The 461373-nt window shown below is 70.6% G+C and carries 442 protein-coding genes and 5 tRNA genes (2 of these 447 running past the window's edge); 135 read left to right on the forward strand and 312 right to left on the reverse strand.

Translation table 11 applies throughout. The annotated features are described in order from the left end of the window. A protein-coding gene (locus EIL87_RS23730) for a sensor domain-containing protein (RefSeq protein ID WP_233576532.1) crosses the window boundary here: on the reverse strand, positions 1–738 show its 5' portion. It extends 2004 nt beyond the left edge of the window; the window shows 738 of its 2742 coding nt (coding positions 1–738); its start codon is at positions 736–738; the stop codon falls past the left edge of the window. 410 nt (positions 739–1148) lie between these two features. Continuing rightward, complete coding sequence (locus tag EIL87_RS23735; RefSeq protein ID WP_125092809.1) at positions 1149–2348, reverse strand: NAD(P)-dependent malic enzyme; 1200 nt, start codon at positions 2346–2348, stop codon at positions 1149–1151. A gap of 488 nt (positions 2349–2836) precedes the next feature. On the opposite strand from EIL87_RS23735, the gene EIL87_RS23740 reads away from it, so the two are divergent. After that, positions 2837–3448, forward strand: a complete 612-nt coding sequence (locus EIL87_RS23740; RefSeq protein ID WP_125092810.1) for a dTDP-4-dehydrorhamnose 3,5-epimerase family protein — start codon at positions 2837–2839, stop codon at positions 3446–3448. Positions 3449–3500: 52 nt separating this feature from the next. Here EIL87_RS23740 and EIL87_RS23745 read toward each other — a convergent pair whose 3' ends face one another. Beyond that, positions 3501–3821, reverse strand: a complete 321-nt coding sequence (locus EIL87_RS23745) for a S24/S26 family peptidase (RefSeq protein ID WP_325049518.1) — start codon at positions 3819–3821, stop codon at positions 3501–3503. Positions 3822–3893: 72 nt separating this feature from the next. Between EIL87_RS23745 and sodN the strand changes: the two genes are divergently transcribed. The 4 genes from sodN (at position 3894) to EIL87_RS23765 (ending at position 6104) form a co-directional block, all read left to right on the forward strand. Further along, on the forward strand, positions 3894–4301 hold the full coding sequence (sodN, locus tag EIL87_RS23750; protein WP_125092812.1) for a superoxide dismutase, Ni: 408 nt from the start codon (positions 3894–3896) through the stop codon (positions 4299–4301). A gap of 303 nt (positions 4302–4604) precedes the next feature. Then, positions 4605–4901: a hypothetical protein gene (locus EIL87_RS23755; RefSeq protein WP_125092813.1), complete on the forward strand. Its 297-nt coding sequence runs from the start codon at positions 4605–4607 to the stop codon at positions 4899–4901. Between the two features lie 70 nt (positions 4902–4971). Next, complete coding sequence (locus EIL87_RS23760; protein WP_125092814.1) at positions 4972–5559, forward strand: histidine phosphatase family protein; 588 nt, start codon at positions 4972–4974, stop codon at positions 5557–5559. Between the two features lie 77 nt (positions 5560–5636). Next, positions 5637–6104 carry a GNAT family N-acetyltransferase gene (locus tag EIL87_RS23765; RefSeq protein WP_125092815.1) on the forward strand — a complete coding sequence of 156 codons (468 nt, stop codon included), beginning with the start codon at positions 5637–5639 and terminating at the stop codon, positions 6102–6104. 4 nt (positions 6105–6108) lie between these two features. Here EIL87_RS23765 and EIL87_RS23770 read toward each other — a convergent pair whose 3' ends face one another. Further along, the gene (locus EIL87_RS23770; RefSeq protein WP_125092816.1) at positions 6109–6537 is read right to left on the reverse strand and encodes a hypothetical protein; all 429 of its coding nucleotides are present in this window, start codon (positions 6535–6537) and stop codon (positions 6109–6111) included. Between the two features lie 434 nt (positions 6538–6971). Here EIL87_RS23770 and EIL87_RS23775 point away from each other — a divergent pair, with 434 nt between their 5' ends. Together EIL87_RS23775 and EIL87_RS23780 are read left to right on the forward strand one after the other, a co-directional pair. After that, a complete protein-coding gene (locus EIL87_RS23775) occupies positions 6972–7898 on the forward strand; it encodes a diacylglycerol/lipid kinase family protein (protein WP_125092817.1) in 927 nt (308 codons plus the stop codon). A gap of 247 nt (positions 7899–8145) precedes the next feature. Further along, positions 8146–8400, forward strand: coding sequence for a WhiB family transcriptional regulator (locus EIL87_RS23780; protein ID WP_093413759.1), 255 nt, complete (start codon positions 8146–8148; stop codon positions 8398–8400). A 281-nt stretch (positions 8401–8681) separates the two neighbouring features. Here EIL87_RS23780 and EIL87_RS23785 read toward each other — a convergent pair whose 3' ends face one another. Both EIL87_RS23785 and EIL87_RS23790 read right to left on the reverse strand, forming a co-directional pair. Then, the gene (locus tag EIL87_RS23785) at positions 8682–10175 is read right to left on the reverse strand and encodes a PAS domain-containing sensor histidine kinase (RefSeq protein WP_125092818.1); all 1494 of its coding nucleotides are present in this window, start codon (positions 10173–10175) and stop codon (positions 8682–8684) included. A 39-nt stretch (positions 10176–10214) separates the two neighbouring features. Beyond that, complete coding sequence (locus EIL87_RS23790) at positions 10215–10424, reverse strand: hypothetical protein (protein WP_125092819.1); 210 nt, start codon at positions 10422–10424, stop codon at positions 10215–10217. A 183-nt stretch (positions 10425–10607) separates the two neighbouring features. Between EIL87_RS23790 and EIL87_RS27990 the strand changes: the two genes are divergently transcribed. Next, the gene (locus EIL87_RS27990) at positions 10608–10682 is read left to right on the forward strand and encodes a 50S ribosomal protein bL37 (RefSeq protein ID WP_407690577.1); all 75 of its coding nucleotides are present in this window, start codon (positions 10608–10610) and stop codon (positions 10680–10682) included. 78 nt (positions 10683–10760) lie between these two features. Here EIL87_RS27990 and secA read toward each other — a convergent pair whose 3' ends face one another. The 7 genes from secA to EIL87_RS23825 all read right to left on the reverse strand — a co-directional run bounded on the left by secA (position 10761) and on the right by EIL87_RS23825 (position 20938). Beyond that, on the reverse strand, positions 10761–13643 hold the full coding sequence (gene secA, locus EIL87_RS23795) for a preprotein translocase subunit SecA (protein ID WP_125092820.1): 2883 nt from the start codon (positions 13641–13643) through the stop codon (positions 10761–10763). Positions 13644–13843: 200 nt separating this feature from the next. Then, positions 13844–14530 (reverse strand): ribosome hibernation-promoting factor, HPF/YfiA family, encoded by a 687-nt coding sequence (gene hpf, locus EIL87_RS23800; protein ID WP_125092821.1) that lies wholly within the window; start codon positions 14528–14530, stop codon positions 13844–13846. Positions 14531–14942: 412 nt separating this feature from the next. After that, the gene (locus EIL87_RS23805; RefSeq protein ID WP_125092822.1) at positions 14943–15626 is read right to left on the reverse strand and encodes a ComF family protein; all 684 of its coding nucleotides are present in this window, start codon (positions 15624–15626) and stop codon (positions 14943–14945) included. Between the two features lie 51 nt (positions 15627–15677). After that, the gene (locus EIL87_RS23810) at positions 15678–17402 is read right to left on the reverse strand and encodes an LpqB family beta-propeller domain-containing protein (protein ID WP_233576534.1); all 1725 of its coding nucleotides are present in this window, start codon (positions 17400–17402) and stop codon (positions 15678–15680) included. Beyond that, complete coding sequence (gene mtrB / locus EIL87_RS23815) at positions 17402–19141, reverse strand: MtrAB system histidine kinase MtrB (RefSeq protein ID WP_407690578.1); 1740 nt, start codon at positions 19139–19141, stop codon at positions 17402–17404. The genes EIL87_RS23810 and mtrB overlap by 1 nt, the downstream gene beginning before the upstream one ends. 312 nt (positions 19142–19453) lie before the next feature. After that, positions 19454–20131 (reverse strand): MtrAB system response regulator MtrA, encoded by a 678-nt coding sequence (mtrA, locus tag EIL87_RS23820; protein ID WP_125092824.1) that lies wholly within the window; start codon positions 20129–20131, stop codon positions 19454–19456. Between the two features lie 162 nt (positions 20132–20293). After that, positions 20294–20938 (reverse strand): dTMP kinase, encoded by a 645-nt coding sequence (locus EIL87_RS23825; RefSeq protein WP_125092825.1) that lies wholly within the window; start codon positions 20936–20938, stop codon positions 20294–20296. A gap of 188 nt (positions 20939–21126) precedes the next feature. On the opposite strand from EIL87_RS23825, the gene EIL87_RS23830 reads away from it, so the two are divergent. Beyond that, positions 21127–23853 (forward strand): hypothetical protein, encoded by a 2727-nt coding sequence (locus EIL87_RS23830; protein WP_125092826.1) that lies wholly within the window; start codon positions 21127–21129, stop codon positions 23851–23853. Positions 23854–24190: 337 nt separating this feature from the next. Here EIL87_RS23830 and EIL87_RS23835 read toward each other — a convergent pair whose 3' ends face one another. From EIL87_RS23835 to EIL87_RS23865, 7 genes are all read right to left on the reverse strand, one after another. Continuing rightward, positions 24191–25705, reverse strand: coding sequence for an amino acid permease (locus EIL87_RS23835; protein ID WP_125092827.1), 1515 nt, complete (start codon positions 25703–25705; stop codon positions 24191–24193). Positions 25706–25841: 136 nt separating this feature from the next. Then, on the reverse strand, positions 25842–26765 hold the full coding sequence (locus tag EIL87_RS23840) for a cation diffusion facilitator family transporter (RefSeq protein WP_125092828.1): 924 nt from the start codon (positions 26763–26765) through the stop codon (positions 25842–25844). Positions 26766–26923: 158 nt separating this feature from the next. After that, entirely contained in the window at positions 26924–28177 is a 1254-nt protein-coding gene (gene manA / locus EIL87_RS23845) for a mannose-6-phosphate isomerase, class I (protein ID WP_199740588.1), read from the reverse strand. A 110-nt stretch (positions 28178–28287) separates the two neighbouring features. After that, positions 28288–29367 carry an SIS domain-containing protein gene (locus EIL87_RS23850; RefSeq protein WP_125092830.1) on the reverse strand — a complete coding sequence of 360 codons (1080 nt, stop codon included), beginning with the start codon at positions 29365–29367 and terminating at the stop codon, positions 28288–28290. Between the two features lie 7 nt (positions 29368–29374). Next, the gene (locus EIL87_RS23855) at positions 29375–29590 is read right to left on the reverse strand and encodes a Trm112 family protein (protein WP_199740589.1); all 216 of its coding nucleotides are present in this window, start codon (positions 29588–29590) and stop codon (positions 29375–29377) included. Positions 29591–29648: 58 nt separating this feature from the next. Further along, positions 29649–30998, reverse strand: coding sequence for a phosphomannomutase/phosphoglucomutase (locus EIL87_RS23860; RefSeq protein WP_125092831.1), 1350 nt, complete (start codon positions 30996–30998; stop codon positions 29649–29651). 103 nt (positions 30999–31101) lie between these two features. Continuing rightward, a complete protein-coding gene (locus EIL87_RS23865) occupies positions 31102–31461 on the reverse strand; it encodes a DUF3499 domain-containing protein (protein ID WP_199740590.1) in 360 nt (119 codons plus the stop codon). A 205-nt stretch (positions 31462–31666) separates the two neighbouring features. Between EIL87_RS23865 and EIL87_RS23870 the strand changes: the two genes are divergently transcribed. After that, positions 31667–32140 carry a metallopeptidase family protein gene (locus tag EIL87_RS23870; RefSeq protein ID WP_199740591.1) on the forward strand — a complete coding sequence of 158 codons (474 nt, stop codon included), beginning with the start codon at positions 31667–31669 and terminating at the stop codon, positions 32138–32140. Here EIL87_RS23870 and EIL87_RS23875 read toward each other — a convergent pair. Both EIL87_RS23875 and EIL87_RS23880 read right to left on the reverse strand, forming a co-directional pair. Continuing rightward, positions 32124–34151 carry a hypothetical protein gene (locus tag EIL87_RS23875; protein ID WP_125092832.1) on the reverse strand — a complete coding sequence of 676 codons (2028 nt, stop codon included), beginning with the start codon at positions 34149–34151 and terminating at the stop codon, positions 32124–32126. The genes EIL87_RS23870 and EIL87_RS23875 overlap by 17 nt on opposite strands. Before the next feature lie 123 nt (positions 34152–34274). Next, a complete protein-coding gene (locus EIL87_RS23880; protein WP_093414649.1) occupies positions 34275–34502 on the reverse strand; it encodes a WhiB family transcriptional regulator in 228 nt (75 codons plus the stop codon). A gap of 593 nt (positions 34503–35095) precedes the next feature. Between EIL87_RS23880 and EIL87_RS23885 the strand changes: the two genes are divergently transcribed. The 4 genes from EIL87_RS23885 to EIL87_RS23900 all read left to right on the forward strand — a co-directional run bounded on the left by EIL87_RS23885 (position 35096) and on the right by EIL87_RS23900 (position 38786). Continuing rightward, positions 35096–35854 (forward strand): site-2 protease family protein, encoded by a 759-nt coding sequence (locus EIL87_RS23885; RefSeq protein WP_125092833.1) that lies wholly within the window; start codon positions 35096–35098, stop codon positions 35852–35854. Between the two features lie 66 nt (positions 35855–35920). After that, a complete protein-coding gene (gene cofD / locus EIL87_RS23890) occupies positions 35921–36910 on the forward strand; it encodes a 2-phospho-L-lactate transferase (RefSeq protein ID WP_125092834.1) in 990 nt (329 codons plus the stop codon). Next, entirely contained in the window at positions 36907–38256 is a 1350-nt protein-coding gene (locus EIL87_RS23895) for a coenzyme F420-0:L-glutamate ligase (protein WP_125092835.1), read from the forward strand. The genes cofD and EIL87_RS23895 overlap by 4 nt, the downstream gene beginning before the upstream one ends. Continuing rightward, complete coding sequence (locus EIL87_RS23900; RefSeq protein WP_125092836.1) at positions 38253–38786, forward strand: NUDIX hydrolase; 534 nt, start codon at positions 38253–38255, stop codon at positions 38784–38786. Before EIL87_RS23895 ends, EIL87_RS23900 begins: the two co-directional genes overlap by 4 nt. Before the next feature lie 15 nt (positions 38787–38801). On the opposite strand, the gene EIL87_RS23905 is transcribed toward EIL87_RS23900, so the two are convergent. Next, positions 38802–39710, reverse strand: coding sequence for a DNA-3-methyladenine glycosylase family protein (locus EIL87_RS23905; protein ID WP_125092837.1), 909 nt, complete (start codon positions 39708–39710; stop codon positions 38802–38804). Positions 39711–39715: 5 nt separating this feature from the next. Then, a complete protein-coding gene (manB, locus tag EIL87_RS23910; protein ID WP_125092838.1) occupies positions 39716–40816 on the reverse strand; it encodes a mannose-1-phosphate guanylyltransferase in 1101 nt (366 codons plus the stop codon). A gap of 184 nt (positions 40817–41000) precedes the next feature. Between manB and EIL87_RS23915 the strand changes: the two genes are divergently transcribed. Continuing rightward, positions 41001–41363 carry a hypothetical protein gene (locus EIL87_RS23915; protein WP_125092839.1) on the forward strand — a complete coding sequence of 121 codons (363 nt, stop codon included), beginning with the start codon at positions 41001–41003 and terminating at the stop codon, positions 41361–41363. Between the two features lie 3 nt (positions 41364–41366). Here the strand turns inward: EIL87_RS23915 and EIL87_RS23920 are convergent, their stop codons facing one another. The 3 genes from EIL87_RS23920 to EIL87_RS23930 all read right to left on the reverse strand — a co-directional run bounded on the left by EIL87_RS23920 (position 41367) and on the right by EIL87_RS23930 (position 44613). Next, positions 41367–42227, reverse strand: coding sequence for a glycosyltransferase family 2 protein (locus EIL87_RS23920; protein ID WP_125092840.1), 861 nt, complete (start codon positions 42225–42227; stop codon positions 41367–41369). A 36-nt stretch (positions 42228–42263) separates the two neighbouring features. Next, on the reverse strand, positions 42264–43412 hold the full coding sequence (locus EIL87_RS23925) for a glycosyltransferase family 4 protein (protein ID WP_125092841.1): 1149 nt from the start codon (positions 43410–43412) through the stop codon (positions 42264–42266). Between the two features lie 115 nt (positions 43413–43527). Continuing rightward, positions 43528–44613 (reverse strand): glycosyltransferase family 4 protein, encoded by a 1086-nt coding sequence (locus tag EIL87_RS23930; RefSeq protein WP_199740592.1) that lies wholly within the window; start codon positions 44611–44613, stop codon positions 43528–43530. Positions 44614–44671: 58 nt separating this feature from the next. Between EIL87_RS23930 and EIL87_RS23935 the strand changes: the two genes are divergently transcribed. From EIL87_RS23935 to EIL87_RS23945, 3 genes are all read left to right on the forward strand, one after another. Beyond that, positions 44672–45592 (forward strand): glycosyltransferase family 2 protein, encoded by a 921-nt coding sequence (locus EIL87_RS23935; RefSeq protein ID WP_233576535.1) that lies wholly within the window; start codon positions 44672–44674, stop codon positions 45590–45592. A gap of 187 nt (positions 45593–45779) precedes the next feature. Beyond that, complete coding sequence (locus EIL87_RS23940) at positions 45780–48296, forward strand: glycosyltransferase (RefSeq protein ID WP_125092844.1); 2517 nt, start codon at positions 45780–45782, stop codon at positions 48294–48296. Further along, positions 48286–49320 (forward strand): glycosyltransferase family 4 protein, encoded by a 1035-nt coding sequence (locus EIL87_RS23945; RefSeq protein WP_125092845.1) that lies wholly within the window; start codon positions 48286–48288, stop codon positions 49318–49320. Before EIL87_RS23940 ends, EIL87_RS23945 begins: the two co-directional genes overlap by 11 nt. An 83-nt stretch (positions 49321–49403) precedes the next feature. Here the strand turns inward: EIL87_RS23945 and rfbD are convergent, their stop codons facing one another. Beyond that, positions 49404–50324 (reverse strand): dTDP-4-dehydrorhamnose reductase, encoded by a 921-nt coding sequence (gene rfbD, locus EIL87_RS23950; RefSeq protein WP_125092846.1) that lies wholly within the window; start codon positions 50322–50324, stop codon positions 49404–49406. Further along, a complete protein-coding gene (rfbB, locus tag EIL87_RS23955) occupies positions 50321–51310 on the reverse strand; it encodes a dTDP-glucose 4,6-dehydratase (RefSeq protein WP_125092847.1) in 990 nt (329 codons plus the stop codon). The genes rfbD and rfbB overlap by 4 nt, the downstream gene beginning before the upstream one ends. 605 nt (positions 51311–51915) lie before the next feature. Here rfbB and EIL87_RS23960 point away from each other — a divergent pair. The 5 genes from EIL87_RS23960 to EIL87_RS23980 all read left to right on the forward strand — a co-directional run bounded on the left by EIL87_RS23960 (position 51916) and on the right by EIL87_RS23980 (position 57015). Further along, the gene (locus tag EIL87_RS23960) at positions 51916–53313 is read left to right on the forward strand and encodes an LCP family protein (protein WP_233576539.1); all 1398 of its coding nucleotides are present in this window, start codon (positions 51916–51918) and stop codon (positions 53311–53313) included. A gap of 246 nt (positions 53314–53559) precedes the next feature. Next, the gene (locus tag EIL87_RS23965) at positions 53560–54117 is read left to right on the forward strand and encodes a DUF4232 domain-containing protein (protein ID WP_125092848.1); all 558 of its coding nucleotides are present in this window, start codon (positions 53560–53562) and stop codon (positions 54115–54117) included. 149 nt (positions 54118–54266) lie between these two features. Then, the gene (locus EIL87_RS23970; protein ID WP_233576541.1) at positions 54267–55454 is read left to right on the forward strand and encodes an LCP family protein; all 1188 of its coding nucleotides are present in this window, start codon (positions 54267–54269) and stop codon (positions 55452–55454) included. 9 nt (positions 55455–55463) lie between these two features. Continuing rightward, the gene (locus EIL87_RS23975) at positions 55464–56177 is read left to right on the forward strand and encodes a TIGR03089 family protein (RefSeq protein ID WP_125092850.1); all 714 of its coding nucleotides are present in this window, start codon (positions 55464–55466) and stop codon (positions 56175–56177) included. Between the two features lie 55 nt (positions 56178–56232). Beyond that, positions 56233–57015, forward strand: coding sequence for a thioesterase family protein (locus tag EIL87_RS23980; RefSeq protein WP_125092851.1), 783 nt, complete (start codon positions 56233–56235; stop codon positions 57013–57015). Positions 57016–57746: 731 nt separating this feature from the next. Here EIL87_RS23980 and purE read toward each other — a convergent pair. The 3 genes from purE to EIL87_RS26920 all read right to left on the reverse strand — a co-directional run bounded on the left by purE (position 57747) and on the right by EIL87_RS26920 (position 60237). Next, positions 57747–58235: a 5-(carboxyamino)imidazole ribonucleotide mutase gene (purE, locus tag EIL87_RS23985; RefSeq protein ID WP_125093324.1), complete on the reverse strand. Its 489-nt coding sequence runs from the start codon at positions 58233–58235 to the stop codon at positions 57747–57749. Positions 58236–58302: 67 nt separating this feature from the next. Then, positions 58303–59487 carry a 5-(carboxyamino)imidazole ribonucleotide synthase gene (locus EIL87_RS23990; protein WP_125092852.1) on the reverse strand — a complete coding sequence of 395 codons (1185 nt, stop codon included), beginning with the start codon at positions 59485–59487 and terminating at the stop codon, positions 58303–58305. Positions 59488–59562: 75 nt separating this feature from the next. After that, positions 59563–60237 (reverse strand): hypothetical protein, encoded by a 675-nt coding sequence (locus EIL87_RS26920; RefSeq protein ID WP_158628689.1) that lies wholly within the window; start codon positions 60235–60237, stop codon positions 59563–59565. A gap of 309 nt (positions 60238–60546) precedes the next feature. Here EIL87_RS26920 and EIL87_RS24000 point away from each other — a divergent pair, with 309 nt between their 5' ends. Further along, on the forward strand, positions 60547–63090 hold the full coding sequence (locus tag EIL87_RS24000; RefSeq protein ID WP_125092853.1) for a sigma-70 family RNA polymerase sigma factor: 2544 nt from the start codon (positions 60547–60549) through the stop codon (positions 63088–63090). A 135-nt stretch (positions 63091–63225) separates the two neighbouring features. Further along, entirely contained in the window at positions 63226–63750 is a 525-nt protein-coding gene (locus EIL87_RS24005; protein WP_125092854.1) for a GtrA family protein, read from the forward strand. 3 nt (positions 63751–63753) lie between these two features. Here the strand turns inward: EIL87_RS24005 and EIL87_RS24010 are convergent, their stop codons facing one another. Both EIL87_RS24010 and EIL87_RS24015 read right to left on the reverse strand, forming a co-directional pair. Then, positions 63754–65028, reverse strand: a complete 1275-nt coding sequence (locus EIL87_RS24010) for an ATP-binding protein (RefSeq protein ID WP_125092855.1) — start codon at positions 65026–65028, stop codon at positions 63754–63756. A 6-nt stretch (positions 65029–65034) separates the two neighbouring features. Then, positions 65035–65709 (reverse strand): response regulator transcription factor, encoded by a 675-nt coding sequence (locus EIL87_RS24015; RefSeq protein ID WP_125092856.1) that lies wholly within the window; start codon positions 65707–65709, stop codon positions 65035–65037. Between the two features lie 120 nt (positions 65710–65829). On the opposite strand from EIL87_RS24015, the gene hisN reads away from it, so the two are divergent. After that, positions 65830–66606: a histidinol-phosphatase gene (gene hisN, locus EIL87_RS24020; RefSeq protein WP_125092857.1), complete on the forward strand. Its 777-nt coding sequence runs from the start codon at positions 65830–65832 to the stop codon at positions 66604–66606. 212 nt (positions 66607–66818) lie between these two features. Here hisN and EIL87_RS24025 read toward each other — a convergent pair whose 3' ends face one another. The 5 genes from EIL87_RS24025 to EIL87_RS24045 form a co-directional block, all read right to left on the reverse strand. Next, entirely contained in the window at positions 66819–68576 is a 1758-nt protein-coding gene (locus EIL87_RS24025) for a DUF2339 domain-containing protein (RefSeq protein ID WP_125092858.1), read from the reverse strand. A 355-nt stretch (positions 68577–68931) separates the two neighbouring features. Continuing rightward, positions 68932–69234, reverse strand: coding sequence for a hypothetical protein (locus EIL87_RS24030; RefSeq protein WP_125092859.1), 303 nt, complete (start codon positions 69232–69234; stop codon positions 68932–68934). Further along, positions 69231–71222, reverse strand: coding sequence for a TNT domain-containing protein (locus tag EIL87_RS24035; protein ID WP_125092860.1), 1992 nt, complete (start codon positions 71220–71222; stop codon positions 69231–69233). The genes EIL87_RS24030 and EIL87_RS24035 overlap by 4 nt, the downstream gene beginning before the upstream one ends. Beyond that, complete coding sequence (locus tag EIL87_RS24040) at positions 71219–71545, reverse strand: hypothetical protein (RefSeq protein ID WP_407690571.1); 327 nt, start codon at positions 71543–71545, stop codon at positions 71219–71221. The genes EIL87_RS24035 and EIL87_RS24040 overlap by 4 nt, the downstream gene beginning before the upstream one ends. Then, the gene (locus EIL87_RS24045; protein WP_125092862.1) at positions 71542–71982 is read right to left on the reverse strand and encodes a YbaB/EbfC family nucleoid-associated protein; all 441 of its coding nucleotides are present in this window, start codon (positions 71980–71982) and stop codon (positions 71542–71544) included. The genes EIL87_RS24040 and EIL87_RS24045 overlap by 4 nt, the downstream gene beginning before the upstream one ends. A 165-nt stretch (positions 71983–72147) precedes the next feature. Here EIL87_RS24045 and EIL87_RS24050 point away from each other — a divergent pair, with 165 nt between their 5' ends. Next, positions 72148–72597 (forward strand): MaoC family dehydratase, encoded by a 450-nt coding sequence (locus EIL87_RS24050; protein WP_125092863.1) that lies wholly within the window; start codon positions 72148–72150, stop codon positions 72595–72597. Positions 72598–72608: 11 nt separating this feature from the next. On the opposite strand, the gene EIL87_RS24055 is transcribed toward EIL87_RS24050, so the two are convergent. The 4 genes from EIL87_RS24055 to EIL87_RS24070 all read right to left on the reverse strand — a co-directional run bounded on the left by EIL87_RS24055 (position 72609) and on the right by EIL87_RS24070 (position 75610). Next, positions 72609–73250 carry an adenosylcobinamide amidohydrolase gene (locus EIL87_RS24055; RefSeq protein ID WP_125092864.1) on the reverse strand — a complete coding sequence of 214 codons (642 nt, stop codon included), beginning with the start codon at positions 73248–73250 and terminating at the stop codon, positions 72609–72611. Next, positions 73247–74197, reverse strand: a complete 951-nt coding sequence (locus EIL87_RS24060) for a hydroxymethylglutaryl-CoA lyase (protein ID WP_125092865.1) — start codon at positions 74195–74197, stop codon at positions 73247–73249. Before EIL87_RS24060 ends, EIL87_RS24055 begins: the two co-directional genes overlap by 4 nt. Continuing rightward, a complete protein-coding gene (locus EIL87_RS24065) occupies positions 74198–74704 on the reverse strand; it encodes a PH domain-containing protein (RefSeq protein WP_125092866.1) in 507 nt (168 codons plus the stop codon). Between the two features lie 72 nt (positions 74705–74776). After that, entirely contained in the window at positions 74777–75610 is an 834-nt protein-coding gene (locus EIL87_RS24070; protein WP_125092867.1) for a biotin--[acetyl-CoA-carboxylase] ligase, read from the reverse strand. Between the two features lie 50 nt (positions 75611–75660). Here EIL87_RS24070 and EIL87_RS24075 point away from each other — a divergent pair, with 50 nt between their 5' ends. The 8 genes from EIL87_RS24075 (at position 75661) to EIL87_RS24105 (ending at position 81139) form a co-directional block, all read left to right on the forward strand. Further along, positions 75661–76293, forward strand: a complete 633-nt coding sequence (locus tag EIL87_RS24075; RefSeq protein WP_125092868.1) for a Maf family protein — start codon at positions 75661–75663, stop codon at positions 76291–76293. 100 nt (positions 76294–76393) lie between these two features. Next, positions 76394–76474: a putative leader peptide gene (locus EIL87_RS27995; protein ID WP_407690579.1), complete on the forward strand. Its 81-nt coding sequence runs from the start codon at positions 76394–76396 to the stop codon at positions 76472–76474. A gap of 89 nt (positions 76475–76563) precedes the next feature. Continuing rightward, positions 76564–77901: a dicarboxylate/amino acid:cation symporter gene (locus tag EIL87_RS24080; RefSeq protein ID WP_125092869.1), complete on the forward strand. Its 1338-nt coding sequence runs from the start codon at positions 76564–76566 to the stop codon at positions 77899–77901. A 46-nt stretch (positions 77902–77947) separates the two neighbouring features. Further along, the gene (locus tag EIL87_RS24085) at positions 77948–78319 is read left to right on the forward strand and encodes a DUF1707 SHOCT-like domain-containing protein (RefSeq protein WP_233576543.1); all 372 of its coding nucleotides are present in this window, start codon (positions 77948–77950) and stop codon (positions 78317–78319) included. A gap of 44 nt (positions 78320–78363) precedes the next feature. Then, complete coding sequence (locus tag EIL87_RS24090; protein ID WP_125092870.1) at positions 78364–79035, forward strand: DUF3558 domain-containing protein; 672 nt, start codon at positions 78364–78366, stop codon at positions 79033–79035. Between the two features lie 122 nt (positions 79036–79157). Further along, complete coding sequence (locus EIL87_RS24095; RefSeq protein WP_233576545.1) at positions 79158–79508, forward strand: hypothetical protein; 351 nt, start codon at positions 79158–79160, stop codon at positions 79506–79508. Between the two features lie 3 nt (positions 79509–79511). Beyond that, complete coding sequence (locus EIL87_RS24100) at positions 79512–80345, forward strand: PPE domain-containing protein (protein ID WP_125092871.1); 834 nt, start codon at positions 79512–79514, stop codon at positions 80343–80345. Further along, entirely contained in the window at positions 80342–81139 is a 798-nt protein-coding gene (locus EIL87_RS24105; RefSeq protein ID WP_125092872.1) for an ESX secretion-associated protein EspG, read from the forward strand. The genes EIL87_RS24100 and EIL87_RS24105 overlap by 4 nt, the downstream gene beginning before the upstream one ends. Position 81140: 1 nt before the next feature. Here the strand turns inward: EIL87_RS24105 and glpD are convergent, their stop codons facing one another. Further along, the gene (glpD, locus tag EIL87_RS24110) at positions 81141–82883 is read right to left on the reverse strand and encodes a glycerol-3-phosphate dehydrogenase (RefSeq protein ID WP_125092873.1); all 1743 of its coding nucleotides are present in this window, start codon (positions 82881–82883) and stop codon (positions 81141–81143) included. Positions 82884–82976: 93 nt separating this feature from the next. Continuing rightward, complete coding sequence (locus tag EIL87_RS24115; protein WP_125092874.1) at positions 82977–83804, reverse strand: DeoR/GlpR family DNA-binding transcription regulator; 828 nt, start codon at positions 83802–83804, stop codon at positions 82977–82979. 401 nt (positions 83805–84205) lie between these two features. On the opposite strand from EIL87_RS24115, the gene EIL87_RS24120 reads away from it, so the two are divergent. Both EIL87_RS24120 and glpK read left to right on the forward strand, forming a co-directional pair. Further along, the gene (locus tag EIL87_RS24120) at positions 84206–84958 is read left to right on the forward strand and encodes an MIP/aquaporin family protein (RefSeq protein WP_125092875.1); all 753 of its coding nucleotides are present in this window, start codon (positions 84206–84208) and stop codon (positions 84956–84958) included. A 19-nt stretch (positions 84959–84977) separates the two neighbouring features. Then, positions 84978–86480 (forward strand): glycerol kinase GlpK, encoded by a 1503-nt coding sequence (gene glpK, locus EIL87_RS24125; RefSeq protein ID WP_125092876.1) that lies wholly within the window; start codon positions 84978–84980, stop codon positions 86478–86480. 459 nt (positions 86481–86939) lie between these two features. On the opposite strand, the gene EIL87_RS24130 is transcribed toward glpK, so the two are convergent. Together EIL87_RS24130 and EIL87_RS24135 are read right to left on the reverse strand one after the other, a co-directional pair. Then, the gene (locus tag EIL87_RS24130; RefSeq protein ID WP_125092877.1) at positions 86940–87332 is read right to left on the reverse strand and encodes a thiol-disulfide oxidoreductase DCC family protein; all 393 of its coding nucleotides are present in this window, start codon (positions 87330–87332) and stop codon (positions 86940–86942) included. 32 nt (positions 87333–87364) lie between these two features. Continuing rightward, the gene (locus EIL87_RS24135) at positions 87365–88768 is read right to left on the reverse strand and encodes an NAD(P)H-quinone dehydrogenase (RefSeq protein WP_125092878.1); all 1404 of its coding nucleotides are present in this window, start codon (positions 88766–88768) and stop codon (positions 87365–87367) included. Positions 88769–89049: 281 nt separating this feature from the next. Between EIL87_RS24135 and EIL87_RS24140 the strand changes: the two genes are divergently transcribed. Continuing rightward, entirely contained in the window at positions 89050–89520 is a 471-nt protein-coding gene (locus tag EIL87_RS24140; protein WP_125092879.1) for a gamma-glutamylcyclotransferase, read from the forward strand. A gap of 157 nt (positions 89521–89677) precedes the next feature. Here the strand turns inward: EIL87_RS24140 and EIL87_RS24145 are convergent, their stop codons facing one another. The 13 genes from EIL87_RS24145 to mbhE all read right to left on the reverse strand — a co-directional run bounded on the left by EIL87_RS24145 (position 89678) and on the right by mbhE (position 102006). Next, complete coding sequence (locus tag EIL87_RS24145) at positions 89678–91009, reverse strand: FGGY-family carbohydrate kinase (protein WP_125092880.1); 1332 nt, start codon at positions 91007–91009, stop codon at positions 89678–89680. Further along, positions 91006–91686 carry an HAD family hydrolase gene (locus tag EIL87_RS24150; RefSeq protein ID WP_125092881.1) on the reverse strand — a complete coding sequence of 227 codons (681 nt, stop codon included), beginning with the start codon at positions 91684–91686 and terminating at the stop codon, positions 91006–91008. The genes EIL87_RS24145 and EIL87_RS24150 overlap by 4 nt, the downstream gene beginning before the upstream one ends. A 112-nt stretch (positions 91687–91798) precedes the next feature. Beyond that, positions 91799–92455 (reverse strand): hypothetical protein, encoded by a 657-nt coding sequence (locus EIL87_RS24155; protein WP_233576547.1) that lies wholly within the window; start codon positions 92453–92455, stop codon positions 91799–91801. Positions 92456–92526: 71 nt separating this feature from the next. Next, positions 92527–93903, reverse strand: a complete 1377-nt coding sequence (locus EIL87_RS24160; RefSeq protein WP_407690572.1) for a M20 family metallopeptidase — start codon at positions 93901–93903, stop codon at positions 92527–92529. Continuing rightward, a complete protein-coding gene (locus tag EIL87_RS24165) occupies positions 93900–95141 on the reverse strand; it encodes an amidohydrolase (RefSeq protein WP_125092882.1) in 1242 nt (413 codons plus the stop codon). Before EIL87_RS24165 ends, EIL87_RS24160 begins: the two co-directional genes overlap by 4 nt. Before the next feature lie 397 nt (positions 95142–95538). Beyond that, positions 95539–95811 (reverse strand): hypothetical protein, encoded by a 273-nt coding sequence (locus EIL87_RS24170; RefSeq protein ID WP_125092883.1) that lies wholly within the window; start codon positions 95809–95811, stop codon positions 95539–95541. Positions 95812–95998: 187 nt separating this feature from the next. Next, on the reverse strand, positions 95999–96346 hold the full coding sequence (gene mnhG, locus EIL87_RS24175; RefSeq protein ID WP_125092884.1) for a monovalent cation/H(+) antiporter subunit G: 348 nt from the start codon (positions 96344–96346) through the stop codon (positions 95999–96001). Continuing rightward, complete coding sequence (locus EIL87_RS24180; protein WP_125092885.1) at positions 96343–96609, reverse strand: monovalent cation/H+ antiporter complex subunit F; 267 nt, start codon at positions 96607–96609, stop codon at positions 96343–96345. Before EIL87_RS24180 ends, mnhG begins: the two co-directional genes overlap by 4 nt. Beyond that, on the reverse strand, positions 96606–97154 hold the full coding sequence (locus EIL87_RS24185; protein ID WP_233576549.1) for a Na+/H+ antiporter subunit E: 549 nt from the start codon (positions 97152–97154) through the stop codon (positions 96606–96608). Before EIL87_RS24185 ends, EIL87_RS24180 begins: the two co-directional genes overlap by 4 nt. Further along, positions 97147–98682, reverse strand: a complete 1536-nt coding sequence (locus EIL87_RS24190) for a Na+/H+ antiporter subunit D (RefSeq protein ID WP_125092886.1) — start codon at positions 98680–98682, stop codon at positions 97147–97149. The genes EIL87_RS24185 and EIL87_RS24190 overlap by 8 nt, the downstream gene beginning before the upstream one ends. Next, the gene (locus EIL87_RS24195; protein WP_125092887.1) at positions 98679–99110 is read right to left on the reverse strand and encodes a Na(+)/H(+) antiporter subunit C; all 432 of its coding nucleotides are present in this window, start codon (positions 99108–99110) and stop codon (positions 98679–98681) included. The genes EIL87_RS24190 and EIL87_RS24195 overlap by 4 nt, the downstream gene beginning before the upstream one ends. Continuing rightward, positions 99107–99649 (reverse strand): MnhB domain-containing protein, encoded by a 543-nt coding sequence (locus EIL87_RS24200; protein WP_125092888.1) that lies wholly within the window; start codon positions 99647–99649, stop codon positions 99107–99109. The genes EIL87_RS24195 and EIL87_RS24200 overlap by 4 nt, the downstream gene beginning before the upstream one ends. Beyond that, positions 99646–102006 (reverse strand): hydrogen gas-evolving membrane-bound hydrogenase subunit E, encoded by a 2361-nt coding sequence (gene mbhE, locus EIL87_RS24205; RefSeq protein ID WP_125092889.1) that lies wholly within the window; start codon positions 102004–102006, stop codon positions 99646–99648. Before mbhE ends, EIL87_RS24200 begins: the two co-directional genes overlap by 4 nt. A 387-nt stretch (positions 102007–102393) precedes the next feature. Between mbhE and EIL87_RS24210 the strand changes: the two genes are divergently transcribed. From EIL87_RS24210 to EIL87_RS24230, 5 genes are all read left to right on the forward strand, one after another. After that, positions 102394–104079 (forward strand): serine/threonine-protein kinase, encoded by a 1686-nt coding sequence (locus tag EIL87_RS24210; protein WP_199740594.1) that lies wholly within the window; start codon positions 102394–102396, stop codon positions 104077–104079. A 157-nt stretch (positions 104080–104236) separates the two neighbouring features. Beyond that, positions 104237–105043: a purine-nucleoside phosphorylase gene (locus EIL87_RS24215; RefSeq protein WP_199740595.1), complete on the forward strand. Its 807-nt coding sequence runs from the start codon at positions 104237–104239 to the stop codon at positions 105041–105043. Next, complete coding sequence (locus EIL87_RS24220) at positions 105040–106662, forward strand: phospho-sugar mutase (RefSeq protein WP_125092891.1); 1623 nt, start codon at positions 105040–105042, stop codon at positions 106660–106662. The genes EIL87_RS24215 and EIL87_RS24220 overlap by 4 nt, the downstream gene beginning before the upstream one ends. After that, a complete protein-coding gene (locus EIL87_RS24225) occupies positions 106663–107115 on the forward strand; it encodes a flavodoxin family protein (RefSeq protein ID WP_125092892.1) in 453 nt (150 codons plus the stop codon). Positions 107116–107363: 248 nt separating this feature from the next. Next, positions 107364–107699 (forward strand): hypothetical protein, encoded by a 336-nt coding sequence (locus EIL87_RS24230; protein WP_125092893.1) that lies wholly within the window; start codon positions 107364–107366, stop codon positions 107697–107699. A 103-nt stretch (positions 107700–107802) separates the two neighbouring features. Here EIL87_RS24230 and EIL87_RS24235 read toward each other — a convergent pair whose 3' ends face one another. The 4 genes from EIL87_RS24235 to EIL87_RS24250 form a co-directional block, all read right to left on the reverse strand. Beyond that, a complete protein-coding gene (locus EIL87_RS24235) occupies positions 107803–108972 on the reverse strand; it encodes a glycosyltransferase (RefSeq protein WP_233576551.1) in 1170 nt (389 codons plus the stop codon). Positions 108973–109084: 112 nt separating this feature from the next. Then, positions 109085–109708, reverse strand: coding sequence for a uracil phosphoribosyltransferase (upp, locus tag EIL87_RS24240; protein ID WP_125092894.1), 624 nt, complete (start codon positions 109706–109708; stop codon positions 109085–109087). Positions 109709–109780: 72 nt separating this feature from the next. Next, the gene (locus EIL87_RS24245; protein WP_125092895.1) at positions 109781–110914 is read right to left on the reverse strand and encodes a glutathione-independent formaldehyde dehydrogenase; all 1134 of its coding nucleotides are present in this window, start codon (positions 110912–110914) and stop codon (positions 109781–109783) included. Positions 110915–111003: 89 nt separating this feature from the next. Further along, positions 111004–111225, reverse strand: a complete 222-nt coding sequence (locus EIL87_RS24250) for a hypothetical protein (protein WP_125092896.1) — start codon at positions 111223–111225, stop codon at positions 111004–111006. A 349-nt stretch (positions 111226–111574) separates the two neighbouring features. Between EIL87_RS24250 and deoC the strand changes: the two genes are divergently transcribed. Genes deoC through EIL87_RS24265 form a run of 3 tightly spaced genes read left to right on the forward strand, consistent with a single transcriptional unit; the run spans position 111575 to position 114823 of the window. Beyond that, the gene (gene deoC, locus EIL87_RS24255; RefSeq protein ID WP_125092897.1) at positions 111575–112522 is read left to right on the forward strand and encodes a deoxyribose-phosphate aldolase; all 948 of its coding nucleotides are present in this window, start codon (positions 111575–111577) and stop codon (positions 112520–112522) included. Continuing rightward, entirely contained in the window at positions 112522–113958 is a 1437-nt protein-coding gene (locus EIL87_RS24260) for an aldehyde dehydrogenase family protein (RefSeq protein WP_125092898.1), read from the forward strand. Before deoC ends, EIL87_RS24260 begins: the two co-directional genes overlap by 1 nt. Further along, on the forward strand, positions 113951–114823 hold the full coding sequence (locus EIL87_RS24265; RefSeq protein ID WP_125092899.1) for an aldehyde dehydrogenase family protein: 873 nt from the start codon (positions 113951–113953) through the stop codon (positions 114821–114823). Before EIL87_RS24260 ends, EIL87_RS24265 begins: the two co-directional genes overlap by 8 nt. A 15-nt stretch (positions 114824–114838) precedes the next feature. Here the strand turns inward: EIL87_RS24265 and EIL87_RS24270 are convergent, their stop codons facing one another. From EIL87_RS24270 to EIL87_RS24280, 3 genes are all read right to left on the reverse strand, one after another. Further along, on the reverse strand, positions 114839–115459 hold the full coding sequence (locus EIL87_RS24270) for an HAAS signaling domain-containing protein (RefSeq protein WP_125092900.1): 621 nt from the start codon (positions 115457–115459) through the stop codon (positions 114839–114841). Continuing rightward, a complete protein-coding gene (locus EIL87_RS24275) occupies positions 115456–115806 on the reverse strand; it encodes a PadR family transcriptional regulator (RefSeq protein WP_125092901.1) in 351 nt (116 codons plus the stop codon). The genes EIL87_RS24270 and EIL87_RS24275 overlap by 4 nt, the downstream gene beginning before the upstream one ends. A gap of 80 nt (positions 115807–115886) precedes the next feature. Continuing rightward, complete coding sequence (locus EIL87_RS24280; protein WP_125092902.1) at positions 115887–116468, reverse strand: SMI1/KNR4 family protein; 582 nt, start codon at positions 116466–116468, stop codon at positions 115887–115889. A 258-nt stretch (positions 116469–116726) separates the two neighbouring features. On the opposite strand from EIL87_RS24280, the gene EIL87_RS24285 reads away from it, so the two are divergent. Continuing rightward, positions 116727–117953 carry a primosomal protein gene (locus EIL87_RS24285; RefSeq protein WP_125092903.1) on the forward strand — a complete coding sequence of 409 codons (1227 nt, stop codon included), beginning with the start codon at positions 116727–116729 and terminating at the stop codon, positions 117951–117953. Between the two features lie 14 nt (positions 117954–117967). Here EIL87_RS24285 and EIL87_RS24290 read toward each other — a convergent pair whose 3' ends face one another. The 3 genes from EIL87_RS24290 to EIL87_RS24300 all read right to left on the reverse strand — a co-directional run bounded on the left by EIL87_RS24290 (position 117968) and on the right by EIL87_RS24300 (position 120591). Beyond that, complete coding sequence (locus tag EIL87_RS24290; RefSeq protein ID WP_125092904.1) at positions 117968–118543, reverse strand: RNA polymerase sigma factor; 576 nt, start codon at positions 118541–118543, stop codon at positions 117968–117970. Positions 118544–118636: 93 nt separating this feature from the next. Beyond that, entirely contained in the window at positions 118637–119401 is a 765-nt protein-coding gene (locus EIL87_RS24295) for an IclR family transcriptional regulator (RefSeq protein WP_125092905.1), read from the reverse strand. Positions 119402–119502: 101 nt separating this feature from the next. Beyond that, complete coding sequence (locus tag EIL87_RS24300; RefSeq protein WP_125092906.1) at positions 119503–120591, reverse strand: adenosine deaminase; 1089 nt, start codon at positions 120589–120591, stop codon at positions 119503–119505. Between the two features lie 345 nt (positions 120592–120936). On the opposite strand from EIL87_RS24300, the gene EIL87_RS24305 reads away from it, so the two are divergent. Beyond that, complete coding sequence (locus EIL87_RS24305; RefSeq protein WP_125092907.1) at positions 120937–122175, forward strand: coiled-coil domain-containing protein; 1239 nt, start codon at positions 120937–120939, stop codon at positions 122173–122175. Between the two features lie 341 nt (positions 122176–122516). Here the strand turns inward: EIL87_RS24305 and EIL87_RS24310 are convergent, their stop codons facing one another. The 6 genes from EIL87_RS24310 to EIL87_RS24335 all read right to left on the reverse strand — a co-directional run bounded on the left by EIL87_RS24310 (position 122517) and on the right by EIL87_RS24335 (position 129574). Then, entirely contained in the window at positions 122517–123803 is a 1287-nt protein-coding gene (locus EIL87_RS24310) for a thymidine phosphorylase (RefSeq protein WP_125092908.1), read from the reverse strand. A 97-nt stretch (positions 123804–123900) separates the two neighbouring features. Then, positions 123901–124275, reverse strand: a complete 375-nt coding sequence (locus EIL87_RS24315; RefSeq protein WP_125092909.1) for a cytidine deaminase — start codon at positions 124273–124275, stop codon at positions 123901–123903. Continuing rightward, complete coding sequence (locus EIL87_RS24320) at positions 124276–125532, reverse strand: ABC transporter permease (protein ID WP_125092910.1); 1257 nt, start codon at positions 125530–125532, stop codon at positions 124276–124278. After that, a complete protein-coding gene (locus EIL87_RS24325; protein ID WP_125092911.1) occupies positions 125529–126617 on the reverse strand; it encodes an ABC transporter permease in 1089 nt (362 codons plus the stop codon). Before EIL87_RS24325 ends, EIL87_RS24320 begins: the two co-directional genes overlap by 4 nt. Positions 126618–126687: 70 nt before the next feature. Further along, entirely contained in the window at positions 126688–128220 is a 1533-nt protein-coding gene (locus tag EIL87_RS24330; RefSeq protein ID WP_125092912.1) for an ABC transporter ATP-binding protein, read from the reverse strand. A 181-nt stretch (positions 128221–128401) separates the two neighbouring features. Beyond that, complete coding sequence (locus EIL87_RS24335; protein ID WP_158628690.1) at positions 128402–129574, reverse strand: BMP family lipoprotein; 1173 nt, start codon at positions 129572–129574, stop codon at positions 128402–128404. Positions 129575–130006: 432 nt separating this feature from the next. Here EIL87_RS24335 and sdhC point away from each other — a divergent pair, with 432 nt between their 5' ends. The 4 genes from sdhC (at position 130007) to EIL87_RS24355 (ending at position 133513) form a co-directional block, all read left to right on the forward strand. Continuing rightward, a complete protein-coding gene (sdhC, locus tag EIL87_RS24340; RefSeq protein ID WP_125092913.1) occupies positions 130007–130441 on the forward strand; it encodes a succinate dehydrogenase, cytochrome b556 subunit in 435 nt (144 codons plus the stop codon). A gap of 6 nt (positions 130442–130447) precedes the next feature. Next, entirely contained in the window at positions 130448–130867 is a 420-nt protein-coding gene (locus EIL87_RS24345) for a succinate dehydrogenase hydrophobic membrane anchor subunit (RefSeq protein ID WP_125092914.1), read from the forward strand. 70 nt (positions 130868–130937) lie between these two features. Next, positions 130938–132728, forward strand: a complete 1791-nt coding sequence (gene sdhA, locus EIL87_RS24350) for a succinate dehydrogenase flavoprotein subunit (protein ID WP_125092915.1) — start codon at positions 130938–130940, stop codon at positions 132726–132728. After that, a complete protein-coding gene (locus EIL87_RS24355) occupies positions 132728–133513 on the forward strand; it encodes a succinate dehydrogenase iron-sulfur subunit (protein WP_125092916.1) in 786 nt (261 codons plus the stop codon). The genes sdhA and EIL87_RS24355 overlap by 1 nt, the downstream gene beginning before the upstream one ends. Positions 133514–133893: 380 nt before the next feature. Here the strand turns inward: EIL87_RS24355 and EIL87_RS24360 are convergent, their stop codons facing one another. Beyond that, positions 133894–134121 (reverse strand): SCO4848 family membrane protein, encoded by a 228-nt coding sequence (locus EIL87_RS24360; protein ID WP_125092917.1) that lies wholly within the window; start codon positions 134119–134121, stop codon positions 133894–133896. A 303-nt stretch (positions 134122–134424) separates the two neighbouring features. Between EIL87_RS24360 and EIL87_RS24365 the strand changes: the two genes are divergently transcribed. Further along, positions 134425–135498, forward strand: coding sequence for a D-alanyl-D-alanine carboxypeptidase family protein (locus EIL87_RS24365; RefSeq protein WP_233576552.1), 1074 nt, complete (start codon positions 134425–134427; stop codon positions 135496–135498). A 230-nt stretch (positions 135499–135728) separates the two neighbouring features. On the opposite strand, the gene yhjD is transcribed toward EIL87_RS24365, so the two are convergent. The 4 genes from yhjD to EIL87_RS24385 all read right to left on the reverse strand — a co-directional run bounded on the left by yhjD (position 135729) and on the right by EIL87_RS24385 (position 141012). Beyond that, a complete protein-coding gene (gene yhjD / locus EIL87_RS24370; RefSeq protein WP_125092919.1) occupies positions 135729–136772 on the reverse strand; it encodes an inner membrane protein YhjD in 1044 nt (347 codons plus the stop codon). A 63-nt stretch (positions 136773–136835) separates the two neighbouring features. Then, positions 136836–137879 carry a tryptophan--tRNA ligase gene (gene trpS / locus EIL87_RS24375; RefSeq protein WP_125092920.1) on the reverse strand — a complete coding sequence of 348 codons (1044 nt, stop codon included), beginning with the start codon at positions 137877–137879 and terminating at the stop codon, positions 136836–136838. 43 nt (positions 137880–137922) lie between these two features. After that, on the reverse strand, positions 137923–138144 hold the full coding sequence (locus EIL87_RS24380; RefSeq protein ID WP_233576553.1) for a hypothetical protein: 222 nt from the start codon (positions 138142–138144) through the stop codon (positions 137923–137925). 282 nt (positions 138145–138426) lie between these two features. After that, positions 138427–141012 (reverse strand): bifunctional FO biosynthesis protein CofGH, encoded by a 2586-nt coding sequence (locus tag EIL87_RS24385; RefSeq protein ID WP_125092921.1) that lies wholly within the window; start codon positions 141010–141012, stop codon positions 138427–138429. A gap of 175 nt (positions 141013–141187) precedes the next feature. Between EIL87_RS24385 and EIL87_RS24390 the strand changes: the two genes are divergently transcribed. From EIL87_RS24390 to EIL87_RS24405, 4 genes are all read left to right on the forward strand, one after another. Next, the gene (locus tag EIL87_RS24390) at positions 141188–142681 is read left to right on the forward strand and encodes a S8 family peptidase (RefSeq protein ID WP_233576554.1); all 1494 of its coding nucleotides are present in this window, start codon (positions 141188–141190) and stop codon (positions 142679–142681) included. A gap of 182 nt (positions 142682–142863) precedes the next feature. Further along, positions 142864–144078, forward strand: coding sequence for an NAD(P)/FAD-dependent oxidoreductase (locus EIL87_RS24395; protein WP_267898877.1), 1215 nt, complete (start codon positions 142864–142866; stop codon positions 144076–144078). 68 nt (positions 144079–144146) lie between these two features. Continuing rightward, positions 144147–144722, forward strand: a complete 576-nt coding sequence (locus EIL87_RS24400; protein WP_125092923.1) for a dihydrofolate reductase family protein — start codon at positions 144147–144149, stop codon at positions 144720–144722. Between the two features lie 130 nt (positions 144723–144852). Further along, on the forward strand, positions 144853–145044 hold the full coding sequence (locus EIL87_RS24405; protein WP_125092924.1) for a hypothetical protein: 192 nt from the start codon (positions 144853–144855) through the stop codon (positions 145042–145044). 324 nt (positions 145045–145368) lie between these two features. On the opposite strand, the gene EIL87_RS24410 is transcribed toward EIL87_RS24405, so the two are convergent. Both EIL87_RS24410 and EIL87_RS24415 read right to left on the reverse strand, forming a co-directional pair. Beyond that, a complete protein-coding gene (locus EIL87_RS24410) occupies positions 145369–145755 on the reverse strand; it encodes a hypothetical protein (RefSeq protein WP_233576555.1) in 387 nt (128 codons plus the stop codon). Between the two features lie 141 nt (positions 145756–145896). Further along, entirely contained in the window at positions 145897–146691 is a 795-nt protein-coding gene (locus EIL87_RS24415; protein WP_125092925.1) for an exodeoxyribonuclease III, read from the reverse strand. A gap of 272 nt (positions 146692–146963) precedes the next feature. Between EIL87_RS24415 and EIL87_RS24420 the strand changes: the two genes are divergently transcribed. The 3 genes from EIL87_RS24420 to EIL87_RS24430 all read left to right on the forward strand — a co-directional run bounded on the left by EIL87_RS24420 (position 146964) and on the right by EIL87_RS24430 (position 148708). Further along, entirely contained in the window at positions 146964–147830 is an 867-nt protein-coding gene (locus EIL87_RS24420) for a helix-turn-helix domain-containing protein (protein WP_125092926.1), read from the forward strand. Positions 147831–148066: 236 nt separating this feature from the next. Then, positions 148067–148303, forward strand: a complete 237-nt coding sequence (locus EIL87_RS24425) for a DUF397 domain-containing protein (protein WP_093413953.1) — start codon at positions 148067–148069, stop codon at positions 148301–148303. Positions 148304–148351: 48 nt separating this feature from the next. Further along, positions 148352–148708, forward strand: coding sequence for a hypothetical protein (locus EIL87_RS24430; protein ID WP_125092927.1), 357 nt, complete (start codon positions 148352–148354; stop codon positions 148706–148708). 248 nt (positions 148709–148956) lie between these two features. Here the strand turns inward: EIL87_RS24430 and EIL87_RS24435 are convergent, their stop codons facing one another. Beyond that, positions 148957–149496, reverse strand: a complete 540-nt coding sequence (locus EIL87_RS24435; protein WP_125092928.1) for an RICIN domain-containing protein — start codon at positions 149494–149496, stop codon at positions 148957–148959. 209 nt (positions 149497–149705) lie between these two features. On the opposite strand from EIL87_RS24435, the gene EIL87_RS24440 reads away from it, so the two are divergent. Continuing rightward, positions 149706–150539: a hypothetical protein gene (locus EIL87_RS24440; protein ID WP_125092929.1), complete on the forward strand. Its 834-nt coding sequence runs from the start codon at positions 149706–149708 to the stop codon at positions 150537–150539. Between the two features lie 25 nt (positions 150540–150564). Here EIL87_RS24440 and EIL87_RS24445 read toward each other — a convergent pair whose 3' ends face one another. From EIL87_RS24445 to EIL87_RS24475, 7 genes are all read right to left on the reverse strand, one after another. Continuing rightward, positions 150565–151371, reverse strand: a complete 807-nt coding sequence (locus EIL87_RS24445) for a polysaccharide lyase (RefSeq protein ID WP_233576556.1) — start codon at positions 151369–151371, stop codon at positions 150565–150567. 109 nt (positions 151372–151480) lie between these two features. Next, positions 151481–153334, reverse strand: coding sequence for an N-acetylmuramoyl-L-alanine amidase (locus EIL87_RS24450; RefSeq protein WP_158628691.1), 1854 nt, complete (start codon positions 153332–153334; stop codon positions 151481–151483). 305 nt (positions 153335–153639) lie between these two features. Continuing rightward, positions 153640–154566, reverse strand: a complete 927-nt coding sequence (locus EIL87_RS24455) for a YihY/virulence factor BrkB family protein (RefSeq protein WP_158628692.1) — start codon at positions 154564–154566, stop codon at positions 153640–153642. A 163-nt stretch (positions 154567–154729) separates the two neighbouring features. Beyond that, positions 154730–156085 carry an NADP-specific glutamate dehydrogenase gene (gdhA, locus tag EIL87_RS24460; protein WP_125092932.1) on the reverse strand — a complete coding sequence of 452 codons (1356 nt, stop codon included), beginning with the start codon at positions 156083–156085 and terminating at the stop codon, positions 154730–154732. Between the two features lie 295 nt (positions 156086–156380). Further along, a tRNA-Val gene (locus EIL87_RS24465) sits at positions 156381–156455 on the reverse strand. Between the two features lie 72 nt (positions 156456–156527). After that, a complete protein-coding gene (locus EIL87_RS24470) occupies positions 156528–156833 on the reverse strand; it encodes an SH3 domain-containing protein (protein ID WP_125092933.1) in 306 nt (101 codons plus the stop codon). Between the two features lie 201 nt (positions 156834–157034). After that, the gene (locus EIL87_RS24475) at positions 157035–158255 is read right to left on the reverse strand and encodes an NADP-dependent isocitrate dehydrogenase (RefSeq protein WP_125092934.1); all 1221 of its coding nucleotides are present in this window, start codon (positions 158253–158255) and stop codon (positions 157035–157037) included. Positions 158256–158488: 233 nt separating this feature from the next. Between EIL87_RS24475 and EIL87_RS24480 the strand changes: the two genes are divergently transcribed. The 3 genes from EIL87_RS24480 (at position 158489) to EIL87_RS24490 (ending at position 160136) form a co-directional block, all read left to right on the forward strand. Next, positions 158489–159322, forward strand: coding sequence for a metal-dependent hydrolase (locus EIL87_RS24480; RefSeq protein ID WP_125092935.1), 834 nt, complete (start codon positions 158489–158491; stop codon positions 159320–159322). A 127-nt stretch (positions 159323–159449) separates the two neighbouring features. Beyond that, positions 159450–159878: a hypothetical protein gene (locus EIL87_RS24485; RefSeq protein ID WP_125092936.1), complete on the forward strand. Its 429-nt coding sequence runs from the start codon at positions 159450–159452 to the stop codon at positions 159876–159878. Positions 159879–159935: 57 nt separating this feature from the next. Then, positions 159936–160136: a DUF1918 domain-containing protein gene (locus EIL87_RS24490; RefSeq protein ID WP_125092937.1), complete on the forward strand. Its 201-nt coding sequence runs from the start codon at positions 159936–159938 to the stop codon at positions 160134–160136. 27 nt (positions 160137–160163) lie between these two features. Here the strand turns inward: EIL87_RS24490 and EIL87_RS24495 are convergent, their stop codons facing one another. Then, positions 160164–160838: a TetR/AcrR family transcriptional regulator gene (locus EIL87_RS24495; RefSeq protein WP_125092938.1), complete on the reverse strand. Its 675-nt coding sequence runs from the start codon at positions 160836–160838 to the stop codon at positions 160164–160166. 123 nt (positions 160839–160961) lie between these two features. Here EIL87_RS24495 and EIL87_RS24500 point away from each other — a divergent pair, with 123 nt between their 5' ends. After that, positions 160962–161987, forward strand: a complete 1026-nt coding sequence (locus EIL87_RS24500; RefSeq protein ID WP_125092939.1) for a zinc-binding dehydrogenase — start codon at positions 160962–160964, stop codon at positions 161985–161987. Positions 161988–162070: 83 nt separating this feature from the next. Continuing rightward, positions 162071–162907, forward strand: coding sequence for a DUF4253 domain-containing protein (locus EIL87_RS24505; RefSeq protein WP_199740598.1), 837 nt, complete (start codon positions 162071–162073; stop codon positions 162905–162907). Positions 162908–163303: 396 nt separating this feature from the next. Here the strand turns inward: EIL87_RS24505 and EIL87_RS24510 are convergent, their stop codons facing one another. The 3 genes from EIL87_RS24510 to EIL87_RS24520 are packed head-to-tail and all read right to left on the reverse strand — an operon-like array spanning position 163304 to position 165742. Then, positions 163304–163594 carry a DUF3017 domain-containing protein gene (locus EIL87_RS24510; RefSeq protein WP_125092940.1) on the reverse strand — a complete coding sequence of 97 codons (291 nt, stop codon included), beginning with the start codon at positions 163592–163594 and terminating at the stop codon, positions 163304–163306. A gap of 24 nt (positions 163595–163618) precedes the next feature. Beyond that, positions 163619–164470 carry a bifunctional methylenetetrahydrofolate dehydrogenase/methenyltetrahydrofolate cyclohydrolase gene (locus EIL87_RS24515; protein WP_125092941.1) on the reverse strand — a complete coding sequence of 284 codons (852 nt, stop codon included), beginning with the start codon at positions 164468–164470 and terminating at the stop codon, positions 163619–163621. Positions 164471–164476: 6 nt separating this feature from the next. Continuing rightward, on the reverse strand, positions 164477–165742 hold the full coding sequence (locus EIL87_RS24520) for an MFS transporter (RefSeq protein ID WP_125092942.1): 1266 nt from the start codon (positions 165740–165742) through the stop codon (positions 164477–164479). 277 nt (positions 165743–166019) lie between these two features. Between EIL87_RS24520 and EIL87_RS24525 the strand changes: the two genes are divergently transcribed. Further along, positions 166020–168527 (forward strand): TNT domain-containing protein, encoded by a 2508-nt coding sequence (locus tag EIL87_RS24525; protein WP_125092943.1) that lies wholly within the window; start codon positions 166020–166022, stop codon positions 168525–168527. 140 nt (positions 168528–168667) lie between these two features. On the opposite strand, the gene EIL87_RS24530 is transcribed toward EIL87_RS24525, so the two are convergent. Beyond that, a complete protein-coding gene (locus tag EIL87_RS24530; protein ID WP_125092944.1) occupies positions 168668–169291 on the reverse strand; it encodes a pentapeptide repeat-containing protein in 624 nt (207 codons plus the stop codon). Positions 169292–169331: 40 nt separating this feature from the next. On the opposite strand from EIL87_RS24530, the gene EIL87_RS24535 reads away from it, so the two are divergent. Continuing rightward, entirely contained in the window at positions 169332–169682 is a 351-nt protein-coding gene (locus tag EIL87_RS24535) for a VOC family protein (RefSeq protein WP_125092945.1), read from the forward strand. A gap of 393 nt (positions 169683–170075) precedes the next feature. Here EIL87_RS24535 and EIL87_RS24545 read toward each other — a convergent pair whose 3' ends face one another. Next, on the reverse strand, positions 170076–170537 hold the full coding sequence (locus tag EIL87_RS24545; protein ID WP_125092946.1) for a universal stress protein: 462 nt from the start codon (positions 170535–170537) through the stop codon (positions 170076–170078). 106 nt (positions 170538–170643) lie between these two features. Here EIL87_RS24545 and EIL87_RS24550 point away from each other — a divergent pair, with 106 nt between their 5' ends. Next, positions 170644–171918 (forward strand): ArgE/DapE family deacylase, encoded by a 1275-nt coding sequence (locus EIL87_RS24550; protein WP_233576557.1) that lies wholly within the window; start codon positions 170644–170646, stop codon positions 171916–171918. 201 nt (positions 171919–172119) lie between these two features. Here EIL87_RS24550 and EIL87_RS24555 read toward each other — a convergent pair whose 3' ends face one another. The 10 genes from EIL87_RS24555 to EIL87_RS24600 form a co-directional block, all read right to left on the reverse strand. Then, positions 172120–175401, reverse strand: a complete 3282-nt coding sequence (locus EIL87_RS24555; protein ID WP_125092948.1) for an error-prone DNA polymerase — start codon at positions 175399–175401, stop codon at positions 172120–172122. A 74-nt stretch (positions 175402–175475) separates the two neighbouring features. Further along, positions 175476–177137 (reverse strand): DNA polymerase Y family protein, encoded by a 1662-nt coding sequence (locus EIL87_RS24560; protein ID WP_125092949.1) that lies wholly within the window; start codon positions 177135–177137, stop codon positions 175476–175478. Beyond that, positions 177134–177841 carry a hypothetical protein gene (locus EIL87_RS24565; RefSeq protein ID WP_125092950.1) on the reverse strand — a complete coding sequence of 236 codons (708 nt, stop codon included), beginning with the start codon at positions 177839–177841 and terminating at the stop codon, positions 177134–177136. Before EIL87_RS24565 ends, EIL87_RS24560 begins: the two co-directional genes overlap by 4 nt. A 493-nt stretch (positions 177842–178334) precedes the next feature. Then, positions 178335–179900: a bifunctional phosphoribosylaminoimidazolecarboxamide formyltransferase/IMP cyclohydrolase gene (gene purH / locus EIL87_RS24570; protein WP_125092951.1), complete on the reverse strand. Its 1566-nt coding sequence runs from the start codon at positions 179898–179900 to the stop codon at positions 178335–178337. Next, positions 179897–180484, reverse strand: a complete 588-nt coding sequence (gene purN / locus EIL87_RS24575; RefSeq protein WP_233576624.1) for a phosphoribosylglycinamide formyltransferase — start codon at positions 180482–180484, stop codon at positions 179897–179899. Before purN ends, purH begins: the two co-directional genes overlap by 4 nt. A 177-nt stretch (positions 180485–180661) precedes the next feature. Continuing rightward, positions 180662–182059, reverse strand: a complete 1398-nt coding sequence (locus EIL87_RS24580) for a cell division protein PerM (RefSeq protein WP_125092953.1) — start codon at positions 182057–182059, stop codon at positions 180662–180664. A 167-nt stretch (positions 182060–182226) separates the two neighbouring features. Continuing rightward, positions 182227–183075, reverse strand: a complete 849-nt coding sequence (locus tag EIL87_RS24585) for a DUF5336 domain-containing protein (protein ID WP_125092954.1) — start codon at positions 183073–183075, stop codon at positions 182227–182229. Positions 183076–183258: 183 nt separating this feature from the next. Next, positions 183259–184143: a succinate--CoA ligase subunit alpha gene (sucD, locus tag EIL87_RS24590; protein ID WP_125092955.1), complete on the reverse strand. Its 885-nt coding sequence runs from the start codon at positions 184141–184143 to the stop codon at positions 183259–183261. Between the two features lie 7 nt (positions 184144–184150). Continuing rightward, positions 184151–185317, reverse strand: a complete 1167-nt coding sequence (sucC, locus tag EIL87_RS24595; RefSeq protein WP_125092956.1) for an ADP-forming succinate--CoA ligase subunit beta — start codon at positions 185315–185317, stop codon at positions 184151–184153. 255 nt (positions 185318–185572) lie between these two features. Continuing rightward, the gene (locus EIL87_RS24600) at positions 185573–187291 is read right to left on the reverse strand and encodes a hypothetical protein (RefSeq protein ID WP_199740600.1); all 1719 of its coding nucleotides are present in this window, start codon (positions 187289–187291) and stop codon (positions 185573–185575) included. Positions 187292–187793: 502 nt separating this feature from the next. On the opposite strand from EIL87_RS24600, the gene EIL87_RS24605 reads away from it, so the two are divergent. Continuing rightward, positions 187794–188618: a M23 family metallopeptidase gene (locus EIL87_RS24605; RefSeq protein WP_125092957.1), complete on the forward strand. Its 825-nt coding sequence runs from the start codon at positions 187794–187796 to the stop codon at positions 188616–188618. Between the two features lie 92 nt (positions 188619–188710). Next, positions 188711–190336: a class I SAM-dependent methyltransferase gene (locus EIL87_RS27610; protein WP_233576561.1), complete on the forward strand. Its 1626-nt coding sequence runs from the start codon at positions 188711–188713 to the stop codon at positions 190334–190336. 29 nt (positions 190337–190365) lie between these two features. Here EIL87_RS27610 and EIL87_RS24615 read toward each other — a convergent pair whose 3' ends face one another. Continuing rightward, positions 190366–192831 carry a UvrD-helicase domain-containing protein gene (locus EIL87_RS24615; RefSeq protein WP_125092958.1) on the reverse strand — a complete coding sequence of 822 codons (2466 nt, stop codon included), beginning with the start codon at positions 192829–192831 and terminating at the stop codon, positions 190366–190368. A 432-nt stretch (positions 192832–193263) separates the two neighbouring features. Here EIL87_RS24615 and EIL87_RS24620 point away from each other — a divergent pair, with 432 nt between their 5' ends. Continuing rightward, complete coding sequence (locus tag EIL87_RS24620) at positions 193264–193575, forward strand: chorismate mutase (protein ID WP_125092959.1); 312 nt, start codon at positions 193264–193266, stop codon at positions 193573–193575. 104 nt (positions 193576–193679) lie between these two features. Here the strand turns inward: EIL87_RS24620 and EIL87_RS24625 are convergent, their stop codons facing one another. Continuing rightward, a complete protein-coding gene (locus EIL87_RS24625) occupies positions 193680–194996 on the reverse strand; it encodes an MFS transporter (protein WP_125092960.1) in 1317 nt (438 codons plus the stop codon). A gap of 47 nt (positions 194997–195043) precedes the next feature. Then, positions 195044–195805: a 3-hydroxybutyrate dehydrogenase gene (locus EIL87_RS24630; RefSeq protein WP_125092961.1), complete on the reverse strand. Its 762-nt coding sequence runs from the start codon at positions 195803–195805 to the stop codon at positions 195044–195046. 125 nt (positions 195806–195930) lie between these two features. Here EIL87_RS24630 and EIL87_RS24635 point away from each other — a divergent pair, with 125 nt between their 5' ends. From EIL87_RS24635 to EIL87_RS24655, 5 genes are all read left to right on the forward strand, one after another. Beyond that, on the forward strand, positions 195931–196251 hold the full coding sequence (locus tag EIL87_RS24635) for a hypothetical protein (RefSeq protein ID WP_325049510.1): 321 nt from the start codon (positions 195931–195933) through the stop codon (positions 196249–196251). Positions 196252–196515: 264 nt separating this feature from the next. Further along, complete coding sequence (locus tag EIL87_RS24640; protein ID WP_125092962.1) at positions 196516–197481, forward strand: hypothetical protein; 966 nt, start codon at positions 196516–196518, stop codon at positions 197479–197481. 110 nt (positions 197482–197591) lie between these two features. Beyond that, positions 197592–198317: a hypothetical protein gene (locus EIL87_RS24645; RefSeq protein WP_125092963.1), complete on the forward strand. Its 726-nt coding sequence runs from the start codon at positions 197592–197594 to the stop codon at positions 198315–198317. A 424-nt stretch (positions 198318–198741) separates the two neighbouring features. Further along, the gene (locus EIL87_RS24650) at positions 198742–200142 is read left to right on the forward strand and encodes a serine/threonine-protein kinase (protein ID WP_125092964.1); all 1401 of its coding nucleotides are present in this window, start codon (positions 198742–198744) and stop codon (positions 200140–200142) included. 247 nt (positions 200143–200389) lie between these two features. Then, entirely contained in the window at positions 200390–201937 is a 1548-nt protein-coding gene (locus EIL87_RS24655; protein WP_125092965.1) for a serine/threonine-protein kinase, read from the forward strand. Here the strand turns inward: EIL87_RS24655 and EIL87_RS24660 are convergent, their stop codons facing one another. Next, positions 201938–202837: a LysR family transcriptional regulator gene (locus EIL87_RS24660; protein ID WP_199740601.1), complete on the reverse strand. Its 900-nt coding sequence runs from the start codon at positions 202835–202837 to the stop codon at positions 201938–201940. A gap of 110 nt (positions 202838–202947) precedes the next feature. Here EIL87_RS24660 and EIL87_RS24665 point away from each other — a divergent pair, with 110 nt between their 5' ends. Beyond that, on the forward strand, positions 202948–203904 hold the full coding sequence (locus EIL87_RS24665; RefSeq protein ID WP_125092966.1) for a DMT family transporter: 957 nt from the start codon (positions 202948–202950) through the stop codon (positions 203902–203904). A 21-nt stretch (positions 203905–203925) separates the two neighbouring features. Here the strand turns inward: EIL87_RS24665 and EIL87_RS24670 are convergent, their stop codons facing one another. Both EIL87_RS24670 and EIL87_RS24675 read right to left on the reverse strand, forming a co-directional pair. Beyond that, the gene (locus tag EIL87_RS24670) at positions 203926–204615 is read right to left on the reverse strand and encodes a response regulator (RefSeq protein WP_125092967.1); all 690 of its coding nucleotides are present in this window, start codon (positions 204613–204615) and stop codon (positions 203926–203928) included. A gap of 38 nt (positions 204616–204653) precedes the next feature. Continuing rightward, on the reverse strand, positions 204654–205967 hold the full coding sequence (locus EIL87_RS24675; protein WP_407690573.1) for an ATP-binding protein: 1314 nt from the start codon (positions 205965–205967) through the stop codon (positions 204654–204656). Positions 205968–206125: 158 nt separating this feature from the next. On the opposite strand from EIL87_RS24675, the gene EIL87_RS24680 reads away from it, so the two are divergent. The 3 genes from EIL87_RS24680 to EIL87_RS24690 all read left to right on the forward strand — a co-directional run bounded on the left by EIL87_RS24680 (position 206126) and on the right by EIL87_RS24690 (position 208604). Continuing rightward, entirely contained in the window at positions 206126–207316 is a 1191-nt protein-coding gene (locus EIL87_RS24680) for a PspC domain-containing protein (RefSeq protein WP_125092968.1), read from the forward strand. Then, complete coding sequence (locus EIL87_RS24685) at positions 207309–207497, forward strand: hypothetical protein (protein WP_125092969.1); 189 nt, start codon at positions 207309–207311, stop codon at positions 207495–207497. The genes EIL87_RS24680 and EIL87_RS24685 overlap by 8 nt, the downstream gene beginning before the upstream one ends. 192 nt (positions 207498–207689) lie before the next feature. After that, a complete protein-coding gene (locus tag EIL87_RS24690) occupies positions 207690–208604 on the forward strand; it encodes a glycoside hydrolase family 16 protein (protein WP_125092970.1) in 915 nt (304 codons plus the stop codon). Positions 208605–208853: 249 nt separating this feature from the next. On the opposite strand, the gene guaA is transcribed toward EIL87_RS24690, so the two are convergent. From guaA to guaB, 4 genes are all read right to left on the reverse strand, one after another. Then, positions 208854–210440 (reverse strand): glutamine-hydrolyzing GMP synthase, encoded by a 1587-nt coding sequence (guaA, locus tag EIL87_RS24695; RefSeq protein WP_233576563.1) that lies wholly within the window; start codon positions 210438–210440, stop codon positions 208854–208856. Between the two features lie 311 nt (positions 210441–210751). Beyond that, positions 210752–212452, reverse strand: coding sequence for a GMC family oxidoreductase N-terminal domain-containing protein (locus EIL87_RS24700; RefSeq protein ID WP_125092972.1), 1701 nt, complete (start codon positions 212450–212452; stop codon positions 210752–210754). 157 nt (positions 212453–212609) lie between these two features. Further along, positions 212610–213740, reverse strand: a complete 1131-nt coding sequence (locus EIL87_RS24705; RefSeq protein WP_125092973.1) for a GuaB3 family IMP dehydrogenase-related protein — start codon at positions 213738–213740, stop codon at positions 212610–212612. 208 nt (positions 213741–213948) lie between these two features. Continuing rightward, the gene (guaB, locus tag EIL87_RS24710) at positions 213949–215460 is read right to left on the reverse strand and encodes an IMP dehydrogenase (protein WP_125092974.1); all 1512 of its coding nucleotides are present in this window, start codon (positions 215458–215460) and stop codon (positions 213949–213951) included. Positions 215461–215743: 283 nt separating this feature from the next. Between guaB and EIL87_RS24715 the strand changes: the two genes are divergently transcribed. Then, on the forward strand, positions 215744–216121 hold the full coding sequence (locus tag EIL87_RS24715; protein ID WP_125093341.1) for a DUF5319 domain-containing protein: 378 nt from the start codon (positions 215744–215746) through the stop codon (positions 216119–216121). Positions 216122–216443: 322 nt separating this feature from the next. Here the strand turns inward: EIL87_RS24715 and EIL87_RS24720 are convergent, their stop codons facing one another. The 4 genes from EIL87_RS24720 to EIL87_RS24735 all read right to left on the reverse strand — a co-directional run bounded on the left by EIL87_RS24720 (position 216444) and on the right by EIL87_RS24735 (position 220595). Then, positions 216444–217514 carry an anti-sigma-D factor RsdA gene (locus EIL87_RS24720; protein WP_125092975.1) on the reverse strand — a complete coding sequence of 357 codons (1071 nt, stop codon included), beginning with the start codon at positions 217512–217514 and terminating at the stop codon, positions 216444–216446. Further along, a complete protein-coding gene (locus EIL87_RS24725) occupies positions 217515–218087 on the reverse strand; it encodes a sigma-70 family RNA polymerase sigma factor (RefSeq protein ID WP_125092976.1) in 573 nt (190 codons plus the stop codon). A 484-nt stretch (positions 218088–218571) separates the two neighbouring features. Then, on the reverse strand, positions 218572–219168 hold the full coding sequence (locus EIL87_RS24730) for a response regulator transcription factor (RefSeq protein ID WP_029536209.1): 597 nt from the start codon (positions 219166–219168) through the stop codon (positions 218572–218574). A gap of 296 nt (positions 219169–219464) precedes the next feature. Continuing rightward, positions 219465–220595, reverse strand: a complete 1131-nt coding sequence (locus EIL87_RS24735) for a MerR family transcriptional regulator (RefSeq protein WP_125092977.1) — start codon at positions 220593–220595, stop codon at positions 219465–219467. A gap of 199 nt (positions 220596–220794) precedes the next feature. Between EIL87_RS24735 and EIL87_RS24740 the strand changes: the two genes are divergently transcribed. Then, complete coding sequence (locus tag EIL87_RS24740) at positions 220795–221100, forward strand: WhiB family transcriptional regulator (RefSeq protein WP_125092978.1); 306 nt, start codon at positions 220795–220797, stop codon at positions 221098–221100. Positions 221101–221305: 205 nt separating this feature from the next. Here EIL87_RS24740 and groL read toward each other — a convergent pair whose 3' ends face one another. Together groL and groES are read right to left on the reverse strand one after the other, a co-directional pair. Beyond that, positions 221306–222928: a chaperonin GroEL gene (groL, locus tag EIL87_RS24745; RefSeq protein WP_125092979.1), complete on the reverse strand. Its 1623-nt coding sequence runs from the start codon at positions 222926–222928 to the stop codon at positions 221306–221308. Positions 222929–223047: 119 nt separating this feature from the next. After that, complete coding sequence (gene groES / locus EIL87_RS24750) at positions 223048–223338, reverse strand: co-chaperone GroES (RefSeq protein ID WP_125092980.1); 291 nt, start codon at positions 223336–223338, stop codon at positions 223048–223050. Between the two features lie 1289 nt (positions 223339–224627). Here groES and EIL87_RS24755 point away from each other — a divergent pair. After that, the gene (locus EIL87_RS24755; RefSeq protein ID WP_233576567.1) at positions 224628–225200 is read left to right on the forward strand and encodes a SanA/YdcF family protein; all 573 of its coding nucleotides are present in this window, start codon (positions 224628–224630) and stop codon (positions 225198–225200) included. Positions 225201–225203: 3 nt separating this feature from the next. Here EIL87_RS24755 and tsaD read toward each other — a convergent pair whose 3' ends face one another. The 7 genes from tsaD to EIL87_RS24790 all read right to left on the reverse strand — a co-directional run bounded on the left by tsaD (position 225204) and on the right by EIL87_RS24790 (position 232032). Further along, positions 225204–226256: a tRNA (adenosine(37)-N6)-threonylcarbamoyltransferase complex transferase subunit TsaD gene (gene tsaD / locus EIL87_RS24760; RefSeq protein ID WP_125092982.1), complete on the reverse strand. Its 1053-nt coding sequence runs from the start codon at positions 226254–226256 to the stop codon at positions 225204–225206. Next, the gene (gene rimI, locus EIL87_RS24765; RefSeq protein ID WP_125092983.1) at positions 226253–226732 is read right to left on the reverse strand and encodes a ribosomal protein S18-alanine N-acetyltransferase; all 480 of its coding nucleotides are present in this window, start codon (positions 226730–226732) and stop codon (positions 226253–226255) included. The genes tsaD and rimI overlap by 4 nt, the downstream gene beginning before the upstream one ends. Next, on the reverse strand, positions 226729–227367 hold the full coding sequence (gene tsaB / locus EIL87_RS24770; protein ID WP_125092984.1) for a tRNA (adenosine(37)-N6)-threonylcarbamoyltransferase complex dimerization subunit type 1 TsaB: 639 nt from the start codon (positions 227365–227367) through the stop codon (positions 226729–226731). The genes rimI and tsaB overlap by 4 nt, the downstream gene beginning before the upstream one ends. Before the next feature lie 568 nt (positions 227368–227935). Continuing rightward, positions 227936–228535, reverse strand: a complete 600-nt coding sequence (locus tag EIL87_RS24775; RefSeq protein ID WP_125092985.1) for a GTP-binding protein — start codon at positions 228533–228535, stop codon at positions 227936–227938. Continuing rightward, on the reverse strand, positions 228516–228887 hold the full coding sequence (locus EIL87_RS24780; protein WP_125093342.1) for a DUF742 domain-containing protein: 372 nt from the start codon (positions 228885–228887) through the stop codon (positions 228516–228518). The genes EIL87_RS24775 and EIL87_RS24780 overlap by 20 nt, the downstream gene beginning before the upstream one ends. 5 nt (positions 228888–228892) lie before the next feature. Beyond that, on the reverse strand, positions 228893–229309 hold the full coding sequence (locus tag EIL87_RS24785) for a roadblock/LC7 domain-containing protein (RefSeq protein ID WP_125092986.1): 417 nt from the start codon (positions 229307–229309) through the stop codon (positions 228893–228895). After that, positions 229306–232032, reverse strand: a complete 2727-nt coding sequence (locus EIL87_RS24790; RefSeq protein ID WP_125092987.1) for a sensor histidine kinase — start codon at positions 232030–232032, stop codon at positions 229306–229308. Before EIL87_RS24790 ends, EIL87_RS24785 begins: the two co-directional genes overlap by 4 nt. A 782-nt stretch (positions 232033–232814) precedes the next feature. On the opposite strand from EIL87_RS24790, the gene EIL87_RS24795 reads away from it, so the two are divergent. From EIL87_RS24795 to EIL87_RS24810, 4 genes are all read left to right on the forward strand, one after another. Beyond that, the gene (locus EIL87_RS24795) at positions 232815–235040 is read left to right on the forward strand and encodes a xanthine dehydrogenase family protein molybdopterin-binding subunit (RefSeq protein ID WP_125092988.1); all 2226 of its coding nucleotides are present in this window, start codon (positions 232815–232817) and stop codon (positions 235038–235040) included. 35 nt (positions 235041–235075) lie between these two features. Beyond that, a complete protein-coding gene (locus tag EIL87_RS24800) occupies positions 235076–235534 on the forward strand; it encodes a (2Fe-2S)-binding protein (protein WP_125092989.1) in 459 nt (152 codons plus the stop codon). 148 nt (positions 235535–235682) lie between these two features. After that, positions 235683–236252 carry a superoxide dismutase family protein gene (locus EIL87_RS24805; RefSeq protein ID WP_125092990.1) on the forward strand — a complete coding sequence of 190 codons (570 nt, stop codon included), beginning with the start codon at positions 235683–235685 and terminating at the stop codon, positions 236250–236252. Continuing rightward, positions 236237–236731 carry a copper resistance CopC family protein gene (locus tag EIL87_RS24810; protein WP_125092991.1) on the forward strand — a complete coding sequence of 165 codons (495 nt, stop codon included), beginning with the start codon at positions 236237–236239 and terminating at the stop codon, positions 236729–236731. The genes EIL87_RS24805 and EIL87_RS24810 overlap by 16 nt, the downstream gene beginning before the upstream one ends. Before the next feature lie 54 nt (positions 236732–236785). On the opposite strand, the gene EIL87_RS24815 is transcribed toward EIL87_RS24810, so the two are convergent. Both EIL87_RS24815 and EIL87_RS24820 read right to left on the reverse strand, forming a co-directional pair. Beyond that, the gene (locus EIL87_RS24815) at positions 236786–237913 is read right to left on the reverse strand and encodes a glycerate kinase (protein ID WP_407690580.1); all 1128 of its coding nucleotides are present in this window, start codon (positions 237911–237913) and stop codon (positions 236786–236788) included. Between the two features lie 10 nt (positions 237914–237923). Further along, a complete protein-coding gene (locus EIL87_RS24820; RefSeq protein WP_199740602.1) occupies positions 237924–238724 on the reverse strand; it encodes a hydroxypyruvate isomerase family protein in 801 nt (266 codons plus the stop codon). A 63-nt stretch (positions 238725–238787) separates the two neighbouring features. Here EIL87_RS24820 and EIL87_RS24825 point away from each other — a divergent pair, with 63 nt between their 5' ends. The 9 genes from EIL87_RS24825 to EIL87_RS24865 all read left to right on the forward strand — a co-directional run bounded on the left by EIL87_RS24825 (position 238788) and on the right by EIL87_RS24865 (position 245652). Next, complete coding sequence (locus EIL87_RS24825; RefSeq protein ID WP_125092993.1) at positions 238788–239036, forward strand: thiamine-binding protein; 249 nt, start codon at positions 238788–238790, stop codon at positions 239034–239036. 10 nt (positions 239037–239046) lie between these two features. Beyond that, positions 239047–239409, forward strand: a complete 363-nt coding sequence (locus EIL87_RS24830) for a helix-turn-helix domain-containing protein (protein WP_125092994.1) — start codon at positions 239047–239049, stop codon at positions 239407–239409. A 156-nt stretch (positions 239410–239565) separates the two neighbouring features. Beyond that, entirely contained in the window at positions 239566–240066 is a 501-nt protein-coding gene (gene uraD, locus EIL87_RS24835) for a 2-oxo-4-hydroxy-4-carboxy-5-ureidoimidazoline decarboxylase (RefSeq protein ID WP_125092995.1), read from the forward strand. After that, on the forward strand, positions 240063–240407 hold the full coding sequence (uraH, locus tag EIL87_RS24840) for a hydroxyisourate hydrolase (protein ID WP_125092996.1): 345 nt from the start codon (positions 240063–240065) through the stop codon (positions 240405–240407). The genes uraD and uraH overlap by 4 nt, the downstream gene beginning before the upstream one ends. 3 nt (positions 240408–240410) lie before the next feature. Then, positions 240411–241301: a factor-independent urate hydroxylase gene (gene pucL / locus EIL87_RS24845; RefSeq protein WP_125092997.1), complete on the forward strand. Its 891-nt coding sequence runs from the start codon at positions 240411–240413 to the stop codon at positions 241299–241301. A gap of 494 nt (positions 241302–241795) precedes the next feature. Further along, positions 241796–243133, forward strand: coding sequence for a nucleobase:cation symporter-2 family protein (locus EIL87_RS24850; protein ID WP_158628693.1), 1338 nt, complete (start codon positions 241796–241798; stop codon positions 243131–243133). A 166-nt stretch (positions 243134–243299) separates the two neighbouring features. Beyond that, positions 243300–244355 (forward strand): S8 family serine peptidase, encoded by a 1056-nt coding sequence (locus EIL87_RS24855; RefSeq protein ID WP_125092998.1) that lies wholly within the window; start codon positions 243300–243302, stop codon positions 244353–244355. Between the two features lie 180 nt (positions 244356–244535). Beyond that, positions 244536–244730, forward strand: a complete 195-nt coding sequence (locus EIL87_RS24860; protein ID WP_125092999.1) for a hypothetical protein — start codon at positions 244536–244538, stop codon at positions 244728–244730. Positions 244731–244737: 7 nt separating this feature from the next. Beyond that, positions 244738–245652, forward strand: coding sequence for a serine/threonine-protein kinase (locus tag EIL87_RS24865; RefSeq protein WP_125093000.1), 915 nt, complete (start codon positions 244738–244740; stop codon positions 245650–245652). A gap of 147 nt (positions 245653–245799) precedes the next feature. On the opposite strand, the gene EIL87_RS24870 is transcribed toward EIL87_RS24865, so the two are convergent. From EIL87_RS24870 to aceB, 6 genes are all read right to left on the reverse strand, one after another. Continuing rightward, positions 245800–246162: a hypothetical protein gene (locus EIL87_RS24870; RefSeq protein ID WP_125093001.1), complete on the reverse strand. Its 363-nt coding sequence runs from the start codon at positions 246160–246162 to the stop codon at positions 245800–245802. Positions 246163–246355: 193 nt separating this feature from the next. Further along, the gene (locus tag EIL87_RS24875; protein WP_125093002.1) at positions 246356–247459 is read right to left on the reverse strand and encodes an alcohol dehydrogenase catalytic domain-containing protein; all 1104 of its coding nucleotides are present in this window, start codon (positions 247457–247459) and stop codon (positions 246356–246358) included. A 60-nt stretch (positions 247460–247519) separates the two neighbouring features. Further along, positions 247520–248446, reverse strand: coding sequence for an erythromycin esterase family protein (locus EIL87_RS24880; protein ID WP_125093003.1), 927 nt, complete (start codon positions 248444–248446; stop codon positions 247520–247522). Between the two features lie 190 nt (positions 248447–248636). After that, positions 248637–249719 carry a protein phosphatase 2C domain-containing protein gene (locus tag EIL87_RS24885; protein WP_125093004.1) on the reverse strand — a complete coding sequence of 361 codons (1083 nt, stop codon included), beginning with the start codon at positions 249717–249719 and terminating at the stop codon, positions 248637–248639. A gap of 108 nt (positions 249720–249827) precedes the next feature. Next, entirely contained in the window at positions 249828–251012 is a 1185-nt protein-coding gene (locus EIL87_RS24890) for a DUF6986 family protein (RefSeq protein ID WP_233576569.1), read from the reverse strand. A 253-nt stretch (positions 251013–251265) separates the two neighbouring features. Continuing rightward, positions 251266–252852, reverse strand: coding sequence for a malate synthase A (gene aceB / locus EIL87_RS24895; protein WP_125093006.1), 1587 nt, complete (start codon positions 252850–252852; stop codon positions 251266–251268). A 227-nt stretch (positions 252853–253079) separates the two neighbouring features. Here aceB and EIL87_RS24900 point away from each other — a divergent pair, with 227 nt between their 5' ends. Then, positions 253080–253853, forward strand: coding sequence for an IclR family transcriptional regulator (locus EIL87_RS24900; protein WP_125093007.1), 774 nt, complete (start codon positions 253080–253082; stop codon positions 253851–253853). Here EIL87_RS24900 and EIL87_RS24905 read toward each other — a convergent pair. The 6 genes from EIL87_RS24905 to glmS form a co-directional block, all read right to left on the reverse strand. Continuing rightward, positions 253837–254466, reverse strand: a complete 630-nt coding sequence (locus tag EIL87_RS24905; RefSeq protein ID WP_125093008.1) for a DedA family protein — start codon at positions 254464–254466, stop codon at positions 253837–253839. The two genes, EIL87_RS24900 and EIL87_RS24905, sit on opposite strands and share 17 nt — an antisense overlap. Next, positions 254463–254936, reverse strand: coding sequence for a tRNA (adenosine(37)-N6)-threonylcarbamoyltransferase complex ATPase subunit type 1 TsaE (tsaE, locus tag EIL87_RS24910; RefSeq protein WP_233576576.1), 474 nt, complete (start codon positions 254934–254936; stop codon positions 254463–254465). Before tsaE ends, EIL87_RS24905 begins: the two co-directional genes overlap by 4 nt. Continuing rightward, positions 254933–256027 (reverse strand): alpha/beta fold hydrolase, encoded by a 1095-nt coding sequence (locus EIL87_RS24915; RefSeq protein ID WP_125093009.1) that lies wholly within the window; start codon positions 256025–256027, stop codon positions 254933–254935. Before EIL87_RS24915 ends, tsaE begins: the two co-directional genes overlap by 4 nt. Before the next feature lie 127 nt (positions 256028–256154). After that, entirely contained in the window at positions 256155–257306 is a 1152-nt protein-coding gene (gene alr / locus EIL87_RS24920) for an alanine racemase (RefSeq protein ID WP_125093010.1), read from the reverse strand. A gap of 196 nt (positions 257307–257502) precedes the next feature. Beyond that, on the reverse strand, positions 257503–259050 hold the full coding sequence (locus EIL87_RS24925; protein ID WP_125093346.1) for an NAD(P)H-hydrate dehydratase: 1548 nt from the start codon (positions 259048–259050) through the stop codon (positions 257503–257505). Between the two features lie 73 nt (positions 259051–259123). Then, a complete protein-coding gene (gene glmS, locus EIL87_RS24930; RefSeq protein ID WP_125093011.1) occupies positions 259124–260986 on the reverse strand; it encodes a glutamine--fructose-6-phosphate transaminase (isomerizing) in 1863 nt (620 codons plus the stop codon). A gap of 223 nt (positions 260987–261209) precedes the next feature. Here glmS and EIL87_RS24935 point away from each other — a divergent pair, with 223 nt between their 5' ends. The 3 genes from EIL87_RS24935 (at position 261210) to EIL87_RS27180 (ending at position 263636) form a co-directional block, all read left to right on the forward strand. Continuing rightward, on the forward strand, positions 261210–262043 hold the full coding sequence (locus EIL87_RS24935; RefSeq protein WP_125093012.1) for a dienelactone hydrolase family protein: 834 nt from the start codon (positions 261210–261212) through the stop codon (positions 262041–262043). Positions 262044–262345: 302 nt separating this feature from the next. Then, the gene (locus EIL87_RS27615; protein ID WP_158628694.1) at positions 262346–262861 is read left to right on the forward strand and encodes a hypothetical protein; all 516 of its coding nucleotides are present in this window, start codon (positions 262346–262348) and stop codon (positions 262859–262861) included. A gap of 376 nt (positions 262862–263237) precedes the next feature. After that, positions 263238–263636 carry a hypothetical protein gene (locus EIL87_RS27180; RefSeq protein WP_199740603.1) on the forward strand — a complete coding sequence of 133 codons (399 nt, stop codon included), beginning with the start codon at positions 263238–263240 and terminating at the stop codon, positions 263634–263636. A 42-nt stretch (positions 263637–263678) separates the two neighbouring features. Here EIL87_RS27180 and EIL87_RS24950 read toward each other — a convergent pair whose 3' ends face one another. From EIL87_RS24950 to EIL87_RS24960, 3 genes are read right to left on the reverse strand one after another with little or no spacing between them, the layout of a single operon-like run. After that, complete coding sequence (locus tag EIL87_RS24950; RefSeq protein WP_125093014.1) at positions 263679–264263, reverse strand: hypothetical protein; 585 nt, start codon at positions 264261–264263, stop codon at positions 263679–263681. Beyond that, positions 264260–266788, reverse strand: a complete 2529-nt coding sequence (locus tag EIL87_RS24955; protein ID WP_125093015.1) for a hypothetical protein — start codon at positions 266786–266788, stop codon at positions 264260–264262. Before EIL87_RS24955 ends, EIL87_RS24950 begins: the two co-directional genes overlap by 4 nt. Continuing rightward, positions 266788–267060, reverse strand: a complete 273-nt coding sequence (locus tag EIL87_RS24960; RefSeq protein ID WP_125093016.1) for a hypothetical protein — start codon at positions 267058–267060, stop codon at positions 266788–266790. The genes EIL87_RS24955 and EIL87_RS24960 overlap by 1 nt, the downstream gene beginning before the upstream one ends. Positions 267061–267490: 430 nt before the next feature. Here EIL87_RS24960 and EIL87_RS26925 point away from each other — a divergent pair, with 430 nt between their 5' ends. Further along, positions 267491–267865: a hypothetical protein gene (locus tag EIL87_RS26925; protein WP_158628695.1), complete on the forward strand. Its 375-nt coding sequence runs from the start codon at positions 267491–267493 to the stop codon at positions 267863–267865. An 11-nt stretch (positions 267866–267876) separates the two neighbouring features. On the opposite strand, the gene EIL87_RS24970 is transcribed toward EIL87_RS26925, so the two are convergent. The 12 genes from EIL87_RS24970 to EIL87_RS25015 all read right to left on the reverse strand — a co-directional run bounded on the left by EIL87_RS24970 (position 267877) and on the right by EIL87_RS25015 (position 275978). Continuing rightward, positions 267877–268125: a hypothetical protein gene (locus tag EIL87_RS24970; RefSeq protein WP_125093017.1), complete on the reverse strand. Its 249-nt coding sequence runs from the start codon at positions 268123–268125 to the stop codon at positions 267877–267879. Positions 268126–268198: 73 nt separating this feature from the next. Further along, positions 268199–268324: a hypothetical protein gene (locus tag EIL87_RS27770; RefSeq protein ID WP_267898878.1), complete on the reverse strand. Its 126-nt coding sequence runs from the start codon at positions 268322–268324 to the stop codon at positions 268199–268201. A 7-nt stretch (positions 268325–268331) separates the two neighbouring features. Next, positions 268332–268493 carry a hypothetical protein gene (locus EIL87_RS27185; protein WP_199740604.1) on the reverse strand — a complete coding sequence of 54 codons (162 nt, stop codon included), beginning with the start codon at positions 268491–268493 and terminating at the stop codon, positions 268332–268334. A gap of 51 nt (positions 268494–268544) precedes the next feature. Next, complete coding sequence (gene glmM / locus EIL87_RS24975) at positions 268545–269879, reverse strand: phosphoglucosamine mutase (protein ID WP_125093018.1); 1335 nt, start codon at positions 269877–269879, stop codon at positions 268545–268547. Between the two features lie 222 nt (positions 269880–270101). Further along, a complete protein-coding gene (rpsI, locus tag EIL87_RS24980; protein WP_125093347.1) occupies positions 270102–270587 on the reverse strand; it encodes a 30S ribosomal protein S9 in 486 nt (161 codons plus the stop codon). Between the two features lie 8 nt (positions 270588–270595). Next, entirely contained in the window at positions 270596–271042 is a 447-nt protein-coding gene (gene rplM / locus EIL87_RS24985; RefSeq protein WP_125093019.1) for a 50S ribosomal protein L13, read from the reverse strand. 413 nt (positions 271043–271455) lie between these two features. After that, positions 271456–271746, reverse strand: a complete 291-nt coding sequence (locus EIL87_RS24990) for a WXG100 family type VII secretion target (RefSeq protein WP_125093020.1) — start codon at positions 271744–271746, stop codon at positions 271456–271458. A gap of 64 nt (positions 271747–271810) precedes the next feature. Next, the gene (locus tag EIL87_RS24995; RefSeq protein WP_125093021.1) at positions 271811–272122 is read right to left on the reverse strand and encodes a WXG100 family type VII secretion target; all 312 of its coding nucleotides are present in this window, start codon (positions 272120–272122) and stop codon (positions 271811–271813) included. 207 nt (positions 272123–272329) lie between these two features. Next, a complete protein-coding gene (locus EIL87_RS25000; RefSeq protein ID WP_125093022.1) occupies positions 272330–274129 on the reverse strand; it encodes a type VII secretion-associated protein in 1800 nt (599 codons plus the stop codon). Positions 274130–274620: 491 nt separating this feature from the next. Continuing rightward, positions 274621–274806 (reverse strand): DUF397 domain-containing protein, encoded by a 186-nt coding sequence (locus EIL87_RS25005; protein ID WP_125093023.1) that lies wholly within the window; start codon positions 274804–274806, stop codon positions 274621–274623. Between the two features lie 150 nt (positions 274807–274956). After that, a complete protein-coding gene (locus EIL87_RS25010) occupies positions 274957–275139 on the reverse strand; it encodes a DUF397 domain-containing protein (RefSeq protein WP_125093024.1) in 183 nt (60 codons plus the stop codon). Then, the gene (locus EIL87_RS25015; RefSeq protein WP_125093025.1) at positions 275136–275978 is read right to left on the reverse strand and encodes a helix-turn-helix domain-containing protein; all 843 of its coding nucleotides are present in this window, start codon (positions 275976–275978) and stop codon (positions 275136–275138) included. Before EIL87_RS25015 ends, EIL87_RS25010 begins: the two co-directional genes overlap by 4 nt. Positions 275979–276089: 111 nt before the next feature. Between EIL87_RS25015 and EIL87_RS25020 the strand changes: the two genes are divergently transcribed. Next, positions 276090–276311 (forward strand): zinc finger protein, encoded by a 222-nt coding sequence (locus EIL87_RS25020; RefSeq protein ID WP_125093026.1) that lies wholly within the window; start codon positions 276090–276092, stop codon positions 276309–276311. Between the two features lie 94 nt (positions 276312–276405). Here EIL87_RS25020 and eccCa read toward each other — a convergent pair whose 3' ends face one another. Further along, positions 276406–280491: a type VII secretion protein EccCa gene (gene eccCa / locus EIL87_RS25025; protein ID WP_125093027.1), complete on the reverse strand. Its 4086-nt coding sequence runs from the start codon at positions 280489–280491 to the stop codon at positions 276406–276408. Between the two features lie 311 nt (positions 280492–280802). Here eccCa and eccD point away from each other — a divergent pair, with 311 nt between their 5' ends. Together eccD and mycP are read left to right on the forward strand one after the other, a co-directional pair. Next, positions 280803–282245 (forward strand): type VII secretion integral membrane protein EccD, encoded by a 1443-nt coding sequence (eccD, locus tag EIL87_RS25030; protein ID WP_125093028.1) that lies wholly within the window; start codon positions 280803–280805, stop codon positions 282243–282245. A gap of 14 nt (positions 282246–282259) precedes the next feature. After that, positions 282260–283654, forward strand: a complete 1395-nt coding sequence (gene mycP / locus EIL87_RS25035) for a type VII secretion-associated serine protease mycosin (protein ID WP_125093029.1) — start codon at positions 282260–282262, stop codon at positions 283652–283654. Between the two features lie 164 nt (positions 283655–283818). Here the strand turns inward: mycP and EIL87_RS25040 are convergent, their stop codons facing one another. The 3 genes from EIL87_RS25040 to eccB all read right to left on the reverse strand — a co-directional run bounded on the left by EIL87_RS25040 (position 283819) and on the right by eccB (position 286879). Then, complete coding sequence (locus EIL87_RS25040; RefSeq protein WP_125093030.1) at positions 283819–284859, reverse strand: WXG100 family type VII secretion target; 1041 nt, start codon at positions 284857–284859, stop codon at positions 283819–283821. 1 nt (position 284860) lies between these two features. After that, positions 284861–285172 (reverse strand): hypothetical protein, encoded by a 312-nt coding sequence (locus tag EIL87_RS25045; protein WP_125093031.1) that lies wholly within the window; start codon positions 285170–285172, stop codon positions 284861–284863. Positions 285173–285322: 150 nt separating this feature from the next. Next, entirely contained in the window at positions 285323–286879 is a 1557-nt protein-coding gene (gene eccB, locus EIL87_RS25050; protein WP_125093032.1) for a type VII secretion protein EccB, read from the reverse strand. Positions 286880–287043: 164 nt separating this feature from the next. On the opposite strand from eccB, the gene eccE reads away from it, so the two are divergent. The 3 genes from eccE (at position 287044) to EIL87_RS25065 (ending at position 290519) form a co-directional block, all read left to right on the forward strand. Next, a complete protein-coding gene (gene eccE, locus EIL87_RS25055; protein ID WP_125093033.1) occupies positions 287044–288357 on the forward strand; it encodes a type VII secretion protein EccE in 1314 nt (437 codons plus the stop codon). Beyond that, on the forward strand, positions 288354–289085 hold the full coding sequence (locus EIL87_RS25060) for a hypothetical protein (RefSeq protein ID WP_125093034.1): 732 nt from the start codon (positions 288354–288356) through the stop codon (positions 289083–289085). Before eccE ends, EIL87_RS25060 begins: the two co-directional genes overlap by 4 nt. Before the next feature lie 453 nt (positions 289086–289538). Further along, a complete protein-coding gene (locus EIL87_RS25065; protein WP_125093035.1) occupies positions 289539–290519 on the forward strand; it encodes an endonuclease domain-containing protein in 981 nt (326 codons plus the stop codon). Here the strand turns inward: EIL87_RS25065 and truA are convergent. The 8 genes from truA to infA all read right to left on the reverse strand — a co-directional run bounded on the left by truA (position 290453) and on the right by infA (position 295148). Continuing rightward, the gene (truA, locus tag EIL87_RS25070) at positions 290453–291334 is read right to left on the reverse strand and encodes a tRNA pseudouridine(38-40) synthase TruA (protein WP_125093036.1); all 882 of its coding nucleotides are present in this window, start codon (positions 291332–291334) and stop codon (positions 290453–290455) included. The two genes, EIL87_RS25065 and truA, sit on opposite strands and share 67 nt — an antisense overlap. A 17-nt stretch (positions 291335–291351) precedes the next feature. Then, positions 291352–291873, reverse strand: a complete 522-nt coding sequence (gene rplQ / locus EIL87_RS25075) for a 50S ribosomal protein L17 (protein ID WP_125093037.1) — start codon at positions 291871–291873, stop codon at positions 291352–291354. Between the two features lie 50 nt (positions 291874–291923). Then, the gene (locus EIL87_RS25080; RefSeq protein ID WP_125093038.1) at positions 291924–293006 is read right to left on the reverse strand and encodes a DNA-directed RNA polymerase subunit alpha; all 1083 of its coding nucleotides are present in this window, start codon (positions 293004–293006) and stop codon (positions 291924–291926) included. 151 nt (positions 293007–293157) lie between these two features. Next, positions 293158–293763 carry a 30S ribosomal protein S4 gene (gene rpsD, locus EIL87_RS25085; RefSeq protein WP_125093039.1) on the reverse strand — a complete coding sequence of 202 codons (606 nt, stop codon included), beginning with the start codon at positions 293761–293763 and terminating at the stop codon, positions 293158–293160. A gap of 27 nt (positions 293764–293790) precedes the next feature. Continuing rightward, positions 293791–294195 carry a 30S ribosomal protein S11 gene (gene rpsK / locus EIL87_RS25090; protein WP_093414154.1) on the reverse strand — a complete coding sequence of 135 codons (405 nt, stop codon included), beginning with the start codon at positions 294193–294195 and terminating at the stop codon, positions 293791–293793. Between the two features lie 25 nt (positions 294196–294220). After that, positions 294221–294601 (reverse strand): 30S ribosomal protein S13, encoded by a 381-nt coding sequence (rpsM, locus tag EIL87_RS25095; RefSeq protein ID WP_125093040.1) that lies wholly within the window; start codon positions 294599–294601, stop codon positions 294221–294223. A 158-nt stretch (positions 294602–294759) separates the two neighbouring features. Continuing rightward, positions 294760–294873, reverse strand: a complete 114-nt coding sequence (rpmJ, locus tag EIL87_RS25100; RefSeq protein ID WP_093414693.1) for a 50S ribosomal protein L36 — start codon at positions 294871–294873, stop codon at positions 294760–294762. A gap of 53 nt (positions 294874–294926) precedes the next feature. Further along, the gene (gene infA, locus EIL87_RS25105; protein ID WP_009948665.1) at positions 294927–295148 is read right to left on the reverse strand and encodes a translation initiation factor IF-1; all 222 of its coding nucleotides are present in this window, start codon (positions 295146–295148) and stop codon (positions 294927–294929) included. A 367-nt stretch (positions 295149–295515) separates the two neighbouring features. Between infA and EIL87_RS25110 the strand changes: the two genes are divergently transcribed. Then, positions 295516–296151, forward strand: a complete 636-nt coding sequence (locus EIL87_RS25110) for a class I SAM-dependent methyltransferase (RefSeq protein WP_407690574.1) — start codon at positions 295516–295518, stop codon at positions 296149–296151. A gap of 112 nt (positions 296152–296263) precedes the next feature. Then, a complete protein-coding gene (locus EIL87_RS25115; RefSeq protein ID WP_125093041.1) occupies positions 296264–296860 on the forward strand; it encodes a class I SAM-dependent methyltransferase in 597 nt (198 codons plus the stop codon). A gap of 40 nt (positions 296861–296900) precedes the next feature. Here the strand turns inward: EIL87_RS25115 and map are convergent, their stop codons facing one another. The 37 genes from map to EIL87_RS25300 all read right to left on the reverse strand — a co-directional run bounded on the left by map (position 296901) and on the right by EIL87_RS25300 (position 332168). Continuing rightward, entirely contained in the window at positions 296901–297695 is a 795-nt protein-coding gene (gene map, locus EIL87_RS25120) for a type I methionyl aminopeptidase (RefSeq protein ID WP_125093349.1), read from the reverse strand. A gap of 97 nt (positions 297696–297792) precedes the next feature. After that, positions 297793–298347, reverse strand: a complete 555-nt coding sequence (locus EIL87_RS25125; RefSeq protein WP_125093042.1) for an adenylate kinase — start codon at positions 298345–298347, stop codon at positions 297793–297795. A gap of 194 nt (positions 298348–298541) precedes the next feature. Then, a complete protein-coding gene (gene secY / locus EIL87_RS25130) occupies positions 298542–299855 on the reverse strand; it encodes a preprotein translocase subunit SecY (protein ID WP_125093043.1) in 1314 nt (437 codons plus the stop codon). Positions 299856–300183: 328 nt separating this feature from the next. Continuing rightward, positions 300184–300780 carry a hypothetical protein gene (locus tag EIL87_RS25135; RefSeq protein WP_125093044.1) on the reverse strand — a complete coding sequence of 199 codons (597 nt, stop codon included), beginning with the start codon at positions 300778–300780 and terminating at the stop codon, positions 300184–300186. 811 nt (positions 300781–301591) lie between these two features. Beyond that, positions 301592–302239, reverse strand: a complete 648-nt coding sequence (locus tag EIL87_RS25140; RefSeq protein ID WP_125093045.1) for a hypothetical protein — start codon at positions 302237–302239, stop codon at positions 301592–301594. A gap of 12 nt (positions 302240–302251) precedes the next feature. Then, positions 302252–302740: a hypothetical protein gene (locus EIL87_RS25145; protein ID WP_125093046.1), complete on the reverse strand. Its 489-nt coding sequence runs from the start codon at positions 302738–302740 to the stop codon at positions 302252–302254. A 351-nt stretch (positions 302741–303091) separates the two neighbouring features. Then, positions 303092–303541 (reverse strand): 50S ribosomal protein L15, encoded by a 450-nt coding sequence (gene rplO / locus EIL87_RS25150; protein ID WP_125093047.1) that lies wholly within the window; start codon positions 303539–303541, stop codon positions 303092–303094. A 1-nt stretch (position 303542) separates the two neighbouring features. Then, a complete protein-coding gene (gene rpmD / locus EIL87_RS25155) occupies positions 303543–303725 on the reverse strand; it encodes a 50S ribosomal protein L30 (RefSeq protein WP_093414171.1) in 183 nt (60 codons plus the stop codon). A gap of 5 nt (positions 303726–303730) precedes the next feature. After that, positions 303731–304342 (reverse strand): 30S ribosomal protein S5, encoded by a 612-nt coding sequence (gene rpsE, locus EIL87_RS25160; RefSeq protein ID WP_125093048.1) that lies wholly within the window; start codon positions 304340–304342, stop codon positions 303731–303733. Between the two features lie 35 nt (positions 304343–304377). Further along, positions 304378–304776 (reverse strand): 50S ribosomal protein L18, encoded by a 399-nt coding sequence (rplR, locus tag EIL87_RS25165; RefSeq protein ID WP_125093049.1) that lies wholly within the window; start codon positions 304774–304776, stop codon positions 304378–304380. A 2-nt stretch (positions 304777–304778) separates the two neighbouring features. Beyond that, a complete protein-coding gene (rplF, locus tag EIL87_RS25170; RefSeq protein ID WP_125093050.1) occupies positions 304779–305318 on the reverse strand; it encodes a 50S ribosomal protein L6 in 540 nt (179 codons plus the stop codon). A gap of 16 nt (positions 305319–305334) precedes the next feature. After that, positions 305335–305733, reverse strand: a complete 399-nt coding sequence (gene rpsH, locus EIL87_RS25175; RefSeq protein ID WP_125093051.1) for a 30S ribosomal protein S8 — start codon at positions 305731–305733, stop codon at positions 305335–305337. 242 nt (positions 305734–305975) lie between these two features. Continuing rightward, positions 305976–306161, reverse strand: coding sequence for a type Z 30S ribosomal protein S14 (locus tag EIL87_RS25180; protein ID WP_125093052.1), 186 nt, complete (start codon positions 306159–306161; stop codon positions 305976–305978). 3 nt (positions 306162–306164) lie between these two features. Beyond that, a complete protein-coding gene (gene rplE / locus EIL87_RS25185; protein ID WP_125093053.1) occupies positions 306165–306728 on the reverse strand; it encodes a 50S ribosomal protein L5 in 564 nt (187 codons plus the stop codon). A gap of 2 nt (positions 306729–306730) precedes the next feature. Beyond that, positions 306731–307045 (reverse strand): 50S ribosomal protein L24, encoded by a 315-nt coding sequence (gene rplX / locus EIL87_RS25190; protein WP_125093054.1) that lies wholly within the window; start codon positions 307043–307045, stop codon positions 306731–306733. Between the two features lie 2 nt (positions 307046–307047). Next, entirely contained in the window at positions 307048–307416 is a 369-nt protein-coding gene (rplN, locus tag EIL87_RS25195; RefSeq protein ID WP_125093055.1) for a 50S ribosomal protein L14, read from the reverse strand. A 193-nt stretch (positions 307417–307609) separates the two neighbouring features. Further along, positions 307610–307885, reverse strand: coding sequence for a 30S ribosomal protein S17 (gene rpsQ / locus EIL87_RS25200; protein ID WP_125093056.1), 276 nt, complete (start codon positions 307883–307885; stop codon positions 307610–307612). Continuing rightward, entirely contained in the window at positions 307882–308124 is a 243-nt protein-coding gene (rpmC, locus tag EIL87_RS25205) for a 50S ribosomal protein L29 (protein ID WP_093414185.1), read from the reverse strand. Before rpmC ends, rpsQ begins: the two co-directional genes overlap by 4 nt. Next, positions 308124–308543, reverse strand: a complete 420-nt coding sequence (gene rplP, locus EIL87_RS25210; RefSeq protein ID WP_093414186.1) for a 50S ribosomal protein L16 — start codon at positions 308541–308543, stop codon at positions 308124–308126. The genes rpmC and rplP overlap by 1 nt, the downstream gene beginning before the upstream one ends. Before the next feature lie 3 nt (positions 308544–308546). Then, positions 308547–309389: a 30S ribosomal protein S3 gene (gene rpsC / locus EIL87_RS25215; RefSeq protein ID WP_125093057.1), complete on the reverse strand. Its 843-nt coding sequence runs from the start codon at positions 309387–309389 to the stop codon at positions 308547–308549. Then, entirely contained in the window at positions 309389–309805 is a 417-nt protein-coding gene (gene rplV / locus EIL87_RS25220; RefSeq protein WP_125093058.1) for a 50S ribosomal protein L22, read from the reverse strand. Before rplV ends, rpsC begins: the two co-directional genes overlap by 1 nt. A gap of 42 nt (positions 309806–309847) precedes the next feature. Beyond that, positions 309848–310129: a 30S ribosomal protein S19 gene (gene rpsS, locus EIL87_RS25225; protein WP_125093059.1), complete on the reverse strand. Its 282-nt coding sequence runs from the start codon at positions 310127–310129 to the stop codon at positions 309848–309850. An 18-nt stretch (positions 310130–310147) separates the two neighbouring features. Further along, a complete protein-coding gene (gene rplB / locus EIL87_RS25230; protein ID WP_125093060.1) occupies positions 310148–310981 on the reverse strand; it encodes a 50S ribosomal protein L2 in 834 nt (277 codons plus the stop codon). A 31-nt stretch (positions 310982–311012) separates the two neighbouring features. Beyond that, positions 311013–311312, reverse strand: coding sequence for a 50S ribosomal protein L23 (gene rplW / locus EIL87_RS25235; protein WP_125093061.1), 300 nt, complete (start codon positions 311310–311312; stop codon positions 311013–311015). Further along, on the reverse strand, positions 311309–311992 hold the full coding sequence (rplD, locus tag EIL87_RS25240; protein ID WP_125093062.1) for a 50S ribosomal protein L4: 684 nt from the start codon (positions 311990–311992) through the stop codon (positions 311309–311311). Before rplD ends, rplW begins: the two co-directional genes overlap by 4 nt. After that, entirely contained in the window at positions 311992–312642 is a 651-nt protein-coding gene (gene rplC, locus EIL87_RS25245; protein ID WP_125093063.1) for a 50S ribosomal protein L3, read from the reverse strand. Before rplC ends, rplD begins: the two co-directional genes overlap by 1 nt. A 35-nt stretch (positions 312643–312677) precedes the next feature. Then, positions 312678–312983 (reverse strand): 30S ribosomal protein S10, encoded by a 306-nt coding sequence (rpsJ, locus tag EIL87_RS25250; RefSeq protein ID WP_009948626.1) that lies wholly within the window; start codon positions 312981–312983, stop codon positions 312678–312680. A 541-nt stretch (positions 312984–313524) separates the two neighbouring features. Beyond that, complete coding sequence (gene tuf, locus EIL87_RS25255) at positions 313525–314718, reverse strand: elongation factor Tu (RefSeq protein WP_125093064.1); 1194 nt, start codon at positions 314716–314718, stop codon at positions 313525–313527. Between the two features lie 199 nt (positions 314719–314917). Next, positions 314918–317020 carry an elongation factor G gene (fusA, locus tag EIL87_RS25260; RefSeq protein ID WP_125093065.1) on the reverse strand — a complete coding sequence of 701 codons (2103 nt, stop codon included), beginning with the start codon at positions 317018–317020 and terminating at the stop codon, positions 314918–314920. Positions 317021–317116: 96 nt separating this feature from the next. Next, complete coding sequence (rpsG, locus tag EIL87_RS25265) at positions 317117–317587, reverse strand: 30S ribosomal protein S7 (RefSeq protein ID WP_125093066.1); 471 nt, start codon at positions 317585–317587, stop codon at positions 317117–317119. Next, complete coding sequence (rpsL, locus tag EIL87_RS25270) at positions 317587–317961, reverse strand: 30S ribosomal protein S12 (protein WP_009948619.1); 375 nt, start codon at positions 317959–317961, stop codon at positions 317587–317589. Before rpsL ends, rpsG begins: the two co-directional genes overlap by 1 nt. 500 nt (positions 317962–318461) lie before the next feature. Beyond that, positions 318462–319898, reverse strand: coding sequence for a TNT domain-containing protein (locus EIL87_RS25275; RefSeq protein ID WP_125093067.1), 1437 nt, complete (start codon positions 319896–319898; stop codon positions 318462–318464). After that, complete coding sequence (locus EIL87_RS25280; protein ID WP_233576577.1) at positions 319895–323902, reverse strand: ADP-ribosylglycohydrolase family protein; 4008 nt, start codon at positions 323900–323902, stop codon at positions 319895–319897. The genes EIL87_RS25275 and EIL87_RS25280 overlap by 4 nt, the downstream gene beginning before the upstream one ends. 17 nt (positions 323903–323919) lie before the next feature. After that, on the reverse strand, positions 323920–326115 hold the full coding sequence (locus EIL87_RS25285; protein ID WP_158628696.1) for an ADP-ribosylglycohydrolase family protein: 2196 nt from the start codon (positions 326113–326115) through the stop codon (positions 323920–323922). Between the two features lie 46 nt (positions 326116–326161). Beyond that, a complete protein-coding gene (locus tag EIL87_RS25290) occupies positions 326162–331318 on the reverse strand; it encodes a WXG100-like domain-containing protein (protein ID WP_125093069.1) in 5157 nt (1718 codons plus the stop codon). After that, positions 331315–331623, reverse strand: coding sequence for an ESX-1 secretion-associated protein (locus tag EIL87_RS25295; RefSeq protein WP_125093070.1), 309 nt, complete (start codon positions 331621–331623; stop codon positions 331315–331317). Before EIL87_RS25295 ends, EIL87_RS25290 begins: the two co-directional genes overlap by 4 nt. A 14-nt stretch (positions 331624–331637) precedes the next feature. Then, positions 331638–332168: a YbaB/EbfC family nucleoid-associated protein gene (locus tag EIL87_RS25300; RefSeq protein ID WP_199740605.1), complete on the reverse strand. Its 531-nt coding sequence runs from the start codon at positions 332166–332168 to the stop codon at positions 331638–331640. Positions 332169–332302: 134 nt separating this feature from the next. Between EIL87_RS25300 and pdxR the strand changes: the two genes are divergently transcribed. Continuing rightward, positions 332303–333673: a MocR-like pyridoxine biosynthesis transcription factor PdxR gene (gene pdxR, locus EIL87_RS25305; protein WP_125093071.1), complete on the forward strand. Its 1371-nt coding sequence runs from the start codon at positions 332303–332305 to the stop codon at positions 333671–333673. 100 nt (positions 333674–333773) lie between these two features. Next, positions 333774–334211: a DUF6319 family protein gene (locus EIL87_RS25310; protein ID WP_125093072.1), complete on the forward strand. Its 438-nt coding sequence runs from the start codon at positions 333774–333776 to the stop codon at positions 334209–334211. 406 nt (positions 334212–334617) lie between these two features. On the opposite strand, the gene EIL87_RS25315 is transcribed toward EIL87_RS25310, so the two are convergent. Together EIL87_RS25315 and rpoB are read right to left on the reverse strand one after the other, a co-directional pair. Further along, positions 334618–338529 (reverse strand): DNA-directed RNA polymerase subunit beta', encoded by a 3912-nt coding sequence (locus EIL87_RS25315; RefSeq protein WP_125093073.1) that lies wholly within the window; start codon positions 338527–338529, stop codon positions 334618–334620. Positions 338530–338645: 116 nt separating this feature from the next. Next, positions 338646–342140, reverse strand: a complete 3495-nt coding sequence (gene rpoB, locus EIL87_RS25320; protein ID WP_125093074.1) for a DNA-directed RNA polymerase subunit beta — start codon at positions 342138–342140, stop codon at positions 338646–338648. Between the two features lie 1119 nt (positions 342141–343259). On the opposite strand from rpoB, the gene EIL87_RS25325 reads away from it, so the two are divergent. Continuing rightward, entirely contained in the window at positions 343260–346481 is a 3222-nt protein-coding gene (locus EIL87_RS25325) for a CHAT domain-containing protein (RefSeq protein ID WP_125093075.1), read from the forward strand. Positions 346482–346769: 288 nt separating this feature from the next. Here the strand turns inward: EIL87_RS25325 and EIL87_RS25330 are convergent, their stop codons facing one another. The 13 genes from EIL87_RS25330 to rplJ all read right to left on the reverse strand — a co-directional run bounded on the left by EIL87_RS25330 (position 346770) and on the right by rplJ (position 359447). Continuing rightward, positions 346770–347741 carry a hypothetical protein gene (locus tag EIL87_RS25330; protein ID WP_125093076.1) on the reverse strand — a complete coding sequence of 324 codons (972 nt, stop codon included), beginning with the start codon at positions 347739–347741 and terminating at the stop codon, positions 346770–346772. Between the two features lie 37 nt (positions 347742–347778). Beyond that, positions 347779–348297, reverse strand: a complete 519-nt coding sequence (locus tag EIL87_RS25335) for a nuclear transport factor 2 family protein (protein ID WP_233576578.1) — start codon at positions 348295–348297, stop codon at positions 347779–347781. 12 nt (positions 348298–348309) lie between these two features. Continuing rightward, positions 348310–349413, reverse strand: a complete 1104-nt coding sequence (locus EIL87_RS25340; protein WP_125093077.1) for an MlaD family protein — start codon at positions 349411–349413, stop codon at positions 348310–348312. Further along, the gene (locus EIL87_RS25345; protein WP_233576579.1) at positions 349413–350591 is read right to left on the reverse strand and encodes an MCE family protein; all 1179 of its coding nucleotides are present in this window, start codon (positions 350589–350591) and stop codon (positions 349413–349415) included. Before EIL87_RS25345 ends, EIL87_RS25340 begins: the two co-directional genes overlap by 1 nt. After that, complete coding sequence (locus EIL87_RS25350; protein WP_125093078.1) at positions 350588–351781, reverse strand: MCE family protein; 1194 nt, start codon at positions 351779–351781, stop codon at positions 350588–350590. Before EIL87_RS25350 ends, EIL87_RS25345 begins: the two co-directional genes overlap by 4 nt. After that, complete coding sequence (locus tag EIL87_RS25355) at positions 351778–352758, reverse strand: MCE family protein (protein ID WP_125093079.1); 981 nt, start codon at positions 352756–352758, stop codon at positions 351778–351780. Before EIL87_RS25355 ends, EIL87_RS25350 begins: the two co-directional genes overlap by 4 nt. Next, complete coding sequence (locus EIL87_RS25360) at positions 352755–353813, reverse strand: MCE family protein (RefSeq protein ID WP_125093080.1); 1059 nt, start codon at positions 353811–353813, stop codon at positions 352755–352757. The genes EIL87_RS25355 and EIL87_RS25360 overlap by 4 nt, the downstream gene beginning before the upstream one ends. Then, complete coding sequence (locus EIL87_RS25365; protein ID WP_125093081.1) at positions 353810–355153, reverse strand: MCE family protein; 1344 nt, start codon at positions 355151–355153, stop codon at positions 353810–353812. Before EIL87_RS25365 ends, EIL87_RS25360 begins: the two co-directional genes overlap by 4 nt. Then, positions 355150–355989, reverse strand: coding sequence for an MlaE family ABC transporter permease (locus EIL87_RS25370; protein ID WP_125093082.1), 840 nt, complete (start codon positions 355987–355989; stop codon positions 355150–355152). The genes EIL87_RS25365 and EIL87_RS25370 overlap by 4 nt, the downstream gene beginning before the upstream one ends. A gap of 22 nt (positions 355990–356011) precedes the next feature. Further along, the gene (locus tag EIL87_RS25375) at positions 356012–356800 is read right to left on the reverse strand and encodes an MlaE family ABC transporter permease (RefSeq protein ID WP_125093083.1); all 789 of its coding nucleotides are present in this window, start codon (positions 356798–356800) and stop codon (positions 356012–356014) included. Further along, positions 356797–358050 (reverse strand): ABC transporter ATP-binding protein, encoded by a 1254-nt coding sequence (locus tag EIL87_RS25380; protein WP_125093084.1) that lies wholly within the window; start codon positions 358048–358050, stop codon positions 356797–356799. Before EIL87_RS25380 ends, EIL87_RS25375 begins: the two co-directional genes overlap by 4 nt. 359 nt (positions 358051–358409) lie before the next feature. Next, complete coding sequence (rplL, locus tag EIL87_RS25385; RefSeq protein WP_125093085.1) at positions 358410–358799, reverse strand: 50S ribosomal protein L7/L12; 390 nt, start codon at positions 358797–358799, stop codon at positions 358410–358412. 132 nt (positions 358800–358931) lie between these two features. Beyond that, positions 358932–359447, reverse strand: a complete 516-nt coding sequence (rplJ, locus tag EIL87_RS25390; protein WP_125093086.1) for a 50S ribosomal protein L10 — start codon at positions 359445–359447, stop codon at positions 358932–358934. A gap of 289 nt (positions 359448–359736) precedes the next feature. Here rplJ and EIL87_RS25395 point away from each other — a divergent pair, with 289 nt between their 5' ends. Further along, positions 359737–360486 (forward strand): hypothetical protein, encoded by a 750-nt coding sequence (locus tag EIL87_RS25395; protein WP_125093087.1) that lies wholly within the window; start codon positions 359737–359739, stop codon positions 360484–360486. Positions 360487–360682: 196 nt separating this feature from the next. Here the strand turns inward: EIL87_RS25395 and rplA are convergent, their stop codons facing one another. The 12 genes from rplA to EIL87_RS25455 form a co-directional block, all read right to left on the reverse strand. After that, positions 360683–361390, reverse strand: coding sequence for a 50S ribosomal protein L1 (gene rplA / locus EIL87_RS25400; protein WP_125093088.1), 708 nt, complete (start codon positions 361388–361390; stop codon positions 360683–360685). A gap of 92 nt (positions 361391–361482) precedes the next feature. Continuing rightward, positions 361483–361917: a 50S ribosomal protein L11 gene (gene rplK, locus EIL87_RS25405; RefSeq protein ID WP_125093089.1), complete on the reverse strand. Its 435-nt coding sequence runs from the start codon at positions 361915–361917 to the stop codon at positions 361483–361485. 155 nt (positions 361918–362072) lie between these two features. Beyond that, on the reverse strand, positions 362073–362948 hold the full coding sequence (gene nusG / locus EIL87_RS25410; protein WP_125093090.1) for a transcription termination/antitermination protein NusG: 876 nt from the start codon (positions 362946–362948) through the stop codon (positions 362073–362075). Positions 362949–363027: 79 nt separating this feature from the next. Next, positions 363028–363402, reverse strand: a complete 375-nt coding sequence (secE, locus tag EIL87_RS25415; RefSeq protein ID WP_125093091.1) for a preprotein translocase subunit SecE — start codon at positions 363400–363402, stop codon at positions 363028–363030. Positions 363403–363432: 30 nt separating this feature from the next. Further along, positions 363433–363505 (reverse strand) — tRNA-Trp (locus EIL87_RS25420). A gap of 177 nt (positions 363506–363682) precedes the next feature. Further along, positions 363683–364108, reverse strand: a complete 426-nt coding sequence (locus EIL87_RS25425) for a MaoC family dehydratase (RefSeq protein ID WP_125093092.1) — start codon at positions 364106–364108, stop codon at positions 363683–363685. Further along, positions 364105–364554 carry a MaoC family dehydratase N-terminal domain-containing protein gene (locus tag EIL87_RS25430; protein ID WP_125093093.1) on the reverse strand — a complete coding sequence of 150 codons (450 nt, stop codon included), beginning with the start codon at positions 364552–364554 and terminating at the stop codon, positions 364105–364107. Before EIL87_RS25430 ends, EIL87_RS25425 begins: the two co-directional genes overlap by 4 nt. A gap of 153 nt (positions 364555–364707) precedes the next feature. Then, positions 364708–364872, reverse strand: coding sequence for a 50S ribosomal protein L33 (gene rpmG, locus EIL87_RS25435; protein ID WP_132621563.1), 165 nt, complete (start codon positions 364870–364872; stop codon positions 364708–364710). A gap of 68 nt (positions 364873–364940) precedes the next feature. Then, a tRNA-Met gene (locus EIL87_RS25440) sits at positions 364941–365016 on the reverse strand. Between the two features lie 102 nt (positions 365017–365118). Then, a tRNA-Thr gene (locus tag EIL87_RS25445) sits at positions 365119–365191 on the reverse strand. Between the two features lie 132 nt (positions 365192–365323). Continuing rightward, the gene (locus EIL87_RS25450) at positions 365324–367948 is read right to left on the reverse strand and encodes a putative bifunctional diguanylate cyclase/phosphodiesterase (protein ID WP_125093095.1); all 2625 of its coding nucleotides are present in this window, start codon (positions 367946–367948) and stop codon (positions 365324–365326) included. A gap of 316 nt (positions 367949–368264) precedes the next feature. Further along, entirely contained in the window at positions 368265–369239 is a 975-nt protein-coding gene (locus tag EIL87_RS25455; RefSeq protein WP_233576580.1) for an alpha/beta hydrolase, read from the reverse strand. A gap of 28 nt (positions 369240–369267) precedes the next feature. Between EIL87_RS25455 and EIL87_RS25460 the strand changes: the two genes are divergently transcribed. Then, entirely contained in the window at positions 369268–369681 is a 414-nt protein-coding gene (locus EIL87_RS25460) for a TIGR03668 family PPOX class F420-dependent oxidoreductase (RefSeq protein WP_199740606.1), read from the forward strand. Here EIL87_RS25460 and EIL87_RS25465 read toward each other — a convergent pair. After that, positions 369662–369913: a hypothetical protein gene (locus tag EIL87_RS25465; RefSeq protein ID WP_125093097.1), complete on the reverse strand. Its 252-nt coding sequence runs from the start codon at positions 369911–369913 to the stop codon at positions 369662–369664. The genes EIL87_RS25460 and EIL87_RS25465 overlap by 20 nt on opposite strands. A gap of 71 nt (positions 369914–369984) precedes the next feature. On the opposite strand from EIL87_RS25465, the gene EIL87_RS25470 reads away from it, so the two are divergent. After that, positions 369985–370293: a hypothetical protein gene (locus EIL87_RS25470; RefSeq protein ID WP_125093098.1), complete on the forward strand. Its 309-nt coding sequence runs from the start codon at positions 369985–369987 to the stop codon at positions 370291–370293. A 77-nt stretch (positions 370294–370370) separates the two neighbouring features. Continuing rightward, positions 370371–370455, forward strand: a tRNA-Tyr gene (locus EIL87_RS25475). Positions 370456–370584: 129 nt separating this feature from the next. Here EIL87_RS25475 and EIL87_RS25480 read toward each other — a convergent pair. Together EIL87_RS25480 and EIL87_RS25485 are read right to left on the reverse strand one after the other, a co-directional pair. Beyond that, a complete protein-coding gene (locus EIL87_RS25480) occupies positions 370585–370728 on the reverse strand; it encodes a hypothetical protein (protein WP_233576581.1) in 144 nt (47 codons plus the stop codon). Positions 370729–370881: 153 nt separating this feature from the next. Next, positions 370882–371805 (reverse strand): LysR family transcriptional regulator, encoded by a 924-nt coding sequence (locus tag EIL87_RS25485; RefSeq protein WP_125093099.1) that lies wholly within the window; start codon positions 371803–371805, stop codon positions 370882–370884. 71 nt (positions 371806–371876) lie between these two features. On the opposite strand from EIL87_RS25485, the gene EIL87_RS25490 reads away from it, so the two are divergent. Then, positions 371877–372476: a short chain dehydrogenase gene (locus EIL87_RS25490; RefSeq protein ID WP_125093100.1), complete on the forward strand. Its 600-nt coding sequence runs from the start codon at positions 371877–371879 to the stop codon at positions 372474–372476. Positions 372477–372717: 241 nt separating this feature from the next. Here EIL87_RS25490 and EIL87_RS27775 read toward each other — a convergent pair whose 3' ends face one another. Beyond that, positions 372718–372846: a hypothetical protein gene (locus EIL87_RS27775; protein WP_267898879.1), complete on the reverse strand. Its 129-nt coding sequence runs from the start codon at positions 372844–372846 to the stop codon at positions 372718–372720. 126 nt (positions 372847–372972) lie between these two features. Beyond that, on the reverse strand, positions 372973–373578 hold the full coding sequence (locus tag EIL87_RS25495; RefSeq protein WP_125093101.1) for a hypothetical protein: 606 nt from the start codon (positions 373576–373578) through the stop codon (positions 372973–372975). 156 nt (positions 373579–373734) lie between these two features. Between EIL87_RS25495 and EIL87_RS25500 the strand changes: the two genes are divergently transcribed. Beyond that, the gene (locus EIL87_RS25500) at positions 373735–374037 is read left to right on the forward strand and encodes a YrhK family protein (RefSeq protein ID WP_125093102.1); all 303 of its coding nucleotides are present in this window, start codon (positions 373735–373737) and stop codon (positions 374035–374037) included. Positions 374038–374065: 28 nt separating this feature from the next. On the opposite strand, the gene EIL87_RS25505 is transcribed toward EIL87_RS25500, so the two are convergent. From EIL87_RS25505 to EIL87_RS27195, 3 genes are all read right to left on the reverse strand, one after another. Further along, the gene (locus EIL87_RS25505; protein WP_125093103.1) at positions 374066–374812 is read right to left on the reverse strand and encodes an ATP-binding cassette domain-containing protein; all 747 of its coding nucleotides are present in this window, start codon (positions 374810–374812) and stop codon (positions 374066–374068) included. Positions 374813–374961: 149 nt separating this feature from the next. After that, positions 374962–375171: a hypothetical protein gene (locus EIL87_RS27190; RefSeq protein WP_199740607.1), complete on the reverse strand. Its 210-nt coding sequence runs from the start codon at positions 375169–375171 to the stop codon at positions 374962–374964. Further along, positions 375171–375389, reverse strand: a complete 219-nt coding sequence (locus EIL87_RS27195) for a hypothetical protein (protein WP_199740608.1) — start codon at positions 375387–375389, stop codon at positions 375171–375173. Before EIL87_RS27195 ends, EIL87_RS27190 begins: the two co-directional genes overlap by 1 nt. Before the next feature lie 105 nt (positions 375390–375494). Here EIL87_RS27195 and EIL87_RS25515 point away from each other — a divergent pair, with 105 nt between their 5' ends. From EIL87_RS25515 to rfbA, 3 genes are all read left to right on the forward strand, one after another. After that, positions 375495–375887, forward strand: a complete 393-nt coding sequence (locus tag EIL87_RS25515; protein WP_125093104.1) for a VOC family protein — start codon at positions 375495–375497, stop codon at positions 375885–375887. A gap of 47 nt (positions 375888–375934) precedes the next feature. Further along, the gene (locus EIL87_RS25520; protein ID WP_125093105.1) at positions 375935–376426 is read left to right on the forward strand and encodes a YajQ family cyclic di-GMP-binding protein; all 492 of its coding nucleotides are present in this window, start codon (positions 375935–375937) and stop codon (positions 376424–376426) included. A gap of 70 nt (positions 376427–376496) precedes the next feature. After that, positions 376497–377372 (forward strand): glucose-1-phosphate thymidylyltransferase RfbA, encoded by an 876-nt coding sequence (rfbA, locus tag EIL87_RS25525; RefSeq protein WP_125093106.1) that lies wholly within the window; start codon positions 376497–376499, stop codon positions 377370–377372. Positions 377373–377670: 298 nt separating this feature from the next. Here rfbA and htpX read toward each other — a convergent pair whose 3' ends face one another. Further along, a complete protein-coding gene (htpX, locus tag EIL87_RS25530; RefSeq protein WP_125093107.1) occupies positions 377671–378546 on the reverse strand; it encodes a zinc metalloprotease HtpX in 876 nt (291 codons plus the stop codon). 197 nt (positions 378547–378743) lie between these two features. On the opposite strand from htpX, the gene EIL87_RS25535 reads away from it, so the two are divergent. After that, positions 378744–379652, forward strand: a complete 909-nt coding sequence (locus EIL87_RS25535) for a YceI family protein (protein WP_125093108.1) — start codon at positions 378744–378746, stop codon at positions 379650–379652. 51 nt (positions 379653–379703) lie between these two features. Here the strand turns inward: EIL87_RS25535 and ddaH are convergent, their stop codons facing one another. Continuing rightward, positions 379704–380555, reverse strand: coding sequence for a dimethylargininase (gene ddaH, locus EIL87_RS25540; RefSeq protein WP_407690575.1), 852 nt, complete (start codon positions 380553–380555; stop codon positions 379704–379706). Between the two features lie 74 nt (positions 380556–380629). On the opposite strand from ddaH, the gene EIL87_RS25545 reads away from it, so the two are divergent. Continuing rightward, the gene (locus EIL87_RS25545; protein WP_125093109.1) at positions 380630–381076 is read left to right on the forward strand and encodes an Lrp/AsnC family transcriptional regulator; all 447 of its coding nucleotides are present in this window, start codon (positions 380630–380632) and stop codon (positions 381074–381076) included. 7 nt (positions 381077–381083) lie between these two features. On the opposite strand, the gene EIL87_RS25550 is transcribed toward EIL87_RS25545, so the two are convergent. From EIL87_RS25550 to EIL87_RS25645, 20 genes are all read right to left on the reverse strand, one after another. After that, positions 381084–382247 (reverse strand): sunset domain-containing protein, encoded by a 1164-nt coding sequence (locus EIL87_RS25550; RefSeq protein ID WP_125093110.1) that lies wholly within the window; start codon positions 382245–382247, stop codon positions 381084–381086. Between the two features lie 152 nt (positions 382248–382399). Further along, positions 382400–383455 carry a polyprenyl synthetase family protein gene (locus EIL87_RS25555; RefSeq protein ID WP_125093111.1) on the reverse strand — a complete coding sequence of 352 codons (1056 nt, stop codon included), beginning with the start codon at positions 383453–383455 and terminating at the stop codon, positions 382400–382402. A 19-nt stretch (positions 383456–383474) separates the two neighbouring features. Then, positions 383475–385016: an NADH-quinone oxidoreductase subunit NuoN gene (nuoN, locus tag EIL87_RS25560; protein WP_125093356.1), complete on the reverse strand. Its 1542-nt coding sequence runs from the start codon at positions 385014–385016 to the stop codon at positions 383475–383477. A 20-nt stretch (positions 385017–385036) separates the two neighbouring features. After that, positions 385037–386614 (reverse strand): NADH-quinone oxidoreductase subunit M, encoded by a 1578-nt coding sequence (locus EIL87_RS25565; protein ID WP_125093112.1) that lies wholly within the window; start codon positions 386612–386614, stop codon positions 385037–385039. A gap of 139 nt (positions 386615–386753) precedes the next feature. Next, complete coding sequence (gene nuoL, locus EIL87_RS25570; protein ID WP_125093113.1) at positions 386754–388736, reverse strand: NADH-quinone oxidoreductase subunit L; 1983 nt, start codon at positions 388734–388736, stop codon at positions 386754–386756. 23 nt (positions 388737–388759) lie between these two features. Continuing rightward, complete coding sequence (gene nuoK / locus EIL87_RS25575; RefSeq protein WP_093414272.1) at positions 388760–389059, reverse strand: NADH-quinone oxidoreductase subunit NuoK; 300 nt, start codon at positions 389057–389059, stop codon at positions 388760–388762. Continuing rightward, positions 389056–390015, reverse strand: a complete 960-nt coding sequence (locus tag EIL87_RS25580; RefSeq protein WP_233576583.1) for an NADH-quinone oxidoreductase subunit J — start codon at positions 390013–390015, stop codon at positions 389056–389058. The genes nuoK and EIL87_RS25580 overlap by 4 nt, the downstream gene beginning before the upstream one ends. Next, positions 390012–390578: an NADH-quinone oxidoreductase subunit NuoI gene (nuoI, locus tag EIL87_RS25585; RefSeq protein WP_125093114.1), complete on the reverse strand. Its 567-nt coding sequence runs from the start codon at positions 390576–390578 to the stop codon at positions 390012–390014. The genes EIL87_RS25580 and nuoI overlap by 4 nt, the downstream gene beginning before the upstream one ends. Further along, complete coding sequence (gene nuoH / locus EIL87_RS25590; protein WP_125093115.1) at positions 390565–391872, reverse strand: NADH-quinone oxidoreductase subunit NuoH; 1308 nt, start codon at positions 391870–391872, stop codon at positions 390565–390567. The genes nuoI and nuoH overlap by 14 nt, the downstream gene beginning before the upstream one ends. Further along, positions 391869–394379 (reverse strand): NADH-quinone oxidoreductase subunit G, encoded by a 2511-nt coding sequence (locus EIL87_RS25595; RefSeq protein WP_125093116.1) that lies wholly within the window; start codon positions 394377–394379, stop codon positions 391869–391871. The genes nuoH and EIL87_RS25595 overlap by 4 nt, the downstream gene beginning before the upstream one ends. Next, positions 394376–395674, reverse strand: a complete 1299-nt coding sequence (nuoF, locus tag EIL87_RS25600) for an NADH-quinone oxidoreductase subunit NuoF (protein WP_125093117.1) — start codon at positions 395672–395674, stop codon at positions 394376–394378. Before nuoF ends, EIL87_RS25595 begins: the two co-directional genes overlap by 4 nt. Before the next feature lie 8 nt (positions 395675–395682). Then, positions 395683–396438, reverse strand: coding sequence for an NADH-quinone oxidoreductase subunit NuoE (gene nuoE, locus EIL87_RS25605; protein ID WP_125093118.1), 756 nt, complete (start codon positions 396436–396438; stop codon positions 395683–395685). After that, complete coding sequence (locus EIL87_RS25610; RefSeq protein ID WP_125093119.1) at positions 396435–397763, reverse strand: NADH-quinone oxidoreductase subunit D; 1329 nt, start codon at positions 397761–397763, stop codon at positions 396435–396437. The genes nuoE and EIL87_RS25610 overlap by 4 nt, the downstream gene beginning before the upstream one ends. A gap of 19 nt (positions 397764–397782) precedes the next feature. Next, positions 397783–398544, reverse strand: a complete 762-nt coding sequence (locus EIL87_RS25615) for an NADH-quinone oxidoreductase subunit C (RefSeq protein ID WP_125093120.1) — start codon at positions 398542–398544, stop codon at positions 397783–397785. A gap of 5 nt (positions 398545–398549) precedes the next feature. Continuing rightward, on the reverse strand, positions 398550–399221 hold the full coding sequence (locus tag EIL87_RS25620) for a NuoB/complex I 20 kDa subunit family protein (RefSeq protein WP_125093121.1): 672 nt from the start codon (positions 399219–399221) through the stop codon (positions 398550–398552). Between the two features lie 82 nt (positions 399222–399303). After that, entirely contained in the window at positions 399304–399669 is a 366-nt protein-coding gene (locus EIL87_RS25625; RefSeq protein ID WP_125093122.1) for an NADH-quinone oxidoreductase subunit A, read from the reverse strand. A gap of 193 nt (positions 399670–399862) precedes the next feature. Continuing rightward, positions 399863–401161, reverse strand: coding sequence for a geranylgeranyl reductase family protein (locus tag EIL87_RS25630; protein ID WP_125093123.1), 1299 nt, complete (start codon positions 401159–401161; stop codon positions 399863–399865). A gap of 262 nt (positions 401162–401423) precedes the next feature. Continuing rightward, complete coding sequence (locus tag EIL87_RS25635; protein WP_125093124.1) at positions 401424–401747, reverse strand: AtuA-related protein; 324 nt, start codon at positions 401745–401747, stop codon at positions 401424–401426. Continuing rightward, on the reverse strand, positions 401710–403023 hold the full coding sequence (locus tag EIL87_RS25640) for an acyclic terpene utilization AtuA family protein (RefSeq protein ID WP_125093125.1): 1314 nt from the start codon (positions 403021–403023) through the stop codon (positions 401710–401712). Before EIL87_RS25640 ends, EIL87_RS25635 begins: the two co-directional genes overlap by 38 nt. Then, the gene (locus EIL87_RS25645) at positions 403024–404295 is read right to left on the reverse strand and encodes a CitMHS family transporter (RefSeq protein WP_125093126.1); all 1272 of its coding nucleotides are present in this window, start codon (positions 404293–404295) and stop codon (positions 403024–403026) included. 98 nt (positions 404296–404393) lie between these two features. On the opposite strand from EIL87_RS25645, the gene EIL87_RS25650 reads away from it, so the two are divergent. Beyond that, positions 404394–405326, forward strand: coding sequence for a LysR family transcriptional regulator (locus EIL87_RS25650; RefSeq protein ID WP_125093127.1), 933 nt, complete (start codon positions 404394–404396; stop codon positions 405324–405326). 39 nt (positions 405327–405365) lie between these two features. Here the strand turns inward: EIL87_RS25650 and EIL87_RS25655 are convergent, their stop codons facing one another. Continuing rightward, positions 405366–406055, reverse strand: a complete 690-nt coding sequence (locus EIL87_RS25655; protein WP_125093128.1) for a demethylmenaquinone methyltransferase — start codon at positions 406053–406055, stop codon at positions 405366–405368. Between the two features lie 34 nt (positions 406056–406089). Beyond that, the gene (locus tag EIL87_RS25660) at positions 406090–407214 is read right to left on the reverse strand and encodes a glycosyltransferase family 4 protein (protein ID WP_199740609.1); all 1125 of its coding nucleotides are present in this window, start codon (positions 407212–407214) and stop codon (positions 406090–406092) included. Between the two features lie 177 nt (positions 407215–407391). Between EIL87_RS25660 and EIL87_RS25665 the strand changes: the two genes are divergently transcribed. Then, positions 407392–408243 carry an inositol monophosphatase family protein gene (locus EIL87_RS25665; protein WP_125093129.1) on the forward strand — a complete coding sequence of 284 codons (852 nt, stop codon included), beginning with the start codon at positions 407392–407394 and terminating at the stop codon, positions 408241–408243. On the opposite strand, the gene EIL87_RS25670 is transcribed toward EIL87_RS25665, so the two are convergent. The 3 genes from EIL87_RS25670 to EIL87_RS25680 form a co-directional block, all read right to left on the reverse strand. After that, positions 408236–408748, reverse strand: coding sequence for a hypothetical protein (locus EIL87_RS25670; RefSeq protein WP_125093130.1), 513 nt, complete (start codon positions 408746–408748; stop codon positions 408236–408238). The two genes, EIL87_RS25665 and EIL87_RS25670, sit on opposite strands and share 8 nt — an antisense overlap. A gap of 123 nt (positions 408749–408871) precedes the next feature. Next, a complete protein-coding gene (paaC, locus tag EIL87_RS25675; RefSeq protein WP_125093131.1) occupies positions 408872–409816 on the reverse strand; it encodes a 1,2-phenylacetyl-CoA epoxidase subunit PaaC in 945 nt (314 codons plus the stop codon). A gap of 107 nt (positions 409817–409923) precedes the next feature. Beyond that, positions 409924–410421 (reverse strand): DUF3592 domain-containing protein, encoded by a 498-nt coding sequence (locus EIL87_RS25680; RefSeq protein WP_199740610.1) that lies wholly within the window; start codon positions 410419–410421, stop codon positions 409924–409926. A gap of 94 nt (positions 410422–410515) precedes the next feature. On the opposite strand from EIL87_RS25680, the gene EIL87_RS25685 reads away from it, so the two are divergent. Beyond that, positions 410516–411799: an isochorismate synthase gene (locus tag EIL87_RS25685; protein ID WP_125093359.1), complete on the forward strand. Its 1284-nt coding sequence runs from the start codon at positions 410516–410518 to the stop codon at positions 411797–411799. A 90-nt stretch (positions 411800–411889) separates the two neighbouring features. On the opposite strand, the gene EIL87_RS25690 is transcribed toward EIL87_RS25685, so the two are convergent. Both EIL87_RS25690 and menD read right to left on the reverse strand, forming a co-directional pair. Further along, positions 411890–413392 (reverse strand): M1 family metallopeptidase, encoded by a 1503-nt coding sequence (locus tag EIL87_RS25690; RefSeq protein WP_125093132.1) that lies wholly within the window; start codon positions 413390–413392, stop codon positions 411890–411892. A 324-nt stretch (positions 413393–413716) separates the two neighbouring features. Further along, positions 413717–415474, reverse strand: coding sequence for a 2-succinyl-5-enolpyruvyl-6-hydroxy-3-cyclohexene-1-carboxylic-acid synthase (gene menD, locus EIL87_RS25695; protein WP_125093133.1), 1758 nt, complete (start codon positions 415472–415474; stop codon positions 413717–413719). A 134-nt stretch (positions 415475–415608) separates the two neighbouring features. On the opposite strand from menD, the gene EIL87_RS25700 reads away from it, so the two are divergent. The 3 genes from EIL87_RS25700 to EIL87_RS25710 all read left to right on the forward strand — a co-directional run bounded on the left by EIL87_RS25700 (position 415609) and on the right by EIL87_RS25710 (position 418935). After that, the gene (locus tag EIL87_RS25700; protein WP_125093134.1) at positions 415609–416532 is read left to right on the forward strand and encodes a 1,4-dihydroxy-2-naphthoyl-CoA synthase; all 924 of its coding nucleotides are present in this window, start codon (positions 415609–415611) and stop codon (positions 416530–416532) included. Between the two features lie 313 nt (positions 416533–416845). After that, complete coding sequence (gene menE, locus EIL87_RS25705; protein WP_125093135.1) at positions 416846–418027, forward strand: o-succinylbenzoate--CoA ligase; 1182 nt, start codon at positions 416846–416848, stop codon at positions 418025–418027. A 35-nt stretch (positions 418028–418062) separates the two neighbouring features. Further along, complete coding sequence (locus tag EIL87_RS25710) at positions 418063–418935, forward strand: 1,4-dihydroxy-2-naphthoate polyprenyltransferase (protein ID WP_125093136.1); 873 nt, start codon at positions 418063–418065, stop codon at positions 418933–418935. A gap of 1101 nt (positions 418936–420036) precedes the next feature. Here the strand turns inward: EIL87_RS25710 and EIL87_RS25725 are convergent. The 5 genes from EIL87_RS25725 to EIL87_RS25745 all read right to left on the reverse strand — a co-directional run bounded on the left by EIL87_RS25725 (position 420037) and on the right by EIL87_RS25745 (position 423393). Then, positions 420037–420690, reverse strand: a complete 654-nt coding sequence (locus EIL87_RS25725; RefSeq protein ID WP_125093137.1) for a WXG100 family type VII secretion target — start codon at positions 420688–420690, stop codon at positions 420037–420039. A 118-nt stretch (positions 420691–420808) separates the two neighbouring features. Then, positions 420809–421138 (reverse strand): hypothetical protein, encoded by a 330-nt coding sequence (locus tag EIL87_RS25730; protein WP_125093138.1) that lies wholly within the window; start codon positions 421136–421138, stop codon positions 420809–420811. Positions 421139–421329: 191 nt separating this feature from the next. Beyond that, positions 421330–421896: a DUF3558 family protein gene (locus tag EIL87_RS25735; RefSeq protein ID WP_125093139.1), complete on the reverse strand. Its 567-nt coding sequence runs from the start codon at positions 421894–421896 to the stop codon at positions 421330–421332. A gap of 31 nt (positions 421897–421927) precedes the next feature. Beyond that, complete coding sequence (gene cds1, locus EIL87_RS25740; RefSeq protein WP_125093140.1) at positions 421928–423025, reverse strand: L-cysteine desulfhydrase Cds1; 1098 nt, start codon at positions 423023–423025, stop codon at positions 421928–421930. Beyond that, positions 423022–423393 (reverse strand): DUF4229 domain-containing protein, encoded by a 372-nt coding sequence (locus EIL87_RS25745; protein ID WP_125093141.1) that lies wholly within the window; start codon positions 423391–423393, stop codon positions 423022–423024. The genes cds1 and EIL87_RS25745 overlap by 4 nt, the downstream gene beginning before the upstream one ends. 194 nt (positions 423394–423587) lie before the next feature. Between EIL87_RS25745 and EIL87_RS25750 the strand changes: the two genes are divergently transcribed. Both EIL87_RS25750 and EIL87_RS25755 read left to right on the forward strand, forming a co-directional pair. Continuing rightward, positions 423588–423812, forward strand: a complete 225-nt coding sequence (locus EIL87_RS25750) for a BldC family transcriptional regulator (protein WP_125093142.1) — start codon at positions 423588–423590, stop codon at positions 423810–423812. Between the two features lie 320 nt (positions 423813–424132). Further along, positions 424133–424321: a hypothetical protein gene (locus EIL87_RS25755; RefSeq protein ID WP_125093143.1), complete on the forward strand. Its 189-nt coding sequence runs from the start codon at positions 424133–424135 to the stop codon at positions 424319–424321. Between the two features lie 269 nt (positions 424322–424590). Here EIL87_RS25755 and EIL87_RS25760 read toward each other — a convergent pair whose 3' ends face one another. The 19 genes from EIL87_RS25760 to EIL87_RS25850 form a co-directional block, all read right to left on the reverse strand. Continuing rightward, positions 424591–426024, reverse strand: a complete 1434-nt coding sequence (locus tag EIL87_RS25760) for an AAA family ATPase (protein ID WP_199740611.1) — start codon at positions 426022–426024, stop codon at positions 424591–424593. Between the two features lie 182 nt (positions 426025–426206). After that, positions 426207–427223 (reverse strand): c-type cytochrome biogenesis protein CcsB, encoded by a 1017-nt coding sequence (gene ccsB / locus EIL87_RS25765; RefSeq protein ID WP_125093144.1) that lies wholly within the window; start codon positions 427221–427223, stop codon positions 426207–426209. After that, entirely contained in the window at positions 427223–428848 is a 1626-nt protein-coding gene (gene resB / locus EIL87_RS25770; RefSeq protein WP_125093145.1) for a cytochrome c biogenesis protein ResB, read from the reverse strand. Before resB ends, ccsB begins: the two co-directional genes overlap by 1 nt. Continuing rightward, positions 428848–429630 (reverse strand): cytochrome c biogenesis CcdA family protein, encoded by a 783-nt coding sequence (locus EIL87_RS25775; RefSeq protein ID WP_125093146.1) that lies wholly within the window; start codon positions 429628–429630, stop codon positions 428848–428850. Before EIL87_RS25775 ends, resB begins: the two co-directional genes overlap by 1 nt. A 225-nt stretch (positions 429631–429855) precedes the next feature. Continuing rightward, the gene (locus EIL87_RS25780; protein WP_125093147.1) at positions 429856–430449 is read right to left on the reverse strand and encodes a TlpA family protein disulfide reductase; all 594 of its coding nucleotides are present in this window, start codon (positions 430447–430449) and stop codon (positions 429856–429858) included. Then, positions 430446–431090 carry a histidine phosphatase family protein gene (locus EIL87_RS25785; RefSeq protein ID WP_125093148.1) on the reverse strand — a complete coding sequence of 215 codons (645 nt, stop codon included), beginning with the start codon at positions 431088–431090 and terminating at the stop codon, positions 430446–430448. Before EIL87_RS25785 ends, EIL87_RS25780 begins: the two co-directional genes overlap by 4 nt. Then, positions 431087–432436 (reverse strand): glutamate-1-semialdehyde 2,1-aminomutase, encoded by a 1350-nt coding sequence (gene hemL, locus EIL87_RS25790; RefSeq protein ID WP_125093149.1) that lies wholly within the window; start codon positions 432434–432436, stop codon positions 431087–431089. The genes EIL87_RS25785 and hemL overlap by 4 nt, the downstream gene beginning before the upstream one ends. 192 nt (positions 432437–432628) lie before the next feature. After that, positions 432629–432964 (reverse strand): hypothetical protein, encoded by a 336-nt coding sequence (locus EIL87_RS25795; RefSeq protein WP_125093150.1) that lies wholly within the window; start codon positions 432962–432964, stop codon positions 432629–432631. A 130-nt stretch (positions 432965–433094) separates the two neighbouring features. Beyond that, positions 433095–433541, reverse strand: a complete 447-nt coding sequence (locus EIL87_RS25800; RefSeq protein WP_125093151.1) for a DUF3093 family protein — start codon at positions 433539–433541, stop codon at positions 433095–433097. Further along, the gene (locus tag EIL87_RS25805) at positions 433538–433897 is read right to left on the reverse strand and encodes a hypothetical protein (protein WP_125093152.1); all 360 of its coding nucleotides are present in this window, start codon (positions 433895–433897) and stop codon (positions 433538–433540) included. Before EIL87_RS25805 ends, EIL87_RS25800 begins: the two co-directional genes overlap by 4 nt. After that, on the reverse strand, positions 433897–434556 hold the full coding sequence (locus EIL87_RS25810) for a proline-rich domain-containing protein (RefSeq protein WP_233576585.1): 660 nt from the start codon (positions 434554–434556) through the stop codon (positions 433897–433899). The genes EIL87_RS25805 and EIL87_RS25810 overlap by 1 nt, the downstream gene beginning before the upstream one ends. Before the next feature lie 166 nt (positions 434557–434722). Next, the gene (locus EIL87_RS25815) at positions 434723–435244 is read right to left on the reverse strand and encodes a hypothetical protein (protein ID WP_125093153.1); all 522 of its coding nucleotides are present in this window, start codon (positions 435242–435244) and stop codon (positions 434723–434725) included. Positions 435245–435287: 43 nt separating this feature from the next. Then, the gene (locus EIL87_RS25820) at positions 435288–435863 is read right to left on the reverse strand and encodes a hypothetical protein (RefSeq protein WP_125093154.1); all 576 of its coding nucleotides are present in this window, start codon (positions 435861–435863) and stop codon (positions 435288–435290) included. Then, positions 435860–436843, reverse strand: coding sequence for a porphobilinogen synthase (gene hemB, locus EIL87_RS25825; protein ID WP_125093155.1), 984 nt, complete (start codon positions 436841–436843; stop codon positions 435860–435862). The genes EIL87_RS25820 and hemB overlap by 4 nt, the downstream gene beginning before the upstream one ends. Positions 436844–437030: 187 nt before the next feature. Next, the gene (locus EIL87_RS25830; RefSeq protein ID WP_125093156.1) at positions 437031–438563 is read right to left on the reverse strand and encodes a bifunctional uroporphyrinogen-III C-methyltransferase/uroporphyrinogen-III synthase; all 1533 of its coding nucleotides are present in this window, start codon (positions 438561–438563) and stop codon (positions 437031–437033) included. Positions 438564–438577: 14 nt separating this feature from the next. Beyond that, positions 438578–439516, reverse strand: coding sequence for a hydroxymethylbilane synthase (gene hemC / locus EIL87_RS25835; RefSeq protein WP_125093157.1), 939 nt, complete (start codon positions 439514–439516; stop codon positions 438578–438580). After that, positions 439513–440898 carry a glutamyl-tRNA reductase gene (locus EIL87_RS25840; RefSeq protein ID WP_125093158.1) on the reverse strand — a complete coding sequence of 462 codons (1386 nt, stop codon included), beginning with the start codon at positions 440896–440898 and terminating at the stop codon, positions 439513–439515. Before EIL87_RS25840 ends, hemC begins: the two co-directional genes overlap by 4 nt. Further along, positions 440895–441770, reverse strand: coding sequence for a redox-sensing transcriptional repressor Rex (locus EIL87_RS25845; RefSeq protein ID WP_125093159.1), 876 nt, complete (start codon positions 441768–441770; stop codon positions 440895–440897). Before EIL87_RS25845 ends, EIL87_RS25840 begins: the two co-directional genes overlap by 4 nt. Before the next feature lie 298 nt (positions 441771–442068). Continuing rightward, on the reverse strand, positions 442069–442287 hold the full coding sequence (locus tag EIL87_RS25850) for a glutaredoxin family protein (RefSeq protein WP_125093362.1): 219 nt from the start codon (positions 442285–442287) through the stop codon (positions 442069–442071). Positions 442288–442712: 425 nt separating this feature from the next. Here EIL87_RS25850 and EIL87_RS25855 point away from each other — a divergent pair, with 425 nt between their 5' ends. Continuing rightward, complete coding sequence (locus tag EIL87_RS25855) at positions 442713–443393, forward strand: sigma-70 family RNA polymerase sigma factor (RefSeq protein ID WP_125093160.1); 681 nt, start codon at positions 442713–442715, stop codon at positions 443391–443393. A gap of 189 nt (positions 443394–443582) precedes the next feature. Further along, positions 443583–444470 (forward strand): HAD family hydrolase, encoded by an 888-nt coding sequence (locus EIL87_RS25860; protein ID WP_125093363.1) that lies wholly within the window; start codon positions 443583–443585, stop codon positions 444468–444470. Positions 444471–444502: 32 nt separating this feature from the next. Here the strand turns inward: EIL87_RS25860 and EIL87_RS25865 are convergent, their stop codons facing one another. The 6 genes from EIL87_RS25865 to proC all read right to left on the reverse strand — a co-directional run bounded on the left by EIL87_RS25865 (position 444503) and on the right by proC (position 449046). Next, complete coding sequence (locus EIL87_RS25865; RefSeq protein WP_125093161.1) at positions 444503–444910, reverse strand: VOC family protein; 408 nt, start codon at positions 444908–444910, stop codon at positions 444503–444505. A gap of 142 nt (positions 444911–445052) precedes the next feature. Then, positions 445053–445961 (reverse strand): lysophospholipid acyltransferase family protein, encoded by a 909-nt coding sequence (locus tag EIL87_RS25870; protein ID WP_125093162.1) that lies wholly within the window; start codon positions 445959–445961, stop codon positions 445053–445055. Between the two features lie 14 nt (positions 445962–445975). Then, on the reverse strand, positions 445976–447010 hold the full coding sequence (locus EIL87_RS25875) for an NAD-dependent epimerase/dehydratase family protein (protein ID WP_125093163.1): 1035 nt from the start codon (positions 447008–447010) through the stop codon (positions 445976–445978). 146 nt (positions 447011–447156) lie between these two features. Further along, the gene (locus EIL87_RS25880; RefSeq protein WP_010241351.1) at positions 447157–447258 is read right to left on the reverse strand and encodes a 30S ribosomal protein bS22; all 102 of its coding nucleotides are present in this window, start codon (positions 447256–447258) and stop codon (positions 447157–447159) included. Between the two features lie 182 nt (positions 447259–447440). After that, positions 447441–447665 (reverse strand): helix-turn-helix domain-containing protein, encoded by a 225-nt coding sequence (locus tag EIL87_RS25885; protein WP_125093164.1) that lies wholly within the window; start codon positions 447663–447665, stop codon positions 447441–447443. Positions 447666–448224: 559 nt separating this feature from the next. Further along, positions 448225–449046, reverse strand: a complete 822-nt coding sequence (gene proC / locus EIL87_RS25890; RefSeq protein ID WP_125093165.1) for a pyrroline-5-carboxylate reductase — start codon at positions 449044–449046, stop codon at positions 448225–448227. A 144-nt stretch (positions 449047–449190) separates the two neighbouring features. Between proC and EIL87_RS25895 the strand changes: the two genes are divergently transcribed. Then, on the forward strand, positions 449191–450819 hold the full coding sequence (locus EIL87_RS25895) for a long-chain fatty acid--CoA ligase (RefSeq protein ID WP_125093166.1): 1629 nt from the start codon (positions 449191–449193) through the stop codon (positions 450817–450819). A gap of 248 nt (positions 450820–451067) precedes the next feature. On the opposite strand, the gene EIL87_RS25900 is transcribed toward EIL87_RS25895, so the two are convergent. From EIL87_RS25900 to EIL87_RS25945, 10 genes are all read right to left on the reverse strand, one after another. Next, complete coding sequence (locus tag EIL87_RS25900) at positions 451068–451853, reverse strand: thioesterase family protein (RefSeq protein ID WP_125093167.1); 786 nt, start codon at positions 451851–451853, stop codon at positions 451068–451070. Positions 451854–452037: 184 nt separating this feature from the next. Further along, positions 452038–452916 (reverse strand): sugar phosphate isomerase/epimerase family protein, encoded by an 879-nt coding sequence (locus tag EIL87_RS25905; protein ID WP_125093168.1) that lies wholly within the window; start codon positions 452914–452916, stop codon positions 452038–452040. A 95-nt stretch (positions 452917–453011) separates the two neighbouring features. Then, entirely contained in the window at positions 453012–454133 is a 1122-nt protein-coding gene (locus EIL87_RS25910) for a chromosomal replication initiator protein DnaA (RefSeq protein ID WP_125093169.1), read from the reverse strand. Next, a complete protein-coding gene (locus EIL87_RS25915; protein ID WP_125093170.1) occupies positions 454130–455221 on the reverse strand; it encodes a Ppx/GppA phosphatase family protein in 1092 nt (363 codons plus the stop codon). The genes EIL87_RS25910 and EIL87_RS25915 overlap by 4 nt, the downstream gene beginning before the upstream one ends. Positions 455222–455353: 132 nt before the next feature. Then, the gene (locus EIL87_RS25920) at positions 455354–456037 is read right to left on the reverse strand and encodes a response regulator transcription factor (RefSeq protein WP_125093171.1); all 684 of its coding nucleotides are present in this window, start codon (positions 456035–456037) and stop codon (positions 455354–455356) included. Further along, the gene (locus EIL87_RS25925; protein ID WP_125093172.1) at positions 456034–457272 is read right to left on the reverse strand and encodes a sensor histidine kinase; all 1239 of its coding nucleotides are present in this window, start codon (positions 457270–457272) and stop codon (positions 456034–456036) included. Before EIL87_RS25925 ends, EIL87_RS25920 begins: the two co-directional genes overlap by 4 nt. A 247-nt stretch (positions 457273–457519) precedes the next feature. Then, a complete protein-coding gene (locus tag EIL87_RS25930; protein WP_125093173.1) occupies positions 457520–458263 on the reverse strand; it encodes a phosphoglyceromutase in 744 nt (247 codons plus the stop codon). A 638-nt stretch (positions 458264–458901) separates the two neighbouring features. Continuing rightward, on the reverse strand, positions 458902–459384 hold the full coding sequence (locus EIL87_RS25935) for a type III secretion system chaperone family protein (RefSeq protein WP_125093174.1): 483 nt from the start codon (positions 459382–459384) through the stop codon (positions 458902–458904). After that, on the reverse strand, positions 459381–460676 hold the full coding sequence (mshA, locus tag EIL87_RS25940; protein WP_125093175.1) for a D-inositol-3-phosphate glycosyltransferase: 1296 nt from the start codon (positions 460674–460676) through the stop codon (positions 459381–459383). Before mshA ends, EIL87_RS25935 begins: the two co-directional genes overlap by 4 nt. A gap of 300 nt (positions 460677–460976) precedes the next feature. Then, on the reverse strand, positions 460977–461373 hold the 3' portion of the coding sequence (locus tag EIL87_RS25945; protein ID WP_125093176.1) for a chymotrypsin family serine protease. The gene runs 608 nt beyond the window's last position; the window shows 397 of its 1005 coding nt (coding positions 609–1005); the start codon falls outside the window, past its right edge — the gene reads right to left on this strand; the stop codon is at positions 460977–460979.

Raw genomic sequence — 461373 nt, forward strand, 5'->3', positions numbered from 1 at the left:
GGCGATGCGCTGCGCGTCCTGCAGCCGGCGGCGTTCGTCGCGCAACTGGCGCTCGAGGGCGCGGTGCTCGGTGACGTCCTGGACGGTGCCCTGCACCCGCACGATCTGTCCGGCCCGGTCGTACTCGGCGCGTCCGGTGCACAGGAACACGCGGGTGCCGTGCAGGTTGCGCAGCTCCGTCTCGAGCAGTTCACCTTCGGCGGCGGAGAGCACCTTGGTGTAGAACTCGGCCGCGCGTTCGCGGTCGTCGGGGTGGGTCGTGGAGATCATCGCCGTGATGTCGTCGGCGTGCTCGGCGCCGCCCGCGCCGAGGAACTCCGCGAGCAGCGGGCTGCGGTAGATCACCCCGGTGTCGGGGTAGTACACCCAGCTGGCGACCTTGGCGAGGCGCTGGGCGTCGATGAGCCAGTAGCGCTCTTCGGAGTCGCGCGGACCGCCCGCGGCGTCCGGTGGGTCTTCGGTGAGGTCGGAGACGTCGATGAGCAGCGTGACCTGCAGCGTCTCGTCATCGGGGTGCGGCCAGACCTGGAGCCGGACGGGGGTGCGCTCGGGAGACCCGAGCAACCAGGTCTGGCGGCCTTCGCGTTCGACGAGGTCGGCGAGCTTGCGGCCGATGAGCTCCCCGGGGTCGAGGCGCCCGGCCAACGTGGCGGCCTGCCGGGTGGCGGCGATGATGAAGCCGTCTTCCGCGCTGAGCAGCGCGGGGGCGTCGGGCAGCACGGCGTGCAGCCCTTGCACGCGCGCTCGGGTGCCAGCCAACCCGAGTCCCCCGGACGTCGCCGACGTCCGGGTCCGCTCGCTCCGCTCGGTCAACTGCACCCCTCCTGCGTCGCAGCCGCGCAACGGCCGTCGTCGGCCCCGATGACCCCATCACCGAGTGATGCGCGCCACAGCGAATCGCATCGCAGACCCTACCGGTCCGCGCACGGCCGGTATCGCCATGGTGCCGGGCCCTGAGGCCAGTTCCCTGAAGAGGTGACAGCCTTCGCCCGACATGATGACGCCGACTACCGAATTCTTCGTGAAGTCGTTTTTCCCGACGCCACCGACGAGTGGGGCCGGGAGAGCCATGAAGGACTCTCCCGGCCCCACTCGATGCCGGTGCAGAACCTACCGCCGACCGACCGGCCGACGACAGGGTTCGACGATCACGCCGTGGCCACACCTTCAGCACGGGCCGCCTTCGCCACCGCGGCGCTGACAGCGGGGGCGACCCGCGGGTCCAGCGGCGAGGGGACGATGTAGTCGGCGCTGAGGTCGTCGGCGGCCACGGCCGCGATGGCCTCGGCCGCGGCGACCTTCATGCCGTCGGTGATGGCCCGCGCCCCCGCGTCGAGGGCACCCTTGAAGATGCCGGGGAACGCGAGCACGTTGTTGATCTGGTTCGGGAAGTCGCTGCGACCGGTGGCGACGACCGACGCGTACTTGCCCGCGATGTCCGGGTGGACCTCCGGGTCCGGGTTCGACAGCGCGAAGACGATCGAGTCCTCGGCCATCATGGCCACCTGCTCCTCCGGGACCTGGCCGACCGAGACGCCGATGAACACGTCGGCACCACGCATCGCCTCGGCGGGCCCGCCGGTGATGCCACGCGGGTTGGTGAAGGTGGTCAGCTCTTCCTTGATCGGGGTGAGCCCGTCGCGACCGGCGCTGATCACGCCGCGCGAGTCCAGCACGACGATCTCGCCGACACCGGCGGTGTGCAGGATCTTCGCGCAGGCGACACCCGCAGCACCGGCACCGGAGATGACGACCCTGAGCGATCCGAGGTCGCGTCCGGCGACGCGTGCGGCGTTGCGCAGCGCGGCCAGCACCACGACGGCGGTGCCGTGCTGGTCGTCGTGCATGACCGGGCAGTCCAGCGCCTCGGTCACCCTGCGCTCCAGCTCGAAGCAGCGCGGGGCGGAGATGTCCTCCAGGTTCACCGCACCGAACGAGGGGCGCAGCCGGACCAGCGTCTCCACGATCTCGTCGACGTCGTTGGTGTCCAGGACCAGCGGGATCGAGTCGAGCCCGGCGAAGGTCTTGAACAGCGCGGACTTGCCCTCCATGACCGGCAGCGAGGCCTTCGGCCCGATGTCGCCCAGCCCGAGGACCGCCGACCCGTCGCTGACCACGGCGACCAGCCGCTGTGTCCAGGTGTAGCGGTCAGCCAGGGACGGATCGCTCGCGATCGCCCGGCTCACCTGCGCCACCCCGGGTGTGTACGCGATGGACAGGTCGCGCGCGCTGTCGAGCGGAGCGGTCACCGATGCGGTGAGCTTGCCCCCTTCGTGCGCGGCGAAGATCTCTTCGTGGGTCAGCTCGGCACCGATTCCATTGGCGGTGCCCTCGTTCATGGTGGTCACGGCGTCCCTCCTGTAGCCATGCCTGCGGCCCGAGCACAATCGAGCCGGGCGGACGCGGTCTTCTTCAGACCGCTTTCGACGCCGGCTTCCCGGGCGTACCGGTGAAGGGGGCGTCTTTCGAATTACCGAGACCGGCCATCCTGTTCGGACACCGGCTCCGGTGGACGCTGCGGTTCGTTCAGTGTGCCAGCACTGTGATCCCGTGTCAGCGACAGGGATCACACGTCTCACCAGCAAAAAGCCGAAAATTTCACGCTTTCGGACAGTACGGGCGTCATATTTTCCGACGCAGTTATGCAGTACGGGCGTTCGGTTTGCAATTCGCAGTTGTGCGGTACGTCTGTCCGGTTTTCTCATCTGAATCGAAACTGTTTAGGAAAACGCGAGCGATCACCTCGCCTTTTCCGCGATGCGGTGGAGCAGGGGAACCTTCCTGCCACCCGCCGCCCCACCGGACGCACCGCGATCACGACTCCTAGGCTCGGCTCGTGCAGGTACGTCGACTTGAGATCACCGGGGCGTTCGAATTCACCCCGAAGGCTTTCCCGGACCACCGCGGCCTGTTCGTCGCCCCGTTCCAGGAAGCGACGTTCACCGGAGCCACGGGGCACCGGATGCGCTTGGCGCAGACCAACCACAGCGTCTCGGCCCGCGACGTCATCCGCGGCGTCCACTTCGCCGACACCCCGCCCGGGCAGGCCAAGTACGTCTACTGCCCGCAGGGCGCACTGCTGGACGTCGTCGTCGACGTGCGCGTCGGCTCGCCCACCTTCGGGCGTTGGGAAGCGATCCGCCTCGACTCCAGCGAGTACCGCGCCGTCTACCTCGCCGAAGGGCTCGGACACGCGTTCCTGGCCCTCACCGACAACACGGTCATGACCTACCTGTGCTCCACCGCCTACAACCCGGCAGGCGAGCACGGCGTCAACCCGCTGGACCCGGAGCTCGGGCTGCCCTGGGCCGAGGAGCTGACCGGCGAGGCGATCCTGTCCGAAAAGGACCGCAACGCCCCCACGCTCGCCCAGGCCGCCGACAGCGGCCTGCTGCCGGACTTCGAAACCTGCCTCGCGCACTACGACTCGCTGCGCGCCGAGCAGTGAGCACGGGAACCTTCCAGCCACCCCGCAGCCGGTGGCAGGAAGGTTCCCGTGCTCAGCGCACGCGGCCGGGCGAAGGCCACAAGCGCCAGCGCACCACTCCCAGCACCTGCGCCGGACCGAGGTCACGGGAATCGGTCGAACCGAAACCGTTGTCGCCCTCGACGTGCCACCCCTCGCCCTCGCGGCGCACGGCGCGCTTCACCGAGAGCTGATCAGGGCGCCCGTCCCACCGCACCAGCACGACATCACCCGCACGGGCCCGACCTCCGGTCCGGAACACGACGACGTCGCGGTCCCGAAGAGTGGGAACCATCGAGGGTCCGCGCACTCGCAACCGGCGCAACGGCCACGAACCGAGTGATCTCACCGGCACCTCCAATAGGACGACGAGGATCTTCAAGAGTAAGGTCGGCCCAGTCGGAGCACTCACTGTCAGGGAGGAATCATGCGACTCCTGTCGCGCATCCTCGGGCCCCGCCTGGAGGCGACCGCGCACTGCGACCTTCCGTGCGGCGTTTACGACCCCGCGCAGGCGCGGATCGAGGCCGAGTCGGTCAAGGCGATCCAGGAGAAGTACCAGGGCAACGAGGACCCGGAGTTCCGCACTCGCGCGATCATGATCGCCGAGCAGCGCTCCGAGTTGGTCAAGCACCACCTGTGGGTGCTGTGGACCGACTACTTCAAGCCCCCGCACTTCGAGAAGTACCCGCAGCTCCACGAGCTGGTCAACAAGGCCACCAAGGCCGCTGGTGCCACCGGCACCAAGGGTTCGATGGACCCGGCCAAGGGCCAGGAGCTGCTGGACTACATCGCCGAGATCGACAAGATCTTCTGGGAGACCAAGAAGGGCTGACCTCCAGCAGCCGTTGAGGACGCCGACCAGCGAGGACGCTGGTCGGCGTTTTTCACGCCCGCACCGCCCCGCCAACGGCAGGAGGGGCTCCCTCAAGTGGAAGACGCCCGGGCCGCTGCACGGCGGGCAGTGGGCGGAAGGTTCCCACGCACCTCGCCAGCGCGCGGAAGGTTCCCGTACTCACCTGAGCGGTGAGCGGAAGGTTCCCATGCGCTCCTCAGCGGCGGGTGACGAGCATGCGCGGGCCGGGGTGCGGTCATAGGCTGGCCTGGGCCGACACCGTCGTCTTGGGAGCTGCGCGTCATGACCACCGCCTGTCGAGAGCACGCCGGCCACGAGCACCAGCACGGCCCCGGTTGCGGCCACGTCGCCGTCCCGCACGGCGACCACGTCGACTACGCCCACGATGGTCACCTGCACGTCGACCACGGTGGGCACTACGACGAGTGCGAGGCCAGCGAGCACCACGAGCACGGGACGCACGAGCACCAGCACGGCCCCGGTTGCGGCCACGTCGCCGTCCCGCACGGCGACCACGTCGACTACATCCACGACGGACACCGGCACGCGGCGCACGGCGAGCACTACGACGAGCACTGACCGAAGTCCACCGTGGAGCGCGGGGTGACGTCACCGTGCGGAACCCGCTCGGGTCCGTACGCTGCGAGCCGTGGAGCACCGCGTCTACATCCTCCGGCACGGCACCACCGAGTGGTCCCTGAAGCGCCGGCACACCAGCCGCACCGACGTCCCGCTGACCGTCGAGGGTGAGCTGCGGGCGCGACAGGCGGGCCAGGCCCTGACCGCTCTACGACCCGCCGGGCCCGTGCAGGTGCTGTGCAGCCCGCGCACGCGGGCGAAGCGCACCGCCGACCTCGCCGGGCTCTCCGACGTGACCACCGAGCCGCTGCTGGTGGAGTGGGACTACGGCGACTACGAGGGGCTGACCACCGAGGAGATCCGCGAGACCGTCCCGGACTGGACGGTGTGGACCCATCCCTGCCCGGGCGGCGAGACCGCCTCGAACGTGGCCACCCGCGCCGACGACCTGCTGGAGCGGGTGCGGGCCGCCGACCGCGAGGTGGTGCTCGTCGGGCACGGCCACTTCAGCCGCTGCGTCATCGCCCGCTGGCTGGACCTGCCGATCTCCGCCGGGGTGCACTTCGCCCTCGACCCGGCCGGCATCACCGTGCTCGGCCACGACCGGGGTGTGCCGCAGATCCAGCGCTCCAACATCCCCGCTTGGCAGCACGGCTGAGCCCTGCCGGGACCGCCGTGCGGCCCGCTGCGCAGAATGGCCGAGGAGGACCAGGCTCGGTTGGCTGTGGAGGACGGATGATCCGGCGGGCGCGCGAAGGTGACGTGGCGGCGATGGTGGAGCTGGTGCACGAGCTCGCCCGCTACGAACGAGAACCCGATTCCTGCCACCTGACCGAGGAGCAGCTGCGGACCGCGCTGTTCGGCCCGGACCCGGCGCTGTTCGGGCACGTGGCCGAAGTGGACGGATCCGTGGTCGGGCTGTCGTTGTGGTTCTTGAACTTCTCCACCTGGGAGGGCGTGCACGGGATGTACCTGGAAGACCTCTACGTGCGGCCGGAGCACCGGGGTGCGGGCCTGGGCAAGGAACTGCTGCGGACGCTGGCGCACGAGTGCGTCGCCCGCGGCTACGCCCGCCTGGAGTGGTCCGTGCTGGACTGGAACGAGCCCTCGATCGCCTTCTACGAGGCCCAGGGCGCGTTCCCGATGGACGGCTGGACCACCTACCGCCTCACCGGTGAGGCGCTGACGACCTTCGGGAGCTGAGCGTTCAGTCGTCGCGGGCGTCGGGGGCCATCGACGCGTGGAAGGCCCACTCGCGTCCCTCGCGGTTGAACAGGAACCACAGCACGGCGACGGCCGGTGCGGCGATGGCCAGGCCGATCAGCGGTCGTCCGGAGGGGCCGGTGGCGTACCAGGCGGTGCCGAGCAGCAGCAGCTGCATCAGCAGCGCGGGGGTGCGCGCCCAGTGCTTGCCCTTGATCAGCCCGATGCCGGCGGCGAGCACGCCCGCGGCCAGCAGCGTGTAGTAGCCCGCCTCGCCCCAGGTCTCGCCGCGTTCGAGCTGGCCAACCCCGCCGAGGTCGGAGGAGGCGCTGCGGACGAGCAGGGCCACGACGAACACCAGGCCCGCCACGGCCTGCAGCGTGGTCAGCAGTCCGGCGATGCGCACCGTGCGGGGAACGGTCTCGGTGGACAAGGGGGCCTCGCTTCAACCGGGGCCGAACGACCCCGCTCGTGACTCTGCGTGTGCGCTTCTGATGGTAATACCGCCCGATCGCCGCATAGCTGGCGCAGCCCTCGAACGGACAGGATCGACCCATGGCTCGAGCGGCGTTCGCGGATGTCGGGGTGTCCGTCGATCTCGTCGCGTGCACGTCGGCAGCCGGTGGTCGTCCAGCGGGTGCGCTCCGGGGTTGCGCATCCGACCTCCACCGAGAAGTGCTGGTCAGCGGCGTGGCGCACTCGCTCCTGGTGCGCTCCTCCCGCTCTTCCCAGCAGTGCCGCGCACTTCGGCCGGTCCTGTCCGCGCAGCAACCGGAGGTGACCGGACAGCCCAGTTGAGACTTCACACGGCGCCAGACCGGGGCCCGGGCCCGACGGACACGAAACCGTCTCGCTTAGGCTTCAGTTGTGCGCGCCGTACTCGTCGTCAACCCGCAGGCGACCTCCACCACAGCCAGTGGCCGCGATGTCCTCGCTGCGGCACTGGCCAGCGTGCTGAAGCTGGACGTGGTCGAGACGCAGCACTGCGGGCACGCCTCGGAGGCCGCGAGGGACGCGGTGCGCGACGGTGCGGACCTGGTCATCGCGCACGGGGGCGACGGCACGGTCAACGAAGTGGTCAACGGCATGTTCGAGGTCGCCGAGCCCGGTGACCCGTCGATGCCGACGCTGGGAGTGGTGCCCGGCGGGTCGGCGAACGTCTTCGGCCGCGCGCTCGGGCTGCCGAAGGACCCGGTCGACGCCACGCACCACCTGATGCGCGCGCTGGCCGACCGCAGCACGCGCCAGGTCGGCCTGGGCAAGGCCGACGAGAGGTGGTTCACCTTCAACGCCGGTGTGGGGTGGGACGCCGAGGTGGTCGCCGAGGTCGAGCGGCAGCGGGCGCGCGGGCGCGAGGCGACGCCCGCCCTGTACGCCCGGATCGCCCTGGCCTGCTACTTCCGCATGAGCCGTGGAGAGCCGAAGCTCACCTTGCAGATCGGTGACGATCAACCGAGTGACCGACTGCACAGCGTGTTCGTGTCGAACACCGACCCCTGGACGTACTTGGGGTCCACTCCAGTGCGCATGAGCCCCGAGACCAGCTTCGACACCGGTCTCGGCGTGTTCGCGCTCAAGAAGATGAGCGTTCACTCTGTGTTGCGACACGTAGCGGAGATGTTGCGCGGTAGAGGGAAACCACACGGAAGAAACTCAATTCAGGCTGCGGACGTGCCCCATCTACGCGTAGCCTGTACGGAGCCGTTGCGCCTGCAGGTGGACGGCGATTGCCTGGGTGAGCGTTCGGCGATCGAGTTCTGCTCAGTCCCGAACGCTCTCCGCGTCGCTGTATAACCTTCTCGTAACGGATGGACGTCGCTGCCGACTCATGACCCCCGTCTGAGTTCGGGAGCACACCGAAACCCCTGGTCAAGTCCTGTCGATCTTTCAGGTGAGTTGCCTCACCGCTGGAGATCGACCTCTTGACATTGCGGCAGTTCGTGAAAGCATTCACAAGCACACGGACTCCGTGAAAGCATTCACAAACACCCCGAACGAACTATCGGCGCGCATGGGCGCGCCTAGCGAGGAGCAAGGAACAATGGACTGGCGCCACGATGCGGTTTGCCGTGACGAGGACCCGGAACTGTTCTTCCCGGTGGGGAACAGCGGTCCTGCTGTGCTGCAGATCGCCGAGGCGAAGGCCGTATGCCGCCGTTGTCCGGTTGCCTCCCAGTGCCTGGCGTGGGCGCTGGAGAGCGGCCAGGACGCCGGTGTCTGGGGCGGCATGAGCGAAGACGAGCGGCGTGCCCTCAAGCGGCGCAACGCTCGCACTCGGGCGCGCACCAACGCCTGAGCAGCAGCTCGCTGAGCACGTGGCCGGTCGGTCGCACCCCCGGTGACCGACCGCCCGTCTCGCCCCGGCCGCAACGGCCTCGCAGCGTGAACTGACCCACCCCGACTAGTAGCTCACGGCCGATCAGCGTCGATGTCGGTCCCGCAGGTTCCACCGGATCCTCCCCATCGCACCGGGGAGCCGGAACCCGGAAACCGACCCGATCGGCCCGGACGTCCCAGGCGCGTTGGGATGTCACTCGACTGATCGACGCAACCGCGTGGCACTCAGCATAGGGGGCGTCATCGGCGGTACTTCAGGGGCACCCGCAGAACCGCCTCGGTACCGCGTTGATGACCGCGGCCACGCAAGCTCAACGACCCGCGGAGCTCTGACTCCACGAGGGTCCGCACGATCTGCAGGCCGAGACGTTCGGCGCGCTCGAGGGAGAAGCCCTTCGGCAGGCCACGACCGTCATCCGAGATGACGACGTCGAGCCAGCGCGCCGAACGCTCCGCCTGCACGACCACTTCCCCGCCTTGCCCTTCCGGGAAGGCGTGCTCGAAGGCGTTCTGCACCAGCTCGGTCAGGACCATCACCAACGGCGTGGCCAACTCGGCCGACACGACGCCGAACTTCCCGCCGCGGCTGACCTTCACCCCGGTCTCGGCCACGGCGACATCGCTCATCATCGGGATCACCCGGTCCACCACGTCGTCGAGGTCGACCCGCTCGTCGACCGACATCGACAGCGTCTCGTGCACGAGCGCGATCGAGGTGACCCGCCGCACCGACTCGTCCAGCGCCTGCCGGGCCTCGTTGTTGCCGGTGCGCCGCGACTGCAGCCGCAGCAGCGCTGCGACGGTCTGCAGGTTGTTCTTCACGCGGTGGTGGATCTCGCGGATCGTGGCGTCCTTGGACATCAGCGCCCGGTCCCGGCGCTTGACCTCGGTGACGTCGCGCACCAGCACCAGCGCGCCGGCCGACTGGCCGCGCGGGCGCAGCGGCAGCGCGCGGAACAGCACCGTCGCGCCGCGCGCCTCGGCTTCGATGCGCATGCTCGGTTCGCCGCCCATCGCCCGCCGCACCCGCTGCGCGACCTCGTCGGCGTCGAACGGGTCGTTGAGCAGCGACCGGGTCAGCGGCGCCAGCTGCGCGCCCACCAGGTCCGCGGCGTGGCCCATGCGGTGGTAGGCCGACAGGGCGTTGGGGCTGGCGAACACGACCGTGCCGGAGTTGTCCAGCCGGATCAGCCCGTCCCCCACGCGCGGGCTCGTGTGCACGTCAGGAGCGGGCTCAGGGGTCGGGAAGGTGCCGTCGGCGACCATCTGGCACAGGTCGGCGGCGCTGCCCAGGTAGGAGATCTCCAGCGGGCTCGGCACCCGCGGCACGGCGAGGTTCGTGTCGCGGCTGAGCACCGCCACGATCTCCTCCCCCAGCTTGACCGGGATGGTCTCGCGGCGGACCGGCACGCCCAGGTGCCAGCGCGGGTCCTCCTCGCGGCAGATGCGGCCCTCCAGAGCCGCGCGCCGCAGCTGCGGGTGGTCGTCCTCGGTGACCTCGGAGCCGACCACGTCTTCCGGGTGCGCGGTGGGCGCCGTCGTGGGGCGGGCCTGCGCGACGCACAGGAAGCGGTCCTCGGGTGCCTCCTCGGGGCCGACCGGCACCCACATGATGAAGTCCGCGAAGGACAGGTCGCTCAGCAGCTGCCACTCCGCCACCACGGTCTGCAGGTGGTCGGCGGCGGCGCCGGACAGGCGCGTGTGTTCGGCGAGAAGATCACTCAGCGTGGACAAGTGGGTCCTCCGGTCGGCTGCGGGGATCGAAGCGGGTCGTCACCTGGCGAGGGCGATGAGATCGCCTGCTCGGACGGTGCCGCCTGGCTCGGCCACGCCTGCCCGGCGGGGCACCTCGCCGGGCACGTCCACCGCCGACACCGCGGGTCCCAGGAGCGACGGGAAGTCGCCGCCGCGGTCCGCGTCGCCCGCGGACACCGGCGCCGCCTGGGCGGTGACCGGCGCCTCGGCGCGGTTCTCCTCGGCCATCTCTTCCTCCTCGTCACGGCCGCCACCGGCCCTCGTTCAGGAAACCACGAGCACCACCACCCGCCGACGGCAGGTATCGGACATGGCAGACTGGAACCTCGAAATCCCAGCGGAGACCGGGTGGCAGCCGATCACTCGCGGTCACCGTCCTGGAGTGGACCCGAACTTCGAGGGAGTCGCCTTATGGGCAAGCGCGCGCGCAAGAAGAAGGACCGGCGCAGGAACAAGGCCAACCACGGCAAGCGCCCCAGCTCGTGATCCCGGCGGCAGCGGCCGCACCAGAGGGACGAAGGGCCCCGGACCGATCGGTCCGGGGCCCTTTCGCGTTGCGGTGTCTCAGCGCTTCTTCTTCTTGCCGTCGGCTCGCGCGGCGGCGCGGCGCTCACGGCGGGTGCCGCCGCGGGCCGCGGGCCCGTCCGGGTCCTGGTTGGTCTGCACCTCGCCGGTCTCGCTCGGGCCGGAGTAGCTCAGCCGTTGGGTGCTGGGGGCTTGCAGGCCGCCACCGCGCAGCGCTGCCGGGGGCTGCTCGCCCTCGGCGGGACCGCCGGCCAGCTGGCTCAGCGCCGGACCAGCCGCGGAAGCGGGCTTGGCGTGCCGGCCGCGTGCGCCCTGCGGCTGCGCCGCTCCCTGCGGGGCCTGCGGCGTCTGCGGGACCTCCGGGACACCGTTGCCGCCCTGGCTCACCGAGACCGGCACTGCGGGCTGCTCCGGGGCGGGCTCGGGCTCGGCGGCCTCGACCTGGACGTTGAACAGGAAGCCGACCGACTCCTCCTTCAACGCCTCCAGCATCGCGCCGAACATGTCGAAGCCCTCGCGGCGGTACTCGATCAGCGGATCGCGCTGCGCCATGGCGCGCAGGCCGATGCCCTCCTTGAGGTAGTCCATCTCGTAGAGGTGCTCGCGCCACTTGCGGTCCAGCACGCTGAGCAGCACCCGCCGCTCCAGCTCCCGCATCGCGCCCTGGCCGACCTTGCCGTCCACCTCGGCCTCGCGCTTGGCGTAGGCCTCCTTGGCGTCGGCGACGATCAGCTCCAGCAGGTGCTCCTTGCTGAGGTCGTCGTCCTCCTCGACGAGCTTCTCCCAGCTGAGGCTGATCGGGTACAGCGAACCCAGGGCCTTCCACAGCTTCTCGAAGTCCCAGTCCTCGGCGTAGCCGGCCGAGGTCTCGGCGTCGACGTAGGCGGTGATGACGTCGGTGAGCATGTGCATGACCTGCTCGTGCAGGTCCTCACCGGCCAGGACCCGGCGGCGCTCGTCGTAGATGACGGTGCGCTGCTGGTTCATCACCTCGTCGTACTTGAGGACGTTCTTGCGGATCTCCATGTTCTGCTGCTCGACCTGGGTCTGAGCGCTGCGGATCGCACGGGAGACCATCTTGTGCTCGATCGGGACGTCGTCGGGCACCTTCAGGCGCGTCATGACGGTCTCGACCATGGCGGAGTTGAACCGGCGCATGAGCTCATCGCCCAGCGACAGGTAGAAGCGGGACTCGCCCGGGTCGCCCTGACGACCGGACCGGCCGCGCAGCTGGTTGTCGATGCGGCGGGACTCGTGCCGCTCGGTGCCCAGCACGTAGAGGCCGCCGGCTTCGCGGACGCGCTCGGCTTCGGAGTCGACCTGCGCCTTGATCTTCTCGACCACGCCGGGCCACTCGGCCTCGTACTGCTCGGCGTGCTGCACCGGGTCCAGCCCGCGCTGCCGCAGTTCGGCGTCGGCGAGGTGGTCGACGTTGCCGCCCAGCACGATGTCGGTACCGCGACCGGCCATGTTGGTGGCGACGGTGACCGCGCCCAGGCGGCCGGCCTCGGCGATGATCGCGGCCTCGCGCTGGTGGTTCTTCGCGTTGAGCACGTTGTGCGGGATGCCGCGCTTGGTCAGCAGCTTCGACAGGTACTCGGAGCGCTCGACGCTGGTGGTGCCGACCAGGACCGGCTGGCCCTTCTCGTGGCGCTCGGCGATGTCGTCGGCGACGGCCTCGAACTTCGCGGGCTCGCCCTTGTAGACCAGGTCGGGCTGGTCGATGCGGATCATGGGCTCGTTCGTGGGGATCGGCACCACGCCGAGCTTGTAGGTGCTGTGGAACTCGGCCGCCTCGGTCTCGGCGGTACCGGTCATGCCGCCCAGCTTGTCGTAGAGGCGGAAGTAGTTCTGCAGGGTGATCGTGGCCAGCGTCTGGTTCTCGGCCTTGATCTCGACGCCTTCCTTGGCCTCGATCGCCTGGTGCATGCCCTCGTTGTAGCGGCGCCCGGACAGGACTCGACCGGTGAACTCGTCGACGATGGACACCTCGCCGTCGCGGACGATGTAGTCCTTGTCGCGCTGGTAGAGCTCCTTGGCCTTGAGCGCGTTGTTGAGGTAGCCGACCAGCGGCGTGTTGGCGGCCTCGTAGAGGTTCTCGATGCCGAGCTGGTCCTCGATGATCGACACGCCCTCTTCGGTGACGCCGACGGTGCGCTTGCGCTCGTCGACCTCGTAGTGGACGTCGCGCTTGAGCATGGGGGCCAGCCGCGCGAACTCCTGGTACCAGCGGGAGGACTGGTCGGCGGGGCCCGAGATGATCAGCGGGGTCCGGGCCTCGTCGATGAGGATGGAGTCGACCTCGTCGACCACGGCGTAGTAGTGGCCGCGGTGCACGCAGTCGGCCAGGCTCCAGGCCATGTTGTCGCGCAGGTAGTCGAAGCCGAACTCGTTGTTGGTGCCGTAGGTGATGTCCGCGTTGTAGGCCTGGCGGCGCTGCTCGGGGGTCATCTCGGCGAGGATCGCGCCGACCTCCAGCCCGAGGAAGCGGTGGACGCGGCCCATCCACTCGGCGTCACGCTTGGCGAGGTAGTCGTTGACGGTGACCACGTGCACGCCCTTGCCGGTGATGGCGTTGAGGTACGCCGGCAGCACGCAGGTCAGGGTCTTGCCCTCACCGGTCTTCATCTCGGCGATGTTGCCCAGGTGCAGGGCGGCGCCACCCATCAGCTGCACGTCGAAGTGGCGCTGTCCGAGGGTGCGCTTGGCGCCCTCCCGGGCGACGGCGAAGGCTTCGGGAAGCAGCTCGTCCAGCGACTCGCCGTCGCTGTGGCGGCGCTTGAACTCTTCTGTCTTGCCCCGCAGCTCGGCATCGGACAAACCGACGACGGTGTCTTCGAGCTCGTTGATGTGCGCTGCGATAGCGCGCAGGCGCTTGAGCATCTTGCCCTCGCCGGCGCGGAGCAGTCGGGACAGGACCATCCGGTCGACCTCGCTAGCTGATCGTGACGCGTCCGTCACGGACGCTTTGTGGCCATCGTATTAGAGCTGGCTGTGAAGTTGTGCCCTGTGTCGATACGCAATCGGCGGACACAACACAGTGCTGTCCCCCGCGAACCACCGTACGCGGGGGACAGCCTGGTAGGTCGGGCGTGGCGCAGACTCGCCCGTTTCGCGTGCGCCTACACGGCGTCGGCGAGTCGGATCACGCCGTAGTCGAATCCCTTCCTACGGTAGACGACGCTGGGACGGCCGCTGTCGGCGTCCGCGAAGAGGTAGAAGTCGTGGCCGACGAGTTCCATCTGGTAGAGGGCTTCGTCGACGGTCATCGGTTTGGCCGAGTGCTCTTTCTCGCGCACGATCCGCCCGGGGGCGTACTCGTCCTCCTCGGTCATGCGCTGTCCCGGCACCTCGGCGGTGTGCTCGGGAGCTTCCTGGGGCGCTTCGAGCAGCGCGGTGCGGCCATCGGTCGAGCCGGAGCCGGATCCCACCGGGCCGGTCACGACGGGACGGTCCGCCATCGCTGCGGTCGCCTCTGCCACGGAAGTGGGGCTGTGCTGTCCGTAGTGCACCTTTCTACGGTCGTGCATGCGCCGGAGCCTGCTCTCCAGCTTGGTCGTCGCGGCGTCGAGCGCGGCGTAGAAGTCGCCTGCACAGGCTTCGGCGCGGATGGGAGCGCCCTTGCCCTTCAGGGTGATCTCGACTCGTTGGCAGTTCTTGGCCTGGCGGGGGTTCTTCTCGTGGAACAGCTCCACGTCCGCCCGGATCATCTTCCTGTTGTACCGCTCAAGCCGGGTCAGCTTGGTGTTGACGTGCTCCCGGTAGTGATCAGGGATGTCAACGTTGCGACCCTTGACGACGATATCCATTCACGACCTCCGTTCCTTGCAACTCCGTAGGCGAGGTGTGCACGGGGCGCCTGGAATGGAGATCCGCTCACTCAGGCGCCAGGGACATGGGTTTCGCTCCTTCCCTCCGCCTTGGTTGGCCGGATTGGTTCGCCACGTTAGCTCGGTTTATCGAATTGTGACACCCCCTCAGACGGGCGAAGTCAAGCATCCACCGAGAGTGATGTTTGACGCCGAAAGCACTAGATCACCCTGCGTGCCAAGCGTGGGCGGCTCGGGCCGCCGAAAGGGTGTCTCACCCCTTCGGGTAGGTAGCCCGGTCGCTCTGCGCAGGGAGGCGACCTGAGGGTTGTCCCAGCTCACACCCGGAGAACGAACACCGTCGGGCTGGAGTTCCTGGGCCGATCAGGTATCCCGGTTTCACCCGTCGAGATCATCCCGCCGTCGCGGTCAGCACGAGCACCAGCGCGACCGGCCGCTCGGCGGCATCGAGGGTGGACACAGCGCCGGCGACCGTCGCTCCGGTCGTCACCACGTCGTCGATGAGCGCGATCTGCGACCCGGGTGGCGGAAGCCCGCGCGGCAGCGGCAGCACGCGGCCGGTGAGGTTGTCGAGCCGCTGCTGCGGGTTCAGCCCGGCCGAGTCGGCCGCGTCGCGCGCCGTCACCAAGCACTCGGCGACCCGCGTCGGCACCCCCGAGGCCGAGAGCTCGGCGGCCGCGTGGTGCGCGATCCGGGCCATGTGGGCACCGCCGCGCCTGCGGGAGACCACTGCTCGCGAGGGAGCCGGGACCAGCCACCACCCGCCTTCCCACGCTCGTTCCGCGGCGGTCGACCGCAGTGCCACCGCCAGCTGCGCGCCCAGCGGTGCGGCGAGGTCGCGACGCCCCGCCTCCTTGTAGGCCAGCACCGCTCGGCGAGCCGCGCCCCGGTACCGGCCGAGCGCGAACACCGGCGGTGAGGCGTCCAGCAGCGGCCGGTGCACCCGGCGGAGCGCGCCGAGCGCGCCCGCGCAGTCGCGGCACCACGCGGTGCCCGCGACGTCGCAGCCGACGCAGTGCTGCGGCAGCAGCAGGTCGACCAGTCCGGAGATCGCTTCGCGCAGTCGGGTGGGCACCCAGCGATCATGGCGCGATCGCCGATCCGACTCACCGGTGCGTGTCGGAGATCAGCCTGGGTAGAACGGGATCGAGGCGCCCCCGATGGGCGCGTCCACCAGCGACCACACGTCGTCGGTGTCCTGGGCCTGCCAGAGCCCGTGGCGGTCGGCGACCACGACCTGCCCACCCGGGCCGACGGTGACCTCGGTCAGCGGCTGGCCCAGGTTCGCCGCGGTGTAGGGCTCCCAGCGGAAGCCGTCCACGGACAGGTCGAAGACCGGGGAGTTGTTGCTCTCGGTGGTGGCCACGAGGGATTCGTCCTGCCGCCACTCGACGGCGGTGACCTGCACGTCCGGCGACGGGCGCAGCACCACGGGGCGCTGCAGCACGGCGTGGCCGTCCTGCTCGGCGACCCCGGCGACCACCACGCTGCCGTCGATCACCGCCGCCACGCGGGTCCCGTCGCGGGAGAGCCGCAGGTCCTTGATGGGCCTGCCGGGCGGCAGCGAGCGGGCGTCGACGGTCTCCGGCTTCCACGTGGAGCCGCTGTGGACCACGCGCACCACGTCGCGACCGTCGACGACGGTCCAGGCCTCGTCCTCGCCGCGCCAGGTCGGCTTGCTCATGTAGTTGCCGATGGTGGGCAGCTCGGCCAGCTGCTCGCCGAAGTCGCCGACGCGCAACGCCACCCCACCGGGCCGCCGGGTCACCGCGGCGAGCTTGTCGCCGTGCGGCGACCGACCGGCGCGCACCACGTCGTACTCGCCGGAACCGGCCGGTCCGGGGATCGGCCGGGCGTGCCGGTCGAGCACCAGGACCCGCTCGTCGACCACGGCCAGACCGGGCAGGTCGGGGCGCTGGAGGTTGTCGCGCTCGTACTGCTCCATGTCGGTAGGCCGCAGCTCCTTGCCGTCGGAGAGCAGCGGCATGCCCTCCTCCTTGATGCGCACGCGCGCCGGGCTGACGCCCTCGAGCGTGTAGACCACCTGCGCGGCGATCAGCCTGCGGGTTTCGGGCGTGACCTCGCCGAGCTGGCTGAGGTTGACCTCCAGCGCGCCGTCCGCGGCCTCGCTGGTGTTGGTCTTGGGGTGCACGCCCTGCGGGATGGCGGTGCGCATCGCCTGCCGCATGCTCTCCGACGGCCCGGAGGTGAGCAGGTCGATGACCCGCCGCGGCAACGTGCTCGCCGGCTGCGCGACGACGTAGCGCAGGTCGGGGGCGACGCCGGTGAGGTCGTGATCGAGGAAGTAGACCGGGACCGGCCGGAAGATGCCGCTGAAGGACGTCTTGCTGACGACCATCTCCTGCGGCGGCGTGGTGATCCGCCACTGGCCGTTGCCCTGGCGCTCCACCCGCACGTCGACGGTGAGCTCGCCGGACTCCGGCACGAAGGAGGAATCGGCCAGCAGCCTGCCGACCCGGTCCGCCCGCAGCGTCACCAGCTGCACGCCCTCGGGCAGCGGCTGCGGCGAGGTGCCCGGGATGGTGTCGACGTTCTCGACGATGAGCATGCCCGGCGGCGGGGTCCAGTTCCGCTCGATCGCGGGCGCGAGGTGCTTGCGGGCGCTCTCGTGGTTGCTGGCCGGCCAGGCCGCCTTGTCGACGAAGCTGCGCACCAGGGCGAGCGGGTCGATGTCGTCCGGGGGCGGGTTGATCGGCGTCGTGGCGTTGCTGCCGTCGACCTCCTTGACCGCCTTCGGTTCCGAGCTCTCCGGGATCGACGCGCAGGCCTGCACCGACAGCAGCAGCAGCGCCATCAGTGCCGCCACCCGGCGTGACCGGTGCGCGCCCATCACTTCTCCTCCCAGGACTCTTCGGTGAGACGAGCGGGCCCCTGGTCCCGCACTTCCTGCTCACCCTCCCCTTCGGACGGTCGCTCCACGCCCGCGGCCAGCAGGGCTTCCGGGGCGGCGATGCGGCGGGTGCTCGGCAGCGACAGCGGGCTGCTCTCCGGTTCCTCGCCGGGTTTGCGCGGCAGCGTCAGGCGGAAGCAGGAACCCTCACCGGGTTCGCCCCAGGCGTCGAGGTTGCCGCCGTGCAGCCGGGCGTCCTCCAAGCTGATCGACAGGCCGAGTCCGGTGCCGCCGCTGCGCCGGTTGCGGGAGGGGTCGGCCCGCCAGAAGCGGGTGAACACCAGCTCGGCCTCGCCGCTGCGCAGACCCACCCCGTAGTCCCGGACGGTGACCGCGACGGCCTGCTCGTCCCCGCCGAAGCGCAGCTCGACGGGGCCGCCTTCGGCGTGGTCGATGGCGTTGGCGACGAGGTTGCGCATGATGCGCTCGACCCGTCGGGCGTCGGCGACGATGTTGAGGTCGGTGCCGTCGGCAGGTGCGAACACGCGCAGCTCCACGCCGCTGGTGTCGGCGATGGCCCGCACCGATTCGGCCGCGCGCTCGGAGATCTCGTGCAGGTCGAGCTTCTCGGCGGCGAGGTCGGCGACGCCGGCGTCGAGGCGGGAGATCTCCAGCAGGTCGGCCAGCAGCAGCTCGAACCGGTCGAGCTCGTCGACCAGCAGCTCGGTGGAGCGGGACAGCCCGGGCGGGAACTCCTCGCGGGAGGCGTGCAAGACGTCAGCGGCCATCCGGACCGTGGTCAACGGTGTGCGCAGCTCGTGCGAGACGTCGGAGGTGAAGCGGCGCTGCAGCTGGCCGAACTCCTCGAGCTGGGTGATCTGCTGCTTGAGGCTGTCGGCCATCTCGTTGAACGACTCGGCGAGCCGCGCGACGTCGTCCTCACCGATCACCCGCATCCGCTTGTCCAGGTCGCCTTCGGCGAGCTCCTCGGCGATCTGGGCGGCCTGCCGCACCGGGCGCACCACCTGGCGGGTCACCAGGTTGGTGATCGCGCCCAGCAGCGCCAGCAGCACGACGGCGCTGACCAGCAGGGTGCGCTGCATGACCGCGAGCGTGGCCTGCTCGGCGCTCAGCGGGAACAGCAGGTAGATCTGCAGCGGGCGGGTCGCGCTGGACACCGGGGTGCCGACGATGACCATCGTGACCGGGCCGGCCTCGCGCTGCACCGTGTGGATCTTGGTGGCCAGCTGGCCCCGCTCGACGAACCCGCGCAGGTCTTCCGGCACGTCCTCGACCGGCCCGGCGGCGGGCTGCTCGCGGCGCGCGCCGGGCGCTCGGCCGTCGACCAGCACCGGGGTGAAGGCTCCCGCGACGGTCTCGGTGGTGGAGTGGCCGGACGAGGAGGTGGTCAACCGGTTCAGCGCGGCCTGCAGCTGCTCGGCGACGCTGTCGGAGTTGGGGTCGACGGCGGTGAGCTCGCGCTCCAGGATCGGCAGGCTGTACTCGGCCTGCGAGATCGCGGCCTGCTCCTTGGAGTCCAGCAGCTGCGAGGTGATCTGCCACTGCAGCACCATGCCCAGCACGATCACCACGGCCAGCGACAGCGCGAGGGTGCTGACCACCACGCGCAGCTGCATCGAACGCCGCCACAGCGCTTCGAAGCGGTGCCAGCGAGCGCGCGTCTCCTCGCGGACACGACCGCTCACCAGCCGCACCCAGCGGCTCTGGCGCGTCCACACGCTCACGGCGACCTCAGGCTGTTCGGAACTCGTCTTGCGTTGCGGTGCAGGTCTCGGAACCTGACCCGCCGTCCGGCTCCGGGTGCCACTCCTCGTGCGTGCCACGGCACGTCGTCGCGGCGTCCTCGCCAGACGTGCCGGAACCCGCGGCGGTGCAGGTCGCGAGGGTGGTCTTCACGCCTCGCGGCTCCGCCGCTGGCGCTCGAACACCACTCAGACTCTCGCAGACGTCTTCGGGGCGCCGCGCACCGGTGTCGAGCAGTCGGACGCTCGCTCGCCACCGAGCAGAACGACCACGAACTCAGGTGGTGATCACGGAGGGCCGGCTTTGTAGCCGACACCGCGAACGGTCAGCACGACCTCGGGGCGCTCCGGGTCGCGCTCGACCTTGGAGCGCAGGCGCTGCACGTGCACGTTGACCAGGCGGGTGTCGGCCGCGTGCCGGTAGCCCCAGACCTGCTCGAGCAGCACTTCGCGGGTGAAGACCTGGCGCGGCTTGCGGGCCAGCGCGACCAGCAGGTCGAACTCCAGCGGGGTCAGGGCGATCGGCTGCCCCTCGCGGGTCACCTCGTGGCCGGGGACGTCGATGATCACTTCACCGATGGTGAGGACCTCGGCGGGCTCGGCGTCGGTGCGGCGCAACCGCGCCCGCAGCCGGGCGACGAGCTCCTTGGGCTTGAACGGCTTGACGATGTAGTCGTCGGCGCCGGACTCCAAGCCGAGGACCACGTCGACCGTGTCGCTCTTGGCGGTGAGCATGACGATGGGCACCACGGACTCGGTCCGGATCGCCTTGCACACGTCGATGCCGTTCATGCCGGGCAGCATCAGGTCCAGCAGGACCAGATCGGGTTTGAGCTCGCGCAAGGCGGGCATCGCCTTGGTGCCGTCGCTGACGACGGCCGTCTCGAACCCCTCTCCCCGGAGCACGATGGTCAGCATTTCGGCCAGGGCCGGATCATCGTCCACCACGAGCACGCGTGCCTTCATGCACCACATCGTTGCACTTGTCACTTGGCCGCCGTGCATCCACCCGCCGGGTGTCGTCGCAGGTCGGGAACTCGACACCGGAACAGCGGTACTCATACCGCCGAATGGAGCAGTCCCGATGTGGCGAAAGCTATTCCGGCCGATCCCAGCGCGGCGGGGCCGTCAGCCGAGGACGTGCTTGTCGACCAGGACGCCGAAGTCGACGTCGGTCGCGCCGTCGACGACGACCCACGGGCTCCAGAAGCCGGCTTCGGCGAGTTCGGCGTAGACCTCGGCGCAGCGCTGCTGGAGCGAGGCGTCGGACTCGAAGCGGTCGCGGTCGCGGTCGGCTTCGGTGCGCTCGCGGTGCTCGGCTCGATCCGCGGCGACCTCGGCGGGCACCCGCAGCAGCACCTGCAGGTCCGGGCGCGGCAGGTCGAACCGGGTGATCTCCAGGTCGCGGACCCAGGACACGAACTCCCCGTCGGCGTGCTGGTGCAGCCGCGCGGCCCCGTAGGCGGCGTTGGAGGCGACGTAGCGGTCCAGCAGCACGACGTCGTGGGCGGCGAGGTGGGCGCGCAGCGCGTCGGCCGCGGCCCGGCGGTCCAGCGCGTAGAGGACGGCCATGCCGTGCACCGAAGAACCGAGGTCGCCGTGCTCCCCGCGCAGCGCTTCGGCGACGAGCTCGGCGTGCACGTCCTCGGAGTAGCGCGGGAAGGCCGCGCTCGACACCGTGCACCCCCTGGCGGTCAGCTCCGCGGTGATCCCCCTGGCCAAGGTGCGCTTGCCCGCGCCGTCCAGTCCCTCGATGACGATGAGTCGTCCCACGTCGGAAACGGTAGCCGAGCGTCCTGGACCCGTTCCGACCAGACCGGTTCCGCAGGTCGAAAAGGCCGAATCCATGACATCACCGGCTGTGACGATCACAATCGTTCCCGTAGAGGTCGCCTTGCGTGGATCCGCGATGGAGAATCACCTCGGCGTTCGATGATCACGACCTGCTCGGGAGGACCCCTGTGCAAGTACCCGGGCCCGACACCCGCGTCGTCGAGCTGCGCGTGCACGGCATCCTCGGCACGACCGGCGACGAACTGACCGATTCAGTGGCGTCGGTGGACGTGGCCGGGGACGGCGTGGGGCGCATCATGCGGCCGGCTGATCGGCTCCTCCGCCCGGTGCCGGGCCCGATGCTCAACGCCGGTGACCGCTCGGTGCCCCGGATCGTCGAGGGCTACGTGTGGGGCGCGATGACCTCGGGTGGCCTGGCGAAGGCCACCTGGGCGCTGCTGTTCCCGTTCGCGCTGGCCAACATGGCGCACTGGATGCTGCCGCCTACGCGCACCGACAACGTGATCAGCCGCGCGCTGTGCTCGCTGCTGCGCGCGTTGCTGCGGATCTCCGCGCTGCTGCTGACGACGCTGATGGTCGCGCAGCTGACGGTGGTCGGGCTGGACCTGGTGGCCGCCCAGTGCCTGGCGCCTGGCGCGCAGTGCATGGCCTACGTGCCGCAGGGGTTGCGCGAGGTCGACGTGCTGCGCTCGGTCGTGATGCTGCTGCCGGTGGCGCTGGTGGTGCTGCTCATGCACCGGCTGTCCACTGTGTCCTGGAACGTCTCGGCGCCGAAGAAGGACAGCCCGCAGCACTCGGCGATGGCACCGACGATGCCGGGTGGCAACGTGGTGTCCGATCCGGACACCCCGGCGCTGCGCGCGCTGCACGTGACGGCGGCCCTGTCCACTGTGGTCCTGGTGGCGCTGGGTGGTCCGCTGTCGTTCAGCTTCGACCCGCGCTGGCTGGTGGCGGTAGCGCTGCTGGTCGTCTCCGTGGTGGGCACGGCCGGCCTCGACGACCCGGCCGGGATGCGCGAGACCAGCAAGGTCTTCCGCGCGGTTCTGGGGCGGCGGACCCGGCAGGTGCTGATGTCCGCCGGTGGCGTGCTGGTCGCCTCGGTGGCGGTGCTGCCCGGTGAGTTGCGGGGTCCCCTGCCCGGTTCGGGCGCGACGGTCGACGCCATCAGCGCGCTGCTGGTGCTGACCTGCGTGGCGGTCGCGCTGCTGCTGCTCCCGGCCTCGCTGCTGGCGCGCAGTTCGTGGAAGTCCTCGCCGAAGCAGCTGCGTCCGTGGGCCGGAGGCTGGATGAGCGCGCCGGTGCTGATGCTGGCGGTCATGCTGGGCCACGGTTTCGGCGCGGGCCTGGCGCTCAGCGTGCGGCAGGCGCTCGAGGCGCCGCGCCCGACCGGCGCTGAGGCGCTGCAGCTGCCCGCCGCTTACGACGACGTGACGATCTTCTGGGGCACCGCCGTGCTGCTGCTGGCCGCCGCGCTGCTGGTGGCGGCCGCGTGGGTGCTGGTGCAGCGGTTCCGGCGCGGTGAGGACGGCGATCCGGTCCCGGACGAGGTCGCGCTGCTGCACGCCGGGCGGGCCGAGGACCAGCAGAAGGCCGCCAAGGCCTGGAAGCTGGCCGACCTGCAGCGCCGCTACGCGCACTGGCTGTTCCTGGTGATCGCGGGTGTGCTGACGGTCAGCACGGTCGCGACGCTGCTCGCCCGCTTCGCGGGGGTGCCGGAACTCCCGTGGTTGAGCGCGATCGGCGTGCTCGCGCTGGCCGGCCTCGCGGTCGGGTTGCTGCGGATGGTGTTCCTCGCCGCGACGAAGCGCGAAACCGCCCGCTACTTGGGCGTGCTGGCCGACCTGGCGCTGTTCTGGCCGCGGGAGGCGCACCCGGTGGTGCCGCCGTGCTACGCGCTGAAGGTGATCCCGGAGCTGGCCGACCGCGCGGCCGAGCACCTGTCCGACCCGAACACGCGCGTGGTGCTGGTCGGCCACAGCCAGGGCAGCCTGCTGGCGGCGGTGGCCGCGGCGCGGCTGCTGGAGACGCTGCCCGAGCAGGACCGCGAACGCCTCGGCCTGGTGACGGCGGGTTCGCAGCTGCAGTGGGCCTACCCGCGTGCGTTCCCCGGCGTGGTGCCGCACTCGGCGCTGCGCGACCTGGCGGGTCGCATGGGCGAGCGGTGGCGGTCGCTGTGCCGCGGGACGGATCCGCTGGGCGGGGCGGTGACGACCTGGAACCGGCAGGTCTACAACGGGATGCTCATCGGCGTCGGGCTGCGCGGCGACGGCACGGACGGTCCCTTGCCCGCGGCGACGCGCGGTCCGACGGGCGCGCTGGTGCTGGGCAGCGACCACTGGTTGCCGGACCCGCAGCGCGGGCCGTTCTCGTGCCGCCGCTGGGTTCCGGGCGTGCTGGGGCACTCCGACTACAGCGGTGATCCGGAGTGGGACCGCGCGGTGGCCATGGCGGCGGGCCTGGAACGTCCGGTGCGCGGTGCCGCACTGCCGTTGTCGGCGCCGGAAGCCCCGCAGATCCCGTCGGCTCCGGAGCCGCGCTCTGCGAAGCCCGGAGCGGAACTGGCGCCGCGGGGCGACGACGGCGGGTCGATCGGCGGTCCGGTCGAGGAACTGCCCCAGCGCACCCCAGGTGCCACGGCGGAAGCCGTCAGGACCGGGCGCACCAGGACGATCCGGTCGTTCCGCAAGGGCCCGCAGCGCCCGTCCGAGGCCGAAGTCCCGCAGCAGGCGCACGAGGAGACGGCCGAGGACACCGCCGAGGACCACACCGAGCTCCCCGCCCAGCAGGACTCCGAGCCCCGCTCGGAGCCGTCGGTGCTCCCCGAGATCACCGAGCCGCGGGGCCGCATCGCTCCCTGGGAGCGGGGCTCGGCACTGCGCCCCACCGACGGCTGACCGGCGCCCCTGGCGCTTCCCGGGCCACCGCACGGTGGTTCAGCGCCGGGCGCCGCCGGTGCCCGGCGCGTGCGGGTCGGCCACGACGACATCCGGCGATGGCCGGAAGTTGTCGCCGCACGGCGTGGTCGGCCGCTCGAAGGCGTTCGTGCGCGGCCGAGTCGTGAGAGCACCTGCCGGTTCCTTCAAGCTGGACGAAGGAAGGAACCGGCGGCCCTGTCAGGGCGCGGCAACCCCGGCCTTCACGAGAAGAAACCCCACCGCGCCTCTCAAGGCCGGGAAAGGCGAAGAGCGGTGCCACCCCGAAGGATGGCACCGCTCTCGCGCGTCGCTCAGGTCAGCTGCCGACCGCGCCGCCGCTGGCGACGTCGCCCTCACGGCCCAGGCGCGAGTGCCTGCGGCCGTAGGCGAAGTAGATCACCACACCGGCGATCATCCAGACGGCGAACCGGACCCAGGTCAGGGCGGTCAGGTTCAGCATCAGCCACAGGCAGGCGAGGATCGCCAGGATCGGCACCAGCGGGACCAGCGGGGCCTTGAAGCCGCGCGGCAGGTCCGGACGGGTCCGGCGCAGCACGATCACACCCAGCGAGACCAGCACGAACGCGAACAGCGTGCCGACGTTGACCATCTCCTCCAGCTTGTCCGCTGGGAAGAAGGCCGCCGCCACGACGACCACCACACCGACCAGGACGGTCGCGCGGACCGGAGTTCCCCTGGTGCTGGAGGTCTTGGCCAGGCCCTGCGGCATCAGACCGTCGCGCGACATGGCGAACAGCACGCGGGTCTGGCCCAGCAGCAGCACCATGACCACGGTGGTCAGACCGGCCAGAGCGCCGACCGAGATGATCGCCGCGGCCCAGGTGACGCCGTGCTGCGTGAACGCGGTCGCCAGCGTCGAGCGGGTGCCGTCCTCGGCGGTCGCCAGGTCGGTGTAGGGCACCATGCCGGTGACGACCAGCGCGACCGCGACGTAGAGCACCGTGACGATGGCCAGGCTGCCCAGGATGCCGCGCGGGGCGCTCTTCTGCGGGTTCTTGGTCTCCTCCGCGGTGGTCGCGACGATGTCGAAACCGATGAACGCGAAGAACACCAGCGAAGCACCGGCCAGCAGGCCGAAGACGCCGTAGGTGCTGGTCTCGCCCCCGAGGATCAGCGACAGCAGCGACTGCTCGATCGCCGGGCTGTCCTCAGTGGCCTTCTGCCCCGGCGGCACGAACGGCGTGTAGTTCGCCGCGTTGACGTAGGCCAGGCCGACCACGATCACCAGCAGCACGACAGCCACCTTGATGATCGTGATGACCAGCGAGACGCGGGCGGAGAGCTTCGTGCCCAGCGCCAGCAGCGTGGACAGCACCACGACCAGGAACAGCGCGCCCCAGTCGAACTGGAGCGGTCCCATCTCCAGCACCGTGGGCACGGTCAGCCCGACCAGTTCGAGCACCTGCTCCAGGTACACCGACCAGCCCTTGGCCACGGCCGCGGCGGCGACCGCGAACTCCAAGATCAGGTCCCAGCCGATGATCCAGGCGATGAACTCGCCGAACGTGGCGTAGGAGTAGGTGTAAGCGCTCCCGGCCACCGGCACCGTCGAGGCGAACTCGGCGTAGCACAGCGCGGCCAGACCGCAGGCGATCGCGGCGAGCACGAATGCCAGCGACACCGACGGCCCGGAGACGTCACCCGCCGTCCGTGCGGCCAGCGTGAAGATACCGGCACCGATCACGACCGATACGCCGAAGACGATCAGGTCCCAGGTGCCCAGATTCTTGCGTAGTTTGGTGTCCGGCTCGTCGGTGTCGAGGATGGATTGCTCGACCGACTTGGTTCGCCACAGCCCAGTGCCTGGCACTGTCGCCTCCTCATCAAGTCCCATGTGTCGCGGGGCGGAAGGAACCTTAACCCGCAGGTGTTGCTCCGGGTAACGGTCGACCAGTGTTCGCCACCGGTTTCGTTAACCCGTTGTGATGCCAGAACGGTGTCTCGTGTCAGGTCGTGGTCGCGCGACCACGGTCGAGATCCGGTTCCAGGTAGATCAACCTCGCCGCCGGAACCTTCCCCCGGATCCGCTGCTCTGCACCATCGATCTCGGCGGCGACTTCCGCAACCGAGAGGGACGGGGCCAACCCGATCTTGGCCGCGATCAGCAGCTCGTCGGGCCCGAGGTACTGCGTGCGGATGTGGATGACGCGTTCCACCCTCTCCGACTCCAGCTCGCCGATGATGTGGTCGAGCACCTCGCGGTTCGCGCCCTCGCCGATGAGCAGGCTCTTGGTCTCCACGATCAGCACGACCGCGATCACGCCCATGAGCACACCGATGCACACCGTGCCGATCCCGTCGAAAACCGCGTTGCCGGTGAGCAGCGTCAGCCCGACACCGCCGAGCGCGAGCACCAGGCCGACCAGCGCCCCGAGGTCCTCCAGCAGGACCACCGGCAGCTCGGGGGTCTTGGACTGGCGGATGAACTGCCACCAGCTCAGGTCGCCCTTGATCGCGCGGGACTCCTGGATGGCGGTGCGGAAGCTGTAGCTCTCCAGCCCGATCGCGATCAGCAGGATGATCACGGCCACCCACGCCGAGTCCAGCGGTTCCGGGTGCCCGATCTTGTGCACGCCCTCGTAGAGCGCGAACACCGAACCGAGCGTGAACAGCATCAGCGCGACGACGAACGAGTAGAAGTACCGGTCCCGCCCGTAGCCGAACGGGTGCTCCTCGTCAGCCTTGCGCTTCGAGGTCTTCTGACCGAGGAGCAGCAGCCCCTGGTTGGAGGTGTCGGCGAGCGAGTGCACCGACTCCGCCAGCATCGACGACGAACCGGTGAACAGGAATCCACCGAACTTGGCCAGCGCGATGCCCGCGTTCGCGGCCAGCGCGGCCACGATGGCCCTCGTTCCGCCACCTGCTGACACGATGTCCTCCCGTCGATCTGGCTCCGATGACGGGAGGAATCTACCGGGTGCCCCGCCCTCGCAGGGGCGAACCGGTCGTTCTCCCCGCTCGGGAGCCGTGGTGCACGGCGGGGCGGGGAGCAGGACCACCCTGGAACGAGCGGCTACGCCGCGCGGAGCTAGAAGGAACCCGCGGCGGCGCGGAAGACCTGGGCTTGGCCGACCGGGTCCAGTTCGGCCGGGCGGACTTCGACCGCCGGGTCGCTGGCGGCCAGCCACACCGATTGGCCGCGCTGCAGGACCAGCTCGTGCGGCAGCGAGCCGTTGCCGTGGTGCCCGCGGGTCAGCCGGACGCTGCCCTTGGTGCACAGCAGTATCTGCGGGCCGGGCGAGTCGAGGTGGACGGTGCCGGCTTCGGCCGGCGTCCAGTCCAGCCTGGACAGCTCGAACTCGTCGGCCGGCGTGCGGTAGGCGGTGAGGTTGGCGTCGAGCGACTCGCCCTTGAGCACCCGCATGTCACCGCACGAGAAGTCCAGCACCTTCAGCAGTTCCGGCACGTCCACGTGCTTCGGGGTCAGCCCGCAGCGCAGGATGTTGTCGGAGTTGGCCAGGATCTCGATGCCGGTGCCGTGCAGGTAGGCGTGCAGGTTGCCGGCGGGCAGGAAGATCGCTTCGCCCGGCTGCAACACGAGCCGGTTCAGCAGCAGGCTCGCCAGCACGCCCGCGTCGTGCGGGTAGGACTCGCCGAGCTCGAGCACCGTGCGGCACTCCAGGGCGAACTCACCGCGCTCCTTGACGTGCGCGACGCAGGCTTCCAGCAGTTCCGGCAGCACGTCCCGCAGGTAGTGCTCGGGCAGCGTGATCCAGGTGGTGAACAGGGCGCGCAGCCCGCTGGCGTCCGGCTGCGCGGCTAACAGCTCGCGGTGCGCGCGCAGGCTCGGCACGTCCAGCGCGTCGAGCAGCCGGACCGTGCGCTGCGCGTCGCGGAACCCGGCCAGGGCGTGGAACTCGGTGAGCGCGCAGACCAGCTCGGGTTTGGCCGTCGGGTCCGGGTAGTTGCGGTTCGGCGCGTTGCGGGCGATGCCGGCACGCTCCTCCCGCTCGAAGCCCTCGGCGGCCTGCTCGGCGGAGGGGTGCGCCTGCAGGCTCAACGGCTCGTCGGCGGCGAGGACCTTCATCAGGAACGGCAACCGACCACCCCAGCGGCGCACGCACTCCTCCCCGAGGTGGTGCGCGGGTTCGGAGTCGAGCAGCGACAGCAGCGACACCTCGTCCCCGTCGGAGCGCAGCACCCGGGACGGATCACCGGGGTGGGCGCCCATCCACAGCTCAGCCTCCGGATGCGGTGTGGGGACGGGCCGACCGAGCAGATCCGCAATAGCGGTGCGCGAGCCCCACGCGTAGGGGCGCACCGCGTTGCGCAGTAGCTCCACAGTCGTTCTCGCTTCCTCGTTCTCGCGCTTGCTCGCCCGGCCAGCACATCGCGCCCGCAAGGCGTGCGGCATCGGGGGCTTCCCGGATCTTCGGTGCCGTGCGGCCTGCCTCAGCTCATGGCCAGGGCCGGCCAGCCAGGGCCGTTGAGCGTGCCCGCGGCCAGGCCCAGGTACACGGCCGCCAGGTCGAAGCGGGCTGCCAGGACCGCGGCGCGCAGCAGCGGGTCGGCGCGCACCGTGTCCCCCGGGGCGACCACGTCGGCACCGGGTAGGTCCCGCATCGCGGACCGCTCGAACACCTCCCCCTGGTCGTTGTGGCGCGTGCTGATCAGGAAGACCCGCAGCAGCGCCCCGACCTCGTCCTCGGGGTCGGCGAAGATGTCGGCCTCGGATCCGACCGACGCGGCGGCCCGGTGCAGTCCGCGCTGCACGACCGCCTGCGGGTACTCGGCGACGTGCCCCGGGACTCCCGCGTGCGCTCCGAGCGCGAACGAGGCGTGTCCGGCCACGGCGGCGGAGATCGCGTCCACCCCCCACAGCAGCGGGGTGCGCTCGGCCAGCCGCAGCGCCAGCGACTTGGCCGGGTTGCTCAACGACTCGTGGGACGGGTGGGCGCGCTCGGCTTCCTTGTCGAGCTCCTCGGCGAGTTCCTCGGTGTCGAAGTCCAGCAGGTCGAGGGCTCGCAGGGTGCACAGGCCAGCTGCGAAGACGTGGGCGAACGCCAGTGCGGGCGGCACCGCCACGCGCGGGGCCAGGACCTTCGCCCGACCGGCACCGGCGGCGGCCACCGGTCCTTCGGAGGGCACCGCGAGCACGACGCTGGCGCCCCGCCGGCAGGCGGTCGCGACGCCCTCGGCGAGGGTGACGTCACCGACGTCGTCGGTGTGGGCGAAGACCGCGTCCAGCGCACCGACCCAGGTCGGCAGCTCGTCGGAGATCACCACCGGCACCGGGCAGCGGGGCCCGGTCAGCGCACCCAGCAGCCGCGCCACGGTCACCGCCACGCCGGGCCTGGTGAGCAGCACGACAGCGCGCGGGCGGTCTTCGGCGAGGTCGTCGAGGCCCACTTCCGCCGCCGTCTCGGCGGTGGAGCGCACCTGTGCGCCGGAGAGCGCGGCCAGCCTCAGCAGGCCGCCGGCGTCGGCGTCGGCGAGCCTGGCGGGATCGTCGAGGAGCGTGTCGTCCAGCACCTGCGCTTCACCCCTCCCCGGCGCCGCCGGGAGATCCGCCCCCGACGGCCTCGTCCAGCAGCAGCACCGGGATGCCGTCTCGGACGGGGAAACCGCGCCCGCAGGAGGTGCAGGTCAGGTAGTCGGCCTGCGCGTCGTCCCCCAGGCCGGGCCGCAGCGCGCCGTGCTGCTCGCACGGGCAGGCAAGGATCTCCAGCAACTGCGCTTCCAGGTCAACGGCCACGTTTCCTCCCAAACTCGCGCGCTTCGGCGAGTGTTGCTCGTCAGGGTCGACGCGCGGGTCATCCGCGGATGACCGCGAGCACCTCGTCGCGCAGCGCGGCCATGGCCTCAGTGTCCCGCGCCTCGACGTTGAGCCGGAGCAGCGGTTCGGTGTTGGACGGGCGCAGGTTGAACCACGATCCGTCCGACAGCTCCACGGTAAGCCCGTCGAGCTCGTCGACAGAAGCTCCATTCCGGTCACCGAAGGTGTCGGCGACGGCCCTCAGCCGGGCTTGCTGGTCGTCGACGGTGGAGTTGATCTCGCCGCTGGCCGCGTAACGGGAGTACTGGGCCATGAGCTCGGACAACGGCTCGTCCTGACCGCCGAGCGCGGCCAGCACGTGCAGCGCCGCCAGCATCCCGGAGTCGGCGCGCCAGAAGTCGCGGAAGTAGTAGTGGGCGGAGTGCTCGCCGCCGAAGATCGCGCCGGTCTCGGCCATCGTCTGCTTGATGAAGGAGTGGCCCACGCGGGTGCGCACCGGTTTGCCGCCGAGCTCGGACACGATCTCGGGCACGGCCCTGGAGGTGATCAGGTTGTGGATGATCGTCGCGCCGGGCTCCTTGGCCAGCTCGCGGGCGGCGACGAGCGCGGTGATCGAGCTCGGGGTGACCGGCTCGGCGCGCTCGTCGACCACGAAGCAGCGGTCTGCGTCGCCGTCGAAGGCCAGGCCGAGGTCGGCTCCGACCTCGCGGACCTTGGCCTGCAGGTCGACGAGGTTGGCCGGGTCGAGCGGGTTGGCCTCGTGGTTCGGGAAGGTGCCGTCGAGCTCGAAGTACATCGGCACGAGTTCGACGGGCAGGTCGGCGAACACGGTGGGCACGGTGTGCCCGCCCATGCCGTTGCCGGCGTCGACGACGATCTTGAGCGGCCGGATGTCGCGCAGCTGCACCAGGTCGAGCAGGTAGGCCGAGTAGTCGGCGACCATGTTGCGCTCGCTGGTGGTGCCCTTGGCGCCGAGGAACTCGGGCACGCCGTGGCCGACGAGCTCCTGGATCTCCGACAGGCCGCTGTCCTGACCGACCGGCGCCGCGCCCGCGCGGCAGAGCTTGATGCCGTTGTACTCGGCGGGGTTGTGGCTGGCGGTGAACATCGCACCGGGCAGCTCCAGCGTGCCGGAGGCGAAGTAGAGCATGTCGGTGCTGGCCAGCCCGATGTTGATGACGTCAACGCCCTGGCCGGTGACACCCTCGGCGAACGCCTCCGCCAGCGTCGGCGAGGACTCGCGCATGTCGTGGCCGATCACCACGGCCGGTCCACCGACCAGTCTGGTGAACGCCGCTCCGATCTCCCGCACGACGTCGGCGTCCAAGCCTTCGCCGACCACCCCGCGGATGTCGTAAGCCTTGACGATCCCCGACAGGTCCCGCACGCTGCACCCTCCCCGGTTCCAACCAACGTGGTGGGCAGCCTACCGGCGATCGGCGGGTCGTTGGCAGCATCCGGTTTGACCAGAGCTGTTCGTCACGATCTGTTCACTCGTCCACCGGGTCGGGCAGCGCCCGCAGGTGGCCGCGACGCCCGGCTCCCGGGGCGCTGACCTGCGGTTCCACTGGCCTGTCCGGTCTGCCCGCCTCGCGCACGGCTTCGGCGAGCGCGGTCAGGTCGTCATCCGACGGGGTCGGTGGGGCGAACTCGCCTTCGTGCCGGACGACCTCCCAGCCGTTGGGGACGGTCAGCCGCAGCGCGTGCGCCTCGCACAGGTCGTAGCTGTGCGGTTCGGCATAGGTGGCGAGCGGGCCGACGACCGCGGTCGAGTCCGCATAGGCATAAGTGAGCGTGGCGACGGCCGGGTTGACACACCCGGTCCGCGAGCACCGCCTCACGCTCCGCACGACACGCACGATAGCGCCTCCTGTCCACCTCGCGGCGCAGGCACGCGGAATCTCTTTCACGAGCCACGCCGAACACCAGTTTCCACCCTGCCGCCGCCCGAGCTGATCGGGTGTCCGCTTCCGGCGAACAGCCTGCCGTGATCTCCACCTGAAATCCCCGTGGCGGCTGTCCCGGACGGGGTGGCCGAGGGCGTACCCTCAGCCCGTGGTTACCGCACGTGGATCTCGGCGTCGAACCCGCTACCGGCGGGATCGACGCGGCCGTGGCCTGCGCGGACCCCTGTACCCGTCCTCGGTCCCGGTCTCGCGCAGCCGTTCGCAACGCTTCGACGCGCTGGTGCTGGAGGCCCTGGAGCCGATCGAGCAGCGCTGGCACGCCGAACTCACCCAGCTCGACGTGGCCGTCGACGAGGTCCCGGAGATCAGCACCACGGCTCCGGAGAAGGTGACCTGGGACGACGACGTGGTGGTCGACGCCAACGTCCCGCTGGCCCGGCTCGTGCCGGCAGGCGTGGACAAGCGCGGCTTGCCCACCCGCGCCCGCATCGTGCTCTACCGCAGGCCCCTGGAGGCCCGCGCCCGCGACGGCACGGACATGGCCGACCTGCTGCACGACGTCCTCGTCGAGCAGGTCGCCACCTACCTGGGCCTGGACCCGGACGTCATCGAAGGGCAGTGAGCACCTTCCGGGGGCGTCCCGGGATGGCGGCGATGACGGTGAACAGGACCAGGGCCGCCTGCACCACCAGCAGCGTGGTGCGCGGCATCTCCGTGTAGCCGACCTGGACCTCGGCGGCCTGCGCGGGCAGCGGCACCGCGACGAGGTGACCCCAGGCGGTGGCCAGCGGCACGCGCCGGCCGTCGACCGTGGCGTACCAGCCCGCTTCGTTCTCCGCGCCGAGCACGAGCGCGCGCCCGGTGCCGCCCTCGGAGATCCGCACGGAGAACGAGGGCAGCTCGGCGTCCACGGGCAACGGGCGCGCCTCGGGCGCGGGCCCGGGTTCGGTCTGGGCCTGTCGTGCGAGATCCGGTCCGACGAGCTTGACCGGGGCCGCCGGCACCAGCAGCCGCAGCTCGCGGGTCGGGCCGGGGCGCGGGCCCTCGTCGACGACCATGTCGTAGGCGAGCTCGGGCAGCCGGGTGTCGGACGGGGCGATCACGTGGTCGGCGCCCCTGGCGGCGACCGCGGCCAGCGCTCGGCGCACCCGCTCACCGTCCTGGCTGGCCAGGTCCTCGTCGACCTGCCGCAGCCAGTCCGCGGCTGCCCCCGCCGGGGCGAGGTCGTCCTCGCCGAAGCGCGGGCCGGCACCGGAGACCAGCCGCGCAGGCTGCGGCCCCGGTTCCAGCACCAACCGGGTGCCGGTGCCCGAGGCCGCCTGGTGGACCTGCAGCGGCCCGGAAGCGGCTCCGACGGCCGAGGCCGCGCCCAGCACGAGGAACCCGGCCGCGAGCACCGGTGTGGCGATCTTCCAGTTCAGCGCCGGAAGCTTCGCGACCAGCACGGTCCAGGCGCACCCGGCCGCGACCAGCACCAGCGGCCCGCCGGTCCAGCCGGGGCTCTCGACGCCGCCGGTGAGCGGCGCGGCGGACGCGGTGCCGATGACGACGGCGACCAGCCAGCCGAGCAGGGCGACGCCGGCACCGGCCAGCATCCGGGCGTCGAAGCAGACCGCCAGCGCCAGGACCGCGCCCAGCACCAGCAGCACACCGGCCAGGCTCGGCAGCGAACCGTCCGGGCTGAGCACCGCCAGCAGCACCGAGGCGGGCTGCTCGACGACGCGGGCGCCGAGCCCGTGGAGCAGGATCTCGGGGTGGCTCAGCAGCACCACCGGCCACGGCAGCAGGCACGCCACCGACAGCAGCAGCAGCGCGACCAGCCCGGCGGCGCGCCTGCGTCCGCGCAGCCCGCTGCCGGGCACGAGGACGTGGGCGAGCAGCGCCAAGAGGATCAAGCTGAGCTGCACCAGCGGCGCGAACGCGCCGAGGACGGCCAGGCCGAACGCGGTGAGGCAGGCGGTGCCGAGCCACCGGCCGTCCGAGCGGCGGATCACCGCGGCGATCCCGGCCAGCAGCGGCGGCACGAGGACGTGCGCGACGACGACGTCGAGCCGGCCCTGCCCGGCCGAGATCGCGGACGCGGGCAGCAGCGCGTAGCCACCGGCGACCAGAGCCCGCCGCAGCGGCGGGACGTCGAGCCCGCGGGTCGCGAGGTAACCGCTCAACCCGGCGAGGGGAGCTCCGAACAGCAGCAGCGCGGAGACGACCACCGACGGTCCACCTAGGACGGAACCGAGCAGCGCCAGCACCGCGAGCGACGGCGGAGCGGGCGCACCCGTGCCGCCGCTGACGGCGTGCCACGCGTCGAGGTAGTCGCTCCAAGTGGTGGCCAGATCCGCGGTCGGCAGCAGCCGACCACCGGTCAACGTGCCGCCGAGGCGACCGGTGACCACGGCGTTGACGAGCGCGAAGACGACGAGCACGGCGACCATCGCGGTCCCGGGCGACCGCAGCACCCGCAGAGCTCGGTCGCGCAGCGGAGGCCTCACCGGCGCCGTGTCCTCCTCGGTGTCCGGCGCGTCGGGCACCTCACGCGGTGACGGTGTCGGCTGCTCGGCCTGCCCGTTGCCCTGGGAAGCGTTGCGGCGCAACGACTTCAGCAACTGCATCGGCGACTTCGACGGCTCGTCCACCCGCGCTGGTCCTCCCGCTCGCCCGAACCTCTACGGCCCGAACGGTAATGCACGCGTGAGCGGCGGAGGAGGAGAGGCGACGAGGTGCTCGCGCCCGGCGAGCGAGGAGGCCGGACCCGCCGGTCAGACCGCGCGACGCTTGAGCTTGCGGCGCTCACGTTCAGACAGTCCGCCCCAGATGCCGAAGCGCTCGTCGTGCTGCAGCGCGTATTCCAGGCACTCGGACCGGACCTCGCAGCCGGAGCAGATGCGCTTGGCCTCGCGGGTGGATCCGCCCTTCTCCGGGAAGAAGGCCTCTGGATCGGTTTGCGCGCACAGCGCGCGCTCCTGCCACTCCTGCTCTTCTTCCATCTCGAAGAGCTCTGCCAGCACGTCGAATTCCGCGATCGTGGCAGTGGCGTCCCCACGCTCCGCGAGACGGCTCTCTCCTGATTCCCACATGACTCCCCCGATTTCTCCCCGTCAGTCCCACCGGCCCTCCCCAGGGCCGGAACAGGACGCACTCCTGCTCGCAGGCTGCTGGTCCCGCAGCCGGGACCAGGATTCGTGTCGACGGCGGCGCCGTCGCCGACCGCTCACCTCGCCGCCCTCTCACTGCCGACGAGACGCTGATCGACCTCGTGTCCAGCCGGGTTCTCCCGTGCCCGACCCAACGCCGCCGCGACCGCCCGCCGCAGCGAGCTCTTCGTTTCCGACAGCGAATGACACTGCTGTGATTACACCCGTGTAGCTCCTTGCGGTCAAGCCGAGACCATCCGTAGGGGGGACCCCGGTTCTTCGGCGCCCCAGGTCCGGCTGCGGCAACCGGCTCTGCGCGTTCGGCACAGGGCCCGTGCTCCGTCCGGCGCATCGTGCTGCGCCATGATCATGAATATCACCCCGCAGCGATCAGCGCCTGTCGAAGCCGATCAACACACCACGGGCGAGTCGTGGAAACTTGGGGCGTGACTACCTCGGCGCTGCGGGTCAGCCCGCTCTTCCTCGGCATCCTCGCGGTCACCGCGTTGGGTGGCGTGCTGACGACGTTCACCAACACGACCTCGTTGACCGCGGGCGTGATCCTGCTGGTGCTCGGCGGCTGGGCGGCGTCGTTGTGCCTGCACGAGTTCGGGCACGCCGCGACGGCGTACCGGGGTGGCGACTGGTCGGTGCGCGCGAAGGGCTACCTGACGCTGGACCCGCGCCGCTACACCGATCCGGTGCTGAGCATCATCCTGCCGCTGATCTTCGTGGCCATCGGCGGCATCCCGCTCCCCGGTGGCGCGGTGTGGATCAACCACGCGGCGTTGCGGGGTCGCCGCGTCGAGTCGATGGTCTCGCTGGCGGGGCCGCTGACGAACCTCGTGCTGGGACTCGTCCTCACGACCATCGTGGCGCTGGTGCCGATGCCGCTCGGTCTCACGGCGGGCCTGTCCTACCTGGCGTTCCTGCAGGTGATCGCGTTCGTGCTCAACATCCTCCCGGTCCCCGGGCTGGACGGTTACGGCGCGGTCGAACCGTGGTTGTCGGCACCGGCCCGCCGGTTCGGCGAGAAGGCGCGGCTGTGGGCTCCGCTGGTGCTGTTCCTGCTGCTGATCGGGGTGCCGCTGGTGGGCAGCTGGTTCTTCGAGCTGGCCTACTTCGTGTTCGACCTGGTCGGCGGCGATTCGGCGATGACCTCGCTCGGCCAGAGCCTGTTCCGGAGCATCTTCGGCGGGCTGTGATTCCACGTGCCGGGAGCGGCCGGGTTCACAGCTTCCGGTTCCCCCGGGCGTGCGAGGATCGGTGGCGTGAAGGTCGTAGTTCTGGTCGGCGGCGTCGGCGGCGCCCGTTTCCTGCTCGGGGTGAAAGCAGCGCTCGGGCTGCCCGCGATCGGCGAGGCGGAGAGTTCCGAGCACGAGGTCACCGCGGTGGTCAACGTGGGCGACGACGTGTGGATGCACGGGTTGCGGGTCTGCCCCGACCTGGACACCTGCATGTACACCCTGGGTGACGGCATCGACAACGCCAAGGGGTGGGGCCGGGTCGACGAGACCTGGTCGGTCAAGGAGGAGCTCGCGGCCTACGGTGCCGAACCGTCCTGGTTCGGTCTGGGCGACCGCGACATCGCGACCCACCTGGTGCGCTCCCGGATGCTGCGCGCCGGCTACCCACTGACGGCGGTGACCGAGGCGCTGTGCGACCGCTGGCGGCCCGGGGTGGCGCTGCTGCCGGTGACCGACGACCGGGTCGAGACGCACGTGGCGATCGACGACCCGGAGTCCCGGGAGAGCCGCGCGGTCCACTTCCAGGAGTGGTGGGTGCGCTACCGGGCGGAGCCGAAGGCGCACGCGATCGTGCCGGTCGGCGCCGACGAGGCCAAGCCGACCCCCGACGTGCTGGCCGCGATCGCGCAGGCCGACGTGGTGCTGCTGGCACCGTCGAACCCGGTGGTGAGCATCGGGACGCTGCTGGCCGTGCCCGGTTTCCGGGACGCGCTGCGCGAGACGCGGGCCGGTGTCGTGGGCCTGTCGCCGATCATCGGCGGCAAGCCGCTGCGCGGGATGGCCGACGCCTGCCTGAGCGCGATCGGCGTGGAGACCTCCGCGGAGGCGGTCGGCCGCCACTACGGAGCGCGCGGCGACGGGGGTGTCCTGGACGGCTGGCTGGTGCACAGCGAGGACACCGCCGACGTCCCGGGCGTGCAGGTGCGGTCGGTGCCGCTGCTGATGTCCGATGTGGACGCCACCGCGGCCATGGCGCAGGCGGCGTTCGACCTGGCTTCGGAGGCGGCGGGATGAACCTCGAGGACCACGCTGCCGCCGGTGGGCTCCAGCTGTTCGCGGTGTCCGGCCTGCCCGAGTTCGTCGAGGGCGACGACCTGGCGGCGTCGATCACGGCGGCGACTCCCTGGTTGAGCGACGGGGACGTCCTGGTCGTCACCAGCAAGATCGTGTCCAAGGTCGAGGGCCGGATGGTCACCGCGCCCGAGGACCCCGAGCAGCGGGACGCGCTGCGCCGCGAGCTCGTGCTCTCGGAAGCCACCTCGATCTTGGCCCGCAAGGGCCGCACGCTCATCACGCAGAACAAGCTCGGCATCGTGCAGGCCGCCTCCGGGGTGGACGCCTCGAACGTCGCCCAGGACCAGATCGCGCTGCTGCCGGAGGATCCGGACGCCTCGGCCCGGCGGCTGCGGGACGGCATCGCCGAGCGGCTGGGCGTGCGGGTCGCCGTCGTCGTGACCGACACGATGGGCCGCGCCTGGCGGATCGGGCAGACCGACACGGCCATCGGTTGCGCCGGGTTACCGGTGCTGCACCGCTACGCGGGCAGCACGGACGGGCAGGGCAACGAGCTCGCGGTGACCGAGGTCGCCGTCGCCGACGAGATCGCCGGTGCGGCGGACCTGGTCAAGGGCAAGCTCGGTGGCATCCCGGTCGCCGTGGTGCGCGGGTTGACCACCGTCGACGACGGGTCGACGGCGCGCGACCTCGCCCGCCCGGTCGAGGAGGACCTGTTCCACCTGGGCACCGCGGAAGCGATCGCGCAGGGCCGCCGGGAGGCGGTGCTGCTGCGCCGCTCGGTGCGGGAGTTCGCCGACACCCCGGTCGACGAGGAAGCGGTGCGGCGCGCGGTCGGCGCGGCCCTGACGGCCCCGGCCCCGCACCACACCCGGCCGGTGCGGTTCGTGTGGCTGCGCGACCGCGCGCTGCGGACCAAGCTGCTCGACGCGATGCGCACCGCGTGGCTCGAGGACCTGCGCGGCGACGGGCTGTCCGAGCAGGCCGCGCAGCGCCGCGTCACCCGGGGCGACCTGCTCTACGCCGCGCCCGAGCTGGTGCTGCCGTTCCTGGTGCGCGACGGCGCCCACGACTACCCGGACGCGGCCCGGTCGGACGCGGAGCGGCAGATGTTCACCGTCGCCGGCGGGGCCGCGGTGCAGGGGCTGCTCGTGTCGCTGGCGTCGGAGGAGCTCGGCTCGTGCTGGGTGTCCTCGACGCTGTTCTGCCCGGAAGTGGTCCGCTCGGCCCTGGACCTGCCGCACGACTGGGAACCCCTCGGCGCCGTGGCGGTCGGCCACCCGGCCACCCCAGCCGACGAGCCGCGGCCGCCGCGCGACCTCGACGACGGATTGGTGGAGCTGTGAGCGGACCGCACTCCGACGCGACCCGCGTGCTGACCGAGTGGCGTCCCGCCGACCCGCAGCAGGAGGCGCTGCGCCAGGCGTTCCTCGCGCTGCTCGACGCTCGCGAGGACGCATGTCTGCGCGCCTGCGAACCGGGCCACATCACCGCCTCGGCGGTGCTGCTGGACGCCGCGGGTGACAACGTGCTGCTCACCCTGCACCCCCGCGTGGGCCGGTGGCTGCAGCTGGGCGGGCACTGCGAGCCCGAGGACGACACGCTCGCGGGGGCCGCGTTGCGCGAGGCCACCGAGGAGTCGGGGATGACGGGGCTGGTGGTGGACCCGGAGCCGGTGCACCTCGACGTGCACCCGATCACCTGCTCGCTGGGCAAGCCCACCCGCCACTTCGACGTCCGCTACGTGGTGCGCGCCCCGGCCGGCGCCGAACCCGCGCGCAGCGACGAGTCCCTCGACCTCCGCTGGTGGCCGCTGGTCACTCCTCCGGAAGGCACCGACCTGGTACCGCTGCTCACCGCGGCGACGTCGAGCTGAGCCGGCGCCCGCCGCTCAGATGGCCCGGAAGTCGCGCACCGGCAGGCGCGGGGCGTAGCGGGGCCGGCGCACGCCCGCCGCTACGAGGTAGCGGACGGCCCGGTGGCGGTGGCCCTCGTACGGGCTGAGGACGTCGAGCATGCCCTCGTCGTCGAGCGGGTGCCCGACCAGAGCGGTCCCGACGATCGTGGGCAGGTGGAAGTCGCCGACGCTGACCGCGTCGGGGTCGCCCCACGCACGTTGCGCGACCTCGGCCGCCGTCCAGGGGCCGATGCCGGGGATCTTCTGCAGCAGGTCGCGACCCGCCTCACCGCGGAGGGCGACCGCCTTCTCCAGGCTGCGCGCCGACGAGGCGGCGGCGAGCAGGGTGCGGCGGCGGGCGCCGTCGATGCCCGCGCGGTGCCACTCCCAGTCCCGGATCCGGCGGACCTGGTGCGGGTCGGGCACGGTCCACAGCTTCTCGACCGGACCCGGTGCCGGGTGCCCGAAGCGGCGGCACAGTTCCCGCCACGAGCGCCAGGCCTCGCGGTTGGTGACCTTCTGCTCCAGGACCGCGGCGACGAGGACGTCCCAGACCCTGCCCGAGGCGCACAGGCGCATGCCCGACGCGTTGCGCATCCCGCGCGTCACGACGTCGTGGGCCGACCGGAAGTCGCTGTCGTCGTCGGAGGCGCCCAGCAGGTCGGGAACACCCGCCAGCACCGCGTCGGCGCCCGGCCCCCAAGCCGAGGCGCGCACGGTTCCCGGGCGCACCCGGCGCAGGCGCAAGGTCGCCGGGCCGTGGGCCGTGGTGCTCGCCCACCACAGCTCACCCTGCTCGACGCGGGTGGTGGGGTCACCGTTACCGCGCCGCAGCGGGGACAGGACCTGCAGCAGGTCGAGGGGGTGGTCGTGGTGCCAGTCACGAGTGAGGGGTTCGTCCATAGCGCTCAATCCGCCGTGAACCGTACTCCTCCCGGTGGCAGCTCGACGCCGGGCCAGACCCGGAGGCCCTCGAGCAGTTCGCACCCGGCACCGACCGTCGCTCCGTCGCCGACCACCGCGTCGCGCAGCACGGCACCGGCTCCCACCCGAGCACCGGTTCCCACCACGCTGCGCTCGACGACCGCGCCGTCCTCGACCACCGCGCCGTCGAAGAGCACCGAGCCGCTGACCTGCGCGCCGGAACCGACCTGGCAGCGCGCTCCGACGGTGCTGCCGGAGTCGACCACCGCGTCCTCGGCGACGCGCGCACCGGTGAGCACCAGGGCACGCCCGGTGCTGCCGGGCAGCGCGTCGGAGGGGGCGTTGCCCAGCACGAGGTCCGCGCTGCCGCGCACGAACGCGGCGGGGGTTCCCATGTCCAGCCAGTACGACGAGTCGACGTGCCCTTGCACGCGGGCGCCGGCCGCGAGCAGCCCGGGGAACGTCTCCCGCTCGACCGACACCGGCCGACCAGCGGGGATGTCCTCGATCACCGCCCGGCGGAAGACGTAGCAGCCGGCGTTGATCTGGTCGACCGGCGGGGTGTCGGTCTTCTCCAGGAAGTCGGTGACCCGCCCTTCGGCGTCGGTGGGCACGCAGCCGAACCGGCGCGGGTCGTCGACCTTGACCAGGTGCAGCGTGACGTCGGCCGCCGTGCTGCGGTGGGTGTCGAGCAGGTCGGTGAGGTTGACGCCGGAGAGGATGTCGCCGTTGAACACCAGCACGTCCTCGGCGCTGAGCTTGTCCGAGACGTTGCGGATCGCACCGGCGGTGTCCAGCGGTTCGGACTCCACGACGTACTCGATGTGCAGGCCGAGGTCGGAGCCGTCACCGAAGTGCTGCTCGAAGACCTCGGCCTTGTAGGAGGTGCCGAGCACCACGTGCTCGATGCCGATCGCGCGGATGCGGGACAGCAGGTGGGCCAGGAAAGGCACCCCGGCGGTGGGCAACATCGGTTTCGGCGCGGACAGGGTCAGAGGCCGGAGCCGGACCCCCTGACCGCCCACCAGCACGACCGCCTCCGCCTGCGGGCGCGGCTCGGCCGGGGTCTGCGCATCCGCGGACATCGGCGTCGTCCTCCTCTACCTGACCTAGATCGATGACGAAAACCCATTGGGGGGAATACTCTGGCAGTGGCACCGGCATAATGACATCGGGCCCGTGCCCGACGGCCGTGCCCGGTCCCACACCACACCCGGTGCGCAGCCGGGTTTGGCACCACCGACTGCGAACGACTGAGAGGGCATCCACATGGACCCGCGCCTCCGAGCCGACGAAGCACTTGCTCGCGCGCGGGCACGCGGCGCGTTCGTCGTCACACCGGACAACGCCACGTCGCCGATGGATGCGGCGAACACCGTGCGGATCCCGCGCGAGATCGTCGACAGCGTGGTCGCCGACACGGACACGAACATGCTTCCCACGGCCGGTCAGACGATGCAGCAGCAGCCCCAGTTCCCGACCACCGACTCGAACCTGGGGTGGCCGACCGAGGACTACGGGCAGTCGCAGCAGGGAATGCCTCCCAACCCGTACCAGTCGCAGCGCGCTCCGCACGAGTTCGGGCCGCTCGGCTCGCACCCGGGGCAGCCGCAGTACCCGCAGCAGTACTGAGCGTCAGCGCGCCTGGACCTTGGCGCGCGCCGCGAGCCCGACCTTCAGCGCGAGGCGCAGCGGCGCCCACTTGGGGCCCTGGTAGCGGTCGGCCAGGTAGCGGTAGGCGGAGCGGTGGTGCTCGGCGAGCATCCGCTTGCTCACCTTGGAGGTCGAGGCGCCGCCGATGTGCATGACCTCGGCGCTGGGCACGTAGACGTTGAGCCAGCCCTTCTTGCCCAGCCGGTCACCGAGGTCGACGTCCTCGAAGTACATGAAGTAGCGCGGGTCGAACCCGTCGACGGAGTCGAAGGCCTCGCGCCGCAGCAGCAGGCAGGACCCCGACAACCAGCCCGCGGTGCGCTCGCTGCGGCCCGCCTCGGACTGCCGGTAGGCGCGCGACCAGGGGTTGCCGGGCCAGACCTTGACGAACAGGGCGTGGCCGACGCCACGCCCGATCGAGGGCAGCAGCCGTGCCGAGGGGTAGACCTCGCCGCCGGGTTCGGTGATCAGCGGTCCGAAGGCCCCACCGCGCGGCCAGCGCCCGGCCGCCGCGATCAGCTCGTCGAGACTGCCCGCGCCCCACTCCAGGTCCGGGTTGGCGATGACCACCCACCCGTGCTCGGGACCGAGCGCGGCGACTCCGCGGTTGGCCCCTCCCCCGTAACCGAGGTTGCCGCCGGTGGGCACGAGTTCGACGTGGTCGTGCTGCTGCGCCGCCCGCTGCGGCGCGCCGTCCTGCGACCCGTTGTCGGCGAGGATCACGCGGACCGGGCGCTCGGTGGCCTTGTCGAGCGTGTCGAGGAAGCGCTGCAGCGTCTCGCCGGGCGAGTAGGTCACGGTGACGACGGCGAGCTCGTCGCCGTAGGTGCGCGGGTTGGTCACGCCACGACATTCTGCTGCAGCGCGGTCACCGTCGGGTCAGCGGGTGCGGGCGTGGTGGGCGCGCGCGTAGGCCTCGCGGTGCTGGGTCGCGCAGGCGCCCCAGGTGAACCCCTTGGCCCGCAGTTGCGCGGCGGCGGCCAGGGCTGAGCGGCGGGCCGGGTCGTCGAGGAGTTCCCGCACCCCGGCGGCGATGTCGGTGGGCCGCACGCCGCAGTAGGCGACGGCGTCGCCGCCGACCTCGGGCAGGCTCAACCGGCGTGTGGTGAGCACCGGCGCTCCGCAGGCCATGGCTTCCAGCACGGGCAGCCCGAAGCCCTCGCCGAGGCTGGGGTAGGCGACCAGCCGCGCGCCGCCGAGGAACCCGGCGAGCTGGTCGAACGGCAGGTAGCCGGCCCGGATCACGCGGATCCGGTGCGGCACCGATTCCAGCGCGCGCTCAACCCGGGTGTCCCAACCGGGTTGCCCCGCGAGCACGAGGGCCGGTAACTCCGCGCGCTTGCCCTGGCAGGCGTGGGTGAAACCGCGGATGAGCGCGGGAACGTTCTTGCGCGGTTCAAGAGCGCCGAGGAAGGCGACGTAGGGCTCGTCGAAGAGGTTCAGGCGGTCCCGGACGCCCTGGACCTCCTCGGGCGTCGGCGGGTGGAAGCGGTCCGGGTCGACGCCGTGGTAGCTGACAGCCAGCCGGTTGCGGTCGGCTCCGGCGGTGCGCGCGAGCTCGGCAGCGGTGGCTTGGCTGGGCACCACGCAGATCTCGGCGCGCCGCAACGCCGCTCGCGTCCAGGCGCGGAAGAAGCGGGCCTTGACCCGGGAGTGCACGCGGCGGTTGGTGAAGAAGGTGGCGTCGTGCAGGGTCACCACGGACGCGGCCGGGTTGCCCAGTGGCGTCGTGTAGTGCGGCGAGTGCAGGACGTCAGCACCGAGCCTCTTGACCAGCACCGGCAACGTCGTCTGCTCCCACGTCAACCGCGCGGTCCGGGTCGCGACCGCTTCCGCGGCGGGGAGGACCTGCGAGTTCGGCGCGAGGGTGGAGTACAGCGCGGCGTCCCGCGGTTGGCACGCCACGGTGATCCGCGCACCGTCCGAGTCCAGCGCCGCGAGCAGGGAATCGACGTACCGTCCGACGCCGCCTCGATCCGCGGGCACCGCGGTGGCGTCGACGAGTACGTGCGGTTCGCCTCTGTGCACCAGGAAAGAGTACGGCGAACGTTCCCACTTCCGTGTCGAGTACGCGAAATTCGTGCAGCGTCACCTCACCGCTGTGAGCGGGGGGAACTTCACGATCCTCCGGGCGCCGGCTCGGTCAGGCGAGGTCGAGGTGGATCCGCCAGATGTCGCGGGCGGACCGTTCCCACGAGAAGTGCGCGGCACGGCGGGTTCCGGCCGAGGCGAGCTGGGAGCGGTGCTGCGGGTCGTCGACGACGCGGCGGAGCGCGGCGGCCAGGGCTGGCGGGTCGGCTCGGGGGACCTGTTCGCCCGCGCCAGCCGCGACTTCGACCAAGGCCGGTGCGTCGGAGTGGACGACCGGGACGCCGAGGGCCATGGCTTCCAGCAGCGGGAGGCCGAACCCCTCGGCGAGGCTCGGGGCGACCAGGGCGGTGGCTCCGCGCATCAGCGCCGCCAGGCCGGAGTCGGCGACGTCGGTGAGCACGCGGAGGTGGCGGTAGCCGTGGTCGGCGGCGAGCGCGGGCAGGTCGAGGTCGCCCCACCCGGGCCGGCCCACGACCAGCAGCGGGATGTCGGGAGCGTGCGGTTCGGCGAGGGCGCGGACCAGGTGCTCGTAGCCCTTGCGGGGTTCGACGGTGCCCACGGCGAGCAGGTACCGGTCCGGGACGTCGAGGTGCACAGCGGATCCGGGCTCGTCCAGCAGGTCCGGGCTCACGCCTTCGGGAACCACGTGGGGCCGGGTGTCGAGCGGGATCCGGCCGGCGAGGTCGTCGGCGACGGCCCGGGTCGGCACGACCAGCGCGTCCGCGTGGCGGGCCGCTCGGGTGATCATGCGCCGGTGCCAGGACACCCCGCGCGGGGTGAGGGTTTCCGGATGGCTCCAGGGGACCGTGTCGTGCACGGTGACGACGAGGCCGCGTCCGCGCCGGCGCGGGGGTGCGAGCGGTGTCATCGCGTGCACCGCGTCACCGCCCGGCCACAGCGGGAGACCGAGCTCCCAGGCGGCGATCAGCGCGCGACGCGGCAGCGGCAGGACGCGAGGCCCCTCCACGCCTGGCACGCGCGCTCGCTCCGGGTCTCCGCTGCGGCTGATCGCGCTGGTCACCCTCCACCCGTCGGGTGCCGTGCCGGCCAGCGCGCGCAGCAGTTCCCGGGTGCAGCGGCCGGTGCCGCCGGGGACCGGGGCCAGCAACTGCTCGGCGATGGCAACCAGCTCGGGCACCCGACCAGCTTCGCACGCGCTGGACCGCTGCGGAGCGCGTGCCACTAGGTTCCTCCTCGTGACATCAGACGGGGTGCGCACCACGGTCATCGTGATCACCTGGCGCGGCCGCGCCCACATCGACGCCTGCCTGGACGCGCTCGCCGCCCAGACGCGTCCACATCGGACACTCGTGGTGGACAACGCCTCCGACGACGGCACCGCCGAGCTGCTCGTCGCGCACCCCGGGGTCGGGGTGCTGCGCCTGCCGCGCAACCGCGGCTACGCGGGCGGCTTGGCCGCGGCGCTGCCGCACGTGACGACGCCCTTCGTGGCCTGGCTCAACGACGACGCCGCCCCTGCTCCGGACTGGCTCGAGGTGGCGGAAGGGAACCTCGCGCGCAACCCGAACGCCGCTGCGGCCACGTCCGTGCTGCGCACCCCGGACGGTGACGTGCAGTCGACCGGCGTGCGGTTGACCGTCGACGGGCACGGCGCCGACGCGACCGGCAACGGCGCGGTCTTCGGGTTCTGCGGCGGGGCTGCGCTGCTGCGCACCGATGTCCTGCGCGAGGTGGGAGGCGTTCCTGCGGAGTTCTTCTGCTACTACGAGGACACCGACACCGCGTGGCGGCTGCGGCTGGCCGGGTTCGACGTGGTGCGCACCGAGGCGACCGCCACGCACCTGCACGGAGCCAGCACGCGACCGGGGTCGGCACTCTTCCACCGCTGGAACGAGAGGAACCGCGTGATCACGCTGCTGCGCTGCGCCCCGGCGGGCGTGGCGGTGCGCGAGCTCGCGAGGTTCGCGGCCCTCACCGCACTGCTGCCGTGGCGGGACCTGCCCGACCGGCCGCCGAACCTGCGAGCCGTCCTGCGGCTGCGGGTGCTGGTGGAGGTCGCCTTCCGCCTCCCCGCTGCGCTACGGGCCCGCCGACTGGTCAGGCGAGCGGCGACCGTTCCCCGCCGCGCGGTGTGGGAAGCCTGGGCGGGCCGCTGATCCGGACGGCAGGGCCGCTCGGCCGGCCGAGCGCCGCTGCGCTGTTCCACTGAGAGCGACCACGCCCTCACGCCGAGTTCTGGTGCGGCCCCCAGGAGCTACGCCGAGAAGGCTTGCGAGCCAGGACAGCGTCCGAAGGGCGCTGGACGACCGAATTGACCGAACACCCGGGCGGCGCGAGTTCGACATGGTGCAGGCTTGGGGCGTGGTCGAAGCGAACCTGCCCGTCGTCTCCGTGATCGTCGTCAACTACCGCGGCGCGGACGACACCATCACCTGCCTGCGCGCGGTGCACGACGAACTGGACTACCCGGCGGACAAGCTGGAGGTGCTCTGCGTCGACAACGCCTCCGGTGACGGTTCGGCCCACCGCATCCGGGAGGCCGTGCCCGAGGCGCGGCTCATCGCATCCCCGAGCAACACCGGGTTCGCCGGGGGCTGCAACCTGGCTGCGCGCGAGGCCTCCGGGCAGGTCCTGGCGTTCCTCAACAACGACGCCCGCCCGGACCGCAGCTGGGTGCGCGCGGCGGTCGAGGCGCTGCGGACCGAACCGACCGTCGGCGCGGTCGCCAGCAAGGTGCTGGACTGGGACGGTCGGCGCATCGACTTCGTCGACGGCGGCCTCACCTGGTTCGGCATGGGCTACAAGCGGCACGCCGGTGAGCTCGACGACGGCTCGCACGACGCCGCCCGCGACGTGCTGTTCGGGACCGGGTCGGCGTTGTTCGTGCGCGCGGAGTTGTTCGCCGCCCTCGACGGGTTCGACGAGCGCTTCTTCATGTTCTACGAGGACGTGGACCTGGGCTGGCGGCTCAACCTGCGCGGCTGGCGGGTCCGCTACGAGCCGAGGTCGCTGACCTTCCACCGCCACCACGCCTCGATGGCCGAGGTCTCCTCGTCCCGCGAGCACTACCTGCTGGAGCGCAACGCGCTGGCCGCGCTGTACAAGAACGTCTCCGACGAGACCCTCGCCCAGGCGCTCCCGGCGGCGATGGCGCTGGCGGTGCGGCGGGCCACCGCACGCGGGGAGATCGACCCGACGCAGCTGGAGATCACCCGGCGCGGCGAGACCGAGGACGACTCGCCGGTGCCGATCGACCGCTCCGCGCTGGCGGGGATGCTGGCCCTCGACCAGTTCGTGGAACTGCTGCCGTCGCTGAAGGTCTCCCGCGAGCTAGAGCAGCAGGCGCGGGTGCGCAGCGACGCCGACCTGCTGCCGCTGATGCGCAAGGCGATGGAGCCCGCCTACCCGCTGCCGCGCTACCTGGCCGCGCACGACGCGCTGGTGGAGGCCTTCGAGCTGGACGAGGTGTTCGGGCGTCCGCGCACGATCGTCGTCATCACCGGGGACGCGATCACCGAGCGGATGGCGGGCCCGGCGATCCGCGCCTGGCACATGGCCGAGGTGCTGGCCGCCGAGCACACCGTCCGGCTGGTCAGCGTCAACGCCCGGGTGAACCCGCCGGAATCGGACTTCGAGGTGATCGCGGCCAAGCCGCGCGAGCTGGCCGAGCACGTCGAGTGGGCCGACATCGTGGTGCTGCAAGGGCACGTGCTGGAGATGGTGCCCGCGCTCAAGCGCGTCGACTCCACCAAGATCGTGGTCTGCGACGTCTACGACCCGATGCACCTGGAACTGCTGGAGCAGGGCCGGGAGACCGACGACGAACGCCGAGCCGCCGACCTCACCGGGGTCACGAAGGTGCTCAACACCCAATTGGAGCGCGGCGACTTCTTCCTGTGCGCGTCGGAGCGCCAGCGGCACTTCTGGCTCGGCCACCTCGCCTCGCTGGGCCGGCTGACGCCCGGCCTCTACGACAACGACCCGACGGTGCGCTCCCTGCTGTCGGTGGTGCCGTTCGGGCTGCCGTCGGTGGCGCCGCGCCGCACGGCCCCCGCGATCAAGGGCACGCGGCCGGGCATTTCGGCCGACGACAAGGTCGTCCTGTGGGCGGGTGGCGTCTACAGCTGGTTCGACCCGCTGACGCTGCTGCACGCGGTGGACCGGCTCTCGCAGCGGCGCAGCGACGTGCGGTTGTTCTTCCTCGGCATGAAGCACCCCAACCCGGACGTGCCCGAGATGGGCATGGCCGGGCGGACGCGGTCGCTGGCGCAGCGGCTGGGGCTCACCGACAAGTTCGTGTTCTTCAACGAGACGTGGGTGCCCTACCAGGAGCGGCAGAACTTCCTGCTGGACGCCGACTGCGGGGTCACCACGCACTTCGAGCACGTGGAGACCACCTTCGCGTTCCGCACCCGGGTGCTGGACTACCTGTGGTCGGGGCTGCCGGTGATCACCACTGACGGCGACTCCTTCGCGGACCTCGTGCGCAGTGAGGGCATCGGCGTGGTGGTGCCCGCCGAGGACCCGGAGGCACTGGCGGACGCGTTGGAGAAGGTCCTCTACGACGGGGAGTTCGCCGCCGAGTGCCGCCGCCGGATCGGGCCGGTGCGGGAGCGGTTCACCTGGGAGTCGGTGCTGGCACCGCTGACCGCGTTCTGCCGCGACCCGCGCCCGGCCGCCGACCGGCTCACCGCCGCCGCGCCACTGGTGCGCAGCGCCCGCCCGAGCAGGATCGAGGCGGCGCGCCGGGACCTGGGACTGCTGCGGGAGTACCTCGACGCCGGTGGTCCCGCCGAGGTCGCCAAGCGGGCGGCCGGCCGCGTTCGGCGCCTCGCCGGGGAACGGCTCCGTGGCCGCTGACCTGCGCGTCCTCCTGGACGCCACCCCACTGCTGGGGCCGCGCACCGGGATCGGCCGCTACACCGCGTCCCTGGTCGCGGCCCTGGCGTCCGAAGTGGACACCCGGTTGATCGGCTTCAGCACCCGCGGGTGGCGGCGGTTGCGCACCCGCGCACCGGCCGGGACGCACGTGGTGGGGCCGCCGATCCCGGCTCGCGCTCTGCGCGCGTTGTGGCGCGGCGGGAGCTTCCCGCCGGTGGAGATGCTGTCCGGACCTGTCGAGGTGGTGCACGGAACCAACTTCGTGCTGCCACCGTCGCGACGCGCGGTGGGCGTGGTGACCATCCACGACCTGGCTTTCCTGGACGACCCGTCGCTGGCCGACGCAGACCTGCCCGAGCTGGTGCGGCTCTCAGCGCAGCGGGCCCGGGTGGTGTGCACCCCGACGGCGGCGGTGGCCGACCAGGTCGCCGAGCGCCTCGACGTCGCGCCGGAGCGGCTCGCCGTGACGCCGCTGGGCCTGGACCCGGAGTGGTTCACCGCGGAGCCGGTCAAGGACCGGCGGTTGCCGCCGGAGTACCTGCTGTTCGTGGGCGCGGAGGGGCCGCGCAAGGGCCTCGACGTGCTGCGCTCGGCGCTCGCACCGGAGCTGCCGCCGCTGGTCATCGCGGGCCCGGGCACCGCGGGCGAGGACGACGGCGTGGTCCGCACCGGCTACCTCTCCGACGCGCGGCTGCGCGCTGTGGTGGCGGGCGCCAGCGCGCTGGTGCTGCCCTCGCGCGACGAGGGGTTCGGCCTGCCGGTGCTGGAGGGCCTGGCCTGCGGCGTTCCCGTGGTGTGCTCGGACCTCCCCGCGCTGCGGGAGGTTTCGGCCGGGCACGCGCTCCTCGCGCCCGTCCAGGACCCGGCCGCGCTGCGCGACGCGCTGCGCCAAGCCCTGACGGCACCACCGGAACCCCAGGCCGGACGCGCGCACGCCGAGTCCTTCACGTGGCACCGCTGCGCGAGCCGCACCCACGCCGCCTACCTCCGCGCCACCGCGTAGGACGAGCTCGTGCCCGCCCCCGACGACGCGAAGCTCCCGGCGTGACCTCCCGCATCCTCGGAAGCGCGCGGGTGCTGTGGTGGTCAGGCGTGGTGGCGGAAGGCTTCGGGGTGGGTGGCGAAGGCTTCGCGCAGCGCGTCGCGCCAAGGGCGCAACGGAGTCAACCCCGCCTCGCGCCACGCGTTCTCGGACAGAACCGAGTAGGCCGGGCGCGGGGTCTTGGTGGGGTACTCGGCGCTGCTGCAGGGCTTGACCCGCTTCGGGTCGAGGCCCAGCTCGTCGAAGATCGCGCGGGCGAACTCGAACCAGCTGGTGCTGCCGGTGTTGGTGCAGTGCAGGACCCGCTGCTCCGGGCCGTCACCGGCGGCGGCGTGGCCGGCCAGCTCGAGCAGGCCGGCGGCCAGGTCGGCGGCCCAGGTGGGCGAGCCGATCTGGTCGTCCACGACGGACAGCTCGTCGCGCTGGGCGGCGAGCCGGGCCATCGTCTTGACGAAGTTGCCGCCGTGCGCGCCGTAGACCCAGGCGGTGCGCACGACCCACGCGTGCGCACCGGACTCCAGCACCGCCTGCTCGCCTTCGAGCTTGGTGCGGCCGTAGACGGTGCGCGGGCCGGTGGTGTCGGTGGGCTCGTACGGCCGGTCGGCGTCGCCGGGGAAGACGTAGTCGGTGGAGACGTGCAGCAGCGGCAAGCCGCCTTCGCGGCACGCCTCGGCGAGCACAGCGGCACCCGTGACGTTGACCCGCTCGGCGCTCTCCGGGTCGGATTCGGCCGCGTCGACGGCGGTGCACGCCGCGGTGTTGATCACGACGGGACGCATCTCGGCGTCGCTCGCCGCTTCAGCGAGGGCCTCGACCGCGTCGCGCACGGCCTCGGTCTCGGTGATGTCGAGCTCCGCCGACCCCGGCGCGTGGACGAGGCTTCCGCGCCGGGCGCCGAGGATCGCCGCCAGCTCGGAGCCGACCTGGCCCTTGCCGCCGGGCACGAGCGCAGCCAGCCGGGTCACCGGGCCACCGCCGCGCGCTGCTTCAGCGGCTCCCACCAGGACCGGTTCTCCCGGTACCAGGCGATGGTGTCGCGCAGGCCGGTCTCGAAGTCCACCTGCGGCGCGTAGCCGAGCTGCTCGGTGATCTTGGTGTGGTCGACGGAGTAGCGGCGGTCGTGGCCCATGCGGTCGGGGACCTGCTCGACCATCGAGTCGTCGAGGCCGAACTCGGCCAGCAGCCGCTCGGTGAGCTCCTTGTTGGTCAGCTCGGTGCCGCCGCCGATGTTGTAGATCTCGCCGGGCTTGCCGGACTCGGCGACGAGCTGGATGCCGCGGCAGTGGTCGTCGACGTGCAGCCAGTCGCGCACGTTCATGCCGTCGCCGTAGAGCGGGACCGTCCGACCGTCCATCAGGTTCGTGATGAACAGCGGCAGCACCTTCTCCGGGAACTGGTACGGGCCGTAGTTGTTCGAGCACCGCGTGATGCACACCGGAAGGCCGTGCGTGCGGTGGTAGGCCCGCGCGATCAGGTCGGATCCGGCCTTCGCCGCCGAGTACGGCGAGTTGGGTTCGAGAAGATGATCTTCCGGCCACGAACCGGTATCGATCGTCCCGTAGACCTCGTCGGTCGAGACGTGGACGAACTTGCCGACTCCGGCCTCCAGCGCGGCCTGCAGCAGGGCGTTGGTGCCCACGACGTTGGTCACCACGAAGGCGTCCGAGCCGGTGATGGAGCGGTCCACGTGCGTCTCAGCGGCGAAGTGCACCACGACGTCAACGCTGGTCATCACGTCGGCGAGCAGGTCCCGATCGCAGATGTCACCGCGCACGAACCGCAGCCGCGGGTCGTCGGCGACCTCAGCCAGGTTCGCCTCGTTGCCCGCGTAGGTGAGCTTGTCGAGCACGACCACCTCGGCGCCGCTGAACTCGGGATGTGCCCCGCCCAGCAGCTGCCTGACGTAGTGCGAGCCGATGAAACCGGCCCCACCGGTGACCAGAATCCGCATTCCGCCTCTTCCTCGTCCATCGCGGGCCGTAGGGGCACTGCCCGCGATGGGCAGTCTGACATGCGCCGATGCCCGCACGAACCCGCTCCCGCATTACGTACAGTGATACCGATGCTTCACCCTTATGAGTGAGGTCACCAGATTCCGAGGGACCCGTCATCGGTGGAGTCGATCACCGTTAGCCTGCACCAGGAAGTCGGGCAACATCACTCCTACAGGTGTAACGCTCGCCCCCGCAGCCCCCGAGGAGGAATCGCGTGGACGACCGGCCGAGGCGGCCCGGGAGCCCTGATGGGCGGCCCGGCCGAGGTGTTCCGCCCCGCGGATCGGGAGGCGGAGCAGCCCGCTCCGGCGCTGCGGCCGGACGGCCGCAGGGTGCCCGTCGCACCAGCGCTCCGAGGCCCGCGGGAGGTGGCGCCGCAGGCGCTCCGAAGAGTGCTCCGGTCGCTGCTCAGCGTAAGTCTTCGGCGAGGAACTCCGCTCAATCCGGTGATGCCGGCCTTCCCCCGGAAGACGTCTGGAGCCGGGGTGGGTTCTGGCAGCGCAAGGCCACCCGGAACGGTCTCCGCACGCTGACCGCCCTGCTGTCGGTGATCGTCCTGTGCGTGACCGGTTTCGCCTGGGCGATGTTCCGCCCCGGTGCCGGCGGCACCGGCACCGCCGACGTCATCGGCAGCGGCTTCAGCGCCCCCGACGGCGCGACCGACATCCTGCTGATCGGCAACGACAGCCGCACCGACGCCCAGGGCAACCCGCTGCCCAAGCAGGTCCTGGAAGAGCTGCGCACCACCCAGGAGGGCGGCGACCTCACCGACGCGATGATCCTGGTGCGCATCCCCAACGGCGGGCACAGCGCCAGCGCGATGTCCTTCCCGCGCGACACGATGGTCAAGAGCGACTACGGCAAGAGCAAGCACAAGCTCACCGAGACCATGAACCGCGGCAAGGACGCCGAACGCGCCAGGCTCCAGGAAGAAGGGGTCACCGATCCCAAGGAGCTCGACCAGAAGTCCCGGCTGGCGGGCAAGCAGGCGCTGCTGAAGACCATCGAGAAGTTGACCGGCGTCAGCATCGACCACTACGCCGAGGTCAACCTGCTCGGCTTCTACGAGATCACCAAGGCCGTCGGCGGCGTCGAGGTCTGCCTCAACGAAGCCACCAAGGACAGCTACTCCGGCGCCGACTTCAAGAAGGGCGTGCAGACGATCGAGGGCGCCGACGCGCTCGCCTTCGTCCGGCAGCGGCACGGGCTTCTCAACGAGCTCTCCCGCGGCAAGCGGCAGCAGGTGTTCATGTCCGCGCTGGCCCACCGGATCCTGTCCTCCGGCACGCTGGCCAACCCGCGCAAGCTCAGCGCGCTGATCGACGCGATCAACAAGTCCGTCACCCTGGACCCCGCCCTGGCCAACGACATCCTCGGCTTCGCCGAGCAGATGCAAGGCATCGCGGGCGGCAACGTGCAGTTCTACAGCGCGCCGGTGCACCTGGTCGGCGACTCCGGCGAAGAGGACGTGACCCTGAACATCGCCGAGAGCAAGCAGTTCGCGGCCGACCTGCTTCTGCCCCCGCAGCAGCGCGCGCAGAAGCTGGCGAGCATGAAGTCGCCGACGAAGATCACCACGAGCGTCTACAACGCCTCCGGCATCAGCGGTCTGGCCGCCAACGTGCTGGAAGAGCTGGCGAGCCAGGGCTTCCAGGAAGGCAGCAGCGCCAACGCGGAGACCCGCAGCTCCTCGGTGGTCTACTACGCCAACGGCGAGCAGGACGTCGGCAAGATGGTCGCCGAATCGCTCGGTGGCCTGCCCACGGAGGTCAGCCCCAACATCACCTCCGGCAGCGTCGAGGTCTACATCGGCAAGGACTACAAGGGCCCGGGCAAGCAGAACTTCACCGGTGCCCCCACGGTCCGCCTCGACGGCCTGAACAAGGCCGGGCCGCTGCGCACCCAGGCGGACTCGAGCAACACCCCGATCACCGCCGACGGAGTGCCCTGCATCGACTGATGCGCGTGGGAACCTTCCTGCCACTCGTGGCAGGAAGGTTCCCACGTCCCGTCGCGGTGAGGGCCCCGCTCCTCCCACTCCTCGCCGGCGCGCGGAGGACCGCGGCGTCCGCCGCAGCACCACGTTCCGCCGCTCCCGGCAGAGCGATCTTCCCCCTCTCGAGCAACCGGACTCACCGCCGCACGTCTCACGGAACGGAAAGCGGGTAGGAGCACCCGTTGCTGAAAACCCTTGGGGGACTCGACCATGCTCAAGCGAATCGGTACCGCGACCGCTCTGCTCGGTGGGACGTTGCTCATCACCGGGTGCAGCGGCCAGGCCGCGGCGCTGACCCACGCCGTCGGCACCGCACCGGCCGACGAGATCTCCGCGTCGCAGTGCGCGGCCACCGACTTCCGGATCGAGCTGCAGGCCCAGCCCGATCCGAGCCGGTACCTGCTGACCACGACCAACACGTCGGACCAGGCCTGCCGGCTCGGCGGCTGGGTGGCCCTGACGCCGAAGGACATGACCGACGAGCCGATCGAGCAGGTCCCCAGCACGAACGTCGAGGTGCCCGGCGCCCCCCAGGACCTCACGCTCGCACCGGGCCGGACCGCGTTCGCCGGGGTGCACGTCGAGCTGGGCGACAAGCAGGACTCTGACACCTACGTCACCAGCGGTGTCGACGCCAGCCCCACCGACATGAGCGGCTCGGTCAACGCGCCGGTCCGCGGATTGACCCCCGAACCGGTCACCGAGATCCCGCTCCGGGGCCTCCAGGTCGGCACCCTGCAGCCCTCGGCGCAGGGCGTGCTCTTCTGACCCTCCCGAGGACGCCGCGCGAAGCCCGCACCGACCCCTTCGCGGCGTTCCGCGGATCACAGTGGGAGGAAGGTTCCCCTCCTCCCGCCTCGCGCGTGATCCTCGGCAGCTAATGTGAAAGTCGGCGCACAACACGGGGGGAGGGCGTGGTGGACGAACCGGAACAGGGGCAGGAGCCACCCGGACCGGACGGCACCAGCGACCCACCACAGCGGTCCGCAGCGCGGATCGTCGGCAGGAGCGTCGTCGCGCTCGCCTCGGTGGCGGTGCTGGGTCTCAGCGCGGTCGGCTGGTTCGTCACCGACCGGCTCAGCGAGGTCAGCTCCGCGAAGGTCCTGGCCGAGGTGCCCGACGCGCCCCCTCCGGACGACGGCGCGACCGACGTGCTGCTGGTCGGCAGCGACAGCCGCACCGACGCGCAGGGCAACCCGCTCCCGCTGCGGGTGCTCAAGCAGCTGCGCACCGAAGCCACCGGCGGGCTCAACACGGACAGCCTGGTGCTCATCCGGGTCCCGCACAGCGGCGCTCCGCCCACCGCCGTCTCGATCCCGCGTGACACCTCCACGCCGGCCCCGTCGGGCCGCAACGAGAAGATCAACTCGGTGTACGGGCTCACCAAGCAGGCCACCTCCGACGAGCTGGAGGGCGAGGGGCTGCCCGCCGCCGAGGTCGAGCGCCGCGCGAAGGTCGCCGGTCAGCGGGCGCTGGTGCAGACGGTGCAGACGCTCACCGGCCTGCGCATCGACCACTACGCCGAGATCAACCTGCTCGGGTTCTTCGAGCTCACCGACGCCGTCGGCGGTGTCGAGGTGTGCTTGAACAGCGCGACCAGCGACAAGGACTCCGGCGCGGACTTCAGCGCCGGTCGGCAGACCGTCACCGGCGGCGACGCGCTGTCGTTCGTCCGCCAGCGGCACGGCCTGCCGCGCGGTGACCTGGACCGGATCGTGCGGCAACAGGTGTTCATGGCCGGTCTGGCCAACAAGGTCCTCTCCACCGGCACGCTCACCGACCCGGCGCGGGTCAACGAGCTCGTCGCCGCCACCCAGCGCACCGTGGAGCTCGACGAGGCCTGGGACCCGCTGGGTTTCGTGCAGCAGATGCAGCAGGTCGCCGCGGGCCGGGTCAGCTTCGTGACGATGCCGGTGCTCAGCGCGGGCGCGCGCGACGACCGGGGGCAGAGCATCGTGTCCATCGACCGGCAGGCGGTGCAGCGGTTCTTCGCCGGGCTGGCGGTCAACCCACCGGGGATGGCGCCGAAGCCGGGCCTGCGGTTGGACGGCACTGCCAAGCGGCAACCCATCACCTCCGACGGCGACGTCCCCTGCGTGAACTAGCCTGCCCGCATGAGCATCACCCAGGCCCTCCTCGGTCCGCTGCTGGCCACCGGCGCGCCCAAACCGCTGATCACCCACTACGACGACGCCACCGGCGCGCGCATCGAGCTCTCCCGAGCGACCACGGCGAACTGGGCGGCCAAGACGGCCAACTGGCTGGTGGACGAGATGGACCTGGAGCCGGCGACGCCGGTGCTGGTGTCGCTGCCGGCCCACTGGCAGACCGTCGGCGTGCTGCTGGGCGCCTGGTGGGCCGGTGCGCACGTGACCGACCGGGCTGACGGCGCGGAGGTCGCCTTCGTGCCGGCCACCGACCTCGCCCGCGGTGAGGGCGCGCACGCCGTGGCGGCCGTGGGGCTGGACCCGCTGGGCGCGCCGGTGCGCGACCTGCCGAGCGGTGCCGTCGACTACGTCTCGGACATCCGGGTGCACGGCGACGACTTCAGCCCGCTCACGCCGGTCGCCGGTGATGCCCCCGCACTGCTCGGGATGTCGGTCGACGAGGTCGTCGAGCGGGCCCGACGCCGGGCAGGCGAACTCGGCATCGGCCGCGACGACCGGGTCCTGTCCACCGTGGACTGGACACTGCCGGACGGTGTCGTGAACGGGTTGCTGGCGGTGCTCGCGGCGGAAGCGGCACTGGTGCACTGCAGCAACCTGGACCTCGACCGCCTGGACAAGCGGCGTGCCGACGAGCGCACGACGGTCGAGCTGGGGCTCTGAGAGGCCCCTCACACAGCGCCCGCGCCGGTGAGCTACCCGTGGGTAACATCGCTGCATGAGCGATGCCGAGTCCCTCTTCCGCGTCGAGGGTGACTTCTTCGTGCCGAACGAAGCGGCCGGGAACCCCTGGGGCGAGCTGACCGCCGGTGGGCCGGTCGCGGGACTGATCGCCCACGCCGTCGAGCAGGCCAACGACGACCCGGACCTGTTCGTCGCCCGGCTCACCGTGGACTTGATGCGCCCGGTGCCGCGCGTCCCGCTGACTGTCGACGTGCGCCCGCTGCGCACCGGCAAGCGGCTCCAGGTGGTGCAGGCGGGCCTGCACATCGACGGGAAGCTGCACACCAACGCCACCGCGCACCTGCTGCGGCGATCTGACCTCGACGGCTCGGGTCCTGACGCGGTGGTTCCCTTCGCGGGTCCCGAGGGGCTCGAGGACCGCACGCTGCTGCCGCCGGAACTGGAACTGCGCTGGGGCGTGCACGACCTGATGCAGGTCCGGTGGATCGCCGACCAGTCGGCCACCGGCACCAGCCGCGCGTGGATGCGGATGCCGCTGCCCCTGCTGGCGGGCGAACCCCTCAGCCCGCTGTCGCACGTCGCGATCCTCGCCGACGCGATCAGCGCGGCCAGCCCGGTCGGCGAGCTGTTCGGGCCGTGGATCAACACCGACGTCTCGCTCCACCTGCACCGCGAGATGCGCGGCGAATGGCTCGGCGTGGAGGTGCAGCGCGAGGTCCAACCCACCGGCATCGGCACCGCCCACGCCCTCCTCTACGACGCGGAAGGCCCCCTCGGCACGGCCCAGGAAGCGGTCATGGTGAACCAACTGGGCTGACCCGCGGGCACCCGGGTCGGCGCCTCGGTGGCGCCTCCGGGAGCGGGATCACCCCGGTGACCAGGCGACGGATCGCCGCGTTGTCCGCCCGTTCTCGCACGAGGCTCGAGGCCTGGAGCCCCTCTTCGAACTTCGCCCGAGGTTCGACGGCGCCCTGCACGGCCTGGTGACCTGAGGACCGGAGACCCCCCGTGATGACACGCCCGGAAACCGCGGTACTCCAGCCACTCACGGCCGCCCCACCGCCCACGGGCGGGGAGCGACCAGAGGTGCTGACCCGAGAGACGCGACCAGGCACCGAGGACCGCAGCGGTCCGACCTCTTCCGGCCCACACCGCTGCGAGGCGAGGGGACAACCCCACCACAGCACTCACCCGGGAAGACCCGGTGATCAGGTCCCGAAAGCTGGAGCGACCCGGCCCCCACGCAAGAACGACCCCGAACTTGTGGCGACGAGGCGCTGCACGCCGCCACGTACCTGGAAGATCCGGTGATCAGACCTCCGGAAACCGAGGTGCACCGGGCTTCCACGCGAGAACCGCGAAGCTAGGACGAGAAGCCGCGCCACCCGAGCACTCACCCTGAGGACACCGTGATCGAGCCACGAAAGAACTGCGCGACCTTCGAGCGGCGAGCGCCTGCACCTCCGCGATGCGGGCGATCAGGTCGCGCAAAGCTGCGGTGTTCCGACTGCCTGCTGAGCTGGCGGTGCTGTGCGGGGCCCGGTGAGGTCAGTCCCGGTGGGCTTGGGCCTGGAGGGCTGCGTGCTTGTCGTGGACCGTGGACTCGAGGTCCGCTTGGAACTGGGCCATGCGGGTGCGGAGGCGGTCACCGAGGTCGCCGGAGTCGGCTGCGAGGGTGCGGACCGCGAGCAGGCCCGCGTTGCGGGCACCGCCGACCGAGACCGTGGCGACCGGGACTCCGGCGGGCATCTGGACGATGGACAGCAGCGAGTCCATCCCGTCCAGGTGCTTCAGCGGGACCGGGACACCGATGACGGGCAGGACCGTGGCCGCGGCGACCATGCCCGGCAGGTGGGCGGCGCCGCCCGCGCCGGCGATGATCACGCGGATCCCGCGGTCGGCGGCTTCCCGCGCGTAGTCCAGCATCCGCTGCGGGGTGCGGTGAGCCGAGTAGACGCCGACCTCGTACGGCACCTCGAACTCGGTGAGGGCGTCACCGGCGGCCTGCATGACAGGCCAGTCGGAATCGCTGCCCATGATCACTCCGACGAGCGGCTGCTCACCCACGCCGAGCACCTCCTACGATCTCGAAACCTGCTGGACGTCAGTGGACCTCGTGGCCGTCGAGCCACGCGCCGGTGGACAGCCAGTGCGCGGCGAGCCGCGCCTGCTCGCGGACCTCGGCCATGTCGTCGCCGAGGACCGTGATGTGCCCGAGCTTGCGGCCCGGGCGTTCGCTCTTGCCGTAGAGGTGCACCTTGGCGTGCGGGTAGCGGGCGAACAGGTGGTGCAGCCGCTCGTCGACGCCCATCGCGGGCTCGACCTCGGCGCCCAGCAGGTTCGCCATCACCACGGCGGGCGCGGTGAGGTCGGTGCTGCCCAGCGGGTAGTCCAGCACCGAGCGCAGGTGCTGCTCGAACTGCGAGGTGCGGGAACCTTCGATGGTCCAGTGCCCGGAGTTGTGCGGGCGCATCGCCAGTTCGTTGATCACCAGACCCTCGTCGGTCTCGAACAGCTCGACGGCGAGCACGCCGGTCACCCCGAGCGATTCGGCGACGGTCAGGGCGATGTCCTGGGCCCGCTGGACCAGCTCGGGCGAGGCGTCCGGCGCCGGGGCCAGCACCTGCACGCAGATGCCGTCCTCCTGCACCGTCTCCACCAGCGGCCACACCGCTCCCTGGCCGAACGGCGAACGCGCCACCAGCGCGGCCAGCTCGCGGCGCAGCGGAACCCGCTGCTCAGCCAGCAGCGAGGCGCCGCCGTCCAGCAGCTCGGCGACGGTGCGCTCGGCGTCCTCGGCGGAGTCCAGCATCCACACGCCGCGGCCGTCGTAGCCGCCGCGCGCGGTCTTGAGCACGCACGGGAAGCCGTGCTCGGCACCGAACTTGAGCACGTCGTCGACCGAGGTGATCTCGGCGAAGGGCGGCACCGGCAGGTCCAGCTCGGCCAGCTTGCGGCGCATCACCAGCTTGTCCTGGGCGTGCAGCAGGGCGTCCGGACCCGGCTGGACCGACACCCCGGCGGCCTGGAGGGCACGCAGGTGGTCGCCGGGCACGTGCTCGTGGTCGAACGTGACCACGTCGCAGCCCTGGGCGAACGACTTCAGCGCCGCCAGGTCTTCGTGGTGGCCGAGCTCGACGTTGGTGGCCACGAGCGCGGCGGACTCGTCGCGGGAGTTCGCCAGCACCTTCAGCGACTGCCCGAGCGGGATGGCCGCCTGGTGGGTCATCCGGGCGAGCTGGCCACCGCCGATCATGCCGACGACTGGGGTTCCGGTGCGCTGGTCCACCCGCTCAGCCTAAGGCGGCGCGCGCCCCGGACCGGCACCGGGAGGGGCTGGCGCGACCTGGTTCACAGCAGCCGATCACAAGGTGGCCAACAGCTCGCAGACCTGCTCGTGGTCGGCGGGCAGCCGCTCCCGCTGGAACCGGACCTGCCCGCAGTCGCGCAGCGCCGGGTCGCCCGCGAGGCGGTGCTCGATCATCCGGCGGGCCTGCAGGCAACGCCTCCGCAGGTCCGGCGTGCGGGGCGCGAGGACGGCGGCCGTCGCGGCGCGCAGCAGCGCCGTGGTCTCGCCCGCGTCGAAGACGGTGCGCAGCACGTCGGCGATGAGGACCATCGCGACCATCGGCGGGTAGCCAGGGCCGGAGGCGCCCAGCACCACGGTGATCAGCGCGTAGTCCTCGTCGGCCGTCGATCCCCGGGCGCGGGCCTGCCGGTAGACCTCGTGCAGCCGGGTGCGCAGGTAGTCGACGGTGTTCAGGCCGGTCAGCGGGTCCTCGACCTCACGCCGCACGACCATGCCGCTGACCGCGTCGGCCCAGCCCAGCGCCGTGGTCCGGATCAGCGGCGCGGGCACCGCGTCCGGGTCGGCCGAGACGAGGCCGTCGGAGGCCGCGCCGGACACGGCGTGCAGCGCAGCCAGGTCGTGCAGGGTGCCGGCCAGCCCCACTCCCGATTCGGCGCGCGAGGCCCCCAGTTCGGCCAGCGCCTCCGACGGGTCCTCCCCCGCCACCACCGCCGCGCACACCCCGTCCACCGCCGCCACCTCCCAGTCACCGGGAAACGGCCAACCGGCTGCCAGGCTCGCCGTCCGCCAGCGCGACCGCAGCGATCGCTGCAGGGTCCGCGCATCGCACCTCAGTGGCCAGTCCCGCATGCTCAACGTCCCTCCCCAATGGGCCTGTCGTGAGGGAGACGGAGCACGCGGTCGCCCATGACGGTGGACTGGCTGGCCTTGCCAATACGATTCGGATCACAATGATCGTCGGCGTCCGGTGATCTCCGCCGACCACAGCCGACAGCAGGACCGACGAGGACATGCCCCCTGCGGGGAGGAAGGTGCGGCGTGGCGACTGTCCCGGCAGAAGTCCAGGACCCCAGCGACGGTGAACTGCTGGAGGAGGTCCGCGGCGGCTCGTCCGAGGCGTACGCGTTGCTCTACGAGCGGCACGTGGCCGCGGCGTACACCATGGCGCGCCAGGTCGCGAAGTCCGCGGCCGAGGCCGACGACCTCGTCTCCGAGGCGTTCGCCAAGGTCCTCGACGCGCTGCGCGAAGGGCGCGGACCGACCTCCGCGTTCCGCGCCTACCTGCTGACCGCGCTGCGGCACTGCGCTTACGACCGGACGCGGCGCGAGCGCAAGGTCCAGCTGGCCGACGACGTCGCCGAGGTCTCGGGTGCCGACGTCAGCGTGCCGTTCACCGACACCGCCGTCGACGGCTTGGAGCGCACGCTCGCCGCGCAGGCGTTCTCACGGTTGCCGGAGCGCTGGCAGACCGTCCTGTGGCACATCGAGATCGAGGGGCAGACGCCCGCGGCGGTCGCGCCGCTGCTGGGCCTGACGCCCAACGGCGTGTCGGCCCTGGCCTACCGCGCGCGGGAAGGGCTCCGGCAGGCGTACCTGCAGGTGCACCTCGGACAGCTGGAGGCGGCCGGGTCCGGTGTGGAGCAGTGCCGGGCGGCCGTGGACCGGCTGGGGGCGTGGACCCGCGGTGGGCTGTCCAAGCGGGAGACCGCGCAGGTCGCGACGCACCTGGACACCTGCGACCGGTGCCGGGCGCTGGCCGCCGAGCTCGCCGACGTCAACGGTGCGCTGCGCGTCATCATCGCCCCGCTGGTCCTGGGGGCCACCGCCACCGGTTACCTCGCGACCGCGTCCACCGGCGCCACCGCGGGGGCGGCCGTGGCCGGAGGCGCGTCGGGTGGCGCGGGAGCCGCCGGGGACGCGGCGACCTCCGGGCCTCGCCAGGCGGTGACCGCCGGTGTGGCCTCCGCCGTGCTCGCCGCCGCGATCGCGGTGGCCATGACCTCGGGGGCGGACCGGTCGATCCCGGTCGCGCAGGAACCGACCCCGCCACCCGCAGCGCCCGCGCCCGTGCCCGCACCCGCCCCTGCGCCGGCACCCGCGCCTCCGCCCGCTCCTCCGGCAGCACCGGGTGCGGCCGTGCCACCCTCGGCGCCTGCACCCGCCCCGGCACCGCCCGCGGCACCCGCTCCGGCCCCAGCTCCCGCACCCGCGCCACCACCGCCCGCGCTGACGCCGTCGCTGAACGCCAGCGGCCCGGCGGAGCCGTTGCAGCTGGTCGCCGGGGGTGCGCCGGTGCCGGTGCCGATCCGGGTCACCAACAGCGGGACCGGCCCTTCGGTGCCGGTCACCTCGACGGTGGCGCTGCCGCCGGGGGTCACCGCGCAGCTGCCGGGCGCGGCGTCCGGCCCGGCGAGCTCGGCACCGCAGCCCGCGTCGACCGCGCCCGCCTCGGCCTCGTCGCGGTCGCTGCGCACGCAGGCCACCGACGCTCCGGTGGTCCGCTGCAGCGGTCAGACCGGGACCCTCACCTGCACCACCGACCGGGGTCTGAACCCCGGCGAGTCGATGGTGTTCGACTACCTCGTGCGAGCCGACGGGTCGGCGACCAGCGGGGAGATCGCGGTGAACATCAGCGCCGGCACCGAGGTCGAGCTGCGGCTGCCGGCCGTGCCGGTGATCGTCCAGCCCGCACCGGAACCCGAACCACCGGCACCGCCGAAGCCGGTCGACCGCGTCGACCTCCACGCGTGGGCCTGGGACCACCCGTGGTTCGACACCAGCCGGATCGCGATCGGCGTGCGCAACACCGGCACCAGCACCGGTCGCGCTGAGGCCGTCGCCGCTCTTCCCGAAGGCACCGAGGTCGAGTTCGTGCCCGCCGGGTGCACCGCGAACGGTGCCACCGTGACGTGCGCCGACGAGCTGGCTCCGCGGGAGGGCTTCTACCGCGAGCTGTGGGTCTCCACCGAGCGCCACCACCCGGGCCCGTGGAGGCCGACGCCCGAGCCCGGCGTGGTGTCCGTGGACGGCCGCCGCCAGCACGACGTGCTGGTGCCGATCACCGCGCGGCTCGGTGAGGCGATCGACCGGCAGGAAGTGCCGCTGCGCCTGTGGTTCCCGTGGTGGCCGCCGCAGCCGCCGCGGCCGACCCCACCACCGACGACCCCACCGACCACGAGCACGACGACGTCGACGACGAGCCAGCGGCCGGACTGCCCGCCGTGGTCGCCGCCAGGACACACCAGCGAGCCGCCACATCCGCCCGGCCACGAGCACGGCCGGCCGTGGGAGCACTGCGGCCCGCCCTCGCACGAGCATCCGCTGCCGCCGCCGGAGCCGTCGCCGACGACCGTCCCGCCGGCGCCCACGACCACGCCGCCACCGTCCACGACGTCGAGCCCGACACCGAGCTCGCCGCCCGCGACGTCGTCGGCGCCGCCGCCGTCCACGACGACGCCGAGACCGAGCACGACCGCACCTCCGACCACGAGCACCCCACCGACCACGAGCCGGACCTCCACGCCGCCCACCACGACGGCCCCGCCCACGACGACGACGTCGGGCACCACGAGCTCAGGCTGAGCGGAACGGGACCGCGTGATCGCCCTGGTGATCGCCGCGGTCCCGGACCGTCGGGCCCGGGAGGAGCCGGAGAAGTGAGACGGTCGACTCCGGTCCCGGCCCGAACGGCCTTCACCACTCCGTAGACTCGGGGCCGTGTCCGTCGTCGATTCGGTGCTCGAGCGGGTCCCGCAGGCCTACCGAGCTCTCGCCTTGCGGCACCGCGAGCTGATCAAGTTCGGTGTCGTCGGCGCGATCACCTTCTTCATCGACACGGGCATCTTCTACGCGCTGAAGCTGACCATCCTCTCGCCCAAGCCCGTGACCTCGAAGGTCATCGCGGTCCTGGTGGCGACCCTGGTGTCCTACGTGCTGAACCGGGAGTGGTCGTTCCGCACCCGCGGCGGCCACCGCACCCACCACGAGGCGACGCTGTACTTCATCATCAGCGGCATCGGTGTGGGCCTGTACTCAGCGCCGCTGTGGGTCTCGCGCTACGTCCTGCACCTGCAGACCCCGTTCACCAGCAGGCTCGTCGAGGAGGTCGCGGACTTCACCGCGGGCCAGATCGTCGGTCTGCTGCTGGGCATGGCCTTCCGCTGGTGGGCCTTCCGCAAGTGGGTCTTCCCCACCGACCACGAGGACGACGAGAGCACCCGCGAAGGCGCGCTGGCCCGCTGAACCTCAGCGCGGCGTGGGCTCCGGCTTCCACGGCAGGCCCAGCACGTCGTCGGCGCGGGCGACGCGGAGGAACACCTCGAACATCGCCGGCCGGGCCTGGCTGAGCTCCAGGCGTCCGCCGTCGGCCTCCACCAGGGCCCTGGCCAGCGCCAGGCCGACGCCCGTGGAGCCGTGACCGGAGAAGCCGCGCTCGAAGACGTGCGGGACCAGCGCGTCCGGCACGCCCGCGCCGGAGTCGGCGACCTCGATGAGCACGGTCCCGGCGCCGTGCCGGGCGGTGAGCGTGACCGGGCCTTCGCCGTGCCGCAGCGCGTTGTCCAGCAGCACCCCGATGGCCTCCCGCAGCCGGGCCGGAGTCGCCCGGGCCAGGAGCTCGTCGGCGATCTTGAGCCGCAGGGTGCGGCCTTCGGCGCGCAGCAGTTCGCGCCACTCGTCCGCGACCTGGTTGAGCAGGTTGGTCACGTCCAGCGGTTCGGCGTCGCGGGCGCGCGCGGCGGTCGCCGCGGCCAGCAGGTCGTCGAGCACGGCCGAGAGCCGTTCCGCCTGCTCCAGGGCCGCCCGGGCCTCCTCCGCGACGTCCTGGTCCTCGGCGTCGGCGAGCGCTTCCAACCGCAGGTGCAGGGCGGTCAGGCGGCTGCGGAGCTGGTGCGAGACGTCCCCCACGAGCTCGCGTTCCCGCTGCACCAGCTGGGACAGCGCCGCGCCGGAGGCGTCCAGCGCGTCGGCGACCCGGTCCAGCTCGGGCACCTCGTGACGTTGCGGGTCCGGGCGGAAGTCGCCGGCCCCCAGCCGGGCGGCGCGGGCGGCGACGTGGCGGAGCGGGTCGGCGAGCCGTCGCGCGGTCACCGAGGCGACGATCATGCCGGTCCCCGCGGACACCACCACCAGCATCAGCACCAGACCGGCGACCTGGAACTGCTGGGTGCGCACCGGGGTGCTCGGTGAAGCGATGGTGACCGTGCCGCTCTGCACCATCGGCACGCTCTGCACGAGCGGGTCTTCGCCCGGGTCGGGCCCGTAGACGTAGTCGTGGGACTGGGTGCGCACGACCAGCCGCGCCCCCTCGGGGACCGCCAGCCGGACCGCGTTGAGGTCGATCGGGCGCTGGTTGGCGACCTGCTCGTCGAGGAGCGTGGCGATCTGCTGCGCGCGCGTCGACAGGTCCGCCGCCGTCAGGTCCTGGACGAGCTTGAGCGCGCTGAAGCCCAGCGGGAGGCCCAGCACGACCGCGGTCACGGCCACCGCGAGCAGGGTGGACTGCAGGATCCGGCGACGCATCGACGACTAGTCCGAGTTGAAGCGGAACCCGACACCGCGGACGGTGGCGATGCGGGTCTCGTCGAGGCGGCCGTTGCTGTCGCTGAGCTTCCGGCGCAGCCACGAGATGTGCATGTCGAGGGTCTTGCTGCCCTTGCGGTCGGACTCCGGCCAGACCTCCTCGAGGATCTCCTCGCGGGTCACCACCTGCCCGGCGTGCTGCATGAGCACCCGCAGCAGCTCGTACTCCTTGTTGGCCAGCTGGACCTCGTTCTCGTTGACCAGGACCCGCCGGGCGGTGAGGTCCAGGCGCACGCCGGAGGCCTCCAGCGTCTCCGGCGCGCCGCGGCGCAGCAGGGCGCGGATGCGGGCCATCAGCTCGGCGAGGCGGAACGGCTTGGCGACGTAGTCGTCGGCGCCGGCGTCGAGGCCGACCACGAAGTCGACCTCGTCGGTGCGCGCGGTGAGCATCAGCACGGGCAGCCCGCGGCCCTGCGCCCGCAGCCTGCGGCACACCTCCAGCCCGTCCATCTCCGGCAGCCCGAGGTCGAGGACGAGCAGGTCAACCCCTCCCTCGGAGGCGGTGCGCAGCGTCGTTGACCCGTCCTCGATCACCTTCACCGCATAGCCCTCGCGTTGCAGCGCCCGGGACAGCGGCACAGCGATGGCCGGATCATCTTCTGCCAGCAACACCACGCTCACGCCTCCCAGACTAGATGGCCGGTGTGATCCACTCCGGCGCGTGGGCCGCGGCCGGACAGCACCGCCGAGCTGCTACCGCCCTCGGCCGCCCGTCGCGCGGCACGGTTTAGGGTTTCCGCCGTGACCACCAGCGATCTCGACCTCGCCCAGCAGCTGGCCGACGTGGCCGACTCGATCACCACGGCGCGCTTCCGCGCCCGCGACCTCGGCGTCGACCGCAAGCCCGACCGCACCCCGGTGACCGACGCCGACCTGGCGGTCGAGGACGCGGTGCGCGAGGTGATCGCCGAGCACCGGCCCGATGACGTCGTCGCCGGTGAGGAGCGCGGCGGCACCGCAGGCGAGGGCCGGACGTGGGTGCTGGACCCGATCGACGGCACGAAGAACTTCCTGCGCGGGGTGCCCGCGTGGGCGTCGCTGATCGCGCTCGTCGACGGGCAGCGCCCGGTGGTCGGCGTGATCAGCGCTCCGGCGCTCAGCAAGCGCTGGTGGGCGGCGTCCGGTGAGGGCGCCTGGTGCCGGACCCGTCAGGGGGAGCCGGAGCGGATCGCGGTGTCCGGCGTCCGCGACACCGCCGACGCCTACGTCTCGACCACGCACCTGGGCACCTGGGTGGAGCACCACTCGCGGGAGTCCTACCTGCGCCTGGTCGACGCCTGCTGGGAGAACCGGGCGTTCGGCGACTTCTGGCAGCACTGCCTGGTCGCCGAGGGCGCCATCGACATCGCGGCCGAGCCGATCGTCAACCCGTGGGACGTGGCGGCGGCGCAGGTCCTGGTGGAGGAGGCCGGCGGCAAGTTCACCGACCTCTCCGGCCACCCTCGCTACGACGGCGGCAACGCCCTCTCCACCAACGGACACCTGCACGAGAAGGCCCTCCACCTCCTCGATCGCTGAACCTGTGCGGTGGTTGCCCTGCTGAGCAGTGCCAGGAGCGGAACCTGGGCGCTTCCGTGGACTCCGTGCGCCGCTCCTTGAGTGTTCGCTCGAACACTCAAGGAGCGTCACGGCGTACTCGCCAGGAAGGCGCTCAGAACCCGCGGCGGCGCCAGCGCCGAAGGTGCGGGAAGAGGACGGCACCGCCACGCAGGGCGATTCTTCACCCGCCCCTAAGCCGACTGCTCTGGCTGGCGGCTGAGCAGCCGGGCGTAGCCGACTCCTGCGGTGAGCAGGATGAGGCCGGCGCAGAGGAAGGCGATCACGCGGGCGAAGCCGTCCAGCGTGGACAGGTCGAACAGCAGCAGCTTCGCCAGGGACACGGCCGTGAGCACCAGGCCGCCGATGCGCAGGTGCCGGACGCGGACGCCGCGCAGCAGCAGGGCGATCGCGAAGACCACCCAGCACAGGGTGATCAGGATGTGCCCGGCCAGGAACGCGCTGCGGGTGTCGCTGACCAGCAGGCACGCGGCCATCGTGGCGCTGGCCGTCCCGTAGAGCAGCGCCACCGCGGCCGCGGCCCACAGCACCAGCGACTTCGGCAGGCTGCCGAGCTTCCCGACGCGCACGCCGGCGGTCGGCAGGGCGACCGCGACGACGGCGATCAGCAGGCCCGCGACCAGCCCGGCGACCCCGGTCCCGTCGTCGAACCACAGCAACGCGTCGATCGGGACCTCGTTGCCCAGGGCCAGGAGGAAGCCGAACACCGCGTAGCAGGTGGCCCCGAGCAGCACCCCGCCGCGCCGCAGCAGGTATCCGGCGATGGTCAGCAGCAGCGCCTCGCAGAGCAGGCCGGTCGCCCAGCTGGAGACGTCCAGCGCGGTGACGGTCGCTTGCCCGGAGGCGACCACGGCCATGGCGCCGACGGCGGCCAGGAAACGGCTGGGCAGCCAGTCGCTGAAGGCCGGCAGGTAGCGGCCGACGGCCCAGATCGCGGCCAGCAGCAACGCCATCCCGGCACCGGTGGCGGTCGCCTCGGCGCGTTCCAGCAGCATCGGCCCGGCCAGGAACGCCGGGGTCGGCGAGGCGACGAGCAGGCCGATGGCGGTGCGTTCGGCGGCGGGCCGGAACCCGGCCGTGGTGGCGGCGATGACGATGCCCAGCACCGCTGCCGCCAGGATCGCGGGCACCAGCACGGGGTTCGGGTAGACCAGGTCCCAGAAGGCACCGACGAACGCGGCGAGCACGGTGGGGATGCCCGCTGCGAGGGCGAGTCCGCCCCAGCCCCGGCGCACCTGCACGGGTGCGGCGGCGACCTGCAGCAGCACGACGAAGCCGATCAGCTGCGCGCCGGCCCCCCAAGCGATCACGGGAGCGCAGATCGCGGAGGCGAGGACCACGCCGACCGCCAGCGGCTGCGCCTCCCAGCGGTCCGCGAGCAGAAGTCCGCCGATCGCGACGACCAGCCCGACACCGAGACCGGCCGGGACGGGGAGGTAGTCGTAGAGCGCGGTCGCGGCGACGACGTCGAGGAACAGCGCGGCGAAACCGGTGGTGGCCAAGGAGATCGAGGCCACGCGTTGTTCGGCCGCCTTGCGGTGCACCCACCAGCCGGCGGCGATGAGCAACGCGGCCAGGGCCGCTCCGCCCGCGACGCGCCCGGCGGGGCCGAGCCAGTCCTGCTGGACGGCCAGGACCAGCAGGAACACCACGCCGAGCAAGGTCACCCCGCCACCGACCCAGGCCAGCACGCGGCTCGGTTCGAGGTCCGCGCGGAACCGCCGCTTCGGCTTCGCCGAGGGCGGTGACGGCGGCGCGGGCACCGGCTCGGCGGAGGGCTGGACGGGCTCGCTCGGAGCTTCCGGCTCCTGCTGCGAGCGGTTCGCGGCCTCGGTCTGCAGCACGCTGCCCAGGTACGACAGGCGCTGCCCGATCGCGGTCAACTCACCTGCGACTAGCTGGAGGGTGTCTCCCTGGTGCGGTTGCGACATGCCGGTCATGGTCCCTGTCGCACGCGTGCGCGACATCAGTAGCACTACTCAGATGCCCACGTGAGTACTCAGCCCCGCAGTCTGAGCAGTGTCGAGGATGCGACGAGACCGCTTCTTGAGGTGGGGACCTCAACCAGCCCCACCGCCGCAGGTTCGAGGCGGCTCGCGGCGGCAGCCGCCTCTTCAAGTGTGGGACTCAGCCGTCACCGCCGCAGGTTCTGAGCGGCTTCGTGGAGAGTACGCCGCGACGCCGTGTGCTGGCGCACATCAGGAGCGGAGCGGAGCCACGGAGCCGCTGGGCTCTCCCGTTCCGGAGGTTCTGCCACCCGCACCGCCACGCACAGCACGAACAGGATCACCTGGGAAGTTGAGTGCCGTGGGGTGGCGTGCTGGTGACATCTACTGGGCCTACCACGCCGCGGAGCGCTTGGGTCCAGGTGAGCCTGCCGAACAGGTAGAAGCAGGCGACCTGCTCATCGCTGAAGCAGGCCCAGTCGTAGCGGTTGCCCTGCTCGCGCCAGAAGACCTCCCACGCCGGGCCGTTCTCGGACTCCACGCGCAGCAGGCACCAGGCGTCGTCGGCTTCGGCACCGACGGAGATCAGCTCTTCCGGGACGCCCATCGCGACCAGCCAGCCGAGCACCGATTCGCTGTTCACCCCGTGCTCCCCTGCCGCTCTTCTCGTTCGTCCGGTGGTCGTTCGCCGTCGGTGGTGCCGGTGAGGACCAGGCGCACCGTGGAGGCCTCGGACTGCCGTCTGGTCCTGGTCAGCTCCACCAGGTAGCCGAGCCCGACGAGGTCGTGGGCGGAGCAGGTGGCCCGGTACCGGGTACCGCCACCGGGCTGCTCGAACCAGGGCGCGGCCACCGACCGCCACACCGGCAGCGGACGCAGCAACCGGTACCGCCGGTAGTCGCGCTCGGCGTGATCGGGCGGCAGCGAGCGGTGCGCGAACGGTGTCGCCGCCGCGCAGAACCACCGTCCGTGGCCGGTGCCGAGGTGGTCGACGACGGTGTCCGGCTCCAGCACGACGGGCTCGCCGGGTTCGAACCCGCCTTCCGGGCACTCCTGCGGCCAGCGGTGGTCCGGCCCGGCGTCCCGGTTCTCGTAGCGCCGCTCCCACTCGTGCTCGCTGAGCTCGCCGAGGGGGTCGTACCGGGCGATCAGGTCGTCCGGGATGCGTTCGCGCTCGGCGCGTTCGTCGCGGGAGCGCAACGCGTCCTCGTACACCGCGGCGGACCGGGCGCGGCGCACCGCGTCGGTGTCGTCGACCAGGTCGGAGCGCGGGTGGTCCTGCGGCGGGAAGTTCAGCCCCTCGCGGGTTTCCGCGGGTTCCTGCTGGGGCAGCTGGCGGCTGGCCTGGTCGGCGGCCACCGGGATGTAGCCGATCGGGAACTGGTGCAGCACGAAGGCCACCACGTCGGCGTTGCGCGGGCCGTGGCGGAGCGGTCGCTGCTGCGGTTCCGGTGCCGCCGGGTTCGGCTGGGCCTGTGGCGGCAGCGGACGCAGCGCACCGCGCTGCACGTTCCCCGCGGGCGGCGGGTTCGGCGGTCGGTTCTGGGTGGGCTGCCCCTGCTGGGCCTGCCCCTGCTGGGGCGGTGGTCCGGGGACGACCGGTCCCCGACCGGGTGCGGCCGGTCGTGCCGGTGCGCCGGGCTGCTGCGGCGGTGGCGCAGCGGGCCCTCCCACGGCGTAACCGCCCGGCTGTGGCGGCGGGGGCGGAGCGGCGGCGAAACCCGCTGCTGGAGGCGGCGGCGGTGCACCGGGTTGGTGCCCGGCCCACGCGGTGTGCGCGGCGTGCGGCGCGGTGCTGGGCGCGTCGTCCGGCCGGCCGCCGGGACCGATCACCGGGATCGGGCCCGTGCCCGCGTCCCCGGGATCCGCTACCCATCCCGGGCTCGCCTGTTCGGCGGACGCACCGAACCCGCCTTCCGGCACGGCTTCGCGGAGGGTGTCCTGCGCACCCTCGGCACCTCCGACTGCTCCCACGGCACGTTCCGCATCGTCGACCACGCTGACATCACCGGCACCCGCCGCGTCCACTGAGGACTCGACGGTGCCCGTTCCGGTCCCCAGCGTATGGCCTGCGGTGGCGCCGACGTCCGGGAGAGCGCCGGAGGTGGCCTGGGCCACCTCCCGGGCACCGCCGTCGAGCGCGGTGGACAAGGTTTCGTGCACCCGCGCCACGGCGGCCGCAGCGCCGCTGAGCACCGGCTCGAGAATGGCCAGCGCCTGCGGGTGTCCGGCGGCGGCCGCCTGCTCGGCGGCGTCGGTCTGCTGCGCCAGCGAGACGAGTTCGCGCACGAGTTCCACCTTGGCGGCGCCGATCTGCTCGGCCGCGTGGTCCAGCCGGTCGGCGGCGTCCCGGCACTGCCGGGCGGCGGTGGGCAGGAGCCCGCCGTCGGCGGCGAGGTCGTCCCACCGGCTGCTCGCGGCCTGGGCGGCCTCGCCGTCGAAGGAGGTGAGCGCACCCTGCGCTGTCGCGTCGGCGCTGCGGGTGAGGGAATCGAGACCTTGCGCGGCTTCGCGCCAGGCCGCGGCGGCTTCGCGCATCCGGTCTTCGTCCGCGGCGGGCCAGCGGGCTCCGGCGCGGGCGGCGACGTCGCGGAGTTCAGCGGGGAGTTCGAGGCCCACGAGATCGCTCACCCCTCTCCGGCGAGTCGGCGGAGCGCGTCGGCGCCGGCGGTGTCGGCCCGCCGGGTCGTGTCGGCCGCAGCGGCGAGGTCCTCGCCGAACCCCCGCAGCTCGCCGGGCAGCCGTCCGAGCGCGGCCAGCGCCTCGTCGGCCTGCGGCCGGTGGGTCGCGGCGAAGCGGGTGCCGAACTCGTCGTCACCCCAGCAGGCGCCGGTGTCCTCGACGGCTCGCCGGAGGGCGTCGGCGATGCGCTGCGCGTGCACGGCCACGTCGTCGAACTCGCCGGCGCGCTGCGCCAGCCGCTCGACGTCACTGCGGAATCCGCCCATGGTCACGTCCGTCCCGCCGGGCCCTGCTGCAGCCAGTCGACGTCCGAGAGGTCCTCGTCGACCGCGTCGTCGACGAGCCGTGGTTCGTCACGCGGCAGCGGTTCCGGCAGCGGCCCCACGAGGTTCGCGGGGTCGGTGCCCGCGGGCAGCACGTCGGCGAGCACGGCCGCGGTGCGTTCCGCCGCGGTGCGGGCGGCCTCGCTGCTGAGCCGGACGATGGTGGCGGCGAGCTCGGCGGGACGCATCCGCCGTTCCACGTCGTCGGCGAGGACGAGCTCGCGCAGCGCGCCCTGCGGGCCGACGACGACCCGCACGCGCCCGTCGTCGCTGCTCGCGGTTCCGGTGATGGCGGAGAGCTCACGTCGGGTGCCGGACAGGCGTTCCCGGCTCCGCCGGTGGTCGGCCACCAGTTCCTCCACCTGGGACCTGTGGTCGGTTGCCACTGCCGCTCCCTCCCCGTCGCGGGCGGTCAACGCCCCGATGGTTCCACGCGGCGGCGCGCTTTTCACCGGTCTGGCGCGGGCTCTCGGCCGGGAACCCCCGGTCGGCGCAGCGACCACGTGCACCTCGCACCCCTCGTCGAGCCCGGAACCTGCGAGGATGGCGGCATGGCCACCATCGCGTACGAGGACCTGACGCCGGGGCGGACCTTCGACCTGGGGAAGACCGAGGTCGATCGCGAGGAGATGCTGGCGTTCAACGCCCGCTTCGACCCGCAGCCGTTCCACCTCGACGAGGAGGCGGGTCGCAACTCGGTGTTGGGCGGGTTGTGCGCGTCCGGTTGGTTCACGGCGTCGCTGTGGATGCGGGCCTACGTCGACCACGTGCTGGCCGACTCGACCTCGCAGGGTTCGCCCGGCGGCAACGAGCTGGCGTGGTTGGCGCCGGTGTTCCCGGGTGACGTGCTGCGGTTCGGCATGGAGGTCACCGGTCAACGCCCCTCCCGCAGCAAACCGGGCCTGGGCCTGGTGGAGATCACCGGCACCGCCGACCGCGAGGGCGACCGGGTCCTGCGCTTCAGCTTCGTCGGGTTGTTCGCGACGCGCGAGCAGCGGTGACCGCGGAGCGGTCACGCCGTGTCGCGCCGCGGGTTCTCGACCCGCAGCCCCGCGGTCACCGCAGCGTGGACCGCGCGTGCCAGCGACCCTCCGATCGTCGACCGGGGTCCGCCGTAGGGCTCGGCGGGACCGTCGGGCGGGCAGAGCAGCGCTGTCGCGTCGGTGACCGTTCCGGTGCCCCGGACGCCGGATTCCGCCAGGGCTTGAGCTTTGGCCTCGGCGATGGTGGCGACCGCGTTGACCAGCGCGGCGTCGCTCAGCCGCACCGGTGACCAGCAGACGGCGTTGATCGTGCCCGGCGCCCACGCCTCGGCCTCGGCGGGGGCCGCGGCCCAGACGGGCGCGTTGGCGCCGGTGGTGACGCTGGCCAGCACACCACCGTCGGTCGCGGTGACCTCGTGCCGCACGTCCACCGCGGTGAGCAGGCCGATCCCCGCGCCGCTCAGCCCGAGCCCGGTGGCCATCTCCCCGGTGTGGGCATCGGGGTCGGGGTGGTCGTAGTCGGTCTCCACGGTCGCGTTGAACACCCAGTCGCGCAGGCCGATGCCGCCGCCTCGGGGCGCCGAGGCGATCGCCAGCCACGGCTGCTCACACCGCCAGACCAGCACCGGCCGGTCCTGCACGGTGTGCAGGACCGGGGTCGGTGCGGTCACGAGCCCAGTGCCTTGACGACCGCCGACGGGCTGGGCCGGCCGAGCTGTTCGGCCATCCACGTGCTGGTCGCGACCAGGGCCTCGAGGTCGACGCCGTGCTCGATGCCGAGGCCTTCGAGCATCCACACGAGGTCTTCGGTGGCGAGGTTGCCGGTCGCGGACCCGGCGTAGGGGCAGCCACCCAGCCCACCCGCGGAGGAGTCCACCGTGGACACCCCGTGGCGGAGCGCGGTCCAGGTGTTGGCCAGCGCCTGGCCGTAGGTGTCGTGGAAGTGCACCGCCAGCCGGCCGACGTCCACCCCGGCCACGCGGAAGGCGCGCAGCAGGGCCTCGACGTGCCCCGGCGTGGCGACCCCGATGGTGTCGCCGAGCGAGAGCTGGAAGCAGCCCATCTCCAGCAGGCGCTTGCCCGCGGTCACGACCTGCTCGACCGGGACCGGCCCCTCCCAGGGGTCGCCGAAGCACATCGACAGGTACCCGCGCACGGCGATGCCCTCGCCGACCGCCCGCGAGACGACCGGGTCGAACATCGCGAACTGCGAGTCGAGTCCGCTGTTGAGGTTGCGCTGGGCGAAGGTCTCGGTCGCCGAGGCGAAGATCGCGATGTCGCGGACCTGCGCGTCCAGCGCCCGCTCCAGGCCGCGCTCGTTGGGCACCAGCACCGGGTACCGCGCACCGGGGGCCGGATCGAGCCCAGCCAGCAGTTCGGTGGCGTCGGCCAGCTGCGGGACCCACTTCGGGTGCACGAAGCTGGTCGCCTCCAGGACCACCAGACCGGCGTCGGCCAGCCGGCGCAGGAACTCCAGCTTCACCTCGAGCGGAACGACCTCGGACTCGTTCTGCAGGCCGTCGCGGGCGCCGACCTCCCAGATCGTCACCTGGTCGGGCAGTCCCGCCGGTTCCGGTGAGGCGACCCGCATCGGCAGGCCCACTTCGCGTGCTCCCATTCAGCCCTCCTGCGCCCGGTGTTCTGAACCATCGCCCACCTCACGGTGGAGCAGCGTCTGCACCTGCTCGACCTGGGGGATGTCGTCGAATTCCAACGGCTCGTCCGACGCCGACTCCACCACCAAGGTGCCGCAGCCGAACACGCGGTCCACCAGACCGCGCCGGAAGCGCACCGAGTTGATCCGCCACATCGGGATGTCGATGCCCGACCTGGTGAACACGCCCTCGCGGACCATCAGCCGGTTCGTGGTGATCACGAAGTGCGTGGTGCGCCAGCGGGCCAGCGGGGCGAGCGTGAACCAGGCGATCAGGCCCAGCCCCACCACGCCCAGCGCGATCCACACCGTCACCCGCCAGGGCGTGGCGGCCACCAGGGCCGCCAGGTAGGAGAAGCCGCCGACCACGACGAACAGCACCAGGACCGGCCCGAGCAGCATCTTCCAGTGCGGGTGCTTGTGCACGACGACGTTCTCGCCCTCGTGCAGCAGGCCGTCCGGGTAGGCCACGGTTCCCCTTCCCTCAGGCTCGGTGCCGGTCCGGGAATCACGTTACCGGCCGCGCCCGAGCGCGGAGCGCGTTCAGCTCGGCCGCACGTGCACGACGTCGCCCGCCGAGACGGCGGTTGTCCGCCCGGTGTCGTCGCGGACCACGAGCCGGCCGCCGGGGTCGACGTCCTCGGCCACCCCGTGCAGGTCGGGCTCCCCCTCGCCGAGCTCGACCCGCACCCGCTTCCCGAGGGTCCGGCACAGCCGGCGGTAGCGGTCGAGCAACCCGGTGCTCACCACGTCCCCACCGGCGTCCCGCCAGCGGCCTTCGACCTCGGCGAGCGCTTCGAGCAGGGCCGCGGCGAACTCGTCGCGGTCCACGTCGGCACCTTCGGCCGCCAGCGAGGTGGCGGGCAGGCCGCCCGCGCCCGCGGGCAGTTCGTCGCGGTGCTGCCGGACGTTGACGCCCATGCCCAGCACCAGCGCCATCCCGTCGGGTCCGGCGACCGCCTCACAGAGGATCCCCGCGCCCTTGAGCCAGTCGTCGCCGGAGCCGAGCAGCAGGTCGTTGGGCCACTTCAGGCCTGCGGGCACGCCCGTGGTGCCTTCGACGGTCTCGGCGAGGGCGATCCCGGAGATCAGCGGCATCCACGCCATCGCCGACGGCGGGACGTCGGGCCGCAGCAGGACGCTGACGAACAGCCCGGAGCCGCGCGGCGAGAGCCACTGCCGCTGCAACCGGCCGCGTCCGGCGTTCTGCTCCTCGGCGATGAGCACCGTCCGGTCGGCGCCGCCTGCGCTCGCGGCCGCGGCCAGGTCGGAGTTGGTGGAACCGGTCACCGCGACCACGTCCAGGGCCGCGTAGGGACCTCGGTCGACCAGCTGTCGGCGCAACCGGCCCTCGTCGAGCAGAACCTCGGTACTCACCCGTCCAGCCTATGCGTGGTGGCCGCGCGCGCTGCCATAGCATCGGGCGCGTGCGCTTCGTGCTTGCTTCCGCCTCGCCCGCCCGGCTGTCCGTGCTGCGTTCGGCCGGGGTCGACCCGCTGGTGAAGGTGTCCGGTGTCGACGAGGACGCGGTGACCGCGTCGCTGACCGACCCCGCTCCCGCCGAGCTGGTCACCGCGCTGGCGCAGGCCAAAGCCGAGGCGGTCGCCCGGGAGCTCGAGGAGCCCGACGCGGTGGTCGTCGGCTGCGACTCGATGCTGCTCAAGGCCGACGGCGAGATCGTCGGCAAGCCAGGGACCCCGGAGGTGGCCGCCAAGCGCTGGACGCAGAACGCGGGGACCAGCGCCGAACTGCTGACCGGTCACGCGATCATCGTGGTGCGCGGGGGTGAGATCGCCGATCGCGCCGCGGACCACCTGAGCACCACGGTCCGCTTCGGCTCGCCGAGCGAGGCGGAGGTCGACGCCTACGTCGCCACCGGCGAACCGCTGCACGTCGCAGGCGGTTTCACGTTGGAGGGCTTCGGCGGGTGGTTCGTCGAGGGCGTCGACGGGGACCCGTCCAGCGTCCTGGGCATCAGCCTCCCCCTCACCCGCAAGCTCCTCTCGAACCTGGGCCTGAGCATCACCGACCTCTGGAACCGGCCCTCCACGACCTCCTGAGGGAGCGGCGCACCCCGATGCCGACGTCCGGGTGAACGTCGGCACATTGTCGCCACCTCCGGGATGTGATCGCTCGATCGGGTGGTTTATTGACATCGCTATGGGTGCCCTGCAGCGGTGGTTGCTGACCTCGCGCCTGCACGTCGATCTCCGACGGCAGGCCAGCTGCGCATGTCGTTGATCCCCTCCGGCCGGAGCTGACGCTCCACTCCGCCGAGACGCCGCGCGCTCACCCGCGCCTCCCGTCGCACCTCCCCTCGACCTCAGGAGATCCCCGTGCCCACCACCGCTGCGCGATCGCGCTTGCGCTTCAACCCGAAGCTGTTCGCGATCGCCGTGCTCGCCTCGCTCGTGCTCGGTGCCCTGCTCGGCTGGGTGGCGAAGCAGACCGGCGCCGACTGGCTGGTCACCGCCCTGGACACCGTCGGCTCGACGTTCACCAAGCTGCTCAGCTTCACCGTGCTGCCGCTGATCTTCACCGCGATCGTGGTGGGCATCACCAGCCTCCGCGCGCTCGGTGGCGGCCGCACCGCCGCCCGCCTGGGCGGCAAGACAGCGCTGTGGTTCGCCCTGACCTCGCTGATCGCCGTGGTGATCGGGCTCGTGGTCGGCAACCTGTTCCAGCCCGGGCGCGGCCTGGTCATCGAGCCCGACCCGGAGAAGCTGCAGGCCATCGGCCAGAAGACGGAGGGGTCCTGGCTGGACCTGCTCAACGGCCTGGTCCCGGAGAACTTGATCAGCGCCTTCGCCGAGGGCGAGACGCTGCAGGTGGTGTTCGTCTCGCTGATCGTCGGCGCGGCCACCTACAGCCTCGGCGACCGGGCCGCACCGTTCGTCGCGTTCAACAAGGCCGCCTTCGAGGTGATCCAGCGCGTGCTGGGCTGGATCGTCCGGCTCGCCCCGCTGGGCACCCTCGGCCTGGTCGGCAACGCCGTGGCCACCTACGGCAACGAGTTCTTCCTCCCGCTGGCGAAGCTCATCGGCTCGACCTACGTCGCCTGCCTGCTGGTGCTCTTCGCCGTCTACCCGCTGCTGCTGGCGCTGGTGGCCAAGGTGAGCCCCGCGCGCTTCTTCAGCAAGGCCTGGACGGTCCTGCAGTTCGCGTTCGTCTCCCGGTCCTCGGGCGCGACGCTGCCGATGACCCGCCAGGCGGCGGAGAACCTGGGCGTCCCGCCCTCCTACGCCAGCTTCGCGGTCCCGCTGGCCAGCACCACGAAGATGGACGGGTGCGCGGCGATCTACCCGGCGGTGGGCTCGCTGTTCATCGCGAACCTCTTCGGCATCCAGCTCGGCCCGGTGCAGTACCTGACGATCATCGCGGTCGCGGTCTTCGGTGCCATCGCCACCGCGGGGGTGACCGGCTGGTTCACGATGCTCACGCTGACCGCTGGCGCGCTGGGCTTCCCGCCCGAGGTGGTGGCCACCGGCATCGCGATCGCCTACGCGGTCGACCCGATCATGGACATGGTCCGCACCGCCACGAACGTCGCCGGCCAGATCGTGGTCCCGGTCGTGGTGGCGCGCAGCGAAGACGTCCTCGACGACGAGGTGCTGGCCGCGCCCAGCGCCCCGCCGCTGCTGGAAGGCCGCGCCACGGCGACGGCCTGAGCCCGCAGCACTCGGACAGGTGACGTCACCTCCGTAGGATGGAGGCGTGGACAGCGGTCGGCGGGGACGGGACCTGCGCATCGGTGACCCCGAGCGCGAGCAGGCCATGCGGTTGCTCGGCGAGCACTTCTCGGCCGGGCGGCTGGAGCTGGCCGAGTACGACGAGCGGTGCCGGTCGGCCGCGGCCGCGCGCTTCGGTTCCGAGCTCGACGAGCTCTTCGAGGACCTGCCCGAACCCCGGCCGAGCCGCGAGCTGAGCCCGGCCGCTCGGCGCGGTGCGCCACCCGCCGGACGGATCGCGATCGCGGTCGGCGCAGCGGCCGTGCTGGTCGCGCTCGTGCTGGTCGCGCGCCAGTTCGGCCTCATCCTGCTCATCCCCACGCTGGTGATCTTCTGGTTCGCTTGGCGACGCGGGTGACGACTTACCGTCACCGGCGACCACGTGCCGTTACGGTGAGGTCCATGCACAGCTCGTGTTCCCCCGGGGTGCGACGCCTCGGCGCGGTGCTCGGTCTCGGCGCGCTCGCCCTCACCGGGTGCGGCCTCTGGCAGTCGGCGCCCACCGCAGACACCGCGCCGCCCCCGCCACCACCTCCGGCACCCACCACCAGCGCGCCGACCTCCCCACCGCCGCGGCCGTTCGACATCGGGCTGGATGGCGTCGACCCCTGCACGTTGCTCACCCCCGACCAGCGCTACCAGCTCGGTTTCGACCGCGAACCGCTGCCCGACTCCGACGCCGGTTTCGGCAACGCCGCCACCTGCAGCTACCGCAACACCACGGCGAAGGTCGGCGCTCGGCTGGCGCTGATCACCACCGAGGGCATGCGGGTGTGGACGGACGACACCGCGCAGGTCGAAGCGACGCCGATCGTGGTGCACGGCTTCCCGGCCCTGGTGATCAAGACGCCGGGGCTGGACCTCTCGTGCAACGTCGCGGTCGACGTGTCCGAGGGCCAGCACCTCGACGTGCTCTACCGCGACGACGGCGGGCAACCGCCGCCTCCGGTCGAACAGCTCTGCCAAGGGGCGCAACGGGTGGCCGAGGAGTCCGTCCGCACGCTGGCCGCCCCGCCTGCCTCGACCTCCAGCACCAAGCCGCCCACGCAGCTGCCGTCGGACTCCACACCCTGAGCCTCGAGCACCGTCCGCGTGCGGAGGGCTCCCCAGCGTGATCGATCGCCGCTAGGGTGTCCGGCGGACGTTTCATCTGGGGTCGCCTCGATCGACGGCCCCTGCCTGTGGGAGGGGACGACGTGCCGCTGACCGATCCGCACGGCGCGGGCTCCGGTGGTTCGATGCAGGTCGAACCGACCGCGATCCCGCGCCTGGTCAACTCGCTGCAGGAATCCCTGGACGCGGTCGGCCTGCAGATCGAGCACGCCATCACCGAACTCCGGATCCGCCCGTGGGCCGGTGACCCGGTCAGCGCGGACGCCGCCGAGCAGTTCAACGAGCGCTCCGTCGGCGGCGGCGAGGACGCCCTGACCGCCCTGTGCGGCTACCGCGACCAGCTGCAGGCCGCGGCCGAAGCGCTGCAGAAGGCCGGTCGCGAGTACGAGCAGATCGACCAGGACAACGCGGCCGGCCTGGGCGGGGGTTGCTGATCGATGGGCGACCACCGATGGCAGGGCTACCGGCACGCCGAGCTCCACGCGCAGATCAACGAAGGTCCCGGTGCCCACGCCTCGACCGACAGCGTGCGCCGCTGGAGCGAGCTGACCCGCGCGCTCGGTGAGATCGACGGCGGTTTGGCCGCTGCGACCGCCGCCGCCCGCAGCGGCTGGCGGGGCGAAGCCGCCGACAGCGCGCACGCGGGAGTGCGGCCGCTGGGTGAGTGGGCGGTGCTGGCGCAGCAGGCGAGCGAGGTGATGCGGGAGCGCGCCGAGCAGCAGGCCGAGCACATCAGCAAGGCCCGCCGGGACATGCCGCCGCCGGTGCAGGTGACCAGCGAGGACCCGGGCACCGCGGTGGCGGCGCTGGCGCACCTGTTCGGCGGGCAGACCGACTACGAGGTGCAGGAGGCGCGGCAGCACGCCGCCGAGCAGCGCGCTTTCGACGTGATGCGCAACTACGAGGCAGCCACGCAGGCCACCACCACGTCGCTGGCCTCGTTCGCGCCACCCCCGCAGGTCGTGGTGGACGCCCCGGCCTCGGGTGCGTCCGGGACCGCGGGCGGATCGCCGAAGGTGACGATCAGCTGGGGCCCGGCGGTGGCGCCCGGCCCGGTCGTCGGCGGTTCTTCCAGCAACCGCGGGAGGACCGCGCGCGGTGCCGGTCCCGCCACCCGCAGCGCCGCCGCGCGGTCGTCCGGCAAGCGCGCCACGGGCCGTCGTGACGAGGCGGTCGACCACCAGGTGACCGAGAAGGTCGGCGACGGCGGGTTCTTCGGCGCACCGCAGACCGGGTCGCGGCCGGTGATCGGCGGCGAACCGGGGTCATGAACACCTCGACGTCCACCGACCGGCGGATCAGCCTGTCGGCGCTGGAGTTCGACGTGCTCGTCGAACACCTCCGGATCGACCACGTCCCGCTGGTGCTCAAGGTCCCCTCACCCGGCCGGACCCACTCCGAACGCGCCGAGCTGGTCGCGTCCGCGTGGCGCCGGCTCTCCCGGCGGGGCCTGGTCAGCGGCGGCGAGCTCGACGAGGGCCTGGACCGCGCGTTGCACCTGATCACCGACCCCGCCCGCGAGGTCGACGGCCGGTGCTGGGCGCAGCGCAGCGTCCGTGTGCTGGCCGCGGCCGAGAAGGGCGGCGAGCACGCCGTTCTCGCCGTCAAGGACGAGGACGTGCTGACGTTCTCACCCGCTTCGGCGTCCGGGCTGCCGCGTGCGGCCGTGTCGCCGCTGCCGGACGTGCCCGCCGGTCCGGGCCGGTCGGTGTCGGTGCCCAGCGACGCCCTCGACGCGGCGGCGGAGGAGGTCGGCGAGGCCGTCGAGCGGCTGCCCGCCGCGCTGCAGCGGCGCGGCGTGCGCTCCGACGACGCCGAGGCGCTGGCCGAGATGGTCGCCGGAGCGGCGACCCGAGGCCAGTTCGGCGTCGCGGCGCGCGATCGCCACGGCAGGCGAACGAGGGCCGAGCGCGTGATCGGGTTCTTCGACACCGCGCTCGGCCGCTACGTCCAGTCGCGCACCACGTCGGCGTCCGGGCAGGCGTGGAGCACCATCGCCCCGGTGAACGACCGCAGGCTGATCGGCCGCCTCGACGAACTGCTCGCCGAGGTGGCCGACCGCTGACTCAGACCACCGGTTCGAGCAGGCTCGACCGGGCCTCCGGGGCCGCCGACCGCTCCGCGTCCGCGGCCTGGTCGCTGGGCTGCGTCTGCGAGTTGCGCTCGGCCTCGACCCGCTGGGTGTAGACCTCGACCTCGCGGTTGATGGTCTTCTCGTCCCAGCCGAGCTCGCGAGCCATCAGCCGTGCCACGGCGTCGGCGCAGTCCACGCCCCGGTGCGGGTACTCGATGGAGATCCGGGTGCGGCGGGTCAGCACGTCCTCGAGGTGCAGCGCCCCTTCGTGGCTGCAGGCGTAGGCGATCTCGGCCTGCAGGTAGTTCGGCGCGGCCGGGACCGGCTTGAGCAGCTCCGGACGCTCGTCCGCCGCGTCGAGCACCGCGTGGATCTCCGAGCCGTAGCGGTCCAGCAGGTGCCGGATCCGGTAGGGGTGCACGCCGTGCGCGCTCGCCAGCTGATCAGCCTGGTTGACCAGCGCGTGGTAGCCGTCCGCACCGAGGAGCGGTACCTGGTCGGTGATCGAGGAGGCCATCCTGCCGGGGATGTCGGGCGCCACGGCGTCGACCGCGTCGGCCGCCATGACCCGGTAGGTCGTGTACTTGCCACCGGCGATGGCCACCAGCCCCGGCGCCACCCGCGCGACCGCGTGCTCGCGGGAGAGCTTGGAGGTCTCCTCGCTCTCCCCCGCCAGCAGCGGCCGGAGCCCTGCGTAGACGCCCTCGATGTCGTCGTGCGTGAGCGGGGTCGCCAGCACCGAGTTGACGTGTTCGAGCAGGTAGTCGATGTCGGCCTTGGTCGCTGACGGGTGCGCGAGGTCCAGGTGCCAGTCGGTGTCGGTGGTGCCGATGATCCAGTGGTTGCCCCACGGGATGACGAACAGCACCGACTTCTCGGTGCGCAGGATCATGCCGATCTCGGCAACGATCCGGTCGCGCGGGACGACGATGTGCACGCCCTTGCTGGACCGGACCCGGAACCGCCCGCGACCACCGGAGAGCTTCTGCAGCTCGTCGGTCCACACACCGGTCGCGTTGATCACCGCGTGCGCCCGGACCTCGACCTCCTCGCCGGTCTCGACGTCGCGCACCTTCACCCCGGCGACCCGGTCGGCCTCCCGCAGGAAACCGGTGACCTGCGCCGAGGTCATCACCCTCGCCCCGTAGCGGGCAGCGGTGCGGGCGACGGTCATGGTGTGCCGGGCGTCGTCCGCCTGCGCGTCGTAGTAGCGGATGCCGCCGATCATCGCGCTGCGCTTGAGCGCGGGAACCATGCGCAGCGCGCCGGCGCGGCTGAGGTGCTTCTGCCCGGGAACCGAGCGAGCACCGCCCATCGTGTCGTACATCGCCAGGCCGGCCGCCGTGTAGGGACGCTCCCAGAACCGCTTGGTCAGCGGGTACAGGAACGGCACCGGCTTGACCAGATGCGGAGCGATGCGGGTGAGCATGAGCTCGCGTTCCCGCAGGGCTTCGCGCACCAGGGAGAACTCCAGCTGCTCCAGGTAGCGCAGTCCACCGTGGAAGAGCTTGCTGGAACGGCTGGACGTCCCGGCAGCCAGGTCGCGGGCCTCCACCAGCGCCACCCGCAGTCCCCGGGTGGCCGCGTCCAGCGCCGCGCCGGCACCGGTGACCCCGCCGCCGATCACGACGACGTCGAACTCCTCGTCCGCCAGGCGTTTCCAGTTCTCGGCCCGTTCACCGGGTCCCAACGTGCCCTGCAGCCGGTTCCCGGTCTCGGTCTTGTCCTTGGACACCGCGTCCTCCTACTTCGAATCGCGTCCCACCGTTGTGAACCCACCGCCGACGCGGAACCGGACCTGCGCTCAGGTGGCGCACCTCGGTGGTCATCATGCCTGACCTGCACTGCTCCCGCCCGCCGCAGCGCGTGCCGTTGCGGGGGCCTGTTCGACGAGCGCGCCTCGTTCGCGCAGCACTCGGACCTGGTCCTCGGGTGTCTTCGAATCCACGATGACGATGTCGAAGTCCTCGACCGGGGCGACCGCGTGCAGCGCGCGCCGCTGGAACTTCGTGTGGTCAACGTAGAGCACGGTGCGCTGGGCGGCGGCCAACATCGCCTTCTTGATCTGCACCATCTCCTGCTGCGGGTAGCACCCGACGCCGTCGGTCACCGCCGAGACCGACATGATCGCGAGGTCGACGCGCAGGTTGCGCAGCGAATCCAGCGCCATGCCACCGACGAACGCGTCGGCCCACGGCAAGTAGTCGCCTCCGATGCAGATGAGGCTGATCCCGGGGGCGGCGGCCAGTTCGTCGAAAACGCCGCGGTGGTTGGTGACCACGGTCAGGGGCGCGCGTTCGGGCAGCAGCCTCGCCAGGTGCACACCGGTCGTGGAGTCGTCGAGCACCACCGCCTGGCCGGGCTCGATGAGTTCGGCGGCGGCGCGGGCGAGCTCTTCCTTCTCCTCCTGGTTCTGCTGCAACCGGTATTCGGACGCGGCCTCGTAGAGCAGCGACGAGGCCGCCGAGACGTTGCCCCGGTTGCGGTGCACCAGCCCTTGGGACTCCAGGTCGGCGAGGTCCCGGTACACGGTCATGGCGCTGGCGCCGATGGTCGCGACCAGGTCGTCGATGCGCAGCGTGCCCTCCGCCATCACCAGCTCGGTGATCTTGCGGCGCCGGTCCTGCTGCTTGCTGGACGGTCTCCGGCCGGACATGCGCGTGCTCCTGCCTCCCGGGGGTGGGGCTCCGTGCCGCCCTCACCGCACGTTCACCGTACATCTCGATAAAAACACCATCTCGACGGGTCCGCAACGCTTCTTTTCACACATGAGTTGTGATTAAGGTGTTGATCGGTAGCTCGGGATCGGACGTCGATCCCGGCGTGCCGGACACCGGTGTCCTCACGTCCCGGAGTGCGGCATCCGGGACCACCACCGCTCCCCCTACCTCCGGCCGAGCGTCGGGATTAGGCGGTACAGACGAATGCGCTGCGCACGACTGGCGGCACGCATGGACACGTGTTGCCATGCGGCAGTACCGTCCCGACTCGCTCCACGTCGGACAGACAGCGAACGCCCGCCTGTGCCAACGGCGGCATCACGAGGGGAACGGGAGAATGACCAGTCTTGGCGAGGTATTCCTCTGGGAGCTGCTCGGGACGGCAATACTCACGTTGATGGGTTGCGGCGTCGTCGCCAACGTGAGTCTGAGCAAGAGCCTCGGAGTTGGCGGCGGCTGGCTGCTGGTGAACTTCGGCTGGGGCTTCGCGGTCTTCGCCGGCGCCAGCATCGCCGAACCCTCAGGGGCGCACATCAACCCGGCGATCACGTTCGGACTGGCGATCACCGGTGACGTCAGCTGGGGCCAGGTCCCGGTCTACATCCTCGCGCAGATCATCGGTGCCGTCCTGGGCGCGGTCCTGTGCTGGGCGGCCTACAAGTTGCAGTTCGACACGACCGAAGCCCCGGCCGACACGCGCGGCATCTTCTGCACCGGCCCGACCGTGCCGAACGCTCCGTGGAACCTGGTCACCGAGATCATCGGCACCTTCGTGCTGGTCCTGTGGATCATCACCAACCCGCCGGCCAGCCCCGGCGACACCCCGGGAGTGCCGGACTTCGGCAACGCCGCCCTCGGGTACGCCGCCGTCGCCTTCATCGTGATCGGCATCGGCAACTCGCTCGGCGGGCCGACCGGGTACGCCATCAACCCGGCTCGTGACCTGGGACCGCGCATCGCCTACGCGATCCTGCCCATCCGCGGCAAGGGTTCTCCGGAGTGGGGATATTCGTGGGTGCCGATCGCCGGCCCGATCATCGGGGGTGTGCTGGCGGGCCTGCTCGCCCTCGCCCTGCCCATCAGCAGCTGAACCAAGGAAGGTTTGAACAATGGCTTCGTACGTCGCCGCCATTGACCAGGGGACCACCTCGACGCGGTGCATGATCTTCGACCGCGGCGGCAGGGTGGTCGCGGTCAACCAGAAGGAGCACCGCCAGATCTTCCCGAAGGCCGGCTGGGTCGAGCACGACCCGACCGAGATCTGGAACAACGTCCGGCAGGTGTGCGCGGGCGCGCTGGCCTCGGCCGACCTCGTCACCGGGGACATCGCCGCCTGCGGCATCACCAACCAGCGCGAGACCACGGTCGTCTGGGAGAAGGCCACCGGCAAGCCGGTGTACAACGCGATCGTCTGGCAGGACACCCGCACCGACGCCATCGTCAACCAGCTCGGCGCGGAGGAAGGCCAGAACCGCTTCCAGGAGAAGACCGGCCTGCCGCTGGCCACCTACTTCTCCGGCCCGAAGGTGAAGTGGGTGCTGGACAACGTCGACGGCATCCGGGAGCGCGCCGAGAAGGGCGAGCTGCTGTTCGGCAACATGGACACCTGGGTGCTGTGGAACTCCACCGGTGGGCCGGACGGTGGTCTGCACGTCACCGATCCGACCAACGCCTCCCGCACGTTGCTGATGGACCTGGAGACCCTGCAGTGGGACCCGGACATCTGCGCCGAGATCGGCATCCCGATGTCGATGCTGCCGGAGATCCGCTCGTCCTCGGAGGTCTACGGGCACTTCCGGGAGCGCGGCGTGTTCGCGGGCGTCCCGATCGCCGGCATCCTCGGCGACCAGCAGGCCGCCACCTTCGGCCAGGCCTGCTTGTCGCCCGGTGAAGCCAAGAACACCTACGGCACCGGCAACTTCGTGCTGCTCAACACCGGGACCGAGCGGGTCATCAGCCGGAACGGCCTGCTCACCACCGTGGGCTACAAGATCGGCAACAACGACACGGTCTACTGCCTCGAGGGCTCGATCGCGGTCACCGGCTCGCTGGTGCAGTGGATGCGGGACAACCTCGGCCTGATCGGCAGCGCTCCGGAGATCGAGCAGGTCGCCCGCACCGTGGAGGACAACGGTGGCGCGTACTTCGTGCCCGCGTTCTCCGGTCTGTTCGCGCCGCACTGGCGCTCGGACGCGCGCGGCGCGATCGTCGGCCTCACCCGCTACGTCAACCGCGGCAACCTCGCTCGCGCGGTGCTGGAGGCCACGGCGTTCCAGACCCGCGAGGTCATCGAGGCCATGAACGCCGACTCCGGCGTCCCGCTGAAGTCGCTGAAGGTCGACGGCGGCATGGTCGTCAACGAGCTGCTGATGCAGTTCCAGGCCGACATCCTCGGCGTCCCGGTGATCCGGCCCGTGGTCAACGAGACCACCGCGCTCGGTGCCGCCTACGCGGCCGGGCTCGCAGTGGGGTTCTGGGAGAGCGAGGTGGACATCCGCAGCAACTGGGCCAAGGACAAGCAGTGGGACCCCATGATGACCGAGGAGGTCCGCGAGAAGGAGTACGCGAACTGGAAGAAGGCGGTCACCAAGACCTTCGACTGGGTCGACTGAACGCACTTCCGCGGCGGGGGTGGAGGTTCCAGCGGGACCTCCACCCCTTCGCATGAGCGGGGTTCCCGCCAAGACGGCTGAACCCTCGCAACCCAGGTGGTCCCCTCACCGCCACCACGAGCCGGGAAGCGCTTCCGTCGACGCTCCCCCTCGGGGACGCGCAGTTCGAACTGAGCCTCCTGCGCAGTCCAGTCCTGGGCACGATGCTCGCTCGGGCTCGAGTCACCGCCAACCGCCGGAAAACGGCCTCCCGAGCACGCGACGTCGAGCCGAGAGCGAATGCTCGAGCCGGGCCTCCCGCAGCACCACGTGAAACCGCGCACCACTCCCAGGGATGCGGACAGTTCCCGGTGAAACCTCGCCCGTACTCGGGGAGTTGACACCTCGCCCTCCGCAACTGGCGGCTCCCAGAGGCGGATCGCGCAGTTCCGCCGACTTCGCGTCGCCGGTCGTCGGGGGTCAGCCCGTGCTGCGGGGGCGCTGGTCGGGTGGGAGCTGGCAGGCCGGGGTGGTGCCGGGCAGGCGGTGGCGGTTGTCGGCCACCCAGCGGTAGGTGAAGTCGGCGAGGTTGCGCACCAGCGGAGCCGAGGCGATCCGACCGAGCACCGACCAGGGCGCGCGGGCGGCCTTGAGGAGTTCGGCGACCGCCGCCGCTCCCCCGGAGACGTGGCCCGACCGGTCGATCCAGAGGACTTCATGGCGTGCTCGCTCCTCCGTGGTGCCCAGCTGGGCGAGGTCGGCTTCCTGCCACGGCTGGACCCGCATCCGCACCGGCAGGCGCACGGCGAGGCGGACGCTGCGCGTGCAGAAACCGCAGTCACCGTCGTAGACGAGCACCGGACGTTCGGTCATGACGCCCATCGTCCCTCGTCGAGGGCTCCGCGTCAGTCCAAGTCGTCGTGGCGCATCAGCAGGCGGCCGGCCTCGGTCAGCGAACCCGACAGCGACGGGTACACCGAGAAGGTGTTGGCCAGGTTGTCGACCGTCACTTGGTTCTGGACCGCGAGGGCAATCGGCAGGATCAACTCGCTGGCGTTCGGCGAGACCACCACGCCGCCGACGACCACACCGGTCTGCGGACGGCAGAAGACCTTGAGGAAACCGCGGCGCAGACCTTCCATCTTGGCGCGCGGGTTGGTGGCCAGCGGCATTATCACGGTCCGCGCCGGGACCTCGCCGCTGTCGATGGCCTGCTGGCTGATGCCGACGGTGGCGATCTCGGGGTGGGTGAAGACGTTCGCGGCGACGGTCTTGAGCTTGATCGGCGTGACGCCCTCGCCCAGCGCGTGCCACATCGCGATGCGCCCCTGCATCCCGGCCACCGAGGCCAGCAGCAGCAGGCCGGTGCAGTCACCCGCCGCGTAGATGCCGGGTGCGCCGGTCCGCGAGACCCGGTCGACCTCGATGTAGCCGCCGCGGCCGGGCTCGATGCCGACGTTCTCCAGACCGATGTCATCGGTGTTGGGCACCGAACCCACGGTCATCAGCGCGTGGCTGGCCTCGACCTGGCGTCCGTCGGCGAGGTGGATGACCACGCCCTTCTCGGTGCGCTCGACCGACTCCGCGCGGGCGTGCTTGACCACCTCGGTGCCACGCTCGGCGAACACCTCTTCGAGCACCGCGGCCGCGTCGGCGTCCTCGTGCGGCAGCACGCGGTCGCGGCTGGAGATCATGGTGACCTTCACGCCCATCTCGGTGTAGGCGGAGGCGAACTCCACACCGGTGACACCGGAGCCGATGACGGCCAGGTGCTCGGGCATCTCCGGCAGGTCGAAGAGCTGCCGCCAGGTCAGGACGCGCTCACCGTCGGGCTCAGCGCCCGGCAGGATCCGGGGCGTGGCGCCGGTGGCGATCAGCACGACGTCGGCGGTGAGCTCCTCGTAGGTGCCGTCCGCGCGGTCGACGCCGACCTGGTGCACCGCCATGCCGGGGGTCGGGTCGGTGAAGCGGGCGCGGCCCGGGATGATCTTGACGCCTTCGCGGCGGACCCGGGAGCGGATGTCGGCGGACTGCGCCAGCGCCAGACCCTTGACCCGCCCGTGCACCACGGCGACGTCCACGTCGGCCTCCTCGGAGGGCGTCCGGATGCCGAGCTCCTGGGCGTCGCGGAAGGACGAGCGCGCACCGGCGGAGGCGATGAAGGTCTTCGACGGGACGCAGTCGTAGAGCACGCAGGCGCCGCCGAGGCCTTCCGGTTCGACGAGCGTGACGTCCGCTCCGTTGGAAGCGGCGACCAACGCCGCCTCGTAGCCCGCCGGGCCGCCTCCCATGATCACGATGCGGGTCACTACGCGCTCCTCCTGAGTCCATCTGGCCGATGGGCACCCGTGCCGACGGTCACCGACCACACCGGTGGGCGCCGGACTCACGGTACGCCGCGACGGGTCCGGTCAAACCGGGTGGTACCGCCCGAGATGGGTGATCGTGGCGAATCCCACTCCGAGCGTCGGACACCGCCTGTGATCGTCGCCGCTCGCCGCACCGGGGCAGGTCACGGATCGCCCAGAAACCCACCTCCGTGCCGTGGCCCGGGCCGCTTTCCGGCCGTCGGATCGCTACCCTGTGGGGCGTGCCTCTGTACGCCGCGTACGGATCCAACATGGATCCGGCCCAGATGTTGAAGCGCGCCCCGCATTCCCCGATGGCGGGGACCGGCTGGCTGATGGACTGGCGGCTGACCTTCGGCGGCGAGGACTACGGCTGGGAAGGCGCCCTCGCGACCATCGTCGAGCAGCCCGGTTCGCAGGTCTTCACGGTGCTCTACGACGTGAGCCCGGAAGACGAGAAGAACCTGGACAACTGGGAGGGCGCCGAGCTCGGCATGCACAAGAAGCTGCGGCTGAGGGTGCAAACCCTGGACGGCCCGGTGCTGGCGTGGCTGTACGTGCTCGACGCCTACGAGGGCGGACTGCCCTCAGCCCGCTACCTCGGCGTCGTGGCCGACGCGGCCGAAGCCGCCGGCGCACCCGAGGACTACGTCGAGAACCTCCGGAAGCGTCCCTGCCTCAACGTGGGCCCAGGCTCGCCCCGGGAGTCCTAGGCCTGCTCCGAGCGGCGGTGCGGGTGGCAGGGCTGAGCGGCTCCGCGGACTCCGGGCACCGCTCCTCGCGCATCCGACCACACGGCGTCACGGCGTGCGCGTCACGAAGCCGCTGAGAACCTGCTTCGGCGCCCATCGGATCCTTCCTGCCCCTCGCCTAGAGCCAGCCGCGGTGACGCAGCTGCTCGGTGAAGCGCTCGTAGGCGGAACCGAGCTCCTCCAGTTCGGCGGGGTTCGGTTCCACCCGTTCCCCTGCGGGCACCATGGCCGCTGCCGCCGTGCTCAGGTCGGGGTGGACGGACCCGGTGGCGGCCAGCAGGGCCGCACCCAGGGCCGTGCCCGCGCCCATCACCCTCAGCACGGGACGACCCAGGACGGTGGCCCTGATCTGGCACCAGGGTGTGCTCCGGGCTCCGCCGCCGGCCGTGCGGACGGGCCCCTCGGCGACCGCGCCCAGCGTGGCGAGGCGCTCCAGCGCGAGCCGTTCGCAGAAGGCGATGCCCTCCAAGCGCGAGCGGTGCTCGTCGACCCGGTCCCGCGGCGCGCCGACCAGGAACTCCTCGGCGTCCGGCGCCCGGAACGGGAACCGCTCACCCTTCCCGCGCAGCGGGTAGTTCAACGCGCTCGCCGGGCCCTGCGCGAGAGCTGCGGAGTCCAGTTCGGGCAGTTCCGCGGGGTCCACATCGGACAGCGCGGAGCCGCCGATGTTGGCGGCTCCGCCGGGCAGCCACCGGCCTTCGGGGTGCAGGTGGCTGTAGACCACGCCGTCCGGGTCGTGCACGAGCTTCTCCGAGACGCCCTTGAGCACCAACGTCGTGCCCATCACCGTCACGAACCGTCCCGGGTCGACCGCGCCCGTGGCCAGCTGCCCAGCGCACCCGTCGGTCATGCCCGCGCGGACCTCGCAGCCCACCGGCAGCCCGGTGAGCACCGACGCCTCCCGCCCCACCTGGCCGAGAGCCGTGGTGGGGCGCACGACCTGTGGTAGCAGCCCGCTCGGCGCCTGGGCGGCCCACGCGCCGGCCACCGGGTCGTAGCCGCTCTTGAGCGCGTGACTGGTGTCGGTGGCGACCGGGTGCCCGACGAGGCGGTGCCCGAGCACCTCGGGCGTGTGGCAGATCTGCTCGGCACCTGCGGGCAGGTTCTCGGCCAGCCAGGAAACCCGAGCGCGGCGATCGTCGTACATCAGCGCCGGCCCGACCGGTTCGCCGCGCGCGTCCACGGCCACGACCGTGCCCGAGGTCGCCGAGATCGCCAGCGCGGTGATCCCACCGCTGCGCCACCCCAGGTCCGCGGTGCAGTCCGCGAGGCAGTCCCGGACCGCGGGCCACCACGAGCGGGCGTCCTGCTCCGAGCGGCCTCCGTCCGAGCGCACCGGGGCAGGCAGCGGCCGGGAGGACTGGGCCAGCAGAGCGCCCGCCGGGTCGTGGACCTGCACCCGGACGTTGGCGGTGGCCACGTCCACGCCGGCGACGAGCTCGCCGGTCATGACGACAGCTTCGCCAGCGCGGCGGGGAGTTCGGCCAGCGAGCGCACCGCGACGTCGGGTTCGGCGAGCTGGTCCGGTGTCGGCTCCGGTGGCGCTTCGCCGCGCAGCACCCACACCGTGCGCAGTCCGAGCCGGTGGGCACCGCGAACGTCGGTGTCGAGGCGGTTGCCGACGTGCACGGCCCGCGACGCCGGGGCCCCGGCTTCGTCGAGGGCGTGCTGGAAGATCCGCGGGTCGGGCTTCTCCACGCCGACGGTCTCCGAGATCGCCCAGACGTCGACGTGCTCGGCGACGCCGTCGCGGCGCAGCGCCTCGACGACGACGGAGCGCTGGTTGGCCACCACCGCGATCCGGTAGTGCTCGCGGAGCGCGCGCAGGGCCGGCAGCACGTCGTCGTGCAGGGCTTCCGGTGGGTACTCCCAGTACTGCTCGGCCAGGTCGGAGAGCTCCCGCCGGTCGTGCTCGGTGAGGAACCGCTGGGCCACGGCGGTCCGCAGGGAACCGCCCTGGGCCTGCCTGCGTTCGTCGTAGAGGCGCAGGAAGTCCTCCTCGGCGAACTCGCTGCCCTCCTCGGCGGCGAGCTCGCGGGTCGCGCGCAGCAACGCGTCGCGGTAAGCGGCGTCGTCGTAGACGGGCCCGCCCACGTCGAGCAGGACGAGGTCGATCGGTTCCGGCACGTCCGGTCCTTCCGCTCGCGGTCCACCGGGACCGAGATGTCACGCTTCGACCTCAAAATAACATCGAGGTCGAGGTATTTAACAGTCTCGTATGTGATATCTACCAGTGCGCTCACGGCACGGCCCCCGCGATCTCGCCCGGCCGGGCCCACGCGATCTCCAGCAGCGCGAAGGCCGTGCGCGTGCCGCGCCGGTCCCGACGCCGGGTCAGCCGCTCACCGACCAGCGCCCTGAAGTGCTCGGCGCTCGACCCGAGCCGCCCCAGGGCACGCTCCAGGCAGTCCAGCGCGCGGCGCTGCGGGCCCGTGCACAGCACGTCGGCCAGCGCCACGTCGAGCGCCAGGACCCGCAGCCCGTCGAGCTCGATGACGTCGCTCTCCCGCAGCCAGGCGTGGTGCACCACGAGGTCGTCCTGCGACCGCAGGTCGCGGTCGTAGGGCACGGTGACGTGCACGGCGTCCTCGGCGGGGCCGCAGCCGTGCATGGCCACGGCGGTCGGCCCGGAGATCACCCCGCGGTCCCCCGCCCGCAGCAGCGCGGCCGCGGCGCGCGCCTTCGGGTCGCGGACCAGGTCCGCGGGCAGCACCACACCGGACCACGGCTGCACCCACTCACCGGCCTCCAGGGAGTCGGCGAGCTCGGTCCTGCCGAGCAGGCGTTCGGCGTCGTCCCGTGGCAGCGCGCCGTGCCAGGGCACCGGCGCCGGCGAGTCTGGGGCGGGCGAGTCAGGAGCGGGCAGGAACTGCGGGCGGTCGATGTTCGTCCTCATGCCTAGAAGGAGGCGCGAACCCCGCCCACAGATACATCTCCGCCCCGGATGCGCCTCGATCGGGCGAAGTTTCAGCTCCCCAGGGCCAGCAGCGCGGTGTGGACCATCGTGCGGATGCCGACCAGCAACGCCCGCTCGTCGAGGGTGAAGGTCGGCTGGTGCAGGTCCTTGATCCGGCCGCTGCCCGGGTGCACGCCCAGCCGGGCGAACGAGCCCGGCACGTGCTCCAGGTACCAGCCGAAGTCCTCGCCGCCGGAGGACTGCGGGGTGTCGGCGTGCGCCTGCTCGCCCAGCGCTGCGGTGATCGCGGACCGCATCACCCGGGTGCTCTCGGGCTCGTTGACCACCGGCGGAACCCCCCGGCGGTGCAGCAGGTCGACACCGACGCCCAGCGGGCTGACCAGGCTCTGCACCAGCTCGTGGACCAGCGGTTCCAGCTTCGCCCAGGTGTCGCGGTCGGCCGTGCGCAGCGTCCCGGTGAGCACGCCGTCCTGCGGGATCGCGTTGGGGGCGTCGCCGGCGTGCACGGCGCCCCAGGTCAGCACGGTGCCGGTGCGCGGGTCGACGCGCCGGGACAGCAACGTGGGCATGCCGGTGATCACCGAGCCCAGGGCGTGCACCAGGTCCGCGGTCAGGTGCGGCCGGGACGTGTGCCCGCCCGGCGAGCTGAGCCGCAGTTCGAGCAGGTCGCTCGCGGAGGTGATGGGACCGACGCGGGTGCCGATGCTGCCCACGGGCAGCCGCGGGTCGCAGTGCAGGCCGAAGATCTGGTCGACGTCGTCGATGACACCGGCCGCGAGCACGTCCAGCGCCCCGCCGGGCATGACCTCCTCGGCCGGCTGGAAGATCATCCGCACGCGTCCGGGCAGGTCGGGGGCGGTGGCCAGGGCCATCGCGGCGCCGAGCGCGATGGTGGTGTGCGCGTCGTGGCCGCAGGCGTGCGAGACCCCGTCCACAGTGGAGGAGTAGGGCAGGCCGGTCGCCTCGGTGAGCGGCAGCGCGTCGATGTCGGCGCGCAGCGCGATCGTGGGACCAGGTGAGGTTCCCTCGATTTCGCAGGTCAGGCCGGTTCCGATGGGCAGCAGCCGCGGAGTCAGGCCGACCCGGCCGAGCTGGTCGGCGAGGAACGCGGTGGTGCGGTGCTCGCCGCGGGAGAGCTCCGGGTGGGCGTGGATGTGGCGGCGCCAGGCGATGACCCGGTGCGCGTTCGCACCGAGCCACGTGTCCAGCCAGGACGGCCCGCGGCCCGCACCGAGGTCGGGCACGGCGGAATCCACACTGGATTCGAAGCGGGCATCCATGTCCGCCATCGTGCTTTCGGTCGCGCCGATCGGCTCGTCAGCCACCAACGTCGCCTGGGCGGAGGCCCACTCCTGGGCCGCCACCGTCGAACCGTCACGGTCCGAGGACTGACCCGGGTCCGGGCCACGAGAATCCACCACGGTCACGCCACGCCTCCCGACGTGCAGAACTGTTCGGTCGAACCCTTCCGAGCGCGGTCCCCGAGGCCGGCGAGCAGCCGTTCGCGCTGCGTGCCGTCCAGCCCGGCCGCCAGCGCGGTCCAGGCCATCGCCACCGCCCCGTCGAGGACCGCTCGGTCCGCCGACGCGGTGGCGCAGGCGGCGGCGAACTCCGCCTGGTGGTTGACCGCGTCTCCACATTCCACCGCGATCATCGGGTGGATCGCGGGCAAGGCCTTGGTCACGTTGCCCATGTCGGTGCTGCCGATGACCCGGCCCCGCTCAGTGCTCCGATCGAGCGGTTCACGCCCGAGATCGGTGATCGAGCGACGGTACTCCTCCGACAACCAGTGGTCGCAGGCGAGTTCTGCGTAGACCGGCGAGATCTGCACGATCTCGTGCGAACAGCCGGTCGCCGTCGCGCCCGCTTCGAAGCAGGCCCGGATGCGGTTCTCCAGGCGCTTCAGGGAGCGCTCTTCGGCAGCACGCAGGTTGTAGACCGCCGCGGTGCGCGCGGGCACGATGTTCGGCGCCGCGCCACCCTCCGTAACGATACCGTGCACCATCTGCTGCGGCTCGAGGTGCTGCCGCAGCAGCCCGATCGCGACCTGCGCGACGGTGAGCGCGTCGGCGGCGTTGCGGCCGAGCTCGGGCGCTGCGGCGGCGTGCGCGGCGCGGCCGGTGTAGCGGACCTCGAGGTCGGTGATGGCCAGCGAGCTGGGGAGGCAGATGTCCTCCGGGCCGGGGTGCACCATCAGCGCCAGGGCGACGTCGTCGAACACCCCCTCCTCCATCATCAGGACCTTGCCGCCCCCGGTCTCCTCGGCAGGGGTGCCGAGCAACCGGACCGTCAGCCCGACCTCGTCGGCGACGTCGGCCAGCGCGAGGGCTGCGCCGACCGCGGCCGCGGCGATGATGTTGTGCCCGCAGGCGTGGCCGACCTCCGGCAGCGCGTCGTACTCGGCGCAGATGCCGACGACGAGGTCGCCGCTGCCGAACTCGGCCACCAGCGCCGTGTCGAGGCCGGCGACCGGGGCCTGAACGGTGAACCCGTGGTCGGTGAGCAGGGCGGCGACCTCGGCGGCGCTGCGGTGCTCGGCGAAGGCCGTTTCGGGCTCGGCGTGGAGGCTGCGGGACAGCCCGGTCAGCGCCGCCTCGTTCCAGCGCACGACCTCGCGGCAGCGCTCGCGCAGCGCGGATCGGTCGTGGGTGGGGGTGGTACGCATGTTGCGTACATCCTGCACCAGCCCGATCACCGGCGCGGCGCGAGCAGAGGTCGCGGAGCCCACCGGTCGGCCTGCTGCGCCGAACGGGTGGTGGTGTTTCAGCTGGGCAGAAGAATGTGAATTCCCATTCATTCCTGCGCCTGCACAATTCTGCTGCTCAGCTAGGAGGAACTGCGCCGCGAAGCGGAGAGCGGGGTGTGGGCCGGTGCCGGTCGGGGGGCTTCCCGGCACCGACCCACGACTGAGTGGGTTGCTCACCCAGGAAGCGCGTGGAATGGATCCGCACGCGCGATCAGGTGTGAAAATCCCACAGCTTCGGCGTCAGGTCTAGTCCATGTCGGAAATTGGTAGCGAACGAATTCGCAAAACCGGCCGAATGGTCTGATCGTCGGGCGCTCTACTTCTTCTTCGCGTAGAAGAGCACGGGCTTCTTGCGCATCTTCCGGGAAAGCAGCACGAGCCCGATCAGCACCACTCCGGCGACACCCATCGCGGTCCGCTGGTTGCGCTCGGCCTGGGTCTCCCGCTCCGGCGCGGGGGCGTCCGGTGTCGGCTGCTGGGCCACCGCGACGACCGGGGTCGCCTCCGCCGGGACCGCTGCGGACACAGGCGCGAGCAGCAGCGACAAACCGATCGCGCACCCCGCGAACAGGCGGCCGATCCGCCACATGACAGCTCCACATCCTTCGCGTCGCGCTGGAGGACCGACATGTCCGAGCCCTCGTGCCGCAACCCCCGTTCGAGGGTCACTCGTTCCGGTCGGAGTCGATCATATCGAACACACGTCGCGATCGGACACGGTCGACTGCCACCTCAGAGGACAGTCCTGGATCGACCTCCCGGCGACAACCGCCGGTTCAGCGAACATCCCGTTCACGATCGATGCGCTCACCCAGTTCGTCGACGACCAGCGTGCTCCGGTCGACGCTCTCGGTGCGGTACGCGGCGCGACCGACGAGCTGGGAGAGCACCGGGGAGGTGAGCATCTGGAACAGTCCGACGAGGAGCAGGCCCGTCGCGTAGCGGAGGTCGAGCTGCACCCCGGTCCCGATCAAGATCAGCACCAGCCCGAGCGTCTGCGGCTTGGTGGCGGCCTGCAGCCGTGCGGTCACGTCCGGGAAGGTCAGCAACCCGATGGCGCCGAACAGGCAGGAGAGCGCGCCACCGATCAGGCAGATCGCGGAGAAGACGTCCGTCCAGCTCATCGGTACGGCTCCTTCTTCTCGACCAACTTCGACGCGCTGATCGACCCGATGAAGGCCAGCAGCGCGAACGCGGCCAGCAGCGCGATGTTCGACCCGTCCTGCTGCAGGCCCATGCCCACGCAGGTGCCCGCCACGAGCAGCGTCACCAGGACGTCGACGGCCACGATCCGGTCCAACGTGGTCTTGCCGCGCAGCATCCGGACCAGCACCAGCAGTGCGGCCACGGCCAGCAGTGCGAAGGACACCGCGAAGACCCACATCATCCGGCATCCCTCCCCACGAGCTCGCGCTGCGCTTCAGAACCGACCGCGTCGACCACCAAGCGCTCCAGCAACCGCATCTCCTGGCGGACCGACTCCTCGTCGCCCTCCCGGAACCCCAGCGCGTAGACGTAGCAGGTGGAGGTGGCACGGTCGATCTGCAGCACGAACTTGCCCGGCGCCAGCGTCACCCCGCTGGCGATGATCGCGATCAGGTGGTCGGAGTCCACGCTCAAGTGCGCCGCCACGATGCCCGCCGTCGCGGCGTGGCGGTAGCGGACCGCCTGCCAGGCCACCCGGAGCGTGGAGACCACCAGGTCCCAGGCCAGGTAGGCGACCAGCCGCAACCCGGGCAGCGGGCGCAGCACCATGCCGGTGCGGATCATCGGCGACGGGAACAGCACCGACACGAGCAGGGCCACGACCAGGCCGAAGAACAGCGTCCCGACGTCGAAGGTGCCCCACAGCAGCACCCACACCGCGGTCAGCCAGAGCACCAGCGGCGTGCGGCGCAGCAACCGCCGACGCCGTGGCCTGCGGTCAACCACCGGAACCACCCCCCAAGACCGCCGTCCGGTAGGTCTCGCCGTGCATCAGATCGCCCGCCGCGCGGCCCGCGATCTCCCCCAGCGGACCGGCGACCAACGCGATCACCAGGCTCGCGGCCACCAGCACGCCCGTCGCGGCGAGCATCGGGCGGTTGGAGCTCGCGGTACCGACGACCAGCTCGTCGGTCGGGTCCGGGTCCGGGGCGGGCGCTTTGACCTGCCCCCAGAACGCCCGGGTCCACACCCTCGCCATCGCGTACAGGCTCAGCAGGCTGGTCAGCACCGCGCCCGCGGTCACGGCGTAGCCGGTGACGCTGCCGCTGCCGACACCGGCCTGCAGCAGCGCGAGCTTGGCGACGAAGCCGGAGAACGGCGGGATCCCGGCCAGGCTGAGGGCGGGCAGCGCGAACAGCACGGCGATCAGCGGCGTCGCCTTGGCCATGCCGCCCATCCGGGTCAGCGCCACCGTACCGCTGTGCCGCGTGATCAAACCGCTGACCAGGAACAACGTGGCCTGCACGGTGATGTGGTGGACCACGTAGAGGATCACACCGGTCAGGCCGATGACGTCGTAGACGCCGAGGCCGAACAGCATGTACCCGATGTGGCTGACCAGCAGGAACGACAACAGCCGGTTGAGGTCGTTCTGCGCGAGCGCTCCCAGCGCCCCGACGATCATGGTGATCAGCGCGATGCCGAGCATGAGGTCCCAGCTCTCGGCGTGCGAGAACACCAGCGTCTGGGTGCGGATCAGCGCGTAGATGCCGACCTTGGTCAGCAGCCCGGCGAACACGGCGGTGACCGGGGCGGGCGCGGTGGGGTAGCTGTCCGGCAGCCAGAAGTGCAGCGGCACCATCGCGGCTTTGACGCCGAACACGATCACCACCAGCAGTGCGAGCGCGACCTGCAGGCCGTGCGGCAGCTCGGCGACCTTGGTGCCCAGGTCGGCCAGGTTGACCGTGCCGGTGGACGCGTAGACCAGCGCGATCATGGTGATGAACAGCAGCGACGAGGCGAGGCTGACGATGGTGTAGGTCATGCCCGCCCGCACCCGGCTGGCGGTGGTGCGGCGCGTGATCAGCACGTAGGAGGAGCTGAGCATGATCTCGAAGGCGACGAACAGGTTGAACAGGTCACCGGTGAGGTAAGCCAGCGACACGCCCGCGCACAGCATCAGGTACATCGGGTGGAACGTCGTGCTGGAGCGCTCGCGGCCGTAGTCGGTGATGCGCTGACCGATCGAGTAGATCAGCACCGCGAAGGTCACCACCGAGGAGACCACGAGCAGCAGCGCCGAGAGCCGGTCGGCGATCAGGGTGATGCCGAACGGCGCGGGCCAGTCGCCCATCTGCAGCACGATCGGGCCGCTCTGGTCGGAGACGTGCAGCAGCACCGCCGCGTCGACGATGATCGCGCCGAGCACCAGCAACCCGAGGAACCGCTGCAGGTCGGCGAAGCGGCCGAGGGCGAGCGAGAGCCCAGCGGCGGCCAGCGGGAGCAGGACCGGCAGGGCGACCAGGACCGTCATCGCGCCGCCTCCTCCGCGGGTTCGTCCCTGTCGGCCTCGTCGGCCTCGGAGTCCTCGTGGGTCTCCATGCGCTTCTCCAGGCGCTGGATGCGCCGGTCCTCGACGTCGTCGCGGACCTCGTCGTGGCCGAGCAGCGACCACGAGCGGTAGGCCAGCGCGAGCAGGAACGTCGTGAGCGCGAAGGTGATCACGATGGCGGTCAGGGCCATGGCCTGCGGCAGCGGATCGGTCATCTCCTCCGGGCGTGCGGTGGTGAGCATCGGAGCGCGTCCGGGCGGGCCGCCCGCGATCTGCAGCAGCAGGTTCGAACCGTGGCCGAGGACCACGATGCCCAGCAGGATCCGCATCAGCGACCGCTGCATGAGCAGGTAGAAGCCCACCGAGTAGAGGACCGCGATGACGACGGCGATGGTCAGGTTGATCGTCATTGCAGTCCCCTGGCCGCTGCCTCGACGTCCGCCTCGATCCCCGAGCCGAGGGTGCGCAGCAGGTCCAGCACCACGCCCACGATCAGCAGGTACACGCCGGTGTCGAGGACGATGCTGCTGACGAACTTGATCTCACCGAGCAGCGGCACGCCGAACTTGTAGATCGTGGTCTCGAGCAGTTGGCCGCCGAACAGCAGCGGCAGGAACGCCGAGGCGCAGGCGATCGTCAGGCCCGACCCGATCAGCACCGGCGGGCGCATCGACACGATGGAGCTGTCGTCCATGCGGCCACCGGCGAGGTGACGCAGCAGGAACGCCTGCCCGGCCACCAGGCCACCGGAGAAACCACCGCCCGCGCGGTCGTGCCCGGCGAACAGCAGGTACAGCGAGAGCACCAGCACGGTCGGGAACACGATGCGCGACGCCAGCTCGAGCAGCACCGAACGCGCTTGGCCTTCGCGGCGGAAACCGGACAGCAGCCAGCGCTCGGCCGGCGCGTCCCAGCTCGTCCAGGACGGTCTCGTCGTCGTCGGACTCACTTGCGCACCTCCTGCTGCTGGGGCTGCCGGGTCTGCTCGGGTTGTGGGGTCTGCTGCGTCTGCTGGGTGCGGCGCCGACGTTCGTGCCGGGACGCCAGGATCAGGCTGGCGACGCCGGTCGCGGCCACCGCCAGCACGGCGATCTCGCCGACGGTGTCGAAGGCGCGGAAGTCCACGATGATCGCGTTGACCACGTTGGTCGCCCCGGCGCCCTTCTCGGCGTGGGTGATGAAGTACCCGCTGGCCTCGGGCGGTGCCTGGCGGGCCGAGCTGAAGCCGATCGCCGCTAGTGAGACGAACAGCCCGGCCGCGGTGGCGATGATCGCCTTGGGGGCCCGGATCGCCTTGGAGGAGTCGGCCTCCGTGAAGCGCTCGGGGAGCCTGCGCAGCACGAACACGAAGGCCACCACGGTCAGCGTCTCGACCAGGAACTGGGCCAGCGCGAGGTCCGGGGCACCGTCCACGATGAACAGCCCACCGATGCCGTAGCCGATGACGCCCACCAGCAGCACGGCGGTGAGCCTGCGGTGGGCCCCCAGCACGGCCAGCGCCGCGACGACCACGCCCAGGGCCAGCGGCAGCTGCATCAGGTTGTCGTAGCCGCGCAGGTCGTCCGGCACGGTGAGCTGGACGACCAGCGCCGACCCGGGGATGACCACGACGGTCACCAGGATGATGCCGAGGTAGGTGGGCAGCGAACCCACCTGCAGCCGTGCCGTGACCGCGACCGCGACGCGTTCCAGCAACGCGGTGATCCGCTCGTAGGCGCGCTGGGCGTTGAGCGGTGTGGGGAGCCGGTTGCGCCAGGCGGTCAGCGGAGTGCGCTGCCGGTGCAGCACCACTCCGCCGGCCACCGCGAGCACCGACAGCGCGAGCGGGACGTTCAGGCCGTGCCACAGCGCGAGTTCGGCGGGCTTGCCGATCGACGCGTAGTTCTGCGCGTAGCTGTCGGCGAGCTCGTTGGCGACGGGATACGCGATGCCCAGCACGAGTCCGCCCAATGCCGGCAGCGCTGTCGGGATCAGCGACTGGACCTCCGGGGGGTTGACCGGAGTGGGCGCGATGCCCTGCTTGGTGCCGAACGCGCCGAACCACATGCGCAGGCTGTAGGCGACGGTAAGCATCGAGCCGATGACCAGGAAGACGTCGACCGCGATCCCCGCCGAGCCGTAGAGGAACGCGCCGAACGCGGCCTCCTTGCCGAGGAAGCCGAGCATCGGCGGCAACCCGGCCATCGAGGCGGCGGCCAGCGCGGCGACCGCGGCGAGCCACGGTTGCCGGGCACCGACCGCGGAGAGCTTGCGCAGGTCGCGCGTGCCCGCCTGGTGGTCGATCATGCCGACGACCAGGAACAGGGTGGCCTTGAACAGGCCGTGCGCGAGCAGCATGGCGGCCCCGGCCAGCGCGGCGTCGTGGGTGCCCGCACCGAAGAGGACCATGAGGAAACCGAGCTGGCTGACCGTGCCGTAGGCCAGCAGCTTCTTCAGGTCGTACTCGTGCAGCGCCCGCCAGCCGCCGAGGAGCATGGTGGCCAACCCGAACGCGACCGTCGAGTAGCGCCACTCCGGCAGCGCGCCGAGGACCGGGCCGAGCCGGGCGACCAGGAAGACACCTGCTTTGACCATCGAGGCCGCGTGCAAGTAGGCGCTGATCGGGGTGGGAGCGACCATCGCGGCGGGCAGCCAGTTGTGGAACGGCAGCTGCGCCGACTTGGTGAACGCGCCGACCAGGATGAGCGCCGCGGCCACCGTGACGGCGGTGCCCGACGGCGGGTGGGCGGCCAGTTCGGAGATCCGGTAGGTGCCGGCGGACTCGCCGAGCACCACGAAGCCGAGCAGCATCACCAGGCCACCGAGGCTGGTGATCATCAACGCCTGGAGCGCGGAGCGCCGCGACTCGCGGCTGATGCCCGCCTGACCGACCAGCAGGAAGGAGCAGATGGTGGTCAGTTCCCAGAAGACGTAGACGGTGGTGAGGTCGTCGGCAACGACGAGCCCGAGCATGGCGCCGGCGAAGGCCAGCAGCAGCGGCGCGGAACGCCGAGCGTCACCGCGGCCGCGGGCGAAGTAGGAGTCGGCGTAGATCAGCACCAGCACGCCCAGGCCGCAGACGAGGATCGTCATCACCAGCGCGAGGGCGTCGAGGCGGAACCCGAAGTCCAGCCCGATCAACGGCACCCAGGACACGGTCTCGGTCACCGTCTCGCCGGCCAGCACCTGCGGGGTGCGGGCGAGCAGCCAGGCCGCGGCGGCCGCCGGAGGGATCGCAGCGATCATGAAGGCGGCGCGAGTGCTGCGGCGCGCCACCAGCGGCAGGAGGACGGCTACCACGAGGTGCGCGACGACGAAGCCGAACAAGGCACCTCCTCACGCCGCTGTTGTCCTGCCGGTCGAACCTGATCATTCGCCACCCGCGCGCTCGGCGCACCGCGGCGCGCTCGGGGTCCGCATGTCCGGAAGGTCCGACCGCTCGCCAAGTTATCCGGACGAGCGGGTTTCGCGCCAACACCGCCCCTCGGGGCGTTCGGGCCGTTGGGAGCCGTTCTTTCGTTGCGCCGAAATGACGTTCGCGGCTGAAAGGGTGCCGTTGCACGATCTTCCCGAGTGGGATTGTTCACGTGCAGTAACATCAACGCGCTTCCCTGACGACCTCGGGATCGTCCGGTGCGTTCTCGCGAGGTCCACGACGGCTTTCGCGTCCGTTCTGGCCCGGCCGTCGGACCGGAGGTGCCAAAATGTGTGGCCGTGCCCACCGAGAACCAAGATACCCTCGCCGGCATCGGCCGGCTGATCGCTGAACGGTACCGCCTGGAGCGCAAGCTCGGCGGTGGCGCGATGGGCACCGTCTGGTACGCGACCGACGAGCTGCTGCACCGGCCGGTGGCGGTCAAGGAGGTCAAGCTCGCTCCCGGCATGCCCGAGGAGGAGGCCGCCGAGCTGCGCGAGCGCGCCTTGCGCGAAGCGCGCGCCATCGCGGTGCTCTCCCACCCGAACGTGGTGACGCTCTACGACGTCGCGCGCGAGCAGGACGAGCCGTTCGTGGTGATGGAGCTGGTCCCGTCGCAGAGCCTGGCAGCGATCCTCGACGACCACGGTGCTCTCGACGACGTCCAGCTCGCGGTGATCGCCGACGGTGTCGCGGCCGGCCTCGACGCCGCGCACCGGGCCGGGATCGTGCACCGCGACGTCAAGCCGGGCAACGTGCTCATCGGTGACGACGGCCGGCTGAAGGTCAGCGACTTCGGCATCTCCCGCAACGTCGCGGAGCACACCCTGACCAACACCGGGATCCTGCTGGGAACTCCCGCCTACATCGCGCCGGAGGTCGCCGGCGGTGAGGCGGTGACCTCGGCCGCGGACCTGTGGGGCTTGGGCGCGACGCTGTTCGCCGCCGCCGAGGGCCGTCCGCCCTACGACGTCGGCGACGACCCGCTCGCGACGGTCACCGAGGTCGTGCGCGGCCCGGTCCCGGAGCTGGACCGGCCGGGCGTGGTGGGCGACGTGATCCGGGCGCTGATGGTCAAGGACCCGGCGCAGCGGATGTCGCTGACGGAGGTGCGCCGGCGGGTGCAGCACCTGCTGCCGGAGCCGGGCGCGCGGCCGTTCGGGATGCTGCTCGACCCCGACGCCCCGACCGTCCGGGTGCGGCAGCGGGTCCTGCAGCAGACCTCGCAGTCGCAGGCCCCCGCACCGCCGGCTCCGCAGCCGAGCGGGTCGGCGCCGCTGGCCGCCGATCCCGGCCCGCCACCGTTCACCCTGGCCGACCCACCGCGCCGGCAGCGGCAGCTGGTGCGCACCCTCGCGCTGGTGCTGGCCGCGCTCGTGCTCTTCACGGTGGCGCTGCTCGGGTCGTTCGCGGTGACCCGGTGGCTGGCGAACCAGCCGGTCCTGCCGGTGGACCCTCCACCGTCGTCAGAGCCGGAGCACGTGGTGCCGCCGATGGGGTCGTACTCCGCGAACGCCAAGCACAGCGCGGCTCCCCGCGGTGGCGAGTTCACCATCACGGCTCCGGCCGGGTGGCGGACTTTCCAGAGCGAGCGCAACGACGTCGCGAACAACTCGGTGGTGGCGTTCGTGTCCGGTGACGGAGCCACCGAGGTGGCGGTCCAGCGCTACGGCGACTACTTCACGGGGCGCCGGACACTGGACAGCTACGAGGCCCAGTTCGCGCAGGCGATCGGCGGCCCGGCCGCTGGTGTTCGCGTCACCGGCTTCCGCTCGGTCGGCGACACCCGCCGGGTCGACTACGTCACGACGGTCCAGCAGTTGCTCAACGCACCGGCCAAGCAGATCGAGCGCTACTCGGCCGCCGCGCTCAAGCGCTCGGGCGACGACCTCTGGATCGTCCGCGTGACCACGGCACCGGACCAGAGCTCCACCGCTGAGCGGCTGCTCGACGTCGTCGTCCCGACCTTCCGCCCCACCGCCTGAGGGCGCCGAGGACCGCCGGCTGCGAGCGGTTCTCGGCAGGACGGCCGCGGGTCGACCTCCCCCCGGCCCGGCCGGTTCCGCCGAACAGCCCACGGCGCGAGGGCGTCCTCGCTGGAGACCACGCGTGGGCACAGTGGAGAGACTAAGCTGCCCGGCCGTGACCGCTACGAACACTGACCCGTCCGCCATCGCTCACGAGGCCTCGGCCAAGCTCGCCGAGATCACCGGGGCCGACCGCCACGACCTGGCCGTCGTCCTCGGATCCGGCTGGCAACCCGCCGCCGACGAGATCGGCGCCCCGAAGGCCGAGATCGGCATGGACGAGCTCCCGGGCTTCGCCAAGCCGGGCGCTGTCGGCCACACCGGCAAGATGCGCTCGGTGCAGGTGGGCGACAAGCGCGTGCTGGTCATCCTCGGTCGCACCCACATGTACGAGGGGCACGGGATCGTGAAGGTCGCGCACGGGGTGCGGACCGCGGTGGCGGCCGGGTGCCGGACGGTCATGCTCACCAACGCCGCAGGCGGCATCCGCGAGGGCATGCAGGTGGGACAGCCGGTGCTGATCAGCGACCACATCAACATGACCGCGCTGTCGCCGTTGGTGGGGGCGAACTTCGTCGACCTGACCGACCTGTACTCGCCGCGGCTGCGGGAGCTGGCACGGCGCATCGACCCCTCGCTGGAGGAAGGCGTCTACGCGGGATTGCCCGGGCCGCACTTCGAGACTCCGGCCGAGATCCGGATGTTGCGCACGCTGGGCGTGGACCTGGTGGGGATGTCGACCGTGCTGGAAGCCATCACCGCCCGCTCGCTGGGCGCCGAGGTGTTCGGCCTGTCGTTGGTGACGAACCTCGCCGCCGGTTTGAGCGGGCAGCCCCTCGACCACGAGGAAGTCCTCGAGGCGGGCCGCGTTTCGGCTTCGCGGATGGGGCGGTTGCTGCGGTCGTTGCTGGAGGAGGCGTGACCCAGCCGGATGTCCGGGCGGCCGCGGAGCAGTGGATCGCCGACGACGTCGATCCCCGCACCCAGGAGGAGCTGCGGGGTCTTCTCGACTCGCCCGAGCTGGCCGACCGGATGTCGGGCATGCCGCGCTTCGGCACCTCCGGGCTGCGGGCACCGGTGCGCGCGGGGTCCAACGGGATGAACCGCGCGGTGGTCGTGCGCACCACGGCGGGGGTCGCGAGCTGGCTGGTCCAGCGGGGTTCCGGCGGTGGGACCGTGGTGGTCGGCCGGGATGCGCGGCACGGTTCGGAGGACTTCGCCCACGACGCGGCGGGCGTGCTGTCGGCCGCGGGTTTTGACGTGCGGGTGCTGCCGGAACCGCTGCCGACGCCGGTGGTCGCGCACGCGACCCGCGCGCTGAACGCGGTCGCGGGCATCCAGATCACCGCCTCGCACAACCCACCGCAGGACAACGGCTACAAGCTGTACCTCGGCGGCGGCATCCAGCTCGTCGGCCCGGCCGACACCGAGATCGAAGGGGCGATCACGCGCACGCCCGCGGCGAACTCGGTGTCGCGCAAGCAGAACTGGACGGTGCTGGAGTCCGCGCCGGACGACTACCTGGCGCGGGTCGCGGCGCTGCCACGCGGTGGTGACCGCGAGATCCGCGTCGCGGCGACGGCGTTGCACGGCGTCGGGGCGAAGACGTTGCGGAAGGCGTTGCAGCACGCGGGTTTCGACGACGTCCACTTCGTGGACTCGCAGGTCGACCCGGACCCGGACTTCCCGACCGTGGGGTTCCCGAACCCGGAAGAGCCGGGCGCGACGGACGAGCTGCTGCAGCTGGCCGAGGACATCAACGCCGACCTGGCGATCGCGCTGGACCCGGACGCCGACCGCTGCGCGCTGGGGGTGCGCGAGGGCGCGCGGTGGCGGATGTTGAAGGGCGACGAGACCGGCGTGCTGCTGGCCTGGCACGTCCTGTCCACCTTGGACGAGTCGGTGGAGGACCCGCTGGTGGCCACGACGATCGTCTCCTCCAGCATGCTGCGCTCGATCGCTGCGGAGTTCGGCGTCCGCTACGCCGAGACGCTGACCGGGTTCAAGTGGTTGGTGCGCGCGGGCGACGGCGAGGGAACCGGGCTGGTCTACGCCTACGAGGAGGCGCTCGGGCACTGCGTCGACCCGGACCGGGTCCGCGACAAGGACGGCATCTCGGCGGCCGTGCTGGCCTGCGACCTGACCGCGAGCCTGCTGGCCTCGGGCGATCACCTGCTGGACCTGCTCGACGAGCTGTCCACCGAGCACGGCGTGCACGAGACCGGCCAGGTGTCGGTGCGGGTGACGGACCTGGCGGTGATCCCGCGAATCATGCGCCGGCTGCGGCAGGACCCGCCGCAGGAGCTGGCGGGGACGGCCACCGAGGTGCAGGACCTCCTGCCGGACACCGATGCCCTCGTGGTCACCGGTGAGGGAGGCTTGCGGGTGGTCATCCGCCCGTCGGGGACCGAACCGAAGCTCAAGTGCTACCTGCAGGTGGTCGAGCCCGTCGGCGAGCTGCCGCTGGCGCAGGCCAAGCTGCGCGCGGCCGAGCGCCTGGAGGAGCTGACCCGGGCCGTGACGGCCCTGGTGGAGGAGTAGATGCCGAAGCTGCTGATCGTGCACCACACACCCTCGCCCGGGATGCAGGCGATGTTCGAGCAGGCCGTGGCGGGTGCGACGACCGACGAGATCGAGGGCGTCGAGGTCGTGCGGCGTCCGGCGCTGAGCGCGACGGCCGCCGACGTGCTCGACGCCGACGGCTACCTGCTGGGCACGCCGGCCAACCTCGGCTACATCTCGGGTGCGTTGAAGCACTTCTTCGACACGATCTACTACCCGTGCCTGGACGCCACGACCGGCCGACCCTTCGGTTACTACGTGCACGGCAACGAGGGTGTCGAGGGAGCCCAGCGCGCGATCACCTCGATCACCACGGGCCTGGGCTGGCAGCAGGCGGCCGAGCCCGCGGTCGTGCTGGGCGCCCCGGAGAAGCCCGACCTGGACACGTGCTGGGAGCTGGGCGCGACGATGGCCGCGAACCTCATGCCGTAGGTGGTCCCGGGACCACCCAGTTGATCTTGGTCGGCGCGTTTCGAGTAGCCTGATCGTGTCGTCAGGGCGCGCCCCTTGACGACGGCGGGGCACCCCGGACAGAGCCCGCCTTCCCTCATCACGTGCGATGTTCGGGGCGCCCCGCACCTTCGCCCATCGTAATCGGCAGCCACGCCGCCACCGCGGTCGTGGGAAATCCGCAGGCCCTCCAGCAGCATTTCCCCGGCCGGACGCGTTACCCTGCGACAGTGAGTGAGGAAACGATCCGACTCGAACTCGATGACTCCGGCGTCTCCGTGGACCTCCCCAAGCCCGCTGGTCCGCACGACCAGGTCCAGGGCGTTCCCTACCGGCCGGTCGAGTTCCGTGACGACGACCTACCGGCGGCTTTGGAACGGTCCGCCAAGTGGCTTCGCGAAGCCCAGAACTGGCTCGGGGAACCCATCGACGTGATCGCAGTGCACCTCGATTACGACGACCGGGACGGCGCCCCGTACTACGACCTGAAGCTGATGTGCAACGAAGAGGACCTGGCAGGCGCGCCGATCGCCATGCGCAGGTTGCAGAGCGGCTCGGTCGGCTGACCCTCCGCGACTCCTCGAACCGACGGCCCGGCCGGACTTCCGGCCGGGCCACTCCTTCGCTGGGCCCGTCCGGTGACCGCTCCCGGGGTCCGAGCCCACCGGGTCAGAACGTCGAGCGGCGGCCTTTCCACTGGTCCCGGCCTCGCAGCGCGCGCACGGCCCCGTCCAGCAGCAGCACGCCGAACAGCGTCCCGCTGATCGGGGCGAGCGGCGCCAGCTCGGGGCGGGCCCGCATGAACTCCGCCGTCTTCGCGTGCGCCGCGCTCTGCGCGGCGCACCCCAGCAGCCCCAGCGCGGTCAGCTTCGGCCTGCGCCGGCGCCCCACCAGCACCGACAGCGGCGCGGCGACCGACATCGCGATCTGACCGAGGCCGATCGCGGCCAGCAGCGGCGCCGAACCCCGGGTGCCGGCCACGAAGCTCTTGCGGAACGACGCCCAGCCCTGCCCGAACGGGTCCATCCCGGTGGTGCGCAAGTGGCCGAGGCCGTCCACGGTGCGGGTGGTGCCGCCGTGGTCGCGCACGGCGGTGGCGATCGCGACGTCCTCGTTGCGGATCGCGGCGAACGCGGCCCAACCACCGACCTTCTCGTAGTGCGATCGGCGCACCAGGATGCAGTGGCCGATGGCGAACGCCTTGCGCCCACGCCCGTCCGGCGAGGCGTTCTCACCGATGAGCTGCAGGCCGGGCGGCATCAGCAGCGGCCAGGTCGCCGAGCTCCGCGGCGGCGGACCGCCCGGGGTGGACACGAGGTCGGCCTCGATGGCGTCGGCGGTGGCCAGCAGGCGGCTGAGCAGGTCAGGCGCGGCGACCGTGTCGGCGTCGAGGAACCACAGCCACTCCCCCGCTTCGGGCGGTGCGGCGGCCTCCACGCCCACGTGCATCGCGTGCACCTTGCCGCCCCAGCCGGGAGGTGGCGAGTCGACGCGGATCGGCACCACGCGCGGGTCCCGCCGGGCGAACTCGCGTGCGATCTCGCCGGTCCCGTCGGTGGAGCCGTCGTCGACGACGACCACCCGCAGCGACGCCCCGTCCTCGGTGCCGTGGGTCTGCAGGAGGATCGAGTTCAGGCAATCGGTGAGCACGTCGGCTTCGTCGCGGGCGGGGACGACCACCGTGACCTTCGGCGGCGCGACCGCGCCGGAACGGGGGTCGCGCAGCGCGGCGACCGCGCGCGTCTGGCGGATCGTCCGCGCGCTGCGGACCAGCACCCCCAAGGTGACCGCGCCGAGCACCGACGACCAGCGGTTCGCATGTCTTCGCGGTGAAACCACCGCCTCAGCGTGCCACGGAAGTGGGGTTCGGGTGCTGCTGGAACGACCGAAGTGGTCGTGAACTCCGCGTGGCGCCCAGGTCCCGCGCCGGTTTCCACGCGGGACCGCGAGATCAGACCGCGCCGTACTCCCGGTCTCCCGCGTCGCCCAGGCCGGGCACGATGTAGCCCGACTCGTTGAGGCGCTCGTCGACGCTCGCGGTCACCACGCGCACCGGCAGCCCGGACTCCTCGAGGCGCCGAACGCCCTCCGGAGCGGTGAGCGTGCAGATGGCGGTGACGTCGGTGGCCCCGCGCTCGACCAGCAGCTCGATGGTGTGCACCATCGAGCCGCCGGTGGCGAGCATCGGGTCCAGCACGAGCACCGGGCGATCGGTGAGGTCGGCCGGCAGCGACTCCAGGTACGGGGTGGGCTGCAGCGTCTCCTCGTCGCGGGCGAGCCCGACGAAGCCCATCTGCGCCTCCGGGATCAACCGGTGCGCCTGGTCGGCCATGCCGAGCCCGGCCCGCAGCACGGGCACCAGCAGGGGCGGGTTCGCGATCCGGTAACCGGTCGTCTTGGCGACCGGGGTGTGGATCGACTCCTCCGCCAGCTCGGCGTCCCGCGTCGCCTCGTAGATGAGCATGAGCGTGAGCTCCTGCAACGCGGCCCGGAACGCGGCGCTGTTGGTGCGCGCATCGCGCATCGTCGACAACCGCGACTTCGCCAGGGGGTGATCCACGACCCGAACGTCCATGACGGACAACCGTAACGGCCGCTCCGCACCCCTGAGGTATCGACGTGTGCGAACGTGGCCCCGATCGCACGCCTACGGGTGCAGGACGACCTTGGTGTAGCCGTCGATGCGCTGGTCGAACTTGGTGTAGGCGTCCGGTGCCTCGTCCAGCGACAGCTCGTGCGAGACCACGAAGCTCGGCTTCGCCCGGCCCTCGATGATCATGTCGCGGAGCTGCCGGTTGTAGCGCTTGACGTTGCACTGGCCGGTGCCGATGACCTGCCCCTTCTCGAACATCCTCCCCACGGAGACGAGCAGCATGCCCTTCTTCGCCTCCTCCGACGGACCGCCGGGGTCGGCCGGGACGTAGAGGCCGGGGACGCCGAGGCGTCCGGTCGGGCGCACGGTCTCGATGAGCGAGTTCAGCACGATGGCGGGCTCCTCCTCGGAGGAGGTGCCGCTCTGCGCCTGGTAGCCCACCGCGTCGACGCCCTTGTCGGCGCCCTCGCCGTCGGTCTGGTCCTTGATCATCTCGACGGGGTCGCCCTTCGAGAAGTCGATCGGGATCGCGCCGATCTCCTCGGCCTTGGCCAGCCGCTCCGGCACGCGGTCCACGCAGAACACCCGCGAGGCCCCGCGCAGCAGGGCCGAGTAGGCGGCCATCAGGCCGACCGGGCCCGCCCCGTACACCGCGACGCTCTCGCCCGGCGAGACCTGGGCGAGCTCGCAACCGTGGTAGCCGGTCGGGAAGATGTCGGCCAGCAGGACGAAGTCGGTCTCGTGGCTGCCGTCGGCGGGCAGCTTCAGGCAGTTGAAGTCGGCGTACGGGACACGCAGGTACTCGGCCTGGCCACCGGTGTAGGGACCCATCGCGACGTAGCCGTAGGCACCACCCGCGAACCCGGGGTTCACCGTCAAGCAGAACCCGGTGTTCTGGGCCATGCAGTTCTTGCAGAACCCACACGCCACGTTGAACGGCATCACCACGCGGTCACCGCGGTTCAGGCTGGTCACACCTTCGCCGACCTCTTCGATGATGCCCATGTTCTCGTGTCCGAACACGATCCCCGGCTCCGCCGCCGTGCGGCCTTCGTACATGTGCAGGTCCGACCCGCAGATCGCTGTCGAGGTGACCCGCACGATGACGTCGTTGGGGTGCTTGATGGCCGGGCGTTCGACCTCATCAACAGCGACGCGGTACGGTTCTTGGTACACGATCGCCTTCATGGCGAACCTCCTGAACACGCGCTTGAATACCCATGTCCCCTCGGGTTACCCCGCCCCGGGCGCGCGTGCACTCACACAGCCGGAGGACTTCAGCGGGCCTGCGCGGCCAGTCCCCGGAGCAGGTCTATGCCGAACTCGAAGCGTTCCCGGTAGTCGCCCTGCGACAGCACCGGCACCATCGACAGCAGCGTCGGGAAGCGGTCCGGGGGCAGGGAAGCGAGGTACTGCTCCAGCTGGCGCATCCGTTCGTCCCGCTGCGCGTCGTCGAGGCCGAAGTCGGCGCTGACAGGAGTGGCAGCCAGGAACGGCACCGGCCAGGAGGCGTTCAGGGCATCCGGTGCTGCTGTTCGTTGGTGTGGACAGCTGGAACGCGCGGAGGTTCCAGGAACCGCCCGGGGGAACGGCGGCAGCTGCCGTTCCAGGTGCGGACCAACCGGACGCCGCAGCGGTTGAGGCGGCCCGCGGCGGCAGCCGCCGTTCCTGCTGTGGCAGTCAACCGGCACCGCCGCAGGTTCTGAGCGGCTTCGTGGCGAGTACGCCGCGACGCCGCGTACTCGAACACTCGAGGAGCGGCGCACGGAGCAATTGCCGAGAAGCGAGGCCTGGCGTGATCACTCCAGTGAGGGCCGCTGGGCGTGGGCAGCGACTTAGACTGCGCGTATGGCATGGACGCCGTTCGACCTCGACGACGCCGTGCGGGACGACCGGTCGCTCCGCCGGTTCCTGCACGGCCTCCCCGGCGTTGACCAGGTCGGTTTGGAGCAGCGGGCTGCTGGCCTGGCCGCGCGCAGCATCAAGGAGGACTCGAAGCTGCAGGCCATCGACACCGCGATCTCGATGGTCGACCTGACGACCCTGGAAGGTGCCGACACCCCAGGCAAGGTACGGGCGTTGTGCGCGAAGGCCCGCAGACCAGACTCCGGGCAGGACGGCGTTCCGCAGGTCGCCGCGGTGTGCGTGTACTCCGACCTGGCGTCGGTCGCCGCCGAGGAGCTCGCGGGGTCCGGGATCCACGTGGCCTCGGTGGCCACCGCGTTCCCATCCGGGCGGGCGGCGCGGGCCGTGAAGCTCGCCGACGTCGAGCACGCCGTGGCCGAGGGGGCTGACGAGGTCGACATGGTCATCGACCGGGGCGCGTTCCTGGCCGGGCGCTACGGGCAGGTCTTCGACGAGGTCAAGGCGGTCAAGGCGGCCTGCGGTGACGCGCACCTGAAGGTCATCCTGGAAACCGGCGAACTCGCCACCCCCGACAGCGTGCGCCGCGCGTCGTGGCTGGCGCTGCTGGCCGGGGGCGACTTCATCAAGACCTCCACCGGCAAGGTCTCCCCCGCCGCGACCCTGCCCGTCACGCACCTGATGCTGCAGGCCGTGCGCGACTGGCGGGACACCACCGGCGAGCTGCGCGGCGTGAAACCGGCCGGCGGGATCCGCAACACCAAGGACGCGGTCCGCTACCTGGTGGCGGTGCACGAGGTCGCCGGGCCCGAGTGGCTCACGCCCGACTTGTTCCGCTTCGGCGCCTCCAGCCTGCTCAACGACCTGCTGATGCAGCGTCGGACCCAGCTCGAAGGCCACTACAGCGGCCCGAACTACGTGGCGGTGGACTGATGACCAGCCCTTGGGAGTACGCGCCCGCGCCGGAGTCGCGCGAGATCGCCGACCTCAAGCCGAACTACCGGATGTTCGTCGACGGCGAGTTCGTCGACGGCGGCGGGCAGCCCATCAAGACCCTGAACCCGGCGACCGAGGAGACCCTCGCCGAGGTCTCCTCCGCCGACACGGGTGACGTGGACCGAGCGGTCGCCGCGGCCCGCCGCGCCTACCACCAGGTGTGGTCGACGCTGCCCGGCGAGGAGAGGGCCAAGCACCTGTTCCGGGTCGCGCGGCTCATCCAGGAGCGCGCCCGGGAGCTGGCGGTGCTGGAGACGCTGGACAACGGCAAGCCGATCAAGGAGTCCCGGGACGTCGACGTCCCCACCGCCGCCGCGCACTTCTTCCACCACGCCGGGTGGGCCGACAAGCTCGGCCACGCCGGCCTCGGGCCCGACCCGAAGCCGCTGGGCGTGGCCGGGCAGGTGATCCCGTGGAACTTCCCGCTGCTCATGCTGGCTTGGAAGATCGCGCCCGCCCTGGCCTGCGGGAACACGGTCGTGCTCAAGCCCGCCGAGACGACTCCGCTGAGCGCGCTGGTGTTCGCCGACATCTGCCGCCAGGCCGGTCTGCCCGCGGGCGTGGTCAACATCGTGCCGGGAGCCGGCGACGTCGGCGCGGCGCTGGTGGCGCACTCCGACGTGGACAAGGTGGCCTTCACCGGTTCGACCGAGGTCGGCAAGCAGATCCAGCGGACCGTGGCCGGGACCGGGAAGAAGCTCACGCTGGAGCTGGGTGGCAAGGCGGCGAACATCGTCTTCGACGACGCGCCGCTGGACCAGACCGTCGAGGGCATCGTCAGCGGCATCTTCTTCAACCAGGGACACGTGTGCTGCGCGGGTTCGCGCCTGCTGGTGCAGGAGTCCGTGGCCGAGGAGCTGCTGGAGAAGCTGCGCGCGCGGGTCAGCACGTTGCGCGTGGGGGATCCGCTCGACAAGAACACCGACGTCGGCGCCATCAACTCCGCCGAGCAGCTGGACAAGATCACCGCTCTGGCGGCGAGCGGCGAAGCGGAGGGCGCGCTGCGCTGGAGCAGCCCGTGCGAGCTGCCCGAACGCGGTTTCTTCTTCGCGCCCACGGTGTTCTCCGAGGTGCAGCAGTCGATGCGCATCGCGCGCGAGGAGATCTTCGGCCCGGTGCTGTCGGTGCTGACCTTCCGCACGCCCGAGGAGGCCATCGCCAAGGCCAACAACACGCCCTACGGGTTGTCGGCGGGGATCTGGACGGAGAAGGGGGCGCGGATCCTGTGGGCGGCGCAGCAGCTGCGCGCCGGCGTGGTGTGGGCGAACACGTTCAACCGGTTCGACCCGACGGCACCGTTCGGCGGTTATCGGGAGTCCGGGTTCGGCCGCGAGGGCGGCCGGGCCGGTTTGGAGGCGTACCTCGATGTCTGACGTGCCCGGCCGGCTGGCCGTCGCCAAGACCTACAAGCTCTACATCGGTGGCGCGTTCCCGCGCTCCGAGTCGGGACGGGTGTTCGCCGTGACCTCTGCCGACGGGGAGTTCCTGGCCAACGTCGCGCACGCCTCCCGCAAGGACGTGCGCGACGCGGTGGCCGCGGCCCGCAAGGCCTTCGGCGGCTGGTCCGGAGCGACCGCCTACAACCGCGGCCAGGTGCTGTTCCGCATCGCCGAGGTGATGGAGGGGCGGCGCGAGCAGTTCACCGCCGAGGTCTCCGCCGCCGAGGGAGTCCCCCGGTCCACCGCTCTGTCCACTGTGGACAGAGCGGTGGACCGGGTGGTCTGGTACGCGGGCTGGACCGACAAGATCGCGATGGTGCTGGGCGCCTCGAACCCGGTGGCGGGTCCGTACCTCTCGTTCAGCACCCCGGAACCGACCGGGGTCGTGGGCGTGCTGGCTCCGCAGGAGTCGTCGCTGCTCGGCCTGGTCAGCGTGGTGGCCCCGGTGATCGCCGCCGGCAACACCTGCGTGGTCGTGACCTCCGGCAGGCGGCCGCTGCCGGCCATCACCTTCGCCGAGGTGCTGGCCACCTCCGACGTCCCCAGCGGCGTGGTCAACGTGCTGACCGGCCGGGCCGCCGAGCTGGGGCCGTGGCTGGCCTCGCACGCCGACGTCAACGCGCTGGACCCGACCGGCGCCCCGGCGGACCTGCGCGGCGAGCTTGCCCGCACGGCCGCCGACACCGTCAAGCGGGTGCTGCCGGTCCGGGGCGAACCCGACTGGACCCGCGAACCGGACCTGCAACGGCTCCGCGCCTTCACCGAGATCAAGACGGTCTGGCACCCCGTGGGCACCTGACGCCCGACCCGGACCTCAGGCCTTCGCGGGGTAGCGCACCCGCCCTCGGCGAACGGCCCCGCCGAGCACGGCGGCGAGGACGACGAGCAGGACGACACCGAGGACCAGGACGACGCCGCTCGGGACGGTGATCACCGGGGTCACGTCGTCGAGGTACAGGGCGCAGGCGGTCTGGGACGCGATGAGCGCGACGAACGCGACGACGGCACCACCGGCGAAGGACTTGGCGTGCGCAAGCGCGGTGAACGCGCGGAAGACGAGCGCGGTGCCCGCCACGACCAGGAGCAGCACGAGCGGCTGCGCCACCACGTCGCGCACCGTGAAGATCACGCCTTCCTCGCCGGCCGCGAGGCCGCGTACCAGGAAGGTCGAACCGAAGAAGGCCAGCACCGCCGCCACCAGCGAGCCGAGGACCACTTCCCAGGCCGGCCGCTTGCCGGTGCTCCGGTCGAGCTGCGCGGCCACCCGCCGGGCGTAGTCGCGCGGTTCGCCGAAGGCCTCGACCGGGTCTTCACCGGTCTCCGCCACGTGCGACTCGACCTCCGCCAGCACCTCACCCACGCGTTCGCCGGACACCTCGTGCATGCGCAGCGCGATGAGCAGGTCGTCGTGGTACTTCCGGTCCAGAACCATCATGCGTGCACCCCTCGCTCGACGACGGTGATCGAGTTCCGGGCGAACTCGACCCACTTCGGCCCCACCTCGGCCAGCACAGCGCGCCCCTCCTCAGTCAACGAGAAGAACTTGCGCCCCGGCCCGCCTTCGCCGGCTCGCCATTCCGCCGCCAGCAAGCCGTCGGCGGCCAACCGGTTCAGCAGCGGGTACAGAGTTCCGGCCTTCATGTCCGGCAGCCCCGCCTCGGCCAGCCGTTGCAGCAGGGTGTAGCCGTAGCCCTCCCCGCTCTCGGCCAGCAGCGCGAGCACGGCGAGGTCGAGGACCCCGCGCAACCACTGCGCCTGCCTGGCCGTCGTGCGTTCCGCCATGGCTAGAACGTACCACCTACTAGTGTGCGTCGCCAACTAGTAGGTCGTGAGGGAGCGACCGGGAGCTCCGGTGGAGGTGGTCAGCGGATCTGCCAGTCCAGGCGGCCGTCCTCGGTCACCGTGGGGTAGCTGTGCCCGGCCGGGACGCCGTTGGACAGCGAGCGGTGGACGTCGGCGAGCATCGCCGCGATGCCCTGCCACTCCGGTCTCAGCACCTGCGCGTGCTCCTGCTCCCACTCCAGCACGCACCCGTGCAACCGGCCCGGCCGCAGGTCCACCACGAGTTCGTCGGCGAAACCGTCACCCGCGATCGGGATCCACGACGGGTGGAAGCTCGACCCCGGGGAGCCCGCGTAGTAGTCGCACGCCGGCCGCTCCCACTGCGCGGTCCAGTGCTTGCGGTGGTCACGCCACGACGCCAGCGCCTGGTCAGCGCCGTACGGCGTGTAGAACGGTGGCAGGACGTCGGCCAGGACATCGCCTTCGGTACCGCCGCAGCAGAGCCAGAGCGCGCGCAGCTCACCCGGCAGTTCGACGGAGAACTCGGTCTCCAGCTCGACGAAGTCCGGCTGCTCGAGCGGTGGGCGCAGGGCTGCTGCGGTGACCGGGGCATGGCGTGCGAGCCAGTGCGCGATCTGGCTCCACAGCTCCGTGACATCCATTCTGATCATGGTCACCGCCCCGTGAGCGGGGCGGTACCGCCAAAGGGGACCTCGACGACGAGCGGTGAGGACGCTGGGCCGATCAGTGGATCCCGGTTCCTCCGAGCCCGCGGGACCGACGAGTGATCGTTACCAACTGTTCCGTCCTCCGTTGCAATGATCGAACCAGCTACGGTGACACCGGACCAGGGCACGAGGTGTCCACGGCCAACCCGTAGGCTTCCGCGGGGTCTGGTTCTGGTGACCGGAGGTAGAGAGATGGCGCAGGACATCGTCCCCATCGAGCTCGGGCTGCCGCAGGGAGACGTCGTCACCCTGTGGGCACCGCACTGGCGCGAAGATGGCGAGGAATGGGAAGCGTTCCTCGGGTACGGGGATGACCTCTACGGGTTCCCCGACCCGGCGCGGCTCGCCGCGTTCGTGCGCACCGCACGGGAGCACGACCTCGACGACCACCCGGCGTGGCACGTGGTGCCCGGGCTGTCGGCCGTCGACCTCAGCCCTGACGAGGACCACCAGTTCGACCTGGTCGGCGTCCCGGAGCTGGTGGCCGAGCCGCTGGACACCTGGACCGTCGCCGAGCTCGCCGACATCGTCGAGATCGCTCGGTCGCTGGCCGAGGTGTGCGAGCTCGACACCGTCACCGAGGTCCTCGACGCCGCCGACGGCTTCTCCCTGCTCAACCAGGGCATGCTGGCATTCGGTGGCCGCGACGGGCAGAAGCGCTGGAACGAGCTGTGCCAAGTCGTGGTCGACCGCTGGGACGAGCTGCTCGACGCCATCGACTCCGTGGTGAGCACCCCCGAGGTGCCCGCGGACGCGGTCGCCACCGCCGAGGCCGAGCTGGCCGAGGCCCTGGAGGCCGACAACGACGACGAGACCGCCGCGACCACGCCCTCCGACGTCGACGAGATCGAAGAGGTCGAGCTCGGCTTCTGGGGTGAGATCGGCATCGACCCGATCCACATCGTCACCAGCGACGCGGAGCACTACACGCTGCGCTGCTACCTCGGCGACGACCCGGTCTTCCTGGGCAGCGGCGACAAGATCGACGTCTTCAGCTCGCCGCGCGCCCTGGCCCGGTTCCTGGCCGACGACGAGGCGGTCGAGGACAACGACCTCGCCCGCGTGGCCACCTGGCCGCGGCTGCGCGACGCGGCCATCGGCGGCGAGCTGCAGGTCGAGGTCGAGCCGGACAACACCTACGTGCTCAACGGGCTCGACACCGACCTGCTCGCGGGTCCGTCCGAAGTAGACGCCACGCAGCTGGACCTGGCCGAGGAACTGGTGCTGGACGCGGCCGTCTGGGCGGGCGACGACAGCGCGGAGAAGGTGCTCCAGCCCTCCGAGCGCCTGGGCTGGCTGGTGTCGTTCGTCCTGCGCCCGACGCCGAACCGGATGCCGCCGAGCCCGCCCTTCGACGACGAGGTCGAGACCTGGCGCACGCTCGTGGCGGACCTGGAAGCGCGCTTCCGGCAGCGCTGATCAAGACGCGCTGATCAGGCCGCGCCGACCAGCGTCCGGCTCGGACGGCTCTGGTTGTAGGCCTGGCGCAAGCCCTTCCGCGCCCGGTAGACCAGGGCCGCCGCGCCGTTGCGGCTGATGTTGTAGCGGCGGCTGAGGTCCGAGGGCTTCTGGTCCTCCACCTCCACCGACCACAGGACCTGGCGCCAGCGCTTGGGCAGCTGGGCGAAGGCCTCGCTGACGCGGGCGCGTTCCAGCTCCTCGGTGACCGGGTCGGTGCACGGCACCGGTTCCTGCGGCTCGCAGTAGTCGTCCAGGTCGGCCGCGAGGAGCGTGCGGCGGGACCGGGCGCCGGCCGCCGAGGCGAGGTTGCGGACCGTGGTGAGCAGGTAAGCGCGGAACGCCCGGTCCGGGCCACCGCCGCGGCGCAGCACGTCGAGGATCTTGGTGAAGGCTTCGGAGACCAGGTCGTCGGCGTCCGCCGGGACGGGCGCGACCTGGAAGGCCATGGTGTGCGCGGCGGCCTGGTGCCGGGCGTAGAGCTCAGCGAAGGCGACCATCGACCCGGCTCGGACGTTGCGCAACAACTCCCGGTCGTCGCCCGCTGGCATCGGACACCCCTCACTGGCTGGCTACGAGGAGTCTCCCGCCGTTCTGGAGAGGCTTACAAGGCGCGGGTTTTCAGATGGTGATCCCGGAACCGCTCAGTTCCGGTCGGAGTGCTCGCCGGCCACCGCCAGGACGCGGGAGACCTCGTCGGCCGCGGCGCGCAGGGGGCGGACGTAGTCGCCGGTGGTGGCCAGCCTGCGAACCGGGAACGAGATGGCCAGCGTGACGGGCGAATCCGCGAACCGGACGGGCGCCGCCAGGCACGCCGTGCCCAGCGAGTACTCCTCGGTGTCGGTGACCAGCGGGGACGCCGGGCACTCCACCAGCTCGCGCAACCCGGTGATGGTGCGCGGGGTGAGGTCTTCCGGCGGGTACCGGCGGAAGTGGTCGCTGCGCTGCTCCTTGCTCAGCGAGGACAGCAGGCACTTGCCGACCGCGGTGGCGTGCGCGGCCTCCCGGAAGTCCACCCAGGCGTCCACCCGCGGGGTGCGGGGACTGTCGACGATCTCGTCGACGGAAACCTCGCCGTCCCGGTAGCAGGCCAGGTAGATCGCGGCGTTGAGGGCTTCGCGGAGGTCGGTCATCACCCGCCGGACGCGGCTGCGGAGCTGCTGCGCCTGCGCAGCGCTGTGCAGGCCGGACACCTGGTCGCCGACGATGAAGGCGCCGTCGTCGAGCTTCTGCAGGTATCCCTCGTGCACGAGGGTCCGCAACAGGTGGTAGGTCGTCGGCAGCGCCAGCCCGGTGGTGCGGGCCAAGCACTTCGCCGTGACCCCTCCCGGATGTTCGCCCACCACCTCCAGGAGTCGAAGCGCCCGCTGGACCGATGCGATCAACGTGGGTTCGCTGCCCCTGCTCACTGCGCCTCCAGGACTGTGCAGCGGCTCGTGCCTGCGGAGGTCCGGCGGCACGCCGTTGTGCCGCCGGAGCTCCGCAGCCTACTGCTCCCGCTGCGTCCGAGTCATGCCAGCATGTCCGAGTACTTCGGCTTGATCTGCTCGTTGATGATCTCGAGCCGTTCGTCGAACCCGATGAACGCCGACTTCATGGCGTTCACCGTGAACCACTGGAACTCCTCCCAGCTGTACCCGAACGCCTCGTGCAGCGCCGCGAATTCGCTCGACATCGAGCAGTGGCTCATCAACCGGTTGTCGGTGTTGACCGTGACGCGGAAGCGGAGCTTCGCCAGCAGGCCGATCGGGTGGTCGGCGAGCGCGGAGACCGCTCCCGTCTGCAGGTTCGACGACGGGCACATCTCCAGCGGGATCCGGCGGTCGCGCACGTACGAGGCGAGCCGACCCAGGTGCACCGTGCCGTCGTCGTCGACCTTGATGTCGTCGACGATCCGCACGCCGTGCCCGAGCCGCTCCGCACCGCAGTGCTGGATCGCTTCCCAAATCGACGGCAATCCGAACGCCTCACCTGCGTGAATGGTGAAATGCGCGTTCTGCTGCCGCAGGTATTCGAACGCGTCGAGGTTGCGGGTGGGCGGAAATCCCGCTTCCGGGCCCGCGATGTCGAAGCCGACGACCTGCGCATCCCGGTACCGAATGGCGAGGTTGGCGATTTCGGTGGATCGCGCGTTCTGCCGCATCGCGCACAACAACGTGCCGATCCGGATCCGCTTTCCCGCGGCCTCCGCGCGGCGTTCTCCCTCGCGGAAACCGTCCTGCACCGCTTGCACGATCTCGTCCAGGGTCAACCCCTGCTCCTGGAAGAGTTCGGGCGCGTAGCGCACCTCGGCGTAGACCACGCCGTCGTCCGCCAGGTCCTCCGCGGCCTCGGCCGCGACGCGGAACAGCGCGTCCCTGGTCTGCATGACCCCCACGGTGTGGGCGAAGGTCTCCAGGTAGCGCTCCAACGAGCCGGAGTCGGCCGCAGTCACGAACCAACGCGCGAGATCGTCGGCGTCGTCGTGGGGGAGACCGGAATACCCGCTCTCGCGGGCGAGGTCGACGACGGTCTGCGGTCGCAGCCCGCCGTCGAGGTGGTCGTGCAGCAGCACCTTCGGCGCCTGCCGGATGTTGTCCAGGTTCACCGGTGTCGACATGCGGCTACGTTACCCGGCCCCGGTCCCGGCACCACAGAGTGCCACCACGTGATCACCCCACGTCCTCCGCGCAGTTCAGCGGCCCGCAACCGCTCCCCCGATCGGGGTTCACCACCTGTTGGCCCAAGGCCGCCCGCGAAAAAACTCACCCGGATGGAGGCACACCCCATTCTTGATGCATTGGGTTCAGGATCGCTGATGCGAACGGCCTATCGAAACGCCGCTGATCGGACCTGATTGGCGGATCAACGTCGCGGAATGTAACGGGGGGCGGCTATGGGCGGGAGAAAGGAGTGGCTACGCTTCTCAAGTCCTCACCCCCCTCGACGAAGGACGCCCCTAGCCGTGACCGAGAACATGTCGTTCGACCGCATGCGCAACATGCTCACGCGTGCGGCTGAGATCCGCGAAAGCGAACAGCAGCAGATTTTCGACGCACTCGACGAAATCCACGCCAGGCTCTCCCCGCTGGAATCCCTGGGCTCCGTGCGCAAGCGCCTGTCCGAGCTGCCCGACCGCACCGAGGTCAGCGTGCTCGCCGAACGACTCGACGAGGCGCTCTCGAAGCTGGAGGCGCACGACGGTGCGCTGCTGGACCTCAAGGGCGCCGTCGAAGCCGTGGTGGACAAGCTCGCCAAGCCCTTCGCCCAGCTCGACGGCCGCCTCGACGGCGTCGCGGGCCGGATGGACGGTGTCTCCGGTCGGATGGACGGCCTGGAGGACAAGCTCGGCCACATCCACCAGCGCATGGACGAGCTCGGCTCGCACCTGGACAAGCAGGACGACCGCCTCGAAGCTCTCCCGGCGTCGGTCAACGACCCGGTGCGCGACCGCATCGACTCGCTGGAGACCAGCCTCCGCGGCCGGTTCGCCGAGATCGACGAGGGGGTGCACGAGCACCTCGACGGCACCCGCGAGGCCCTGCAGCGCGCGGTCACTGACTCCGCCGGCACCACCCAGAAGGGCCTCAGCGAGGCCCAGCAGGAGCTGGCCGCGTCCCAGAAGGAGCTCGCGGAGGCGGTGTCCGGCTCCCGCGACCAGCTGGACGCCAAGCTCGACCACCTGGCCGAGCGCCCGGCGGTGGACCCGACCGACAAGCTCAACGACCTGGCGCAGCGCCTCGAGGCGCTCACCGACCGGTTGGACCAGGTCTCGGGCCGCCTCACCCAGGTCGAGGACAACGTCAACACCCGCATCGACAACGTCGAGCAGGGCGTCAGCACCCGGCTGGAGAACGTCGAGGAGGGCGTCAAGAACGGTCTGGGCGAGCTGGGCGGCACGCTGTCGCAGAACCTCTCGCAGCTGTCCGGCTCGTTGTCCCAGCGCCCCGACGCCGACAAGCTCGGCGCCCTGGTGCGCGAGGCCAACGAGGAGAGCGAGCAGCGGCACGCCGGTCAGCTGGACGAGGCCATGGCGACCTTCGCCGAGCTCATCCTCGGCGGCAGCGCCCAGTCGACCCCGCCGCCGCCCACCACGCTGCCCCGCCAGCAGCGCCGCGGGCGCTCGAAGAGCGCCAAGCGGGAGAGCACTGAGAACAAGGCCCTGGAGGGCGGGGACGAGGACTTCACCGCCGAAAGCGCCTGACCGGACCGGGCTCCTGACCCGCCCCGCTCAGCGGGGCGGGGAGCGGGACCGCAGCGGTTCGCCGGACCGGCCCGAGCGGCGGCACCGGCGGACCTCGGCGGAGGTGAGCGGCGGTGCCGGTCGCGGGAGGGGCGTCACGACGCGCGGCTCGGCTCCGCCGTCAGGATCGTCCGAACCGGATTCCCGGCTCAGCGCTGACCGCAGCGTGGGTCAACGTCTTCGACGCCCTGGTCACCTGGCCGAGCGCGAGGACGTCGCGGCTGCGGCGATGGAGTGGCATCACTGGCCTGCTCGCCCAGCAGCCAGGCGATGGCCGGGGCGATCTCCTGAAGTCCCGGTGTTCACGACCGGTTCGCGGTGACCTTCTCGATGATCAGCGGTGTCGACCTCGCGTCGGCACCGCTGATCTCGTACGCGGGTGCGAGGGTGTCGCGGGCAGCAGCGAGGGCCTGCGGCCGGTCGGTGTGCAGCTCCAGCAGCGGTTGGCCCTCGACGACCTGCTCGCCCGGCTTGGCGAGGCAGACCACGCCGGCGGCGTGGTCGACGGCGTCCTCCTTGCGCGCACGGCCGGCGCCGAGCCGCCAAGCGGCGAGGCCGACGGCGTAGGCGTCAAGCCGGGTGAGCGTGCCCGAAGCCGGTGCGGTGATCGTCTCGCGGTGCTGCGCCTGCGGGAGCTCGGCGTCGGGGTCGCCGCCTTGTGCGGCGATCATCTCGCGCCAGACCTCGTGCGCGCGGCCGTCGGCCAACACCTCCGCCGGGTCCACATCGGACACACCGGCGTGCTGGAGCATCTCGCGCGCCAGCGCGACGGTCAGCTCCACGACGTCCGTTGGACCGCCGCCGCGCAGCACGTCCACGCTCTCGGCCACCTCGAGGGCGTTGCCGACCGCGCGACCCAGCGGCACCGACATGTCGGTGATGAGCGCGCTGATCCGCACCCCGTTGGCCGCGCCGATGTCGACCAGGGTGGTGGCCAGCTCCCGCGCCTGCTCCAGGGTCTTCATGAAGGCGCCCGAGCCGCACTTGACGTCCAGCACCAGCGACTCCGCGCCTTCGGCGATCTTCTTGCTCATGATCGAGCTGGCGATCAGCGGCACCGACTCCACCGTGCCCGTGACATCGCGCAGCGCGTAGAGCTTCCGGTCCGCCGGTGCGAGACCGGCTGTCGCCGCGCAGATCACCGCGCCGACCTCGCGCAGCTGGGCCCGGACCTCCTCCGCGGTCAGGCTCGCCCGCCAGCCGGGGATCGATTCGAGCTTGTCGAGCGTGCCGCCGGTGTGGCCCAGCCCCCTGCCGGAGAGCTGCGGGACCGCCGCCCCGCACGCGGCCACCAGCGGCGTCAGCGGCAGCGTGATCTTGTCCCCGACCCCGCCCGTCGAGTGCTTGTCCACCGTGGGCATGGGCAGCCCGCCGAGCGCGAGCGTCTCCCCGGAGGCGACCATCGCCGCCGTCCAGCGGGCGGTCTCCTCCGAGGTCATCCCGTTCAGCAGCACGGCCATCGCCAGCGCCGACATCTGCTCGTCGGCGACCTCACCCCGGGTGTAGGCGTCGACGACCCAGTCGATCTGGTCGTCGGTGAGCCGTTGTCCGTCGCGCTTCGCGCGGATCACGTCGATCGCGGAACGCATGACGCCTCCTCTGCAGAACCGTGCCGTCCTCAACCCCGGCAGGTGCGGAGACCGGGTGGCACGTCCGGCCGCACGGCACCTGATCGGGTCGGAATTCCTAGAGCTCGAACGCGTCCGGGAGCACCTCCCGCATCGGGCGGACCCCGCGCGGCGTGTCGACGAGGCAGTCGGAGCCGCCCAGTTCCTGCAGGACCTGGCGGCAACGCCCGCAGGGCATGAGCAGGTCGCCGGTGCCGCTGCGGCACGCCACGGCGACGAACCGGCCTCCGCCGGTCAGCCGCAGCTGGCCGGCCATCGTGCACTCCGCGCACAACGTCACGCCGTAGGAGCCGTTCTCGACGTTGCAGCCGGTCACCACGCGACCGTCGTCGCACAGCGCCGCAGACCCCACTTGCAGCCCGGAGTACGGGCAGTGGGCCAGCGCCGCTGCCTCGACCGCCTTGGCTCGCAAGGAATCCCAGTCGACGTCCACCTAGTCCACCCCCCTCCGGTACTGCAGGCCGTTGGCCTCCGGTGGTCGCAGCTGCTGCGCGGCGACGCCGAGGACGACCAGCGTGACCAGGTGCGGGGTGTAGGCGGTGAGCTCCTCGGGCAGCTGGTCGGTGAACCAGTAGACCGAGTACATCGTCGCTGCCGCGACGAGGGAGACGCCCGCGGACAACCGGTTCCCGCGCCACAGCTGGAGCGCCGCGACGACCACGAGCAGCAGGGTGGCTCCGTAGAACAGCGCGTGCACGCTGGTCGCGCCGCTGCGCAGCTGCAGCCCGTCGGAGTAGCCGAACAGCGCGGCGCCGCCGAGCAGTCCGCCCGGTCGCCAGTTGCCGAAGATCATCGCGGCGAGGCCGATGTAGCCGCGGTTGTTGGTCTGGCCTTCGAGGTAGCCGGCCTGCCCGGGGTTGAGCAGCAGCGCGGCACCACCGATCCCGGCCAGCGCACCCGAGGTGATCACGGCGGTGTACTTGTACCGGTAGACGTTCACCCCCAGGGACTCCGCGGCGACCGGGTTCTCGCCGCAGGAGCGCAGCCGGAGCCCGAACGGCGAGCGCCAGAGCACCAGGTAGCTGACCGGGACCAGCAGGTAGGCCAACATCGTCAGCGGTGAGACGCCGGAGACCAGACCACCGAGGATGCCCGCGACGTCGGAGATGCCGACCCGCTGCAGGTCCTCCAGCTGCTGGAGCCACCCGGCGATCGGCTGCACCGAGTAGGTGTCGAACTTCGGCACCGGCGGAGACTGCCTCGGGTTCCGCGAGATCGGCTCGAAGACCAGTGTGGACAGGTACTTCGCGGCCCCGGCACCGAGCAGGTTGATCGCCACGCCGGAGACGATGTGGTTGACCCCGAAGGAGACCGTGGCGATGGCGTGCAGCAGGCCGCCGAGCGCGCCGAAGAGGGCTGCGGCGACGAGCCCGGCCAGCGGTCCCCACTGGTAGCCCGCCCAGGCGCCACCCCAGGTGCCCATGATCATCATGCCTTCGAGGCCGATGTTGATCACGCCCGCGCGCTCGGCCCACAGCCCGCCGAGCGCGGCGAGCAGGATCGGGATGCCCAGCCGCACGGCGGCCTGCACGGTCCCCGATCCGGTCAGCTGCGGCACTCCGGTCTGGTACGAGGTGATCGCCAGGGCGACGAACCCGACCACGACCCACAGCAGCACCCGCGCCCAGCCGGGCACCTTCCTGTCACCGCCCGGTGCGGAGGGGGTCGTTCGTTCCACCACTGCGGTCATGCCCGCTCACCTCCGCTCGCAGCGACCGGCTCGGCGGTCTCCAGCGCCGTGCCGACGCGACGCTGCTCGGCGGCCAGTTCCCGGCGGCGCACCAGCTCGTAGGCCACCACCACGGACAGCACGATGGTTCCCTGCAGGATGGTCACGATCTCCTTCGGCACGCCGATGTTGTCCAGCGTCAGCGAGCTCTTGTCCAAGAAGGACCACAGCAGCGCGCCGAAGGCCACGCCGAGCGGGTGGTTCCTGCCCAGCAGTGCGATCGCCAGCCCCGCGAAGCCGTAGCCGGTCGGGAAGTTGATGGTGAAGGTGTGGTCGCGGCCCAGGATCTCCGGCAGCCCGGCCAGTCCGGCGACTGCACCGGAGATGAGCATCGCGGACAGCACCATCCGCTTGGAGTCCACGCCACCGGCCCGCGCCGCCGTGGGCGACAGCCCCGACGCGCGGAGCTCGAAGCCGTAGCGGGTGCGGTCGAGGAGGACCGCGTAGCCAACGCCGACCAGCACCGCCAGCAGCACCAGGCCGAACACCGTGCCCGCGCCGCCCAGCGGGACACCGGGCACCAGGCCGCTCTCCGGGATGATCCGGGTGCCCTGGCTGTTGCCGCGCATCTCGCCGAAGACCCGGACGAGGAAGGCGATCACCCCGATCGCCAGGGTGTTGAGCATGATCGTGGAGATCACCTCGGACACCCCGCGGTAGACCTTGAGCACGGCGGCGACACCGGACCACAGCGCGCCGGTGACCGCGCCGACGACCACGACCAGCGCGGCGTGCAGCCCGAACGGCAAGCTCACCGCGCCGGCCACGATCGCCGCCACGCACGCGGCCAGGCGGCACTGGCCCTCGATGCCGATGTTGAGCAGGTTCATCTGGAACCCGATCGCGGCGGCGATCGCGACCAAGTAGTACGCGCCCGCGGTGTTGACGATGTCGACCGCGGTCGTGCCCCGGCCGACCTGGGCCACCATCTCCAGCAACGTCGCGCTCGGGTCGGCCCCGGAGATCAGCAGGACCGCGCTGCACAGCACCGCGGAGAAGACGATCGCCAGGGCCGGCGGCAACAACCTCGCCCGCCAGGTGTTCACAGCGCCTCCTGTGTTCCGCCGGGGCAGTCCGCACGCCGGTCGCGCCGGCGCGGTGGGAGAAGGACGTGCCTCACACCGCCTCCTGCGTTCCGGTCATCGCGGCTCCGAGCTGTTCGGGCGTGACGGTGCGCGGGTCGGCCGTGGCGACGAGGCGGCCGCGGAACATGACCCGGATGGTGTCGGACAGGCCGATGAGCTCGTCGAGGTCGGCCGAGATCAGCAGCACCGCGAGACCTTCGGCCCGGGCGCTGCGCAGGTGCTCCCAGATGCCGACCTGCGCGCCCACGTCCACGCCCCGGGTCGGGTGGGCGGCGATGAGCAGCTGCGGGTCGCCGGCGAGCTCCCGGCCGACGATGAGCTTCTGCTGGTTCCCGCCGGAGAGCGCGGCGGCGTCGACGTCGATGCCCGGGGTGCGCACGTCGAACTGCTCGACGATGCGCCGGGTGTCGTCCTTGGCGCCCTGCCGGTCCAGCCAACGGCCGCGGGCGACCGGGCGGCGCGTCTGGTGGCCGAGGATCCGGTTCTGCCACAGCGACTCGTCGAGCAGCAGACCCTGCCGGTGCCGGTCCTCGGGCACGTAGCCGATGCCGGCTTCCCGGCGGGCGAACGTGCCGAGCGCGGTGATGTCCCGCTCGCCCAGCGCGATCCGGCCGGAGGCGATCGGGCGCATGCCCATGACGGCCTCGACCAGCTCGGTCTGGCCGTTGCCCTCGACGCCGGCGATGCCCACGACCTCGCCCGAGCGCACGGACAGGTCGACGTCCTCGAGCACCGGCCGACCGGCCTCCACCGCCGAGAGCTCGGTGACCGAGAGCACGACCCGGTCGGTCACCGCGGAGGGGCCGGTCTCGGGCACCGGCAGCGCGGTGCCCACCATCATCTCGGCGAGCTCGCGGCTGGTCACCTCGGACGCCGCGACGGTCCCGACGGTGGTGCCGCGCCGCAGCACGGTGACGGTGTCGGCGATGCTGCGCACCTCGTCGAGCTTGTGCGAGATGAACAGGAACGTGAAGCCCTGCTCCCGCATGGTGCGCAGGGTGGTGAACAGCTCCTCGACCTCCTGCGGCACCAGCACCGCGGTCGGTTCGTCGAGGATGATGATCCGCGCGCCCCGGTAGAGCACCTTGAGGATCTCCACCCGCTGCCGGTCGGCGACGCCCAGCCGCTCGACCAGCACGTCCAGCCGCACGTCGAACCCGGCGCGCTCGGCCAGCTCGAGCACGCGGCGACGGGCCCTGGCCCCGATGCCGTGCGAGCTCTCCGCGCCGAGCACGATGTTCTCCAGCACGGTCAGGTTGTCGGCCAGCATGAAGTGCTGGTGGACCATGCCGATCCCGGCGGCGATGGCCTCGGCCGGAGTGCGGAAGGCGACCTCCTCGCCGCGGACCCGGACGGTGCCCGAGTCCGGCGCCTGCATCCCGTAGAGGATCTTCATCAGGGTGGACTTGCCCGCGCCGTTCTCCCCGCACAGCGCGTGCACCTCGCCCGCGCGGACGGTCAGGTTGACGTCGGAGTTGGCCACGACGCCGGGGAAGGTCTTGGTGATGCCGGTCAGCTCGACGGCAGGGGGACCGCCGGGTTCCGGTTCGGCAGAGGTGTTCATGGTGCTCCAGGGCTCGTCTCCACCGGCAGCGGATGCGGTTGGACGCTCAACAATGGACGGTTTCACCGTCGGACCGCCCTCCTTTGGCGCGAAAACGCCAACCGGGAGCGGCGGAGGGCGCCTCGCGCGCACCCGCGGTGGGTAGCGAGGCGCCCTCCGTCTCAGGACGGCAGCCGCAGGATCACGGCTTCTCCGGGACCTGGATCTGGCCGGCGGCGATCGCCGCCTTGTAGGCGTCGAGCGTCGGCTTGAGGTCGTCGATCTTGCCGCCCGAGGTCGAGTAGGTGACCCCGTCGATGGAGACGTCGAACTTCTCCGGCACCGTGCTCAGGTCGTTGCGCGCGACCCCGGCGATGTAGTCGTAGACCGCCAGGTCGATGCGCTTGAGCATCGAGCTGATGATGACGTCCTTGTACTCGGCCACGGTCGGCTGGTGGTACTGGTCGGAGTCGACGCCGATGGCCTGCGCGCCCGCTCCCTTGACCGCGCCGAACACGCCCTTACCGGAGGCACCCGCAGCGTGGTAGACCACGTCGGCCCCCGCCTCCAGCTGGCCGGTGGCGACCTCGGATCCCTTGTTCGGGTCCTGGAAGCCGCTGAAGTCACCGGCCGGGGTCAGGTACTTCTGCTCGATCGTGATGTCCGGCGCGGCGGCCTTGGCACCCGCCTCGAACCCGGCCTGGAACTTCTGGATCAGCGGCGTCTGCACGCCGCCGACGAACCCGACGTGGCAGTTCTTCGACTTGTGGGCGGCCACCACGCCGGCCAGGAAGGAACCCTGTTCCTCGGCGAAGACCAGCGAGGTCACGTTCGGCATGCCGTCGATCTGCTCGTCGATGATGGCGAACTTCGTGCCCGGGAACTCCGGGGCGACGATCTTGAGCGCGTCCGCGTAGGCGTAGCCGACCGCGATGACCGGGGTGAAGCCCTCCCGGGCGAGCTGGCGCAGCCGGGTCTGCTTGGCGTCCTCGGGCTCACCGGCGCCGGCGTCGAGCTCCTTGGTCTCCCGCAGCCCCATCTCGGCCTTGGCCCGGTCCAGGCCGGCCACCGAGGCGTCGTTGAACGAGGCGTCGCCGCGCCCGCCGATGTCGAAGGCCACACCGACCCGCATCGCGCTGGCGTCCGGCGGCGGCAGCTGCTGGGTCGTCGAGCTGGTGGGTGCCGGGGCCGCCGCGGGCGGCGGGTTGAGCTTGCACGGTCCGCTGCCCCCTCCCGCGCTGGTCCCGCCCCCGCCGGCGTCCTTCGCGCAGCCCGCCAGCGCCATCGCGCCGGTGAGCAGCAACGCGACCGTCGCGACACCCCTGCGTCGCGTTCCGGCACCCGAGCGCCGTCCCTGAGTCGGCGTTCGCCGCATGCCGTTCCCCTTTCGTCCGAGACCACCGCGCCTCCCCCCGGCCGCGCCCCCGGGTCGCGGGGTCGCGGCGCGGAACACAAGATCCACTTCCGGGTGGACCTGTGCGTTCCGTGCACGGTGCACGTCAGCCGGTGACGTGACTCTCGAAATTAAGGCTTGACGCTGCCGCTTGGTCCTTGCTCGCGTGTCACGAAATGATTTCTTGCTCGATTAACCCGCACGCGCTGCTTGTCTGGTCGATCACAGACGGCTCGGGCGAGTAGGCCGGGGCGATTGGTCGGGTCTAGCATCCATTTCGTCAAGGCCCCAGTTCGTGGCCGGTGACGGGCGTGCACCCAACGTCGATTGGGACCAACTGCAACTCGGGGCCGGCCGCCCCTGTTCCCGAACGCGGGGCCGTCAGTCCACCAGCGAGGTTGGAGGCCTTCCACCATGGCCAGCACCACCGCCTCCGCGGTCGACGCACCGACGCGCGCCGAGACCGTGCGCGCCAAGGGCCGTCTCTACCGCGGCGATCTGGGCATGTGGTCGTGGGTCGCCCACCGGATCACGGGCGTACTCACCTTCTTCTTCTTGTTCGTGCACGTCCTGGACACCGCCCTGGTCCGGGTGTCGCCCAACGCGTACGACACGGTCATCGAGACCTACAAGCACCCAGTGATGATCCTGTTCGAACTCGGGTTGCTGGCCGCTGTGCTCTTCCACGCGTTCAACGGCATCCGCGTCATGCTGGTCGACTTCTGGTCCGAGGGCACGAAGTACCAGAAGCCGATGTTCTGGTCCGTGATCGTGCTCTGGCTGGTCCTGATGGTCCCGGCCGCGATCAGCATGCTCACCCGCGCCGTCACGGAAATCTTCGGGGGTTAAGCGCCAATGTCCGTCACCGACGCACCCATCTCCGTGGACAAGCCGCGCTCCCCGCGCCGGCCCGCCGCGCGCCGCAACAACTTCGAGCTCTACGCCTGGTTGTTCATGCGGCTGTCGGGCGTGCTGCTGCTGTTCCTGGTGCTGGGCCATCTGTTGATCATGCTGTTCCTGGACGGCGGTGTCCAAAGGATCAACTTCGCCTTCGTGGCGGGTCGCTGGGCCTCCCCGTTCTGGCAGTTCTGGGACCTCACGATGCTCTGGCTGGCCGGTCTGCACGGCGGCAACGGGCTTCGTACCGTCATCAACGACTACTCCCGCAAAGACGGCACACGCTTCTGGCTGAAGATGCTGCTGTACGTCTCCGTCCTGCTGACCGTGGGTCTGGGCAGCTTCGTGATCTTCACCTTCGACCCGAACATCGGCTAGCGCCGCAGAGACCACAGCGTGGCGAGGCCGACGCCGATCGCGGGTCCCGCCACAGCCCGAGGAGGCGACCATGCAATTCCACAAGTACGACGTGGTCATCGTCGGCGCCGGTGGCGCCGGGATGCGCGCGGCCATCGAGTCCGGCCAGCGCGCCAGGACCGCCGTGCTGACCAAGCTCTACCCCACCCGCTCGCACACCGGTGCCGCGCAGGGCGGGATGTGCGCGGCCCTGGCCAACGTCGAAGAGGACAACTGGGAGTGGCACACCTTCGACACGATCAAGGGTGGTGACTACCTGGTCGACCAGGACGCCGCGGAGATCATGGCCAAGGAGGCCATCGACGCGGTCCTGGACCTGGAGAAGATGGGGCTGCCGTTCAACCGGACCCCCGAGGGCAAGATCGACCAGCGCCGCTTCGGTGGCCACACCCGCGACCACGGCAAGGCCCCGGTCCGCCGGGCTTGCTACGCCGCGGACCGCACCGGCCACATGATCCTGCAGACGCTGTACCAGAACTGCGTCAAGCACGGCGTGGAGTTCTTCAACGAGTTCTACGTCCTCGACGTGATGATGAGCGAGGGGGCGGACGGCGAGCAGGTCTGCACCGGCGCCATCGCCTACGAGCTGGCCACCGGCGAGCTCCACGTCTTCCACGCCAAGTCCGTGGTGTTCGCCACCGGCGGCTTCGGCAAGGTCTTCAAGACGACCTCCAACGCGCACACCCTCACCGGTGATGGCATGGGCATCATCTACCGCAAGGGCCTGCCGCTGGAGGACATGGAGTTCTACCAGTTCCACCCGACCGGCCTGGCCGGCCTGGGCATCCTCATCACCGAGGGCGTCCGGGGTGAGGGCGGGATCCTCCGCAACGCCAGCGGTGAGCGCTTCATGGAGCGCTACGCACCGACCATCAAGGACCTCGCGCCGCGCGACATCGTCGCCCGGTCGATGGCCCTGGAGGTGCTCGAAGGCCGCGGTGCGGGCCCGAACAAGGACTACGTGCTCCTCGACGTCACCCACCTGGGTGAAGATCTGCTGATGTCCAAGCTCCCGGACATCATGGAGTTCTCCCGCACCTACCTGGGTGTCGAGCCGACCGAGGAGCCGGTGCCGGTCTACCCGACCGCGCACTACGCCATGGGCGGCATCCCCACCAACGTGCAGGGCGAGGTGCTGCGGGACAACGAGAACGTCGTCCGCGGCCTCTACGCCGCCGGTGAGTGCGCCTGCGTCTCGGTGCACGGCTCCAACCGCCTGGGCACCAACTCGCTGCTGGACATCAACGTGTTCGGCCGCCGCTCCGGCATCGCCGCCGCCGAGTACGCGCACGGCACCGACCACGTGGAGATGCCCGAGGACCCGGCCAAGATGGTCGAGGGCATGGTCAACCACCTGCGCACCAACACCGGTGGCGAGCGGGTCGCGACCATCCGCACCGAGCTGCAGCAGACGATGGACGCCAACGCCTCGGTGTACCGCACCGAGGAGACGCTGAAGACGGCTCTGTCGGACGTGCAGGCGCTCAAGGGGCGCTACGGCCGGATCGCCGTGCACGACAAGGGCAAGCGGTACAACTCCGACCTGTTGGAGGCCGTCGAGCTGGGCTTCCTGCTCGACCTGGCCGAGGCCCTGGTCAACGCGGCGCTGGCCCGCAAGGAGTCCCGCGGCGGCCACGCTCGTGAGGACTACACCTCCCGGGACGACACCAACTTCATGCGGCACAGCATGCAGTACAAGGTGCTGCCCGAGTCCGAAGACCCGAACGCGCCGCTCGGGTTGACCGGGTTCCAGGCCGACATCCGCCTGGACTACAAGCCGGTCACCGTCACCCGGTACCAGCCGATGGAGCGTAAGTACTGATGACTGCCGCCACCACAGAACCCAACGCCACGCAGATCCCGGACGACGCCCCGCCGATCCCGGACGACGCGGTGATGGTCACCGTCAAGCTGCTCCGCTACAACCCGGAGCAGGACGAGGAGCCGCACTGGGAGTCGTACCGGATCCCGGCGCTGCCGTCGGACCGGGTGCTCAACCTGCTGCACTACATCAAGTGGTACGTCGACGGGACGCTCACGTTCCGCCGGTCCTGCGCGCACGGCGTGTGCGGCTCGGACGCGATGCGGATCAACGGCGTCAACCGGCTCGCCTGCAAGGTCCTGATGAAGGACATGCTCAACAAGGACGGCGAGACCACGCTGACCATCGAGCCGATCAAGGGCCTCCCGCTGGAGAAGGACCTGGTCGTCGACATGGAGCCGTTCTTCGAGGCCTACAAGGCGGTCAAGCCGTACTTGCAGACCACCGGCAACGAGCCGACCCGGGAGCGGATCCAGTCGGTCGCCGAGCGGGAGCGCTTCGACGACACCACCAAGTGCATCCTGTGCGCGGCGTGCACCACGTCGTGCCCGGTGTACTGGTCGGACGGCAACTACTTCGGCCCGGCCGCGATCGTCAACGCGCACCGGTTCATCTTCGACAGCCGTGACGAGGCCGCTGAGGAGCGCTTGGACATCCTCAACGACGTCGACGGCGTGTGGCGCTGCCGCACGACCTTCAACTGCACGGACGCCTGCCCGCGTGGCATCCAGGTCACCAAGGCGATCCAGGAGGTCAAGCGAGCGCTGATGTTCCGCCGCCGCTGACCCGGACGCAGGAGACGGCGCCCATCCCCCACAGGGGTGGGCGCCGTTTCACGTCCAGGGGGTCCCCCTCGACACTTCGCGCGAAGTTCGACCCCAGAACTTCGAGGTCGAGTCCCGCGAGAGGTTCGAACCCCCACCACCACCGCAACCCCACTGACCTGGGGATACACGCCCGAGCGCGGGGGACCAGTCGAAGTTCGCGCGAGATTCGAGCCCCTCGAACTCAGCCCTCGAACTTCGCGAGAACTCTGAGCGGCGCGCCGCGACATCCCGCCTGACCTGGTGGTACACGGCCGAGTGCGGGGGGAGTTTCGAAGTTCGCGCGAAGTTCCGGGGGTGGCCCGTGGGGGTCGAACCGCGCGAAGTCCGGGGTGGCTGGTTCAGGAGCGGGTTCCTCGGTAGGCCTTCCACCCGAGGACGCCGATGATGGTGCCCAGGACGAGTGAGACCACGGCGATGACCAGGTGGACGACCAGGTACGCCGTGGGGCTGCCCTGCGCCCAGGAGCGGTCGCTGTTCCAGGTGTTGCGCATGAACGCCGGCCACAGCAGGTAGGACCAAACCCCGAAGGCCAGCAGGAACAGCGCAACTCGGCGAGAAATCGTCACGAACCCGAGTATCCGCTGTTACGGGGCTCACCCGGGGTCCCGGGTCGGTTGTGCGACGGACGTTCATGGACAGGACCCGTTAACCTCTCACGTGTGCCTCCGCGTCTTCACCGAACGACGAAACCCCGTGCGAAAAGGCCGTTTTGGGCGGTCCTCGCCGCGTTCCTCGTCGCTCTCCCACTGCTGACCGCCGCTCCCGCCGCAGCGCAGGGGCCCGCCTGCCCCCACGCCGCGGCGCCACCGCCGCCGGTGGACACCTCCGAGGTGCCCCCACCCGGCCAACCCGCTCCGACCCCGGTGCCGGTGCCGGAGACACCGGTCGGCGGTGATCGGATGGCCGAGTGCTCGGTGCTGACCGCGCCCAACCACCCCGGTCCGCCGCCGAACGTCGCCGACTCCGCCGCGAGCTGGGTGCTGGCCGACCTCGACACCGGTCAGGTGCTGGCCGCCAAGGACCCGCACGGTCGGCAGCGCCCGGCCTCCACCATCAAGGTGCTCACCGCCCTGACCGCGCTGCGCGAGCTCGACCTCGACGACACCCTGGTGGCCACCCAGGAGGACGCCAACCAGGAAGGCACCCGGATCGGCCTGCAGCCCGGCCTGACCTACACCGTCGGGCAGGTCTTCCAGGCCATGCTGATGGGCTCCGGCAACGACGCCGCGCACGCGCTGGCCGTGAAGATGGGCGGCGTCCCGGCAACGCTGCAGAAGATGAACGCAGTGGCCGCCGAGATCGGCGCGCTGGACACCCGGGCCGCGACACCGTCCGGTCTGGACGGTGCCGGGATGAGCACGTCCGCCTACGACCTCGCCACCATCTTCCGGGTGGCCATGCGCGAACCCGCGTTCGCCAACGCGATCGCCACGCCGATGATGGTGCTGCCCGGTGCACCCGGCCAGCCTCCGTACGAGCTGTGGAGCGACAACCAGGTGCTGCGCAACTACCCGGGCGGGCTCGGCGGCAAGACCGGGTTCACCGACGACGCGCGGCACACCTTCATCGGCTCCGCGCAGCGTGACGGGCGCCGCCTGGTGGCGGTGATGACGCGCGGCGAGAACACCCCCGTGCGGCTCTCGCACCAGACCATGGCCCTGCTCGACTACGGTTTCTCGCTGCCTGCGGGCACCGCGGTGGGTGAGCTGGTGACGACCTCACCGCGCGCGCCCGAAGCGGCCCCCGCGGCCCGGGCCGACGTGCCGCCTCCCGCGGCCGCCAGGGCACCCGAGTCGTCGTTCTTCGGCACCCTGACCGGCCCGCTGGTGCTGCTCGCGACCGCCCTCGTCGCAGTCGCCGCAGCGGTGCTCCTGCGCCGCCGCCGAGCCCAGCTCGCCCAAGCGCGTCGCCGCGCCTCGGCCGAGAGCGCCGAACACCCCTGACCCTCGCGTGGGTGGCGGTTCCACGAGGACTGCCACCCACCCGGGTGGCCCGAGCAGGCAGCCCCCGCACCTGCGCTGTCGCGTCCGGCGCGCTCCCGGAAGGGGGACCACTTCCAACTGGTGGTAACACTCACTCGAACGAGCACAGCGCTGAAGCGGGAACCGACGGCCCGGTGCGGCGGAACCCGCGGCTGCCCCAGGCGCTTTCGGACTGCCCGCCCTCGCCGCGATCAGGGGGTCTTCGACCGGTGGGACTTGCGGAGAGCGCGGGGGAGGAGCCAGCCGGCAGCGACGCCGAGGCCGAGCAAGCCCGCCGTGGCGCGGGGACCGACCCCTCGGTGGACCTGGACGGTGGGCCGGATGATCGCCGGGGCCGGGGCAGGGGCCTCACCGGTCTCCTGGTTCTCGCGGGCGGAGGCCGTCCAGGCCGTCACGAACAGCAGGAAGCGCGACACCAGGTTCGCGAAGACCAGCAGACCGAGGATCGGGCCGAACGCGGCGCCGGCGGGCGAGTTCGTGACGGTGGCCAGGTAGATCACCCCGACCTGCTTGAGGACCTCGAAGCCGATCGCGCCGAACAGCGCGCCCCAGACGGCGCTGCGCAGCGTCACCGGTTTGCGCGGCAGCCGCGCGAGCACCCACATGAACACCAGCCACCCTGCCAGCAGCGACAGCAGGATCGTCAGCACCCGCAGCACCACGCCCGCGAAGGCGCTGCCTCCGAAGCCAGCTGCCTCCAGCAGCAGCCGTCCGAGCCCGCCGCCGAGCGCGCTGATGCCGAACGACAGCGCCATCGCCAGTCCCAGCCCGAACAGCGACAGCAGGTCGGACCCCATCCGCTTGAGCGTCGGCTGGGGTTCGGGCTCCTGGGTCCACTGGGCGGTCAGCGCCTCGCGCAGGTTCGTCATCCAGCCGAGCCCGGAGTAGAGGGCGGTGAGCAGACCGATGATGCCGACCGCGCCCGCCTGCTTGATGGCTTGGTCGACGACCCGGTTGAGCATGTCGCTCATGGCCGGGTTGGGCACCGCCGAGGTGATCGACCCGCGGAGGCTGGCCAGCAGCTCGGGGTTGCCGCGCAGCACCAGACCGGCGACGGCGAAACCGATCATCAGCAGCGGCACGAGGGCGAGCACGCTGAAGTAGGTGATCGCCGCGGCGTAGTAGTCGCCGTACTGCTGCTGGTAGCGGCTGACCGCGCGGAGCAGCCGGTCGAGCCACTCGTGCTGCTGCCGCAACCGGGCCAGCCGGCCCGGCTGCTCCTCCTGGTCCGTCATGGGTGCGCCTCCCACCGAACGGCATTCCCCCGAACGGTGGCAGGCTACCCGCAGTTGATCAGATCAGCGCAGCGGAGAAACGAATCCCACCCGTTCGAAGACGGTCCGCAGCGTCTGGGTGCTGACCTCGCGGGCCTTCTCCGCTCCCCGGTGCAGGACCTTGTCCAGCTCGGCCGGGTCGCTGAGGTAACCGTTGACCTTCTCCTGCAGCGGAGTCACGAACTCGACGACGACTTCGCCAAGCTCCTTCTTCAGGTCGCCGTAGCCGCGGCCCTCGTAGGCGGTTTCGAGCTCGGCGATGCGCTGCCCGGTCAGCGCGGAGTAGATCGCGAGCAGGTTGGAGATGCCGGGCTTGTTCTCGACGTCGTAGCGGATCTCGCGCTCGGTGTCGGTCACCGCCGAGCGGATCTTCTTCGCCGAGCGCTTCGGGTCCTCCATCAGCTCGATGACGCCGCTGGGCACCGACTTGCTCATCTTCGACGTCGGGTCCTGCAGGTCGAAGATCTTCGAGGTGTCCTTCGGGATGTGCGCCGCCGGGACGGTGAAGGTCTTGCCGAAGCGCGAGTTGAAGCGCTGCGCGAGGTTGCGGGTGAGCTCCAGGTGCTGGCGCTGGTCCTCGCCGACCGGCACCGCGTCCGCCTGGTAGATCAGGATGTCCGCGGCCTGCAGGACCGGGTAGGTGAACAGGCCGACGCTGACGTGGTCGGCTTCCTGGCGGGCGGACTTGTCCTTGAACTGGGTCATCCGGCCGGCCTCGCCGAACCCGGTCATGCACTCCAGCACCCAGGAGAGCTGCGCGTGCTCGGGCACGTGGCTCTGCACGAACAGGGCGGAGCGGTCGGGGTCGATGCCCAGGGCGAGCAGCTGCGCGGCCGACAGGCGAGTCCGCTGCCGGAGCAGCTCGGGGTCCTGCTCGACGGTGATGGCGTGCAGGTCCACGACGCTGTAGAAGCACTCGTAGGTGTCCTGCATGGTGACCCATTCCCGCAGGGCGCCGAGGTAGTTGCCGAGGTGGAAGGAGTCGGCCGTCGGCTGGATGCCGGACAGGACGCGGGGCCGGCCCTCGGACTGTTCGCTGGTCTGGGTTGCGGGGCTGTCGCTGCTCACGGAGTCGATTCTCGCAAGCGCCGCCTCGCGCACGGGACCGGGTTCACCCCTTGCGCTGGTTCTCCGGCTGGATCTTCTTCTTGCGGAAGACGCCGACCACCATGCCGGCGACGCCGAGCGTGACGGCGCTGAGGCCGACCGGGCCGAGGGAGTCCATCGACGGTGCGGCCACGACGACAGTCTTGGACTGGGCTTCGGCGAGCCCGGTGCTCGTCGGCAGGAGCGCTGCGGCAACGGCGACAGGTGCGAGAGCTCGCCTGATCACGCGAGATATTCGGCTACGCAAGAGCGTGCCTCCCTGCGGAAGTTGACCCGTTCGGGTCATCTACTCGTGTGGACCGGTGGCGGACGGTACCGACCGCCTGTGTCGACCGTGGTTGCCTTGCGTGAACTAACCACGACAGGGTGATCATATTTTCCGGGTTCGCGGGCTCTCAGGCGGGTTGTGGATCATCGACGTTGCAGGTGAGTGGTGGGACCGACCGGGGGTCGGCCCCACCTGCCGTCACCTGGAGACCTGAATCACACTCAAATGGAGCATCGAGGCTCACACAGCGCTGATGCCCAGCTGCACCTGGCCCACGCGCCCGTAGGTGGTGGTGCGCTGGCGTGCGGTGCGCCCCGCGCGAGCGGCGAGCTCGTGCAACTCCTCGACGCTGCGCTCGGAACCGTGCTCCGACCCGGCCATCCGGCTGATGGTCTCCTCCATCAACGTCCCGCCGACGTCGTTGGCGCCGCCGTTGAGCACCTCGGTGGTTCCGGCGTCACCGAGCTTGACCCACGAGGTCTGCACGTTGTCGATCCGGCCGTGCAGCAGGATCCGCGCCATCGCGTGCACCGCGCGGTTGTCCCGCCGCGTCGGCCCCGGCCGCGCGAGACCCGCCAGGTAGATCGGGGCGTTGCGGTGCACGAACGGCAGCGGCACGAACTCGGTGAACCCCGCCCGGCCGTGCTCGCGGGCCCGGTCCTGCACCCCTGCCAACGTGCGGAAGTGCCCCAGCCAGTGCTCTGGGTGGTCCACGTGGCCGTACATCATCGTCGACGAGGACGGGATGCCGAGCCGGTGCGCCGTGCTCACCACGTCGATCCACTCGGCGGCGGGCAGCTTGCCCTTGGTCAGCACCCAGCGGACCTCGTCGTCGAGGATCTCCGCCGCGGTGCCCGGGATGCTGCCCAGACCGGCGTCCTTGAGCTCGGCCAGCCAGTCCTCCACCGACACGCCCGCCTTCGCCGAGGCGCTGACGATCTCCATCGGGCTGAACGCGTGGACGTGCATCTCCGGCACCCGCTCCCGCACCGCTCGCACCAGGTCGGCGTAACCCGACACCGGCAGCCGCGGGTCGATGCCGCCCTGCACGCACACCTCGGTCGCCCCGGCCCGCCACGCCTCGTCGGCGCGGTCGGCGACCTCCTCCGGTGAGAGCCGGTAGGCGTCGGCGTCGCGCTCGCGCTGCGCGAAGGCGCAGAACCGGCAGCCGACGTAGCAGATGTTGGAGAAGTTGATGTTGCGGTTGACCACGTAGGTGATGTCGTCGCCGACGACCTCGCGCCGCAACCGGTCGGCGATCCCGGCCAGCTCGTCCAAGGCCGGCCCGTCGCAGGTCATCAACGCCATCGCGATCTGGTGGTGCTGCTCCTCCAGCAGGGCCGCCGGGTCGGAGTCGGCAAGCCGCAGGCCCTCCTTCACCTCGCCGTCCAGCCGTTGCGGAGCCGCCGCCGACGGGACCTGACCGCGCAGCTCCTCCCAGTCGCCGTAGACGGTGTCGAAGTCGGTGCGGCGGTCCTCGGTCCGGCCGTCGGTGTCGATGCTGCGGTGCAGGTCGGTGCGCCCGATCGACTCGAAGCCACCGTCGGGCTCCTGCCACTCGCGGCCCACGACCTCGGCGTCGGGATCGGCGAACCCGTCGGCGTCCGAGAGCGCGTCGACGTGGGCGGCGACCCTCAGGTCCAGCCACTGCGTGCTGTCCCCGGCCAAGCCCTTGCGCACGTACCGCGGGTAGGCGGTGAGCCGTTCCCGCAGCCGGTACCCGGCCTGCTCGGTGAGCTCGTCGAGCTCGGTGATCTGCGGCCAAGGCCGTTCCGGGTTGACGTGGTCGGGGGTCACCGGCGAGACGCCACCCCAGTCGTCGATGCCGGCGCGCAGCATCAGCAGGTGCTCCTCGCCGACCAGGTTCGGCGGCGCCTGCACGCTCACCCCCGACGGCATCAGCAAGCGGGCCACGGCGATGGTGGCGGCCAGGTCCTCCAGGTCGGCGTCGGGCATGCCCCGCATCGCGGTGTCCGGCTTCGCCCGGAAGTTCTGGACGATGATCTCCTGGATGTGGCCGTACTGGCGCGCGGACTGCCGCAGCTCCAGCAAGGACTCGGCGCGCTCGGTGCGGGTTTCCCCGATGCCGATGAGGATCCCGCTGGTGAAGGGCACCGCGACGCGACCGGCGTCGGTGAGCACGCGCTTGCGGACAGCGGGTTCCTTGTCGGGGCTGCCGTAGTGCGGACCGCCCTTCTCGCTCCACAACCGTTCCGACGTGGTCTCCAGCATCATCCCCATGCTCGCCGCCACGGGCTTGAGCCTGGTCAGCTCCGACCAGGAGAGCACTCCGGGGTTGAGGTGCGGCAGCAGACCGGTCTCCTCCAGCACCGCGATCGCGCAGGACCTGACGTAGTCCACTGTGGAGGAGTAGCCGCGCGCTTCGAGCCACTCGCGGGCGGCGGGCCAGCGCTCTTCCGGCCGGTCCCCCAGCGTGAACAGGGCTTCCTTGCAGCCCGCGGCGGCTCCCTGCCGGGCGATCTCCAGGACCTCGTCGCGTTCCAGGAACGCCGACTCCACCTTGTGCGGGACGGTGGCGAAGGTGCAGTAGTGGCAGCGGTCCCGGCACAGCCTGGTCAGCGGGATGAAGACGTTGCGGCTGTAGGTGACGACGTCCGGGTGCCCCTCGGCGATCAGGTGCGCGTTCCGCGCCTTGCCCGCCGCCGCGAGGAGCTGGTCGAGGTTATCGCCGCGCGCGTGCAGCAGGACCGCGGCTTCGGTGGCGTCGAGCGTGACGCCGTCGGTGGCGCGGCGCAGCGCACGCCGCATCGCCGATGAGCTCGGGGTCCGTTCCGGCGGGGTGATGTTCAAATCTGCAACCGACACCCGACGACTCTAAGTCCGCTCGCAGTGGTTGCCCAGCCTTCACCTGCGTGCCGAGTCCCTCACCCTCGGCGATCGAATTACTCCGTTGAGCCCTATCAACTATCCCCAGATCAGGCGCAAAATCCGGACGAATATCACTGGGTGATCCATTCTTCGTCTCCACGGGAGGGACAAGTTGTCACGCAGAAGTAGGAGAGGTCGTTCGCTGCGGATCGCAGGACCGGCCCTCGCCCTGGCCCTGCTGCTCCCCGCCGGACTCCTCGGCTCCGCGCCACAAGCGCCCGCCGCCTCGGCCGTTCCGGCGCACTTCGTGGTCGTCGGCCCGGTCGGTGACGGCCTGGCGCAGACCGAGGAGTCGGTGCGCGCCGTCGGCGGCACCGTCGTGCAGAGCTGGCCGCAGATCGGTGTCGTCGTGGCCACCTCGGCCGACCCGGCCTTCGCCGCGGCCGTCCGGCAGCAACCGGGCGTCGAACAGGCAGGAGCCAGCCGCAACCTCGCCGAGCAACTGCCGCCGGCCGAATCGACGACGCTGGAGACCCTCGAAGGCACCGCGGGCGGTGTGAGCGCCTCCGCCGCCGACGGCCAGGAGCCGTTGGAGGCCGACCAGTGGGACCTGCCGCAGATCAAGGCCGACCAGGCCAGCGCGATCTCGCAGGGCAGCAAGGACGTCACCGTCGGCGTGCTGGACTTCGGCATCGACCCCACCCACCCCGACCTGGCTCCGAACCTGGACGTCTCGAAGTCGGTGAGCTGCGTGGAGGAGGGTGTGCCCAACCAGGACCCGGAGGCCTGGAAGCCGCAGGACTCGACGCAGGCCCACGGCACGCACGTCTCGGGCACGATCGCCGCCGCGCGCAACGGCGTCGGCGTCGCCGGGGTGGCCCCGGACGTCTCGCTCGCCTCGGTGCGGGTGATCGACGACGACGGGTTCATCTACCCCGAGTACGCGATCTGCGGGTTCATCTGGGCCGCTGAGCACGGCCTCGACGCGACCAACAACTCCTACTTCGTCGACCCCTGGTACCTGTGGTGCGACAGCGACCCGGACCAGAAGGCCGCCGCCGAGGCGGTTCGCCGCGCGGTCGCCTACGCCGAGGGCCACGACGTGGTCAACGTGGTCTCCGCGGGCAACAGCAACTGGGACCTCTCGAAGCCGATCCACGACACCAACAGCCCGAACAACGGCGGCCCCACGCAGGACCGCCAGACCGGGCCGAACTGCCGCGTCCTGCCGGGCGAACTCCCGGGCGTGGTGGCGGTGTCCGCGGTGGGCGTGAACGCGGTGAAGTCCTACTACTCCAACTACGGCCTCGGCTCGATCTCGGTGACCGCCCCGGGCGGCGACGCGCGGCAGGTCCCGGAGACGCCGTCGGCCAACGGCCGGGTCCTCTCCAGCGTGCCCGGTGGCGGCTGGGGCTGGATGCAGGGGACGTCCATGGCGGGTCCGCACGTCGCGGGCGTCGTCGCCCTGGTGCGCAGCACCCACCCGGACTGGACGGCGCAGCAGGTCATCGGCTCCCTGGCCCAGAACTCCGACCGGCTGCCCTGCCCGGAGGACTACGACGGCGACGGTGACGGCGTCGTCGACGCGTTCTGCGCCGGAGGCCCCACCGGGGCCGGTTTCTACGGCGCCGGCCTGATCGACGCCCTCGACGCGGTCACGAAGTGACCCGCACGACCGGCTGACACTGCCCCCGCCCGACGGGAGGGAGGAGCGCTCCTCCCTCCCCGGAGGTGGGGGCAGTTCACGGTGGACCGGCAGCCGTGGGGGCGGACGTGCCCGCGCTCGCTCCGGTTGCCCGCTTCCCCTGGTGGCAGGACGCTTCGGGAGTGGGAGATTCGGAGAGTTTCGTGATCGTCGGCGCCGGCATGGCCGGCGCGAAGGGTGCCGAGGCGCTGCGCGACCAGGGGTTCGACGGGCGGATCACGCTGCTGGGCGAGGAGTCGCACCGCCCCTACGAGCGGCCCCCGCTGTCCAAGGACTACCTGATGGGCGGCGCCGAGTTCGCTGAGGCCTACGTGCACCCGGAGACCTGGTACGCCGACCACCGCGTCGACCTGCGGCTGAACACCACCGCCCAGCGCATCGACCGCTCCCTGCGCCAGGTCGAACTCGCCGACGGCACCCGCGTGGACTTCGACAAGCTGATGCTCGCCACCGGTGCCCACCCGCGCTCCCTGCCGATCCCGGGTCACGACGCCGAGGGCGTCCTGCACCTGCGCCGGGTCGAGGACTCCGACCGCATCAAGCGGACACTGACCGAGGTCGAGCACCTGGTGGTGGTCGGCGCGGGGTGGATCGGCTTGGAGGTCGCCGCCGCCGCCCGCCAGGCGGGTGTCGAGGTGACCGTGGTGGAGACCGCCGAACTGCCGCTGCTGCGGGTTCTCGGCCGCGAGGTCGCGGAGGTCTTCGCCGCCCTGCACCGCGACCGCGGCGTGTCGTTCCGCTTCACCACCGCCCTCGACCAGATCCTCGCCCCGTCAGGCCAGGTCACGGGCGTTCGGCTGACCGATGGCCTGGAGATCGAGACGCAGGCGGTGCTGGTCGCGGTCGGTGTCGATCCGGCCGTGGAGCTGGCCGCCGACGCGAAGCTGCGCGTCGGCAACGGCATCCTGGTGGACACGACGCTGCGCACGGGTGATCCGAACATCGTCGCGGCAGGCGACGTGGCCAACGCGTTCCACCCGTTGCTGGGCAAGCAGATCCGCGTCGAGCACTGGGCCAACGCGCTCAACCAGCCCGCGGTGGCCGCGTCCTCGATGCTCGGCGGCGACCGCACCTACTCCGAGCTGCCGTACTTCTTCACCGACCAGTACGACCTGGGCATGGAGTACCTGGGCCACGTCGACCCGGGCGAGTACGACGAGGTGCTGTTCCGCGGTGACGTCGAGGCGCGCGAGTTCATCGCGTTCTGGCTCTCCGAAGGCCGGGTCCTGGCGGGCATGAACGTCAACATCTGGGACGTCACCGAGCAGATCACCACCCTCATCACCTCGGGCGCCACCGTCGACCGCCAGGCCCTGGCGGACCCCAGCGTTCCGCTCAACGAGCACATCGCCCGGTAGTCGCGGAGATCCGCTCCTCCTCAGCGCGGAATCCGGCTAGGGTCAACGCGGAACTGGGGAGGAACCACATGCGCACCCTGACCTACGTGATCGCCTCGACGATCGACGGCCGCATCGCGGGCCCGGAGGGCGGGAACCCGGACTTCTTCCTCCTCGAGGGAGACCACGGGGAGTTCCTGCGCGCCGAATACCCGGAGCTGCTGCCGTCGCACGTCCGGCCGATGTTCGGCCTCGACGGAACACCGAACCGGCACTTCGACACGGTCCTGCAAGGGCGCGGCAGCTGGGACATCGGGGTGCAGGACGGGTTCACCAACGCCTACCAGCACCTGCGGAGCATCGTGTTCTCCCGCAGCATCGCCGAAAGCCCGGATCCCACGGTCGAATTCGCCGCCGGCGACCCCGTCGAGCGGGTGCGCGAGCTCAAGCGCGAACCCGGCCAGGGCATCTGGCTGTGCGGCGGCGGCACGATCGCAGCCGCCCTGCGACCCGAGATCGACGAGATCATCGTCAAGCTGCACCCGGTGGTCGTGGGATCCGGAACCGCCGCGTTCGACGGCGATTTCTCCCCGGCGCAGTTCGACCTGGTCGAAGCCACGCCCTTCAAGAGCGGAGTGGTCCACCTCCACTACCGCCGAGGGTGACGGCCTGAGTTCAACCACCGTCCCGGTGCCGTGGTGTCGCTGCGGACCGTGGCCGCGCGGCTGACCGGAGCTACGAGAGCGTCCGCCTGCTCGCCACGGCGCAGCGCGGCCCGGTGGTTCTCCACCTGCCATGTCCGGCGACGGGTGGGCCCTCTACTCCTGGTCCCAGGTGGTCGATTGGTCAACTCGTCAGCTCGGCTACGCGGAGGTCGTCGCGTCCTACGAGTCCGAGATCGCAGCAGCGGACCACATCGTGCGCGCGCGGAACATGCTTCACGACGACGCGGAGCGGGAAGAACGCTGCCGCCTCCTGTCGGCGTGATCTGCACGAGTCCACCACCGGTACCTGAGTGGCACTCAAGCGTGCACCGGCTCCGATCCCGCGCTGAACAAGCTTCTTCGGATCTCGCGCGCGGTTCGACGCCCGGATCCCACGTCGGACCGCGCGCTGATTCGAATTTCGCGCGATTTTCGACCCCTGAAGTTCGCCGGCGAGTTCCGCGCGAATTCCGAAGGGGGACTCCAACAGCAACACCCCTGGCCTTGAGCGGCTTCGAGGCGAGCACGCCCAGCGGTCTGGATGAGAGGTGCGCGGCGGAGCCGCTCAGATCGTTGCGGCACCGCCGAGCGAGGTGGTGTGGCGGGGCTAGGCGAAGCGGGCGAAGCCGACCGCTCTCCCGATGATCGTGAGCGGCGTTCCGGCTTCGGCCATGGGGCGCAGGCCTTCGCGGATGCCGTCGTCGAGGTGGCCGTGGACGTCGAAGCGCTCGACCTCGCAGTGCTCCACGACGCCGCGGATGTAGGGGTCCGACAGCCGCCAGTGCTCGCGGACGGCGTCCGAGTCGCGGTAGAGCTGGTAGCTGTAGGCCAGCATCCGCTCCTCGTCGATGAACACGTCCACCATGAGCTGCGGGCCGTGCTCCTCGACGAACTCCACCGCCCGGCGCACCGCCTCGGTGAACTCCTCGAGGTGCCCGTCGAAGATCCGCATGGTGTTGCCGAAGAGGATCGGTCCTTCACCAGGCTTCACCATGCGACCAGTCCTCGAACTTCGAGACCCGAGACCCACGGGAGGGGACTGCCGAACCAGGAACGGCGCCCCACTGGCGGTCAGCTTCCACTCCGGACCCGTCGAGCTCACTCCGCCGAGGACTCCCCGAAGACTCCCGAAGGGTCAGAAGTCGTAAGTGACCGTGACGGGGGCGTGGTCGCTCCAGCGCTGGTCGTAGCTCGGGGCGCGCTCGACGACCGCTTCGGTCGCTCGCGCGACCAGGCCGGGGGTGGCGACCTGGTAGTCGATCCTCCAGCCGGAGTCGTTGTCGAAGGCCTTGCCCCGGTAGGACCACCAGGAGTACGGGCCGGGGCCCTCGGGGTGGAGGCTGCGGACGACGTCGGTGTAGCCGGACTCGAAGACCTCGGTGAGCCAGGCCCGCTCCTCGGGCAGGAAGCCCGCGGACTTCCGGTTGGCCTTCCAGTTCTTCAGGTCGACCTCGCGGTGGGCGATGTTCCAGTCACCGCAGACCACGACCTCGCGCCCGGAGGCGACGGCGCGCTCGCGGAGATCGGCGAGGTACTCGCCGAACTCCTTCATGAAGCGTTCCTTCTCGTCCTGCCGCGGTGTGCCGACATCACCGCTGGGGAGGTAGAGGCTCGCGACGGTCACTCCCGGGAAGTCGCATTCCAGGTAGCGACCGGATTCGTCGAATTCAGCGGAACCGAAACCGGTTCGAACGTCTTCCGGTTCAGCACGGCTGTAGATGGCCACGCCCGCGCGCCCTTTCGCCGAGCTCGGCGCCAGAGCCGTGTGCCAGCCGCCCGGCTCGCGCACCGCTTCGGGGAGCTGATCGGGTTCGGCGCGCGTTTCCTGCATGCAGATCACGTCCGCGCCGGTCCCCGCGAGCCACTCGAGGAACCCCTTCTTGGCGGCGGCGCGCAGACCGTTCACATTGACCGTTGACAACGTCAGCACGTCCCCGAGCCTATCGACCTCCTTTCCGCAGTTCGCACGCCCCGCGTTGAGGATTCCCACCGCCGATCGAGCCGATCACCGAACTCCGGCCGATGACAACGCCCCGCAATCCCCCGATCGCGCAGCGTTGACCTGCGCCGTGACCACCGGCCAGGGGAAGCGACTAGACCTCCGGCGTTGTTCCACTAAGATCGCCCCACGTAACGTTCGACCGCTCCGACTCGACAACGGGTCGTAGAGCGTCCGAAAAAATCTTTCGCAGGAGGTCTCGCGTGGCCCCGGACACCGCCACGGGAAGCGGCCCCACGGCTCGCCGTCTCGTGCTGGGCAGCCAGCTGCGCAGGTTGCGCGAGGCCAAGCAGATCTCCCGGGAGGACGCCGGTTACGCCATTCGCGGCTCCGGGTCCAAGATCAGCCGGCTGGAGCTCGGCCGCGTCGGCTTCAAGGAACGCGACGTCGCCGACCTGCTGACCCTCTACGGGGTCGAGGAGGACTCCGAACGTGAGTCCTTCTTGGACCTCGTGCGCCGGTCCAACGAACCGGGCTGGTGGAACCGCTACAACGACCTGATCGCCCCGTGGTTCCAGGACTTCGTCGGCCTCGAGGAATCGGCCTCCCGGATCCAGACCTTCGAGCTCCAGTTCATCCCGGGCCTGCTGCAGACCGAGCGCTACGCGCGGGCAGTCGCCAGCCAGGGCCGCCCGGAAGCCGAGGACGACGAGGTCGACCGCCGGGTGCGGCTGCGCTTGCAGCGGCAGCGGATGTTCGCCCGGCCGAAGGCGCCGCGGGTGTGGGCGGTGATCGACGAGTCGGTCCTGCACCGACCGATCGGCGGCAAGAGCGTGATGCGCGAGCAGATCGAGTCCCTGCTCGACGCCACGAAGTTGCCGACGATCACGCTGCAGGTGCTGCCCTTCTCGCTCGGTCGCTCCGCCGCCGAAGGCGCCTACACGATCCTGCGGTTCGCCGAGCCGGAGATCCCCGACATCGTCTACCTCGAACACCTCTGCGGAGCGCTGTACCTCGACAAGCCCGAGGACATCGAGGTCTACAGCAAGGTCAGCCACCGGCTCGCGGTGGACGCGCTGACCCCCGAGGGAACCCGCAAGATGCTGCACGAGCGGCTCCGCGAACTCTGAGACCTACCCGGGAATTTCCCAGCTCATAGGCCATTCGGCCGACCACCGGCAGCTGTTCGCCGCGCACCTGGCGCCAAGTGCCGTCGTCGCGGCTGCGACCGTCCGTGTGATCGCCATCTCAGTGCTCTGCACGTGCATTCAATCGTGCATCTGCAACTGGTACGTTCCCTGCACGATCAACTGCACGTGCAGATGATCGGTGCAAGACGAGAGTCGGGGAAAAGGGTGGGGTTCGGATGACGAACATCCAGAACGGTATGCCCGCTAAGCAGCTGCCCAACGCTGACTGGCGCAAGAGCCGCCACAGTGGAGCAGTGGGCAACTGCGTCGAGCTGGCACCGTTGGTCGACGGTGGGGTTGCCGTCAGGAACTCGCGCTACCCCGAGGGCCCGGCACTGGTCTACAGCAGGGACGAGATCGCAGCGTTCCTCAACGGAGCAAAGGACGGCGAGTTCGACGACCTGATCGTCTGAACCGGCCGCCACATGGTCTGAGCCCCTACGACGAACAACGGTGGCGCCATGAACGACATAACCCACGGCCTGCAAGCTCTGGTCGCCCGCGACTTCCAGTTCACGCATCCCCGCGATGCCAGCGGAAGCCTGGTCGCTGTGGTCGGAATCCGCGTGCACCGCGGCGTTTTCGACATCCTCCAGCTCTTCGGCGAGAACGACGCTGACGCCGCGCGCATCCCGGCCGACGAACCCGACGTGCTGTTCCCGAACCGCGTGCTGTGGCGGACCAACGGCCCGGCGCTGGACGTGATCAACGAACTGCTGGACCTGCCGGAACCGCTGCCGGAGACCGGCGCGGAGCCTTCCGGCTGCTGGGTCCCGACCCACGCCGGCCGTTCGAAGTGGCTCGCCGTCACGGCGTGAAGCCGGCCCGCAACAGAGCCTGATTCGCGGTGGGGCACGTCCCACCCCGGGCCTGGTTCTGCTGCCGCGTTCCCCCGTCCGGCCGCGGCGCGCGTCCATCCCCCGTGGTCGCGCGCCTGGGCCGACACCCCCGGAGATCGGGTTCCCGCACGAGTCCCCCAGCGCGCGGGAACCCGATCTCGTGCTTCGGGCGTGGAAGAACGAATGCGCCAACGGGTTCCGCTGCCGCATCCGTCCTCGGAGGCCGGTCAGATGTCGAGCTTGAAGGCCTGGGTGTCCCTCGCGTTGGTGTCGGGGTTGGTGGAGGAGTCGCTGGTGATCCGCTCCCGCTCGGTGAGCTGCAGCGAGCCGCTCCGCGACGGGCTCTGCGGGATCGACACGACCAGGCGCGGCGTGGTCTTCGGGCTGAACACGACCGTGCCGTCGTTGCGTCGGTTCAACGTCCAGTGCTGAGCCGTGTCGGCCGCGTCGCACGCGGCGGTGCGCAGCTCACCTCCTGCACGCCCCTCCGCGGTCACGCACTGCCGGTTCTCCGTGCTCTTGATGCTCACGGAACCGTCGGCCTGCTTGGTGATCTCCCACTCGTCGACCGCTCGGGGTTGCGCGAAGGAGTGGGGCTGCAACGTCATTACGGACGAGTCCGCTCCGTTGACCGTCCAGCGGGACTTGTCCGCCACGCTGGTGATCTTGGTGATGAGCACGGGGTCAGCCGATGCGGGCAGCGCGGGCGCGACGGACAGGGCCGCCAGCGCACCGAGGGCTCCCAGCACCAAGCGAGGGCGTTCCATGATCGTGTACCTCCACGATGAAGGTGTTCCGGGGGATGGACGAGCCGGTCCGGTTCGCCCGAAATCGATACTTACCAGCGGCCCGGGAGATGTTCCTGACCAGTCATCACAACGAGCGAAGCCCTTTCGGCTCTCGGGGTTCACCCGCTCGCCACGGTCGATGAGTAGCCTGGCGGCCCGGTGTTCCCCAACGGCAGCGAGGTCTTCCGGTGAGCCAGTACCAGTACTACGAATTCCTCGCGGTCGAGCGCCCGTTGAGCGAGGACGAGCAGGGCGAGGTCCAGCAGCTGTCCGATCAGGCCGTGGTCAGCGACCACTCGTTCGTCGCCGTCCACGAGCAGGACGAGTTCCGCGGTGACCCGGACGTGCTCGTCGAGTCCTACTACGACGCCCACCTGCACGTGACGAGCTCGAGCACGCGCCGGCTGATGGTCCGCTTCCCGAACACCGCGCTCGACGACGAACTGGCCGAGGAGTACGAAGTCGCCGAGCGCGTCGAGGTGTGGAGCTCCGAGGAGCACGTGGTGCTGGACTTCCTCAGTGAGGAGGAGGGACCCGAGGACCCGCCGTCCGGGCACCAGGACCTGCTGGAACAGCTCATCGGGATCCGCGAGGAGGTCCTCGGCGGCGATCTGCGGCCGCTGTACCTGGCGTGGCTGGCCGGCTACGGCGCCTGGGAACGCGACGAGTTCGCCTTCGACACCAGCGCCGAGGACGAGGCCGAACCGGTCGTGCCGCCGGGCCTCGGGCAGCTGAGCCCGGCGCAGACCCGGCTCGCGGACTTCCTGCGTCTCGACGAGGACCTGCTGGCGGTGGCCGCCGAGCACAGCACGCCGCTGCAGGAGTCGATCGACCCGACCGCGCTCGGTGCCTGGGTGTCCGAGCTGCCCTCCGCCGACAAGGACCTGCTGTTGCTGCAGGTCGCGCAAGGCCAGGCAGCCGAGGCCCGGGTCGAGATGCTGCGCCGCTTCAACGGCGACAGCGCCGCCGGTCGCCGCACCGTCGGCGAGCTCCTCGACCAGGCCGCCCGACGCCGCTCCTGACCTGACCTCGGCCTCAGAGCCGAGGTCAGGAAGTGGTGACCGAGAAGTCCCGGAACTGGGCGTGGACGTCGCGGCTCGGCCCCCACTCGGAGGCGTGGCCGCCGAAGAACGTGGAGAAGAAGACACCGGCGAAGGGGATGTCGGCGATCTGCCGGATGCCCTGCTCGTCGAACACCTGCTGCCCGTCGATGCTCACCGCGATGCGCCCGGTGTCGCGGTCGACCGTCTGCTGCACGGTGTGCCACTGGTCGTCGGCCTGCCACTGCCACGCCCCGCGCCCGACGTCCTCGCCGTAGCCGTCGCCCATCGACGGGTCGTAGACGTAGACCTCGCCGTTGGCGCTGCGCGCGCCGGAGCCGTTGTCGTTGCGCCACATGAACCGGGTCGACCACGCCTGACCGTGGTGGCCGCCGCCGGCCTCGCCGGGCTCGCCACCGTAGAGCCCGGGCAGCTTGCCGCCCTTGCCGAAGTCCCAGGCCGACGGGAACTTGACCGTCAGCTGCAGGCTGCGTGCCTCGGCGAGGTCGGCGCGGCCCGCGGTGGTGAAGTCGCCGTAGAACTGGCCGCCGCCTTGGCTCGGGCAGTCCTCACAGGACGGTGCCGACGAGCCCTGGCCGTAGAAGACGTCCACGGCTCCGCCCTGGGGCGACATCCGGTCGAACCCGAACCGCCCGTCGTCCACCACTCCCCACCGCTGCGACCAGGTTCCGCCTGGGAAGTCGGCGAAATCCGCGGTCCACGGCTCGGCGGCGAACGCGCTGCCGGGCAGCGACACCACCGCGGCGAGCGCGAGGGCGGCGGCGCCCGGCGCGCGGCTCCGACGTGTGCGCATCGTTGATCACCTCGTCGCGAGTGCACACCCGACACACCGCCCGGTCAACGCGCTGTCCTGAACCCGCCGCGGCGGGCCGGTCAGAGGGCCGGCTTGACGTCCGAGCGCTTCACGTACACCCAGCGGTGGTTGTAGGAGATCCGGACGTACTGCTCGGCGCCGCGGACGACCGTGTGGTTGTTCGGGTCCTGGTCGCCGTCGTGGACGACGTGGTAGTCCGTCGCGGCCACGTCGTCGCCCGCGACGTAGGCCTGATCGGCCGGGATCGTGCAGGGCAGCGGTGAGATCTCGCGGGGCTCGACGCCCTCCGGGTACTCGCCCGACGACGGGGCGGCCATGCCGTAGGTCGGGATGCCGTCGCGTCGTGCTTCGACGAGGTCGGCGTCCTCGGCCGGTTCGGTGTTCTCCCCACCGGGGTCGCGCAGCCAACCTTCTTGCCGTCGAACCAGAGGGCCAACCAGTCGCCCCGGCGCTCGGCGACCGCGTACTGGCGTCCCGTGGTGGCCTTCGCCGACCAGTCCTCGATCCGGGTGGTGCCGGGCGCACCGTCCGGGTGGACCGCCGGGTTGCTCAGCAGCGGCGCGTCGTCACGCGGTTCGGTGCGCAGGTGCACGAAGTTCGCGGGCTGTGCGGGCAGGTCTTGGCAGGCGCCGTCCGGACACTCGCTCACCGGCGGCTGGTTGGTCTCGAACCGCGGCGAGATCGTCACGGCCTCGGTCTGGCTCCGGTTGCCCTCGGCGCGTGCGCCGACCAGGTCCATGTAGTGCTCCCAGTCCCAGTAGGGGCCCGGGTCGTAGTGCTCGGTCCCGGCCTTGGCGGGCGTGTCGGCGCTGACCTCGTCGTGGCCCACGACGTGCTCGCGGTCCAGCGGGATGTCGTGCTCCTCCGCCAGGTACCGCACGAGCTTGGCCGACGAGCGGTACATCGCCTCGGTGTACCAGGTCCCGCCCTCGGCGGCCCAGCCCTCGTGTTCGATGCCGATCGAGCGCATGTTGCGGTCCCAGCTCCCGGCGTGCCACGCCATGTCGCGGGTGGGCACCATCTGCGTGACCTCGCCGTCCGAGGAACGGATCACGTAGTGCGCGGACGACCCGTGCGCCGGGTCCTGGAACAGCGAGATCGCCGTCTGGTAGGCGACTTCGGTGTCGTGGATGACGATCGAGTCGATCTGCACGTCGTCCGGCCGCTCGGCGGTGTCGTAGTTGCCGTACCCGGCGCTGGGGTCCTCCGGGTTCGTCGGTGCGTAGGCGGCCGGGAGAAAGCGGCAGTCCACCGTGTCCGGGCACTCCGCCTCGGTGTCCGGCTCGCTGTCGGCGAGTCCGGTGGCGGACAGGTCGCGGTCCGGCCGCACCTCGGGGATCGGGGCGAACGCGATGCGCTGCCCGCTGGCGGTGGTCCGCGCCCGCCCCTGGTCGAGCACCTCGTAGACGCTGTCGGCGAAGTCCCGCGCACCGCTGAGGCGCGGACTGCCGCTGAGGCTCGCGATCGCCGGGTACCACTCGCCGAGGTGGGTCGGCAGCGTCCCGCCGTGCAGCCGCTTGGAGCGTTCGGCGAGCAGCGCCGCACCGGCCCGGATGTTCTGCTCGGGGTCGTTGCGGATCGCCTCCGGCGCGACGTCCACCAGTTCCGCGGCCTCCGACAGGGTGTGCAGCGCGGGGTGGTCGGCGTACCCGCGCAGCTCGGGGTTCTGCGCGCGCAGCTTCGCGGCGTCGACCTCGGTGAGGTGCATCGGGCCGTAACCGCCAGCCCGGCTCTGCTCACCGCGGTGGTCTTCCCACCGGGTGAGTTGGTACGAGGTCGCCATCAACAGGGTTGCGGGAACGCCGAATTCGTGCGCCGACTCCTGGAACGCCCGCTGCACGCCGGAGTCCTGTTCGGACTCGCCGGACGCGGGCGCTGCTCCGAGCAGCAGTCCCAGAGCCACCACCGCGCTCAACGCGCGCCGCCTCGCCTGTGCCGTCAACCGAGCCTCCCGATCCGGCTCCGCGCTCGTCGCGGAGGTTGCGGAACGAGGATCTCCTCTTCGGACCGCTCGAGCACCTCGGTTCGGCGCAACCGCCACCGTGTTGTAACCCGGGACGACGGAACCTGGTCCACGCCAGGGCCGGCCACGAGCAGGTCCGGGAGTTCCGCGCTCTTCGCACGTTCCCCGTGCGCGGCGAGGGTGGCACGGCTCGGGCCGGGCGGTCTGGCCACACCCGATCGGGGCATCATCTTTCCGAGCGGGTGGTGTCGACGCTCGTCGTGCGCAGACCTCCCGGCAGGAGCTCATCCGGCGGACCGGCGAGCCTCGCGGCGGGCGACGGCGATCTTCCGGGACGGCTGGACGGTGTCGAGCTCGGCGTTGACCGCACCGCCGAGCAGCACCGCGAACGCCGTGACGTACAACCACAGCAGAACGCCCATCGGAGCGGCCAGCGCACCGTAGACCGGCGAGTTCTCCAGGCTCACCGACAGGTAGATCCGCAAGCCGAAGCTGCCCGCGAGCCACACCACCATCGCCACCGCGGCACCCGGGACGTGCTCGTGCCAGGGGGCGCGGATCGGGATCGACACCATGTACAGCGTGGTCAGCGAGGCGATCGACCCGAGCACGATCAGCGGCCAGTACAGCCCGTACACCAGCACCGCGGCTTCCGGGACCCACCCGGCGATCACCGCCGGCCCGACCGCCAGGAGCGGGAGCAGCACCAGGGAGACCAGCAGCCCCACCACGTAGATCAGCACCGACATCAACCGCTGCCGCACGAAACTGCGCTGCCCGCCCAGGCCGTAGACGACGGAGATGGTGTCGATGTAGACGTTCAGCGCGGTCGAGCCGGACCACAGGGCGATCACGAACCCGATCGAGATGATGCCGACGCGCCCGGAGCCGAGCACCTCGAGCAGCACCGGCCGCAGGAGCTGGTCGATGGCCTGCGGGGACAGCACCGTCCCGGCCGCCTGGGCCAGGGTTTGCTCGACCGCGGGCACGGTGTCCTCACGACCGAGCCAGCCGGCGACGTAGCCGAGCGTGGCGACGAGGCTGAGCAGCACCGGGGGCAACGAGGTGAGGGTGAAGAACGCCGCTTCTCCGGCCAGGCCCGTGAGCCGGTAGCGGTTGCTGCTCTCGACCGTGCGGAGGGTCAGCCGGACCAGCCCTCGGAGCTTCCGGTTGCGCGGGTGCCGGAGCCGCGCGAGGAAGTTCTGCGGCACGGCACCCCTCCCGAACGCTCTTCCGCGTGCCGTTCGACCACGAACTGCCCCGTGCGGGGGCCTCCGGCACCACGGTCCGAACCCGTGATTTTCGGCGATGCCGTGCCGGAGCGCCTCGCCGACACGCGGCTCCGTGATCGAACGGCGATGCGCCGGAGCACCGTCAGATGACGCCGAGGTCGAGCATCGTGTCGGCCACCTTGGTGAAACCGGCGATGTTCGCACCGAGGACGTAGTTGTCCGGTGCCCCGTAGCCCTCGGCCATCTCCCGGACGGAGTCGTGGATGTCGGCCATGATCTGCGACAACCGGGTGTCGGTGTAGTCGAAGTGCCAGGAGTCCCGGGAGGCGTTCTGCTGCATCTCGAGACCGGACGTGGCGACACCACCGGCGTTCGCGGCCTTGCCCGGACCGAACAAGACGCCGGCGTCCTGGAAGACCTTCACGGCTCCGGGGGTGGTCGGCATGTTCGCGCCCTCGCCGATGGCGACGACGCCGTTGCGCACCAGCGTGGTCGCGGCTTCGTCGTCGAGCTCGTTCTGCGTGGCGCAGGGCAGCGCGACCGCGCAGGGCACGTCCCAGATCGAGCCGTTGTCGACGAAGCGGGCGCGGGGGTGCTCCTCGGCGTAGTCCTTGACGCGCCCGCCGCGGTCCTCCTTGAGCTCCCGGACCGCTTCGATGTCGAGGCCCTCTTCGTCCACGACGTAGCCCTCGGAGTCCGACATCGCCACGACCGTGCCACCGAGCTCGTGGACCTTGCGCGCCGCGTAGATCGCGACGTTGCCGGAGCCGGACACCACGACGCGGCGGCCGTCGATCTGCTCCCCGCGAGCGCGCAGCATCTGGTCGACAAAGTAGACCGTGCCGTACCCGGTCGCCTCCGTCCGCACCTGCGAGCCGCCCCAGTTGAGGCCCTTGCCGGTGAGCACACCGGACTCGTAGCGGTTGGTGATGCGCTTGTACTGGCCGAACAGGTAGCCGATCTCGCGGCGCCCGACCCCGATGTCACCCGCGGGCACGTCGGTGTACTCGCCGAGGTGGCGGTGCAGCTCGGTCATGAACGACTGGCAGAACCGCATGATCTCCGCGTCCGACTTGCCCTTCGGGTCGAAGTCGGAGCCGCCCTTGCCGCCGCCCAGCGGCAGCCCGGTGAGCGCGTTCTTGAAGATCTGCTCGAAACCGAGGAACTTGATCACGCCGATGTTCACCGAGGGGTGGAACCGCAGGCCACCCTTGTACGGCCCGAGCGCGGAGTTGAACTCGACGCGGAAGCCGCGGTTCACCCTGACCGCGCCCGTGTCGTCGGTCCACGGCACTCGGAAGATGATCTGGCGTTCAGGCTCGCACAGCCGCTCGAGCACGCCGGAGCGCAGGTACTCGGGGTGCCGCTTGAGCGCGGGCTCCAACGACTCCAGCACCTCGTACGCGGCCTGCGCGAACTCGGGCTGGTGCCCGTCGCGGACCTGGATGGTCCGGTAGGCATCGGCGGTCAGCTGCAAACCATCCGTGTCGCGACTCATGGTGGGCGACTCCTCGGCTATCGACAACGCATAACGCCCGTACTGCTTAACAGAACGGTGACGCGGATGAAACATCTTCCACGCATCTCACACCGAGCAGGCCGAACTCGCTCCCCCGGCGCGGTGCCTGGCAGGGGCCACAGCCGTGACGGCGCGTGCTGCCGCAACGACAGGTGCCGAAGCGCCCACTGTGGATGGTGGAGCGAGCGTCGCGGCCACCGGCAGTGTCGTGCGGTACCCCGAGAACGGCGAAAACCCCGACGTGGTGACCATCGACGGGGCTTCGCGGTACGAGTGGTGCGCGATACTGGGATTGAACCAGTGACCTCTACCGTGTCAAGGTAGCGCTCTCCCACTGAGCTAATCGCGCCCTGCGGCCATCGCCGCCAGCGGTGGGGAGTCTATCCCAACGGGTTTCGGCCGTTCCCACCCCCCTGGGTGATCACGGCGCGCAAGCGCTGCCCGGCACCGGGGTGAGGAACTCCGTGGCGGCCCAGTTGCCGGAGCGGAGCTCGCGGAAGCGCCCGATGACGTTGGGCGTCGCCTCGACCTGCTCGCCCGCGGTGAGGTGGCCGACGCGGGTGGCGCCCTCCTCGGGGTCGGAGCGGACGTTGAGGACGTCCGCGGAGACCTCGAAGGTGCAGTCCGCCGGCTTCGTCGCGCCGCTGTCCTGGCCGGAGCCCGCCGCGTAGACGATCGCGACCAAGCCGGCACCGGCGAGCAGCAGCGGGCGGGGAATCAGGAACACGGCGAACCTCCTGGTCAGGCACGTCGTCCCCAGCTATAACCGCCGATGCGGCGAACGTGGAGCCGCGTCACACCGCTGCGCCGCCGGTTCAGCGCGCCGGGCGACGCCCACCCGAGCAACTGCACAGCGGGTGGTCACGCCCCAGGAACGCAAAAACGCCGCTCCACCGGAGTGGTAGCGGCGCTTCGCGTCAGGCGAAGATCAGCGGTCGGCCATCTTCTTCTGCAGGTTCTCGTCCAGGCTGGCGAGGAATTCCTCGGTCGTCTGGTACGGCTGGTCGTTGCCGACCAGCAGGGCCAGGTCCTTGGTCATCTTGCCGCTCTCGACGGTCTCGACGACGACCTGCTCCAGGGCCTCGGCGAAGCCCACGACCTCCGGGGTCGAGTCCATCTTGCCCCGGGCCTGCAGGCCCCGGGTCCAGGCGTAGATCGACGCGATCGGGTTGGTCGAGGTGGGCTTGCCCTGCTGGTGCTGGCGGTAGTGGCGGGTGACCGTGCCGTGCGCGGCCTCGGCCTCCACCGTGCCGTTGGCGGTCATCAGCACCGAGGTCATCAGGCCGAGCGAGCCGAAGCCCTGCGCGACGGTGTCCGACTGCACGTCACCGTCGTAGTTCTTGCAGGCCCAGACGTAGCCGCCCTCCCACTTCAGCGCGGAGGCGACCATGTCGTCGATCAGCCGGTGCTCGTAGGTGATGCCCTTGGCCTCGAACTGGTCCTTGTACTCGTTCTCGTAGATCTCCTCGAACACGTCCTTGAACATGCCGTCGTAGGCCTTCAGGATCGTGTTCTTGGTCGACATGTAGACCGGGTAGCCGCGCTCCAGGCCGTACCGGAAGGACGCGTGCGCGAACTCCTCGATCGACTTGCGGTAGTTGTACATGGCCATGGCCACGCCACCGTCGTCACCGAACTTGGCCACCTCCACCTCGATCGGCTCGGAGCCGTCCTGAGGGGTGTAGGTGATGGTGACGGTGCCCGGGCCCGGGACCTTGAAGTCGCTGGCCTTGTACTGGTCGCCGTGGGCGTGACGGCCGATGACGATCGGCTTGGTCCACGTCGGCACGTACCGCGGGATGTTGGAGATGACGATCGGCTCGCGGAAGATGACGCCACCGAGGATGTTGCGGATCGTCCCGTTCGGGCTCCGCCACATCTTCTTCAGGCCGAACTCCTCCACGCGCGCCTCATCAGGCGTGATGGTGGCGCACTTGACGCCTACGCCGTGCTTCGCGATGGCGTTCGCGGCGTCCACGGTGACCTGGTCGTCGGTGGCGTCCCGGCGCTCGATGCCGAGGTCGTAGTAGTCGAGGTTGATGTCCAGGTAGGGGTGGATCAGCTTGTCCTTGATGAAGGACCAGATGATCCGGGTCATCTCGTCGCCGTCCAGTTCGGCGACCGTGCCCTGGACCTTGATCTTGCTCATGTGGCGGGGTGCTCCTCTCGCGAGAATGCAAGCGGTACAAGCGTACTGCTAGCGGCTTCGATTGTGCCTTGCCCCCGTCGCCCGCCACCAGGGTCGCGGCACATCCGAAGCCAGATTCACAGCCACTCCCAGGGCAATGCCAGGCCAGGCCGAGATCGTCTCCTACTCTCGAACAGGAGGACGAGTGATCTTGTCGAGCACTCGTTCGGCTGACAGGCGATGCAGGAGAGACATTGGCGACAGGACCGACGCACGCGATGAGCGGGTTGGCCGGGTGGGCGGCGGTGACCGCCCTGGCCGACACTCACGCGATAGGGCAATTATCCCCCAAGACCTGGGTGGTCGGAGCCACTCTTGCCTCGGGGGCCGCGCTGCTGCCCGACATCGATCACCCGTCGTCGACCGTCGCCGCGACCTTCGGCTCCCTCTCCAAGGGCGTTTCCGCGGGCATCAGCGGGTTCAGCGGCTTCCTGTACCGGCTGACCCGCACCAAGAAGGACAGCGACCGCGAGGGCACCCACCGCGGCTTCACCCACACGGTGGTCTTCGCCGTCCTCGCCGGGCTCATCACCACCGCGATCGTGCAGACCAGCGAAGGCAGCGCGCTGGGCGTGCTGATGTTCTTCTTCGCCGGTCTCGCGGTGCGCGGTCTGATGCACACCTGGTGCCCGCGGAAGGACGCCCTGCTGATCGCCGTCACGTCGTTGCTGCTCACGGTCGCGTGCTGGGCCTGGGCGGGGAACCAGCCCACCGACGCGGCCGCCTTCGGGCTCGCGGTGATGATCGGCTGCACCGCGCACTTCATCGGTGACGCGATCACCGAGCAGGGCTGCCCGATGCTGTGGCCGGTGCCGCTGGCCGGCAAGACCTGGTACCCGGTCGCGCCGCCGAAGGCCCTGCGCATGCGCACCGGCGGTGCCGTCGAGCTCGCCATCGTGGGCCCCGGCCTGACCCTCGCGGCGGGCGCGTTGACCTGCGTGGTGCTCTACCGGGTCGGTGCCGCCCCGTGGCTGGCCGGGCTGAACCTGCCACCGGCGGTGATGGCCTGGATCGAAGCGGGGCCGTGAGCCGGTTGGAGCAGCGCGTGGGCCAACAGCAGGCAAACCGGGACGAACGCCCCCAATCCCTCAGATCAGCCGGATAAAGTGCTCGTGCAGGGCCACCTCGGCACTGCTCCTTGTCCCCGGAGGAAAGATGCGAGCTCGAACGCGGATCGTGGCGGCCGTCCTGGCACTGCCGCTGCTGTCCGGCCTCGCCGCGTGCGGCGAGATCCAGGAGGCCCAGCAGGGGTTGCAGGACGCCAACCAGCAGATCCAAGGTGCCCAGCAGACGATGGACACCGCGCAGGCCTGCCTGCGAGCGATCAACGCGGCCAACTTCGTGCCGAACTTCGCCGACCCGCAGAAGGCGCAGGCCGACGCCCAGGCCAAGGTCGCCGAGCTGCAGCAGCTGGCCGACCAGACCGCGGACGACACGCTCAGGCAGAACCTGCTCGACGTGCAGGAGTCGGTCCAGCAGGTCGCCGACGGCGGGGTCGACATCGAGGCAAGCGCCGAGTGGACCTCCGCCCAGCTGGACAAGTACCAGGCCGTCACCACGACCTGCTCACGCCTGGCCGGCTGACGACCATGCGGGGTGTGTCGGACGTCACCTAGCCTGGTGGAGCGGAGGTGATGTGCGATGAGAGCAGCAGTGGGCGACCAGCTGCACGTGCACAGCAAGCACGTCGACGAGGCCGAGAAGTACGGCGAGATCCTGGAGGTCCTCGGGCCCGACGGCGAGCCGCCGTACAAGGTCCGCTACACCGACGGCCACGAAGGCCTGGTGTTCCCGGGCTCGGACTGCGTGATCGAGCCACCCTCCCCTCGCCGCGGAGATTGACGGGGCCGGTCGCGCCCAGCGACCGGCTCACTCCCAGGACTCGGCCAGGATCGACTCCACCTCAGCCCGGAACAGCAGTTCCGGGTCGACGTCCATCTCGGCGAACTGCCCGATCACCTCGAGGCTGATCGCGCCGTGCAGGCGCGACCAGGCGCGGACCGCCCTGCGCAGGGCGAGCACCGGCGCCTGCGGCCCGCCGCGCCGCTCGCGCCAGCCCACCAGCTGCCGGTCCAGCGCCCCGCTCGGCGCCGTGGCGGGCGCGATCTCGGCGAACGCGTCCAGGATCGGGCGGAACGCTCGATCGGCGAGCTCGGTGGTCCCCTCCGGCGCGGTGTAGCCCGGCACCGGAGTCCCGAACAGCAGCAGGAAGCGCTGCGGGCCGCCCAGCGCCCACGCCCGGAACCCAGCCGCGACCTCGCGGAACCGGTTCTCGGGCGACTTGCGGCGGTGTTCGTGGGCGATCCGCTCCACCGTCTCGGCGAGATCGCGGTAGCCGTCGACGACGAGCTCGGTGAGCAGCGCGTCGCGGTTGGCGAAGTAGCGGTAGAGCGCGGGTCCGGTGACCCCCATCCTCTTGGCGATCGCGTTCACCGAGATCCCCGCAGGTCCCGACTCCGCGAGCTGCTCCACGGCGACCTGCTTGGCCTCGTTGCGCGTCTGCTCCCGGAACCGCTCGCGGGGGCTGCGCGGCTCTGCCGGCATGTTCGCCACCTCCCTTGACGGACGAAGGTAACAGCTTCATGGTCGAGCAAGAGGTTCTCACTCCCGTGTCCGGCTGTCACTGTGTTCAGTTGTCACTGTGTTCAGTTGTCACTGGGGGTTGTCATGGCAGGGACCGAGGTCGTGCTCACCGGGCTCGGTGAAGTGGCCGTGCGGCGGGCCGAGGTGCCCGAACCCGCACCGCGTGGCGTCGTCGTCCGCACCGAGGCGGCCGGCGTCGCCTTCGCGGAGGTGCAGATGCGGCGCGGGAAGTACCCGGCCCAGCCGGCTTTCCCGTTCGTGCCCGGGTACGACCTGGTCGGCGAGGTCGTCGCCGTCGGTTCGCAGAGCTCCTGGCGCGTCGGGCAGCGGGTGGCGGCGATGCCGCGCAGTGGCGCGTGGGCCGAGCACGTCGCCCTCCGCGACCGGGACCTCGTCGAGGTCCCCGCGGACATCGACGCCGCCGAGGCCGTCGCGCTGGTGCTCAACGGGGTCACGGCGCGGCAGCTGCTGCGGAGGGCCGGCGTCCGAAGAGGACACTCCGTGCTGGTGCACGGCGTCGGAGGGGGTGTCGGAGTGCTGCTGGCGCAACTGGCCGCAGCGGACGGGATCCGCGTCCTCGGGACCGCTTCCGCGCACCGGCACGAAGACCTCGACGGCCTCGGAGCGGAGCTGATCGACCACCGCACGCAGGACGTGGCGGCGGAGGTCATCGCACGCGCCCCCGGCGGGGTCGACGCGGTCTTCGACCCGCTAGGGCCGCCGAGCCTGCCGACGTCGTGGCGTCTGCTCGCGCCCGGCGGGGTGCTCGTCAGCTACGGCAGTTCCGCGACGCTCGACCAGCCCGGACCGTGGTGGCGGCCCTACGTGGCGATCGCGCGCCTGATGGCCGGATGGGAGCTCCGCAGGCTGCTCGGCAGGACTGGAGGACGGCGCGCCCGGCTGTACTACGTGCAGGCCGGTGAACGCTCACGCGCCGACTTGACCGAGCTGCTGCGCGTGGTCGCCAGTGGACGGTTGCGCCCGCTCATCGCGGAACGACTGCCGCTGCACGAAGCGGAACGGGCGCTGGACCTGCACCTCTCCGGCGAGAAGACCGGCCGCATCGTGCTCGTGCCCAGCGCCGACGGGACAGGAAACCCGAAACGTTAGCCGGTTCGCACCATCCCGGGCTCCCGCGCAGCGCCCCGCGTCCTTAAGGTGGTCCCATCGGGGAATCGCTAGGAGGCGGTGAAGTGTTGCAAGACGACCGGGACGCGGGGGCACCGGCCGATCTTCCTGCGGTCTTCGGCCTCGGCACGGCGCTGACGACGGAGCTACCACCGGGCGAGGTCCTCACCGAGCAGATGTCGATGGCGGTCTACCCGGCCCCGCTGTGCTGGATCAGCACCGACACTCCGGGCCCGCAGCTGGCCGCCGCGCTGCGCGCCGAGCACCGCCGCAGCGGCCTGTGGCCGCTCCTGCTGTGCGACAGCGACGAGACCTTCGGCGAGCGCTGCACGGTCGGCGTGACCGCGCCGGAACCGCTGGAGCACATCGACCGCTGGCGCGTCCACGACGTGATGGCCCGGATCTGGGACGGCCTGGTGCAGGCCGACGACGAGCTCGGCCCGGCCTACGACCTCGACGTCCTGGCGCCTTTCGACTACACCTGCCCGGGACCGGCCAAGGCCGGGAACCTGCTGGCGGACCCCGACGTGCTGGCCAACCAGCAGCTGCCCAAGCTCGTCGACGAGGACACCCGGCTCGCGCTGGTGCCCGTCAAGCGCGGCGCCGACGTGCTCACCGTGCTCGGCTGGTCCGGAGCGGCCAACCACGTGTCGCGCACCGCCGGGTTGTCGGCGATGGCGCGCAGCTGGGAGGAGCGCTTCGGCGCCCGGATCCTGCGGCTCGGCCCGGACCGGCTGGACATGAGCGTCGCCGCCCCACCGCAGACCACCGAGCACGCGGCCGCGGTCGCGGCCGAGCACTGGACCTTCTGCCCGGACCGCATCCTGCAGGAAACCGGGTCCATCTCGGCCTACGCCGCCGAGATCCGCGGCCGCCGCACCTGGTCCTTCTGGTGGGACTGACCGCTGTCACCGACCGCCGGCGCCGGTGACCGGCCGTCCCGCGCTCGCGGACGGCCACCCAAGACACAGCCACTCTTCCGCGTGAGGGGCTGACATTTCGCGCGAAGTGCGAGGCCATCGCCCGGGAGAGTGGGCGCTCAAGGATTCGACACCACGGCACGAGCGCGGTTCCCGACTGCGCGGGTGATCAGGGTCCCGGCGGGTGGCCCAGCACCGGGGTGATGCGGGTTCCAGCTCCGGCAGTTCCGGGGCTTCCGGCTCCCGCGGAGATCGCGCTCGCGGAGATCGCGGTGTTCGGCGACTGCGGACAAGCAGCGCAGTTGACGTCTGTGCGGTGTGGACTGTCCCTCGTGGACGCGAGGCAGGCGCCCGGGAGGACGCCTGCCTCGTGGTGCTTCAGCCGAAGAGACCTCTGATGGTCATGGCGATGGAGATGATGACCACGCCGAACCCGCTGTAGAGGAGGATGTCCACCACCCTGCTGCGGATCGCCAGGAGGCCGGCGCGCTCGTCCGGGATCATCGCGCGCAGGCCCGCCGCCACCAGCAGCGCCAAGCCCAGCACGACCGTGCCACGACGCCAGTGCTGCAGGGCCACCAGCAGGAAGCCGATCAACCCGATGCCGCACACCAGGCCGAACGGCACGTGGATGGACAGACGAGACCTGTCCGGCAACCAGTCGCTCACGTTCCTCCAGTCCCGGGGCCGAGCTCAGCCCAGGTTGCGCTCGGCCGCTTCGACGACGTTGGTCAGCAGCATCGCGCGGGTCATCGGGCCCACACCACCGGGGTTCGGCGACAGGAAACCGGCGACCTCGGCGACGTCCGGGCGCACGTCGCCGGCCAGTCCGTCCTCGGTGCGGGTCACGCCCACGTCGAGCACGGCCGCGCCCGGCTTGACCATGTCCGCGGTGATCAGGTTCGGCACCCCGGCCGCGGCGACGACCACGTCCGCGCGGGAGATCTCCGAGGCCAGGTCCTTGGTGCCGGTGTGGCACAAGGTCACCGTGGAGTTCTCGCTGCGGCGGGTCAGCAGCAGGCCGATCGGGCGGCCGACCGTGATGCCACGACCGACGACCGCGACGCGCGCGCCGTTGAGCTCGACGTCGTGGCGGCGCAGCAGCTCGATGATGCCGCGCGGAGTGCACGGCAGCGGTGCCTCCTCGCCCAGCACCAGGCGGCCGAGGCTGATCGGGTGCAGCCCGTCGGCGTCCTTGGCCGGCGCCATGCGCTCCAGCAGCGGACCGGCGTCGAGGTGCTTGGGCAGCGGCAGCTGCACGATGTAGCCGGTGCACTCCGGGTCGGCGTTGAGCTCGTCGATGACCGCCTCGACGTCAGCCTGGCTGACGTCGGCGGGGAGGTCCTTGCGGATCGACTTGATGCCGACCTTCGCGCAGTCGTTGTGCTTGGCGCGCACGTACGACTGCGAGCCGGGGTCGTCACCGACCAGCACCGTTGCCAGGCCCGGGGCCTGACCCTGCTCGACGAGCCGAGCGACACGGGGTCGCAGCTCCTCGAAGATCGCGTCCTTGGTGGCCTTGCCGTCGAGAATCGTCGCGCTCACAGCTGCTCATCGTGGCAGATCGTCCACCTCCTGACCTCGCCGGTCCGCAGTTGCCTCCACCACTTCCGCCGCGGGCTGCAGCGGGCCGGTGCGCCACACGTGCAGCAGCACCACGGCGAAGGCGGCCACCACCAGCCCGGCGCAGGTCGCGGCCGCCGCTGCGGGACCCCCGAGGTCCATCATCGAACCGGCCAGCGGGTTGGCGATCGCGATGCCCAGCGTGCTCGCGGTGGTCGTCCAGCCGAACGCCTCGCCGCGCCGCCCGGCCGGGGCGAGGTCGGCCAGCCTGCCGTTCGACGCGGCCAGCAGCGGTGCGATCGCCGCGCCACCGACCGCCAGGACACCCCCGACCACCCACGGCGAGCCCTCCGCCACCGGTGGGAGCACCGCGGCCAGCGCGCACAGGCCCAGCGCGGCCAGCCCGCTGCGCAACCACAGCCGGTACCTGGGGAAGCCACCCATCACCAAGCCCCCGGCCAGCGACCCCAGCGCCCACGCCGCCGCCATGAACCCCGCCAGCTCCGCTTGTCCCCGGCTGCGAGCCCAGCCGACGAGCACCAGGTCCACCGCGACCAGGCCCCCGACGAGCAGCGTGAAGAAGCACATCATCGACAGGAACCCGCGCGCCCGCAGCAGACCGACCGACCGCTCCTGGGCGCCACCGCCCAGCCCACCGCGGATCCCGGCGCGCCACAGCGACGCCGCGAACAACCCGGGCCCGACAACCGCCCACACCGCCACGCAGGCCAGCGCCAACGACGGGTTCCACGCCGCGACCGCCACCGTGGCCAGCATCGGAGCCACGACGTACAGCAGCTCCTGCAGCGTCGCCTCGACCGCGTAGGCCGCCTCCCGCGCCTCCCCGGTGGCCAGGCGCGGCCACATCGACCGGGCCACCTGCCCCAGGGGTGGCGCGGCGAGGCCGGTGGCCAGCGCCACCGGCAGCATCACCCACCAGCGCGCCGGGTCGACCCAGTGCGCGGTCCCGATCATCGCCGCGAAGCCCGTCGACTGCACCAGCCCGCTCACCACCAGCACCTTCGCGACCGAGCTGCGGTCGGCCGCGCGACCGCGCACCGGTCCGGCGATCGCGTGCCCGACGGTCATCGCGGTGCAGATGACACCGCCGGCCGCGTACGAGCCGGTCCACTCGGCGACCAGGAAGGTCAGCACCATCACCTGCGCCGGGATGTAGAGGCGCGCCAGCAGGGCGGAGGCCATCAGTGACGGAGCGTGCGGGACGGCGGCCAGCAGTCGGTAAGGACGGAACACGTGATAACCATCGCGTCCTGCACGGCCGTACCGCTACCGGTTTTCCGGGGGCCTTGATTGATCCAATGCACCTGGTGGTGTGATGTTCTTCCGAACATCCAGCGGGCAAGCTCTGGGGCGAGATCACCGGCCGGACCGGGGTGATCTTGAAAACCGCCACAAGACGATCACCGGCGCCGCGGATGTCACACACAGCGCACAACGCCGGGCCCGCGTCGAGTAGCGTTTCGGCGGGGTGGAGTCGGGTTGCCTCGTCGAGAGGGGGAGGATGTCACCCATGTCGCGTCCGACAGCGATCAGTCCGGAAGAGCAGGAGCAGATCGCCCGCAAGATCGGTGTTCTGCTGTTACAAGGCGCTCCTGAGGACTGGCAGGAGATCACGGTGGAGTACCGCGCCACCGGCGAGTACACAGACCTGCTGGGTGAGCTCACCGCGCAGGACGGCAACTCACGCCCGCTCGAGCCGCCGGTGGAGTTGCGCGAGATCTTCGAGCGCCTGCGCGAGGGCATGTACCGCCCCGACGTGGGCACCTGGTTGAGCGCGCTCTACGTGGTCGAGCGCCCGTCCAGTTACCGAATCGACATCAACTTCGACACCGAGCCCCAGTGGCAGCGCCCCCTGCCGCGCGCGGCCTACGTCGACGAGCTCCGCCGATACCCCCGGTCCGAGGAGAACATCCCCGACTGGATGAAGGAGCGGGTCGAGGGCACCACTGCCCAGCAGGGCGAGGACTCCCCCGCGGTGCCCGACACCGTCGCCGGCCTCGAGGAGCAGGCCGCTGACGCTGGAACCGCCGGGACCGGCTCCCCTGGCTTCCGGATCACCAGCGTCTTCGACGACGTCGACGACGAGGGCCGCCCGGTTGTGTCCGAACGCCGCCCGGTCCCCGCCGACGAGGTCGGCCCGCTGCGGCAGTACCTGGAGAACGCGCCGGTCGTGCTGGCCTCCCGCGAGAACGAGGAGGACCACCTCGACTCCGAGCGCGCCCGGGTGGTGCCGGGCACCTGGCACACCGACGGGACCTGGCTGTGGCCGGGCGCGGTGGCCTACTACCTCGCGCAGTACGGCATGCCGCCGGAGACCGCGCTGGTCGACCACGCCCGCAGCCGCGGCTTCACCACCGGTGACGTCGACGACGAGACCCGCGAGGCCGCCGTCAGCGAGCTCGTGGACCAGCCTGGTGACGAGCCCGAGGAGGAGCCGGAGTCCGACTCCTCCGGTGCCGCCGCCGCTGGTGCCGCCGTCGCCGCTGGTGCCGGTGCCGTCGCCGCTGGTGCCGCCGCGACCACCGCCTCCGCCGACTCGGAGGACCTGATCGAGGAGCCGCAGGCCGACGAGCCCGTCGAGCACCTCGACGAGGAGGAGGCCGCACCGGCCACCTCGGGTTCCCGCCACGTCCTCGACGAGGACGACGACGCCCCCGACGCCCAGGAAGTGCTCGCGAAGCTGCACGACCGGCTCACCGACTTCCGGGTCGACAGCGACGCCTACCGGTTGGGCAGCCGCACCGCGGACGCCCTGTGCCTGGTGCAGGACGGCGACGACTGGGTCGTCACCGGCACCGAGGACGTCCGGTTCGCCCGCGTCGACCACGCCGCGGCCTACCTGCTCGGCCAGCTGCTGATGGAGCGGCCGCCGGTGCAGGCCCCCGCTCCGGCCCTGGCTCCCGAGACCGCCGACGAGCCGCCACGTGTTGCTGACCCGGTCGACGAGCTGCCGCAGCGCGGCTCGCAGGAGACCGAGCTCCCGCAGCGCGCTCCGCAGGACCCGGCCGACCTACCGCCCCGCGCCCCGGAAGCCACCGAGCTCCCGCAGCGCGGTGCCCCGGAGTCCGACGCGCCGCAGCACGACCCCGCGGCCGAGCTGCCCAAGCGCAACCCGGAGCCGTCCTCGGACCTGCCGCAGCGCACGCCGCAGGCGTCGGAACCGCCGCCGCGGCTCGCGGAGCAGTCCGGTCCCAGCACCGGCGGGAACCCGCTGTTCACCGCCAACCAGGACCCGACGCCGCCCCAAGACCCGACGCCGCCCCAGGACCCGGCACCGCAGGGCTCGCCGTCGCAGCCCGGTGAGGACCCGACCCGGTTCCACCCGGCGCCGTCGATGGACCGCCCGATGCCGCCGCAGGCTCCGCCGTCCCCGCCCGCGGGGAACCCGGCACAGCCGCAGAACGGTGGTGCCCCGGGCTCCAACCCGTTGCCGAAGCGGCAGCCCCGCCGGGAGAGCGGTGCCCCGGTCCCGCCGGCCGCCGGTCCCGCGCAGGGTCCGGCCGGTGGTGCCGATCGCCGTCCCGGTCCGGGTGGACCCGGCATGGCCGGTCCGCAGCGGCAGGGTCCGCCGCCCGGGCCTCCGCGCCCGCAGCAGGGCCAGCCGCCACAGGGTGCGCCCGGCGCTCAGCCGGCGCAGCCGGCCAACGGTCAGCCGCCGCAGGGTCAGCAGATCCAGCCGCTCAACGGCGAACCGCCGCTGACGCTGTACCGGGACCGCCGGATCGTCATGCTGCAGCCGGGTACCGAGCTCGACCGCTTCGGTGAGCCCAACGGCAACGTGACCTACGCGGTGCGCACGCCGTACACGCACCGCTCTCTGCCGCCGCAGTGGGCGAACCGCACCTACGCGGCCTACCGGGTGCAGCGTCCGATCCAGGCGCTGCGCGGGACCGCGGTCGCGTGGTTCGAGCAGCCCGGTGGTGGCACGGCGTTCGTGCTCCCGGCAGCGATCAGCGACCTGCTCGCCGACGGCACGCTCGCCGAGATGCCATCGACGGAGCGTCCGCCCATGGAGTGATCTCTCCAGAGCGCGAGAGGGCCCTTCCCACCTCGGGAAGGGCCCTCTTCGCGTTCCGGGGAGGCGGTGGAGCCGTCCCGATCTGGAGCACTGCCGGGCACCGGCAGCACCAGGAGCCGCGCGTGGAGACCACGAGCCGGTCAGGATCTGCCACCGGCACCGCCCGCATGCCCTAGGTCCAGCAGGAGGCCGTGGGCCGCTGCGTAGGAGAGTGCGAGGGCGGTGTCGACCCGCGCGCCGCGGAGGTGGGCGTGCAGCAGGGCGTCGGCGTCGAGGCGGGCGTCCCGGAGGTCGGCGCCGTCGAGGCGGGCGCCGAGCATCCGCGCGCCGCTGAAGTCGGCGTCGCGGAGGTCGCAGCCGCGCAGGTCGGACTCGGTGAGGTTCGCCTCGCGGAAGCGCACGCCTCGCAGGCCGAGCTCGCGCAGGTCGCAGCGGCCCATCGCGACCAGGGTCAGGTCCGACTCGTGGACCTCCAGCGAGCGCAGCCGGCAGTCGGTGAAGCTCGAGCCGAGCAGGCTGCAGCCGTCGAAGCCGGTCCTGCCGAACACCGTGCGGTCGAACGTGCAGGACCGGAACGCGGTGGCGACGTGCTGCGACCCGTTGAGGTCGGCTCCGGTGAAGTCGCAGTCGCTGAACACGCAGTTCCGCGTCGTGAGCCCGGTCAGGTCGGCGTCGGTGAACACGCACCGCTCGAAAACCCGCCCGGACCACTCCTGGTCCGGCAAGATGGCGTCCTGGAAGTCTTCACCGACCGCGCTCGTCATGCCCCCACCCTGGCACGGGCGCCCGACGCTCGGAGGTCCCGTGCGAGTGCACCGGGTGGTCCCCAACCTCAAGGTCACCGACATCGCCGCGACACGTGATCACTACGTGCGGGTGTACGGCTTCGAGGTGGTGATGGACATGGACTGGATCGTCACCCTCAGCTCACCCGAAGACCGGCTGCGGCAGTTCAGCCTGATCACCGAGGACGCCACCGCTCCGGAGCACCCGGACATCTCCATCGAGGTCGACGACGTCGACGGCGCCTACGCGGCGGCGCTGGAACGAGGAGCGGAGATCGTGCACCCGCTCACCGACGAGCCCTGGGGCGTGCGGCGCTTCTTCCACCGCGACCCGAGCGGGACCGTCGTGAACACCCTCGCGCACCGCTGACGCGGTCACGGGTCGCCACGGGACGACCACCACCGAGCGGACGGCCTCGACCACCAATGTGGCCGGGACGGTGCCGAGCAGACCCCCTGCGCCACGAACGACCCACGACGATCAGATCGGCTCGGTACTGCTCGGCGACCTGCTCCAAGCCGACCGCCGGGTCCCCGCGCGGTGGTCCTGGTCGATGTCGCTGCGAGCCGAGCGCGACCGCTGTCGAGCCCGGCGCTGCTGACGCGGCCAACCCGGACACCGCCATCGCGCAGTCTCCGTCGACGTCCAGCCGCTCCAGGTGCGACGCGACCTCGCGCTCGAGGTCTTCGACCAGGGCTCGGCCGCCTCGCTGCCTCTCGGACCAGGCAGGGACCGTCGTGCCCCTGACGCGGCGACGGGTCGCTACGGGACGACGACCACCGGGCGGACGGCCTCGACCACCAGCGTGGCCGGGACGGTGCCGAGCAGGCCACCCCTGCGACGCGAACGACCCACGACGATCAGATCGGCTCGGTACTGCTCGGCGACCTGCTCCAAGCCGACCGCCGGATCCCCGCGGTGGTGCACGAAGTCCCAGTCGATGTCCACCCACTTCAGGTGGGACACGACCTCCTGCTTGAGCTCTTCCACCAGGGATTCGGCGGCTTCGCTGGCCACCGCGACCCCCATCGGGGACCAGTAGGCGACGCCACCCACGGCTTCGACGTAGACCAGCACGAGGCGCGCGCGCTCCCGCCTGGCGAGACCGGCCGCCCACGCGGCGGCGTGGAAGCTGGCCGGGCTGCCGTCCATGCCCACGACGATGCCGCCCAGGCCGTCCTTGCCGATCTCGAATTCACGCTCGGTGCTGTCGCCTTCGGCCACGCCGGAATGGTACTCAGACCCGCCGGTCGTGCTCCGTTCGCCGGGTTCGCACCGTTGTGCCCACCGGTCTCCCCAGCGCTGGGGACGCCGAGTTAGGTTCTGCTGCGTGACTGCAGTGGAGCCCCGCACCGAAGCCGAACAGCGAGCCTTGGACGCCGTCGACATCGACGGCATCGTCGACGACCTCCGCGAACTCGTGGCGATCCCCAGCGTCGGCGGCAGCACCGCCGAGCACGACGCGCAGCAGTGGTGCGCGGACCGGCTTTCCGCGCTCGGCCACCACGTCGACCACTGGCGCATCGACGTTCGCGAGCTCGCCCAGCACCCGGACTTCCCTGGTCAGGAGGCCGATCGCGACGAGGCCTACGGCTGCGTCGGAGTCAGCAGCGAGGGCGAACCTGCACTGGTGTTCTGCGGGCACACCGACGTGGTTCCGCCCGGCGACCTGGACCGCTGGCCTGACCGCGACCCGTACTCGCTGCGCGTCTCCGACGGCATCGCAGCCGGACGCGGCACATGCGACATGAAGGGCGGTGTGGTCGCGTTCCTCGGCGCGCTGCGAGCGCTGCGCACCGCGGGTGTCGAGCTCGCCCGGCCCGTCGCGGTCCACGCCGTCGTCGGCGAGGAGGACGGCGGTCTCGGCGCCTTCGCCACGCTGCAGCGCGGTCACCGCGGTGAGGCGTGCGTGATCGCCGAGCCGAGCCTGGACACCATCGTGGCCGCCAACGGCGGCTCGCTGACGTTCCGGCTGGAGATCCCGGGGCAGGGCACGCACGGCTCCACCCGCTACCGGGGCGTCAGCGCGCTGGAGAAGCTGGCCGAGCTGCTGCCGGTGCTGCGCGAGCTGGAGGCCCGCCGCAACGCCGGTCCCGACCCGCTCGTCGCGCACCTGGAGATCCCGTACCCGCTGTCGGTCGGCACGGCCCGCGTCGGGGACTGGGCGAGCACGGTCCCGGACCTCGCGATCGCCGAAGGTCGCTACGGCGTGCGGCTGGGCGAGTTCGTCGAGGAGGCCCAGGCCGAGTTCACCGCCGCGGTCGCCGAGGCCTGCGCCGCCGACCCGTGGCTGGCCGAGCACCCGGTCCGCGTCAGCTGGCCGGGCGGCATCTTCGCCAGCGGCAGGCTGCCCGAAGGTCACCCGCTGCTGGAGGAGACCCGGGAGGCGATCACCGCCTCCGGTGGGCCGGCTCCGGAGGTCGTGGGCGCCCCTTACGGCACCGACCTGCGCCAGTACGCCGCCACCGGCATGCCGACGTTGCAGTACGGACCAGGCGACGTGCGCTACGCGCACGCGCACGACGAGCACGTCGGCATCGCCGACCTGGAGCGGTGCGCCCGGGCCTACGCGCTGCTCGCGATCCGCAGGTGCGGAATCGCCTGAGCAGCACCGGAGAAGCCGGGGCAGCGAGGTGGTTGCAGAGGCGTGCTGGTGGCGTGGACGTGCTGCGGGTTCTGGCGCGTGGGGTCACCTCTCCTGATCTCGATCCACTTCAGGCGCGGCCCTGGCGGTGTGCCAGGGCCGTCTCCGAGTCGACAGGTGGGTTCAGCGACCGCAGCGCTCGGCTGTGGGACCCCAGTGCCGTCAGTGGAAGTCGCGGGACTCCGACGGGACGTGGATGTTCAGCTTCTGGAGCCGGTCCGCCCGAAGGTTGATCACTTCCTCGGTTCGTTCCACCACGCCGCGGACCAGGAGTGCGGCGCTGGTGCGGCCGACCTTCCGGTAGCGGGCCCACAACCCCGGCGAGCAGACGACGTTGACCGTCCCGGTCTCGTCCTCCAGGTTCAGGAACGTGATGCCGCCCGCGGTCCCCGGTCGTTGCCGGTGCGTCACGGCTCCGCCCACGAGCACCCGCGTTCCGTGCTCCACTTCGGACAGACGTGACGCAGGCAGGGCACCGAGCTCGTCGAGCCGGTCGCGGACGAACTGCACCGGGTAGCTGTCCGGGGACACCCCGGTCGCCCACACGTCGGCCGCTGCTCTTTCGACACCGTCCATGCCGGGCAGGGCGGGAGCGCTCGACGACGCGGTGGTGCCGGGCAACCGGTCTGGTCGCTCTCGGGCGACCGCAGCGGCGTTCCACAGCGCTTCGCGCCGGGTCAGGCCGAAGCAGTCGAACGCCCCTGCCGTGGCGAGAGCTTCCACCTGCGGTGCGGTGAGCCGAACCCGTCGCGCCACGTCCACCATGTCGGCGAACGGCCCGTGCTCGGCGCGTTCGGCCACCAGCGTCTCCGCGAGGTCCTCGCCGAGCTTGCGCACCGACGACAGGCCGATGCGGACGGCTTGGCCGCCGGTGCTGGTGTCGTCCTGCTCCAGGTCGGCGTGCACCCTGCTGGCGTTGATGTCCGGGCCGTGCACCACGACCCCGTGCCTGCGCGCGTCGGCGACCAGCGACTGCGGCGAGTAGAAGCCCATCGGCTGCGCCTTGAGCAGCGCCGCGCAGAACGCCGCCGGGTAGTAGCACTTGAACCAGGCGCTGGCGAACACCAGCAGTGCGAAGCTCAGGGCGTGGCTCTCCGGGAACCCGTAGTTGGCGAAGGCCAGCATCCGCTGGTAGAGGTGCTCGGCCAGCTCGCCGTCGATGCCGTTGGCGGCCATGCCTTCGAAGAGCCTGCCGCGCAGGCGTTCCATCCGCTCCGCGGAGCGCTTGGCGCCCATCGCCCGGCGGAGCTGGTCGGCTTCGGCCGGGGTGAAGCCGGCGAGGTCGACGGCCAGCTGCATCAGCTGTTCCTGGAACAGCGGGACGCCGAGCGTCTTCTGCAGCGCGTCCTTCATCAGCGGGTGCTCGTAGTCCCACTCCTCCTGGTCGTTGCGGCGCCGGATGTAGGGGTGCACCGATCCGCCTTGGATGGGGCCGGGCCTGATCAGCGCGACCTCGACCACCAGGTCGTAGAACTCGCGGGGTTTGAGCCGGGGCAGCGTGGCCAGCTGCGCGCGGCTCTCCACCTGGAAGACCCCGATCGCGTCGGCCCGGCACAGCATCGCGTAGACCTCGGGGTCGGACAGGTCCAGCTCGCCGAGGTCGACCTCGACGCCGTGGTGCTCGCGCGTCATGTCGATGGCGTGGTGCAGCGCCGAGAGCATGCCCAGGCCGAGCAGGTCGAACTTGACCAGCCCGACGGCGGCGCAGTCGTCCTTGTCCCACTGCAGCACGGTGCGGCCGGGCATCCGCGCCCACTCCACCGGGCACACCTCGCTGACCGGCTGGTGGCAGATCACCATGCCGCCGGAGTGGATCCCGAGGTGGCGCGGGAACCCCATCAGCTCGTCGGCGAGTTCGCGCACCGCGTCGGGGACGTCGGAGTCCTCCGGCAGCGGTCCCCAGTGCTCGATCTCCTTGCTCCAGGCGTCCTGCTGGCCCGGCGAGTAGCCGAGCGCGCGGGCGACGTCGCGCACCGCGGACTTCGGCCGGTAGCCGATGACGTTGGCGACCTGCGCGGCGTGCGTGCGGCCGTGCTTGGCGTAGACGTACTGGATGACCTCCTCGCGGCGGCCGGACTCGATGTCGATGTCGATGTCCGGGGGGCCGTCCCGCTCCGGGGCGAGGAACCGCTCGAACAGCAGCCGGTAGCGCACCGGGTCGGCGTTGGTGATGCGCAGCGCGAAGCACACCGCCGAGTTGGCCGCCGAACCCCTGCCCTGGCACAGGATGTTCTCCCGGCGGCAGAACTGGACGATGTCGTGCACCACCAGGAAGTAGCCGGGGAAGTCGAGCTCCTCGATCACCGCCAGCTCGTGCTCGATCTGCCGGTACGCCTCCGGCGCGGCCTGTGGCGGACCGCAGCGCTCGAGGGCACCGAGGTAGGTCTGCTCCCGCAGGTGGCTGATCTCGGTGTGGCCTGCGGGCACGTCGAACGGCGGCAGTTCGGGGGCGACGAGGCTCAGGTCGAAGGCGAAGGACTTGCCCATCTCGGCCGCCCGCTGCACCGCGCCCGGGTAGCGGGCGAAGCGCTCGGCCATCTCGGCACCGGAACGCAGGTGGTTGCCCGCCCACGCCGGCAACCAGCCGTCCATCTCGTCCAGGCTGCGCCGCGCCCGGACCGCGGCGACGACGCCGGCCAGCCTCGCCCGTTCCGGTCCCGCCAGGTGCGCACCGGTGGTGGCCACTGTGGACAGACCGGCGCGGTCGGCGAGCTCGGCGAGGACGTCGTTGCGCGCCGAGTCGGTGGGCAGCCCGTGGTCGGTGAGCTCGACGGTGACGTGCTCGCGGCCGAAGAGCCCGACCAGCCGGTCGAGTTCGGCCGCCGCCGCGTCCACGCCCCCGGAGGCCAGCGCCAGCTGAACCGCTCCCTTGCGGCAGCCGGTGAGCACCTGCCAGTGCCCGGCGGCCTCGGCCGCCAGCTCCTCCAGCCGGTACTCCGGCCGCCCCTTCTCCTCACCGCGCAGCTGGGCGGTGCTGATCGCCCGGCACAGCGAGGCGTAGCCGTCGAGGTCGCGGGCCAGCACGAGCAGGTGCCCGCCCTCGGGGTCGGGGATGCCGTTCTGCGGCTGGGTGAGCCCCAGGCTCAGCTCGGCGCCGAACGCCGTGCGCACGTCGTGCTCCTTGGCCGCTTCGGCGAAGCGGACGACTCCGTAGAGCCCGTCGTGGTCGGTGAGCGCGATGGCCTCCAGCCCGAGTCGCGCGGCCTCCTCGACCAGTTCCTCCGGGTGCGCGGCACCGTCGAGGAAGCTGAAGTTGGAGTGCGCGTGCAGCTCGGCGTAGGGCACCCGGCCGCCCGGCGGTACCGCACCTCGCCCGCCCTCGCGAGGCGTGGCGCGAGGACGGGACGGCGGGGAGTCCTCACGACCGGCATCGCGCGGCACCTCCTTGCCGGAGAGGGCCTTCTCCAGCTCCGACCACCTCTGGGGCGGGTTGAACCAACTCATGGACCTAGTGAACTCCTGTTCGAACGATCTGCGCCACCGAACTTCCCGGGTTTCACTCGAACGAGCGTTCCCCGCTACCGGTAGGCCCCTTGGACCCACCAGTCCCCGCGCTCGTGCACCAGCAGCAGCGCCACCTCGTCGTCGGCCCCCTCTTCGGCCGAGTCGTCCGCACCCAGCACGACCTGGAGGCGGACCTGGGCGCGCGGCGGGGCCTGCGCCTCCGGGGCGGTCTGGCCAGGACCACCGGCCAGCAGGTCCACCCACCAGCGCTCGGCGAGCGGCCAGGGACCAGCCCAGCCGGCCACCGCGCGCGACCTGCCACCACCGACCTCGACCCGGTGCGGCGCAGCGGAAAGCCCCGTCCGCGCGGTGATCCACACCGGTTCACCGGACTCGTCGAGCACCCTCACCGGCCACGGATCGCCCGGCACCACCGTCGGCGAGGGGGCCGGGATCCGGCCCGGCCAGGGCGGGTCGGCGGGCAGCGCAGACCGCCGCTCGTCGCCCCACGGCACGAACCGCACCTGGTCGCGGGGGTCGCGGCCGCCCCCGAGGACTCCGGTCAGCACGGCCTCCGGGCCGAGCATGCCCTGCACCCGCGCGAAGGCCCGGCCCGCACGCGCGGCGGCCTCCCCGGTGGCCGAGCTGAGCAGGTCCAGCTGCAGACCTCCTGCGCCCACGACCTCCTCGGGACGCAGGCTCAGCTCGTCGAGCCCCGCGGTGGGCCGATCTCCGCGGGTCCGCCCGTTGAGCCAGCCGTCGAGCTGCCAGCGGACCCGGTCGGCGGTCGCCGCCGGGGTCAGCGGCTCCGCGCACCGCCAGGTCCGGTGCAGCTCCTCGCCGTTCTCGGTGCGCGCCGAGATGCCCAGGCGGGTGCAGGCCAGGCCGAGATCACCCAGCTTGGCGTGCAGCTCATCAGCGAGGACCTTGGCCACGAACGCGGCTCGGTCCACCCGGTCCACCGGAGGGTCGAGCTCCTCGGTGACCACCAGCTCGGGCGGCGGCCGCCGCCGCTTGACCGGGCGCTCCTCCCGGCCACCCGCGGCCCGGTGCGCCAGCAGGGCCGCCTGGCCGAACCTGGTCGCCACGTCCGAGGAGTCCAGCGCGGCGAACTCGCCGAGGGTGCGGATCCCCAACCGGCGCAACAGGTCCACGAGTTCCGGCTGCTCGGCGGCCTGCTTCTGGCCGAGCCGGTCGGCGAGCTGCTCGACCTCCTCGATCGGCAGCGGGGCGAGGAAGTCCCGGCTGCCCCCAGGTTCGACGTGACGGGTGTGGCGAGCCGCGAGGATCGCGGCGAACAGCCCGTCGGCGACCCCGATCCGGCACTCCACCCCGGTCTGCGCGTCGATCTCGTCGACGAGCTTCTCGGCAGCGGTCACCTCCCCGCGGAAGTAGCGGGCAGGCCCCCGGGCGGGCACGGCGACCAGACCGGGGCGGACGACCTCGACACCCGGCACCAGTTCCTCGACCGCGACCACGACCGACTCGAAGAGCCGCACGTCCCGCGCCGGGTCGTGCTCGCAGACGACGAGCTCCGGGCAGCGGCCCTGCGCCTCACGGCGGCGCATCCCCCGGCGCACGCCGCTCTCCCGGGCGGTCGCCGAGCAGGCGACGACCCGGTTCGCAGCGAAAACCGCTGCGGGGACGAGGGGTTCGAGTTCCGCGGCACGCGCGGCGGCCACCACCGGCCAGTCCGGGCACCACACGACGATCCTGCGGGCGGGCACGTCGCTCACCCCGCCACCGCGCGCAGGTGCGCCCGCACGGCAGGGCGCTCTTCGACACCGGCGACCGACCCGTCGCGGGACGGCAGCAGCACCCGGCAAGAACGCGGGCGGGACGCCGCACCACGCCCTTCGGCGTGCACCGCGACATCGCGTTCGCGCAGGTGACCGTGGCCATGACCGAGGCCGCGCCAGCGCGCGCCGGAGCAGCGCAGCTGCACCTCCGCGCCCGGCCAGCGCCCGAACGGGAGCAGCACGGAACCACGGTTGCGCGCCCGCGCGGAGAGCCTGCGGGCATCGGAGTCGAGCACCTGCCCGGTGCCGCCGACCACCACCAGGTCGACCCCGTCCAGCAGCGCGGCGATCACGCCCGCCGGGTCCGAACCCGGCTGCGGCACCACCGCGAGCCGATCCAACGACAACCCAGCCTCAGCAGCGGCGACCAGGTTGATGCCGGGCAGCCCCACCACGGCAGCCCAGGAACCCTTCGCCGAGGCCTCCGACAACAGCGCGAAGAGCAGCGACACCGATCCGTGCACCGCCACCGTGCTGCCACGGCGCAAACCTGGCCATGGCAGCACGGCGGCGAGTTCCGCCCGCGTCGGCAGCACCCGGCCCGCACCCGGGACACCGCCCGCTTCGACGTGCGGCACACCCACGGACACCCCGTCCACCGCGGGCGCGTCCAGCGCCGTCGAAGACATCATCGCGGACATCGCCACCCTCCCCACGTACGTGACCGCGGTGGGTGCCCGACCCCGGCGCGGGCACCCACGAACACAGCCGCTGCGGGGAAGGCAGCGGTGGAGTCAGCGCTGCGCCTGCACCCTGCGCACAGCGCCCACTCCATCGGAGCGGCCGACCCCGACACCGGCCGTTCCCGATCTTCGAACTTCCGTTCGAACAAGTCCAGTTAACCCTGCCCGCGCGGGGTTCGTCAAGGGCCTCGGGGAACATTAGTTCGAACGGGTTGTTCAGGTGAGTCGCGGTGACGGAGCGTCTCCAGGTCCTGGCAGCGGGCGCGGGCCGCAGGCTGATCAGGGCAGGTCAGGACGGCCCTGCCGCTGCCGACCGAGCCCGCGATGCCTCCACGCTGCCGGGCGAGACCGCAGCACGACCACCCACGGCACCACCGCCGCTCAGCGGGCGCCCCTGGAACGCGACGAGCCCCGGCCTGAGTCAGGCCGGGGCTCGTCGGAGAGGACTTCGTCAGTGGGCGAAGTGGCGGGTGCCCGTGAGGTAGACCGGCACCCCGGCCGCCTCCGCAGCCGCGATGACCTCGTCGTCGCGCACCGAGCCGCCCGGCTGGACGACCGCGCGGACACCGGCGTCCAGCAGGACCTGCAGGCCGTCGGGGAACGGGAAGAACGCGTCCGAGGCCGCGACCGAGCCCTTGGCGCGGTCACCGGCGCGGGAGACCGCCAACCGGGCCGAGTCGACCCGGTTCACCTGGCCCATGCCCACGCCCACGGTCGCTCCGGCGTCGGCGAGCAGGATCGCGTTGGACTTCACCGCGCGGCAGGCGCGCCAAGCGAACTTCAGGTCGGCCAGCGTCGCCTCGTCCACCGGGGAACCGGTCGCCAGCGTCCAGTTCGCCGGGTCGTCGCCCTCGGCGTCGATCGCGTCCGAACCCTGCACCAGCATGCCGCCGGAGATCGCGCGCATCTCGACCCGGCCGCTCTGCGGCGGCTGAGCGGTCAGGATGCGGATGTTCTTCTTCTTGCTCAGCACGTCCACCGCGCCGTCGGCGTAACCGGGGGCCACCACGACCTCGGTGAAGATCTCCGCGACCTGCTCGGCCATCGCCACCGACACCTCGCGGTTGGTGGCGATCACACCGCCGAAGGCGCTCACCGGGTCGCACTCGTGCGCCTTGCGGTGGGCGGCGGCGATGTCGTCGGCGACCGCGATGCCGCACGGGTTGGCGTGCTTGATGATCGCGACGCACGGCTCGTCGTGGTCGTGCGCGGAACGCCACGCGGCGTCGGCGTCGACGTAGTTGTTGTAGGACATCTCCTTGCCGTGCAGCTGCGCGGCAGCGGCCAGGCCAGTGGCCTCCCCGCCCGAGACGTACAGCGCGGCGGGCTGGTGCGGGTTCTCGCCGTAGCGCAGCGCCGAGCGCCGCTGCCAGGTCTCGCCGAGCCAGCCCGGGAACGTGGAGTCGTCACCGGTGGGGACCTTGCTCATCCAGGTCGCCACCGCCACGTCGTAGGACGCGGTGTGCCGGAACGCCTCAGCGGCCAGCTCGACCCGGTCGGGCATGGTGAAACCGCCCGCGCGGACCTCCTCGAGCACCCACTCGTACCGGCTCGGGTCCACCACGACCGCGAGGTTGGCGTGGTTCTTCGCCGAGGCGCGCACCATCGCCGGCCCGCCGATGTCGATCTGCTCGATCACCTCGTCCTGCGACGCGCCCGAGGCCACCGTCTGCACGAACGGGTAGAGGTTGACCACCAGCAGGTCGAACGGAGCGATCTCCAGCTCGTCCAGCTGCTGGGCGTGGGTCTCCCGGCGCAGGTCCGCGAGCAGCCCCGCGTGCACCCGCGGGTGCAGCGTCTTGACCCGGCCGTCCAGCGCTTCGGGGAAGCCGGTGAGCTCCTCGACGGGCGTGACCGGCACGCCCGCGTCGGCGATGGCACGCGCGGTGCCGCCGGTGGAGACGATCTCCACGCCGGCGGCGTGCAGCCCAGTGGCCAGCTCCAGCAGACCCGACTTGTCCGACACGCCGATCAGCGCGCGCCGAACCGGGCGCCGCTCCTGGGAGTTCGCGGTCACGGGATACTCACCTTCCGTCCCTGCACGGTCCACCCGTGCAACGCCAGCTTCTTCACAGTGCCGACCAGCAGCCGCCGCTCGACTGCCTTGATCCGCTCGTGGAGGCTCGCCTCGTCGTCATCGGGCAGAACCTCGACGGCTTCCTGGGCCAAGATCGGCCCGGTGTCCACGCCGGCGTCCACCACGAACAGGGTGCAGCCTGTGACGCGAACTCCACACTCCAGCGCATCACGCACCCCGTGCATGCCGGGGAACGAGGGAAGCAGCGCTGGGTGGCTGTTGAGGTACCGGCCGTCGTAGCGTGCCAGGAACTCGCTCCCGACGAGCTTCATGAACCCGGCGGAGACCACCAGGTCTGGCTCGTGCTCAGCGCACGCCTCGGTCAGCGCGCGGTCCCACTCCTCGCGGGAAGCGTGGTCACCGACCTTGCGGACGAACGTGGGGATGCCTGCGCGCTCGGCGCGGGCCAGCCCCTCGATGCCGTCGCGGTCGGCGCCCACGGCGACCACCTCGACCGGGTAGTCGGGTTCGCGGGTGGCGTCGAGCAGGGCCTGCAGCAGAGTTCCGGAACCGGAGACGAGCACGACCACCCGCGCCGGGTTCGCGGTCGTGAGCCGGTTCGGGTGCGCGGCGGTGCTCGGCTGGTCGGGCGTACTCGGGTTCAGCGTTCGCTCCTGACATGCCTCGGCACGATCTCCCCCGCAGCGTAAGACCTGGTTGCGGGGTCGGCTCCGGCAGGGGCCGGGCGAGTGGCGCAGCGCTCACCGCCGATCGCGCGGCGCGGGCTCCTCCCCGTCCGGCTCGGCGTCGAACTCCTCCGCCGCGACCTCCGGGTCGCTGTCGGATTCCGAACGTGCCACGGGGATTTCGGCGATCAGCTCGTCGAGGTCGGTGTAGGCGAAGTCCTCGTCGTCGGCTTCGGTCTCCGGGACTGGATCGATGTCCTCCGCCTCCTGGAACTCGTCGGTGGCGAAGGTGCTCAGCGCCGGGTCGTCGGGTTCCTCCGCACCGCCGAGCCACGTCATCGCCAACGCCGGGATCGCCAGCCAGCACAGCGTCGCCAGCGCCAGAGCGACCGGGTGGAACGACACGTCACCGACAGGGCCGTTGCCGAGACGACCACCGGCGACCACCGCCAGCACCAGCACGGCCAGCGCGGCCACCCCGGCCGCGACCAGCACCACCACCAGTCGGCGGCCGAGCGGGCCGGGAACGCGCCGCGCGACCAGTCCCACCACCATCCCCACGAGCAGCGGGAGGAGCAACGACGCGGACCACCACACCGCGGGGCCGTCGCCCGGGAGCACGGCCAGCAGCGGCAGGTCCGGCAGCGGGCCCGAGGTGTGCTGCAGCGGCTGGACGACCTGGGAGCCGATCGAGAACCCGCTGCCCGCGGCGAAGGCCCAGCCCGCGACCACCGCGTTCGGCAGGTAGAGCAGCGTGAGCACGGTGGCCCCGACCGCGTCTCCGCCACCGCCCATCCGCTCCATCGACGCGACCATCTCCGGGGCCGACACCGCGATCGCGGCCAGCAGCACGCCCGCGCCGACGGCGAGCACGATGGCGATGGTCAGCAAGCCGATCCGCAGGCCCGTCCACACGTAGGCGTCGGTGCGCTCCCACAGCAGGTAGAACAGGCCGCAGCGGTTGGCGACACCGGCGGTCGCGGCGATCGCGGCGGTCAGGCCGCAGCTCAGGAAGGCCTCCACCGGGACCGCGCTGAACGGTCCGTCCAGCAGCAGCGCGAACACCGCGCCCACGGAGGCGTGCACCAGACCCATCGTCGCGATCACCGGGAACGCCTGGTCCGGGCGGCGCAGCCGACACCGGCGGGCGACGAACGCCGAAGCGGACGCGACCAGCAGCACCGCGCCGATCGTGGGCAACATCGGCAGCACGCTCAGCGGAGCTCCGGCGATGACCAGCGGCGACTGGTAGAGCGCCAGCCAGCCGGGCAGCGCTGCCGCCAGGACCACCAGCGGGTCGAGGCTCGCCCCGCTCGCGGCGCCGACCACCAGCGCGAGCAGGACCGCGACCGCGAGGAAGCAGATCAGCGGGACCGCGCTGACGACGGCGATGAACAACCACCGCCGCAGACCCTGCTTCCGGTCGGGATGGCCCGTGGCCGTGGCGTGAGGGTTCGGATCCAGCGCAGACACGCGACCGAATGTCGCACCACCCCTGCTGCGAACGGCCCCGAACACGCCAGCGCCTCCGCCCATCGGGCGACGGGGTCCTGCGCCCAGCGACCACACGGGTCGGCCGTGGCGGTGTCACCTGGAACTTCCGCGCATTCGGGGAAAGGGCGGACGCGGTGCCTCGGAGGTCAGTACTGGGACGGGTTCGCGCCCGGGTGCGGCATCTGGCGGGTGCCCTGCGGGCCGTTGTCCTGCTCCGACCCGCCCTGCGGACGCGGAGGTTGACCACCCTGCTGCTGGCCGCCCGGCTGACCTGGTTTCTGCACCGGGCCCGACTGGGGGCCGGGCCGACTCTGGTGCGGACCGCTGGACTCCGGGTTCGACGAGGTGAAGCCGTCGGAGGACGGGTTCCAGCCGCCCGGCTGGCCCGAGGACTGCTGCGAGGGCTGCCCACCGCTGCTCGGGTTCCACGGCGGCGGACCGCCGAACTGGGCGCCGGGCTGGGCCTGCGGGCTCCAGCCGGGGCCGGGCGGCCCACCGGGACCCGGTCGCGCACCGCCGGAACCACCGGGACCACCCGGGCCGCGCGGACCCTGCGGGTACGGCGGCTGGCCGTGGGGCGCGGGCTTCGGGGAGGACCTCTCACCGCCCTTGATCACACCGCCCTCGCTGAGCAGCACGCCCACCACGGCGGCCAGCTGGGCGAGCGCGAGCACCATCAGCACCGGCACCAGGCCGGAGGCGGTGCCGCGCACGACGTCCTGCAGCAGCGCCAGCGCGGCGTAGGCGGACAGCGGCACGGCGACGAACAGGGCGTCCGGCGTCTTCGGGACGAAGCGCAGACCGGCCAGCGCGGCGGAGCAGATCAGGCCGACTCCGGCCATGCTGCCCATCAGGGCACCGACCCCGTCGTCGAAGAAGCCGAGCAGGTAACCGACAACGCCGGCGCCGCCCGCCACCAAGGCCAGGACTTCTCTCAGCTCGAACGAACGACGAACACCGTCGGTGTTCGACTGTTGCGGGTACGGCGCGGACATGACGGGATCGGACTCCTCGGAGGCACTCGAATGGGCGTGCTGATCGACGGTACCGAATCCCCGCTCAGCAGGGCGGCCCGCCCGACCGGCTCGCAGACGCCGTCGGGGCCGGGTCCCCGGAGACGCCGTCGGAGCCGGGTCCCCGGAGGGACCCGGCCCCGAACGCACGAGGTCGACGCGGGCTCAGCCCTTGACGATCTCGCGCATCAGCTTGGCGGTCTCGCTCGGCGTCTTGCCGACCTTGACACCCGCGGCCTCCAGGGCCTCCTTCTTCGCCGAGGCGGTGCCCGACGAACCGGAGACGATGGCGCCCGCGTGACCCATGGTCTTGCCCTCCGGCGCGGTGAAGCCCGCGACGTAGCCGACCACCGGCTTGGTGATGTTGGCCTTGACGTACTCGGCCGCGCGCTCCTCGGCGTCGCCACCGATCTCGCCGATCATCACGATGGCTTCGGTCTCCGGGTCTTCTTCGAAGGCCTGCAGCGCGTCGATGTGGGTGGTGCCGATGATCGGGTCACCACCGATGCCGACGGCGGTCGAGAAACCGATGTCACGCAGCTCGTACATCATCTGGTAGGTCAACGTGCCCGACTTGGACACCAGACCGATCTTGCCCGGGCCGGTGATGTCGGCCGGGATGATGCCGGCGTTGGACTTGCCGGGCGAGATGATGCCGGGGCAGTTCGGCCCGATGATCCGGGTCTTGTTGCCCGTGGCGTTCGCGTGCGCCCAGAAGTAGGCCGAGTCGTGCACCGGGATGCCCTCGGTGATGACCACGGCCAGGCCGATCTCGGCGTCGATGGCCTCGACCACGGCGTCCTTGGCGAACTTCGGCGGCACGAAGACGACCGACACGTCGGCGCCGGTCTCCTTCATGGCCTCCGAGACGCTGCCGAAGACCTGGAGCTCCTTGCCCTCGATCTCGACGGTCTGCCCAGCCTTGCGGGCGTTGACACCGCCGACGATGTTGGTGCCGGAGCGCAGCATGCGGGCGGTGTGCTTGGTGCCTTCAGAGCCGGTGATGCCCTGAACGATCACCTTGCTGTTCTCGTTGAGGAAGATAGCCATGATCGCCTCACGCCCCCGCAGCCAGCTCGGCGGCCTTGTCGGCCGCGCCGTCCATCGTGTCCACGACCGTGACCAGCGGGTGGCTGGCCTCGGCGAGGATGCGGCGCCCTTCCTCGACGTTGTTGCCGTCGAGGCGGACGATCAGCGGCTTGGTGGCCTCGTCACCGAGGATCTTCAGCGCCTGCACGATGCCGTTGGCCACGGCGTCGCACGCGGTGATGCCACCGAAGACGTTGACGAAGACGGACTTGACGTCCTGGTCGCCGAGGATGACGTCCAGACCCGCGGCCATGATCTCGGCCGAAGCGCCACCGCCGATGTCCAGGAAGTTCGCCGGCTTCACGCCGCCGTGAGCCTCACCCGCGTAGGCCACGACGTCCAGCGTGGACATGACCAGACCAGCACCGTTGCCGATGATGCCGACCTCGCCGTCCAGCTTGACGTAGTTGAGGCCCTTCTCCTTGGCCTTGGCCTCGAGCGGGTTCTCGGCAGCCTTGTCGACCAGCTCTTCCTGCTGCGGCTGGCGGAACGAGGCGTTCTCGTCGAGGGTGACCTTGCCGTCGAGGGCGATGACCTTGCCCTCGGGGTCCTTCACCAGCGGGTTGACCTCCACCAGGGTGGCGTCCTCAGCGACGAAGGTCTCCCACAGCTTGACGATCACGTCGGCGACCTGATCGGCGACCTCGGCCGGGAACTTGGCGGCGGAGACGATCTCCTTCGCCTTGTCCAGGTCGACGCCCTCGATCGGGTCGATCGCGATCTTGGCCAGGGCCTCGGGCTTGGTGGCCGCGACCTCTTCGATCTCCATGCCGCCCTCGACCGAGGCCATCGCGAGGAAGTTGCGATTCGCGCGGTCGAGGAGGAAGGAGAAGTAGTACTCCTCCGCGATGTCGGAGGCGGTCGTGACCAGCACCTTGTTGGTGATGTGGCCCTTGATGTCCAGACCGAGGATGCCCTCGGCCTTGGTCTGGGCCTCGTCCGCGGACTCGGCCAGCTTCACACCGCCGGCCTTGCCGCGGCCACCGGTCTTGACCTGGGCCTTGATGACTACGGGCCCGCCGAGTTCTTCGGCGACTGCCTTGGCCCCTTGGGGGTCTGTCGCCACGGCGCCGGGCAGCGTCGGCACGCCGTGGGAGGCGAAGAGCTCCTTCGCCTGGTACTCGTACAGGTCCACTCGACTCTCCTGCGACGTCGGTGTCGGACTCGCTGACGATATCGACCTGCGATGACGCATGGGGCGGCGCACCTGGTGAACTGCCTCACCTGAGGTAGGGCGTCAAGCCTGGTCGACCCGTCCAACACGGGGGAATCGCCTTCTGGGCAGGAGCGATATCTGCGTTCGCGTGACGAACGGAACAGGCGCCGTGACGGCGTGCTGACCAGTCTCGGGCACCGCACCGTCCCCCACAAGACGGCCGCGCGGGTGATCTCAGCCGTGGGTCGCGGCGGAGCGACGCGCCGCCAGCGCCGTGCCGAGCAGCACCACGACGCACCCGAGCGCGCACCACAGGCCGAGCCCGGGCTCGGCTCCGGGCAAGCGCCCCGCAGTCAGCGGGAACTCCAGTGCGCGGACCGCGACCAGCAGCGCACCGCCGCACAGGAGCGCGGCCGCTTGGCCGGGACGGCACATCGGAGCGAGCACGGTCGCGCCGACCACGGCGGCGAGCGCGAACACCAGGCCCCAGGAGGTGGTGCCGAAGTCGGTGAACACGCCGGGCGCGCTGTAGCCGGGCGCGGTGAGCACCGGCAGGCTGAACGCCCCGGCGCCGAGCACGAGCGCGACCAACGAGGGGACGAGCACGAGACGGCGCATCGCCATCTCGGTGAGGTCGACGTCGTCGCGCTCGACGGCGCCGGCGATCGCCGCGAGCACTGCCGCGACGGCCGCCAGCAGCACCGACAGCCCTGCGGCCCACGCGCCGAGACCGGCTTCGGCCCCGGCTTGCGCAGCGGTGAACACCGCGTCCAGCGAGCCGGCGGCGGCCAGCGGGACGACGGCCCACAGCACGGTCAGCACCGGGCGCAGCAGCAGCGAGGCCTTCGGCAGCAGCACTCCCGCACCCACCGCCACCAGCAGGAACCCTGCGGGGAACAGCATCCGCGCCGGGTACTCCGACGGGTCGCGCAGCCCGAAGGGCATGACGACGTGCGGGGTGAGCGCGGCCAGCAGCGCGACCGCACCGGCCAGGAGCGCGAACGTCCCGGCGACGGTGAGCAGCCTGGTCAGCGCGGGCAGCCGCAGGTCGTCGACGTCCTCGACCGCCTCACCGCGTCCCGCCCGGAGGGCGAGCACGAGCAGAGCCGCGGCGGCCAGCAGCCCGAGCAGCGGGCCCCAGGCGAAGGTCAGCTCGTCGAGGACCAGCACCGACAGGAGGTGCGGCACGACCACCGCCACCAGCGACAGCGCCACCCCGAGGAGCCCACCGCGCACGAACTCCGGGTCGGTGGAACCGGCGAGCAGCCCGGCGGAGCAGACCACCCCGACGGCCAGCAGCGCGCTGCCGACGAGCACCGGAACCGGTCCGTCGAGCGCGGTCTCGGCGGGCAGGTACGGGTCGTCAGAGGAGAACGGCGCCATCAGCACGGCCACGGCGCCCAGCCCTCCGGCGCACAAGGCCAGCGCGAGCAGGCCCTGCCGGTGCGAGCCCGCACCGGACTCCCGGGTCCCCCACGTCGCGAGGACACCTGCGGCCAGCACCGCCACGTGGCCGACCGCCAGCAGCCACCAGCCGATGCCGGGTTCGAAGTTGAGCAGCGAGTCGGCCCGGAGCAGTTCGGGACGCGCGGCCATGCCCGCGTCCACCGCGAACTGGACGTCCTGCCCGAGCCTGCCGGGCGCGGCGGCGGCCGGGCCGACGAGCACCGCGGCGGCGGCGAGTGGCTTGCCCGCTCGCGCGAACAGCGCGGCCAGAGCCGGGGCGAGCAGCGCGAGCACCAGCAACAGCGGCCAAGCGGGGTAGGCGGCGGGGACGGCCGGGCTGGTCAGCCCGAGCAGCGGTCCGATGCCGGTGAGCGCGGCGCCGAGGAGGCCAAGCGCGATCGCTGCGCGCACGCGGGTCGACGTGGCGAGCACCGGCTGCGGGTCCGTGGCCGGGGCGGAGGTCGCCGAGGCGGACGAACCGGACGGGAGGTCAGGCCGCGCAGTCACCGCGCAGACGCTAGCAACCGGGTGACCGGTTCCGGACACCACCCGCTGCACTCGACTCGGGCGCGCCCGTGACCCGACACGCCCGGACAGCACCCGAACGGAGCAAATGTGAAACATCGACAAGACGCTCTTGGGGTGTGACGTGCAACACGAGAAGCCACCCACCGGTGTCCGAATCGGTTCCGACCACGGACCCCGGTGGTCCGTTCGGAACCTGCGACGACGATCACGAACCCGCAGGTGGCTCCGCTGAGCGACGACCACGCGCGGTGTTCGTCGCGAAGCGGCGGCCCACCCGGCGGCGGAGGGAGTGATCACGCGCTGTGGCCGACGTGTCACAGATCGGGATTTGCCCCTAGGGGATCAGCTTGGTTACTGTCCCCCGGTCCGTTGTCACGGTCTGATCACGAAGGACAACCTTCGGCCGGTTCCCCGACCGGCACCCGGAAATCCCCGTTCCCGGGCCCGCGCGATCAGGCTCCCCGAGACGGAAGGGCAGGCATTGGCTCACCACCGCTCCCCCGGCGGCGCACGACCCTTTCCCGGTCACGAGGTATCCCCCGACGACACCTCGCAAACCCGGGATCGGAGCCGGGGTGCTCCAACAGCATCGGCTTGGCGCGGTCGCGTCGTCGTCGCAGCAGTAGCGGCGGGTGCGTTCGCAGCCGCGGGGCAGTCGTTGGCAGCCGGTGAGGGGAACGCCTCCCCCGACAGCGATGACTTCAACGCTTCCGACGCCGCGGGGTCGTTCAACACCGCGATGGCCGAGGACTCCGGCTCCTACAACGGGATGGGCGGCAGCGCCCCCGCACCGGCCATGCTCCCGGTCGCCAAGAGCTCCGACGTCAGCTCCGAGATGGAGAAGCTGACCAAGAGCGAGCGTATCGCCGAAGCGCGCGAGAAGGCGCAGCGCGCCGCCGAAGAAGCCGCCCGGCAGCCGAAGTACAGCGTGCCGGCGCAGGGCAACTTCACCTCCGGGTTCGGTGGCCGCTGGGGCACCACCCACTACGGCATCGACATCGCCAACGCCAAGGGCACCCCGATCATGTCCGTCGCCGACGGGGTGGTCATCGAGGCCGGCTCGGCCAGCGGTTTCGGCCTGTGGGTCCGGGTCCAGCACGAGGACGGCACGATCACCGTCTACGGCCACGTCAACACCATCACGGTGGACGAGGGCGACAAGGTCAAGGCGGGCGAGCAGATCGCCACCATGGGCAACCGTGGTTTCTCCACCGGCACCCACCTGCACTTCGAGGTGTGGAACGCCGGCGGCAAGAAGATCAACCCGCTGCCGTGGATGCGCCAGCGCGGCATCTCCCCGACCTGATCCACGAGGGGCACGGGCACCGTCCCGAGGTCGCCGAACCCCTTCCCGCGCCCGCCTGGGCTCACCGACGTGATCAGCAGTAGCGTGGCGCCGTGGCCGAACAGATCCGGTTGACCGGAGCGCAGCAGACGCTCCTGGGGCCGCTCCACGCTCGCGCCCTCGACAGCCACCGCGCCGACCCGGTGCTGGGCGATCACCTCGCTGCGGAGATCGCCGCGCGCATCGACTTCGACTTCGAGCAGTTGCGGCTCGATGCCGGCGACATGATGGCGGTGGTCCTGCGCGCCAAGGAGATCGACGACCGCGCCCGCGACTTCCTCGCCGCGCACCCCGACGCGGTGGTGCTGCACCTGGCGTGCGGGCTGGACTCCCGTCCCCTCCGGCTCGACCTGCCCCCGCAGGTGCAGTGGATCGACGTCGACATGCCGGACGTCGTCGAGCTGCGCGACCGGCTCTACCCGCAGCCGGGCCGCAACCACCGCACGATCGCCGCGTCGGTGACCGGCACGGGGTGGCTGGACGAGGTTCCCACTGGGCGGCCGACGCTGGTCATCGCCGAAGGGCTCACCCCCTACCTGCGGGAAGAGGAGGGCGTGGCGCTGCTGCGCCGGCTCGTCGAGCGGTTCGGCCACGGCGAGGTGGTCTTCGACGTGGTCGCGCCGTGGACGGTGAGGGCCTCGACGTGGTCGGGGTTCCTCCGCAGCACCGGGGCGCGCTTCCACTGGGGAGTCGCCGACCCGCACGACCTCGAGATCAAGGTCCCCGGTCTGCACCTGCGCGGCTCGGTGCCGGTCACCACGCTGCCCGGGGTCGCGAAGGTCGCACCACGCGAGCGCCGCATCGCCTCGGTGATGAACGTCGTGCCACCGCTGCGCGACGCGATGCGGGTGGTGCGCTTCGGTTTCGAGCGCGAGTCCCGGAGCCCGGTCGAGCTCACCGGCCCGGCGGCCACCATGCTCGCCACGCTGCACCTGCGCGCCGTGGACAACCGGTCCGCGGAACCGCTCCTGCACGACCGCTGGGCCGATGAGGTCGAGCGGCGCCTCGACTACGACTACACCCGGCTCGGACTCCGCGAGAACAACGCGGTTTCGGTGGCCGTCCGCGCCAAGGCGCTCGACGACCAGGTCCGCGCGGCGCTGCGTCCGGGGATGACCGTGCTGCACCTCGGGTGCGGCCTGGACAGCCGGTTCGAGCGGGTGGACCCGCCGGCGGACGTCGAGTGGTACGACGTCGACCAGCCCGAGGTGGTCGAGCTGCGCGAGCAGGTGTTCCCGGCCTCCGAGCACCGGCACGCCCTCGGCAGGTCCGTGGCGGACCCCGACCTGCTGGCTGAGATCCCGTCCGACCGGCCGGTCCTCGTGGTCGCCGAAGGCCTGGTGATGTACCTCGCCAAGTCCGACGGCGAGGCGTTGCTGCGCCGGATCATCAACCACTTCCCCAGCGGCGAGCTGATCTTCGACGCGTTCAGCACGCTGAGCATCCGCGTCAACAACATCGCCAACCCGGCGGTGACCCGCTCCGGCTCACGGCTGCACTGGGGCATCGACGACCCGCACGAGCTGGAAGCGCTCGGTCTGGACCTGGTCTCGGAGATCTCGTTGCTCACTGACCCGGCATTGGCGCGCTACCCGCTCCCGGTCCGGCTCGCCTTCCGAGCGATGGCCGGAGTCCCCGCCTTCAACCGCCTCGGCCGCGTCCTCCGCTACCGCTTCTGAACCCGCGAGCCGTCAGCCCGCCGGTGCGGTCAGAGCTTGGTGAGGGGGACGGTGCCGATGAGCATCAGCTTGACCGTGCCCGAGGAGCCGAAGTCGATGGTCGCCGTGGCGCGGGGGCCTTCGCCGTCGGTGGCGACGACCGTGCCCAGGCCGTACTTGTCGTGGGTGACCTTGTCACCGGCTTCGAGCTTGAGCGCGACCGTGTCCTTCCAGCCCTTCACACCGGTGCTGCGCATGCCGCGTTCGGCCAGACCCGCCTGGGCCGAGTCGCCGCCGCCGCGGTCGAAGCCGCCGCCTCGGCTGCCCCAGGTGCTGCGGACCTGCGGTGCGGCGCGTTCGGGCTCGATGCGCCGCCAGTGCATCAGCTCCTCGGGGATCTCGGTGAGGAACCGCGAGGCCGGGTTGGTCATCGGCTGCCCCCAGGCCGAGCGCATCATGGCGCGCGACAGGTACAGCCGCTGGCGGGCACGGGTGATGCCGACGTAGGCCAGCCGCCGCTCCTCGGCGAGCTCCGCCGGGTCGCCCAGGGCGCGCGTGTGCGGGAAGACGCCGTCCTCCCAGCCGCTGGAGAACACCACCGGGAACTCCAGGCCCTTGGCGGTGTGCAGGGTCATCAGCGTGACCAGACCATCGCCGGTCTCGGGCAGCGAATCGGCGTCGGCGACCAGCGAGACCCGCTCCAGGAAGGCGGCCAGCGAGTCGTCGGCCAGCGGGTCGGCGTCGTCCGGGTCCTCGGCGTCGTCGCTCGGACCGACCCCCGAGACCACCGCCTCCGCGGACGGCGAGGCCTCGGTGTCGGCCGGCAGCGGAGCTCCGGCGCGGGCCTCGGTGAACTCGCGGGCGACGGTGATGAGTTCGGTGAGGTTCTCCAGCCGGGTCGCGTCCTGCGGGTCGTCGCTGGCCTCCAGCTCGCCCCGGTAACCGGTGCGCTCCAGGACGGTGTCGAGCGTTTCGGCCACGTCGTTCTCGGCCGCGATCCGGTGCAGCTCGTCGAGCAGTTCGACGAAGCCCGAGATCGCGTTGCGGGCGCGCGTGTTGAGCAGCGGAACCTCTCCCGCCGCCGCCTTGCGCAGCGCCGTGCCGAAGGAGATCCGCTCCTGCTCGGCGTGGGCCGCGACCACGGCCTCCGCGCGGTCCCCGATGCCGCGCTTGGGCACGTTGAGGATGCGGCGCAAGCTCACCGTGTCGTCCGGGTTGTCCAGGACCCGCAGGTAGGCGAGGGCGTCGCGGACCTCGCGGCGCTCGTAGAAGCGCACTCCGCCGACGACCCGGTAGGGCAGGCCGAGGCGGATGAACACCTCCTCGAACACACGCGACTGGTTGTTCGTGCGGTAGAAGACCGCGATGTCGTTGAAGGTCGCTTCGCCCTGGTCGACGAGCCGGTCGATCTCACCGGCGACGAACGCGGCCTCGTCGTGCTCGTTGTCGGCGACGTAGCCGACGATCGGCTCTCCGTCACCGGCATCGCTCCACAGCCGCTTGTCGCGCCGGTTCGGGTTGCGCCGGATCACCGCGTTCGCGGCCGACAGGATGGTCTGCGTGGACCGGTAGTTCTGCTCCAGCAGGATGCTGCGGGCCTGCGGGTAGTCCCGCTCGAACTCCTCGATGTTGCGGATCGTGGCGCCGCGGAACGCGTAGATCGACTGGTCGGCGTCACCGACCACGCACAGCTCCGCCGGCTCCACACCGCTCTCCGTCGGCGCGGTCCCGACCAGCTCCCTGACCAGCACGTACTGCGCGTGGTTGGTGTCCTGGTACTCGTCGACCAGGACGTGCCGGAAGCGGCGGCGGTAGTGCTCGGCAACCGCCGGGTTCTGCTGCAGCAGCTTAACCGTGCGCATGATCAGGTCGTCGAAGTCCATCGCGTTGGACTCGGCGAGCCTGCGCTGGTACGCGGCGTAGACCTGGGCGACCTTGCGCTCCACGTCGTTGCCCGCCTGCTGCGCCGCGTCCTCGGGGGTGAGCAGCTCGTTCTTCAGGTTCGAGATGCCGATCGCCAGGGTCCGCGCCGGGTAGCGCTTGGAGTCCAGGTCCTGCTCGCGGGCGATCATGGTGATCAGCCGCTTGGAGTCGTCGGAGTCGTAGATCGAGAAGTTCGACGACATGCCGAGCGTCCCGGCCTCGCGGCGCAGGACCCGCACGCACATCGAGTGGAAGGTCGACACCCACATCACGTTGGCCCGGCGGCCGACCAGGTCGGCGACGCGCTCCTTCATCTCGGCCGCGGCCTTGTTGGTGAAGGTGATGGCCATGATCTGGCCGGGGTGCGCACCGGCGGCCAGCAGGTGGGCGATGCGGTGGGTGAGCACCCGCGTCTTGCCCGATCCGGCGCCGGCCACCACCAGCAGCGGGGAGCCGGTGTGCGTCACGGCGTCGCGCTGCTGCGGGTTGAGCCCGGCCAGCAGGTCCTCCGGGGCAGGTCCGGACCGGCCGCGCGGAGCCGAGGACTGCACGGGCTCGTCGCCCTGCCATTCGAGATCGAGGGGGGTGCTCATCGTCCAACCACGTTACCGAACCCCCCGGACAGAACTCCGCTGCCTGAGCCCAACCCGTGTGGCGGTGCTGCGGGCGGAACCCGAGGCGCCCGACCGGCTCCGGGAGCGCGTGCGGGTGCACCGCGCCACGGGCGTCCTCACCAGGCGGTGCGCCACCACCGCGGCGGCGCCGGGCGCTCACGCGGGGTGAGCAGGGGGCGGGGCCTGGGGTCCACGACGTGGGACGTGGTGACCAGGCAGTGGATGGGGCCCGGGGGTTGTGGCAAACTGGGGCTGTGCGAACGCAGCAGTACGAGTTTTACTACGGGCCCGGGACTCCGGCGCCCGTAGCTGCGTGAGCTCGAAAACCACTACGACGCCCCGGGGTCCTCGGACTCGGGGCGTTTCGCGTTCCGGGACGGGAACGGGGCTGGAGCCGGAGGATGACGTCCGATGAACGCCACTGTGGACGGTGACCAACCGCAGTCCGAGAAGAAGCCCTCGGCTGAGCAGGCCGCCGCGGAGGCCATCACCAACTTCCGCGAGGAGATCGACCACCTCGACGCCGAGATCCTGCGCCTGATCAAGCGCCGGGCCGAGATCTCCCAGCAGGTCGGGCAGGCGCGCATGGCCGCGGGCGGCCCGCGGATCGTCTACAACCGCGAGATGGACGTGCTCGCCCGCTACCGGGAGCTCGGACCGGAAGGCCGCGAGCTCGCCATGATCCTGCTCCGCCTCGGCCGAGGCCGGCTCGGGCAGTCGTAGGACCTGGTCAGGCGCGGAACCGCGCCAGCTCGCCGCAACGGCGAGCACGTCGTGACCGGCAGGCCGCGGGGTGCCCCCGACCGGGTCGGAGGCACCCCCGCGCCTCACACCGCGTGGTCCGCCGCGAGGTCGCGATCCCGGGTCTCCGGTGAGCGCAGCACCGCGATCAGGGTCACCACCGAGCACAGCGCCACGTAGATCGAGATCGGCAGCGACGAGTCGAACGCCGCCAGCAGCGCGGTCGCGATGATGGGCGCCAGCGAACCCGCCACGATCGACGCCAGCTGGTAGCCGATCGACGCGCCCGAGTAGCGCACCCGGGTACCGAACAGCTCCGCGAAGAACGCCGCCTGCGGTCCGTACATCGCGCCGTGGAACACCAGGCCCACCGTCGTGGCGGCGGTGATCACCCAGAACGACTTCGTGTCGAGCATCGTGAAGAAGAAGAACGCCCACACGCCGGTGCCGGCCGCACCCAGCAGGTAGACCGGCCGCCGTCCGACCCGGTCCGACAGCGCACCCCAGAGCGGGATGCTGATGAAGTGCAGCACCGAGGCGATCAGCGCCGCGTTCAGCGCCACCCCGCGCGGCAGGTCCAGGAAGGTGGCCACGTAGGTGAGCACGAACGAGGTCAGCACGTAGTAGACGACGTTCTCGGCGAAGCGGGCGCCCATCGCGGTCAGCACCTCGCTGCGGTAGCGGCGCAGGACCTCCATGATCGGCGGCTTCTGCTCGGCGCCGGTCTCCTGGGCCTTGCGCTGGGCCTCCAGGAAGACCGGAGACTCGGCGACGGCCAGCCGCACCCACAGCCCGATCAGCACCAGGACGCCGGAGAGCAGGAACGCGATCCGCCAGCCCCAGGCCAGGAAGGCCTCGTCGGACTGCACGGCCGCCAGCACGGCCAGCACGGCGGTGCCGAGGACGTTGCCCAGCGGCACCCCGGCCTGCGGCCAGGACGCCCAGAAGCCACGGCGTTCGGCGGACCCGTGCTCGGAGACGATGAGCACGGCGCCGCCCCACTCGCCGCCGATCGCGAAGCCCTGGACCAGGCGCAACGCAGTCAGCAGCAGCGGAGCCAGCACGCCCACCGACTGGTGGGTGGGCAGCAGACCGATCGCGAAGGTCGCGCCACCCATCATCACCAGGCTGAGCACCAGCAACTTCTTGCGCCCGATCCGGTCGCCGTAGTGGCCGAAGACCAGACCGCCGAGCGGACGGGCGACGAACCCGACCGCGTAGGTGATGAACGCGAGCAAGGTCCCCATCAACGGGTCGCCCGCGGGGAAGAACAGCTTGTTGAACACCAGCGCGGCGGCTGACCCGTAGAGGAAGAAGTCGTACCACTCGACGGTGGTGCCGACGAGGCTCGCCAGCACCACCCGGCTGGTCGACGATCGTGCGGGAGCGGACTCGGTTGTCATGGCTGACGTCCTCCTTGACGTGCCGTGGTCACCTTGGGGAAACCTGGTCAGTTCGCCGTCCATCCCCCGTCCATGGACAGCGACGCTCCGGTGATCGACGTGGTCCCGGGTCCGCACAACCAGACGGCGAACTCGGCGACCTCATCGGGTTCGACCAGCCGCTTCACCGGCGTGCGGGCCAGCAGCACGTCCTCGGTGACCTGCGCTTCCGGCACGCGGTGCAGCCGGGCCTGCTCCGCGATCTGCCGTTCCACCAGCGGAGTCCGCACGAAGCCCGGGCTCAGGCAGTTCGACGTGACGCCGTAGGAGGCGCCCTCCAGCGCGATGGTCTTGGACAGGCCTTCGATGGCGTGCTTGGCGGTGACGTAGGCGCTCTTGTAGGGCGAGGCGCGCAGACCGTGCACCGACGAGATGTTGAGGACCCGCCCCCAGCCGTTGCGGTACATGCCCGGCAGCGCGGACCGCACGACGCGGAACGGCGACTCGACCATGACCCGCAAGATCCTGCCGAAGACCTCCGGCGGGAACTCCTGCAGCGGTGCGACGTGCTGCAGCCCCGCGTTGTTGACCACCACGTCGGCACCCTCGCCGAGACCGTCGGCGTTGTCCGGATCGCCGAGGTCGACCACCCGCGCGGTCGCGCCCAGCTCCGCGGCGAGCGCGGTGACGGCCTCCTCGGCCTTGTCGACGGCGATCACCTCGGCTCCGGCCGCGGCGAACTTCCTGGTGATGGCGGCTCCGATGCCGCTGGCCGCCCCGGTGACCAAGACCCGCTTCGCGCTCAGATCGAGACCGGTTCGCTCGCTCATAGCGACTGAACCTAAGCGTGACGACGATCTCGGACCAGACCCGGTTGACAACCTTTTGGAACCGATCGGCTAATCAGGGGGATCCCCCATACCGGACATGCCCCGTCGAGGAGCAGACTGGAGGCATGAGCATGGTTATCGGTCTGGTCGCGCTCGTGGTGACGCTGGCCGCCGTGATCGCAGCCGCCGGACACGCGGGCTACCTGGCGATGCTGACCTCCGCGGCGAAGAAGCGCCCTGGTGGGCAGCCTGCCGTTGACTTCGCCAAGAAGCGCTACCCCGTCGCCGGTGTCGGCCTCGGCGTGACGCTGCTGGCAATGCTGATCGGCAGCGGCGACACCGTCGGCGCGGACGTCTTCGCCACGCTGCTCGGCCTCGGCGGCGGCGTCGGTTCCGTCAAGGCGCTGCAGAGCACGCAAAGCCGCTTCCGCAAGGGCGACTTCTGATCCTCCAGGAGCCGTAGCCCGCTCCGCGCGGCAGTGCGGGTGCCAGCTCCTGCGTGGCGGCTGCGGCGCTCCTCCGGAGCGCGCGGTCCGAACGGGTTCGCAGGGGTGCCGCACCTGGTGTCCGCCTATCGGTGACGTCCGTCCGGGTGGTTCTGCGCAGAGATCACCCGTTCGAGGAATCAAGGAAGCTGTCCGGAGCACCGATCTTCTCGACGCGAAGCTCGCCGTGAACTCCTCGCGGGTTGCAGAAAGTCGAGATCTCCGATGCAGAGCGGCAGAACCATCGGCTGGAGCGGCCGACTCGATCAGCCGCCGCAGCCACCGGCACCGGCCCCCGGCCGGCATCGCAAGAGCGACACCGGCGCCGACCCGGCGCCGGTCCCCCCGCAGCGGCCCGAGCCCGAGAGCTCCTCACCCCGGCTGGTGATCGACCCGCTGACCGACACCGCTCCGGTGGGCGGCCTGCACAAGTTCGACCTCGGCATGGTTCCCGCCTCGGTGACCCCGCCGCCGACCTGGCGTCGCGCCGCGTGGTTCGCGATCGCCTCCTCGGTCGCGGCGCTGGGCGGGTTGGTGTTCGCCACGACGCTCGTCTCCAGCAACCCGACGCGCATCGAGGGCTTAGACCTGCCGAGCATGCCGCGCGGTGGCCAGTACCCGCCGCTGCTGCGCGACCCATACTTCCTCACCGGCGACCCGACCCGGCCCTCGGTCGCGGACGCGACCACCCCACCGACGCGCAGCCCGAACCAGCTGACCGCGGGCCCCCTCCAGACCAGTGCCCCGCAGCCGGGCCTCGACACGACGCCGGGCGGCATGGCGCCAGGCAACCCGGACGGCGAGGACGACGGTGACGACCCCGACGACGACCTCCCGCCGGAGGCGGGCGGGCCGCCGACCAGCGAAGCCCCGCAGCTGCTGCAGCTGACCGACACCGAGGGCATGAAGCGCAGCAGCGAGCGGTACTACGCCGCGATCTCCTCGGGAGACCTGCCCGGCGCCTACGCGATGACCACCGGCCCGCTGCGTGCGGAGGGCTACGAGGCCTTCGCCGCCCGCTACTCCTACGCGACGGAGATCGAGGTCACGCACGTCTACGTGACCCCCACCAGCACCACGCACACGCTGCGGATGACGCTGCCGGACGGCTCGGAGCGCACCGAGCGCCGGGTGTTGCGGTACGAGATGGCCGAGGAACCGCTCATCGCGGCGGACGACCGCCTTTCCTGACCACGGATCGTGAAAGCGCTGCTCCGTTCGTGATCTCCGGAGCCGTCCCTTCCGGTGATCTACGTGAAATGCCTTCCCATCGGGCGGCGGACCGGGTACGTGTTCACGCCGTGGACGACCCCAGCCATCGACCGGTCCTCGACGACACCACCACGGTCGCCGAACTGCTCCGGCGCGGCCCGCACACCCCGGAACAGGGTCTGCTGGCCACCGAGGACCCCGGCGCTGCTGCGCCCACGAAGACGCCGTTGGCCGGCCAGATCGTCCTGACGACGCTCGGCGTGCTGCTGGTGATCTCCGCCGCAGGCGCCGGGGCGCTCATCATGGGCAAGCCCGCGCAGCTACCGCGACCGGCCGACTCGGCCGCCGCGATCAGCGGATCCCTCGCGCTGCGACCGGACCTGGCCCTGCAGGCCGCGTGGCCCTTCGAGGCCAACGGCGGCTTCTCGACCTCCGAGGGCACCGGCACCGGCACCGCGGCCGACGTGGAAGACGCCCACCTGGCCAACCCGGCCGCGGGCAGTCAGACCACCGCGCTGGGCGTCGTCGAGGAGTTCTACCGCCGCGCCCAGGACGAACCGGAGCTGCTCGACCAGCTCCTCGCCCCCGAGCTCGGGCAGGCCGAGGAGCTGCGCACCGCGTGGACGGCCGTCGACTCGGTGCGGGTCGTCGGGATGGCGGCCACCCCGGACGGGTCCGTCTCCGCGCAGGTCGAGGCGGTCTACCCGGACGGTCACCGGGTGCTGCTGGAGCAGCACCTGCACGTCTCCAGCGGACCGCTGCCCCACATCGTCGGCGCCGAGCTCCGCAGCGCACGGCACTTCCCGCCCGGCTGACGAGCACAACGATGCGGCAACGACCCGCCGTTGCCACCACCCCGGCCCACCGCCACCGACGCCGCCGGTACCGTGACGTGGGCCGGTCGGTGCCGAGAGTCACGAGCTCCGCGCACCGGGTCAGCCGGATCCGGATGACCAGCGCGAACGACCGCGCGGGGTGACCGGATCACCACGAGCTCCGGCACGGGCGGTGTCACGTCGGGAACAGGTCGTACCGATCTTCCCGACTTCGGACCTACGCTCAGACGGCGTCGGCTAGGCTGCCGTATCGCGGTTCGGTGGCAACCCGAGTCGTGCTTGGAACGTGTACTTGTGGGGGGCCGTTGCGGTCCGCCCTAATCCGCCGGTGTTCGGCGGGCCGACGCCCGGAGTTCCGGGTGACGGTGCCGCGGGGCATCGATAGCAGTACGGGGAGACGTCGGTGAGCGACGAAGGTCGCCTGGTCGCCGGACGCTACCGGGTGCAGCGACGCATCGGCAGTGGCGCGATGGGCGTGGTGTGGGAGTGTGTTGACGAGCGCCTGCACCGCACCGTTGCGGTCAAGCAGTTGCTGTTGCAGCCCGGTCTTGATCCGGGAGAAGCCGAGGAAGCGCGGCAACGGGCAATGCGGGAGGGCCGGATCGCGGCCCGGCTCCAGCACTCGAACGCGATCTCGGTGTACGACGTGGCCGAGGACGAGGGGCAACCGGTCCTCGTCATGGAGTACCTGCCGTCGACGAGCCTGGCCGCGATGATGTCCGAACACGGCCCGCTGCCGCCGCGCGAGGTCGCGCGGATCGGCGCGGAGGTCGCGTCGGCCCTCGGCGCCGCGCACGCGGCCGGTGTGGTGCACCGCGACATCAAGCCGGGCAACATCCTGCTCGGCGACAACGGCCAGGTGAAGATCACCGACTTCGGCATCTCCCGGGCGCAGGGCGACGTGCAGGTCACCAAGACCGGCATGCTCGCCGGGACGCCCGCCTACCTGTCGCCGGACGTGGCGATGGGCCAGGAGCCGACCCCGGCCTCCGACGTGTTCTCCCTCGGCGCCACGCTCTACGCCGCGATCGAGGGGCACCCGCCGTTCGGCCTCAACGAGAACACCCTGGCGCTGCTGCACGCGGTGGCCGCGGGCAAGATCGAGCCGCCGCAGCAGGCGGGACCGATGTCCCAGCCGCTGATGGCGATGATGGCCGCCCGGGTGCAGGACAGGCCGGACATGGCGCAGGTCCGCGAGATGCTGCAGGCCGTGGCCGACGGCGGCACGGTGAGCTCCGTGCCCGCGATGGCCGCGCCGATCCCACCCGCCCTGGCCCCGGAGCCGCCGCCGGAGCAGGCGACGAGCGTGATGGGCTCCGGGGCGGCCGCGGGCACCACGGTCGCCTACTACGAGGACGACCCGTACTCCGAGCAGCCCTACGAGGACGCCACGTCCTACATGGGCGCCGACCCGCGCGCCGACGCCGCGGTCTACGAGGAGCCCCGGCGCAGCAAGCGCCCGGTGCTCATCTCGGCGATCGCGCTGGCGGCCGTCGCGGTGATCGCCGTGCTGGTCACCTCCGCGCTGCGGGGTCCGCAGGAGCCGGCGCCGCAGCCGGCCAACCAGCAGACCGAGGCCCCGCAGGCACCGGTCCCGCCGCCGGAGACCAGCAGCGAGGAAGAGACCACCACCAAGTCGACCCGCACCACGACGCGGCAGCCGGAGACCTCCGCCGAGGAGCCGACGACCACGTCCGAGCAGAGGCCGACGACGACGCAGCAGCCGACGTCGACCAGCCAGGAGACGTCCAGCCCGCCGTCCCGGACGACGACCAGCCCCAGCGGCAGCGTCACCACCCAGTGAGGTAGAACCGGATCAGGTCCACGCTGCTCGGCCGGGGCGCTCACCGACAGGTGAGCGCCCCGGCCGAGGTCGTTCTCCTGCCCCGGGGTGCCGCGCGGTGTGCGGTGCCCAGTAACGTGTTTGCGGGCGTGACACCGTCGGGTGAAGCCGGCAGCGGGGAGTCCGGCCCGTCCTCAGTGCTAACGAGAAAACAGGCAGTCCTCAGACAGGCGAGCCCCCGCAGGCGAGCCAGTACCAGGAGACACCGGTGAGCGCCGAAGGTCGTTTGATCGCGGGCCGGTACCGCTTGCAGAGCAAGATCGGCAGCGGCGCCATGGGCGTGGTGTGGAAGGCCGTCGACGAGCGCCTCCACCGCACGATCGCCGTCAAGCAACTGCTGCTGCAGCCCGGTTACACCCCCGAGGAAACCGAGGAAGCGCGGCAGCGGTCGATGCGCGAAGGCCGCATCGCCGCCCGCCTCCAGCACCAGAACGCCATCGTCGTGTTCGACGTGGCCGAGGACGAGGGCCAGCCCGTGCTGGTCATGGAGTACCTGCCCTCGACGAGCCTCGCCGCGGTCATCGACGAGCAAGGCGTGCAGCCGCCGATGCGGGTGGCCCGGATCGGCGTGCAGGTCGCCGGTGCGCTGGCCGCCGCGCACATGGCGGGCATCGTCCACCGCGACCTCAAGCCGGGCAACATCCTGCTCGGCGAGAACGACCTGGCCAAGATCACCGACTTCGGCATCTCCCGCGCGATCGGCGACGTCGCGGTCACCAAGAGCGGCATCCTCGCCGGCACCCCCGCCTACCTGGCGCCGGAGGTGGCGCTGGGCCGGGACCCGGCTCCCGCGTCGGACGTGTTCTCACTGGGGTCGACGCTGTACGCGGCGATCGAGGGCGGACCGCCGTTCGGCACCGACGAGAACGCGATCAGCCTGCTGCACCGGGTCGCGCGCGGCCAGTTCGAGCCGCCGCGCCAAGCCGGGCCGATGACGCCGGTGCTGATGCAGATGCTGTGCCCGGACCCGGTCGACCGGCCGACGATGGCGCACACCCGCGACCTGCTGCAGGCCGTGCTCGACGGCCGTCCGGTGCCCCACGCCGCCCCGGGTGCGGGCGCGGGCTGGCAGCGCCAGCAGCAGCCGACCGCACCGACGCCGCCGGGCGGTGGCGCGATGATGGGTCACCACCAGGGCAGCGCAGGCCCCGCGAACCCGCCCACCCGCGTCGGTGGCGCCGCTCCGGCGGTGGCCGCCGCTCCGCCGCGGCGCGCCGGCAAGCAGGTGGCGCTGTGGACGGTGGCGATCGTGGTGGCGGTGCTGGTGGGCGTGCTGGCGGCCAACGCCTTCGGTTCCGGCTCGCAGGACCGCGGCGCTCCGGCTCCCGCACCGAAGCCCGCACCGACCGTCGCACCGGCCACGACGACCTCGGCCGCGCCCACGTCGTCGGCAGCACCGGCGACCAGCAGCCAGGTGCCGACCTCGTCGAGCGCGCCGAGCACCAAGAAGCAGGTGACCAAGGAGAAGCTCGTCTCCACGGTCAAGAAGTACTACACCCTGGTGCCCGACGACCTCGACGACGCGTGGAAGCTCCTGGGCCCGAGCCTGCAGTCGCAGGGCAAGGACCGCTACGAGGCGTTCTGGAAGCAGATCGACGACGTCAAGATCATCGGCCAGCCGGTGCAGTCCGGCGCCAACGTCGTGGTGACCTTGCAGTTCACCAAGGACGGCAAGAAGAGCACCGAGGTGCACGTCCTCGGCATGGTCGCCAACTCCGAGGGCGACGCGCTCATCAACACCGACTCGCGGCACTGATCAGGCGCGGTTCGCCGTCTCGGCCAGGCAGTCCATCAGCGACCTGGTGGCCGGGAGCTCGCAGACCGCCTCGCGCACGGCCACGTAGATCCGCCGCTTCGGCTCGGGGTTCGTGACGGCGCGGACCTCGACGCCGGGGTGCACCACGTCCAGGCCCAGGTGCGGGATCAGCGCGATGCCCAGTCCGGCGGCGACGAAGCCCTGCGCGGAGTAGGTGCTGTCGGTCTCCAGCGCGACGTGCGGGGCGAACCCGGCGCTGGCGTAGGCGTCGCGCAGCAGCCTGGCGCAGATGTCCTCGCGGTCCGTGGCGCTGTTGATCCACGCCTCGTCGGCCAGCTTCGCCATGTCGACGCTGTCGTGCTCGGCCTGCGGGTGGGACTTCGGCAGCGCCAGCCGGAAGGGATCGTCTGCCAGGTGCACCAGCCGTACTCCGCGGCGTTGCGGGACCTCCTCGCCGACCACGATCACCGCCAGGTCGGCCTCACCCGCGGCCACGTCGTCGAGCAGGTCCACCTCCTGCTGCGCGAGGGCGAGCTGCACCTCGGGGTGCTCGGCGCGGAACTTGGCCACGGCGGGCGGGATCAGCCCGACGCCGGCGGTGGTGAAGAACCGCAACCGCAGCAGGCCCGTGCGGCCCGCGCGGATGTCGGCCAGCTCGGCCTCGGTCTCGTTGAGCAGCTCGGAGATGCGTCCCGCACGCTCCGAGAGCAGCACCCCTGCCGGGGTGGGGCGCAACCCGCGACCGGCCTTCTCCAGCAGCGGCGTACCGGCCTCCTTCTCCAGCGTCGCGAGCTGCTGGCTGATGGCCGAGGGGGTGTAGCCGAGGTACGACGCGGCGGCGCTCACCGAGCCGCTGGTGACCACCGCGCGCAGGACCTGCATCCGCCTGACGTCGAGCACGATCCCCATAGTACAGAATGGCTTAACGGTTCGTTGAGATTAATTCGCTTGTCCTTATCCCAGCAGCTCTGCAAGCTGGTCTCGACACCACGGAGCACTGGGGAGCGGAGATGAACAACCCGACCAGCTACTTGCGCCTGGGGGCGCTCGCCCTCTTCTGGGGCGCGAGCTTCTTGCTGATCAAGCTGGGTCTGGAAGCCCTGTCGCCGACGCAGATCGCGCTGGCCCGCATCGTGCTGGGCGCGCTGACCCTGCTGGCGATCTGCGCGGTGCGCGGCCTGCGCATCCCGGGCGACCGGAACCTGTGGCGGCACGTCGCCGTGGCAGCGGTGTTCGCCAACGCGCTGCCCTGGGTGCTGCTGGCCGTGGGCGAGCAGAGCGTCGAGTCGGGGCTGGCCGGGGTCATCAACGCCACGACTCCGCTGTGGACCGTCCTGTTCGGACTGCTCGCCGGACGCGAAGCGCTGCCACCGCGGCGCGCGGCCGGGTTGCTGCTCGGGTTCCTCGGCGTGCTGGTCATCTTCGCACCGTGGCAGGGCGGCGGGGTGCTCGGCTGGGGCGTGCTCGCCTGCCTCGCCTCGGCAGCCAGCTACGGCATCGGGTTCGTCTACACAGGACGGTTCATCACGGGGCGCGGTGCCTCGCCGCTGGCGCTGGCGAGCATGCAGCTCACCGCGGCGACCGGCTTCTCGCTGCTCGCGCTGCCCATCGGCGGGCTGCGGATGGTGCACTGGAACCCGGTGGCGCTGCTGGCGGTCCTGGCCCTCGGCGTGGTCGGCACGGGCATCGGCTTCGCCCTGAACTACCGGCTGATCGGCGACGAGGGGGCGACGACGGCCTCCACCGTCACCTACGTCATGCCGATCTTCTCGGTGCTGCTCGGCTGGCTGCTGCTCGGCGAGCAGTTGCCGCTCCGCGTGCTGCTCGGCATGGCCGTGGTCCTCGTCGGGGTCGCCCTCACCCACCGCAAGGGCGCAGGCCCGTCGGCCGGCGCCCGCCTCGGGCGGGCCTTCACCCGGGCTTCGCGGCTCTACGCCGAGCTCGCCACGAACCACCCGGTGAAGTGACCCCCGAGCCGGGCCAAGGGCTCAGACCAGGCGGCGGTCCGAGGCCCAGCGGGAGAGCTCGTAGCGGTTGGAGAGCTGGGTCTTGCGCAGCACGCTGGAGACGTGGGTCTCCACCGTCTTCACCGAGATGAACAGCTCGGAGGCGATCTCCTTGTAGGCGTAACCGCGGGCCAGCAGGCGCAGGACCTCCCGCTCGCGGCGGGTCAGCAGGTCCAGCTCGGGGTCGCCGACCGGGGCCGCACCGGGCCCCTCGGAGAAGGCGTCGAGGACGAACCCGGCCAAGCGCGGGGAGAACACCGCGTCACCGGCCTTGACCCGGGTGATCGCGTCCACCAGCTCGCGCCCGGAGATGGTCTTGGTGACGTAGCCCCGCGCGCCGCCCCGGATCACGGTGATCACGTCCTCGGCCGCGTCGGAGACCGACAGGGCGAGGAAGACGACGTCGCTCCCGGCCTCCCCCGACCCGCCGCGCACCTGCCGGAGCACTTCAGCGCCACCGCCGTCGGGCATGTGGACGTCGAGCAGCACCACCTCGGGGCGGTAGTGGGCGATCCCGGCCACCGCCTCGGCGACCGAGCCGGCCTCACCGACGACCTCGACACCGTCGGCGGCGGCGAGCTCGGCGCGGACGCCGGCGCGGAACAGGGCGTGGTCGTCGACGAGGAAGACCCGGACCGCGCCGGTCTCCTCGGTTGCTTCACCGGTCACCATGTCCTCCACAACGTGTTTCCCCTCGGGCAGACTACGCTTCAGGCCGCCGACCTGGGCATTTCCATCGCCACCTCGGTGCCCTGACCGGGCGAGGTGCGCACCACGACCTTGCCGCCGTGCCGCTGCACCCGGCCGCGGATCGAATCCGAGAGCCCGTGCCGGTCCTCGGGGACCGCGTCCGGGTCGAACCCGGCTCCGCGATCGCGCACGAACACCGACACCAGCTCGGGCTCGACCTCGGCGTAGGCGCTGACCTCGCTGACCCCGGCGTGCTTGGCCGCGTTGACCAGCGCCTCCCGGGCCGCGTTGAGCTGCGCGACGAGCCGGTCGTCGAGCTCGCAGTCACCGACGACGACCTGCTGCACCGTGATCGCGAAGTGGTCCTCCACCTCCCCGCAGATGCGGGCCACCTCGGCGGCGAAGGTCCCCTTCTGCTCGGACGGCGCCTCAGCGCCGTACCCGTCCGGCCCGTAGAGCCAGCCGCGCAGCTCGCGCTCCTGGCCGCGCGCGAGCCTGCGCACCTCCCGCTCGGAACCGGCCTGCTTCTGGATCAGGGCGAGCGTCTGCAGCACCGAATCGTGCAGGTGCGCGGCGATCTCGGCGCGTTCCTGCGAGCGGATCCGGCTCGCGCGCTCGACGTTGAGGTCGCGCACCAACCGCACCCACCACGGCACGGTGAGCACGGCGACGCCGACGAGCGTGGCACCGGAGGCCAGCAGGCCGGTCGGCAGCGCGTCCAGCGACGACGTGCTGCCCACCAGCAGCGCCATGCCGAGCACGACCAGCACGGCACCGGAGGTCACGCGGATCCAGGCGCTGCGCGCTCCCGTGCCGAGCAGGGCGCCCGCGACCCCGGAACGGGCGCCCTGCCGCCAGCGGCGGCGTTGTGAGTCGTCGGCCTCCCGCCACACCACCGCCGCGCCCACCAGTGCCACCACCAGCGGGACGGTGAGCCAGGTCGGCATCGACAGCACGGCGCCGAAGCCGACGAGCGCGCCGATGCCGAGCAGCAGGATGCCGAACCCCTGCTGCCACTCCCGCTTGGTCGCTGGGCGCGCCCCACCGCCCTGCTGCACGAAGATCCACAGCAGGGCGTAGCCGAGGATCCCCGCGCCACCGAGGGCGGCGAGGACCGCGAAGGTCATCCGCACCCACAGCACCGGGACGCCCAGGTGTTCGGCCACGCCCGCGCACACCCCGGCCAGCAACCGCCCGTCGCGGGTCCGGCGCAGCCGCGGCTGAGCCGGCAGGGCCACGTCGGTCTCGGAACCCGCCTGCCGCAAGCGGGGATTCGTCCGCACCGGGTTGACCTCGTGCCGGGCGTGCGGAGTCTGCTCGTCGGGGGCCGTCACGTTTTCGATGGTCACACGGTCGGAGCCCGCCAGGCATCAGGGACTGCCCTGACATACCCAGGAGGGCGGGACTCCTGGTGGCGAGTTCCCCCACCCCGGGTCCGATTCAGGGGGCTCCCCGATGCTCAGGGAGGACGACTGGTCGGATAGTGGTCCTCATGAACAGCACGCAGCGAACCGGTGGTGTCGAGGACACCTTGCGGGACTTCTGGGCCACCCGCCCGGTGCGTCCGCGCAGCGGAGCCAAGGCGGCCGGTGTGTCGGCCGCGATCGCGCGCCGGTACGGAGTCGATCCGATCCTGGTGCGCGTCACCTTCGTGGTGCTCTTCTGCTACGGCGGCGCCGGCTTCGTCCTGTACTTGCTGGGCTGGCTGTTGTTCCCGAAGGAAGCGCCGCCGCTGCCCGGGCAGACGACGCCGAGCCGCGAGCCCACCGAGACCTGGATCGCGGTGCTGCTGGTGCTGCTGCTGGTCCCGGCCGTGATGTGGATGGTCGGCACGCTGGCGGTGCTGGGCCTGCTGGCAGGACCGGTGGCGCTGTACTTCCTGCACCGCAACCAGGGCCACCGGCAGGTGACCGGGACGTCGAACCCGCCACCGGAGGCGACGCCCACCGGTGAGAACACCTGGGTCTACCCGGGCACGGCGGCGCAACAGCAGACGCCACCCGCGTGGGACCCGCTGGGCGCGGCCCCGTTCGCGTGGGACCTGCCCGAGCCTCAAGAACCGGAGCCACCGGAGCCGGAGGGCCGGCGTCACCGCTGGTTCAACCCGGCGGCGCTGCTCGTCGCCTTCCTGGGCGCTGCCGTGGTCGGCTCGCTGGGTGGGCCGGCCTACTTCGTGGCGGCGACCGCGCTGGGGCTGCTGGGGACGGCGATGGTGCTCGGCGCGTTCCTGCACGTGGGCCGCTGGCCGGTGCTGATCGCGGTGCCGCTGGCGCTGGTCGCGCTGGTCACCTCGGTCGTGCACCACTTCCAGATCAACGGGGACCTGACCGTGGGGGACCTGTCGGTCACGCCCGTCGAGGTCGTCGACGTGCAGCCGCTCTACGACCGCTCGGCCGGGACGATCGAGCTGGACCTGACCGACCTGCGGATCAGCACCGGCCAGGTGGTGCACACCTCGGCCGCGGTCGGGGCCGGGACCGTGCTGGTCCAGGTCCCGCCCACTGTGGACGTCCGGGCCACGTGCGGGGCCGACGTCGGCGCGGTCAACTGCCTCGACCGGCAGGCGCAGGGCCAGGGCGCGCAGCAGGTGATCAGCGACCAGGGCGTGGACGGCCCGGGCGGCGGCGAACTCGTGCTCACCGCAACGGCGGGCACCGGCAACGTGGAGGTCGTCCGTGACTGACGAGAGCAAGCGCTACGACGGGCCCGACCCGGTCCTGCTGGTCGCGGGGTCCGTCGCCGCGATCATCGCCGCGACCGTGGCGCTCGACCTGGAGAGCTTCCTGCAGTGGATCCTCGCCGGTGCAGCGGTGATCGTGGGGATCGTGCTGCTGGTGGTGTCGCTGCGTCGGCGCGCGGAGTGAATTCGCCACTTTCCCAGGTGTTCTCGCACTTCGAGTGACGGTTCACCGGGAATTTCCCCCCTCTCGCGGCCACCGTTGGTTCTGCACCCGTCCAAAACACGACAACACGACCCGAGCCCGGTTCCGGTCTGCTGATACTGCGGCCTTGATCGATCCGAACAGCGTTGCTCCACAACCCCGCAAGGAGCTGCTATGACCAGGAACCGCGCGCTCGCCGGGGGCGCCGTGCTCGCCCTGTTCGTCTCGCTCCCGTCCGCCGCGGCGGCGAACCCGAGCGAGGCGCCGGCGGACACCGGGCCCCGCGCCGAGGTCTTCTTCGACGACTTCTCCGGCGGCGAGCTCGACCGCTCGAAGTGGCAGGTCGAGGTGACGGGGGAGAACTTCGGCACCGTCAACAACGAGCAGCAGGCCTACGTCGACTCCCCCGAGACGATCTACGTCGAGCAGGACGGCGGCACCGGTGCGCAGAACGGCGCCCTGGCCCTGCACCCGCGCTACCAGCCGGGCTTCCAGGCGCCCGACGGCGGCACCTACGACTTCATCTCCGGCCGGGTGAAGACCGAGGACAAGTTCGAGTTCACCTACGGCAGCTACTCGGCGCGCATCAAGCTGCCGGAGAACGCCACGGGCTCCGGGCTGTGGCCGGCCTGGTGGTCGCTGGGCACGAGCATCAACGAGGGCGAGCCGTGGCCGGAGTGCGGCGAGGTCGACGTCATGGAGCACGTCGGCGAGCCGTGGACCAGCTCGGCGATCCACGGTCCCGAGTACAACGGCGACACGCCGATCAACCACCAGCAGAACTTCGAGGGCAAGGACCCGGCGGACTGGCACACCTACCGGGTGGACTGGACGCCGGAGGGCTTCACCTTCTTCGTCGACGACACCCAGACCTACCAGGTCACCAAGGCCGAGTTCGACGCCAACGGCTGGACCTGGGTCTTCGACGACCCGCAGTTCATGATCTTGAACTTCGCCACCGGCGGCACCTACCCGCAGGGCGTCAACGGCGTCACCGAGCCCTACCCGGGCCTCCCGCAGGAGAGCGTCGACACGATCAAGGCAGGCAACGCTCGCTACCTCATCGACTGGGTCAAGGTCGAACAATGAGGCCCTGACGTGTGAGAGCGCCTCTGACCAGCCCAGAGGCGCTCTCACACGTCAGGCCGAAGAACTCGGCGGAGCGGCCACACATCAGGCAACCGGCGGTGCCGGACCGCCGCGGGTTCTGACACGTCTTCTGGGGAGGACAGCCGCAGCGCCGCGCATCGACATGCTCAAGTCGCGGATCCCAGAGCCAGGGAGTCGCTCAGGTTCCGCCACCCGCACCGCCGGTCAGAACGACCACGGAACCCGGAACTACTCCCACTCGATGGTGCCTGGGGGCTTGGACGTCACATCCAGCGTGACCCTGTTGACGTCCCGCACCTCGTTGGTGATGCGCGTGGAGATCCGCTCGAGGACGTCGTAGGGCAGCCGGGTCCAGTCGGCCGTCATCGCGTCTTCGCTGGAGACGGGGCGCAGCACGACGGGGTGGCCGTAGGTGCGGCCGTCGCCCTGCACGCCCACGGAGCGCACGTCGGCGAGCAGCACGACCGGGCACTGCCAGATGTCGCGGTCGAGGCCGGCGGCGGTGAGCTCTTCGCGGGCGATGGCGTCGGCGGCGCGCAGCGTCTCGAGCCGGTCCGCGGTGACCTCGCCGATGATGCGGATGCCCAGGCCGGGGCCGGGGAAGGGCTGCCGGTGCACGATCGTCTCGGGCAGGCCCAGCTCCAGACCGACCCGGCGGACCTCGTCCTTGAACAGCGCGCGCAGCGGCTCGACCAGCGAGAACTGCAGGTCCTCGGGGAGTCCGCCGACGTTGTGGTGGCTCTTGATGTTGGAGGCGCCGGAGCCTCCGCCGGACTCCACCACGTCGGGGTAGAGGGTGCCCTGCACCAGGAATTCGATCTGCTCGCCGGCGGCACCGGCTTCGGCTTGCAGGTCGCGAGCGGCCTGCTCGAAGACCCGGATGAACTCCCGGCCGATGATCTTGCGCTTCTCCTCGGGGTCGGTGACCCCGGCCAGCGCGCCCAGGAACCGGTCGACGGCGTCGATGGTGACCAGTCGGACGCCGGTGGCGGCGACGAAGTCGCGTTCGACCTGCGCCCGCTCTCCCGCGCGCAGCAAGCCGTGGTCGACGAACACGCAGGTCAGCTGGTCGCCGATGGCGCGCTGCACGAGCGCGCCAGCGACGGCGGAGTCCACCCCGCCGGACAGGCCGCAGATGGCGCGGCGGTCGCCGACCTGCTCGCGGATCGCGGCGACGGTGTCGTCCACGATGGACGAGGTCGTCCACTGCGGGCGGATGCCGGCGATCTCGTGCAGGAAGCGGCGCAGCACTTCCTGGCCGTGCGGCGAGTGCGCGACCTCCGGGTGGTACTGCACGCCGGCGAGCCGCCGCTCGACGTTCTCGAAGGCGGCGACCGGGGTGTCCTTGGTGCCGGCGGTGACCTGGAAGCCCTCGGGGGCCTTGCTGACCGAGTCGCCGTGGCTCATCCACACCGGGTGGTGGCCGGGCAGGTCGTCGTGCAGCCGGCCTCCGTCACCGCTGATCTCGACCTCGGTGCGGCCGTACTCGCGGGTGCCGGTGTGCTCGACGGTGCCGCCGAGCGCAGCGGTCATCGCCTGGAAGCCGTAGCAGATGCCGAACACCGGGATGCCGGCGTTGAACAGCTCCGGGTCGACCTGCGGCGCGCTCTCGGCGTAGACGCTGGACGGTCCGCCGGACAGGACGATGGCGGCGGGGTTGCGGGCCGCCATCTCCGACACCGGGGTGTCGTGCGGGACGACCTCGGAGTAGACCTGGGCCTCGCGCACGCGCCGAGCGATCAGCTGGGCGTACTGGGCGCCGTAGTCGACAACGAGAACAGGCCCGTTGGCGCTGTTGCTTGCGGAACCGGACACGTGGTCGCCGACCTCCTTGGCCATCGCACTGCGGTCCGGCCATTGTCGCAGGTAATGGAGGCCACAACGGCATCGGCCCAGCCGTCGCGCCGCCTCTCGCTCCCCACCTCGCCACGCCCGGCCCCGAGGGCCGGCTCGCCGCGAGCTGCTCGGAATGCGGCCGAGCCGCTGCTCCAGGTGTGGGACTCGACCGGCGCCGCCGCAGGCTCAGCACACCGCGACACCGCGCACCGGCCACAGGAGCGGAGCACGGAGGAACGGTGCACCCCCCTCCGAGGTTCCTGCCTCGGAGGGGGAGGCAGGAGGAAACCTCAGACCAGGGGGAGCTGCAGCGCGGCCGGGGCCGAGGGCGGGACCGCCGGCGCCTCCGGCTCGACGGGAGCGATCCTGCGGTAGCCCTCGGACTGGTCCGGGCGCGGGTCCGCCTCGCCCTTGTTCGGCCACATCGCGAAGGCCCGCTCGGCCTGGGCGGTGATCGTCAGCGACGGGTTCACGCCGAGGTTCGCGCTGACCGCGGAACCGTCCACGACCGACAGCGTCGGGTAGGACCACGCCCGGTGGTAGGCGTCGATGACGCCGGTCTCGGGACTGTCGCCGATCGCGCAGCCGCCGAGGAAGTGCGCGGTCATCGGGATGTCGAACATCTCGCCCCAGGTGCCGCCGGCGATGCCGCCGATCTTCTCCGCGACCAGCTCGTTGGCCTGTTCACCGGCCGGGATGTGGCTCGGGTTCGGCGCTCCGTGGCCCTGCTCCGAGGTCAGGAACCGCTTGCCGAACATGCGCTTGACGCTGGTGGTCAGCGAGTTGTCGAGGCTCTGCATCACCAGCAGGATCACCGTGCGCTGGCTCCAGTTGCGCACCGAGAGCATGCGCAGGGTCAGCAGCGGGTTCTCGCGGACGAACTTCCACAGCTGCTTCCACCGCGAGCCCTGCCCGCCCTTCGTCGCCGGGATCTGCAGCAGGCCCATCGCGTTGGCGCCCTCGGTGTAGCGGACCGGCTCGATGTGGGTGTCCTCGTCGGGGTGGAACGAGGAGGTGATGGCCACGCCGGTGGAGAAGTCGCGGTCCGGGTCGACCTCCGGCACCTGCGCACCGATGATCGCCTCGGAGTTGGTGCGGGTCAGCATGCCCAGCCTGGAGGACAGCTCCGGGAGGTCGCCGTTGTCGACGCTGCGGTGCAGCAGGTTCTGCGTGCCCCAGGTCCCGGCGGCAACGACGACCTGGTCGGCGCTGAAGATCTTGGGGTTGCGCTTGAGCTTGGCACCGGTGCGCGAGGTCGCGATGCGCCAGCGCCCGTCGGCGCCCTTGCCCAGCCGGTTGACCGTGGTGAGCGGGAAGACCTGCGCGCCGTTCTTCTCGGCGAGGTAGAGGTAGTTCTTGACCAGCGTGTTCTTCGCACCGACCCGGCAGCCGGTCATGCAGGCGCCGCACTCGGTGCAGCCGGTCCGCGCCGGACCCGTGCCGCCGAAGTACGGGTCGGCGTCGGTGCGGCCCGCCTCGTTGAAGTACACGCCGACCGGGGTGGTGTGGAAGGTGTCGGCGACGCCCATGTCTGCCGCGACCTGCTTCATCACCACGTCGTGCGGGGTCTCCGACGGCTGGTCGATGACGCCGAGCATCTTGGTGGCCTGGTCGTAGTAGGGCGCCAGCTCCGACTCCCAGTCGGTGATGTGCGCCCACTGCGAGTCCTGGTAGAAGGGCCTGAGCGGCCGGTACAGAGTGTTGGCGTAGTTCAGCGAGCCACCACCGACTCCCGCGCCGGCGAGGATGAGCACGTCGCGGAGCATGTGGATCCGCTGCACGCCGAAGCACCCGAGCTGCGGGGCCCAGAGGAACTTCCGCAGGTCCCAGGACGTCTTCGGCAGCTCCTCGTCGGAGAACCGGCGACCCGCTTCGAGCACCGCGACCCGGTAGCCCTTCTCGGTCAGGCGCAGCGCGGCAACGCTGCCGCCGAAGCCCGAGCCGATGACCACCACGTCGAAATCGGTACCGCCATCACCACGTTGTGCCATGCGCGACAGCGTAAGCGAAACTACTGACCAGTAGCTAGACCCCGGAGACCGACGAGGAGGGGGAGGTTCGAGGCGCTCCACACCCCGCACCACGTGCAGGCGGAGCGCAGGTCAGGTGGAACCTCCGCGCCTCGTCCTTCCACACCACCGGCAGAGGTCAGCCGCGGAGCATGAGGCCGACCTTCTGGAACTCCTTCAGGTCGCGGTAGCCCGTCTTGGCCATGGCGCGGCGCAGACCGCCCATGAGGTTCAACGTGCCGTACGGGTCGCTGCTGGGCCCGAAGAGCATCTTCTCCAGGTCGGCGTCGCTGCCCGTGAAACCGACGATCTCGCTGCGCGGCAGGTTCGGGTGCGCCGCTGCGGAGGTCCAGTAGTAGCCCTGCGCGGGAGACTCGGTGGACTCGCTCAGCGCCTCGCCGAGCATGACCGCGTCGGCGCCGCAGGCGATCGCCTTGGCGATGTCGCCGGAGTAGGACAGCGAACCGTCGGCGATGACGTGCACGTACCGGCCGCCGGTCTCGTCGAGGTAGTCGCGGCGGGCCGCAGCGGCGTCGGCGATGGCGGTCGCCATCGGCACGCCGATGCCCAGCACCTGGGTGGTCGTGGCCGAGCGGGACTGGCCGAAGCCGACGATCACGCCGGCCGCGCCGGTGCGCATCAGGTGCATCGCGGTCCGGTAGTCGCCCACACCACCGGCGACGACGGGCACGTCCAGCTCGTTGATGAACCGCTTGAGGTTCAGCGGCTCGCCATCCCGGGCCACGTGCTCGGCCGAGATGATCGTGCCCTGCACGAACAGCAGCTCGACGCCGGCGGCCAGCAGGTCGGGGGTCAGCTCCTCGGCGTGCTGCGGGCTGACGCGGGCGGCGACCGTGACGCCGGAGTCCTTGACCTGCCGGAGGGCCTCGGAGAGCAGGTCCAGCCGGATCGGAGCGGAGTGCAGCTCCTGCAGCCGCTGGATCGGCGCCTCCAGGTCGCTGCTCTCCTCGGCGAGGCGGATCACGTCAGCGAGCTTGTCCTCGACGTCGGAGTGCCGCGCCCACAGGCCCTCGGCGTTGAGCACGCCCAGGCCGCCGAGCTCACCCATGCGCACCGCCGAGGCGGGCGAGACGACCGCGTCGGTCGGGTGCGTGATCGCCGGGATGTCGAAGCGGTAGGCGTCGATCTGCCAGGCCAGCGACACGTCCTTGGAGGACCGGGTGCGCCGCGAGGGCACGATCTCCACGTCGTCCAAGTCGTAGCCGCGCATGGCGGTCCGGCCCATGCCGATCTCAACCTGATCCCGCACCGTGTGTCCCTCCTAGCGGCGGATGTCCAGCGAGACATTCTCTCCGCAAGCTCGGACCTCCCGCCGCCCGGGTCCCACGATCACGGTCCGAGCACATGCCGTGCCACCCCGTCAGGCGAGGACGGCACCACGGGTCCTGAGCAGCTCTCCGGCGAGAACGGCCACGGCGGTGCGCGGTCCGGAGAGCCGCCCAGGTCCTGCTGCCGGCTCAGCGGGTGGTGTAGTTCGGGGCTTCGACCGTCATGGTGATGTCGTGCGGGTGGGACTCCTTGAGGCCGGCCGCGGTGATGCGGACCAGCTTGGCCTCCTGGAGCTCCGGGATCGTGGTCGCGCCGGTGTAGCCCATGCCGGAGCGCAGACCGCCGACGAGCTGGTCGACGACCTGGGACAGCGGGCCGCGGAACGGGACCCTGCCCTCGATGCCCTCGGGAACCAGCTTGTCCTCGGAGAGCACGTCGTCCTGGAAGTAGCGGTCCTTCGAGTAGGACTTGCTCTGGCCGCGCGACTGCATCGCGCCCAGCGAGCCCATGCCCCGGTAGACCTTGAACTGCTTGCCGTTGACCAGCACCAGGTCGCCGGGGGACTCGGCGGTGCCGGCGAGCAGGCTGCCCAGCATGACCGAGCTGGCTCCGGCGGCGATGGCCTTGCCGATGTCGCCGGAGTACTGGATGCCGCCGTCGCCGATGATCGGCACACCGGCCGGCTTGCAGGCCATGCTGGCCTCGTAGATCGCGCTGATCTGCGGGACGCCGACGCCGGCGACCACGCGGGTGGTGCAGATCGAGCCCGGGCCGACGCCGACCTTCACCGCGTCCGCGCCCGCGTCGACCAGCGCCTGCGCTCCCGCGCGGGAGGCGACGTTGCCGCCGATCACGTCGACCGAGGTGCCCAGCTCCTTCTTCAGGGTCGCGACCGTGTCCAGCACCGCGCGGGAGTGCCCGTGCGCGGTGTCGACGATGAGCACGTCGACACCCGCGTCGACCAGCGCCATCGCGCGCTCGTGCGAGTCGGCGCCCACGCCCACGGCGGCGCCGCACAGCAGCCGGCCGTCCGGGTCCTTGGTGGCGTTCGGGTACTGCTCGGTCTTGACGAAGTCCTTGACCGTGATCAGGCCGCGCAGCTTGCCCGCGCCGTCGACGATGGGCAGCTTCTCGATCTTGTTGCGGCGCAGCAGGCCGAGTGCCGCGTCGGCGGTGACGCCGACCTGCGCGGTGATCAGCGGCGCGGTGGTCATCACCTCGCGCACCTTGCGCGTGTAGTCGACCTCGAAGCGCATGTCGCGGTTGGTGATGATGCCGACCAGCGTGCCGTCCGGGTCGGTCACGGGAAGGCCCGAGATCCGGAAGCGGGCGCACATCGCATCGACCTCGGCGAGGGTGTCCTCCGGCGAGCAGGTCACCGGCTGGGTCACCATGCCCGCCTCCGACCGCTTGACGACCTCGACCTGCGCGGCCTGCTCCTCGACGGAGAGGTTGCGCTGCAGGATGCCGACGCCGCCCTGGCGGGCCATGGCGATCGCCATCCGGGCCTCGGTCACGGTGTCCATGGCCGCGGAGAGCAGCGGGACGCGCAGCCTGACGTTGCGCGAGAGCTGGGTCGAGGTGTCCACCGCGCTCGGGATGACGTCCGATTCGTCGGGCAGCAGCAGCACGTCATCGAAGGTCAGACCCAGCGTCGCGAACTTGTCGGGGAGGCCGGGAGCGGAGAGTTCGCTGGTCATGGCGAGGGATGTGCCTTCCTTCACGATGTGGCCCACAAACCTTCGAGGTGCGGCCTGGGATTACCACGGCGATCGCGTGCTGCGGGCAGCTGTGCTGAGTAGCAACGCGGCGTCCGGACATGGGATTCCCCAGATGATAGAGACCACAGGTCAGGGCATGAATGCCCCGCCCCGGCACGGGTGGGCCGCACCACGGGTGGAGGGCGCGGTGTGGGAAACCCCGCCCCGAGAGCCCCGCGCGGGCGACGCGCCCGGTACCGTGCGGGCCGTGCCGCACGATCCGATGCCACCAGACCCGTTCGCGGGTGATCCGGAAGATCCGAGCATGGCACTCGGTGATCATGACGCCGAGGACGGTCCACCGCTCGGTGACGAGGAGCGCGCCGAACTGCTCGCCGACCTGACCGATCTGGCCGTCTACCAGGCGCTGCTGGAGCCGCGGGGCGTCCGGGGGATCGTCGTGGACTGCGCGGACTGCGGCGAGTGCCACTACCACGACTGGGAGTTGCTGCGTTCCAGCCTTTCCCAGCTCCTCCACGACGGCCGCATGCGGCCGCACGAACCGGCCTACGACCCGGACCCGGGCCAGTACGTCACCTGGGAGTACTGCCGAGGCTACGCAGACGGCATGACCGAAAGCGAGAGCGAGAGCACCCTCTGACCGAGGCCCTCGGTCCCGTTCAGCGGGACGAGCGGGCTTGAACGGCTCCGCGGCGCGAGCCACGACCACGCAGGCCCCACGCAGCACCCGAGCATCGACGGCTCACGACGAAGGGCGCCTCTGACCGGGTCAGAGGCGCCCTCCCACGTCGGACGAGCGGCGAAGCAGCTTCCACTTCACCCCAGTTGATCACCCAGGACCGCCGCAGGTTCCTGAGTGGACTCGCGGCGAGGCGGCGTACCTCAGGAGCGACGCCGGGAGCTCAGACGGCGTCTGAGGTCCCGCCGCCCGCACCGCCACGCAGGACGAGCCGATCGAAGACTCACGGAGTCGAGGTCTGAGGTTGGTTCGGCCAGAACCACCCACCCGACGAACTCTCCGAGCTGCTGGTCTCGCTGGGCGAGGTGGTCGGGGAGGTCGGGTCGGTGGTGCTGGACGGCGGAGTGGTGCTGTCCGTCGGCGGGACGCCCGGGTCCGGCGGCGGGAGCGGCTGCGACGGGGACGGCTGCGTCGTCGGCGGCAGCGTCGTCGTCGGCGTGGAGGTCTGCGAGGACTGCCCGCTGCCGCGATCGATCCGCTTGGTCAGCGACTCGTGCGCGGCCTTGAGCTCGGACAACCCGTTCTCGGCGTCGACCTTGGCCATGTGTTCCTTGGCCGAGCGCAACGCTTCCTCGGCAGCGAGCCGGTTGCCCCGGTCGACAGCGCTCTCGGCCGTGTCGAGGTCGGTGCGCGCCGAAGCCGCGGCCTGCACCGCGCGGGTGTGGTCGGTGTAGAGCACCTGGGCCACGCCCCACAGCATGTCGCCGGGCTGGGCGTCGCGGGCCGCCACGCCCACACCGGTGAAGGTGATCATCAGAACGGCCGCCGCGGTGACCACCGGGACGAGATGCCTCCGGCGCAGGAAGCTGCGCGGCCTACCGGCCTCGGCGATCGCCGCAGCGGCGGTGTCGGTGTCCACCAGATCACCGATGGGCGCGGAGTCGACGTCCTGACGCCAGGCCACCAGCAGCTCTTCGAGGCTGGGGCCACCGTCGGCCGACACCGGCACGTCGGGGTTCGTCCCGCCCAGCGCGTCGAGCAGAAGGTCGTCCTCCTGCAGCGCGGCCAGGTCGATCGGTTCGTCGCTGAAGTCGTCGAGGTCGGCGAGCTCCACGTCCGCACCACCGCGCGGACGGAAGGTCAAGACCTCGGCACCGGCCTCTTCGCGGGAGGTCTCGGGCTCTTTCGAGCCGGAGTCCCGGTGGTTGTCGCTCAGTTCCGTTCCCTCGTCTGCGGATCCCTCAGCGGGAACCAGGTCCCGCTCGTCTGCACGGGTCGAACGGTCCTGCTCCAGGGCGGACTCGTCGGCGGGGTCGCCTCCCAGCTCCCCTCCGGGCCCTTTCCGCTCAGCCATTCAGACCACCTCCTCCGCGGACAGCGTCTTCCGCAACCGGGCCAGTGCGCGATGTTGTGCCACGCGCACAGCACCCGGTGTCGAGCCGACCGCTTCGGCGGTTTCCTCCGCCGACAGCCCGACTACCACCCGGAGCAGCAAGATCTCCCGCTGCTTGGCCGGGAGGATTTGGAGCAACTGCGCCATCCTGCCCGAGAGCTCACCTTGCATCGCCCGCTGCTCTGGACCAGCCTCGGACTCCGGGGTGTCCGGCATGTCCGCGACCGGTTCAGAACGGTTGCGAGCGGACGCACGGTGCGCATCAGCCACCTTGTGCGCGGCGATGCCGTACACGAACGCCAAGAACGGACGACCCTGGTCCTTGTAACTGGGCAGCGCGGTCAGCACCGCCAGGCACACTTCCTGGGCCACGTCGTCCGCCGAAGCGAACGACCTCTCGTTTCGTCCGACCCTGGCGCGGCAGTACCGCACCACCAAAGGACGGATTTCGGCCAGCAAGCGCTCAATCGACTGACGATCGCCGTCGACGGCGGCGCTTACAAGAGCGTCCAGCCCGTCCCCCACATTGGTCATCGCAGACAGCAGCCCTGGTGTTACGCGTTCAAGCGATTCGGATTTGCCCGGCGAGTTTCGCGTGCACCGCACGCCGCGCCGTGGCCACCGTACCGGGCAGGAGGCGTTCGCAGAACAGGGACCGGGGATCGGGGGCCGTCGGCGTCACACATCCACATCTACCAGAACTGCGAATCGGCGGCGTTCGCCCTGGCCACCGTGATCGTGGAGGTGCGCGGAGGGGTTCTCGGAGACGAGCTTCACACCGTCGTCCGCGGGTGCCCGGCGGCGGCGACGGCCGGGGTGGGGAGGTTTTCGCCGCCGGCACCTGAGATCTTCGGCCGGCCGGAGGCGACCATGGCTCACACCACGCTGTTCCCGTGCCGCCGTGCAGCGCGGGCGTGATGCGAGCCACAGCCACGTCCGAAGCGTCAGCTCACCAGAAGGCGCTCTCCTCGAGCGTCACCGGCGTCCCCCAGCTCACTGCCGGTGCCGCCTGGTCACATCACGCGACCAGGCCGCGGCGGAACCCGTGCGCCACCGCCTGAGCGCGGTCGCGGACGCCCAGCTTGCGGAAGAGCCGGCGGGCGTGGGTCTTCACCGTGTCCTCGGACAGGTACAGCTCGCGGCCGATCTGGCCGTTGCTCTTGCCCTGGCTCATGCCGCGCAGCACCTGGAGCTCGCGCTCCGTGAGCTGCACGCCGGGGTCGGACGGCTGGCGCGGGGCGGGCACCGAGGTGCTCGCCAGCGTGTGGGCGAGCGCGGCGACCAGTTCGGGGCGGGAGGCGTCCCAGCGGAGGTAACCGCGGGCACCACCGGCGATGGCCGCGGCGATGCTCGCCGCGTCGTCGGGGGCGCCGAAGACGATCACGTTGGCTTGGGGATGAGCGGACACGAGCCGCCGGGTGGCCTCGACACCGTTGGGGACGGCGCGTTGCGTTCCCACCAGCACGACGTCCACGGCTTGCCGCGAGAAGCGGGCCAGCAGCTCGTCGCCGTGGGCGACGCAATCAATCCGGCTCACTCCGGGGACAGCCGACATCACACGAGTGAGCCCTTCCCGGACGCTACGTCGGTCATCGCAGATCAGGACCGTCGTCACGGGAACTCCTTCCTGCAGGCGAGTGACGTTCCACAAGCCCTATCGGACGCATGGGGCGAAACCTTGACACGATCCGGTGCTTAATCCGTCCGGGATTCGGCTCGCCGACACTCGTGAGGGATGTTCACCAGAACGGAGCAGGGTCAGTCCGTCACCCCTCGCCGATGTCGGCTCACGCGCCATACCTGCGGTGTTCACCCGTTCGCTGCGAATGTGACGATCACTTCGCCCGTGTGAACGACCATCGCGATCGACCCCGCAAAAGGTTCTGTGATTTGAGTCACATCGTACTCAACTCAGCCCAGGACGGTAGAGCAGACGCGGTCGACGGCGGTCTCCAGCGACCCGAGCAGCTCGACGTGAGCGGGGAGCGCGTCGGGTGCCCAGCCCGCCCCGGCGACGAAGGCGCGGGCCCGCTGCCGGGTGATCGGGATGTCCTCGAGGACGCGCGGCGCGGCGTAGTACGGCTGGTCGGCCCAGAGCACCACGGCGGCGGGCGCGGAGCGCTTCACCGCGGCCGTCAGGCCTTCGCGGGGCAGTGCGGCGCCGAAGAGCCGGTGGCCGACCCGGCGCGCGGCCAGCGCCGCCGCCAGGGCAACCAGCTCGAGCTCCTGGACCTCACCGGGCACGGGAGCGAGCACGACCGGACGCGGGTTCTCCGGCTTCGGCGCCCGGGCGATCACCGAGCGCAGCGCCGTCGAGGCGCAGTCGTTGAGCAGCTGCAGGACCTCGACCCCGGTCCCCGCGCGCTGCCGGCGCTCGCTGACCGCCCGCAGCACCGGCTGCAGCATCTCCTGCCAGGTGCGGACCACGCCGTCGGCGTCCATCGCCTCGATCAGCAGCTGCTGCACCGACCACGAGTCCAGCGCCAGGGCGGCCCGCCCGAGGCCGCGGGCGCGCGGCCCGGCCCCGGAGAGCTTGAGCCCCCGCCCGCCGGTGTTCGTACCGGCCAGACCGAGCTCGTCGCTGCTGTCGAGGACACCGGACATCAGCAGCGGGCCGTGGGGCCCCTCCGCACCCGGCGCGTCCGGCCGGTCGCCGTCCGAGTGCCGCTGGGGCGGCGGAGCGGCGACCGCGCGGGCGTACCGGGCCGCTTCCATCGGGGAGGCACCGCGCAGCAGGGCGCGCTGCATCTGCTCCAGGCGGGCGATGTCGTCCGGCCCGTAGCGGCGGTGCCTGCCGCTGGTGTGGTCGCTGGGACCCAGCCCGTAGCGGCGGTCCCAGGTGCGCAACGTGGCAGGCGCGACGCCGAGCCTGCGCGCGACCGCGGCGACGCTGAGCCTCGGCTCGTCGTCCAGGGCTATCCCCTCCGGGTCCTGCGCTGGCGTCTCCGACGCGACCCCCGGTTCACCGGTCGGCGAATCGCCGGGAAGCCCGGGGGTGTCGACCCCCGCAACTGGTTCAGGCCGCGTCGTCACGCCGGACATATTCCGGTTCTCACCTTCTGAGGGCAAGCCGGTCGGACTTCGATCACCCCATTTCCCAGGATCACACCAACGATGAACAGCTTTTGGCGCGAAAGGGGTTGAACAAGTTTTGACTCGGTTCTACGGTCGGATCATGCGAGGCTGCGGCGGTCCCGCCGTGGCGAGGGAGGGGATCCACCGGTAGGAGGTGGTTGTCGCAATGGCAGACACTCGACGTCTTCCAGGACCGAACGCCGATATCTGGGATTGGCAGATACGGGGCTCGTGCAGGGGGATGGACAGCGCGTACTTCTTTCACCCGGACGGAGAGCGAGGTCCGGCCCGAGCCAGGCGTGAGGCGAAGGCGAAAGAGGTGTGCCAGCACTGCCCTGTGCTCGCCCAGTGCCGCGCGCACGCGCTGGCGGTCCAGGAGCCGTACGGCATCTGGGGAGGGCTGTCCGAATCCGAACGGGAAGTGATCATCAAGGCGCGCAAGCGCCAGCAGTTGGCCGTCGCAGCCAGCTGACCCTGGACATGACCGCGGTGGGGAGAGCGCCGCAGGTCAGGGAGCCGGGATCGAATGACTCGAGGGGCGTCATTCGCCCCGGCGACAGCGGAGAAGAGATCGGGGCGGCACCCAGGCATGGGTGCCGCCCCGATCTTCGCGTCGAGCGAGCGGCCGAGCCGCTCCCTCCGCGCCCCACCTCGAGGTGGGGCGTTCAGTTCTTCACTCAGTGACCGTGGCCGTGGCCGTGACCGTGACCGGCCGACTCCTCGGTCTCCTCCGGCTTGTCCACGACGGCGCTCTCGGTGGTGAGCACCATGCGGGCGATCGAGGCCGCGTTGGCGACCGCGGAGCGGGTCACCTTCAGCGGGTCGACGACGCCGGCCTGCACCAGGTCGCCGTACTCGTCGGTGGCCGCGTTGTAGCCCTTGCCCCAGTCGAGGTCGCGGACCTTGGAGACCACGACGGCGCCTTCCTGGCCACCGTTGGCGGCGATCCAGTACAGCGGCGCCTCCAGCGCGCGGCGCACCAGCTGGACACCGGTCGCCTCGTCACCGGTCAGGCCGAGGTTGTCGTCGAGCGACTTGGCGGCGTGGATCAGCGCGGACCCGCCACCGGGCACGCTGCCCTCCTCAGCAGCCGCCTTGGCGGCCGAGACGGCGTCCTCGATCCGGGACTTGCGCTCCTTGAGCTCGGTCTCGGTGGCAGCACCGACCCGGATCACCGCGACGCCACCGGCGAGCTTGGCCAGCCGCTCCTGCAGCTTCTCGCGGTCCCAGTCGGAGTCGGTCGCCTCGATCTCCTTGCGGATCTGCGAGGCGCGCTCCTTGACGTCGTCGGCGGAGCCACGGCCGTCGACCAGCGTGGTCTCGTCCTTGGTGACGGTGGCCCGACGGACCGAACCCAGCACCTCGGTGCCGACCTCGGACAGCTTCAGGCCCAGCTCCGGAGCGATGACCTGGGCACCGGTGACGATCGCCAGGTCGTCCATGAAGGCCTTGCGGCGGTCACCGAAGTACGGCGCCTTGACCGCGACGACCTTCAGGGTCTTGCGCACGGCGTTGACGGCCAGGGTGGACAGCGCCTCGCCCTCGACGTCCTCCGCCACGATCAGCAGCGGCTTGCCGTCCTGCGCGATCTTCTCCAGCAGCGGCAGGAGCTCCTGGATGTTGGAGATCTTCTCCCGGTGCAGCAGGACCTGCGCGTCTTCGAGGACGGCTTCCTGGCGCTCCGCGTCGGTGACGAAGTGCGGGGACACGAAGCCCTTGTCGAACTGGACGCCCTCGGTGAGGTCCAGCTCGGTGGCCAGCGTCGAGGACTCCTCGATGGTGATGACGCCGTCCTCGCCGACCTTCTCCATCGCCTCGCCGATCAGGTCACCGATCGTCTCGTCGCGCGAGGACACGGTGGCGATCTGGGCGATGTTGTCCCGGCCCTTGACCGGGGTGGCCTTGGCCTTGAGGGCCTCGACCACGGCGTCGGCGGCCAGCGAGACGCCCTTGTTCAGCGAGGCCGGGTTCGCGCCCGCGGCCAGGTTCCGCAGGCCCTCGCTGACCAGCGACTGGGCCAGCACGGTCGCCGTGGTGGTGCCGTCACCGGCCACGTCGTTGGTCTTGGTCGCGACGTTCTTGGCGAGCTGGGCGCCCAGGTTCTCGTACGGGTCCTCGAGCTCGATCTCGCGAGCGATGGTGACACCGTCGTTGGTGATCTGCGGTCCGCCGAACTGCTTGTCCAGCACCACGTGCCGGCCGCGCGGTCCGAGCGTGACCTTCACCGCGTCGGCGAGCTGGTTGACGCCGCTTTCCAGCGCACGGCGCGCCTGCTCGTCGAAGGTGATCTGCTTAGCCATGTGCTACAGCCCTTCAGAATGTGTGCCTCATCCCCGACATGCAGCCGCCCCGGCGGTCCCGCGGTCGGGACCGCCGGGGCGGCAGTGCCCACGCTGGGTGGGCGCACGATGATCTGGCGTCAGTTGACGACGGCCAGCACGTCGCGGGCGGAGAGGATCAGGTACTCCTCGCCGTTGTACTTGACCTCGGTGCCGCCGTACTTCGAGTAGATGACGACGTCACCTTCCTTCACATCCACCGGGATGCGGTTGCCCTTCTCGTCGACGCGACCCGGGCCGACGGCCAGGACCTTGCCCTCCTGGGGCTTTTCCTTGGCGGTGTCCGGGATCACGATGCCGGACGCAGTCGTCGTCTCGGCCTCGCTCGCCTGGACCACGATCTTGTCCTCAAGCGGCTTGATGCTCGCCACGGTGTGACCTCCACCTTCTGGGGCCTTCGAAGCGTTGGCTGGGAAAGACGGCTCCGTTGCTCCCCGTCGTCGCGGGTGCCGGGTCGCTGTGGCGCCGTGCTGCTAGCACTCTACCCAGGAGAGTGCCAACGCTCAACAACCACCCGCTCACCCGAACGCCGGAACGCGGAGGCAGCCGCCCGCGGCGAGGTCACGCACGCGGGTCGACGCTCATTCAACCCGCGAGGAGATGCGCCGGCGTGTCGGGGCCGCTCGGGTTCACCCAACAGGGCGACGGCGGCACCGAGCGTGCTGGCACCCGGTGTCGATCACCGCTCCCCCGCCCACCTGCGACTTTGTCACCACCGATCAGCGCGGAGTGATCGTCGCTGGTAGATCGCCTTGCGGGGAATCTCACCAAACCCGCCGGGTGGTTCACACCTGCGGTGTCCGGTGTCCTAGGTTGCACGGCATGCCAGCCCTCTCCAAGCCCGCGAACCGGCCGTGGGAGCGACGTCCCCGACCTTCTCGCCCGCCTGGTCCGTCCGGCCCCCCGACCCGTTCCAACTGGCGCCCGAAGTAGCGGTCGCCCTCTCGCAGGTTCGACCGCACTGGGGCGGTCGAACTTCCCCACCGGAACTCCACCGGCCCCTCCACAGTGTCTTCGGTGGTCGCCACCTCCGCCAGGCGAGCACCGCCCGAGCCTGCGGACGCGTCCGCAGGAGGACCGGAGGGGCCGAGATCTCCGATCCCACGTTCCCCCTCACCCGGCCGCCCACCTGGGCGCGTCGTGCTGCCGGGCGCCTTCGGCGCACTGGGTGCGATCGCTCAGGGTGGGTCGGCCGGGGTCCACCCCCCGGCACGCCCGACGCTCCTCCCGCCCCGACGGCGCCCCAGCACCGTCGACGAACGCGTGAGTCCGACGGGTCGCGAAGTGCTCAGACGACAAGCCCGCACGTCGTACACGCCTCTCCTGCCACCACCCGGCTGGCGAGCCCGCGAGGCCCCATCGGAGTTCCTCCGCGCCGACTCATCGACGTCCCCGACGCTGACGGCACCGTCCGAACAGGACGGCCTCCACCACCTCTCCCGAACCCGGTTCCCGGATCGCCGCGACAGAGGGCGGAGCCGCCACCCGCCGCACCCGGGCCGTGAGCCGCTGTGCTCGAGATCGCGGAACCCGGCCGCGGGGTTTGGGCGCTCGAGATCCGCGGTAATCGGGGTCGGGAACGCCGGGCGGAGTCGGGAGTGCGATGGGTGTGGTGGTCGCGTGTCATCCGGGTGCGGGGCGCGGGTGGCAGACTTGGTGCGTGCGCGCGGTGTGGGTGGTGCTCGGGGCGACCGTCGGGGTGGTCGTGGCCCCGTTGTCGTGGACCTGGCTTCGGAGCGTCGGACGGGTGCGGGACGTCGACGACGTGCCCGACCGCGAGGTCGCACTCGTGCTGGGGGCGGGAGTCCGGTGGGACGGTGTTCCCAGCCGGATCCTGCAGGGACGGCTGGACGTCGCCGTGGACCTGTTCCAGGCCGGGAAGGTGCGGCGGATCATCGTCAGCGGATCGCCGGAGTCGCGCGGCCACAGCGAGCCGGTGGTGATGCGGCGGTACCTGGTGTCGCGCGGTGTCCCGGAATCCGCCGTGGAGCTGGACGAGTCCGGTGTGGACACCTGCTCGTCCTGCCGCACGGCCTCCCGGGAGCACGGTTCGCTGATCGTGGTGACCACGCGCTTCCACCTGCGGCGGTCGATCACGCTGGCGCGGCGGTTCGGGATCGACGCCCACGGGGTCGGGCACGACGCCGCCGCCGAGGGGCTGCGGCGAGTCAACGCGCGGGCGAGCCGCCGCGAGGTCCTGGCCACCGGCAAGGCGTTCTGGCTGCCCCGTTGACCGTCACCGCACGACGAGCGTGTGCACCGGCAGGCCCGGGTTCGCCGACATCTCCAGCGGTGAGGGCTTCGCGCCGGCGTGCAGCACGTGCGCGCCGAGAGCGGCGATCATCGCGCCGTTGTCGGTGCACAGCCGGGGACGCGGGACGCGCAGGGTGATCCCGGCCGAGGCGCAGCGCTCGCGCGCCAGCTCCGACAGCCGCGAATTCGCCGCCACGCCACCGGAGATCACCAGCGTGTCGACGCCGTGGTCCTCGGCGGCGCGGACCGCCTTCAGGGTGAGCACGTCGGCGACGGCCTCCTGGAACGAGGCGCACACGTCGGGGACGGGGATCTCCCGCCCTGCGCGCTGCTCCGTCTCCACCCAGCGGGCGACCGCGGTCTTCAGGCCCGAGAAGGAGAAGTCGTACTTGGCGTCCCGCGGGCCCGTGAGACCGCGCGGGAACGCGATCGCCTTCGGGTCGCCGGACTTGGCCTGCGCGTCGATCGGCGGGCCGCCCGGGTAGGGCAGGTCGAGGATGCGGGCGACCTTGTCGTAGGCCTCGCCCGCGGCGTCGTCGATGGTCGTGCCGACCTCGGTGATCTTCTCCCCGACACCCTCGACGAGCAGCAGCTGGCTGTGCCCACCGGAGACCAGCAGCGCCAGGCAGCGCTCGGGCAGCGGCCCGTGCTCCAGGGTGTCCACGGCGACGTGGCCGCCGAGGTGGTTCACGCCGAACAGCGGGACGTCCAACGCCGTCGCGTAAGCCTTGGCGGAGGCGATGCCGACCATCAGCGCACCGGCGAGACCGGGGCCCGCGGTGACCGCGATGGCGTCCACATCGGACAGCGCGAGCCCGGATTCGTCCAGCGCGCGGCGCATCGTCGGCGCCATCGCTGCCAGGTGCGCGCGGCTGGCGATCTCGGGGACCACGCCCCCGAAGCGCGCGTGTTCGTCCACACTCGACGCGACGGCGTCGGCGAGCAGCTCCACGCCGCCGTCGCCCGAGAGCCGGACCAGGCCGACTCCCGTTTCGTCGCAGGAACTCTCGATGCCCAGAACGATCCGGTCGCTCATGACGCCTCCACGGCCTCGCGTCGCATGGTGTGCGCGTCCGCACCTGAGGGCTGGTAGTAGCGGGGGCGCAGTCCGACGATCTCGAAGCCGTGCGCGCGGTACATCGCGATCGCGGCCCCGTTGTCGGTGCGCACCTCCAGGAACGTCGTCGCGCGACGCTCGTCGGCGCGCTGGAGCAGCGCGCGCAGCAGCGCCTTGCCGACACCGCGTCCCTGGTGTTCGGGGTCGACGCCGATCGTGTGCACCTCGGCCTCCACCTGCGGCGGGCGGCCGTTGACCGCCAGGCCGGCATAGCCGATCAGCTGCTCGCCGAGGTAGGCGCCGACGTAGTGGTGCCCCTGGTCCAGCTCCGAGGCGAACGCGGCCAGCGACCACGGGTCGTCGTCGGGGAACAGCAGCTGCTCCAGCTGCGCGCAGCGGCGCAAGTCCGACCGGCGCAGCTTGAGGACCTCGACCTCGGTGATCCGCTCGCTCACCGGGTCAGCACCGACTTCCGCTTGCCGGGTTCGTCGGCGTCCGGCCGCCGCAGGTACAGCGGGACCAGCGGGGCGGGATCGGCGTCCAGCGCCGCGGCGGCCACCAGCCCGGCGGGCGTGGGGTGCTGCGGCTGGACCGCCGGCAGGCCGACGGCCTCGGCGAGCTCGCCGGCGGCGACCGGGTAGCCCTCGGTCGGGACGTCGGCGGGCTTGGCGACGTGCGGGCCGTCGAGGCGGGAGTCCCCGTCGTAGACGGCCCAGTAGGTCTCCTTGCGACGCGCGTCGGTGGCGACCAGCAGCGGACCGGTCACACCGGCGGCCGCGGCGATCGCGTCGAGGCTGCAGACCGGGTGCACCGGCACGTCGCAGGCCTGACCGAGGGCGGCGGCCGTGGCCAGGCCGACCCGCAGACCCGTGAAGGGCCCGGGCCCGGTGCCGGCGACGATCGCGTCCACCTCGGCGAACCCGCGTCCGGCTTCCCCCATGACGTCCACCAGCTGCGGCATCAGCAGTTCGCCGTGCGCGCGCGGGTTGATCGTGACGCGCTCGGCGAGCACCTGCGGCTCGCCCTCGTCGAGGGCGACCAAGCCGGCGGTGACCGCGGGTGTCGAGGTGTCCAGCGCTATGACGAGCACAGCTCACCAGCGTACGTCAGCGCTGGTCACGGGCGGTCATCGGGTCAGCGGGCGCTCCCGGGCACCGGCGCCGGTGTCGATGCGGGTGCTGCGGAGCCATCTCTGGCGGACGCCGCCGGCCAGGGGGTGGTGGTAGCGCGTGACCGGGTTGCGGGGTGGTGAGGTGGGTGGCGTCGACGAGGAAGGTCTACCCAGTCCACGACGTGGGCGAGGGTGTGCCCGCGCGGGCGGGCGTGGGTCCAGATCGCGGACCGCGACTGGCCGAGCTGCCGGCTGGAGACCCCGGCCCGGGCGGTGCCGAAGTCGCCGGTGTCGAGGTGCTCGATCGAGGGCTCCGGCACGCCGGGTGGGTGTCGGCCCCCAGCTCCACGACGGGGCCCTGCTGCTGACCGTGCGGTTCCACCGCTGCGATCCTGCCGTCGCGCACGACGACGCCCCCGTCGACCGCACCTCCGGGCAGCACCATCGCCTGCACGCCCTGGCCCTCGACCACAGCGCCTCCCGAGTACAGGGTGGTGCACGGCTGGACCGGGGAGTCAAGGGCGGTCGGCCCCGCGCGTGGGACAGGTCAGCGCATCGCGTGCTGCTGCTTGGCCCGGGTGACGGCCATGACGTGTTCCATCAAGGTCGTCAGCAGCTGCTTGTTGGACTCCCGCTGGCGGGCGTCGCAGAGCAGGATCGGCACGTTCTCGTCGATGTCGAGAGCGCCCCGGACCTCCTCAGGGTCGTAGATCTGCGTGCCGTTGAAGCAGTTCACGCCGATGATGAACGGCAACCCGCGACCCTCGAAGTAGTCGATCGCCGCGAAGCAGCTGTCCAGTCGGCGGGTGTCGGCCAGCACGATCGCCCCGAGGGCCCCGTTGGCCAGTTCGTTCCACATGAACCAGAAGCGCTCCTGGCCCGGCGTGCCGAACAGGTACAGGATCAAGTCGGAACTGATGGTGATGCGTCCGAAGTCGAAGGCCACCGTGGTGGTGGTCTTGCGCTCCACGCCCGTCAGGTCGTCGACCCCGGAACTGGCCTCGGTCAGAGTCTCCTCCGTCCGCAGCGGCACGATCTCGCTGACCGACCCCACCAGGGTGGTCTTGCCGACACCGAATCCGCCGGCGATGAGGATCTTCGCCGCGACCGCGTTCAGGCTGGCTTGTTCAGAGTTTGCGGATCCCATCCAGCACCTTCTGCATCATGTCGAGACTCGGCCCGGTCGTCGGCGACGAATCCGGTCCGAAGACCACGTAGTCCCGCTCGATCAAGTCACTGATCAGAATCTTCACCACGCCCAGCGGCAGATCTGCCCGCGCGGCGACCTCGGCGACCGAGACCGGATACCCGCACGCCTGCAGAACCCGTTGGTAGTTCGGTGAAAGCGCACGCGCGTTCGGCGGCAGCGGTTGGCGCGCCACGACGAGCGTGATCAGGTCGAGCTCGTAGCTCGTGGCCCGCGTACGCCCCTTGGTCAAGGCGTACGGACGCACCACCGGTCCCGCGTCCTCGTCGAACCATCCTCGGCCGCCCGACATGGCACTCACACATCAACGGGAGAACCGGCGGCACGGGGTGCGGAACTCAGGTAGTTGCCCACCCGAGTCACCATGCGGTTCGCCTCGAAGGCGATCATGCCGAGATCGGCGTCGGCCGCGGCGATCAGCGCGAGGCAGGCGCCTTCGCTGGCTGCGGTGACCATCAGGAAGCAGTTCGCCATCTCCACGACGGTCTGGTAGACCTCGCCGCCGTTGAACTGCAGCGCCGCTCCCTTCGACAGGCTCTGGAAGCCGGAAGCGACAGCCGCCAGGTGTTCGGCGTCGGCCTGGCCCAGCTGCGGGGTCTTGCCCAGCAGCAAACCGTCGGAGGACAGCAGAGCCGCCTTGTCCGCGCCGGCCAGCCGCTGCACGAGATCGTTGAGCAGCCAGTCAACTTCCTTGCTGTAAGCCTTCAGCGTCATGCCTCGTTTCCTCCTGGCCGCGCAGCCTCGTCGTTGACGTTGTTGGTGCGCGCTCGCTTGGTGCCTGTCTGGAAGGCGTTCATGCTGTTGCGGAACCTGTCGGGCGTCCGCGGCGGACCGCTGCTCGGAGCGGGCTGCTGCGGCGCGGCTTCGGTCTTCTGGGGCTGGTCGATCTGGGCGCGCAGCGGCGCCGCGAGATTGGCCTTCTGGCCGCGCCGACGCTGCGGGAGCGGCGGCTTCTCAGCCGAGTTCGTAACCGAAGTGTTCACCGAAACTCCGGCAGTGGTACCGCTCTTCGGCGGACCTGCGCCGTTCGTTCCGTTCGCAACTACCTCCCTCGGGAGGATTTCACCAGACGCGTTGGGCATGTTCGACGACAGCCCCGGCATGTTCGCCGGAGTCTCCGGCGTGATGCGACGGCCCGTCGTCGGACGCTGCTGGTCAGGACGCGGCTCGTTGAGCCGGTGCTGCTGCTCCGCCGGGCGCTGCTGCTGCGGCGGCGGCGGGGAGGGCCGGCGCTGCTCGACCGGGTTCTGCTGCGGCAGGCCGAGTTCGCCGGTGGCCGGACCGGAGCCGTTGGAGCCGGGGCGGGCCCAGCGCTGCGTGGCGGCCTCGGGTCCGACCGGGTTGTGCGGGTTGATCGGGCTGTCCGGACCGAGCGGGTCCGGTGCGACGTCGGGATCCAGGCGGCCTTCCATCCAACGCTTGCGGGGGATCTTCGGCCGGGTCTCGCCGTCGGGTGCGGGCGGGACCGGGGTCTGCGGTCCGCTCTGCTCGACGCGGTCCTGCCGTTCGGTCTGCGGTCCGCGCTCGGCGACGATGTGGTTCGGGATCAGCGCCACGGCGCGGATGCCGCCGTAGGCCGAGTCGCGCAGGGTGACCTTGATGCCGTGCCGGCCGGCCAGCTGGGCGACCACGAACAGACCCATCCGGGCCTCTTCGGACAGCGCCATCACCGCGAAGTCCGGCGGGCTGGCCAGCATCTGGTTGAGCTCTTCGAGCTTGTCCGGCTCCAGGCCGATGCCCTGGTCCTCGATCTCGACGATGATGCCCTTGCCGACGACGTTGCCGCGCACCTCGACGTGCGACTCCGGCGGCGAGAACGACGTCGCGTTGTCGACCAGCTCGGCGAGCAGGTGCACGAGGTCGGCGACCGCGCGGCCCTGCACGGAGATCTCCGGCAGCTGCTGGATCTCGACCCGCGCGTAGAGCTCGGTCTCGGCGACCGCGCCCTGCACGACGTCGTGCAGCAGGACCGGGTTGCGCCACTGCCGGCCGGGCCGCTGACCACCGAGGATGATCAGGTTCTCGGCGTTGCGGCGCGACTGGGTCGCGAGGTGGTCGAGCTGGAACAGCAGCTCCAGCTGGTCCGGGTCCTCCAGCTTGCGCTCGGCCTTGTCCAGCACCTGCAGCTGGCGGTGGACCATGACCTGGCTGCGGTGCGCGATGTTGAGGAACACCGAGCGGACACCCTGCCGGGTCTCGGCCTCGGCGACCGTCGCGCGGATCGCGGTGCGCTGCGCCTCGTTGAAGGCGTTGGCGACCTCACCGATCTCGTCGTGGCCGAAGCGCAGCCAGGAGACCTCGTTCTCGACGTCGACCTGCTTCCCGTTGCGCAGCCGGGCCACGACCGAAGGCATCTCCTGCTGGGCAAGCGCCAGGGTCTGGCTGCGGAGCTTGTTGAGCCGCCTCACCAGCAGGTTCGACAGCCGCAGCGCGACCAGGAACACGATCAGGACGATCAGCACGATGATCGCGCCGGTGATGCCCGAGGTCAGCAGCGTCTCGCTGACGACCGTCCCACCGAGCGCGAGCGCGTACTGGTAGTGCGAGGTCGACAGGCCGTTGAGCTCCTGGGCCAGGTCGTGCGAGGCGCTGATCCAGTCGCTCGTGCTGACCGGGACGCGGATGACCTGCCCGGCAGCCGCCTGGCCACCGGCGACCTCCATGGCGTCCTGAACCGCGTCGACGCGCGTCCACGCCGAACCCTTCTGCAGGTCCTTGTAGGTCTGCTGCTCCTCCGGCGTCATGCGCGGGGTCAGCGAGTTCAGGTTGTCGTGGAAGGCACCGATCTGGTGCGCGTACTCGTGGTACTGCGTCGGAGTCATGCCGACCGAGGTGCGGCCCAGCGCCAGCGCGTGGCCTCGCGCCATGGCGTCGGCGGCGTCCATGAGGTCGGCGGACACCGAGCTCTCGTAGGAGACCTGGGCGTCCGGCGCGTACCGGACGTAGGTCCGCAGGCTCATGTTGTAGGCGTCGAAGAGCCCGTTGTAGAACTTGTAGACCGCGTCCAGCTCAGCGGGCCCGCCGTCGACCTGCTTGCGCACCTCCTGGACGGTGCTCAACTGCGAGCGGAACTCGTCGAAGTTGCCGCGCGCGTCGCTCGGCACGGCCTCGCCGAACTCCTCCGCCACACCGTCCATCTCGGCCAGTGAGGCGTCGAACTTCTTGCGGACCTCGTCGAGGTTGCGCCGCTCGTTGGGGTTGCTGAGGTAGACGAGGGTCAGCTGGCGCTCGTCCTGCAGGTTGGCGACGAACCGGGCCGAGGGGTCCTTGGCGTCGTCGAGCCTGCCGACGTAGTTCTGCACGCTCAGGCCCTGGAAGATCAGGTACCCGGACAAGCCCACGCCGACGAGCAGGGCCGCGACACTCGGAACGAGTGCGATGGCCAACAGTCGCGCCTGGATCGTGCCGGAGGCGAAGAGGCGTTTCAGCGTTGACATGGACCTCGTCTCAAACCTTCTCCGTTGGTTGGCCGCAGCATGAGAACTCACGCCGGCCCGGCGTGCCTCGAAAACACGGGCCTGCGAGCGCGCCGAAAAATCCCGGACCCACGAGCGCGCAGATGACGACGCAGCTTAGGTCCGCAGTCATCGAGGGTCAACGCGCTTTTGAGACCTATCGACACAATTGTTATATACGCTGGTCGGGCAGTACGCGCCGGAAGATTAGCAGACGCGTTGCGCAATGCTGAATTGCATTGCCACATATCCACACGCGCTCGACCAGGCCAGGATCGCGAGCATCCGCAGGCCCGTTCTGCACCGGTTCCGACTGGTTGGCCACCCGACCAAAAACGGGTGGAACTACGTTCAACTGCTCCGTTCGGCCTAACCAAAACGCGGACTTCAGGGCGATTCAGGCCCTTCTCTACCGTCAGGTAGGCTCTCGCGACGTTGGCTGGCTGGAAAGCTGGCCGCCCGACTTTTCAAGCACCATTTCCCGACCCAGAGGAAGTCACCGCACCCCGGAAAGCCATCATCGAATAGCTTCTGGTCACTGGAAGTGACAATGACGGCCGAATGCCGCGATTTGACCACGCTCGGCGACCAGAAATAAATGTTCGACAACGCGATGGCCCCAGGCGCACCGCGTCGGATCGGTGACGGCCCTGAAGTCGGGGCAAGTCCTGCCTTGGCCTGTTTGAGACACGTCGGCACGTCTTTCCCGCTCGGCGAATGGTCCGGTCGGCCATGTGGAGTGCTGGCGCGCGAGAGGAGTTTGGATGGTTCCCCCCACCACCGATCACGAGGAAGCCGCCGCTCCGGCGTCCGGCACGCGGCGCCGCCGGTTCCTCACCTACGTCGCGGCGGCACCGATGCTGACGATCGCCGGGAAGTTCGTGCTCGAAGGTGACGCGGCCGCCGCTGCAGGCCCGGTCGCCGACCAGCTTCCGCTTCCGCCTGTCTCCGGGCTGATGGACTTCGGCGACCTCATGGAGATCGCCAGCGCGCCCACCATGGAACTGATGAAGCTGGAGTTCACCTCGGACAACAAGGTCCGCTTCGAACTCCCGCGCCTCGAGGTCGGCCAGGGCCTCAACACCGCCATCGTCATGATGCTGGCCGAGGAGCTCGGCGCGCGCACCAATGACGTCGTGGTCGAGCTCTCCGACGCCCGCCCCGAGCTGCTGTTCAACCAGTTCACTGCGGCGTCGTCCTCGGTGCGCACGTTCTGGAAGCCGCTGCGCCAGATGGCCGCCACCGCCCGGTCGCGGCTCGTCACCGCCGCCGCCAAGAAGTGGGGCGTGTCCGCCAACGGCCTGACCACCCAGGGCACCGGTGTGGTCGGTCCGGGCGGACGCAAGGCCACCTTCGCCGACCTGGCCAAGGACGCCGCCAAGGTCGGCCTCCCGTCGGTGCCGGCCACCCCGAAGAAGCCGTCGGAGTTCAAGGTCCTCGGCAAGGGCCAGACCCGCGCCGACGCCAACGCCATCGTCACCGGCAGGGCCCGCTACGTCTCGGACATGAAGATCCCGGGCTCCGTGGTGGCCGTGGTCGTCCGCCCGCCGACGCTCAGCGGTGAGGTCGAGTCCTACGACGACTCGGCGATCCGCAACGCGCGGGGATTCAAGGGCACCGTGGAACTCGACAGCGGTGTCGCGGTGTGCGCCGAGTACACCTGGGAGGCCATGGAGCTCGCCAAGAAGCTCGAGGTCACCTGGAAGTCGGGCCCGATCAGCGACAAGTCCTCCTCGGACATCCAGGAGGAGCTGGCGGGCATGACCGGCAGCCTCGACGACTCGGTCTCCGACAGCGACGGCGACGAGATCGACGAGAGCTTCGACTTCGCCTTCGTCAGCCACGCGCCGATGGAGGTCAACTACGCGGTCGCCGACGTCAAGGACGGCAGCGCCGAGATCTGGGTCCCCGCGCAGTCCCCGCAGGTCGCGCAGAAGGACATCGCCGCCGCGCTGGGAATCCTCGACGTCAAGGTGCACGTCACGCGCGCCGGCGGTTCCTTCGGCCGGCACCTGTTCCACGACGCGGCGATCGAGGCCGCCGAGGTCTCCAAGGCCATCGGCAAGCCGGTCAAGCTGCTGTGGACCCGCAACGACGACACCCGGCACGGCCGGATGCGTCCCGCCTCGCACCACCGCGTCAAGGCGTCCTTCCGCAGCGGCAAGGTCCGGTCCTGGGCGCACAAGATGTCCAGCGTCGCGACCGACTTCAACCACGGCATCGCGGACATGATCACCTCGACCGCCGTGCAGTCCGGAGTCGGCAAGCTCCCGGCCGCGCAGCTGTACTTCAACCTGACCCAGTCGGTCCCGTACGAGTTCGGCGCGACCACCATCTCCCTGAACGACCTCGACCTGGACGGCGTGCACACCGGCAGCTGGCGGTCGGTGCACTCGGCGACCTTCCGCACCGCGGAGGACCTGGTCATCGACCAGATCGCCGAGAAGGCCGGTACCGACGCGGCGAACTTCCGGGTGGAGAACGCCAAGTCCGAGCGCGCCAAGGCCGTGCTGAAGAAGGTCATGAAGGACGGGAACTGGGGCCGTTCGATGCCTCAGGGCCACGCCCAGGGCATCTCGATGCACGAGGAGTTCAAGTCGGTCGCGGCCTGCCTCGTCGAGATCAACGCGACCGACCCGAAGAACCCGCGGGTCACCAAGGCCGTGATCGCCGTCGACGCCGGTCTGCCGCTGAACCCGAAGGGCATCGAGGCCCAGATGATGGGCGGTCTGACCGACGCGATCTCCACGGTGCTGCAGGCGGGCATCCACATCGACAACGGCGCGGTGCGCGAGGGCAGCTTCAGCGACTTCAGGTGGGCGCGCCAGCGCCACACCCCGAAGCAGCTGCAGATCCACGTCATGCCGGCCACCACCGACGAGCCCGGTGGTGTGGGCGAGCTGGGCGTTCCGGTGTGCGCGGGTGCGATCGCCACCGCCTACGCCCGGGCGACCGGCACCAAGCCGCGCAGCTTCCCGGTCAACCACTGATTCCGGCCTGATCCGTCGAGGAGTTCCCGAACGCCATGCCCAAGTACGAGTTCACCGTCAACGGTAAGGACGTCGAGGTCGACGTCCCCGCGGAAATGCCCCTGCTCTGGGTGCTGCGCGACCGCCTGCGCATCACCGGCCCCAAGTACGGCTGCGGCGTCGGCGTCTGCCGCGCCTGCACCTGCTTGCAGGACGACGAGGAAGTCCAGACCTGCCAGGTCACCGCAGAGAAGGCCGACGGCACCGAGATCACCACGATCGAGGGCCTCGCCGAGGGCGACGAGCTGCACCCGGTGCAGCAGGCCTGGCTGGACCGCGACGTCGCGCAGTGCGGCTTCTGCCAGCCCGGCCAGATCATGACGGCGGTCGCCCTGCTCAACGAGAAGGGCGACGACGTCACCGACGAGGACATCGACAAGATCGAGAACGTGTGCCGCTGCGGCACCTACGGCCGGATCCGGCAGGCCATCAAGCAGGCCGCCGAGAACATGTGAGCCGCGCCGCCGTCCCGGGCCCGTGGCCGCGGCCGGGGCGGCGGTGAGCAGCGCCGGGCGGGTGGGACATCGATCACGGTGACCCCATCCGCCCGCTGTCGTTGCACCCGATGGAGTTCCACTGGTTCCCGAAGAGAAGTTGATGAGGGTGTTGAAACTTCACAAGTCCTTCACCGCCGGGCTGTTCGTGGCCTGCGCGGCCCTGACCGCGTGCAGCGGTGGTTCGTCGCAGGACCACAGCATGCACGGCCAGAACGCCGGTGGTGACCAGGCCGGCGGTGGCATGCCGATGAACATGGGTGACCCGAACGCCACGCCCGCCAAGGACGTGGCAGGTGCGCAGCTGCGCAGCGGTGCCTTCACGCTGCTGCCGACGCGCCCGCCGGGCCACGAGCAGGCCGCGGGCACCGCGTGGCTGGCGATCCACCCGGGCGGCACCACCGCCACGCTGGAGATGACCGGTCTCGCGCCGGGCACGAAGTACATGGCCCACCTGCACGCCAAGCCGTGCTCCGAAGAGGACGGCGGCGGTCACTTCCAGTTCGACCCGGCCGGCCCCGAGATGCCGCCGAACGAGATCCACCTGGGCTTCGCCGCCGATGCCGGTGGACGCGGCTTCATGACCGCCGAGAACGAGAAGCCGGCCGAGGCCGCCAAGTCGCTCGTCGTGCACCCGGCAGAGTTCTCCGACAACCGCATCGCATGCGCCGATCTCTGAGCACCACCCTCGGTGCGGTCCTGACCGCGCTGCTGGCCCTGCTGGGCGCGGGCACCGCGCTCGCGCACAGCGGGCTGGACGCCGCGTCCCCCGGCCCCGGTGAAACCGCCAAGGCCGGGGTGGAGCGCATCGAGATGAACTTCGCAGGAGCCTTGGACGCGTCGCAACCCCCGCGCATCGAGGTCAAGGACCCCGCAGGGTCCGACCAGGTCTCGGGTGAGGTGGAGGTCGACGGCAACCGCGTGACCGTCCACATCGAAGCGCTGAAACCCGGTCTGCACACCGTGAAGTACCGGACCACCTTCGACGACGGCCACTCCACCGAGGGCGGCTACTACCTCAACGTCGCCCCGGGCCCGCCTGGCGAGTCCGACGGCGGCGGCTACACGTTCTGGCTGGCCGTCGGCGGCGGCGCGGTGATCGTCGTGCTGCTGATCGTGGTGATCGCCCTGATCCCCCGCCGCTCGAAGGCCGAGTAGCACCGAACGCACGTCGAGGGTCCCCTGCCCGGTGGGCAGGGGACCCTCGACTCGTCAGAGGTGCTTCTGGGCGAGGGTCCTGCCGAGGCGGGTGAGCAGGGGTGCCGGGTCGGCCATGCAGCGCTGCGGGTCGGGCTCGACGTCGAGGAGCGCGTAGGCGGCGTCGATGCCGGCCTCCGCGAGCCGTTCCCCGGTGAGGTCGCAGCGGCCCGCGACGGCCACGACCGGGATGCCCGCCTCGATGGCCCGCGCGGCAACGCCGGCCGGGGCCTTGCCGTGCAGGGTCTGCTCGTCGAGCGCTCCTTCGCCGGTGATGACCAACCCGGCGCCGTCGAGCCGGCGGTCGAAGTCGACGAGGTCGAGCACCACGTCCACCCCCGGCCGCATCGTCGCGCCCAGGGCGGCCAGGGCCGCGAAGCCGACGCCGCCTGCCGCGCCGGAACCGGGCTGGTCGGCTACGTCGAGACCGCCCGCGGCCACCACCGCCTGCGCGTAGCGGGCCAGCGCGGAGTCCAGCAGCTCCACCTGTTCCGGGTTCGCGCCCTTCTGCGGGCCGTACACGCGGGCAGCGCCGTGCGGACCGGTCAACGGGTTGTCCACATCGGACGCCAGGACGACCTCGACCTCGGCGATGCGGGGGTCCAACCCGGACAGGTCCACCTCGCCCACGTTGGCCAGCGGACCTCCCCCGGGCGCGACCGGGTTCCCGTTGACGTCCAGCACCCTCGCGCCGAGCACGGTGAGCAGACCAGCCCCGCCGTCGGTGCAGGCGCTGCCCCCGACACCGAGCACGATCCGCCGGGCACCGGTGCTGAGCGCGGCCAGCAGCGCCTCGCCGGTGCCGTCGCTGGACGCGCCGAGCGCGTCGAGGTCGTCGGGGTCCAGCAGCGCGAGACCGGACGCGGAGGCGAGTTCGACGACCGCCGTCTCACCGTCGTAGGCGATCTCGGTGTCGACCGGGTACCCGGTCGGGCCGCTCACCGGCACCGTCATCCGGGAGTACCCGGCGGCCAGCGCGGCGTCCACGGTGCCGTCACCGCCGTCGGCGACGGGCGCGAGCCGCACCTCCACGTCGGGGCGCTCCTCGCGCAGCCCTGCCGCGATCGCCCCGGCGACGTCCGGGGCCGTCAGGGTGCCTTTGAACTTGTCCGGTGCGATGAGGACGGGACCGGGCAACTGCAGCCTCCTAGGTTCAGCGCGAGATCCAGCCGAAGGCTTCGGTACTGGCGCCGCTGGGTTTGTACTCGAGTCCGATGTGGCCGGTGTAGCCGACCTCGTCGAGCTTGGCGAAGTAGTGCACGAAGTCGATCCTGCCGGTTCCGGGTTCCCCACGTCCCGGGGAGTCCGCGATCTGCACGTGGCCGATCGACTCCGGGCGTTCGTCGAGCACCACGTCCGGATCGTCTTCGTTGGTGACCAGGTGGTAGAGGTCGAGCAGCAGGCGGACGTTGTCCGCCCCGTCGGCTTCGCGCACCCGGTCGACGACGGCGAGCCCGTCGGCGGCGGTGCGGAGCGGGTAGTCCGGGATCCCGCTGACCGGCTCGACGAGCACGGTACCGCCGATCCGGGCGACGTCGCGGGCGGCGCGCACCAGGCTCGCGAGGGCGGCCTCGTCCTGCGCGCGCGGGTCCACGCCGTCGATGCGGTTGCCGTAGAGCGCGTTGAACGCGCGGCACCCCAACCGCTCGCCGATCTCGCAGAGCACGTCGATGTTGGCCGCGAACTGCCCGGCGCGGTCGGGATCGGACAGCACGCCGCGCTCACCGGCCACGAGGTCACCGCCGTAGAAGTTCAGCCCCACCAGCGAGACGCCGGCGTCGTCGATGGCGCGGATGAAGGCCTCCACGTCGGCCTCGGCGGGAACGGCGGAGTCGAAGGGCCACCAGAACTCCACCCGGTCGAACCCCGCGGCCTTGGCGGCGGCGGGACGTTCCAGCAGATCGAGCTCGGTGAACAGGATCGAGAGGTTGACGTCGAACCGGTCCGTGATCATCGGCTTCCCGTCTGGGTCGTGGTTGCGATCGGACGCTACCGTCTCGGGCAGGGAGGTCGGTCCATGATGCTGCGCGCAGAGTTCACCACGGAACCGTTCGAGGGCGAAGGGGAGCCGCCGGCGCACGCCGCGGCGGCCCGCGACTGCCTGCTGGCCGCGGGCCTGGACCCGGACTTCGGGCCGCTGGGCACGGCGATCAGCGCCGACCGGGAGCGGCTGCTGCCCGCGCTGGCGCAAGTGCTGGACAAGGCGCTGGAGGCGGGGGCCAGCCGGATCACCCTGCAGGTCACGGCCGAGGACGACCGGAGCTAGGCTGGTCGCGATGCACCCGCTGGCCAACGCGATCGCCCCGCTCCTGGAACACGTCGGTGGTACCGCCGTGCCCGTTGACCAGCGCAAACCCGGTGACATCGTGCTCTACTGGGAGGGTGCCCCGGCCATCGCCGTGCGCGTGCCGGGTGAAGAGCTCACCAGCGCGCTGGACCGGATGATCCGCGCGGTCGAGACCGAGCTGGGTGCCAGGCTGCCCGACCTCCCCCGCGCCGAGAAGCAGAAGGCGGTCCGGCTGCTGGAGGAGCGCGGGGCGTTCACCATGCGCAAGTCCGTCGAGTCGGTCGCGAAGGCCCTCGGCGTCAGCCGCTTCACGGTCTACAACTACCTCAACCGCGAGCAGGCGGACCGCTGATCTCACCTCCCCCCTCCGCTCACCTGGGTTTTTCAACAAACTGTTGACACCCCGTCGGGGCGGTCGTAGCTTCGTGCGCACCAAACCGGCTCTGCGGTCACCGAGGTCCCCCGGGACGATCGAGCCGGCATGTGAACCACTTCAGCGGAGAAGCGCATGGCTACGACCACCGGTGTGCAACGGCTCAACGACATGCCCAGGGCCGAACTCATCGACACCCTGCTGAGCTGCCTGGACATCACCCGCTGGGCAGCCGACATCGCCGACGCGCGCCCCTTCGCCGACGCCGACGCCGTGCAGGAGGCCGCTGCCGCGGCCGCTCCCGACCTCACCGACGCCGAGCTCGCCCAGGCCCTCGCCGCCCACCCCCGCATCGGCGAACGACCCGCGAACACCGGGCGCAGCGCCGAGTTCTCCCGCCGCGAGCAGGCCGGGGTGAGCGAGGGGCTCGCCGAGGAGCTGCGGGTGGCCAACCTGGAGTACGAACGCCGCTTCGGGCACGTCTACCTGGTGTGCGCCAGCGGCCGCAGCGGCGAAGAACTCCTGGAGGTCCTGCGTTCCCGGCTCGACAACGACCCCGACGACGAGCTGCGCGTCGTCGAATCCGAACTCCGCAAGATCGCTGCGCTGCGGCTGACAGGAGTGATCGAAGCATGAGCGCTGTGACCACCCACGTCCTCGACGCCGCCCAGGGCGCCCCGGCGGCCGGCGTCGCCGTCCGGCTCGAAACCGCCGACGGGACACCGCTGGCCGACGGGACCCCGGCGGCAACCGGCCGGACCGACGACGACGGCCGCTGCCGCGACCTCGGACCGGACCGCCTCGACGCGGGCGACTACCGGCTGACCTTCGACACCGGCGAGTACTTCGACCAGCAGGGCACCCCGACGTTCTACCCGCAGGTGTCGATCACCTTCCGCATCGCCGATCCCGGCCAGCACCACCACGTTCCACTGCTGCTGAGCCCGTTCGCCTACTCCACCTACCGAGGGAGCTGAATCATGGGCATCTCCATGGGCCCGAACCAGTACGGCAAGGCCGAGGTCCGCATCGTCACCGTGGACCGCTCGACACCACGGCACTCCATCAAGGACCTCAACGTCAGCAGCGCGCTGCGCGGCGACCTCGACGCGGCCCACCTCAGCGGCGACAACAGCAAGGTGCTGCCGACCGACACGCAGAAGAACACCGTCTACGCCTTCGCCAAGCAGCAGCCGATCGGCGAGATCGAGGACTTCGCGCTCCGGCTGGGCAGGCACTTCGTCTCCAGCGCCGAGGGCATCTCCGGCGCCCGCATCCTCGTCGAGGAGTACGGCTGGCAGCGGATCCCGGTCGAGGGCGCCGGCCACGGCCACTCGTTCTCCCGCACCGGCGACGAGAAGCGCACCACCGCCGTCACCATCGACGGCGACCAGGCGCACGTGGTGTCGGGTCTCGAAGACCTGGTCGTGCTCAAGTCGACCGGCTCGGAGTTCTGGGGGTACCCGAAGGACCAGTACACGACCCTGGCCGAGACCACCGACCGGATCCTCGCCACCGCGGTCACCGCCCGCTGGCGCTACCTGCACACCGACGTGGACTGGGCCAAGAGCTTCGAATCCGTCCGCGCCGCGATGCTCGAAGCCTTCGCCACCACGCACAGCTACGCGCTGCAGCAGACCCTCTACGAGATGGGCAAGGCCGCGCTCGAGAAGCACCCGGAGCTCGCCGAAGTCCGGCTCTCGCTGCCGAACAAGCACCACTTCCTCGTCGACCTCTCCCCCTTCGGCCTGGAGAACGACAACGAGGTCTTCTACGCCGCCGACCGCCCCTACGGCCTCATCGAAGGCGTGGTGCGCCGCGACGACGTCGAAGAAGCACCGATGGCCTGGTACTCCACCCCGGAGTTCTGATGTTCGTGTTGTGCTGCTCGCTCTGCTCAGCGGTGCGGGCAGCAGGACCTGGGCGGCTTCGCGGACTTCGTCCGCCGCTCCTCGAGCAGGCGAACACGCGGCGTCGCGGCGTACTCGCCACCAAGCCGCTCAGAACCTGCGGCGGTGCCGGCTGAGTCCCACACCTGCGGAAGCGGCTGCCCCCGCGGGCCGCCTCGAACCTGCAGCGGGGCCGGTTGAACCTCATACCTGAAGACGCGGCTGGTGCCCCTCACCGCTCGGACCTTGCGGCGGTGCCGGTTGCGTTCCGCACCTGACAGCGGTTCCGCCGCCACCTCACCTGCTGACGACATCTCCCGCACTGCTCGAACCCCCGCGCAGTGCTCCTCCGTCCACTGCGTCCAGAAGACCACTGTGGACTTTCACCTCGTTGAAACATGACGACAACTCAGGAAGAACGACTCGTGCCGATAGTGATCTAACACCTTGACCCAGCGGTTTGGGGAGCTGAAGACATGGCCAGAACCGACACACCCAGCACCGTGCACCCGGTCGACGAAGTCCTGCCGCCCACCCGGCTGGTCGCCTTCGGCGTCCAGCACGTCGCCGCGATGTACGCGGGTGTGGTGGCACCCCCGCTGATCGTCGGCGAGGCCATCGGCCTCGCACCGCTGCAGATGACGTTGCTCATCGGCGCGAGCCTGTTCACCGCCGGCATCGCCACCGCGCTGCAAGCCCTGGGCGTGTGGAAGATCGGCGCCCGCATGCCGTTCGTCAACGGCGTGACGTTCGGATCCGTCGCGCCGATCCTCGCGATCGTCGCCCAGCAGAGCGGGTCGCAGAACCCGCTGTCGGTCGTCTACGGATCGGTGCTGATCGCCGGGGTGCTGGCGTTCCTGGCCGCGCCGTACTTCTCGCGCCTGGTGCGCTTCTTCCCGCCGGTGGTCAACGGCACGGTGATCACCCTGATCGGGCTCTCCCTGATGCCGGTGGCGATCAAGTGGATCGCCGGGCAGGACAGCGACGCCCCCGACTACGCGGCACCGCAGAAGGTGCTGCTCGGCGCGATCACCTTCGTGCTGGTGCTGCTGTTCAACCGCTTCCTCACCGGCTTCCTGAACCGGATCGCGCTGCTCATCGGCCTGCTCGTGGGCACGCTGATCGCCTGGCCGATGGGGCTGATCGACACCAGCACCTTCGAATCGGCGCCGCTGTTCAACCTCCCCCTCCCCTTCCAGCTCGGGGCGCCGGCGTTCAGCCTCACCGCCACGCTCTCCATCTGCATCGTGATGCTCGTGGCGATGATGGAGAGCACCGCCGACATGATCGCGCTCGGCGAGATCGTGGACCGGCCCGCCGACGAGAAGACCATCGCCGCCGGTCTCCGCGCCGACGGCGCGGGCAGCGCCCTGTCGGCCGTCTTCGGCGGCTTCACCTGCAGCGCTTTCGCCCAGAACATCGGCCTGGTCGCGCTGACCGGCGTGCGCAGCCGGTTCGTGGTCGCCACCGGCGGCGGAGTGCTGGTGCTGCTGGGCCTGTTCCCGGTGGCGGGCGCGGTCGTCTCGCTCGTCCCGCAGCCGGTGCTCGGCGGCGCCGCGCTGGTGCTGTTCGGGTCGGTGGCCACCAGCGGCATCCGCACGCTGGGCACGGCGGGCCTCGGCGACCCGCAGCACGCGCTCATCGTGGCCGGAGCGCTCGGTCTCGGGCTGATCCCGGTCGTGGCCCCGTCGTTCTACGACAACTTCCCCGAAGCGCTGCAGACCGTCCTCGACTCCGGCATCAGCACCGGGTGCATCGCGGCCCTGCTGCTGAACCTGCTGTTCTCGAAGCGGCCCGCACCGCAACCGTCGTGATCCTCGCACTCCCCTCGAACTGACCGAAGTGGAACGACCGACTTCCGCATTGCTCCAGCAGACGGAACCCACCTCGGTGATCGGACCCAATCACCGTTGCGCGGGAAACCAAGTCCGCCCGGGCTCGTTGATCCACCAAACGCCGCTCCAACCCATGGGAGTCGCAATGCGGATGCGGACTCTGATCACCACGAGCCTGGTCGGCTTGTCGCTGGTGGCAACACAAGCGAGCGCCGGCGCCGCCGCCGGCGACCCGCTCACCGAGAAGCAGTGGGGCCTGCAGCAGTTGCACGCCCCCGAAGCCTGGGCCAGCAGCACCGGTTCCGGGCAGACCATCGCCGTGGTAGACACCGGCGTCGACCTCGGGCATCCCGAGTTCAGCGGGAAGCTCGTCCCGGGCGCCACCTTCACCTGCGGCGGCGCTCCGGCGCCGTGCGGGAACGGTGACTGGACCGGCGCCGACGGCGTCGGGCAGCAACCCGACGTGCACGGCACGCACGTCGCCGGCATCGCGGCCGCGGCCGCGGGCAACGGCGTTGGTGGCGCCGGCGTCGCGCCGGACGCCAACATCATGCCGATCAAGGCTCTGGAGAACGGCTCCGGCACGTTCGAGGAGATCGGGGCGGGCGTGCGCTACGCCGCTGATCACGGCGCGAACGTGATCAACCTGAGCCTGGGCGCACAGCCCGGGATCCAGGTCCTGACCCTGCTGGGCGTGCAGTCGGCGACCAAGGACGCCATCGCCTACGCCCGGGAGAAGGGGGTGGTCGTGGTGGCCTCGGCGGGCAACGAGACCGCGCCGCTGTGCGACACCCCGTCCTGGGAGCAGGGCGCGCTGTGCGTGGCCGCCACCGACGCCGACGAGATGCACTCGGTGTACTCCAATCTCGGCGTCAAGCTCAACCTGCGTGCCGTGTCGGCACCGGGCGGTTCATCGCTGCGCGACTGCGACGGCGACGTGTGGTCCAGCGTCCCGCGCGGAATGGGCAAGCCGGAGTGCGGACAAGCCGACTACGACGCCCTCGCGGGGACGTCGATGGCCGCCCCGCAGGTCGCCGGGGTCGCCGCGCTGCTCGGTGCGCAGGGGCGTGATGCCGCGGGCATCGAGGACGCGCTGATCTCCACGGCCCGGACCCCGCTCCTCGGTCTGCGCGGGGTCTACACCCCGCTGTACGGCCACGGGATCGTCGACGCCGCTGCTGCGGTGGCGTCCCAGGGCTGATCTCCCCGTCGAACCGCGGCTGGTAGTAGCTCCCGCTATTACCAGCCGCGGTTCTTCATCCACTGCGCCCAGTGCTTTTTCATCGACAAAACGGTCGCATCTGCCACTCGATCTACGGAACAATGGTCCGTTGGGTTGCCTCGAGCAGCCCGAATGATCATGAAACTTCGGGAGTGTGCAGTGGACCTTTCCAAGCTGTTCCAGATGGTCTCCCCGGCGAAGCAGCACCATTCGCGCGGTAGCAGCGACCACCGCCGCCGCAGGCACGACAGCTCCGACCACCACCGCCGCCGCCGCGACAGCAGCAGCGACCACCGCCGCTACCGCCGCGACAGCAGCGACGACCACCGCCGCCGCCACCGCAGCCACAGCTGATCCCGCGGTGTTGATCGATTCGTTGACCTCGTCCTACTACTACGGCGAGCCGGAGCAGAGCTGGGGAACACCCGGGGCGCCGCTGGCGCCCGGTGACACCCTCGCCTCCGGGTACCGGGTCGTCGACCACCTCAGGCGGGGCAGTCGGCTCGACGTCTACGACGTGTGGAGCGAACAGCGCTCCTGCCGCTGCATCGCCAAGACGATCCGGCCCGAACGCGCCACCGACGAGCGCGCGATCGGCTGGCTGCGCAACGAGGGCGTGCTGCTCACCCAGCTCACCCACCCGCACCTGGTGCGCGGGTACGAGATCGTGCGCAGCGTCGAGCCCGAGCGTCCGGTGGTGATCACCGAGACGCTCCCCGGCCACACCCTCGGCTACCTGATCGGTGACCTGGGCAAGCTGCGGCCGGTCGACGCCGCGGTGCTCGGCATCCAACTCTGCTCCGTGCTGGGTTACCTGCACGGGCACGGGTGGGTGCACCTGGACGTGAAACCGTCCAACGTGGTCGAGATCGGCGGTCGTGCGGTACTGCTGGACCTGAGCCTGGTGTGCCGGATCGGCGAGAAGAGCTCGGCGGGCACCTTCGACTACCTCTCCCCGGAGCAGGCCCGCGGCGAACGCATGTCACCCGCGGCCGACGTCTGGGGACTGGGCGTGACGCTCTACGAGGCCCTGTCGGGCACCACCCCGTGGGCTTCGGCCTCGCACCGCGAGCGCACCACCGGCGGCGGACGCCACTACCCGCAGCGCGACGAGCCGGCCGCACCGCTGCGCACCCACCGGCGGCTCCCCGCGGCCCTCTCGCGCACCGTCGACGCCTGCCTGGCCCCGGACCCCAAGGCGCGCCCGACCATCGCGGAGGTCTCCGCCAAGCTCGTCGAATGGTCCGGCATGGACCCCCAGTCAGCAGGGACGTGAGCCTGTTCAGCGCTCACCCTGCTCAGCCGCGCCGTTGTCCCCCGGTGTGGGGCTCAGCCGGCAGCGCCGCAGGTTCCGAGCGGCTTCGTGGCGAGCACGCCGCGAAGCCGCGAACAAGCGCCCATCAGGAGTGGCGCACGGAGCCGGTCAGGTTCGACCGCACCGCCACGCTGACCGGGTCCTGGAAGAGGGTGAACGGCGGCGGAAGGCGATCGCGCAGGCCACGATGGCCGTCGCCAGGGCGAGCTGGCCGCCCCAGACGATGCGGTTCACGCTGACGGCGGGGTGCCAGGTGACGGTGCCGTCGCCCTTGACGGAGAACGCGCCGATGACCCGCGCCTGCACTCCGCCACCGCCACCGTTCTCGCCGTTCTGGCCGCTCCAGCCGCCACCGAACTGCACCTCGCCGACCGGGACGAGCGTGGTGTCGCCTTCCCGCACCGCCTCACCGAAGATCTCGTAGTCCCCGAGCCTGTCCTTGAGCTTGTCGAGCGCGTCCTGCTCCATCATCGGTCCCTTCGCGTGACGTCCGCCGACAGTCTCCTACGACCCCGGCACCGCACGCTCGACAACGCCCCGATCCCGCCCACAGCACGAAACACCCTCGGATCCCGAGGCCCGGGCTCGGTTCCCACCCCCCCGAAGACGGGTGGGGGGAGTTCCCACCGGAACTTCCCCCACCACAGCGCCACGGTCCCTCGGCTCAGAAACGGATGACCTGGCGCATGGCTCGACCAGAAGCGAGTTCGTCCATGGCTCGGTTGATCTCGTCCAGCCCGATCGTGCCGGAGACGAGCTCGTCGACGGGGAGCTTCCCGGCGCGCCACAGCTCGGCGTACTCCGGGATGTCCTGCTGCGGCAAGCCCGACCCCAGGAACGACCCGATGATCGTGCGGGTCTCGCTGACCAGCGCCAACGGCGAGATGCTGGCACGCGCGCCGGGCGAGGGCAGGCCGACCGAGACCGTGCGCCCGGCGGGCGCGGTCACCTGCACGGCGGTCTCGAAGGCGCTCGCGTTGCCGCTGGCGTCGATCACCACCGCGCTGCTGTGGCCGATGTCGACGGCCTCATCCGGCCGGAGCGCCTTGGTCGCACCCAGCTCCAAGCCCCGCTCGCGCTTGCCCTCGAGCGGGTCGACGACGGTGACGCTGCCCGCGCCGAGGGCCTTCGCGACCAGGACTGCGGCCATGCCGACGCCGCCGATGCCGACGACGGTGACGTCCTCGCCGGGTCGCAGCGCGGCGGCGTTCTTGACCGCGCCACCTCCGGTCAGCACGGCGCAGCCGAGCAGCGCGCCGATCTCCGGCGGCACGTCGTCGGGCACCGGCACCACGGAGTGCCGGTCGACGATCGCGTGCGTGGCGAACCCGGAAACCCCGCAGTGGTGGTGCACCTCGCGCCCACCCCAGCTCAGCCGGCGTTCCCCGGACAGGAGGGTCCCGGCGCCGTTCGCGGCCCAGCCCGGTGTGCACAGCCTTGTGCCACCGGCCTGGCAGGCCTCGCACTCCTCGCACCGCGGTACGAAGAACAGGACGACGCGCTCACCGGCGGCGACATCGGTCACCCCGGGACCGACCCGTTCCACCCGGCCGCAGGCCTCATGGCCCAGCAGCATCGGCACCGGCCGCGTCCGGTTGCCGTCCACAACGGACAGATCGGAGTGGCAGACCCCGGCGGCCTCCATCCGCACCAGCAGTTCGCCCGGCCCGGGCTCGTCCAACTCGACTTCGGTGACCGCAAGCGGTTCGGTCGCCTCCCACGGCCCCGAACGACCGCACTCCTGCAGCACCGCACCACGGATTTCCATGCACACGCTCCTTCCGCCCCCATCCCTGCACACCGAACCGGTGCGGACAACCCCCGAGGGCTACGCGAGCGGCAGCGGAGTGACCGGTGTGATGTGCGACGCGTGGACGACGACGTCGACGCACTCGACCACGGGGCCCGCATCGAGGCGGAAGTCCCGGTCGCGCTCCGGGTCGTACCGCGGTCCGATCACACGGGTCCGCAGCGGACGCGTCAGCCACTCCGCCGCCGACCGCGGGACCTCGGCCGGCGGCGGCAACTCCAGGACCGCCACCTCGTACGGCACGTCGGCGAACGCGTGCTCGGCGAAGTCCTGCGGGGGATGCGGGACGGGGAACGGTGCCGAGCCCGATCCCACGGTCAGCGCGGCGACGCCGTAGCCGGCTCCGAGCTCGGCCCGCATGATCCCGCCCGCGTTGCGGTGGGTCTCCGCGGGCAGCACGGTGCGCGGGTCACCGGCGATCACGTGGGCGGTACCGCCCCAGTGCACGATCCTCTGCCCGGTCTCGGCGTACCAGGCGAGGTTGCTCTCGGCCAGGTGGGCCTCGATCTCGGTGAGGTTCCCGGGCGGGGTGCGGGGCGTGCGGTCGTGCACCACCGAGACCGGGTCCTCCGGGTACGCCTCGTTCCACTCCCGCAGCCACCGGACCACGGCCAGCGCCTCGTGCACGCGCAGGAAGACCTGGCTGGCGGCGAGCAGCGCGGCGGGATCACCCTCACCGCTGCGGACGAACCGGTCGAGCGCCGGCGCCGTCTCGGTGGTGCCCTCGATGGTCACCGCCCGGAAACCGGCCTGCTCGACGAGCGCACGCAGCAGGACGTGCGTGGCCAGCACCAGCTCGCGCGCCGAGCGCACGGACGAAGCCAGACCGGCGATCGTGGCCTGTGCCAGCGGTTCCGGAGGCCTCGTCGGCGGGTTGCCGGAGTCGAGCCGCAGCGGTCGTGCCTGCGAGGCGATCCAACCGCGGAGTTCGGGCGAAGAGCTCATGCGGTCACCTCCACGACCGCGGCGACGTCCGACCACCACGGCCGTACCTCGCACCACGCGTGAGAACCTCGGACCTCCCCGCACGACCGCACCTGTGCGCCCATGCCCACCTCCCTCGGTCGAGTCTGCGGCAACGCTAGAACGTCAAGCGAACTGGAGGTCAACACCGAGGTCGTTCACGGCGTGGGGCTCAGCCGACACCGTCGCTCGTGGCGTGAGCCTCGACGACCACGGCGGTGACGTTGTCGTCGGCGTCGGCCTCGAGCGCCGCCTCGACCAGGTCCTCGCAGAGCTGCTGGGGCTCGGCACCGGTGCTCAGCACGGCCGTGAGCTCGTCGGTGTTCTGGGCGTTGTACAGCCCGTCGGTGCACAGCAGCAGGCGGTCGCCCGGCTTGACCGACACGCCGGCGTGGTCGAACTCGACCTCCGGACCGACTCCGATCGCCCTGGTCAGCACGTGCCGGTGCGGGTGGTCGCGGGCCTGCTCGGGGGTGATCTGGTGGGCGCGCAGCAGTTCGGCGGGCACCGTGTGGTCCTGGGTCAGCTGCTCCAGGCGCTCGTCGCGCAGCCGGTACAGGCGGGAGTCGCCGACGTTGAGCACCACCGGTCCCGCGTCGCTGGTCATCGCCAGCGCCACCACCGTGGTTCCCATCGACGTCCCCTCGGAGTTGGCGCGCGACCAGACCGCCTCGTTGGCCTGCCGCGCGGCGTCGAGCAGGCCGGCCATCGACCGGTCGGCGGCGAAGGCCTCGCCCAGGGTGTCGAGGGCAAGCCTGCTGGCCACATCACCGCCGGTGTAACCGCCGATGCCGTCGGCCACCGCGTACAGCCCCTCCGCGACGAGCGTGGCGTCCTGATTGCTCTCCCGTCCTCCGGTGTGCGTGCTGGATCCGGACGTGAGTGTGCTGGTCACAGCGGTTCCCTTCCTAGCTGGGGCTGCTGGTGCGATCTCGGCGAGCAGGGCCGCGCGGGCCTCCGCCAGCGCTTTGCGGCGTGCGTCGGCGGACTCCACGATCTCGCGGTCCCAGCGCTCCCACTGCTCAGCACTCGGCTCGGCGAAGTAGCGCGCGATGTCGTCGATCGGGATGTCGGCCTTCCGCAGCAGGGCGATGACGCGCGCCCGGTGGCGCTGGCGGGTCGAGTAGTAGCGGTACCCGGACCAGGCGTCGACCGCCTCGGGCAGCAACAGCCCGACGGCGGCGTAGGAACGCAGCATCTTCGCGGACAGCCCGCACTGCGCCGAGAACTCCCCGATGCTCAGCAGCTCGTTCACGCCACGAGCATGAGCCTTGACCGCGGGTAAGAGTCAACAACACGCGGAGATCCCGGAAATCCGAGGCGAGAACCGCTGTGATCGCTGCGGTTCCCGCCCCGGACGTGATCAGAGGCGACCGAGGGAGCGGAGGTCCGCTTCGCCGAGGCCGGTGAGCGCCTTGACCTCGTCGGCGTCGGTGGCTCCGTTGTCGAGGGCGCGGACGAAGGAGGCCGCCAGGGCGCGGGCCGTGGCGGGTTCGTCGAGGACCTCGGCGGACCCGCTGCCGGTGTAGGCGGCGAGTCGGGCCGCCTCCGCGGGGGCCGAGTCGCGGAAGGCCGCGAAGACCGCGGCGTAGCGGGTCACCAGTTGGGCCGGGTGCAGGTCCCACCCCTGGTAGAAGCCGTGCGCCAGCGAGCGCCGCACGAGCTCGTAGTGGGTCTGCCAGCCCCGGACGACCTGGTCACCGACGGGCAGCACGTTGGTGGAGCCGTCGGAGAGGAACACGCCGGTACCGGCCGCGGCCACCTGCATGGCGTGCCGGGCGTAGTCGCAAGCGCGGTGCGCGAGGTGCTGGTGCGCAGCGGTGAGGCCGCAGGAGGCCGTGTAGTCGTAGGTGCCGAAGTGCAGTCCGGTGACCCGTCCCGCGCCTGCGCGCAGGAAGCGCGGCAGCGCGAACCGGCCCTCGGAGTCCACGATGGACTGGGTGGTCTCGACCTGGATCTCGAAGCGCAGTGCCCCCTGGCCGAGCTCGAACCGCTGCTCCAGCAGTTCGAGGATCTCCACGAAGACCTCGACCTGCGCCACGTCGACGACCTTCGGGAAGGTCAGCACGAACCCGTCCGGCACGCCCCCGGTGTGCGCCAGCAGCGCGGTCAGGAACACGTCCAGCGTGCGCACCGAGCGCTCGCGCAGTGCGGGTGTGTCGTAGGACTTCACGCGGAGTCCGAAGTTCGCCGGCGCCACGCCGTCGCGCAGCCAGTCGGCGACCACCCCGGCGGTGCGGACCGCGTCGTCGTCCTCGGCGTCGGCCCGGTAGCCGTCCTCGAAGTCGATCCGCAGGTCCTGCACGGGAGATCCGGTTAGCTTGGCCCGCACCCTGGGGTGCACGGCCTCGGCGATCTCGGAGGTCAGCCCCAAGATCTCGGCCATCCGGGAAGGGGTGGCGGCGTGCTCGTCGAGCACCGCCAGGGCCTCACCGGCCCAGTCCCGCAGGACGTGCGCGCCGACCCGGTCCGCGGGCACGTAGCAGGTGTGCACCGGTTGCAGGTCCGAGCGAGCACCCGGGTACGTCCGGGCCACGTGCTCGTCCACTTCGGACAGACGAGCGAGCCGGCGAGCGACGTCCGCGGGGTCTAACGAGGTTCCGGCCAACTTGCACCCTCCCTGAGAACTGTTCACGACGATGCGGCGAAGCCGCTGCTGCGGTGGAACATCCCGCACCGCAACGGGTTCCGGGCGGCTTCGTGGCGAGTGCACCGCGACGCCGCGCAGTTGACGAGCACGAGGAGTGGCGCACGGCGTGCGCGGGGGCACCGGCCGAGCCGGCGCCCCCGCGACGACGGCCTCAGTCGATCTGCTCGTAGGCGGGCAGGGTCAGGAAGTCGACGAAGTCGTCGGCCACCGCGACCTGCTCGAACAGCTCGATGGCGCGGGAGAGGTTCTCGGTGGGGAAACCGGCCTCCGCGCGCAGCGCCTTCTCCGTGTCGGCCAGGGTCTCCCGCACCAGCTCCAGGGTGACCGTCTGGCCGTTGGACAGCTGCACGTTGTTGTGCAGCCACTGCCAGATCTGCGAACGCGAGATCTCGGCGGTCGCGGCGTCCTCCATCAGGTTGTGGATCGCCGCCGCACCGTTGCCGCCGAGCCAGGACACGATGTAGCGGACGCCGACGTCCACCGCACCGCGCAGGCCCTCGATGGTCTTCTCACCCGGGGTCTCCGACACCGCGAGCAGCTGGTCGGCGGTGACGTTGACGTCCTCGCGCTTGCGGTCGATCTGGTTCGGCTTGTCGCCGAGGACCGCGTCGAACTCCTCGTAGCAGATCGGGACCAGGCCGGGGTGCGCCACCCAGGAACCGTCGAAGCCGTCGCCGGCCTCGCGCTTCTTGTCGGCGTGGACCTTCTCCATCGCCGCGGCGTTGGAGTCGTCCTTGGTCGGGATGAACGCGGCCATGCCGCCGATGGCGAACGCACCGCGCTTGTGGCAGGTGCGCACCAGCAGCTCGGTGTAGGCGCGCATGAACGGCGCGGTCATGGTCACCGCGTTGCGGTCCGGCAGGACGTACTTGTCGGAGTCGCGGAAGGTCTTGATGACGCTGAACAGGTAGTCCCAGCGTCCGGCGTTGAGACCGGCGGAGTGGTCGCGCAGCTCGTAGAGGATCTCCTCCATCTCGAACGCGGCCGGGTAGGTCTCGATCAGCACGGTGGCGCGCACCGAGCCGTGCGGGATGCCCAGCTCCTGCTGCGCGTAGGTGAACACGTCGTTCCACAGCCGCGCTTCGAGGTGGCTCTCCATCTTCGGCAGGTAGAAGTACGGGCCGCTGCCGCGGTTGAGGAGCTCCTGGGCGTTGTGGAAGAAGTGCAGGCCGAAGTCGACCAGCGCGCCCACGACCGGCTTGCCGTCGACCTCGAGGTGCTTCTCGTCGAAGTGCCAGCCGCGCGGACGCACCAGCGGCACCGCGTGGGTGACGTCATCGCGCAACGTGTAGGACTTGCCGCCCGGGACGTGCAGCTCGATCTGCTTGCGGACGAGGTCGTGGAGGTTGACCTGGCCGCCGACGACGTTCTCCCAGTGCGGGGTGTTGGCGTCCTCGAGGTCGGCCAGCCAGACCTTCGCGCCGGAGTTCAGCGCGTTGATGGCCATCTTGCGGTCGGTGGGACCGGTGATCTCCACGCGGCGGTCGGCGATGTCGGCCGGCGGCTCGGCGACCTGCCAGTCGCCCTCGCGGATGTGCTTGGTCTCCTCCAGGAAGTCCAGGCGACCCTTCTCCGCGGCCTCCGCACGACGCTGCTTGCGGCGCTCGAGGAGCTCATCGCGCCGCGCACCGAAGGCGCGCTGCAGCTTGGCCACGAACTGCAGCGCCTCGGCGGTGAGGATCTCGTCGCCGCGCTCGACGGCGCCGCCGAGGACCTTCACACCTGCCGTTTCGGACATGAATCGTCCACCTCTTTCTGCTGCCGGATTTCAGACGGTGGCTGAGGGCTCACCTTGCCGCGTGACGAGCCGTCGCGCACGTGCGAGCGCGGCCGCCACTGGCGAAGAACATCCACATGAAATTCTGCATCGTGGATGTTAGTTTCCACATAGCGCGAAAAGCAACATGAGCTTGCGCACGCGCCACGAACTAGACTTCGGCTGGATCCAGGAGAGGGAGTTCTGCGATGACGACTGGCCCACGGCGGGCGAACCAGGGCGGAGGGGTGCAGTCCGTCGAGCGCACCTTCGAGCTCCTGGAGCTGATGGCCGATGCCGGCGGCGAAGTCACCCTGTCCGAGCTCGCCGAGAGGTCCGGACTGCCGCTGCCGACCATCCACCGCATCATCAGGACCCTCGTGAACAGCGGTTACGCCCGGCAGCAGCCGTCGCGGCGGTACGCGCTCGGGCCGCGGTTGATCCGCCTCGGCGAGACCGCCAGCCGGGCGCTGGGTTCCTGGGCGCGGCCGTACCTCGCCGAGCTGACCGAGGTCACCGGCGAGTCGGCGAACATGGCCGTCCTCGACGGCGAGCAGATCGTCTACGTCGCCCAGGTCCCCTCACCGCACTCGATGCGGATGTTCACCGAAGTGGGTCGCCGCGTCGACGCCCACGCCACGGCCGTCGGCAAGGCGGTCATGGCGACCATGCCCTCGGACGAGGTCACCCAACTCCTGTCGCGCACGGCGATGAACCCGCAGACCGAGCGCACCATCACCGACGTCGAGGCCATGCAGGAGGAGCTCGGCCGCATCCGCGAGCAGGGCTACGCGATCGACGACGGCGAGCAGGAGGTCGGCGTCCGCTGCTACGCGGTCGCGGTCCCCGGCGCCCCGGCTGGCGCGGGCATCTCCATCTCCGGCCCCGAAGGCCGCATGACGCGCATCGCCACCGACGAGGTCATCCCGCTCATGCAGCGGCTTGCCAAGGACCTCTCCGCCGAGCTCAGCGCCACCGCCTGACCCCTCGTCCGGCGATGTCCGAAGTGGAGCTCCGCCGACGGCGGAACCACCAGACCAGGCCGACCACCACGGCGGCGAGGGCCACCAGCGGCAGGCCCAGCAGACCCACCGCGGCCTGGACCTGAGCGTAGGCGTCGCCGGAGAAGGCGCCGAGCAGCGTCAGGCCGGTGCCCCAGCAGATCCCCACCGGTGTGTTGCAGGCCGTGAAGTGCAGGCGGCGCATGCCGCAGCGGGCGGCCAACCGCGGGACGAGGGTCCGCACGACAGCGAAGCACTGGCAGAGCGCGGTGGTCGGCCCGGCCCGCCCGTCCAGCGCGGACTCGATCCGCGCCAGGCGTGCCTCGCCCACCCGCTCGACCAGGCGCCGGTTCAGCGCGCCGGGGTGGGCACCGCGGAAGTAGCCGTGCTGGCACCCGGCGATCGTGGCCGCCGAGGCGACCAGCGCCGCCGCCCAGACGGGCAAGGCGCCGTTCCCGGCCAACCAGCCCAGCGCCAGCACCGTGCCCGACCCGGGCAGGACGACACCGATCAGCAGCCCGGACTCGGCGAACAGCACCACCGCGGCGATCGCGAGCGCGAGCAGGCCGGGGAAGCCCGCCAGGAACTCCGTCACCCGGTGAGCTCGCCGAGCCGCTCCAGCCAGCCCTCGCCGTGCGGTTCCAGGGTGAGCTCCCGGACGTCGTCATCCCGGCGGCGCAGCCGCACCACGAGGTGGGTGTCGGAGAGCTGGTCGGCCAGGCCCTCGCCCCACTCCACCACCACGGCGGCCTCGGTGAGGTCGGTGTCCAGGTCGAGGTCGTCGATCTCCTCGAGCCCGCCGAGCCGGTAGGCGTCGACGTGCACCAGCGCGAGACCGCCGGTCTCGGGCTCGTGCACGCGGGCGATGACGAACGTCGGCGAGGTGATCCGGCCGGTCACACCCATGCCCGCCGCGATGCCGCGGGTCAGCACGGTCTTGCCGGCGCCCAGCGGCCCGTCGAGCAGCAGCAGGTCACCGGCCCGCAGCAGGGCACCGAGCCGGCGGCCGACCTCGAGGGTGTCGGACTCCTGCGGCAGTTGCAGGGTCTTCAGCGCGGCGCTCAACTTCCGGTCCCCTTCGTGAACTTCATCCCGGTGGCGCGCCGCAGCAGCGCCACGATCTCGTTGGTGACCAGCTCGGGCCGTTCCAGCATCACCGGGTGCCCGGCACCCTCGACCTTCACCAGCGTCGAGTTCGGCAGTTCCCCGGCGAGCACCTCGGCGTGCGGGGAGAACGGCGTGAGCTTGTCGACGTCGCCGCTGAGCACCAGCACCTCGCAGGTCTTCAGCGCCGCCAGCGCGCGCTTGCGGTCGTGCAGGGTGAACGTCTCCAGGAAGTCGGTGACGACCTCCACGCTGGTGGCCCCGATCATCTCGGCCATCAGGTCGACCACGGCCGGCGGCACCTTGCGATCACCGAAGGACAGCGCGCGGATGATCGTCCACGTCAGCCGGTCGCCCATCTTGCGGGTGCGCTCGACGAGGCCCGGGTTGAGCTCGGACAGCAGCGCGAGACCGCGCGGCACGGGGTTCGCGCTCGACAGCCAGGTGCGCGGCAGTCCCGCTTGGCCGAGCTGACCGGCGGAGGTGCCGATGAGGCCCACCGCGCGGACCCGCTCGGCGAACAGCCGGGGGTTCTGCTCGGCCAGCGCCATGATCGTCATGCCGCCCATCGAGTGGCCGACCAGCGCGACCGGACCGCGCGGCGCAGCGGCGCGCAGCACCGCGTCGAGGTCGCGGCCCAGCTGCTCGATGGTGCTGTTCTTCTTGCTGGAGTGACCGGAACGACCGTGGCTGCGGTGGTCGTACTGCACCAGCCGCACCTTCGGCCCGAGCAGGCCGGGCAGGTCGCGGCGCTGGAAGTGCCAGCAGCGGGAGTCGAGCGCGAAGCCGTGCACCAGCACGACCGTCAGCGCGGGGTCCCCACCCGCGGCAGGCCCGATCTCCTCCACCGACAGCGGTACACCGTCGTCGGCGGCGACGGTCGAGTGCCGGTCCGGTCGCAACCTGCCGAGCGGCTCCTCGACGAAAGCTTCGTCACCCTTGCGCTGCACGGCGGCGCGCGTGCTGTGCGCGGCCACGCCGACGGCGGCGCCGGTGATCGCGGCCCCGATCACCCCGCTCGTCCAGGCCAGTGCCTGCCACACCGGTCTCACGTCGCCTCCACTCGGCTCCGGCGGCGGAACGTGAAGATCGTTCCAGAACGTGACCCCGGTTGCACACCGTTCTGTGCGCAGCGCCCCACACGGACGCCGCGACGCGGTGCCGAGGGCCGCGCTGCGGTCATGACTCCTCCGCTTCGGAGTCCACGACCGTGCGGGTCACCCGCGGCCGGTACATGCCGCTGACGATCTCGTAGTGGATGGTGCCGAGCTTGTCGGCCCACTCGGCGGCGGTCGGCTCGCCCCGGTCACCGGCACCGAAGACGATCACCTCGTCACCTTCCGAGACCTCGTCGTCGCCGCAGTCCACGACCAGCTGGTCCATGCACACCCGGCCGCGCACCGGCCGGCGGCGTCCCGCCAGCCACACGTCCATCCGACCGGAGAGGCTGCGCGGCACGCCGTCGGCGTAGCCGACCGGCACCACCGCCAGGTTCGTGGCGCGCTCCGCGGTCCAGGAGTGCCCGTAGGACACGCTCTCGCCCGCGGGGACCCGCTTGGTCAGCGAGACCGAGGACCGGAAGGTCATGGCCGGGCGCAGGTCGTGGTCGCCGGCCTGCGGCACCGGGTCCAACCCGTAGACGGCGATGCCCGGCCGGACCAGCTCGAAGTGCAGGTCGGGGCGGGTGAGCACGGCGGCGGAGTTGGCCAGGTGCCGGATCGGGTCGAGCCCGGCCGCCCGCGCCTGCTCGTGGGCGCGCTGGAAGCGCTCGGCCTGCATGTCGATCGAGGGGTGGCCCGGTTCGTCGGCGCAGGCCAAGTGGGACCAGATGGCCTCGACGCGGACGTGCCCGGCGGCCTCGGCCTTCGCCGCGGCCTCGACCAGGGCGGGCCACAGGTCGGCTGGGCAACCGCTGCGCGCCAAGCCGGTGTCGATCTTGAGGTGCACCCGGGCGACGCGGTCCTGCTCGGCGGCGGCCGCCGCGATGCGGGCCAGCGTGGCCTGCGACGACGCCGAGAGCTCGATGTCGGCGGCGACCGCGGGGCCGAAGTCGTCGTGCTCGGTGAACAACCAGCACAGCACCGGCGCGGTGATCCCGGCCTCGCGGAGCTGCAGCGCCTCGCTGAGAGCGGCGACACCCAACTGGTCGGCGCCGGCCCGCAGGGCAGCTCGAGCGACGGTGAGGGCACCGTGCCCGTAGCCGTCGGACTTCACGATGACCATCGTCCGCGCGCCGGAGGCGGCGGCCCGGCCAGCGAGCACCCGGACGTTGTGGCGGAGGGCGTCGACGTCGATCCGCAGGTCGGCGCGGTACACGTGCTGGTCACTCATGGCCTGGTCATGGTCCCACATCCACCATCCCACCCTTCGCCCGCCGTACTCTTTTCGCAGCTCAACGCACTGGAGGGACGACCGGCGCCGCCGGTGTCCACGCCACGCCCCACCATCGTGTGGAAGTTGCGCCCCTTTCGCGCGCGATGTCCTCCCCGTCACGACCCCGAGGTGCGCCCAGGCGGGGAGAAGGCCCTCACGATGCCGCCGCGCGTGGTGCCGCGGTCCGCAGGGCCGTGTCCCGGACCGCGCGGACCGCTGCGGGGACGGCGGCGAGCAGGGCTGAGGCGCCGATGGGGGCTCCGGCCTCGGAGCGGCCGCCGTCGCCGGTCTTCCCGTGGGCGGCGAGCTCGGCGGCCAGCGAGTGGACGTGGGTGGCGTACCCGCAGGCCAGCAGGGGTTCGACACCGGCGGCGAGCAGGGCCCCGATCAGGCCCGTGAGCACGTCACCGGAACCGGCCGTGGCCGACCAGGCCTGGCGGGCGTCGTTGACCAGGACCCGCCCGTCGGGAGCCGCGATGACCGTGGTGTTGCCCTTGAGCAGCAGGAACGCGTTGCAGCTGGTCGCGATCCCACGCGCCGCCGCGACCCGGTCGGCGCCCGGGCCCTCACCGGCCAGCCGGGCGAACTCACCGGCGTGCGGGGTCAGCACGAGCGGAGCGTCGGGATCGCGCGCGTCCCACATCGTGTCGTCCTCGGCGAACAGCGTGATGGAGTCGGCGTCCGCGCACACCGGACGTCCGGACTCGAGGACGAAGCGCAGCACGTCGCGGCCGCTGGACCCGGTCCCGATGCCGGGCCCGACGGACCACGCCTGCACCCGTCCGGCATCGCCGACCGATCCGGTCGCGACGACCTCGGGCCAGGCGGAACGCACCTCGTCCGCGGCGGGCCCGGCGTAGCGGACCATCCCGGCGGTGGCGCGCACGGCGGCTCCGGTCGCCAGCACCGCAGCTCCCGGGTAGGTCGCCGAACCTGCGGCCACACCCACGACACCGGTGCTGTACTTGTCGTCCTCCGGGCCGGGGATCGGCCAGCCTTCGCCGACCTCGACGGCGTCCAGCAGCGCGAACTCCGGCTCGGGCAACTCCTCGGTGATGCCGACACCGGCCACCACGACCTCGCCCGAGCGCACCGCCCCGGCACCGAGCACGTGGCACGGCTTGAGGCCGCCGAAGGTCACCGTCAGGTCCGCCGACACCGCGGGCCCCTCGACAGAACCGGTCATCGGGTCGACACCGCTGGGCAGGTCCACCGAGACGAGGGGCACGGTCACCCGGCGCACCAGCTCGGCCGCGACGGGCCGCAGCGGGCCGCGCGCCGCCAAGCCCACGATCCCGTCGACGACCAGGTCCGCGCGCTCCAACGCGTCGGCGGCCTCGGACCCGATGCCGGCCGTGTCGGCGTTGGCGCCCTCGGCGGGAACAGCTCGCCCACCGGCGCGGCGCAGGCCCTCGAGCCCCGCCTCGTGCGCCTTGTCGGGCGCCAGCAGCACCGCCGTGACACCGGCGCCGCGCCGCCGCAGGAACGCTCCGGCCCACAGCGCGTCGCCGCCGTTGTTCCCGGCTCCCACCAGCAGCGCCACCCGCCGCCCGGCGACCCCGCCGGTGCGCTCCGTCAGCAGCCGCGCGCACTGCACGGCCACCGCGAAGGCGGCGCGCCGCATCACGGTGGGTTCCGGGACCCGGGCGAACAACCGGTGCTCGGCACTCCGAACCTGGTCAGGGGTCCACACGCCTTGCATCACGCGCCCTCTCGCCGAACCACAAGATCCGCCGACAGTGTGCCCGCCCCGGACGGCTGCGAGCCGACGAACGTCACTCGACCGTGACGGACTTCGCGAGGTTGCGGGGCTTGTCGACGTCGTACCCGCGGGCCCGGGCGATCTCCGCCGCCAGGACCTGCAGCGGGATCGTCGACACCAGCGGCTGGAGCAAGGTCGGCACGGCCGGGATGGAGATCAGCTCGTCGGCGAACGGCTTGATCTCCTGGTCGCCCTCCTCGGCGATGACGATCGTGCGCGCGCCGCGGGCCTGGATCTCGCGGATGTTGGAGACCATCTTCGCGTGCAGCAGCGCCCGCCCGGTGGGCGACGGCATCACGATCACGACCGGCAGCTTGTCCTCGATCAGCGCGATCGGGCCGTGCTTGAGCTCGCCGGCGGCGAAGCCCTCGGCGTGCATGTAAGCGAGCTCCTTGAGCTTGAGCGCGCCTTCGAGCGCCACCGGGTAGCCGACGTGGCGGCCGAGGAAGAGCACGGCCTTGGAACCGGCCAGCTGCCGCCCGAGCTCGCGGACCTGCTCGACGGTCGCCAGCGTGCTGCGCACGGCTTCGGGCATCGCGGCGAGCTCGTGGAACTCGCGCGCCACCTCGTCGGAGTACTTGGTGCCGCGGGCCTGCGCCAGGGCCAGCCCGACCAGGTAGTTCGCGGCGATCTGCGCGAGGAACGTCTTGGTGGCGGCCACGCCGATCTCGGGGCCCGCGTGGGTGTAGAGCACCGCGTCGGACTCGCGCGGGATCTGCGCGCCGTTGGTGTTGCAGATGGCCAGCACCCGGGCCCGCTGGGTCCGGGCGTGCCGCACGGCCTCCAGGGTGTCAGCGGTCTCGCCGGACTGCGAGATCGCCACGACCAGGGTGTCGCGACCCAGGACCGGGTCGCGGTAGCGGAACTCGCTGGCCAGCTCCACCTCGACGGGGATCCGGCACCAGTGCTCGATGGCGTACTTGGCCAGGAGGCCCGAGTGGTAGGCGGTGCCGCAGGCGACGATGAAGACCTTGGTGATGTCGCGCAGGTCCTGCTCGGTGAGCCGCTGCTCGTCGAGGACGACCTGCCCGTTGTCGAAGTGGCCGCGCAAGGTGTCGGCGAGCGCCTCGGGCTGCTCCTCGATCTCCTTGAGCATGAAGTAGTCGTGGCCGCCCTTCTCGGCGGCCGAGAGGTCCCAGTCCACGCGGAAGGGCTTGACCTCGACGTCGGTGCCGTCGAAGTCGGTGACCCAGTAACCGTCGCGGGTGATGGTGACGACCTGGTCCTGACCGAGCTCCACCGCGTCGCGGGTGTGCTCGATGAACGCCGCCACGTCCGAGGCGACGAAGTGCTCGCCCTCGCCGCAACCGACGACCAGCGGCGAGGAACGTCGCGCCGCCACGATCGTCCCCGGCTCGTCGGCGTGCGTCACGACCAACGTGAAAGCGCCTTCGAGGCGTCGCGCCACGGCGCAGGCGCTGGCGGTGAGGTCACCGGCGGTCGGCCCGGCCGCGTAGGCAGCGGAGACCAGGTGCGCGGCGGTTTCGGTGTCGGTCTCGCTGGCCATCTCGACGCCGTCGGCCTCCAGCTCGGCCCGCAGAGCGGCGAAGTTCTCGATGATGCCGTTGTGCACCACCGCGACGCGGCCGGTGGAGTCCCGGTGCGGGTGGGCGTTGCGGTCGGTGGGAGCACCGTGGGTGGCCCACCTGGTGTGGCCCATGCCCGCGTTGCCGGCGAACTCGGACGCCTCACCCCCGGCGAGCTTCTTCTCCAAGTTCGACAGCGCTCCCGCGGCCCGCTCCACCGCGAGGCCACCCCCACCGTCGAGCAGCGCCACGCCTGCCGAGTCGTAACCCCGGTACTCGAGTCGCCGGAGTCCGCCCAGCACCACGTCGAGCGCCTGGCGATGTCCTACGTAACCCACGATGCCGCACACGCGAGTCAGGGTAGCCATTCCGGTCGAACGGAACATGACGGAGCCCTGGTGACCCACATCGCCCAGGCTCGTCGTGGCGGCGAAGCCGTTCGCCCATCCCGGTGAGCAGGCACGCAGGAGTTCGGAGCGGCTCCGTGGCGAGCACGTCGTGGCCGTGCGGGAAGATCACGAGGAGACGTCACCGGGCGCGCGCGTGCGTGGAGATCCGCTACCGTTGTCGACCATGGCGCGCAAAGCCAAGAAGCTGCCCTCCGCGAAGCACGCGTTCGTCGAGCTGTCCCGTCGTGGCCCGCACGACGTGCTGCACGGCGACCTGGCCCTGGTCGGTCTGCCCGGGACCGTTTGCACGCCCCGCGAGGGGACGAGCCTTCCCGCGGTCGTGTTCGGGCACGGCTGGCTGCAGCCCCCACGCCGTTACCTCGCCCTGATGAGGCACCTCGCCAGCTGGGGCGTCGTCGTGGTCTCCCCGGCGACCCACCGCGGCCCGCTCGCGTCCCACCGGCTCTACGCCGAGGACATGCGCACCGCGCTGGACATCGCTGTCGGTGTTCGCCTCGGTGACGGCCGGATCAGCGTCGACGAGAAGAAGCTCGGCGCCGCCGGTCACGCGATGGGGGGCGGCTGCGCGGTCCTGGCCGCGGCCGAGGACCCGCGCATCAAGGCGGTCGCGACGCTCGCCGCCGCCGAAACCCGCCCGTCGGCCTGGGAAGCCGCCGCGCAGGTGACGGTCCCGGGCCTGCACCTCGCGGCCGACGGCGACCTGCTGACCCCGCCGGTGGCCAACGCCGAACCGATCTCGCGCGCCTGGGGCGGGCCGGTGCAGCTGCGCACCATCAAGAAGGCCACCCACCTGGGTTTCACCGAAGGGCTGCACTGGTCCCAGCTCATGCTGCACGGCAAGCCCGAGCACCACACCCAGCGCATCGCCAAGGGACTGCTCACGGCCTTCTTCCTCCGCGCCCTGGCGAACGACCGCCGCGGAGACCACCTGCTCAACGAGAACGTCAAGGGCAGCACCATCGACCAGGTCAACACCCACGGCAAGCTCGCGGCGTAGACCTGCGGCGAACGCTCCCGGACCGGTGATCGGATGCGGGAGAATCCCGCACCATGACCTCTCCGCAGCCTCCGCACGGCCAGCCGCAGCAACCCGGTCACCAGCCCGGGTATCCCCAGCAGGGGCCTCCACCGCCACAACACCCGCAGCCCGGACACCCCCAGCCAGCATCGAATCCTCAGCCCCAAGCGGGTTATCCACAGGGTTGTCCACAGCCGGGCCACCCGTACGGTCCCGGGCCGGCCGGCCCCAAAGCGGCGTACATCGCCGCAACCGTCAGCGCTGTCGCCGCGCTGATCTCGTTGCTGTTCGCGATCGGTTACATCGACGACGCGATCGGCACGATGGGGGGCATCACCGGAGAGACCAATGCGGGTGTGAACGATGCGTTGTTCTGGGTGGCGAGCTCGACCGGGACGCTGACGGCGGTGGGGATCGCGGCGACTGCCGTCCTGCTCTTCCTCCGTCACCCCTCCGCCCCGCTGCTGGGCATGATCAGCGGAGGCCTCGGCGTGATCATGATGGGTTTCCGCGTCGCGACGGCAATGCACGCGGAGGCGAATCGCGGGTCGACCACCGGTGCTTTCGACTTCGAGTACCTCGCAGTCCTCGTGCTGGCCGTCGTCGTTCTCGTGGTCGCCGTGCTGCCGCCGGTCCGATCGGCGCTGAAGCCGAAGAACAGCAGCGCGGGCCAAGGCACCGCCTCACCCGTGCAGTTTCCGGTGCAGGGGTACCAGCCGCACGCCGGTTACCCACAGCAGAACTTCCAGCAGCCACCGAACCCCCAGCAGCCAGGCGGCTACTACCCCCAGCAATGAGAACGCGGGCCGTGATCCAACGGATCACGGCCCGACACGCGTTCAGCGCAGCAAGCGCTGGTTCTCGAAGTCGCCCAGGTGCGCTGAACGCTGCCTGACCCGAGATCGGTTGCGGGAGAATCCAGCACCGTGACATCTCCGCAGCCGCCGTACGGCCAGCAACCCGGACACCCCCAACGACAAGCACATCCAGCGGGTTACCCACAGGGTTATCCACAGCCGGGCTCACCCCAGACGGGTCATCCCCAGCAGCCGCAGAACGCGGGACCCGGCCGCGTCATCGCGATCACCACCGCCGCGATCGCGATCATCGCGGGGATCTACGTCTTCTTCGACGGGTTCGACAGCCTGCGCGGAATCCTGATGTGCGTGACCGGTGGACTTGGCGCTGATTGCAGGTGGCGTCCTGCTCGTCCTCCGCCTCTGGGTGTCTCCGTTCGTCCTGCTCGGTGGCGGCATCCTCCTGCTGGGGAACCTGGTGTGGTCGACGGTGTTCCGGGTGATGACGAAGGATCCCGGCGACACGCTGGCAGAAGAGCTGTTCTCCTTCGCCGGGATCGCCACCTTCCTCCCGGGGGCGATCGTCGCCGGGCTCGCCTTCCTGCCGGTCGTGCGCGGGACGCTCACACCCAGGCCGGGTGGCAACCAGACCGCACGCCCTGTGCAGTTCGGAGGCCATCCCCAGCAAGGCGGGTTCGCCTACCCGCCTCAGCAACCGGGTTGGCCGCACCAGCAGGGCTTCCCGCAGCAGCCTGGGCAGTACCCGCAGCAGTGATGGACCGGGCCGTGACCCAGCGGATCACGGCCCGGAACGCGCTCAGCGCAACCAGCTCTGGTTCTCGAAGTCCTCGTCGTCGTCGAACGCGGGCTGCTGCCGGCGCGGAGCGGGCTTCGGTGGCGCGGGCGGTTGCGGTGCCACGGGCGGCGGCGCAGGCTGCTCGTTCCGACGACCGAACCGGCCAGCTTGGACGTTCCACGCGTTCTCCTGGGGCGGTGCCTGTTGAGCGGGGGCCGTGTAAGCGTCCGACGGGAGCTGCGCTTGTGCGGCCTGCGCGGTCGCTGTCGTGGCGGCAGTCTCCTCGACCTTGCGCTTCTGTGAGGCGTAAAGCTGCTGCGAGAACCGTTCGACCTCAGGGTCCGGGTCTTCCACCTCGGGCTCTTCCCCGACCGAAATCTCCTTGACGCCTGATTTCTCATCAGCGCGACGAAGGTATTCAGCGCGCTCTCGCACCCGAGCCAGGAGCTTCTGCCCCTTCTCCGAGGCTTCCTGCGCAGACTTGTCCGCGGCCTTCGCAGAGTCCGTCCAGCTCTGCTCCACGGAACGAACGCTCGCAGAGTTCTCCCTGACGAGGCCCTCCATCGAGTTGCGGAAGGCCTTGGCGCTCTCACTGATTCCAGTCATCGTTCCCTGTCCTCACCGAGCACGGATCGGAAGCGCACGTTGGAGGCCTCCACCCCGTCGTCGAAGAGCTGGCCCTGGGTACGCCACGGGCTGTCGTTGGTGCGCTCCTGGTCGCCACCCTGCTGACCGCCTTGGCCGGCACCCATCATGCCGCCGCCCATCATGCCGCCGCCCATCGCCGACGAACCGCCTTGCGCGTTCTGTGCACCGCCCGGCTGAGCTCCACCGCCCTCGCCACCGAGCGACGAGAGTCCGGTCGAACCCGCTCCTTGAGCCGATCCGCCCGCGGGGTCGCCGCCGAGCGAGGACAGCCCCGGTGAGCCCGGCCCCGGGGGCGCGGGAGCGTCGCCGAACAAGTCGCCCGACATGCTGGTGAAGGAGTTCTGCACGCCGTCACCGGCGGCTCCGGACGAGGCCACGCCCGCGGCCTGTGCGGTGGTCGCCGCCGGAGCACCGACCGGCGGCTCACCACCCGCAGCAGGCATGGTGGTGAACCCGCTCGTGTCAGGAGCAGGCATGGTCTGGAAGCCGCTCACCCCACCGGCTCCTGGGGGTGCGGGCGCCGGCGACCCGGGCACCGCACCCGCTGCGACGGGCTCCTCCGGCTCGACCGGCGGCGCGCCCGGCCCCGGCTGCGGCGGCTCGGCCGGGTACGGGCCGCCGACGACGCCACCGCCCGCGGGAGAGCTCGGCTCACCGAGGGTCGGGGGCTGCGTCGAGGGCTCCGGCTGGTCGCCGAAGTCGATCGTCTTTTTCAGCGGCGGTTGCCCACCACCGTTGTCGACGTTGACCTTGATCTCGCCGCCAGGCCCCTGCTCGAGGGTGATGGTGCGGTCCCCTTCGTGGATGACCGCGCGCCCATCGGGTCCCGCCTGCACCGGAATGGGCTGCGCCCCACCCGGAACGGGTGCACCCGGGGCAGGGGCACCTGGTGCGGGTGCGGGCATCGTCTGCACACCGCCGGGACCGGCTCCGGGCTGGCCCGGCATCTGACCGGGTTGGCCCTGGCCGAAGTCGACCGCGTAGGTCTTGGGCCGGCCGTCCGGCCCGATCAGTTCGACCTGGGTCTTGCCGTCGGCGCCGGGCTCCTGGACGGTCACGGCGTCCGGTCCTTCGCCGAGCGTGACCTTCTCGCCCTCCGGGCCAGGCGCTCCCTCTCCGGGCATGCCGGGCTGCGGGGGCATCTCCGGCATCTCCGGCGGCTTCGGCATCTCCGGAGCGGCCGGCATCGCGCCACCGCTCCCGGCACCCCCGCCTGCACCGGCACCGGCGCCGCCACCAGCTCCACCGCCGGCACCGCCACCACCGCCCTGCTGCCCACCGGGCTGCTGCTGTCCGCCGGGCTTCTTGTCACCGCCCTCGTCGGCAGGGCCAGGGTTCTTGAACGGGTCCTCCTCGGCCTTGCCGAGTTCGTCGTTGAGCTTCTTCCACGCCTCGTTGATGTCCTTCTTGGTCTTGTCGCACATCTCGACGAACTTGGAGGTGGTGTCCTCGACAGTCTTCGCGAAAGTGTTGCGGACGACCTTCCGACACTCGTCCTCGATCTTGCGCTTCACTTCCTCGTCGAGGTCACCGTCGCAACCCTCTTCGATGCCAACGCCCCAGATCGAGCAGGCCTTGCGCAAGGTTGTGTCGTCGTCGGTTCCGTTGGCCACGGAGATCGTGGTGTCCCAGTCTTGCGCAGCCTTCTTCCCGATGCGCTCGGAGTACTGATCGAGCTCCAGCGCCGCGTTCGCCTTTTCGCGGATCATCGACGACACCGCCTTCACGGTCTCCTCGGTCACCGCTGCGGCATCGCTGATCTTTTGGATCACGCGTTCTTGCGCGGTCGGCGTGAACTTCGACGAGAAGAAGTCCTGCGAAGCATCGGAGGCGCCACCGGTCCAGTTCTTCCACAACCCGCCGAGCTTGTCGGACATGGTCTGCATCGAGTCCCGCATGCCCTTCTCAGCCTTTTCGAGGTCCTCGATGTTCTTGGCGAACTTGTCGAAGTTCAGCTCGCGCTGCTCGTCGTAGTGCTCCTTGATCTTGTCGAGCTTCGGGACCTTGCTCTTGTCGTTGTAGTCGTTCTCGATCTTCTCGTAGAGCGGCACCCACCGCTCGAAGAACCTCAGCCCGGGCTTGCCCGCGTCGAGCAGCTCGTCCCCGGTTTTCGCGCCTGCGCCGCCGTTCTCGCCGTTCTCGGACTTGCGCTTGGCGTCTTCGAGCTTGCCCTTGCCGTCTTTGACGGCCTTGTCGTGCTCCTTCTCAGCCTTGGCAGCCTTGTCGGCGTCGCCCTTGGCGTCTTTGAACGTCTCCTTGAGGTTCTCTTCGGGAGCCGCGTCGAAGCCCTCGCCTCCGACGCGCCAAATGCCGTCGTCGTACTTGTCGAGGTACGGCTCAACCTCATCGTTGATGCCGTTACCCCAGATCTCGTCCGAGTTCTGCGCGTAGGCGAGCGCCAGCTGGCGCTTCTTCTCGTCATCGACGTTCGGGTCGTCGAGGAGCTTCTTGACGTCTTCCCACTTCGGGGCCTCTTCGCCCATCAGTTACCCCCAGACTTCCCGACGGTGTCGGCCGCGTCGGCATCGGACCAGGTGTAGCCGGAGCCGGTCTTCTCGAGCTTCCCGGCGAAGTCGTCCATGCCGTCGGCGAGGCTCGCGACGCACTGGGAGATCTTCTTCATCGCCTGCTGGTAGGGCTGGAAGTTCTCGCCGTGAGCCTTGCCGAAGTCGGACTGGCTCATCCCCATGTCGGCGATGTTCTTGCTGTGCTGGTCGCGGACGGGATCCGCCGCCGCTCGAATGCTTCCACCCACCGATGAGAACTCACCGGCGTTAGCCCCGAACCCGGTCACCCTTCCCCCTCCATCAAAGGAACCCGCCGTCGCTCATCGCGGCGCTCAAGCACAGGTTCCGACGCGAACCAAGACTCTCCGGTTCCTCATCTTGGCAGGATTGCGCGGCGGGGAGGACGAAACGGATGAGGTACTTGCATCCGCGAAGGCTCACTGCGGCGGGTGCGGGCCGTAGCCCTGCTGAGGCGGGTACTGGTGCTGCGGCGGTTGTTGCCGCCACTGCTGAGGCGCTTGTCCCCACGGCTGCGGCGGCTGTTGCTGCCACGACTGATGCGGCGACGGGTGCCCCCGCTGCAGCGGGGGCCCCGCACCCCACTGCTGAGGAGAGTGCGGGTGCTGGCCACCCCACTGCTGCGGGGGGAGAGGTTGCTGTGGCTGCTTGGTCTTCCTCTTGACCAGCACGATCACGAGCACGGATCGCTCCGGCGATCACGAGCAGCAGGACGATCCTGATGAGCGGGCGGAGCATGCCAGGCCGGAACCGCACCTCGTGCCGGAACAGCAGGTGGCCTTCCTCGTCACGTCATCGCGGTGGGTACTGCTGGTGGCCCCACGGCTGCTGGGGCGGCTGAGGCGGGTGGGCCCACTGCTGGGGAGGTTGCGGGTACTGCTGCGGCCACGCCTGTCCTGCTTGGGGGCAGCCCTGCTGAGCAGGGCGCCTGCGGAAGACCAGGAAGGCGATCAGGAATCCGATCCCGAATCCGACGGGCAGTGTGATGAGGGCGCTGAGCAAGGCTTTCCTCCGGTTCAGATGACGTCGTGCTGAACACCGCTGCGTCACTGCGGCGGTCGCGGAGGGGGGCCGAAGCCCTGCTGAGGAGGGAATTGCTGCTGCGGTACCTGCTGCCACTGCTGCTGCGGCGGCGCCTGCTGCCACTGCGGCGCCTGGCCGAAGTGCGGTGTTTGAGCGAACTGCGGTGGCTGGCCATTGCCGGACCGCTGCTTGGGGCGGAAGACCAGGTACCCCACGAGGAATCCCAAACCGCCGCCGACGACGAGTCCGATCAACAACAGCCAAGTGACCATGAGCGCTCCAGCCTCCGTCCAGCACTGATTCCCTCGCGAACCTACCGAACGCGAGGGGCCGGCGGAGCAGGGCTCAGTGCTGGAACAGGGTGGGGATGCCCCAGCTCTGCGCCATGACCACTGCGAAGACCAGCGCGCCCAGGAGCATGCACACGAGCGGGACGATCAACACCGTCCAGATGTCGCCGAGGAGGCGCATCGGAACCTCACACCTGGCGATGCTTGCGGTTGACGTACCAGGACCGGCTCTCGTGGGCCGCGTTGACGACCTTGAGACCGGTGAGCATCAGCGCACCGAGCGCGACGATCCCGACAACGAGCCCAACAGCGATGAGCCCGACCACTATGGCGACGACGATGGCACCCATGTGAGCAGGGTCTCACAAATCCAGGCTCCGTGGAGACCTGAATCACAAAGATCACCGGATAGCGGAGACGACCTTCGCCAGCCGGTCCGCGACGTCCCGGGCGCTCTGCTCGCTGGCGGCCTCGACCATCACCCGGACCAGCTGTTCGGTGCCCGACTGGCGAAGCAGGACCCGGCCGGTCTCGCCCAGCTCGCTCTCGGCCGCGGCGACCGCGGTGGTCACCTCGGGGGCGACCACGGCTGCGGCCTTGTCCTCGACGCGGACGTTGACCAGCACCTGCGGCAGCCGGCGCATGACCTTGGCCAGCGTCGACAGCGGGTTGCCGGTCGCCGAGACGCGACCCATCAGGCGCAGCGCGGTGAGCAGGCCGTCGCCGGTGGTGGCGTGGCCCGGCAGCACGACGTGCCCAGACTGCTCGCCGCCCAGCGAGTAGCCACCGGCGTTGAGCTCCTCCAGCACGTAGCGGTCGCCGACGGCCGTGGTGCGCAGGGACAACCCGTGCTCGCGCATGGCCAGGTGCAGACCGAGGTTGCTCATCACCGTCGCGACCAGGGTGTTCTCCGCCAGTTCGGCGGTCTCGTGCATCGCCACGGCGAGGATGGCCATGATCTGGTCACCGTCGACGACCTCGCCCGCGGAGTCCACGGCCAGGCAGCGGTCGGCGTCACCGTCGTGGGCGATGCCCAGGTCTGCGCCGTGCTCGACCACCGCGGCCTGCAGCACCTCGAGGTGGGTGGAGCCGACGCCGTCGTTGATGTTGATGCCGTCCGGCTCGGCGTTGATGGCCGTGACCTCGGCGCCCGCGCGGCGGTAGGCGTCGGGGGCGGCCTCGGAGGCGGCGCCGTTGGCGCAGTCGACGACGATCTTGAGGCCGTCGAGGCGGTGCGGCGCGGCGATGAGCAGGTGGTCCGTGTAGCGGCGGAGGGCGTCGGGCACGTCGCGCACGCGGCCCACGTGCACGCCGGTCGGCCGATCGACCTGCTCGCCGAGGCGCGCTTCGATCTCGTCCTCGAGGGCGTCCGGGAGCTTGTTGCCACCCGCGCTGAAGAGCTTGATCCCGTTGTCGGGCATCGGGTTGTGCGAGGCCGAGATCATCACGCCGATGTCGGCGCCCAGCTCCTTGACCAGGTAGGCCACCGCCGGAGTCGGCAGCACCCCGATGCGCAGCACGTCGGCACCCGCCGAGGTCAACCCCGCCACGACGGCGGCCTCGAGCATCTCGCCGCTGGCACGCGGGTCACGACCGACCAGCGCCACCCGGCGCCGGGAGTCGTCCCGGTCGTAGAGCACGCGGGCGGCGGCGGAGCTCACCGCCATCGCCAGCTCGGGGGTGAGATCACCGTTGGCCAACCCGCGGACACCGTCGGTGCCGAACAACCGAGCCATCAGCAGCAAGTCCTCCTCGTGTCTGCGACCGGTGGGACAAGCGTCGCACAGCCGGTCCTCGGGCACCCACAGCGTCCCACGGGCAGTCGACGGGCTGGACGACCATGATCGAACCCGATCTCGCTCACCCGTCGTTCCTGGTCACCGGGGCCTCAAACGACTGCGGGAGCAGGTCCGCCCGAGTGGGCGAACCTGCTCCCGCAGGTGGTGCTGGGGTTCGCGTCAGCGCTTGCTGTACTGCGGCGCCTTGCGGGCCTTCTTGAGGCCGTACTTCTTGCGCTCCTTCTCCCGCGCGTCACGGGTGAGCATGCCGGCCTTCTTCAGCGCCGGGCGGTCCTCCGAGTCGAAGGCGGTCAGCGCACGGGCGATGGCCATGCGCAGCGCACCGGCCTGGCCAGACGGGCCGCCACCGCGCAGGGTGGCCAGCACGTCGAAGTTCTCGAGGCGCTCGACGGTGACCAGCGGCTCCTTGATGAGCTGCTGGTGGACCTTGTTCGGGAAGTAGTCCTCGAGGGCCTTGCCGTTGAGCTTGAAGTTGCCGTTGCCCGGCACCAGCCGGACGCGGACCACGGCTTCCTTGCGGCGACCAACGGTCTGCACCGCGCCACCGGACGGAACCGGGACGGGAGCGGGAGCCGGGGTCTCGTCAGAGGCGACGGCCTCGGCCGTCTCCTGCGGGGCAGCGGTCACTGCCTCTTCCTGCTGCAGTTCGTCAGTCACTTCTCGACCTTCGCCTTAATCTCGAACGCCTGCGGGTTCTGGGCCTGGTGCGGGTGCTCCGGGCCGGCGTAGACCTTGAGCTTCTTGCCCATGGCACGGCCGAGCTTGTTCTTCGGGAGCATGCCCTTGATCGCCTTCTCGAGCAGCCGCTCAGGGTGCGAGTCGAGCACCTGGCCGAAGGACTGCTTGCGCAGACCACCCGGGTAACCGGAGTGCCGGTAGTGGAACGCCTGATCGCGCTTGTTACCGGTGAGGGCCACCTTCTCGGCGTTGATGATGACGACGAAGTCACCGGTGTCGACGTGCGGCGCGTAGGTCGGCTTGTGCTTGCCGCGCAGCAGCGTCGCGGCCTGAGTTGCCAACCGGCCGAGCACCACATCCTCGGCGTCGATCACATGCCAGGCGCGGGTCACCTCGCCGGGCTTCGGGCTGTACGTGCGCACGGGTCTACCTCGTCGTCGTTCGCGTCGGAATCTCAGTGCGGAGCCCGTCTCGATCACGCCGGTCGGTCCGCACGAGGCCTGCTCGTGGAACCGGCACGTCCGTCAGCACCGCCGCCGGGACCGTGGCTCGCTCGGCGAACCCGTTCCTCTGGCGCGAACTGCAGCCGCGCACCGCACAACAAAGAATGAGGGTACTTGGTGGCTTCTGGCCCGGTCAAAACGGGTCCTCGATTGCTATTTCGAGGTTCTGACCTGGCAGATCGCCGGAACCAGCATAGCAATGCCCGCTGGTGGCCGACGGGGACCCCGGCAAAGCCGATCGGACCTCCGCAAACGGAGATCACCCGCCGGACGCGACGATGGCCCCGGCGAAAACCGGAGCCATCGTCGCGGAAAGGCGAAGAGCAGTGAGCTCAGCCACCGAAGCGGGAGGCGTTCTTCTTCTCGCCGGCCTGGAAGGACTCGTTGGCCGCACCGACGGCCATGCCCATCTTGGCGGCGGTCTCCTGCATCTTGGCGGCCTCGGCGTCCCAGGACCGTTGCGCCTCCTGGTACGCGGCGACGGCCTCGCCGTCCCAGGTGGTGACCAGCTTCTGGATCTTGCCCTCCAGGTCGTCCAGCTCGCCCTGGATCTTCTGGGCCGCGGCCTGCAGGTCGTCGGAGGCCTGCTGCAGCTCCGCGAAGTTGACGTTGATCTCGCTCATTACCTGTCCCCTCGAATACGTCTAGATCAAGAAATGTGGAATCTGCGACACGCGGAAGGCGGGATCAGCCGTCCAGCAGGCTGCTGATCTTGGAGATCTCCTGGGCCTGCTCCTCCTGGACCTGCGCGTAGTCCTGACCCGAGGACTTCACGTTCTGCCCCAGCTCGTCCAGCTTCTGGATGATCGTCTTGCCGCTCTGCTCGTACTGCTCCATCAGCTTGCGGAAGACGTCGGCGGCAGCGCCCTTCCAGTTCTGCACCGGGCCCTCGAGCTGGCCCTGCAGCTGCTGCAGCGCCTGCTCGACGGCGTTGCGCGCCTCGTCGATGTCGACCGACGCCTGCTGGATCGCCTCGGTGTCCGCACCAATTCCAGCCATCTCTGGGTGACCCCCTTCAAACTCGGTATCAAGCTCTGGTGAACCTGCGACGCAGACATTGCCACGTCCGGTTCCCGGTTGTCCTGGATTTCTGCGCAAGCCGTTGCTGATGTGAACGCAGAACTGAGGACCCGCTGGTCACGGGGGTTTTGCGCTTGCGAAAACCTGAAATGTGACGCGGCCGAACGGAGTCCGGTCGCAATTGCCTCACCCGATGTCGACGGAACCCACGACCTGTTCGCACGCGCGAACGACCTCGTCCTTGCCGGCGGGTCCGTACTTGCACCCCACGCTCACTTTGAATTGCCCTTTGTACAGCGTGTACCACTCGACGGTCGCCTCCGGCAGCGTTTCCCGGTAGTAGACGACGTCCCGGCCGGCGAAGCTGGTCGACGGTGTGAACAGCGAGAACTCCTCGCCCGCCGCCACGCTCTTCTCGTACTCGCCGCGCAGCAGCTGCACCGCGCGGTTGCGGTCGCCGTCGGTGTCGAAGGTCAACCGGCCTTCCTCGACCGCGACCAGCGACCCCTGCGGACCGTCGGCGGGTTCGACGAGGGTCTGGAACTTCGCGGGGTCCCCGCCCACCGGGCGCCAGCCGCCCGGGTAGGCGAAGCGGTAGTCGTAGGCGGCCATCCGCTGCGCGGGCACGGCGGGGTCAGCCTGCGGCGAGGAGTCCGTGAGCAGGAGAGCCGTGGTCCCAGCGACCGCGGCGAGCAGCACCACCGCGGCGCCGACCAGCCACGGCGCCCTGCGCCTGCGCTTGAGCTTCGGCCGCTTGGTGACCGGCCGGGTGGGTTCGTCTCCGGTCATGACGACGGTCCGGGCGCGGCTGAGCGGTTCTCCCCGGGCGGCCTGCGCACTCGGCAACGGGTAGTCGCGGACGGTGGTGCCCGCCCACGTCCCCGCGGGCGCAAGACCGCCGCTGCGCTCGGGGTCCAGCCGAACGGCGCGCAAAGCGCCTCGGGCGACGACGGTTTCGGGCTGGTCGAGGGTCACCGGAACCACGCCGGTGCGCTCGTGGATCAGGCGCGCCACCATCGGGATCCGGCTGGAGCCGCCGACGAGGAACACCCCGGCGAGCTGCCCGCGCGGGACCTGCCCGTCGCGCAACGTCGCCAGCACCAGGTCGGCCGAACTGCCCAGCGGCGTCGCGATGAGCTTCTCGAGGTCGGCACGAGTGACGTGGGCGTCCGAGAACGGCGGCGGCATCGGCACGTCGGTGTAGGCGTGGCGGGACAGCGTCTCCTTGGCGCCCCGCACGTCCTGGCGCAGCACGCGCCGCCGTCGCCGATCGGGCATCTCGCGGCCCTCGACGAGCTTGCGCCAGGCGGCCGCATCGGTGCTGCCGACGAGCTCGCCGACGTGCTCCAGAAGCAGCTGGTCGATGTCGGCGCCGCCGAAGTTCGGCTCGCCCTTCGTGGCCAGGACCTGGAAGGACGCGCCCTGCTTGCGCACCACGGAGGCGTCGACCGTGCCGCCGCCGAGGTCGAGGACCGCCAGCGCACCCCCGTCGGGCAGGCCGTTGCCGGCCGAGTGGAAGACCGCCGCGGCGACCGGTTCGGGCACCAGCACGATCTCCTTGCCGAGACCGGCTGCGGCCTGGCGGAGCTCGGCGGCGCGCACGGAACCCCAGTCGGCGGGGTGGGTGAGCACGAGGAGGTCGACGGCCGCGCCACCGGCGAAGCGGCGGGCCTCACCGACCGCGCGCTGCAGCACGGCGCGGATCACGTCGCCGACCTTGAGCACGGTGCTGCCGAGCAGCAGCTCGCCTTCGTCGATGCGGCGCTTGGGGTGCGGTTCGAAGCGGGCGGGATCGACGGCGGCCTGGCGCTCGGCTTCGTGACCGACGAACAGCGTGCCGTCCGCAGCGGCGAAGACCGCCGAGGGCACCAGCGGTTGCCCGTCGATGACGACCACCTGTGGTTCGGCACCGCCGACCGAGACCACCGTGCATGTGCTCGATGTGCCGAAGTCGATCGAGACGTGCAGGGACACCCAGTACTCCATTCACCGTCGCCGAAGCGCTCGCCGGCGGCGACGTCGTCATACGGCCCGCCGTCCAGGCGGCGCCGTCCCCCCGGGTGAGCACCCTAGAGCCACCGGCCACACCCGCACCAACATCCTCCCGCGACCAACCCCGGGTCAGGGGACCGCTGCTGCGGGTCCGCGGCCCGGTTCCCCCGGCGTTCCGTGCCGGGGTGCCGGTGCCCCCCTCCTCCCTCGGACGCGGCCCGTCCCGGTCGAACGGCCGGGACGAGTCACCCGCCGAACGGCCGGGACGAGTCACCCGCGCTCCGCCCGGGAAGCCGAGGGCGGACGCTCGGGTGGCGGTGGGCTCCACCGGAGTGGTGCGCCGGGTCCACTCCTCTGCTCCGGAGGACCGCGGTGATCCGTCAACCAGCTCGGGAGTGGCCTGGTCGTGCGGTGGAACAGGGCGTCCGCTCGGTGCCGACGGGTGTCGTTCCACCTGACGCGGTGAAGGGTGGGTGCGGCCGCTCTCAGCGGGGGCGGCGCAGTGCTGCGACGAAGTCGGTCCACTGGTGCTTCGGGAACACCAGGACTTCGCCGTCGCGGTCCTTGGAGTCCCGGACTCCGACCACCTCGGGAGCGACCGCGACTTCGACGCAGTTGCCCTCGATCGCGCTCCTGCTGGACTTCCGCCAGTTGCTCAAGCCGGGTGCCATGGCGTCTCCCGTTCGTACCGCTGCGCGTAGGTGCTCAGTATTGCGCGGGACGCGTCGAAATCCGAGGTCTCGGCTCCGAGGACTTCACCGGGCCGGCACCCGCTGCACCGAGCCCCTCCGGCACGGACCCGCTCTGCGAGCTGGGCGAGGTCAGGAACGCCGCAGTGCTGCGACGAAACCGGCCCACTGCTGCTTCGGGAACACCAGAACACCGCCCTCCCGGTCCTTCGAATCCCGCACCCCGACGAACTCGGGAGTCACCGCGACCTCGACGCAGTCCCCCTCTGCTCCGCTGTGAGGTGACTTCTTCCAAACGGCCAAGTCACTCGTCATTCCGCCTCGCTCTCGTACTTCAGGAGGTACGAGTCGAGTATCGCGCGAGAGCCGGCGCGATCAGAGGCCTGAGATTCCAACAACCCGACTGAATCCACGAAGAGACTCACGTCGCCTGGTGCGTCGATGAACGCGCCTGACCGCCGAGCCTCGATGTAGACGACGGGACGAGAGCGCTCGAACTCGAACAGCACGAACGCGCCGCTCAGCCCTGCGTGCGCACCGATCGACCGCGGCAGCACACGGATCTCCACGTTGCCGGCCCGGTTCACCTCCTGAACGTGCCGAAGCTGTTCCGCCATCACCCGCGGCCCGCCGACCGGCCGCATGAACACGGTCTCGTCGATGAGGACGCGCAGCTCAACAGGGTTGCTCTGAGCGAGGATCCCCTGCCGCTTCAAGCGGATCGAAACGTGCTCGTCGACGTCGTCGGAGGGCACGCCGGACACCGTCATGATCTCCCGCGCGTACTCCTCGGTCTGCAGGAGTCCGGGGACGAGGTTGAGCTGCACGCTGGTGATGCGCTGCGCGCGTTGCTCGACGTCGAGGAGCGCGGTCAGCTGATCCGGGATCCCGCGTCCGACCTCCCACCACGCGGGCTCGCGGATCTCCCGGGCCATCGTGAGGAGGCGTTCCCGCTCGGCCCCTCGCACCTTCAACGCCTTGAGCATCGCCTCGACGCTCTCGACGCGGATGCCCCTGCGGGCGGTTTCGAGACGGCTGACCTTCGCCTCGGACCAACCGAGCAGCCGGGACAGCTCGCGTGCGGTCAGCCCGGTCGCGGATCGAGCGGCACGGAGCTCCCTCGCAAGAGCGCGTGCCCTCGGTGTGTCAGCCATGGCCACAGCTTACGAGCGCGGAAGGGCCTTGCTGACCTCCCTCTTTCGTGTAATTGATCAACCGGGCGGGCGGTGGAAATCTTGCCAGGACCAACTCACTGGGGAGTCTCGATGCTCGAATACCTGACCTACGTCTGGCGGCCGGTTCCCGGGACGCGGCACGCCTTCCCGTTCGCAGCAACGAAGCTCGCCCACGACCAGATCGCGATCGCCTACTGCGGGGTCGAAGTCGAAGCCGCGAAGCTCCACGGCCTCGACGAGATGGCCTGGATCCTCGAACCCACCTGCATGGACTGCTGGCGGCACCTCGCGGAGAACCCGCCAGGCCGGTGACCCGCCGAGCCAGCAGCGGACGACGCATCGAGAACACCCCGAACGCGAGAGCCTCCCCTCGACGTGGTCGAGGGGAGGCTCTCCGGTGCTCAGATCACTGCGGCTGGTCGGTGATCATCGCTGTCTGGATCATCTGCGGGCCGCCGCGCAGGGTGCGGCTGACGAGGGTGCCTCGGCCCGGGGGCAGCTGGCGCGACTTGATGTTGGCGACCAGCTGACCGTCGTCCTTGTTCGCGCTCATCGCCAGGCCGGGGGCCGACGTCTCGCGCATCTTGCCGATCAGCGGCTCGTACAGCGCCCGTCCCGCACCACCGGAGTTGCGGGCCAGGACGATGTGCAGACCCACGTCCGTCGCCTGCGGGATGAACTCCGCCAGCGGGGCGAGCGGGTTGTTGCCCTGCGGTGCCACGAGTTCGTAGTCGTCGACGACCACGAACAGCTCCGGCCCCTTCCACCACGAGCGGTCGCGCAGCTGCTCCTGCGTGACGTCCGGGCCGGGCAGCCGCTTCTTCAGGGAGGCGGTCACGTCCTTGACGTTGCTCTTGAGCTGGTCCGCGCTGACCGAGTACTCCAGCAGGTGCGAGTTGAGGAAGCCCAACATCGAGCGCCGGTAGTCCACCAGCAGGATCAGCGCTTCCTTCGGCGTGTACCGCTCGGTGATGCCGCGGACGATCGTCTTCAGCAGCGCGGTCTTGCCCGACTCCCTCTCGCCGAACGCGTAGAAGTTCGGCTCGGCGCGGAAGTCCAGGTAGACCGGGTGCAGGCCGTCCTCGTTGATGCCGATCGGCACCAGCTTCGGGTTCGGCTGCTGCTCCGGACGCGGGAGCTGCTGGTAGGGCAGCAGCTCCGGCAGCAGGCGGACCTGCGGCGCCGGGCGGCCCTTCCACGAGCTCTTGACCCGGTTGACCAGGTCGGCGACGCCCTCGGAGACGTCGTCGTTGTAGAGCTCCCAGCCCATCCTCGCGGGACGGCGCTCCTCCTCGGCGGCCTGCGTCTCGACCTCGACGCGGTCACCGATGTTCTCGCTGTCCACGCGGGGCAACGCCATCAGGAAGTGCAGCTTCGACTCGTGCATGCCGCGGCCGGGACGGCCGTGAGGCACCTTCACCGCGGCCTTGCGGTCGACCTCCGACTCGCTCGGGTCACCCAGCCGCAGCTCGATGCGCGTCTGGATCAGGTCCTTCATCGCCGGCCGGATCTCCGCCCAGCGCGTGGCGGTGATCAGCACGTGGATGCCGAAGGCCAGACCGTTGGAGGCCAGGTTCAGCACGTCCTGCTCGAGGTTCTCGAACTCCTCGCGGAAGGCGCGCCACCCGTCGATCACCAGGAACATGTCGCCGTACGGGTCGTCGTCGAACTCACCGCGACGCTTGCGGTTGCGGTAGTCGTTCATGCCCTCGACGCCCAGCTGCTGGAACCGGCCTTCGCGCTCGGCCAGCACCGTCTTGAGCTCGGCGATCGACCGGCGGACGGTGTCCGGATCGCGGCGGGAGCCGTAGCCGCCCACGTGCGGCAGCCCGCGCAGCGCGGTCAGCGAACCGCCACCGAGGTCGACGCAGTAGAACTGCATCTCCTGCGGCGTGTGCGTCAACGCGGCCGAGGCGATGATCGAGCGGATCGCGTTCGACTTGCCGGCCCCGACACCACCGACGACGGCGCCGTGACCGCCCTGACCGGACAGGTCGAGGATCATCGGGTCCTGCCGCTGGTGGTACGGGACGTCGATGATGCCGACCGGGATCTGCAACCGGGAGCTGCCCGAGTACCCGGCGGCGGTGTAGCCGCGGTCGTCGGTCTGCTGCAGCGGCGGGAGCAAGGTGTCCAAGGTGGGCGGAGCGTCCAGCGGCGGCAACCACACCTGGTGGGCCGCGATGCCCTGCCCGGTGATCTTGTCGATGACGATCTGGAAGTCGGTGAGCTCCGGCTCCTGGGACTCCTCCGTGACCTCCGGTTCCACCGGGGTCTCCGGTTCCGGGGGCTTCTCGATGAAGTCCGGGATGAAGTAGCGCGGCATCTTCTCGCCGGTCACCGGCGACGCACCGCCCCGCAGGGTCGGGCGACGACCGCTGGTCTGGTGCATGTGGCCGGAGACGTAGGCGGCGCGGAACCGCTCCATGCCGTTGGGGTGCTTCAGGTACCCGTGACCACCGCTGGCCGGCAGGTCCGCGGCGTCCGGAACACCGATCGCAGCCCGGGATTCGGCCGCGTTGAACGTCTTCAGACCGATCCGGTACGACAGGTGGGAGTCCAGACCGCGCAGCTTGCCCTCTTCCAGGCGCTGCGAGGCCAGCAGCAAGTGGACCTGCAGCGAACGGCCCAGTCGACCGATCATCACGAAGAGCTCGGCGAACTCCGGCTGCTGGGAGAGCAGTTCGGAGAACTCGTCGATGACGACGAACAGCGCGGGCAGCGGCTCCTGGCAGTGCTCGTCGCCCGCCTCGGCCATCTTCCGGTAGTCCCAGACGTTCTTCGCGCCCGCCTTGTTCAGGACCTCCTGGCGTCGGTTCATCTCACCGGCCAGCGCGTCCTGCATGCGGTCGATCAGCGAGCCGTCGCCTTCGAGGTTGGAGATCGACGCCGACACGTGCGGTGCGGTGTCGAACCCGTTGAACGTCGCGCCACCCTTGAAGTCGACGAGCACGAAGTTGAGCATCGACGAGGAGTGCGTGGCCATCAGGCCCAGCACGATGGTGCGCAGGAACTCCGACTTGCCGGAACCGGTCGCACCGATGCACAGGCCGTGCGGGCCCATCCCGCCCGAGGCGGTCTCCTTGATGTCCAGGTGCACGATCTCGCCCTGCTCACCAGGACCGATCGCGACCTTGTAGAGGTCGTCGGTGGGCCGCGGGCGCCACGCCTCGTTGAGGTCGAAGGTGACCACGTCACCGGCCAGACCCAGCTGCTCGATGTAGTTCAGGGGCGTGGTCAGCGGCTCGTAGCCACCGGAGTCGGTGTCGAGCGCGGGACCGCCGGCCACCCGGTACGGGGCCAGCTGGCGGGCCAGCGACGTCGCCTCCTCCATCGTCAGCGCGTCCGGCTTGCCGAACCACTCCACACCGGAGCCCCCGCGGGCACCGATGCGGTCACCCTCGACGACCATCCGCATGCCGCGGCGCGCCGTCAGCGGCCCCAGCAGGTCGGACAGGTCGATCATCGTGACGCCGGCCAGGCCGCCCTCGACGTAGAGGGCTTCTTCCCGGCTGATCTCGGCGTCGTCGATCAGGATCACGACGTGCGGCTGGCCTTCCGGCGGGGCCGCGTTGCGCTGGAAGCGCGGGCGGTCCGCCAGCTGCTCCGCGAGCATGCTCTCGACCGTGGCCAGCGAACCCGCCATCAGCCGCATCTGGCCGATGCCGTCGGTCTCGGTGGGGTGCTGCGCGTGCGGCAGCCACTTGACCCACTCCCACTCGCGGCGCGCCTGCCCGGAGCTGGCGACCGCGATGATCACGTCCTCGGGCGTGTGGAAGGTCGCCAGCTGGCACAGCATCGCGCGGGCGAGCGCGCGCACCTGTTCCTTCTCACCCTGCAACCCGACCGCGGCGAAACCGCGCAGCGAGGTCGCGATCGGCAGGTCCTGCACCAGCGAGTGCGCGCGCACGAAGCGGCGCAGCGCCAGCGTGGTGATCGGCTCGAGCTCGTCGACCGGGCCCGTCTGCGGCGGGACCAGGCGGGTCTCCAACCGCTGCGACCCGCGGCCGACGCGGACCTGGCAGAAGTCGTTGTCGTTGGGGCGGCGCTCCCACATCCGGCGGCTGCCCGCCGCCAGCGACCACAGGGTCTGCGGGTCCGGGTGGACCCACTCGCGGGCCAGCCGCTGCTCGTCAGCGGCTTCGCGGGCGCGGTCGCGCATCTGGCCGAGGTACCGCAGGTAGTCCTTGCGGTCCTCGTCCATCTCGGCCTTCTTCTGACTGCCGTCCCGGCCACCGCCGACCATCATCCCGAATGTTGAGATGAGCATCATCATCGGCATCATCATCATCATCGGGTTGTTCTTGGCCCGCGTGAACATGAAGGCCATCATTCCCAGGGACGCCACGATCATCAGGCCCGGGAGGACCTTCTGAACGATGTTTCCCGGGATGGTCCGCGGGATCTCCGGCGGTGGTTCGAGGTGCACCTCCCCGCCCGGTGGCCTGGGAGCGGCCAGGCGTGGCGTTCGCTTGAACTGCAGCGTGCTCACCGGACGCAACAACCTTTCTCAGACGTGCCTGGAAACACCAGAAGACCTCCGGTGCTCGTCGAACTCGCAGCCAGCATTGTTCACTGCCGCGCAGCTCGGGATGACGGGGTCCGGCACAGCGTGACCAACCAGATACCAAGTAGTTGATACGACTTCCGCCAAACCCGTCACCCGTGGACGGTCGGTGTGGCCATACTAGGGGCGCTCTTCGATCGGGCGGGTGGGTTTCGACCAGAAAACCCGGCCTTGGTTGGATCGAGCCCGCGACAAGTGAACGCACGACGATCAACTTCAGGGAGTAGGGGGCCCAAGTGGCGACCGGGACCACGGTGTTCAGCCGCGTGACGGTGGTGGCGCCTACAACTCGTATCGACCTGGCGCTGCCTTCAGACGTGTCGGTGGCAGACCTGCTGCCGATGCTTCTGGACATGGCCCGCGAGATGACCCCGGACGGCGGTTCGCGGCACGGTGGCTGGGTGCTGGCCAAGCTCGGTGAGAGCGCGGCCCTCGATCCGAGCCAGTCGCTGTCCTCGCAGGGCGTCGTCGACGGCGACATCCTGCAACTGCGCCGCCGTTCGGACGACCCGCCGCCACCGCTCTACGACGACGTCGTCGACGCTCTCGCGGAAGCGGAACCGGGCAGCTACCGGCCGTGGACCAAGGAGACCTCCGCGAAGGTCGGCCACACCGCCGGAGCTCTGGGCCTCGTCGCCGCTGCCGCGGCTCTCGGTCTCTCCGGTCCGGCCGGAATGCTGCACCCGGAATCCGTCCAGGGCACCACCGCGGTCGTGTACCAGCTGGTCGCCGCGGTCGTCGGGATGGTCGTCGCGATCTTTGCGACCGCCATCGGGTCCATGGTCACCCGCGCCTACGGGGCCGCCACGACCGGCACGGTCATCGCCGCCGCGGGCGGTCTGCCCATGGCGTTCGTGGCCGGTTTCAACATGGTTCCGGGCAACACGCTCGAACCCCGCCTGCTGCTGGGCAGCGCGCTGGTGTTCATCTTCGCCTCGATCTCCATCATGGTGATCGGCGCGGGGATCGTGACCTTCATCGCGGCCGCCACCGCAGGCGCTTTCGGCACCATCGCCTTCGCCGTCGCCACGTTGATCGGTTCAGCGCACGTCGCCGGCGTCGCCGCCGGTGCCGCTGCCGTGGCTCTGGCCGGGATCTCCCTGCTGCCGCGCATCACCATCCAGCTCTCGAAGCTGCCGCTGCCGCACGTGCCGGGCAGCGCCGAGGACCTCAAGGAGGACTCCGGCTTCCCCGAGTTCCGGATGATCGAGCGGCAGACCGGACTGGCCCACCAGTACATGACCGGTCTGATCATCGGCTGCGGTCTCGTCGCCGCGGGTGGCGCGATGGTCGCCGCCGTCGACAACAAGATCTGGGGCGCGGCCTTCGCCATCGTCGTCGCCGCCGTCCTGCTGCTGCGCGGCCGCAACTACGCCAACGGCAGCCAGGCGCTGGCGCTGCTGTTCAGCGGCCTGCTGGCCTCGGCGGGCATCGCCGTCGGACTGCTGGTGCAGGTCGCCGACAACCCGCTGTACATGGCGGCGGTGTTCCCGCCGCTGCTGATCCTCGGCGGCCTCGCGGTGATCTTCGGCGTGGTGTTCCCGAACCGCCGGTTCTCGCCCGTGCAGCGCCGGATGGTCGACATCCTCGAAGCCGTTCTGATCGCCCTCGTGCTCCCGCTGGCACTGGCCGCGATGGACCTCTACATGGCCATCCGCGACCTGAACCTGAACTTCTAAGAGGGACCTCGCACATGGGCTTCAAGCACCCCCGCTCGCGCGGTGCACGACGCGGACTCGCGCTGTGCGCCGCGGTGGGCGTCCTCGGGCTCAGCGGACCGACGGCCCCGGCGATCGCGCAGCAGGTGGGTCCACCGGCGCTGGACCCGAGCCAGCAGACCGGGTCCTCGCTGGACACGCAGAACTACCCGCAGAAGCAGGGCTGCATGAGCGGCAGTCCGGGCAGCACGATCCCCGAGAAGCCGTGGAGCCAGCTGGTCCTCGGTTACGAGAAGGCGCACGAGCTCGGGCTGACCGGGGCCAGCCAGAAGGTCGCCGTGATCGACACGGGCGTGAACAACCAGCCACTGCTGGGCGCGGGGGCCGTGGAGTCCGGTGGCACGTCCATCACCGCGGACGGCCGGGGGACCCAGGACTGCGACGGTCACGGGACGATCGTGGCCGGCATCATCACCGCGGACCCCGATCCGACCGGGGAGACCGGCTACGTCGGTGTCGCACCGGACGCGAGGGTCCTGTCGATCCGGCAGACCTCGAACCTGTTCGTCGACGACGGCACCAACTCCACGGTCGGCAACACCGAGACGATGGCGCAGGCCATCAACCTCGCCGCCGGCAGGGGCGCGACGGTCATCAACATCTCGCAGTCGTCGTGCCAGGCGATCGCGCAGGCGTCCCGGTACGGCGACGCGGGCAACCAGAAGCTGCACAACGCCGTGGTGAACGCCTACAACCAGGGCATCGTGATCGTCGCCGCAGCGGGCAACGTCGGTGGCAACTGCCAGAAGAACTCGCCGGGCAGCCCGTCCACGGCCGTGCTCCCGGCCTGGTTCGACGACTACGTGCTGACGGTGGCGTCGGTGAACCAGGAGGGCGCGCCGTCCGAGTTCACCGTTCCCGGACCGTGGGTGGACGTCGCCGCACCCGGTGAGAACCTGATCGCGGTCGACCCCGGTGTCGGCGGGAACGGGCTGGTCAGCCAGATCTCCGAAGGCCAGGACGGGCAGATGGGCCCGATCCAGGGCACCAGCTTCGCGGCGCCGTACGTGTCCGGTGTCGCGGCGCTGATCAAGGAGAAGTTCCCGACGCTCAAACCGGCCCAGGTGATGGAGCGGATCAAGACCACCGCGCTGCACCCGGGCGGCGTCAACGGCCGCAACGACATCGTCGGGTACGGCATGATCGACCCGATGGCCGCGCTGCAGGACGTGGTCCCGGCGGAGCACGGCAAGCCCGTTCCGCCCAAGAAGCCGACGCGCTTGGCGGCGGACGCCCTGCAGCAGAAGGACTTCCCGGCCATCATCGTCGCGATCGGCGGCGCAGGAGTGGGGGTCGCGGGCATCGTCTTCACCGCGTTCCTCACCAACGCGATCCGCAGCGTCCGTGCTCGAGCACGCCAGAACCGCTGACGCGGGTCACCGCACCAGGACGAACAAGAAGGGCCGTCTCCCGTGGGAGACGGCCCTTCTCGCATCCACACCGCGCAGTCCGAAAGGTACATTTCGGACTGACCTTTTCCAACCCCCGCCCGATCTGGCGTGGTCCCGCCACGACTACCCGCGGCGGCTGGATTTCAATCCCGGGACTTCGAAGCCGTCCCGTTCGCGTCGGGTGCCTTCGACCCGGGATCCACCGTGGGAGCCAGGACCTCGTCGATCGAGGGCTTCGGCGGCGCCGGTTGCAGCGTCGACGGGAGGTCGATGCTGTCCGCGGCGTCCCGGGCGTCCTCCCCGGAGGCCTGCTGGGCTTCCGGCTGGTCCCCGAACACCGCGGGCGGGGCGTCCGGCGGTGTGCCGAAGAGCTCCTCGGGGTTGGACTTGAAGCGCGAGGCGTTCTGCCGCTCCGCGTTCCCGCCGCGCCGGCCGAGCACGCCGCCCATCATGCCCATCGGCATCATGCCCATCCCGACGCCCGCTGCCCCCACGGCGGCGCCCGCGGCGACGCCGCCTGCAGCCGCCCCGGAGGCGGACTGCTCCTCGCCGGACTCCTCCGAGGCGCTCGCCGGCGACGTGCCGGCGGCCTCGGGAACTCCCGCGGTCGCGGCGGGCACGTCCCCGGGCGCCTGCGGTTCCCAGCGCCCGGGCTCGCGCGTCGCCACCCCGGCCATGTCGTCGCAGAGGCGGGTGAAGGTCGCGTAGTGGTCCGCAATGGACTCCAGCTGCTCGCGGACCGGCTCGGCGAGGCCGGCCAGCAGGTCGCGGGCGCGGCCGGTCTCACCCGCGCGCATCGCGGCCTCGACGTCCTCGGCAGCCTCCGCGGTCAGCTCGATCAGACGTCGTTGCTGCGCACCGACACCCTCCGCGGTGTGCTCCAAGGTCTCGGCCAGCGCCGTCATCGAGTCGACGAGGTCCTTGCCCGCCAGCCCGGCGTCGCGGACGTGCGCCACGAACGCCTCCGCGTCCGCGCCCTGCCACGCGGTGTCGATCCCGCCCAGCTTGCCGTCCACGTCCCCGGACGACTGCTCGACGATCGCGGCCACCTCCCGCCACACCTGGGCCGCCGTGCGGAAGTCCTCCGGGCGCCCGGTCAGTTCCGCGGGATCGGCGGGGATGGAGTGCGCCACACCGAGTTCGTCGGCCAGGCCCGCGAGGTGGCGCAAGTGCTCGGTCGACATGTCACGCCTCCTGTCTGCGCAGGTCAACAGCACTGTCGTCGTCACCGACCGCGTGGTGGTCGACCACCTCGCGCAACTCCTCGCCAGCGCTGGTCAGCGTCTCGGCGGCCGTGCGGTGCCGATCGAGGAGCTGCTCGCACAACCGCTGGTAAGCCTCGAGGGCACCGGAACAGCGCCCGACCTGCCCGAAGGACTCACCGGCGAGCTCGGCTTCCGTCAACTTCGCACGTCCGCTCGTGATGTCCTCACCGGCCTCGCGGACCTGCCGCGCGTGGGTTGCCAGCCAGTCGACGTCGATCCTGAGCCCCGACATCCGCCCACCTCCAAGATCGGATCTCGCTCCTAAGACGAACCGCCCGCAGCTCACCGTGGCTGCGGGCGGTTCGCTCGTGTCCTCGGACGTTCGACACCGGGGGTTCGGTTCCCCGGTGCGCGCGGAGTTCTCCGCGCGCACCGGGACCACTCACGCTCCTCCGGCCTGCGGCTTCGGAGCGGGCCGGTTCACGCCACCCGGCGCGACCGGCACGGAGTCGTAGGTGACGCTCGCACCGGCCGGGTCCAGGAAGTCACCGCGCGGCAGGCTGCGCATCAACCAGGACGGTCCGGCCTTGATGTCGCCGGCACCCTTGACGACACCGAGTCCCTGCGCGGTGGCGACGTCCTTGACCCCGTACTGCACGCCCTGGTCGGACACCAGGAAGATCGGGCCGCTTCGAGCGCCGGCCTCGTTCGAGGTGCCGCGCACGACAGCGGACTTGCCCGCCGGACCGTAGTAGTAGTCGACCTTCGGGCCCGAGCCGTCGAACTGCGCCAGCTTCACCGCGGGCTTGACCGCCGGGGTGCCCTTGTTGAGGGTGACCGTGATCACCTGCGAGCCGTTGACGTTCTTCCAGCTCAGGCAGGACGTGTCGGCCTGCTGGAAGGACACCGGCTTCGGCACCGACATGGGGAAGTGGTCGAACTTGAGCGGCTTCTCGGTCCACGGAGCGTCGGTGATCGCACCCGTGACGTTCGGGATGTCGCGGCTGGACAACTTGCCCGCGTGCAGCACGGCCGCCGCACCCTGAGCGCTGAGCTCCTGCTTGCCGTCCTGCATCAGCACGAAGAACTGCTCCGCCTCACCGGGAACGCTGCGCTTGACGACGTCGCCGACCTTGTAGCGGTTCAAGTACTGAGCGGTGCCCCCTTCACCCGGGATGTCCGGGACCTCGAGGTCCGGCACGCTGGGGATCGCGTTCAGCATGTTGGTGCTGATGGTCCGCGGAGTCACGCCGTTGAGGCCGAAGACGTCGCGGACCACGGTCTCGTTCTTGCCGATCTTCGACTTCACGGCGTGGGTGTTGTCGTCCCGGTCGACCCGGTAGACCAGGTACTCGTCGCCCGAGCTCTGGTCCTCGACGAACAACGACTGCTTCGGGTCGAGCTCGACGCCGTGGTGGCCGTCACCACCGATGACCGTCGTCTCGACCTTCGTCGCGGCCTCCACACGGGACGAGCTGAGGTTGCCCTGCACCTGACCGACGTCGCAGATCGCCCACGACGGTTCGGCGGGGTTGTCCGCGCTCGGCACGTAGGTCGGGGCGTTGACCATGCCGGTCAGCGGACCGCGCGGGAAGTCCGCCAGCGCCGCCTCCTTGACCGTGGTCGTCGGCACAGCGCCGCTTCCCTGCTTGCCGCCCTGCTGCATGACCAGCAACTTCGCCGATGCCATGTTGAGCATCGGGATGAGCCGCTTCTGCGCCTTCTCGTCGGAGGTGACGACGAAAACGCTGCCGCTCTCCTTGGCGACGACGATGTTCCCCGGTTCGGGAACCGTGCCCTTGCCGCCGAACAGGCCCCAGACGAGGAACCCGATCACACCGACGGCCGCCAGCACCGCACCCGCGATCGTGGCTCGCTTGTGCGAGCCCATCGGATCGTGGAGCATCACCGCGTCTTTCCGCACCAGCGCCGACTCCATGCGGCGAAGCACGAACCGATAGGCCTGAACCTGTGACTTCGTTGTGGGTGTTGATGCCATTCTTCGCCTACAGCTCTCCCGTCCGAGGTACGGTTCCGCAGGATAGTCGCTGAGATATACCGAATGGGTGCGGTTCGGCGGACTCCGTCAGTATTCTCTGCACGCGGCTCAACTCCGACGAACGCGTCCGCCGCACCTACCTGCGAGGGGGAGAGACCGAACGGATGTCCGTGCCCACACAACATCCGGCCCAGCCGAAGGCTCCCGGGCCCGCCAGCCCGACCCGCGCGCGGATCCGCGCCCGACGTCGGCGGATCAACGGCGTGACGCTCGCCGGAATCCCGGCGGCCAACATCGTGCTCATCGAAGTCGGCCTGGGAATCGGGGCCGGTGTCTTCTTGATCAACCCGCGCGATCCCGTCATGTGGTCCATCGGGGGCGGCGTCGTCCTGCTGGCGTTGATCATCGCCCTGCTGCGCCGCCGGGGCCGCTGGTTCACGCAGTGGTTCGGGCAGGTGCTGGAGTACCGCAGCCGCAACCACACCCGCGTTTCGCACCCGGCCAACGTCGACGCCACCGAACCCGCTGAGGACAAGGACGGCGACGGCATCATCGGCCCGGACGAGAACCACCGGGTCGCGCTGCTGCGCCTCGTCGTCGAGGACCTCGTGATCGCCCGCGCCCAGGACCACGACCGCAACCCGGTCGGGATGTCGTGGCACAACGGCAAGTGGACCGCGGTGCTCATGGTCGAGCCGACCCCCTCGCTGCTCAACCCCGTGGACAACGCGCCGAACCTGCCGCTGAGCGCCCTCGTGCCGTGCCTGGAGGACCGTGGCGTCGTCCTCGACGCGATCCAGGCCATCTGGCACTGCTACCCGGGAAGCGCTGCGCTGCCCTCGAACTCGCCCGCGCTGAACTCCTACATGGAGGTGCTGGGCCGGCTTCCCGCCGCCGCTCGACGCACCACGTGGATCGCCGTGCGGCTGGACCCGCAGCGGTGCGCGAAGGCCATCGGCGAGCGTGGCGGCGGCGTGCTCGGCGCGCAGCGCGCCCTGATCGGTGCCCTCTCCCGAGTGCGTTCTTCCTTGGAGCAGCACGGGATTCCGACCCGTCCGCTGGACCCGGACGAGCTGCTGCAGGCCGGCATCTCCTCCGCGGAACTGCACAGCGTGCTCGGTTCGCAGCGGCCGGTCGGCCTCAAGGAGCGCTGGGACGGCGTCACCGCCGGAGGCGTGGGCCACTCCAGCTACGCCATCACGTCCTGGCCAAACCAGATGAACGACAGCCTCAACGCGCTCACCGGCATCCGAGCGCTGTCGACCAGCATCGCGTTGTCGGTCTCACCGGTCGGCGAGGAAGGTGAGGTCGGACTGCGCGGTCTGGTGCGCGTCTCCGCCCGCACGCCCGCCGAGCTCGACACCGCCGACGCGCGGCTGAAGGCCATCAGCAACCGACTCGGGTTGACCCTCACGCCGCTGCGGGGTTCGCAGCTGGCCGGTTACGCAGCGACGCTGCCGCTCGGAGGTGCGGCATGAGCCGAAGCAGGACGATCGACGTTCCCAGCAACCAGGGCGTCGCACCGGAATTCATGGTCACCCCGGAGACGCTGGACGCCATCAGCCCGTCCGGCGACCGCGGTGGCGTGATCATTGGATCGGACCCGCAGGGCGAGGCCCAAGCGGCGTCGATCCTGCGCTCGCTGCCGACCCGCATGGTCACCGTCGGCGGTCTCTACCTGGCCCGCCAGCTCGCGCTGCGGGCGATGGCCACCGGCGCGTGGGTGATCATCGCCACCGGCCGTCCCGCCGCGTGGAAGGTGCTGGAACGCGCCGCCGGTGAAACCCCCGACGGCAAACCGGTTCCGCTGGTGCAGATCCGCCGCCTCGCACCGTTCGACCTGCCGCGGTCCTCCGAGGACACCCCGCTGCTGGTGATCCACGACGGCGGCGCGGTCCCCCAGGAGCTGTTCCCGCCGCGCCACCCGTGGCAGACCACCATGTACGTGCTGCCCTACCTGCACCCGCAGGTCAGCAGTGGCACCGCGGCCAACACCGCGGACCTGGTGCTGCTGCAGCGGCTGCCGCTGAACCAGGCGCAGCTCGCGCAGCGCATCTGGAGCCTCCGCAACCACCAGGTCCAACCGCTCACGCAGCTGCAGGACGACCAGCTCATCGCGCTGGGCAACATGACCTGGACGATGATCCGCCTGGTGACCAACCAGAAGGAGAAGGACATCCTCGGCCCCATCCGCCGAGGCGACTGACCGAACCAGCACAGCAGGAAACCCTCGGATCCCCGGGGGTTTCCTGCTTTCCAGGGGCACTGAACCCCACCGCGAGGCCCGAGGCGTCGGAAGAGCCGAGAAAGGCACCAGAACCACCTCCCAGTCCCCGGGGGCCTTCCTCCCCGCGCCCCCAGGACGCCATCAACCACGCGCCCGGCCACAGCATCCCCCGGATCCGCACCCACACCCGCACCGCACCGCACCGCACCGCACCCGAGCGGACCCCCTCGAACTTCGCGCGAAGTTCGAACCCCAGACCCAGCCGTCGAACTTCGGTCGAATTCTGAAGCTCGCGTTCAGCCCTCAGATTCCTCGCGAAGTTCGAAGGCTCCACCCGGAGGGTCACCGTGGGTTGTGCACAGGTCGTCTGCCCTTCCACAGATGTCTGTTCTCCCGTGACACACCGTGTCGTTCGTGGCCACTCCATGCCGCATGGATTTCGTTGCTGATGACGTTGAGCGCCGACGTCCGCCGCTGTTCACGCGGGCCCAGGCACTGGCACAGGGCATCTCCGACCACAAGCTGGCCAAGTACTTCACCAGGGTGCTGCAAGGGGTCTACACCGTTCGCGACGCGGTGGTCATCCACCAACTCCGCTGTCGCGCCGCGGCGATGACGCTGCCCGCCAACGCGGTGATCACAGGACGTTCGGCGGCGACCCTGCTCGGCGCGGACCTCGCCGGACCGCACGACCCCGTCGAAGTGCTCGTCAGCGACCACAAGTACATGAACCGCCGCTTCGGCCTCCGCGCGTGGGCCCGCACGTGCACGGACGACGAACTCGTCCCCTGGCACGGCATCCGCCTCGCCCGGATGACCCGCGCGGCCTTCGACGTGCTGGCCCGGCACACGCTCCGCTTCGCCGTGGCCAACTGCGACGCGATGTTGCGGGCCGGCCTCGTCGACGAGACGTCGCTGCACGAGTTCATCGCTGAACGGCACTACTACGGCTACCGCAAGGCTCACCGCGCGCTGGCGCTGGTGGACGCACGTGCCGAGTCGATCCCCGAATCCGTGCTCCGCGTGGAGCTCGTCCGAGCGGGCCTGACCCCGACCCCGCAGGTGGAAGTCTTCGACCTGGAGGGCAACGTCGTGGCGCGCCCCGACCTCGCCTTCGAGGAGGAGAAGGTCGCGGTCGAGCACGACGGGAACTGGCATGCCCGGCCAGAACAACGCGCGAAGGACGAAGTTCGGCGGCAACGGCTCCGCGAGTGCGGCTGGACCGTTGTCGTGGTCACCCGGGACGACCTCTGCGGCACGCCCGGTGCCGTGGTGAACCAGGTGAAGAAGGCCCTCGGGTGCGGCCCTGATCGTCGAACTTCGCGCGAACTTCGAGGGCGGCCGCGTCAGCGCAGGGTTCGGGTGGCTCTCGTCTGGTTCTTCCGGGCGGCCAGCTCGTCGTTCGGCGGGTAGTCGATGGCGCGCAGCGTGAGGCCGTGCGGCGGAGCGACCGCCGTCGTCCGGGTCTGGCTCGCCAGCAGTTCCGCCGGGAAGGAGTCCGAGCGACGGCCGTCGCCGGTCATCAGCAGCGTGCCGACGAGGCTGCGGACCATCGAGTGGCAGAAGGCGTCGGCCGAGACGTCGGCGACGAGGAGGTTGTCCTCCACCCGCGTCCAGGTGAAGCGCTGCAGCTCGCGGATCGTCGTCGCGCCCTCCCGCGGCTTGCAGTAGGCAGCGAAGTCGTTGAGGCCCACCAGCTCTCGCGAGGCCGCGTTGAGCGCGTCCACGTCGAGCGGCCGGTTCCAGGCCAGGGTGTCCCTGCGCCGCAGCGGATCCGCGCCCCACGGGGCGTCGGAGACCTGGTAGCGGTAGTGCCGGCGCAGCGCCGAGAACCGCGCGTCGAACTCCGGCGGCACGACCTGGGCGCCCGTGATCCGCACGTCCGGCGGCAGGATGCGGTTCCACCGGTGAGCCATCCGCGTCAGGTCCGGGATCCCCCGCTCGTCGACCGGCAACCGGCCGGGCGCTGCGGGATCCGTCGGGACGACGTCGAAGTGCAGCACCTGTCCCGTCGCGTGCACGCCGGTGTCAGTGCGGCCCGCGACCACCACCGACCCGGGCACCTCGCGGCCCGGGGGCTGCTTGGCCAGCGCGTCCTCCACCAAGCCCTGCACCGTGCGCAGACCTGGCTGCTTGGCCCAGCCCTTGAAGTCCGTCCCGTCGTAGGACAGGTCCAGGCGCACGCGAACGAGCCCGCCGTCCCCGTCGGGGGCAGCGGGCTCGTCCACAGCATCACCGGCCTGGATCAGGACTCGTCCTTCTTCTCGGCAGCGGTGTCCTCGGCGGTCTCCTCCACCTCGGCCTGGGCCTCGGTGGTCTCCTCCGCCTCGGTGGCCTTCGGCTCCTCGGCCTTCGGCTCGTCCTTGGCGAACTTGGTGCCGCGGGCGGCCTCGGCCTCGGCGGTGGCGGTCTTCTCCGTCACCAGCGCGATCACGGCCATCTTCGCGTTGTCACCCTTGCGCGGCATCGTCTTGATGATGCGGGTGTAACCGCCGTTGCGGTCGGCGAAGAACGGGCCGATCTCGGCGAAGAGCTTGTGCACGACGTCCTTGTCGCGGATGGTCTTCATGACCTCGCGACGGTTGTGCAGGTCGCCCTTCTTGGCCTTCGTGATGAGCCGCTCGGCGATCGGCCGCAGCCGCTTCGCCTTCGCCTCGGTGGTGGTGATCCGACCGTGCTCGAACAGCGAGGTGGCCAGGTTGGCCAGGATGAGCCGCTCGTGCGACGGGGACCCGCCGAGACGCGGACCCTTGGTCGGGGTGGGCATCGGTTGCTCCTCTCGAGGGCGCGCCGGTGAACCCCGGACGCGCAACACAGCTACAGCTGCTCTGTCTCCGCGTAGTCCTGACCGTCGTCGTAGCCGTTGTCCTCGACGGGACCCGTGGAACCGACGATGACCTCGTCCTCGGCGGTCCAGCTCTCCGCGGGGTACTCGGCCGCAGCAGCGGACGGGTCGAACCCGGGCGGGCTGTCCTTGAGTGCCAAGCCCAGACCGGCCAGCTTCATCTTGACCTCATCGATGGACTTCGCGCCGAAGTTGCGGATGTCCAGCAGGTCGGCCTCGCTGCGCGAAACCAGCTCGCCGACGGTGTGGATGCCTTCCCGCTTGAGGCAGTTGTACGAGCGAACCGTGAGATCCAGGTCCTCGATCGGCATCGCGTAGGCCGCGATGGTGTCTGCCTCCGCCGGCGACGGACCGATCTCGATGCCCTCGGCATCGACGTTGAGCTCGCGGGCGAGCCCGAACAGCTCGACGAGAGTGCGACCGGCCGACGCCACCGCATCGCGGGGCGTGATGGACGGCTTGGTCTCGACGTCGAGGATCAGCTTGTCGAAGTCGGTGCGCTGCTCGACACGAGTGGCCTCGACCTTGTAGGTCACCTTCAGAACCGGCGAGTAGATCGAGTCGACCGGGATCCGGCCGATCTCAGCACCGGTCTGCTTGTTCTGCATCGCGGGGACGTAGCCACGACCACGCTCGACGACGAGCTCGATCTCCAGCTTGCCCTTCGCGTTCAGCGTGGCGATGTGCAGCTCCGGGTTGTGCACGGTGACACCCGCCGGCGGGACGATGTCCGCCGCGGTGACCTCACCCGGGCCCTGCTTGCGCAGGTACATGGTGACCGGCTCGTCCTCCTCGGAGGAGACGACGAGCTCCTTGATGTTCAGGATGACGTCGGTGACGTCCTCCTTCACACCCGGGATGGTCGTGAACTCGTGCAGCACACCGTCGATGCGCAGGCTGGTGACCGCCGCCCCCGGGATGGACGAGAGCAGCGTGCGGCGCAGCGAGTTGCCCAAGGTGTAACCGAAGCCCGGCTCCAGCGGTTCGATGACGAACCGGGAGCGGGTCTCCGACACGGCCTCTTCGGACAGTGTGGGTCGCTGGGAGATGAGCACTTCGTGTTCCTTTCCTCACGGCGCCCGCCATATGACGCCGATGGAATGGCATGCCCGCGATCGCTCGCGGGCCGGCGACGGATTCCTGCACCGCCACCGCTGGTTGCGGCCGCCGGCGACCACCCGTGGAGGAGGCCGCCGGCGGGACGCGTCACTTCGAGTAGAGCTCGACGATGAGCTGCTCGGTGACCGGGGTGTCGATCTGCGCGCGCTCCGGGCGCTGGTGCACCAGGATGCGCAGGTTCGAGGGCACGACCTGGAGCCACGCCGGAACCGGGCGCTCGCCCAGGGTCTCCTTGGCGATCAGGAACGGCGTGGTGCCCAGCGACTTCGGCTTGACGTCGATGATGTCCCACTTGCTGATCTGGTAGCTGGGGACGTTCACCTTCCTGCCGTTGACCAGGAAGTGCCCGTGGCTGACGAGCTGCCGGGCCATCCGCCGGGTGCGGGCCAGACCAGCGCGGTACACGACGTTGTCCAGCCGGCACTCCAGCAGCTGCAACAGGTTCTCACCCGTCTTGCCGGGGCGGCGGTTGGCTTCCTCGTAGTACGCGCGGAACTGACGCTCGAGCACGCCGTAGGTGTACCGGGCCTTCTGCTTCTCCTGGAGCTGCAGCAGGTACTCGGTTTCCTTGATGCGCGCACGACCGTGCTGCCCCGGCGGGTAGGGGCGACGCTCGAAGGCCTGGTCTCCGCCGACAAGGTCAACCTTGAGACGACGGGACTTGCGGGTCGCGGGACCGGTGTAACGAGCCATTGGTGTTCCTTACTCCTTTCCCGCGGCTCAGACCCGACGACGCTTCGGCGGGCGGCAGCCGTTGTGCGGCTGCGGGGTCACGTCCTGGATGGTGCCCACCTCGAGGCCTGCGGCCTGCAGCGAGCGGATCGCCGTCTCCCGGCCCGAGCCCGGACCCTTGACGAAGACGTCGACCTTCTTCATGCCGTGCTCGGCGGCCTTGCGAGCCGCGTTCTCGGCGGCCATCTGCGCGGCGAACGGGGTGGACTTGCGGGAGCCCTTGAACCCGACGTGGCCGGCAGAGGCCCAGCTGATCACCGCACCGGTGGGGTCGGTGATCGAAACGATCGTGTTGTTGAACGTGCTCTTGATGTGAGCCTGCCCGTGGGCAACGTTCTTCTTCTCCTTGCGCCGCACCTTCTTGACGGCGCCGGCGCGAGCCTTGGGTGGCATAGCTTCAGCTTTCTCCTAGCGAGGCTTACTTCTTCCCGGCCTTCTTCTTGCCGGCGACCGTCTTCTTCGGCCCCTTGCGGGTGCGCGCGTTGGTCTTCGTCCGCTGCCCGTTGAGGGGCAGGTGACGACGGTGGCGCACACCCTCGTAGCAGCCGATCTCGATCTTCCGGCGGATGTCGGCCTGGACCTCGCGGCGGAGGTCACCCTCGACGCGGTAGTTCTCCTCGATGAAGTCGCGCAGCTTGGTCAGCTGCTCGTCGTCGAGGTCACGCGGCTTCGCGTCCGGCGAGACACCGGTGCCGGAGATGATCTCCTTGGCCCGGGTCCTGCCGATCCCGAAGATGTAGGTAAGCGCGATCTCCATGCGCTTCTCGCGCGGGAGGTCGACGCCAACGAGCCGTGCCATGTCGGCTCCTTCTCCTTCGATCAGTCCAGGTCTGCTCCCTCGCCGCCTCCGCACGTGGTGCGGAGCCCCGGCCTGGTCCGGAGGTCAGCCGACTCAGCTCTCGAGCCGACAGGTCGTGGGAGTTCTTCTCGATGTCTGCTGCGACCGAAGTGGTCTGCTCAGCCCTGGCGCTGCTTGTGCCGGGCGTTGTCGCAGATCACCAGGACTCGTCCGTGACGACGGATGACCTGGCACTTGTCGCAGATCTTCTTCACACTCGGTTGGACCTTCACGGTCGTGCTCTCCTGTTGGACGCGTGTCCGGGTCTCCCCGGACACCGTGGAGGTCACTTGTAGCGGTAGACGATGCGCCCACGGGAGAGGTCGTAAGGCGAGAGCTCCACCACAACCCGGTCCTCGGGGAGGATTCGGATGTAGTGCTGGCGCATCTTGCCACTGATGTGCGCGAGGACCTTGTGGCCGTTCTCCAACTCGACGCGGAACATCGCGTTGGGAAGCGGCTCGATCACCCGACCCTCGACCTCAATGGCCCCGTCCTTCTTGCCCATGTCCTCCGCGTTTCGTGACGGTGACGGTTTGCGGGGCGCTCAGCCCCAGCCACGCGTCCCGGAGGCCCCGGCACGCATGACCGGCACACGCGGGTTCCGATTCGAAATACCGACGGACACCCGATCCGGATACTCTGTTCAAGAGCGCGCGGACGGACACTCGGGCACAACGAACCGGCGCCACTCGTGCGCCGGTAGTCCATCGTACGCGCAGCCCGATGAGCACCACACATCGGGGCTGCTCACGCGGCCTCCGACCGCGTCGTCGGCTTGCGCGGATCTTCGCGGGCTCACTAGTTTCGACCACGCAATCGAACCTCCGACACCGGCGTCGGGGCGCCCACCCCTGGAAGGACCGAGGAACAGCGTGACAGCTCAGCAGTCCACGGGCTCTCCCGTGCAGGCCGTGACCGGCAAGCTCGCCGAGTACCGGACCTTCCTCACCACCGCCGTGCGCAACCCGCGCATGGTCGGCGCCGCCACGCCCACCTCCGCAGCGGTGGCCGCGACGGTCGCGCAGGTCGTGCCCAGCACGGGCAAGCCCGTGGTCGTCGAGCTCGGCCCCGGCACCGGATCGCTGTCCGACGGCATCCACGCGCGGCTGCCCCTCGGCGCCCGGCACCTGGGCATCGAGCTCGGCGAGGACCTCGTCGCGCACCTGCGCGAGCACAAGCCCTGGCTCGAGGTGGTGCACGGTGACGCGGGCGAGCTGCAGGGCCTGCTCGCCGACCAGGGCATCGGGAAGGTCGACGCGATCATCAGCAGCATCCCGTGGTCGCTGCTCGACGACGCCACCCAGGACCGCATCCTCGGCCAGGCCGCGCAGGCCCTCAAGCCCCACGGCGCTTTCACCGCCCTGACCTACCTGCCCGCCGAGCGGACCCGGAACGCGCGTCGCTTCCGGGGGCGGCTGCACGAGACCTTCGACGAGGTCCTCACCCACACCACGTGGCGGAACTTCCCGCCGATCCTGCACTACCTCTGCCGGCGTCCCCTCGTCTGAGGAAACCCTCAACCGGGTACTTCCAGGCGAAACGCCTGGATCGGTCGGGTGGGGGGCTCGACCGCGCACCCGTTACGGTCGGGCGGCACCAACCCGGGGAGGGCGAGGAACCATGAACAAGCCGCACGAGTACCTGATGTTCGTGCGCCGTGCCGTGCAGAACCCGTCCCAGGTGGGCGCGGTGCTGCCGACCTCGGAGCACGTGGCACGTGCGGTCGCCGACGTGGTGCCCAGCCTCCGCGCCAGCACGGTGCTCGAACTGGGTCCGGGCACCGGGGCCTTGAGCGGACCGATCCAGCAGCGCACCGCACCGGGGTCCCGGCACTTGGCGGTGGAGATCGACCCCCAGCTGGTGCGCTACCTCAACCGCACCAAGCCGTGGCTGGAAGTCGTCCAGGGCGATGCGTCCCACCTGCGCAAGATCCTCGCCGACGTCGGCGTCGACCGGGTGGACGCGGTGATCAGCTCCATCCCGTGGACCCTGCTGCCTGCCGACGAGCAGCGCGAACTCCTGCACGAGGCGGCCGCGGTGATGAGCCCGGACGGCGTGTTCACCACCGTCACCTACTTGACGACCCTGTGGCGCTCCCAGACCAGGGAGTTCATCGGCGCCCTGCACGACACCTTCGACGAGGTGTTCCCCCGCAGCGCCGTGTGGCGCAACGTGCCTCCGGCCCGCGTCTACGCCTGCCGCCGCCCCAAGGGCTGACGGCTGTGATCCCTGGGGCGGGTGCGGCTCGGGTGAGCGGTCAGGAGTCCTCGGGGGCGGTGAGGACCCAGGGGCCGTCCTCGGTGATGGCGACCGTGTGCTCCCAGTGAGCCGCGCGGGAGCCATCGGCGGTGACGACGGTCCAGGCGTCGTCGAGCTCCTCGGTCTCCGCGGTGCCACCGGTGAGCATCGGCTCGACGGCGAGGCACATGCCGGGGCGCAGCTTCGGCCCGCGGCCAGGCTTGCCGAGGTTGGGCAGGAAGGGCTCCATGTGCATCTGGGTGCCGATCCCGTGACCGCCGTACTCGGCGATGATGCCGTACTCGCGTCCGTCGGCCTCGGCCGCCGCCAGCGCGGCGGTCTCCACCGCGTGCGAGATGTCGGTGAGGCGGTTGCCCGCGCGGACCTTCTCGATGCCCGCCCACATGGAGGCCTCGGTCGCGGCCGACAACGCGCGGTCGGCTTCGCTGATCTCGCCGATGGCCAGCGTGACGGCGGAGTCGCCGTGCCAGCCGTCGAGGATCGCGCCGCAGTCGACCGACAGCAGGTCGCCCCCGGAGACCACCTCGCGCACTGACGGGATGCCGTGCACGACCTTCTCGTTCAGCGACGCGCAGATCGAAGCGGGGAAGCCGTGGTAACCCTTGAAGGAGGGCACCGCGCCGGCATCGCGGATGACCTGCTCCGCGATGGCGTCGAGCTCACCGGTGCTCACACCGGGAACAGCCTTCTCCCGGACGGCCGCCAGCGCACGTGCGACGACGAGACCCGCGGCGCGCATCGCCTCGATCTCACCGCGCGACTTGAGCTCGATGCCCTTCCCCCGACGCAACAAGGCACTCACCTTCGAAGTATGTCCAGACGGCGCCGGGTCGCGCCCGGCGGATGGAATGACGACGGCCGGCCACCAGCGGTGACCGGCCGAGCGAAGTTCACTGGTGGTTGCGCAGCGCTTCCAGCGCGCGACCGGTGATCTCCTCGATCGAGCCCAAGGCGTCGATCTTGATGACCTTGTCCCGGTAGTAGTCCAGGATGGGTTCGGTCTCGTCGTGGTACACCGCCAGCCGGCGGCGGATGACGTCCTCGGTGTCGTCCGAGCGGCCGCGCGCCAGCATGCGCTTGACCAGCTCTTCCTCCGGCACGTCGAACTGCACGACCGCAGTCAGCTCGAGGTCCTTCTCCGCGAGGATACCGCTGAGCACCTCGGCCTGAGCGGAGTTGCGCGGGTAGCCGTCGAGCAGGAAGCCCTGGGCTGCGTCCTCGTCCCCGAGGCGGTCGCGCACCATCTCGTTGGTGACCTCGTCCGGCACCAGTTCACCGGCGTCCATGTAGCTCTTGGCCTTCTGGCCAAGCGGGGTGGAGTTGCCGATGTTCGCGCGGAACAGATCTCCGGTGGAGATGTGCGGCACGCCGAGCTTCTCGCTGAGCACGGCCGCCTGGGTACCCTTGCCGGCACCCGGCGGGCCGACGAGAACCAATCGCACCAAGGGTCTGCCTCCGAATCCTCACCATCGCGCGCCAACTGCTGACGAGCTACGCCGCACCGCCCCGTACCAACGGCGCAGCGATCCCAACCACCCTACGCATCGGCGACGGGCGGGCGAACACGCCCATGCGATATCGCACGCAAGGACAAGCACGCTGGTCCGGGCGTGTTCCACGCACGCCCGGACGCTCCAGCCTACCGGAGGAAGCCCTCGTACTTGCGTTGCGTGAGCTGGCTCTCGATCTGCTTCACGGTGTCCAAGCCCACGTTGACCATGATCAACACCGCGGTGCCGCCGAACGGGAAGTTCTGGTTCTGGCCCTGACCGCCGGTCAAGCCCAGGAAGAACATCGGCAGGATCGCCACGATGCCCAGGTACAGCGAACCGGGCAGGGTGATGCGGGAGAGCACGAAGCTCAGGTACTCCGCGGTCGGCCGACCGGGCCGGATACCGGGGATGAAGCCGCCGAACTTCTTCATGTCGTCCGCCCGCTCTTCCGGGTTGAACGTGATCGACACGTAGAAGTAGGCGAAGAAGATGATCAGCAGCATGTACAGCAGGATGTGCACCCAGCTGGACGGATCCACGATGTAGGTCTGCAGGAAGCGGGCCCACCAGCTGTCCTGGTTGCCGGCCAGCTGACCGATCAGCTGCGGCAGGTACAGCAGCGACGAACCGAAGATGACCGGGATGACGCCCGCCTGGTTGACCTTCAGCGGCAGGTAGGTGGACGTGCCGCCGTACATCCTGCGGCCGATCATCCGCTTGGCGTACTGGACCGGGATCCGGCGCTGCGCCTGCTCGATGAAGACGACGGTCGCGATGATCGCGATCGCGAAGAGGCAGACCATCGCGAACACCAGCGGGCCGTGCGAGGTCAGGATGTTGCCGCCCTCGGCGGGGATCCGCGAGGCGATCGAGACGAAGATCAGCAGCGACATGCCGTTGCCGATGCCGCGCTCGGTGATCAGCTCGCCCATCCACATCAGGACGGCGGCACCGGCGGTCATGACCACCACGATGGTGATCAGGTTCAGCACGGAGTCGTCCGGGATCGGCGAGACCGAGCAGCCCTGGAACAGCTGCCCGCGCACCGCGAGCGCGACGATGCCGGTGCCCTGCAGGACCGCCAGCGCGATCGTCAGGTACCGGGTGTACTGGGTGAGCTTGGCCTGGCCGGACTGGCCTTCCTTCTTCAGCTGCTCGAAGCGAGGGATGACCACCTGCAGCAGCTGGATTATGATGCTCGCGGTGATGTAGGGCATGATGCCCAGCGACAGCACCGACAGCTGCAGCAGCGCGCCACCGCTGAAGAGGGTCAGCAGTGAGTACACACTCTCAGCGCCGCTGCCCTGGATCTGCTCGATGCACTGCTGGATGTTGGGGTACGACACACCGGGCGACGGGATCGTCGCGCCGAGGCGGTAGAGCACCACCATCCCCAGCGTGAACAGGATCTTGCGGCGCAGGTCCGGCGTTGCCAGAGCCGAGCGGAAGGCGCCGAGCACGCGAACCTCCTGTACGCGAGCCGGTCGGAACCGGCCGGAAAACAAGCGGCCGGCTTCGCCAGCCGGCACGGCGGGAAACTCCTTGGACAAGGCCGCGGTCACCCACGGCACTACCGCGCGACTTTAGCAGGCCGAGGGGCGGATACGGACAGCGACCGAACCCTCACGAGTGTCAACTTGCTGCACCATCACCCTCGAACTGCGGCAACCGCGCCCTCCCGAGCGCGGTTGCCGTTATTCCCAGCGCGACCTGCGACGTTCGCGGAGAACGCGACGCCTCCCCACCAGCACGGGAAGCGGACCACGACCTCGCAGGTGGGACTGCGGATCAGCCGCAGTTGGCCTGCTTCTCCTCTTCGGTCATCGGGCGCGTCGACTGCGTGACCGTGCCGCCTTGGTCGTCGGCCGGACCGCTGGCTTCGAAGTCGTTCACGTACCAGATGTAGTGGTCGTAGAACTTGTCCTCGAAGTGGAGCTCGTAGGTCCCCTTGGCCTTCTGCATCTTCGCGCCGTGGTAGACCTGCCCGACCTCACCGGGACGCACCGTGATGAAGGTGGTCTGCGACTCGGTGTGCTCGGAACGCCACTCGTGGCCGTAGGTGGCCTTGAAGGTCACCTTGAAGACTTCACCGAAACTGGTGCTCATCGACAGCCCCACGCTGTTGCTCTCCGCGGTGCTGTCCGACCACGCCACGTTCATCATCTGCTCCTTGTCGGTGCAGTTGAAGACCGGAGCGCCCACCCCCTCGGAGGTGTTCTGGTAGTGCTCCACCTCTCCCTCGGGGTGGAACACGCAGCTGTCGGTGCCGTTGTCGCACTTCTCCAGCAGTTCTCGAACCGTGGGCTCGTCGGCCGCCGAGGCGGGCGGGGCCAACAGCAGAGCCGCCCCGAGCACCGACACGCAGCTCACCGCAATGCGCTTCATACTCGCGTTCCTCTCGATCACGTTCCCCCATCACCGGACACCCCCGCGTTCACACCCCGGGCGCACGCGCCCGGACGCCGGCCCCGAACTCGGCACCGGCACACCGCACCACCCGGCAGCCGGGCCCTTGAACCACCGCCGTGACCGGAGATCCGCACCCGCACGGCGAACTCCGATCGCGATCAGCAGCCCGGCCCCCGCCCCACCGGAGGCCGGACCACCGCCCCGACCGGACCACCGCTCGGTTCCACGGACCCGGGATTCCCTCGGTGATCGGAAGGCGGTTCACCGCGGTGACCCGTTCCCGCCCACCACGACAGGAGGTCCTGGCTCCCACAGCGGCCGACAGCCCACTCCCGGGACCAGAGGCCTGGAGCACCTCAGGATCGGGCGCCGAGTCACCCGCGAACCGACGGTCCGGACAACCGCCGGAGATCGGACCACCGCCCACCGAGGGCGGACACCCGTCCCGATCGGTCCTCCCGACCACGGCCCGCGTCCAAGGACCCGGGTCACCGCGGTGATCGGAAGGCGGGCAACCGCGGTGACCGGACCCCCGGGCTCTCACGGCAACCCGGACTCCGTGGCCAGGTGTTCCGCCACCACCGCCGGGCCAGATGTTCGAGTCGCCCAAGCGGACCCGGGTCACCACGGCGACCGGAACCCGTGCCCCACCACCGGAACCGGCGACCGGTGCACCGCTCGGTGCGGGGTCAGACTGCGGTCGCCGGTCCCGGGGCCGGAACACAGCAGGACCGGAGGGTGGGTCGTTGCGGTGTTCCGGGACGTCGCCCGGTCACCGGCGGTGGGGTCACGGGCAGGCGTCTACTTCTTCCTGGGTCATGTCCCGCGTGTGCTGGCTGACCGCGGTCGAGGAGTCCTCGGCGGGGCCGGTGACCTCGAAGTCGTTGACGTACCAGATGTAGTGGTCGTGGAACTTGTCCTCGAAGTGCAACTCGTAGGTGCCGCGCACCTTCTGCATCTGCGCGGCGCGCTCGACCCAGCCGACCTGGTGCGAGCGGGTGTCGACGAAGGTCGTCTGCGACTCGGTGTGCGACTCCTCCCAGGTGTGCTCGAAAGTCTGCTCGTAGCTGACGGCGAAGACCTTCCCGAAGCCCGCCTCGGTGGTCATCGCCAGACCGACGCTGTTGCTCTGCGAGGTGGTGTCCGACCAGCTCACGTTGTGCCGCTGGTCGTCAGGCGTGCAGTTGTAGACCGGGTCGCCGACCTGCTTCGCGTCGGCGGTGAAGTACTCGGGCTCGCCCGCCGGGTGGAACACGCAGCTGTCGGTGCCGTTGTCGCACTTCTCCAGCAGCTCGCGCACCGTCGGCTCGTCCGCCGCGCTGACGCCCCGGGCGCTGATGGCGCCGGCGTCCTCGGCGTTGGCGGTGGCGGGCACCGCGAGTGCGCCGATCACGCTCGCCGAGGCCACCACAGTGCGGATCGTTCGTGCGTGCATCGCGACATCCCCTCAGCTCAGGCCGACCGACTGGGTGCGGTCGTTCATCATCGAACCGACGTCGGGCGTGTTCTCCTTGAAGGGCCCGTCGCGCTCACCGCCCAGGTCGGGCTCCGGGTACAGCCAGATCCAGCAGCCGCCCCACGGCTGCACCGAGGAGACGACGTCCTTCCAGTCGTCGGGCAGGTTGATCTGGAAGTTGACGACACCGTCCTTCTCGCACATCTCGGAGCCGTAGACGGTGAAGCTGCTGCCGCCGTAGTCGGGATCGGTGAACAACGTCGCCTGGATGACGTCGCCCCGAGCGTCCCTGGGCTGCGCGGTGGCCTCGGCCAGCGTGCTGAAGCACCGCGTCTCGCCGGTGCTGGAGTGGTAGCGGCAGTGGGTGTCCGGCCGTGGGGATTGCCCGCCGGCCTGGGCCGCCGCCGCTCCCGGGACAACCGCGGCCAACACCGCGACGATCACCAGGACGGCACGCCGTCCCACCTGTCGTGGTCGCATACGCCGTCGTTCCTCCCTCGATTCGCCCACGCCGTCCGGGTGGAACGGCGAGAGCAAAGCTAAGGACTGCCGGAACGGCGGCACACCAACGAAAAGACGCTGGTCAGGCACACTTCCGCCTGAAGCTCTTCGGTGGATCGGCTTGGGCCGGTGGGAGGGTCCGGGATTCGCGCATCTCGCGGCCCGAGAACTCGCGATCCGGCTAAGTGAAGTGCCCAGCGTGGTTTCCCGAGCGCGCAGCGTATCGCGACTGGGAAGTTGTGGGAATCAGGAAGAAGGCGGAGTTCGGAATGGGAAAAGAAGAAGACCCGCCACCCCGGTGGGGTGGCGGGTCTTCGACTTGGAACTCGATCAGCGCTCGATCTTGGTGACCGAACCGCCGGCGGCGGTGATCTTCTCCTGAGCGCTGCCGGTGAAGGCGTGGGCGGTGACGTCGAGCTTGACGCCCTCCAGGTCCCCGTCGCCGAGGATCTTCACCAGCTCGTTCTTCTTGACCAGGCCCTTGGCGACCAGCTCGTCGAAGCCGACGGTGCCGCCTTCCGGGAACGCCTGGACGAGCTTGCCGAGGTTCACACCCTGGTACTCGGTGCGGAAGCGGTTCTTGAAGCCGCGGAGCTTCGGGAGCCGCATGTGGATCGGCATCTGCCCACCCTCGAAACGAGGGGAGACGTTCTTCCGGGCCTTGGTGCCCTTGGTACCCCGACCGGCGGTCTTGCCCTTGGAGGCCTCACCGCGGCCGACGCGGATCTTGTCGCGCTTGGCACCGGGGGCCGGACGCAGGTCGTGCAGTTTGATGACCATGTCAGTCGACCTCCTCGACCGTCACCAGGTGACGGACGGCATTGACCATGCCGCGCACGTTGGAGTCGTCCGGGCGAACCACGGACTGACGGATCTTGCGCAGGCCGAGGCTGCGCATGGTGTCGCGCTGGTTCTGCTTGGTGCCGACCAGCCCGCGCACCTGGGTGATCTTGAGCTGTGCCATGACGATCAGACCCCCTGCCCGGCGGCACGAGCGCGCATGATGAACGCCGGAGCGACATCTTCCAGCGGCAGGCCACGGCGAGCCGCGACCTCCTCCGGACGCTGCAGCTGCCTGAGCGCGTGCACCGTGGCCTTGACGATGTTGATCGGGTTGTCCGAGCCCAGCGACTTGCTCAGCACGTCGTGGATGCCGGCGCACTCCAGCACCGCGCGCACCGGGCCACCGGCGATGACACCGGTACCGGCGCTGGCCGGGCGCAGCAGCACGACGCCGGCGGCGTCCTCACCCTGCACCGGGTGCGTGATGGTGCCGCCCAGGCGCGGGACGCGGAAGAAGTTCTTCTTCGCCTCCTCGACACCCTTGGCGATGGCCGCGGGAACTTCCTTGGCCTTGCCGTAGCCGACACCGACCATGCCGTCACCGTCGCCGACGACGACGAGAGCGGTGAAGCTGAAGCGCCGACCACCCTTGACGACCTTCGCGACGCGGTTGATGGTCACGACACGTTCGAACTGCGGGGTCTTCTCTTGGGCCGCCCCGCCACGGCCGCCGTCGCGGCGGTCCCGGCGGTCCTTGCCGCCGGACTCCCCGCCTTCACGCCGAGTGCGTCCAGGCATCAGGCGTCCCTTCCAGTTTCGTTCTTACGCACTTGTCAGAACTCCAGTCCGCCGTCACGGGCGGCGTCGGCCAGTGCGGCCACGCGACCGTGGTAGGCGTTACCGCCGCGGTCGAACACGACCTTCTCGACACCGGCGTCCTTGGCACGGGCGGCGACGAGCTCGCCGACCTTGGTGGCCATGGCACTCTTGTCGCCCTCGAAGCCGCGGAGCTCGGACTCCAGGCTCGTGGCCGACGCGACGGTGTGGCCCTTGGTGTCGTCGATGACCTGCGCGGTGATGTTGCGCAGCGACCGGGTGACGACCAGACGCGGGCGCTCGGCGGTGCCCAGGATCTTCTTCCGGAGGCGCGTGTGACGCTTGGCGCGGGCGAGCCGACGCTTGGTCGAGATGTCCTTGCCAACCGGCTTGCGCTTGGTAGCTGTCTCGCTCATGGTCACTTACCCGTCTTTCCGACCTTGCGGCGGATGGTCTCACCCGCGTACCGGACACCCTTGCCCTTGTACGGGTCGGGCTTGCGCAGCTTGCGGATACGAGCCGCGATCTCGCCGACCAGCTGCTTGTCGATGCCCTTGACCGAGAGCTTGGTCGGGCCGTCGACCGCGAACTGGATGCCGTCCGGCGGCTCGATCACGATGGTGTGGCTGTAGCCGAGGGAGAACTCGAGGTTCGATCCCTTCTGCAGCACTCGGTAACCGACACCCGTGATCTCCAGGTCCTTCTGGAAACCCTGGCTCACGCCGATCACCATGTTGTTGACGAGAGTCCGGGTCAGCCCGTGCAGCGACCGGCTCTCCCGTTCGTCGTCGGGGCGCTTGACCAGCACCGCGCCATCCTCGTCCTTCTCGACGACGATCGGCTCGCGGACCTGGTGCGACAGCTCGCCCTTGGGGCCCTTCACGGTCACCGCCTGGCCGTCGACGCTCACCTCGACGCCGGAGGGGACGGTGATCGGCAGCTTTCCGATGCGCGACATAGCCGCTCGTCCTCCCTTACCAGACGTAGGCGAGGACTTCCCCGCCCACGCCCTTCTTCATGGCCTGCCGGTCGGTCAGGAGACCGCCGGAGGTCGAGATGATGGCGACGCCCAGACCACCGAGAACCTTCGGCAGGTTCGTGGACTTGGCGTAAACCCGCAGACCGGGCTTGGAGACCCGGCGCAGGCCCGCGATGCTCCGCTCGCGGTTCGGGCCGTACTTCAGCTCGACGACGAGGTTCTTGTGCGTGTCCCCGTCCTCGACGCGGGAGCCCGAGACGTAGCCCTCGCGCTTGAGGATCTCAGCGATGTTGGCCTTCAGCTTGGAGTGCGGCATCACGACCTCGTCGTGGTATGCCGAGTTCCCGTTGCGCAGACGCGTCAGCATGTCTGCGATCGGATCGGTCATCGTCATGACCAGCTCAACCTTTCTCGTCTGGTTCCGATGAGCCCGGACCGGACACACCCTGGCGGGCGGACGTCTGGACTCTGGCCTGGACGAAGTTCGGGGCCTCCCGCCGCGGTGACGGGGCCCTGTTCTAGTCGTGCACGAGCACGGCTCGCGTGCGGAGCGTGGGCATCAGCCCTGGTAGCGCCTGCTTCAGGGTAAAGGCCGCCGGACACCACCGGGCAACCGGCCCCGAAGCAGGCGGAAGCTCACCAGGAGGACTTGCTCACGCCGGGCAGCTCACCCGCGTGCGCCATGTCGCGGAAGCAGACGCGGCACAGCCCGAACTTGCGGAACACCGAACGCGGACGCCCGCACTTCTGGCAACGGGTGTAGCCGCGAACCTTGAACTTCGGCTTCTTGGCCGCCTTGATGACCAGCGCCTTCTTCGCCATCGCTCAGTTCTCCTTGAACGGGAAGCCCAGGTGCTTGAGCAGCGCCCGGCCCTCTTCATCGTTGGTGGCAGTGGTAACGACGGTGATGTCCATGCCCCGCGGACGGTCGATGCTGTCCGGGTCGATCTCGTGGAACATCGACTGCTCGTTGAGGCCGAACGTGTAGTTGCCCCTGCCGTCGAACTGCTTCGGCGAAAGACCGCGGAAGTCACGGATGCGCGGCAGCGCGATGGTGACCAGGCGGTCCAGGAACTCCCACATGCGGTCGCCGCGCAGGGTCACCCGCGCGCCGATCGGCATGCCCTCGCGCAGCTTGAACTGCGCGATGGACTTGCGGGCCCGACGAACCTCGGGCTTCTGGCCGGTGATGGCGGCGAGGTCGCGAACCGCGCCCTCGATCAGCTTGCTGTCCCGCGCGGCGTCGCCAACACCCATGTTGACCACGACCTTGACCGCACCCGGCACCTGCATGGGGTTGGAGTAGTTGAACTCCTCGTGCAGGGCCTGGCGGATCTCCTCGCGGTACCGGGTCTTGAGCCGGGGGACGATCTTCTCAGCAGTGGTCATGATCAGATGTCCTTACCGTTGCGGCGCGAGACGCGAACCTTCTTGCCGTCCTCGTCGATGCGGTGACCGACGCGGGTCGGCTTGCCGTCCGAGTCCACGACCATCACGTTGCTCACGTGGATCGGGGCTTCCTGGGTGACGATGCCACCGGACTGCGCGCCACGCTCGGTCCGGGAGACCTTGGTGTGCTTCTTGATCCGGTTGACGCCCTCGACCAGGACCCGCTGCTCCGCCGGCATGGCCTTGATGACCTTGCCCTTGGCGCCCTTGTCCTTACCGGAGATGACGACGACCGTGTCGCCCTTCTTGATCTTCATGATCACAACACCTCCGGCGCGAGCGAGATGATCTTCATGAACTTCTTGTCGCGCAGCTCTCGGGCCACCGGCCCGAAGATGCGGGTACCCCGCGGCTCGCCACCCGGCTTCACCAGGACGGCGGCGTTCTCGTCGAACCGGATGTAGGAACCATCCGCGCGACGCTTCTCCTTCTTCTGCCGGACGATGACGGCCTTGACCACATCGCCCTTCTTGACTCCGGAACCGGGGATGGCTTCCTTGACGGTCGCCACGATGATGTCCCCGAGGCCCGCGTAGCGCCGGCCCGACCCACCGAGGACACGGATCGTGAGGATCTCCTTGGCCCCGGTGTTGTCGGCGACGCGAAGTCGCGACTCCTGCTGGATCACGTCTGACTCCTGACCCTAAGTGCCCGAACCCTGTGCCCGGACACACTCTGGCGTGCCAAATTGCCGACCTGACACGCGCGGTCAACTTCCACGAGCGAAACGGCCGGCCGCTGATCTCGCCGGCGACCGGCCGGTTCGCCGTGTCGTTCCGAGCGACCACCTGCGCATGCAGGCCCACCCAGAACTTTGTTGATTACTTGGCCTTCTCGACGACCTCGACCAGCCGCCAGCGCTTGCGCGCCGACAGCGGACGGGTCTCCATCAGCAGCACCCGGTCGCCGACACCGGCCGTGTTGGCCTCGTCGTGCGCCTTGACCTTGGTGGTCTGCCGCATGACCTTGCCGTAGAGGGCGTGCTTCTTGCGGTCTTCCAGGGAGACCACGATCGTCTTGTTCATCTTGTCCGAGACGACGTAGCCCTCGCGCACCTTGCGGCTGTTGCGCTCCACGCCCTGTCCTTTCTCACTCATGCCGCGCCCTCCTCAGCGCCTTCGGGGTTAACCGTCAGGCCCAGTTCGCGCTCGCGCATGATGGTGTAGATCCGGGCGATGTCCTGGCGGACGACGCGCAGCCGCCGGTTGTTCTGCAGCTGACCCGTGGCCATCTGGAACCGGAGGTTGAACAGCTCTTCCTTCGATTCCTTCAGCCGCTGCACGAGCTCCTCGTTGTTCAGCTCGCGGAGCTCGGATGCGGTGACACCCGCTGCCATCAGAAGTCACCACCCTCGCGGGACACGATCTTGCACTTCATCGGGAGCTTGTGCGCCGCACGAGTCAGCGCCTCGATCGCCGTCTTCTCGTTCGGGAAGGTCAGCTCGAACATGATGCGTCCGGGCTTGACGTTGGCGACCCAGGACTCCGGCGAACCCTTACCGGAACCCTGACGGGTTTCGGCCGGCTTCTTGGTCAGCGGGCGGTCCGGGAAGATGTTGATCCACACCTTGCCGCCACGCTTGACGTGCCGGGTGATGGCGATACGGGCCGACTCGATCTGACGGTTGGTCACGTAGCCGTGCTCGATCGCCTGAATGCCGTACTCGCCGAAACTGATCCGGGTGCCACCCTTGGCGAATCCCTTGCGCTTCGGCGCGTGGCTCTTGCGCCACTTCACCCTGCGTGGGACGAGCACGTCTCAGCCCTCCGTCTTCTCTTCAGCCGGCGCAGCCTGCTGCTGCTCGCCCTCCGAGGCCTTGGCCTCGGCCTTGGCGGGCTTGTCAGCACCACCGCGCTCGCCACGATCCGCACCGCCACGGCGACGGCCACCGCGGTCACCACGGCCACCCCGCTCGTTGCGGTCGCCGCCGCGCGGCGGGCGAACCTCGGACTCCTGCTGCTTCTGCTTCAGGCCACCGACCAGCTCGCCCTTGTAGATCCACACCTTGACGCCGATGCGCCCGAAGGTGGTGCGGGCCTCGAAGAAGCCGTAGTCGATGTCCGCACGCAGCGTGTGCAGCGGAACGCGACCCTCGCGGTAGAACTCCGAGCGCGACATCTCCGCGCCGCCCAGACGGCCGCCGCACTGCACCCGGATGCCCTTGACCTGCGGCGAGCGCATGGCCGACTGGATGGCCTTGCGCATCGCACGCCGGAAGGACACGCGGTTGGACAGCTGCTCGGCCACACCCTGTGCGACGAGCTGGGCGTCCGCCTCGGGGTTCTTGACCTCGAGGATGTTGAGCTGGACCTGCTTGCCGGTCAGCTTCTCGAGGGAACCGCGGATGCGGTCCGCCTCGGCACCACGACGGCCGATGACGATGCCCGGCCGGGCGGTGTGGATGTCCACGCGGACGCGCTCACGGGTGCGCTCGATCTCCACCTTCGAGATCCCAGCGCGCTCCATTCCGCGAGACAGCTGCCGGCGGATCTTGACGTCTTCCGCGACGTACTCCGAGTACTGCTTGTCGGCGTACCAGCGAGACTTCCAGTCCGTGGTGATGCCGAGTCGGAAGCCGTGCGGGTTGATCTTCTGACCCACTACCGGGCACTCCCCTTCTGGCTCTTTCGGGACTTGGTCGCCGCAGCGGGACGAGATTCGACCTCGACCGTGATGTGGCTGGTCCGCTTCCGGATCCGGTACGCACGGCCCTGCGCGCGCGGCCGGAACCGCTTCAACGTCGGACCCTCGTCCACGTACGCGTGGCTCACGACCAGCGTCTCGGGATCGAGGGAAAGGTTGTTCTCCGCGTTGGCGATCGCACTGGCGAGCACCTTCGACACCGGACCGCTGGCGGTCTGCGGCGCGAACTGGAGCACGGCCAGGGCATCGCTGGCGCTCCGGCCCTTGATGAGCTCGACCACGCGGCGCGCCTTCATAGGCGAGACGCGGACGAACCGGGCCCGCGCCACTGCGCGCGGGGATTCCGCGACAGTGGAGTCGGAACGGGCTGTCATCCTGCTACCCCTTGCTCTTACTCGTTCGTGTCACAGACCCGCTCAGCGGCGGCGCGACTTCCGGTCGTCCTTGACGTGGCCCTTGAAAGTGCGGGTCGGGGCGAACTCGCCCAGCTTGTGCCCGACCATCGCTTCGGTGATGAACACCGGGACGTGCTTGCGGCCGTCGTGCACCGCGAAGGTGTGACCCAGCATGTCCGGGATGATCGTCGACCGGCGGGACCAGGTCTTGATCACGGTCTTCTTGCCCGACTCGTTGAGCGCGTCCACCTTCTTGAGCAGGTGGTCGTCCACGAACGGGCCCTTCTTCAGGCTGCGTGGCATGTTTTCTTACCTCCCTGCTCAGCGCTTCTTGCCGGTGCGACGGCGGCGGACGATGAGCTTGTCACTCGGCTTGCGGAGACGGGTACGACCCTCCGGCTTGCCGCTCGGGTTGACCGGGTGGCGACCACCGGAAGTCTTGCCCTCACCACCACCGTGCGGGTGGTCCACCGGGTTCATGACGACACCGCGGACGGTCGGGCGCTTGCCCTTCCACCGCATCCGGCCGGCCTTGCCCCAGCTGATGTTGGCGTGCTCCGAGTTGCCGACCTCGCCGACGGTGGCCCGGCAGCGCGCGTCCACGTTGCGGATCTCGCCCGAAGGCATCCGCAGCTGGGCGTACGGACCGTCCTTGGCCACCAGCTGCACCCGGGCACCGGCCGAACGAGCGATCTTCGCGCCCTGACCAGGGCGGAGCTCGATCGCGTGGATCACGGTACCGGTGGGGATGTTGCGCAGCGGCAGGTTGTTGCCCGGCTTGATGTCGGCCCGAGCGCCGGCCTCGATCGAGTCACCCTGCTTCACACCGTTCGGCGCGACGATGTAGCGCTTCTCGCCGTCGGCGTAGTGCAGGAGCGCGATCCGAGCGCTGCGGTTCGGGTCGTACTCGATGTGCGCGACCTTGGCCGGCACACCGTCCTTGTCGTTGCGGCGGAAGTCGATCAGGCGGTAGGCCCGCTTGTGACCGCCACCCTTGTGCCGCGTGGTGATCTTGCCTTGAGCGTTGCGCCCCGCCTTGCGGTTCAGCGGAACGATCAGCGACTTCTCCGGCTCCGTCCGGGTGATCTCGGCGAAGTCGGACACGCTCGAGCCACGACGGCCAGGCGTCGTCGGCTTGTGCTTGCGAATGCCCATTTCTAAAGAAACCTCGTCCTAATCAGCACCGTCAGGCGGCCGGACCACCGAAGATCTCGATCGCCTTGCTCTCCGGCGTCAGGGTGACGATCGCGCGCTTGGTGTCCTTGCGCTTGCCGAACCCGGTGCGGGTCCGCTTGCGCTTGCCAGAGCGGTTGATCGTGTTGACGCTGGCGACCTTGACGTCGAAGATCTGCTCGATGGCGATCTTGATTTCGGTCTTGTTCGAGCGCGGGTCCACCAAGAAGGTGTACTGCGACTGCTCCAGCAGCCCGTAGCTCTTCTCGGAGATCACCGGCTTGAGGATGATGTCCCGGGGGTCGGCGCTCACTGCTCTGCCTCCTCAGCGGAAGAAGCGGCGGCCTTGACCGACCGGCCCTTGGCCGGGCCTGCGACGAAGCGGTCGTAGGCGGCCTTGGTGAACACCACGTCGTCGCTGTTGAGCACGTCGTAGGTGTTCAGCTGACCCGGGTCGATCAGGTGCACGTTCTCAAGGTTCCGCAGGCTCAACCACGAGTTCTGCTCGTCGTGGCGGTCGAGAACGACCAGAACCTTCTTGGCCTCGGTCCAGTTCCGCAGCGCGGTCCTGGCCGACTTGGTGGACGGCTTCTCACCGTCGACGACGCCGGTGACCACGTGCAGCTGGCCGGCGCGAACCCGGTCGGAGAGGGCACCGCGCAGGGCGGCCTTCACCATCTTCTTCGGGGTCCGCTGGGTGTAGTCCCGCGGCTGCGGACCGTGGACGGTCCCACCACCGGCGAACTGGGGCGCACGGATCGAGCCCTGGCGGGCGTTGCCGGTGCCCTTCTGCCGGTACGGCTTCTTGCCGCCGCCGGAGACCTGGCCGCGGGTCTTCGTGGCGTGCGTGCCCTGGCGGGACGCGGCCATCTGGGCCACGACGACCTGGTGCATCAGCGCCACGTTCGCCTGCGCGTCGAAAATCTCGGCCGGCAGGTCGACGGTGCCGTCGGTCTTGCCGTCCGGGGTACGGACGTCGAGCGTCAAGCTCATCACGCACCACCCTTCGCGGGGCTCTTCACCAGCACCAGGCCGCCCTTGGGGCCGGGCACGGCGCCCTTGATCAGCAGCAGGCCGTTGTCGCCCTCGACCTTGTGCACCTTCAGGTTCTGCGTGGTGACGCGGCTGGAACCCATCCGCCCCGCCATGCGCATGCCCTTGAACACGCGACCGGGGGTCGCGCAGCCGCCGATCGAACCCGGCTTGCGGTGCACGGCCTGAGCACCGTGGCTCATCGGCTGGCGGTGGAAACCGTGCCGCTTGATGGTGCCCGCGAAGCCCTTGCCCTTGCTGGTGCCGACCACGTCGACCACCGCGCCCGCCTCGAAGAGGTCCGCGCTGATCTCCTGGCCGAGCTCGTACTCACCGGCGTCCGCGGTGCGCAGCTCGACGACGTGACGGCGCGGGGTGACACCGGCCTTGGTGAAGTGGCCGCTGCGCGGCTTGTTCACCCGGCGGGGGTCGATGGCGCCGAACGCCAGCTGCACGGCCGAGTAGCCGTCCTTCTCAGTGGTCCGGATCTGGGTGATCACGTTCGGCCCGGCCTGCACGACGGTGACCGGGACAACCCGGTTCTTGTCGTCGAAGACCTGGGTCATGCCGAGCTTCGTGCCCAGAATCCCCTTGATCTGCCTGTCAGACATTGGTCTCGTTCTCTCCGCTACCTCGTCGCCGTGCCTTACTGGATGTTCACGTCGACGCTGGCCGGCAGGTCGATGCGCATCAACGCGTCGACCGTCTTCGGCGTCGGTTCGAGGATGTCGATGAGCCGCTTGTGCGTCCGCATCTCGAAGTGCTCCCGCGAGTCCTTGTACTTGTGCGGGGAGCGGATGACGCAGTAGACGTTCTTCTCAGTGGGCAGCGGCACCGGCCCGACGACCCGAGCGCCGGTGCGCGTCACGGTCTCGACGATCTTGCGTGCGGACGCGTCGATCGCCTCGTGGTCGTAGGCCTTGAGCCGGATGCGGATCTTCTGTCCCGCCATGGTGGCTTGCCGTTCCTCTAGTCTCGTGCCGCGGTTAGGTACATGGGTGCAGGGCGCACCCATGGGTGCCCCTCACGGCCCTCAGCTTGGTGTCGTCCCCGATACCGGGAGCCGTCACAGCTCTCAGTCCGCCCCTGTTCAGGTGTCTAGGTGCCCGGTACACGCGGTCGGGCGTGTCGCCCAGCTGCCGCACACCGGTCCCCTCGAACTTCGCCGATGGGGTGGGCCCGGAGGCCCGTACACCTTTCTTGTGCCCTGCTCGGCCGACCGAGCGGCCGTGGGATCGGAATCCGAGTGAGAACGGAGCCGAACACCGAACAAGGGCGCGAGGCCCTCGCACCAAGGCGGCCGGAGCTTCATCGCGGCTAGCTGGACCGGAGCACCGGTCCGTGGCCTGAGTTCCGACCGCCCTGAACGAGCAACCCGTACAGGATGGCACATGCCCTGCACCACCCGGAAATCGGGGGTCGTTCTGCGGGACCGAGGTCACGCAGAACATGAGAGGACCCGCTTCCCGAGCGGAAAGCGGGTCCTCGTCACATCACTTGTTGATCTTCGTGACCCGACCGGCGCCGACGGTGCGGCCACCCTCGCGGATCGCGAAGCGCAGACCCTCGTCCATCGCGATGGGCTGGATCAGCTGGACCGACATCTCGGTGTTGTCGCCCGGCATGACCATCTCGGTGCCCTCGGGCAGGGTCACAACGCCGGTCACGTCCGTGGTCCGGAAGTAGAACTGCGGACGGTAGTTGTTGAAGAACGGCGTGTGACGGCCACCCTCGTCCTTGGACAGGATGTAGACCTGCGCCTCGAACTCGGTGTGCGGGGTGGTGGTGCCCGGCTTCACGACGACCATGCCGCGCTCGACCTCTTCGCGCTTGATACCGCGAATCAGCAGACCGACGTTGTCGCCCGCCTGGCCCTCGTCGAGGAGCTTGCGGAACATCTCGACACCGGTGACGGTGGTCTTGAGCGGCTTCTCCTTGATGCCGACCAGTTCCACCTCCTCATTCACCTTGATGACACCGCGCTCGACGCGGCCGGTGATGACGGTGCCGCGGCCGGTGATCGAGAAGACGTCCTCGACCGGCATCAGGAACGGCTTGTCGGTGGCGCGCACCGGGTCCGGCACGTTCTCGTCGACAGCGTCCATCAGCTCGACGATCTTGTTGGCCCACTCCTCGTCGCCCTCCAGCGCCTTCAGCGCGGAGACGCGGACGACCGGCACGTCGTCACCCGGGAACTCCTGGGACGACAGCAGCTCGCGGACCTCCATCTCGACGAGCTCGAGGATCTCCTCGTCGTCGACCATGTCGGACTTGTTCAGCGCGACCAGGATGTACGGGACGCCGACCTGGCGAGCCAGCAGCACGTGCTCGCGGGTCTGCGGCATCGGGCCGTCGGTCGCGGCGACCACCAGGATCGCACCGTCCATCTGGGCGGCACCGGTGATCATGTTCTTCACGTAGTCAGCGTGACCCGGAGCGTCGACGTGAGCGTAGTGACGCTTCTCCGTCTGGTACTCGACGTGCGCGATCTGAATGGTGATGCCGCGCTCTTTTTCCTCCGGCGCCTTGTCGATCTCGTCGAACGGCGTGAAGGGGTTCAGCTCCGGGTACTTCTGGTGCAGAACCTTGGTGATGGCTGCGGTGAGCGTGGTCTTGCCGTGGTCAACGTGACCGATGGTCCCGATGTTGACGTGCGGCTTGTCCCTCTCGAACTTCGCCTTCGCCACTGGATTGTCCTCCTGGACTTGTTTACTTTCCGCCGTACGACTTGTTGTGCCAGGCGGAGTCCTGTCGGGTAGGTGGCGAGCGGACCGCTCCCGTAGCGGTCGCGGCCTGCTCGCCGCCGTCTGGAGGGGATTGCTCCCCGGTCGCCTTCGCGAGGCGTCGCCTCGTGGCCGGCCCCGTCACCCGGGGCCGACCAGCGGGTCACTCGCCCGTTGCCTTGGCGATGATCTCCTTAGCCACACCGGCCGGAACCTCGGCGTAGGAGTCGAACACCATCGAGTAGTTGGCACGACCCTGGGTCTTCGACCGCAGGTCGCCGACGTACCCGAACATCTCGGACAGCGGCACGAGAGCCTTGACGACGCGGGTACCGCTGCGCTCCTCCATGGCCTGGATGTGACCACGGCGGGAGTTCAGGTCACCGATGACCTCGCCCATGTAGTCCTCGGGCGTGGTCACCTCGACCGCCATCATCGGTTCGAGCAGCGCCGGAGACGCCTTGGCGGCGGCTTCCTTGAGCGCCATCGAACCGGCGACCTTGAAGGCCATTTCCGAGGAGTCGACCTCGTGGTACTGGCCGTCGAGCAAGGTCACCTTCACGCCGACCAGCGGGTAGCCGGCCAGAACGCCGTACTGCATGGCGTCCTGCGCACCCTGGTCGACCGACGGGATGTACTCCCGCGGGATCCGACCGCCCGTGACCTTGTTGACGAACTCGTAGGTCGCGCTGTCGGACGTCTGCTCGATCGGGTCGAGCCGGATGATCACGCGTGCGAACTGACCGGAACCACCGGTCTGCTTCTTGTGCGTGAACTCGTACTTCTCGATCGTCTTGCGAATCGTCTCGCGGTAGGCCACCTGCGGCTTACCGATGTTCGCCTCGACCTTGAAGTCGCTCTTCATGCGGTTGACCAGCACCTCGAGGTGCAGCTCACCCATGCCCTTGATGATGGTCTGACCGGTCTCGTCGTCCAGGTTGACCTGGAACGTCGGGTCCTCCTCGGCGAGCTTCTGGATCGCCGTGGAGAGCTTCTCCTGGTCGGCCTTCGTCTTGGGCTCGATGGCCACCTCGATGACCGGCGCCGGGAACGTCATCGACTCGAGGACGATCGGGTTCGCGGAGTCGCTCAGGGTGTCACCGGTGGTGGTCTCCTTGAGACCGATCACCGCGTAGATGTGACCGGCCTGGATCTCCTCGACCGGGTTCTCCTTGTTGGAGTGCATCTGGAACATCTTCCCGATGCGCTCCTTGCGGCCCTTGGTCGAGTTGATGACCTGAGCACCGGAAGCGACCTTGCCGGAGTAGACCCGGATGTAGGTCAGCTTGCCGAAGAACGGGTGCACCGCGACCTTCGAGACCAGCGCGGAGAACGGCTCCTGCGTGCTCGGCTTGCGCTCCGCCGGGGTCTCCCCGTCGGGCAGGGTCCCCTGCACCGGCGGGACGTCGAGCGGCGAGGGCAGGTAGTCGACGACCGCGTCGAGCATGGGCTGGACGCCCTTGTTCTTGAACGCGGTACCGCAGATGACCGGGAACGCCTCGCGGTCGATCGTGATCTTGCGGATGCCGTCCTTGATCTGCTGCTCGGTCAGCTCCTCGCCGCTGAAGTAGGCCTCCATGAGGGCCTCATCAGTCTCGGCGACGGCCTCGACGAGCTTCTCCCGGTACTCGGCGGCCTTCTCGGCCAGCTCCGCCGGGATGTCCTCGACCTCGTAGTCGGTGCCCTTCTGGACCTCGCCGCGCCAGGTCAGCGCCTTCATCTGGACCAGGTCGACAACGCCCTGGAAGTCGGACTCCACACCGATCGGGAGCTGCAGGACCAGCGGCTTGGCGTGCAGCCGGTCCTCGATGGTGCTCACGGTGTAGTAGAAGTCCGCACCCAGCTTGTCCATCTTGTTGACGAAGCAGATGCGCGGAACCTCGTACTTGTCCGCCTGGCGCCAGACCTGCTCGGACTGGGGCTCAACACCTTCCTTGCCGTCGAACACCGCGACCGCGCCGTCGAGGACGCGCAGCGAGCGCTCCACCTCGACGGTGAAGTCGACGTGGCCCGGGGTGTCGATGATGTTGATCTGGGTGTCGCCCCAGAAGGTGGTGGTAGCAGCCGAGGTGATCGTGATACCCCGCTTCTGCTCCTCTTCCATCCAGTCCATCTGAGACGCGCCGTCGTGCGTCTCACCGAGCTTGTGCGTGATCCCGGTGTAGTACAGAACGCGCTCGGTCGTGGTGGTCTTGCCCGCATCGATGTGGGCCATGATGCCGATGTTGCGGACCTTGGTCAGGTCAGTCAGCACGTCGCGTGCCACGAGATTCTTCCCCGTTCCCTAACAGCAGGTGCAAGTCGCGGTGACAGGTGCAAAGCTGTCGAATCGGTTCGGCTGGCGGGCAAGACCCACCAGATGTCACCAGCGGTAGTGCGCGAAGGCCTTGTTGGACTCCGCCATCTTGTGCGTGTCTTCGCGCTTCTTGACGCTCGCACCGAGACCGTTGCTCGCGTCCAGCAGCTCGTTCATCAGGCGATCGACCATGGTCTTCTCGCGGCGCTGCCGGGAGTAGCTGACCAGCCAGCGCAGCGCGAGGGTGGTGGACCGGCCGGCCCGCACCTCGATCGGCACCTGGTAGGTCGCGCCACCCACGCGGCGGCTGCGGACCTCCAGGGTCGGCTTGACGTTGTCCAGGGCACGCTTGAGCGTGACGACCGGGTCGGTGCCGGTCTTCTCCCGGCAGCCTTCCAGAGCCGCGTACACGATCCTCTCGGCCAGCGAACGCTTGCCGTCGACGAGGACCTTGTTCACCAGCTGCGTGACCAGCGGCGAGCCGTACACGGGATCAGCGTGCAGCGGCCGCTTCGGGGCCGGACCCTTGCGGGGCATCAGCTCTTCTCCTTCTTCGCGCCGTAGCGGCTGCGAGCCTGCTTGCGGTTCTTCACACCCTGGGTGTCAGCGGAACCGCGGATGATCTTGTAGCGCACGCCGGGAAGGTCCTTCACACGGCCGCCACGAACGAGCACGATCGAGTGCTCCTGCAGGTTGTGGCCCTCACCCGGGATGTAGGCCGTGACCTCGATGCCGCTGGTCAGCTTGACACGAGCGACCTTGCGCAGGGCCGAGTTGGGCTTCTTCGGGGTGGTCGTGTACACGCGGGTGCACACGCCACGCCGCTGCGGGCTCCCCTTGAGCGCCGCGGTCTTGGTCTTCGCGACCTTGTCCTGGCGGCCCTTACGGACCAGCTGCTGGATGGTGGGCATGGACCGGCTTTCTGTCAGCGTTCGCGTCTTTTAGGTACTCGACCAAGCAGCCGCTCGTTCGAGCTTCGGCGTGCCCTGGGCGTCGAGCACCTGTCAGGCACTGTGTTTCGGGACTCCCCCGCACACGAGGTCGGGCGTGTCGCCCGCTCCTCGGCCCTCGCAACGCCTGTTCCGGCCGGAACCGAGAACGACCCCAGAGGGTTTTCGGAGGAGTTCCACACATCCTCGGCGCTGCCGCGGCCCTCCGCTCGGGCGGCCGCGTCATGCACGGGCATGCGGATCGACCCGATTGGCGTCGGGTCCGATAAACAAAGATACCCGCCCCGTTCTCAGAGGGTCAAAACGGGGGTCCCCTTGACCTGCTCGATCACCCGGCGCGGTCAAGCGCCACCGATGAGGTGCGAGCTCGCGTCAACTTCTCGCCGACATCGTACCCCCGGTGACAAGACCTCTCGCCAGCCGAGAACGGGGTGTCCACGCGGGACACCCCGCACGGCTGATCAGGCCTCGGCCAGCCAGCCGTCCGCGACGAGCACCTCCAGGCTGTGCGGCAGCAGGTAGGCGGTGCCGCCTCCGACCTGGCCGTGGTCGGGCTTGGCGATGCCGGCGATCACGTCGAACGGTTGCACCACCCGGTAGCGGCGGTACGGCCCCGGCTCCCGGCCCGGCGGCAGGCTCCGCTGCGGGATCGTGGTGCCCGCGACGAAGGCGGTGTTGCCGGTCGGCTCGCCGAAGCGGTCGATCTCCCCGCCGGCCTGGAGCACCACGAGGAACTTCTGGTCGTAGGACGACAGCGGCGGCTCGCCGGCCATCTCCGGCCACGGGCACTCGAAGTCCTGCAGCGGTTCGTCCGGCTCCCGCAGGTAGCGCTCGCGCTCGACGGTCATCGCGCCGATCAGGAAGGAACCCGCGGTCCAGGCATCGGGGAAGCGGTGCTTGGGGTTCGGCCGCCCGTCGTGGGCCTCCACCGCCCACCAGCCGTCCGGTTCGGGACGCATGCTCCACCCGCCACCGACCGGCTGGTCGAAGCTGTAGAAGCGGCTGCTCACGCCCTGCGCCGCGAGGTGCGCGCCGACCGCGGTGAACGCCTCCTCCGGCCGCCGCGCCAGCAACGAGGCCGGGTCGGCCGACAAGATCAGCGCCTTGGCCTCGGCGGAGCGAGCGTCGGCGACCGTGCTCGGCGCCAGGTAGCGGGACCGGCGGATGTGGTCGAGGAACTCCGGCGGCGGCGCGATGTCGTGTTCCTCCAGGTAGTAGGCCACCGCCAGCGGCCACACCCACACGCCGTCGGTGTGGAACTGCTTGGGCACCTCGGGGCGGCGCTGCGGATCGAGCTCGTCGGCGTCGGTGGACATCGCCGAGAGCACGATCTCGCCGCCGTTGAGGTAGTTGAAGACCTCGCGCTTCTCGATCCACGGCACCGCCGGGCGGAACGCCCGGGGCCGGCCCTGCGCGTCGCGGCCGTCGAACAGCGGCACCACCCGCACCGGCCCGGTCGCGCCGTCGGGAGAGGTCACCTCGTTGACGAAGTGGTCCCAGGCCGGCCCCAACAGCCACTGCTCGGGGTTGCGGCGCGGGTAGAGGCGCAGTTCGTCGAGGTGCGCCCGGCCGTCTTCCGGCGGGTTCTGCCACTGCGGTTCCCCGGAGGAGGTTCGCAGCTCGCCGCCGGAGAACACCGCCGTGGTCCACCCGCCGGCGTCCGGCGTGTAGCCGACGTCGCGGAGCCTGCGCAGCAGGTCGACGACCTCATCACCGGCGTCCGTCTCGTAGCGGGTCCCGAGGGCGGTGCAGCGGACCTCCGCCGCGCCCACGAGCGCGCGCAGTTCCTGCAGCAGCTGCTCCCACTGCGCGGAGCGGTCCGGGAACGCGCCGAACGCGGCCGGCGCGGGGAACGGCGGGTGCACCGGCAACGGGTCGCCCTGCCTGACCTGGGTCACCGGCCCCCCTCAGCGGTGTCGGTGGGGCCCACCCCGTCGAGGCGGCGGCGCGGCGCCGGCTTCGGCGAGGGGAACCCGCCCGACTCCGCACCGACGGTCGCCGGTTCGGCCGACCACTGCGGCCGGACCGGGTAGCGCTCGTTCCAGTCCTGGTCGGAGGGCGGGTCGATGGCCGCGCGACCGGGCTGGAACCCGCCGCGGCCGAATTCGGCGACGCAGTCCAGGGCCATCTGCTCGACGACGTCGCGCAGCTCCAGCTCCGCCAGCCAGTCCAGCGGGAGGGCGCCCACGCCGTGCAGCGCGCCGACGATGTTCCCGCAGATCGCGGCGGTGGAATCGCTGTCACCGTCGTGGTGCACGGCGATCTTCAGCGCCAGCTCCGCGTCCTCACCGGCGACCAGCGCCGCGCACACCGCGATGGCCACGGCCTGCTCGCCGACCCAGCCACCGCCGAGGACCTCGGCGACGTGCTCGGGCGTCGGCACGCCCTCGGCCGCCAGGTCCACCGCGGCCTTGAGCGCCTCGGTGGTCTCCTCGTGGTCGTCCCAGGTCTCCAGGACCTGCAGCGCCAGCCACACGCCGTCGTCGAGGCTGCGCCCGAGCAGCGCCTGCTGGACGATCACCGCCAGCGCGCCCGCCGAGTGGTAGCCGGCCGGGTGGCTGTGGGTGAGCGCCGCGGTGCGGGCCGCGAGCTCGAACACCTCGGCCGGGTCGGTGGAGGTCAGCGCGACCGGCGCGGCGCGCATCGCGCCGCCGCAGCCCTTCGACTCGTTGATCTTCTCGGTGAAGGACCCGGCCGGGGCGCCGTCGCCGAAGGCGCTCAGCGCTCGGAAGATGGTCTTGCCGGGTGCGCGGGTGCTGAACAGCCCGGGGACCTCGATGAGCCAGCCGTCCGGGAGCGGGTGGTCGGCGAGGAAGGGACCGGCCGCGGCCTCCCACTCGACGCCCTGGGTGTGCAGCCAGCGCTGGTAGGCCAGCTGCACCTCGGGCAGCGGGTCCTCGGCGGCGAGCAGGCGCGCTGCGACGCTGCCGCGGATCAAGCCCTCGGCGGTGAACAGCGTCATCTGGGTGTCGTCGGTGAGCGCACCGTGCACGCCGTAGGCCTCGCGCAGCCCGCTGGGGCCGGCGGGGCCGAAGCGCTCGGTGATCTGCGCGGCGGAGGAGAACTCCAGGTCCGCGCCCAGCGCGTCACCGAGGGCGCCGCCGAGGAAGCAGCCCAGCACCCGCTCGGTCAGCGACGGCGCAGCATCGCCGGGGCCCTCGCTCTTGGCGTGCACGCGGCGACCGCCTGTGACGGGAAGGGCCTCGGTGACCTGCGGTTCTTCAGGCTCGACCGCCTCGGAATCGATCGCCTCGGGCTGCTCGCCGACCTCGGCTGCGTCCGCCTCGGCTGCCGGCTCGGCGGCGTCGAGCTCAGCCGCGTCGAACTCGCGCTCTTCCGGCTCGGCGGCGTGGGGTTCGGTTGCTTCTGCCTCGGGCGTGAAGGGCTCGAAGGTCGCCGCGTCGACGGCGTGCGGCTCGATGGCGAGCTCGGGGGAGTCCTCGGGCTCGTCGTCCTCGTGGTCGTCAGCCTCCGGCTCGACGGCGTGAAACTCGGGGACGTCCTCGAGTTGGGCGTCCTCGTAGTCCGCCTCCGGGTCGACGACCTGCGGATCGGCAACTTCCGCGACTTCGGCTTCCCCGGACTCCGCTTCCTCGTGCCCGGCGGCCTCCACCGGCTCGACGGCTTCCGGCCCGGCCTCTTCGGTTTCGACACCCCCCGTCGGGTCGCCGTCAGCTCCGAAGGCGTCGGACTCGACGGCCTCCACCGGCTCGACCACTTCCGACTTGGCCTCCTCGGACTCGACGTCCTCGGACTCGACGACGTCGGCTCGGAAGAAGGGGACGGGCTCGGCGGCCTCGGGTTCATCGGCGGTCTCGACCAGCTCTTCGGCGACCGGGTCAGCCTCAGGCGCTACCGGCTCCGCATCGACCTGCTCGGGCTCGACCGGCTCGGCATCAGCCTGCTCTGCATCGGCCTGGCCGCCGTCGGCCTGCCCCACCTCGACCTGGTCGGCGTCGGCCTCCGGTTCGAACGACGGGAGCTGCGCCGCGGCGGGCAGCACGTCCGGCTCCGGGGTCAGGTCGATCGGTGCCGACCCGGTCTCGGCGTCTGCGAAGCGGAGCTCCGGATCGGAGTCGCGGGTGAAGCGGGCGTCCGGTTCCGGCTCGTTGTCGTCGCGCTCGCGGACAGCGATCAGGTCCAGGGGCGAGCCGATGCCGCTCACGTCCACCACGGTCGAGCCGGAGGACTCCTCGGTGTCCTGCACGGCCTCGACCGCCTGCGTCGTCTCCGCTTCGGACTCGGGCTCGGGTTCGAGGTCGACCCGCGGGGTCTCCAGCACCGGTGCGGGCTCTTCGACCTCCGGTTCCGGCTCCTCGACTTCACCGGGGTCGAGGTCGATCGGGGTGCGGGAGCGCGGTTCCAGGTCGACCGGGGCGTGCTCGGCTTCCACCTCGGGTTCGGACCCGATGGCGGCGAACACTGCGGTGGTCTCGGCCTCCTCGACCGGCTCGCGCCCTTCGGGCTGCTCGGTGCGGGCCGGGAACGTCGGCGCCCCGATCTGCGAGTCGAAGCGCGGGACCTCTTGCCTCGCAGCTGGTTTCGGAACGACCGGCGTGACCGGCGGTTCGGGCGCCACAGGTTGCGCAGCCTGCTGCGCGGACGTCGGTTCCGGAGCGACCGGCGGTTCGGGCGCCGTGGATCGCGCAGCCCGCGCTGCGGACGGCGGTTCCGGCGCAGGAGATGGCGCATCGGACTTGATCGCCGGCATCACCATGGTCTGCTCGGCGGAACCCTCCACGGTCTGCGAGGGCGCGGGCGAGATCTGCCGCGGGCCGGTCTGCGGTGGGCGGGTGTAGCGCTGCGCCCACTGCGGCGGTGGCGGCGGCGCGAACGCCTCGGTCGCGTCGCCGCACAGGGTCTCGATGACCTGCCGGAGTTCCAGTTCGTCCAGCCACTGCGCGGGGATCGCGGCGGGGCCGTGGAGGGCTCCGGCGAGCTGCCCGGCGAGCGCACCGGTAACGGCGCTGTCGGCGGAGTTGTTGACCGCGACCTGCACGGCGTCCGCGAAGGTGCGGGTGCTGCCGACGGCGGCGAGCGCGATCCCGAGCTCGCCGGGCTTGTCGGCCACGTCGAACTCGATGTCGATGTCCAGCGGACCTGGGGTCCCGCCGCGCTGACCGACGAACATGGCCGCGTGCACGGTCCGCCGCACGTCGGCGGGCACACCGGCCACGCGGTAGGCGGCGTTGAGCCGGCGCTGGTCGGAGTTGCTGACCGCCTCCCACAACGGCATGCCGCGGATGAGCTGCGCCAGCACGTCGGCGTGCAGACCGGCGGCGGCGATGGAGTTGGGACCGGAGGTGTAGAGGTTCGCGATGCTCGCGCCCGCCGAGTACACGCCTTCGGGCACGTTCGACCAGACCATCGCGGGGGCGGCCAGCACCGGGTAGTCGGCGGAACCGTCGCGCTCCACTGGCGGGTGCAGCCGGCCGTCGGGGCCGAGCGGGGACCGCGCGGCCATCCGGCCCAGCAACCCGAGCGCGTTGCCCGCCGGGTTGCGGGTGGAGTACAGCTCGCGGCGTTCCAGCAGCCAGCTGGTGGGCGCCGGCTCGCTCGACACGAAGGCCGCCATCGCGAACTCCCACGGAACGCCTTGGGTGTGCAGCCAGCGCAGGTGGTTGGCGAAGACGAACTCGGTCGGAGTGCCGGTGCAGCCCTCGGCCTTCGCGCGCAGCAGGCCTTCCAGGGTGAACACGGTCAGCTGGGTGAGGTCGGTGACGGCCCCGCGGCGCCCGTAGGCCGGGAGGTAGTCGACGACACCACGCGGCCCGAACCACTGCTGCAGCTCGGCGGTCGAGGTGTGCCGGACGCCGGCACCGAGGGCATCGCCCACGGCACCGCCCAGCAGCGCACCACGGAAACGATCGGCCCAGCTCAGCTGTCGTTGCGGGTCGGTCATCGCCATCTCCTCGTTGCTCACCAGGCGGGGTAGCGCTGCGCCCAGCCCGGGTCCGTCGGCGGCCCGGGGCTGAACTCCGCCAGCGCGTCCTTGGCCACGGTTTCGACCAGTCCGCGCAGTTCGAGGGTCTCCTGCCATTCCGCGGGAACGGCCCGAGTCCCGTGAAGCGCCCCGCCAATGTTGCCGCACACGATCCCGGTGGAATCCGAGTCCCCCGAGTGGTTCACCGAAAGAAGCAGTGCACCACGCAGGTCTTCGGTGGCCAGCACCGCGTAGAGCCCGATCGCGAGAGCTTCCTCGCCGACCCAGCCGCCGCCCAGTTCCCGCGCGATCTCCTCAGGAGGAACGGGTCCCCGCTCGGCCAAGGCGACGGCCTTGTCGAGGACCCGAAGCTGCTCCTCGTGCTCGCGCCACCGGGTCAGCAGTTCCCGGGCAAGCCGCACCGACTCCCGCAGCGGGACCTCGCGGATCAGCTGGTGCACGATCACCGCCAGCACCCCGGCGGACAAGTACCCGCTGGGGTGGCTGTGGGTCAGCGCCGCGGTCCCGACGGCCGCGTAGAACACCTCGGCCGGATCGTTCGACCACACCGCCACCGGCGCGGCCCGCATGACCCCGCCGCAGCCCTTGGAGTCGTTGATCCGGTTGTGCGGGGTCGCCGACACCCCGGTCCGCGCGAAGTGCGCCAGCGCCGACATGCAGGTGTTGCCCGGAGCCCGGGTGGCGAACAGCTGCGGGTGGGTGATCAACCACCCGTCGGGCCGCTGCAGGTGCTGCGCGTAGGGCCCACCCGCACGCGCCCAGTCCTGCCCCTGCGTGTGGAACCAGCGCTGGTACGCGTGCTGCACCTCGGGCACCGGGTCGTTGTCGGTCGGCTGCATCCGCCGAGCCACGTGCGCCCGGATCAACCCCTCGAGCGTGAACAACATCATCTGGGTGTCGTCGGAGATCTGAGCGACCCCGTCCCGGAGCACCGGCCCGGTGACCCCGTCAGGACCGTGGTGCCGCCGGATCATCTCGATGTCGTGGAACTCCACGGCGAACCCGAGCGCATCCCCCACAGCCCCACCGATCATCGACCCCAGGAACCGCTCATGTGCGTCGAGTGGCTTCTCGGCGGTCGTCGGTCGCACGGGCTTCGACGAACTTCCACTCATGGGCGGATACCGCTGCTTCCACTCGTCGTCGTCCCGCGGGAAGTCTTTGAGCTGCTCAGGAACGTCTTGGGCGAGCCGGAAGACCAACTTGGCCGACTTCGAAAGTCCTTCGGCCCAGTGCGACGGGATGATCTCGATGCCGTCGAAGCTCGCTCCCATGATGGCCCCGGCCAACGCCCCGGTGACCACACTGTTGCCGGAGTGGTTGACCGCGATCCGCACCGCTTCGTCGAAATCGGTACCCGCGGACTGCACCGCGCACGCCGCGATCGCCAGTGCCGAGGCCGGATCGAAACCGTCACCGAGCGCCTCGAGCTGCTCAGGCGTGATGTCAGGGCGCGCCGAGGACTCCGCGGTTCGCAGGAGGTGCAGCACCCTGTCGCGCCGGGGACCAAACCGGTCGGCCTCGACCTCGATGACCTGACCAAAACCGCGAACGTAGTTCTTGGTCATCACCGTCTGCTGCAGCACCACCGCAAGAGCCTGAACCGCGGCGACCGACTCTCCGGACATCCCGAGCACGCCGCACACCTGCTCGACGTGTGCGATGACGTCTCGACTGCTCGGCGACCACAGCCCTGCTGGGATGGCCGTGTACAACAGCTCAGGAAGGGTCGTGTGTCGTCCGGAGATCCCTGCCGCGACAGCCTCCACGGCACGAGATCCGGCGATCCGCTGCGGAAGGTGCAGGCCCAACCAGCCGAACCGATGCGGTGCCTGCGCCGCACCCGACGTCCACAGCTCATAGGTGGCGCGCAGTTCGGCGGTCGCGTCCGCAGCTCGGAGGAGCGCTCGGTCAAGTCTGATCCGGCCGTCCAGCGACAACGCGAGCACCACGAGGCCGTCCGACATCCGCTCACCACCGGAGTGCGGCCCCAACGACGTCACACCGGACTCCCCGAACCGCTCCCGGATCTCCGGCCACGGCAATGAGACGACCCGATGGCCGAGCGCGTCACCGATCAATGCGCCCGTGACCGAACCGAGGAAGCGTTGGACCCGCTCCGAAGCGAGCTCCTCGCCGCCCAGCACGGTCCGCCTCACCGGCTCGTTCACAGTTCCATCCCCAGCACTTCCCATCACAACCGCCCGCTCGTGGAGATCAACCGAAGTCTCCCGCCATCATGTCCGCGATGCTGCCCTTCGCTCCGGGCGGCGGCGGTGTGTAGTCGAACTTCGGGGCGGGCGGCAGCTCGCCGCCCGGCATGTCGTCCAACAGCACTTGCTCGAGTTCGATGTGCCACACGCCTGTGTTCTCGTCGAACCACTTGCCGGTCACCTTGAACGATGAGCCGGGCGGCACCAGGATCTCGGCCTCGCCGTCACGCGGATTGAGGAAGCGGAGGTCCTTGCCCGTTCGAAGGTCCATGTGGAACTCGACCTTGCCCGGGAACTTGCTCTTCGGTTGTCCCGGGTTGTTCGGGTCTTCCCGGACGCTGGTGCTCGTGAACGCGTTCTCGCGGATCATCGATCCGGGCTCGTACCCTGCTGCGACCGCAGCGGCGTGCTCAGGAGTAACCGCACCGACCACCCGGTGTGCCTTGCACGCCTCGTCGGGGAGTTCGTTGAGCGCCGAGACCATCGTCTCGATCTTGTCCCGGTGAGTTGCCAGGGCGTCCGGGTCCTGCTCACGCAGGGCCTTGTTCATGGCTTCGTAGTGTCCCGGCTGCGTGTACGCGTGCAGTTGCAGCAGCTCCGTCCGGTCCATGTGCTCGATCTTGACGGCCAGTTCCGGGTTCTCCTCCCGGATTCGGGGCAGGTGCCGGTCCAGCATCTCGTTCAGCCCGCGGTCGAGTTCCTGGCCCCGATCGTCACGTGCGTAAGACTGCTGGACGGACTCCCGGGTCTCGACATCTGCTCGGTAGTCCGCGTCAGTGATGCGCTCCATGAACCGGTCGGGATCGACCGGGTCGTGGCCGAACCTCGTTTCGGCGTTGAGGCGGTCGATCCCGGCGCTGGTGGTATCAGCGACCTCTGGTTCGAAGTCCGACTTCCAGGAGTCCCCACCCGGCGCTTGTGAGGGCTCGGGCGTCCCGGTGGGTTCGAAGTCGTCGAATTCCGAACCCGAACCAGGTGTGACCGGGTCATGTCCGGGCAGCCCCGGATCGAAGTCGTCCAAGACGGTTCCCGAAGCCGATGTCGCAGGCTCCGGAACCTCTTGCGAATCCGCGGGTTTCACAGCCGTAGAGGTATCTGCGCGGTCGAAGTCCGACTTCCAGGAGGAAGACGCCGACACGTCCGACCTGGACGAAATACCCGACTTCGTCGGGATGAAGTCGTCGAGAACGGGCTTCGGAGGAGGTGACGTGGGCATGATCGGCCCGTTCGAACGCGGTGTGCCCACGCCGTCCCACCGGGGTGATGCGTCCTCTCCGAGGGGCGCGGCAGGCTGGTGGGCCGCCGAGTTCGTCGGCGGCTGAGACGTGGTCTCGGCGGGCTGAGGGCTGTACTTCGCAGCAACAGGTTGTTGCGCTGGCGATGCCGGTGCAGGGCCCTGGCGTTGTGGTGTCGGCCCGCTCGCCTGACCCGGCGGTGGTGGGTGCGCCGGTGTCGATGGGTGCTGTGGTGCCGCGTTCGGCGGTGTCTGCGGTGGCAGGGACGCCTCCGGCGGGGAAGGCGTCGAACTCGGCGCGGCAACGTGCGGTGCTTGCTCGTGCGCGGGTTGGGAATGCGTTGTTGGCGGGTGTCCGCCCGGAGCAGGAGACGGTGTGCTCGGGCGTCCGTTCCACGACTGCCCCGGACCGCTGGGCGGGAACGTGTTCGGGTGCCTGACCTGCTGGGGCTGAAACCCTTGCTGCTGCGGTGCGTTCTGCCGCGGAGCTGAGGACGCGGACTGCTGAGGAGGCGGCGTGGACCCGCCCTGCTGGCGACCCGGGGGCGAGTACGCAGCCTGCTGCGGGGACTGCGGTTTTCCAGGTGGAGCTGACGGATGCGGCGGGTAGCCACCCGACTGTTGGGGTTGCTGTGGCGGGTAGCCACCGCCCATCTGCCGCGGGTGGTCCTGCGGGGCGCCGTGCTGCGGGTAGCCGCGCGGAGCGCTCGGCTGCTGCGGGCCTTGGTACGGCAGGTGCTGCGGAGCAGCCTGCTGCGGATGTGGCTGTCCCGACCCGGACTGCGGGAAACCCTGGGGCGGGATCCCTCCCTGCTGCGCCACAGGCTGCGGACCCTGCGGTTGCTGCGGGAAGCCGTGCGGTTGCTGCGGGAAGGTTTGCTGTGGCGGGAGGTTCCCGTGTTGTTGCGGTGGTGGGGAGGCGTTCTGCGGCGGTGCGCCGAACTGGCCCTGCGGGGGCGCGTTGCTGAAGTTGTGTCCGGTGACGGGGTCTGTGGAGAAGTCCTCGTCCTTGCGACCACCGAAGAGGCCGCGCCGGTGGGCGGCTTCGGCTCGGACGCCGTGGCGGACCCATTCCGGTTGGTGGCCGGGTGGGTAAGGGCTGCTGTGGACCGCTTTGGTGCCGTCGGGGCGGTAGGCCGTCCACTCGCCCGGCGAGTCGAGGCGGGGGTGCGGGGCGCCTGAGTCGTCCTCGTCGAACTTCGCCCTGGTCTCACTGGCGTAGATGTTGCCGTGGTTGTCGACCCATGCGTTGGTGTTCGGGGCCAGGACCTCGACGCCGAGCTCCTCGGAGAGCTGCTGGGCGAAGTTCCTCGAGCCGTCGGGCACGTCGGCACCCGTCTCGCAGGAGACCAGGCGGATGGGTGTTCCGTCCCGGTAACCCGGGGTGCCCTTGATGATCTCGGCGAGTTCCCGGGCGTCGAGTTCGTGGCCCCGGAACTTCGCCCCGCCCGGGCCGCCGTGCACCTCGACGGTGAAGCGGTGGGGGTCGACCGAGCACTGCGGCCGTTTGTGGGCCCACTCGGCCCGGCCGTAGTACCTGCTCACGTCGGGTTTCGTGAACGACAGCCCGGCCCTGTTGGCCTCGATCTCGCGGAGGTCCCTGCCGAGCTTCTCCCGCAGCTCGGGTGAGATGTCGAACCGCGGCGTGTGGCTCGCCTTGTAGTGGGTGGCCTCCCACTGGTCCTTCGGCGGCGTTTCAGCGGCCATCGACTCCGCGGTCGAGACCTTCGGCTGCTCGGGTCTTGGCTGCTCAGGAAGGCTGTTCGGCGGTTCCGGAGCGCGCTGGGCAGGGACAGGAGTGCGCGGCGAGTCCGCCGTGCGCAGGTGGTCCGGTCGCGGCGGCGCCACGTGCCGGCCCTGCACCTGCGCGCTGGGACGGACCGGGGCCTGCGGCGCACCGGCCCCTGCCGGGTGCACCGGCGCCGTGGCCGGACGCGGCGCGGCGGAGCGTGCGTGCACCGGTGACAGGCCGGCCGGGCGTGCGGAGGGAGGCGAGGTGCGCGGCGTGTGCGCGGGGACGTTGCGAGCAGCACCAGGGTGCCCGGACGTGCCGGTCCAGCCTCCCGAACCCTGGTGGCCGCCGCGAGGCGGAGGCGTCCCGTTCCCGGAAGCCGGCGGGCCTGCGGGCGCGTTCGTTCCGCCCGCGGGCGCGGCACCCGACGGCTGGTCGGGGCGCGGCGCGGCGGGAGCGCTCTGCGGGGACGCGGTGTCCGGCCTGGCCGGAGCGTCGACGCTGGCGGCAGAGGTGTGAGCGGGCGCTCGCGGGACGTCGGAGGTGTGCGTTCCCGCGCCTCCGGAGCTGGAACCACCTTGCCCGCCAGGAGCGCTGTCCGCGTGGCTCGACGAGCCAGAGGCGGAACCCACGTCGGCCCGGGGCGATCCACCGGAGCCAGCCGCCGAACCCGGGTCGGCACGAGACGAACCACCGGACTCGGGTGTCGAACCGGCATCGCCGCGGGGCGAACCGCCGGACTCGGGAGTCGAACCGGCATCGGCACGCCCTGAACCACTGGAGTCAGGCGTCGAAGCGGTATCGGCTCGCCCATACCCACCGGACTCGGGAGCCGAACCGGCATCGCCGCGGGGCGACCCACCGGACTCGGGAGTCGAACCTCCGTCGGCACCCCCTGGACCACCGGACGTCGGACTGGAACCGCCTTGTGACGAACCACCGCCGGAGTCCCCTCGTGCCTGCGAGCCCGAGTCGGCCTGCGACGACCCGCCGGAGCTGGAACCGGGATCCGCGGACGACCTCGCCGACGAGGGCTCGGCCGGTGACGCCCCGCCGGAGCTCGACGTGGAGTCCGATCGACCCGGATTCGCACCAGCGTCGCCCGGCGCGGAACCCCGCTCCGCAGCGGGAGAACCCCCGGACGACGAACCACTCGTGTCCGAAGTGGACCGCGCACCCTCGGAGCCCCGGTCGGAGGAAGCGGACTGACCCTCGGCGGACGACGCCCCCTCGCCGGAGCTGTCTCCGTCCGGTGCGTCAGGATCGCCGAACTTGGCGCGGTGTCGCCCCACGACGTCGGTGCCGAAGGTCTCGTCGACCTGCTTCCACGCCTTCTCCGCGAGCTTGTCGCCCATGCGCCCGGCGACGTCCAGCTTGCCGGCGACCTTGCCGGCCGTCGTCATCCCGGCTTTGCCCTTCTCCCCGAGGAGCTTCATGATGTCGCCGAAGACTTCGGCGAGCTTGGCCAGCTTCGGGGAGACGTTGCTGATCGTGCGGGTCAGCTTGGTGACGATGTCGGCGATCTTGGTGATGGTCTGGGAGATGAACGTGATCGCCTGCGGGACCACCCAGGCCAGTGACGCGATTGGCGGCGCCAGAGCTTCCAGGGCGTAGGTGATCAGTCGCGCGACGCAGTCGGCGACCAGGTCGCGGACGAACTCGCGGACGAACGAGACTACCTCGCCCATGATCGTGACGACCGAGCTGATGGTCCCCGCCAGCTTCGCCGCTCCGGCGAGCGCTTCGCCCTTCTCCGCGGCCGTCCGGCGGTAGGCGTCGCCGGCGGCACCGGTCCACTCCGCGGTGTCGGCCTTGACGGCGGCTCGGTACTGCTGGGCGGCCTCCTCGACCGCCTTGGAAACGTTCTCCCAGCTCTTGCCGTAGGCCGCGACGCCGTCTGGGTCGCCGGCGAACCAGTCGAGGGCTTCCTGGAGCGGTTGGACGTGCTCGATCAGCCAGGACAACCCGTAGGAGAGCAGGGTGCCGATCGGGTCGACGGCGAGGCTGATGCCCTCCATCGCGAGGCCGCCGTAGGCGAGGCCGGACTCGACCCAGTTGGACCCTTCGTCCAGGCTCGAGACGTCGTTGACGGACTCAGCGAGGCCGATGCCGGCCGCCCAGCCCTGGTCACCGGTGCCCTTGGTGATGAACCCGTCGTCGTTCTCCGGTTGCTGCTCGACGAGCGGGTTCGTCACGGCCGCACCCCGCTCATCAGTTCGCTGCCGCCGTCGTCGACCTGCTGGTAGTCCTCGGCGGTGGCGCGCACGTCCTCGGCGATCCGCTGCATCGACGTCACGGCCTCCCGCAGCGCATCCACGCCGTTCTGCTCGGCGAGGTCGATCATCCAGGCGAAGGGGCGGCACAGGACGCCGTAGGCGTCGTTGTCCATCGAAACCTGCTGCGAGGCATCGACAGCCGTGTTCAGCTGGTCGACCACACCCTCCACTTTGGACGCGTGGGCGCGCAGGTCCTCGACGACGACGTTCATCTCATCAGCCATGTGGTGCCCCCGGGTCAGCGCAGGAAGGAGCCGTTGCCGAAGTCCTCGTCGTCGAAGTCGTCCGGCCGTCTGCGACCCGACGGGCGGCGAAGCGGCTGGTGGTCGTCCTCGACGGCGGGACGGATCTCGTTCGGCCCCGCCCCGCGCGGCGGCTCCTCCTCGGGCGGGGGCTCCGGGAAGTGCCTGCGAGCCTGGTCGAGCACGTGCTGCGCGGCTGGATCCGCCAGGCCGACCGTGTCCTCGACGGCCTGCTGCATCTGGCCCGGGATCTTGGCCTGCGCCTGCTGCACGAGCCGCATGATCTCGGCGCCGAGCCGGGGCATCGGCCGGTTGTTCGCGTTGTCGGCGAGCTGAAGGTCCTGCAGCATCCCCGAGGAGGCGACGGTCACCCGGATCGCACCGTCGCGGGACGTCTCGGTCACCGAGATCTGCTCGACGTGCTGTTGCAGCCGGGTGAACTTCTCGGCCTTCTCCGCGGCCCGGTCCTGCCACTCGCGAACCATGCGCTCGGCGGCACCGATGTCCCTGCCGAAGTCCTCCGACACAGCACTCCCGTCGATCAAGCGTCCAGCGGCTCAGCACGGTACCAACCGATCACCGGACCACAGGCTCGATCCGGGTTTTCCAGACCGAGGCGAGGATCACGGTCACCCGCGAACCGGGAGGTAAGGTCGGCGTCGTGACGGTGCGTTGGTCCGCTGAGCTGGCCCAGCCAGACAGCAGGCAGCTGACCGAGGCCCTCAGAGCGGCCATCCGGGACGGTTCGCTGGCCGCCGGGACCCGGGTCCCCTCGACGCGGGCGCTCGCCCAGGAGCTCGGGATCGCGCGTGGCACCGTCACCCGCGCCTACAACCAGCTCGTCACCGAGGGCTTCTTGGTGGCTCGGCAGGGCGCTCCGACCGTCGTGGCGGAACTGCTCGCGACCCCCGCACCCCCCGACGCGCCCGAGCGCGCGCAGCCCGAGGTCGCGCGGTGGGACCTCCGCCCGGGGCGGCCGGACCTCAGCTCCTTCCCTCGCCGGGACTGGCTGGCGGCGAGCAGGCGGGCCTTGCGCGACGCCCCCACCGACGACCTCGACTACGGCGACCCGCAGGGGCACCCGAGGCTGCGCGAAGCGCTCGCCGGGTACCTCGCGCGCGAGCGGGCGGTGGCCACGACCCCGGCCAGCATCATCGTTTGCAACGGCTACACGCAGGCGTTGTCGCTGCTCAGCAATGCCCTCGCCGATCGCGGCACGACCTCGGTCGACTTCGAGGACCCGTCGGCCCCGCACCTGTGGGACATCCCCGCCGGGTTCGGCATGTCCGTCCACGGCATCCCGGTCGACGACGAGGGCATCGACGTGTCGCTGCTGCGCAGCCGGGCCGTGGTGGTCACCCCGGCGCACCAGTTCCCGCTCGGCGTGGGCATGAGCTCGGCGCGGCGGGCCGAGCTGGTGCGGCGGGCCAAGGACGAGGACCTGGTCGTCATCGACGACGACTACGACGGCGAGTTCCGCTTCGACCGGCAACCGGTCGGCTCGCTGCAGGGGATGGCCCCGGAGAACGTCGTCTACGCCGGGACCGCGAGCAAGACGCTCGCCCCGGCGCTGCGTCTGGCTTGGCTGGCGCTGCCGTCGTGGCTGGTGGAGCCCGTCCGCGAGCTCAAGCGGCACAGCGGGCTGCACGCCCCGTTGTTCGAACAGCTGGCCATGGCAGAGTTGATCTTGTCGGGGGCCTACGATCAGCACGTCCGCCGATCGCGCGCCACCTACCGGCAGCGCCGCGAGCAGCTGGGTGAAGCGCTGCGCGGTATGCGTGCGAGGCACCGGCCCCACCCGGCCGGGATCCCGGCCGGACTGCACGTGACCTTGCAGCTCGACCCCGAGGGACCTGCGGAGCGGGAGGTCCTCGAGAGGGCACGGCGGCACTCGGTGGAGCTCCAGGTCCTGGGGCCGCACTGGCTGACCTCCGGAGCGCACCCGGCCGGCGTCATCGTCGGGTACGCGGCGCCCTCGGACCGCGCGTTCCGCCCCGCACTGCAAGCGCTGGTCGCCGTCCTCGAGCGGTGACCCGAACGGGCGACACTGCGCGTCGCCGCGTGTCCACAGCACGAATGGGGAACACTTGTTCTACACTGGTGCCCCCTCCCGCGATAAACAGGAGATTCAGTTGACCGAAGAGCAGACCACCCCGGCCGAGGCCACCGGAGCGACCAGCACGACGCCCTCCGACGTCGACGCCGCTCCCGCTTCGGCCGAGACGCCGGCTCCGGCCGCCGCCGAGGCGCCCGCAGCGGCTCCGAAGAAGCGGCAGACGCGCAAGAGCACGGCGAAGAAGACCCGCACGGTCGAGCTCACCCTCACGGTCACCGGTACGGCCGACGGCGAGTGGCAGGCCGACCTGATGCACCAGGGCAAGCGGGTCGTCCAGGCCCTGCCGGTCGCCGCCGCCGCGGTGTCGAAGGCCGCCGCCGAGCTGAACACGGAGATCTCCGAGACCATCGAGGGCGTCATCAACGAAGCCCGCCAGCAGCACGAGGCCAAGCTCGCCGAGCTGGAAGCCGAGGTCGAGCGAGTCCGGAAGGCCCTCGCCGAGCTCGAAGGCTGACCGATGATCTCCGGGGTGCCGTGGTCCCCTCCCAGGCACGGCCCCCTGGACATGGAAGAGCCCCTGCCGTTCGGCAGGGGCTCTTTCACGTGGTGACCAAGGGAAACGACGGGACGAAGTCAACGAAATGATCAAGAGCGGTTCCGGATGGGCGCTGCCCTCCACTAGCTTCCAGATCATGACTGCACCCGCTGAACAGACGCTCCCGATGCCCAAGGTCGAGGCCGAAGCCCTCGCCGACCACTACGACACCCAGCCGAGCCCGGCCGACGACACGTCGGAGGACGACTGAGCACCACGCCGCGGACGGCCCGGAGCTGACGGCGCCGATCGCACGCCCCAACCACGAGGAAGAGCCCCTGCCCGGAGGAGACGGGCAGGGGCTCTCGGCTACTTCAGCCAGACCTCAGCGGTAGTCGCGGCCGAAGTCGTAGTCGTCCAGCGGGACTGCTGCACCGGTGCCGGTGCCGAAGACATCCGGGGTGTAGTAGCTGTCGTCGTAGGACGGGATCGCGTAGGCCGCGGCCCGTGCCTCCTCGGTCGGCTGCACCTGGATGTTGCGGTACCGGTTGATGCCCGTACCGGCCGGGATCAACTTACCGATGATCACGTTCTCCTTCAGGCCGACCAGCTTGTCACTCGCGCCCTCGATCGCGGCGTTCGTGAGGATGCGGGTCGTCTCCTGGAAGGAGGCCGCCGACAGCCACGACTCGGTGGCCAGCGACGCCTTGGTGATGCCCATCAGCACCGGACGGCCGGAGGCCGGGTCCCCGCCCTCGGCGACGACGCGGCGGTTCTCCGCCTCGAACTGCGAGCGCTCCACCGGCGAACCGGGCAGGAACTCGGTCGCACCCGAGTCGATGATGATGACCCGGCGCAGCATCTGGCGGACGATGACCTCGACGTGCTTGTCGTGGATGCCCACACCCTGCGACCGGTACACCTCCTGCACCTGGTCCACCAGGTGCAGCTGGGCCTCGCGCGGGCCCATCACGCGCAGCACCTCGTGCGGGTCGACCGCACCCTCGAGCAGCTGCTGACCGACCTCGACGTGGTCGCCGTCGGAGATCTGCCGCTCGGTGCCGTCGACCGAGATCGCCGCGAGCCGCTGACGCTTGGACAGCTTGTCGTAAACGATCTCCTCGCCGCCGTCGTCCGGAATGATCGTGATCTTCCAGTAGCGGTCGTTGTCCTCCAGGCGGATCCGGCCGGAGGTGTCGGCGATCGGGGCCTTGCCCTTCGGGACACGGGCCTCGAACAGCTCCTGCACACGCGGCAGACCCGTGGTGATGTCGTCACCGGCGACACCGCCCTGGTGGAAGGTGCGCATGGTCAGCTGCGTACCGGGCTCACCGATCGACTGGGCGGCGACGATGCCGACGGCCTCGCCGACGTCGACCAGCTTGCCGGTGGCCATCGAGCGGCCGTAGCAGACCGAGCAGACACCGACGCCGGACTCGCAGGTCAGGACGCTGCGGACCTTGACCTTCGTGACCTTGGCCTCGAGCAGCTTCTCGATCGCCGGGTCGCCCAGGTCCGAACCGCGGGCCAGCACGATGTTGCCGTCGGCGTCCGTCACGTCCTCAGCGGTCGTGCGGGCGTAGACGCTGGTCTCGACGTGCTGGTGGCGGATCATCCGGCCGTCGTGCAGCACCTCGGCGATCGGCATCTTCACGCCGCGCTCGGTGCCGCAGTCGGTCTCCCGGACGATGACGTCCTGCGAGACGTCGACCAGACGACGGGTCAGGTAACCCGAGTCAGCGGTGCGCAGCGCCGTGTCGGCCAGACCCTTGCGAGCACCGTGGTTGGAGATGAAGTACTCCAGCACGGACAGGCCCTCGCGGAAGTTGGCCTTGATCGGACGCGGGATGTACTCACCCTTCGGGTTCGACACCAGACCACGCATACCGGCCAGCTGGACGACCTGGGTCATGTTGCCCGCCGCCCCGGACTTCACGATCGTGCTGATCGAGTTGTCCTCGGGGAAGTTGGCCTCCATGGCCTCGGCGACCTCGTCCTTGGCCGCCGTCCACACCTTGACCAGCTCTGCGTTGCGCTCCTGGTAGGACAGCGCACCGCGGCGGTACCGCTTCTCGACCTGGTCGGCCTTGGCCTCGTAGCTGTCGAGCAGCTCGGTCTTGTTCGGCGGGACGACGACGTCGCTGATCGACACGGTCACGCCGGAACGGGTGGCCCAGTAGAAACCGGCATCCTTCAGCTTGTCCAGCGTCTGGGCGACGGTGACCATCGGGTACCGCTCGGCGAGGTCGTTGACGATCGCGGCCTGCCTCTTCTTCGGCAGCAGGTCGTCGACGAACGGGTAGTCGTCCGGCAACAGCTCGTTGAACCAGACGCGGCCCAGCGTGGTCTCGGCGATCCACGGCTGACCCGGCTCCCAGTCCTCCGGCATCTGCTCGGCGTTGGGGACCAGGTCCCGCAGCCGGATCCTGACCTTGGCCTGCAGGTCCAGCACGCCGCGGTCGAAGGACATGATCGCCTCGCCGACCGACGAGAACGCCAGGCCTTCGCCCTTGGCGCCCTCGACCAGGCGGGTGAGGTGGTACAGGCCCGTGACCATGTCCAGTCGCGGCATCGCCAGCGGCCGACCGGAGGCCGGCGACAGGATGTTGTTGCTGGAGAGCATCAGGACCCGGGCCTCGGCCTGGGCCTCGGCCGACAGCGGCAGGTGGACCGCCATCTGGTCACCGTCGAAGTCCGCGTTGAAGGCCTCGCAGACCAGCGGGTGCAGCTGGATGGCCTTGCCCTCCACCAGCTGCGGCTCGAAGGCCTGGATGCCGAGGCGGTGCAGCGTGGGAGCACGGTTGAGCAGCACCGGGTGCTCCGCGATGACCTCTTCCAGCACGTCCCACACCTGCGGGCGCTGGCGCTCGACCATGCGCTTCGCCGACTTGATGTTCTGCGCGTGGTTGAGATCGACCAGCCGCTTCATGACGAAGGGCTTGAACAGCTCGACGGCCATTTCCTTCGGCAGACCGCACTGGTGCAGCTTCAGCTGCGGGCCGACGACGATGACCGAACGGCCCGAGTAGTCGACGCGCTTGCCCAGCAGGTTCTGGCGGAAACGACCCTGCTTGCCCTTGAGCAGGTCGGACAGCGACTTCAGCGGCCGGTTGCCCGGACCGGTGACCGGACGCCCGCGACGGCCGTTGTCGAACAGCGCGTCCACGGACTCCTGCAGCATCCGCTTCTCGTTGTTGACGATGATCTCGGGCGCACCGAGGTCGATCAGCCGCTTGAGGCGGTTGTTGCGGTTGATCACGCGGCGGTACAGGTCGTTGAGGTCGGAGGTCGCGAAGCGACCACCGTCGAGCTGCACCATCGGACGCAGGTCCGGCGGTATGACCGGCACGCAGTTGAGCACCATGCCGCTCGGGTCGTTGCCGGTGGCCTGGAAGGCCGCCACGACCTTGAGGCGCTTGAGGGCGCGCAGCTTCTTCTGGCCCTTGCCGCTGCGGATGGTCTCGCGCAGCGACTCGGCCTCGGCCGCGATGTCGAAGTTCGCCAGCAGCGTCTGGATCGCCTCGGCGCCCATGCCACCGGTGAAGTACTCGCCGTAGCGGTCGTAGAGCTCGCGGTAGAGGACCTCGTCGGCGATGAGCTGACGCGGCTCCAGCTTGGTGAAGGTCTCCCAGATCTCGTCGAGCTTGTCGAGCTCGCGCTGCGCGCGGTCGCGCAGCTGCTTCATCTCGCGCTCGGCGCCTTCCTTGACCTTCCGGCGCTGGTCGCTCTTGGCACCCTCGGCCTCGAGCGCGGCCAGGTCGCTCTCCAGCTTCTGGGCGCGGGCCTCGAGGTCGGCGTCGCGCTGGTCGGCGACCTGCTTGCGCTCGACGCTGATCTCGCTCTCCAGCGTCGACAGGTCGTTGTGCCGCAGCTCGGTGTTCACGCTGGTGACCACGTACGCCGCGAAGTAGATGATCTTCTCGAGGTCCTTCGGTGCCAGGTCCAGCAGGTAGCCCAGCCGCGAGGGAACGCCCTTGAAGTACCAGATGTGCGTGACGGCAGCGGCCAGCTCGATGTGGCCCATCCGCTCACGGCGCACCTTGGCGCGGGTGACCTCGACACCACAGCGCTCGCAGATGATGCCCTTGAAGCGGACCCGCTTGTACTTGCCGCAGTAGCACTCCCAGTCCCGGGTCGGACCGAAGATCTTCTCGCAGAAGAGCCCGTCCTTCTCCGGCTTCAGGGTTCGGTAGTTGATGGTCTCGGGCTTCTTGACCTCGCCGTACGACCACTGGCGGATGTCGTCGGCCGTGGCGAGGCCGATGCGGAGTTCATCGAAGAAGTTGACGTCAAGCACGTCGGGTCTTCTCCCTTGGTCGAATGGTGCTTCTCCCGGTGCCACCGGGCGAAGCGGGTGCCAGGTTGGGTCGGTCGCCGGCCCGCGGGGTCAGCCCCGCGGGCCGGCGGCGAGGGTCAGTGAGCGATGTCGTCCACCGACGGGTTCTCGTTGCGCGAGAGGTTGATGCCGAGGTTGGCAGCAGCGCGCTCCAGGTCCTCGTCCTCGGTGTCGCGCATCTCGATCGCCGCGCCATCACTGGAGAGCACCTCGACGTTCAGGCACAGCGACTGGAGTTCCTTCAGCAGCACCTTGAACGACTCCGGAATGCCCGGCTCGGGGATGTTCTCGCCCTTGACGATCGCTTCGTAGACCTTGACGCGGCCCACCACGTCGTCGGACTTGATCGTCAGCAGCTCCTGCAGCGTGTACGCCGCACCGTAGGCCTGCATGGCCCAGCACTCCATCTCACCGAAGCGCTGACCACCGAACTGCGCCTTACCACCCAGCGGCTGTTGGGTGATCATCGAGTACGGGCCGGTGGAACGGGCGTGGATCTTGTCGTCCACCAGGTGCGACAGCTTGAGGATGTACATGTAGCCGACTGCGGTCGGGTACGGGTACGGCTCACCGCTGCGACCGTCGAAGAGCTGCGCCTTGCCGTCGGCACCGACCATCCGCTCGCCGTCGCGGTTCGGCTTGGTCGAGCCGAGCAGACCGGTGATCTCCTCCTCCCGCACACCGTCGAAGACGGGGCTGGCGGTGTTGGTCCCGGGCTCGACCTCGAGCAGCTCCTCCGGCAGGCGCTTGGCCCACTCGGCGTCGCCTTCGATGGACCACCCCTGGGAGGCGATCCAGCCGAGGTGCGTCTCCAACACCTGGCCGATGTTCATCCGTCGCGGAACACCGTGGGTGTTCAGGATGATGTCGACCGGGGTGCCGTCGGGCAGGAACGGCATGTCCTCGGCGGGCAGGATCTTGCCGATGACGCCCTTGTTGCCGTGGCGGCCGGCGAGCTTGTCACCGTCCTGGATCTTGCGCTTCTGCGCGACGTAGACCCGCACCAGCTGGTTGACGCCCGGGGGCAGCTCGTCGTCGTCCTCGCGGTTGAACACGCGGACGCCGATGACCTTGCCGGTCTCGCCGTGCGGCACCTTCAGCGAGGTGTCGCGGACCTCGCGAGCCTTCTCGCCGAAGATCGCGCGCAGCAGCCGCTCCTCCGGGGTCAGCTCGGTCTCACCCTTCGGCGTGACCTTGCCGACCAGGATGTCGCCGCCCTGGACCTCAGCACCGATGCGGATGATGCCGCGCTCGTCGAGGTCGGCCAGCACGTCGTCGGAGACGTTCGGGATGTCCCGGGTGATCTCCTCGGCACCGAGCTTGGTGTCGCGGGCGTCGACCTCGTGCTCCTCGATGTGGATCGAGGTGAGCACGTCGTCCTGCACCAAGCGCTGGCTCAGGATGATCGCGTCCTCGTAGTTGTGCCCCTCCCACGGCATGATCGCCACGAGCAGGTTCTTGCCCAGGGCCATCTCGCCGTTCTCGGTGCACGGTCCATCCGCGATGACCTGCCCGGCCTCGATCCGGTCGCCCTCGTGGACGATCGGTTTCTGGTTGATGCAGGTGCCGTGGTTGGACCGGGAGAACTTCTCCATCCGGTACGAGCGGCGGGTGCCGTCGTCGGCCATGATCGTGACGTAGTCGGCGGTCAGCTCCTCGACCACGCCCGCCTTCTCGGCGGTGATCACGTCACCGGCGTCGACCGCGGCGCGCAGCTCCATGCCGGTGCCGACCAGCGGGGACTCGCTGCGCAGCAGCGGCACCGCCTGACGCTGCATGTTCGCACCCATCAGGGCGCGGTTGGCGTCGTCGTGCTCGAGGAACGGGATCATCGCCGTCGCGGCGGAGACCATCTGCCGCGGCGAGACGTCCATGTAGTCGATCTCGGTGGGGGCGAGCAGCTCGACCTCGCCGCCCTTCCGCCGACCCAGCACGCGGTCGTCGACGAAGTGGCCGTCGTCGTCGATCAGGGCGTTGGCCTGGGCCTTGACGTAGCGGTCCTCTTCGTCGGCCGTCAGGTAGTCGATCTGGTCGGTGACCCGGCCGTCGACGACCTTGCGGTACGGCGTCTCGATGAAGCCGAACGGGTTGACCCGCGCGAACGTGGCCAGCGAGCCGATCAGACCGATGTTCGGGCCTTCCGGCGTCTCGATCGGGCACATCCGGCCGTAGTGCGAGGGGTGCACGTCTCGGACTTCCATGCCGGCGCGCTCACGGGACAGACCGCCCGGGCCGAGCGCGGAGAGACGCCGCTTGTGCGTCAGACCCGCGATCGGGTTGGTCTGGTCCATGAACTGCGACAGCTGCGAGGTGCCGAAGAACTCCCGGATCGCCGCCGTGATCGGGCGGATGTTGATCAGGGTCTGCGGCGTGATCGCCTCGACGTCCTGCGTGGTCATCCGCTCGCGGACGACGCGCTCCATGCGCGACAGGCCGACGCGGACCTGGTTCTGGATCAGCTCGCCGACGGTGCGCAGGCGGCGGTTGCCGAAGTGGTCGATGTCGTCGACCTCGACCGGGATGGTCTCGCCGGCGTCCTCACCGCGAGCGGGCATCTCGGTCTCGCCCGCGTGCAGGCGAACCAGGTACTCGATCGTGGTGACGATGTCCTCTTCGGTCAGAACGCCGGTCTCGTACGGCAGCGAGAGACCGATCTTCTTGTTGACCTTGTAGCGTCCGACGCGGGCCAGGTCGTAGCGCTTCTCCTTGAAGAACAGGTTCTCCAGGAGGGTCTGCGCGCTCTCCTTCGTCGGCGGCTCGCCCGGACGCAGCTTGCGGTAGATGTCGAGCAGCGCCTCGTCGGTGCCGCCGGTGTGGTCCTTCTCCAAGGTCGCCATCAGCGTTTCGGAGAAGCCGAAGCGCTCGCGGATGGCCTCGGTGGACCAGCCCAGCGCCTTGAGCAGAACGGTGACCGGCTGGCGGCGCTTGCGGTCGATGCGGACACCGACGGTGTCGCGCTTGTCGACGTCGAACTCCAGCCACGCACCGCGGCTGGGGATGATCTTGACGCTGAAGACGTCCTTGTCGGTGGTCTTGTCGACCGACTGGTCGAAGTAGACACCGGGGGAACGCACGAGCTGGGAGACGACGACCCGCTCGGTTCCGTTGATGATGAAGGTGCCCTTGTCGGTCATCATCGGGAAGTCACCCATGAACACCGTCTGGCTCTTGATCTCGCCAGTCGAGTGGTTGGTGAACTCCGCGGTGACGAACAGCGGGGCCGCGTAGGTCATGTCCTTGTCCGTGCACTCCCCGACGGAGGCCTTGACCTCGTCGAAGCGCGGATCGGAGAAGGAGAGCGACATCGATCCGGAGAAGTCCTCGATCGGGGAGATCTCGCTGAGGACCTCCTCAAGACCACCAACCGGATTTTCCTCGCCGGAGTCGACCCGGCGCTGGAACCAGGCCTCGTTACCGACAAGCCATTCGAAGGACTGGATCTGCAGGTCTAGCAGGTTCGGCACGTTCAGCGGCTCGCGGATGTTCGCGAACGAGACCCGCTTGGGTGCCCCAGGGATCCCCGACGTGTAGTTGGAAGCTGCAGAGACCTTGGTCGCGCGGGAGACTGCCAAGATGCGTCCTTCCGGGACTCTGAACTGGCTACAGCCATGCTCGCCGCGAAAAGCGCGCGTCAGGCAAGCGCGCAGTCCACTAGCACGGCTGTCAAGGGTGCAATGGCGCCGACCCTCTTAACAGTCCAGTGCGGGACAGACCAATAAGAAGGCAGCGCAAAGTAGCAGTCTAGCCGGAAGGACGCCAGCTGTCGAGGGGGCCCACCGATGGCGGCCCAGCCCCGTGTTGAGGACCAGAGTGAACCCGCACGCGCTCTCAGTCAAGAGATCACTGATCGATCACCCTCGTGGCGGAAAACACGATCACTTCGCGTGACCGCTCGCGGGCTTCTCTTACCTGGTCAGGCGCTTTTGATCATCGTTGGAGCCAGGTCCGTCACGCCGTGGGCGAACCCCCGCCGAACGGCTCTTGACAACCTTCTGAACCCACCCCCAGCGCCACCCGGAGGGGCACCCAGGCGTGTCCCACACCTCCCCCCTCGTCCGGCGGGACCGGCCGGCAGCCACCCCGTCGAGCACCAACCACACCCGAAAGAGGTCGCACCCACCCCGACACGCGGGTCACACACGCCACACAATTCACCGCAGCCCCGCGCGCCCCATTCCGCGCACTGCTGGATCGACCGCGAGGGATTGGTCGCGCGGGAAGGCGCGAACGAATTTCGCCACCGGTCCATTCGCGATCTTGTGATCATTGGTCCATTCCAATTACCGAGACCACCCGAGACCACTCGCGCTCTCCCGCATCTGCGAACGGTCGTGGTCCTGATCGATTACCGTCCGTGGCAGGAGGCGGGATGACCAGGAGACCAGTCGCCCGAACGTCGTAACACAACGGACTCAAGATCAACCCGGAGCCACCGCCGCTCCGGCTTGATCACATCGAGACCCCGGTTCGCCGCAAACATTCCCCTGCGGGGCTGAACCCGTCGCGCAGAGCTAGTAGCTTCTCCTCCCGAAGCTCAGCAATTGCACTCAGCGGGGGGACGCGCATCCCTCGAGGCGATCCCACTCAGCAAACATGGGCTACTCGGCAATTACCTCCGCCGGTAACGTGAGACGACCTCGACCACCGGCCTCGCGACCGGTGCCCGGCAGGCCACAGGAGAGAAACGACCGATGACAGACGATGCACGCCGCGCGAGCGAGCGGTTCCGCGGGCTGCAGCGTTGGACCGGAGGCAAGGACCAGAACGGGCCTCAGACCCCGCAGTCGAGTTGGTTCGCCCCGGAGGACAGCGGCGACTCCGCACCGGGCACGCCGGACCCGCGACCAGGCGGCCCGCACACCGGGACGAACCCGGGCGTCGGCCCAGGCCCGGTGGGCCCCGGCACGGGAGGACAACCGGCGGTCGGCCCGCAAGCCGGTGGCACTGATCGCCGCAGCCCCGAGCAGCGCTACGCCGACGCCATCGCGGCGATGAACCAGATCGTCTCCACGCTCGACTTCAGCAACCTGCCGTGGGTCACCGAGGTCTTCCGCAGCACCGCGGGCGTCCTGCGCGAGGACGACCCCGCGCGGGCGGGCGTGCTCAACAACCTCGGCAGCGCGGCTCAGCTGCGCTACGTGCAGAGCCGCGACCTCGCCGACCTCGAAGACGCCATCGGCTACTACCGCTCGGCGACCACCTCCGCGCACTCCGGCGACCGCGACCGCATCCTCTACTTCTGCAACCTCGCGCTCGCCCTCACCGACCTCGCCGGCAAGACCGGCCGGCCGCAGATCGCCGCGGATGGCGCCCAGGTCGCGCGCGACGCCGTGGCGCAGACGCCCAAGCGCGACCAGCGGCGGCCGATGGTGCTGCTGCGGCTGGCCAACGCGCTGAAGCTGCACGCGCAGCTCGCCGACTCCGCGGAGTCCGACGAGGAGTCCATCGCGGTGTTCCGGGAGGCCGCGCGGATCTCGCCGGCCAGCGACCCCACCACCCCCGAGCTGCTGATCAACCTCGGCGCCGCTCTGATGCGCCGCTACCAGCGCGCTCACGACCAGGACGACCTCGACGAGGCGGTCAAGCACCTGTCGACCGGTGCGGGAGCGCTGCCCGACGGTGACGGCCGTCGCAGCGGGCTGTGCCGGTACGCCGAGGCCCTGCGGCTGCGCTTCCAGCGCAACGGCGACCTCACCGACCTCAACAACGCGATCAACGAGCTGATCGGTGTCCTCGGGGTGCTCGAAGCCGGCAACCCGCAGCTCGGCATGACCGTCTGGCAACTGGCGGCCGCGACCGTCGAGCACGTCGACGCCACCGGCGAGGCCGGGCAGCTGCGCCGGGTGCTGCGCCCGATCGCGCCCGCGGTCCGCGCGATGGCCGCCGAGGACACCCACCGCTCCCTCGCGCTGGGCGGCTACGCGATCCTGCTGCGCAGGCACTTCCTGCACGGTGGGGAGACCAAGGCGCTGGACACCGCCGTCACCGCCGGGGAGGCCGCGGTGGAGGCCGCCGCCCCGTCCCGGCGCGCCCGGGTGCTCACCGCGCTGAACACGAGCCTGCTGGTGCGCTACGAGCACGGTGAGAGCGGCGACGACCTGGACCGCGCCGCCGAGCTCGCGCGCGAGGCGGCCAAGGACTCGGACCCGCAGACCCAGCACATCGCGTGGGTGCAGCTCGGCGTCGTGCTCGCGCACCGGTTCCAGCGGGCCGGGCGCGCGCAGGACGTCGAGACCGCGATCGAGCTGTTCGACCAAGCGTTGATCGCCATGCCGGAGACCACTCCGGGACGGGCGGCGGTGTCCATCCAGCTCGCCCTCGCGCTGCAGGGCCTGCACCAGCGCACCGGCCGCAGGCGGTACTACCGGTGGGCGCGCAAGGTGCTCACCGAAGCCGCTGGCCAGGCCAACGCGCCCGCCGAGCAGCGGCTGCGGGCCGCAGCGCTGGCCGGCCGGATCAGCGCGCAGGAGCAGCGCTGGTCGGAGGCGCTGGAGTCGTTCACCACCGCCGTGGAACTGCTGCCGCTGATGACCCGCGGCAAGCGGGTCGTGGCCTCGCCGAGCGCGCAGCAGCGGTGGGCCTCGATCGTGGCCGACGCCGCGGCCAGCGCCATCGAGGCGGGCGAGCCGAACAAGGCCGTCGAGCTCATCGAGCACGGCCGGTCGGCGATCCTGGCCGACTTCCTGCCCAGCGGTGGCGAGCTTGGTGAGCTGCACCGCGAGCACCCGGCCCTGGCCGACGAGGTCGTGCGGCTGCGGCGGTTGCTGGACCGCCCGGCCGAGGACCCCGACCTCGACGACGGCGACAACCGGCAGCGGCTGGCCGACGCCTGGGCTGCGCTGGTCGACGAGGTCCGCGAGATCCAGCCCACGCACCTGCGGCTGCGGCCGTTCTCCGAGCTCTGCGGGGTCGGCGGCGACGGTTCGGTGGCGATCGTCAACCTCAGCCGGTACCGCTCGGACGTGCTGGTGATCTTCGGCGGCCGGGTGCTGACCGTGCCGATCCCGCACGCCACCCCGGACAAGGCGGGCGAGCAGACGCTCGCGCTGCTGAGCGCCGCGCAGCAGGACGACCACGCGACGATCGCCGACGTCCTGGACTGGACGTGGGTCCGGCTGGTGCGCCCCGTGCTCGACCGCATGGGCTACCTCAACACCCCGGCGGCGGGCTCTCGCTGGCCGCGGGTGTGGTGGAGCTGCTTCGGCGCGGCGGCCTACCTGCCGCTGCACGCGGCGACCGCGCACGCCGGCGCCTCGGCGCTGGACCGCGTCGTCTCGTCGTACACGCCGACCCTCGGCTGCCTGCTGCGCGCCCGGACCCGGCCGGTGCCGGAGGGCGGAGCGCTGGTGGCCGCGGGGTCCGCCGAGCAGGTCTCGCGCGAGCTGCCGCCGCAGAACCAGGTGCTGGCGCAGCACTGGCCGACGGCGGAGATCGTCTCGACGGAGAGCGCCAGCGCCACCGATGTGCTGCGGATGCTGCCGTCCTTCCCGTGGGTGCACATCTGCGAACCGAGCTCGCAGTTCCCGGGGCAGCCGGCTGCCGGGATGCTGCTGGACCGCGACGGCCAGCGGCCGCTGGGCCTGGTCGAACTCGGGCAGGTCGCGCTGGACAAGGCGGAGTTCTGCTACCTCGGCCAGATCGCCACCGCCGCCGACCAACCCTGCGCGGCGGGGCTGTCGCTGGTCGCTGCGCTCGGGTTCGCCGGGTTCACGCACGTCATCGGTACCCTGTGGGAGGTCGACCCGGCCGGCGCCGTGGCGGCGCACGCCGACTTCTACTCCGCGGTCTTCGGGCCGGAGGGCTACGGCACGGACGGTGCCGCCTACGCGCTGCACAACGCCGCCCGCGAGATCCGCAACGCCCGGCCCCACGACTGCGCCGCCTGGAGCGCCCACGTCCACGTCGGCCCCTGACCGACCACACACCAGGACCACAGGCGATCAGGCGGACCCGCCACCCGAGGCGCGTCGACGCGGTCCTCCCCACGAGGAACCCGCCGAACCTCCCGTCCCGGCGCAGCCCGAGTCGCAGCCCAGGGCTCAGCGCGAGTCGGGGAGCTCCAGTTGAGACCTCGCCCCGCGGATGAGCGGAGGTGCGAGGTGACACCGCCCCGTGAGCTGTGGGGGAAGCTTCAGCCGAAGCTTCCACCCGCAGCCCACGGGGCGGGAGGTCGGTGTTGCCGTTCGCGGTGGGTGTTCGGGTCAGCGGAGGGTCAGCTGGGTGATCTTCCACTTGTCGCCCTGTTTCTCGGCGCTGACCGAGATCTGGGCGGGCCCGATGTTGGACTCACCGGTGTTGGCGCGCATCGCGTGCTGGTCGACGAAGACCAGGACCTCGGCCCGGTCGCCGTTCAAGTGGGTCACCGCGCTGTTCTTCACCGTGGTGGTGACGATGAGCTGCTGCTGCGGGGCCTGCTGCTTCACCACGGAGAACAGCTCGTTGTACTTCTGCACGGCTTCGCCGACGAGGAGGTCCTTGGCAGCGTTCTCGGTCTTGGCCGTGTCGTTGAAGTCGTAGGAGAACAACTTCTCGACGCCGTCGCTGACCTGCCCGTTGACCTCGCTGGTCGCGCCCGCCGAGGTGAGCGCCTCGTTGGCGGCCGACCCGGTGTTGTAGGTCGTGTAGGTCGCGACGCCGAAGAAGACGGCCAGCGCGAACAGAAGCGCTGTCGCGCCCCACAGCACCCACGGCTTCCCGGCCGGACCGGACTCCGAGCTCTGCTCCTCGGAGGACGGCTCGGAGCTCTCCGCGGTCTCGGACTCCGGCTCAGCGGCGGACTCGGTCGCGGTGGCGTCGCTCGCCTTCGCCGCCGGCTCGACGGACTCGGTCCCGGCAGCCTCGGACGAGGACTCGGTCCCCGGATCCTCGGGTCCCTCGGTCCTGGCCGACTCAGCCGAGGGGGCCTCGGCCTCGGGGGAGGCATCAGTCTCCGCAGCGTCGTCCGCAGCGGCTTCCGGCTCGGCGGCCGCGGCCGCAGTGGCCTCGCCCTCAACCGGGGCCTCCGGGCCGGCCGCCGACCCCTCGGTCACCGCAGTGCCGTTGACCTGGTCACTGCCCTCCGGCTTCGCGGTCTCGGTGGAGGCCGGCGAAGTGGGGCGCTTGCGCAGACCGGCCACCTTCGGCCGGCGCGCCGATGGCTGCCGGTTCGTGCCGGAACGGCGGTTGGTTGGCACTGGCTTAACTCCTCGAATCGCTGTCGGGTCTCGCCGTTCAGCCGACCGGGACGGTGCCCAGTCCGCTGATCTTCCAGACGTCGCCCTCACGCGTGAGTTCTGCCTGGTAGCGATCCTGCTTGTTGGCCGGGGGCTGGCCCTCGACGGTGACCGTGACCTGCATGACCGCGATCATCCGGGCCTTGCCCGCGTTCTCGTCGAGCTCGACGATGCCCGCGTCCAGCACCCGCGCGGTCGTGGTGCTCTTGGCCTGCTGGATGCGGGTCGCGTAGTCCTTGCGCCCCTGCTTGACCTCGTCCCGCAGCGGACCGGTGGACGCTTCCTCCCACCGCTGCAGACCGCGGTCGACGTCCTTGTGGTCCAGGGTGTTGAAGCTGACGATCGCTTCCTTCCCCTGCTGCAGGGCCTCGTCACGCGTCTCGGCGTAGGCCACCGACGAGTTGTTCATGGCGAGCACCCACAGCACCCCGAGGACCAGGGCGCACACCAGGCTCACCACGAACAGCACCAGCGACAGCTTGGGCCGCCGGCGAGCGGTGTCGGCTTGAACGGTCACGTGTTGCCTCTCTCACTGCCCGGGTGCGTTCTGCGCGCCGCGCACCGAAGTCGGACTGCCCGGAGGCTCCGCGCAGTGCGCTTCCTTGTTCAACGGCGCCGGCGACATGTCGTTACCGGCCCGCTCCGGTGTTCCCTCATACCCCTTGGTACACGGCATCGGATCGAAGAGGTTGAGCACCAGTCCGAAGTGAGCGGTGCCATCCCCGGGGACGACGGTGTTGGACACCGCCACCTGCGCCGGGTAGCTGACGAAGAGCTGCTCGATGCCGTCCACGTGGGACGACAGCAGCTTCGAGGTCGTGGTCAGGTTCGCCAGCAGCGGCCCGACCCGAGGGTTGTCCTTGATCAAGCCGGACAGCTGCACGGCGGCCGGCGGAGCCTTCTGGATGACGCCGCGCAGGTCGCCGTCGGAGCGTTCCAGCGACTGGGACAGCAGGTTCAGGTCCTTGCTGAAGGACTTGATGGCCGAACCCTGGTCGTTCTGGGTGGCCAGCACCGTCTTGCCGTCCTCGAGCAGCTGCACCGTCTGCGGCAGGTGGTTCTGCGCCTGCGTGGTGAACTCCCGCGAAGTGTCCAAGATGGTCTGCAGGTGACCGCCGTTGTCGCGGAAGGCGGTTCCCAGCTCGGTGACGACGGTGCGCAACGAGTCCTGCGGGACCGACTTGGCGAAGCCGTCCAGGTTCATCATCAGGTCCTGGACCGGCAGCGGCGTGGTCGTCTGCGATTCGGCGATGACCGAGCCGTCGTGGAGGTACGGGCCCTTGTCCTGCTTGGGACGCAGGTCGACGTACTGCTCACCGACCGCGGAGCGGTTGGTGATCACGGCCTCCACGTTGGACGGGATGCGGGGCGCCTTCTCCTCGATGTCCAGCGGGACCCGGATGCCCTTGCCGGTCAGCTCGATCTTGCCGACCCGGCCGACCGGCACGCCCCGGTAGGTGACTTCGGCGTTCTCGAAGACACCACCGGTGCTGGCCAGCTCCACCGACACCTCGTAGCCGCGGTTGCCGAACAACCGGTCCAACCCCGCGTACTTGAACCCGGCGTAGCTGCAGCCGATCAACGCGATCAGCACGAACGCGATGATCTGGAATCGGGCGCGACGGGTGAGCATCAGCTGTCACCTCCGAACAGCCAGCCCAGCAGACCGCCGCCGGACTTCTCCGGTGCCGGCTTGGGCGGTGCGGGTTGTTGCTGCTGCGGCTGTCCCAGCGGCAGCGGCACCGAGTCCGGCAGTGGCACCAGCGGCTGGCGGGAGCGGCCGAGGTTCTCCACGATGTCGGTCAGGTTCAGGTCGACCTTGAGGTAGAGGTTGTTGTAGTCGCTCTTGCCGATGCCGTCCACGGCGTTGTCCGGGAACGGGAAGGTGACCAGCGTTTCCAGCGACTTCGGCAGCGAGTCGCCCGCGGCGGCCAGCTGGTGCAGCGTCGGCGCCAGCTTGTTGAGGTCGTGCACCAGGTCCTCGTGGGACTTGTCCACGACGTTGGTCGCCACCCCGGAGAGCTCGTCCAGCGACTGCAGCATGGTCACCAGCTGACCGCGCTGCTCGTTGAGCACCTTGAGCCCGGGGCCGAGGTCGCGCAGCGCGACGTCGATGCTGCCGCGCTGCTCGTTGAGCTTGGCCGAGAGCCGGTTGATGCTGTCCAGCGCCCGCACGATGTCGTTGCGCTGCGCGTCGAGCCCGGCGACCAGCTCGTCGAGGTTGTCGAGCAGGCTGCGGATGTCGGACTCGCGGCCGCTCATGGCCTTGTTGAGCTCCTTGGTGATGTCCTGCAGCTGCGCGACGCCGCCACCGTTGAGCAGCAGCGACAGCGCGCCGAGGACCTCTTCCACCTCGGGGTTGCGACCGGTGCGGTCCAGCCCGATGGTCGCGCCGTCGCGCAGCCTCCCGACGGCGGCCTGCGGGGGCGCGGACAGCTCGACGTACTTCTCACCGAGCAGGCTGGACTGGCGCAGCCGGGCGGTGGAGTTGGCGGGAAGCCTCACGTCGCCGTTGAGGGTGACCGTGACCTCGGCGTCCCACGTGCCCGGCGCCAGGGTGATGTTCGAGACCCGCCCGACGGCGACGTCGTTGACCCGCACGCCCGCGTTGGGCACCAGGTCGAGCACGTCGGAGAAGCGCACCTTCACGTCGTACGGGTGGTCGCCGACGTCCGCGCCGCCGGGCAGCGGCATGTCGTAGACGCCGCGCGAGGAGCACCCCGACAGCGCCACCAGACCGACCACCGCGACCGCGCCGACCTTGACGGCCGACTTGCGGTTGAGCGCGGATCGCAGGAGCCGCGAGATCACTGGCCACCTCCAGCGGGCTTGAGTCCGTTGGTCAGCGGCAGCGGCAGCGGCGGCAACTTGCCGTTCTGAACCGAGTTGAGCGTCTCGGCCAGCGTCGGGAGCTTCTCGGTGCCGGCCAGCACCGGGCGCAACGCGTTGCACGCGCTGCTGACCTCGATCGGGACCTGTTGCGGTGTGCTCTGGTCGAGCAGCTTGCAGACCGACACCAGCGGCGGCTGGTTGAGCTCGTTGAACATCGCGCGCTGGTCCAGCGTCCCGGAAGCGCCGTTGTACGTGTTGTTCAAGTTGCTCATCGCCAGCGGCGCGGTGGTCAGCGACTCGTTGAGCGCTTCCTTCTGCTTGACCAGCACGGCGGCGACGTCGTGCAGCTGGCTGACGTTGGACTGCAGCAGTCCCCGGTTGTCCCGGACGAAGGACTCGACCTTGCCCAGCGCCACCGACAGCTCGGCCAGCGCGGCGCTCATGTCGTTGCGCTCACCGGCGAGGTTGCTGCTGACCTCCGCCATCTGCGTGTTGAAGCGGCGCATCTGGCCGTCGTTGTCGGCCAGCATCCCGGTGAAGCGCTGCAGGTTGTCGACGGTCTTGAACAGCTCCTCGCTGTTGCCCGACATCGTCGTCCCGGCCTCGCCGAGGTTGCGCAGGGTGTCCGACAGCGCCTTGCCGTTGCCCTGCAGGTTGGCCGCCCCGGTGTTGAGCAGGTCGGTCAGCGCGCCGTTCTTGTTGGCCCCGTTGGGCCCGAGGGCCTTCGTGAGGTCGTTGAGGCTGCGGTAGATGTTGTCCAGCTCGACGGGCGTCGCGGTCCGCTCGGCGGGGATCACCGCGTCGTCCCCGAGCTTCGGACCTCCCTTGTAGACCGGGGCGAACTGCACGTACCGGTCGGAGACGATGCTGGGCGAGACCGCCACCAGGCTCGCGTTCGCGGGGATCGCGGTGTCGCGCTCCACGCTCATGGTGACCTTGACCTGCTTGCCCTGCGGCGTGACCTCGTCGATGGTGCCGATCGGAACGCCGAGGATCCGCACGTCACCGCCGGGGTAGAGGCCGACCGCGGCGTCGAAGTAGGCGGTGACCTTGCGCTCGGCCGCTCCGTAGAACAACCACCAGCCGCCGACCGCGCCGAGCAGCACGACCACGATCCCGATGGTGAGGATCTTGGCCAGGTTCGAGCTCTTCGAGGGTGCGTTCGTCATTGCTTGCAGCCCTCCTGGTTGATCGGTCCGACGGCGGGCGGCAGCAGACCGCAGATGTAGGTGTCGAACCAGTGGCCGTTGCCGAGCACGTTCGAGAACAGCCTGGTGAACGGGGCGAAGTTGTTCAGGCTCCGGTCCAGGTTCTGCTGGTTGCGCTGCAGCATCTTGGTCACCTTGTCGAGCTGTGCCAGCGTGGGCTTCAGCTGCGCCTGGTTGTCGTCGACCAACCCGGTCAGCTGCTGCGACAGCTCCTGGGTCCCGGTCAGCAGCGAGGAGATCGAGTCGCGCCGGGCCCGCAGTTCCTGCAGCAGCAGGTTGCCGTCGGCGAGCAGCTTCTCGAAGTCCTGGTTGCGGTCGGCGAGCTGCTGGGAGACCTGCGTGGTGTTCTGCAGCAGGTGCTCGATCTCCTCGTCGCGCGAGGAGATCGTCTGCGACAGCTGGGAGAGCCCGTTGAGGGCCCCGCTGACCTCGCCCGGGGTGTCCTTGAACGTGCTGGAGAGCGTCTCGAAGCTCTTGGCCAGCTGCGCGGTGTCGATCTGGTCGACGTTCTTGGACAGGTCGCTGAACGCTTCGATGACGTCGTAGGGCGACATCGTCCGGTTCAGCGGGATCGGCTGGTCGTTGTCGAGCGGCTTGGAGCCCTGCGGGTCCAGGGCCAGGTACTTCTGGCCGAGCAGCGTCTTGACCTTGATCGCGGCGGTGGTGTGGTCGCCGAGCTCGGCGTCGTCGACCCGGAAGCTGACCTTCACGTGGTCGCCCTCCAGCTCGACGTCGGAGACCTGACCGACCTTGACGCCGGCGACGCGGACCTCGTTGTCCGCACGCAGTCCGGCGGCTTCGGTGAAGTGCGCGGTGTAGGTCGTGCCGCTCAGCAGCGGCAGCCGCTCGTAGTTCGCCGCCAGCAAGAACAGCGCCACCAGCACGAGGATGCCGGCGACACCGATCTTGAGCGGATCGCGCTGGGAGAAGGTACTCATCGCTGACACCTCGGCTGGGTCACGGGGGCCAGCGGCAGCGGCAGGTTGGCCTTGCCGACGCCGACGTTGCCGGAGGCCTCGCACAGGAAGAAGTTGAACCACGACCCGTGCGAAGCCGAGCGGCTGAGGCTCTCGATCTTGTTGGGCATGTTGTGCAGCACCCGGTCCACCAGCTGCTCGTGGTCGTTGAGGTTCTTCGACAGCTGGCCGAGACCCTCGATGTCCTGCTTCAGACCCGGCCTGGCGTCCTGCAGGAGCCCGGCCGTGGTGTTGGTCAGTCCGTCCATCGCGGTGATCGCGCTGCCAATGGACTCGCGGTCCTGGGCGAGGCCGGAGACGACCTGCCGCAGCTGACCGACCAGTTCGGACAACCGCTGGTCACGCGCGTTGACGGTGTCCAGCACGCCGTTGAGGTTGTTGATGACCTCGCCGATCACCTGGTCGCGGGAGGCGATGGTGGTCGTCAGCGACGCCGTGTGCGACAGCAGGCTCTCGACCGTGCCGCCCTCGCCCTGCAGGACCTGGATGATCTCGTAGGACAGCTTGTTGACGTCCTCCGGCGACAGCGCCTGGAACAGCGGCTTGAACCCGCCGAGCAGCACGGTCAGGTCCAGCGCCGGCTTGGTGCGCTCCAGCGGGATCATGCCGCCCGGCGGCAGGAACCCACCCTGGACGGTGCGGCCGGCGGCGCCGCCGGACCCGTTGGACGTGGAGCCCTGCTCCAGCGCGATGTAGCGCTGTCCCACCAGGTTCCGGTACTTGATGGTCGCGGTCACCGTGGACGGCAGCCGCCGGTCGGCGACGTTGAACTTCACCTCGGCGACCTTGTTGTCGACGAGTTCGATGTTCTCGACCTCACCGACCTTCACACCGGAGATGCGCACTTCGTCGCCCTCGTTGAGGGCGGTGACGTCGGTGAACCGCGCGGTGTAGGAGTTCGCCGAGCGCAGGTCCTGGTTGGCGATCGTCATGACCAGCAGCCCGGCTGCGAGCGCGGTGATCACCACGAAGATCAGGAACTTGGTCAGCGGTCCGCGGATGCTGATCCCGTTCATCGGTAGCTCACCTCCGCACCTCGCAGCACCGGACCGACCAGCAGCCCGCCCCAGTCGGGCACCTCGGAGGAGGGCCTGCCCAGGGCCGGGGCCAGCACGGTGGCCACCACATCGCGCTCAGCGGGCGAGTTCACCCACTGCGCGGAGGTGCCGGCCGGCGCCGACTGCGGGTTCGTGCTCGCGGCCGGGTTCAGGCCACCGGTGGCCGGACGCGACGCGGGCGGCGCGACCGAGCCGTCCTTGAACGGCCCGTCCGGCGGGTATTCCGGCATCGGGTCCAAGTGCTCCATGAAGTTGTAGCAACGCGGTCCGCGCTTGTCGGCGAACTGCGGCTCGTCCCGGTTCGGGACGTACTTGCCGCGGTGCGGGGCGACTTCCAGCGTCACGTGCAGGCCGGGCTCGTCGGTGCCCTCGCCGAACACCTTGCGGATGCGCGGGACGTACTCGGCCATCTCGTTGAGGAAGCACGGGTAGGACGGCGAGTACTTGGCCAGCACGTCCAGGGTCGGGCGCTGCGCGTCCGCCAGCTGGATCATGTTCTGCCCGTTGTTGTTGAGGAACGTCGTCAGGTCACCGGAGCTGGTGGTGAGCTGGCCGGTCATCTTCTGCAGGTTCTGCTTCTGGTCCACCAAGGTCCGGGCCGTGGTGGAGAAGTTGTCCAGCGCGGAGATGATGTCCGGCGCGGCCTGCTCGTAGGTCTGCGCGACCCCGACCAGCTCCCGCAGGTTGTCCCGCAGGTCCGGGATCGCCGGGTTGAGGCCGTCCAGGTAGGTGTTGAGCTGCACCAGCGTGTCGCCGACCTGCTCGCCCCGGCCGGACAGCGCCTGGTCCAGCGCGTTGAGCGTGGCCGCGAGGTCGTCGGGGTTCACCGCCTGCAGCACCGGCATGGTGTCGGCCAGCACCGTCTCCAGCTCGAGACCGGCGCGGGTGCGGTCCTGCTCGATCACACCGCCCGCGGCCAACGTCTTCGACACGGGCTTGTCGGGCAGTTCGAGCGCCACGTACCGCTCGCCGAACAGCGTGCGGGGCAGCAGCTGCGCGGAGACGTTCGCCGGGATCTTCTCGGCCATCTCCGGCTGCAGCGCCAGGTGCAGCTCGGCGCCCCCGCCGTCGGACTTCACCTCGACGACGCGGCCGACGATCATGCCGCGGACCTTCACGTCGGAGTCCGGCAGGATCTGGTTGCCCGTGGAGGCGGCCTTGAGGACCACGTCCGAAGAGGACGTGAACGCCTTGTTGTAGAACGCCAGGCACAGCACGACGAAGAGGACCATGCTCATCAGCAGCGCCAGGCCCATCAGCCTGCGCTTGACCTTGGTGACCGTTCCGCGCGCGCTCATCCGGTGATCCGCACGGTCGTCGTGGTGCCCCAGATCGCGAGGCTGAGGAAGAAGTCCAGCAGCGCCGTGGTCACGATGGCGGTCCGCACCGCGCGTCCCACCGCGACGCCGACCCCGGCGGGGCCACCGCTGGCCCGGTACCCGTAGTAGCAGTGCGTCATGATCACCACCACGCTGAAGATCAGGACCTTCCCGAAGGACCACAGCACGTCCTCGGGAGGCAGGAACAGGTTGAAGTAGTGGTCGTAGGTGCCCGCCGACTGGCCGTAGAGGTAGACCGTCACGCCCCGAGCCGCGACGTAGGACGTCAGCAGGCCCAGCACGTAGAGCGGGATGACCGCGATGAACCCGGCCATCACGCGGGTGGTCACCAGGTACGGCAGGCTCGGCACGCCCATGACCTCGAGCGCGTCGATCTCGTCGGAGATCCGCATCGCGCCGAGCTGGGCGGTGAACCCGGAGCCGACCGTCGCCGAGAGAGCCAGGCCGGCCACCAGCGGGGCGATCTCCCGGGTGTTGAAGTAGGCCGAGATGAAGCCGGCGAACGCCGAAGTCCCCAGCTGGTCGAGGGCCGCGAAGCCCTGCAGACCGACGACGGTGCCGGTGAACAGCGTCAGACCGATCATCACGCCGACCGTGCCGCCGATGACCGCCAGGGCGCCGCTGCCGAAGCTGACCTCGGCCAGCAGGCGCAGCGTCTCCTTGGCGTAGCGGGTGATGGCCCGAGGGATCCACGCCAGCGAGCGGATGTAGAACGACATCTGGTCGCCCAGGTCGTCCAGCAGCTCGACCGGCCGTCGGGCCGCGCGCTTGGCGCGCTGCGAGATCGTCACCATGTTCCCATTCCCCTGGCGGCCGTCACATTCCCTTTGGCGGGACCAACTGCAGGTAGAGCGTCGTGAGGATGAAGTTCACCGCGAACAGCAGCAGGAAGGTGATGACCACCGACTGGTTCACGGCGTCCCCGACGCCCTTCGGGCCTGGTGGCGGGTTGAGGCCGCGGAAGGCCGCCACCACTCCGGCCAGGAAGCCGAAGATCAGTGCCTTGAGCTCGCTGATCCACAGGTCCGGCAGCTGGGCCAGCGCGTTGAAGCTGGCCATGTACGCACCGGGCGTGCCGTCCTGCATGATCACGTTGAACGTGTAGCCGCCCATCACGCCGACGACGCTGACCATGCCGTTGAGCAGCACGGCGACCAGCATCGCGGCCAGCACCCGAGGCACCACGAGGCGCTGGATCGGCGAGACGCCCAGCACCTCCATCGCGTCGATCTCGTCGCGGATCTTGCGCGACCCCAGGTCGGCGCAGATCGCCGAGCCACCCGCACCGGCGATCAGCAGAGCCGTCACGATCGGGCTGGCCTGCTGGATGATCGCCAGCACGCTGGCGGCACCTGTGAACGACTGAGCACCGATCTGCCTGGTCAGCGACCCCAGCTGGAGCGCGATGACCGCGCCGAAGGGGATCGAGACCAGTGCGGTCGGCAGGATCGTGACGCTGGCGATGAACCAGCACTGCTGGATGAACTCGCGGATCTGGAACGGCCGCGAGGGCATCGCCCGCACGATGTCCATGCCCAGCGCGAACAGGCGGCCGGTCTGGCGCAGCCCGCCCGCACCGGGGAACTGCACCCGGGACGCGCTCACTGCTCACCCCTCTTGCGTCCGAACCAGCGGCGACGGCCGCCCGCCGCCTGCTCCTCCGCCTGGATGCCACCGGGCCACACCGGCTCCTCCTCGGTCTGGCGCGGGTGCGGCGAGGGCCGCACCTGCTGCGGAGGCTGCGCGGGCTGCGCCGGCTGCTGCGGGACCTGCTGGGGCGCCTGCGCCTGAGCCTGCGGCGGCCGCGGCGGGACCGGAGCCTGCTGCGGCTGAGCGGGCGCCTGCTGCTGCGGCCAGGAGCCGGTCGCCGGGGTGCCGACCCCGTACTGGGCCCGCTCCTGCGGCGTCAGGCTCTTGAGGATCTCCTCCTGCGCCGAGGGGTTCAGCGAGCGCAGCTGGCGCAGCACGCGGTCCTTGCGGCGGTGCACCGCGGACCGGTCCGGCAGGCCGGGGCTGACCTCCAGCTGCGACATCATCGGCGGGACCTGCGGCCGGCCGTGCTTGGCCAGCTCGGCCTCGACCAGCGCGGTGTCCTTCTCCTCGCTCATGCCGATCGGGCCGTCGGGACGGCCGTTGAGGAACTGCACCACGACCGGCTCGTCGGAGGTCAGCAGCACCTCGCGAGGCCCGAACATGACCAGGTTGCGGCGGTAGAGCATGCCGATGTTGTCCGGCACGGTCCGGGCGGTGTTGATGTCGTGCGTGACGATCAGGAACGTCGCGTCGATCTGCGCGTTGAGGTCGACGATCAGCTGGTTCTGCACCGCGGTGCGGACCGGGTCCAGACCGGAGTCCGGCTCGTCGAACAGCAGGATCTCCGGGTCCAGCACGAGGGCGCGGGCCAGGCCGGCGCGCTTCTTCATACCGCCCGAGATCTCACCGGGGAGCTTGTCCTCCGCACCGATGAGACCCACCATCTCCATCTTCTCGAGCACCACGTTGCGGATCTCGGACTCGCTCTTGCGGGTGTGCTCGCGAAGCGGGAACGCGATGTTGTCGTAGAGGTTCATGGAGCCGAACAGGGCGCCGTCCTGGAACAGCACGCCGAAGAGCTTCCGGACCTCGTAGAGATCACTTTCGGAACAGGTGCAGATGTCCGTTCCGTTGATGACGACCTTGCCCTCGTCGGGCTTGAGCAGACCCACCAGCGACTTCAGGAACACCGACTTGCCTGTGCCGGAAGGCCCGAGCAACACGCTGATCTCGCCCTGGGGCAGATTCAGCGAGACGTCCCGCCAGATGGTCTGCGGTCCGAAGGACTTCGAAAGCCCCTCGACAACCACCTCGACGCCCATCCGAACCTCCGCGTCCTCGATTGCAGCGATTCCGGGGAGAACATTCCCCGGGGAAGCACCCTTGCACATGTGACGCGCTCAACGGGGGTAGTTGGCGTCACACCTGAGCAACGAGCTCGACGCAGCAGGGTTACTCATCAGTTCACCGGAAATCAAGGCGTCTTCGGAGATACGTCCGAAAAAAGATGGCCGTTTCCGCGCATAGGAAAAGAGAACGGGCACCCGCAACAGCGAGTGCCCGTTCTCCTACTGTGAGTCAAAAGACCGGAACCGGTCCGAAACCGGCGCCGGTGGCGGAACTACGACACGTTCCGCCTACCGGTCACCGCCGAACGCGACAGGGGTTCCGGCCTGAGGAGTCACTTGACGCTGACGGAGGCGCCGGCCTCTTCCAGCTTGGCCTTGGCGTCGTCGGCCTTCTCCTTGTCGACCTTCTCCAGGATCGGCTTCGGGGTGCCCTCGACGAGCTCCTTGGCCTCCTTCAGGCCCAGGCCGGAGACGATCTCACGGACCACCTTGATGACCTGGATCTTCTTGTCGCCGGCGCCCTCGAGGACGACGTCGAACTCGTCCTGCTCCTCAGCGGCGGCGGCCTCGCCACCACCGGCGGCCGGGGCCGCGGCGACCGCAGCCGGGGCGGCGGCGGTGACGTCGAAGGTCTCCTCGAACTGCTTCACGAACTCCGACAGCTCCAGGAGGGTCATCTCCTTGAAGACGTCCAGCAGCTCGTCGTTGCTCAGCTTCGCCATGTCGGCGTTCCTTTCTGCTTGAAGTCCGGGCACCTGCGCGGCGTCCGGGTGGGGTTTTCGCGCGGGAAGCGATCCGGAGCCCGCTGCGGTGGCACGCTCTCACGCACCGTCCACTGCGGACTGCGGAGAGCCTTACTCGCCCTTCTTCTCCTGAAGGGCGGCAGCCATGCGGGCCACCTGCGACGCCGGCGCGGCGAACAGCGCGGCGGTCTGGTTCATCTTGGCCTTCATGGCACCGGCCAGCTTGCTCAGCGTGACCTCGCGCGAGTCGAGGTCTGCGATGCTGTCGACCTCGGACACGGACAGCGGACGACCGTCCATGTACCCGCCCTTGACCACCAGGTTCTGGTTGGTCTTGGCGAATTCCTTGATCGCCTTGGCTGCATCGACCGGCTCGCCATCGACGAAGGCGATCGCGGTCGGACCGACGAACAGGTCGTCGAGGCCTTCCACGCCCGCCTGCTCGGCGGCACGCTTGACCAGCGTGTTCTTCGCGACACGGTAGCTCACGTTCGAACCGAGCGCGCGGCGCAGCTCAGACAGCTGAGCCATCGAGAGCCCGCGGTACTCGGTCACAACGGCAGCGGTGGAGTTGTTGAACTTCTCCGAGATCTCGCTGACCGCATCGACCTTGTCGGACTTCGCCATGTCGCCTCCTCTCTGTTTCCGACTGTGGCTGACCCATCCAGTCGGGTCCTGAGACGACAAAACGCCCCGGCGCAGGGCAGCACGGGGCGTTGAAGATCAGTGCGCGCGGGCGCGCTCCTCCAGCCTCGTCCCTCCTGCGCGGGCCGCCCGCATCTCACGGGACCTTCGTTCCTCGCGATCCGTCGCCGAACCCGAGGAAGACCAGCGGTCTTGGGTGGAACCTCCTCAAGAGTACTGGACCCGGTGCGGGCGCTTCCACCGACCCCCGGCCGCCCGGCATCATGTGCCTGTGGCTGATCAGCGGGAACCGCGCTCCGACAACCTGCCCGAGATCGTCGACGCCGAAGTCGTCGAGGTCGCCGAGACCGAGGACGCTCCTCGCGCCCGCGCACCGAAGGCGACAGACGACCCGGAGTACCAGGAGTTCCTGGAGTTCAAGCGGTTCAAGGAGTGGCAGGCCGCCCAGGGTGGCGACACCACCGCTCCGGTCGCTGAGAAGCCGTGGTGGAAGCAGGCTCTCGGCCTGCTCCGCCTCAAGTGGGTGCGACGCGCCCTCTACGTCATCATCGCGCTGCTCCTGCTGAACCTGGCCTACGACCACTACTTCGGCGAGGGAGACGGCTCGTCGAGCGAGAGCGGCACCGGCGGCAGCGCCCCGGTCGACGCGGTCCCGGTGACCGCGCAGAACCCGCAGCAGGCCGTTCGCAGCCTGCACAACTACCTGCGCGCCCAACCGCCGGAGCAGGCGTGCGCGCTGTTCGACGACGACGGCAAGGCCGATTTCGCGGCCGCGCACGGCGCACCCGACTGCGGCGCGGCGGCGCGCTCGCTGCACGCCCAGATCACCGATCCCAACGCCTACGCCAATCCCCGGTTCGACCACGACGCCGTCGTCGAGATGGGGGCCGAAGCGCAGGTCCGAGGATGCCGGATGCGGGTCACCGGCGGTCCGACCCTCGGCACTTTCAAGCTGACGAGAACACCGCAGGGCGGATGGACCATCTCCGCCTACGCCCTCACCTCGGCCACCTGCCCCTGACGCAATTCCCGACCGGCCGCGGAATTGGGGCGGAACGCCCACCCGGCACTCGCCGTCACCAATTCTGCGCGCCGGGTGGCACCGCCCGGAGGAAACCGCGCCAGGAATTCCGATCTTGTCCGGTTCTTCCCCCGGAAAGAGGAAGAGGGCGAGCGCTCCGGGAGCGCTCGCCCTCTTTCCCAAGAGCCTTCTCGGGTCAGGCAGAAGCCGCCACGCGGGTGGCGGTCGGGTCCACCTGGATGCCCGGGCCCATCGAGGTCGTGAAGGTGACCTTCTTGAGGTACCGGCCCTTCGACGCCGACGGCTTGGCGCGCAGGATCTCGTCCAGCGCAGCCGCGTAGTTCTCCACCAGCTTCGCGGTGTCGAACGACGCCTTGCCGATGATGAAGTGCAGGTTGGCCTGCTTGTCGACGCGGAAGTTGATCTTACCGCCCTTGATGTCCGCGACCGCCTTGGTGACGTTCGGGGTGACGGTGCCGGTCTTCGGGTTCGGCATCAGACCACGCGGGCCGAGGACCCGAGCGATCTTGCCGACCTTCGCCATCTGGTCCGGAGTGGCGATCGCCGCGTCGAAATCGAGCCAGCCGCCCTGAATGCGCTCGATCAGGTCATCAGAACCAACCGCGTCCGCGCCGGCGGCCTCGGCCTCAGCGGCCTTGTCGCCGGTGGCGAACACGATGACGCGGGCAGTCTTACCAGTGCCGTGCGGCAGGTTCACGGTGCCGCGGACCATCTGGTCTGCCTTGCGGGGGTCGACGCCCAGCCGCAGAGCGACCTCGACGGTGGCGTCGTAGTTGACCTTGGCGGTCTTCTTCGCCAGCTCGGCCGCCTCGGCCGGGGTGTAGAGGCGTGCCCGGTCGACCAGCTCGGCCGCCTGCTGGTATGCCTTGCTGCGCTTAGCCATGTCTGTCCTCGAAATCAGTGGATCAGTTGTGGTTGGTCGGGCTGCGCAAGCCCTCCCACAGGGGTGTTCGCGCCGGTGCGACCGGCAGCGGGTCAGCCCTCGACCGTCAGCCCCATCGAACGGGCCGTGCCGGCGATGATCTTCGCGGCCTGGTCCATGTCGTAGGCGTTGAGGTCTTCCATCTTGGTCTGGGCGATCTCCTTGATCTGGTCCATGGAGACCTTGCCGACCTTGTTCTTGTGCGGCTCGCCGGAGCCCTTCTGCACGCCGGCGGCCTTGAGCAGCAGCTTCGCGGCCGGCGGGGTCTTCAGCTTGAAGTCGAAGGACCGGTCTTCGTACACGGAGATCTCGACCGGCACGACGTTGCCACGCTGCGCCTCGGTCGCGGCGTTGTACGCCTTGCAGAACTCCATGATGTTGACGCCGTGCTGACCCAGCGCCGGGCCGACCGGCGGGGCCGGGTTGGCTTGGCCGGCCTGGATCTGCAGCTTGATGATCCCTGCCAGCTTCTTCTTCTTGGGCGGCATGTTTGCTTCCTGTGTCTTCGCTATCCGGTTGCTCGGTCCCGCCGGAAGGCGGCACCGAATCTGGCGAGACCACGAGACGGTGGAATCGCCCCTGCTGCGCGGGGTCCTGCCAGATCCACGCGCAGCCCGCCGCGCTCCCGCTACCGGGAGAGCGGTCAGAGCTTGGAGACCTGGTCGAACGAGAGCTCGACCGGGGTCTCGCGGCCGAAGATCGACACCAGCACCTTGAGCTTCTGGGCGTCGGCGTTGACCTCGTTGATGGTGGCCGGGAGCGTCGCGAACGGACCGTCCATGACGGTGACGGACTCGCCGACCTCGAAGTCGACCTCGACCGCCGGCTTGGCAGCGGTCGTGTCCTGACCCGCAGCGGCCTTCTTGCCGGCCTCCGGCTTCTTCTCCTCGACCTGCGGTGCGAGGAACTTCAGCACCTCGTTGATGGTCAACGGCGACGGCTTGGAGGTGGCGCCGACGAACCCGGTCACACCCGGGGTGTTGCGCACGGCGCTCCACGACTGGTCGTTGAGCTCCATCCGCACGAGGATGTAGCCGGGCAGCACCTTGCGCTGCACCATCTTACGCTGGCCGTTCTTGATCTCGGTGACCTCTTCGGTGGGCACCTCGACCTGGAAGATGTAGTCCTCGACGTCCAGCGTCTGGGCACGGGTCTCGAGGTTGGTCTTGACCTTGTTCTCGTAACCGGCGTACGAGTGGATCACGTACCAGTCGCCGGGCGCGCGGCGCAGCGCGGCACGCAGCTCCTCGACCGGGTCGGTCTCCTCCGCCTCCTCGTCGGACGCGGTCTCCCCGGACTCGTCAGCGGTCGTCTCGTCGCCGGTCGTCTCGTCGGCAGCGGTCTCGTCTCCAGCCGCCTCGTCGGCAGCGGCCTCGTCGGCGGAGTCGGTTTCCGAGGAATCGACTGCACCGGCCTCTTCAGCCTCGACGGACACGGCCTCGGCTTCGGCAGCCTCGGGCTGCACCTGCTCTTCGGTGAGGCCGGTGGCTTCCTGGGAGGTCTCCTCGTGCGAGGTCACAGTCGGTCTCGCTTCCTCTCGTGCGTTGCGTGCCGGGTCGTCTTTTCGCCGCCGGCACCACCTGGGCGTACCCGGAGGTTCAGCCAGTGCCGAACAGCCAGCCCACGCCCTTCGCGAAGAGCACGTCCACGCCGGCGACGAACGCCACCATGATGCTGACGAACACCAGCACCACGAGCGTGTAGGTCATCAGCGCCTTGCGCGTCGGCCAGATGACCTTGCGCAGCTCGGCGACGACCTCGCGCAGGAAGCGTCCGATCTTCCGGAACAGCGAAACCCGACCCTGCCGGCCATCCCGCGAGGGCGTCGGCCGACCCTTCGACTCAGTTGTGCGCGCCGGACCGGAGCCCGACCCGGAACGGGCGGAGGCGCGACGCTCGCGCCGCGCCGCGGCGCTGGACGGACGGGCGCCTTCGCGCGGCCCGTCCTGGCCCTGCTCGCGGTCCTCGCTCACGACCATCCTCCGCTCACCGTCGCATCGACGCAGGGGTGACAGGACTCGAACCTGCAACCTGCGGTTTTGGAGACCGCTGCTCTGCCAATTGAGCTACACCCCTCTGCGGCCCGTGGAGCCCGACCGCAAAGTCGGGACGCCCTTCACCGTCCCTGGAACTCCCTGTTCCAAGGTGCTCGGGCATCCCAAGTTCGAAAGTGTACGGCACGTCGAGAACGCGCTTCCAACGGCACCCCCGTCTTGGCGGGAAACCGACTCCACCGCTGGTGAGCGCGTTGGGTCACGCCGGGATGCGGACAGTGGCCGAAGCCCCGCCGAGCACGCCCTGGTCCGCCGACTTCGCGGTGATCGTGACCTTGACCGTGCCGTCTTCGTTGATCTTGGCGATCTTGCCGCTGAGCTCCACCACGGCGCCGGTGTCGTCGTCCGGAACGATGACCGGACGGGTGAACCGCACGCCGTACCGCACGATCGACCCGGGGTCGCCGGTCCAGGCGCTCACCAGCCGCCCGGCGACGGCCATCGTGAGCATCCCGTGGGCGATCACGTCCGGGAGGCCGACCTCCTTGGCGAACCGCTCGTTCCAGTGGATCGGGTTGAAGTCCCCGGAGGCCCCCGCGTACCGGACGAGGTCCGAGCGCACCAGCGCCACGCTCAGCTCCGGCAACGGGTCTCCGACGGAGATCTCCGACAGGCGCACCGTCATGCCTCAGGCCCCCTCACGACCACCATCGACGTGGCGGTGCACACCGGCTCGCCGTCGGTGGTGGTGATCTCCGCGCGGACGGTCAGGAAGTCGTTGCCCGCGCGCGTCTTGACGTCGTCCACGTGCGCGACCGTCACCAGCCGGTCGCCCGCCCGGATCGGCCGGTGGTGCACGAAGTCCTGCTGGCCGTGCACCACCCGGCTGTAGTCCAGGCCGAGCTGCTCGTCGCCGACGATCTGGTCCTGCGCGGACATCGACAGGATCACCGCGAAGGTCGGCGGCGCGATCACGTCCGGGTAACCGGCGGCCTTGGCCGCCTCGACGTCGACGTGCAGCGGGGAATCGTCCTTGATCGCGCGGGCGAACTCGCGGATCTTCTCCCGCCCCACCTCGTAGGGCTCGGTGGGCGGGTACTCACGTCCGATGAATGATTCGTCGAGCGGCACGAGCGAAGGCTACTAGGTCCGCGCCGGCGCGGCGGAGCCGCTTTCACCGCGTGCCCGGCATCCGTCAGCGACCCATCCCCGCCCAACGAGAAGAGCCCGCTCCCGGTGTCCGGGGGCGGGCTCTCGAAGGCGTTCGCGAAGGAACCGCTGGCGTCAGCGGGTCTCCTTGTGGAGCTTGTGCGTGCCGCAGTTCATGCAGAACTTCTTCATCTCCAACCGGTCCGGGTTGTTACGCCGGTTCTTGTTGGTGATGTAGTTGCGGTTCTTGCACTCCTCGCACGCCAGCGTGATCTTGGGTCGAACGTCGGTGGCGGCCACGGGGGTGCCTTCCTCTCGGTCGTAACTAAGGGCGGTTCGCTCTGGAGGAATCCTCGCGAACCCGTGACTGGTAGCGGTGGCCGGACTTGAACCGGCGACACAGCGATTATGAGCCGCTTGCTCTACCGACTGAGCTACACCGCCATGCCGAGGCCGCGGTGTGAACCGGATGCCTCAAGCGACGCAGGATGTCCCACGCAAAACAGCCACAGCACCCAGTTTACCGAGCACCGCGGCTGTCTTTCGAGCCCCAATACGGAATCGAACCGTAGACCTTCGCCTTACCATGGCGACGCTCTGCCGACTGAGCTATTGGGGCGTGCCCTTGCGGAGCGATTAGAACTTTACACACCCTCCGGACCCCCCGGAACAGGGGGGTGCCTTTTGGCGAAACCGCAGGTCGCGGCCACCGTTTCGCTCAGCACCCCACCTGATCGGGTCATTTCCGGCATCAGTGCAGGAGTGTGAGCACGGTCTCCTCGCGAACGCTCTCGCGCTTCGTGCGGGCCTGCAGCCACGCCTCGAAGCGGTCCTCGGAGAGCGGTCGGGAGATCAGGTAGCCCTGGGCCACGTCGCAGCCCATGCCGACCAGCTGGTCGCGCGCGGCGTCGTCCTCGACGCCCTCGGCGACCACGGCCAGGTCCAGCGAATGACCGAGCTCGACGATCGTGCGGACCACGGCGAGGTCGCTCAGGTCGGTCCCCATGCCGAGCACGAAGCTCTTGTCGATCTTGACCTCGTCCACCGGCAGCTGCCGCAGGTAGGCCAGCGACGAGTAGCCCGTGCCGAAGTCGTCCACCGCGAGCACCACGCCCATCGCGTGCAGCCGCCGCAGGACAGGCAGGGACCGCTCCTTGTCGGCCATCACGCTGGACTCGGTGAGCTCCAGGGTGAGCAGTTCCGGCGGGATGTCGTGGCGCTCCAGCGCCTCGGCGACCCGGTCCGGGAAGGTCTCGTCGGCGAGGTTGCGGACCGACAGGTTCACCGCCACCGACATCCGCAACCCGCGGTCCATCCACTGCCGGATCTTGACCAGCGCGCACTCCAGGACGAACGCGGTCAGCGCGTCGACCAGCCCGGTGGCCTCCACCAGCGGGACGAACTCGTCCGGGTCCAGCCGTCCGTACTCGGGGTGCGACCAGCGCACCAGCGCCTCGGCCCCGACGACCTGGCGCTCCGGCAGCGCCACCTTGGGCTGGTAGTGGACCTCGACCTGCCCGGTGTCCAGCGCCTGCCGGAACTGGGTGACCAGTTGGAACCGGCGCAGGAAGACCTGGCCCATGGCGGGGGCGTAGCAGCGCACCGCGTCCTCGCCGTTGCGCGCGGCCCGCACCGCCACGTCGGCGTGCTGGAGCAGCGTGTCGACGTCGGTCTCGGCTTCCCCGTCCGCCGGCGCCGAGGAGGCGTACCCGGCGACTCCGGCGGCCTCGACGACGATCCGGTCGAGCGGGTAGGACATGGCGATCACGTCGCACAGCCGCACCGCCACCTCGTGCGCCTGCTCCTCGGTGTGGTCGAGCAGCAGCACTGCGAACGAGTTGGCCTCCAGGCGGGCCAGCGGCGCGTCGTCCAGGGCTTCGCGCATCCGCTGGCCTGCGGCGACGACCATCCGGTCGCCCCAGGTGTAGCCGAGGGCCTCGCTGACCGTGGTGAGCAGGTCCAGGTCGACCCGCAGGACCACGGCGGCGCGGCCGTTGCGCAGCTCCTCGCCGGAGATCTCGCGGAAGCCGGTGCGGTTGAGCAGTCCGGTCAGCGGATCGTGGTAGGCGTCGTGCCGGAGCCGGGCCAGCAGCCTGCGGTTGTCCATGGCGGTGGCCAGGTGGCTGGCCAGGGTGTGCAGCAGTCGCACGTCGGCGCGACCGAACCCGCGCCAGCGGCTGACCCGGTCGTGCACCTCGACCGCGCCGAGCAGCTGGCTGGCACCGCGCAGCGGGACCACCAGAGCCTCGTAGGCGCCGCGCTGCCGCAGCACGCGCCGGACTTCCTCCGGCGCTTCGAGGGTCCGGAAGGAGCGCACGTGGCTGCCCGGCAGCTGCAGCAGCGGGTCGTCGCGCAAGGCGTCCGGTGCGGCCTGCAGCGCGGCCTCCGGCAGGGCTTCGCCGGCGACGAGCGTGGTGACCTCGCCACGTGGGTCCAGCCGCAGTCGCAGCACTACGCGGGTGGCGTTGAGCTGCTCGCGGATGCGCTCGGCCACTGGTTCCCACTCGCCCAGCGGCACCGCCTGCTCGCCGACGGGGTCGGGCGCGGTCGGAGCGCCCTGGCCGGAGCGGGCCACGCTGAGGCTGACGTCGCTGAGCGCTTCCAGGTCGCGCTGCTCGCGCAGCAGGTCGGAGTAGGCGCGGTAGAGACCGATCACGGCGACCGCGACGAGGCCGACCAGCAGCCAGCCCCACGGGGTGCCGATGGCGACCTCGTAGCCGATGAGGCCGACAGAGGTGTTGAGCAGGCCGACGGCCAGGGTGCGCCCGGCCAGGCGCGCGCCGGCGGCGACCTTCATCGCACCGCCCAGCACGGTGAGGGCCGCCAGCGCGAACCCGCAGCTGATGAGCGGCGAGGTCAGGGTGCCCACCACGGGGCCGAACCAGTCGGGGGCGACGCCGGCGAGGGCCTGGTTGACCAGGCTGGCGACCGCGAAGGGCACCGCGATCTCCAGGCACAGCACCCCGGCGTTGTAGACGACGTGGGTGGCCGCGCGCCTGCCCACCTGAGCACCGAGCCCGGCCAGCAGGTTCGCCGCGAGCACCACCTCGAACGGGGCGGTGAGCAGTCCGAGCAGCAGCGGGATCTCGGTGAACGAGATCGTCCAACCGACGCGCTTGACGTCGACGTCGATGGTCAGCTGCTCGGCGAGCAGGAAGCCGACGGCCAGGAGCGGACCGATGAACAGCAGCTCAGGGCTGTAGCGACCGGGCAGGCTGCCGGCGGTGAGCAGCGAGACGAGGACCCCGGCCGCCAGCACCACGAAGGAGAAGCTCGCGAACATCCGGCGCCGCACCGGGTCGACCTCGGCTCTCACCGGAGGACGTGCTGGTTCCAGGCCGGAATGCGGGCCGAGGGAGCGGTGACGCTCGATCATCCACGCTCCTCCCGCTGGCGATACGGCCGTACCACATGTGTCCGTCCGCCGATCGTGACGCACGAGAGCACGGATGGCCAGCGTCGAATGGACCTCCCGCCCCACTCCGGATGCACGCACCAGATGGGTTCTCCCGGCGGGTGGCGTGTTCGCCCTTTCCTTCAGCACGGCTGTGAAGTGCGGCGATGTTGCCGATCGAGGCCGAGCGACAGCAACGCTTGCGCTCGCCGGGGCGTGCTCACGACTTTGTGAGGATCACCGCAACAACACCGAGGGCCGACCACGGTACGTGACCGCATCGGCCACGGGGTGTGGATCATTGGAGGTCGAACTCGTCCAGGAAGTCACGCACCGCACGGTCGAGGTCGGCCAGCCCGGACTCCTCCACGGGCAGGTGCCCGGCTCCGCGCAGCGCTGCCGCGCGGGTCGGTCCGGCGATCCGGTCGAAGAACCCCTCGGACAGCAGGGGCGGCGTCCAGCGGTCCTCGTCGGGGTGGGCGAGCAGCAGCGGTGTCTCGGTGAAGCTCTCGGGCGGCACGGCCGGGCCGGACGCCAGGCAGCTGCGCGCGAAGCGCAGCGAGATCCAGCAGCCGCCGGCGAGCTCGTCGGCCCAGACGAGGTTCGCGTACTGGCTCTGGTTGGACACCGCCGCGATGTTGACCAGCCAGTGCATCGGGATCCGAGCCGCCGACAGCGGCTCCCGCACCAGCGACAGCAGGGATGACCACCGCGCCATCTCGGGCCGCGCGGCGAGCACCCGCCGCACCTCGTCACGGCTCGGGTCGGCCAGGCAGGTGGCGATGACGCCGTCGACCCGGGTGGTCGCGGCGACGTCGTAGGCGAGCCGTCCGCCCGTGCTCACGCCGAGCAGCACGACGGGCCGGGAGTCGCGAGCGCGCTCGCATTCGACGAGGTCGCGCACGCAGGCGACCCAGTCCGAGTACTTCGCTCCGAGCAGCGGGGCACCGGTGAGGCCGAACCCGGGCAGGTCGGGGGCGAGGTACTCCAGGTCGGCCAGCGCCGGGAGCCTGCCGTAGGGGCCGAGCATGCGCCCGTAGGTGCCGACGCCGTGCAAGGCGATGACCTTGGCGGGTGCGTCGGGGCGGTCGACCCGGTCCACGTGCACCTTCAGCCCGCGCCACCGCCACCAGTGCTCGTCCGGCGCGTTGTCGACGCTCAGGCGCAGCGCGCCCGGGAAGAACGCCTGGTAACGCTGCCAGTGCAGGCGGTCGCGGTAGCCGGGACCGACGTCGGTGGCGGACCCTGGGGTGGAAGGAGCGCTCGAAGGCACACTTCGAACATACGGAGTTCGGGAGACCATGCGCATCAGCCGAGAGCAGGCACGTGACCGGTTCACGAGGGCCAGGGTCGCCCGCATGGCCAGCGCGGACGGCTCTGGCAGGCCGCACGTGGTGCCGATCGTGTTCGCCGTCTCAGGCGACGAACTGATCACCGCCGTCGACTGGAAGCCGAAGTCCTCGGCGAAGCTGCGCCGGATCCGCAACGTCGAGGAGAACCCGCAGGTCTCGATCTTGGTGGACCACTACGACGAGGACTGGACGCAGCTGTGGTGGGTGCGCGCGGACGGCACCGCCTCCGTGCACGTCTCGCACCCGCTGCTCGACGAGCTGATCGCCAAGTACCCGCACTACCAGGGCGAACCTCCCGGCGGGAGCCTGATCGCGGTGCAGGTGCAGCGCTGGTCGGGCTGGGCTACGGGTCCTGGGGCTTGATCCGCACCACGTCCGAGTCCAGGTCCAGCGGACCCGCTCCGGACTCACGCTCGTCCTCCTTGGCCACCTCCACCCAGGCCAGGTGGTCGAGCTGGTGCTTGACACCCACGTTGAACAGGCCCTCGACCTCCATCGCCACTCCGCCCACGGAGGAGCGTTCGGGCTTGGGCACAGGAGCAGCCGCTCGCAACTGCTCGCGCCGCTTCGCGCGCCCCGCGCGGTCGATGGCCATGCCTCCACGCTAACCCGTCCGAGCGGCGAGCAGCACCGTCGAGGAGAAGCCGCCACGAGTAAGGTCGCGGCGTGCTCGACCCGTACCACGTCCAGGTGGACACCACGGACCTCGCGGAGCTCACGCGGGCCCTGCAGCTCCTCGACACCCACGCGGACCTCAACGACCGCTACCGGAAGATGCTGCACGAGTCCCTGGCCCAGCTCGCCGAGCCGCAGATCCGCCTCACCCAGGCCCGCGGACTGGCGAAACGCCTCATGGTCCTGCTCAAGGCCGCGGGCCCCGACCTGGAGGCGGACCTGCCCCCGGAAGCCCGCGTCACGCTGGAGGCGGGCCGCGCCCAGGCCGACGACCTGGTCTTCCGCCCAGACGACACCTGACCCGGGGACCCCGTCGGTGAACCGCCCGGAACGGTCTGTATGCTTTTCCCGCAAGCCAGCACAGCTGGCGAGCACACGCCGGGTTGCCCGAGCGGCCAAAGGGAGCTGACTGTAAATCAGCCGGCATTGCCTTCGGAGGTTCGAATCCTCCACCCGGCACCAGCAGCAAGAAGACCCCGTGACCAGCGATGAGCGGTCACGGGGTCTTCGCTTTGAAGTCCGGCTGTGTCCGGTCCGGTCCGGCCGTGTACGACGCTCCACGGCAAATGCACGGCAAAGCTCAGGCTTGGGCTAGCGCTTGCTCCACTCGCTGTCGGCTGCCTGTTCGCCGCCGTCGAGGCACTTCGCGTAGACGCGAAGGGGCACGCCCACGCTGTGGCCGGCCCGCTCGGCGACGCGAGTCGCCTCGACCCCGCCGTTGAGCCAGGTGGACACCGCGGCATGGCGTAGGTCACAAGGCCGTTTCCCGAATCCACGCCAGCGTTCAGCCGAGTCGACACAGCGGCGTGGCCGTACAGGCGCTTGGCCACCGGCGAGCGAACCCGCAACACTGTTCGCAACGCTGGCTGACTCGAACGGGTAAGGCCCTCACACTTCCTCCGCCGGCTCGCTGTGGTCGAGGATGAGCGGTGGGGTGGTGGTGCTGAGGATCGTGGCGAAGTAGTCGCGGGCGAACTGCGCGAAGGCGTGCACTCGAGGGTGGGGAGTGGTTGCGGGCCAGGTCAGAGCGACTTCCACAGGTGGGGAGTCCTCGATGGGGCGGTATGCGACGTCGGGAACTTGGTGGTGGTAGGTGGTGGCTTCTGCGGTCACTCCGACGGCGTCGCCAACGCTGATCCGGGTCAGCCACTCGTCAGTGTTCGCGACGCTGATCGTGGTAGGCGTGTCGCCGGTGTGATCCCAGAGATGGCTGGTCACGGTCGGCGCGGTCGCGCACACGGCGACCGGGTCTTGCGTCATCTCGGTCAGCGTGACGGTGTTCTTGTCGGCTCGCGGATCGTCGACCGCGATCGCCGCGACCAGCTTCTCGGTGAACAGGCTGGTCATCGCGAGACCTGGAAGCGGTTCCGGCGACGGGGGCGACCTGCGGACGAGCGCGGCATCGATGTCGTTGCGCCGGAGCGCCTCCACCGGATCGCGCGGGCGGCTGAGCTCGATCGTCTCCGCGTAGGTGCGTTTCCACTCCTGGACGAGCGGGACGGTGTGACGGCCGAGACCGGCCCAGGCCCAGCCGAGCCGGAGCGGAGCCTCAGCATGGCCCAACTCGGCCAACGCACCGTCGAGCGCACCCAGCAGCTCGCGCGCGGTCGCGGCAAGCTGCCGCCCGGCCGGGGTGAACGACATCTCCCGAGTCGTGCGTTCGACCAGCCTCACGCCGGTGAGCTCTTCGAGCTGCGTGATCGTGCGGGACAGCGTCGGCTGGGTGGTGCGCAGGACCGCCGCTGCCGTCGTGAACGTCTCGGACTCGGCAAGCGCGACCAGTGCGCGCAGGTGCCGCAGCTCCACATTCATGCGCTCAGCGTATGACGGGTGGCGCCGCCGCGTATTTCCCTTCCGCGCACTGCCCGATCTAGCGTCGTGGCATGCGGATCATCGTCGTAGGTGCAGCAGGAAAAGCGGGCCGAGCCGTCACCCAGCTCATGGGCGAGCGAGGCCACGACATCATCACCGTCGGCCGCACGACCGGCGACGTCCAGTACGACATCTCCGACGAAGCCCAGCTAGCGCGGATGTGGCAGCACGTGGGGCAGGTCGACGCCGTTGTCTCAGCAGCCGGGGACGTGACCTACGCACCGATTGACGAACTCACCTCCGACGACTTCAACGCGGCGTGGTCGCAGAAGGTCCTCGCGCAGATCAACCTGGTGCGCACCGGGTTGGACCACGTCTCGCCGCGCGGTTCGTTCACCCTGATCAGCGGAGTCCCCTCACGCGACCCGGTGATCTCCGCCACCGCCGCAGCGACCGTGAACGGTGCGGTCGAGGCGTTCGTCCGCGCCGCAGCGATCGAGATCGCGCCGCGCCGGATCAACGTGGTCAGCCCTTCGGTGTTCACCGAGAGCCTGGATGACTTCGGCGACTTCTTCCCGGGATTCGCCCCGGTCGACGTGGCCGATGTCGCTCGCGGATTCCAGAAGGCGATCGAGGGCGCCTCCACCGGCGAGGTCATCACCCTGCCATGACGACATCACGCATGCCGCCACCGCGGCCTTCATCGCCCTCGGCGTGGTCTCGGCATGAACCTCGTGCTCATGCATCTCGCCTCGCCGGCATCAGCCCGGCTGTTCGCTGTGCGTCGGACGCGGTGGAGCGTGGTGGTGTCCGGGTGATGACGGTGGCGCTCAGGATGCGGCGCGACCCCGTGACCAACGGTCATGGCGTCTTCTCTCCTCGTGGTGAGCGGCGAGGCGGATGAGCCGTGCCTCACCGGTTGCGCGGCACCTTGAGGAGCAACGAGCGGAGTTCATAGGCGTCGTTCGTGAGTCGGTGGACCCACTCCGTGGCCATCTCGCGCACGACGTCGCGGATCTCGTTGCGCGCTTGCGCGTCCACCGACGCGCCCGGGGTCGCTCCGTGATCTCCGCCGTGTCTGCCCTGTTCCGCGGCCTGCAGTTCGAACTTCGCGCGAACTTCGACTGAGCGCTAGGCGCAGCCTGCCCCGAGAAGGTCGTGACCCTCTCAGCCCGACCAGCGAGTCCGCATCCTGAGCCGGAGCGTGTCTGTGCAGCGCAGAGCGTTCGACAACTGGTCCCACACCGTGTCGACGAGCCGCCGCAGACCGAAGAAGTTCACCACGACCGCCATGACGATCCGGGGGGCCGCGGCGAAGCGGCGACGCCGCGCCAGCCGGTGGTACGCCCGGCGCACGATGTTGCGGTCGAACGACAGCAGCACCGACTTGATCAGCACTTCGAGGGAGTCGGCGCCTGAGGTCCACGCGTTGAACCAAGCCGTCGGAGTGCCCTTGGCCTCCAGCCTGGTCCGCATGAGCTGCATGAGGCTGCTCTTGCCCCAGCCCGCGTCGATGGCGACCGTGAACGGCGTCGATCCGACGGAGTCCTCGATCAGCGACAGCAGCGCTTCCGCCGTGTCGTTGGCCGCCAGGAGGTCTTCGGCCGGGGTGTCGACCGTTGGTGGTTGAGGACCGCGAAACGTCCGCGGCGTGCCTGCGTCAACGCGACCTCCACGGGAGGACTGGTCCAGCGCGAGTCGAGCCGGGGCGTGATCTCCGCACCCACGCTCGGTGATGATCTCATCACGAAGCCGGCGCCACGGGCGTTTCACGAACTCATCGGTGGATCCGCCGGTGGACGCAGCGTGCTCCGAGGCAACCGCTCACCCGGCCGGTACACCCGAGGCGGGCTGACCGTGGCCAGTTCCGGTCGTGATGACCTGGGACATCGCTTCGCGAGGGGCGCGAAGTTGCCCTCATACTCGGGCATGGACGATCACGACGACGACTCCACGATGCGGGTCCTGCGCATCGGCAACGACGAACTGCTGATCCGCAGGCGCTACGAGACGCTCAGCATCATCAACGACATCATGATCGCGCTGTGGTTCACGGTCGGAAGCGCTTTCTTCTTCTGGGAGTCGACGATCACGGCGGGGACCTGGCTGTTCCTGGCGGGCAGCATCGAACTGATCATCCGCCCGGCGATCCGGCTGACCAGGCAAGTGCACCTGCGCCGCTTCCCCTCCGCGGGCCAGAACGCCTACAAGGAGTCCGACCAGGACTTCTAGCAGGTCGGCCGTGCGTCACCCGCTCCCCTCACCCCACGTGCCGGAGCAAGCCCTGCAGGTAGGGGTCGGCGGACGCGCTCACCTCGGCGACGGTCCCCGCGGCTGTGATGCGGCCCTCGCGCATGAACCGGAGGCGGTCGGGGACGCCGGTGTCGAGCAGCCGGTGGACGTCCTGCGTGACGGCGAGGACGCCGGCACCGGTGTCGGCCTGCGCGCGCAGGTTCCGCCAGATCTGGTGGGAGAGGCTCGTCTCGACCGAGGCGGTGGGTTCGTCGACGACGAGCAGTTCGGGTGCGGGGAGCAGCGCGGCGGCGAGAGCTGCGCGCTGGACCTGTCCGGCCGAGTGCTGGTGCGGGAAAAGCTCGATCACGTCGGTCGGGTAGCAGGCCGCAGCGCACGCCTCGTCCACACTCCCCGCCTGGTGCAGGCGGTGCAGCTCTCGGAGCTGTGCTCCGACGGTGTCGTCAGCGCTGAACGCGGTGACCCCGTCCTGCGGCACCAGACCCACCGTTCCCGCCCGCAGGTGTCGCCATCGCCGCTGGTCGAGCACGGGAGTGCTGGTGATGCGGACTTCGCCGGTGCTCTGCGCCGACTCCGGCAGGGTCCCGGTCAGCGCCGCGACGAGCATCGACTTGCCGCAGCCCGACTCGCCGAGGAGCACCGTGATCTGCCCCGCGGGGACCACCAGGTCGACCGCTTCGAGGACGGTCTCGCTCCACCGACCGGTGTCGACGTGGACCGTGAGACCCCTCAGCTCGGCTACTGGCCCGCCCATGCCGTCGACCTCCCCGGGATCGGCTCACCCACCACCCGGCGCACGCGACTCGGAAGTGCACTCGCTGAGGCCTGTGCCGCCAGGACGCTGGGGAGGCGACCGCGGAACGGCCCCTGACCCGGGTGGTCGGGGGCCGCTGTTCGGGGAGATCAGGCTGCTGGAGGTGTGGCGATGGGGGTGTTCTGGGCTGCGGCCAGCCACCAGCGGCCGTGCCGCTCGACCAGCGTGTAGAGGGCCATCTCCGAGAAACCCGTGCCGTCCAGGGCCTGCCTGCGGAGGTGGGCGATCGCGACGCCCGGGGCCGGGGCGAGCACGTGCACGACCTCGAACCGCGACGGCGGAGCGACGGCCGCGGCCATCAGGCGGTGGTGGGCGGCGGAGAGCTCCTCGAAGCTGTCCAGGGTCTGGCCGTAGGGGCTGCCCCAGAGGACGTCCGCGGCGACGAGCGGTCGTAGACGTCGGCGTCACTGGAGTCGAGGCCCTTCTGCAGCTCGGCGGCGAAGTCCGCCACCGCCGCCTCCGCTGTGGCCTGCGCTTCCGGGTCGCTCAGGGTGGGTCGCACGTCGTTCATGGTCATCGCTCTCCTCGTGTCCGATCACGTTCACCACGACGCTAGAACTTCGAGTTGACTGGAGATCAAGCTCGCAGTCGGGCCGGTCGTGCGAACGGGCAGGATGGTCGGATGCGCATGTCCCTCGTCTCGCTCGTCGTGCAGGACTACGACCAGGCCATCGACTTCTTCGTGCACGTGCTCGGGTTCGGACTGGTGGAGGACTCGCCTGCGCTCACCCACGACGGCCGGGCCAAGCGGTGGGTCGTGGTGCGGCCCCCGGGCGCGGAGACCGGGTTGCTGCTGGCTCGGGCCGACGGGGAACGCCAGGCTGCGGTCGTGGGGGACCAGACCGCGGGCCGGGTGGGCTTCTTCCTCCAGGTGGAGGACTTCGACGCCACGTACCGGCGGATGCTCGAGGCCGGGGTGGAGTTCCTCGGGCAGCCGCGCACCGAGCCCTACGGGCGGGTGGTCGTCTTCCGCGACATCGCGGGTAACAAGTGGGACCTGCTCGGCCCCCGGTAGCGTGTTCAGGCAGACCTGAACAGCGGCTCTACTGGGAGGTACTCAAGGTGGCAAACCCGTCCTTCGACGTGGTCAGCAAGGTGGATCACCAGGAGGTGGACAACGCGCTGAACCAGGCGGCCAAGGAGCTGGCCAACCGGTTCGACTTCCGGGGCACCGGGACCAAGATCTCCTGGTCCGGGCAGGACGCCGTGGTCCTGGAGTCGGAGACCGAGGAGCGCTGCAAGGCCGCGATCGAGGTCTTCAAGGAGAAGCTGATCAAGCGCGGCATCTCGCTGAAGGCCCTGGACATGGGCGACCCGGCGAGTTCCGGCCAGGTCTACAAGGCCACCGGCAAGCTCGTGCAGGGTATCTCCCAGGAGGTCGCGAAGAAGATCTCCAAGAAGGTCCGCGACGAAGGCCCCAAGGGGGTCCAGGCGCAGATCCAGGGCGACGCGCTGCGCGTCTCCGGCAAGAAGAAGGACGACCTGCAGGACGTCATCTCGTTGCTGAAGTCCTCCGACTTCGACGTGGCCCTGCAGTTCGAGAACTACCGGTGATCAGCGCCGCACCCTGCGCACAGCGCACACCACTGTGCGCAGGGCGGACAGCTGCTCGGGAAGGGGCTTTGTGAAGGGGATCGTGCTGGCCGGAGGCAGCGGGACTCGGTTGCACCCGCTCACCCAGGCGGTGTCGAAGCAGCTCCTCCCGGTCTACGACAAGCCGATGATCTACTACCCGCTCTCGGTGCTCATGCTGGCCGGGATCCGGGAAGTGCTGCTGATCTCCACACCTTCCGACCTCCCCATGTTCCAGCGCCTGCTGGGCGACGGGTCGCAGTTCGGGCTGGACATCTCCTACGCCGAGCAGCCGCAGCCCAACGGGCTCGCCGAGGCGTTCGTCATCGGAGCCGACTTCGTCGCCGACGAGCCGGTGGCCCTGGTGCTCGGCGACAACATCTTCTACGGCCAGGGCTTCTCCGGGATCCTCCGCAACTGCGTGCGCGACCTGCAGGGATGCACCCTCTTCGGCTACCCGGTGCGGGACCCGCAGCGGTACGGGGTCGGGGAGGTCGACGAAGACGGCAAGCTGCTGTCGATCGTGGAGAAGCCCGCGGAACCCCGCTCGAACATGGCGATCACCGGCCTGTACTTCTACGACAACGCCGTCGTCGACATCGCCAAGGGGCTTGTTCCGTCGGCACGCGGCGAGCTGGAGATCACCGACATCAACCTCACCTACCTGCGTGAAGGCCGCGCGCACCTGACCGAGCTCGGCCGCGGGTTCGCCTGGCTGGACACCGGCACACACGACTCGCTGCTGGAGGCCGGGCAGTTCGTGCAGGTCCTCGAGCACCGCACCGGCGTGCGGATCGCCTGCCTGGAGGAGATCGCGCTGAAGATGGGGTTCATCTCGGCCGAGGCGTGCTACGAGCTGGGGGCCCAGCAGGCCAAGTCCGGCTACGGCGAGTACGTCATGGAAGTAGCCCGCAAAGCCGGCTCCTGATCCCCTCTTCTTGGCGGTTTCTCCGCTCAGCGGTGCGGGTGGCAGAACCTGAGCTGCGCCGTGGCTCCGTGCGCCACTCCTGATGTGGGCTGATGCACGGCATCGTGGCGTACTCGCCACGAAGCCGCTCAGAACCTGCGGCGGTGCGAACTGCGTCCGGAACCGGGAGAAGCGGTGCCGCCGCGAACCGCCTGACGCGGGTGAGGTAATGCACCTGCGGGAGCGGCTGGTGCCGCGGCCGCCTTGGGCTTGCGGCGGTGTTGGGTGAGTCTCTCGTGTGGAACAGCTACCGACGTTGCTAGCGGATCGGGGGCAGTTGCCTGCCGGCCATGCCTTCGAGGCGTGAGATCCGCTCCGCCATGGGCGGGTGGGTGGAGAACAGCCTCGTCAGGCGCTCGCCCGGGCGGAACGGGTTGGCGATCATGAGGTGGGACTGCGACACCAGCTGCGGTTCCGGCGCCAGCGGTGCCGCCTGGGTGCCCCGCTCCAGCTTGCGCAGCGCCGAGGCGAGCGCCAGCGGGTCGCCCGTGAGGTCGGCCCCGGAGGCGTCGGCCTGGTACTCGCGCGATCGGCTCACCGCCATCTGCACCACGGCCGCCGCGATCGGTCCCACCAGCGCCACCAGCAGCATCGCGAACGGGTTCGGGCGGTCCTCGTCGTGGCCGCCGAACATGCCGAAGAACATGCCGAAGTTCGCCAGGAACGTCACCACGCTCGCCAGCGCACCGGCCACGCTGGAGATCAGGATGTCGCGGTTGTAGACGTGGGAGAGCTCGTGGCCGAGCACCGCGCGCAGCTCCCGCTCGTCGAGGAGCTCGAGGATGCCCGTCGTGCAGCACACCGCCGCGTTGCGCGGGTTCCGGCCGGTCGCGAAGGCGTTGGGCGCGCGGGTCGGGCTGACGTAGAGGGCCGGCATCGGCTGCCTGGCCGATGTCGCCAACTCCCGCACGATCCGGTACATGGCGGGCTGCTCCGCCTCCGACACCGGCCGGGCACGCATCGAGCGCAACGCCAGCTTGGACGAGTTGAAGTAGGCGTACCCGTTCATGCCCAGCGCCACGACGAGTCCGATGACCAGGCCGGCCCGACCGAAGATCGCTCCGACCAGCAGCACCAGCGCGCTCATGCCACCGAGCAGCACTGCGGTTTTCAGACCGTTGAAATGACTGCGCACCTCTGCCTCCGCCCGTGGTTCAACTGGAAAACGCGTGGGGGCTTCGCACGGTTCCGCCGAACGGATGTGCTGAATGCAACTAGGCCACCCGATCGGGTGAAACCGACTTCCGATCTAGGCTGAACGGACTAAGCACGAGCAAACCGAACGACATCCTCCGGTTCCCCCCTCTGGAGGGTGCTCAGAAGGGATTCTCCATGGTCTTCGCCAAGCTGCGCCGACGATGGTCGGCCAGCCCCGGCACCCCGACGCACTCTCCCGGCGGCGGGGCCTCGCTGCACCCACGACCGCTCGACAGCGGCCTCGTGAGCGGTCAGGTGCACGACGAGCGTGGCGCCCTCCTCCCCGACGTGAACGTCACGATCGTCAACCGGCTCAACCAGATCATCGCGGAGACGAAGACCGACGGCTACGGCGGATTCGTCCTCTCCGTGGCCCCCGGCACGCACCGGTTGTCCGTCGCCGCCGGCGGCTACCGCCGGTTCAGCACCAAGGTGCAGGTGCAGGTCAACCAGCACTCCCCGCTCGGCAGCATCGGCATCGTGCCCGACGACTCGCTGCAGCTGCCCCAGCCGGGCCGCTACCGGTTCGACCCGTACCACACCGAGATCAGGTTCGTGGCCCAGCACATCGGGATGTCCAAGATCCACGGCGAGTTCAAGGAGTTCGACGGCGTGATCGAGGTCGCGCCGCGCTTCGAGGACTCCCGGATCGAGGTCGTCATGGAGGCCGCCTCCATCGACACGGGTGTGCAGATGCGCGACGACCACCTGCGGTCGGCCGACTTCCTCGACGTCGAGTCGCACCCCAAGCTCTACTTCCGGAGCAACCGGCTGACGCACCTGCGGTCGGACCGCTGGAACGTCAGCGGCCAGCTGACATTGCGCGGCACCACCAGCCCGGTGGACCTGCAGACCGTCTACCTGGGCCAGCGCAAGTTCCAGGGCCCCGGTTTCGACAACGACCTGCGGGTCGCCTGCGAGGCCAGCGCGACCCTGCGGCGCGAGGACTACTCGGTGAACTGGCAGGCGACGCTCGCCAAGGGCATCGCGGTCGTCGGCCCGACGATCAGCATCGAGCTGGGCGTCCAGGCCGTCGTGGAGTGACGACAGCGACAACGGCTGCGCGGACCCCGTCACGCAGCCGTTGTCGTCCCCTCAGGAGTGCAGCTCCATCGTGCAGCACTTGGGGCCACCGCCGGACTTCCGCAGCTCGGACATGTCCAGCGGGATCACCTCGTAGCCCCGGTCGTCCAGCTGCTTGGCCAAGCCGGTGGCCTCCTCGGGCAGCACCACGTGGCGTCCGTCGGAGACGCCGTTGAGGCCGAGGCAGGCCGCATCCGCCTCGTCGGCGATCACCGCGTCCGGGAACATCCTCGCCAGCACCCGCCGGGAACCCTCCGAGAAGGCCTCCGGGAAGTAGGCGATCTGCGCGTTCGGCGCCTTGTCCAGCACGAACAGCGCCGTGTCCAGGTGGTAGTAGCGCTCGTCGACCAGGTTGAGCGAAACCACCGGAACCCCCAGGAACTCCTGCGCCTCGGCGTGCGCGGCGGGATCGGTGCGGAAACCGGTCCCGGCCAGCAGCACCTCGCCGGTCCAGGCGAAGTCCCCCTCCGCCTCGTTGATCCGGGTCGGCATCACCACGTCGCGGTAGCCGTGGGCGAGGAACCACCGGCGGAAGTGCTCGGCCTCGGCCGCGCGCTCGGGCGCGCGGAACTTCGCCCCCAGGACGCGGCCCTCGATCACGGTCCCGGAGTTGGCCGCGAACACCATGTCGGGCAGGCCCGGCTGCGGCTCGATGGTGTCCACGGTGTGGCCGAGCCGGAGGTAGGTGTTCTTCAGCTCTTCCCACTGAGCCACGGCCAGCGCCGTGTCGACCGGTTGGTCCGGGTCCATCCACGGGTTGATCACGTACTCAACGGTGAAGTACGCGGGCGGGCACATCAGGTAGTGGCGCCGGGTGGCCTGGCCCGCCGACGTCTCGGTGGATCGCGCCGATGTTGCCGTCATGAATCGAAATCTATGCTGTGTGGATACCTACCATCAACGCCGTTCCGTTCGCACTTTGCGGCAGGATGTTGCGTATGGACGCCTTGGACCAACGAATCATTTCGCACCTGGTCGCGGACGCGCGAGCGAGCTACGCGGAGATCGGATCGGACGTCGGGCTGTCCGCGCCCGCGGTGAAGAGACGGGTCGACAAGCTGCTCGACCAGGGCGTCCTGCAGGGTTTCACCGCGGTGGTCGACCCCGAGGCGCTGGGGTGGGGCACCGAGGCGTTCGTGGAGGTCCACTGCCGCGGCAACGTCCCTGCCCACCGGATCCGCAGCGGGCTGGAGCCGCTGCCGGAGATCGTCGCGCTCTACACCGTCTCCGGCCAGGCGGACGCGATCGTGCACCTGCGGGCCGCCGACATCCACCACCTCGAGGAGGCGATGGAGCGGCTCCGGGAGGTCGACTTCGTCTCCCGCACGGTGTCCACCGTCGTGCTCTCCCGCCTGCTGGAGCGCCAACCCCAGCGGGCCGACTGACGTCTCGTCAGTTGCGCGGCTGGTCCGCGTGCCAGGGCGCGAACCCGGCGATCTCGGCGTCGGACGGCGTGCGGAACCAGACGTCCGCGGTGATCTGGTCGTACTGCGGGGAGTCCGGGGTGTGGTACTGACGGGACGCCGAGTGGCCCTTGATCATCGGGCCGGTCCCGGAACTCCCACCCTGCGGCGTCGCCGGAGCGCTGGAGGCGGCAGCGGCCGGTGGCGTGGGTTCGGCCTCGGTCGCGGGCTCGGGCTCGGACTTCGCCGGGGCCTCCGAACGCTGCTCCCACGTGGAGTCGCGGCCCGGGTGCGGCCCCGCGCCCGGTGTCCGGCGCGGCAACGGGGAGGAGTCCTCGACCAGCGTGATCTCCGCCGGGTCCTCGTAGCTGTCGCTCTGCGGCAGCGGACGGCCGTTCTCGACGTGCCGGCGCAGGGCGTCCGGAATCTGCGGGAGATCGACCTGACGGGTCGGCTCGCCGCGCGACTGCGGGGTCCGCTTCGGCAGCGGCGCCCCGGCAGGCGTCTCGTCAGAACCGTCGGTGGCCGGCGAGGACTGCTCCTGCTCGGCGGGAACGCTCGGGATGACCTGGGTGGCGTCGGCGCCGACCGGCGGTGTGCACGGCTCCTGCGCATCCCCGGCCGACTCCGGCTCGAACAGCGACCTGAGCTGTCCCGACAACTGGCCGGAGTCCTCCTCCTCGTCGGCTCCCGGGGGGAACTGCGACGGGCGCGGCTCGACCCGGGTCTCTTCGACCTCGGGGTTGCGGAACCACGTGTTGTCGGTCTCCGGCTCCTGTTCCGGCTCGGGGAGGTGGTGGGTCTCCGCAGCGGTCGTGCGAGTCGCTTCCGGCGCCACCCACGGACGAGGCCTGCGGTCCCACTCCTCGAACTGCGGCTCCTCGGGCTCCTCCCACTGCCGGGGCTGGTCCAGCAGCTCCAGCGGGGCCGGCTGGTGCTCGGCCTGCTCGGCGAAGCGCTCGGTGCCGTCGTCGTCCTCGTGGACCGGCTCGTCGTAGAGCGTTTCGTCGTGCACGGAGTGGTGCGGGCGAGCCAGCTCCTCCTCCAGGCGGCGGCGCAGCGGCCGGACGAACAACGCCCAGGTGACGAGAGCACCCAGCAGGAAAGCAGCGAGGCTCCACAGCCACACCTGGGTGAACAGCCAGGTGATCACGAGCGATGTCCCTCCTCCGGGGTTCCAGCACCTCCGCCGGTCACTCCCGGGTTCCTACCACGCCTGCGACGCGCGCCGGTACCTCTTCGGCCCGCTCGTGACCCATCCGGCGAGTTCAAGACAGCGGCTTCAGCACGAACCGGAAGCCCGGGTCACCAGGTGCGGGCGACCACGTAGTCGACCAACGAGGCCAGCGCCTCCCGGGCCGGCACGGCCGGCAGCGAGGCGAGCTCCTTGCGCGCGTCGTCGGCGAACTCCTGCAGCGTGCCCCGGGTGCGCTCCAGTCCGCGGGACTCGCGCAACAGCTCCAGGGCCTCCTCGACCTCGGCGTCGGAGGACAGCGGGCGACCCAGCAGGTCGCGCAGCCGGGCCGGGCAGTCCTCGTCGGCCAGCGCGTAGAGCATCGGGAGGGTCTTGACCCCCTCGCGCAGGTCTGTGCCCGGCGTCTTGCCGGACTCCTTCGACGGCGAGGCGATGTCGATGATGTCGTCGGAGATCTGGAACCCGGTGCCGATGAGCTTGCCGATGCGCTCCAGCGACTCGATCGTCGCCTGGTCGGCACCGGAGAACCAGGCGCCGAACCGGGCGGCGGTCGCGATCAGCGAACCGGTCTTCTCGTAGATCACCTTGAGGTAGAACTCGACCGCGTCGTCGCCCTCCCGGACACCTTCGGTCTCCCGCATCTGGCCGGTGACCAGGGCCTCGAAGGTCGCCGCCATGCGGCGGACCGCTTCGGCGCCGAGGTCGGCGATCAGCTGCGAGGCCTTGGCGAACAGGAAGTCGCCGGTGAGGATCGCGACGGAGTTGTCCCACCGCGCGTTGGCGCTGGTCGCGCCCCGCCGCATGGTGGCCTCGTCCATCACGTCGTCGTGGTAGAGCGTCGCGAGGTGGATCATCTCCACCACGGCGCCGGACTTGATCACCTCGTCGGTCGTGTCGTCGCCGAACTGGGCGGCGAGCAGCACGAACAGCGGGCGGAACCGCTTCCCACCCGCGTCGACCAGGTGCAGCGAGGTGCGCGTGGCGAAGTCGAGGTCACTGCGCACCTCGTCGTGTAGCAGCTGCTCGACGCGCGCCATGCCCTGCTTGACCGAGTTGGCCAGCTCGGCGTCGGTGATCTGGAAACCACCCAACCCGGCCGCCTTCAGTTCACTGATCGGGTCATCCGCTGGCCTGCTCACGTCACCGTCGCCTTCGCTCCCCCACATCGCCCTACGGGCGAGCACTCTACGACACGAAGCCGCCGACGTTCGCCCAGTCCAGCGCCAACGTCGGCAACACGCCCAGCAACAGCGTCACGACCACGCCCAGCGTGATCGCCGCCGTCGTGAACGCACCCGGCACGCTGACGGTGGGGCCGTCCGCAGCCGGTTCCTGGAAGTGCATCAGCACGATGACACGAAGGTAGAAGAAGGCCGCAACCGCACTGGCCACCAGGGCCACCACCACCAAGGGTGCCATGCCGTCGGTCAGCGCGGCCTCGAAGACCACGAACTTCCCGACGAAACCGCTGGTCATGGGGATGCCGGCGAGGGCGAGCAGCAGGAAGGTGAACACCCAGGCGACCAGCGGTGAACGCTTCGCCAAGCCGGCCCAGTCCGAAAGGTGAGTTGCCTCACCGTCGGAACGGCGCACGAGGCTGATCACACCGAACACGGCGAGCGTGGTGAACCCGTAGGCCAACAGGTAGAACAGCGTCGCCGCCAGCCCGCGGTCGGACAGCGCGAGCGCGCCCAGCAGCATGAACCCGGCGTGCGCGACCGACGAGTAAGCGATCATCCGCTTGATGTCGCGCTGGGTCAGGCCCAGCACCACACCGATGACCATCGACACCACGGCGATCGTCCACACGACGCCGCGCCACTCCCAGCTGGAAGCCTCGAAGGCGACCTGCAGCACGCGCAGGATCCCGCCGAACGCGGCGACCTTGGTGCAGGCGGCCATGAAACCGGTGACCGCGGTCGGGGCGCCCTGGTAGACGTCCGGGGTCCAGGTGTGGAACGGGCCGACCGAGGCCTTGAACAGCAGACCCACCAGCAGCAGGCCGAGACCGGCGAACAGCAGCGTGTCCGAGCGCTCCGAACCGGCAGTCGCGTCGGCGATCGCCTGCAGCTTCACCGAACCCGCGTAGCCGTACAGCAGCGCGAGCCCGTAGAGGAAGAACGCGGAGGCGAAGGCCCCGAGCAAGAAGTACTTCACGGCCGACTCCTGCGAGAGCAAGCGCCGCCGCTTGGCCAGCCCGCACATCAGGTACAGCGGCAGGCTCAGCACCTCCAGCGCGATGAACATCGTCAGCAGGTCGTTGGAGGCGCAGAACACCATCATCCCGCCGAGGGAGAACAGCGCGAGCGGGAAGACCTCGGTCCGCATCCCGGTCGCCGACGCGGCGGCGCGGCTCATCGTCCCCGGGCCCTCGGCCGGAGCGGCCTCGGCCACGAACGCACCGCCCGGCTCCACCGAGCGGTCGGCGATCAGCAGCACCGAACCCAGGCCCAGCGCCAGCAGCGTGCCCCACAGGAACAGGGTCGGCGGGTCGATGGCCAACGAGTCCGACAGCGTGGTCACGCCCGTCCCGGCGGACCGCGCGAACACCGCCAGCGCGACGCCGGCGAGGACGATCGAGGCGAGGCTCAGCCCGACCTGCACCGACCAGCGCTGGTGCCGCGGCAGGAACGCCTCGACCAGGATCGCCAGGCAGGCGGCACCGAGGATCACCAGCACCGGCGCGATCGCCGCGTAGTCGATCGGCGGAATCTCGACGAAACCCAGCTGACTCGGGAATCCCACTGTCAGTTACCTCCCTGCGAGGTCACGGGGTCGGTGACGCCGACCTCGCTCATGGTTGCCGCGACCGACGGGTTGATCACGTCCAGCACCGGCTTCGGGTACGCGCCGAGCCCGACGATCAGCACGATCAGCGGGGCCAGCACGGCGATCTCCCGCGCACCGAGGTCGGCCAGCCGGAGCCGGTGGGCGCCTTCGCGGTTCGGGTCGGTCACCGCCCCCGGGCCGCCCGCGGTGCCCAGCAGCGCGTCACCGCGCACCGGGCCCTGCATCGTGCGCTGGTACAGCCACAGCACGTAGACCGCGGCCAGGACCATGCCGATCGTGGCGAGCACCGTGTGCACCGGACGGGTCGGGAAGGACCCGATCAGCACGAGGAACTCGCTGATGAACGAGTTGGTGCCGGGCAGCGACAGGGTGCTCAGCCCGGCGATGAGCAGCGTGCCCGCCAGCAGCGGGGTCACCTTCGCCATACCGCCGTAGTCGGCGATCCGGGTGGACCCGCCGCGAACGATGATCATGCCGATGACCAGGATCAGCATGCCCGTGGCGATGCTGTGGTTGATCATGTACGACACCGCGCCGACGTGCGCCTGCGAGGTGAACGCGAAGATCCCCAGCGCGATGAACCCGAAGTGCGCGATGGAGACGTAGGCGATGAACCGCTTGAGGTCGGTCTGCCCGAACGCCTGCAGCGAGCCGTAGAGCACGCCGAGCACCGCCAGCGCCAGCACCACCGGCGCCAGCTGCTGCGAGGCCAGCGGGGTCAGCGGCAGGCTGTAGCGCAGGAAGCCGAAGGTGCCGACCTTGTCCAGCACGCCCACCACGATCACCGCGACGCCGATCGGCGCCTGCTGCGCGGCGTCCGGCAGCCAGGTGTGGAACGGGACCAGCGGGGCCTTGATCGCGAACGCGACGAAGAAGCCCAGGAACAGCCAGATCTGCACGGTGGCCGGGGCGTCCGACAGGATCGGGACCAGCTTGGCCCAGTCGAAGGTGCCCTCACCGGTGACCTGCGCGCTGTAGCTGTAGGCGCCGATCGCCGAGGCCAGCATGATCAGGCCGCCGAGGAACGAGTACAGGAAGAACTTCACCGCGGCGTAGGTGCGGTTCTCACCGCCGTAGCCGCCGATGAGGAAGTACATCGGGATCAGCATGATCTCGAAGAGCACGTAGAACAGGAACACGTCGGTGGCTGCGAAGACCGCCACCGTCAGCGCCTGCTCGAGCAGCAGCAGCGAGAAGAACCCGCCGTGCGTGCGGCCCTCCGGCAGCCGTTCGCCCCAGCTGTAGCCGAGCACCAGCGGGGTGAGCACGGCGATGACCAGGATCATCACCAGCGCGATGCCGTCGACGCCGAACGAGAAGTTGATGTCGAACGACGGGATCCACGGGATCGAGCTGGTCAGCTGCATCCGCGGTCCGGCCGGGTCGTAGGCGGACCAGGCGGCCGCGGCGACCACGAGTTCGGCGAGGGAGAACCCGAGCGCGGTCCACTTCGCCACGCCGGTGTTGCCGCGCAGCAGCGCCACCACCACCGACCCGACGATCGGCAGCAGCACCAAGGCGAGCAGCAGGGTCATCGGATCTCCTCCCGGAGCTCACTGGGCCGGACCGGTCCACCGCGACCAGTGCCGGTCGCCGAAGCCGTGCGGCTTCCCCATTTCGCGAGACGTTCGACGGTGCCCCGACCGCCGGCGGGGGCGAGGGCGGAGGTGCTGGTCATGTCGGGATCCCCACTGCCATCAGGGCGGCGACCACGAGGACCCCGCCGAAGAGCATGGACAGGGCGTAGGACCGGACGAACCCGGTCTGCCAGCGCCGCATCCGGCTGGAGCTGAACGTCAGCAGCGAAGCGATGCCGGTGACCGTGCCGTCCACGCCCTTGCGGTCCACCACGAGCAGGCCCTTGGTGAGGCCGAAGGCCGGGCGCACCGCCACCAGGTCGTTGAGCGCGTTGCCGCCGAGGTCGGCGCGGGCCGCCCGCACCACCGGCGACACGTTCGCCGGGCGTTCCACCGGAACCGGCTTGCGCCCCACCACCAGCCACGCGATCAGCGCGCCCAGCGCCGAGAGACCCACCGTGAGGACGGGGATCAGCGCGTGCGGGACAGCGGTGTGCGGAGCTTCCTGCAGCTCGCCCAGCGACGGGGCCAGGAACGTCACCAGCCGGTCGCCGCCGGCGAGGAACCCGCCCGCCGCGACCGAACCGACGGCCAGCACGATCATCGGGCCGGTCATGATCGCCGGCGACTCGTGCGGGTGGAACTCCTGGCCGTTGGAGGCCTTGAGGTTCTGCCAGCGCTTCTCGCCGAAGAACGTCATCAGCACCAGGCGCGTCATGTAGAACGCGGTGATGCCCGCGCCCAGCATCGCGGCACCGCCGAAGACCCAGCCGCGCCAACCCTCCTGGCCGAACGCCGCTTCGATGATGGCGTCCTTGGAGTAGAAGCCGGACAGGAACGGGAACCCGATCAGCGCCAGGTAGCCGAGCCCGAACGTGGTGAAGGTGATCGGCATGTACCGGGCGAGGCCGCCGAACTTGCGCATGTCGACCTCGTCGTTCATGCCGTGCATCACCGAACCGGCGCCGAGGAAGAGCCCGGCCTTGAAGAAGCCGTGGGTGAGCAAGTGCATGATGCCCAGCGCGTACCCGGCCGGTCCGAGCCCCACGGCCAGCATCATGTAGCCGATCTGGCTGACCGTGGAGTAGGCCAGGACCTTCTTGATGTCGTCGTAGGCGCAACCGATGACGCACCCGACCAGCAGCGTCACCGCACCGACGACGGTGACGGCCAGCTGCCCGCCCGGCGAGAGCGAGAACAGCGGGTTGGAGCGGGCGACCAGGTAGACGCCCGCGGTGACCATCGTCGCGGCGTGGATCAGCGCGGAGACCGGAGTCGGGCCTTCCATCGCGTCCGGCAACCAGGCCTGCAGCGGGACCTGGCCGGACTTGCCGCAGGCGCCGAGGAGCAGCAGCAGGGTGATCGCCAGCAGCACGCCGGGCGAGAGCTCACCGGCGCGGGCGAAGACCTCCGCGTACTGGGTGGTGCCGAGGTTGGCGAACAGCAGGAAGATCGCGAGCGCCAGGCCGACGTCACCGACGCGGTTCATCACGAACGCCTTGGTCGCCGCCGCAGCCGCCGACGGGCGGTGCTGCCAGAACCCGATCAGCAGGTAGGACGCCAGGCCGACGCCTTCCCAGCCGAGGTAGAGCGTCACGAAGCTGTTGCCCAGCACCAGGATCAGCATCGCGGCGACGAACAGGTTCAGGTAGCCGAAGAACCGGCGGCGCTCGGTGTTGGCCGAACCGGTGCGCCCCTGCTGGTCGTGGCTCATGTAGCCGATCGAGTACAGGTGGATCAGCGAACCGACACCCGTGATCAGCAGCACGAACACCATCGCCAGCGGGTCCAGCCGGAGCCCGAAATCGACCTGCAGCGCGTCGACCGGGATCCAGGAGAACAGCTGCAGTTCCCGAACCTGCTCGCCCTCGGGGCTGCCGGCGACGGAGGTGAACAGCCAGAGCCCGTAGGCGAACGAGGCGAGCACCGTGGCCGACCCCAGCAGGTGGCCCCAGCCGTTGGCCCGTCGTCCCGCGATCAGCAGGACCGCGGCACCCACCAGCGGGAACGCGATCAGCAGCCAGGCGTAGGACTGCGCGGGACCGGTCGCGTCGGCGACCCCCGCTGCGGTTTCAAGCATCTTTGCCGTCACCACGCGCCCTCTCAGTACTTGAGCAGGTTGGCGTCATCGACCGAGGCCGAGCGACGCGTCCGGAAGATCGACATGATGATGGCCAGGCCGACCACCACTTCGGCGGCCGCGACGACCATCACGAAGAACGCCATGACCTGCCCGTGCACCGTTCCCTCGATGCGGGCGAAGGTGACCAGCGTCAGGTTGACCGCGTTGAGCATCAGCTCGACGCACATGAACACCACGATGGCGTTGCGCCGCACCAGGACTCCGACCGCGCCGATGGAGAACAGCAGCGCGGACAGCAGCAGGTAGTACGTGGGGGTCACTGGTGAACCTCCTCGGTGGCGTGCTCCGAGCGAGCGGTGGAGTGACCGTTGCCGTGGGGGTCGGCGGGGGCCGGGACCTCGGGCTCGGCCTCGGTGACCGGCTCCTCGGCCCCGCCGGACCCGCTCTGCTCGGGCACCTCGGGCTCGCCGGTCAGCGCGTGCGGGTCGGGCTCCGGTTCATCGCCCGCGACCGCGCGGCGCTCCTCCTGGAGCTCCTCGGCGGGCAGGTTCTCCAGCAGCTCGGACAGCGACTCGGGGGCGACCGAACCGTCCGGCAGCAGCGCCGGGACCGCGACCGAGTTGGCCGTGGCGAACACACCGGGACCGGGGAGCGGCGAGGGCCGCGCGCTGCGGAACCGGGCGTTGGCGCGTTCCCGCTGGCTCAGGCGCGGGCCGCGGCCCTTGCCGCCGTAGGCCAGCACCATCGCGCCGACGGCCGCGGTGATCAGCAGCGCGGAGGTCAGCTCGAACGGGAAGAGGTAGTCGGTGAAGATCAGCCGACCGAGACCGCCAGCACCGCCACCGGCCGGTTGCCAGGGGTCCAGCGGTGCGGCCGTCTGCACCGAGGTCAGCGACCGGGCCAGACCCGAGACCAGCAGCGCCGCCAGCCCGACACCGCCGATGCCAGCCCAGAGCCGTTGCCCGCGCAGGACTTCCACCACCGAGTCCGACGAGTCGCGGCCGACCATCATCAGCACGAACAGGAACAGCATCATGATCGCGCCGGTGTAGACGATGATCTGGGTGAAGCCCAGGAACGGCGCGCTCTGCCCCATGTAGAGGACGCCCAGGCTCAGCATCGTCAGCACCAGCCACAGCGCGGAGTGCACCGCGTTGCGGGCGAAGACCATGCCGAGCGCGCCCAGCAGCGACAGCGGGCCGAGGACCCAGAACAGCACCGTCTCCCCGGTGCCGACCACGTCTCCGGCCTGCGCCAGCACGATTCCGGTGCTCATCGGGCATCGACCTCCGGACCGGACTCCACCGTCGTCCCCGACGGGACGCCTCGCTGCTTGGCGAGATCGGGACCGTTGACGTAGTAGTCCTGCTCGTCCTCGCCCAGGCGCATCGGGTGCGGCGGCTGCTCCATGCCGGGCAGCAAGGGCGCCAGCATGTCGGCCTTCGTGTAGATCAGGTCCTGGCGGTTGTCGTCCGCGGTCTCGTACTCGTTGGTCATCGTCAGCGCCCGCGTCGGGCACGCCTCGATGCACAACCCGCAGCCGATGCAGCGCAGGTAGTTGATCTGGTAGTCCTTGCCGTACCGCTCACCCGGCGAGAAGCGGGCCTCGTCGGTGTTGTCCCCGCCTTCCACGAAGATCGCGTCGGCCGGGCACGCCCACGCGCACAGCTCGCAGCCCACGCACTTCTCCAGCCCGTCCGGGTGCCGGTTGAGCTGGTGGCGGCCGTGGAACCGGGGCGCGGCGACCTTCTTGACCTCGGGGTACTCCTCGGTGACGACCTTCTTGAACATCGTCGAGAAGGTGACGCCGAAGCCCTTGATCGGATCAAACATTCCCATGGGGCGCCTCCTCGCCTTCCGGACCCGCGAGTTCGCCGGAACCGGTGCCGCTGCGCACCGGGGTGCGCCGCGGCGGGGTCTTGGGGACTTCCAGGTCGATCGGCGGCACCGGGAACCCGCTGCCCGCCATCGGCACCTCGTCGGGGTCCTCAGCGGGCTTGCGGTCCGGGATGAGGAACGTGGCCGCGACCAGGACCGCCACCACGATCGCGCCGCCGATCATGAACTGCTGGGTGCTGACGGCCTCGCTGTTGCGCAGCGCGCGGATCACCGTCACCGCCACGATCCACACCAGGCTGACCGGGACCAGCAGCTTCCAGCCGAGGTCCATGAACTGGTCGTAGCGCAGGCGGGGCAGCGTGCCGCGCAGCCACACGAAGAAGAACAGGAACGCGATCGTCTTGCCGAGGAACCACAGCACCGGCCACCACCCGGTGTTGAGCACGCCGTCGCCGATCAGCGACAGCGGCCACGGCGCGCGGTAACCGCCGAAGAACAGCGTCGTCGCCAGCGCGGAGACGGTGACCATGTTGATGTACTCGGCGAGGAAGAACAACGCGAACTTCAACGACGAGTACTCGGTGTGGAACCCGCCGACCAGCTCGGACTCGGCTTCCGGGAGGTCGAACGGGGCCCGGTTGGTCTCACCGACCATCGACACCAGGTAGACCAGGAAGCTCACCGGCAGCAGCGCGAAGAACCAGCCGTTCTCCTGCGCCGCGACCAGGCCGGAGGTCGACAGCGTGCCCGCGTACATGATGACCGCGACGAACGACAGGCCCATCGCGATCTCGTAGGAGATCACCTGCGCCGCTGACCGCAGCGAACCCAGCAGCGGGTACGGCGAGCCGGAGGCCCAGCCCGCCAGCACGATGCCGTAGACGCCGATCGAGGCGCAGGCGAGCACGACCAGCAGGCCGACCGGCAGTTCCACCAGCTGCAGCGTGGTGCGCTCGCCGAAGATGGTGACCTCGGGGCCGATCGGGATCACCGAGAACGACACCAGCGCGGGTGTCGCGGAGATCGCCGGCGCCAGGAAGTACACCCACTTGTCGGCCATGACCGGCCGGATGTCCTCCTTGAACGCCAGCTTCAGCCCGTCGGCCAGCGACTGCAGGATGCCGAACGGCCCGGCGCGGTTCGGGCCGGGGCGGTGCTGCATGCGGCCGATGACGCGGCGTTCCGCCCAGATCGTCAGCAGCGTCATCAGCACCAGGAAGGCGAAGATGGCCACGACCTTGAGCAGGATCAGCCAGAGCGGGTCGTCGGCGAGCAGTTCGGCTGTTCTGGTCATGCGATCCCCCCGGGGTGGTGGGCGGAGCTGCCGTTGGTCTCAGGTCCCCCGCTCACCGGAGCGATGTCCACCAGCGCACCGTGGCCGGCGCCGAGCGCCTTGTGGACCCGGGCCTTGCCGGAGTCGGTCGGCACCCACACCACGCCGTCGGGCATCTCGGCGATCTCCACCGGCAGCACGATCCCGCCCCGGTCGGTGCGGACTTCGAGGCGTTGTCCGGAACTGATCTCGACGCGCTGGGCGGTCTCGGGCGAGAGGATCGCGACGCGGTTGCGGGCGGTGCCCGCCAGGTTCGGCTCCTCGACCTGCAGCGAACCGTTGTCGAGCAGTTGCCGCCAGGTCGCCAGCACCGCCTGGCCCGGGCCGGGGTGCGCTGCGTGCGTCACGGGCTCGTCCGGCGCCGCGGTGCGCGCACCGGTGTGCGTGCCGAGCCGGTCGAGCTCGGCACGCGCGGCGGCCGGGCTCTGGGTGAACAGGTCGGCGTCCATCTCCACCGCGAGGGTGTCCAGCACCCGGCAGTCCGGCAGCGCGCCGGTGCCGTCGATGGTGGTGGCGAACTCGCGGTGGCGGCCCTCCCAGTTGAGGTAGCTGCCGTTCTTCTCCACGTGGGGCGCGATCGGCAGCACCACGTCGGCGTGCTCGGTCACCGCGCTGGGCCGGAGTTCGAGGCTGACCACGAAGTCGGCCGCTTCGAGGGCCCTGCGGGCGAGTTCCGGGTCGGGCAGGTCGTCCGGGTCGACACCGCCGACGACCAGTCCGGACAGCGCCCCGGTGACGGTGGCGGTCAGGATCTCGCCGAGGTCCCGTCCGGCCGCGGCGGGCAGCGAACCGGGGGCCATGCCCCAGGTCCGCTCGACCTCGGAGCGGGCGTTCTCGTCGACCACCGGACGGGCGCCGGGCAGCAGCGTCGGCAGGGCACCGGCCTCGATGGCGCCGCGCTCACCGGCGCGGCGCGGGATCCAGGCGACGTGGGCGCCGGTGCGCTGCGCGGTGCGCAGCACCTCCGACAGCAGACCCGGCACCTCCGCGGCGCGCTCACCGACGATGAGCACCGCGCCCTGCTGCTGCAGCGCTTCGTCCACGTCGGACGGCAGCGAGCTCAGCGCGGCGGCCTCGCCGCCGGGGGCGCACGGCACCAGCGACCCGGTGCGGACCGGGCCCCCGGCGTGGGTGATGACGGTGGTCTTCTCCACGCCGGGCGAGGTGCGCGGAGCGACGTGGAAGACCTGCGTCTTCCCGGTCCGCGCGGCCTTGCGCAGCCGGAGGAAGACGATCGGCGACTCCTCCTCCGGCTCGAACGCCACGCACAGCACAGCCGGGGCCTTCTCCAGGTCCGCGTAGGTGACGCCGTTCTCCGGTGTCACGCCGACGACCGCGGACTCCAAGAACCGCAGCTCCTCGGTGGAGTGCGGCCGGGCGCGGTGGTCGATGTCGTTGGTGCGCAAGGCGACGCGCGCGAACTTCGAGTAGGCGTAGGCGTCCTCGACGGTCAGCCGGCCACCGGGCAGCACGCCGACCCCGTGCGCCTCGCGCGCCTCGATCAAGCCCTTCGCCGCGACCTGCAGCGCCTCGGTCCACGACGCCTCGCGCAGCCGGCCGCCGTCCCGGACCTGCGGCCGGGTGAGGCGGTCGGACGCGTTGGCGTAGCGGAAGGCGAAGCGGCCCTTGTCGCAGATCCACTCCTCGTTGACCTCCGGGTCGTCCCCGGCCAGCCGGCGCATCACCTTGCCGCGCCGCCAGTCGGTCCGCGTCGCGCAGCCCGACGCGCAGTGCTCGCACTGGCCCGGCGTGGAGACCAGGTCGAACGGCCGGGAGCGGAACCGGTAGGCCGCGCTGGTCAGCGCGCCGACCGGGCAGATCTGGATGGTGTTGCCGGAGAAGTAGGACTGGAACGGCTGCTGCTCACCGATGCCGATCTGCTGCAGCGCGCCTCGCTCCAGCAGCTCGATGAACGGGTCACCGGCGATCTGCTTGGAGAAGCGGGTGCAGCGCTGGCACAGCACGCAGCGCTCGCGGTCGAGCAGGACCTGCGAGGAGATCGGGACCGGCTTGGCGAAGGTCCGCTTGGTCTCGTGGAAGCGGGACTCCGCGCGACCGTGCTTGAGCGCCTGGTTCTGCAGCGGGCACTCGCCGCCCTTGTCGCAGACCGGGCAGTCCAGCGGGTGGTTGATGAGCAGCAGCTCCATCACGCCCTGCTGCGCCTTGTCCGCGACCGGGGAGGTGATCTGCGTCTTGACGACCATCCCGTCGGCGACGGTCATGGTGCAGGAGGCCTGCGGCTTCGGCATGGCCCGGCCGTTCATCTCGACCTCGACCAGGCACTGCCGGCAGGCCCCCGCCGGGTCCAGCAGCGGGTGGTCGCAGAACCGCGGGATGGTGATGCCCATCCGCTCCGCGGTCCGGATCAGCAGCTCGCCCTTCGGGGCGTCGACCTCGATCCCGTCGATGGTGAGCCGGACGTGGCCCTCCGGGACGGGGCGCGCTTCGGATTCGGGTGCCAGGGTCATCGGGCCGCTCCTACGAGTTCCGCGGCGGACTTGTTCTGGTCGCACAACGCGAGGAACTCCTCGCGGAAGTACTTGATACCGCTGGTGATCGGACTGACCGCGCCGTCACCGAGGGCGCAGAACGAGCGGCCGAAGATGTTGTCGCAGACGTCCAGGAGGGTGTCGATGTCCTCCTCGCTGCCGCGCCCGTCGACCATCCGCTCCAGCACCTGCGCCAGCCAGTAGGTGCCTTCCCGGCACGGCGTGCACTTGCCGCAGGACTCGTGCTCGTAGAACTGGGTCCACTTCATGACCGCCCACGGCACCGACACCGTCTCGTTGAACACCTGGACCGCGGTGGTGCCCAGCATCGACCCGGCTTCGGCCGCGCCCTCGAAGTCCAGCGGGACGTCGAGGTGCTCGGCGGTGAACAGCGGTGTCGAGGAGCCGCCCGGGGTCCAGAACTTCAGCGGGATGCCGTCCTTCATGCCGCCCGCGAGTTCCAGCAGCTGCCGCAGTGTGGTGCCCATCGGCGCCTCGTACTGTCCGGGCTTCTCGACGTGACCGGAGATCGAGTAGATCTTCGGGCCCGGCGACTTCTCGCTGCCCATCTCGCGGAACCAGTCCGACCCGCCGTTGACGATGAACGGCACCGAGGCGATGGTCTCCACGTTGTTCACCGTCGTCGGGCACGCGTAGAGACCGGCCGCGGCGGGGAACGGGGGCTTGAGCCGCGGTTGCCCGCGCTTGCCCTCCAAGGAGTCCAGCAGCGCCGTCTCCTCACCGCAGATGTAGGCGCCCGCCCCGGCGTGCACGACGATGTCCAGGTCGAAGCCCGAGTCCAGGATGTTCTTGCCCAGGTACCCAGCGGCGTAGGCCTCGCGGACCGCGTGGGTGAGCCGGCGCATCGGGTGCAGCGCCTCGCCGCGCACGTAGATCATGCAGTGGTTGGCGCGCATCGCGTAGGACGCGATGATGCAGCCCTCGATCAGCGAGTGCGGGTCGGCCATCATCAGCGGGATGTCCTTGCAGGTCCCCGGCTCGCCCTCGTCGGCGTTGATGACCAGGTAGTGCGGCTTGACCGGGTCCTTGGGCATGAAGCTCCACTTCACGCCCGCCGGGAAGCCCGCACCGCCGCGACCGCGCAGTCCGGAAGCCTTGACCAGCTCGATCAGCTGGTCCGGGTGGGCCTTCAGCGCCTTGCGCAGCGCGGTGTAGCCCTCCAGCTGCTCGTAGGTGTGCAGCGTCCAGGAGTTCGGCGACAGCCACCGCTTGGTCAGCACCGGGGTCACCGGGCTGGTGCTCGGTTCGGTCATGGCCACCCTCACTTCTTCTCCGGCAGCGGCGGGAGTTCCGCGTCATCGGGCATGCTCGGCGCGGTCCAGCCGCGTTCCCGGGCCAGCTCGGCACCGCGCACCGTCTCGGTCGCCAGCGACGGGCCGGTCACCGTTTCGTCGAGGTCGTCGAAGAACCCGGCCAGCTGGCGCTCGGCGCTCCGGAAGTCGGAGAGCTCCGGGCCACGCGTCGGCTTCGGCTTCTCACCCCGCTGCAGGGCTTCCACGAGCTCCAGCGCCTGCTCGGGCGTCTGGTTGTCGTAGTACTCGTAGTTGACCTGCAGCACCGGCGCGAAGTCGCAGGCGGCCAGGCACTCGGCGTGCTCGAGGGTGATCGAGCCCTCGGTGCCGGGTTCGCCGGCGGTGCCCTCGTGCCCGACGCCCAGGTGCTCGCCGAGCGTCCGGTAGATCGCGTCTCCGCCCAGCGCCGCGCACATCGTGTTGGTGCACACGCTGACCAGGTGCTGCCCGCACGGCTTGCGCTTGTACATGGTGTAGAAGGTCGCCACGGCGCTGACCTCGGCGACCGACAGCGCCAGCTCGTCGGCGCAGAACTGGACACCGGCCGGGCTGACGTGCCCCTGCACCGACTGGACCAGGTGCAGCATCGGCAGCAGCGCCGACCGCGACTCCGGGTAGCGGGCGATGATCTGCCTCGCCTCGGCCCGGGTCTCCTCGCCGAACACCGAGGTGTCGACCGTGCCGGTCTGCTCCTCGGTGGTGGTGAACTCGAACTGCTCGGTCATCGATCCACCCCGCCCATCACCGGGTCGATGGAGGCGACCGCCGCGATCACGTCGGCCACCAGTCCGCCTTCGCACATCGCGGGCATCGCCTGCAGGTTCACGAAACTGGGTTCGCGGACGTGCACCCGCATCGGCCGGGTGCCGCCGTCGGAAACGAGGTGCGCGCCGAGCTCGCCGCGCGGCGACTCGACCGGCGCGTAGGCCTGGCCGGGCGGCACGTCGAAGCCCTCGGTCACCAGCTTGAAGTGGTGGATCAGCGACTCCATGGACTGGCCCATGATCTTGCGGACGTGTTCCAGGGAGTTGCCCATGCCGTCGGCGCCGATGCTCAGCTTCGCGGGCCAGGCGATCTTCGCGTCCTCGACCATGTGCGGGCCGGACTCCATCTTGTCCAAGCACTGCTTGATGATCTTCAGCGACTCGTGCATCTCCTGCACCCGCAGGAAGTAGCGGGCGTAGCAGTCGCCGGCGGTGCTGGTGGGCACCTCGAAGTCGAACTCCTCGTAACCGCAGTAGGGCTCGACCTTGCGCAGGTCCCACGGCAAGCCCGCGGCCCGCAGCAGCGGACCGGTCACGCCCAGCTGCAGCGCGCCGTCCAGCGGCAGGTGACCGACGTCCTGCAGGCGCTGCTTCCAGATCGGCTGGCCGGTGAACAGCTTGTCGTAGTCGGGCAGCCGGGTGTCCATGACCTTGATGAACTCGCGCACCTTGTCCTGCCAGCCCTCCGGCAGGTCCTGCGCGACACCACCGGGCCGGACGAACGCGTGGTTCATCCGCAGTCCGGTCAGGAACTCCAGCAGGTGCAGCACTTCCTCGCGCTCGCGGAACCCGTAGGTCATGCCGGTCGTCGCGCCCAGTTCCATCGCACCGGTGGCCAGGAAGACCAGGTGCGAGGAGATCCGGTTGAGCTCCATGAGCATCACGCGGAACGTCTGGGCCCGCTTCGGCGCCTCGATCCCCAGCAGCTTCTCCACCGCGAGGCAGTAGGCGGTCTCGGTGAACAGCGGCGCCAGGTAGTCCATGCGCGTCACGAAGGTGACGCCCTGGGTCCACGTCCGGTACTCGGTGTTCTTCTCGATGCCGGTGTGCAGGTAGCCGATGACCGAGCGGGCCTTGGTGACCGTCTCGCCTTCGAGCTCCAGCACCAGGCGCAGAACGCCGTGCGTGGACGGGTGCTGCGGGCCCAGGTTGATGACAACCCTTTCCTCACCGCCGGTTTCGTCCAGGAACTCGTCCCAGTCGCCGCCGGTCACGGTGAAGATGCGGCCCTCGGTGGTGTCTCTCGACTCGGCGGGGTACGCGCCGGTGAGTGGTTCGGTGGTCATCGTCCACACCTCTCCGCGATCACGAGTAGGCCCTGCGCTGGTCCGGCGGTGGGATCTCGGCGCCCTTGTACTCCACCGGGATCCCGCCGAGCGGGTAGTCCTTGCGCTGCGGGTGGCCGTCCCAGTCGTCGGGCATCAAGATCCGGGTCAGCGCCGGGTGTCCGTCGTAGATGAGCCCGAACATGTCCCAGGCTTCGCGTTCCTGGAAGTCGGCGGTCGGGTAGACCGCCACGACCGACGGGAGGTGCGGGTCCTCCACGTCCACGGCGACTTCGAGCCGGACGCGGCGCCGGTAGGTCATCGACGTCAGGTGGTAGACCGAGTGCAGCCGCTGCGGCGCCTCCGGGCCGTAGTCCACACCGGACACCGAGCTGCACAGCTCGAACCGCAGCGCCGGGTCGTCGCGGAAGGTGCGGCAGACCTCGACGAGGTGCTCGCGGCGCAAGTAGAAGGTGATCTCGTCGCGGTCGACGGTCACCTGCTGCACGGTGTCGACCGGAATCCCCTTGGCGCGCAAAGCGTCGAACAGCGCGTCGGCGACCTCGTCGAACCAGCCGCCGTAGGGCCGCTCGGCGGCCTGCGGCACGTAGGCGGGCAGGTGCAGCCCGCCGTAGCCCGAGGTGTCGCCGGTGCCGCGCACGCCGAACATGCCCTGGCGCTCCCGCCCGGAGATCGGTGCTCCGGCCCGGGCCGGTTCGGCGCCGGTGGGCGCGAGGTCCGTCGTGCGCTCGGCGCTGGAACCGGGCTCGCCGGGTGCCGGGGTGGTTTCCTTCTCCGCCATCGAACTCACCTACCCGCCTTGAGTTCCGGGCGCTCGGGCGTGCTCTCGAACGCACCGAGCTCGTCGGTTCCGCCCATCTCGCGCCGCTGCGCGGCTTGCTGCCGTTCGGCGCGCTTGCGCTGCGAGGCGTTCTTCGGCGCGTAGCGGACGGAGGAAGGGATCATCGGCGTGCGGTCGCCGCGCTCGAGCTTCTCCTGCGCGCGCTTGGCGTTGATCGGCTCGTCCATGATCTTGGCGTGCAGCTTGAGGATCGCGTCGAGCAGCATCTCCGGGCGCGGTGGACAGCCCGGCAGGTACATGTCCACCGGCACCACGTGGTCGACGCCCTGCACCACCGCGTAGTTGTTGAACATGCCGCCGGTGGAGGCGCACACGCCCATCGCCAGCACCCAGCGCGGCTCGGGCATCTGGTCGTAGATCTGGCGCAGCACCGGGGCCATCTTGTTGGTCACCCGGCCGGCCACGATCATCAGATCGGCCTGCCTCGGGGTGGCGGAGAAGCGCTCCATGCCGAACCGCGAGATGTCGTAGCGGGATCCGCCAACGGTCATCATCTCGATGGCGCAGCAAGCCAGCCCGAACGTCGCCGGCCACATCGACGTCTTCCGGGTCCAGTTGACGAGCTTCTCCACGTTGGCCAACAGGATGCCGTTGGGCAGCTGCTCTTCGAGCCCCATCGCCGGCACTCCTTCCCGCGTCGTTGCGGCTAGTCCCTGTGATCCATCTCGGGCACCCGGCGGACCGGGCGCAGCGCTCCGGTCAGTTCCAGTCCAGGCCGCCCCTCCGCCAGACGTAGACGTAGGCGAAGCCGACGGTCGCGATGAAGAGCACGATCTCGACGACGCCGAACATCCCCAGGGCGTCGGCCGAGACCGCGAACGGGTAGAGGAAGACCATTTCGATGTCGAAGAGGATGAACAACATCGCGGTCAGGTAGTAGGCGACGGGCATCCGGCCGCCACCCATGACGGGCTGCGGCGAGGGCTCGATGCCGCACTCGTAAGCGTCGAGCTTCGCCTTGTTGTAGCGGCGGGGACCGACGATCGGTGCGATCGCGACCGAGAACAACGCGAAACCCAGCGCCAGCGCGAACAACAGCACCAACGGGATGTACGGGTCGAGCACCTTCGCTGCCCTCCAACCGGCCCCGGTTCCTGTGTCCCGGGACACACATCGTCAGTCCCCGCCGAGACGCAGGTCACGCCTCAGGCATTCGGTCCGCACTCTATGCGGTCGGCCGAACCGGCTCCGTAGTGAGGCGAACCTAACTTTATGACTTCTCTCACCCTTGCCGAGACATCTGACCAGACACTCGCGGTCACGCGCTAGGGGTGGCGCGAGTAGTGGTGCTGATCACACGGTCCATGACGTCCCCGCCCTTCTCGTCGTAAAGATTTGCCAGCAGCTTCAACACGAATCGCATCAACGTCCGCCGCGGGAGACCGTGCTTGGTGGCCACCCGCATGACGGTCGGATTGCCAATCAACTTGCTGAAGATGTTGCCGAGCCGGAAGTAACCGCCGAGCTCCTGCTGCACGGCCGTCGGGTAGCGGCGCAGCGCCTGTTCCCGGGAATCCGCGGTCGGCCGCGCCATCGCGTGCACCACGCACTCGGCCGCCAGCCGCGCCGACTGCATCGCGTAGGCGATGCCCTCGCCGTTGAACGGGTTGACCATGCCGCCCGCGTCACCGACCAGCAGCAGGCCGTCGCGGTAGTGCGGGGTGCGGTTGAAGCCCATCGGCAGCGCGGCGCCGCCGATCTTGCCGCTGGCGTTGTGCTCCCGGAACCCCCACTCCTCGGGGGTCCCGTCCAACCAAGAGCGCATCAACTGCCGGTAGTCGGTCTTGCCGTACGCCGACGAGGTCGACAGGATCCCCAGCCCGACGTTCACGGTCCCGTCGCCCATGCCGAAGATCCAGCCGTAGCCCGGCAGCAGCCGCGGTTCGGCGGGATCGGACTTGTCCCAGAGCTCCAGGTGCGACTCGAGGAAGTCGTCCTTGGTGCGCGGGCTGGTGTAGTAGCGGCGCACGGCCACGCCCATCGGGCGGTCGTCCCGCTTGGCGATGCCCATCGACAGCGCCAGCCGCGCCGACACCCCGTCGCAGGCGACCACCAGCGGAGCCCGGTAGGTGACCGGCGTGCGCTCCGGACCGGTCTTGGCCTCGACGCCGACGACCCGGCCGGTGCGCTCGTCGGTGAGCGCACCGCTGACGCTGGTCTGCTGGAGCAGCCTCGCCCCGGCGCGCTGCGCGTTGCGGGCGAGCAGGTCGTCGAAGTCGTTGCGCGGCCGGACCACCCCGTACGGCGGGAAGTCGGACAGGCTCGGCCAGTCGAGCTCCAGGCTGACTCCGCCGCCGACGACCCGCAGGCCCCTGTTGTGCAGCCAGCCGGCTTCCTCCCGGGTGTCGATGCCCAGGTCGATGAGCTGCTTGACGCCCCGTGGCGTGATCCCGTCGCCGCAGACCTTCTCCCGCGGGAAGACGCTCTTCTCCAGCAGCAGGACGTCCAGTCCCGCCCTGGCCAGGTACGTCGCAGCCGTCGATCCGGCCGGTCCTGCCCCGACGACGATCACGTCGGCGTCATCGTCCGGTCGGCGGCGGCTGGTGGCGCTGGTCATGACACTCCTCGAACTAGTGCAGTGCTCGGTGCGAAACCCGCTTGTGAACGAGTTCACTAACTCCCGAGTCTAAGCCGCTGCACCAGCCCGATCGACCCTTTCGCCTAGGCCACCCGGGTGAGGAGTACCGCTGTTCCGGTCCTGATCACAGCCTTCCCAGCACCACGCGCAGCGACCCGGCCACCCCGGTGATGTGAACCTCTGATCACCGGTGGCCTCCGCAGTCGCGACCCTGGCGGTCGCCGGGGTGAGCGGAGTGCGGTCAGGTCGGGTCGTGGCGGGAACTGCCCAGGTCCAGCGCGAGGAGCCGGGAGCTGAGGGTCTTGCCGTGGGTGTCGAGCGCGAGCGAGGTCGTGACACCTCCGCCGAGGGCCTGGTGGCAGACGAACTGCAGCGCCTTGAGCAGCGGCAGCTCGTAGCGGACGACCTCGCCCCTGACCTGGTCCCCCAGGTGCGCGCGGACCCGGTCCGCGGTGAGCTCCTGGCGCAGCCGGTCGTAGTCGGCGTCGTCGAGCGGGAACACCGAGAGGGTCGAGGTGTCCCCCTTGTCACCCGCGCGGCAGTGCGCGACCTCGTGCAGTCGCATCCGGCACCTCCAAGGTCGTGACCTGCGTGCTCACGTCGGCCCTCGGGATGAGCGCGGAGACGATCCCGACCACCTCGCGCACGTCCGTGCGCACACCACCGCCTCCGGCCGGGCCGTTGGTGTAGAGCGATTCGACCTCGTGGCAGACGACCTGCGCCGCCGCCCGGTCCTGCGCCATCGCCGCCACCCGCAGTCGGCACTCGCCGTTCGGGTCGCCCACCGCGCCCAGGACGTCGGCGCGCACCCGCAACCCGGTCCCGCGCAGCCGCTCGGTGACGACGTCGGCGGCCAGCCGGGCCCGGTCGGCGGCTCCCGGACCGGCGTAGCTGATGCCGCACTCGGCCCGGTGACCTGCGCGGTAGCCGACGCTGACCTTCAGCTCCTCGGGTCTGGGGCGCCCACGCGCTCCGCCGATCCGGACCCGGTCCTCCCCGGCCCGCTCCGCGCGGACCTCGCGGAAGTCCAGGACCACGTCGGGCGTGCGGTACCCGGTCGGGTCGGTGACCTCGTAGAGCAGCTGCTCGCGGACCGTCCCGACCGTCACCGCCCCCCCGCTGCCCGCGGGTTTGCCGATGGTCGCGCTGCCGTCAGCGGCGACGTCGGCGAACGGGAAGCCCAGCTCGGCCAGCCCCGGCACGTCCTTGACCCCCGGGTCGGCGTAGTACCCGCCGGTGACCTGCCCGGCGCACTCCAGGACGTGCCCGACCAGGGTCGCCGCAGCGGTGCGCGGCACGTCGTCGAGGTCCCACCCCATCCGCTGCGCGATCGGGGCCACGAACAGCGAGGGGTCGGCGACCCGGCCGGTGATCACCACGTCGGCGTCCAGCGCCGGCAGCAGAGCCTCCGCTCCCAGGTAGGCGTTGGCCGAGACGATCTCCCCGTGCTCGGCCAGCGGCACGCCGTCCTCCAGAGCCGGCCCACCGGGGTCGATCCGGTCCAGCACGTCGTCGCCGGTGAGCACGGCGACCCGTCCGGTCAGCCCCGCCTCCGCCATGACCTCGCGGGTGACCTCGCCCGCTCGCAACGGGTGCGCCGCGCCCATGTTGGTGATGACCCGTGCCCCAGCCGCCACCGCGACCGGCAGCAGCCGCTCGAAGCGGGTCCGCAGCAGCGGGTCGTGGCCCAGGTCCGGATCGGCCAACCTGCGTTGCTGCCCGAGGGCGATGGTGCGTTCGGCCAAGCACTCCAGCACCAGGTCGTCCACCCCGGCGGGGGCGAGCTGCACCGCCGGCTCGACCCGGTCCCCGGCGAATCCGGCCCCGCTCCCGATCCGCACCTAGAGCACTCCCGTGAGCAGGGCGACCACCGTCATCACCGCGGTGGTGCCGAAGGCCCACCCGAAGATGAACCGCTGGTGGTCGCCGAGGTCGACCTTCGACATGCCGAGCAGGATGAACGTGGAGGCGGTCAGCGGGCTCAGCGGGAACCCGGTGGTCATCTGGCCGAGGATCGCCGCCCGCCCGATGGCCGCCGGATCGCCGCCGAGCGCCGCGCTGGTTTCGGCCAGCACGGGAACCACGCCGTAGTAGAAGGCGTCCGGGGTGAACACCAGGCTCAGCGGCATCCCCGCGAGCGCGGTCACCACCGGCAGCACCGCGCCACCCGCGTCCGGGATGACCGCGACCAGGCTCTCGGCCATCGCCTTGATCATGCCGCTGCCGGTGAGGATGCCGGTGAACACACCCGCCGCGAAGATCACCACGGCGACCAGCACCACGTTGTAGGCGTGCTTCGCGAACAGCTCCTGCTGGCCCTGCCACGACGGGCGGTTGACCAGCAGCGCGATCAGGAAGGCCACCAGGAACAGCACCTCGAGGTCGGCGATCTGGGCGAGCAGGCAACCGACCAGCGCCAGGGTGAGCAGCGCGTTGACCCAGAACCGCACCCGGTCGGCGCCGGTCAGCCGCACGGGCTCGACCGCGTCGAGGGCCACGACGCCGAGCCGCTTGCGCTCGGAGCGGCCGATGAGGAACGCCGCCACCAGCACCCAGCAGATCCCGGCCGCCATGGCGGGCAGCACCGGCAGGAAGACCTGCGCGGAGTCGAGCGAGAGCGCGGCCATCGCCCGGGCGGTCGGACCGCCCCACGGCACCATGTTCATCACCCCGGCACCGAGGCAGACCACACCGGCCAGCACGATCCGCCGCATCCCCAGCCGCTGGTAGATCGGCAGCAGCGCGGAGACCGTGATCAGGAAGGTGGAGGCCCCGTCACCGTCGAGGGCGACCAGGAGCGTCAGCAGGGCAGTGCCGACGGTGATCTTGAGCGGATCGCCCTTGGCCCAGCGCAGGATCCGCGAGACGGCGGGGTCGAACAACCCCGCGTCGATCATGAGGCTGAAGTAGAGCACCGCGAAGGTGATCATGATGGCCACCGGCGCGACGGTGACCAGGCCTTCGGCCACGAGCGCACCGAGCTCGCTGCCGTGACCGCTGAGCAGCGCCGCCGCGAGGGGCACCAGGGTGAGGGCGAACAGCACCGACACCCGGCGCGAGAGGACCAGGGCCAGGAACAGGCCGATCGTCAGGAATCCGCTCGCGGCGAGCATGGGCGACCTCCGAACACCGCCGTGGGGAACGGTCGCGAGAACTGTGATCCACACCGCCCATGCGGGTCAAGCAAGGAAAATTGATAGCTTCATGCGCCATGGGCATGGATCTGACCGTGCAGCAGCTCCGCCTGGTCCTCGCGGTGCACGACACCGGCGGGTTCACCCCGGCCGCCGAGCGGTTGCACCTGGCCCAGTCCTCCACCAGCCGCGCGGTGCGCGACGTCGAGCGCAAGCTCGGCATCACGCTGTTCCAGCGCACCACCCGGCACCTCGTCACGACCCCGGAAGGCGAGGAGTTCTGCCGGGTAGCGCGGCGGGTGGTCGATTCCTTCGACGCCGGGCTCAACCACTTCCACGGCTTCCTGGCCGGAACCCGGGGGCGGGTCCGAGTCGCGGCCCTGCCGTCGATGGCCGCGATCCTGCTGCCGCCGGTGGTCTCGGCCTACCGCGCCGAGCACCCGGACGTCGAGCTCACGATCGAGGACGGCATGTCCGACGACGTCCTCGCGAAGGTCCGCGCGGGCGCTGTCGACCTGGGCGTCACCGTCGTCGCCGGGCCCCTGCCGGACCTCGCGGTGCACCCCATCGCGACCGACCGCATGTGCGCGGTCTTCCCACCCGAGCACCGCTTCTCCGCGCGCGAGGCGCTGACCTGGTCGGAGCTGGCGACCGAGCCGCACATCGCCTTCCGCCCGGACTCCAGCATCCGGCAGCACGCCGACCGAGCCTTCGCCGCGGCCGAGGCGCACCCCCGCGTGGTCCTGGCGTCCCGGAACATCACCGCGGTCGCCGGCCTGGTCGCAGCGGGCCTGGGCGCAGCCGTCATGCCCGGCACGGTCCTGCCGCTGGTCGCCTTCGCCGGCCTGACCCACGTGCCCCTGGTCGAGCCGGAGACCCGTCGCCGCATCGCAGTGGTCCGCGATCCCCGCCGCGCACAGGCCCCGGCCACCCAAGCCTTCGCCCGCGCCATCACCACGACGCGGACCACGGTTCCGGAGACCACCTGGCTGCGGCCCTCGCACGGCTGAACTCCGCACCCGGCGTGCCAGGTGGGTGGTCGGTGCTGGTCAGGCGGGGTTGGTGGCGTGGTGGACGGCCACGGCACCGCTGGTGAGGTTCTTCCAGGTGGTGTCGGTCCAGCCTGCCTCGGCGATGAGCTCGGCGAGAGCGCGCTGGTCAGGCCAGGAGCGGATGGACTCGGCCAGGTAGACGTAGGCGTCCGGGTTGGACGACACCGCACGAGCGATCGGCGGCAACGCGCGCATCAGGTAGTTCATGTAGACGCCGCGGAACGGCTGCCAGGTCGGGGTGGAGAACTCGCAGACCACCAGACGTCCGCCGGGCCGGACCACGCGGCGCATCTCGCGCAGGCCGGCGACCGTGTCGGCGAGGTTGCGCAGGCCGAACGAGATCGTCACCGCGTCGAAGGCGTCGTCGGCGAAGGGCAGGTGCAGGGCGTCGGCCGCCACCAGCGGCACCCCTCGGTCCTTGCCGACCGAGAGCATCCCCAGCGAGAAGTCGGCCGCCACGCAGTACGCGCCGGAGCGGGCGAACTCGACCGTCGACACACCGCTGCCCGCGGCCAGGTCGAGGACCTTCTCGTCCTGCTGCGGAGCGAGCAGCTGCCGGGTGACCTTCCGCCAGCGCCGGTCCTGCCCGAAGGACAGGACGGTGTTGGTCAGGTCGTAGCGGCGCGCGACACCGTCGAACATCGCAGCGACTTCGCGAGGGTTCTTGTCCAAGCCTGCCCGAGACACACCCGAAGCGTACGTGGCCCACGCGCACGCGGGTTCAGGCAGCTGCCGGCTCCGCGTGGCCCCTCACGGCGGCGTAGTGGTCCACCAGCTGGCGGCAGAGCGCGGGCCAGGTGCGCCCCGCGACCGCCGCCCGGGCGCGGGCCCCGAAGAGTTCGCGACGAGCGGGATCGCGCAGGTCATCGATGGCCTGGCGCAGTGCCGCGGCGTGCTCGGCGTCGTCGTGGGCCGGGAGCAGGTACCCCGTGCGGCCCACCTCGACGAGGTCGCGAGGCCCGCCCGCGTCGGGAGCGACGACCGGGACACCGGAGGCCATCGCCTCCTGCACCGCCTGGCAGAAGGTCTCGTGCGGGCCGGTGTGCGCGAACACGTCGAGGCTCGCGCAGATCCCGGCCAGCTCCTCACCGGTGCGCTGACCGAGGAACGCCGCGTGCGGCAGCTGTGCGCGCAACCGCTCGCGCTCCGGGCCGTCACCGACCACGACCACCTGCACACCGGGCTGGCCGTCGAGCTCGGCGAGCCGCTCGACGCGCTTCTCCGGGGCGAGCCGACCGACGTAGCCCACCAGCAGCTCGCCGTTCGGGGCCAGCTCGGAGCGCAGTTGCCCATCGCGCTTGTGCGGCGCGAACCGCTCCGTGTCCACGCCGCGACCCCACCGGTGCACGCGGGGGACGCCCTGCTCGCGCAGCGTCTCCACCGCCCACGTCGACGGGGCCAGGGTGCGGTCGGCGTGCTGATGAAGGCGGCGGATCCACCGCCACGCCGCCTTGGCGGTCAGCCCGAGCCCGTAGGACTCGGCGAACCCCGCGACGTCGGTCTGGTAGACGGCGACCGTCGGCACGCCCAACCGGCGGGCCGCGTTGAGCCCGCGCGCGCCCACCACGAACGGCGAGGCCAGGTGGACCACGTCCGGGCCGAACTCCTGGAGCCCGCGCAGCACGCGGCGGTTCGGGAGCCCGATGGGCAGCGAGGACACGATCGGGAGGTCCACCGCGGGCAGCCGCAGGACGGGGAAACCCGCGTACTCGTCCTCACCGGTCCCGGGCGCGATCACCAGGGCCTGGTCACCTCGGCGGCGCAAGTGCTCCAGCACCCGCAACACCGAGTTCGTGACGCCGTTGATCTGCGGCAGGAAGCTCTCGGTCACGATCGCGATGCGCACGCCGGTCACCGTCGCCGCCGGTTCCGGCGAACAACCCACGCCCACGTGACATCGGCGCCAACGACGGTCGAAGACCGCCCCAACAGCGCCACCGGCCCGCAAACGTGGCCTGCGGCTCCTCGACCGGTCACCTCCGCGTTGCCGGGCGGTCACCCGCCGCGCGGAGGCTGGGGAGGCATGACTGTCCCGTCCACTCCTCCCGCCCAGATCGAACCCGCCCTCGTCTCACGGGCTTTCGAGGTCGCCGGCCGGCTGGCCAACGACGCGGCCGACGTGATCATCGCGACCGCGGGACGAGGGGCGCGCCCTGAACCCAGCGAATCGCCGTTCGACTGGGTCACCGACACCGGTCGCACGCTGGAGCGGCACACCCGCCGCGTCCTCGCCGACGAGTTCCCCGGCACGCCGGTGTTCGGCGAGGAGTTCGGTGAGGAACCGAGCGGACTCCCGCAGCAGGGCGGCTCGCCGTTCCGCTGGTCGGTCGACCCGGTGGACGGCACCGCCAACTACGTCGCCGGGCTCCCCTGGTGCGCCTACAGCCTGGCCATGCTCGACGCGCACGGACCGGTGGTCGGCGTGGTCGCCGACCCGTACCGCACGCAGATCTACGCGGCCGCCCGCGGGCGCGGCACTCGGGCCAACGGCACCCCGGTGCGGCTACCGGACCGGAGCGAGTTCCGCGGTGGTGTCGTGTGCACCGAGCTGACCAAGGACGGGCCGTGGCCGGGCATGGACCGGTTCATCACCAACGCCGCTGCCGCCCAGGTCGGCGTCCGCTTGCTGGGCTCACCCGCGCTGGCCATCACCCAGGTGGCGCTCGGGCACACCGTCGCCGCCGTGCTCGACGACTACCAGGAGTGGGACGTCGCCGGTGCGCTCGCGCTGGCCGGCGAGGCCGGTGCCACGGTCCTCAACCGGCGCGGCGAACCCGATCCGCTGCCGCGCGACGGGCTGCTCGTGGCCGCACCCGGTGCCGCCGCCGACGTCCACGAGTGGTGGACGCAGGCAGCCCGGGTCCCAGCTAGCTGACCGGTTCGGGCAGCACCGCGGAGAGCGGGTGCAGCAGCGGGAAGCGGGCGCGCAGCGCCTGGACCCGCTCCGGGTCGAGGCCCCCGACGAGGCTGAGCACCTCGCCGGTGATCTCCGCGAAGAGCCGCTCGGCGTGGGCGAGCTCGGCCCGCACCCGGCGCGCGATCTCGGCATCACGAGGCGTGTCCCCCAGGCCCCGGCCGAGCTCGGCGAACACGCGCAGGGTGGGCAGCTCGGCGTCCATCCGGCGCACGACGGTCTGCAGCGAGTTGCGGGCCTGCTGCGAGGACATCGCCTCCACCGCCCGGCTCGCGCGCAGCACCGCCTGCTCGCAGTGCTGCACGAACGGTTCCCACACGTCCGGCTCGTGCTGCGGCAGCGGTTCCGGCTCCTGCGACTGCTCCCGAGCCGGTCCTCCACGACTTCGGCGAACGGCGAGCGCCACGCCCGCTCCGGTGCACCCGGCCAGCACCGCCACGAGCACCTGCAACCAGATCTCGGCCATCCGAGCCGCGCCCTTCCACTAGACCCCGACACGGGAACGCGGAAGACCCACGCACTCACTTCCGACGTTCCTCACCCCCTCGCTCACTGTGCTCCGGGGCTGCGCCGCTCGGCGTGCGGGGAACTACTCATCTTCGGTTTCGGTTCCGAAACTCCGCTCGTCGCGGGGGCGCGACGGCAGCCGGTTGCCGGCCAACCCGGCCCTGGCCAGGTACTGCAGGTCGGCCAGCAGGAACTCCATCGCGCCGGTGTGCGCACCGTCGCGCCCGCCCGGGCGGATGAACTCGCCGAACTCGGTGGGCACCGGATCGCGCAGGCGTGCGATGGAGAACGTCTCGTCGAGGGCTTGGCCGACCCTCGACCGCACCCGGGAGGGGTCGACGCCGCACCCGGCGTCCGCCAGCCGCGCCTCGACCGGGTGGGGCACGAACAGCTCGGCGGCCAGCGGCCACACCCGGCGCAACCCGGCGCTCATCAGGCCTGGCCCGCCGGGTCCGGAATCGCCGAGCTTGATCACCCACTGGGCTGCGTGGTCGCGGTGCTGGGCGAGCTTGTGCAACGAGCGCGCGGCCAGCGTCGCCAGCACCGCGTCCCGGCTGCCGGTCAGCTCCTCGAAGAGGGCGAGCCGCCAGTTGGTGAACAGCAGCAGTCGCGCGACCGTGGTCGGGAAGTCGCCGCCGGAGCCTGGGCCGAAGTCGACCTCCACCAGCCGCACGTTCCGGAACTCGGCGGGTTCTCGCAGGTAGGCGAGCTGGTCCTCGTCCTGCCCCGGTTCGATCTCGGACGCCCGCCCGTAGAGGACCCGTGCCTGCCCCAGCAGCTCGTGCGCGATCTCGCCGAGTGAGGCCGACTCCTCCAGACCCGCGCGCACCCCCCACTCGGACAGCCGGTGGGCGAGCACCAGGGCGTCGTCGCCGAGCATCGTGCAGTACAGCGCCAAGTCCGCCGGGTTCGCTTCAGCGGGTACCGAGCGGTCGACCGTGGACAGCACGGGAGCGCCGAGTACCCACTGCTGCTGTTGCGGGACCTGGGGCTGCGACGAGGTGGATCGCGCTCTGGGGGTGTTCATCGGCAACGACCTCGCAGACGCGGGGCCGGCGTTGCGAGCTGTCGGCCACCGACCCCCTTTCGGCGGATCCCCAGTCTGGCACCGGGCGGGGGTTCCCGGAAGGGCCTTCAGTCCTTGCCCGATCTCCTGAGCAGCCAATACGCGGGCAGAGTCACCGCCCACACGACCGCGAGCGAGCTGGACACCGGCAGCAGCGAGATCACGGCGTTGCGGCCGGCGACCCGCACCAGGTCGGGATTGCGGGAGTCGTACTCCACGCGGACCGTCTGCCCGACCTGGAGGTCCGTCGGGTAGAGCACGCCGTTCGGCGGGATGTAGACCCGGCCGTCCTCGGTGTTGAACCGCACCACGGTCCGGGTCAGCGAGGTGTCGACGACCTCGGCGACCGCCTGACCTCGCGATTCCACGATCGTGCGGTCGTTGATAAAGCAGGCACCGATGATCGACAAGCCCATGACCGTCAGCAACGACCCGACGATGAGCACGCCGATCGCCACCCGGTGGCGAACTCGGCCAGGCGAGGGTTTCGACGCCGACTGATGACCGTCCGTGTCCGGCCCGGTCACTGAGTCGGCCGCGTCCTGGGTCACCGCGTCGCCTGCCACAGTGACCGATTGTAGGGGGCCGGGGTCGTGTCGAGAGCCACGTGGCCGCTCAGCCCACTCCCCTCCTCACGCCGCATACGCTCCAAGCGTGGCGATGACATCCTGGCGGCTGACGGCGCGCACCCGGAGGCTCGATCCCACCGACCCGCGGCACGACCGGCCGCTGCTGGACCTGCTGCCCGGCGGCGAGTCGCTGAGCTGGGTCCGCGAGGGAGAAGGCCTGGTCGGGTGGGGGTGCGCGGCTCGACTCGACACCTCCGGCGCGGATCGCTTCCTCGACGCCGACGCCTGGTGGCGGCAGCTGTGCCGGCACATCGACGTCGAGGACGCGGTGGGCCTGCCGGGGTGCGGCCCGGTGGCCTTCGCCAGCCTGGCCTTCGCCGACGACCCCGGCGACTCGGTCCTGGTGCTGCCCGAGGTCGTCGTCGGGGAGCGCGACGGGGTCCGCTGGATCACCACGATCGATGACGCGCCGGAGCTGGAGGTCGAGCCGGTGCGGCAACCCGGCACGGTGTCCTACAGCGACGGCCGGCTGTCCTCGACCGGCTACCGGCAGGCGGTCGCCGAGGCCGTGCGGCGGATGCGCACCTCGGACGGCGGACTGCGCAAGATCGTGCTCGCCCACGACCTGGTGGCCAACACCTCCGAACCGCTCGACGAGCGGTTCCTGCTGCACAACCTGGCCGCCCGCTACTCCAACTGCTGGACGTTCGCGGTCGACGGCATGGTCGGCGCCACGCCGGAACTGCTGCTGGAACGGCGCGGCTACGAGGTCCGCTCGCGGGTGCTGGCGGGCACGGCCTGGCCGCACCCTGGTCACACGGATGACGAGATCGCCGCGGAACTGCTCGGTTCGGCCAAGAACCGCAGCGAGCACTCCTACGCCGCCGAATCCCTGGCCGAGCGGCTGCGGCCGTTCTGCAGCGAGCTGTCGGTGCCCTCGGCTCCCTCGGTGCTGCGCCTGCGCAACGTGCTGCACCTGGCCACCGACGTGGAGGGCAAGCTCGCCGACACCCCGGACGGCGCCGGTCTGCTGAACATGGTCGAAGCCGTGCACCCCACGGCCGCTGTCGGAGGCACGCCCACAACCGAAGCGGTCCCGCTGATCTCCGAGCTGGAGCGCATGGACCGGGGCCGATACGCGGGCCCGATCGGCTGGATCGACGGCACCGGCAACGGCGAGCTGGGGCTGGCGTTGCGCTGCGGTCAGATCGAGCAGCAGAACACCGCCGGAGCGGGGTCCGGCGGTGCTCGTGGAGGCCGGGTCAGGTTGTTCGCCGGCGGCGGGATCGTGCCCGACTCCGACCCGGACCTCGAAGTCGCGGAAGCGGAGGCGAAGCTCCTGCCGGTGCGCGAAGCCCTGGAAGGTGTCCGCTGATCCGAGGGCGTTCCGCCTGCTCACCGGTGGCAGCAGCGGGGCGGCCCGGCGGTGCGGGTGGGCGCCGGGGCGCCGCACCCGCGATCCGGATCAGCCGCGATCGTGCAGGAGCGCGTGCGCGCGGTCGATCTCGGCGACGGCCGGCGGTGTGGGCACGTCCTCCCGGGCCGCGCTGGCCGCCACTCCGGTCTCCGCGCTCACCGCGGGCTTGCCCTTGCTGAACAGCCACGCGTTGAACAGCTCGTCGAGCTGCTTGCCGGACTTCTGCTCCGCCAGCTCGATGAACTGCTCGACGGTGCCGGTGGAGTGGCGGTGCTCGGCCACCCAAGTGCGGGTGATGTCGAGCATCACCTCGTCGCCGACGACATTGCGCAGCGCGTGCAACGCCATCGCTCCCCGGTCGTACACGGCGGAGTGGAAGACGTTCTCGGCACCCGGCTCACCCGGCGGGACCTGCCAGAAAGGGTCGTCGGCCGGGTAGGCGTTGTAGTAGTGGTCGAACAGCTCCTGCGCGGTGCCGGTGCCGTGCGACTCCGACCACAACCACTCGGAGTAGGACGCGAAGCCTTCGTTGATCCAGATGTCGCGCCAGGTGTCCACCGACACCGAGTCGCCGAACCACTGGTGCGCGTTCTCGTGGACCACGACCGACACGTTCGCCGCGTCCTGGAAGAACTTGTGGCTGTACACCGGCCGGGTCTGGTTCTCCAGCGCGAAGCTCAGCCCTTCCGCCGGGACGACACCGCCCTGCGCGGAGACCGGGTACTCGCCGAAGAGCTCCGTCAGGTACTCCACGACCTCCGGAGTGCGTTCGATGCTCGCCTTCGCGGGACCGGTCAGCGGGCCGAGCTTCTCCGAGTAGGCGGTGGTGTACGGCTGGCCGAACGCGCCGGGTCCGTCGAGGACCTCGTACTGGCCGATGGCCATGAACGCCAGGTAGGTGGCGGTCGGTTCGGTGTTGCGCCAGTTCCAGGTGGTCCACCCGGCCAAGGTGCTCCGGCGGGTGTTCACGCCGTTGGAGAGCGCCTCGGTGCCCTCCGGCACGGTCACCGCGATGTCGTAGGTCGCCTTGTCGCGCGGGTGGTCGTTCCCGGGGAACCACCACGCGGAGATCTCCGGCTGCCCGACCGCGAGCGCGCCGTCGGAGGTGCGGACCCACGGGTTGACGCCATCGACGTCGGCGGCCGAGGGAGTTCCCTCGTACTCCACGACGACGGTCGCCTGCGTGCCCTCCGCGATCGGAGCCGTCGGGGTCACGGTGAGTTCCAGCCCGTCATGGCTGAACTGCGCGGGCGCCCCGTTGACCCGCACCGACTTCGCGGTGAGCGCGAAGTCCAGGTTGAACGCCGTCAGGTCCTGCGTGGCGGCCGCGACGATCGTCGCGGTCCCCTGCAGGTGGTCGTCCGCCGGCTGGTAGCGCAGCTGCAGGTCGTAGTGCGAGACGTCGTACCCGCCGTTGCCGTAACCAGGGAAGTAGGGATCGCCCGCCCCCGGCGATCCCGGTCCAGCACTTCCCGCCAGCGCTGGTGCTGCGAACACCGCGCTCGCGCAGCACGTCGCGATCACCGCGCGCAGGCCCTGTCGTCGGATCACCCTGCCACCTCCTCGAACTTCTCCGTCCGATCAGGAGACTAGGCAACCACGTTCACACCCGGCGCGCTTTTCGCACCGAGTTTTTCCCATCACGGGGCCGAAAAACGCGAATGCACTCCATCGGGGACACGACAGCCCGGGAGTCACCGCGCCGGTCGTACCGCGCTCACCTGCCGGAGGGACACCGGCGCTCGCACCGAGGCGAGGCGGATCGTGCGTCGCTCCCAACGGGTTTCACCGTGACGAGTGTGCGTGACCGCGGAGGCAACGAGCAGCGCCACGTCGGCGCGCCCGGCGTTCCGGCCCGGTTCCCCGGGCAGCCGTTCACCCGAGCAGCGCGGAGCGCACCGCCGCGTGCAAGCGCTGGTGAACCACCCGCAGTTCCTCGCGGTTCGCCCGGACCTCGACCACCCGCAACCCGGGTTGAGGGCGCAGCGCGTCACGGAGCTCGGCGTGCCCAGGCACCTGGACGTGCTCGACACCGTGCGCCGCGCACAAGTGGCTCAGGTCGGCACCGTGCGGCGTGCCGAAGACGCGGTCGAAGGCATCGCGGTGCTCCGGACCGCCCTGCTCCAGCAGGCTGAAGATCCCTCCGCCGTCGTCGTTGAACACCACGATCGTCAGGTCCGGCCGCTGCTCGAGCGGGCCGAGCACCAGACCGTTGGTGTCGTGCAGGAAGGTCAGGTCGCCCAACAGCGCGTAGGCCGGCCCACCGTGGCCGATCGCGGCACCGATCGCCGTGGAAACCGTCCCGTCGATGCCCGCGGCACCCCGGTTGCGGTGCACCAGCACGTCGGGCCGCTGCCGCGCGGCGAGCGCGACGTCGCGGCTCGGGTTCGACGAACCGAGGACCAGCAGAGCGTTCTCCGGCAGGGCGTCGACCACCTCGCGCGCCACCGCGGGACCGTTCGGCCACCGCTCGAGGTCGAGGGCGGCGTGCAGCGCTGCGGTGACCTTCTGGTCGGCCTGCTGCCAGGCCGTGAGCCACTGCGTGTCGACCGAGCTCGCAGCTCCGGTCGAGCCGGCCCCTGCCACGTCGGTTCCTGCCACGTCGGTTCCTGCCGCGTCGGTTCCTGCCGCGTCGGTTCCTGCCACGTCGGTCCCGACTGTCTCGGCGACCTCGCGCACGTTGTGCGCCGGCGCGGGCCACTCGATCCCGCCGTGCGCCAGCAGCACCTCCACGCCGGTGTCGGCCAGCAAGTGCTGGACCTGGCGGAACACGGTCGGACGTCCCACGCAGAGGACCTGCTCGGGGCGGTGCTCCCGGACGAACTCGGGCAGGTTGAGCAGCCACATGCCGGTGCTGATCGCTGCCGAGCCGGGGACCCCGACGCCGCCGACCTCCGACAACACCGGCCAGCCGAGCCGCTCGCCCCAGGCACTGGCCTCCTCGGCACCCCAGTCGCCCACGAGCACCAGGCCACGCCCGGAGCGCAGGCGCGACAGCGAGCTCGGCGCCGCGCCGTGCTCGGCGACCTCGGTCCACCGCTCGCCGTGCGCCCGCCCAGCCAGCGATTCGCACCACTCGTCGTCGCCGTCGGGCACCAACGGCTCGCGGAACGGCACGTTGAGGTGCACCGGCCCGCCACGCGTGCCCTGGGCCGCCGCGCTCCACACCCGGCAGACCTGGCTGCGCCAGTAGGCGTTCTGACCCGGGCGTGCCTCGGCCACCCCGAGCTCGTCGAACATCCGCACCTCGCTGCCGTACAGCCGGTGCTGGTCGATGGTCTGGTTGGCACCCGCCGCACGCAGCTCAGGAGGCCGGTCGGCCGTGATGACCAGCAGCGGCACGCCGGAGTGGTAGGCCTCGCTGACCGCCGGGTGCAGGTTGCTCGCCGCCGTGCCCGAGGTGCAGAACACCGGCACCGGCCGTCCCGTGCGTGCCGCCAGTCCCAGTGCCAGGAATCCGGCGCTGCGCTCGTCGATCCGGACGTGCAGCCGCAGACGCGCAGCGTGCGCAGCCCGGTGCAGAGCGTAGGCGAGAGGTGCGTTGCGCGATCCCGGGGCGAGCACCGCGTGCCGCGTCCCGTTGCGGACGAGCTCGTCGACGATGACCTCAGCCTGGGCTGTGGACGGGTTCAACCGATCACCTCTGAAATCGCCTGGCGGACAACGGAAGAGGCTCCGCGGCGACCTCCTCCGACGTCCACGCAAGCACCGGGCGGTCGCGGGGGAGGACCCCGCGCCGAGCACTTGCTACCCCTATTGTCCCAGGTGTGCAGAATCCCGTTGTTTCTGAGCTGTTCAATCCGAAGTTGTGGGAGCCGGTCGAGGGCTTCGACTTCACCGACATCACCTACCACCGCTGCGTCGAGGACGGCCCCGGCAAGGGCACGGTGCGCATCGCCTTCGACCGCCCCGAGATCCGCAACGCCTTCCGCCCGCACACCGTCGACGAGCTCCACCGCGCGCTCGACCACGCGCGGATGACCAGCGACGTGGGCTGCGTGCTGATCACCGGCAACGGCCCGTCCCCCAAGGACGGCGGCTGGGCCTTCTGCTCGGGCGGTGACCAGCGCATCCGCGGCCGCTCCGGCTACCAGTACGCCGGGGGCGAGACCGCTGAGACCGTGGACCCGGCACGCGCGGGCCGACTGCACATCCTCGAAGTGCAGCGGATGATCCGCTTCATGCCCAAGGTCGTCATCGCGGTCGTGCCCGGGTGGGCCGCCGGCGGCGGGCACAGCCTGCACGTGGTGTGCGACCTCACCCTGGCCAGCGCCGAGCACGCCATGTTCAAGCAGACCGACGCGGACGTCGGCAGCTTCGACGGCGGCTTCGGTTCGGCCTACCTGGCCCGCCAAGTCGGGCAGAAGTTCGCCCGGGAGATCTTCTTCCTCGGTCGCCCCTACACCGCCGAGCAGGCCCACCAGATGGGCATGGTCAACGAGGTCGTCTCGCACGCCGAGCTCGAGGCCACCGCACTGCAGTGGTCCCGGGAGATCAACGGCAAGTCCCCGACGGCGCAGCGCATGCTGAAGTACGCGTTCAACGCCATCGACGACGGGCTCGTCGGTCAGCAGCTCTTCGCCGGTGAGACCACCCGGCTCGCCTACATGACCGACGAAGCCGTCGAGGGCAGGGACGCGTTCCTGCAGAAGCGGGACCCCGACTGGTCCGCCTTCCCCTGGTACTTCTGAGACCTCGAACTCCACGTCGGGCAAGGCTCCGGACAGGAACAGCCCGGTCGGGCGGTCCTGGTCCGGGGCCTCCCGGTCGGGACCGGCCGGCTCGGTGCCGGCCTCGGTCCACGGTCGGCCCTGCGGCGCCGCCGGTGCCCCGGGTACGGGGACGACCAGCACGAACACGAGGAACATGGCCTCCTCCTTCCGCTCACACCCAGACCATCGGCCAGACCGTTCGAACACTTGATCGCTCGAACAGGTGATCTAGTGGCGAAGGTCTCGGATCCCGCCCGACGCGGTGCACCGAACGGCGCCGAGAATGGAGCCCATGCCGAACGCCCGGGACCTGCAGCCGCTCCAAGTGCCTCCGGGAACCGGCGCGCTGGAGGTTCTGCCCGCGCTCCGCCGCGCGCTCGACGGCGACGGCCCCGCGCTGCTGCCGGTCGCGGCCGACTCCCCCGAGGAAGCGCAGCGCCTGATCAGCGCGCTCGCAGGCCCGCTGGCCCCCGGTGAGGACGCCGAGCACGACCCGACAGCCCTGGTCATCGCCACCTCCGGCTCCACCGGTGCCGCCAAGGGCGTGTTGCTGCCCGCCGGGGCGCTGCGCGCCTCGGCCGAAGCCACCCACCGCAGGCTCGGCGGCCCCGGCGAGTGGTTGCTGGCGATGCCCGCCCACCACGTCGCGGGCGTGCAGGTCCTGGTGCGCGCGTTGCTGGCCGGCACCACCCCGCGCGCGGTCGACACCTCCAGCGGTTTCCGCCCGGACGCCTTCGCGGTCGCCGCCCGCGACGTCCTGCGCTCCGGCGGTAGGCACTACACGGCTCTGGTCCCGACGCAGCTGTCGCGGTTGCTCCAGGAGGGTGGTGAGGGCCTCGCTGCGCTGCGCCGCTTCGACGCGGTGCTGCTCGGCGGCGCGGCCACGCCGCCGGCCCTGCTGTCCCGAGCGCGGGACAGCGGCGTCCCGGTCACCACCACCTACGGGATGAGCGAGACCGCAGGTGGGTGCGTCTACGACGGCGTTCCGCTGGACGTCGCGAAGGTCGACGTGGAGGGCGAGCTCGGCCCGATCAGGCTGGCCGGACCGATGCTGGCCCAGGGGTACCGCCACCAGCCGGACGCGGACGCCTTCGCCGGCGGCTGGTTCCGCACCGGGGACCTCGGCCGCATCACCGACGGCAGGCTCGAGGTCCTCGGCCGGGCCGACGACATGATCATCACCGGCGGCGAGAAGGTCGCTCCGCTCCCGGTCGAACGGGTCCTCACCGAGCAGCCGGGCGTGCAGGAGGCCTGCGTGCTGGGCGTGCCCGACCCCGAGTGGGGTCAGGCCGTGGTGGCCGCCGTCGTCGCGAGCCAGGGCGCACCGCCGGATGTGAACGCCCTGCGGGGCGCGGTCCGCGCGCGCCTCGGAGCCGTCGCGACGCCGAAGCGCATCGCGCTGCTCGACGAGCTCCCGCTGCGGGGACCGGGCAAACCGGACCGGCGCGCGCTCGCGGAGCGGCTGACCTCCTAGCCGAGCGCCTTCCCGCGTGAGCGAAGATGAGGCGCATGGCGACTGTCGCGCAATGGATCGAGGGTGCCCGTGTGCGCACCTTCCCGAATGCGATCGCGCCGGTGCTGGCCGGGTCCGGCGCCGCCGCGGGAGTGGACTCGTTCGACCCGCTGATCGCACTGCTGGCCCTCGTGGTGGCCCTGAGCCTGATCACCGGGGTGAACTTCGCCAACGACTACTCCGACGGCATCCGGGGCACGGACGACTCCCGCGTGGGCCCGTTCCGGCTCGTCGGGTCGCGGTCGGCTCGCCCGCGCGCGGTGCGCAACGCGGCATTCGCGTGCTTCGGCGTGGCCGCGGTGGCGGGGCTCGGCGTCGTCGCGCTGAGCGGTCAGTGGTGGTTGCTGGTGGTCGGCGCGCTGTGCATCGCCGGCGCCTGGTTCTACACCGGCGGTAGCAAGCCCTACGGCTACGCGGGGCTGGGCGAGCTGGCGGTGTTCGTGTTCTTCGGACTGGTCGCCGTGCTGGGCACGATGTACGTGCAGGCGGGCACGGTGTCCGGGTTCGGCATCGGTGCGGCGGTCGGCGTCGGCTCGTTGTCCTGCGCGGTGCTGGTGGCCAACAACCTCCGCGACATCCCGTCCGACCGGGTCACCGGCAAGCGCACGCTCGCGGTGATGCTCGGCGACCGAGACACGCGGACCCTCTACACGGCCCTCGTCCTGGTCCCGTTCGTCATCACGGTCCTGATCGGCCTGCGCAACTCCTGGGTGCTGCTCGGCTTCCTGGCGCTGCCGCTGCTGCTCATCCCGCTGCGGGCCGTGGTCCGGGGAGCCACCGGCCTGTACCTGATCCCGGCCGTTCGGGACACGGGCTTCGCCATGCTCGCCTGGGGCGCGATCACCGGCCTGGCCCTGGCCTTCGGCTGACTCGTCGTGCTCGTCACCGCGAGCGGGTCCTCGCGAGCGGCCTGACCCGCGCGAGGACCCGTTCGTCCACGCGCGGGTCTTGCGCGTTCCCACGCCGAAGACGCTGACGGCGAGGAACGGTGCGACGGCGACCACCACGGCGCCGAACTGCGCGATGCGGTTCTTGGTGGTCAGCTCGTAGAGGGTCACCTGCGAACCGGTGCGGACCCGCACCGGTGTCGTGCAGGTCATCTTCGCCGAACCGGAGAACCAGGGCGTGATCCGGTTGACCCGGTACCGGCTCTCGTTGCGGTAGCTGGTCACCTCCCGCGTCTCGCCGCGGGCGGGAACGACCCTGCAGACGGCCGTCTTCTTCCTGTCCGAGCTGACGATCACCATCGGCCGGCCGTCCCACTGGTAGACCGGGCCGGAGGAGCCCGATGCCGTGGAGGACTTGGCCAGCGTGGTGCCGCTGAACACCGCGATCCCGAGGAGCACGGCGGCGATCAAGCCGACCAGCACAGCCCAACCGGTGGCGATGCCGAGCAACGTCTTGCGGTTCATCGTCGATCCACCCCTCACCGCAGGAACGATCCCGGCGGTTCGTCGTCGAGGTCGGCACCGGCCGACCGGTTCGGGTCGTTGCTGAATCACGGTCGGGAGGTCGTAGCCCGCGTCGAGCATGTCCTTGGCCTGCTTCATGTTCTGCACGCTCGCCGAGAACGTCGCTCGCACCGACTCGTCGCGGAAGGCTGCACCGTCGGCCACGTCCTGCCAGCGGAACTCGCCTGCGTCGACCCGGCGCTGGAAGGCGGCGATCTCCGGCGGCGCGTCACCGCCGCGGATCTGCCGCTCGATCTCGTCGATCCACTCGTCGGTGAGCTCCACCGCGGGCAGTTCGGCCTCGAACCGGGTCGCCTCGCCAGTGCCTCTTCTGCCTGGAGCATCCGCTCTTCGAGCATCTCCTCGGCCGCGCGGACCTCCGGCGTCCTCGGGTCTCCGCTCATCCCGCGCCCCCTCAGACGTTCCCGGCCGACAGCGTCTGGTCGCCGCCGGCCGTGCCCGCGCCGGAACCGCCCCGCGCGGCGCTGCGCACTCCCGCGGCGGAATCGCGCACACCGGTCACGGCACCGCGAGTCCCGGTGGCTGCTCCGGACACCGCCGTGACGTCGTCCCGTGCCTGGAGCCGATGTTGACCACGTCGCCGAGGCTGTTCGCGTCCTTGATCTGGGCCAGGTTCGTGCCCGCGCTCGTGACGGCGTCGACCAGCTGCACCACGGAGTCGTACAACGCCTGCAGCGCCTCGAAGAGCGCCAGCACCGCCATCACGATCTCGACGCACTTCTCGACGTTGCGCACGACGTTCGCCCAGCCGGCGCCCGGGATCCAGCCGGTGGCGGCCGCTTCGACGAGCCGGTCGACGAGCTTCTTGATCAGTTCGAGGGCCTTGTCGGTCATCTTGCGCGACATCTCGGCGGCCCGGGTGAAGCCCTTGCCGACGAGCTGGGCCAGCACCGCGTCGCCCTCGAGCGCGACCGTCCAGGTGCTCACCAGCAGCGCCTCGAAGGCGATCGCACCGTCACCGTCCCAGCTCCCCCGGAGGTCGCAGATGCCCTGGTTGAGGTTCGTGCGCACCGCGCGCAGCGCGTCACCGATCTGGTTCCACGCCTCGGCGTTCGCCTCGATCTGGGAGAAGTCCCCGGTGATCGGCGTGATCAGCTGCTCGACGAGGTTCTCACCGGTGACCTGCTCGTAGACCCAGTTGACGGCCTGCACCTGCCAGCCCGCGTCGTCGACGGCCTGCTGCAGCGGGTCCCCGTTGGCTCAGCTGGGATCCGCTTCGAGGAGGGCCAGCGGGTTCTCGGCGTCTTCGCACGAAGCCACTCCCGCCCCCTCAGACCTTGACCTCGTCGAGTTCGGACTGGATCTTCTGGAACATCGCGGCGATCGCGCGCTCGGTCTCCTCGTAGTCCGAGACCACGTCGGCCAGATCCGCCTGCACCTTCTTCAGCGCGGCTTGCGCCAGGTCGAGCGTTCCGCCGTAGAGCGCGGTCGCCGCCTCGACGGCCGGCACCAGCGTCACCATCAACCCGGTGAAACCGCTGGTGTCCGACGCGGTCCTCTCCGCCCAACCGCCGATCTTCCGGAGATGTCCGGCATTCCGGTCGAGCAGCCGGCCGAAACCGCTGAGCTCCCCCGGGATCGCGCGCAAGTTCTCCGCCACCACTTCCCACTCATCCGGAGATCGCACGGCACGGTGAAGTCGGCACACCTCAGCCCGCGACGGTTCACCGATGTCGCGGGATCGCGAGCAGTCGGCGCGATCTCCCCCAGTTGTTGAGGATTCGACCCGACTCCGGAGGTCAGCAGGGGACGTTCGAGGCGAGCGTTAGGGGTCCGTGATCAACTACTGCGTCAGCGGACCACGGCGGCGAGGACGTACTGGGCGACGTCGGCGGCCGTGGTGCAGGTGTCCGAGTCGGCCTCGCCGGAGACCACCGAGATCTGCAGGGTGGCGTCGGCGACCGGGGCGTAGACGGTGCAGTCCGAGGCGCGGAGGACCTGCGTGCCGCGCACCGGACCGAGCTCGACCTCCTCCGTCCCGAGGTCGGCCAGACCCGGGGCCTGCGCCCCGATCAGGACCTCACGCCCGTTCCTGCGGTCCGCGAAGCCGCAGCCGCGGACCGGTGGCTCGATGCCGACCTCCCGAGGCTGTCCGGGCTCGACGGTGAAGGCCAGCGCGGCGAGCTCGTCGGGCCGCACGAGGCCGCACAGGTCCTGCGCGGACAGCGTGCCGAGCATCCGCCGCTGCTCGGGCGGCACCTCGCGGGTGATCGACGGGGCGCTGCTGCTCGCGGTGGACTCCTCGGTCGTGCTGGGCTCCGAGGAGGGCGACGCGGGCTGGTCCGGTCCCGCCGCGGTGCAACCGGACAGGGCGGTGCTCGCGAGCACCGCACCGATCAGCAGGCGCTTGGCGAGCACCGGACCTCCTCCGCGCACGATCGTCGACGACCTAGTCTGCCTGGAACTCGCCGGTGGAGTGGAAGTGCTCCAGCACCTTCCGCGGCGCTTCGAGGTCCATGCCCTGCTCGGCGACCCAGGCGTCGTCGAAGTAGGTGTGGGTGTAGCGCTCACCGCCGTCGCAGAGCAGCGTGACGATGCTTCCCGTGCGCCCCTGCGCCAGCATCTCCGAGACCAGCGCGAACACGCCCCACAGGTTGGTCCCGGTGGAGCCGCCGACGCGGCGGCCGAGGACCTGCTCGGTGCAGCGGATCGTGGCGATGGAGGCCGCGTCCGGCACCTTGATCATCCGGTCGATGGCTTGGCCGATGAAGGAGGGCTCGACCCGCGGCCTGCCGATCCCCTCGATGAGCGAACCGGAATCGCTAGTCCGCGACGGGTCGCTGTCGCGCCACGCCTCGAAGAACACCGAGCGCTGCGGGTCGACGACCGCCAGCCGAGTGCTCAGCCTGCGGTAGCGCAGGTAACGACCGATCGTCGCGCTGGTGCCCCCGGTGCCAGCACCGACGACGATCCACGCGGGTTCGGGGTGCCGTTCGAGCGCGAGCTGCTCGAAGATCGACTCGGCGATGTTGTTGTTGCCGCGCCAGTCCGTGGCGCGCTCAGCGTGGGTGAACTGGTCCATGAAGTGGCCGCCGAGCTCAGCGGCCAGCCGCCGCGATTCGGTGTAGATCGCGCCGGGTTCGTCGACGAAGTGGCAGCGTCCGCCTTGCCACTCGATCAGCGCGACCTTCTCGCTGCTGGTGGAGCGGGGCATCACGGCGATGAACGGCAGATCGAGCAGGCGGGCGAAGTAGGCCTCGGACACCGCCGTGGACCCGGACGACGCCTCGATCACGGGCGTGTTCTCGGTCACCCAACCGTTGCAGATGGCGTAGAGGAACAGCGAGCGGGCCAGCCGGTGCTTGAGCGAACCGGTCGGATGTGTTGACTCGTCCTTGAGGTAGAGGTCGATCCCCCACTCCGCGGGGAGCGGGTACCGCAGCAGGTGCGTGTCGGCGCTGCGGTTGGCGTCGGCCTCGATGATCCGGACCGCCTCGTTGGTCCACGCCCGCGTGCGCGCGCAGGAGCGATCGACGTCGCTGATCATTCGCCGTCCGCCGGGGCGTCACCGCGCAGCTGGGCACGCAGCTGCTCACGGCGTTCGCGGCGGTGCTCGGTGCGCTCGGCCATGCCGAGCGCCACGCGGCGCCGAAGCCGGCCGAAGACGAGCAAGGACAGGGGCATGACCACGACGACGGACACGGCGATCGCCACCAGCACCGGTACCTGGGCCAGCACCAGCAGTCCGGCGACGATCGCGACCAGGCCGAACCGGGCGGCGGTGTAGAGCGCGATGTCGCGGGCGAGGTGGGGCGTGGCCTCCGACTGACCGCCTGCCTTCGCGGCGGTGCCCGCCTCGGGGACGGCTGCTGCCGTCGGTTCGGACTCGGTCGTCGTCTCCTGCTGTTCCCGCACGTCACCCAGGGTAGAGCACCCCGGATGCGGCCCAGCGAAGCGGCCGCGACCAGCGACGACGGTCGCCCGAAGCGCCGTTTTCGTCCCTTACCTTCCCTTTACCTAAACCCAAATGTTCGAGTACCTGACCTTCCGAGTGCCACGATGCGACCGGAATGCCCGAATACCAGTTATCGCAAAAGTGGAGGTCACCTGTGACCGCGTCGACTCAGCAACCTCGCCAGAACGGTCAGGAGCAGCTCCTCACCCCGGGTGAGGTCGCGGCGCTCTTCCGGGTCGACCCCAAGACCGTGACCCGATGGGCCACCGCGGGCCGGATCGGTTCCATCCGCACCCCCGGTGGTCACCGTCGCTTCCGCGAGTCTGAGGTCCGCACCCTGCTGGCCGAGCTGACCAACGACGTCGACCGCACAGCCTGACCGACCGGTCCGGCAGCGGGGCACGTCCCGAGCGGCGCGTACGCGACGCGGCGGAGCTCGACCCACTTGCCAACCCCTCGTGGTGAGTGCTCGCAGCCACCGCAGCGGAGCGCCGAAGAGCAGTCGCACCAGCCGAGAACCACCGCACCACGTCGACGACCACGGGGCGGCCGGCCGATGACGACCGCCGCCCCTGGTGACGGCCCGCACTCCCGCGAGGCGTCACCAGGGGCCCGCTCGCCACCGGACACGTTCGGACGAGGACAGCACCCACTCCGATTGGGCTAACCTCGGAAGCAGAACGTTTGGAGGTGGCCACGATGATCTATGCCCTCGCCGCGATCGGCGCGATCACCATCGCTGTGCTGATGTGGAAGGCGTTCGGTCCGGAGGTCGCCGCCACAGCGCGTCCCCGGCGAACCCCCGTCGCTCCCGACGACGACCCGGAGTTCCTGCGGAAGTTGGCCGAGCAGCAGCGCAACAACGAACGCCCAGCAGAAGAGGATTGAATCGCGTTCCTCCTGAGCACTCGTCTTCTCAGCGGTGCGGGCGGCAGAACCTGAGCGGCTCCGTGGACTCCGTGCGCCACTCCTGATGCACGCCGCCAGTGCACGGCGTCGCGGCGTACTCGCCACGAAGCCGCTCAGAACCTGCGGCGGTGCGAGGTGAGTCCCACACCTGACGACGCGGCTGCCGCCGCGAGCCGCCTCAAGCCTGCGGCCGTGCGCGCTGAGGGCCACGCCTGGCTCAGGTGCACCGCCGCAGTGGTCGATTGGCGCTAGGCCTGTCGGCCTGGGGCGTGGGGGAAGTCGTCCGCTACCACTGCTGCCAGTTCCAGGAGCGCCATGCGGGTGGGGGCGGCCAGCTGGTCGAGCTCAACCTCGGCGCCCTCCTCCAGGTGCGGGTCGAACGGGATCCGCGCGACGGCGCGGCAGCGCGCCGCGAAGTGCGCGCCGAGCTTGTCGACGTCGACCTTCCCCGAACCCGGGCGGACGGAGTTGATCACGGCCACCGAGCGGGCCACCAGCTCGCCGTAGCCGTGGGCGTCCAGCCAGTCCAGGGTTGCCGAGGCACTGCGGGCTCCGTCCAGCGAGCTGGAGGAGACGATGACAAGCGAGTCGGCGACGTCGAGCACGCCCTTCATGGCCGAGTGCATCAGGCCGGTGCCGCAGTCGGTGAGCACCACGTTGTAGAAGTGCTCCAGCAGCGTCACGGTGCGCCGGTAGTCGTCCTCGCTGAACGCCTCGGAGACCGCAGGGTCCTGCTCGCTGGCGAGGATCTCCAGCCTGCTCGGGCCCTGCGAGGTGTAGGAGCGGACGTCGCTGTAGCGGCGGATCCGGTGCGCGTCGCGCAGCAGGTGCCGGACGGTCGCGGTGGTCTCCAGCGGGATCTTCTGGCTCAGCGTGCCGCGGTCCGGGTTCGCGTCGACCGCGATGATCCGGTCACCGCGCAGGGAGGCGAACGTCGCGCCGAGCGTGGCGGTGGCCGTGGTCTTGCCGACGCCGCCCTTGAGGCTGAGCATCGCGATCTTGTAGCAGCCCTGCAGCGGCTGGTTGACCCGTGTGATGAGCTCCCGGCGCCGCCGGTCCGTCGGACCCTCGCCGAGGTTGATGGTCTTGCCGCTGGCCAGGTACACGGCCTTGCGCCACCCGGACTGCGGCGGGCGCTTGGTCGGCCGCAGCAGCTGCGCGGAGGACAGGTCCGGGTTCGGCGGCGGGCCCTGCTGGGGGCCGCCCTGCACCGGGCCCTGCTGCGGGTACGGCTGACCCGTCGGGAACGGGCCCGAGGGGCCGCCGGCCACGGGCGCGTACGGGCTCACCGGGACGGGCCCGGAGCCGCCCTGGGACACCGGGTGCGGACCGGAGACCTCGTAGGGACCGGACTGCGCCCCCGGGTGGCCAGGCCACTGCTGCTGCGGCTGCTGCTGCGGCTGCGGGCCGGACTGGGACGGGTCGGGGTACACCGGCGCTCCGCTCGGGTAGTACGGCTGCGGGGTGTCCGCGACCGGGTAGGGGCCGGAACCGTCGGGCTGCGACGGGTCCACGTACGAGGGTTCGGGGTGCTCGGGCACCGGCTTCGGCTGCTGCGGCCGGGTTTCCGGTTCGGTGTAGGAACCGGCGCCGTTCTTGCCCTCAGCCTCGGCGCCGTCCGCCTGCGGCGCGACGGCACCGACGTCCCGCCGCGTCTCGGGCTCTTCGTGCTGTCCCGTCACCGTCGCCGTCCCTCCCACGTTCGCGTCGAGCGGTGCACCACTTCAGCTGTGGAACCTAGTCCCACCTGCACCCCCAGTCACCATAGGTGGCGGGTAGGCGCCTGCGGACACCGAACGCGATTCACGCCACGACTGCGAGCGAACGCGCCGTCGCGGCCGTGCGAACGCCGGATCGGGTGCCGTCAGGAACCCGGGACACCGGCGTAGGAGTGCAGGCCCGCGACGACGAGGTTGACGAAGAACAGGTTGAAGATCATCACGGCCAGGCCGAGGACGTTGATCCACGCCGAGCGCACCCCGCGCCAGCCCGCGGTCGCACGCGCGTGCAGGTAAGCGGCGTAGACGATCCACGCGATGAACGCGCAGGTCTCCTTGGGGTCCCAGCCCCAGAAGCGGCCCCAGGCGGCCTCCGCCCAGATGGCGCCGGCGATGATCGCGAACGTCCACACCGGGAAGATGATCACGGTGGCGCGGTAGGCCATCCGGTCCAGCGCTTGGCTGGTGGGCAGCCGCGAACCGACCTTCGTCATCTTCAGCGGGTTGTTCTCGTACCGGGAGCGCAGCAGGTAGAGGACGCTGGCGACACCGGCGAACATCAGCGCACCGCTGGAGACGATCGCGGCGGCGACGTGGATGACGATCCAGTACGACTGCAGCGCCGGCTGCAGCGGTGCGGCCTCGGCGTAGAGCACGGTGCCGGACAGGAACAGCAGCAGCGTCACCGGCAGCATCAGGAAACCGCCGAGCCCGCGCAGCTGGGCCGGGGTGGCCTCGCGGCGGGCGGTGCGCAGCTGCCGGAACAGCACGATCAACCAGGCCAGCACGGCGGCCAGGCAGATCGCCGAGCCGAACTCGTACATGTTGCCCCACGGCACCCGCTCGGTGGCCAGACCGCGGGTCAGCAAGGACCCGAAGTGCACCAGCGCGCCGAGCACGGTCATCGACACGGCCATGCCGCCCAGGCGCTCGGCCATCGGCCGCTTCGGCTGGGACGGGACGTGACCGACGACGTCCTTCGCCCCGGTGGACCCGGCCGACTTCTCGGCCCCGACCAGCGCGGTTTCCTTGGCCTTGGCGGCCGTGGCGACCCGGCCGAGGGCGAACTCGCCGAAGTACAGCAGCATCGCGGCGATGTAGATGACCACCGAAGTGGCGTAGGCCATGTCGCTGTAGTTGGACAGCGTCTCGTTGACCGGCATCAGCTCTTCCTTTCGCGCGCGGTCCCAGCGTCCGCGCGGGGCTGGGGCGAGTGGTCGACATCCGCACCGAGCAGGTCGTCGGCGATCCGGGCGAACTCCTCGCCGTACCCGGCCTGGTCGGTGCGGGCGAGCCCGCCGACCTCGACAACAGTACGTGCGGCGGGGCTTTCACCGGATTCCGGGTGCGGTGCGACCCGCACCCAGACGCGCCGGCGCTTGATGATCAGGGAGGTGCCGAGCCCGAAGATGATGAGCACCGCGAAGCCCAGCACCCACGTCTGGAACGGGTCGTGCGAGACCTGCAGGTTCGCCCAGCGCTCGACGCCGTCGAAGCGGACCGTGGTGCCGTCGTCGAGGCGGATCTCCTCGCCGACGCGCACGTTCTCGCGCGCCACGCGCTGGAGCCTGCCCTGCTCGACCATCCGCTGGTCCACGCCGAAGATCGACTGGCCGCGCCCGGAGTCCAGCCCCAGGTCGCCGCGCATCACGTCGATGGCCGCGGCCGGGTCCAGCAGGTCGGGGAAGCTGGAGCTCAGCACCTTGCCGTCGAGGGCGGCGGTCGGCGCGAACAGGCCCGTGATGGCCAGCTGGTTCTGCCTGCGCTGGACCTCGTCGGTGACGCCGGGCGGGTCGAACTTGGTGGCGCCCTGGGAGAGCATCGTCTGCGGCGACATCGGCTGCCACTGCACGAGCCCGGTGCGCTGCTGGCCGTCGGGCCAGGTGACGGTGAACCGGGGCGCGTAACCGTTGCCGGTCAGGTAGACCCGGTCGCCCGCGGTCCGCAGCGGGTGGTTGACCTGCAGCGTGTACGGCTTCCAGGAGTTGCTCGTCAGGTCCTCGCCGGACTGGTACTGCATGCCCACGCGGTAGCTGCCCACCTGGCCGTTGGGCTGGTAGTCGACGTCGAAGTCGTCGACCTTGACGCAGAACGGGGACAGCTGGGTGCCGTCGACCGACAGTCCGGCGCGGAACGAGTCGTAGTTGTAGGTGCCGGAGTTGCAGAACTCAGAGCCGTCGGCCATCACGATGACCTGGCCCTCGTAGCCGTAGAGCTTGCCGCCCGCGAGACCGACCAGCAGCCCGACCAGCGCGAAGTGGAAGACCAGGTTGCCGACCTCGCGCAGGTACCCGCGCTCGGCGCTGATCGAGCGGCCGCCGTCGGCCTCCTCGTGCTCGACCGTTCGCCAGCCGCGCAACCGCCTCCGGGCGGCGGCGATCGCTTCGTCGACGGAGGTGTCGTCGAGGGTCTTCTCGGCGTGGTGCGGCAACCGGGACAGGTTGCGCGGAGTCCGGACCGGCTTGGCGCGCCACTGCTTGTAGTGCTCCCAGCAGCGCGGCAGCAGGCAGCCGATCAGCGAGATGAACAGCAGGACGTAGATCGAGGCGAACCAGACCGAGCTGAACACCTCGAACATGCCGACCTCGTCGAGGATCGGCGCGAGCTCGGGGTACTCCCGGAAGTACCGGTCCACTTCGGACTGGTTCAGCGAGCGCTGCGGGATCAGCGCACCCGGCAGCGCGGCCATGGCGAGCAGGAACAGCAGCACCAGGGCGGTGCGCATGGAGGTCAGCCCGCGCCAGGTGTTGCGCAGGAAGGCGAGAGCGGTCGTGACGTGTTCGCGCATCAGATCGGCGTTTCGAAACCGGCGATCGGGCCACGAAGCATCGAGATCAGCTCTCCCCACAGACCGGTGACGAGCAGCAAGCCCACCACCACCAGCAGCACTCCACCCGCGATCTGGATCGCGCGTCCACGTCGCCGCAGCCAGCCGGCGCTGCGCACCGCCCAGCGGGCGCCCAGCGCCAGCACCACGAACGGAACACCGAGGCCGACGCAGTAGGCGAGCACCAGCAGGAACCCGCGCAGCGCGGTGCCGGTGTCCACATCGGTGCCCGCGGCGACCGAGATGACGCCCACCAGGGTCGGGCCCAGGCACGGCGTCCAGCCCAGGCCGAACACCGCACCGAGCAGCGGCGCGCCCCACACCCCGGCGCTGGGCACGCGGTGCACGCGCACGTCGCGCTGCAGAGCGGGGACCAGCCCGAGGAACACCAGGCCCATCGCGACCGTGACGACGCCGCCGATGCGCTGCAGCAGCAGCTCGTTGGTCAGCAGAGCGTCGGACAGGCCGAGCAGCAGCAACGCTCCCGCGGCGAACACGACGCTGAAACCGGCCACGAACAGCAGCGCGGCACCGGCCACCCGCCAGCGGCCGCGCCGGTCCTGCTCGGTCTCGGCTTCGTCGACCGGCGGCGCGTCGGCCCCCACCACACCGGCGAGGTACGCCAGGTACCCGGGGACCAGCGGGACCACGCAGGGCGACGCGAAGCTGATCGCCCCGGCGAGCGCCGCGACTGCCGCCGCGAACAGCAGCGGTCCGGACGCGGCGAGCTCGGTGGGGTTCACGCTTCGAGGGTAGGAAAGCCGACGTCGCCCTCACGCACCGGGCTCGGTGAGCCGGCCCACGAATGCCCTGGTGGAGGCGGTCCGCACGCACGGTCCGCGCGGCCGGAGGACGTTGGTCCCACCGATTTCAGGACCAAGATCCCCGCTGCGGGAGACAAGCATCACACGCTGAGCGGCGCACTTGCCGCCCGCGTGAGGGCCGTCACCGCCGAGCGGCAGCTCCCCCTACGCGGCCGGTTCGGCGGCGATCTTCTGCACCTCCGGCAGGAGGTCGCTCTCCAGCATCTCGGTGAGGAAGATCGCCGCGACGCGGTGCTGGCGGTCCAGCACGATCGTCGCCGGGACCGTGCTGCGCGGGAACTGGCGCAGCGAGAGCAGCGTGCGCCCGGCCGGGTCGAAGATCGACGGGTAGGTCAGCCCGCGGTCGCGGTGGAAGTCCGCCGCGGCGCTCTGGTTGTCCCGGACGTTGATCCCGAGGACCTGGACGCCTTGCGGGCCCAGCTTGTCCTGCACGGCCTGCAGGTCGTCGGCCTCGGAGCGGCACGGCCCGCACCACGAGCCCCAGACGTTGAGCACCACGACCTGGCCCGGGAAGTCCTGGATGCCCGTCTGCTTGCCCGGGGTCAGCAGGTCGTCGCCGGACAGCGAGCTGATCCGGCCCCGCTCGGCGGCGGGGTAGAAGATGCGGGTCTGCCCGCCGGGCGAGACGAAGGTGAACTCGCCGCCCGCCTTGTTCGCGTCGTCGCCCTGGGTGGCGCAGCCACCGACCAGCACCAGCGCGGCCGTGATCAGGCCGAGCCGTTGGAGAAGCTTCCTCATGCGCCCGTCACTCTCGGATCGGTGCCACCGGCGGGTTCCACGTAGGCCACCCGCACCAGTTCTTCGCCGCGGAACACCAGCGTGGTCAGCGAGGCCAACGAGCACTGGCGCCGCCGCGGGTCGTGCCACATCGGCTTGCCCTCGACGTAGCGGCGCAGCGTCCAGATCGGCAGCTGGTGGGAGACGCACACCGCCTCCCGGCCGGCCACCGCGGCGCGAGCGCGGTGCGCGGCGCCGAGCATCCGGTGCGCGATCTCCAGGTAGGGCTCACCCCACGAGGGCGCGAACGGGTTCCACAGCTTCGGCCAGTGCCGGGGCGAGCGCAGCGCACCGTCGCCGACCGAGACCTTCAGTCCCTCGAAGCGGTTGTCGGCTTCGATGAGCCTGTCGTCGGTGGCCACCTCGGTGCCGAACATGTCGGCCAGCGGCCGGGCGGTCTCCTGCGCGCGCTGCAGCGGAGACGCGATCACGCGGGCGATGTCGTGCCCGGAGAGGAACTCCGCGACGAGCTTGGCCTGCCGTTCGCCCTTGTCGGACAACCGGTACCCGGGCAAGCGGCCGTAGAGGACGCCCTCGGGGTTGTGCACCTCCCCGTGTCGCAGGAAGTGCACGAGCGTCTTCTCACCCCGGGGCTCGCTCATTTCGACGCCTCCGGTGCGGTCGCCGCGGCCGCCGCACGCGCGGCGTGCGGGAGGGCCTCGGCGATCTGCTCGAACGCCGCGTCGTCCATCGCGGCGTTGACGAACCAGGTCTCGAAGGCGCTCGGCGGCGGGTAGACGCCGCGCGCCAGCAGCTCGTGGAAGAACGGCGGGAACCGCCAGGTCTGCTGGCCCTGCGCCTGCTCGAAGGTGTGGACCGGTGTCTCGCTGAAGAAGACGCTGAGCATGTTGCCCGCCGAAGCGATCTGGTGCGCCACGCCTTCGGCGTTGAGCGCGTCGCCGATCAGCCCGCGCAGCCGGTCGGCGTTGCGGTCGAGCGCGGCGTAGACCGAGGCGTCGGCGGCGCGGAGGTTGGCGAGACCGGAGGCGACGGCGATCGGGTTCCCGGCCAGCGTGCCCGCCTGGTAGACGGGTCCTGTCGGCGCGAGCCGCTCCATGACGTCCGCGCGACCGCCGAAGGCCGCGGCCGGCAGACCGCCGGACATGACCTTGCCGAAGGTGTAGAGGTCACCGGCGACGCCGTCGATGCCGAACCAGCCCGCGGACGAGACGCGGAAGCCGGTCATCACCTCGTCCATGATCAGCAGGGCGCCGTGCGCACTGGTCAGCTCCTCGAGACCGGCGTTGAAGCCGGGCACCGGGGCGACCGTGCCCATGTTGCCCGCCGCGGCTTCGGTGATCACGCAGGCGATCTCGTCGCCCTGCTCGGCGAAGACCTGCCGCACGGCCTCGAGGTCGTTGTAGGGCAGCACGAGGGTGTCGGAGGCCTGCGCGCCGGTGACGCCCGGCGAGGCTGGCAGGCCCAGCGTCGCGACCCCGGATCCGGCGCTGGCCAGCAGCGCGTCCACGTGGCCGTGGTAGCAGCCGGCGAACTTGACGATCTTCTGCTTGCCGGTGAAGGCGCGGGCGAGCCGGACGGCGCTCATGGTCGCCTCGGTGCCGGAGTTGACCAGGCGGACCTGCTCGACGGGCTCGACCCGGTTGATGATCTCCTGCGCGAGGTCGATCTCACCGACGCTGGGCGTGCCGAACGACGTGCCGTGGACGGCGGTGTCGCGCACAGCGGAGACGACGTCGGGGTGCGCGTGCCCGTTGATCATCGGGCCCCAGGACGACACCAGGTCGACGTAGCAGTTGTCGTCGGCGTCCCACAGGTAGGCGCCCTCGCCGCGGACCATGAACCGCGGCGTGCCACCCACGGACTGGAAGGCGCGGACGGGCGAGTTGACGCCGCCGGGCGTCACCTCCTGGGCACGCTCGAACAGCTGCCGCGACTGCGGAGCCGGATCGTCGTGCCGGGTCGTAGCGGAGTTCGCAGAAGCTGTCACGCCCTCCAGTTTGACACTCCCGGAGATGTGGGCGGGCGCACCCCGACCCCCGCCCACGACGACGTCACCTCGGAGCACGGTGCTCGGTCCCTGCTCAGAGCTGGTCAGCAAGCGCTGCCGCGACGCGTTGCGCGGGCACGCGTCGGGAGCGGCGCACGGAGCCGCTCAGGGCCCTGGCTTCGTGCGCAGCCCTCAGTCGCGGGCTGCGCGGGTGGCGAGGCCGACCTGGCGGGTGGCGTCGATGAGCAGCAGACCGGCGGTGGTCGCGGCGATCGCGGAGCCGGCGAGCCAGCTGCCGAGGGAGCGGGTCACCACGTCCTCGGTGCCGTGCGGCCCGGGCAGGTGGATGGTCACCACGCCTCGGCCCCAGGCCCACCAGGCGAGCAGCACGAGCGCGACCGCGGCGACCAGTTCGACCCCGGCCACGGCCGCTCGCCACGGCTGGTTGAGCCGGCCACCGGCGCGTTCCGGTCCGGCGTCGCCGTCGAGCTTCGGCCCGTCGGCGGGCCACGGTTCGGCAGTCGTCACGGCGGAAAGCGTCTCACACAGCGCCGTCGACGAGGACCGACCTGATCAGGTCGGCGCGCGAGGCACCGGAGGGCCGCGCCTGCCCCCGTGATCTCCAGGAGGGCCCACCTCGCTGGTCACGGACTGACGACTACAGCTCGGACTTCTCCCCGACCAGCTTCGCGAGCTCCTCGGACAGCACCTCCGAGTTCCGCGCCCAGGCCAGCACGACGGTGTCGTCGTCCAGCCGCAGCGGGATCTCGCCGGTGCCCTTCGGAACGGTCCAGCTGCCGCCGAGCACCCTGGCGCCGACGGGCGCCCCCACCTCGCGCACCGCGGTGATCCGGTCGGTGGCGAGCTGTTCCCTGCCGAGCACCAGTTCGGACCGGGTCAAGCTGACCGCGAGCAACCGGCGCCTGCCGTAGGCCCAGATGGCCGCGGCGACGGCGAGTGCGAGTCCGACGAGGACCCACATCGCCACGTTCCGCGGGCCGAGCGTCAGCTGCTCCACGACCAGCCCCAGCGCCGCGAACACCGGTCCCCACAGCACCGGCCACCAGCTGCTGCCGCGTTCGGAGTACAACACCGGGTCGCTCATCGCTCTCCCGTCAGCCACTCGGAACTCTGCCGCGCCCACATCAATACGGTTCCGGCGACGCCGAGCGCAAGCAGCAGGAGGGGGATTCCGACACCGGCACCCGAGGCGATCATCAGCACCAGGTGCGCGGCCGCGAGCACCGTGAGCACCAGCCGCGCCCACGCCGTGCGGCGGAACACGAGCGAGCCGAGCACCAGGTAGGCAGCGGCCAGCACGCTCCCGACAACGGTGTTGACCACCAGCAGCCGGGTCTCGAGGGCGGGGTCGGTCCAGGCCAGCCCGGTCTCCAGCAGCAGGAGCAGGGCCAGGACCCACCACAGCACGACCGCGGTGCGCAGCGGTTTCGGCGGTGCCATCAGTACCGGCCGCTCGAGGCGTCGAAGTAGGCGTTGGACCGCGACACGAAGACCAGCACCACGAAGGCGACCGTCCCGAGCGCGCCGAGCCCGCCCTGGACGTAGCTCAACGCGTAGTAGGGACCGGGCAGCGCGTCGCCCTCGGCCATGCCGGCCGCCATCCCACCGGAGGCGAGGGTGCCCAGGCTCGACATCGCCCAGACCCCGGCGAAGATCGTCAGCGTGACGCGCGCCCAGTTGCGCCCCGCGCGGAGCTTGAAGCCGAAGGCGATCCACAGACCGGTCAAGATCAGGTAGAAGATCGTCAGGATGATGAAGAAGACCATCATCACGCCGTTGACCGCGGAGGTCATCTCCGCCGCGAGCTCGTCGTCCGCACCTCCGCGCACCGAGTCGGTCACCCAGCCCTGCAGCTGCAGGTAGCTGACCACGTTGAGCACGGTGACCAGCAGCGGGAGCACCACGGCGATCCAGAACGCGGTCTCGACGGTGGCCGGCCGCTGCGGCAGCGCCATCTCGTGCACGGGCACCGGCGGCGCGCTGAACGGGTTCTGCGGATGCGGCTGGAACCCACCCGGGGGCTGCTGCGGGACACCACCGGACGGAGTCCCCGGCTGCGGAGGATCGCCCTGTTGCCAGGGGTTGTGGGGATAGCTCACGGGCGAACCCTAGGAAGGCCCGATCACCGCTGTCCACCGGTTCAGGTCAAGTGCCGCGAACTCGACACGTCGGTCGCCGTCGCCCACCGACGACGCCGAAGTCCTCCCGGACGTCGTGCGCGTCCTCCTGGCGGCACTCCACGCCGACCAGCAGTCCCGGCGGCGCTCAGCGGGGTTGGAAGTAGCGGTTCGCGTCGCCGGTGTAGGCGTAGATGACCGTGGCCGCGATGGCGGCGAGTTGGAGGACGGCCACCAGGGCCGTGACGATCGACGTGGTGGCGCCGCCGATGACCGTGGGGACCGTCAGCAGGAACCAGAGGGCGCCGACCACCGTGATCACGATGCGGGCCCAGTTGCGGCCGTTGCGCATGAAGACCAGGAACATGATCCACAGGCCCGCGAGGACCAGGCAGAACACCGCCACGACCGCGAGCGTCACCCGGAACAGCGCGCGGGCCTCGTCGAGCGTGAGCGTCCGCTGCCCGGTCGCGCCCGCCTGGTCGAGGACGACCTGCAGCTCGGCGTCGTTGATCGAGGCGAACGACATCGCCAGCATCACGAACCCGATGACCGGGCAGGCGATGCCGGCCCAGAACGCGAGGTCGACCGTGCGGGGGCGTCCGGGAGGCCCTCCCGGCGGAGGTGGCGGAGCGGCACCGTACGGGTTGACTGCGTCGGGCGGCGTCACCGGGCCAGACTAGGAACGGCCCGGCGGCGTGTCCACCGGAACGTCACAGCACGGTGCGCGGCGGCTGCGAACGGCGACCGCGGTTCTCCCGGACGTACCGGTTGGACTCCGGCCGGTACATGAACACGATCGCGGCGACCTCCACGGCCGCGACGAGCACCGCGAACACCACGTCGACCCCGCTCACGGTCATCCCGGTGAGCTGCTTGATCAGCGCCGGGCCGACCAGCGTCACCGTCAGCACGGTGACCACCGCGTTGAGCGCGCCGAACCCGCCGAACACCGTCAGCGTCACCCGGGCCCACTGCCGGGCCTCGAGCATCCGCCTGCTCAGCAGCACGTACACCATCAGCGTCAGCGCCTTGAACATGAAGGTGAACATGATGCCGCTGTTAGCGGCGGCGTCCAGGTCGGTCTGGGTCATCTCCGGCTGCAGCTGGCGCAGCTCGGTGATCAGCCGCTCCCGGTCGAGCAGCTGCACGAACGCCTGCACCACGCCGACGAGCACGGAGGCGATCCAGAGCCAGCGCGCGATCTGCAGGGTCTGCGGCGGCTGCGGAGGTTCCGGCGGCTGTTCCGGTCGTCCGAAGGCGTCCACCCGCTGCTCCACGTCGGTCATCCGCGCGCGTCCTGCAGCCACTGCGCGGCTTCGGTCGCCCAGTAGGTGAGCACCACGTCCGCCCCCGCGCGGCGGATCGCGGTCAGCGTCTCCAGGACGGTGCGCTGCCGGTCCAGCCAGCCGTTGGCGACCGCGGCCTCGATCATCGAGTACTCGCCGGAGACCTGGTAGGCGGCGACCGGGACGTCGGCGACACCGGCGATGTCCCGCAGCACGTCCAGGTAGGACATGGCCGGCTTGACCATCACCATGTCGGCACCCTCGGCCAGGTCCAGGTCGGCTTCCCGCAGGGCTTCGCGGCCGTTGGCCGGGTCCTGCTGGTAGGTCTTGCGGTCACCCTTCAGCTGCGAGTCGACGGCCTCGCGGAACGGGCCGTAGAAGGCCGAGGCGTACTTCGCGGAGTAGGCCAGGATCGACACGTGGTCGTGGCCGGTGGCGTCCAGCGAGTCGCGGATCACGCCGACCTGGCCGTCCATCATGCCGCTCGGCGCGACCACGTGAGCCCCGGCCTGCGCCTGCACCACGGCCATCTCGCCGTAGACCTGCAGCGTGCGGTCGTTGTCGACGTGGCCGTCCTCGTCCAGCAGGCCGCAGTGGCCGTGGTCGGTGAACTCGTCGAGGCACAGGTCCGCCATCAGCACGGTGCTGTCGCCGACCTCGGCGCGCAGGTCGCGCAGCGCGACGTTGAGGATCCCGTCGGGGTCGACCGCGCCCGACCCGACCGCGTCGTGCTGCTCCGGCACGCCGAAGAGCATCAGCCCGCCGACGCCCGCGCTGACCGCCTCGACGGCGGCCTTCTTCAGCGAATCGCGGGTGTGCTGGACGACTCCCGGCATCGACCCGATCGGCATCGGCTCGGAGGCACCTTCGCGGACGAACATCGGCAGCACCAGGTGCCGCGGCTCCACGGAGGTCTCGGAAACCAGCCGACGCACCGCCGGGTTGCGGCGGAGTCGACGGGGACGGCTCGTCGGATACATGTCTGCGGCTCCCCAAGCTGACTCGGCGGGGTGACACCCCGAGCGTAGCCACCACCGGAACCCGCGATCCGCAGGGCTCACCCCACCGGTGACCGAACGCTCACCACCACGTGATCTCCGCCCCCGCGCGGGGGGCGGAACGCCGAAGGGCGCCTCCCCGGCGGAGAGGCGCCCTTCGTGGCGGTGATCAGCTGCGGCGGGCCCGCTTGGCCTTGCGCGGGGGCGGCAGAGCGCCTTCCGCGCGCAGCCGAGCCGCGTGGGCCGCGAGGGCGTCGACCAGCTCCTCGACCCGGGGGGCTTCGGGCTGGACGTCGACCCGCAGGCCGAACTCCTTCGCCGTCTCGGCCGTGTTCGGGCCGATGCAGGCGACGAGGGTGCGGGCGTGCGGCTTGCCGGCGATGCCGACCAGGTTGCGCACCGTCGAGGACGAGGTGAAGCAGACGGCGTCGAAACCACCGGTCTTGATCATCTCGCGGGTCTCGGCCGGCGGCGGCGCGGCGCGGACCGTGCGGTAGGCCGTCACGTCGTCGACCTCCCAGCCACGCTCCTGCAGACCGGCCGACAAGGTCTCGGTGGCGATGTCGGCGCGCGGCAGCAGCACCCGGTCCACCGGGTCCAGGACGTCGTCGTGCGGCGGGAACTCCTGCAGCAGGCCCTCGCTGGACTGGTCACCGGAGGGCAGCAGCTCGGGGATGATGCCGAAGGCGCGCACCTTCTCCGCGGTGGCCTCGCCGACGCAGGCGATCTTCACGCCGGAGAACGCGCGGGCGTCCAGGCCGAACTCCTCGAACTTCTCCCACACCGCCCGGACCGCGTTCGCCGAGGTGAACACGACCCACTGGTAGCGGCCGTCGACCAGGCCCTTGACCGCGCGCTCCATCTGCGCGGGGCTGCGCGGCGGCTCGACGGAGATGGTCGGCACCTCGTGCGAGACGGCGCCGTGCGACCACAGCCGCTCGCTCATCACACCGGCCTGCTCCTTGGTGCGCGGCACCAGGATCTTCCAGCCGTACAGGGCGCGGGACTCCCACCAGGACAGCTTGTTCCGCTCGGAGACGACGTCGCCGATCGTCACCACCAGGTGGCCCTGCAGCTCACCGGCGTCGGCGGCCAGCGAGGCCAGCGTGGTGTCGATGGTGCGCTGCTGCACCGTGGTGCCGGACGCGGTCACCGCGACCGGGGTGGTCGCCGGACGGCCGTGCTCGACCAGCCGCGAAGCGGCCTCCGCGAGGTGGCTGCCGGTGGTGTGCAGCACCAGCGCGCCGGGCACGCCGGCCAGCGCCTGCCAGTCGGCGTCACCGCGGACGTCGACCTCGGTGTGCACCGCGCCCAGCGCGATGCCGGCGTAGGCCGGGACCGCGCTGCCGGCAGCGACACCGGGGATGACGTCGAACGGCGCCTCGGTCTTGGCGACCTCCTGCGTCTCGCGGACCACCGCGTCAGCGGTCAGCGGGTCGCCGGCGACCAAGCGCACGACGTTGCGACCGGTGTCGGCCTCGTTGGCCAGGTCCTTGGCGACGTCGGCCGGGTCACCGACGGCGGGGCGGACTTCCGCCCCCTCGGCGGCCAGCGCGACGATGTCGGAGGGTACGTCCGGGTCGGTCACCAGCACCGAAGCGCGGGCGATCACGTCCCGGCCCCGAACGGTGAGCAGTCCCGCGTCACCGGGACCGGAGCCCACGAAAGCAATCCGTCCGGGGGTCTTACGTGCTCGGGTCATCAGGGCACTCCCCATCAACTACTGCCGGGGCCGCTGAGCAGTGCGGCCCGGGCTTCGAGCAGCTCGTCGGCCAGTTCCAGGCCCAGCTGCTCTGCGGCGGTCGTCTCTCCAGTGGCGGAAGCGCGGACCAGCACGTCGTCGTCGGTCGCTACCACCCCACGCAAGGACAGGCGCAGCGCCACGCGCCCGTTCTCGTCGAGGTCCTCCACCACTTCGGCCAGCGCGCCGACCGGCGCGTGGCAACCGGCTTCGAGCCGGGCCAGCACAGCGCGTTCGGCGGCAACCGCGGCGCGGCTGGCCTGATCGTCCAAAACGGACTGCAGCAAGTGCTCTGTGTCCACGTCTTCGACGCGGCATTCCACTGCGAGCGCACCCTGGGCGGGCGCGGGCAGCATCTGCAGCGGATCGAGCGATTCCGTGATCACCGAAAGCCGGCCCACCCGGGCCAGCCCGGCGCGGGCGAGGACGACGGCGTCCAGCTCGCCGTCGGTCACCTTGCGCATTCGGGTGTCCACATTGCCGCGGATGCCCCGCACCTCCAGCCCCAGGCCGGAGGCCCGGAGCTGGCTGGCGCGGCGCGGCGAACCGGTGCCCACAACGGACCCCGGGGGCAGTTCGCCGAGTGTCAGACCGTCCCGCGCCACCAGCGCGTCCCGGGGGTCCTCCCGGACCGGGACAGCGGCCAGCGACAACCGGGGGTCTTGTTCGGTCGGCAAGTCTTTGCAGGAGTGGATCGCGACGTCGACCTCGTTGGCCGCGAGCGCTTCGCGCAGCGCGGAGGTGAACACACCCACGCCGATCTCGGCGATCGGAGCGGTCGACTGGTCACCAGGGGTCTCGACCGCGACCAGCTGCGTCGGGTACCCGGCAGCCTCCAGCTGCTCGGCGACCCACGTGCTCTGCGCCATCGCGAGCGCGCTGCCGCGGGTGCCGATCCGGAGAGTCTTGTTCAACGGTCCTCACCGTCCTGTTCCGCCCGGCCGCGCAGCAGCGCTTGGGCGACCGTGACCCCACCGGGGAGGTTCTCCTCGGCTTGCGGGGTGCCGATCACCGCAGCGGCCTGCGGGTCGAGCTCGAAGAGTTCGCGGAGGGCGTCGGCGTAGCCGGAGCCGCCCGGTTGCGACGCGAGTTGCTTGACGCGGACGGTCGGCGAGTGCAGCAGCTTGTCCACCACGCGGCGGACCGTGCGGTTGAGCTCCTCGCGGGTCGTCTCGTCGATGTCGGGGAGCCGCGAGTCCAGCCGCAGCAGTTCGCTGTCGACGACCTCGGCGGCGCGCTTGCGCAGCGCGGTGACCGTGGGGGTCACCTCGGCCGAGCGCTGCGCGGCGAGGTAGCCGCGCACCTCCTCGGCCACGACCTCGGCGGCCCGCTCGGACTCGTTGCCACCCTGCTTGGCGGACAGCCGCTGCTGCAGGCTGGCCAGGTCCACCACGGTGACGCCGGGCAGGTCGCCGACCTCGGCCGCGATGTCGCGCGGCAGACCGAGGTCGCAGCACAGCAGCGGCCGGTCGTCGCGGACGGTCATGGCGGCCGAGACGACCTCTTCGGTCACCACGGCACCGATCGCGCCGGTGCAGGCGACCAGGAGGTCCGCGGCGGCGATCGCGTCGGCCAGGCCCGAGAGGTCCGCGGTGCCCGCGTCGACGCCGTCGGCGCGGAGCGACTCGGCCAGCCGCTCGCCGTTGGCGGCGGTGCGGTTGGCGATGACGATGCGGCCGATGCCGGAGCGCTTGAGCTGCGCGGCGGTGAGCCCGCCCATCGAGCCGGCGCCGACCAGCAGCGCGCTCTTGCCGGCGAGCCCGTCGAGCGCGGCCTCGGCGTCGGCGAGGGCTTCGGAGACGACCGAGGCACCCTCGTTGTCGATGCCGGTCTCGCTGTGCACGCGCTTGCCCACGCGCAGCGCCTGCTGAGCGAGCTCGTGCAGCGTCTTGCCGACGGTGCCGCGCTCGTCGGCGGTGCCGTAGGCCTGCCGCAGCTGGCCGAGGATCTGCGCTTCGCCGACGACCATCGAGTCCAGCCCGGCCGAGACCGAGAACAGGTGCTCGACGGCCGCACCGGCGTAGTAGACGTAGAGGTGGTCGGCCAGCTCGCCGACCTCGGTACCGGAGTGCCGCGACAGCACGGCCGTCACGTCGTCCAGGCCGCCGTGGAAGGTCTCGGCCAGCGCGTAGATCTCGACCCGGTTGCAGGTGGAGATCACGAACGCCTCGGCGATGTGCTCGCGCATGACGAGCTCGTCGAGGATCTTGCCGATGTCCCCGCCACTGATGGCGACCCGCTCCAGGACCCGGACCGGGGCGCTGTGGTGGGAAATGCCGACGGTGAGCAGGTTCACAGCCGTTCCACCATCCTGTTCGCCGAATCGATCTCTCCCGGAAGCCCTGCGCCGCCGCCCGGCGGACCTCCGTCGGAGGACGCAGCACCGTCGACCGCGTTCGCGGTCTCCTGCTGCCTGCGGGCCACGTGGAAGGACAAGATCTGCATCTCCACCGCCAGGTCGACCTTGCGCACCTCGACGTGCTCGGGGACCTGCAGCACGATCGGGGCGAAGTTGAGGATGCACGTCACGCCACCGGCGACCAGGCGGTCGCAGACCTCCTGCGCGCCCTGAGCGGGGGTGGCGATGACGCCGATGGTGACCTCGCGCTCGAAGCACACCTCGACGATGTCGTCGATGTGGCTGACCGGGATGCCGCCGACCGGCACGCCGACCAGGTCGTCGTCGAGGTCGAACAGCGCCGAGACGGGGAACCCGCGGCTCGGGAACCCGCCGTAGTTGGCCAGCGCGTGCCCGAGGTTGCCGATGCCGACCACGGCGACGCTGTGCTTGCGGGTCAGGCCGAGCGTCCGCTCGATCTGACCGATCAGCACCTCGACCTCGTAGCCAACGCCGCGGGTGCCGTAGGAGCCGATGTAGGAGAGGTCCTTGCGCAGCTTGGCGGAGTTGACGCCGGCCGCGGTGGCGAGCTCCTCGCTGGAGACCGTGGTGATGCCCTGCTCGGCGAGCGAGGACAAGGCTCGCAGGTAGACGGCGAGGCGTGCGACTGCCGCTTCCGGGATGGAACGGGCGCGCTCGCGAGCCGCCGGGACCTCGATCGCGGCCCCGTTGGCGTCGGCCACGTTGGCGTCCGGGGTCCGCGGGGACGCAGCGGTCCGAGCAGTCGCCTGCCCGTCTCCTTCTGGCACGTCCGCTCCTTGGGCCGTCACGCTGGATCTCCCTCGCCTGCTGGTGGTCTGCCCCTCGGGCGGCATCGATGTGGGACGAACACCGGGGAAGCGGTGAGACGGAACCACCCGATCCGCCGATCCGCGCCGGAGAGCCCGGCGGGGAGTTCCGGCGGCACGACCCCTACACCGTAGCCATTTGTGAATGCATGCACAAAGTCGGCCGGGGCCAGCGCACCGGTGGCGCAAACCTTCACCGCCATCATTCCGGATACCCCCCTGAAGTGCCAAAACGGGTGGTACAGGGCACGTGAGCCACGTCGCCCGGCCGCGAACCGGCTCAGCTGCGCAGCGCGCGCCGCAAGCGCTCTTCCTCGACCTTCCAGAAACCGTGCTCGACTCCATCGATCAAGATCACCGGGACCCGGTCGCCGTACTCCGCGCGCAGTTCGGAGTCGGTGTCGACGTCGCTGACCGACCAGCCGACCCCCAGCTCACCGCAGATCCGGCGCACGTCGGCGATCGCGTCGTCGCAGGCGTGGCAGCCCTCCCGGGACATCACGGTCACCTCGTGCACGGCGCCTCCTCGGCAGGCTGGTTCGACTCTTCGGCCGTTCCAACGTACTCAGCCCGCGACCCCGCCGAGACCGGGCTCGGCCCCTCGATCTCCGAGGTTGGGTGGGGAAAATCACCCGGCGTGATCAGGCTGCTGCCCCCTGGCCAACACGCAGAGCGATCGAACCGTCACCGGTTTGAGCTACCTACTTATGAGTAGCAACACGTATGCTGCTCCTCCAACGCCCACCTCGGTGGGAGTCGACCAGTCGAGTGAAGGCCCGATCGAGCGGTACCGGCGCAACCCGTCGACCCTGATCGGTCCCCGGATCAGGTGCCCGTCACGGGCACGACGACATGGTCGCCGGCCCGGTGCGTCCCCGTACCACCACGGTCGGTGAAGCCAACGAAGGCAGGAGGTCGCCGGAGATGAGCAGCCCGAAGACGCTCGCACCCCCCGCCCCCGACACCGCAGGCCGCCCTCACCACGTCGCCACGCGCTCGGTGGGCCCACCGGACGGCCGGACCGCTGAGGCGAGCACCCCTCCGTGGGCTGCACCCGACACCTGGGCCTACGTCAGCGCGGCCCAGCAGGGCGACAACGACGCCTTCGGCAGGCTCTACGACGAGTACTCGCACACCGTCTACCGGTACGTGCTGTTCCGGGTCAGCGACCACTGCCTGGCCGAGGACATCACCAGCGAGACGTTCCTGCGCGCGCTGCGCCGCATCGCCTCGATCAGCTACCAGGGCCGGGACGTGGCGGCCTGGTTCATCACGATCGCCAAGAACCTCATCCTCGACCACATCAAGTCCAGCCGGAACCGGCTCGAGGTCCCGACCTCCGAGATCACCGACCACCTGCCCGCCAAGGGCCCGCACGTCGGCCCCGAGCACCAGGTGCTGCTCGACGCCGCCAACAGCGAGCTGATGCAGTGCATCCGCCAGCTCAACCCCGACCAGCGGGAATGCATCCAGCTGCGGTTCCTGCAGGACATGTCTGTGACCGAGACCGCCATCGCCATGCGGCGCAACGAGGGCGCCGTGAAGGCCCTCCAGCACCGCGCAGTCCGCCGGCTGGCGCAACTCCTGCCCGACGATCTCCGCTAGTGCTTGCCGATCCCGGCGGAGGTGCGCAATCGTGGCGCGAGCGAGGTCTTAAGCTAGGGGGACGCCGACCCCGACCGGGTCGGCCCAGCACACGACCACGGACTTCGCACACACCACTCCGGAGGAACCCCGGGAGGCGCGGCGGTGCCGACACGGCAGGGCTCGGCCGATGACGCGGACCAGAACGGCATGCGCACGTCCAGCACAGAGCAGATCGACAGCGCGAAGGTAGCGGGGCGCGCCTCGGCCAAAGCGGCCGTCGCCGCCGCGCCGGTCCAGGACGCCACGCTCACCACACCGCCGGACCTGACCGCGGCGGCGTTCTTCGACGTCGACAACACGATGATGATGGGCGCCTCCCTGTTCCACTTCGCCCGGGGTTTGGCCGCCCGCAAGTTCTTCAACGCCGGGGACCTCGCCGGCTTCGCCTGGCAGCAGCTCAAGTTCCGGGTCGGCGGCCGGGAGAACCCGCAGGACATCCAGGCCAGCCGCGAGCTGGCGCTCTCCTTCGTGGCCGGTCGCAGCGTCGAAGAGCTGGTGAACCTCAGCGAGGAGATCTACGACGAGCTGATGGCCGACCGGATCTGGGCGGGCACCCGCGCGCTCGCGCAGATGCACCTCGACGCCGGTCAGCGGGTGTGGCTGGTGACCGCGACCCCGGTCGAGCTGGCTTCGATCATCGCCCGGAAGCTGGGCCTGACCGGCGCGCTGGGGACCGTCTCCGAGAGCGAGGACGGCGTCTACACCGGCAGGCTGGTCGGCGAGATGCTGCACGGCCGGGCCAAGGCGCACGCGGTGCGCGCCATCGCCGCCAGCGAGGGCTTGGACCTGCGGCGGTGCACTGCCTACTCGGACTCGGCGAACGACATCCCGATGTTGTCCGTGGTGGGCACGGCCGTGGCGGTCAACCCCGACCAGCGGCTCCGCGAGATCGCGCGCGCCCGCGACTGGGAGGTCCGGGACTTCCGCACCGGCCGCAAGGCCGTCCGCATCGGCCTCAACTCCGTGCTCGGAGCCGGTGCCGCTGCGGGTGCCGTCGCCGCGGGCATGGCCTACCGCCGCCGCGACCGCTCCTGACGAGCACCGGAGCCGCTACGGCGCAGCGGGGCTCACGACGAGATGTTGACCATCCAGTTGATCCCGAAGCGGTCGGTGCACATGCCGAACTCGTCGCCCCACATCTGCTTCTCCAGCGGGACGTGCACCTGGCCGCCCTCGGCGAGCTTGATGAAGTAGCCGCGGAGCGCGTCGGCGTCGTCCGCCTCGCCGCTGATGCTGATCGAGAAGTTGTTGCCGGTCTGCATGGTCATGTCCGGCGGGGCGTCCGCGGCCATCAGCGTGAAGCCGAGCTGCGTGGTCAGGTTGCCGTGCATGATCTTGTCCGCCAACGGGCCGTCCGACTGTCCGAACTGCCCGTAGGTGTTCAGGGCCAGGTCCCCTCCGAGCACGGAGTGGTAGAACTCCAAGGCCTGCCGGGCATCGCCGCCGAACTGCAGGTACGGGTTGAGCTTCGCCACCGGGATCGCCTCCAGCCGTAGGGGTGCGGGGCCCGGCGCGGCGGCATCCCCGTCCGTCGCGCCGGGCCCCGCTCTCCATCCTCGTGGTCCGGTGGCGGCTCGCGCAGCCCCGAGGGCTCGGCATCATCGGACCGGGTGGACCTCAGCCGAAGAAGACGCTCGTGCGCTGGGAGAGGATCCGGTACAGCGTCTGCTGGATGGTCTCCCGGACCTGGTCGGACAAGCTGAACACGAGCATCGGGTCGTCCGCCGCGCCTTCCGGGTACCTGGCGGTCTCGATCGGCTCGCCGAACTCGATGTACCACTTCGACGGCAGCGGCACCGTCCCCAGCGGCCCGAAGTGCGGGAACAGCGGCGTCACCGGGAAGTAGGGCAGGCCCAGCAGCCGGGCGATCGGCTTGAGGTCCGCCAGCTTCGGGTAGATCTCCTCGGCCCCCACGATCGAGCAGGGCACGATCGGCGCGCCCGTGCGCAGCGCCGCCGAGACGAAACCCCCGCGGCCGAAGCGCTGCAGCTTGTAGCGGTCCTTGAACGGCTTGCCGATGCCCTTGAAGCCCTCAGGCCACACGCCCACCAGCTCGCCGCCGGTCAACAGCCGCTCGGCGTCCGGGTTGCAGGCCAAGGTGTGCCCCGCCTTGCGCGCCAACGATCCCAGCATCGGCGTCCGGAACAGCAGGTCCGCGCCCAGCATCCGCAGGTGCCGCTGCGCCGGGTGGTGGTCGTGCACGGCGACCGTGGTCATCAGCGCGTCCCACGGCAAGGTGCCGGAGTGGTTGGCCACCACCAGCGCACCCGTCTCGGGCACGTTGTGCACGCCGATGGCGTCCACCCGGAACCACTTCTCGTAGAACGGGCGGACCAGGCGCAGCAGGACCTCGTCGGTCAGCTCCTCGTCGAACCCGAACTCGTCGACCTCGTAGTCACCGAGCAGGCGACGCCGGGCGAAGGCGAGCACGTCGATGACCGCCTCCTCCCACCCGGGCTCGCCGGGGGCCGGAGGAACGTGGTCGCCGTCCTCCGGTCGCAACGGGATCACCTGCGCATCGGCCATCGCGCCTCCGCCTCTCACCGCAGCCTCGTCAGCAGTTCCCCGGCACGCCGTTCCAGCGCCGTGATCGTCTCCGGTTCCACCACCGGCCGCAGTCCGCGCCCGCGCACGAAGTCGTCGAACGCCTGCTGGGTGGTCCAGCGCGGGGTGAAGCCGAAGGTCTCACGGAGCCTCGTGGTGTCCAGCACCCGCCCGAAGTTGAGGAAGCGCAGCTGCTCCGGCGAGAAGTCCACCAGCCGGGCGCTGCGGAACAACTGCGTCACCGCCGGGACCGTGGGGCTCGGCAGCGGCAGCGCCACCCGGCCCGCACGCCGGATCGCCTGCGAGAGCATGAGCACGCCGTCACCGGCGACGTTGTAGACACCGGTCTTGTCGCCGAGCGTCGCGCGCTCCAGCACGGCCAGCGCGTCCTCGGAGTGCAGCAGCTGGAAGCGCGCGTCGAAGCCGAGGACGGTCGGCACGACCGGCAGCATGAAGTAGCGGGCCAGCATCGCGTCGATCCGCGGCCCGATCAGGTTCGAGAACCGCAGCGTGGTGATGTCCACGTCGGGCCGGCGGCGACCGAAGCCGCGCACGTAGCCCTCGATCTCCACCGCGTCCTTGGCGTAGCCGGACGACGGCAGGTCCTTGGGTTCGACGTCCTCGGTGAACACCGCGGGATCACGCGAGCTCGAGCCGTAGACGGCGCAGGTGGAGCGCACCACGACCTTGCGGACCCGCGGCGACTGCTGGCACGCGGCCAGCAGCTGCATGGTGCCGATGACGTTCATGTCCTTGAGCGTCGCCCGGCCACCCGGACCCGTGTGCGTGTTGATCGCCGCGTGCACCACGGTGTCGACGCCAGCGTTGTTGATGACCTTGCTGATCAGCGGGTTCCGGATGTCGGCGCGCACGAACTCGGTGCGTCCCATCCGCCGCAGCAGGTCGCGGCCGGGCTGCACGGTGTCCACACCCAGCACTCGCTCGATCGACGGATCAGCCGCCAGCCGCGCAGCCAGGTGGCCGCCCAGGAAGCGGCTCACACCGGTCACGAGCACGACGTTCGGCCCCATGGATCCCCCCGCGCAGTCGAAGGAGCGCCGCCCGAGATCGATGCTACAGGCGCAACCGCCGACTCCCGGGTTGACCGGGCGGCGCCGGGATGGGCCGAACGAGGAAGAACCGCCGTCGACATCGGAGGTCGACGGCGGTTCTCAGATCACTTGCCCAACTTGCGACGCTGGACCCGCGTCTTGCGAAGCAGCTTGCGGTGCTTCTTCTTGGACATGCGCTTGCGACGCTTCTTGATGACCGAGCCCATGCGGACTCCTTCACTCTTGACGGCGGTTCGAACGTCTTCCGTGCCGGAGCAGCTGCCAGGAGCGCATCAGGCACGACCAACCCAAAACTTTACCTGCCCTGCTCGCCGGGCTGCCGCCGTGGTCCGGCGAGCACGTTCCGACCGCCCCCGGGCGCTCCTGGGGGTGATCGACGCGGACGGGCTCAGCCCGCGTTGTAGTAGGCGTGCTCCAGGTAGGCGTGGACGTCCTTCTCGGCGACCCGGAACGAGCGGCCCACCCGAGCGGCAGGTAGCTCACCGGCGTGGACCAGCCGGTACACCGTCATCTTCGACACCCGCATCAGCTTGGCGACCTCGGCAACGGTGAGGAACCGCACCTGGCCCATGCTCGGCGGTGCCTGCTGGCTGGGTTCGGAGTTCGCAGACATGCTTCACCGTGCCCTCCACACGTGTCGCCCCCGGCGGCTTCCCCTCCGCCGGAAACCTCACGCACGTGCTCCACCGAGACTAACGGGACACGACGAGATTGTTGAGTTGACTTTTTCCTTGGCGGTCGATGGTCTTGTTGCTCCTCGGTGCCGGAGCGGAACCTGCGGCGGTGCCAGTTCCTCAGGTGGGATGAGGAGAAAGCGGCTCCGCCGCGTGGCCGGCGTGCTCGCTCGCCGTACCTAGCTTGCGTGGCTCACGACATCTCGCGCGAGATGTCGTTCAGTTGGCGAAGGAGCGATCTCACCTGCACCGACACGCGGGGCCGTCTTGGTGGGCCGGGCGCGCCGGGAGCCTGGGGCGTCTTTCTCGGGCTGAACGCCGTGAGGACGACTGGGTAGCGCTGACTCGCCCGGCCGGTCGTGTCCGGCGGCGCCTCGTGCCGGGTTGAGCAGCGGGTGGCGTCGTGGCGGTGGGGTGCGGCTGGGTCCTCCCGCGGCTTTCGAGCTGGGCCGGCGGGGGTGGTTGGTCAGGGATGATGAGGGCCCCGCCGGTGTCTAGTCAGGACTGGTCGTCTTCTTCGTGGGCCTTGCCGAGTTCGACCGAGCGGTCCCGGGCTGCTTCGATCGCGTCTATGAGCGCCGCGCGGACTCCGTGCTTCTCCAGTTCGCGGATGCCGGCGATCGTGGTGCCCGCCGGCGAGGTGACCGCTTCGCGGAGCGAGACCGGGTGGCCGCCGCCCTCGCGGAGCATGGCGGCTGCGCCGACCGCGGACTGGACGATCAGGTCGGCGGCCGTCGCGCGCGGGATGCCCAGCAGGATCCCGGCGTCGATCATGGCCTCGACCAGGTAGAAGAAGTAGGCCGGGCCCGACCCCGACAGCGCGGTCACCGCGTCCTGCTGGGTCTCCGGCACCCGGGCGACCTTGCCGACGCTGCCCAGCAACTCCTCGACCAGGTCCAGGTGGTGGTCCTCGGCGTGCGCCCCACCCGAGATGGCGGCCATGGCTTCGCCGACCAGCATCGGGGTGTTCGGCATGACCCGGACGACCGCCGTGCCCTCGGGCAGGCGCCGCTCGAAGAGCTTCGTCGGCAGGCCCGCGCACAGCGAGACGACCAGCTTCCCGCTCGGGATCTTCGGCGCCACCTCGTCCAGCAGCGCGTCGATGTCCTGCGGCTTGACCGCCACCACGATGACGTCCGCGCGCTCCACCGCCGTCGGCACGTCCACGTGCGAGATGCCGTAGGTCTTGGTCAGCTCCTCGGCACGGGTCGGGAAGCGCTCGGTGAAGAGCAGGTCGGACGGGGCTCGGCCGGCTTTGATCAAGCCCGAGAGCAGGGCTTCTCCGATCTTCCCGGCTCCGAGCACGGCGATGGTGGTCATGGAGCTCAGGGTGCCAGACCACGCTCCGTGGCGACCCCTCCCGTTGGCCCGACCTGGGAGTTACTGTGTCATGCACCACAGGTGGAGGGTTCTTCCACTCCCGTCACCCGAGCGACGCGGACGAGAAGCAGAGGAGCTTGGCCGATGTTGAGCACGATGAACGACGACCCCCTCTCGATCGCCCGGATCACCCGTCAGGGAGCGGGCCCGCACGGGGACTCCGCCGAAGTCGTGACCTGGACCGAGTCCGGCCCCAGGCGCAGCAGCTACGCGGAGGTGGGGCGGGAGGCAGCTCGTCTGGCGCACGCGCTGCGCGAGCTCGGCGTCACCGGGGACCAGCGGGTCGCCACGTTCATGTGGAACAACGCGGAGCACATGGCCGCCTACCTCGCGGTGCCGTCGATGGGGGCGGTGCTGCACACGCTCAACATCCGCCTGTTCCCCGAGCAGCTCGTCTACGTCGCCAACCACGCCGAAGACCACGTGGTGCTGGTCGACCACACCCTGCTCCCGCTGTTCGCCTCGCTGCTGCCGGAGATGAAGACCGTCCGGCACGCGGTCGTCGTCGGTGGCGACGCCTCGGCGCTCGAAGCCCCGCCCGGAGTCCAGGTGCACAGCTACGCCGACCTGCTGGCCGGGCGGCCAGACCAGTTCGACTGGCCCGAGCTGGACGAACGCTCCGCGGCAGCCATGTGCTACACCTCCGGGACCACCGCGAACCCGAAGGGCGTCGTCTACTCGCACCGCTCGATCTACCTGCACTCCATGCAGGTCTGCATGACCGACGGGATGAACCTCGCACAGCAGGACCGCGCCCTGGCCGTGGTGCCGATGTTCCACGCGATGTCGTGGGGCCTGCCCTACGCGGCGTTCATGGTCGGCGCGTCGATGATCATGCCGGACCGGTTCCTCCAGCCCGAGCCGCTGGTGGAGATGATCGCCGCCGAGCGGCCGACGATGGCCGCGGCCGTGCCGACGATCTGGCAAGGCGTGCTCACCGAGCTGGACAAGCGGCCGCGCGACATCTCCTCGCTCCACGAGGTCGTGGTCGGCGGAGCAGCGTGCCCCCCGGCGATGATGCGCACGTTCGAGGAGCAGCACGGCATCACCGTGGTCCACGCGTGGGGCATGACGGAGACCTCGCCGCTGGGCAGCCTCGCCCGGCCGCCCGCCGGTGTCACCGGTGAGGAACGCTGGGCCTACCGCGCGAGCCAGGGGCGGCTGCCGGCGTCGGTGGAGGGCAGGCTCGTCGGCGACGACGGCAACCTGCTGCCGTGGGACGGGCAGAGCGTGGGCGAGCTGGAGGTCCGCGGTCCGTGGGTGGCCAAGGCCTACTACGGCGACGACGACCCGGAGAAGTTCCACGACGGCTGGCTGCGCACCGGCGACGTCGGCTACCTGACCCCCGACGGCTTCCTGCACCTGACCGACCGGGCGAAGGACGTCATCAAGTCCGGTGGCGAGTGGATCTCCTCGGTGGAGCTGGAGAACCAGGTCATGTCGCACCCGGCCGTGGCGGAAGCGATGGTCATCGGTGTCCCGGACGAGAAGTGGTCGGAGCGCCCGCTGGTGGCGGTGGTGCTGCACGAGGGGAAGACCACCGACGCCGCCGAGCTCCGCGAGTTCTTGACCGGGAGGGTGGCCCACTGGCAGCTCCCGGAGTACTGGACGTTCATCACCGAAGCGCCGAAGACCAGCGTGGGCAAGTTCGACAAGAAGAGGCTGCGCAAGCAGCACGCCGACGGTGACCTCGACGTCGTCCGCCTCGCGTGACCTGGCTTCGAAGAACGCTCTGCGTGGCGGTGCCGCTAGCAGGTTCTGAGCGGCTCCGTGGACTCCGTGCGCCGCTCCCACGGCGTACTCGCCACGAAGCCGCTCAGAACCTGCAGCGGTGCGAGCTGAGTCCCCGACCTGGAGAAGCGGCTGCCGCCGCGGGCCGCCTGGAACGCTGCGGCGGCGGTGCTGGCTGAGTGCGTTCCAGCTCCTAGGCCTGTCCCCGGGTTGCGGGGGCGGGCTTCTGGTCAGTTGGGGGAGAGCGCGAGTTGGCGGGCCTGGCAGATCAGGCGGCCCACCGAGTCGATGACCTGCACGTCCTCGTCGAACCACTGGCCGTGCACGGCCCGGCAGTCGACCAGCATCCGCAACCAGCCGTTGGCCGGGTGGGCGCGCAGGTAGGCGGTGAGCTGGACCGTCGGGGCCCAGCCGAACCGGCCGAGGTTCAACGTGACCGGCACGGTCAGGTCGCCCGCCACCAGGCCGAACAGCAGGTCGGGCCGGCCGTCGCGCGGCTTGGCCCACATCCGGTACCGCGGTTCACCGGTGCCGCCGTTGAGGAACTCGGCGGTGCCCGGGTCGAGCCGCAGGTCGCAGACCTCGGCGAGGTGGAAGAACTTCGTCGACTGGCGGAGGTCGATGGCGTCCTGCGGCGGGTTGACCGGCATCGTCGGCAGGTCCGACCACGCCGGCTCGGCCGCGGGCATCCGCCCCGCGGTCACCGTCGCGTCGACGCACACCTGTCCGCGCTGCTCGAGCAGCGCGCGCACGACCGTGGTGGTCTTGCCGGTCTTGAGCGCGTTGAGCCGGATCAGCACCGGACCGACGCGCGGTGGCCGCAGGTACTGCGCGCTGATCGACAGCGGGTCCAGCCCCGTGCCGTCGCAGACGGCTCTGGTGACCAGCGCCAGCAGGTAACCGCCGTGCGGGTTGTCCCCGACGGCCCAGTCCGGGTGGAGGTTGGCGACGTAACTGCCGTCGCCGAGCGAGCGCACCGACGTGGCCGCGGAGAACGGATCCTGGACCTCGGTCACGTGGGATCCACCGGCCGAAAGCCCACTACGCGCAACGAGTTCATGATCGAGGATTCTAATGACCGCCACCGAAGTTGATCATCAGGCGTCGGTTGGCCGCTCGACGAGCAGGTCCGAGGGACCGCGTGCGAGCAGCGCCCGGCCTTTCCGGGTCCTCACCAGCGCCTGCGCGAGGTGGCCACGCCTAGGCTCCGAGCGGTTCCAGGTGGAGGCGGGCGAAGAGCAGCGCCTCGGCGAGGACCTCGGCCCGCTGCTGCGGGTTCCGGGCCTTGCGGGTGTTGACCTCCAGCACCACCGACCCGTCGTAGCCGTCGGCGGCCAGGGCCTCGCAGACCTCGGCGCACGGCTGGCTGCCCTGGCCGGGCAGCAGGTGCTCGTCGCGGGACGCCCCGGTGCCGTCGGCGAGGTGCACGTGCGCCAGCCCGTCCTTCATCCGTTTGAGCAGTTCGATGGCGTCCACGTGCGCGGCCGCGGCGTGCGAGACGTCCAGCGTGTAGTTGCGGAAGCCCACGTCAGTCGGGTCTGGGGACGGCTTGAAGGCGGAGAGCCCGCCGTTGCTCCTGCCCCCGGCGACCCGGCCCGCGCGCAGCCGGTTCAGCGAGTTCGGCGGGCGCAGCGGGAACATGTTCTCCACCGCGACCTTGATGCCGCTGGTCTCCTCGAGCTCCTCGACCAGCTCCGGGAACGCCTCGGCGTAGCGGCGCTGCCACCGGAACGGCGGGTGCACCACGACCGTCGAGGCACCCAGGTCCTCGGCCACCACGACCGCCTTGCGCAGCCGCTCCTCGGGCTCCGGCGACCAGACCCGCTGGGTGATCAGCAGGCAGGGCGCGTGCACCGCGAGCACCGGGACACCGTGCTGCTCGGAGAGGCGGTTCAAGGCCTTGACGTCCTGGCTGACCGCGTCGGCCCAGACCATCACCTCGACCCCGTCGAAACCGAGGTCCGCGGCCATCTCGAACGCCGCGCGCGCTGGTTGCGGCCACACCGAAGCGCTGGACAGCCCCACCGGTATCCGGCCGGGGGTGTCCTGTCGCTCAAGCCGCGCTGGTTGTCCAGTCATGTCGGTCCCAGCATGACCGACGGTTCCCAGCGGGTTGCGCGGCGGTGGGGCTTGCGGACGTGCACATCACCTGTCCGGGCCAACACCGGGACCTCTCATTGGTTGATCAGCAGCAGCGCCGCGGGCGACACCGTGCAGAACAACCCGACCAGCACCGACAGCAGGATCGTCTGCAGGTCGTTGGTGCGGAAGAACTTCCACGCGACCAGCACCAGCAGCCCGGTGAACACCAGCGCGGCGCCGAACGCGGCGATCGTCGCGTTGATCCACAACCAGCGGAAACCGATCCACACGGCGCCTCCGCCGATCAGACCGGCCACGCCCTGCAGCGCCAGCGTGCCCCACTCCTTGCCCGGTGACGGCGGACGGTCGGCCTCGTCCGGGTCGTAGTCCGCTTCCAGGCCAGCGGGCACCGAACGGTCGTAGTCCTCGTCGTAGGACTGGTCGTACGGCTCGTCGTAGCTCGGCTCGGGGTCGTCGTAGGACTCGAAGTCGTAGGGGTCGGCGTGCAGGTCGCCCTGCGCCGGGTAGGCCTGCTGGTCGACGCCGCCGTCGATGCGGGGCAGCTGCTCGGTGAAGCCTTCCGGCAGCTGCTGCGGACCGGCGGGCGCCACGGGCGGACCGGCCGGACGCGCGGGCGGTGTCGGCAGCGCGGGCTGCCGGACCGTCGCCTCGGCGTCGCCGCTCGGCGCGGACGGCGCCGGCGGTCCGGCGGGCGGCGACTGGCCGGACGGCCCACCTGCCGGACTGCCGAAGCGCTGCGCCCAGTAGCCGCCACCGGCCGGCGGCCCGGACTCGGCCGGCGGTTCGGGGGCCGGGCGCGCAGGCGGCTGCGCGGGAGCCTGCGGAGGCGACGGCGGTGGTGGTGGTGCGGGCTGCTGCGCCTGCTGGGGCTGCTGCGCCGCCGGCTGCCCGGTCGGTGGCGAGGGCGGTGGGGAGGGCGGTGGGGAAGCCGGCGGAGTAGACGGCTGCTGCGCGCTGGGTGCCGCGCCGCCCTGCCTGCGGCTCGGCGGCGCTTCCTCGTCCGGCTTGACCGGGCGCATCGTGCCGCTGTCCGACAGGACCCGGTTGATGATCTCCTGCGGTGCCGTTTCGGTCGGGTCCTCGGCCTTCCTGCGCCGGCGCCGGGAACCCTTCTCAGAGCCGCCGCCGTACTCGGCGAGCAGCTCAGCAACGGTGCGCTGGGTGGGCTGGTCGCCCCCGCTTTCCCGACTCATCGTTCCCACCGTGCCGCGTGCCAGGGTTGGAGTCCAGTTCCGTCCACCGGTACCTCGGTTCCATTCCGTGTCGGGCCGGACGCATTCTCCTGCGCCGGCACGAGCCCGTCCGTGCCCCCCGCACGCACCGGAACGCCGCTCTTGAAGGCAGTGTGACTACCTCCGTTGGTGTGGTCCAGCCGCCGAAGGATGACTCCCTCGCGCAGCGCCCACGGACAGATGTCGAGCTCGGTGACCTCGAGCGCCTTCATCGCCGCTTCCGCGACCAACGCCCCGCCGACGAGCTGGTGCGACCGCGCCGAGCTCACCCCGTCGAGCGCCGCCAGGTCACCGGCCGACATGCGCGTGATGAACGCCAGCAGCTGCCGCAGACCCGTGTCGGTCAGCTTCCGCGGCACGCGCGGACCGGCCGAGGCGGGCGCAGCACCGGTCAGCCTGGCGAGCGAGCGGAACGTCTTGGAGGTCGCCACCACGCGGTCCGGCCTGGCGAGCTTGCGGAACTTCTTCGCCGTCGGCGCCAGCTGGCCCGACAGCCACTCGCGCGCCTTCTTGATCTCGTCCTGCTTGGGCGGGTCGTGGAGCATCGTGCGACTCATCCGGCCGGCCCCCAGCGGCAGCGAGACCGCCAGGTCCGGCTGCTCGTCGATGCCCAGCGCCATCTCCAGCGACCCACCACCGATGTCGAGCAGCAGCAGGTTGCCGGCCGACCAGCCGTACCAGCGGCGAGCCGCGAGGAAGGTGTAGCGGGCCTCGTCCTCGCCCGGCAGCACCTCCAGGGCGACCCCGGTCTCGGCGTGCAAGCGCTCCAGGACCTCCACCGCGTTGGCGGCGTCCCGGATCGCCGAGGTGGCGAAGGCCATCAGCTCTTCGCAGCCGGCCGCGACCGCCGCTTCTTGGGCGTCGGCGACCGTCCGGACCAGTTCGTCGGCGTCGTCGTCGGAGAGCCGGCCGTCGTGGGCGCCGATCCGCTCGGCGAGCCGCATCACGGTCTTGTCCGATGTCATCGGGGTCGGATGCGCACCGCGGTGCGCGTCCACCACGAGCAGGTGGACGGTGTTGGATCCGACGTCGAGGACCCCTAGGCGCATGACCGACAAGTTACCGGCTGCGCACGCGACCAGGCCGCAGGTGGGCGGGCAACTGCGTCCCGGGGCACTCCCGCCACGCCCGTCACCAGGTCAGCAGCCCCTCGGGGATGCGACTGGTCACACACCGAGGGCTCAAGCCTCGAACTTGTAACCGAGACCACGCACGGTGATCAGGTAGCTCGGATCCGCTGGGTCGGGTTCGACCTTCGAGCGAAGCCGCTTGACGTGCACGTCGAGGGTCTTGGTGTCGCCGACGTAGTCGGCTCCCCAGACCCGGTCGATGAGCTGACCGCGGGTGAGCACCCGGCCGACGTTGCGCAGCAGGTACTCGAGCAGGTCGAACTCCTTGAGCGGGAGGTTCACCTCTTCGCCGTCCACGGTCACGACGTGGCGCTCGACGTCCATCCGCACCGGTCCGGCCGCCAGGGCCTGCGGCTGCAGCTCCTCGGCGGTCTCGCCGCGGCGGCGCAGCACCGCGCGCACCCGCGCGATGAGCTCGCGCGCCGAGTAGGGCTTGGTCACGTAGTCGTCGGCGCCGAGCTCGAGGCCGACGACCTTGTCGATCTCGCTGTCCCGCGCGGTCACCATGATCACCGGGACGCCCGACCGCTGGCGCAGCTGCTTGCACACGTCGGTGCCGCTCATCCCTGGCAGCATCAGGTCCAGCAGCACGATGTCCGCGCCGTTGCGGTCGAACTCGTCGAGGGCGTCGGTGCCGTTGGTCGCGACGGCGGCCGTGAAGCCCTCCTTGCGGAGCATGTAGGCCAGGGGGTCGGCGAAGGACTCCTCGTCCTCCACGATCAACACTCTGGTCACCGAATTCCTCCCGTTTCGACGGTCGTCACGCCGTCCGCACTCTCGGTGGTGGTCCGCGCGGCCTGTGCCGCCCGATCGGGTTCGGGGCTCGCCTCGCCCTCGCCGGACTCGCCGACGCCGTGCCGGGGCACGCGGATGGTGAAGGTGGAGCCGGTTCCCGGCCTGCTCCACAACTTGACCTCACCCCCGTGGTTCGCGGCGACGTGCTTGACGATGGCCAGCCCCAAGCCGGTACCGCCGGTGGCCCGCGAACGCGCGGGGTCCACCCGGAAGAAGCGCTCGAACACCCGCTCGTGGTGCTCGGGCTCGATCCCGATGCCGCGGTCGGTGACCGCGATCTCGACGTAGTCCTCCGACAGCCGGCGCGAGATCGACACCGGGCTGCCGTGCGGCGAGTAGTTGATCGCGTTGGTGATCAGGTTGGACAGCGCTGTGACCAGCAGCGCCCGGTCGCCCTCCAGCAGGTACCCGGAGGGGCCGTCGACGGCGATCTCTATCCCCGCGGACTCCGCGGCCAGCCGGGAGCGGCCCAGGGCCTCCTCGACCACCTCGTCGACCTCGACGGTGGTGAGCTCCGGCAGCCGTTCCGCGCCCTGCAGGCGCGACAGCGCGATCAGCTCGGAGACGAGCGTCCCCAGGCGGGTCGACTCGTGCAGGATCTTGGTGGAGAACCGCCGCACCTCGTCCGGGTCCTCGGCGGAGTCCAGCAGCGCCTCGGCCAGCAGCGCGAGCGCACCCACCGGCGTCTTGAGCTCGTGGCTGACGTTGGCCACGAAGTCGCGCCGGGTCGCTTCCAGCCGCACCGAATCGGACTGGTCGGCGGCGTCCACGACGGCGAAGCCGTCACCCAGCGGCCGGACGTCGGCGAGGACAGCGGCCGGACCGCGTCCGGCCAGCGCCGCTCGCCCGTCGAGCGGTCCGAGGTCGACGGTGACCACTTCACCGGTCTGCACGGCCTGCTCCGCGGCCGTCTGCGCCCGGGGGTCGGCCCGGTACTCGTGGATCACGCCGAGCTCGGCCGCACGCGGGTTGTGCAGGACCACGTCACCGAAGCGGTTGAGCACCACGACTCCGTTGGTGCTGGTGTGCACCAGGCGCTGCAGGAGTTCGGCAACGGTCGGGCCCTGAGGCCGGGAGGTGCGGTAGGACCGGGTTCCCCTCGCGACCAAGAACCCGATGGCCGCGCCCAGCAGGAGCGCGGCGATGATCAGGGCGGTGTAGCCCGAAGTGGTCACACCTGCATCGTAAGCGGGCGCGGGTGGGGCAGGGCCAGTCCGCGTGGGCGTTCCGTGACGCCCGTGACACGAATCGGGCGCTTCTTCACCCGCGGTTCATCACCTGATCGGAGGCGGTTCAGCTACTGGCCGGACTCCGATCGCGCTGCGTTCCTCGAGCGGGCGATCTTTCGCCACCGCTCACCCACGTGAGCGACGCGTGGAGGGCACCGCCGGTTCGCGCGGGGCGCCCTCCACAGCGCCGGGCTCAGCGGCCCTGGTTCGCCACGGCGGCGGCTGCTTCCGCAGCGGCCTCCGGGTCCAGGTAGGTGCCGCCCGGGTTGATCGGCGCGAAGTTCTCGTCCAGGTCGTAGCGCAGCGGGATGCCGGTGGGGATGTTCAGCCCCGCGATCTTCTCGTCGGAGATGCCGTCGAGGTGCTTGACCAGGGCGCGCAGCGAGTTGCCGTGCGCGGCCACCAGCACCGTCTTGCCGGCCTTCAGGTCAGGCACGATCGCCGATTCCCAGTACGGCAGCAGCCGGGCCACCACGTCCTTGAGGCACTCGGTGCGCGGCATCTCGGCACCGAGGTCGGCGTAGCGCGGGTCGGTGTCCTGGCTGAACTCGCTGCCGAGCTCGATCTCGGGCGGCGGCGTGTCGTAGGAGCGGCGCCAGAGCATGAACTGCTCCTCGCCGTAGGCCTCCAGCGTCTGCTTCTTGTTCTTGCCCTGCAGAGCGCCGTAGTGGCGCTCGTTGAGCCGCCAGTCGCGCTTGACCGGGATCCAGTGGCGGTCGGCGACGTCGAGGGCGATGTTCGCGGTGGAGATCGCGCGCCGCAGCAGCGAGGTGTGCAGCACGTCCGGCAGCGCACCCGCCTCGCGCAGGAGCTCACCGCCGCGCTTGGCCTCGGCCTGGCCCTTGTCCGACAGCGGGACGTCCACCCAACCGGTGAACAGGTTCTCGGCGTTCCACGTGCTCTCACCGTGCCGCAGCAGCACCAAAGTCGAAGTCATGGCACCAGGCTATCCGCACCGCTTCGCAGGACAGCGGGGTTGTGCGCTTCACCCGACGGTTACGGGATCACTGCCCGGCTGTGACACGATGGTGTCGGCCATCACTTTCCGTCGCAGCTCTGGCCCTCACGACGCCGCGTGCTCTAGTTTTCTTGGCGAACATCACACGAATGGAGTAATGCGGCGGCCTTGTGGCGGCTACGTAACTCTGCGAAGTTGACAAGCGCTCTCCTTGATCGGCTCCCACGCACTCCCCGATCTCGCGAGAGCACGAGCGCGGTTCAGCTCCCCCAACGAGCCGCGCCCCGCCGGGCTCAGGGTGCCCCCCGCCCTCCAAGCCCGTCAGGCGGGACCACCGTGGTGGGGCGGCTCGAGCTCGTGACTCCCCCTCTCTCCCGAGCCGCCCCTCCCGGTCCCTTCTTCGTGTGGCCTCCGGTCGCCCTGCTGAGCGGTGCGGGTGGCGGAACCCGAGCGGCCCTCCGGCTCCCGGCGACACCCCTTGAGCACCTCGGGTGCGCGGCGTCACGGCGTGCTCGCCACAGCGCCGCTCGGAACACGCGGCGGTGCCAGTTGCTCTGGTCGGGTGCTGAGGAAGCGGCTTCGCCGCTTGCCTGGCGGACCTGGCCTGGTCCCCCTCGTCAGTCCTCTTCCACCAGTTGCTTGAAGGGTTGGAGGTTGGCGAGGGACTCCCCTCTGGAGGTACGCCAGGCCCATTCCCTCCTGATGGCCGTGGCGAAGCCGAGCTCGAGGAGGGTGTTGAAGTCGCCGTCCGCGGCTTCCAGCACCTGGCCGAGGATCCTGTCCAGCTCCTCCGAGGTCACCGCATCGCGGTTGACCCGCCCGATCAGGTAGATGTCGCCGGCCTTGTCGATCGTGTAGTGGACGCCGTAGAGCTTGGCGTTGCGCCGCAGCAGGTAGGCGTAGACGTTCTCGTGGTTCTCATCCGGCTGCCGGCAGACGAAGGCCTCGATGAGCAGAGCGTGCTCGGCCACGATGAGCCAGCAGTTGGTCTGCAGCTTCTTGGTGCCCGGGAGCGTGACGAAGAAGCGACCGCCTCCCTTGTCCTGGTAGGTGAGCTCGTTGCTCTCCAAAGTGGACGTGATCACCTGCTCCGGGGTCACGCCGTCACCTCCTCGATCCGCAGACTCCTGTTGAACGCCAGTTTGGCCTGCGCGTACGCCTCCAGCAGCGATTCGGTGGTGCGCGCCCAGGAGAAGGTAGCCGCGTGCTCGCGCGCGTGGCTCGCCAACCGGTCCCGCAACGCCCGGTCCAGCACCACCGAGCTCAGCGCGTCGGCCCACTGCTCGGTGCGGTGGCCGTCGACCAGCAGGCCCGACACGCCGTCGCGAACGGCGACCGGCAGTCCACCGACGGCCGCGGCGACCACGGGCGTCCCGCACGCCTGCGCCTCCAGGGCCACCAGCCCGAAGGACTCGTTGTGGCTGGGCACGGCGACCACGTCCGCGGCCCGGTAGACCTGCGCCAGCTCCTGCCCGCCGCGCGGCGGCAGGAACCGCACCACGTCCTCGACGCCCAGGTCCACGGCCAGCTGGTGCAGGGCGCGCGGCCGCTCCAACCCGCTCCCCGACGGCCCGCCGACGACGAGCACGACCAGCCGCGCGCGCAGTTCAGGACGGCGGCGCAGCAGCTCGGCGGCGGCGCGCAGCAGCACGTCGGGCGCCTTCAGCGGCTGGATCCGGCCGATGAACGCCAGCACCAGCGCGTCGGCGGGCGCACCCAGCTCGGCCCGCGCTGCAGCGGTGCTTCCCGGGGTGAAGGCCTCCAGGTCCACGCCGGGGGGGATGGTCGCCACCGCGTCCGGGTCGGCCTCGTAGCGGTCGATGAGGTCGGTGGCCTCGAACTCGGTGTTGGCCACGAGCATGTCGGCCTGGTCGACGACCTGCTCCTCGCCGAGCACCCGCACCCGCGGTTCCGGCGAATCGCCCTCGGCGAGGTTGGCGTTCTTCACCTTGGCCAGGGTGTGCGCGGTGTGCACCAGCGGCACGCCCCAGCGCTCACGGGCCAGCCAGCCCACCTGGCCGGACAGCCAGTAGTGCGAGTGCACGAGGTCGTAGTACCCGGGCTCGTGGCGGGCCTCCACCCGCAGCGCGCCGGCGGCGAACGCGCACATCTGCGAGGGCAGGTCGTTCTTGTCCAGCCCCTCGAACGGGCCGGCCACGACGTTGCGGACCAGCACGCCAGGGGCCAGTTCCGCGATCGGTGGGACGTCCGAGGAGGTGGCGCGGGTGAAGATCTCCACCTCGGTGCCGAGTTCGGCGAGCCGCCGGGAGGTCTGGGCGATGTAGACGTTCATCCCACCTGCGTCGCCGGTGCCGGGCTGCTCGAGCGGGGAGGTGTGCAACGAGAAGACGGCGGCGCGGCGCGGCCGCATCCGCAAGGTCCTGGAAGTCATCTGCTGCCCATCGCAAGCCAGTGGGCCCGATCTCTTCGAACCCGCTCAACCCCGACACCGCACGCCGCCGGAACATTCCCGTCACCGTCCCGACACCTCGGAGCCGGCTCCGACGCTACCGCCGAAGAGCACGGGAAATAGCCACTCCACCGATCCTCGGTGGCTTCCATCACAACGCCGACTCCCCCGGGTGCGCGCAAGGCCGGTGCACCGCCCGAGATCCGTCGGGCGTCTCGCCACGAGCGCCGAATCGTCACTCGACACCTGGCATTCCGCGCGAAGGCCGCTGAGCGGAGGGCCTCACACGCCGAGCGGTTGGGACTGCGGGTTGAGGTGGACGTCGAGCTCGGAGAAGACGTCGCCGATCGGTGTCGCGTAGCCGACCGCTCCGCCCTCGTCACCCGCGACGTGCAGGCCCAGCACCCGGCCCGCCCCGTCGAGCACCGCGGCACCCGAATCACCCGGGCCGCAGAAGCGCGGCCGCTCGGTGGCGATGCGGATCTGCTCGCGCAGCACCCGGACCCCCAGGGCGGCGCCGTGGTCGACGCGGATCGTGGCGTCCACTGAGGTCACGAAGCCCTCGGTGAGGCCGGTGCCGAAGCCGTGCTTGCGCACCGGCTCTCCCGGGTAAGCACGCGCGTGACCGGTCACCGGGCCCAGGCCACCGACCTCCGGCGAGGCGGGCAGGCCCGGGACG

It is taken from the genome of Saccharopolyspora rhizosphaerae, assembly GCF_003931915.1.
In the GTDB taxonomy this organism is placed as follows: Bacteria; Actinomycetota; Actinomycetes; order Mycobacteriales; family Pseudonocardiaceae; genus Saccharopolyspora; species Saccharopolyspora rhizosphaerae.

Excerpts from the sequence above, each read along its gene's own strand:
- sodN (WP_125092812.1), top strand. The coding sequence starts at position 3,894 with ATGCGACTCCTGTCGCGCATCCTCGGGCCCCGCCTGGAGGCGACCGCG.
- EIL87_RS23755 (WP_125092813.1), top strand. The coding sequence starts at position 4,605 with ATGACCACCGCCTGTCGAGAGCACGCCGGCCACGAGCACCAGCACGGC.
- EIL87_RS23765 (WP_125092815.1), top strand. The coding sequence starts at position 5,637 with ATGATCCGGCGGGCGCGCGAAGGTGACGTGGCGGCGATGGTGGAGCTG.
- EIL87_RS23780 (WP_093413759.1), top strand. The coding sequence starts at position 8,146 with ATGGACTGGCGCCACGATGCGGTTTGCCGTGACGAGGACCCGGAACTG.
- EIL87_RS23790 (WP_125092819.1), bottom strand. The coding sequence starts at position 10,424 with ATGGCCGAGGAGAACCGCGCCGAGGCGCCGGTCACCGCCCAGGCGGCG.
- secA (WP_125092820.1), bottom strand. The coding sequence starts at position 13,643 with ATGGTCCTGTCCCGACTGCTCCGCGCCGGCGAGGGCAAGATGCTCAAG.
- hpf (WP_125092821.1), bottom strand. The coding sequence starts at position 14,530 with ATGGATATCGTCGTCAAGGGTCGCAACGTTGACATCCCTGATCACTAC.
- EIL87_RS23810 (WP_233576534.1), bottom strand. The coding sequence starts at position 17,402 with ATGGGCGCGCACCGGTCACGCCGGGTGGCGGCACTGATGGCGCTGCTG.
- mtrA (WP_125092824.1), bottom strand. The coding sequence starts at position 20,131 with ATGAAGGCACGCGTGCTCGTGGTGGACGATGATCCGGCCCTGGCCGAA.
- EIL87_RS23880 (WP_093414649.1), bottom strand. The coding sequence starts at position 34,502 with ATGGAAGAAGAGCAGGAGTGGCAGGAGCGCGCGCTGTGCGCGCAAACC.
- EIL87_RS23895 (WP_125092835.1), top strand. The coding sequence starts at position 36,907 with ATGAACCTCGAGGACCACGCTGCCGCCGGTGGGCTCCAGCTGTTCGCG.
- EIL87_RS23905 (WP_125092837.1), bottom strand. The coding sequence starts at position 39,710 with ATGGACGAACCCCTCACTCGTGACTGGCACCACGACCACCCCCTCGAC.
- manB (WP_125092838.1), bottom strand. The coding sequence starts at position 40,816 with ATGTCCGCGGATGCGCAGACCCCGGCCGAGCCGCGCCCGCAGGCGGAG.
- EIL87_RS23915 (WP_125092839.1), top strand. The coding sequence starts at position 41,001 with ATGGACCCGCGCCTCCGAGCCGACGAAGCACTTGCTCGCGCGCGGGCA.
- EIL87_RS23940 (WP_125092844.1), top strand. The coding sequence starts at position 45,780 with ATGGTGCAGGCTTGGGGCGTGGTCGAAGCGAACCTGCCCGTCGTCTCC.
- rfbB (WP_125092847.1), bottom strand. The coding sequence starts at position 51,310 with ATGCGGATTCTGGTCACCGGTGGGGCCGGTTTCATCGGCTCGCACTAC.
- EIL87_RS23965 (WP_125092848.1), top strand. The coding sequence starts at position 53,560 with ATGCTCAAGCGAATCGGTACCGCGACCGCTCTGCTCGGTGGGACGTTG.
- EIL87_RS23975 (WP_125092850.1), top strand. The coding sequence starts at position 55,464 with ATGAGCATCACCCAGGCCCTCCTCGGTCCGCTGCTGGCCACCGGCGCG.
- EIL87_RS23980 (WP_125092851.1), top strand. The coding sequence starts at position 56,233 with ATGAGCGATGCCGAGTCCCTCTTCCGCGTCGAGGGTGACTTCTTCGTG.
- purE (WP_125093324.1), bottom strand. The coding sequence starts at position 58,235 with ATGGGCAGCGATTCCGACTGGCCTGTCATGCAGGCCGCCGGTGACGCC.
- EIL87_RS24010 (WP_125092855.1), bottom strand. The coding sequence starts at position 65,028 with ATGCGTCGCCGGATCCTGCAGTCCACCCTGCTCGCGGTGGCCGTGACC.
- EIL87_RS24025 (WP_125092858.1), bottom strand. The coding sequence starts at position 68,576 with ATGTCGCAACCGCACCAGGGAGACACCCTCCAGCTAGTCGCAGGTGAG.
- EIL87_RS24050 (WP_125092863.1), top strand. The coding sequence starts at position 72,148 with ATGGCCACCATCGCGTACGAGGACCTGACGCCGGGGCGGACCTTCGAC.
- EIL87_RS24060 (WP_125092865.1), bottom strand. The coding sequence starts at position 74,197 with ATGGGAGCACGCGAAGTGGGCCTGCCGATGCGGGTCGCCTCACCGGAA.
- EIL87_RS27995 (WP_407690579.1), top strand. The coding sequence starts at position 76,394 with ATGGGTGCCCTGCAGCGGTGGTTGCTGACCTCGCGCCTGCACGTCGAT.
- EIL87_RS24090 (WP_125092870.1), top strand. The coding sequence starts at position 78,364 with ATGCACAGCTCGTGTTCCCCCGGGGTGCGACGCCTCGGCGCGGTGCTC.
- EIL87_RS24100 (WP_125092871.1), top strand. The coding sequence starts at position 79,512 with ATGGGCGACCACCGATGGCAGGGCTACCGGCACGCCGAGCTCCACGCG.
- EIL87_RS24105 (WP_125092872.1), top strand. The coding sequence starts at position 80,342 with ATGAACACCTCGACGTCCACCGACCGGCGGATCAGCCTGTCGGCGCTG.
- EIL87_RS24115 (WP_125092874.1), bottom strand. The coding sequence starts at position 83,804 with ATGTCCGGCCGGAGACCGTCCAGCAAGCAGCAGGACCGGCGCCGCAAG.
- EIL87_RS24120 (WP_125092875.1), top strand. The coding sequence starts at position 84,206 with ATGACCAGTCTTGGCGAGGTATTCCTCTGGGAGCTGCTCGGGACGGCA.
- glpK (WP_125092876.1), top strand. The coding sequence starts at position 84,978 with ATGGCTTCGTACGTCGCCGCCATTGACCAGGGGACCACCTCGACGCGG.
- EIL87_RS24130 (WP_125092877.1), bottom strand. The coding sequence starts at position 87,332 with ATGACCGAACGTCCGGTGCTCGTCTACGACGGTGACTGCGGTTTCTGC.
- EIL87_RS24145 (WP_125092880.1), bottom strand. The coding sequence starts at position 91,009 with ATGACCGGCGAGCTCGTCGCCGGCGTGGACGTGGCCACCGCCAACGTC.
- EIL87_RS24155 (WP_233576547.1), bottom strand. The coding sequence starts at position 92,455 with ATGAGGACGAACATCGACCGCCCGCAGTTCCTGCCCGCTCCTGACTCG.
- EIL87_RS24165 (WP_125092882.1), bottom strand. The coding sequence starts at position 95,141 with ATGCGTACCACCCCCACCCACGACCGATCCGCGCTGCGCGAGCGCTGC.
- EIL87_RS24170 (WP_125092883.1), bottom strand. The coding sequence starts at position 95,811 with ATGTGGCGGATCGGCCGCCTGTTCGCGGGGTGCGCGATCGGTTTGTCG.
- mnhG (WP_125092884.1), bottom strand. The coding sequence starts at position 96,346 with ATGAGCTGGACGGACGTCTTCTCCGCGATCTGCCTGATCGGTGGCGCG.
- EIL87_RS24180 (WP_125092885.1), bottom strand. The coding sequence starts at position 96,609 with ATGATGTGGGTCTTCGCGGTGTCCTTCGCACTGCTGGCCGTGGCCGCA.
- EIL87_RS24190 (WP_125092886.1), bottom strand. The coding sequence starts at position 98,682 with ATGACGGTCCTGGTCGCCCTGCCGGTCCTGCTCCCGCTGGCCGCCGCT.
- EIL87_RS24195 (WP_125092887.1), bottom strand. The coding sequence starts at position 99,110 with ATGACGATCAACCTGACCATCGCCGTCGTCATCGCGGTCCTCTACTCG.
- EIL87_RS24225 (WP_125092892.1), top strand. The coding sequence starts at position 106,663 with ATGCCGAAGCTGCTGATCGTGCACCACACACCCTCGCCCGGGATGCAG.
- upp (WP_125092894.1), bottom strand. The coding sequence starts at position 109,708 with ATGGACGTTCGGGTCGTGGATCACCCCCTGGCGAAGTCGCGGTTGTCG.
- EIL87_RS24245 (WP_125092895.1), bottom strand. The coding sequence starts at position 110,914 with ATGAAGGCGATCGTGTACCAAGAACCGTACCGCGTCGCTGTTGATGAG.
- deoC (WP_125092897.1), top strand. The coding sequence starts at position 111,575 with ATGGCATGGACGCCGTTCGACCTCGACGACGCCGTGCGGGACGACCGG.
- EIL87_RS24260 (WP_125092898.1), top strand. The coding sequence starts at position 112,522 with ATGACCAGCCCTTGGGAGTACGCGCCCGCGCCGGAGTCGCGCGAGATC.
- EIL87_RS24265 (WP_125092899.1), top strand. The coding sequence starts at position 113,951 with ATGTCTGACGTGCCCGGCCGGCTGGCCGTCGCCAAGACCTACAAGCTC.
- EIL87_RS24270 (WP_125092900.1), bottom strand. The coding sequence starts at position 115,459 with ATGATGGTTCTGGACCGGAAGTACCACGACGACCTGCTCATCGCGCTG.
- EIL87_RS24275 (WP_125092901.1), bottom strand. The coding sequence starts at position 115,806 with ATGGCGGAACGCACGACGGCCAGGCAGGCGCAGTGGTTGCGCGGGGTC.
- EIL87_RS24280 (WP_125092902.1), bottom strand. The coding sequence starts at position 116,468 with ATGGATGTCACGGAGCTGTGGAGCCAGATCGCGCACTGGCTCGCACGC.
- EIL87_RS24285 (WP_125092903.1), top strand. The coding sequence starts at position 116,727 with ATGGCGCAGGACATCGTCCCCATCGAGCTCGGGCTGCCGCAGGGAGAC.
- EIL87_RS24290 (WP_125092904.1), bottom strand. The coding sequence starts at position 118,543 with ATGCCAGCGGGCGACGACCGGGAGTTGTTGCGCAACGTCCGAGCCGGG.
- EIL87_RS24300 (WP_125092906.1), bottom strand. The coding sequence starts at position 120,591 with ATGTCGACACCGGTGAACCTGGACAACATCCGGCAGGCGCCGAAGGTG.
- EIL87_RS24310 (WP_125092908.1), bottom strand. The coding sequence starts at position 123,803 with ATGCGTTCCGCGATCGACGTGATCCGCGCGAAGCGCGACGGACAACGG.
- EIL87_RS24320 (WP_125092910.1), bottom strand. The coding sequence starts at position 125,532 with ATGACCGCAGTGGTGGAACGAACGACCCCCTCCGCACCGGGCGGTGAC.
- EIL87_RS24330 (WP_125092912.1), bottom strand. The coding sequence starts at position 128,220 with ATGAACACCTCTGCCGAACCGGAACCCGGCGGTCCCCCTGCCGTCGAG.
- EIL87_RS24335 (WP_158628690.1), bottom strand. The coding sequence starts at position 129,574 with ATGCGGCGAACGCCGACTCAGGGACGGCGCTCGGGTGCCGGAACGCGA.
- sdhC (WP_125092913.1), top strand. The coding sequence starts at position 130,007 with ATGGCCAGCACCACCGCCTCCGCGGTCGACGCACCGACGCGCGCCGAG.
- EIL87_RS24345 (WP_125092914.1), top strand. The coding sequence starts at position 130,448 with ATGTCCGTCACCGACGCACCCATCTCCGTGGACAAGCCGCGCTCCCCG.
- sdhA (WP_125092915.1), top strand. The coding sequence starts at position 130,938 with ATGCAATTCCACAAGTACGACGTGGTCATCGTCGGCGCCGGTGGCGCC.
- EIL87_RS24355 (WP_125092916.1), top strand. The coding sequence starts at position 132,728 with ATGACTGCCGCCACCACAGAACCCAACGCCACGCAGATCCCGGACGAC.
- yhjD (WP_125092919.1), bottom strand. The coding sequence starts at position 136,772 with ATGACGGACCAGGAGGAGCAGCCGGGCCGGCTGGCCCGGTTGCGGCAG.
- EIL87_RS24400 (WP_125092923.1), top strand. The coding sequence starts at position 144,147 with ATGCGCACCCTGACCTACGTGATCGCCTCGACGATCGACGGCCGCATC.
- EIL87_RS24405 (WP_125092924.1), top strand. The coding sequence starts at position 144,853 with ATGTCCGGCGACGGGTGGGCCCTCTACTCCTGGTCCCAGGTGGTCGAT.
- EIL87_RS24410 (WP_233576555.1), bottom strand. The coding sequence starts at position 145,755 with ATGGTGAAGCCTGGTGAAGGACCGATCCTCTTCGGCAACACCATGCGG.
- EIL87_RS24425 (WP_093413953.1), top strand. The coding sequence starts at position 148,067 with ATGACGAACATCCAGAACGGTATGCCCGCTAAGCAGCTGCCCAACGCT.
- EIL87_RS24430 (WP_125092927.1), top strand. The coding sequence starts at position 148,352 with ATGAACGACATAACCCACGGCCTGCAAGCTCTGGTCGCCCGCGACTTC.
- EIL87_RS24435 (WP_125092928.1), bottom strand. The coding sequence starts at position 149,496 with ATGGAACGCCCTCGCTTGGTGCTGGGAGCCCTCGGTGCGCTGGCGGCC.
- EIL87_RS24445 (WP_233576556.1), bottom strand. The coding sequence starts at position 151,371 with ATGCGCACACGTCGGAGCCGCGCGCCGGGCGCCGCCGCCCTCGCGCTC.
- gdhA (WP_125092932.1), bottom strand. The coding sequence starts at position 156,085 with ATGAGTCGCGACACGGATGGTTTGCAGCTGACCGCCGATGCCTACCGG.
- EIL87_RS24475 (WP_125092934.1), bottom strand. The coding sequence starts at position 158,255 with ATGAGCAAGATCAAGGTCCAGGGCACGGTCGCCGAACTGGACGGCGAC.
- EIL87_RS24485 (WP_125092936.1), top strand. The coding sequence starts at position 159,450 with ATGCGAGCTCGAACGCGGATCGTGGCGGCCGTCCTGGCACTGCCGCTG.
- EIL87_RS24490 (WP_125092937.1), top strand. The coding sequence starts at position 159,936 with ATGAGAGCAGCAGTGGGCGACCAGCTGCACGTGCACAGCAAGCACGTC.
- EIL87_RS24495 (WP_125092938.1), bottom strand. The coding sequence starts at position 160,838 with ATGCCGGCAGAGCCGCGCAGCCCCCGCGAGCGGTTCCGGGAGCAGACG.
- EIL87_RS24500 (WP_125092939.1), top strand. The coding sequence starts at position 160,962 with ATGGCAGGGACCGAGGTCGTGCTCACCGGGCTCGGTGAAGTGGCCGTG.
- EIL87_RS24525 (WP_125092943.1), top strand. The coding sequence starts at position 166,020 with ATGTCGCGTCCGACAGCGATCAGTCCGGAAGAGCAGGAGCAGATCGCC.
- EIL87_RS24530 (WP_125092944.1), bottom strand. The coding sequence starts at position 169,291 with ATGACGAGCGCGGTCGGTGAAGACTTCCAGGACGCCATCTTGCCGGAC.
- EIL87_RS24555 (WP_125092948.1), bottom strand. The coding sequence starts at position 175,401 with ATGAGTTGGTTCAACCCGCCCCAGAGGTGGTCGGAGCTGGAGAAGGCC.
- EIL87_RS24565 (WP_125092950.1), bottom strand. The coding sequence starts at position 177,841 with ATGTCCGCGATGATGTCTTCGACGGCGCTGGACGCGCCCGCGGTGGAC.
- EIL87_RS24585 (WP_125092954.1), bottom strand. The coding sequence starts at position 183,075 with ATGTCCGCGCCGTACCCGCAACAGTCGAACACCGACGGTGTTCGTCGT.
- sucD (WP_125092955.1), bottom strand. The coding sequence starts at position 184,143 with ATGGCTATCTTCCTCAACGAGAACAGCAAGGTGATCGTTCAGGGCATC.
- EIL87_RS24615 (WP_125092958.1), bottom strand. The coding sequence starts at position 192,831 with ATGAGCACCCCCCTCGATCTCGAATGGCAGGGCGACGAGCCCGTGCAG.
- EIL87_RS24620 (WP_125092959.1), top strand. The coding sequence starts at position 193,264 with ATGAACGCCACTGTGGACGGTGACCAACCGCAGTCCGAGAAGAAGCCC.
- EIL87_RS24625 (WP_125092960.1), bottom strand. The coding sequence starts at position 194,996 with ATGACAACCGAGTCCGCTCCCGCACGATCGTCGACCAGCCGGGTGGTG.
- EIL87_RS24630 (WP_125092961.1), bottom strand. The coding sequence starts at position 195,805 with ATGAGCGAGCGAACCGGTCTCGATCTGAGCGCGAAGCGGGTCTTGGTC.
- EIL87_RS24635 (WP_325049510.1), top strand. The coding sequence starts at position 195,931 with ATGAGCATGGTTATCGGTCTGGTCGCGCTCGTGGTGACGCTGGCCGCC.
- EIL87_RS24640 (WP_125092962.1), top strand. The coding sequence starts at position 196,516 with ATGCAGAGCGGCAGAACCATCGGCTGGAGCGGCCGACTCGATCAGCCG.
- EIL87_RS24665 (WP_125092966.1), top strand. The coding sequence starts at position 202,948 with ATGAACAACCCGACCAGCTACTTGCGCCTGGGGGCGCTCGCCCTCTTC.
- EIL87_RS24670 (WP_125092967.1), bottom strand. The coding sequence starts at position 204,615 with ATGGTGACCGGTGAAGCAACCGAGGAGACCGGCGCGGTCCGGGTCTTC.
- EIL87_RS24680 (WP_125092968.1), top strand. The coding sequence starts at position 206,126 with ATGAACAGCACGCAGCGAACCGGTGGTGTCGAGGACACCTTGCGGGAC.
- EIL87_RS24690 (WP_125092970.1), top strand. The coding sequence starts at position 207,690 with ATGACCAGGAACCGCGCGCTCGCCGGGGGCGCCGTGCTCGCCCTGTTC.
- EIL87_RS24700 (WP_125092972.1), bottom strand. The coding sequence starts at position 212,452 with ATGGCACAACGTGGTGATGGCGGTACCGATTTCGACGTGGTGGTCATC.
- guaB (WP_125092974.1), bottom strand. The coding sequence starts at position 215,460 with ATGACCAGCGAACTCTCCGCTCCCGGCCTCCCCGACAAGTTCGCGACG.
- EIL87_RS24715 (WP_125093341.1), top strand. The coding sequence starts at position 215,744 with ATGCCACCAGACCCGTTCGCGGGTGATCCGGAAGATCCGAGCATGGCA.
- EIL87_RS24720 (WP_125092975.1), bottom strand. The coding sequence starts at position 217,514 with ATGGCTGAGCGGAAAGGGCCCGGAGGGGAGCTGGGAGGCGACCCCGCC.
- EIL87_RS24725 (WP_125092976.1), bottom strand. The coding sequence starts at position 218,087 with ATGACCAATGTGGGGGACGGGCTGGACGCTCTTGTAAGCGCCGCCGTC.
- EIL87_RS24735 (WP_125092977.1), bottom strand. The coding sequence starts at position 220,595 with ATGTCCGGCGTGACGACGCGGCCTGAACCAGTTGCGGGGGTCGACACC.
- EIL87_RS24740 (WP_125092978.1), top strand. The coding sequence starts at position 220,795 with ATGGCAGACACTCGACGTCTTCCAGGACCGAACGCCGATATCTGGGAT.
- groL (WP_125092979.1), bottom strand. The coding sequence starts at position 222,928 with ATGGCTAAGCAGATCACCTTCGACGAGCAGGCGCGCCGTGCGCTGGAA.
- tsaD (WP_125092982.1), bottom strand. The coding sequence starts at position 226,256 with ATGAGCGACCGGATCGTTCTGGGCATCGAGAGTTCCTGCGACGAAACG.
- EIL87_RS24775 (WP_125092985.1), bottom strand. The coding sequence starts at position 228,535 with ATGGGATCCGCAAACTCTGAACAAGCCAGCCTGAACGCGGTCGCGGCG.
- EIL87_RS24780 (WP_125093342.1), bottom strand. The coding sequence starts at position 228,887 with ATGTCGGGCGGCCGAGGATGGTTCGACGAGGACGCGGGACCGGTGGTG.
- EIL87_RS24785 (WP_125092986.1), bottom strand. The coding sequence starts at position 229,309 with ATGACGCTGAAGGCTTACAGCAAGGAAGTTGACTGGCTGCTCAACGAT.
- EIL87_RS24790 (WP_125092987.1), bottom strand. The coding sequence starts at position 232,032 with ATGTCAACGCTGAAACGCCTCTTCGCCTCCGGCACGATCCAGGCGCGA.
- EIL87_RS24795 (WP_125092988.1), top strand. The coding sequence starts at position 232,815 with ATGGTTCCCCCCACCACCGATCACGAGGAAGCCGCCGCTCCGGCGTCC.
- EIL87_RS24800 (WP_125092989.1), top strand. The coding sequence starts at position 235,076 with ATGCCCAAGTACGAGTTCACCGTCAACGGTAAGGACGTCGAGGTCGAC.
- EIL87_RS24810 (WP_125092991.1), top strand. The coding sequence starts at position 236,237 with ATGCGCCGATCTCTGAGCACCACCCTCGGTGCGGTCCTGACCGCGCTG.
- EIL87_RS24820 (WP_199740602.1), bottom strand. The coding sequence starts at position 238,724 with ATGATCACGGACCGGTTCGACGTCAACCTCTCGATCCTGTTCACCGAG.
- EIL87_RS24825 (WP_125092993.1), top strand. The coding sequence starts at position 238,788 with ATGATGCTGCGCGCAGAGTTCACCACGGAACCGTTCGAGGGCGAAGGG.
- EIL87_RS24830 (WP_125092994.1), top strand. The coding sequence starts at position 239,047 with ATGCACCCGCTGGCCAACGCGATCGCCCCGCTCCTGGAACACGTCGGT.
- uraD (WP_125092995.1), top strand. The coding sequence starts at position 239,566 with ATGGCTACGACCACCGGTGTGCAACGGCTCAACGACATGCCCAGGGCC.
- uraH (WP_125092996.1), top strand. The coding sequence starts at position 240,063 with ATGAGCGCTGTGACCACCCACGTCCTCGACGCCGCCCAGGGCGCCCCG.
- pucL (WP_125092997.1), top strand. The coding sequence starts at position 240,411 with ATGGGCATCTCCATGGGCCCGAACCAGTACGGCAAGGCCGAGGTCCGC.
- EIL87_RS24850 (WP_158628693.1), top strand. The coding sequence starts at position 241,796 with ATGGCCAGAACCGACACACCCAGCACCGTGCACCCGGTCGACGAAGTC.
- EIL87_RS24855 (WP_125092998.1), top strand. The coding sequence starts at position 243,300 with ATGCGGATGCGGACTCTGATCACCACGAGCCTGGTCGGCTTGTCGCTG.
- EIL87_RS24870 (WP_125093001.1), bottom strand. The coding sequence starts at position 246,162 with ATGATGGAGCAGGACGCGCTCGACAAGCTCAAGGACAGGCTCGGGGAC.
- EIL87_RS24875 (WP_125093002.1), bottom strand. The coding sequence starts at position 247,459 with ATGGAAATCCGTGGTGCGGTGCTGCAGGAGTGCGGTCGTTCGGGGCCG.
- EIL87_RS24880 (WP_125093003.1), bottom strand. The coding sequence starts at position 248,446 with ATGAGCTCTTCGCCCGAACTCCGCGGTTGGATCGCCTCGCAGGCACGA.
- aceB (WP_125093006.1), bottom strand. The coding sequence starts at position 252,852 with ATGTCCGAAACGGCAGGTGTGAAGGTCCTCGGCGGCGCCGTCGAGCGC.
- EIL87_RS24900 (WP_125093007.1), top strand. The coding sequence starts at position 253,080 with ATGACGACTGGCCCACGGCGGGCGAACCAGGGCGGAGGGGTGCAGTCC.
- alr (WP_125093010.1), bottom strand. The coding sequence starts at position 257,306 with ATGAGTGACCAGCACGTGTACCGCGCCGACCTGCGGATCGACGTCGAC.
- EIL87_RS24925 (WP_125093346.1), bottom strand. The coding sequence starts at position 259,050 with ATGCAAGGCGTGTGGACCCCTGACCAGGTTCGGAGTGCCGAGCACCGG.
- EIL87_RS24935 (WP_125093012.1), top strand. The coding sequence starts at position 261,210 with ATGGCGCGCAAAGCCAAGAAGCTGCCCTCCGCGAAGCACGCGTTCGTC.
- EIL87_RS24950 (WP_125093014.1), bottom strand. The coding sequence starts at position 264,263 with ATGACTGGAATCAGTGAGAGCGCCAAGGCCTTCCGCAACTCGATGGAG.
- EIL87_RS24955 (WP_125093015.1), bottom strand. The coding sequence starts at position 266,788 with ATGGGCGAAGAGGCCCCGAAGTGGGAAGACGTCAAGAAGCTCCTCGAC.
- EIL87_RS24970 (WP_125093017.1), bottom strand. The coding sequence starts at position 268,125 with ATGGTCACTTGGCTGTTGTTGATCGGACTCGTCGTCGGCGGCGGTTTG.
- EIL87_RS27770 (WP_267898878.1), bottom strand. The coding sequence starts at position 268,324 with ATGCGCCTCCTCGGCGACATCTGGACGGTGTTGATCGTCCCGCTCGTG.
- EIL87_RS27185 (WP_199740604.1), bottom strand. The coding sequence starts at position 268,493 with ATGGGTGCCATCGTCGTCGCCATAGTGGTCGGGCTCATCGCTGTTGGG.
- glmM (WP_125093018.1), bottom strand. The coding sequence starts at position 269,879 with ATGGCTCGGTTGTTCGGCACCGACGGTGTCCGCGGGTTGGCCAACGGT.
- EIL87_RS24990 (WP_125093020.1), bottom strand. The coding sequence starts at position 271,746 with ATGAGCGAGATCAACGTCAACTTCGCGGAGCTGCAGCAGGCCTCCGAC.
- EIL87_RS24995 (WP_125093021.1), bottom strand. The coding sequence starts at position 272,122 with ATGGCTGGAATTGGTGCGGACACCGAGGCGATCCAGCAGGCGTCGGTC.
- EIL87_RS25000 (WP_125093022.1), bottom strand. The coding sequence starts at position 274,129 with ATGGAGTACTGGGTGTCCCTGCACGTCTCGATCGACTTCGGCACATCG.
- EIL87_RS25005 (WP_125093023.1), bottom strand. The coding sequence starts at position 274,806 with ATGGCACCCGGCTTGAGCAACTGGCGGAAGTCCAGCAGGAGCGCGATC.
- EIL87_RS25010 (WP_125093024.1), bottom strand. The coding sequence starts at position 275,139 with ATGACGAGTGACTTGGCCGTTTGGAAGAAGTCACCTCACAGCGGAGCA.
- EIL87_RS25015 (WP_125093025.1), bottom strand. The coding sequence starts at position 275,978 with ATGGCTGACACACCGAGGGCACGCGCTCTTGCGAGGGAGCTCCGTGCC.
- EIL87_RS25020 (WP_125093026.1), top strand. The coding sequence starts at position 276,090 with ATGCTCGAATACCTGACCTACGTCTGGCGGCCGGTTCCCGGGACGCGG.
- mycP (WP_125093029.1), top strand. The coding sequence starts at position 282,260 with ATGGGCTTCAAGCACCCCCGCTCGCGCGGTGCACGACGCGGACTCGCG.
- EIL87_RS25040 (WP_125093030.1), bottom strand. The coding sequence starts at position 284,859 with ATGTCGACCGAGCACTTGCGCCACCTCGCGGGCCTGGCCGACGAACTC.
- EIL87_RS25045 (WP_125093031.1), bottom strand. The coding sequence starts at position 285,172 with ATGTCGGGGCTCAGGATCGACGTCGACTGGCTGGCAACCCACGCGCGG.
- eccB (WP_125093032.1), bottom strand. The coding sequence starts at position 286,879 with ATGGCATCAACACCCACAACGAAGTCACAGGTTCAGGCCTATCGGTTC.
- eccE (WP_125093033.1), top strand. The coding sequence starts at position 287,044 with ATGTCCGTGCCCACACAACATCCGGCCCAGCCGAAGGCTCCCGGGCCC.
- EIL87_RS25060 (WP_125093034.1), top strand. The coding sequence starts at position 288,354 with ATGAGCCGAAGCAGGACGATCGACGTTCCCAGCAACCAGGGCGTCGCA.
- EIL87_RS25065 (WP_125093035.1), top strand. The coding sequence starts at position 289,539 with ATGGATTTCGTTGCTGATGACGTTGAGCGCCGACGTCCGCCGCTGTTC.
- rplQ (WP_125093037.1), bottom strand. The coding sequence starts at position 291,873 with ATGCCCACCCCGACCAAGGGTCCGCGTCTCGGCGGGTCCCCGTCGCAC.
- rpsD (WP_125093039.1), bottom strand. The coding sequence starts at position 293,763 with ATGGCTCGTTACACCGGTCCCGCGACCCGCAAGTCCCGTCGTCTCAAG.
- rpsK (WP_093414154.1), bottom strand. The coding sequence starts at position 294,195 with ATGCCACCCAAGGCTCGCGCCGGCGCCGTCAAGAAGGTGCGGCGCAAG.
- rpsM (WP_125093040.1), bottom strand. The coding sequence starts at position 294,601 with ATGGCACGGCTCGTTGGCGTCGACCTCCCGCGCGAGAAGCGCATGGAG.
- infA (WP_009948665.1), bottom strand. The coding sequence starts at position 295,148 with ATGGGCAAGAAGGACGGGGCCATTGAGGTCGAGGGTCGGGTGATCGAG.
- EIL87_RS25115 (WP_125093041.1), top strand. The coding sequence starts at position 296,264 with ATGAACAAGCCGCACGAGTACCTGATGTTCGTGCGCCGTGCCGTGCAG.
- EIL87_RS25135 (WP_125093044.1), bottom strand. The coding sequence starts at position 300,780 with ATGAAGCGCATTGCGGTGAGCTGCGTGTCGGTGCTCGGGGCGGCTCTG.
- EIL87_RS25140 (WP_125093045.1), bottom strand. The coding sequence starts at position 302,239 with ATGCACGCACGAACGATCCGCACTGTGGTGGCCTCGGCGAGCGTGATC.
- EIL87_RS25145 (WP_125093046.1), bottom strand. The coding sequence starts at position 302,740 with ATGCGACCACGACAGGTGGGACGGCGTGCCGTCCTGGTGATCGTCGCG.
- rplO (WP_125093047.1), bottom strand. The coding sequence starts at position 303,541 with ATGGTCATCAAACTGCACGACCTGCGTCCGGCCCCCGGTGCCAAGCGC.
- rpmD (WP_093414171.1), bottom strand. The coding sequence starts at position 303,725 with ATGGCACAGCTCAAGATCACCCAGGTGCGCGGGCTGGTCGGCACCAAG.
- rpsE (WP_125093048.1), bottom strand. The coding sequence starts at position 304,342 with ATGCCTGGACGCACTCGGCGTGAAGGCGGGGAGTCCGGCGGCAAGGAC.
- rplR (WP_125093049.1), bottom strand. The coding sequence starts at position 304,776 with ATGAGCGAGACAGCTACCAAGCGCAAGCCGGTTGGCAAGGACATCTCG.
- rplF (WP_125093050.1), bottom strand. The coding sequence starts at position 305,318 with ATGTCGCGCATCGGAAAGCTGCCGATCACCGTCCCCTCCGGCGTCGAG.
- rpsH (WP_125093051.1), bottom strand. The coding sequence starts at position 305,733 with ATGACGATGACCGATCCGATCGCAGACATGCTGACGCGTCTGCGCAAC.
- EIL87_RS25180 (WP_125093052.1), bottom strand. The coding sequence starts at position 306,161 with ATGGCGAAGAAGGCGCTGGTCATCAAGGCGGCCAAGAAGCCGAAGTTC.
- rplE (WP_125093053.1), bottom strand. The coding sequence starts at position 306,728 with ATGACCACTGCTGAGAAGATCGTCCCCCGGCTCAAGACCCGGTACCGC.
- rplX (WP_125093054.1), bottom strand. The coding sequence starts at position 307,045 with ATGAAGATCAAGAAGGGCGACACGGTCGTCGTCATCTCCGGTAAGGAC.
- rpsQ (WP_125093056.1), bottom strand. The coding sequence starts at position 307,885 with ATGAGTGAGAAAGGACAGGGCGTGGAGCGCAACAGCCGCAAGGTGCGC.
- rpmC (WP_093414185.1), bottom strand. The coding sequence starts at position 308,124 with ATGGCAGCGGGTGTCACCGCATCCGAGCTCCGCGAGCTGAACAACGAG.
- rplV (WP_125093058.1), bottom strand. The coding sequence starts at position 309,805 with ATGACAGCCCGTTCCGACTCCACTGTCGCGGAATCCCCGCGCGCAGTG.
- rpsS (WP_125093059.1), bottom strand. The coding sequence starts at position 310,129 with ATGCCACGCAGCCTGAAGAAGGGCCCGTTCGTGGACGACCACCTGCTC.
- rplB (WP_125093060.1), bottom strand. The coding sequence starts at position 310,981 with ATGGGCATTCGCAAGCACAAGCCGACGACGCCTGGCCGTCGTGGCTCG.
- rplD (WP_125093062.1), bottom strand. The coding sequence starts at position 311,992 with ATGAGCTTGACGCTCGACGTCCGTACCCCGGACGGCAAGACCGACGGC.
- rplC (WP_125093063.1), bottom strand. The coding sequence starts at position 312,642 with ATGTCTGACAGGCAGATCAAGGGGATTCTGGGCACGAAGCTCGGCATG.
- rpsJ (WP_009948626.1), bottom strand. The coding sequence starts at position 312,983 with ATGGCGGGACAGAAGATCCGCATCCGGCTCAAGGCCTACGACCACGAG.
- rpsG (WP_125093066.1), bottom strand. The coding sequence starts at position 317,587 with ATGCCCCGCAAGGGTCCGGCCCCGAAGCGGCCGCTGCACGCTGATCCC.
- rpsL (WP_009948619.1), bottom strand. The coding sequence starts at position 317,961 with ATGCCCACCATCCAGCAGCTGGTCCGTAAGGGCCGCCAGGACAAGGTC.
- EIL87_RS25280 (WP_233576577.1), bottom strand. The coding sequence starts at position 323,902 with ATGACCGACCCGCAACGACAGCTGAGCTGGGCCGATCGTTTCCGTGGT.
- EIL87_RS25295 (WP_125093070.1), bottom strand. The coding sequence starts at position 331,623 with ATGGCTGATGAGATGAACGTCGTCGTCGAGGACCTGCGCGCCCACGCG.
- EIL87_RS25325 (WP_125093075.1), top strand. The coding sequence starts at position 343,260 with ATGACAGACGATGCACGCCGCGCGAGCGAGCGGTTCCGCGGGCTGCAG.
- EIL87_RS25340 (WP_125093077.1), bottom strand. The coding sequence starts at position 349,413 with ATGCTCACCCGTCGCGCCCGATTCCAGATCATCGCGTTCGTGCTGATC.
- EIL87_RS25350 (WP_125093078.1), bottom strand. The coding sequence starts at position 351,781 with ATGACGAACGCACCCTCGAAGAGCTCGAACCTGGCCAAGATCCTCACC.
- EIL87_RS25355 (WP_125093079.1), bottom strand. The coding sequence starts at position 352,758 with ATGAGTACCTTCTCCCAGCGCGATCCGCTCAAGATCGGTGTCGCCGGC.
- EIL87_RS25360 (WP_125093080.1), bottom strand. The coding sequence starts at position 353,813 with ATGAACGGGATCAGCATCCGCGGACCGCTGACCAAGTTCCTGATCTTC.
- EIL87_RS25365 (WP_125093081.1), bottom strand. The coding sequence starts at position 355,153 with ATGAGCGCGCGCGGAACGGTCACCAAGGTCAAGCGCAGGCTGATGGGC.
- EIL87_RS25370 (WP_125093082.1), bottom strand. The coding sequence starts at position 355,989 with ATGGTGACGATCTCGCAGCGCGCCAAGCGCGCGGCCCGACGGCCGGTC.
- EIL87_RS25380 (WP_125093084.1), bottom strand. The coding sequence starts at position 358,050 with ATGGGCGTCGAGGTGGTTGTCGAGGGGCTTTCGAAGTCCTTCGGACCG.
- rplL (WP_125093085.1), bottom strand. The coding sequence starts at position 358,799 with ATGGCGAAGCTGAGCAACGACGAGCTGCTGGACGTCTTCAAGGAGATG.
- rplJ (WP_125093086.1), bottom strand. The coding sequence starts at position 359,447 with ATGGCGAAGTCCGACAAGGTCGATGCGGTCAGCGAGATCTCGGAGAAG.
- rplA (WP_125093088.1), bottom strand. The coding sequence starts at position 361,390 with ATGGCTAAGCGCAGCAAGGCATACCAGCAGGCGGCCGAGCTGGTCGAC.
- rplK (WP_125093089.1), bottom strand. The coding sequence starts at position 361,917 with ATGCCGCCCAAGAAGAAGAAGCTGGCAGGGATCATCAAGCTGCAGATC.
- EIL87_RS25425 (WP_125093092.1), bottom strand. The coding sequence starts at position 364,108 with ATGACGGTGCGCCTGTCGGAGATCTCCGTCGGAGACCCGTTGCCGGAG.
- EIL87_RS25450 (WP_125093095.1), bottom strand. The coding sequence starts at position 367,948 with ATGATCGAGCGTCACCGCTCCCTCGGCCCGCATTCCGGCCTGGAACCA.
- EIL87_RS25460 (WP_199740606.1), top strand. The coding sequence starts at position 369,268 with ATGCGCATCAGCCGAGAGCAGGCACGTGACCGGTTCACGAGGGCCAGG.
- EIL87_RS25465 (WP_125093097.1), bottom strand. The coding sequence starts at position 369,913 with ATGGCCATCGACCGCGCGGGGCGCGCGAAGCGGCGCGAGCAGTTGCGA.
- EIL87_RS25485 (WP_125093099.1), bottom strand. The coding sequence starts at position 371,805 with ATGAATGTGGAGCTGCGGCACCTGCGCGCACTGGTCGCGCTTGCCGAG.
- EIL87_RS25490 (WP_125093100.1), top strand. The coding sequence starts at position 371,877 with ATGCGGATCATCGTCGTAGGTGCAGCAGGAAAAGCGGGCCGAGCCGTC.
- EIL87_RS25500 (WP_125093102.1), top strand. The coding sequence starts at position 373,735 with ATGGACGATCACGACGACGACTCCACGATGCGGGTCCTGCGCATCGGC.
- EIL87_RS25505 (WP_125093103.1), bottom strand. The coding sequence starts at position 374,812 with ATGGGCGGGCCAGTAGCCGAGCTGAGGGGTCTCACGGTCCACGTCGAC.
- EIL87_RS27190 (WP_199740607.1), bottom strand. The coding sequence starts at position 375,171 with ATGGCCGCGGCCGTCGCTCCGCCGTCGCGGTTCGAGGTCGTGCACGTG.
- EIL87_RS27195 (WP_199740608.1), bottom strand. The coding sequence starts at position 375,389 with ATGACCATGAACGACGTGCGACCCACCCTGAGCGACCCGGAAGCGCAG.
- EIL87_RS25515 (WP_125093104.1), top strand. The coding sequence starts at position 375,495 with ATGCGCATGTCCCTCGTCTCGCTCGTCGTGCAGGACTACGACCAGGCC.
- EIL87_RS25535 (WP_125093108.1), top strand. The coding sequence starts at position 378,744 with ATGGTCTTCGCCAAGCTGCGCCGACGATGGTCGGCCAGCCCCGGCACC.
- ddaH (WP_407690575.1), bottom strand. The coding sequence starts at position 380,555 with ATGACGGCAACATCGGCGCGATCCACCGAGACGTCGGCGGGCCAGGCC.
- EIL87_RS25545 (WP_125093109.1), top strand. The coding sequence starts at position 380,630 with ATGGACGCCTTGGACCAACGAATCATTTCGCACCTGGTCGCGGACGCG.
- EIL87_RS25555 (WP_125093111.1), bottom strand. The coding sequence starts at position 383,455 with ATGTGGGGGAGCGAAGGCGACGGTGACGTGAGCAGGCCAGCGGATGAC.
- EIL87_RS25565 (WP_125093112.1), bottom strand. The coding sequence starts at position 386,614 with ATGACCCTGCTGCTCGCCTTGGTGCTGCTGCCGATCGTCGGGTCGGTG.
- nuoL (WP_125093113.1), bottom strand. The coding sequence starts at position 388,736 with ATGCTTGAAACCGCAGCGGGGGTCGCCGACGCGACCGGTCCCGCGCAG.
- EIL87_RS25580 (WP_233576583.1), bottom strand. The coding sequence starts at position 390,015 with ATGAGCACCGGAATCGTGCTGGCGCAGGCCGGAGACGTGGTCGGCACC.
- nuoI (WP_125093114.1), bottom strand. The coding sequence starts at position 390,578 with ATGGGAATGTTTGATCCGATCAAGGGCTTCGGCGTCACCTTCTCGACG.
- nuoH (WP_125093115.1), bottom strand. The coding sequence starts at position 391,872 with ATGACCAGAACAGCCGAACTGCTCGCCGACGACCCGCTCTGGCTGATC.
- EIL87_RS25595 (WP_125093116.1), bottom strand. The coding sequence starts at position 394,379 with ATGACCCTGGCACCCGAATCCGAAGCGCGCCCCGTCCCGGAGGGCCAC.
- nuoF (WP_125093117.1), bottom strand. The coding sequence starts at position 395,674 with ATGACCGAACCGAGCACCAGCCCGGTGACCCCGGTGCTGACCAAGCGG.
- nuoE (WP_125093118.1), bottom strand. The coding sequence starts at position 396,438 with ATGACCGAGCAGTTCGAGTTCACCACCACCGAGGAGCAGACCGGCACG.
- EIL87_RS25610 (WP_125093119.1), bottom strand. The coding sequence starts at position 397,763 with ATGACCACCGAACCACTCACCGGCGCGTACCCCGCCGAGTCGAGAGAC.
- EIL87_RS25615 (WP_125093120.1), bottom strand. The coding sequence starts at position 398,544 with ATGGCGGAGAAGGAAACCACCCCGGCACCCGGCGAGCCCGGTTCCAGC.
- EIL87_RS25620 (WP_125093121.1), bottom strand. The coding sequence starts at position 399,221 with ATGGGGCTCGAAGAGCAGCTGCCCAACGGCATCCTGTTGGCCAACGTG.
- EIL87_RS25630 (WP_125093123.1), bottom strand. The coding sequence starts at position 401,161 with ATGACCAGCGCCACCAGCCGCCGCCGACCGGACGATGACGCCGACGTG.
- EIL87_RS25635 (WP_125093124.1), bottom strand. The coding sequence starts at position 401,747 with ATGCGACTGCACGAGGTCGCGCACTGCCGCGCGGGTGACAAGGGGGAC.
- EIL87_RS25645 (WP_125093126.1), bottom strand. The coding sequence starts at position 404,295 with ATGCTCGCCGCGAGCGGATTCCTGACGATCGGCCTGTTCCTGGCCCTG.
- EIL87_RS25650 (WP_125093127.1), top strand. The coding sequence starts at position 404,394 with ATGGGCATGGATCTGACCGTGCAGCAGCTCCGCCTGGTCCTCGCGGTG.
- EIL87_RS25665 (WP_125093129.1), top strand. The coding sequence starts at position 407,392 with ATGACTGTCCCGTCCACTCCTCCCGCCCAGATCGAACCCGCCCTCGTC.
- EIL87_RS25670 (WP_125093130.1), bottom strand. The coding sequence starts at position 408,748 with ATGGCCGAGATCTGGTTGCAGGTGCTCGTGGCGGTGCTGGCCGGGTGC.
- paaC (WP_125093131.1), bottom strand. The coding sequence starts at position 409,816 with ATGAACACCCCCAGAGCGCGATCCACCTCGTCGCAGCCCCAGGTCCCG.
- EIL87_RS25685 (WP_125093359.1), top strand. The coding sequence starts at position 410,516 with ATGACATCCTGGCGGCTGACGGCGCGCACCCGGAGGCTCGATCCCACC.
- menE (WP_125093135.1), top strand. The coding sequence starts at position 416,846 with ATGCCGAACGCCCGGGACCTGCAGCCGCTCCAAGTGCCTCCGGGAACC.
- EIL87_RS25710 (WP_125093136.1), top strand. The coding sequence starts at position 418,063 with ATGGCGACTGTCGCGCAATGGATCGAGGGTGCCCGTGTGCGCACCTTC.
- cds1 (WP_125093140.1), bottom strand. The coding sequence starts at position 423,025 with ATGATCAGCGACGTCGATCGCTCCTGCGCGCGCACGCGGGCGTGGACC.
- EIL87_RS25755 (WP_125093143.1), top strand. The coding sequence starts at position 424,133 with ATGATCTATGCCCTCGCCGCGATCGGCGCGATCACCATCGCTGTGCTG.
- ccsB (WP_125093144.1), bottom strand. The coding sequence starts at position 427,223 with ATGCCGGTCAACGAGACGCTGTCCAACTACAGCGACATGGCCTACGCC.
- resB (WP_125093145.1), bottom strand. The coding sequence starts at position 428,848 with ATGCGCGAACACGTCACGACCGCTCTCGCCTTCCTGCGCAACACCTGG.
- EIL87_RS25780 (WP_125093147.1), bottom strand. The coding sequence starts at position 430,449 with ATGAGGAAGCTTCTCCAACGGCTCGGCCTGATCACGGCCGCGCTGGTG.
- EIL87_RS25785 (WP_125093148.1), bottom strand. The coding sequence starts at position 431,090 with ATGAGCGAGCCCCGGGGTGAGAAGACGCTCGTGCACTTCCTGCGACAC.
- EIL87_RS25800 (WP_125093151.1), bottom strand. The coding sequence starts at position 433,541 with ATGAGCGACCCGGTGTTGTACTCCGAACGCGGCAGCAGCTGGTGGCCG.
- EIL87_RS25805 (WP_125093152.1), bottom strand. The coding sequence starts at position 433,897 with ATGGCACCGCCGAAACCGCTGCGCACCGCGGTCGTGCTGTGGTGGGTC.
- EIL87_RS25820 (WP_125093154.1), bottom strand. The coding sequence starts at position 435,863 with ATGACCGACGTGGAGCAGCGGGTGGACGCCTTCGGACGACCGGAACAG.
- hemB (WP_125093155.1), bottom strand. The coding sequence starts at position 436,843 with ATGTATCCGACGAGCCGTCCCCGTCGACTCCGCCGCAACCCGGCGGTG.
- EIL87_RS25830 (WP_125093156.1), bottom strand. The coding sequence starts at position 438,563 with ATGACCCGAGCACGTAAGACCCCCGGACGGATTGCTTTCGTGGGCTCC.
- EIL87_RS25850 (WP_125093362.1), bottom strand. The coding sequence starts at position 442,287 with ATGTCCCGGGAGGGCTGCCACGCCTGCGACGACGCGATCGCCGACGTG.
- EIL87_RS25855 (WP_125093160.1), top strand. The coding sequence starts at position 442,713 with ATGAGCAGCCCGAAGACGCTCGCACCCCCCGCCCCCGACACCGCAGGC.
- EIL87_RS25860 (WP_125093363.1), top strand. The coding sequence starts at position 443,583 with ATGCGCACGTCCAGCACAGAGCAGATCGACAGCGCGAAGGTAGCGGGG.
- EIL87_RS25870 (WP_125093162.1), bottom strand. The coding sequence starts at position 445,961 with ATGGCCGATGCGCAGGTGATCCCGTTGCGACCGGAGGACGGCGACCAC.
- EIL87_RS25875 (WP_125093163.1), bottom strand. The coding sequence starts at position 447,010 with ATGGGGCCGAACGTCGTGCTCGTGACCGGTGTGAGCCGCTTCCTGGGC.
- EIL87_RS25880 (WP_010241351.1), bottom strand. The coding sequence starts at position 447,258 with ATGGGCTCGGTCATCAAGAAGCGTCGCAAGCGCATGTCCAAGAAGAAG.
- EIL87_RS25885 (WP_125093164.1), bottom strand. The coding sequence starts at position 447,665 with ATGTCTGCGAACTCCGAACCCAGCCAGCAGGCACCGCCGAGCATGGGC.
- proC (WP_125093165.1), bottom strand. The coding sequence starts at position 449,046 with ATGACCACCATCGCCGTGCTCGGAGCCGGGAAGATCGGAGAAGCCCTG.
- EIL87_RS25895 (WP_125093166.1), top strand. The coding sequence starts at position 449,191 with ATGTTGAGCACGATGAACGACGACCCCCTCTCGATCGCCCGGATCACC.
- EIL87_RS25905 (WP_125093168.1), bottom strand. The coding sequence starts at position 452,916 with ATGACTGGACAACCAGCGCGGCTTGAGCGACAGGACACCCCCGGCCGG.
- EIL87_RS25910 (WP_125093169.1), bottom strand. The coding sequence starts at position 454,133 with ATGAGTCGGGAAAGCGGGGGCGACCAGCCCACCCAGCGCACCGTTGCT.
- EIL87_RS25915 (WP_125093170.1), bottom strand. The coding sequence starts at position 455,221 with ATGCGCCTAGGGGTCCTCGACGTCGGATCCAACACCGTCCACCTGCTC.
- EIL87_RS25930 (WP_125093173.1), bottom strand. The coding sequence starts at position 458,263 with ATGACTTCGACTTTGGTGCTGCTGCGGCACGGTGAGAGCACGTGGAAC.
- mshA (WP_125093175.1), bottom strand. The coding sequence starts at position 460,676 with ATGACTTCCAGGACCTTGCGGATGCGGCCGCGCCGCGCCGCCGTCTTC.